The organism is Nitrobacter sp. NHB1 (assembly GCF_036964665.1).
In the GTDB taxonomy this organism is placed as follows: Bacteria; Pseudomonadota; Alphaproteobacteria; order Rhizobiales; family Xanthobacteraceae; genus Nitrobacter.
Genome location: NZ_JBAMDA010000001.1, coordinates 57,224 through 517,383, shown reverse-complemented (window position 1 = coordinate 517,383; position 460,160 = coordinate 57,224). Strand labels below are relative to the sequence as shown.

Genomic DNA, 460,160 nt, shown 5'->3' with positions numbered 1-460,160 from the left:
ATCCTGGGATTGCCGAACACGCGCTTGAGATAAGCGTCGAGCTTTCTGACTTCCTGAACGTCCACGGCGGTCTCCGCTATGATCTGGGGCTCGCAGGGTTCTAGAGCGAGACGGCTTGCGCCGCTACCGGTTTATTCGAACCTCAAATATCCAAAAAGAATTTTTCGCCGGTCTTTTAAAGTCCCATCGCATTCAGCATCTGGTTCATCGTGCGCGACGGCTCCGAGCAGCCGGCCGTGCCGACGATCCTGGCCGGAACCCCCGCGACGGTGACATTGTGCGGCACCGCCTTCACGACGACCGATCCGGCGGCGATGCGCGCGCAATGTCCGACCTCGATGTTGCCGAGAATCTTCGCGCCCGCGCCGATCAGCACGCCATGGCGGATCTTCGGATGGCGGTCCTCATTCTCCTTGCCGGTGCCGCCGAGCGTCACGCCATGCAGGATCGACACGTCATCCTCGATGACGGCGGTTTCGCCGACCACGAAGCCGGTGGCATGATCGAGGAAGATGCCACGGCCGATTGTCGCCGCGGGATTGATGTCGGTCTGGAACACCGCCGAGGCGCGGCTCTGCAGGTAGTAGGCGAAATCCTTGCGGCCTTTCCGATGGAGCCAGTGCGCGAGGCGGTGGTTCTGGATGGCATGGAAGCCCTTGAAGTAGAGCAGCGGATCGATGAACCGCGACGTCGCCGGGTCGCGGTCGTACACCGCCACCAGATCGGCGCGGAACGCGTTGCCGATATCGGGATCGTCGCGCAGCGCCTCGTCGAAAGTCTGACGGATCAGGTCGCCCGACAACGCAGAATGGTCGAGCCGCTCGGCGACGCGATGCACCACCGCCGCCTCAAGCCGATCGTGATGCAAGACCGTCGAATAGATAAAGGATGCCAATTCAGGTTCGCGGCGAACGATGTCCTCGGCCTCGCCGCGGATGCGATCCCAGATCGGATCGAGCGCCGCAAGCTTCGAATTCTGCGAATTGACGTGCTGGATCGCCATGGTCGTCTCGCAACCTCAAATTCCGGCGCGCAGCATAGCATGACGCGACGTCGTTGTCCTCGCCGTTCAGCCGATATTCATCCGACATGCTTAGGGTTAACCGACGATCTAAGCAATTGAACGACCGCATAATATCGGGCCGCCGGCGGGCTTCGCTTTACCACGGGGCGGCTCGGAATTCTCACAGTTCAGGCCACCTTCGGGCCAATTTACGTCAAACAAGTTATGCATTTGCGCCGGACACTCAAGATGCGGAATGGTGCGCCGCCCACCGGAGAGAACCCCATTTCTACCCAAGTCCTATACGCGCGCGCCGCCAGAGCGCCCTGGGCCTGGATCGCGGCTATCGTCATTCCCGTTCTTCTGCTCGCCCCCGCGATCTGGAACGGCTATCCGCTGCTGGAATACGATACCGGCGGCTATCTGGCGCGTTGGTACGAGGGCTATCTCGAGCCGAGCCGCTCGACCGTGTACGGCATCTACCTTCATTTGGGGAAGGACTCGTTTTTCTGGCTCAATCTGGCATGTCAGGCTCTGCTGACGCTGTGGATCCTGCATTTGACCCTGCGCGTACTCTCCATGGCGCAGCCATTGCGGCTTCTCGCCATCGCCGTGATCCTGATCCTGACCACGGCGCTACCGTGGCTCGCCAGCATGTTGCTGACCGACATTTTCGCGGGGCTGGCAGTACTCGCGTTATTTATCCTCGTCGTGCACAACGGCAAGCTCTCGACCATCGAGCGGGTCTCGCTGTTTCTGTATACGTCGTTCGCTGCTGCGACCCACACAGCGACGTTCGGTGTGCTGGCGGGCCTGTGTTGCGCTGGATGGGTCGTCAAGCCATGGCTTGGCCGAAGGATTCCGCTCGCCGGCCTGGTTCAGGGCTGCCTGACGCTCGTCGCCGGCGCGGCCATGCTGCTGGCGGCGAATTACGCACTGTCGGGCCGGCTTGCCTGGACGCCGGGCGGTGCCGGCGTGTCGTTCGGGCGCATGATGCAGGACGGCATCGTCGCGCGCTACCTCAACGACCACTGCGACAAGATCAAGTTGAAGCTCTGCCCCTACCGCAACCAACTGCCGGCAACAGCGGACGACTTTCTTTGGGGCAACGACAGCGTGTTCAACAAGCTTGGCCGCTTCGAAGGCATGAACGACGAGATGGAATTCATCGCAACACAAGCACTGGCCGCCTATCCGCTCTGGCAGACCGAAGCGGCGGTCGAAGCAACGGCAGAACAACTCGTGCAAGTCGGCACCGGCGAAGGCACCACCGGCTGGATTCCGCACACCTATGGCATCATCGAGCGCTATCTGCCGGAACAGGTGAAGGCCATGCGCGCCGCGCGTCAGCAGCACTGGAACATCAAGTTCGCGGCGATCAACTGGATTCACGTTCCGGTCGCGCTCACCTCGATGCTGTTGCTCGCCGGCATCGCCCTTGCGGCGCTGTGGCGACGGCGCCTTGACGACGTCGAACTGCTCGCCGCGACAGTCTGCGTCGCACTGCTCGGCAACGCCTTCATCTGTGGCGTGATTTCCGGCCCCCACAACCGCTACGGTGCGCGCATGGTCTGGATCGCAACATTCGTGGTACTGATCGCGGCGGCGCGATACCTCACCAATCGCTTTGGAACGACCTCACGGCCGGCGTGACAGAAATTCCAGCACGCCCTCCTTGTAAACCTTGTCACCCACGGCGCGCATGTGGTCGCGGTTCGGAATGTCCAGCACCTCCGCGCCGGGGATGATGTTCGCAAGCGCCTGCGCCGATCCCGCGATCTCGTCCTTGGTGCCGACCGCTATCAGCGTCGGCACCTTGATGCTGGCGACCTCCGCTTCCGTCATCAGCCGCCGCGATCCGCGCAAACACGCCGCCAGCGCACGACGATCGGAGCGGGTCTGATCGGCGAATGCGCGAAACGTGCGGCCGAACGGATCGGTCACGTCGTCCAGTGACGGCGCTTCCAACGCCCTGGCGACGCTTTCGCCGGGGCCGCCGCCAGCGATCAGGCCGAGACCCAGACCGCCGAAAATCCCGGAGCGCACCCGTTCAGGCCGCGTCTGTGCCAGAATTCCCGTCATCCGTGCGCCGAGCGAATAGCCCATGACGTCGGCCCGCGCGATGGCAAGGTGATCCATCAGCGCGGTAATGTCGCTCGCCATCGTGCCGATGTGATAGTCTTCCGGATCGTAGAGCTTGCTGGAATCGCCGTGGCCGCGATTGTCGAACGCGATCACCCGGAACCCGTTTTTGCGCAATTCCGACACCCAGGTCGGATACACCCAGTTCACGTTCTTGCTCGACGCAAAACCATGCACGAGAATGACGGGGTCGCCCTCGCCCTCGTCGAGGTAGGCAATTTCAACGTCGCCGTAATGAAAGCTCGGCATCAGCAAGTCCGTGAATCGGGATGGCAACGAGATGGTCGGCAAACGACCGGTGAGAAGTTTACGACAGCGCGGCGGACTGTCGCCGCAGCCGCCTGGCTTTTGAACGTTGCAGCCATGACAGTGTCAGGCGCTCGGTCGTGGCCTTGATTGATGACAGGAAACCGAACAGCGCGAACACCGCACTGAGCACCCACATCGCGAGATTGAACGCGCCGGCGGTGAGCAGGAGCGCCCCGCGTCCCAAAATCTTGATGATCGCACGGGTCTGGCCGCCTTTGGCCCCGGCGAGCCGCGCTGCGCGCGCGACATCTTTTGGTCCCTGGGCGATCCGCAGCGTGTCGAGCGCGCCCCGTGTCCCGGTCTTTTCGCCAATGCGGCCGACATCCTTGGCGAGACGCACCAGTCCGCCGGCCTTCTCGGCGCGGATCGCAGCCTTGATCGCGCCGGCGGTCTGACGCGGCCGTGCCAGCGCCGCCGTCGCGACGGCATTTTGCAGTTTTCGCGTGTCGACCATCTCGCGCGCCGAACGGCCCGCCCATTGGCTTAGACCTTCACCGAGCCGCCCAACCTTCCGGGCATCCTTGACCAGCGTGAGGCCAGCGCGGGCAGGAGCCGCCCCGCCGACGGACACAAAGGTGGCCGCCGTCACAACGAGACCCGTTGCGGCAAGCCCCAGCAACAGCCGGTCGGTGTCCTCGCCCATCGCCAGGTGCTTGCCCTCGCGCATGATGTCCCGGACATCGCCGAATACGCACAGATCGCCCGCCACCGTGCCCGACAGGCTCGCGCCGTCATCGGCATTGCCGGTGACCAACCCCGTGAAAAATCTCTTGGCCATGTGTTCGGTAGAATTTTCTTCTCCGACGGCCTCAGTGGCGCGTTGCGACAACTCGCCGGGTATCGGTATTCCCCTCGCTGCCGCGAGATCGACAAAGCTGTTGGCGAGGTCAGGATCTTGCGCCGCAAGCGCGGCCTCGATGTTCTGCTCGACCAGTGCCGGATTCTTCCGAAGTACGGAATCGAGTTGAAGATCGGACAGGCGCGCGGGATCGTCCTGCGCAATCAGCACGGCGCCGGCATCCCTGGCATGCGGCCACAGCAGGGCGAACGCCGTTGCGCATATCGCCGCCCCCGTCGTCGTGCTGCCCATTCGCCATCGCATCGTCGAAATCCCGCCAGACCTGCCTTCGTCGTACGCCTAAAGGTGGTGTGCCGTTATTCAGACACAACTTCCCCGACGAAAGAAGGGCTTCTCCCAGACGACAGAATTATGTCGAATGTGTATGGATAATTGACCCGCAAAATTTTCCAAATCTGTTTCCGGTGATCTAGAAATCGGAAGTGCCGGTCAGTATGGTGCGGCGCGATTGTCGTTGCGTATTCGGCGCGTCATATCCGGCGCTTTAAATGTCGCGCAACGACCCGAGGTGGAAAGCATGTCTGATCACGTCGTCCCCCACTTTCATAACGATGCCGGCGTCGCCGTTATCGAGATCGGCTCGCGGGAATTCATGTGTGTCGGAGCCAATCCGCCATTCGATCACCCGCACGTCTTTCTCGACCTCGGGAATGATAACGAGATCATCTGCCCGTATTGTTCGACGCTGTTCCGCTTCGCAACCGATCTCGACGCCGGACAGGCCCGCCCCCCGGAATGCGTGGTGAGAGACAAGGCGGCCTGATCGGCCTGTGACCCGGTCGCGCACAGTCGTTGTCGCCGGTGCCGGGATCGGAGGTTTGACGGCATCGCTTGCGCTGGCCGCCAAGGGCTTTCGCATCCTCATCATCGAGACAGCCGAGCGCCTCGAAGAGACCGGCGCGGGCCTGCAACTGTCGCCGAACGCAAGTCGCATCCTGATCGACCTCGGCCTGCACGCGCGCCTGTCCGCACGCGCACTCGTGCCGGAGGCCGTCAGTATCATGAGCGCGCGGCACGGCGGCGAGATCTGCCGCCTGCCGCTTGGCGACGCGGCAACGTTGCGCGCAGGCGCGCCTTACTGGGTAATGCATCGCGCCGGCCTGCAGGCGGCGCTGCTGGAACAGGTTCGCGATCATCCCGGCATCGAATTGCGCCTCGGCGCCGCGATCGAAAGCGCGGCGGCGCACGGCAATGGCGTAACTTTGGATGTGCGTCACGGCGTGACAAGCCGGCAGGAGACTGCATGGGTGCTGATCGGCGCCGATGGCGTGTGGTCCGCGCTGCGCAATCAACTCTTTCCGGATGTGAGGCCGCTGTTTTCCGGCCTGACCGCGTGGCGCGGGACCATCGAGGCGGCGCAATTGCCGCACGACATGACCGCGCGCCGCGTGCGGCTCTGGATGGGACCAGACGCGCATCTCGTGGCCTATCCGATGTCGGGCGGAAGGCAGATCAACATCGTCGCTGTGGTGCCGGACACCTGGAATCAGCCCGGCTGGAGCGCCGCCGGCGACGCTGCGGACATCAAGCGCCGGTTCGCACAAGCGCGCTGGTCTGAGCCGGCGCGCATGATGATCGACGCCGTAAACGGCTGGCGCAAGTGGGCGCTGTTTACGATTCCCCCGATGGCCGCGTGGCACCGCGACGCCATGGCTTTGCTCGGCGATGCCGCCCACGCAATGCTGCCGTTTGCCGCGCAGGGAGCGGGCATGGCGATCGAGGATGCTGCGGTCCTGGCGCAGTGTCTCGGCGAAGCCGCGAACGAGAGCACCGATGGCGCTGCCGTTGCGCTTGCGCGCTACACAAGCTTGCGCCGCGCGCGCGTCGCACACGTGCAGGCGCTCGCGCAACGGAACGGGCGGATTTACCATCTCGGAGGAGCCGCCGCTCTGGCGCGCGATCTCGCCATCAGGGCTATGGGACCGCAGCGTATGCTGGCGCGTCAGGACTGGATCTACAATTGGCGGCCCTGAATCAGTCGATCTGGCTCATTTACTTATCCGTCATTGCGGGATCGTCGGAGATCAGTAAACGGCGCTGCCGGAGCGGCGCCTCGGTGGCGGCGCACCGCCCGCGCTGCTCGCCGGGGCTATGATTGCGGCAGGCGCCGCCTCGTGACACTTGTTCCGCTGCCATACCTCCTCGGCGAGCTTTGCCGAAGCGCGAACCGTAATGTAATCGTTGCGATATGCCACTTCGCCGACCACGGAGCCGGCGACGCCGGTATGGGCCTTGTCGATCAGCCTCTGCAATTCGGCGGTGCGCGCCGCCAAAGACTTGCGCTGCGCGTCGAGTTGCGGGCAATCGTAGAGATCGTACTTCGCGGGATCGACGAACGCCCCCGAGACCGGACCGTCACCGAGGTTGGCACAACCGGAAAGACCGCCGGCCGCGACCAGCAACGCGATCGCGGCGGCGGATAGCCACTGACGACGGTCGTTGACGATACGGTCCGACATGGTCCCCTGTTCAGGCCGACTGCATTGAAGCTGCGTAAAGCACCCGATTAAAACTGCGTAAAGCACCGGCTCGTGACCGCATTGAGGCCGCCCGTGCGATCAGGCGGCTTACGCCCACTCTCCCTTGCGAAAGACGGGAACGCGGTTGCCGTCGCTGCCGATGCCATCGATATTGATCTCGCCGGACCCAATCATCCAGTCGATGTGAATGAAGCTCTTGTTGCCGCCCTGCGCCGCGATCTGCTCCGGCGACAGCTTGCCTCCGTCGACAAAGCATTTCGAATAGCACTGGCCGAGCGCGATGTGGCAGGCCGCGTTCTCGTCGAACAGCGTGTTGTAGAACAACAGGCCGCTCTTCGAAATCGGCGAGGAATGCGGCACCAGCGCGACCTCGCCGAGCCGTCGCGCGCCCTCATCCGTATCCAGCACCTTGTTCAGCACGTCGGCGCCGCGCGACGCCTTGGCCTCGACGATGCGACCCTGCTCGAAGCGCACGGCGATGTCGTCGATCAGCGTGCCCTGATACGACAACGGCTTGGTGCTGCGGACGTGGCCTTCGACCCGCAACGCATGCGGCGTCGTGAACACCTCCTCGGTTGGAATGTTCGGATTGCAGACGATGCCGTTTTTCGCCGTGGACGCGCCGCCGACCCATTCATGGCCGTCGGCGAGGCCGACCGTCAGGTCGGTGCCGGGCCCCGAGTAATGCAGGGCATGGAAGCGCTGGCCGTTGAGCCAATTTGTGCGCTGTTGCAAGGCGACGTTGTGCGCGGTCCAGTTCGCGATCGGATCGTCGTTGTCGACGCGCGAGGCTGAAAAAATCGCGTCCGCCAGTTTCGCCACCGCGTCGCTTTCGCTATCGTCGGGAAACATCAGTTGCGCCCAGGCCGTGCCCGGATAAGCGACGATATTCCAATTGACGTCGAAGCCGACGATTTTCTCGAGCGCCGGCTGGTAGGCCATGGAGTTCGCCTTGTTGGCGCGGGCGACTTTCGCAGCATCCTCGCCCGAGAGCAGCATCGGATTGTCGCCGACAACGGCGAGCCGTGCGGTGTTCGCGGTAAACGCTTTCGCCATACCCTCATAGAGCCAGCCTGCGGCACGATCGAAACTCGCGTCCGGCCCGAACCTGTAGCGCGACAGCGTGATGTCTTCATCGGAGAAGAACGGCATCACCAGCCCCGCACCGGCCTTGTAGGCATGTTCGGCGATCCGCCGCACCAGCGGCAGCGCGGCGGCGGGCGCGGTGATCAGGAGGTCCTGCCCCGGCGCAAGTTGCAAGCCCACCTTGACCGCGACTTCGGCGAGACGATCCAGTTTTACCGGATCGATGGGCGTGACAATATTGCGCTGATGCTGGGTCATACGAACTCATCCTGAACATATGGTGCGGGCAGCCGGACTCGAACCGGCACAGCTCTTACGAGCCGAGGGATTTTAAGTCCCTTGCGTCTACCGATTCCGCCATGCCCGCGCGCATTTCTTTTCAAACACTTAGACAGGAAATGCAATGGCAGGCCCCTCGCGTTTTGCAAATTACGTTCATCTCCCGTTCTCCGGAGGAGGCGCGAGCACAGCAACCGGCTGCACCGCGGCGCTGTGAGCACCTCAAAGAAATCCGCAAGCGGATCGATACCGCCTATTGCATTCACCATTGTCGAAGTATTTTCAGGACCTGATTGAGATGATGCAGGAGACGACCCGATGATCCCAAGCGAGGACGTGGCCAACCTGGTGGAGCGGTTGCGGCAAGACGCCGAGATGCTTCGGGAGGGCTACCAGCACAACCTCACTGAACTTTGGCACGGTGTCGTTGTGAAGGATGCCGCGAAGGCTTGCGCGGCGGCCGCCGACCTCATCGAATCGCAGGCCGAGGCGCTGAGAAACGCTGCTGCGGAATGGGATGCGCTGGATCAATCTCACCGGTCGATCGGCGAGCAACTCGGCAGGGAGGGCAGGCGTCGTATTGTGGCCGAAACCAGGTTGAAGGAAGCCGAGAAGGTAATCGAGCTAATCGCTGCGATGCCAAACTCCAACTCCGAGCATGGTGGACTAGTTACGCGCGCCCGCGCGTTTCTCAAGATCTAAAAAGGAGACGTAGGGATGTGCTCTTGCAGAATTTCCGCGGCCGACCGGGTTCGCGGCAAACGGCGGCACGCGGATATCACGCGGCCTTCTTGCGTTGCAGCGCGTCGCGGATCAGCGGCAGGCGGTCGTTGCCGAAATACATATCGGTCTTGTTAAGGAAGATCGTCGGCGACCCGAACGCACCGCGCGCGATCGCCTCATCGGTGTTGGCCTTGAGTTCGTTCTTGATGCCTTCATCGCCGATGCCGGTCAGAAGTTTTTCCGGATCGATCTCGAGCGATTTGCAGATCTCGGCCAGCACCGGCTCGCGCGAGATGTCCTTGTCATCGCGCCAATAGGCCTCAAACACCGACCTGGCGAACGGAACCATCGCATCGTTGCCGAGCCAGAGGCAGCCGCGCATAGCCTTGACGCTGTTCACCGGAAACACCGTCGGCGGCATCTTGATCTCGAGCCCCGCCGCTCGCGCCCAGTCCGCGAGATCTTTCTTCATATAGCGGTCTTTCGCCGCCACGGGTTTTTCCCGCGAAGCATAGACGCTCGGATTGATGGCATTGAATATTCCGCCGACCAGAATCGGCCGCCACGAGATCTGTTCGCCAAATTCTTTCGCCAGCGGCTGGATGTTGTGGAAAGCGAGATAGGTCCAGGGACTGGAGCAGTCGAAGAAGAATTCGATCATAGGCCTGCTTCCTTTGTTTCGTCTGGTCGGCTTGGCCCAGCCATCGGTGTCTTGTCAACTCTCACTCAAGATAAACGGGGATGCCAACAAAGACTCGGTGCCATGACGTCGAACGCTCACATACGCTTGTCCTGCTGCGGCGCCGCACCTGTCGCGCTCCCGTGCAGCACCGTGCGATAGCCGGACTGCAAGGCCCGCACCGTGGACGGCGGTGTGATCAGCCGCACGTCTGCGAGCGGCAAACTCGCTTCACGATAGCCGTCGAACGTCCACCGCAGCGGCCGACCGTCCGCGATCACAAAACTGTCGTCGCCCGCCTGAACCATCGCGCCATCGGGTAATTCGTCGAGCGGCATCGGCAGCGGATGCAGCCGCTTCGCGCGGCCATCCAGCCGTTCTGCATGAAGCACCGCGTCGATCTCGGGCGCGCGCAGGCCGCCGGCGCGATTGCCGCGCTCCCACGCGGCACGAAACGCGTTGGCATCCGCGCGACGGCAATGAAAACACGGGCGATGCCCTGCCGCGAACGCCGTCGCCTCGTCGAGAAAGAACAACTCGGTCCAGCTCCGCGTCGCCATCACATCGCGGCGGCGGCCACGGAATTCGCAAACGCAGACGAGCCAGGCTTTTGTGGTCCAGCGCCGCTTCAGCAGCGTCCGCGTCGCCGGATCGTGAATGATGCCGCGATTGCCGGTGAAGGTGCCGCGCGTCGGCACCGCGACGATGTCGCCTGAAGGCGTGACGCGGTTTTGCAGGGGACGGATGATGATCTGCAATAGCTCAGCCCTTTGCGTGTCGAGGGTCTCGCGCACCTTGCTACCGTCATTCCGGAAGCCGCGAAGCGGCTGTCCGAAATCCATAACCATGGCGGGGAGTATGGATTCCGGGTTCACTCGTTTTACTCGTGCCCCGGAATGACGACCAAGGGTTAGTTCCAAAAATCACGCCGCGCCGTCGCGCAACGGCGGGGCGAAGGCAAGGTCGAGATCCCACGGGAAATAAATCCAGGTGTCCTGCGAGACCTCGGTGATGAACGTATCGACCAGCGGCTTGCCGAGCGGCTTGGCGTAGACAGTGGCGAAATGCGCATCCGGAATCCTGGCGCGCACCACCCGCGCGGTAGCGCCGGTATCGACAAGATCGTCGACGACCAGAAGGCCCTTGCCGGTGCCGCCGCCGAGTTTCGCGGTCGCATCGGAAATGTCCTTAAGCACCTTCAATTCGCTTTTCCGGTTGTGGTCGTAGCTCACGATACATACCGTATCGATGACGCGAACGCCGAGTTCGCGCGCCACGATCGCCGCAGGCACGAGGCCGCCGCGGGTGATCGCGACCACCGCATGGAACGGTCCGGTCTCGTTCAGCCGCCAGGTCAGCGCCCGGCAGTCGCGGTGAAACTGGTCCCAGGACACCGGAAAGGCCTTGGCGGGAGTCGCGTTTGCGGTCACTTGGTTTTTCCCTCGTCACGAGCCACGAGCGCCTCTCTTGCAGCGTATGAGCCCGACAATCCAGTCTCATCGTATCGGCATTCCGGCGCTTGCGCGCGAGTGACGCGCAGCCGGACAAGCGAAGGTCGGTTTACTGCGCCGCCTTGAGCCCCGCCAGCATCGCCCTCACCGCGTCCATCGCCGCCGTCAGCTTGGCCCGATCGCGCGAGCGCACCACAAGGCTTGTATTCGGCTTGCCGGTCTCGTCGAGAAACGGATAGCTGCCGATGGTGGTGTCCGGGTGCGCCTCGGCGATCGCGCGCAGCGGCGTGCCGATGTCACCCTCGCGGCAATCGCCGCGCACCGATTCCGACAGCATCCGCTCGCCCGCTTGCAGCGTCGGCGCGACGATATCCATCATCGCCTGCATGATCGATGGTACTCCCGCCATGACGATGACGTTGCCGATCCTGAAACCGGGCGCCAGAATGGTCGCGCTCTGGATCGGTTCGGCGCCATCCGGGATGCGCGTCATGCGCAACCTTGCCTCGTTCAATTCGCCCGGTTTCTTGTAGCGTTCCTTGAACCGCTCCACCACCTCGGGATGATGATCGATGCCGACGCCAAAGGCTTTTGCGACGCTGTCGGCGGTGATGTCGTCGTGCGTCGGGCCGATGCCGCCGGTGGTGAAGACATAGGTGTACCGGGCGCGAAGCGCGTTCAGCGCCGCGACGATATCGGCTTCATCGTCGGCAACGATGCGAACCTCCTTGAGGTCAATTCCGATATTCGTCAGATAGTCGGCGATGAAGCCGATGTTCTTGTCCTTGGTCCGCCCCGACAGGATTTCGTCGCCGATCACCAGAACGCCCGCGGTGATGATGTCACCCATGACCTCTCCTTGCCGTCAGCAGCGATCATGACATGACGCGCAGCCCCTCCAGCGTCAAGACAGCGAACGTGCGCCTCGGCTGCACGAAAATCCGCGCGTTTTGAGTGATTGGCGCCGCATCTCACCTTGGAAGCTGGCAGTGCCTGGTCACAGCGGCAATGCTCAATGCAGCCGGAACACGCCGTCCACCGCGCGCAGTTCCGCTGGCTTGATCAGCCTCGAATGCGCGACCGTCACCGAGACCAGCGGTCCGTCGAGTTGCTTCTCCCAAAAGGCGAGGAAGTCGCACAGCGCCGGGAATTTCGGAAACATGTCGTAGTTTTGCCAGACGTAGCTTTGGAGCAGCCACCGCCGATCCGGACGGCGATACAGAATTTCCGCCGTCGTCAGGCCGTAGCCCAGCACCTGCTTGCGAAAGTCGTCCGAAACACCACCGGACTGCACGTCATGCTCCGAGACCATGTCAAACCTCCTTGAGAGAGGCAGCGCTATCGGCAAAAGGTGGCGACCGGTTTTTGCGTAACGCTCCAATCCCTCGACGAACCCGCGTTCGGGACCAGCGCCCTGACGGCCGCCATCCCACAACGGGTCATGAAGAAAATGTGACACGCAGCACGCCGATCACAAGCCTAAAGTTCGATAAAATGCTGATAAATTCAACACTGGCAGCGACTTACCGCGTCTGCTAACAGTATGGCGCGCCAGACGTTGAGATTGACGAAACCAGTTCTGGCAGTCGTCATTCTTCTGGCTTCTGGCAGTCGTCATTCTAGAGTGCTTAAAAAATCCGCTTCAGACCCTTGCCCCCCTTCCAGCGGCGGCTTATGTCCTGAGCGGTCGCCTTGGCACTCATCGGCCGCGACTGCCAAAATTCATAAATATCGTCTATCTTCAGAAACTTAGGAGGACTGCATGAAATTCCGTCCGCTTCACGACCGCGTCGTGGTCAAGCGCATCGACGCAGAAGAGAAGACCGCTGGCGGCATCATCATTCCCGACACCGTCAAGGAAAAGCCCTCGCAAGGCGAGGTCGTCGCCATCGGCCCCGGCGGCCGTGACGAAGCCGGCAAGCTGATCCCGATCGATCTCAAGGTCGGCGACAAGGTGCTGTTCGGCAAGTGGTCGGGCACCGAGGTCAAGATCGATGGCCAGGATCTCCTCATCATGAAGGAGTCCGACATCATGGGCGTTCTCACCGACGCCGCTCCCGCCAAGAAGAAGGCCGCGTAATCAGCGATGAAGCCGTCATCATCGGGACCGCAGACAAGTTTACGCAGTCTACGCCTGCTACGCCCGGTGATCCACGTCTTCTTTCCCATCCATGCAGACAGACGTGGATGGCCGGGACGAGCCCGGCCATGACGTCGCAATCAAATCTGAGGAACAACCCAACATGTCAGCCAAAGATGTCAAATTCGGCGTCGAAGCCCGCGACAGGATGCTGCGCGGCGTGGATATCCTCGCCAACGCCGTGAAGGTCACGCTCGGTCCGAAGGGCCGCAATGTCGTGCTCGAAAAGTCGTTCGGCGCACCCCGCATCACTAAGGACGGCGTCACCGTCGCCAAGGAGATCGAACTCGAGGACAAGTTCGAGAACATGGGCGCGCAGATGGTGCGCGAAGTCGCCTCCAAGTCCGCGGATGCCGCCGGCGACGGCACCACAACCGCAACGGTCCTCGCCGCTGCGATCGTGAGGGAAGGCGCCAAGTCGGTCGCCGCCGGCATGAACCCGATGGACCTCAAGCGCGGCATCGACCTGGCTGTCGAAGCCGTGGTCGCCGACCTCGTCCGGAACTCCAAGAAGGTCACCTCGAACGAGGAAATCGCCCAGGTCGGCACAATCTCGGCCAATGGCGATTCCGAAATCGGCAAGTTCCTCGCCAACGCCATGAAGAGGGTCGGCAACGAGGGCGTCATCACGGTTGAAGAAGCCAAGTCGCTCGAAACCGAACTCGACGTCGTCGAGGGCATGCAGTTCGACCGCGGCTATATCTCGCCCTACTTCGTCACCAACGCCGACAAGATGCGCGTCGAGATGGACGACGCCTACATCCTGATCAACGAGAAGAAGCTCTCCTCGCTGAACGAGTTGCTGCCGCTGCTCGAGGCCGTGGTGCAGACCGGAAAGCCGCTGGTGATCGTCGCCGAAGACGTCGAAGGCGAAGCGCTCGCCACTCTCGTCGTCAACCGCCTGCGTGGTGGCCTGAAAGTGGCCGCAGTGAAGGCGCCGGGCTTCGGTGATCGCCGCAAGGCCATGCTGCAAGACATCGCCGTGCTGACCGGCGGTCAGGCGATCAGCGAAGACCTCGGCATCAAGCTCGAGAACGTCACCCTCGCCATGCTCGGCAAGGCCAAGAAGGTGATGATCGACAAGGAGAACACCACCATCGTCAACGGCGCCGGCAAGAAGGCCGACATCGAGGCGCGCGTGAATCAGATCAAGGCGCAGATCGAGGAGACCACCTCGGACTACGACCGTGAGAAACTTCAGGAGCGTCTGGCCAAGCTCGCAGGCGGCGTCGCGGTGATCCGCGTCGGCGGCGCGACCGAGGTCGAGGTCAAGGAGCGCAAGGATCGCGTTGATGACGCGATGCACGCGACCCGCGCCGCGGTCGAGGAAGGCATCGTGCCGGGCGGCGGCGTCGCCCTGCTCCGCGCCTCCGAGCAACTCAAGCGCATCAAGACCGCGAACGACGACCAGAAGACCGGCGTCGAGATCGTGCGCAAGGCGCTGTCCGCGCCGGCCCGCCAGATCGCGATCAATGCAGGCGAAGACGGCAGCGTCATTGTCGGCAAGATCCTCGAGAAGGAGCAGTATTCGTACGGCTTCGACTCGCAGACCGGCGAATACGGCAACCTGATCTCGAAGGGCATTATCGACCCGACCAAGGTCGTGCGTGCGGCGATCCAGAACGCGGCCTCGGTCGCGGCGCTGCTGATCACCACCGAGGCGATGGTCGCCGAGCTGCCTAAGAAGGGCGGCGCTGCTCCGGCGATGCCAGGCGGCGGCATGGGCGGCATGGATTTCTAATCCAAGCTTCCTTCGCAGTTACGAAATGCAAAACCCCGGCAGCGATGCTGGGGTTTTTGTTTGGAGACAAACGCTACATGAACTGGAAATCGCATTCTGCGTGAGGGCTTCGCCTTCGGTGGACAACGAAGGCAATGCGCAAACCTCGGGCCCATTTGCTTCGCGAGATTGCGGACGCGTGTTTTCGTTGGCACGAATGGCACGGGGCGCGCCGCGAGAACGCTGGGGTGTGTTCAAATTTTTCGAGCTGTTTGAATCGGTAAATCATGACTATGCGCAGAACGTCGAAGCACTTTCTCCCGTCATGCGCGGCCTTGATCCGCGCATCCATCAATCGCCTGGCTCAAACGTGAGCGGGCTGATTGGCGAAAAAACGCCGCGCTAAATAAACGCAGTCGTCCTCTACAAATGGCGATAAAGCCTGCCGATACAAGGCCTTCGCCGCACGATGACGTGGCTCGCGTTGCCTTCGGCTGAAAAGTTATCGTTAGCGAGCCGGGCCGAAAGAGCGCATGATCGGACGTGTTCAACGACGTACCGGCGCTTTTCGAACGCGGCCGAGGCGATCCATTTTGCCATGGAAAGCCTGACGTCAGAGTTGCTTCAGAATGCGCTGCCCGAGGTCGGCGAGGAGCGGTTCACCGTGGACCAGATTCGCAGCCTCTATGACGACATCGCATTTCCGCTGCGGCGAAACGGGCGAGACGGATCATGACGACGCGAACGCGGCGGGAAACAGTTTACTTCAAACATCCCTTCAACATGAAGGGCGTCGGTCGCCTGCTGCCCGCCGGTCCTTACGAGATCGTCACCGACGACGAGATGATCGAGGGGTTGTCGTTTCCCTGCTTTCGCCGTGTCGCCACCATGATCATGGTGCCGGGCGCAGCCTCGCATACAGCGACGATGGAAATGGTGACCATCAGTTCGGTCGATCTGTCGGACGCGCAGCGCAACGACGCGAGTGCATCACATGAGTGATACTCCTGTCGATCTCGACAAACATCGCGGCATGGCTGCGCAAAAAGCCACCGATATCCGCCGCGTGCTGGCCGAGGTCGAGACCCATGCGAAGGTTCTTCGCGAACAGCAGGGCATCCTCGAAATTGAGTTGCTGGCGGTTCCGGCCGCCTCGTGGCACGAGGCGGCGGCGAAGGCCCGCTACGTGCTAAACCTGTATGCCGCGAGCCTCGCCGACACCGATGCCCATCATCGCGACCTCGTCGCGGCCGTGATCGCGGATTTTGCCAGGCTCTCCGGTGAAGGCTGAGAGCGAATAGGTTCGCCTGGGTCGAACGCGGACTGCTCCGCAGCGGTCGATGAACGTGAAATCGGGCGCCGGATATCTGGTGCGCTCGCTACAGAGAAGGAAACAATGTCATGACGCTGACACGCGGAGCCTTTCGCGGCTTCGAATTCGACCGCATGGTCGTGCTGTTCTCGATGATGAACGACAAGGTGGAAATCCCCTGCGCCATCAGCACCGACGCGCTGGACAGCCTGGGAAAATCCGGGCGCATCGCGCCTGCCCAGCGCGCGGCGCAGTTCGAGCGATTACGCGACCGGATCGAGGATTGCGCGATCCGCAAGTTCCAGAACTCGGAATTCGAGGGCAAGCCGCCCGGTCTCATCCTGCGCAGCACCGACTTTCGCTGAAGCGGTAGCCGAACGGCACACCATGTCGTGTGACGTCCTGAACGGAGGGCTTACGGCCGCAGCTCCTCCGGCAATGGTTCGAGCACGTCGCCCTTGGGGTCCGCGACCACGTCGATCTCGAAGGTCTCGACCGTCAGCGGCCCGCGCTTGCGTTCGAGGGTCGCAACCGTCTCAACGTGATTGAAATACCGCGCGGGGCGCCCCCACTCCTCCGTTCCGTCATCGACATAGAGCAGCTTGCCCATGAGCTGGTCGGCTGCCGGCTGCGGACCGTTGATCCAGCGGATGCGCTCGAAGCGCTGCACCACGCAAGTGCCCTTCGGCAGATAAAACCGAAGCCAGCTCGCAACGCCATAGCTTTGAGCGAGCACGCAGCGCGCGCCGGTCTTCGCGCGCACCGCCTCGATTTCAGCGGCAACCTCGCGCCAGCCCACACCGACGCTGCGCACCGAGGCGTCGCGCCGATATCCCGAGAGAAGGCCGGTGTTCACCTGCACCACCAGCGCCACCAACATCGCAACGCCCACCGGGACCGCCCAGCGGCGGCAGGCATCGGCGACACGCCGGCCGCGAGACGTCCAGCGCGTTACGTCGGCAGCCACCGCCGCCGCGATCGCCAGCGCCGGATAGATCGGTCCGAACCAGTTGGCCTCGACGCGAGCGTGCAGCGAATGCCAGACGAAATAGATCGTCAGCGTCCAGACCGTCGCGCTGATCAGCGCCCGCGCGGCCAACGTGCCATCGTCGCGCCTCAACAATGCAAACAGCCCCATCGCGGCGAGAACGAACACCGGCGGGGTCGCGAAGGCGATCTGCGTCGGGATCAACTCGATAATGTAGCGAAGCGTAAAGTGGTCCACGCGCGCGCGGCCGAACTGCTTGGCGAACGACACCCAATGGTGCTCGGCGTTCCAGATCAGGACCGGCGAGAATATCGCCAGTGCGACCAGCCCGCCGAGATAAGGCCACGGCGACCTCAGCCAGCGGCGCAATTCCGGCACGGCCAACAGCCAGATCAGGATCACCGGACCGAAAAACAGCGCGGTATATTTCGACACCAGCGCCGCGCCCACAGCCACGCCCACCGCGAGCCACCAGGCGCCGCGTCCGGTCACGAGCAGTTCGGCGAGACTTAGCAGCACGAAACTCGATGCCGCCATCAACGGCGCGTCCGGCGTCACGATCACGGTGCCGGCCGCCACCATCAGCATGACGTTGAGAAGAACGGTTGCCGTCGCCGCCGCACGCGTGCTGTCGAACAACAACACTGTCGCGCGATAGACCGCAAAGCTCATCGGCAGCGCCAGCAGGATCGAGACCAGCCGGACGCCGAATTCGGTATCGCCGGCAATCATGGTGCCGAGACGGATCACGATCGCCACCATCGGCGGATGATCGTAATAGCCGCCGGCCAGATGCTTCGACCATGTCCAGTAATAGGCTTCGTCGAACGTCAGCGGCGTCAACGCCGCAAAGACCAGCCGCAACGCTACCAGCGCGAGGACCGTGAGAACAACGGCGCGGACGGACCGCGTCTCGGTCAGACCCATCGCGGTACTATCGCCTGCGCCAGACGAACAGGCTGGACACCGCGTAGTTCCAGACCACGCCCATCAGCGCGCCGGCGGCGCCTGCCAGCCACCAGATCGGCTCCTGATTGTAGACCGAGAACGCGACGCCGACATTGGCGAGCAGACCGACACTGCACACCATGTAGAAAACAAGGAGGCCGCGCAGGATCCCGAGCCCTTTCAGGCGCTGATCGCGATAGGTCAGGAAATTGTTGAGCAGGAAATTGCTGGTCATCGCCAGAACCGCGCCAAAAGCCTGCGAGTGCGGAAACGGCCATCGCAGCGCATCGAGCGCGACAAACAGACCGGCGAAATGCACGACGACGCCGACCGATCCGACCAGCGCGAACAGCAGGAATCGCAACGAGACCGCATCACGCGTCAGCTTCGCCAGCACGAGGCCGAGGAAGTCCAGCGCGACCATCGAATCCAGCTTGCTCTCGCCGTGCAGCCGCGAACCGAACGTGAAGGGAATTTCCGTGACGCGCAGTGCGCCGCGCGCGGTTGCGATCACGTCGAGCAGGATCTTGAAGCCCTGGATCGAAAGCTCGGGCGCGAGCTGTTCGAAGCGGTCGCGGCGGATCATGAAAAAGCCGCTCATGGGGTCGGCGATCTCGATGCGCAGCAGCCGCTTCGCGACCGAGGTGGCCAGCATGCTGAAGCCAGCGCGCTGCTTGTCGAAGCTGTCGGCGCTGCCGCCTTCGATGTAGCGGCTGCCGACCGCGAGGTCGGCGGCATCGCTTTCCAGAAGCGCGAGCATCTTCGGCAACCGGGTTTCGTCGTGCTGAAGGTCGGCATCCATCACAGCAGTGCACGGCGCGCTCGATGCTAGAATACCTTCAATGCACGCGCCCGACAGGCCGCGCCGTCCGATCCGCCTGATGCAGCGAACGCGCGCATCGATCGCAGCCAGCTTCCGCACCACGTCGAAGGTCCCGTCGGGGGAATTGTCGTCGACATAGATGACTTCCCAAGCGATTCCCGTCAGCGCGGCGGACAACTTCCGATACAGCGCAATCACGTTGTCGCGCTCGTTGAAAGTCGGCACGACGACCGAAAGCTGGCGCGGCATTCCGGTTGATGGATCGACCGGCGCCGGTCTTATGGCTTCATTCATGGCGCCAGCATATATCCGTGACGGTCGCCGATGCCAAGGCAACCGGCGTCAGGACGACGAATCCCGCGCGGGAGCCGGAGATTTTCCACAAGTTGAAAATGGATGGAAATAAGGCAAAAAAAGCCAACGACCACGAATAACATGGCGCGCGTACATCCGGCGCACCAAATTATCCCGTGGTCGTCCCGGCGATGGAGCGGGCGTCAACATCGCCGTTGCCATTGAGATGGGTACGGCCGGAATATCCGCAAGAGGCAGGTCACATGGCAGGCAAGATCTACATCGGAATTGGCGGCTGGACCTTCGCGCCGTGGCGAGGCGTTTTCTACCCCGACAGGCTGACACAGGCGAAGGAACTGGCCTACGCCGCCTCGAAACTCACCTCGATCGAGATCAACGGCACCTATTACGGATCGCAGAAACCAGAAAGCTTCCGCAAATGGGCGCGCGAGGTGCCCGATGGCTTCGTGTTCTCGCTGAAAGGGCCACGCTTCGCCACCAATCGCCGGGTGCTGGCCGAGGCCGGCGACTCCGTGAAGCGCTTCTATGATTCCGGTGTGCTGGAACTTGGCGACTGTCTCGGGCCGGTGCTGTGGCAGTTCGCACCGACCAAGACATTCGACGAAGCTGACTTCGGCAAGTTCCTCGAACTCTTGCCGCGCAAGCTGGAGGGGCGCGCGCTGCGGCATGCGGTCGAAGTCCGCCACGACAGCTTCTGCACGCCCGCCTTCATCGCGCTGTTGCGGCAGTTCGGGGTGCCAGTGGTGTTCGCCGAGCACGGCAAATATCCGGCGATCGCCGACATCGCCGCGGATTTCGTCTATGCGCGTCTGCAGAAGGGCAACGACGAGGTCGAGACCTGCTATCCTCCGAAGCAGCTCGATGCCTGGGCGAAGCGATTTCAGTCCTGGGCCGAAGGCGGCGAGCCGGACGACCTGCCCCGCGTCGACAAGGCCAAGCCAAAGACAACACCGCGCGACGTGTACGCCTACGTGATCCACGAGGGCAAGGTGCGCGCGCCCGCGGGCGCGATGGAGCTGATCGCGCGAGTGAAATAACGGGAGGATAGGATGTGGCGGTGAAAAACCGGCTCTTCACCATCGGTTACGAGCAGACACCGGCCAGGGCCGTGCTCGACGAACTGGAACAGGCCGGCGTCAAGCTGCTAGTCGATGTCCGCGCCATCACGTCGTCCCGCCGTGCCGGCTTTTCAAAGAACCAGCTCGCCGCGAGCCTCGACGACCGCGGCATTGCCTACCTGCACCTGCGCGAACTTGGGACGCCGAAGCAAGGCCGGCTGGCCCGGCGCAGCGGCAAATTCGATGTGCTGCACGAAATCTATACAGCGCATCTGAAGACGCCGCAGGCCCGCGAGGAAATCGACGAACTCTCGGCGCTCGTTAAACAATCCGGGCCGGTCTGCATCCTCTGCTATGAGCGCGACCATCAGCACTGTCACCGCCGCTGGATCGCCGAGATCATCGAAGGACGCGACGGCGTCAAGGTGGAAAACCTGATCGCGCGGCGGCTGTAAGAACGACACCGGCCCAAGGTCTCTGGGGAAGTTCTCTCATTGTTCACTTACGCCCTCGCGATCGTCTGTTATCAGTAGTTGTACGTATATAGCGGTTGGGCTTGTGGGGGCTCAGTGCGTTGGGGGCGTCGCGTGCAGTGTGTTTGGCCGCCTTGCTGATGTGCACGACCATGGGTCGGCCGTTGGCCCAGCCTGCGGCTGCCGGTCCGCCGCTGGCCGACAATCTCAGCGGCGGCTCCAAACCCGAACGATTCCTGTTTTTCAGCGGCGTCGATCTCTGGCGCAACGGACAGGCCGGCTACGACGGGATGCTGCTGGCGCCGCAGGGCGACCTGAACAAGGACGGCCTCCTCATCCGCCTGTTCATGTCCGGCGATTTCGAGCGCTACGACACGCCGACGCAGCGCTTCACCACCAACATCTTCCGCGCTTCGGTCCTGCCAGGCTGGCGCGTCAAGCGCGGCAATGTCGAGATCAGGGTCTTCGCCGGACCGGCCGTCGAAAGTCATGCGTTGAAACCCGATATTCCGACCGACAAGCTGCGCGGCAGCCATTTCGGCGCCCGCGTCGCGACCGAGTTATGGTGGGAGCCTATGCCCGCGATGATGGTGGCGGCCGCCGCCTCGGCCACGACGATCGGATCGGGATACAGCGCCCGCGCGGCGGCCGGCTGGCGCCTCCTCGACCGCTTCTGGGCCGGGCCTGAAATCTCCGCATCCGCCGACGAGTTCAGCACCCAGTACCGGATCGGCGCGCACCTCACGGGCTTCAAGACGGGACCGGTCGAATGGTCGGTCGGCGCCGGCTTCGTTGAGGACAGTTTCGATCGCAGCGGCATCTATGGGCGCATTGGCGTTCTGTTCCGGAAGTGACGGGCTCAGGGAGCCTCGGGATCGAGGCTCAGACCGGCTGCACCGCCTTTTGGACAGCATCCTGCGCGGGGCGCCGCGATCAGCCGCGTTGAACCGCCGCCAGCGCCTGCGGCGTATCGATATCGAGAAATGCGCCGTGACCGTCAACCGCGACTTCCGCCACCACTTCACCATGGCGCGCGAGCAGATGGCGCGCACCGGCATCGCCCTCGAGCGACAGCAGCTCGCCGAAAAATCGCCGCGACCACAACACCGGATTGCCGCGACTGCCATCGCTGACAGGGACCGCGATCAGCATGCCCTGATCCGGGGCAAAGGCCGCGATCAGCCGATCGACGAGATGCGCATCGATCAGCGGCATGTCGCCGAGGCAGACCAAAGCGCCGCCAGCCTCTTTCGGAACCGCCGCGACGCCGGTCTTGAGCGAACCGGCGAGGCCAGTGTCAAAGTCCGGATTGTACACGAAGGTGACGTTCAACCCCCGCAGCGCGCGCTCGACCTCTGCGGCCTGATGGCCGGTGACGACGGTCACGCTCGATGCTTTTGATGCCAACACCTGCTCGGTCACGATGCGGACCAGCGGCTTGCCGTTCAGCTCCGCCAAAAGCTTGTTGGGGCCGCCCATGCGGGTCGAACGCCCGGCGGCGAGGATTACGGCCGCAATATTGCAATTGTTGTCGGTCGCAGGCGAAATGCGCGGTTGCGGCCGCGTCACGATTTCCATCAACAGACCGCCGACCCCCATGCCGGTCAGGTCGCGTCGCGCGACCTTCAATCCGGCAAGCAGGCGCATCAGCACCCAATCGAACCCGTTTTCAACAGGAGACCGTGCGCAACCTGGCGCGCCCAGCACCGGCACGCCGCGCGCTTTTCCGATCAGAAGCAGGTTACCGGGATCGACCGGCATACCGAAGTGCTCGACAACGCCGCCAGCGCCGGTGAGAGCCGCGGGAATGACATCGCGGCGGTCGGCAATCGCGGATGCACCGAACACGATGACCAGTTCAGCGCCGAGATCGAGCATCTCCTTGATCGCCGCCGTCAGCACGGCTTCGTCATGCGGCACGCGGCGCTCGGCGATGATCGTCGCTCCCGCGGGCGCGAGACGATCGGCGGTCACGCGCAAGGTCTTGTCGATCACCTTCGACGCGAGGCCAGGGAGCACGGTCGAGACGATGCCGACACGCTTGATGCGGTACGGCGCAATCCGCAACACATCGCGGCGCGCCGCCGCGACCGCCGCATCGCGCAGCTTCGCCTCGACGCCGAACGGAATCAGCTTGACGGTGGCGATCATCTCGCCCTGGACCACCGGCTTGTAGGCCGGGAGCGTCGCAAACGTGATGGCTTCGTCAACATTGTTGATACGGCTGACCGCTGTGCGATCGATCACCAGCACGCCGGCCTGCGCCGCGAACAGGTTGGCCCGGCCGGTGAACGCCCGCTCCACCGTGACGCCATCGCCGGCGACAGCTTTCGCGACATCCGCCGCCGCCACGTCCTCAGAGACATCGCCATCCTCGAGGCGGACGACGACGACCTCCTTCACGCCCGCCCTGATCAGCGCCTCGACCTCCACAGGCCCGATGGTGGTGCCCTTCTTGAGTACAAACACACCCTGCCGCAGCGTATGAACGGTGACGCCGCCGATCGCGTCGTCCGGAGTAGCAGAACCAAACTTCATGCCGCGCTCGCTTTCGGCAGCCGTAGCTGCGCCGTGATTTCCGCCATGATGGCCACGGCGATCTCGGAGGGTGAAATGGCGCCGATCTCCAGCCCGATCGGTGCATGGATGCGTGCGATGCCGGCCTCGGAAACGCCTTGTGCTTTGAGCCGGTCGGCGCGCGCGGCGTGGGTCTTCCGCGAGCCCAATGCTCCGATGTAGAAGCAATCGCGCTCAACCGCGTGCAGTAGCGCCGGATCGTCGATTTTGGGATCGTGAGTCACGGCAACGAAGGCTGTATAGTGATCGATGTTGAGCGGCGGCAGTGCGACGTCGGGCCACTCGGCGATCAACGGCACATCTGGAAACCGTTCCGGACTCGCAAACGCCGTGCGCGGATCGACCACGGTGACGTCATAGCCGAGCGAACGCGCCAGCGGCGCCAGCGCCTGGCTGATGTGAACCGCGCCGACGATCACAAGCTTCGCTGTCGGCGCGTAGACGTTCAGGAACAGCTCCCGGCCGTCGATTTCGACCGTCCCGCTCCTACCCATGCGCAGATGCCTGTCCAGCTCCGTATGCAAAGGATCGCCGGCGAGGTCGGCAGCCTTTACGACGCGCTGCTCGCCATTACCGATATCGGTAACCACGATCACCGGCCGCCGCGCGGCTCGCTCCCTGTTGATCTCTGCAAGCGTGGCAAGTTTCATTTCGCGGTCAGCCGACTTTCTCGACGAAGACACGGATGGTGCCGCCGCAGGACAATCCGACAGTCCACGCGGTCTCGTCACCGACACCGAACTCCAGCATCCTGGACACACCGCTGGAGATCACGTCCAGCGCCTCCGTCACCACCGCGCCCTCGACGCACCCGCCGGAGACCGAGCCGAGAAACGTGCCCTCGTCATTGACGACGAGGCTGGAGCCCGCCGGACGCGGGGCCGAGCCCCAGGTCTCAATGACAGTCGCGAGCGCAACGCCGTGGCCGGCCTTCTGCCAGTCCTCGGCCGCCTTCAGAATATCCTCATCGCGATCGAGCATGGCGGTCACTCAATTCAAGCTGCGGGGCGGAGGGGATCGCGGCGATGCGGTGCCAACGCCGGGGACAGCGCGGCGATCAGCCCCTCGATAGACGACAAATTATGCACCGGACGAAATTCGTCAACGTGCGGCAGCATCATTTTAATGCCCTGCGCCTTCGGTTCAAAGCCGTCATAGCGCAAAAGCGGGTTGAGCCAGATCAGGCGGCGGCAGGACCGGTGCAGGCGATCCATCTCGAACGCCAGTTTCGAGTCGGCCTCGCGCTCCAGCCCGTCGGTGATCAGCAGCACGATGGCGCCCTGCGCAAGCACGCGCCGGCCCCACAGCTTGTTGAAGTTGTGCAGCGAGGTCGCGATCCGGGTCCCGCCGGCCCAGTCCTCGACCACGGATGAACAGGCGGCCAGCGCCTCGTCCGGATCCCGCGCCCGCAGCGCGCGGGTAACATTGGTCAAACGCGTTCCAAACAGAAAGACCGAGACGCGCTTGCGCGCATCGGTGATGGCATGGAGGAAATGCAGGAACAGCCGGGTATATTCGTTCATCGAGCCGGAGATATCCAGCAACGCCACGATCGGAGCCGGCTTGTCGATCAGGCCGAGGCGATGAATATCGACGATCTCCCCGCCGGTGCGCAGGCTGCCGCGCAACGTCCGGCGCAGATCGAGCCGCAGTCCCCGATGATCGGGCCGGGTGCGCCGCGTGCGCAGTTCGGCCTGCGGCAGCTTCAACGTCGCGATGACCTGCGTGACCTCGGCGATCTCGGCCGCGCTCATCTGGGCAAAGTCCCGCTTCCGCAGCACCTCGCGGTCGGAGACGGAAAGCCGGACCTCCTGCTCCTGCGGCGCGTCGCGCTCACTGGCGATCGCCGGCTGCGACAGCGCCTCGTGAACGCGCCGCGACGCGGGCGACGGCGGCTTCTTTGCCTGGTCCGGCAGCGGGACCGAATCCAGTATGTTTTTCCATTCCTCCGCGACGCGGAAGAACAGATCGAAGGCCTGGGCAAAGATCAGCCCATGTTCGTGGCGCGTCACGAAAATCGATTCAAGCGTGGTGAAGACGTCGGCGCGGTTGCCGATGTCGATCAGGCGCAAGGCATTCAGCGCGTCGATGACGGCGCCCGAGCCCACCGGAAGGCCGGCGGCGCGCAGCGCACGCGCAAAGCCGACAACGTTGTCGGCGATCCGGCCAGTCGGCGGGTCGAGATAATTGATGGTCATAGCCTAATACCTTGGTTGTCATTCCGGGCGCACCACTTGGCGCGAACCCGGAATCCAGTAACGCGTTCAGGCTTCTGGATTCCGGGTTCAAGCTTCGCGTGCCCCGGAATGACGAAAAACTAACTTTCGCTAGTCGCTTCCTTCAACACCTTCTGCAGGCTGTCGCCCTGCATCCGGCCGATATCGTCCTGATATTTTAAGAGCGCGCCGATGGTGTCGCCGACAACCTGCGGCGTCAGCGAACGGGCATCGAGTTCGGTCAGCGCCGTCGCCCAGTCGATAGTCTCGGCGACGCCCGGATTCTTGTAGAAGTCCCGATTACGCAGCGCCTGCACAAAGCCGACCACCTGCTGCGACAACTTCGCGGAAATGCCGGGCACCTGCGATTTGACGATCGCCAACTCGCGCTCGGCTGAAGGGTAATCGACCCAATGATAGAGACAGCGCCGCTTCAATGCATCGTGAATCTCACGGGTCCGGTTCGAGGTCACGATGACGATCGGCGGCGCCGGCGCCTTGACGGTGCCGAGTTCGGGGATCGTCACCTGGAAGTCGCTGAGGATTTCCAGAAGATAGGCTTCGAAAGCCTCGTCGGCACGGTCGAGTTCGTCGATCAGGAGCACCGGCGGGCCGGCCACATCCGGCTCCAGTGCCTGAAGCAGCGGCCGTTTGATCAAATATTTCTCGGCGAAGATGTCGCTGGAAAGCTGCTCGCGATCGGTATCGCCGGCCGCTTCCGCCAACCGGATTGCAATCATCTGCGCGGCGCTGTTCCACTCATAGACGGCGGACGCGACATCGAGGCCCTCGTAGCATTGCAGCCGGATCAGCTTGCGCCCCAATGCGGCCGACAACACTTTCGCGATCTCGGTCTTGCCGACGCCTGCCTCGCCTTCGAGAAACAGCGGCCGTCCCATGCGCAGCGAAAGAAACACCACCGTCGCCAGCGACCGCTCGGCGAGATAGCCGTGCTTCGCCAGCAGCTCGAGCGTCGCATCGACGGAAGGCGGCTGTGCCGATATCGTCGTCATGATGAAACCTGACCGAACGCAGCAAGCATCTGCATATCATACCTTGCCGTTCGCGGCATCGACGGCGCGGCGCGCAAGCACCCCGATCAGATGCGCGCGATATTCCGCGCTGCCATGGAGATCGCTATTCAAGCCGTCCGCCGACACCGATAACCCATCGAGCGCCTTCGACTTGAAGCTCTTCTTCAAGGCCTCTTCGAATCCCGTCAGGCGGAACACGCCGCCCTCGCCGGCGCCGGTGACAGCAACGCGCACGTCCGACGGCCGCCTGGCGACGAACACGCCGACCAGCGCGTAACGCGAGGCCTGATTGCGAAATTTCTGATAGGCGGCCTTTTTCGGCAGCGGAAATATCACCCTGGTGATGATCTCGTCGCTCTCCAGAGCAGTAGAGAACAGGCCCTGGAAAAACTCATACGACTTCAGGCGGCGCTTGTTGGTGACGATAGTGGCGCCGAGCGCCAAGCAGGCCGCCGGATAATCGGCGGTCGGATCGTTGTTGGCGAGCGAGCCGCCGATGGTCCCCTTGTGGCGCACGGCGGGATCGCCGATCAGCCCGGCGAGTTCGGCCAGCGCCGGGATCGCCTCGCCCACGATCGGCGAGTTGGCGACATCGGCGTGCTTCGCGGTCGCGCCGATCACCAGCGAGCGCCCCTTCATCTCGATGCCGTCGAGACCTTCGATATGGGAGAGATCGATCAGATGCGCCGGGCTGGCGAGCCGCTGCTTCATGACCGGCACCAGCGTGTGGCCTCCGGCGATCAGCATGGCGTCTTCGTTCTTGACCAGCAGATTGGCAGCCTGCCGCACGGTCGCCGGTCGATGATATTTGAATGCGTACATGGCTCAGTTTCCCGGAATCGTCTCGCGGTGTCGCGATTCCAAACTCATGCACGATCCGATTTCGCCATCGCCATGGCGCCCGCCGCAATCGATTCGACAATGTTCTGATAGCCGGTGCAGCGGCAGAGATTGCCCTCCAGTTCCTCGCGAATCGTGCGGTCGTCAAGATCGTAGCCCTTGCGTCGAACCAAATCGATCGCGGTCATGATCATGCCCGGGGTGCAGAAGCCGCATTGCAAGCCGTGATGCTCGCGAAAGGCCTCCTGCATCGGATGCAGCGGCGCACCGTCCGCGGCGAGGCCTTCGATGGTCCTGACCTCGTGCCCGTCGGCCATCACCGCCAGCGTGGTGCATGACTTCACCGCCTTGCCGTCGAGATGCACGACACAGGCGCCGCATTGCGACGTGTCGCATCCGACATGCGTGCCGGTCAGGCGCAGATTCTCCCGCAAGAACTGCACCAGCAGCGTGCGGGGATCGATATTGGCAGTGGTCGGATTGCCGTTCACAATCAGCGAAATCTTGGCCATCGGCACTCTCTTTGGATGCACTGCCGCGATCCCCGATCGTAACATGATATGGGCCATCCCGATAATGGGCAACCTCATGCGGGGCAGCGCCGGTCATGACAAGGCGAAGCTTCGACGGGTCTATCCCTGAACCGCCTTGGCGAAGTTCGCAAAAAATTCGTCCGCCAGCTTCTTGGCCGTACCGCCGATCAACCGCTGACCCAGTTGCGCCAGCTTGCCGCCGGTCTGCGCCTCGACATCGTATTTGAGCAGGGTACCGTCGTCCTGATCGGCCAGCACCACGGTCGCATCACCCTTGGCAAAGCCGGCGACGCCGCCCTCCCCTTCGCCCGAAATCTTGTATCCGTTCGGTGGGTCGAGATCGCTGAGCATCACCTTGCCCTTGAAGCGGGCGGATACGGGACCGATCTTCATCTTGGCGACGGCCTGGAATTCGTTCGCATCGATCTTGGTCAATTCCTCGCAACCCGGAATGCAGGCCTTCAACACCTCGGGATCGTTGAGCTTGGCCCAGACCGCGTCGCGGGACGCCGCAAGCAGGACTTCACCGTTCATCGTCATGGCCATGCGTTGTTTCCTCGACCGCCTGCCGCCCCGTTCGACGGCGTTCGCCCTTCAAGTAGGGAACGGCGAATAAAAAAGAAAGAGGAGCGTGGTTGGAAGACGCCGCGCATAAGCATCGCGACGCGATCGGCGCGACATCCTGACCGACGATCCACGCATGGCGCGCTGAATAAATAAACGTAGAAGCGGTGTCATTGCCGGGCTTGACCTGGCAATCCATCATCTTCTGAAATGTATTTGTGAAGATCGATGGATACGCGGGTCAAGCCCGCGTATGACCTCTGAACGTCTTGACGGAGAATACCCGATGCCCATGATCGATGCCGACGGCTGCCTGCTGAATGTCTCCGTCGAAGGACGCGACGGCGGCCCGACCCTGATGCTGTCGAATGCGCTCGGCTGCACGTTGCAGATGTGGGAGCCGCAGATGGCGGCGCTGTCGAAACTGTTCCGCATCGTCCGCTATGACCGGCGCGGCCATGGCAAGTCCGGCGTGCCCCCCGGTCCCTATTCGATGGAGCGGTTCGGCCGCGACGTACTCGCGATTCTGGACGACCTCAACATCGCGAAGACGCACTGGTGCGGATTGTCCATGGGCGGCATGGTCGGACAATGGCTCGGAGCGAACGCGCCGGAGCGCTTCGAGCGCATCGTTCTCGCCAACACCGGTTGCTACTATCCCGACCCGGCCAACTGGCACACCCGCATCAAAACTGTGATGGACGGCGGCCTCGCTGCAATCGCCGACACCGTGATCGGCGGCTGGCTGACCGCCGATTTTCGCGAACGCCAGCCGCAGATCGCGGCGAAGCTAAAAGCCATGCTGAGTGCTTCTCCACCGGAGGGCTACATCGCCTGCTGCGAGGTGCTGAGTACGCTGGACCAGCGCGCGCTGTTGCCGCGCGTCAAGAGCCCCACGCTTGTCATCACCGGACGGCACGACACGGGGACGCCCGTCGCGACCGGCGAATACATCCGCAGCCGGATTCCCGGCGCCAGCATGACCATCCTCGACGCCGCACACATCTCTAATATCGAGCAACCGCACGCCTTCACCGAAACCGTGGCCGGCTTCCTGATGCAACGGTAGTCAGTCCATAAGCGCCCGCAGCCAATCACGCGGTCAAGGAAGCCGGTGCGATTGCTCAGGCGCTTGGGCTGCCGAAGGGATAGATTGCCGGCTCAGGCGGCCATTGCCGCACGGGCTCCGTTTTGCGCTGGAATGGCGGCTCGACCGCCATCAGGATCGCGCCGCCGAGCAGCAGCAGCAGTTCGGTCGCATGCAGACGTATCGCGGCCACCTCGCCGACCCGTGACGCCATCACCATGCTGCCGAACGTTATGAGGCTGCCGATGCCGAGCGCCATCGCCAGCGCCTCGTCACAACCGCCGGTTTTCCGGACCGAGGCGCGCGTCGTCATCAGCAGGAACACTGCGAAGAACACGACGACGGTCATCTTGCCGAGCGCCAGAAGCCAGGCGAAACGCACCAGGTTCACCGACGCGAAATGCAGGTGGTCGCCGAGGAAGAGCGCCACCGACACATTGGGAAGGTCATAGAGTCCGTGCACCGGCGACACCACGATCTTGAAGGCCACGGTGGTCCATACCGGAATGAAATAGAGCGCCAGCAATGCGCCGTTGACCGTGCTGATCCGCCAGGAGTTCGTCGACATGCCGCCATCCGCTGTTTGCGCGGCCGCTATCTTCCAGAACCCGGCGCGGCCTTGACGGCGATTAACGTCCGGTAAACGCGATGCCGCAATTGAAACCTTTTGTTTACCTTAATCGGCCCGTCGGCCTGTGGACAACGTGGCGGACCGCGAGCAGAAAAACACAATCCTGCCTTCGGCGGGATTCCTGGAAACCTCGGGAACTTTTGGTTGCCAGCTCCTGACGGCCTTTCCGGCCCAAGTTCTGCCGCTGTTAACCGGGCCTCTGGCACCTTGCCACGGCCGCTCGTGTGCCGCCGGAACCGGAAAGCGCGAGGGAATGCACAGCCGCCGGGCGCCTGGACGCGGTTGTCGCGGTTGCCGCTCCCGATTCCCACTGTTAGACATTGATTCAAGACGCGCCGGTCCGGCTGCCGGAGCCCATCACCGCGTCTGATATCGCCGCGTTGGGGACGCAGATTACGGCAGCGCATGGATTATTTCGCCCAGCAATTGATCAACGGCCTCGTGCTCGGCTCGATCTACGGCCTGATCGCGATCGGCTACACGATGGTCTACGGCATCGTCGGCATGATCAATTTTGCTCACGGCGACATCTTCATGATCGGCGGATTCATCGCCCTCATCACCTTCCTGATTCTGGTATCGATGGGCCTCACTGCCGTGCCGCTGATTCTGCTCATCGTGCTGCTGGTATCGATGGCGGTCACCGCCGTTTACGGCTGGGCCGTCGAGCGCATCGCCTATCGGCCGCTGCGACAATCGTTCCGACTCGCGCCGCTGCTGTCGGCGATCGGCATGTCGTTCGTGCTGTCGAATTTTTCCCAGGTCACGCAGGGTGCGCAAGTCAAGCCGATCCCGCCGCTCATCACCGGTGGTCATACCCTTTACGAACAGGGTGATTTCACGGTGCGGCTGTCCAACGTGCAGATCGTCGTCGTGATCACCACGGTGGTGCTGCTCGCGATCTTCACCTGGATGGTGTCGCGCACCCGGCTCGGTCGCGATATGCGCGCCTGCGAGCAGGATCAGACCATGGCGGCGCTGCTCGGCGTCGACGTCGACCGCACCATCTCCATGACCTTCGTGATCGGGTCGGCGCTCGCCGCCGTCGCCGGCATCATGTACCTGCTCTATTATGGCCTCGTCGATTTCTACATGGGTTTCGTCGCGGGCATCAAGGCATTCACGGCGGCGGTGCTCGGCGGCATTGGCTCGCTGCCGGGCGCGATGCTCGGCGGCCTCGCAATCGGGCTGATCGAAACCTTCTGGTCGGCTTATTTCTCGGTGGAATACAAGGACGTCGCCGCGTTCTCGATCCTTATCGTGGTGCTGATCTTTAAGCCCACCGGATTGCTCGGTCACCCTGAAGTCGAAAAAGTCTGACGGATCCGGACGTGGAAGCACCCGCTCCGAACCACCAATCTGCGACGCGCAGCCTCGGCATCGCCTTCATCCTGAAGAAAGCCTTCATCAGTGCGTTCGTGGCGCTCATTCTATTTTCGCTGATGATCGGAATCCGCACGGTCCCCGGGCCGAGCGGGCAACTGACCTATACGACGCGCTTCGGCGAACTCGCCGCGATGGTCGCCATTGTGTTTGGCGGCAGCATCGTCGTCGAACTGCTTCGGCATTGGTGGGGTCCCGCGGACGCCGTGCGGATCGTTCCGCTGCCGGTCCAGACCGGGCTCGACAGCGCGCGCCGGCTGCTGGCGCCGGCGCTGCTGATCTTCGCATTTCTGGTTCCGGTGATCTTCTACGACCAGCGCTATATCCTCGATCTCGGAATCCTCGTGCTGACCTATGTGATGCTGGGTTGGGGCCTCAACATCGTCGTCGGCCTTGCCGGCCTGCTCGACCTCGGCTACGTGGCCTTCTACGCGGTGGGCGCCTATTCCTATGCGCTGCTCGCCACCACTTTCGGGCTCGGCTTCTGGGAGTGCCTGCCGCTTGCGGGCCTGCTCGCGGCATGCTGGGGCGTGATGCTTGGGTTTCCGGTGCTGCGGTTGCGCGGCGATTATCTCGCCATCGTGACACTGGCGTTCGGAGAGATCATCCGCCTCGTCATCATCAATTGGCAGGATCTGACCGGCGGACCGAACGGCGTCAGTGGCATCCCGCGACCGACGTTCTTCGGCATTCCGCTGTCTCCCGGCGAGGATGGGCTTGCCGCAAAACTGGGCATCGATTTCTCCCCGACCCACCGCATCGTGTTCCTGTTCTATATCATTCTTGTACTGGCGCTGCTGACCAACTGGGTCACGATTCGCCTGCGCCGCCTCCCCATCGGCCGCGCCTGGGAAGCGCTGCGCGAGGACGAGGTCGCCTGCCGCGCGCTCGGCATCAACACCACGACGACCAAGCTGACGGCATTTGCAACCGGCGCCCTGTTCGGCGGCTTCGCCGGAGCCTTCTTCGCGACACGGCAGGGCTTCATCAGCCCCGAATCGTTCACATTCCAGGAATCGGCGCTGGTGCTTGCCATCGTCGTGCTCGGCGGCATGGGGTCGCAGCTCGGCGTTGCGCTCGCGGCGCTGGCCATGATCGGCGGCTTCGAGCTTTTCCGCGGCTTCGACCAGTACCGTATGCTGGTGTTCGGATTCGTCATGGTGCTCCTGATGATCTGGCGCCCGCGCGGCCTGATCGGCCACCGCGCGCCGACTGTCTTTCTCGAGCATAACCGAGCGATCTCGTCCGACCTCGTCAAGGAAGGCCAGGGATGAACGGCGGCGATGACATCCTTGCCGTCGAGCACCTGTCGATGCGCTTCGGCGGCATCGTCGCGGTCAACGACCTGTCCTTCGCCGCGCAGCGAAACAAGATCACCGCGCTGATCGGGCCGAACGGTGCCGGCAAAACCACCGTCTTCAACTGCATAACCGGATTCTACAGACCGAGCGGCGGTTTGATCCGGCTCGTGCACGCCGACGGTGCGGTTCTGCACCTCGAACGCTTGAATGACTTCCGGATTTCCAAGCTGGCGAAAGTCGCCCGCACCTTCCAGAACATCCGGCTGTTTCCGGGGATGACGGCGCTGGAGAACCTGATGGTCGCCCAGCACAACATGCTGATGCGCGCATCTGGCTTCACGCTGCTCGGGCTGCTCGGCCTACCGTCGTGGCGCACGGCGGAGCGGGATGCGATCGATCGAGCACGATCCTGGCTCGATCGCATCGGCCTGCTCGACCGCGCCGATGACGCTGCCGGAAACCTGCCCTACGGCGACCAGCGCCGTCTCGAAATCGCGCGCGCGATGTGCACCGAGCCGACGCTGCTTTGCCTCGACGAGCCCGCCGCCGGCCTGAACGCGCGGGAAAGTGCCGCGCTGAACGAACTCTTGCTGGCGATCCGCGCCGACTGCGGCACCTCGATCCTGATGATCGAGCATGACATGTCGGTGGTCATGGAGATTTCGGACCACATCGTGGTGCTGGACTATGGCGTCAAGATCGCCGACGGCGCGCCGCGCGCCATCCGCGACGATCCCAAGGTGATCGCGGCTTATCTCGGCACCGGCGACGACGAGGACATCACGGCCGGATACACCACATGACCGTGCCGCAAAGCGAAGCTCCAACCGCTCCCTCCTCGCAGGATACCCCCCTGCTCGCGATCCGCGGGCTGCGCGCGTCCTACGGCAAGATCGAGGCGCTGAAAGGCGTGGACCTAGTCATCAGGCCCGGCGAGATCGTGACCCTCATCGGTGCCAATGGCGCCGGCAAATCGACGCTGATGATGACTATTTTTGGCCGCCCCCGCGCCAAGGCCGGCAAGGTCGAGTTCGACGGCCGCGACATCACCGGCATGGCGACCCACGAGATCGCGCGGATGCATATCGCACAGTCTCCCGAAGGACGACGAATTTTCCCACGCATGAGCGTCGCCGAAAATCTGCAGATGGGTGCCGACGCAACCGGGTCGGGCGAAGGCGACCGCGCGGCGAACCTCGAGCGCGTGCTGACGCTGTTTCCGCGCCTGAAGGAGCGCCTGACCCAGCGCGGCGGCACGCTGTCCGGCGGCGAGCAGCAGATGCTGGCGATCGGCCGCGCGCTGATGAGCCGCCCGCGACTGCTGATGCTGGATGAGCCGTCCCTCGGCCTCGCGCCCCTGATCGCCCGCCAGATTTTCGATGCGATTCGCACGCTCAATCGCGAGCACGGCCTGACCGTGCTGGTGGTCGAGCAGAACGCCAACCATGCGCTGCGGTTGGCGCACCGCGGCTACGTCATGGTCAACGGCCTCATCACGCTCAGCGGAACCGGTGCTGAACTGCTGGCGCGGCCAGAAATCCGCGCGGCATATCTGGAAGGCGGCCGGAAAACCTAGACTAACCTTCGCTGCTTTCGCCGGGATGAGGCGGCGAAATTCCGTTCGATTACCGCGCCCGAGTGACGCGCAACCTCAAATTGGCGATGACTTCGCCGCCGTTTCAGCCGACAATGGCGCCGGCTCGTAACCTGGCACCGCGCCGGACCTTCCGTCAAAGATCATCGCGAGGATCCCGTATGACATCATTGAAGCTCATCGGCCTGGCCTTGGGGGCGTCACTCGCCCTGTCGACAGCAGCGTTCGCGCAGGACATCACCATCGCAGTGGCCGGCCCGATGACAGGCGGCGAATCCGCGTTCGGCCGGCAGCTCAAGAACGGCGCCGATCAGGCGATTGCCGATCTGAACGCCGCTGGCGGCGTGCTCGGCAAAAAGCTCGTGCTGTTCGTCGGCGACGACGCCTGCGATCCGAAGCAGGCCCGCTCGGTCGCCGAAAAGATCGCCAGCCAGGGCATCCCATTCGTGGCGGGACATTACTGCTCGTCGTCGTCGATCCCGGCCTCGGAGGCCTATGCCGACGGCAACGTGCTGGAGATCACGCCCGCCTCGACCAATCCGCTGTTCACCGAGCGCAAGTTGTGGAATGTCGCCCGGGTCTGCGGCCGCGACGATCAGCAGGGCTTGGTCGCCGCCAATTACATCCTCAAAAATTACAAAGGCAAGAACGTCGCCATTCTCAACGACAAGACGACCTACGGCAAAGGCCTCGCCGACGAAACCAAAAAGGAGCTTAACAAGGCCGGCTTCCAGGAGAAAATGTTCGAGTCCTACAATAAGGGCGACAAGGATTTCACTGCGATCGTCTCGCGCATGAAGCGCGACGATATCGACCTGGTCTTCGTCGGCGGCTATCATCAGGAAGCCGGATTGATCGTGCGCCAGATGCGCGATCAGGGCATGAAGACCGTCCTGATGGCGGGCGACGCGCTGGCCGCCAAGGAATTTGCGTCGATCACCGGTCCGGCCGCCGCGGGTACGCTGTTCACCTTCGGTCCCGATCCGCGCAAGAAGCCGGCGGCCAGGATGATCGTCGATCGATTCAAGGCCAAGGGCGTCGATCCGGAGGGCTACACTCTCTACACCTATGCGGCGATGCAGGTGTGGGCACAGGCCGCCGCCAAGGCCGGCACGACCGATCCTATGAAGGTCATGAAGGTCATCAAAGCGGGCGCGTGGGATACCGTCCTCGGCAAACTGGAATTCGATGCCAAGGGCGACGTCAAGCAGATCAACTATGTCGTCTACAAATGGGACGATAAGGGCAACTATGCCGAGCTCGACCCGGGCAAGGGCACCTGAGACGCCCGCCGTCCCGCCCTCAGCGTCGTCCCCGCGAAAGCGGGAGCGGGGACCATACGCCGTGTCGTCGATGATGCGGAAGGCGATTGTTACCGTCGATGGAAGGCGGCACAGCCGCCGTTGACCTCAGGGGTTATGGGTTCCTGCCTACGCAGGGACGACAAAGCGAACGCCTGCTGATTATCCGAAATTCTGCAGCGCCGGAAAGGCCTCCAGCAACCAGATACTGACGTTCGAAATGGTGCCGGTGAGGAATGCGATGCCGGTCAGCACCATCAGCACGCCCATGACGCGCTCCACCGTATTGAGGTGACGCTTCATGCGCTTAAGCAGCGAGGCAAACTGTTCGATCATGAGCGCCGCCAGCAGGAACGGGATGCCGAGCCCTGCCGAATATACGGCAAGCAACCCGGCCCCCTTCACGACAGTGGCCTCTGCCGCCGCTACCGACAGGATCGCCGCAAGGATTGGCCCGATGCACGGCGTCCAGCCGAACGCGAAAGCGAGCCCCATCACATAGGCGCCCCACAGGCCGACCGGCTTCGGTGCGGTGAGCCGTCCTTCGCGCATCAAAAAGCCGATCCGCGTCAGCCCCAGAAAGTGCAGGCCCATGACGATGATAACGATGCCGGCGGCGATCGACAGTTGCGCCGACCAGGCCCGGATGAAGCTGCCGATGAAGCTGGCGCTGGCGCCGAGCGCGACGAACACCGTGGAAAAGCCGAGCACGAACACCAATGCGGCCAGCATCACGGCCCGCTTCGAGACCCTGGTCGTCTCGTCGTGGGCCACGTGTTCGATGGTCGCGCCGGTGAGATAGACCAGATAGGGCGGCACCAGCGGCAGGACGCAGGGCGACAGGAAACTGACAAGGCCCGCGACCAGCGCGGCGGGAACGGAAACGTCGTGAATCATGAGGCTACTTGCCCTGCGATGACGCCAGGACGCAAGGCCTTCGCTCCCTTTCGCACCATTTGTGATCGAACCGTGATCGGTTGACCCTGGCGCGCCCATGCCGTCTCATCTGACGGTCAGCCGGTCTCCGGCGCCCGAACGAGGCCGAACCATGAAGAACCTGCTCACCGACGTTCCCGGCGTTCGTGTCGGCCACGCCGGTGACGCAGCGCTCGCCTCCGGCGTCACGGCGGTGCTTTTCGATCCCCCGGCCGTCGCGGCGATGGACGTGCGCGGCGGCGGGCCAGGCACGCGCGAAAGCGCCCTGCTCGATCCGGTCAACACGGTGGAGCGAATCGACGCACTCGCGCTGTCAGGCGGCTCCGCTTTCGGAATTGAAGCCGGCGGCGGCGTTCAAGCCTGGCTCGCCGAACGGGGGCGCGGTTTCGCGATCCGTGACGCCGTTGTCCCCATCGTACCCGGCGCCGTCGTGTTCGATCTCTTGAACGGCGGCGACAAGCGGTGGGGCCGTTTCGCGCCCTATCGCGATCTCGGCTACGCCGCGGCAGCGGCCGCCGGAGACGACTTCGCACTCGGCAACGCCGGCGCCGGGCTCGGCGCCACCACCGCCAATTTGAAGGGCGGCCTCGGCTCAGCGTCGGCCGCTACGCCGGGCGGCGTGCGGGTGGCGGCGCTTGCGGTGGTCAATGCGGTCGGCAGCGTCACGGTCGGCGACGGCCCCTGGTTCTGGGCCGCGCCATTTGAATCGGATAGCGAATACGGCGGACGCGGACTGCCGCCGTCGTTCGCGCCGGACATGCTGACGATGCGATTGAAGGGCAGCCCGGCGACAACCGTCGGAGAAAATACCACGCTCGCCGTCGTCGTAACCGATGCCGTGCTCACCAAACCGCAAGCCAGACGGCTGGCGATCATCGCGCAAACCGGCTTCGCGCGGGCGATCTATCCGGTGCACGCGCCGCTCGACGGCGATGTCGTCTTTGCCGCCGCCACCGGCGAGAAGCCGATCGATCCGCTCGTTGGATTGACCGAACTCGGCATGGTTGCGGCCAACACGGTGGCTCGCGCGATCGCACGCGGCGTCTATGAGGCCGCAGCGCTGCCGTTCCCGGACGCGCTGCCGGCATGGAAGGATCGGTTCGCGCGATAAAGATTTCTTCTCGCGCCCGGCGGCGCCTGCCGCGGTTTGCGCTGGTACGGAATACTCTTTATGTAACGAGGTATCTATTTCAGTATACATACGTATACGTACTAAAATATCTGCGATACTTAAGGTTAGTTTCCGGTATAACTTGAGACGACGATGTGACCGGCCGATGGTCTCCCGGTGCGCGCTACCGCGCACGTCAACAGTGGAGAAACGTCATGAAAAAAATTCTCGTTCTCGCCGCGGTCGCCAGCGCGTTCATGAGCGCGCCGGCCTTCGCCAAGGGCCAGGGCATCGGTATCGGAGCGAACGTGCTGACCGGCCGCGGCGGCGTGATCGGGCTGCTCAACGGGCGCGGTGCGCTGGTCGTCCACACCGCGGTCACCACCGGCAAAAACGGCGTGCTCGGCGCGGTGCTCGGCCGCAGTAACGTGCTGGGCGGATTGCTCGGCGGCGGATGCGGCTGCCACTGAACGTCGGTGGAAGGCGGACGGGGGCGACCTCGTCCGCACCCGCGGCTCACGCGCCGGAGCCACTTTTCGGCCCCGGCGGTTTGGCGGAAAAGCGCTTTGTGATCGACGACGTGACCACAAGTCCGTTCGCATCGTCGCCGGAGATCAGCGAGCCCTTTGCATAAGCGATATCGATGCCGAGCGTCAGGTCGTCGTCGATGTTGCGGGTCGCGCCGACGCCGCAGATCAGCGTCCGCGCACGAAACGGCGAGTCCAGATAGTCGGATGCCGCATAACCAACCGAAGCCGCCAGCGTCACCTCCGGCTCCACGTTCCAGGAGACCTTCGCGGAATATGCGGTGTCGATGGTGATCGGCGAGATCGGAAACGTGGTTTCGCCCGCGCGGCGCCACGCAGTCAGATCGATTCGAAAAGGCGCTGCACGCCAGGTCAAACTGGCATCGAACAGCGTTCGATTGACGTTGGTGAAATCCGGATCGTGCCATGTCCCGCGTAACTGCGAGACGGAGGCAAACGCGGTCACGGCGTCGTCGGCATATTTCGCGAATAGAAACGGCTGCACCCTCTCGTTGTGGCGACGATAGCCGAACACGTCGAACTCCTGCAGATAGCGCCGCACCGACAGGTTCACGGACGCGCCGAACTCGGACTTGCCGCTGACGAGACTGACGCCGGGGATCAGCGTGCCCCGCAAATACTGCTGCGGGTCGGGAAGAAAATCCTGAAAGATCGCGTTGGTCTGGTTCAGGCTCGACCGGCCTCCTTCCGCGGTCGCGAACAGCTTGATCGAGCCGTATCGGGCTTCACCCCTGACCGACTGGATCAGGTCGGTCGAGCGCAGATTGTAGGTGCTGGTGTCGGCAATGGTCGATGTGGAATCCAGCTTGAGATCGTCGTCGCCGATCGAACCGCGCAGGATCACCTTGCCGCCGCGAGCGGGCGTCAACAGCGGCTGCGCATAGTGCGTCGCATTGGCTTCCGCCGCGACACCCAGCGTGTAGCCGTCGGCTTTCATTCCCGCCGCCAACGCCGTGTCGGCGGCGATGAAAGCGCTGCCGCGACCCTGCCCAATCGAAAACTGCGGATTGGAATCGAAGCCGCCGCGCAAGCGGAACGACGCGGTGAAGTCGTCTTCAGCGGAAGCGTGGGAGCCGATGAGACCGACGCAGCCGGCGATCAGAAATACTTGTGGTATATACATACGTCCCTCGCAATACTTTGCAGAGGGAACGATTACTTGAAGGATATGGTTATCGGATCATGAAAATCGACGTCGGCGGCGCAATGATACGGATGCGGCGAACCCAAGGCTACCACCGGTAATCGCAACGGCTACGGATATTGTCAGAAAATGTCATTCCGGGGCGGCACCATCGGTCGGCAATTGCCGACCTGAGGTGCGAGCCTCAATGTGCAATTGCACATCGGAGAATCCGGGATTCACAAATTCTTCTCATGATACTGGATTCCCGACAGCCGCTAACGCAGCTTCGGGAATGACGGCCCGGTCGTCTGCTAAACGCTGACCGAGAGCGATTGAGTAGCCGACGCGGAGATCGCCTGGGCTTCGCGCTGGATCGCCTGCTGCATGAGGTTGTAGGACGATGACGCCGTGCCTGACATCGACGAAGACGGTGGTGACGTCAGCGTCACCTGGGTTCCATCCGCAAGCGTGGTCGTGGTGGTTACCGATCCGTCGCCATTGGTGATCGAGGTCGATGAGTCGAGCGCCGCGAGCAGTGAATCGGAACTCGACCCTCCGCTGGCACCGCTCGATCCGTCCGCGCTGCTGGAGCCGTCTGAACTCGCGACAGAGTGACGGTGGCCATGACCGTGTCCGTGGCCGCCTGCGCCTTTCAGGGCCGATGCCATCTCGTCGAGGCTCACCGAACCGTCGCCATTCGTATCCAGCTTGCCGAACACGTCGTCGGCCTGTGCCAGATTGGTGCCGCCCGCGCCGAGCGCGCTCTCGAATTCGGACTTGCTGATCTGGCCGTCGCCGTTGCCGTCGATCTGCGAAAACAGATCCTGTAACGCGCTGGATGCGCTGGTGGTGGTCGGCGCGCCCGACGACTGTCCCTGTGCCGCCAGCAGCGCGCTCATGGTCGCTGGCGCGATACAGTTTCCGCCGCCCGATCCCGACGAGGGGCCGGGACTGGTTGAGACCGTCGCCGTGCCGGCTGGATCGAATGATGCCGTTGCGGACGGACCGAACCCGGTCTTGACCGGCGAAGAGGTCGATGACGTCAGCGATTGAAATGCATCGATCGCCGACGACGCGGCCCCTAGGGCAAACAGCATGGCCATACTCCCGATAGGTGCCGCGCGCGGCGGAAGTCCCGTTCGGGAATCATTCGAGCAAGCGCCGTGCCACCATAGAAACACGATAGAATATGGAGTTTCAGCGCAACGCCCCGGCGAAACCGAGGCAAAACGTGCCGCCCGCGGGCAGAACTTGCCGTGCCTGCGCCCCGAAGCCATTCCGGATTCGGACGGATGCCACGCATTGCTCCCGGCCGCGGCCCATGTTAGGCGAGGCTCTCTCAAGCCCGCAGAAATTTCCGGAAACGTTCATGTCTCAGACTTTTGCGCCGCGTCCTCTCGTCATCGCACCGTCGATCCTGGCCTCGGACTTCTCGAAGCTGGGCGAGGAGGTCCGCGCCGTCGATCAGGCGGGCGCCGACTGGATCCATCTCGACGTGATGGACGGCCATTTCGTGCCGAACATCTCCTACGGCCCCGATGTCATCAAGGCGATGCGACCGCACACGAAGAAGATTTTCGACGCCCATCTGATGATCTCGCCCTGCGATCCCTATCTGGAAGCCTTCGCCAAGGCCGGTTGCGATCACATCACGGTTCACGTCGAAGCGGGGCCGCATCTGCATCGCTCGCTGCAGGCCATTCGCAACCTCGGCAAGAAGGCCGGCGTCTCGCTCAATCCCGCGACCCCACTCTCCACCATCGAGTATGTCCTCGACATGGTCGATCTGGTGCTGGTGATGTCGGTCAATCCGGGTTTCGGCGGCCAGAAATTCATTTCCTCCGCGCTCGACAAGATTCGGGATCTGCGCGCGATGACGGCGGGGCGGCCGATCGACATCGAGGTGGACGGCGGCGTCGCGCCCGACGTTGCGGGCGAGCTCGGTGCCGCCGGCGCCAATGCCTTCGTGGCGGGCTCGGCGGTGTTCAAGGGCGGCACGATGGAGTCCTACAAGGCGAACATGGACGCGATCCGCAGTGCCGCCGCCGCGGCGCGAGGCGAATTGGTCTGACGGAACGCTTAAGACCATCCGCATTATTCCGGAACGCATCGAAAATGCGATCCGGGACTCCGCGTCTTTGAAAATGCCGATGCGGCGGATATGCACCGGAGGCGGGAAAAGCCGCGTCCAAATCGCTCTGTCAATTGACACGGCTTTGACACACTTCTAAATGACCGACGACGGTTCTCCCTCGGGAGATCAAAAGGGAACGTGGTGCGGGATCATCCCAACGCCATGGCTGCCCCCGCAACTGTAAGCGGCGAATCTGCGTCACAGGCCACTGGGACATCTCGGCCCCGGGAAGGCGACGCAAGGTCACGACCCGCGAGCCAGGAGACCTGCCGTCAGCCGTGGTCACACGCGAAGGTGTCAGTCGGGGACTACAGACATCCGCTTCACCGGCGCCCCCGGGGCTCCTGTGAAACCTCGTTCGCTGTGACGTGCCACCGACGTCCTGCCGAGGTTTCCTCATGTCTGCCGCCTTCGTTTCCGGGCTTTATCGCAGAAGCCTGCTTGCCTCCACCGTCCTCGCGTCCGTGGGGTCGATCGGCCTGACCACGCCTTCCCTCGCCCAGCAATCCGCTTCTCCCAACCTGCTGCCACCGATCCAGATCGCGCCCTTGCCGGAGAGAACGACAGATTCGCCACCGCCGTCCCACCGCGCAGCTTCGCGGTCGCGCCGTGCGACCCGCTCCGCCTCTCGACAACCCGCCGTCGGCGATGCCCACGCTCCGGGCGCGACAGCATCCGTTATCGTCAGCACGACCGGTGTCGTGACGCCCGCAGGCCAGTTGGCAAGCTCCGTGACCGTCGTCACCGAGAAGGATATTCAGACCCAGCAATACCGCACCGTCCCGGATATCCTGAACACGGTCCCCGGTTTGAATGTCATACAAGCCGGCGGACCGGGCGCCCAGGCGTCGGTTTTCATGCGCGGCACCAATGCCAACCACACCAAGGTGATCGTCGACGGAATCGACATCGGCGATCCTGGCAACATCAATGGCGCATTCGACTACGCTCATCTTCTTGCGGCGGACATTCAGCAGATGGAAATTCTGCGAGGCCCGCAGAGCGGGCTCTACGGTTCCGACGCGATCGGCGGCGTGATCTCCATCATCACGAAGAAGGGAGAAGGTCCGCCGCGCGCCACGGCGTCAATCGAGGCCGGCTCGTTCAACACCTTCAACCAGACGCTCGGATTGAGCGGCTCCGAACAGAACTTCAATTACGCGGTCAACGTCGCTCATCTCCACGCCGGAGACATTCCCGTCACCCCGCAGGAACTGCTCCCGCCGGGACGGAAAGCGATCGGGAACAACTACGACAACAAGACCTATTCGACCAAGCTCGGGGTCGATCTCAATGAAAACCTGACCGTGAATTCGGTGGTTCGCTACACCGACGCGACGCTGCTGTTCACCGGGGATAGCGGATTTCCGAGCTTTCCCAATGCCGCGCAGAGCACGCACGCCGTCCAGCAGCTCTTCAACCGCGAAGAGGCCGTATGGTCGCTGTTCGACGGACGGATCAAGAACTACTTCGGCGTCAATTACACCAACAGCAGAGGCTACGACATAGGTCCGGGAGATCCGGTTGCGACGGCCACCACGGGCACGCGGCTGAAGTTCGACTGGCATACTGTGGCCGAGATTGCGCGCGACAACAACCTTATCGTCGGCGCCGAGCAACAGACCGATCGCATCGACACCACCGATCTTGCGGCTCAGAACGGCAACAAGGCCGGATTCATCGAGTTGCAATCGGCGTTTGCGAAACGCTTTTTCCTGGTTGCGAATGTCCGCGAGGACTCCAACGACCGGTTTGGCGAGCATGGGACCTACCGGATCGCGCCGGCGGTTATCCTTCCCGTCACCGAGACGAAACTGAAAGCGAGCTACGGCACCGGGTTCAAGGCGCCGTCGTTGAGCCAATTGTACCGGGACTATCCTGCATTCAACTTCTTCGCTAACCCCAACCTGAAACCGGAAGACAGCAAAGGCTACGATGCCGGCTTCGAGCAGCCTCTATTCAACGATCGCGTGCGGTTCGGCTCGACCTATTTCCACAACGACATCACCAACCTGATCGATTATAATGATACGTTCACATCGTTAGTGAATGTAAACAGCGCGACAACCGAAGGCACCGAAACGTTCGTCTCGGCACAGATCACAAAGTGTTTCGGCCTCCGCGCGGATTACACCTTCACCCGTGCCGTCGATGCCACCACCGGCCTGCAACTGCTGCGCCGGCCCAAGGACAAGTGGAGCGCGACGGCGACCTGGCTGCCTATCGATCAACTTACGTTGTCGGCGACGGTGCTCCATATCAGCAACTGGATCGACGTCACCCGCGACGGCTCGGCCTCCGGAATTGTCGCGCCCGGCTATACGCTTGTGAATTTGCGTGGCGACTATGCCATCAACGATCAGGTCAAGGTGTTCGGACGGGTCGATAATCTCTTTGACGTGCGCTACCAAAATCCGACCGGATTCCTTTCGCCGGGCCTCGGGATTTTCGGCGGCATCCGGGTCGCAAGTTACGGGGTGCAATAGCGTTGGGCGGCGGTTTGGCCGGAGAGAGGCGGCTTCCTGAAGCGGGACGGGGGTGACGATTCCGGGCTCGTCGCTTCGCGACGCTTCGGAATGACGACGTGGCAGCTCAAGCGTTTCACGTTTTGACGGAAGCGCATTCATCAGATGTCATTGCGAGCCAACGGGCCGGCGCAAGGCGCCGCCCGTTGATAAACTCCGCGAAGCAATCCAGGTCTTTCTTCGGAACTTTCTGGATTGCTTCGGCGCGATGCGCCTCGCAATGACGGCAACCTGATTCCGTATAAGTATGAATGGCTCTAATCGATCGGCCGTCCGGTCATGGCCGCAAGTTCGCGCACGAGACGATCCGACATTTGTCCGGTCACCGGCATCCGGCGAGTCTGCTCGAATTTCCGGATCGCGGCCTGGGTGTCGGTTCCGACCGTTCCTGTCGGCTTCAATTGGCCATAGCCGTATTGCGTCAATGTCCGCTGGACTGCGGCGACACGGCGCGTCGCGTTGATAAGATCGGCGACGGGATCGCTATGCGCGGGCGCCGGGATTGGCGTCGGCGGATGCGGGCTATGCGCGTGCAGCGGCGCGGTGGGCCTGACAACACTGGCGACAGTATCGTCGGGCTTTGTCTCCGCCGCCTTCGTCTCACTGGCGCGCAGTTCTGCCGGCTTGGCCTCGGCCGTGTCCGCCTCGACCGGTCGGGGCTTCGGCAGCGGGTTGACCTGCCGCAACGCCAGCGGCATCGCGACGCTTGATCCGAACATCGGCGACGGATGATGGCCGGCCTGCATGAACATGGCGTTGGCGACAATCGCGCCGACAGCGGCAAAGGCGAGCGACCCCGCAAGCAGATCTTTCGGGCTGTGCAGGAGAATGCGCATGGCGAGACCGCGTTCTTCGTCAACCTCGCTTGTCCCGGTAGCCACGCTGCGACGCCGTGGCCGCACCACATCCTCTCCAACAGCTTTTCTAGGCACTCTTCTTCACCCGATAACCTTGATCCTGCTTGCCGGGGCGCGGTGCGGGCGTCAGCGTCGCGATATTGTCCGACGACGGCTCGGCTTCGGGCACGTCGACGCCGGGCACGAATGTCAGCGGCAACATGACGGTCACCGTGGTCCCCTCCTCCACCTTGCTCTGCACATCGATCTCGCCCCTGTGCAATGCAACCAGGCTCTTGACGATCGACAGCCCGAGTCCGGTCCCTTCATGGCGCCGCTGGTAGGTTTTTCCAGCCTGAAAGAAGGGGTCGCCGATCCGCTTGAGGTCTTCCTGCGCGATGCCGACGCCGTTGTCCATCACGCGCAGCACCATGCGCGATCCCTCGACGCGCGCCGAGATCGTGACCCGGCCGCCGCGCTCGGTGAACTTGACGGCGTTCGATACCAGATTCAAAACGATCTGCCTGAACGCGCGCGGATCGCCGGTGATCTGCGGCAAATCCTCCGGGACGCGGGTGACGAGTTCGATGCCGTTGTCGCGGGCCTTGAGCGCGAGCAGGTTGCTGCTGTTGAGCAACACCTCGCGCGGCGCGAACGGCTCGGGCAAGATCTCGAAGTTTCCGGATTCCATTTTCGATATGTCGAGGATGCTGTTGACCACCGACAACAGATGCTGGCCGGAATCGTTGATGAGTTGGGCATACTCCTTGCGCCGCGCCGCATCGAGCGACAGGGCATCCTCCTGAACCATCATCTCCGAAAATCCGATGATGGCATTGAGCGGCGTTCGCAGCTCGTGACTCATGGTCGCGAGAAACCGGGTCTTGGCCGCATCGGCGCGTTCGGCGGTGGTAAGCGCCAGATCCAGCGCGTGCTCCTGATGTTTCCGGTCGGTGATGTCCCGCATCACTGCGACGACTTCGGGTTCGGCGGACGTTCCGGCGGCGGAGGCCGGCTCAAGCGGCCGGCACCGCATTTCCACCCATATAAAGTCCGTGGAATGGCGCGCCTCTCCCTGCGGATCCCGCGCGACGTCGCGCCTGAGCCTGAATTCGACGCTTTGTCCGTCGTTGCCGAGCGCAGCCGCCGCGAGCGCGGTGAGATATGCCGGGCGATCGGCCACGTGGACCCGGTCGAACAGGCCATGGTCCTGCAATTCCGACACCGGCGCGCCAAGCAGGGCTTCCGCCGCAGGCGAAATGAACTGCACGGCGCCGTTGCGCCTGTGGCGCGAAATCACGTCGCACATGTTGCGCGCCAGCAGGCGATAGCGGCCTTCCTCGACATTCAGCAGCGAGGTGCCGGTGCGCGCCAGCGCTTCGGCCCCGAACGCCACCCCGGCGGCATAGAGGGTTGCGGACGCAATGCCGAAAGCCATAAAGACACCGTGCGCCGCCGCGCCGGCATCTAGCGACGGCAAAATATCAAGGTAGCTCATCGCAATCAGCGCGAGCACGCACAAGACTGCGAGCGTCGAGGCAAACCCGACGACGCGGCGGGACGCGGACAGTGCCGCCTCCAGCGGAATCACGACAAGCCAGACGGCCGCGAACGATCCGATCCCGCCGGTTGGAATCGCGATCATCATGACGAGACCGGCGAGCGCGAGCGACGACAGCACATGCGCGCCTTCGTAGCGGCCGGTCCGCGACAGGAAATAGGACAGCAGAATCGGGACAACGAGCCAGGCGAAAGCCGCTACCTCAAGCGCCGTCGGCGCGCCGCGGATCGCGAGATAGACCGGAAACGCTGCGAGCGCGACGAGGCTCCCGAGCAGCCGCGGCCCCATGAAGGTCCGATGACGCGCCCGCGTCAACGCATCGTATCGCGCCGACGGATGCAGCAGGGCGTCGAGGCAGTCCTGGATGATGGTCAATGCAGTCACGTCGCTTGCGCTTCAGCCTACGTCGTATCAGACGCGCCGGAACGCCTCCGTTTTCGTTGGCGCAAACGTGTCAGAGTGAACTTAAGCGAACGCTAAGGCAGCGCTGCCCGCGACCAAACAATCCGCGCGAGGACCGTTTTCCCGCCCGGCAGCGGCTGCATTCGGCGCGAATGGTGAATGCAAGGTTTCCATCACCTGTGCGGACGATGTCGTGAAATCACGATGCCGCCGGCGCGAGGGCGGCCGCGACCACCGCATCAATCGAAAATTTACGCCGAATCCGGTTCCACCACCGCTTGCAGGATTTTCTTCGCCTGAAGGGGCGGCGGAGATACCCGAGATTCAGAACCGCTCTGATACGCAAGGGGCAGATTGCGGAATTCAACGCAACGGGACGAAAAAGACGCATAGGGACGCGACATGTTTTTCCTGCTTCGTATGGCATTCTGGCTCGGGCTCGTGCTCGTGCTGCTGCCGAGGGACAAGGCGCCGGACGCGGACAAGGGCCCGCAGATCGGCGCCTCCGAGGCCGTATCGGCTGCGACGGCGGCGGTGTCGGACATGAGTCAATTCTGCACACGTCAGCCCGCCGCCTGCGAGGTCGGCGGTCAGGCCGCGGTCGCGATCGGGCAGCGCGCCCAGGACGGCGCGAAAAAGCTGTACCGGATCATCACCGACAAGCGCGCTCCCGACCATACCGGGTCGATCGACGCCATGGCATCCGCCGAAGATACGCAGCATGACACGCTGACGCCGGAAGATTTGCAGACCGAATGGCATCTCACGGCGCCGGAGGGCGTCCCGGCCAACTAGCAGCAACCTTATGATTCGAGTGTGGTTTTGGCTCAGAGAGCCACCTAACGAGGCGGAACAATTTCGGCAAGGATCGCCGCGCCCATATCGATTTTTCCCGCTCCCGGCCCTATATAGGGCTCGTACATCACACATATGGACATACGTGTCAGGATGACGATCGACGAGATCAGGGACAACTTTGCGATTCTGGACGAGTGGGACGACCGCTATCGGTACGTCATCGAACTCGGACGCACCCTTGAACCGATGAGCGAAGCCGAACATTCAGCCGCCAACAAGGTGCAGGGCTGCACCAGTCAGGTCTGGCTGTCCCTCACGACCACCCGCGACGCTGACAGCGAACCGGTGCTGACCTATGTCGGCGACAGCGATGCGCATATCGTGCGTGGCCTGGTCGCGATCCTGCTGACGCTTTATTCCGGCCGGAAGCCGCAGGCCATTCTCGATGCCGATGCGATCGCCATCTTTGACGAACTCGGCTTTCGTGAGCACCTCACGCCGCAGCGTTCCAACGGGCTGCGCGCCATGGTCGAACGCATTCGCAGGGACGCGCGGGCAGCGCTGGCCGACGCAGCCTGACCAGCCAGACCGCGACCGGCGCCTCGCCGGTATCTGACTGAGCATGATCTCATCCGAAACCGGTTTCCACTTTTCGGGATCATGCTCTATCTGATCGAGCATGATCCTATCCGAAAACCGGTTTCCACTTTTCGGGATCATGCTCTGGCTTGAGCAAGACGGAATCATCGTCATTGCGAGGAGCGCAAGCGACGAAGCAATCCAGTCTTTCCTTGCGGCTCCTGGATTGCTTCGCTCGGCGCAAAAATTGGCAAGAGCCAATTTTGTTGCGAGCTCGCAATGACGGCGAAGCTGATCTGGCCTCGTCCTATTCTATCGCCTACCCGCTCGTAAAGGTTGCGTCGCTTGCGAGCCACGTCCGCACATGCGTGCTATGCCCGGCTCGCGCTTCGCTCGCCAGACCGTAGTGCCTGGCCAGCTTGTCCAGCGCGAGTTGCAGCACGACCTTTGCCGATCGCGGAGGCCAGCCGCGTTCACGTTCGACGTCTTCAAGTCCGCGCAGAAAGCAACAGACATCCATCAGCAGGCCGGAAAACTCCGGCCCGCACGCCTGCAGCGCCAGCCGCACCCGCTGCCGGGACGCGACGATCAGATCGGTCATCTCACAGGCGCTCGTTCCGGACCCGCGCGGCCGCCCTCCGGTCGGCGCCGACCAGTTCGAGGTCACCCGCGGCGTCAGATTCCCGCGCGTAAAATCCGCGCGCAACCGTTCGCCGGCGACGAACTGGTCCGGGCTGATCATGGCGCGTCCATCGCGGCCCTTGCGGCGCGCCAGCCAGGCGAGAGGACTCTCGCTGTCGTTGGCCAACACGGTCGCAACGCCCGCGTCGGTCATGATCTCGCGCTCGGCAAGCGTGAGATGCTGCGCGCGAAACCGGTCGACGACTTCGGCAGGCCGGCTCTTCGGGCGGCGCGTCGCTTTGCCGACGCCGCGATCAGACGCCGACATCGGGCGTTCCATCGAGGCGTTCACCGGAAGCTACGCACGTTGTTTCGAGCACCGCGAGCCGGCGGTCCAGTCTTGCGTCATCGCGGCTGTCTTCAACCACGCGGCAGGCGTGGGAGACCGTGGTGCGGTCGCGGTCGAAAGCGCGGCCGATCGCCTCGAAACTCAGCGCAAAACCGACATGCGCCAGATACATGGCGACCTGCCGGGCGTATGCGGCGCGCGGGGCGCCGCGAGTGGACGCCATCACCGTCGCGGCATCGAGCCCGAATTCGTCGGCCACCAGCCCCGCGATGCCGTGACAGATTCGTTTCGCCGAGGTTGGCGACCGCCGGATGGTTGCGGGCGACGTGGACAGTGAGGTCAGAAGCATGGAAGCAGCCCCATTTTAGGAATATAATCATATATCCTAGAGGCTCTTTCTATCCCGGGGATAGCATTTTTCAAGATAAAGAAGGATCAGGCAGAGACATCCGCCGCTCGTTCTCGGATATTATTCCTAAAATTGGACGCCGGAAAGCCCTTGGCGTTATTTTCGCCGCCGGCGCTGCTGGCCGAGGCCCATGTTTTTGGCCAGTTGGGATCGCGTTACCGCGTAGTTCGGGGCCACCATGGGATAGTCCGCTGGAAGCTTCCATTTGTCCCGATATTGCTCGGGGCTCATGTTGTACTGCGTCCGCAGATGGCGCTTGAGCGATTTGAAACGCTTCCCGTCCTCCAGGCAGATCAGGTAGTCGGCGGTCATCGATTTCTTGACGGACACGGCGGGTTTGGCCGGTTCTGCCGGTGTTTCGCCCCGGCCGGAAGACACGCGCGTCAGGGCGGCGTGCACCTGGCTGATCAGCGCCGGGATTTCCGATGCCGGCGTCGTGTTGTTGCTGAGATAGGCCGATACGATCTCCGCCGTGAGGTCGAGAAAACTCTTGCCCGCTGTATCGCTCATGATCTCAATCTTCCGGATCGTAAAGCAGCATCGATACGCTCGGAATAGCGCTCAGAATCTGCCTTTACATGGCAAGTATGAGCGGATTGCTGCCGGCATGACAAGAACGACACGCGCATGTGCGGGGTTTATTTCGGAGATGACCGGTCGGGGCCCTGATCCAGATGCGCGCGCAATTGATCGATCGATGCGAATCGCATCATGCCCTCCGGCAGTTGCGCCTCGATCGTACCGTCGGAATAGAGCGAATAGGCCATCCCGTCGACAACGCCGGATCTCATCACCGTGACCGCGGAAGCGCTCTGGCCATGAAAGCCGGACGTTCGCTCGATTCTTGCCCTGGCAGACGAAGCCACGGACGACGCGCGGCCCGGCTCCGGGCGCGATCGCTCGGACCGCGGCCAGGGATCGTCGAATGATGGCGGCCGGGGCCCTTCGAGGTCCGGAGCGTGTGTCGCAGGCGCAGGCGGAGACAAGCCGGCGAGACCCGATCGTTCCGCCATCGCGCGCTCGCGCTCCTTCCTCATGGAGGACGCGAACAGGAGATTGCGGCGCGGTTTCAGCGGTGACGGCGCATCGGAGGATTCCGGAGGCTCAGGCGCTGCAACATCCGGGACGGCAGCGGCGCGATCGCGGGTGAACGTTTCCACTTGCCAGGGCGGCGACCGAACGGAAGGCGTACCTGTCGGATCGCTTGCCGCGCCAGGCGCGGCGCGATCGGCATCCCACAGCGGCGGGTGGGTGTCCTCGATGCCCCTGCCCGGCGGAATCGGCACACGGAGATCACCGCCGCGATGATCACCGCCGCGATCAGCGGCCTCGGCTGCGAAGCGCAGCCGGTCTGCGACCGCCCGCAATTCGCGGACGACAAGCGACAGGCTGACCATGATCAGGCCGGTGCAGGAAACCACCGCGCCGGACATAATCAGGGTATCGCCGAAGCTGAACTCCTTGACCGGGATCCCGAAGGCGACCGTCACCAGACCGGCCACGAACACACCGATCCCGACGACGACTAAAAGCACATTCATTCGTAAGCTCCGCCCCCCAGTGACGATAGCGTCATAACGTACGCCTCGCCAGTCGCGAATTCGTCTCGGAACGCTAAAGCTGGTAGCCGAGACCGCAACCCGCTCGAACTTGCCCGACCGCGGAATTGGTGTAGGCTCGCGCCATCACCCTCTACATAGCGAATCCAGACGCCGCCCAATTCCGGGCGGCGTTTTCATGTGAGCGTGAGGATCGCTTCAGCGCGGTGCCTCCGCGAGCGCCACGAGGATCCGCGCCCACGACCGGATGCCCTTGTGAAAACTCTTCAGGTCGTACTTCTCGTTCGGCGAATGGATGTTGTCGTCGTCAAGGCCGAAGCCGACCAGCACGGTGTCCAGACCCAGCGTGGTCTTGAAATCGGCGACGATCGGAATCGACGCGCCGCAGCCGATCAGCAGCGTCTCCTTGTTCCATTCCTCGGTCAACGCCCGCTTCGCGGCGGCCAGCGGCTTCATGTTCCAGTCGAGCGCAATCGCGGGCGCGCCCGCGTGATCGAGAAACTCGACCGAGCAGTCCGCCGGCACGCGCTGCTTCACAAAGGCACGGAAGGCGGCGCGGACCTTGTTGGGCTCCTGACCTTCGACGAGGCGGAACGAGACCTTGGCCGATGCCTGAGCCGGAATCACGGTCTTGGAGCCCTCGCCGGTATAGCCGCCGACGATCCCGTTGATGTCGCAGGCCGGCCGCGACAACACCTGCTCGATCAGCAGACGGTCCTTTTCACCGGCGGGGAGCGAAAGTCCGATCGGCTTCAGGAACCTGTCCGGCGTCAGATCGAGCTTCGCCCACTGGGCGCGGATATCGGCCGGCAAATCCTTCACGCCATCGTAGAAGCCGGGAAGCGCGATACGGCCGTTGTCGTCATGGAGGCTGCCGAGAATCCGGGTCAGCACCCGGATCGGGTTTTGCGCGCCGCCGCCGAAAATGCCGGAATGCAGGTCGCGGTTCGCGGCCTTGATGACCACTTCCTCATAGACCAGTCCGCGCAGCGACGTGGTGATCGCCGGCGTATCGGGATCCCACATGCTGGTATCGCACACCAGCGCGAAATCCGCGGCAAGATCCTTCTTGTTCTGTTCGAGGAACGGCACGAAGTTTTTCGAGCCGACCTCCTCCTCACCCTCGATCAGGATCGTCACGTCCAGCGGCAACGAACCCGCCACCGACATCCAGGCGCGGCAGGCTTCGACGAACGTCATCAACTGGCCCTTGTCGTCTTCCGCCCCGCGCGCCACGATGATCTTGCGGCCGTCGGCATGGTTCGTAACCACCGGTTCGAACGGCGGACGGGTCCACAAATTCAGCGGATCGACCGGCTGAACGTCGTAGTGGCCATAGAACAGGACGTGCGGCCGCGATCCGGTGTTGCCGTCGCTTTTGGCGACGATCGCGGGATGGCCCGCCGTCGGGCGGACCTCGGCGGCAAATTTCAGCGTCGCGATATCGGCGGCGAGATGATCGGCCGCCGCCTTGCAATCCCCGGCGAATGCCGGATCGGCGGAGATCGATTTGATGCGCAGCAACGCGAACAGCCGCTCCAGGCTGTTGTCGAAATCGGCGTCGATGTGGTCGAGGACCGTTTGCAGTTGTGATGTGCCGGACATTTGGTTTTCCCTGAAGTTACGGATCGGACAACCCCTCAGATTCTTTCGGGCGGCGCGGTCGAATGCGGATCGGTCGCCGGTGACGGGTGACGGATGTGCCACGCCAGCGCGGCGATCATAACGAACGTCGCCACGAGATTATTTCCGACGGCTTGAAGAATTTTCGGAAACACCGGCAGCGACAGCGCCATCAGTGCAAACGATGCGCCCAGTGCCCAGCGCGAAATCGCCCGCGCCTTCGGCCGGAGGTCGAAAGCGGAACGCTGAAACAGCACCGTTATCGGAAAGAACAGCCACACGAAGTAATACTGCCGCGCCAGCGGCGAGGCGATCGTCATCAGGCAGAACAGAATTCCGACTTCCTCGGCGGTCGATCTCGGCGTCATTTTCGATCGTGCCGGAATGATGACGATAAAGCCCAGCCCGATCGCGGCAAAGACGGCCAGAACGACGGCGTTCGCGGTCTTGTAGTCGAGATCGGCGAGGTTCATGTACTGCGCCGGCTTGGCGGGATCGATCTGGTTGTAATTGACCGGGCGCACCAACCGATGCGTGACGGCGATGATCGACTGATTGACCCAGGACCAGTTCTGGGCGTCGCGCTGCCCGAACCCCTGCTCCGAGTTCGATCCGACCATGCCGCGATACCACGTTGTCAACTCCGAGACGTTGCGCTCGAAGCCGCGGATCGGAGCCGGCGCCAGAAACAGGAGAATGCCCAGGAACGCGACCATGCTGGCCGCGCTGGCCCATCGGCGGCGCCATAACAGGTAGGGCAGCACGGCGACGGGAAAGACCTTGATGGCGGCCGCGAGCGCAAACATGCTTCCCGACAGCCATGCGCGCCCCTGCCAGAGCCACAGGAAGCCGAGCAGCATCATGGCGAGAAGAACCAGATTGGGCTGCCCGAGATCGAACATGTCGAAGACGAAGGTGATCGTCACAAGGCCCGGCAGGGCCTCAAGCCAGGGATCAGGCCTTCTGCCCGATCCGGTCATGGCGTTGGAGAGTTGTGCCGTCATCCACCATGCGACGGCATTGAGAAGGCACAGACCGAGATACAGCGGAATTTTTCCGAAATAGCTCGGTATCGCGAGCAGGATGGCCGACAGCGGCGGGTAAAGGAAGGCAAAGCCGTCGTGCGGCCCTTGCGGATACAGATCGCCGCCGTGCAGGACTTGCTGACCGGCCCAGTACCACAGCGAATAGTCCTTGGTCTTGCCGTGTCCCCAGATCTCGGGGACCAGAACATCGGCGGTCAGCAGAATACAGGCCAAAAGAAACAGGACATCCAGCGGACGCCGGAACGATGGCCATCTCAGCACGAGCATTTTTCCGTTGTCGACGCGGCGGCATCTTCGGCACGCGCCTTGCGTTATCAGAAGCGGCTCCGGCTGCAAACCGTTCCTCTGTCGGCAATGCCGCAGAGGGCGCGAAGGAGAGCATCGCCGCCCAGCGCGTTATCGCCGCAGCAATCCCCCGAGCGCGCCGCGCACCAGCGCCCGCCCGACCGAGCCGCCGAGCGAGCCGCCGACCGACTTGCCGAGATCGGCGACGATCCCTCCGACCACTTTGTTGGTAACGGAGCGCGTGACGCTGCGCGCGATCACCTGTCCCGTCGACATCCTGCCGCGCGGCGTATTGGTCCCGAACACGGCGCCGACGATCGATCCGATCTGACCGAGAATTCCGCCTTCCGCCGGTGCATCGGCGGTCGCCGCGGTCCCCTCGACGCGCTTCTGAAGCATCTCGTAAGCGGACTCGGAATCGATCGCGGTGTCGTATTTTCCCTTCACCGGACTGCCGTCCATGATGGTCTTGCGCTCTTCCGCGGTGATCGGGCCGATCCGCGCAGACGGCGGCCGCACCATCACGCGTTCGACCACGGCCGGCGTACCGTTGCCTTCCAGGAACGACACCAAGGCCTCGCCCTTGCCGAGTTCGGTAATGACCTGCGCCGTGTTCAGCTTGGGGTTTGGCCGGAACGTCTGCGCCGCCGCCGCGACCGCCTTCTGGTCGCGCGGCGTGAATGCGCGCAGCGCATGCTGCACCCGGTTGCCGAGCTGGCCCAGCACCTTGTCCGGGACATCGATCGGGTTCTGGGTGACGAAATAAACTCCGACCCCCTTTGAGCGGATCAGACGCACGACCTGCTCGATCTTGTCCATCAGCGCCTTGGGCGCGTCGTTGAACAGAAGATGAGCCTCGTCGAAAAAGAACACCAGCTTCGGTTTCGGCGGGTCGCCGACCTCGGGCAACTGCTCGAACAGCTCCGACAACATCCACAGCAGGAATGTCGCATAGAGCTTCGGACTCTGCATCAGTTTGTCGGCGACAAGAATATTGACCATGCCGCGGCCGTCGCGATCGGTGCGCATGAAATCCGTCAGCGACAGCGCGGGCTCGCCGAAAAACTTGTCGCCGCCCTGGTTTTCCAGCACCAGAAGCTGGCGCTGGATAGTCCCCACGGTCTGTTTCGAGACATTGCCGTATTGCGTCGTCAGGTCGGCGGCGTGTTCGGCGATAAAGGCGAGGATGGCCCGAAGGTCCTTCATGTCGAGCAGCAGCAGTCCCTGTTCGTCCGCCACCCGGAAGGCGATGTTGAGCACACCCTCCTGAACGTCGTTCAGATCCATCATGCGGGACAGCAGCAGCGGACCCATTTCCGAGACGGTCGCGCGCACCGGATGGCCCTGCTCGCCGAAAACATCCCAAAAAATGGTCGAAAATTGATCGGGCTGGAAGGCAAGGCCCATATCCTTGGCGCGCTTGAGTATGGAATCCTTGGCTTCGCCGGGCTCCGAGATACCGGACAGGTCGCCCTTGATATCTGCGGCGAATACCGGCACTCCCGCGCGAGAAAATCCTTCCGCCATCACCTGGAGCGACACGGTTTTTCCGGTTCCCGTGGCGCCGGTGACAAGACCGTGCCGATTGGCGAGACCTAGCGTCAGCCACGCCGGCTGCTCGCCTTTGCCGATGAAAATACCTTGATCGGTATCGCCGATCCCGGTCGCCGTTTTCGCCATGATCGCCTCTTCGTGATCTCGCCGAGCAGCATCATCCTACTTCATGTTATGTACCGATTGAAACCGGCGAACAGCCGCGAGCCTTTCGAAAATCATCGCACTGAACGATCGCGGACATAGTCGCGGCTGTGCTCCACCCTGCAAATGACGGGTGACTCGCGATGTTTTTGGCATGAATCCGGCAGTCGGTCTTGCATCTCGGCAACACTCCTCAAGCGATTGACGGTCAATCGTCGTTTGTTCTGCCTCGTCGCTTGTATTTCGTATCGCAAGAGTCTCATGATGAAATCATAAACAATGAGCCGGCGATCAACCGGTGGAGGCGGGGTACCATGAACGAACTGGTCGAGCGGCGTGCCGCGAGAGCCGGCGCCGATTCTGCTGTCGCGCGAACAACCGTCAACACGATCCCGGACTTTCAGCGCAAGGAAGGTCCTGCCGACAAGATTCAATCGCTGATCGGCACGATAGCCGGCGCGGAAAACGCGGTCGAACGGACGCGATCGTTTCCGGGATGCCGGACCTTCGCCGATTCGTATCAAGCACCTTCGTATTCCTGAACGCCATGACATATCCAATCGCCAAGCTCGAAGGTCTGACCGCCGTCGACGCCAAGAAGCTGAGGTCCGTCGGCATCCGGACGACAGATGCCTACCTTGAAGCAGCCAGCACCTCGAAAGGCCGCAAGGCGCTCGCCGCCAAGACCGGATTCAGCGAACAGCAACTGCTGGAGTGGGCCAATCACGCCGACTACATGCGTATCCCGGGGATGGGCAACGGCAAGACCAAGCTGCTGCGCGCGGCCGGCGTCACCACGGTACGGGAATTGACGCATCGTAACCCGGCTCGTCTGGCTCAGGCCATGAAAGACGTGAACACCAGGCGCAAGTTCGTCAGCGTTCTGCCGTCAGAGAAATCAATCGGCGATCTGATCGCGCAAGCGCGCAAGCTTCCGCTCAAGATCACCTATTGAGCCACCCCTTCTGCGTCTCCGACGAGGCTTTTTCGCGCCTTGACACCATGTTCGGGACCGCGCAAAGCCAGCGCATGACGGCGGCAGATTCCATATCCAGGCATATAACGGATGACGCACGTCATCCGCTGCTGCATGCGCTGCTGTCGCGGCCATATCCGGCGGTCATGGGGGTCTTGAACGTCACCCCCGACTCGTTCTCCGACGGCGGTCAATTCATCACGCCCGACCGGGCGCTGGCGCAGGCGCGCCGCATGATCGCGGAAGGGGCCGACATCATCGACATCGGCGCCGAATCCACCCGCCCCTACGGATCGCAGCCGGTCTCGCACGACGAGGAGATGCTGCGGCTGAAGCCGGTGCTGGCCGCCGCCGTCGCGCTGGGCGTTCCCGTGTCCATCGACAGCATGAAATCGTCGATCGTCGCCTGGGCGTGTGAGACCGGAGCCGCGATCGCCAACGACGTCTGGGGTTTGCAGCGCGATCCGGACATGGCGCGCGTGGTCGCCGCGCACAATGCGCCCGTCATCGTGATGCATAACCGGGACAAGGCTGACGCCAGCCTCGACATCATGCAGGACATCGCGGCATTCTTCGAACGATCGCTGGAGATCGCGGCGAAGGCCGGGATTCCCGCAGGTCATATCGTCCTCGATCCGGGCATCGGCTTCGGCAAAACCCAGGAACAGAGCATGGTCGCGCTGGCCCGGCTCGACGAACTGCGGACGTTCGGCCTGCCGATTCTGGTGGGCGCGTCGCGCAAGCGTTTCATCAGCACGGTGGTGCCGTCGGAGCCGAAGGAACGGCTCGGCGGCTCGCTCGCCGCGCATCTGATCGCAGCACGAGGCGGCGCACGCATCATCCGCACGCATGATGTGGCGGACACAGTGCAAGCGTTGCGCGTGGCGCAAGCCATCGATTCCAGGACATAGTCAGGGATCATCAGACCATGACCGGTACGATCTTTATCCGCGGCCTTGTGATCCATGCGCAGCACGGCGTCATGAAGCACGAGACCGAAGTCGGCCAGCGCTTCGTGATCGACCTCGAACTGTCGACCGATATGTCGGAATCCTCCCGGACCGACCGCCTGGTCGATACCGTGTCCTATTCCAATGTGGTGGCGACGGCTAGCGCCGCATTCAAGAATGCCAACTACAAGCTGCTCGAACGCGCCGCGGGCGCCGTCGCCGACGCGGTGCTGGCAGCATTTCCGCGCATCAGCACGATCACGGTCACCGTGCACAAGCCGCATGCCCCGATCGCGGCGATCTTCGAGGACGTCGGCGTCACCCTCACCCGCAACAGGGAATAGCCGTCGCCATGGCCAGCGTCCTGATCGCGCTCGGTGGCAATGTCGGAGACGTCCGGCAGACTTTTCGCAAAGCCATCGCCAACATCTGCGGCATGACGCAGGGTGCGCTCGTCGCCCGCTCGTCCGACTACGCCACCCCGCCATGGGGCGAGGAAAATCAGGATCGTTTCGTCAACGCCTGCATCGAGATCGATACCCGCCTCGACCCGCACGCGCTGCTGTTCACGCTGCACAAGATCGAGAAGAAATTCGGCCGCGACCGCAGCAAGGAGACACGTTGGGGTCCGCGCACGCTGGACCTCGATCTGATCGCCTATGACGATGCCGTCCTCGACAAGCCGGAGTTGACGTTACCGCATCCGCGCCTGTTCGAGCGCGCGTTCGTGCTGGTTCCGCTTGCCGAAATCGCGCCGGATCGCATGATCGCGGGGCGAACGCCGACCGCGGCGCTGGCCGACGTATCGAGCGCCGGAATCGAGCGCCTGCCCGACCTCGACTGACTTGGCCGTCAACGCTTGGCCGTCAACGCTTGCCCGCAAACGACTGTTTGGCTTGTCCGCCGCCTCATGGCATTTTGCGCAAGAGCATGATCCCGAAAAGTGGGAACCGGTTTTCGGATAAGATCATGCTCGATCAAAAAGATAAGGCCAGAGTCTGATTCAACGCAGTTGAATCAGACTCTGACAACCGGCTTTCCGGAAACGAGCGCACCAATGCCCGCTGCCCCCGACGATGTCGTTGCCGATCCGCCGCTGGCCGCCGATTTCGCACCGGCCACCGCCGCCGACTGGCGCAAGCTAGTCGGTGGCGTCCTGAAAGGCGCGCCGTTCGAGAAGCTGATCGGCAAAACCTATGACGGTCTCAGGATCGAACCGATCTATCCGCGCGCGCAGAACGCGCACGCGATCGGCGGTCGCACCGCAGCAGTGCCATGGCGGATCATGCAGCGGATCGATCATCCCGACGCCGCGCAGGCCAACGCGCAGGCGCTGCACGACCTCGACAACGGCGCTGGCGGCCTGACGCTGGTGTTCGCCGGCGCCAATGGCGCGCACGGGTACGGACTGCCGCCGACCCTGGAGGCTGTCGCAAAAGTTCTCGATGGTGTTTTTCTCGACGCAGGCATCTCCATCGCGTTGCAGATCGGGCCGCAGTCGCGGATGGCCGCGATCCATCTCGCCGATTACGTCAAGGGCAAGGGCTTCGATCCCGCCGCCTGCGACATCCGCTTCGGTCTCGATCCGCTCGGCGCCTGCGCGGTGTGGGGATCGAGTCCGTATACGTGGCCCGAAATCGTCCCAGTGGTGGCCGGTGCTGCGAACAATCTCGCCGCCCTGGGCTTCAAGGGTCCCTTCATTGTCGCCGACGGCCGGGTGATCCACGACGCCGGCGGATCGGAGGCGCAGGAACTCGCCTTCGTGCTGGCGTCGGCGGTCGCATATCTCCGTGGCCTCGAAAGCGCCGGCACCGCGCTCGAGACTGCGCGCGGCATGATCTACGCGCGGCTCAGCGCCGACGCCGACCAATTTTTGACGCTGGCCAAATTCCGCGCGTTGCGGCTGTTGTGGGCGCGGATCGAGCAGGCTTGCGGCCTCGCGCCAAAGCCGTTGTTCATCGCCGCCGAGACCGCGTGGCGGATGCTGACGCAGCGCGACCCTTACGTGAATATGCTGCGCGCCACCGTCGCCACGGTTTCGGCGGGGCTCGGCGGCGCCGACAGCCTGACCGTGCTGCCGCATACGCTGGCGCTCGGATTGCCGGACACCTTTGCGCGCCGCATCGCGCGCAACACCCAGCTCATTCTGCTGGAGGAATCCAGCCTCGCCAAAGTGGCCGATCCGACGGCAGGTTCGGGCGGCATCGAGACGCTGACGCGGCAGCTTTGCGAAGCGGCATGGACACAATTTCAGGAGATTGAAAAAACAGGCGGGGCATTCGCGGCGCTGACGCAAAACCTGATTCAGCGCAACGTTGCCGCGACGCGCGCGGCGCGCGAAGCCAATGTCGCAAAACGCCGCGACGTGCTCACCGGCGCCAGCGAATTTCCTGACCTGCATGAGAAGTCTCCGGAAGTGCTGGATGCGAAGCCGGTCGCACTTGCGCCCTATGGCGAGGCGAAAATCAAATTCGATGCGTTGGCGCCGATGCGGCTCGCCGCTGTTTTCGAGAAACTGCGCGACCGCTCCGACGCGATGCTTGCAGCGATCGGCGCGCGGCCGAAAGTCTTTCTCGCCACTCTCGGCACCGCCGCCGACTTCACCGCGCGCGCGACCTTCGCCCGCAGCTTCTTCGAGGCCGGCGGGATCGAGGCGGTCGATCCTCCCTCGCCTGTCGCCACCGGAGATGTAAAGACAGCCACCCTCGCCGCCGCCTTCAAGGCGTCCGGAGCACAATTGGTCTGCCTGTGTTCCTCGGACGCGGTCGATGCCGATCAGGCGGCTGCCGCGGTGCAAGCCTTTCATGCCGAGGGCGCACGCCATATCTATTTGGCTGGACGGCCCGCCGACCAGGAAGCCGCGCTTCGCGCTGTTGGCGTGGAGAACTTCATCTTCGCGGGCGGCGATGCATTGGCGGTGTTGAACGACGTCTGGCGGCGACTGGAGCAACGATGACCGATCAGGTGAAACCGTCGCTGACCGGCGGCTGCCAGTGCGGCGCGATCCGCTTCGGGCTGACAGCCTCGCCGATGCGGATCAGCATCTGCCACTGCCGCATGTGCCAGAAGGCCGCTGGCGCACCGTTTGCGTCTCTCGCCGATATCCCGCGCGAGAACTTTCGCTGGACCAGGGGCACGCCCGCGACGTTCCGCTCGTCCTCCATCGCGGAACGCGCTTTCTGCGCCGCCTGCGGCACGCCATTGAGTTTCAGCCGCATCAGCGGCCCATGCATCGAGATCATGACCGGCGCTTTCGACCGGCCCGACCTGCTGGTGCCGACCCGGCAATATGGCACCGAATCCCGGCTCGGCTGGGTCGCGACCATCGTCAACCTGCCGAGCCATACCACAAATGAAAATTACGGGGCGGAGAAGATGGCGACCATCATCAGCCACCAGCACCCGGACCATGATTGAATGACAATGACCCGCATTCCGAATTTCGCCGATGTCGCCTTCGCGCCGGTCGCGGCTCCTGCCGCCGGCGGCAGCGCCGAATCATCCTCGGAATTTTGGCTGACGCCCGAGGGTATTCCGGTCAAATCCGCTTACGGCGAATCCGATCTCGACGGCATCGACTTCCTCGACACCTGGCCCGGCATCGCGCCTTACTTACGCGGCCCCTACCCGACCATGTATGTCAATCAGCCGTGGACTATCAGGCAATATGCGGGGTTCTCGACGGCTGAGGATTCCAACGCCTTCTATCGCCGCAACCTCGCCGCTGGCCAGAAGGGGCTGTCGGTCGCCTTCGACCTCGCCACCCATCGCGGCTACGACTCGGATCATCCCCGCGTATCGGGCGACGTCGGCATGGCCGGCGTCGCGATCGACTCCATCTACGATATGCGCACGCTGTTCGCCGGCATCCCGCTCGACCGGATGAGCGTGTCGATGACCATGAACGGCGCGGTGCTGCCGATCCTGGCGCTGTTCGTCGTCGCCGCCGAGGAACAGGGCGTGCCGCCTTCGAGCCTGTCGGGCACCATCCAGAACGACATTCTCAAAGAATTCATGGTGCGCAACACCTATATCTATCCACCAGTACCCTCGATGCGGATCGTCTCCGACATCTTCGCGTTCACCTCGCGGAAGATGCCGAAGTTCAATTCCATTTCGGTCTCCGGCTACCACATGCAGGAAGCCGGCGCGACGCAGGACCTCGAACTCGCTTATACGCTTGCCGACGGCGTCGAATATGTCCGAGCCGGACTCGCGGCCGGCCTCGATGTCGACCGTTTCGCGCCGCGGCTATCGTTCTTCTGGGCGACCGGCATGAACTTCTTCATGGAAGTCGCCAAGATGCGCGCCGCGCGGCTGTTGTGGGCCAAGCTCATGAAGCCGTTCAATCCGAAGAATCCGCGTTCGCTCTCCTTGCGCACCCATTGCCAGACCTCCGGCTGGTCGCTGACCGCGCAGGACGTCTTCAATAACGTGATCCGCACCGCGATCGAGGCGATGGCGGCAACGCAAGGCCACACCCAGTCGTTGCACACCAACGCGCTCGACGAGGCGCTGGCGCTGCCCACCGATTTCTCCGCGCGCATCGCCCGCAATACCCAGCTTTTCCTGCAGCAGGAGAGCGGCACCACGCGCATCATCGATCCCTGGGGCGGCTCCTATTACGTCGAGCGGCTTACGCATGATCTCGCCGTGAAGGCGTGGGGCCATATCCGGGAAGTCGAGGAACTCGGCGGCATGGCCAGGGCAATCGAAGCCGGCGTGCCGAAGCTGCGCATCGAAGAGGCGGCCGCCAGAACGCAGGCCCGGATCGATGCCGGCAAGCAGGCGGTGATCGGCGTCAACAGGTACAGACCGGAGAACGAGACGCCGATCGACGTGCTCAAGGTCGACAACTCGACGGTGCGACGCTTGCAGATCGACAAGCTGAAACGGCTGCGCGGCGAGCGCAAGCAGGAGGATGTCGATGCCGCCCTCGCGGCGCTGACGCGTTCGGCCGGCGACGGCAACGGCAACCTGCTGGCGCTCGCCATCGATGCGGCGCGCGCCAAGGCCACCGTCGGCGAAATCTCCGACGCGATGGAGACGGTGTTCGGCCGGCATCGCGCCGAAATCAGGTCCATCACCGGGGTCTACAAGCGCGAGGCGGCCGCCATGTCCGACAAGGTTTCCAGGGTGCCGGCGCTGATCGACGCCTTCGAGGAGGCCGAGGGCCGTCGCCCGCGCATCCTCGTCGCCAAGATCGGGCAGGACGGCCACGACCGCGGCCAGAAGGTGATCGCTTCCGCCTTCGCCGATATCGGCTTCGACGTCGATATCGGACCGTTGTTTGCAACAGCGGAAGAAGCCGCGCGGCAAGCGGTGGAAAACGACGTGCACATTCTTGGCGTGTCCTCGCTCGCCGCCGCGCACCTGACCGCCGTGCCGGAATTGAAGGCCGCGCTGAAAAGCCAAGGCCGCGACGACATCATGATCATCGTCGGCGGCGTGGTGCCGCCGCAGGATTACGATGCACTCCACGCGGCCGGCGCCGAAGCGATCTTCCCGCCGGGTACGGTGATCGCCGAGGCGGCCGAAGAACTGATCCGCAAGCTCAACGTTCGCTTGGGGCACAGCAGCGAGGCGGCGGAGTGAGGGAGACGATTCGACGGAATCGTGATAGGTGAGTCGAATGAACACAATATCGAAGATCAGCCGCGACGAAATTGTTCTTAGCTTACGAAGGCTTCAACCACGGCTTCGGGAGCGCGGGATAAGCCGCTTAGCGATCTTCGGTTCCCGCGCAAGAGGCAACCCCAGACCTGATAGCGATCTTGACGTTCTCGTTGATGTCAAACCCGAGGCGAAATTCTCTCTGATCGATCTTGTCGGCATATCGCATATCATCAGCGACGAACTTGGTCTCCCCGCAAACATGTTTATGCGGCGTAGCTTAGAACCTGGACTGGCAAATACGATTCGGTCGGAAATCATTGAGGTATTCAATGACTGACCGGACTTATTGGCGTCTGGTGGATATGAAGAATGCGATTCTGGAAATCAGGAAGCTGTTAACTGACAAGACTTCCGATGCTGTCGCTACGGATATGGCAACCCGTGCAGCATTCGAACGTTTTCTTGAAATACTCAGTGAGGCATCGCAGCACATTCCCGAAAACTGGAAGAATGAGCACCAAGATATTCCGTGGCGGCAAGTTGCTGATCTCGGCAACTTCATCCGCCATGTCTATCATCGAATAGACCTCGATGTTCTATGGGCGATTTATACAGACGATCTTAATCCGTTGGAGCGCGTAGTAGATTTACTCCTCCATCGCGCAAAGCCAGATGTTTGAGTGTTGCTGCGCCGTGCGCATCCTCAAGCGCTTCATATCGTGCGCGAATAGACTCGCGAGATGAACGCCGCTGGAAATCTCGAACTCCTCGCCACCGACATCCGCGCCGGCAATCGCGCGGCGCTGGCGCGCGCCATCACCCTGATCGAAAGCCGCCGCGCCGATCACCAGTCAACAGCGCGCGAGCTGGTGCAGGCGCTGCTGCCCGCGACCGGCAACGCTATCCGCGTCGGCATCACCGGCGCGCCCGGCGTCGGCAAGTCCACCACCATCGATGCGCTCGGCATGTTCTTGATCGAGCGCGGCCACAGGGTCGCGGTGCTGGCGGTGGACCCGTCCTCGGTGCGCAGCGGCGGCTCGATCCTCGGCGACAAGACGCGGATGGCGCGGCTGTCGGCGGCGGAGGCGGCCTATATCCGACCCTCGCCCGCCGCCGGCACGCTCGGCGGCGTCGCGGCCAGGACTCGCGAGGCGATGCTGTTGTGCGAGGCGGCGGGGTTCGACGTGGTGCTGGTGGAGACGGTCGGCACCGGGCAGTCCGAGACCGCGGTCTGCGACATGACGGATTTCTTCCTCGCCTTGATGCTGCCCGGCGCCGGCGACGAATTGCAGGGCATCAAGAAGGGCATTGTCGAACTCGCCGATATGATCGCTGTCAACAAGGCCGACGGCGACAATATCGAGCGCGCCAACCGGGCGGCGGCGGAATATCGCAGCGCGCTGCGTATTCTCAACCCCCGTTCCGAGCACTGGCATCCGCCGGTGCTGACCTACTCCGGGCTGACCGGATCAGGCATCGACACGCTCTGGCAAAAGGTGCTCGATCATCGCGCGGCGATGAATGCGTCGGGCGAATTTGCACAGCGGCGCAGCCAGCAGCAGGTGAAGTGGATGTGGTCGATGTTCGAGGATCGCTTCAAGGCGCGCCTGCGCGGCGACGCCGCGATCCGCGCCAAAGTGAAGGCGACCGAGGCCGCGGTCGCCGACGGCCGGGTCACGCCAGCGCTGGCGGCGGACCAGATCGCGGAGTTGCTGCGATGAATTTTCTTCCCGCTCCCCTTGTGGGGTTAAGGCAGGACGCTATCCGGTCGCTTCATTCGCTAATTACCGCCGACGCTGCCAGAACGGTTGATCCGGCCAGCGGGGCTGAATGCCATAGTAGAAGTCTCGTTGCGACAGGTACGCTTGCCAGAGTTGGCGCTGCTGCTCATCGTATTGCTGGACGTATGCATTGCGGCCGTCCAATCCCGTCGTGCCTTGCGGACAGTCTGTCAACGCGTAATGGATCATGTGTCCGGCGTGGCTGGCCGTCCTGAGCGCCTTATCGATGCCTTGCGACGACAGCGGATCATAGGCTTGCGCCGCATCGCCCACCGCCATCCAGGCGTCACCGCAGAAGTCGCGTAAGCGCTGGCTGTTGGCCGGTGCGCCGCGGATTGTCCCGCAAGGATGATAGCCCCTGGCTCTGAGCAATGGCGCGATATGCGTGGAGCCGTCCAGCAACCGCTCGAAGCCTTGCCGATACGCGGCCAGTCTCGCCGCCGGCAGGTCCTTGTCGGTGTGCCAAACCACCAGCCGCCTGGTTTCATCGCCTTCGGTGCCCGGCAAGCGGTTGCTGTACCACCAGCCCTGCGGCGCGGCCTCGATCCGGGTATAGCGGTCATCATCGCCACTGGTGCAGGAAAACCATTGCGCATAGGCGAACAACCGGTCGTCGTTGGGGACGGTCGCGACACCGAGGGACCTGGCCACGACGGCCTGCCTCCCGGAACAGTCGACAAGATAACGGGCGCGATGCTGCCGCGTCCCCGTGCCTGAGCTGAGCGTTAGCTGCCAATTGAAAGAACCGTCAGCGATACGCGCGCAAGACTGGAAGCCGACACCCCTGAGCAAGGTCGCACCAGCCGCGACCGCATTGGTGCGCAGGGCTTCATCGAAAGCCAATCGATCGACGCACAGGCCGTGGCCGGTCGACGTGAAGAAAAAGTCCGTGGTATCGGCCTGCTCGGTCGCCCATAGCGAGACATTGCCGGCGGTACTGAAAAGGCCCGGAAGTTGCTGTTCCGGACCTTCAGTATCTCCCAGGAAGTGTTTGACCAGACCGATCGAGGCCGGCGGCAAGGATTCGCCCAGCTTGAAGCTGGGGGATCCGCGTTTCTCCACCAACAGCACACGCTGGCCGTACCTGGCCAGCGTGATGGCGGTTGCGGCGCCCGCAGGTCCGGAGCCGACAATGACGACGTCCCATGTTGTACTGGTCCGGTCGAGCGGCGGCGTCGATGGCACGAACTATTTGCTCTTGTTATTGCTCTTGGCGGGCTTGGCCGGCGGGCGGTTCAACGCCGGATCGCGCTCCTGTTCGGCGAACACGGTCTCGCCGTTGTCTTTCAGGTAGCTGCCGTCCTCATTCTTGACGGGCAGCACCATCCCCAGTTTTGACCAGGCATAGACCATCTGATGGTAACCATCGGTGGACGATAGCGGTTCGCCGTGTTCGTCGTAGCCGCGGAACCATTCCTTGTGGGTTCTGGTCCGGTTCTTCCTGTCGTATTCGAAAACGACATCCGGCCGCTGTGTCGGCCACCATAATATGTCGCACGACCAGAAGTCGCCCTGCCACGGGCTCGACATAAAGGCCGCGACCGAGCCGGGCTCGATGCCTTTGTTGACGCGAAACGCCTCGGCGAAATTTTCCCGATAGATAATCAGATACGGGAATTCGATGCCGGGGTGGAAACCGCCGCCGATCGTGGGTTCAAGCGCCGAGCTGTCCAGTGCATGCGGCTGCTCAGCCAGCGGCAAAGTCTCGATGGCGACGGGCTTTGGTGGCACACCGACTTCGAAGTTTCCGTCCGCCCATTCCTTCATGTGATTAAGTTGCCAGTCGGTCAGGCTCAGGAACTGATCCGGGAAACTGACGCCCAATTGCTTATTTTGCGCTGGCTTGCCCCCCGTGCCCCACAGCTTGGGCATCTTGGAGTCTTCCTCGTCGCGCTTGAATTCGTCGTTCTTCCAACTGGTCGGGCGCTCCGGCGGCGGCGGCATCAGCGTATCGACCAGCCGTCCCCGCTTTCCGGGCGCATGTCGCATCAGGCCGTAGATCATCTGCCGTGTCGCCTTGCTGGTCTCGCCCGGATCGGTGAAAGCGGCCATGTACTCGTTGTTGAGCAAGTTGCCCGGCTGCTTCGGACCATGGGCGCGATCCTTGGTTTCAGGCGTAACGCCCCCCGCCGCCGCGTTCACCCAACTGTAGTTAACCGCCTTGGCGAAGATCGGATAGACATCGCGGTAGAAATTCGTCTTCTGCTTGGCGTACGGGTAAGACTCAGGAAAAGCCTCGTAAACGCGATCCAGAATGGACACCACATGGTACATGTAGGGTGAAAACTTCGGTGGCGCGGTGACGATCCATGCCCCCGCACGCGGATTGCGCGTACCTTCGTCCGTTGCCGATTTCACGTTGTCGCGCGTACTCAAGACAGTGCCGTCCTTGAGCGTGACCGTGACGTCGATTTCACCCCCGCAGGTGTCGTCCCACCACCCCGGAATGTTGAAATAGGCAAACTGGTTCGTCAGCGGATTTTTGCCGTCCTCCGGACCGTTCGGAGGGGTCATTGTTTCACTCGGGTTCGACAACACCACTTTGGGTGTCGTGACGCTTTCGCCTTTTCCCGGCGCCGGAACGAACAGCAGGCGGTCCTTGGGATCGAGGCGAAGCTGCCCGAGTTCGATATTCTTGGCGGCTTTATAAGTGACCTCAACTTCTTTCGACGGATCCTTCGGCGTGAAACCCTCGAAACGCAATTCGCCCGGCAACGTCCCTTTCTCAATGCCTCCGAAAACGTCACCCTTCATGACGACCGGTCCGGCCTGCCCGGAGGCGATCGTATGCACACCGGGATCGATGATGAGCTGGTCACGTTCGATCGGCTTCTTGCCGGGCTGGATGGACGGGTTTCGCAACTTGTCCGGATCGAACAAATACGCACCCTCAAATGCATAATTCGCCGCTTTCATGTTCCTGACATGAACTCGCCAGCGAATGGATTGGACCTGATCCGAATCCGACGTGAGTTCCGCGACGACCTTGTCATCGGCATCGTAGGCATACACCCGATATCGCTGCGCCTGGCGCTTCAACCGTGCCCCGCTGTCGCGGTAGGTTCCACCGTTCGGCCCCGGTCCATCGCTACCGCCCGGATCGACCACAACCCCGGGCGCTTCGGGGCCGATGTAAAACTCGTCACTGTTCCCCAGGCGGGCAATGCCGATACCGGGGTGGATGCGAATGCTCTTGATGGTGTCGGACACGGCGCATCCCCTCTACAAATAGCTGGTTTTAACTCGACACTGAAAGAACACCTCAGCCATCGTTATCCAGGTGCTCTCACACCATAGAGATCGACAATCTGCTGGAGGACGATGCGAGGCCCGGGTTGCCCAGAGAGGACCCAACGATCTTCCAGTCCAGCAAGTCTGCAGAGGCGACCGTGTACCGGTTGCCAAAATGTTCGATGTCGGCGTGGGTTAGTCCGTCTGATCGGGCATGAGCCCGCACCGAAAAGCCACCGCCGAAGCTGGCCTTGATCGATTTCTCGATGTGCAAATCGTCGATGTGCAAATCGGCACCTGACGCCGGCGCATCGTTCGCGTTCCCGCCTGTCGCAGCGATGGCGATGCCCGGCAGCAACAGGACAGAGGCCGCTGCGCACTTGACGAAATCTCTACGCTTGATGTCCATGGTCCGCCGCCCCTTGGTTCCTGCGCCTCTTCACACAAATTATCTTATCGTAAACCGCGGATAGTCAAGACAGGGACTCGGACTCGGGACAATATCTCCCGGCGGATTTGATCCAACCTCTATCTCCAACTTATATCAATACGACGGTGCTTCCAAAATCGCTGTTTGGTTCGACGCTTCAAGACCAAGTTTATGCTCGCGCGCCGCTTTGCCGTCGTCGAGACCGCCAAACGACGCATCCCAGGGCAAGCCGCGATGACCTTGCCCCTTGAAAGCAGCGTCCCCCGACCGCCAATACCGCTGCAGTAATCTGTCGTTCACGGCAGTCCTTCGGATGATCTCTGTATCCAGTTCAACCTTTACAAAGCTTGCGTCGCGATCGTTGATCGCGCTACGTTGGCTACGTCGATCCGAGGAACACAATGCAGACTGATAGACAGAAGATTTTGGAAGCCCTGCGCGAAAAACCGCTGAAGGTTTTCGAGGTTATGAAGAGGGTCAACATTCGAAATCAAGACGACTGCCAGTCGCTCCTGTTGAAGATGCGCGACGACGGCGCGGTGCGCTTCGATATTCACAAGGGGGTTTGGCGGCTTGCCCCCGTCTAAGGCCGGCTATCGCTCAGACCCGGTCGTCCTGCATTACTATTCGCAGTTGCGAGCGCTAGTCGTTTTTAATGCGCTACTATGCGGCAACCGCACGGCGTAATCGCCCATCCGGTTTTCGCTGAGCAGCAGGATGATGGGACTCCCTGACCCCGATCACCATGACCGGCAATCTCCGCATTCTCGTCACCGGCTTCGGCCCCTTCCCCGGCGCGCCGTTCAATCCGACCATACCGCTGGTCGAGCGACTCACGAGGCTGCGTCGCCCCGCGCTGGATGATGTCGCGATCGCAACCCACATCTTCGATGTCGCTTACGCGACGGTGGATCGCGAACTGCCGCAACTTCTTGCAACGCATCGTCCACACGCGCTGCTGATGTTCGGCCTCGCGGCGCGCACACCCTGGCTGCGGATCGAGACCCGCGCGCGCAACGCGGTGACGACGATCTGGCCGGACCTCGATGGGACGCGGGTGGGCAAGGGATCGATCGCGGGCACGGCGGACGCGCGCGCCTTCGGACCGCATGTCTTCAGGCTGCTGCGCGCGGCGCGGACGACCGGCATCGACGCGCGCGCCTCGCGCGACGCCGGTAGCTATCTCTGCAATTACCTGTGCTGGCGCGCCATCGAGGCCACGTATCATCATGCGGGACCGCGCTTCGCCGCGTTCATCCATGTTCCGCCGCTGAGGCGCGACGGCTCGGCCCGCGTCCCCGGCGGCCTCACGCTGGAACATCTCGTCGATGCCGGCGAGGCCATGCTGCTGGAGACGGTGAAAGCGGCACGGCAGGCAAGCCATTCATTGTGATGGCCATCCCTGCCCGGCGGTGGACAGCCATGTCCGAAACGGGCATTGTGCAGCGCAACAGCGGCATCGATGGGGCTGCGTATCGATCTTCCGGGATAAGTCGATGACCGACGCCAGTGTGGACGGGTGGGTGTCACGAGCCCATCAGCCGAGGGGGTTTCCCGAATTCGTCGCCATCGTCGCTTGCATCATGGCGCTGAACCCGATCGCGACCGACATGATGCTGCCGGCGATGCCGGACGTCGGCGTCGCCTACGGGATCGCCAATCCCAATCACGTCCAGGCCGTGATTTCGGTGTATCTGGCCGGCTTCGGCGCCGGCCAGTTCATCATGGGGCCGCTGTCGGACCGCTTCGGCCGCCGCCCGATCCTGATCGGCGGGATGCTGGTCTATAGCGCCGCAGGCCTTTTGTCGGTGATCGCGCCCTCGTTTGAAACGATGCTGCTGGCGCGTCTGCTGCAGGGCATCGGAAGCTCGGCCGCCCGCGTCATCGCCACCTCGATCGTGCGCGACTGCTACACCGGACGGCGGATGGCGAGCGTGATGTCGCTGGCGATGATGATCTTTATCTCAGTCCCCGTCCTTGCGCCGTCGCTCGGCCAGGCGATTCTGCTGTTCGCGGCGTGGCGCGGCATCTTCGTGGTGCTGACGGTCTACGGTCTGCTTGCCCTGCTGTGGTGCGCGATCCGGCTGCCGGAAACCCTTCCCGAGGCGGGACGCAAGCCGCTGACCGCCACGAGCGTCTTCGACGCGTTCCGCCAGACCGTCACCAACCGGCAGACCATCGGCTACGCGCTCGCCGGCGGCGGCATCCAGAGCGTGCTGTTCGCCTACGTGTTCTGCTCGCAGCAGATCTTCACCGGGATTTACGGCCTCGGCGACTATTTTCCGCTTGCCTTCGCCGCCATCGCCATCGGCATCGCCGCCGCGGGTTTCCTGAACTCGCGCATCGTCGGCCGGTTCGGGATGCGGGTGATTTCACACGGCGCGTTGACAGGATCGGTGGTGATCGCGGCGCTCACGCTGCTCGCGGCGTGGCAGGGGTGGCTGTCGTTTCCGGTCTACATGCTGCTGGCGATCGGCACCATGTTCGCGTTCGGGCTGATGTTCTCGAACTTCACCGCGCTCGCGATGGAGCCGCAGGGCCATATCGCCGGAACCGCCTCGTCGTTGTTCGGCTCGATCACCACGCTGATCGGCAGCGGCGTCGGAGCGCTGATCGGGCAGGACTTCAACGGCACCATGCTGCCGTTCACGACCGGCGCTTTCCTTTGCACGCTGGTCTCGCTCGCCATCGTGCTCGTGGTCGAGCGCGGGCGGCTGTTCGTGTCGCATAATCCGGTGGTCCAGACGCCACCTCGTTAACCCTGTCGCCAACAATCGTCCGCGTCCGGCGCCGCCGCCCCGGCGTCATCCCGGTTTTTCGCGTTACACCCTGACGGGAAGCGTTTTGCCTCGCGCACAGGACCCGCGCAACCAATGGATATCCGCCGCCGCCATATCCTCGGAGCTTCCGCCGCCGGCATCGCCGGCGCGCTGGCGATGCCGTCTGACGCCGCCCGCGCAGCCCCGCTGACATCGACACTCGGACGCGACGCCACCCATTACGGGGTACGGCCGAATTCACCCGACGACCAGACCCGCGCGCTGCAACGGGCGATCGACGAGGCGGCCCGCGCCAACGCTCCGCTCGCGCTGCCTCCCGGCGTCTACCGCACGGGACCGCTGCACCTCACCAAAGGCTCGCAACTCATCGGCGTGCGCGGCGCGACCACGCTGATCTTCACCGGCGGTGCTTCGCTGTTGTCGACTGAGGGCGCCGACCACATCGGGCTTGGCAATCTCACCCTCGACGGCGGCGGAATCCCCCTGCCCGAACGGCGCGGCCTCATCCATTGCCTTGGCGGGCGCGATCTCCGGATTCTGGGTTGCGAGATCACCGGCAGCGGCCGCAGCGCCATCTGGCTCGAAAATATCGCGGGCGAGATCAGCGGCAACGTCATCGAGAAAACCGCGACCACCGCCATTGTCTCGTTCGACGCGCTCGGGCTGACGGTCGCGCGCAACACCATTCTGGAGACAAACGACAACGGCATCGAGATCCTGCGCACCGCAATCGGCGACGACGGCTCGATCGTCACCGGCAACCGGATCGAGACCGTCAAAGCCGGCCCCGGCGGCTCCGGCCAGCACGGCAATGCCATCAACGCGTTTCGCGCCGGCAACGTCATCGTCAGCGGCAACCGCATCAGCGATTGCGATTACTCCGCCGTGCGCGGCAACTCGGCGTCGAATATCCAGATCACCGGCAACAGCGTCAGCGGCGTACGCGAGGTGGCGCTGTATTCCGAGTTCGCCTTCGAGGGCGCCGTGATCGCCAACAACACCGTGGATGGCGCGGCGGTCGGCGTCTCGGTCTGCAATTTCAACGATGGCGGCCGGCTCGCGGTCGTCCAGGGCAACATCATCCGCAATCTCCTGCCGAAGCGTCCGATCGGCACCGCACCCGACGACGACGCCGGCATCGGCATCTATGTCGAGGCCGATACATCCGTTACCGGCAACGTCATCGAGAACGCGCCGTCGTTCGGCATCATAGCCGGCTGGGGCAAATATCTCCGCGATGTCGCGATCACGGGCAACGTGATCCGCAAAAGTTTCATCGGCATCGGCGTCTCGGTGGCGGACGGCGCCGGCACCGCGCTGGTCAACAGCAACATGATTTCGGATACGCCGCGCGGCGCGGTAGTCGGGCTCGACCACGCCAGGCCCGTGACGCCGGACCTCGCCGCCAATGGCGCTGCGAAATACGCGCAGGTCGCGATCGGCGCCAACGCGGTCCGCTGAAACCAACGCATGACCGGTTGAGGTTGAAAGCCCATCACCAGAGGATCGGCCCGCCCGCCGTCAGGATACGATTTCGCGCCAACCGATCCAGCCGGTGTAAAAGCCGACACACACGATCAGAGCCGCCGACACGTAGGGCGCGCGATGGGCAAAACGCGTGAAGCCGGACCAGTGACGCTCGACGTGACGGATGCCGAGCGCGGCCACCACGCCGGCCGACACCATGGTGGCCGCGAGGCCGATCCCGAAGCAAAGCACCAGCGCGAAGCCGAGACTGAACTGCTTGAGTTGAATACAGAGCAGCAACACGGTGATGGCCGCCGGGCACGGGATCAATCCGCCGGTCAAGCCGAAGAGAACGATCTGCGCGGTCGTGACCGTGCGCCCCGCGAAGCGCTTGCGGATGTCGGCTGCATGTGCGCGCGCATGTGCGTCGTCTTCCTCTCCAAGATCCATGTGCGCGTGGTCATGCTCCTCGAAAACCAACTCGGCCGTGTTCCCGCCGACTATCACATGAGCCTTGAACGCGTGGGGCTCCGGAATTTCATCGACGCTTTCCAGATAATCTCGCTCGCCGACGAACCGGAAGGCTTGCCTTGAACCATCCGACCGGATCGTCGTCACTGCGACTTCGGCGACGGCGGGAACGGCAGCGTTCTCGCTTCGAATTCTCCAGCGTGGGGGTACGCCTTCCTCGAAGATTTCGAGCGACAGCAGATTTCCGTCCAACTCGACTTGTTGCGCGTGGGCGTGGGCGTGATCGTGTTCCAGGTTCTGCTCGCGCCAGGTGCGCCAGACCATCCACGCCGCGATGCCGAAGATGATGACGGCAGATGCCACTTGCAGATAAGCCTCGCTATGCCCTCCAGACCATTGCCGGCCGAAGTGGAGTCCGGCGAGAGCGACGACCCAGACGATTGCCGTGTGCGAGGCCGCGGCCGACAGCCCCAGCAGCACCGCCTGCGGGACAGTACCCCGTATAGCGATGATGAACGCCGCCATCATGGTCTTGGAATGTCCCGGCTCCAGTCCGTGGAGTCCGCCGAGCAGGATCGCGCTGGGCGCGAACAGCCATGCGTGCGTGCTGCTCTGTTGCAGCAATTGAGCCAGATCGGTCATTCAGTTCACTTCAGATACGTTCGAACGACGTCAATGAGGTCTGCGGCGCCCTTCGCCTTCTCCGGGTCTTTTTCCTGGGCCGGATTCACGACGTGATGGCGGATATGATCCTCGATCAGTTCCGAGGTCAGGCCGCTGACGGCACCTCGAACCGAAGCCACCAGCATCAGGACATCCGCGCACCCGATCTCGGATTCGAGGGCACGCTCGACCGCCTCCAGTTGCCCCTTGATGCGACGGACCCTGCCGATGAGCTTCGATTTCTCTTTGATCGTATGCGACATGCCAATAGCATAGGGGGATACCCTATATTGGTCAACGGCGATCCTCAGCAACCGATGGGAGAGCGGGATGTCCGGCTGCAACCGGCCCCGACTTCGAGTCGTTCGGGATTGCCTCGCTCGGCGCAAAATCGGCGATGACAATTCGCCGCAAACTCACAACGCCGATTTAATTGATGAATGGCTCGGACGCACCGGGCGGAAGCCGCCGCTACAGCGTGTTGTACCGCAGCATCGGATAGCGCTCGCGGAAAGCCCGCGGGTCGGGCGCGATCCCGGTTGCCCATTCGGCAACCGATGCCGTTTCCTCGTCGGCCGGCGCATCGTCGTTCGCCTCGACCAACATATCCTCCGGCGATGACATGATCGACGCCAGCGCGGCATGCACGGCCGCGGTGCCCAGCGTCCGGGCCGGCGATTGCCCGACCTCGTCCTGCATGTCCTGCGTCGTGGGCGAGGCTGCCGCTGGCTGATCGTGCTCTGCCCCGTCGATCGCCCGATCGTCCGGCGTCGCCTCGCGCCGCGCCAGCACGCGCCAGGTTTCGACAGCGGCCTTCGCCTCGCGGAGGTTTTCCATGAAGGCGTGCTCCGAATGGTAGCGTCGCCAGCGGCCGCTTTCATAAAGCTCGATGAGATGATTGAGCCGCTGCTCGGCGATGCGGCACCAGCGCTCGAGGATGTCCTGAGCGTAGTCCTGAATGTACTTTCGGGCGTGGGTGGCGTCGTTTCGTTGGGTCATGGGACAGTCCGCAAGGAGGAGAACGGACGCAGACGCAACCAACGAATCATGCAGCGCTTGCCGGATATTCTGTGGAAAACCTCGGCGAAGTCCAGCACTTTGTGGCACGAGTATGACGCCGTCCATCGGGCATTCCACTGATGCGGTTATCCCGACGATCCACAGTCGGGATGGGATCGCTGAAAATGAAAAGACCCGCCCGGGGGGACAACCGGGCGGGTCAAGCCATATTGGCGCTGGGGTGGATGGGCGCTCGCGCCTGATATAGCTTTGGGGAGTTTTGGCTCCCACATTCATTCTGTCGTCGAGGCTCCGGAAAACGTTCAAGGCGGCTCGGATTTTTTTAACGATCTGGAAAGACTGATTATTTCGAAGCCGTACTCGCCGGCGGCTGCGGTTCGCTCAAAGGCCCTGCCTCGCCGGTCGTTGCAGCGGCAGTATTGGGCGCGGCGGACGGCGGCGTCGGATCCGACAGGGTCATGACCGGCACCGTTCCGGCCGCGGCCGGGACCGCACCGTCGGGGACAGCCTGCACGGCGCCATATGCATCCGCCTCCCCGGCACCGAACAGATCGTCGCGGCCCGGCGCGCCGAGGTCGCGCGCGCTGGTCGTCAGGATGGTGCGGACGTCGGCTGGCTCAAGCGCAGGGTTGCGCTCCAGGATCAGCGCCGCGAGACCGCTGACATAGGCTGCAGAGAACGAGGTGCCCGACGTCATCTGATATTTGCCGCCTGGCGCGGGGAGGAAGATATCGACGCCGGGAGCCGCGACCGCAATGTGGCTGCCGCGATTGGATGCGGCGAACAGATGGTCGTCGATATCGGTCGCGCTGACCGCGATCACGTCGGCGTCGGCGGCCGGATAGAGCGGTGGCGACTTCGGCCCGGCATTGCCGCTCGCGGCCACCATGACGATGCCCTTCGCCGCGGCGGCGGCAACGCCGCGAGAGACCAGCGCATCCTTCGGGCCGGCAAAACTCATATTGATGATCTGCGCACCATGCGTCGCCGCGTAGTCGAGACTCCTGAGGATCGTGAACGAGGTGCTCTCGGCCACGCCCTGCGTGACGCCGAAAGCGCGGATCGCGAGGATCTTGGCGGAGGGCGCGCTCCCCATCAGCCGCGCATGAGCGACGATCGCGCCGGCGATGCCGGTGCCGTGCACATGCGGACCGTCCTTGCTGTCGAGCGCGTCGAAACTCCCGGCAATCGAACCGGCGAGTTCGGGATGACTGGCGTCGATTGCGGAATCGATCACTGCGACAACGACGCCTTTGCCGTGCGCCAGCGTATGCGCTTCCGGCAACCGCAGCTTTGCCAGCGCATATTGCGCGGGATCGCCCTCAGCGACGGCAGCCGCCGTCTTCTGGTCCTGCAGGACGTAACGGAAATTCGGCTGCGCCGAACGCACGGCGGCATCGGCGCGCAGTTCGGCCTGGACCTGCACGACCGGCCGGCGGCCAACGATGCGAAACAGGCTGACGGTGCTGCCGGTCAGCGGAAAACTCTGCGAGGCGACGCGTTCGAGCCGGTGCCGCCGCGCCAGCGCGGCGAGTTCGGCATCCGGCATCGCGGCGGTTTCGGCAACGATCTCGCCGGGCAGATAGTTGCGCGTCGCAGCAGCCTGCCCCGCATTGCGGCGAGGTCCGCTGTTCTGATTCTGCGGCGGCGGACCATTGCCTCCGAGATTAGCAACGAACGGACGGCCGTTGCATTTGCCGCTCGTCGCGCCGTCGCCGCGCGCGCAAACCGGATAAATGTTGGGCGCGTAGCGAACATAGGACATGCCTGACGTGGTGACCGCGGTGATCGGCTTCCGCGGTTTCCGTTCGCGGACAACCGTCTTGCGGCGCGGGCGACGCGATGGCCGGCTCTCCACCGGACCATCATTGCGCTCGATGGCACGGTAAGGAGCTTCGATATAAGGAGCTCCATAGGGAGCTTCGAGCACGCCGAGCGGCAGGCCATAGCCCCTCCCCATGCCGCGATGGCCCCAGCCCGGCCGGTAGCCCCCATGCATCCCGCCGCGCCTAGCCATCCCCGTCCTGCCGCCGTGTGGCGACATCATCGGGGCGCGCCCTTGCGTACGGAAGCCCGAAGAGCCCCTGTGTCCTTGCATATAGCCTTGCGCGTGCGCCGACGGAGCATCGAAGCCTGCGAGCCAGCACAGACCCGTCAAGGCTGCGAGCACGGCGCTCCATTTCGTTATGCTAGCCAGGCACTGACGCATCGCGCGATCCTCCATCGTCGGCACTCCTTGAGGACTCCGGGACACCCACGCGGCACGTCCTGCGGAACGTTCTACTGGGCAGGAACCGCCAGGTTGACGATCTTCTCGCTCTGAAGCTTATTCATCAGGCTCGCGACCTCCGGACCCGATGTGGGCTTACCCTCGAAACGCAACTGGAACAGGCCGTTTCTGGACGCCGAAACAATGGTTGCATGGTAGGCGTCAAGCAATGCGCTGATATCGGACATGTGCGCGTCCGGCGCGAACCGCACCAGCGCCTGCGGTCCCGATTCCGCGGTCATTCCGCGGGTCGACGGCGTGTTCTGCGCACGATGAGACGCGGTCTGGAACGAATGGCCGCCATCGTCCTTCGCCAGCATCGCGGCGATCACGCCAGCCTGAAGCACCACCACCAGCGCGCCGACCACACCGGTCGCGGCCAGCGTGCGCGGCGACAACGCGGCAAAGAACTGCGAAATCCGCGCCGACAGGCCGCGCGACATCGGGGCACTTCGTGCCGGTTCGGCATCGATCGCGGCGAACAGCTTTTGCATCGCGCGCGCGGACGGCGCACCGAGGCTTTCATTAAGCGAAATGGTTTCGGCATACTCATCCCGGATCACCGCATACTGCTTCGCGAGGCCGGGATCGCGCGTGAGCGCCTCCTCGACCCGGCGCGTATCGCGCGCGCTCAACGTGCCGGCAGCATGCCACGGCAGCAGCGCCTCGACATCTCCGGGCTCGTCGTCCGCGACTTTTTTGTTCGTCGCCGTCATGGCCAACCTCGTTCTATGCCGGCTGCCTTCAGCAGACCGGCCAGTTTCTTGCGCGCATAGAACAGCCGCGTCTTCACCGTGTTCTCCGGGATCCCGACAATCTCGGCGACCTCTTCCACCGATTTCTCGTGGTAATAGACGAGATCGACGATTTCCCGGTGCTCCGCCGAAAGCTGCATCAGGCACATACGCAGCGCGTTCCCCGTATCCTTCTTCTGTACCGTCACCTCGGGATCGTCGGATTGATCCTCGATAGCATTGGCGGTCTCGTCGTCCAGTTCGGCATCCTTCCTGCGACGGAGCGCCGACAGGGCCTTGAAACGCGTGATTGCCAGCAGCCAGGTGGAGACGGCGGATCGACCTTCGAACTTGCCGGCCTGACGCCAGACATCGAGAAAAACCTCGTTGATCAGGTCTTCCGCAATTTGTTCGTTCCGCACGAGCCTCAATCCGAAACGAAAGACCCTGACGTGATGACGCCCGTACAACACCTGCATGGCAAGGCGGTCGCCTTGAGCGATCCGGGCGATCAGAGTCTCATCCGACGCCGCCTGTGCCGCACTCACTGGCCGTCTCGCAGAATTGGTCGGGGTTTCAGGACCGAAGGTTCGACTGGCAAGGCAAAATCTTTTCAAATTACAAACATCGGCCGTCGGGCGAAGGCAAAGTTGTGCCTGAATCGACGGAAAGGGCAAGCACCCTCGGGGGCACCCTGAAAGGTAGCACGATACGGGGTCGGCCAGGTTGCTAACCTGCACCCCGGCCGGACAAGCGGAAATTGCCGTGAAGAAAGAGTGTATTAACGATACTGCCGGCCATGCGCTGCGGCCAAAAGATACCAAACCTAAAGGCTTTCCCCGTAGATTCCCCGCCGCTTCGTCATCGACGGGCTGCTCCTGATCTAAGGTTACACCAGTACCATCCTAATCACGACTTCGTCCGCATTTACCGCGGGCACAATCGCAGATCGCGGCCGTGAACCAGAATGTCGCGGCTTCCTATGGGAGAACTCTAGGACAGAGCCATGGCTTCCAAAACGGCCGCCGCCTCCGCAGGCCTGCTCGACGAACTTCAGACCGTTCTTGCCCACGGCACCGTCGCGCGGCGGGTCGAAACGCTGCGGCGGGTCACCGACCTGTTCCTGAACAACACCGTCGACTATTCCGACGAGCAGATTACGGTCTTTGACGACGTGTTCAATTGCCTGATTCGGCACATCGAAACCGCGGCGAAAGTGCTGCTTGCCAGGCGCCTCGCTCCCGTTGCCAAGGCTCCGCCGCAGATCATTCATACACTCGCCTTCGACGACGTGATCGAAGTCGCCGCACCCGTGCTGTCGCAGTCCGAACGGCTCGGAGATGACGCGCTGGTCGAGAACGCCCGCAGCAAGAGCCAGGCGCATCTGCTGGCGATCTCGACACGAAAGACCCTTAGCGGAGCGGTCACCGACGTTCTCGTGGAACGGGGCAATGACGAGGTCGTCAAAAGCACCGTCAACAATCCGGGCGCCGAATTCTCCGAGCAGGGTTTCACGCGGCTGGTTGCGCGCGCCGAAGGTGACGACCAGATTGCAACCTGCGTCGGCATGCGGCCGTCGATCCCACGGCATTATTATCTGAAGCTGATCGCGAAAGCCTCCGCTTCGGTGCGGGCGCGTCTCGCGGCCGCCAATCCACATCGCGTGGACGATGTGTCGGCCGTTGTCAGCGAGGTGGCGCGGCGGGCGCGAGACGCGCCGGCGGCCATCAGCAGGGAAACAACCATCGCGCACGGGCTGGTCCGGTCGCTGTACGAAGACGGACGGCTCGACGAGCATGAGGTCGCTTCGTTTGCGCAAGCCGGAAAATTCGACGAAACCAACGCCGCCATCGCCTGCCTCGCCAATGTCTCGGTCGCGGTCGCCGAGAAAATGATGATCGAATCCCAAACCGAAGGCATGCTCATTCTGGCCAAGGTGAGCGGCCTGTCCTGGTCGACCGTCAAAACCATCCTCGACATGCGCAAGAACCTCGCGGACATCGAGGTGACGGATATCGATGCTGCGGAACACATGTATGAACGTCTGCGCCCGTCCACTGCGCAGCAGGTGCTGCGCTTCCATCGGACGCAACAAGCCGCTGCTTCGGACCCCGGCCAGTGAGAGCATTTTCCGGCTAAGTGGAATCCGGTTCGCGTGAAGAAAATGCTCTAATTCAGGCCTGACGGCGGGCCGGTACCTATCCAGTAAGAACCGAAGTTTCATCGTAACGCACCCGGAGCGCGCCTGTTGGCTTCCTACGTTGCGGTGCTTTGCGAACGCAATCTTTTTGCAAAACGCCTGGCACAACTTAGAGCGTTTTCGAGCGAAGTGGATACCGGTTCGCGTGAAGAAAACGCGTCAAATCAAAATCATAGAGCCAGCTTCTGATTCCATCAGAAGCGAAAAGGCTCTAGTTGCGCTTTGGTTCCATCCTCATAGCCGAGCCCGACGCATTGCGCGGCGGCCCGATTGCGCCTGGCGCGGGAACGGAATCTCGCAGCCCGGCGTTTTATGTACAGAGTTGTGTTTGAGGCGTAGTTGAAAAGAATATCCAATGATGCGCAAAATTCTCGGACTGCTGGAATCGGCGCTGGGGCTCCTAATTCCCTCGCCGCCTCGAAAGCTTGTTCGAGCAGTTATCCGTCGTCCTCGAAGATAAAAGATAATCGGCGCGGGAGTTGGCGCACTTCGCTGAAACTCTTTTAAAGCGTGCCCAAATCGCCCGGCACTTCGCCAAATGCTTTTAGCAAAACCGCATCCGCGAATTCACCGCTGCCCGAATCGTCTGTACGGTTGAAAGCTACAGCGCCGATATGTCCCTCAGTTCGTTCGACGCGTATGATGGCATAGTGGGGTGAATTTGACATTCGCGAGTCACCTCGCTGCGCGTTTTGGATGCGAATGTTTGAATCGGACCGCTAGATCTGGATGTTCGTCTCGCGCGGCGGTCAGACAGACCAGCCCTATCCGGTCCACCGCGGTCGCCTCATTTTCGTGAATTGCCGTGGTTTCGCCGCGGTCGTCGGAAAATTCCCTTTTTTTGCCCCGGTGTGGCCACGCCCGACGGTTCTTTTGTTAACCGGAGACTGACAAACGGGGGAGATTGCCATGAGCATCAGGGCCAGCGGGCGCTCGGCGTTGATCATCGCAGCAGGACTTTGGCTGGGTTTCGCGGGGCCAATGCGCGTGACCGACAGCGCGGCCGAACCGGCCGGTCCGGCCGCCCATACCGGACATGCCGGGGCGCCGATCAAGCTCGGCAAGTTTTCCAAGCACCGATCGCACAGGCGACACGTCGCACACACGCGGAAATCGGCCAAGCCGGAAGCGAAAGCCGACACTAAACCCGACGAGACCAAAGCCTCGGCGGCTCAGGACAGCGACAAGCACATTCCGCTGCCGCCGACGGTCGCTAATGCCAACGCCGACGCCGAGATGCCCGGCGCCACCGAAGATTTACCCAAGACAGATTTGCCAAAGACCGAAGCGAGTGCGCTGGCCAGCAGCGCCGGCCAGATACTGTCTGGCAATCAGGGCGATCTCGGGCAGCACACCGACAACGCGCATTCCACGGCTGCGGAAATCGTTTCTCCCGACGAGTTCAACGAAATCGACCGCGCTTTGACCGACGACAAGCAGGCCGCGCCTCACCTCGCATTGGCTTCCATCGATACCGCACCGTCCGCAAGCAACGCCGATACCGGCCAGGCGGCCGCGAGCGACGGCTCTGCCTGGAACCATACCTCCCTGATCGGCAAGATCTTCATCGCCTTCGGCGGCCTGCTCATGCTCGGCTCCGCCGCCCGCATGTTCATGGCCTGATCCCGAGTTCATGCCGGGCTGAGAACGGCTGATATTTCCCTTCTCCCGCTGCCTCCAGTCCGTCGCCCCACGGCGGACCGGCATTTTTCCATGGTCGCCGCCGGGCATTGCCATTGATGCGCACCGCGACCGCCTTGCGGCGTAGCTGGACCGCGGGCACATTGTCCGCGCGACCGGCTGCAGCTTAGAGCCTTCCGCTTCTGATGGAATCAGAAGCGGGGTTCTATGATTCGACACGTTTTCTTCACGCGAACCGATGCCCATCCTCGGGTCAAGCCCGAGGACATGCTTCGCTCGAAAACGCTATAGTGGGATGGACCATGAGCACGTTCGAACACATCGTCGTCGAGAGCAAGGGCACGGTCGGCATCGTCAGGCTGAACCGGCCTAAAATGCTCAACGCGCTGTCGTTCGCGGTGTTTCGCGAAATCGCTGCCGCCATGGACGATCTCGAGGCTGACGACGGCATCGGGTGCATCCTGATCACCGGCAACGAAAAGGCTTTCGCCGCTGGCGCCGACGTCAAGGAGATGCAGCCGAAAAGCTTCATCGACATGGTCGACGAGGACTTCAAGGCGATCGGCGGCGACCGCGTCGCCACCTGCCGCAAGCCGACCATCGCGGCGGTGAGCGGCTATGCGCTCGGCGGCGGCTGCGAACTCGCAATGATGTGTGACATCATCATCGCCTCCGACACCGCGAAATTCGGCCAGCCGGAGATCACGCTTGGCACCATTCCCGGCATCGGCGGCACCCAGCGCCTGTCCCGCGCCGTCGGCAAGGCCAAGGCGATGGACCTCTGCCTCACCGGGCGGATGATGGACGCCGCCGAGGCGGAGCGCTCCGGTCTCGTCAGCCGTATCGTTCCGGCCGACAAGCTGATGGACGAAGCGATGGCCGCGGCCGAGAAGATCGCCTCGATGTCGCGTCCCGTCGCGGCGATGGCCAAGAGCGCCGTCAACCGCGCCTTCGAGACGACGCTGTCGGAAGGCCTGACCGTCGAGCGCGACCTGTTCCGTTCGACATTCGCGCTGGACGATCGCGCCGAAGGCATGGCGGCGTTCGTCGAGAAGCGCAAGCCGAACAACAAGAACAGGTAAGGCAAAGATAGCTGGTCGTCCCTGCGTTCGCAGGGACCCATAATCCTGACGTTTGTATTGAGACGGAACATATCTCCGGATTGCCGGCGTCATGGCGGCTGTCATGCCTCCATGGCGACGACACAGCGTATGGGTCCCTGCGTTCGCAGGGACGACGTCAGGAGGACGTCGCGCCGCTCCGCTTCAGTGCGCCGTTGACCAGCGCGCGATAGAGCCTGTCCGAAAACGTATTCGGGCGATCGAGCCCCATGCGCGCAAGCGCAGGCTGCGCGGACGCATCGCCGGGGCGCAATCCTTCCATCAGTAACCCGATGAGCGCCAATGGCGAGCGTGATGCGTCGCGCAGCGTTTCAAGCGCCGGGATCAGCCGCTGCTCGACCTCGGTGAAATCGCTGCCGAACGGAAACGGCGGCAGCAGCCCAGCCGCCTGCGCGGGTTTCAGCGCCGCCGCGATCCGGTCCGGGAAATTCGCGCGATGGGCTTCCGGTATTTCATAACCCTTCGGCAGCTTGCCGGCGTCCTTGGCCTGCCGCATCAGATCGCCCTGAAACCGCGAATCCACGACGTTGAGCATTGCCGCGATCACCTCCGCATCGGACTTGCCGCGCAGGTCCGCCACGCCGTATTCGGTGACCACGATATCGCGCAGGTGGCGCGGGATGGTAGTGTGTCCATAAGACCAGCGGATATTGGACACCAGGCCGCGCTTCTCGCGCCGGGTCGATTCCAGCGTCAGGATAGAGCGCGCGCCTTCGAGCGCAAAAGCCTGCGCCACGAAATTGTATTGCCCGCCGACGCCGCTCACCACCTGCCCGTTGTCGAGGCCGTCGGAGATCGCAGCCCCCATCAAGGTCGCCATCATGGCGTTGTTGACGAAGCGTGCATCGACGCGAGCGCGGCGCCTGGCGACCTCGTCGCCGTAAAGCTCATTGGTAAAGGACACCGCCGTCATCTGGATGCGGGCGCGCTGCTCCGGCGTCATCTCGCGCAACGCACGATAGAACGATTGCGGCCCGAGAAAGAACCCGCCGTGCAAAACCGCGCCATCGACCTCGCGCTTCAATACGCCGGCAGAGATCAGTCCGAGAAACGCCTCGAACACCATTTCGCTGACGCCATAAAGACCCTTTGCGAACGGCGCGGCTTCCGCCATTGCGTTGCCGGGCGCGAGCCGCGCCGCGATCTCCCGAAACCGCGCATTGTCGCGGTGACGCAGGATCAGGCTTTGCGCCAGCGCGTCGCCGACCTGGCCGATGCCGATCTGCAGACTGCCGCCATCCTTGATCAACGCCGCCGCGTGCAGGCCGATGGCATATTTGGTGTCCGACACCGGCTCGGATGGCGGCGCGAACAGCGGGAAATCGGTGTCGGGGCTGTCGAGGATGGCGCTGAACTCGCTGGCCGGCAGATCGCCGGCGCCGGGCATGAACGGCAATTCTGAATTGACCTGTCCCACCAGTTTGAACGACGCCCGGCCCGCAGCGCGGGCGCGCAGGAGGTCGAGCGTGGTGTCGGTGTTGCTGCTCAGACTGTAGCGGGTCTCGCCATTGACGACACGCTTCGCCACAAGCTGGGTGATGACATTGAGGCCGCGGTCGAGGATATAGGATGCGGCGTGGGTGTAGTTGGCGGCGATGTAGTGTTGCTGGGCATAGGCGTTGCGCAGCCACTTGCCCGCCAGGAAAAAGAATTCGGTGACCTTGATGTTCGGCGGCAGCGTACCCTTGTGCAACGCTGCGGCATAATCGAGGTCGGGCCAGCCGCCGAACAGACGGTCGATCACCGGCGCGATGAATCGCCTTTCCAGTTCGTTCGACGGTCGCGGCTTTTCGAGCGTCAGCGCGGAGAAGAAGGTCAGGTCGAGACCGCGATCGGCGGCGGCCCGCTGATAGAGCGCATTGACGATGTGATTGGCCTTGCCGAGCCCCAGCGGCAGTCCCACCACGAGATGAGGACCGACATCACGGATGATGTCGTCGGCGATCGCGGCGGCATCGGTGAAAATCTTGGGCATCAGGATATCCAAGGAAAGCGATCCCTCAGCTCTTCCACGCTTCGCTCGCCACCGCAATCGCATTCGCGGAACAAACCACCGTCATTGCGAGCGAAGCGAAGCAATCCAGAAGCCACACACCAAGACTGGATTGCTTCGTCGCAGTCGGGACGACGCTACGCGTCGCCCTGAGCTCCTCGCAATGACGGCAATTCAACTTAGGGAACCTCTGAGCAACGTCACTTTTCTGAAGTAGTCGCAACAGGTTTGCGTTGGCGGTGAAGGGTCTTTTGTTTACACCTGCCGCGGGCGGCATTCGCCCGGCGGCTTTGTCAAGCGGACGCAAGTGTCCTGCGGGCAAGGAATAGGTTTGCGAGCGCGAGCATCGCGAAGACCTGTGCGCCGTTTTTGGCGATGCCGCGATAGCGAACCTTGCGATAGCCGAACTGGTATTTCATCACCCGGAACATGTGCTCGACCTTGGCGCGGATTTTTCCGAAGCGGCGATTGCGCCGGCGTTGCGATATCGACAGCGGGCGTCCGGGCTTCGCTTTCGCCTTCACGGCCCACAGAACACCCGCTGCTTCCGCCTGTCGTTGTTTGCGGTCGTTGGCATATCCCTTGTCGCCATACACCGCACGATCATCCTCGCGGATCAGATTGTCCATGACCTTGGCGTCATGCACACTGCCTGTGGTCACGCCCGCGGTGTGCACGAGCCCGCTTGTCGCATCGACACCGATGTGGGCCTTCATGCCAAAGGACCACTGGTTGCCCTTCTTCGATGAGCGCATCTCGGGGTCGCGCTTCTGTGCCTTGTTCTTCGTCGATGGCGATGCCGCGATCAGCGTCGCGTCGATGATGGTGCCGCCACGCAGCAGAGCACCGCGAATCTCCAGAAACTCTGCAATCGCGACGAATATCGCCTTCGTCAACTCGTGACGCTCCAGCAGATGCCGGAAGTTCAAGATGGTCGTCTCATCGGGGATGGTGTCGCGTCCGAGCTCCAGACCCGCGAACGTGCGCATCGAGCAAATGTCGTAAAGGACTTCTTCCGCGCCGGGATCAGAGAGGTTGTACCACTGCTGCAAGCAATAAATCCGTAGCATCACCGCCAATGGAAATGGTCGCCGACCGCCACTCGGACCCGCCTTGGGATAATGCGGCTCGATCAAAGCTTCGAGCGCGACCCAAGGCACCACGCCTGCCATCTCAGCCAAAAACACATCTCGCTTCGTGCGCTTCTTCTTGGCCGCATAATCGAGCGACGCGAAACTCAGCTGGCCCATCCGAGCGCCTCCCCGAATCAATGATCGAAGAGTGCCATAGTCGCCAAGTTGTGCAGAGCACTCAGTCACAGGAAGTTGTCACCGCATCGCTGGGGTTTCGGTTGCGGTCGACGCGGATAAAGATACATTAGAAATGCATCTTTAAGAGCAACCCCCGAACGTGCGGCATCGGTGTCTCGGCTAGCCGTAGCAAGGCTTAGGCAGGATAGGTCGCGATCCTGCCTCGCCGATCGTGATCCGCGACTGAAGGAACAGCAATGCCAGAAAGAGTCGAATGGTTCAGCCGTGAACACAATGTCTTGGCAACCGCAAGGAGCGGTCTTTCACAAAGGAGAGGTATGATGAACAGAGCTAACAGATACAATCAGTTCCATGTCGATGGACCATCGTTCGATCCTGCTGACACTTTGGTGCCGATGCTGATCGGAGGTCTTGGTCTCATTGTCGTTGGGATGATCGCAGTCGGCATATTCGTGGGATGATCGCAGCCGGCATATTTGTTTAGAAATCAGCTCAGGATGTGTACGGCGGCGACAAAGAGGCCACGGAGCAGCCGCCAGCACACACCTGTGACAACTCATCGCCGCCAACACCGTATCAATCCGGCTGACCGCCGCCTAAGGCCTTGCGGGCGAGCGCGTGTTCGTAGCCTGGCTTGATGGCTCCGTGCTACATCGAGCAATCACTCCTTAAAGCCTTTCAGAATTTAGTGCCCATCGTTCAGGCAGCAGCGTTGCGGACAACATAGCCCGCGCGCACCTTCGACGCATGAAGGTGCGCTCATTATTCTTTATTTTTGCAACGCTTGTCTGCGCGAGCGCTGCGGATTTTCCGCCGCATGACTCGAAGACCTATCCGTCCGGCACCAATAACTGATGATGCGCGCGCTGCTCGCGTTGCTGGTTTTGTCAGCGCTGCCAGCCTGGGCTGCCGTTGGCCCCTGTATTAGCCCGAATGCGGTGCCGGGCGGCCTTCACTGGAACGGCAGCACCATCCGACTTTGCACGGCGGCCGGTTACGTCAGCATCACCGGCGTCGTCAGCGACACCACTTGCACCGGCCGCGGCGGCCAAGTCGATCGCTTTGGCAATGAGCAGTATTTCTGCAACGGATCGGTGTGGGTCAATCCAAGCTGCGGCACGCCCAGCGGCACCTGCGTGGCAGGCCGCGCGGGAGGGCGTGAGTATTTCAGCGGCGGGACGCCATACTATGCGACGTGCAACGGCACCAACTGGCTGCCCTGGGCGACCACGGCACGCGCCAGTGCCTGCACCGGCAGCTATACCTGGACCGACCAAACGGCCGCAGGCTCACGGAGTTGGACCAGCATCGCCTCATCGAGCGACGGCAGCAAGCTTGCGGCGGCCGTCGTCGGCGGTGACATCTACACCTCGACCGACACTCGGACCCGCCTTGGGATAATGCGGCTCGATCAAAGCTTCGAGCGCGACCCAAGGCACCACGCCTGCCATCTCAGCCAAAAACACATCTCGCTTCGTGCGCTTCTTCTTGGCCGCATAATCGAGCGACGCGAAACTCAGCTGGCCCATCCGAGCGCCTCCCCAAATCAATGATCGAAGAGTGCCATAGTCGCCAAGTTGTTCAGAGCTTCCCTAACAACCTTGGTTCGTCATTTGGCGAATTGTCGAAGCCTCGAAAAAGGCGAACCGGCCGTCGCGCGTCGATCTGTCTAGTCCGCCTGCGGGAGCGGCGTCCTGAACCCAAGTTATCCACACCTGTTCAGGGCACAGCCATGACCGTACATGCGCGCGAACGCGCGATCCGCGTTCAGATAGGGACTGAGAGATTGAAAAACAGCGGGCGGCGTTTGACACAATGCTGACTGAAAGCTGATCTTGACCAACTAGCCCCTAGCATTCGTCCGTTTGCCATAAATCATGAATTTTCGTCTTGCTCCGCGTTGATTTTTTCGATTGCCGCCTCTGCACGTTCCATAAGCTCGCCAAAAGCCAGCGACGCGAAATAGTATTCCTCGCCCTTATCCATACGGCTTGCGCCGTCTGGTATGAGAAGCCCGCGACTCGCGATCTCTGCGAGAGCCTCGCTCAGCCGCTCTCGGTCGATTTTATCCTTATTGTTGGCGTCATTTGCTAAACCGTGAGCCGAAACGAACGGCCGCGAATTGAGCGATTGCTTCGTAGGAGAGGTCAACGATGAATTTATTAGAGCGATGACCTTCAGATCAATCTTTGTAAGCCCCTCAAGCCGTCGCGCCATTCGAGAAACGGCGGGCGCGTCCGGCACCTCTTGTTTCAACTCGTTGGCTATAAAGGAAGCTAGCAAGCGCAAGTTATGTTCGTACTCGCCTTCTTTGGCGGCTTCGAAATACCGATAGGCCATTGGCACGAAAAGCGATGCCTTATTTTCCGGCAGTTCCGAGACTTCCTGCGTTTGCAATTCTTCAACGAGTAGGTTCTGCGGGCGCTTAATAAAGCGATCAATGGCGAAAGTCAGAACTGAGCCCAAAATCCCTGCGCCTGGATAAACAACGTTGGCGAGGTTCGATCCGATTCCGATTGTGAGTTTTGTAGTGTCCGCTAGAAGACCGGACGGTTTCTTATCTTGATTTTGAGACATCTCGGCCCTCGCCAAATTTTCCATTGAACAGCGTATATTCAGCACTGGATTCGACCTCAAGCAACCATGAACGGATGGTCATCCGTCCACGGTGTCCGGCCCTGCGTCATCTCCTGACTCTAAGAATTTGCCAATTAAGGAATTGAGGGCTGCCCATAGGTGAGGGCCGTGGTCGACGGGACAGCGCGCCCCTCATGTCGCGCCGGGCCGTGTTGTCCGAGCATGACCGGCGCGGCGCATTTCTCTCGGAATTTTAGGAGCTGCCATGACTCGCTCTAATCCTGTCTTCGAAGGCTTGGCCGCAGGTTTGAGACCAGCCGACGCCACCGACGAGCCCGGTACGTTCCACGTCGACCTTGCCGACATAAGGGCCGCTGAGCGGCTTCGCCTTGTGAAGCACGCCGAGAGGCAAACCGAATTGATGGAGGCTAGTCTGGCCGCGCAACAGCGCCTCGCCGATGCCGCCGAGCGACAGGCCGCTGCGTTCGAGACTCTAAGCTCGCTACTGGCCGGATGCATCGGCATCGGCACTTCAGCGTGTTCGGGCGAGTGGAGTTCGGACCCGTGGAAAATGCGCGACGCGTTCTATTTGCGCACGGGCGAGGGTCGCCGCAACTTCGGATGCGATCAAACCGGAGACGACAGCGATGCAGCTTGAGAACGCCACGACGCCCGCATGGTTGAAGCTTCACGTTGACGCGTTGAAGCCGATCAGCTTGACGATGAAGGCCGTCGAGATCGCCAACCGGGTAATTCAGGCACAACAGGAGCGCGATATTTGCGCCGACATGGATATGCAACGATGGCTACGGACGTGACACTTCGAAATTCGATACTGGCCGTAAGCGGTGCGCTCGACAACGCTTCCGCCGAGCTAAGGAAGCTCTGCACAACTTGGCGACTATGGCACTCTTCGATCATTGATTCGGGGAGGCGCTCGGATGGGCCAGCTGAGTTTCGCGTCGCTCGATTATGCGGCCAAGAAGAAGCGCACGAAGCGAGATGTGTTTTTGGCTGAGATGGCAGGCGTGGTGCCTTGGGTCGCGCTCGAAGCTTTGATCGAGCCGCATTATCCCAAGGCGGGTCCGAGTGGCGGTCGGCGACCATTTCCATTGGCGGTGATGCTACGGATTTATTGCTTGCAGCAGTGGTACAACCTCTCTGATCCCGGCGCGGAAGAAGTGCTTTACGACATTTGCTCGATGCGCACGTTCGCGGGTCTGGAGCTCGGACGCGACACCATCCCCGATGAGACGACCATCTTGAACTTCCGGCATCTGCTGGAGCGTCACGAGTTGACGAAGGCGATATTCGTCGCGATTGCAGAGTTTCTGGAGATTCGCGGTGCTCTGCTGCGTGGCGGCACCATCATCGACGCGACGCTGATCGCGGCATCGCCATCGACGAAGAACAAGGCACAGAAGCGCGACCCCGAGATGCGCTCATCGAAGAAGGGCAACCAGTGGTCCTTTGGCATGAAGGCCCACATCGGTGTCGATGCGACAAGCGGGCTCGTGCACACCGCGGGCGTGACCACAGGCAGTGTGCATGACGCCAAGGTCATGGACAATCTGATCCGCGAGGATGATCGTGCGGTGTATGGCGACAAGGGATATGCCAACGACCGCAAACAACGACAGGCGGAAGCAGCGGGTGTTCTGTGGGCCGTGAAGGCGAAAGCGAAGCCCGGACGCCCGCTGTCGATATCGCAACGCCGGCGCAATCGCCGCTTCGGAAAAATCCGCGCCAAGGTCGAGCACGTGTTCCGGGTGATGAAATACCAGTTCGGCTATCGCAAGGTTCGCTATCGCGGCATCGCCAAAAACGGCGCACAGGTCTTCGCGTTGCTCGCGCTCACAAACCTATTCCTTGCCCGCAGGACACTTGCGTCCGCTTGACAAAGTCGCCGGGCGAATGCCGCCCGCGGCAGGTGTAAACAAAGGACCCTTCACCGCCAACGCAAACCTGTTGCGACTACTTCAGAAAAAGTGACGTTGCTCAGAGGTTCCTTTAGATGTCGCCGCCAGGACCGACTTGGGTGCTCTGCGTGCTTCATCAGAATCGAGACCCAGTTATCGATCGTCAGCGTTTGATATCTAATACCAAGACTCGCTGATCAAGACCGGTACGCCCAATCACGCATTCCGATGAACATAATGCGCCAAGGCTGATCGATTAGCCTGTTCCAGGCATAGCAGCAGTGATCGACGATATTTTCGTAGGACTTGAACACGCGGTTCGACAACCAATTGTCGCGCATGAACTGCCAGACATTTTCCTGCGGATTAAGTTCCGGGCATTTCGCTGGCAGCGGCAGGATCGTGATGTTGGGTGGAACGATCAACCGGCTTGACAGATGCCAGCCGGCCTGGTCGAGCAGCAAGATGGCACGCTTGCCTGGCGCGACCTCGGTCGCGATTTCGGCCAGATGCAGGTTCATCGCCTCGGTGTTGCATGCGGGCAGGACGAGGGCTGCGCCCTTGCCGCCCTTCGGGCAGATCGCGCCGAAGATGTAAGTGGAGGCGGTTCGCTGGTCGCGCGGCGCCGAAGGCCGCGTTCCGCGCCGCGCCCAACGTCGCGTGATCTTGTTCTTCTGGCCGATGCGCGCCTCGTCGCCAAACCATATTTCTATATCGGCTGGATCGACGCTCTTGTCCTTCGCAATTTCCGCCACTCGGGCTGGGAAGGTTTTTTAAAATTCTCGATCGCGCCCTCGGCTTGCGCATGATGGCGCGGACGGGCGGAGAGCTTGCGATAGCCCATGCCTCGCAGTTCCCGGCTCAGAGTTTGCCTGGAGACTGTGACCCTGAACTCCTCATACAGCCACTGGCAGAGATCGACGATGCGCCAACGGATAACGCCGTGAGCAGGGATCGGCCCGCTTTCGATCACGGCGGCCAACGCCTGACGATGCTCGTCCTTGAGCCGGGACGGCTGCCCGGGCGCCTTGCGATCGAAAAGGCCGTCCGGTCCGAGGGCATTGAACTTCATCACCCAGTCGCGAACAATTTGCACCCCCACTCCGCCGATCCTGGCTGCTTCCGTCCGCGTCGCACCGTCGTAGATCGCGGCCAGAGCCAGAAGTCGCCGCGCCTGCGGCCCGTCTTTCGACCGCCTGGCAGCGGACCGTGTCGTCTGCGCGTTGAAATCGGCCCGGAGTGGCAGCGGCGACATGGTGAACCTCCCTCGTTCGCCAAGTTGAACCAGCCCGCCGCTGATTTGAAAAGCCCCACAGAGTCACGCTCCACGAGATTTGGTATAATAGCATTACAGTCGTAATTTGTATTGCGCGCTTTAGCGAGTTCTGACTCGATGCATCACCATGATTCGACATCAATCATGGACGACGGGCGCGTCGACCGAAACGGTGCTGGAATTGTGGGCGGCGTCGCTGCGGGACGTAAAGCGACGGATGCGTCCGTTGTTTGCGCAGGCGCGTACGGCGGCGAGCGCGGGCGCTTTCATTGACGGACTGCTGAGCGAAGAACGGCGCAAGACTGGCTGGATGCGGGCGGAAGCGGCGGGCGATCCCGGCCCGTGGCGCCAGCAGGAGCTTCTGGGCCGAGACCGCTGGGACGCCGACGAGTTGCGCGATCTGGTGCGATTATGTGGTCGAGCATCTCGGTGACGAAGGCGCGGTGCTGGTCGTCGACGAGACCGGCTTTCTGAAGCAGGGCAAAGTCTCCTGCGGAGTGGCGCGACAATACACCGGTTCGGCCGGAAAGATCACGAATTGCCAGATCGGGGTATTCGCGGCCTATGTGTCGCGTCACGGTCATGCCTTCATGGACCGCGCGCTCTATCTGCCGAAGAGCTGGACGGACGATTCGCGCCGCCTGAAAGCCGCGCATGCGCCAGGCGATGTCGGATTTTCGACGAAACCGCGGCTCGCGGCCAAGATGATCGCGCGGGCCATTGCGGCGCGCGTCCCATTCGCCTGGGTTGCAGGCGATACGGTCTATGGCGTCGGCGACATCGAGCGGGATTTGCGCCAGGCTGGCAAAGGCTATGTGCTCGGCGTTGCCGCCACCGCTGGTTCGGATCCTGGAGCCGGAAGCGGCTGATCGGCGGTTCGGCGGAAAAGATCGCCAAAGCGCTGAAGCCGACCGATTGGCGCCGCCTGTCGGCAGGCAGCGGAACCAAGGGCCGCGGCTGCATGACTGGGCGTATCTCGAACTCGCCGATCTCGACGCCGGTGAGTTCAATGAGGAGCGCAGCGGCTTGTGGACGCGCGGCCTGCTGATCCGACGCCATATCGTCGATGGCGAACTCGCCTACTTCACCACCTGGTGTCCCGCCGGAACGTCCATCAAGCAGCTGGTCGCCGTCGAAGGGCATCGCTGGGCGATCGAAGACAGCTTTGAGACCGCCAAGAACGAGTTCGGCCTCGATCACAATGAAACGCGATCCTGGCATGGCTGGCATCGTCACGTGTCGCTTGTCATGTTGACCTTCGCGATGATGGCCGCCATTCGCCGAAAAGCCAACGCGCCGTCTCAAAAAAAAACATCGCGCGCAATCCGAACGCGCGAGACTTCATCCGTCGGTCGGTCTAGGAAATCCGCAGAATAGCGCAGCGGCTCGCGCGAAAACGAATACGACCTGGCTATGTCATCGCATGGTCGCTGTGGCGACGCGCTCACCAGGCCGTCGCTCAAAAAACCCACATCAAACAAAAATTGCGACTGTAATTCTAGTGCAAACACAAATATCTACGGTCGATTGCACCCGATATGCTATCTTTCAGGACCGTCGATTGCCATTTAGGGGCATATGATAGTTCCTTAACATTGCGTAACTAAAACAGGTGTCGTTAATTGGTCATTAACTGACGCTCTAAAAAACAATGGCAAACCATTCACGAACAGAGAGCTGTCACTCACGGACTCGAAGGGAGAGCCACCGCGTTACATTCATGCGCTGCGCACAAGAACCCACAGTATCCTGGATCGTCGGATTGCCGATCGATGAAGGCGTGCCTGGCCACGAAGTTTACGCCCAGTACGGTTCCCCCGGCTTCGTCTGCGCGATAGATCACGAGTGGTATCTGGCGGATCTCGGCGATGGCCGAATTTGTTCGCCGCGCCATCGCACGCCCAAACGACGGCGAACTAGATCGTCCTTCCGGGCCTTGAGGACGTCGGGACTTGGATTTGGCGTAGGGTTTTGAAATGAACCAAGTAAATAAGTTCGAAGCGACGATCGGCAAGCTTCACATCCGGATTGCAGAACTAACGCCGAAGCTACGTGCCATCACGGCCCAGCTGGATGGAGATAGATGCGGACACCCTGATTTTGTCGCAGAGATGGAAAGAGCGCTAAGCGCCGCGCGGCGGGAATGCATAGACGTCCTAGGCTCGCTAAAAACTTTGTTCCAGCTGGTTGCCACGACCAAACTGGAGCCCGATCAAGTATTGCTGAAAGAGCTGCAGTTGCTGAAGCGCGACCATGAAGCTCTCTTTAATGAGGTGACTCGGAACTTGGCAAGACTCGCAGCGAAGGACGACCACTCATCGGCGGTTCCGAAAGGGCTACCAATTCAACCGGACGGTCAGGCGAACGCGCCGAAAGCAAGTAAGGCAATGACCGCTGACCAGCGTTCGCCGCTTGAGATGCAATCACTGTTGGAAGTGGCCCTTGACCGGGAAGCATCGCTGCGCGCGCAGTATGACCTTGTCATCCTCAAGCTCAATCGGCTGCAGAACGAGCACAAGGATGCGACCGCCATTGCAACGAAGCTGAAGCTCGACAACGCAGCCAAAGATGGCGATTATCAAACTAAACTCTCAAAGCTTTCCGGAGATTTGGCAGAGATCAGGAGCCGCTACGAGCAACGTCTCGACGCTGCCACGAGATTCATCGGGCTGCTCTCGGAACAAAATCGCTGGCTAGATGCGACGCTGGATGCCTGCAAGCCAGTGCTGCAATATGGGTTGCGGGAGGAGCTTGATCTGTACCGAGAGGAAGAAAGTTTCCTCAATCCCAGTCTGATTGGCGCCGATACTCGCTCGAGACAGCAGATTATTGAACAAGTCCGGCTAATAGGAGAGAGCGGGCTTTTCGATCCGGAATACTACCAGAGACAGTTCGAGCAGCCATTGCCGCGTGGCACCGATCTGATCAACCACTATGCGACCGCGGGATGGCGCGAGGGTAAGAGCCCGCAGCCCCTTTTTTCGGTTCCATTCTACCTGATGCGCAATCAGGAACTCGCCCGCGATGGCATCGAGCCGCTCTGCCATTACATCGAGTACGGCTCGCGGTCGCGCAGAGATCCGCATCCGTTGTTCTCAACCCAATTCTACGCGAAGTACGTCGATGAGCCGCCGGAGGGTAGCACGTGGCTCACGCGGTTCCTCGAAATTGGCCCTTCACCACCCAGTCCGCATCCGCTGTTCGACCCAGCCGCCTATGCGCGCAAGGCCGGCCTTCCCGACAGTCACACCGCGATTGCGCTGCTCGATTATCTCACCAGTGGTTGGCGCGAGAAGAAGTTCGCGTTTCTCCCGCTGTTCGATGCGGCCTATTACGAGGCGCAATTCGAAGAGCCGATCGACTTGGAGCCCTATTCGCATTTCGCCATCTTCGGTGCGGCTCACGGCGCAAGCCCGCACGCCCTGTTCAGCAGCCGATACTATCTCGAGGCAATGGACCTCGACCCGCTGCAGGCCGATCCACTGCTGCATTACCTGCTTCAGGGGGAGCACGAGGACCGTCAGCCTTCACCGTTTTTTTCGCCCCAGTTCTACCGTCAGAAATATCTGGGTGACGACCGCAGCACCTCCCCCCTGCTGCATTATCTGGCGACGGGCGCGGCAGCGCTGAACGATCCGCATCCGTATTTCGACGCGCGCACTTACGCACAACTTGCAAAGCGGCAGGACGCGGGTCTTGCTTCGGCCGGCCTGGATCACTTCGCCACGGAAGGGTTGAGGCGGCTGTCTTCTGAGATGATCGTCGGCTTTTTCAAGAATGCCCCATTCGCCGCGCCGACGTTGCCGCCTGTCGCGGTGCCTGCCGCCCAGCTTGCGGCAAAGCCGGACCCGACGCTGCTGATCGCCAAGCAATTCCCGGGCAAGCTAGGCTACCGCGAAGGCGCCCCCAATGTCCTGATCGTCGCGCACATTGCCAGCGATCAACTATTCGGAAGTGAGCGCAGCTTCATTGACATGGTCGACGCCGTCGGCAGCATCCCGGGAAATGTGTTCGTAGTGCTGCCCCGCAATGTGCCGGACTATACCAACGCCATTCGTCCGCTCTGCCATCGCGTCTATATTGTTGACTACAAATGGTGGCGACATGGCGAGGCTATCTCTCCGAGGGCGTTGGAGGCGTTTGAATACATCATACCGACGGATCGCATCGATGCTGTCCACGTCAACACCATCATGCTGCGCGAGCCGCTCGATGCCGCGCGCAGGTGCGGCGTCCCGGGGATCGTACATGTCCGGGAGCTCATCCAGCACGATCAGGCGCTGCAGGACCTGATCGGCGCGACGCCGGGAGACATCATCCGCGACACAAAGGCGCGCGCCGACTGGGTGATTGGCAATTCCGAGATCACCGGGCGCGCCTTTGCCAAGGAAGGCTGCACCTTCACCATTCCGAACACCATCGATGTCGAAGCCATGGACATCGCCAACGACCTGTCTGGCGGTGAGGTCAGGTTCGGGCTGATCAGCAGCAACATTCCAAAAAAGGGGATAGCCGATGTCGTGCAGCTGGCGCAGCTGGCGGCGGCTAAGGTGAAGAATGCCAAGTTCGTCATCATCGGTCCCGAAAACGACCTGGTTAAGGAGCTGAAGGCAAAGCAGACCTCAGGCGAGCTCCCCGACAACATCGTCTTCCCCGGCTATGCATCCAGCCCCAAGCAGGCTGTCGAGCAGGTCAACGTGGTCCTGAATTTCTCGCATTTCGCTGAATCGTTCGGGCGCACGGTACTGGAGGCGATGGCGGCCCGACGACCCGTCATCGGTTATCGCTGGGGCGCGCTGCCCGAGCTGATTGACCACGGCAAGAGTGGCTATCTGGTCGAGTTCAAGAAATATGCGAAAGCGTTGCCCTGTGTGGAGAAGCTCTGCCGCAATCCGCAGCTCATCAAGCAGTTGGGCGAGCGCGGGCGGGAAATCGCGGTGGCGCGATTTGCCTTACCAAGCTACCGGATCAAGATGGCGGAAGCCTATGCCAAAATCATTCCGCCGCGTGAGGTGCGAGAGGCCACCCGCGCGCCGCTCATCCGGCCGGCGCGCCTGCCGGGATTGAAGGATCGAGAGGAGCGACCGCGCATCGCCTATTTCTGCTGGCACTTCCCGGTTCCCTCGGAAACGTTCGTTCTCAACGAGCTCGAGGCGCTGGTTGCGACTGGCGCCGACGTGCTGGTGTTCTGTCGCCAGACGCCATGGAAGGGCTTCAGACCGTCATTCCCGATTACTTTCGAGCGTGTCGATTCGCCGAAGAAGCTCGCCCAGCGCCTAAAGGAGACCGGACGGACCATCGTGCATGCGCATTTCGTCTATCCGGTCGTCACCGACATGGTGTGGCCTGCCTGCGAAGAGGCGCAGATTCCCTTCACCTTCATCGCCCACGCCCAGGACATCTTCCGCTACGAGAACGACAAGAGGAACCGCTTGGCGGAGATCGGCCAGTCCAAGTGGTGCCGCGCCCTGTTCACGCTATCCAAGTTTCACCTGGATTTCGTCGTCGAGCGCGGCTTCCCGCGTGAGAAGGTCATCATCAATCCGAACGCGGTGGATACCAGCCGCTTCTCGGCCGCCTACGATGAGGAGAAGCAGAATCGCTCGGCTCGCAAGATTATTTCTGTCCATCGCTTCGTGAAGAAGAAGGGCCTCGACCTGCTGATTCGCGCTGCCCCGCTGATCGAGGACCTCGGCGTTCGCATCGAGATCTATGGCTATGGCGAACTGGAGGAGGAGTATCGCCGCCTCATCGCCGAGGTCGGCGCTCGCAATGTCGAGATCATGGGGCAGCTTAGTCAGGACGAGATCGTCGACAAGATGAAGACTGCCGATCTGTTCGTCGCGCCCTCTGTACGCATCGAGAACGGCGACATGGATGGCATTCCGACTTCCCTGGTGGAGAGCATGGCCGCCGGCGTGCCGGTACTGACGACCAACCTCGCGGGCATTCCTGATCTCGTGATCGACGACATCACCGGCATCATGGTCGAACAGACGCCAGAGAGCGTGGCTGAGGGCATTCGACGCTATTACGGCATGCCCTCGCTCAAAGTACGCGCGATCATTCGCGCGGCGGCGCAACGTGCACGCGAGCGCCACGATGTTGTGCGTCTGACACGGGTGCTGATGCGGGTCTGGCGCAATAACACAGTCGACGTAATCATCGTTTCCTGGAACAACCTCGCCGAGCTGAAAATGACGGTGCAGCGGATTCTCGAGAACACATCCCTGCCGTATCATCTGGTTGTCTGCGACAACCAGAGCCGGCGGGAGCCGGTTGCCGAATATCTCAACGATCTCTGGCAGAAGCAGGACCGGGTAACGGTGATCCACAACGAGGTCAATGCCATGGTCGGCCCCGGCACCAACGCGGCGCTGGCGCAGGGCGCGAGCGACTACGCGATCTACATATGCGGCAAGGAAGGCGTCAGCTTCGGCCGCGGCTGGGAGATCCCGATTGTGCACGCGCTTGAGGAACAGCCGGAGGCTGGGCTTGTCGGCACCATGGGCTATTCGCCGACCTATCTGCACGGATCTGAATATCCGTCAGGTATCGAGTTGTTCCCCAAATTTCGCAACACATCTTTCGCCACCGATAATCCCGACCGGGTATTCGGTCATGTGCAGGGTGGCCTGTTTGGTATGCGCCGGAAAATGGTGGACGAGATCGGGGGCTTCAGCGAGGACGTCCCGCACAGCTACACAGATGTCGAATATAGCTATTATGCGGAGAGCAACGGTTGGAAGCTCGGGACCGTTCCCGGCATGCTTGCGCTCTTCAACAAGAGCCGGCCCACGCTGTCCCAACGTTTCGATGAGACGCTGGTGGTTGCCCACCCTGTCCTGCCCGATGAACTCGATCGCTATGACGCGGTTGTGGGCGGCAAGCTCAAGCATTGCAACATCTGCGATTGGTACGGCCCGAGCTTTGGCGAGGCGGCCAAGTGCCCGTCATGCGAGGCATTGCCGGAGGACCGTTCGGTCTACAGATGGCTGAGCGAAGGCATCTATATGTACCGGCGTCTGCCGACGCTTGCGGTCGGTCTGGAAGGCAGGCTTGAAAACGAGTGGGCGCGACAGTTCCAGGGCCCGCGGATGACGGTTGAGGCGCTGATCGCTGAACTAAAGGCAAAGGGCCGTCTTCCAAACCGGTCGGCTTCATTTCACCTGTCGCTTATCCGCTGCGGTGAGCTTTCCGAGGCGGATCTTCAGATGATCGCGAATGAACTGGCACGCGTCATGTTGCCAGGCGCAGTTGTCCTCTTGCAGCGGTCGCTGGCGAGCAGCCAAGACTGGTTCGCTTGGACCGAGTTGTTATCCCGTCTCATGGAAAGTAGTGGCTTTAGCGCTCTTCCAGACATCCAGTTCAATAGCAAGGCTGTTGAATATTGCTTTGTTCCGACTAGAGCATTTTCAAAGTTATGACCGCGCCGATCAGAATCTCTGTGGAATCAAAGTTCCGAGGAAACGCCGATGGATAACGCGCAATCGAAGCGGCAAGCAGAAGCCGACCGGATCAAGGGACAAAGGCTTGACCCCATGCACACCGAGCACTGTCGGGTCGTCCCGACCAGGGATGACATGCTCGATGTGCTCCCAAAGGGAGGGAGAGCCGTCGAGGTCGGGGTTGCCTCAGGTGACTTCAGCCAAGAGATCATTGCGCGTCTTCGGCCGGACAAGCTTTACCTGGTCGATGCCTGGGAAGACGAGCGCTTCTTGGAAGGGCTCGCGACCGTCACCAACAGGTTCGCGAAGCAGATCGAGACCGGCGCGGTCGAAATCGTGCGGGGCTTTTCGACCGAAGTCTTGTCCAGCTTTCCGGACGGCTATTTCAACTTCATCTACCTTGATACCACGCATGCCTACGACCTTACGGCTCAAGAGCTTGAATTGTCCTCTCGCAAATGCAGCGTGCGCGGCCTTATCGCGGGGCACGATTTCTCGGCTGGCAATGTCGTGGCGCCGCATGTCTATGGCGTGATCCAGGCGACAGGTGCGTTCTGCAGGAACGCGGGGTGGCGATATAAATACCTGTCGATCGACCCAGACACCTACTTCAGCTTTTGTCTTGAGCGGATCTCTTGAGGGGTGCCATGGATGGCCCATTGAGGGAACCAAGGTCCACACGGTTGAACGATTATCTCCGACGTTCGTTTTTCGTATAGAGTGTTCGTCTTTGGCCAAGATGAACGATAGCTTCATCGCAGAACTGCATGCAATGTTGCCGGATGCCCAGGCGGACCGATGACGAAGACCGGATTCTTCTTTAGGACACATTTCTGGAATCCCGATGCGGAGCGCATGTACCGGCTGCAGTGTGAGGCCGCCGGGCAGCCTGTCATTCTGCTTGCGGATGAGACCAATGGTCCGGTGGACTGCGAGGGGAATATCCAGAAGATTACCCACCGGCTCGCCGATTTTCAGCGGATGGGATTGCCGATATATCCCAACGCCGAACGTTGCATGTGGCAATGCGGCGATTACGCGCTGTATACGGCGCTGCTTGCAACGGATCTCGATCATCTCGTGCTGATGGAATATGACTCCATACCGGCGGTCGATCTGCTGGATGTCATGAAGCGCGTCATCGAAGGCAACGTCGATCTCGTCGCGCATCAATTTGCTCAGGCGGGTCCGCGCTGGGTCTGGAATGAGAGCACGATCCAATGGTATCAGCGGGAGGTCGACTCGCAGTTCGATCTGTCGAAGATGCGACAGTGCAATTTTCCGTTCGTGATCGTGTCCCGACGGTTCGCGCTGGATTTGTTTGCGCGGCGACTGGAGATGGCCCGATTCCGGCGCTCGCGGTCGCTGGAGGTGTGGGTTCATTGCGAGCCGTTCATCGCCACTGAGGTCGACCGGCTGGGCTATCGCGCCGCGCCGCTCTCCGATTTCGGTGACGTGGCCGAATGCACGACCAACTTCCCGGTGTATGGACCGAGGGTCACCACGCTCAATCAGCGCTGGCGCCATCCCGTGCTGTTCGACGAGCGCTACATCGTCAAGCTGGCTGGCTTTGTTCGGAGCGCGAAACGCGACTGGACCGCAAACGACTTGCGGGACCTCGTGGTAACCTCGCGGAACTGGGATCTGCTTCGAGAGGGATTGATCCGCTACGATTCCGAGAGATGGGCATCGTTTTTCGAACGAGACAACTTCGAGGCGGTGTCGCCATCCGATGTTGATGGCAATTAGCGGCGAGCTAGCTCACGACGATTGTCGTCGTGCAAATAGCTAGCCTGGTACGTCTCATATGCGCCGAAGATACTGGAGGTTAGACTGTCGTCCATGACAGCGAGTTGCGCCATTCAGATGAACGAGGCATGATCTTCGTTAGAATGTGAGATGGCTCCTTACGGTTACTGCATTCGGAGAAGACTACATGCTCAATCTGATCGATGTGGGAGGCGCCGGCGGCCTTCAACCAAAATGGGAACGCTTTTTGGATCGCATTCACCCTGTGATATTTGAATGTAATCCTTCCGAGGCCGAAAAAATTCAAGCCAAGTATGCGGGGCGGGCCAATATCTCGATCATTCAAAAAGGCCTGTATGATAACGCCGGCAGCAAAACGCTATATCTTACGAAACATTTCGGATGCACGTCTCTTCGCGAGCCGGATTTCAGTTTCCTGAATAGCTACCCGATAGCGAAGCAATTCGAAGTCATCGACACGACGACCATTGATTGTGTACGCTACGATCGCCTTTACGCAGACGGAGAGGTTCCGGCTCCCCACGTTATCAAGATTGACGTACAGGGCTGTGAATACGAGGTCTTGCAAGGTTTCGGAAGTCTCTTGGACGGTGTCCTCGGCATTGAACTAGAGGCTCATCTTTATCCGATCTACCGTGGCCAACACCTTCTGTCTGATCTTGTCAGCCTTCTCGATCGACACGGTTTGGTCCTGCGTCGCCTCAATCCAATCGCCCATTTTGAAGGCGATCTCGTCGAAGTGGACGCTTATTTCACCCGTTCAAGGAACTCCTCCAACCTTCTCGACGAGGTCGATAAAGATCGCCTGCGTTTTATTGAAACTGTATTTTCTCAATAGTCCGAAAGGAACAGGAAGTCAGCCGACAGCAACTCACCGATACATATAAACACCTGATGGATGTTACAACTTAGAACACCCGCATTCCCGTCTGGGCTACCGCTCACCGCGGGAGTACATTGCATCACTCAAAGCAGCCGAGTGCCCGGTCTAGCCGGGGCAACTCCATATGCTGGGTACGCCGTTTATGCGCCTCGAGCCAGTGAGACTTTGCTATGGCCATCTTTTCATCTCGCAAGTTAAGGGAATTTGGCGTTCTATTTTTGTGCTGTGCGATTATCGTTTTCGTATATGCAAGCGAAGCTTTGTCAAAACAATCTGGTTTGATATCTTCGTTAACGTTCTCTCTGTCTAACAAAATTGACACCTCGAAATTCCCGAAGCGGAACCTGTCGAAGCCATTTTATTTTCTGATTCATGGTCCTGCTGAATTTGGTTCATATCCGTTTACTGTTGATATCGGGTCGGACTTTAATGTTTGGCTCGATGAGCGTGTTCCCGTGGATCGCCGCTCTGGGAATAGCGCTCGCTCCCTCGCAATTTCCCTAACGTCTAAAGAAGACAAGAACGTAAAGGACAAAATTTTTCTTAATGCGGTGCCCCATCAATCGAGCCAGCATACCACGGTAAGCAGTCCGGATAATGAGCGGTTTATCAGCTTTGATATGATGTTGGATAAATCTTATCAGGTGCCACGGTACTGGCTCATTCACTTCCAGGCATTCCAATGCTGCGCGGGGCATCCAGTCCTTGTCATGCGTGTAAATCCCGCCAAGTCCAACGACAAAGAAATTACGCTCGAGCTTGCGGTATCTTCGGATAAGAGCGAAAGAGCTGCGCACGGCCAGCCCGTAGTAGTGGGCTCATTTGCCGTTGAACGAGAACGTTGGTTTCATGTCGTGTTCGACTTGAAACCGTCCCCGTGTGGAGTGAGCGGTGGAAAAGTTCAGGCCTCAGTTGATGGCGTAAGCATTGCGAACTGGAGCGGATGCTGGGGCTATAAGCCAGATCCGGTGTCCGTGATTGAACATGGCAAGATCACGCAAGACATCGGATTCGACATCGGTATCTATCGTCGACGTCAGCCGACAACTCAAACGATTTATGTAGACAATATATTGTATGGGACCACGCCAGGTAGCGTTAGGCCGTGACGTCTCACGATCCCGTCTATAGGGGCCTTTGGTGAGTTGGGTTTCAAGAAAAAGTGGCTACAAGCTCGGTCGTCGTCAGAGCGTCGTTATCATACAGCCGGGCGAGCCGAGGCGGCGGTGCCACATCCGTCTTCGAGAGATGCTGCCTAATCCGCTTGAGGTCTGCCGCCGAGGCCCGCCCCATGATATCATGAGCGGTCAACCGGTTGAGCTGAAGAAATTGTTGCCACTCCCGTGCTTCTGAAGAGAGGAGGCCATCGGACACGACACCGTCCCGCAATTCATCTAGCGTCAAGAGCAGGTGATGCCAGGGCGATTTGAAGTACTTGTAGAGATGCGATCCATGCGGCGAGAAATAGAGCGGATTGCAGCAGATAAACAGCACGCCATTGTCGGCGAGATGATCCTTCAGCATCGCGAAGGTGTCGACCATCTTGTCTTCTTTGATGTGCTCGAATACCGACCAGGCGTAGATTAGATCGAATTTTTCGCTCGACAACGGCGTCAGCGAGATGGTGCGATAGCTCAGGTTCGATGGAATGGCATGGCCAATCTGCGTCTTTAGAAGATTGCTCAGCTGGGGCTCGAGCACGGGCTCAACGTCCACTCCAACGACGCCTGCCTCCGGATGACGCAGCGCAAAGGACGCCGCTGCCACGCCTTGGCCGCACCCAAAATCAAGTACTCGCGCCGTATCGAAGTTGATCCGGTGGCCCGCCCATTTTCTCACTTGTTGATATTCAAACGTGGCACGGGCCTTGAACGCCTTGTCTGTAGCCCTCTCGAAAATAACGTTCATCAATGGGGCGTCGGCGGTCATCGAGTAACTCTCCAAACAAATAGGGCAGCGCGGCGGGCGGGCGCTGCAGATGCCCCCTGGATCACGATGATTTTGGATCGAATCGATCCAAAATCATGAACGTGATCGATTCCATAATTTTAGAACGGCGGAAAACCGCTACACACTTTTCATCTTCCTCTAGACAGCCACAGATCTGCACCGCTGGTGTATGTACTTTGGCGAATTACGTCACGATATGGGTCTGCTAACAAGGCTCATTCTTCACACAGCAGGAATTCCCGAGGCAAGAGTCGTAGGCCATCCGGCTCTTTGACGGCCTGGCCGCCCTGCTCGATATGGCACAGATAACACACATAACAAATCTAGAAATCTAGAGCGTTTTCGAGCGAAGCATGTCCTCGGGCTCGACCCGAGGATGGGTACCGGTTCGCGGGAAGAAAATGCGTCAAATCAAAATCATAGAGTCCGCTTCTGATTCCATCAGAAGCGAAAAGGCTCTAGTGTAAGTGGCCTTGCTACAATGGCACCGACCTGATCGCCCCCGCAGCCGAAAAACAAACTCCCGCGCTGTCGCTTTGCCGCTTGCTCACGGGGGACTGTATACGCATGTGGACGGTTTGCGGGATGGGAATCGGCGGTACTTTAGGCAATTACCGTTCCAGTCTCTACGAGCTCACGTTTTAGCGGGATGAGCTTTTTTATGCCATGTCCAAGCCGTCTCGACAATCGTTGATAGTTCTGAATAGTTGGGCGTGAATCCGAGTATTTCGCGGGCGGCGGAAGAATCCGCGACAAGGTAGGTGGGATCCCCTGGTCGGCGTGGCTTAACGGAATGTGGCACATCCCTCCCTGTGACACATTTAATGGTCGCTAAGATCTCGCGCACCGAAAAACCGGAGCCGGTACCCAGGTTGAAGCTTCCGCCCGAATGTCCTTCCTGCAGTCGCTTCAAAGCAGCTACGTGAGCTGCAGCGAGATCGCAGACATGGATGTAGTCGCGGATCGCTGTCTTGTCGGGCGTATCGTAGTCATCTCCGAATATAGCAAAGTCATCGATATAGCCCTGGAGTGCCATCATCGCTCGCGGGATAAGATGCGTTTCGTTGGAGCGGCATTCTCCGATGTCACCGGCTGGATCGGCGCCGCTTGCGTTGAAATAGCGCAGGCAAAATGCTCCGAAGCCGTAGGCAAGCCGGTAATCAGTTAAAATGCGCTCGATCATCCATTTCGATGCGCCGTACGGATTGATCGGATTGCAGGGGAAGTTCTCAGGGAGAGCCTTGCTATCCGCGTCGCCATACACGGCTCCAGTAGAAGAGAATACGATGCGAAGACAGCCGGCGTCGCGCATCGCTTGTAATAGGGAGAGCGTGCCAACAACGTTGTTCACGTAGTATTTCTGTGGATCGGCGACCGACTCGCCCACCAAGCTTGCAGCTGCAAAGTGCATGACCGCTGCGATGTTGTATTTCCTGAGAGCGGCAACAATTTTTTCTTTCTGAATAAGATCACCCACCACCATCTCACCGGAGACAAAGCTGCGATGGCCAGTTGAAAGGTTGTCATATACGATCGGTTCGTAGCCCGCTGCGGTGAGCGCCCGGCAACAATGCGATCCGATGTAGCCTGCGCCGCCGGTGACGAGAATGCACGTTTTGTGGCCCATCTGCTGATATATGCCTTGAAAGGTTGCTGAATTGGGCGAGGCCAAGCTCCCCTTGCGCTAGGCTGGACGGTCACCCCGACGGTTAGCGCAAAACACGTTTAAGGATCGCCTGCAAGGATGTCCTATACTCAGCATACTAGGTCGTGTTGACAAAGTGGATTCCCAAATCAGCGGGGGCGTGGCTCAAGACTACATTTTGGAGAGCAGCCTTGGTTCGCGGCCTGATGACGGATCGGGAGTGGGCGTTCTTCGCGCTTTTTGTGATCGCTATCGGCAGCAAGCGAAGACGATCGCCAACTGATCGCCTCCATATTCTGGACGCAGCCGCGCTTCAGTTCGACGTGACGGCGAAGACGATCGCCAAATGGGTCAAGCGCTTCCGGGAGGACAGCCGCGGCGCGGAACTCGTCTTCAATCACGGCATCGGCCTCAAGCATAGACCGGGGGCGTCAGGCTTTGATTTGATGCATGTCGTTGTCTCAAAATCGCTGCGCACTTTTGAGCGACATACATCGATCCCGCCGATTACAAGTATTTGCCGCCGATTGTACGCCACGGCACGACGACGCGAAAAATACTCTTGCGCCCGCGTCACTGCTTGCTCTGTCTGGCTCAGGAGCAATCAGCAGGAGGCGGCGCAGCCATGCGTGAGCCAGATGGGGTAATCGGCTTAGTGCCCATCTCCGCCGACTGGAAAGGAAGGAAGGTGCTGCGCTTCAGGCTGATGATAAAACGTGGTCTGAACGAAACAGCCACAAAGTATCAGAAAGGTGAAGCGCAGCATGAAGCATTATGCGGGTCTCGACGTCTCTGTCAAAGAGACGAGCGTGTGCATTGTCGATGAAAGCGGAAAACTCTGCCGAGAGAAAAAGGTTGTGACGCACCCGGACGATCTGGCCGCTGTCCTGAGCGATCCCGCATTCAACTTCGAACGGGTGGGCCTCGAAGCGGGGCCACTGTCTCAATGGCTGTTCGAGGGACTGGCAAAGGCCGGATTCGCGGTACTCTGTATCGAGACGCGGCACACAAAAGCGTTCTTGAAAGCTCAACAGCCGAACAAGACCGATCGCAACGAAACGACATGGGGTCAAAAAGGCCATCGTTGCATTGGCACGCAGGCTTGCAGTGGTCCTGTATCGGATGTGGGTAGATGGCTCGGAGTTCCGTTGGACGCGGGAGACAAGGCCAACAACGACGGGCGCGACTGCATAACGCGACCAGCAGACAAAGAGCTTAGAGTTCCGCTGCGAGGCGGAAGACGTCCTTCGCGGACGATAAATGATGTGAGTTCGCATACGGTCTTATCTCCGATGAGCCATCATCAGGATGCGAACCAGTTTGGACCACATCATTCTACTGGACCCCATAATGAGAGGGCTTCATGCCTCTCCCGGAGAGAAGCGCGGGCCGCGAAAAGACGTCGAACGGCACCACAAGTGGGAGGGTTCGGAAGTGCTTGACCGCAACGCGCCGATTAAAGAAGACCGTATCATCCGTTTGAACACCATCCTTGCCCGCACCGGGCTGTCCCGCTCCACCATTTACCGCAAAATCGCCGAAGGCACGTTCCCGGCCCAACTCAAGATCAGCACCAACGGCGCGGGATGGCATGAAACCGACATCAATCGCTGGATCGCCGATCCGGTATCCTGGCGTCCGAAAAGCGAGTTCGGTGAGTTCTGTTGAGGCCTGCGGCGTGACGATCGTCACCCTGTCCGAAGGCGAGATCAGCGAGCTTCATGTCGGCCTCAAAGGCACCATGAACGCCCTGTTCCTGAAAGACCTTGCCATCAAGACCCATCGTGGCATCCGGGGACGCGTGGAGGCCGGCAAGATCGGGGGCGGCAACGCCTATAGCTATCGTGTTGTTCACCAACTCGACGCCAACGGCGAGCCGATCCGGGGCGAACGCGAGATTGTCGAGGAACACGCCGAAATCGTCCGGCGCATCTTCCGCGAATATGTCACCGGCAAGGGGCCGCAGAAGATTGCCGCCGACCTCAACCGCGACGGTATCCCAAGTCCCACCGGCAAACGCTGGAACGACACCACCATCCGGGGCAACCGGATCATCAGTTCCGGCATTCTCAATTGCGAACTCTACATCGGCGTCATCCGCTGGAACCGGCAGCGCAGGCTGAAGAACCCCGACACCGGCCGCGTCACCTATCGGTTCAATCCCGAAAGCGAGTGGATACGCGCGGACGTTCCTGAGCTTCGCATCGTGCCGCAGGAGCTATGGGACGCCGCCAAGGCCAGACAGGACCATCTGACTGGCCTCTACAAGAAGCAGGCCGAGGCATCGCGCGCCGCCGCGCGAACGATGACGGCGAAGAACGGCGGTCTCAACGCCACCCACCGGCCGCGCACCTTGCTGTCCGGCCTGTTGTTCTGCGGCTGTTGCGGCGGCACCTACGCCCGTCGCGGGCAGGACCGCTTCGCCTGCATCAACCATGTGCTCGGTAACGGCTGCGACAACGCCCGCACCATTGCCCGCGAGGCTCTGGAAACCCGCGTGCTGACCGGCCTGCGCGAGCGCATGATGACGCCGGACATGGCTATGGAAGCCATGCGCGCCTACACGCAAGAAACTAACCGGCTCAACCGTGAGCGCCGCAATACAGCCGACGCCACGCGCCGCGAGCTTGCCGAGACCGCCAAGGCCATTGCCGAGATCGTGCGCGTCATCGAGCAAGGCGGCTGGCACCGCGCGCTGTCCGACCGGCTCACCGAGCTTGAGGCCAGACAGGACAGCCTGACCGCCCACATGTCGGACGCGCCGCAGGATGTCCCCGACATGCACCCCGGTATCGCCGAGACCTACCGGCGCAGGATCGAGCGCCTGACTGCCGCGCTTGCCCATCCCGATGACGCGCTTGAGGCAGCCGATGCCATCCGCGAGATCATCGACCGCATCGTCGTCACCCCCGGCGAGAGGCGCCGTGACACCGTTATCGCCCTGCAAGGCGAGCTTGGTACGATCCTCGACTGGATCACCCGGACTGGAAAACCCGGCTACAGGCCAACGATTGACACCCGCTCTTCCCGTTTGTCAGTCCCGGCCAAAACCGGGACTTGATCCGGCCATCCATCTTTTTGAAAAAGTGATGGATGCGCGGGTCAAGCCCGCGCATGACGCACCATTTCATGCGACCGGCATAACCGATCACGACACGCCCTCAATTTACCCCGAGCTTCTTCTGCAGGCTCGACGACGAGGTGGTGTACTGGAACACCAGCCGCTTGTCCGGATAGACGTAACGATGCGCCTTCTGCGCCATCAGCGCGCCTTCGTGGAAGCCGGAGAGGATCAGCTTCAGCTTGCCGGGATAGGTGTTGATGTCGCCGATCGCGAAGATGCCGGGCACGTTGGTCTCGAACGACGCGGTCTCCACCGGAAGGAGATTGTTCTCGAGATGCAAACCCCAGTTCGCGACCGGTCCGAGTTTCATCGTCAGGCCGAAGAACGGCAGCATGGTATCGCAACTGACCCTCGACATCGCGTTGTCGCTGCCCTTCACCTGCGCGCCGGAGAGTTGTCCGCCTTCGCCTTCCAGTGCCGTGACTTGACCGATCTTCAAATCCATCTTGCCGTCCGCGACCAGGTTGCGCATCTGCTCCACGCTGTGAGGCGCCGCGCGAAAATCGTCGCGCCGGTGCAGAAGCGTGATGCGTTTTGCGACCGGATGCAGGTTGAGCGTCCAGTCGAGCGCCGAGTCGCCGCCGCCGACAATCAGAATCTCCTTGTCGCGGAATTGCTCCATCTTGCGCACCGCGTAGAACACCGAGGTGTTTTCATACGCCTCGATGCCAGGCACCGGCGGCCGCTTCGGCTGGAACGAGCCACCACCTGCGGACACCACGACGACCTTGCATTCGAATACCTTGCCGGCGTCGGTGGTAACGCGAAATCCAGGATCGCCGATCTTCTCGATGCTCTCCACCATCTCGTTGAGATGGAAGTTTGGATTGAACGGCTTGGTCTGCTCCAGCAGCGCCTCGGTGAGGCCTTGGCCGGTAACAAAGGGAATGCCGGGAATGTCGTAGATCGGCTTTTCCGGATAAAGCTCGGCACACTGCCCGCCGATCTTGTCGAGGATGTCGACAAGATGCACTTTCATATCGAGCAGACCCAGTTCGAACACGGCAAACAGTCCGCAAGGGCCCGCACCGATAATCAGCACATCCGTCTTGATCGCTTCGCTCATGTCAAAAATTCTTTTCCGTTGAAACCTTCAGGCCGGGCCAGGCAATGTCGGCCGCGCCCTGCTGCGTGGATAGTCTTGACGCGTTTTCCTCACGCGAACCGCCATCCATCCTCGGGTCAAGCCCGAGGACATGCTTTACTTGAAAACGCTATAGCCAACCGGGCGGTTTGAGGAAAGCCATAATCTGCCTGCAATGCCCTGCGCCCGCCGGTATCCGCCCGGCGTCGCGCGAGGTGCGGCATGATAGCGCGTCACGCGGTTTGGAACGATGCGAGGTGTTAAGCCTGCCGTTCCGGCGTCGAGACCACGAGGCCGTCGAGTTCGTCGCTCACCTTGATCTGGCACGACAGCCGCGAATTCGGCCGCACGTCGAAGCCGAAGTCGAGCATGTCCTCCTCCATCGGCGTCGGCTTGCCGACCTTGTCGCTCCAGGCTTCGTCGACATAGACGTGACAGGTGGCGCAGGCGCAGGCACCGCCGCATTCGGCCTCGATGCCCGGAACGGCGTTGCGGATCGCCGCTTCCATGACGGTCGCGCCGTTCTCGACGTCAACAGTGCGGGTTTCGCCAGAATGGTCGACAAAGTTGATCTTGGTCATGGGTGCAGTGCTGCCGAACAGATAATTGATAATCAGGAAGGTTCGGCTGTCCTATAACGAAACGATCCGGCCAGCGCCAGCGGCCGGCGCAAAAAGGCGCGCTCACCTTGCGGGATCGCCGACGGCAGGTCAGGAGCGGCGCAGGATCGCGTCGATCGCCTGGCAGGCCTGGGTAATGGCGAGGTCCAGCGCGGCCCGCGGCTCCGCCGGATCGGCGCCGTTGCGGAGCGCGGTCTCCAGGTCGGCGGCGGCGGCCGCAACGTGAACCGCGCCGATCGCCCGCGCCGAGCCCTTCAGCTTGTGCGCCAGGGTCGCGGCATCAGGCGGGAGTTGCGCCAGCGCGGCGGTGAGCTCGGCCGCCTGGCCCGCGAACATCGCCAAAACCTCGCGCTCGAGGCTACTATCGCCGAGCGTCATGCGGCAGAGATGGTCGAAATCGATCGGGCCATCGTCCGGAATCAGTGGCGGCGACGGCATCCAGGTGACCTGCTCAAGGGAATATGGCATTGCTGCGATCCGAAGTCCGCTTCCGGGGTGAGGCTGCCGAGCGGAATCCCGCCGAGCCAATCACGGAACTGGTTAACAGAACGTTTCGCGTACGGACCCCGGGTTCCGTCGCCTTTCCGGCCGAATCGGACCGACTGTTCAATAATTACGAACAGCTCGAAGCGGTTAGCGCCGCTGGCCGTTAACGATGATTAAGATTGTATTAATCACGACCGTTTCATTCGAGACGCCAAGCCAATAAGATGTTGGGGGAAGTGACCGACAAGACGGGCGGAGGCGGTGGCCGCGCCCGGAACCGGCTTGGGGCTCGGGTCGGCGACCGGACTTGCAGCGGTGACGCGGACTTGCGGGTTGCGTAACACGAGGGCGTGGACTGACATGGCGAACAATCCCAAGAAGGTTAAAGACCCGACAGAGGTCGCTCTTTCCGCCATCCAGGAGGCGCTGAAGGTCGGCGAGGCGTCTGCGGGAGATCCAGACCAAACTTCGGCTCGTTACGACATCGCCCCGCCGATCCCGCCCGCTGCGAACCACGGCGAGGACGGATTTGACGACCGCTCCACCGCAGACCGGCCGACCTTCGATGCCGTTGAAGGACCGCGCTTTACGCGGCGCCCTGCCAACGACGATCGAGAAACGATCGGTCAAATCCTTCAGGCCATCCAGAACGGCCGCCCCGCCCGCAATATCTATACGCTCGCCTCGCTTTTCGCCGGCATCTGGATTCTCGGCGCCGGCCTTCTGACGATCAGCTTTCTGCCCTCGCTGCAAGCCGCGATGGGTCAGGGCAGCGGCGGCACGCTCGCGCTCGCCGGCCTGATCGCCCTGTTTTTCGCTCCCGTGCTGCTGTTCTACTTTTTGGCCAGCCTGGCGTGGCGCGGCCAGGAACTGCGCATGATCGCCCAGTCGATGGCCCAGGTGGCGATCCGGTTCTCCGAGCCGGAGGGCCTGGCCAGTGATTCGGTGGTGACCGTCGGACAGGCGATCCGCCGCGAAGTCGCCGCGATGGGCGACGGCGTCGAGCGGGCTATCGCTCGCGCCGGCGAACTGGAAACCCTGGTCGCCAACGAGGTCGCCGCGCTGGAACGTGCCTATTCCGACAACGAGGTGCGTATCCGCGCATTGCTTCAGGATATCGCGATTCAACGCGACAACCTCGTCGGCCAGGCCGAGCAGGTCCGCAGCGCCATCTCGGGTGTCCAGATCGACCTGCGGCACGACATCGCACTAATCAGCGATGCCATCGCCTCGCGCGTCGACGAAGTCGCAAAAGGCATCACCGGTGCGCTGGAAGAGCGCGGCGAGCACATCACGACGGCACTCAGCAATGCCGGCGACACCATGATCCTCGCGCTCGGCGAACGGGGCGGCGACTTGCTCGACCGGCTTGAGGAAGCCAGCGCCGAGACCACGCGCGCCGTGCTCGATGCCAGCGAGCGGCTGAACAGCAGCCTCAATTTCAAGACCGGTCACGTCCACGACGAATTCGTCGAGTTGGCCGACCGCGTCCATGACATGCTGAACGAGCGGATCGAGCGGATTACGGGCGAATTCGAGCAGAAGTCGGCGTCCATCGTCGACGGCATTTCCGACCGCACCGAACAGGTCCATGACTCTCTGAAAAATTCCAGCGACTCCCTGCTGGTGGAACTCGAGCTTCGAGGCGGCGACCTGGCCAACAAGATCGACGAGGCCGGTAACCGGCTGGCAACCCGGATTCTTTCGTGCGGAGACAAGGCCAGCGAAGCGCTGGACGTCACGGTCAATACGCTGGTGGCCAACGTTGTCACTCGAACCGAAACCGCGCACGATACGCTCAGCCTCCAGATGAGTGCGTTCGATCAACTGGTGAAGGACCAGGGCGCCGAACTCGCGGAAAAGTTCGCACGCGATAGCGGCACGCTTGGCACGCTCATTACCCGCCACATCTCGGAGTTCGACCGCACGGTAAAGACTTTCGGTGGCGAGATCGTCGATCGCCTCGGCCAGCGCACCGAAGATATCGCCGAGACCATGAAAACCTATGTCGATACCTTCGATACGCGGCTGACGTCCAACGGCGGCGAGATCAGCGCCGCCTTGGATCAGCGTCTGGCGCGGTTCGAAACCTCGCTCCAGTCGAGCGTCACCAATCTCGACGCTTCGTTTGACGCCAAAATCAAGTCGTTCGACGAGTCCGTCGACGGCCGCCTGAGAATACTCGAGCAAACCTTCGATTCACGCGCAAGGTCGGTCGCGGAAACCATCGACAGCCAGCTTGGCACGCTCACATCGTCGCTGTCCGATGGCGCCGCTCATGCGATCGGCTCGATCGAGAGCCGCCTCACTCACCTCGCAACGTCGCTGAGCGATGGCGCAACGCAGGCCGTCGCGGCGATCGACGGGCGCATCTCGGGGATGACCGAAACCATCGACGGTCGCAGCGCTTACCTCGCGGATACGATCACGGCGCGATTCCAGGAAATCCATCAAGGCCTAGACGAGCGCGTCGGCCTTGTCGCAACCGCGATCGAAACGCGTGTCGCCCAGTTCGAGGATCTGCTGGGATCGCGGATCGAAGCCGTAGCCGGCCGCTTCGAAACAAGCGGACGGCAGGCCAGCGACACACTGTTGGCCCGCGCCGAAGAGCTGTCGCTCGGCATCAAGTCTCATGTCGAGGATGCGGAGCGTTCGCTGATCAATCTGGTGGTCAATACCAGCGAAACCATTCAAACCGGCGCGCGTACCGCCCAGCAGTCCTTGCTTTCGGTTTCGACCGAAGTGGGCGCCCAATTGCAATTGACGTCGACGGAGGTCGAGCGCGCATTGACCACCGCCGGCACCGCTGCCGCCAACTCCATCCTCAACAGCGCCCGCGATGCGCAGACAACGCTGGTCAACTCATCCGCCGAGACGGCGAGCCAGGTCAAATCCCTGTCAACGGATATCGAGCTGACGCTGTCCGCCGCCGGCACCAACACGGCGGAATCAGTTCTCGCCGGTGCGCGCGCGGCGCAGACCACGCTGGTCGCGGCCTCATCGGATGCCGCGACGCATGTCAAATCGCTCGCGAGCGACATCGAGCGGACTCTCACGACCGTCGGGTCCGACGTCGAACGCATGCTGTCCGCAGTCGGCACGTCGACCGCGGACGCCGTCCTGTCGAGCGCGAGGACGGCCCAGACTACGCTCGTCAACGCCTCGGCCGATACCGCAAGTCAGGTCAAATCGCTTGCAAGCGACATCGAGCGGACATTGACGACGGCGGGCGCCGACACCGCCGCCGCTATTCTCGGCAGCGCACGCGAGGCCCAGAGCACGCTCACCACCGCCTCGGCCGATGCCGCAGATCACGTCAAATCACTTGCAAGCGCCATCGAGCAGACACTAACGGCGGCGAGCGCCGGCACCGCCACCGCCATACTCGGCAGCGCTCGCGAAGCCCAGAACACGCTCACCACTGCCTCGACCGATGCCACAAGTCAGGTCAAATCGTTTGCAAGCGACGTCGAGCGGACATTGATCGCGGTTGGCGCCGACACCGCCGCCGCCATTCTCGGAAGCGCGCGCGAGGCCCAGAGCACTCTCACCGCCGCCTCCGCTGATTCTGCCAGCCAGATCAAGGCGATCTCTTCGGACATCGAACGCTCTCTGCACGCGGCGGCGGCGAATACCACGGAGATCATTCAGGCAAGCGCGCAGAGTGCGCAGACCTCCCTCGTCTCCGCGTCGAACGAAGTCAGCACCAAGGTCAAGTCGGCGTCGACCGACGCCGAGCGCTTGATCTTTGCCGCCAGCGGCAGCTTCGGCACCGTGATCACCGGTAAAACGGACGAAATCGTCAATTACGTCCAGCAGCAGACCGATCGTCTCACCCAGATGATCGACAGCAAGCGCGGATCTCTGGTCGAGGCTCTCGGCGGCAAGGCCGATCAGCTCAGCTCCGATATCGATCGCGTTACCGCCGACGCCCTGAAGTCGATCGAGGTCAGAGGCCAGGCATTCTCGCAGTCGATCGTTTCGAATGGCTCCAACGTCGTCCGCACCATCACCAACGCGGGCGAACTGGCGACCGGCGCGATCAGCAAGTCATTGAAGGATCTCGAGCAATCGTCGCGCTCCGCCATCGAGCAGTCGCGGCAGGCGTCTATCTCCGCCGTCACCGAGATGCAGGAAACCAGCAAGATCCTCCGCACGGATACGGTCGCGCTGTTCGAGCGGCTGCGCGAGGGCAATATCCTTCTCCAGGAGGTCCTCACCGGCGCGCACGAAAATCTCAATTCGCTGGAGCGCGCGCTCGTCACACGCGTCGCCGACTTCGTATCGACCATGAAGGATGTCACGTCGCAAAACGGCCTCGCGACGCAGACGCTCGAGGATCAATTGATGGTGTTCAACACCAAGGCGTCCAAGGCGCTTGATGATCTGGACGCACTGTCCGGCCAGTTTGAGGCTCATGGAAACACTTTGGCCGAGGCAGCAGCGCGGGTCGAACAAAGCAACCAAAGCGCCACATCGTCGGTCGAGGAACGCAAGTCCATGCTTGACTCGCTCGTGACGACGATTGATTTGCGGACGACCGACTTCGATCAGCGACTGACACGGTTTACGGTCCTGCTCGATGAATCGCTTGCGGCCGCCGAAGAGCGCGCACGCGATATCGCGCGGGTGGTGGCCGAGACCGCCGGCGCCGGATCGGCTGCGATCAGCCGTCAGTTCGAGGCCGTTCGCGCCACGACCGAGGAAGAACGCCGCCTGACATCGGAATCCATGAGCGAAATTTGCCAGCGGGCGACTGAAGAAGCCGGCTCGATGCTCAAGCAGTCCGCCGACAAGTTTGCGGCCCTGGTTCAGGGCATGAAGCAGATGTCTGCAGAAATGCATACGGAGCTGGAGGCGACGCGCAATGAGCTTCGTCGCGGCGTATTTGAAATGCCGCAGGAGGCGGCCGAGAGTACCGCCCAGATGCGCAAGGTGATCGTCGATCAGATCGAAGCGCTTGCCGAACTCAACCGGATCGTCGCACGCCATGGTCACGGGTTCGACGTCGTCAGCAGCGGGCGGGCCGGCGCGCAGCGCGAGGAAGAGCCGATGATGGCCGCCGCCGGTGGCCGCGGCGCGACGACGACACGCTCCGCGTCGCGTACGCGTGATAGCGGCAGTGCGTCGAACCTGCCGCAGCCGGATCTCGGCATTCCGTCATCCCGCCGCACGGAGGCTCCGCCGGTCAACCCGGCAAGTGCGGACGATGGAGGCGACGGCTGGCTCTCGGATTTACTGAACCGTGCCGATACCAACGGCAACGACCACATCCCGCGCGGACGACCGGCACCACAGGCTGCGACCGCAAATCCGCTGGACTCGCTGTCGCTCGATATCAGCCGTCTGATGGACCGCAACCTCGCCGGCGAGATGTGGGACCGCTATCAGCGCGGCGAACGCAAGGCTTTCAGCAAGCGTCTCTATACGCCCGCCGGCCAGAAGGCCTTTGACGAGGTCGCCCGCAAATACCGGGCCGACCGCGCTTTCAAGCAGACGGCAGATCGCTACATCGCCGAATTCGAGCGGCTGCTGGACGAAGTCGCGCGCGATGAGCAGCAGGAGCCCTCAGTGATCCGTGACCATCTGATGTCGGAGACCGGGCTGGTCTATACCCTGCTCGCGCATGCGGCGGGCCGGCTCGGATAAGCGCTCGCCTCAATCGGCTGCGAAAAACGGAGGCGCAAGCCTCCGTTTTTGTTAGCCAGAGTCTGATTTAACAAAGATCGCACGACGCAGCGCTCTTACCGCCTCCTCGGAGGGCGCACCGGTGTCGCCGGAGCCGGCGCACTGCTGCCGAGGCTTGGGCCAAACAGCAGACGGGTGGGATTACGGTCCAGATTATTGACCGCCCGGCTGATGTCGCCAAGAGTGCGGCGTCCGTCAACCATCAACGCGCCTGAGCGTTTATTGAAATCATCGGCGAACTCGCGGACCGACTTCACCGTCTTAAGCAATTCACCGCCGTCCTTGCCACCAGCGATGGCGTTGAGACCGAGCACTAGTTCATCCGTCTTGGTCATGACACCGTCAGCCTTGCTCATGACCGCGTTGAACTTTTGCATCAGGTCGTCGATTTTCCCGGCGTTGTGCGCGAGCGAAGCAGTGAACGTCTCGACGTTCTGCAACGTGTTCTTCACGGCGGTCTCGTTCTCGGCGACGACGCGATTGACGTTTTGTAATGTCGCGCGGATCGACTCGGTCACGTCCTGCAAGCCGGCCGGATCGGCGGTAAGAATCGGAACGCCGTCCCCATCGAGAGGCACGGGCGGCGCCGCAACCTCGCCGCCCTTCAGCGCAATCGCAGCAACGCCGGTCAGTCCCTGGAATTCGAGCCCGACCCGGGTGTCCTTCCGGATCGGAGCAGCGTTTTCGACCATCGTCAGCGCAACAACGCGGCGTGGATCGTCAAGCTTGACCGACACCACCTCGCCGACGCGAATGCCGTTGAAATTCACGCTGCCGCCGTTGCGCAGGCCCGAAGCCGAGCCCTCGAACACGATACGAAGCGGGCTGCGCGCCTTCGCAGTATGGAGGCCCTGGAACCAGAGAACGAAACCGAAGGCAGCGGCGATCACCGCAAGCGTGAACGATCCGATCAGGACGAAGTTCGCCCGCGTTTCCATCAAATCTCTCCGGTATCGCTCAACCCACGACGGCGCGGGCACGCTTGCCGTGGAAATAGGCTCTCAGCCAGGGATGCTGCGAGGCCAGCATGTCGGCCATCGACCCTGCCGCAATGATCTTACCGTTCCCTAAAACGGCGATACGGTCGCAAGCCGTATGAAGGCTGTCCAGATCGTGGGTTACCATGAAAACCGTCAACCCCAAAGTACGCTGCAGCGTCCGCACCAGGTCGTCGAAGTCCCCCGCCCCGATCGGATCGAGGCCCGATGTCGGCTCGTCGAGGAAGACCAGTTCCGGATCGAGCGCCAGCGCCCGCGCCAGCGCCACCCGCTTGATCATTCCGCCCGACAGTTCGGATGGATAGCGGTCCGCGACCTCCGGCAGCAATCCGACCATGCCGAGCTTGGCGATGGTGATCTCGTCGAGCAGCCGCTGCGAAACGTTGAGATATTCCCGCACCGGAAACTGGATGTTCTGACGGACGTTCAGCGACGAAAACAGCGCGCCTTGCTGAAACAGCACTCCCCAGCGGCGTTCGACCGCGCGCCGCGCCGTCGTATCCGCGGTCTGGAGATCGACGCCGAAAACCTCGATGCTGCCGTCGATCTTCGGCACGAGCCCGATGATCGTGCGCGTCAGCACGGACTTACCCGCACCCGATGGACCGACGAAGCCGAGAATCTCGCCACGCTTCACGTCCAGGCTCAAACCGTTCAGGACTTTCGTCGCGCCGAACCGAACGGAGATGTCGCGAACGCGGATAATGGGATCGGATACGCTGCCGGTCATTCCTACATGCCTATCGATGCGAAGAAGATCGCAAACACGCCGTCCATCACGATGACGAAGAAGATGCCTTTTACGACCGACGACGTGGTACGTTGTCCGAGCGATTCCGCGCTGCCCTGCACGGCAAGCCCCTCAACACACGCAACGATCCCGATTACGGCCGCCATTACCGGCGCCTTGACCATGCCGACGACGAAGTGATCGATCGAGATCGCGTCGCGCAACCGGATGAGAAACGCTTCGGGCTGAATGCCGCCGTAAAGCCATGCCACCAGACCGCCCCCGTAGAGCGCGGCGATTGCGCCGAGAAACGCCAGGATCGGCAGCGCGATCACCAGCGCGAGCATCCGCGGCAGGACCAGCACCTCGATCGGATCGAACCCCATGGTGCGCAGCGCATCGATTTCCTCGCGCATTTTCATGGAGCCGAGTTCGGCTGTGTAGGCGCTCCCGGAGCGACCGGCCACCATGATCGCAACCAGCAGCACGCCGATTTCCCGCAGCACCAGGACGCCGAGCATGTCGACGACGAAAATATCCGCGCCGAATTTCCGGAAATGAAAGATGCCCTGCTGCGCTATGATGCAGCCGATCAGGAAGGTGATGAGAACGACGATCGGAACCGCGCGCCAGCAAACCTGCTCGAGATGATGGACGGTCGAGGTCAGGCGAAACGACCGCGGATGGCGCATGACCCGGCCGCTGGCGGCCAGTACCGCGCCCAGCATCCCGATCACGCCCGCCAGGGTCGTGCCGAATCCGACAACGTTACGCCCGACATCCTCAAGCAGACCTGTCAGCGCCCTTTGACGCGCCGCCGGCGGATCGGCGGCCGGGACGCGGCGAACCTCATTGACCAGGCTTGAATAGTTCAGGGAAAGCCCTGCGATCTTCGCCTCGACACCGCCGTGGGTCAGACTGCGGCGCAGGCGTTCGATCAACCATGCACCGAAAGTGTCGAGTCTCGAGATTTGCGACACATCGATGAAGATATTGGGCCGGCTGCCGGTCAGTTTTTCCGCATCCGCCACGATCCGTTCGAGCGCCGGCGCGAAGCGCGCCGTCCAGGGGCCGGCCGCACAGAGCGACAGCCCGTCGCCTTGCGCAATCTGCTCCAGTGTGGGATCGTCGGACAACATCAGCTCCGTGCCGAATTTCTGCAATCACGAGGCGGAACCTTAACACGACGCCACCGGCTCGTGGGGTGTTATCCTTCCCGATCGTGGGCTGCTGTGCATTCGGACTTGTCCAGTTTGAAAACGTTGTCGAACGACGCAACCACGCTGCGGTGCCGCATCGAGCGCTGGCCAATCGCGGGCAGTTTCACGATCAGCCGCGGCGCAAAAACCGAAGCCATCGTGGTCGTCGCCGAGATCAGCCAGGGCGGCCGCACCGGACGCGGAGAATGCGTTCCGTATGCCCGTTACGGAGAAACTCCCGAGGGCGTTCTCGCAAGCCTCCTCGCGATGCAGGCCCCCCTCGCGGCGGGCCTGGATCGCCAATCCCTCGCGTCCGTCATGCCGGCCGGCGCGACGCGCAATGCTCTGGACTGCGCGCTGTGCGATCTCGAAGCTAAACGCAGCGGCCGGCGGATTTGGACGTTGCTGGATCGCCCTGCACCCGCCCCTCGTTCCACGGCCTACACGATCTCGCTGGGGTCGCCGGAAGCGATGGCGGCGGCAACCGCCAAAGCCGCACATCGCCCCCTCCTCAAGATCAAACTCGGCGGTGACGGCGATGGCGAACGCATCGCCGCCGTCCGCAAGCAAGCCCCGGAATCGGAACTGATCGTCGACGCCAACGAGGCATGGACGCCCCACGACCTGGAGCGGAACCTCGCGGCATGCGAGGCCGCCGGCGTCACGCTTGTCGAGCAACCCCTTCCCGCGGGCAACGACGAGGCGCTGGCACGAATTCGCAGACCCATTGCCGTCTGCGCGGATGAAAGCGTCCATGACCGCGCCTCGCTCGACGGCCTTCGCGAACGCTACGACGCCATCAACATCAAGCTCGACAAGACCGGCGGCCTGACCGAAGCGCTGGCCATGGCGGATGCGGCGCAAGCGCTGGGCTTCGAAATCATGGTTGGATGCATGGTCGCCACCTCGCTGTCGATGGCGCCAGCCATGCTGATCGCGCGGCAGGCCCGTTTCGTCGATCTCGACGGTCCGCTGTTGCTGGCCGAGGATCGCGACGGCGGTCTCCGCTATGACGGCAGCACGGTCTATCCGCCGGACGCCGCACTCTGGGGCTGATCCGCGGGGGATTTCTGATTCGGATGGCGTCAATTCAATTGCGATTCACGGCGTATCATGGTGATCGTTACGGTAACACTCAATGATTTGCGCGACGAGTTTGCCATGGCCGATGAAGCTTTTGCCCTGTCGCCGATTTCCGCCCGCGCTGCGCCGCCCAGCGAGGCGGACTTCGACGCCATTCGCGAAGCCTTCATGGAGACATCGCGAGGCCGGTGGTTTCTTACCGAGTACGCCAAGCGCAACCGCAATGCCGACACCGCCATGGTGCTCGATGCCGTTGCGCGCATCGAGCAGACCATCGCGGCCCAACAGCCGGCGGCACCTGACGACGCATTGCCCAAGGCACTCGCGGCGATCAGGAGCAGCCTCGCCGAAGCGAGAGCCGCCGCAGCCGCGGCATTCGACAAACGGACCATGGACGACGCGCTCGCCCCGATCGAGAAGGGCGTACGCATCATTCGCGAAATCTCGTGGAGGTGGCGCGAGATCGGCGGCGACAGCCGGATTTGCGATCTTCTCGATTCACAGTCCGGCGCGATCGAAAAGGCTCATGCGCAGCTTGCCGCCAGAGACGATGCCACGGCGCTGCAAGTGGCGTTCGGGTTGATCGAGACGACACTCGACGAACTATCGGAATCACCTACCACGACGGCTTCCCCGCCCCGGACAGAAACCGCGTTCTCGCCTCCGGCAACCGGCGACGAAGCCATCGCCTCGCCTGAGGAAACCGCGCCTCCCGAGCAGACAGTCGTCGACGCCGTTGTCGTTGAATCAGAAACGGCGGCAGCGACCGCATCCGAAGCGCAGGTCGATGCTGCCGACGAAGCAACGGTGACAAGTCAAGACGAACACGCACCGGCCGGTGCGGTGGACGAACAGGACATGGCGCACGACGACGCCGTGCTCGATATGATCGCTCTCGAAATGGGTGCGCCGGATTTCGACGAACCCGAAACGGACCATCCCGGTATTGGCGAGCCGGTGTTTGCTGAACCGCAGTCGGCTATCGAGCCAATCGCGGACAGCGACGATGCCCGCATTGATCGGGAGCACGAATCGATACCTGAAATTGCCGCGCCTTCGCTCGGCGAATCACTGCTGGCGAACGGCCTTGTCCCGCGCACCGCAACCCGCTCCGATCCGCTGGCTCCGATCCGGCGCATGACTCAAGCTGAAAAGATCGCGTTCTTTTCCTGATCCCGCCTTGCATCGCGGACCTGCGCAGATCAGGCGATGAAACGCGGACCGGCAATGGGCGTATCTGCCTGCCGACCTAGTCTAGGGCCTTTCCGCTTCTGATGGAATCAGAAGCGGGGCTCTATGATTTTGATTTGAAGCGTTTTCTTCACGCGAACCGGTATCTGCTTCGCTCGAAAACGCTCTCGCCTCAGCCGCACAAGCCTCGACGATATTGGTGACGAAAGCGCGGGCCGATTTCTCCCATGTCAGGCTTGCGGCAAACTCAAGGCAGGCTGCGGGCGCGATTTTCAGCGCCGCCAAGCACGCCGACCGCAAATCTTCATTCAGAATGCCGACCGGAGCATCACCTATGACGTCGCGGGGACCGGTCACCGGGAAGGCTGCGACCGGGACGCCACTTGCGAGAGCCTCGAGAAGAACCAGGCCGAAGGTATCTGTCCGGCTCGGAAATACAAAGACGTCGGCAGTGGCATAGGTTTCAGCGAGTTGTTCGCCCGTGCGCGCACCGAGAAAGACCGCATCCGGATAGGTCTGCTCGAGAGTCGTGCGCGCCGGTCCATCGCCGACGACAACCTTGGTCCCGGGAAGATCGAGAGCGAGAAAGGCATCGAGGTTCTTCTCGACTGCGACGCGCCCGACCGACAGGAAGATCGGGCGCGGCAGGCCGAGGTCAATCGCGCGCGGATGAAAAAATCCGACGTCGACTCCGCGCGGCCATAACACCACATTGCGAAAACCGCGCTGGCGCAATTCGCTCGCAAGCGCCGGGGTTGCCGCCATAACGGCCCTGCTGGCACCGTGAAACCGACGCAGCGCATTCCATATCCAGGAATCTGGAATCGGCGCCCGCGCTGAAACGTAGTCCGGGAAGCGGGTATGGAAGCTGGTCGTGAACGGCCGCCGGTGCTTACGGCAATGGCGGCGCACCGAAAGACCGATTGGTCCCTCGGTCGCGATGTGAATGCTGTCGGGATTGGCCTCCGCGATCAGCGCAGCGATCCTGCCAGGCGCCGGCAGTGCGACGCGCAGCCCGGAGTAGCCCGGCAGCGCAACGGTCCGGAACGACTGCGGGGTGAGAAAACGGATGTCGGCGCCGAGCGGCTTCGCCGCGGCGGCCGTCATCGCCAGCGTCCGCACCACGCCGTTGATCTGCGGATGCCAGGCGTCGGTTGCGATCAGGATGCGCATTTACGCCGCACGCGCGCTCATCGGCATAACCGGCGACGATAGCCGCAGCGGATCGGTCCATGTGATGATCTCAAATCGGCCATCCTCGTGCTCAGCCAGTGCGGTGCAACTCTCGACCCAGTCGCCGCAGTTCATGTAGCGAATGCCGTGCTCGTCGCGGATCGTGGCGTGGTGAATGTGGCCGCAGATCACGCCGTCGGCGCCGTGACGACGCGCTTCGCCGGCCAGCGTCTGCTCGAACGCACCGATGTAATTCACCGCGTTCTTGACCTTGAACTTCGCCCATTTCGACAGCGACCAGTACGGGAATCCGAACGAGCGGCGGAACGCGTTGACGAGGCGATTGATCCGGATCGCGAAGTCATAGGCCTTGTCGCCGAGATGGGCCAGCCAGCGCGCGTTCTGGACCACCAGATCGAAGATATCGCCATGGATGACGAGATAGCGCCGTCCGTCGGCACCCTCGTGGATCGTGTTCTCGACGACCTCGACGCCGCCGAGATGCGTTCCGTAGTAGGACCGCAGGAATTCGTCATGATTGCCGGGCACGTAGATGACTGTCGCGCCCTTGCGCACCCTGCGCAGCATCTTCTGGACGAAGTCGTTATGCGATTGCGGCCAGTACCAGTTCGACCGCAGCGCCCAGCCATCAACGATATCGCCGACGAGATAGATCGTCTCGGCGTCATGATACTTGAGAAAATCCAGCAGTTGGTCGGCCTGAGAGCCGGCGGCGCCCAGATGGACGTCGGAGATGAACAGAGCCCGGAAACGGCGATCCGGATTGCCGTCATTCATCGCGTCACTCCCCATGGCAGCGTAGCTACCATGCTGTCATGACAAGGCGATGACAGGCACCATCCGGATGACGACGTCGTCAGTCGTGATCCAGCCTGTGAAAATGATGGATCGGTCCATGGCCGTGACCGACGCCGAGCCGGTCCGCCGCCGCGATCGCCGCGGTGACGTAAGCCTTCGCGCCGCGCACGGCGGTTTCCATGTCGTCGCCCCTGGCGAGGAAGGCTGCGACGGCCGAGGACAGCGAACAGCCGGTGCCGTGGGTATTTTTCGTGGCGACGCGCGGAGCGGCAAGCGCCAGTACGCCGTCGCGGGTGACAAGATAGTCGATGCTCTCGACGCCATGCCCGTGCCCGCCCTTGATCAAGACCGCTGCGCAGCCCAGCGCCAGCAATCGCCGGCCCTGCCGCGCGATGTCGCTTTCGCTCTCGGCGACGCCTTCGTCGAGCAGCACTGCCGCCTCCGGCAGGTTTGGCGTCATCAGTTGCGCGCGCGGAATGAGTTTCCTCCGTAATGCCTCCACCGCATCGGGCGCCAGCAGCCGATCCCCCGAGGTCGCGACCATCACCGGATCGAGCACCACATGCGCGGGCGACCAGCGCAATATGCCGGCGCAGATGGCATCGATCACCGCCACCTCCGCGACCATGCCGATCTTGACGGCTCCGACATCGAGATCGGCAAACACCGCATCGATCTGCGCGGTCACGAAATCGGCCGGCACCTGATGGATTCCCGTCACGCCTTGCGTGTTCTGCGCCGTCAGCGCCGTGATGACGGACGCGCCGTAGACTCCAAGCGCCGCAAATGTCTTGAGGTCGGCCTGGATTCCCGCCCCACCGCTGGAGTCGGATCCGGCGATGGTCAATGCAATGGGGACTGTCATCCGTCTTCTCGCGCGAGGGCCGACGCCCGTCGGATCACGTCAACTTAATCATCCTAGTGGTCCGGTTCTAACATTCGCATCCCGTTTCAGCAGGTGCTTTTGCGAATGTTAGAACCACGGGACCACTAGCAACTATAGGTTTCTAGTGGAGATTGGATTTGACATTCGCGTCCAGCGCTCGCGGTCAGGTGGGCAGCGAATGTCAAATCCACTCCACTAGCGCGACAGGCATAGGCAGCGGGCTGCCGCCGGAAGCGTCGACAGGTCACCGGTTATTTCGGCGCAACTCGGTATCTACCCGGCCCGAAAGCGCTATATTGGAGCCTGACACCTGCCGGAGATACGCGATGGTTCCTTTCTTCGTTCAGTTCAAGTGCAAACTCGGCCAATCCTATGCCGTCGCCAACGCTCTCGCGGAAGCCGAGATCGCCTCCGAGATCTATTCGACCGCCGGCGACTACGACCTGCTGGCGAAATTCTACGTCGAGAACGACACCGATATCGGACACTTCGTCAACGAGAAGGTGCAGGTCATTCCCGGCATTCAGGATACCCACACCATCATCACTTTCAAGGCATTCGGAACGAAGTAGCTGCTGCCGGTATCGGGAACAAACTGCGGAAAGCCTCGTTTGAATTTGCCAACCCTGAACACGATGAGGAGAAAATGATGAAAACCACCAAGATTTTTCTCGCCGCCCTCACCCTCGCTGCTGCCGTCGCGGTCGCGGGTCAAGCGTCCGCTGAAAAGCTGAAAGCAACCCTGAACGGCGCATCCGAAGTGCCCGCCAATACCAGCAAGGGCACCGGGACGGTCGCGGCGAATTACGACCCCGCGTCCAAAAAATTGACCTGGAAGCTGACCTATTCGGGTCTGACCGGTCCGGCAACGGCCGCCCATTTCCATGGCCCGGCAGCCGTCGGCCAGAATGCGGGCGTAGAAGTTCCAATCCCCCATGCGACGTCGAGCCCGGCCGAAGGCAGCGCCACGTTGACCGGTGCGCAAGCCGCCGAACTCCTGGCCGGCAAGTTCTATGTCAACGTCCATACCGCAGCCCATCCGGGCGGCGAAATCCGCGGTCAGGTCACGAAGTAGGCTCCGACCCAAATCGCGCGCACAACACGTTCGGTAAAAGGGGCGACCCCGATGTTCGCCCCTTTTGTTTGTTCGCCGGACAGTCACAGGCGATGCTGGCGCTGGCGCTCGCGGATCGCCATCCAGACCCGCTCGGGCGTGGCCGGCATGTCGATGTGGTCGATCCCGTACTCGCGCCACAGGGCGTCGATGATGGCATTGACCACCGCCGGGCAGGAGCCGATGGCGCCCGCTTCGCCCGCTCCCTTCACCCCGAGAGGATTGGTGACGCAGGGGACGTTGTGGGTCTCGAAGGTAATCGAGGTGCCGTCGGCCGCGCGCGGCAGCGCGTAATCCATCAACGTTCCGGTGATGAGCTGTCCGTCGCTGGCATCGTAGACCGCCTGCTCCATCAACGCCTGGCCGATGCCCTGCATGGTGCCGCCATGGATCTGCCCAGCCAGCAGAAGCGGATTCAACGTCATGCCGAAATCGTCGACGACGACATAGTTCACCAACTCGGTCTTTCCGGTCGCCGGATCGATCTCGACTTCCACGACATGGGTGCCGTTCGGATAGGTGCCGTCGGCGCTGCTGAAGCTTTCGTTGGCCGTCAGCTTTGAGGGATCGGCGGCGCGCTTTGCGAGATCGACGAAGGAGATGGAACGGTCGGTGCCGGCGATCCGAACCGAGCCGTGGCTGATCTCGAGGTCGGCCGCACTGGTTTCGAGCGCCTCGGACGCGATTTCGCGGAGCTGGTCGCCGAGCTTGCGGGTCGCCCGCTCGACGCTGACGCCGCCAGAGGGAATCGAACTCGATCCGCCGGTGCCGAGACCGGAGACGACCACGTCTGTGTCGCCCTGGATCATATGAACCCGCTCAGGCGGAATCCCGAATTGATCGGCGACGATCTGGGCATAGGCCGTGGCATGGCCCTGCCCGCTCGACTGGGTGCCGATCAGCACCGTGACGTCGCCGTTAGGATCGAGCCGCACGTCGGCCCGTTCCCGGCCCATGGTGCCGCAAACCTCGACATAGCTGGCAAGCCCGATGCCACGAACAAGCCCGCGCTTTTTTGCGGCCTTGGCGCGCTTCGGAAATTCCTTCCAGTTCGCGATCGCCATGGCGCGCTTCAGGTGCGCCGCGAAATCGCCGGTGTCATAGATCTTGCCGGTCGCGGTCTTGTACGGCATCGCCTTCGGCGAAATGAAATTCCTGCGCCGGATCGCGTCCGGCGTCATGCCGAGCTTGCGCGCTGCGGCGTCGACCAAACGCTCCACCACATAAGCCGCCTCGGGGCGGCCCGCGCCGCGATAGGCGTCGACCGGCACGGTGTTGGTGAACACGGCGCGGACACCGCAATGAAACGCCTGGATATCGTAAAGGCCCGGCAGCATCCCGGCCCCGCCATACGGAATATAGGGACCGAAGGTCGAGAGATAGGCGCCCATGTCCCCCATCAGATCGACATCCATGCCGAGGAACCTGCCGTCTTCCGCCAGCGCCATGCGCGCGGTCGTGACGTTGTCGCGTCCCTGTGAATCTCCGATGAAATGGTCCGACCTCTCGGCCGTCCATTTTATGGTCCTGCGAAGTTTTTTCGAGGCGACCGCGATCAGCGCATATTCGCGATAAGGAAACAGCTTGGTGCCGAATCCGCCGCCGACGTCGGGGCAGATCACGCGCAGCTTCTCCATCGGCATCTTCAGCACGGACCGGCAGAGAATTTCGCGTAAGCGATGGCTGCCCTGGCTTCCGACCGTCAGCGTCAGACGATCGTGCTTCGCGTCATATTCGCAGACGGCGGCGCGCGTCTCCATGTAGTTGGTGACGATGCGCGGATTGACGATCGAAATCTCGGTCACGGCATGCGCCTTAGCGAAGGCGGCAGCGGCCGCCGTCTTGTCGCCGATCGAAACGTCGAACAGCACGTTGCCTGCGTGGTCGGGCCAGACCTGAGGCGCGCCCGTCTTCACGGCATTGGCAACACCGACGACCGAGGCAAGTGGCGTCCACTCGATCGCGATGGCCTCGATCGCGTCGCGCGCGTGCTCGACCGTGTCGGCGACCACGAAAGCAACGGCATCGCCGACATGCCGCACCTCGTCGCGGACGAGGATCGGATACGGCGGCGCGGTGAAGGGCTGGTCGGGAAGATTGAATTGGCACGGCAGGCCGCCGAGATCGGCGACGTCGGCTCCGGTGAGGATCAGGGCGACGCCCGGCAGGCCACAAGCGCGGGACACATCGATCTTGAACGACGCATGGGCGTGGGGCGAGCGCAGCATCAGCGCATGCAGCGAATCCGACGGTGCGTGATCGTCGGTATAGCGGCCCTTGCCACGAATGAGCGCATCGTCTTCCTTGCGCCTGACGCTCTGGCCGATGCCGAATTTTACGGGCGCCATGGTATCTCCAGCAACATTCCCGAATGACCGTGATATTGCAGCGGAACCGCGCCTAGGGCAATGCTAGGCTCGCACCAGCGCCCTCAGCCGGCGCGGGCCGAACAGCAGTAAAATCGTGCCGGCATAGATGACCGCACCGACGATCATCAGCACCCCAAGAGCCGCTTCGTCGCGCATCGTGCTCCAGTGCGAGAACTGCGCCGAGGCGATGCGCGCGGCGAACCACAGCGCCGCCGCGAGCACCACGCCCGCGATCAGGAATTTGCCGAGCGAGACCAGCAACGGACGACCGACCTCGAAATATCCCGCCCGCACCGCAAATCCGATCACGAGCAGCAGATTGATCCAGGCCCCTACCGCCGTGGCAAGCGCGAGGCCGATCTGCGCGAGCGAGCCAACCAGTGCGATTTTCAGCGCGACGTTGACCGCGACTCCGGTCAACGCGGCCTTCACCGGCGTCGCGGTATTCTTCCGCGCGTAGAATGCCGCGACCGCGCTGCGGATCAGGACAAAGGGAATGAGGCCCACCGCGTAGGCGGCAAGCGTCGCGCCGGCTGCTGCCGCGTCCGCTTTCGAAAAAGCGCCGCGTGCGAACATCGCCCGCATGATCACATCAGGGACAGTCAGGAACGCGGCCACGAACGGCACCGAAAACAGCAACGTGAAATCGAACGCCCGGCGCTGCGATGCCATCGCGCCCTCGTGATCGCCGACGGTGATCCGCCGCGACATCTCGGGCAACAGTACGGTGCCGATGGCGATGCCGATCACGCCGATCGGCAGTTGATTGAGCCGGTCGGCGTAATACAGCGCCGACAACGCGCCGGCGGCGAGGAAGGTGGCGATGATGGTGTCGGCGAACATCGCGATCTGCGTGCCCATCGAGCCAATGGTCGCGGGGCCGAGGGCACGAAAGAAGCCGCGCACGTCGGCATCGAGCGTGGGTCGCGTCAGGCGCGGGAGCAGACCCTGCCGCGCGGCGTCGGTCGTCAACAGAAAATATTGCAGGAAGCCTGAGATCAGCACGCCCCACGCCGCGGCATAACCGGCATTGGGGAAGAATGCCGCAAGCGCCAGCGTCACGATCATCGACAGGTTGAGGAAGATCGGCGCCGCCGCCGCGCTGGCGAAGCGGTGCATGACGTTGAGCATCCCGCCGTACAGCGTCACCAGCGTGATCAGCAGCAGATAGGGAAACGTGATCCGCGTCAGCGAAATGGCGAGTTCGCCGCGCACCGGGTCATCGACGAATCCGGGTGCCAGCAGTGCAATGACTTGCGGCATGAACAGCCATGCCACCGCCAGCAGAATCACCTGCGACAGCAACAGCAGCGTGAAAATGCGGTTGGCGAACAGCTTCGCGGAAGCCGGGCCGCCGCCAGCGACATGCGCGTAAGCCGGCACGAACGCCGCGTTAAAGGCTCCCTCGGCGAAGATCGCCCGGAAATGATTCGGCAGCCGCAGCGCTACGAAGAAGGCATCTGCGACCGGTCCGGCGCCGAGGATCGCCGCAAGCATGATGTCGCGCGCAAACCCCGTCAGTCGCGATAGCAGCGTATATCCGCCGACGGTGAAAATGCGTCCAAGCATCCGGTGTTTCTACAGGATCGCCTCCCGGTGCAAAACGCCGAAATCAGTTCGGAAGCGCGGCGCGCACAGCCTTGATGATCCGGTCCTGAGTCGATTCATCCAGATAGGCATGCATCGGCAGGCTGATGACCTCGGTCGACAGCTTTTCGCTGACCGGAAGGCCGGCGGCCGCGACCGGGAAATTCCGGTACGCGGTCTGTTGATGCAGCGACCTCGGATAATAGATCGCGGTGGGAATACCCTGCGTCTTCAGCGTCGATGCCAGCGCATCGCGGCCCCCGTTCGGCAGCCGGATGGTGTACTGCGCCCATACCGACGTGCAATCCGGCGCCACGCGGGGCACGATCGCAACATGCCCAAGGCCTTCATTGTAACGCCTGGCGGCCGCGTCCCGTGCCGCAATTTCATCAGGAAATATCTTGAGCTTTTCGATCAGGATGGCCGCCTGCACGGTATCGATGCGCCCTGTGAGACCCAGCCGCACGTTGTCGTACTTGTCCGAACCTTGCCCGTGCACGCGGACGCTGCGCAATGTGTCCGCCAGCTCAGTATCGTCGGTGAAGATCGCTCCGCCGTCGCCATAGCAGCCGAGCGGCTTGGCGGGGAAGAAGCTGGTCGCGGTCGCAAGGCCGAACGTACCCAGCGGCCGCCCTTTGTAGGTCGCGCCAAAACCCTGTGCGGCGTCATCCAGAACGAACATGCCCTCGGACGCGGCCACAGCCGTAATCGCATCGTGATCGGCGGGCTGGCCGAACAGGTCGACGGGGATGATGGCTTTGGGCTTGAGGCCCCGCTTTTTCGCGACCGCAATGCCGCTCTTGAGCGAAGCGATATCGATATTGAACGTCGTCTCATCGACATCGACAAATACTGGCGTGGCTCCGAGCAGCGCCACGACCTCGCCGGTCGCGCAGAACGTGAATGTCGGGCAGATCACCGCATCGCCAGGACCGACATTTTTCGCCAGCAGCACCATCAACAGCGCATCCGTGCCGCTGGCGCAGGCCACCACATGCTTCGCGCCGCTGAAAACCGCGAGATCGGCCTCCAGACCGGCCACCTCCGGCCCGTTGATGAACCGGCAATGCGTCAGCACCCGCGCAATCGCGTCGTCGATACGCTTGCCGAGACGACGGCGCTGTTCGACGACGTCGATGAATGGAATCGCCCGTGCAGGCATATGCTGCTGCATTCAGTCCTCTAAACAATCAGCCGGCGATGAGGCGCGCGGCTGGCCGCATCGGCGGCGCGACGGAAGACGGGGCTTCGAGGCACTTGATCGCGATCTCGAGGCTGGCGACGCCTTCGCCGCCGCTCACCGCCGGAGCTTTGCCCGAACGCACCGCATCGACAAATGCGATCAGTTCGGCGCGCAGGGGCTCATCATGGCCTACCGGAAGGTGGCGCATGGAGTAACTGCCGTCCGGTTGGAAACCGAAGCATTCGGCCACCTGACGGGTCAGCAGATCTCCCATCACGTATTTGCCACGAGTTGCGACCGTGACGTTGCGGGCCTTGAACGGCGTCAACCAGTTCGTATTGATGTGCGCGAGCACGCCTGACGCGGTCCGGAACTGAAGCAGCGCGATATCTTCCCGCTCGGCGACGGCGCTGGAGAGCTGGGGCTGCACGTCGACGATTTCGGATCCGGTAAACCAGCGAATCAGGTCGATGTCATGCACGGCAAGGTCGATCACAACGCCGACGTTCGACATGCGCGGCGGGAATGGACCGACCCGCGTAATCGCGATCGAGAGAATGTCCTCACCCCTAATCGCCTGCTTGATGGCGGCGACCGCAGGGTTGAAGCGCTCGACATGGCCGACCATCAAGGTCAGCCCGGCACGCTGGGCCGCGGTGACGATCCTGAGGCCCTCCTCGACCGTCGGGGCAATCGGCTTCTCGACCAGAACGTGAACGCCGCGCGCAATGCAGGCCAGCGCGAGTTCACAATGAAGGTGTGTCGGTGCGGCAATGGTGACAGCGTCGACACCGGCCGCGAGCAGTTCGTCGAATGTCCCGAAGGTTCGGCACCCGGTCATCTCAGCCGCGCGGGCCCGATGCGCGGGCAAGGGATCAACGATGCCGATGAGCCTGACGCCGGCAAGACCGGCGAGCACGCGACCGTGATTGCTGCCCATGACGCCGGCCCCGATCACGCCGACACGCAGCAAGCGTTCAGACCCTGCAGTCTTCACCGCAGATGGCTTCAATGCAGATGGCTTTGAACTCATCAGGTACCCCAAAATCGACCGGCCTAGGCACCCCCGAACCCGACCGTGCGCTCTCCCTAGCACGCCCTCACAACAGTGGCGATTAGAGGAATAACAATCCCAACACGTTTTGATTCAAAGAATTACACGACACTTAGACTTATAGGACGATTGACGACTTGTAGGACGATTGACGGCGTGCCTGGAACAGGGCTTGGACCATGTTTCCACAGATTAACTGATTCGGCTCCCGCGCAGCAGCTCAGCTTCGCCGATAATCATCCTCGATCCGGATGATGTCGTCATCGCCAAGATAGCTGCCGGTCTGCACTTCGATCAGTTCCAGCAGAATCTTGCCGGGGTTTTCCAGCCGGTGGGTGGCTCCGATCGGAATATAGATCGATTCGTTCTCGTGCACGGTCTTGACGAGGTCATCGACCGTTACCTTCGCAGTACCCCGGACCACGACCCAGTGCTCCGAGCGATGATGGTGTTTTTGCAGCGACAACCGCTCGCCGGCCTTCACCGTGATGTGCTTGACCTGATGTCGCTCGCCCCTGTCGATCGACTGATAGGCGCCCCAGGGCCGATGGACCCGGAGATGCTCTTCCGTGACCTGCGGCGCCAGCGCCTTCAACTTTGTGACCAGGCGTTTCAGCCCGTTGGCGTCCTTCTGGCGCGAGACCAGCACGGCATCCTGCGTCGCCACCACCACGAGATCGTCGACGCCTTCCAGCGCGACCAGCGCCTTGTCGGTCGAAACATTGCAGTTGCGGGAGTCCTCGAACACTGCGGTCCCTTGCGCCGCATTGCCCTGACTGTCCTTGTCCGACAACTCCCATACCGCGTGCCACGATCCGACGTCCGACCAGCCGCAATCGACCGGGACCACGGCGGCATGTGCGGTCTTTTCCATCACCGCGTAATCGATCGAAATCGCTTGCGCCTTCGAAAAGGCGTCCGGGTCGAGCGTGACAAAACCGAGATCCCGGCCGGCCCGGGCCACCGCATCGGTCACCGCCCGAACGCTCTCGGGATCGACGTTATGGTATTCATCGAGCAGCGTCGCCGCACGGAACATGAAGTTGCCGCTGTTCCAGAGATACCCCGCCTCGACATAGCCCGAGGCGGTTTGCGGATCTGGCTTCTCGACGAACGTCGCTACCGCGTGCACTTCGCCCGCAATCGCCGCACCCAGGCTGATATAGCCGTATTCGGTTGCCGCTCGCTCCGGCCTGACGCCGAAGGTCACGATGCGGCCGGCATTCGCGGCAGCTAATCCCTGACGGCAGGCGGAGACGAACCCATCCGTGTCGCCCACCACGTGATCCGCCGCAAGCGCGAGCACGACGGCCGCGTTGTCACGCATCTGCGCGAAGGCGGCTCCCGCGGCGATCGCCGGTCCGGAGTCGCGCCGTACCGGCTCCAGCAGGATGTCCGCCTCAAGCCCGATCTCCGCGAGCTGTTCAAGCACCATGAAACGGTAGGCGGCGTTGGTGATCACGATCGGCCGCTCGAACAGCGCGGGATCGGAAACCCGCCTCAGCGTATCCTGAAACGTCGAACGCGGCCCGAACAACGGCAGAAACTGCTTCGGGCGGTCCTCCCGCGAGGCCGGCCACAGCCGGGTTCCAGCGCCGCCACACATGACGAGCGGAATGATACGCTCACTCACAAGACAATCTCCATATGCTGATTTGTCCATTAGAGCATTTTCCGGCTAAAGTGGAATCCGGCTCACGTCAAGAAAATGCTCTCATCAATAACTTGCGTGTATTCTGATCGCAAAACCGGTATCCACTTTTGCAGAATACGCGCTAGCGTGTCGATTCCGACATTCGCATATCCTTGCAGCCACCTTGATGCGAACCCGGATCATAGGGACACTCAAAACCTTATGATCCTGACGTGATTGGACCGAGACGCTCGCTTGACGGGACGGGATCGGGTCATGAGGCAAATCCTAGAGCCGGACCCACTAGCCGACCCGATGATAACGACAATACCACGCTGCAAAACGATGGATACCGTCTTCCAGCGATGTCGCGGGACGGAAACCCACGTCGCGGATGAGATCATCGATATCGGCGAACGTGGTCTGGACGTCGCCGGGCTGCATCGGCAGCACTTCCTTCTGCGTGGTCCGCCCGAGTTCCTTCTCCAGAAGGGCGACGACGCTCATCAACTCTACCGGCTTGTTGTTGCCGATATTGTAAATTCGCCAGGGAGCCGGACTGGTCCCGGGATCCGGCGCATCGCCCGACCAGTTCGCTTCGCCACGAGGAACATGATCGATCAGGCGTATAACGGCTTCAACAACGTCATCGATGTAGGTAAAATCCCGCTGCATGTCGCCGTGATTGAACAGCCTGATCGGCTGCCCCCTGACGATCGCGTCGGCGAACTTGTAGAGCGCCATGTCGGGCCGGTACCACGGGCCGTAGACCGTGAAGAAGCGCAGTCCCGTTATCGGAATGCGGTAGAGGTGACTGTAAGCATGCGCCATCAGTTCGTTGGATTTCTTCGTCGCCGCATACAGGCTGATCGGGTGGTCGACGTTGTCGCGGACGGAAAACGGAAGTTTTGTGTTTGCACCGTAAACAGAGGACGACGAAGCAAACAGCAAGTGAGGGCACTCGGTGTGCCGACATCCTTCGAGGACATTCGCAAAAGCGGTAAGATTGGAATCGACGTAGGCGTCCGGATTTTGCAATGAATAGCGCACGCCCGCCTGGGCTGCGAGATGGAGCACGACCGAACGGCGGTTTTCAGCAAACAGCGCGGCCGTCGCCGCGCGATCGGCAAGATCGGCCTTGACGAAACGGAATCGCGAATCTTTGCGCAGGATTTCGAGCCGGCCGTCCTTGAGCGAGGGATCATAATAACTGTTGAGACTGTCGATGCCGACAACCCGGCGTCCCTCCTTCAGGAGCCGGCCGGCGACGTGAAATCCGATGAAGCCCGCCGCGCCTGTGACCAGTATCGGGTAATCCGACATTTCACTCCTCAGGTTGTGCAGGCCGTGACATACGGGAACCCGGCCTCTTTAACCCTTGGCATCGAAGACACCTGACATCGGGAAGACACCTGGCATCGGAGGGGATCGCAATACCCTGCCGAGCGACTATTGCCAGCCGCCGCCCAAAACCATACCAAGGTAACCGGGTCCACCGTTCGTCGTCCCGAAGATCACGACGGGCAATTTAACCTCGGCACACGCAAGCGCAATGCGCCAGATCCTGCTTTCAACGGCAAAAATACTGGTCTCGGCTGCGTTGCTCTACCTTGCGCTCCGCAAGATCGATGTCTCCGACCTCGTCTCGCGCCTCGGTTTCACCAGCGCCGGCTGGCTCGCGCTCGCCGTCGCCGTGACCTTGTTGCAGGTGTTTGCCAGCGCCCTGCGCTGGCGAGAAATCAGCGCCGACTGCGGTGCGCCCCTCTCGGCCGCGCGGGCGGTGCGCTACTGCATGATCGGCTCGTTCTTCAACCAGACCCTGCCTTCGTCCATCGGCGGCGACGCCATGCGGCTCTGGCTGGTCGGACGCGGCCCGGCCGGTTGGCGGGCAGCGGCCTATTCGATCTTCGTCGACCGCGCGATCGGCCTGATTGCGCTCGCCGTGCTGATCGTCACGAGTCTGCCATGGAGTTACCGGCTGATCGGCGACCCCCAGGGCCGGCTTGCGCTGCTGTTCGTCGATTTTGCGGCGCTGGCCGCCGCCGGAGGATTCCTGCTTCTCGGCAGATTGCATTGGCCCTGGCTCAGCAATATCCGGGCCGTGAACCATCTTCGCGCCTGTTCGGTCATCACGAACCATGCCATCTTCAATCGTGAACGCGGGCGGAAGATTGCGTTTCTGTCGCTGCTCATCCATACCCTCGCCGTCGTGGTCGCGTGGTGCGTCGTGAGGGCGATCGCCGCGCCGGTCCTTTTCAGCGAGATATTTCTGCTTGTTCCGCCGGTCATGCTGATTACGATGCTGCCGATCTCGATAGCCGGCTGGGGCGTGCGCGAGGCCTCCATGGCCCTGGCCTTCGGATACGCCGGACTAGCGACCAGCGAAGGCATCAATGTCTCGCTGTTGTACGGCGCGGTGTTTTTTGCCGTCGGCGCGCTCGGCGGACTTGTCTGGATCCTCAGCGTCGAGAGGGCCGAGAAAGGACCGGCCTCGATCGAACTCACGGAATAGCGGCGCGGCTTGTTCGCGCGAATATATCAGGCGATAGGCGCTGTCTGTCCGGCAGGTGCCCCGAATTCCGGCACGGCGTCCTTCAGGACCGAACGGATCGTCGACTTGTCCTCGTTGGCGACGGCTTCCGTCAGGACCGCGATCCACTTGTGCAGCATATCCATCGGCGGCTCGTTCGGCTTTGCCGCCAAAATCCCCGGCAAGCCGATCTCGATCGTCGGCTCCTCGCTCGCAAACAGGATTTCATTCAACCGTTCGCCCGGCCGCACTCCGGTAAAGACGATCTCGATGTCGTGATGGGGCTGCAGACCGGACAGGCTGATCATGCGTTCGGCAAGATCGACGATCTTCACCGGTTGGCCCATGTTCAGGACATACACCGATACATCATGCCGTTCCGGCATCGCCGCATGGCTGGCCGCGGTGATGACGAGATCGCAGGCTTCGCGAATCGTCATAAAGTAGCGGACCATATCCGGATGCGTGACGGTCACCGGACCGCCGGCTTCGATCTGCGCCTTGAACTTCGGCACCACCGATCCATTCGACGCCAGCACATTGCCGAAGCGGACCGAAATCAGTCGCATCGGAATCCTGCCCTCCGTGCGCTGCGCCAGTTCGCGGTCGAGCGCCTGACAGTACATCTCGGCAAATCGTTTGGTCAATCCGAGCATCGATACCGGTTCTATCGCCTTGTCGGTGGAGACCATCACCATGGCTTCGGCACCCGACGCCAGCGCCGCATCGGCGACATTGATCGACCCGAAAATATTGGTCTTGACGCCCTCGCTCCAGTCTCGTTCGAGAATGGGCACATGCTTGAGCGCAGCCGTATGAAAGACGATGTCTGGCTTGAATTCGTCCATCAAGCGCATCAGCCGGTCGCGGTCGCGAATGTCGGCGATGCGACCTTCCACGACAGCGGTCCGACTTCCGTCGCCCAGTGTTTCCATGATCGCGTACAGTGCGGGCTCGGAATTTTCGATGATCAGCAGCCGGCTCGCACCGAAGGTCACGATACGTTTGCAGATTTCGGACCCGATCGATCCGCCGCCGCCGGTCACGGCAATCGACTTGTTCTCGACCAGCCCCTTGAGCCGCTCATAGTCGATGGTGCGGCTCGGGCGAAGCAGAAGATCTTCAACGGCAACCGGCATCAGGCGCGGAATCTCGCCTCCCTCGCCGAGCGACGGTAACCGGCTTACCTTGAGACCCAGTTTGCGGCCACGCGCGAGGACGGCCTCCGGCTGAGCATCGGGCTCGAATGCGGAGGGCGTCATGATGATGCGCTTGATCGGCCCTAACCGCTGGGCAAAATCCGCTATCACCTCCTCGAGCTCGTCCACTCCGCCCAGAACCGGAACGCCGCGTATCGTCTGGCCGATGTCGGCGGACGACGGCGACAGCAGGCCGACCGGCCGCAATTGCTTGACCGCCCCGCTCTCGACCGAGCGGAACAGAATTTCGGCATCGGCGGCGCGACCGACGACGATCGCCGGGGTCGCATCATTGGCCTTTACGTGAACCAGGGTTCGCTTGTAGCGGAAATATCGATAGGTAAAGCGTGTGGCCGCGAGCAGAAATATCTGCAACAGCCAGTAAAGTATGATCGTCTTCCGTCCGAGAAAGAACGTGCCATAAAGATTGGGCGCGATGATGATATAGTCGAAGACAAGAATGACAAACGTCAGAAGCGAGGAGGCCTTGACGATGTTGAGGGCGTCCACAAGAGAAATGAACCGCCATTTTGTCGTCGTCAGATTAAAGACATAAAAGACAACAGCGCTGATGGCGAGGAAATAAGGTAGCGCCTGCAAGAGCAACGGCAAGCGCACGGCAAAATTATGATCATCAAAACGGAAGTAACAGCTCACGAGCAGCGCCGCCACGACCGTTATCAGGTCATGCAGCGCGATCAGAGCATTTCGGGAGGTAAACTTACGACGCGGATTCATCAAGCGATCGTCCAGACAGTACAAGAATTGGAAACGCTTCGGTCACTCCCGAACAAGGCGGCTCTCATGCCCGGCCTCCGGCGCGCTTCACCAGCGACGTGGTGCTGAATCCCCGCAGAATATCGATCAACACGACCTCGCCACCTCGTGCAGTAACTAGCTCCTGACCGACGACCTGCTCAAGAGAATAATCTCCGCCTTTGACCAGCACGTTCGGCTGAATCCGCTCGATCAGGTTCATCGGCGTGTCTTCCTCGAAAATCACCACGAGATCGACGGCCTCGAGCGCGGCCAGAACCTCTGCCCGCGCCCGTTCATCCTGGATCGGACGGCCCTCACCTTTCAGCCGGGTCACGGACGCATCGCTGTTCAATCCGACAACCAACCGGTCGCAAGCGGCGCGCGCTCCGGTCAGCACCTTGACGTGACCGGGATGCAGGATATCGAAGCAGCCGTTGGTAAAGCCGATCCGCAGACCTTGCTCACGCCACGTCGACAGACGTCGGTCGAGATCGTCCGCCGATCGCGCGATTTTCTCTTCGGCGGCGAGAAAGGCTGGCGGCAGGATCCTGCGGCGCAGTTCGGCGAGCGTGACGACCGCGGTCCCGCTCTTGCCGACCGCGACCGCCGCGGCGGCGCTCGCCGTCCGCAACGCGGTCTCCCAATCGGCGCCCGCGGCGAGCGCAACCGCGAGCGTGGCGACGACGGTGTCGCCTGCGCCCGTCACGTCGCGAACCTTGACGGTGTGCGCGGGAACGTGAATGACCTCACCCTCACGTGGCACCAGCGTCATGCCGTGCTCGCTTTGCGTCACCAGCAAGGCTTCGCCATCGGCGAGCCGCATCACCTCTCGAGCCGCCGTCGCAATACTCGCCTGGTCGTCGGCACGGCTACGGGTCGCGTCCGCAAACTCCTTGCGGTTCGGCGTGAGCAGCGTCGCGCCGCGATAGATGGCGAAATTGGCGCTCTTCGGATCGACGATCACGCGCTTGCCGAGCGCGCGGGCGGCGTCGATGACATCGCGGATCACCCGCGCCGTCAAAACTCCCTTGGCATAGTCGGACAACAAGACGATGCCGGCGCGCGGCAGTTGCGGCAGGATGGCATCGATCAAGGCCTGCTCCACCGCCCCCGACGCCGGGGCGGCCGCTTCCCAATCGGCGCGAAGCATGTGGGTCGAGAAATGCTCCGAAACGAAACGCACCTTGCGCGTCGTCGGCCGGGCCGGGTCCGAAATCAGCAACGGCTCGATCAGGCCTTCGCGCGCAAGCGTGGCGCGCAGCCTGTCGCCCGCGTCATCCTCGCCCGCCAATCCGACAAAGATGCAGCGCGCGCCGAGCGCGGCGATGTTGCGCGCGACGTTGCCGGCGCCGCCGATATTGGTTTCGCTCCGCTGAACCGCGATGACCGGCGCCGGGGCCTCCGGCGAAATCCGCGAAATCTCGCCGTACACGAACTCGTCGAGCATCAGGTCTCCGACGCAGAGCACTGTCTGGCGGGAAAACGCAGTCGACAAGCCGTCAAAATCGAACATTAAACCCTTTACCTGCTGCTAGAGTCTGATCCAATTGCCTTGAACCGGACTCTAGCCTTATCCTTTTGGTTGAGCATGATCTTATCCGAAAACCGGTTTCCACTTTGCGCTGGCGCGGCCCTTCGGGTCGGGATCATGCTCTGGTCAGCGAAAACGATCGTCGCGGTCGAGATAGCCTTTGACATAGGCATCAACCGCGTCCTCAAGCGGCGTGAAGCCGCCGTTGTAGCCTGCGCGTTGCAGACGCTCGACCTCGCCTTGCGTAAAATACTGGTAGGCCCCGCGAATCTGCTCGGGCATATCGACGTATTCGATATTAGGCTTCGCGCCAAGCGAGACATAGGCCGCCGCGATCAGATCGCGAAAGCTTCGCGCCTTGCCGGTTCCCACATTGAAGAGACCGCTGACCGAAGGCGTGGCCAGCAGCCACATCATCACGCGCACCACGTCGTCGACGTAGATGAAGTCGCGGCGCTGGTCGCCGTCGGCAATGCCCTCGCGGTGTGACTTGAACAACTGCACCGGGCGGCCGGCCTTCACGTCGTCGAAACGGCGCGTCAGCACGCTCATCATGGAGCCCTTGTGATATTCATTGGGACCGAACACGTTGAAGAACTTGAGACCGGCCCATTGTGGCGGCAACGCGTCACCGTCGGCGGCGCGGCCCGCGACCGCCATGTCGAACAGGTGCTTGCTCCAGCCGTAAAGGTTCATCGGCCGGAGCGCCCGCAGCGCATCCACCGATTGATCGTCACAAAAGCCCTGCCGGCCATCACCGTAGGTCGATGCCGACGAGGCATAGATGAAGGGCGTCGCCGTCGCCGTACACCAGTCGAGCATCCGCAGTGACAGCCGCAAGTTGGTCTCGATGACGAGATCGCCGTCGGTCGCGGTGGTCTCGGAGATCGCGCCGAGATGCACGACGGCGTCGAGACGACGGCCGTCGAGCCAGTTCATCAGTTCTGCCGGCGGGACGATATCGGCAAGCTGCCGCTTGGCAAGATTGCGCCATTTGCCGTCATGTCCCAGCGTATCGCAGACCGTCACATCGCCGCGCCGGGCGTCGTTCAACGCGGCCACGAGATTCGATCCGATAAAACCGGCGCCCCCGGTCACCAGCAGCATGATGTCCCCGTCATGGATGTGCGACTCAAGGTTTGCCCCAGTCCCGCCTGCGAGGCAACTTGGATAGCGTGCCGTCGTGAAGAGCGGAGCCGCAAAAACATCGCGCGAGATAACTTTACCTCACGGGGAGGAGCGGATACCGAAGACCCTCACCGAGTCCCATATCATACCCGCCAAGATATGAAAACAGATTCACAAAATATGCCGGAGGTTATCGTCGATCCGGACGATACCCGGCCCATTCTGATTGTTCCCTACATGTGGATCGGCGACTTCGTCCGCGGCCACACAGTGGTGCGGGTGCTCAAGCAGCGCTGGCCGAATCGACCGGTGGATATTCTGGTGACAACGCTCTGCGCCCCACTGGTCGATTATATGCCCGGCGTGCGCGCCGGCGTGGTCTGGGATCTGCCCCGAAGCCGGCTGGCGCTGACGCAACAGCGGGGTCTCGCCCGACAGTTGCGCGCGCAGGGGTATGGAACCGCCCTCGTCATGCCGCGTACCTGGAAATCGGCCATTGCGCCGGCGCTAGCCGGCATCCCGGAACGTGTGGGATTTGTCGGCGAAGCACGATTCGGGCTGCTCAACCGCTGGCGCTGGGGTGAAAGAGCCCTGCCGCGCATGATCGACAGGAAAGCGTCCCTGGCGCTTCCGGCCGGGGCAGAACGGCCGTCTGAATGGCCCGCACCGCAGCTTCGGGTTTCCGGCGAGGAGGTCACCCGCTGGCGGCAGGCGCAGGGATTGGGCACGGGGCCGGCAGTGGCGCTGGCGCCGGGGGCGGTCGGTTCCAGCAAACGCTGGACCTACTACGCCGAGGCCGCCCGGATGCTGGCCGAACTGGGAATCGACGTCTGGGTGGTCGGCGGTCCGGGCGAAAAAGCGATTGCTGCCGAAATCATGGCAACCGGAGGCCCACGAGTGCGGGACCTCACAGGTAGCGACTTGCGAAACGGCATTCTGGCGATGGCGGCGGCCACCATCGCGATTTCGAATGACTCCGGCCTGCTGCACGTCGCGGCCGCGATCGGAACGCCCACAATGGGAATTTTCGGACCGACCAGTCCCTATCACTGGGCGCCTTTGAACGGGCTCGCGGCAACGATACAGGCGAAAACGTCCATCCCGTGCCGACCGTGCCACCGCCCGGTCTGCACCATGAACGACCATCGCTGCATGAGGGACATTCCGGCAGCCGAGGTGGTCGCGATTGCGGAAGATGTGCTCGCTGCCCGCGCCGCGCGTTGATGCGACCACGCCACGCTTGCGCGGGCATGACGCGCTCATTACCACTGAGCCCGTCACAGTGACAAAGGTACGCCTTGAGCCAGAACCCGATCGCGGCCCATTTTCAGCAATCGCTCGCAGCCCTTGAACTCGCGGCCAATGACGCGGCGCTGCTTGCGGTTGCGAGTAATATTGCACGCTCCATCATCGACGCCATTCGTTCCGGCAACAAGGTACTTCTGATCGGCAACGGCGGAAGCGCCGCCGACGCCCAGCACCTCGCCTCGGAAATCGTCGGACGCTACAAGAAGGAGCGGCCCGGCTTCGCCGCCATAGCGCTGACCACCGACACATCCGCCCTCACCGCCATCGCCAACGACTACGGCTTCGAGCAGATTTTCGCCCGGCAGGTCGAGAGTCTCGGCCAGCCCGGCGACGTGCTGCTGGCACTGTCCACCTCGGGCCGATCGCCAAACATCCTCGCCGCGCTTGCCGCCGCGCGCGGGCGCGGCCTCGTCACGGTCGGTTTCACCGGCCTCAAGGGCAGAAGCCTGCACGACGCCTGCGATCATCTTTTTGTTGCGCCAAGCGACGACACCCCCGTGATACAGCAAATCCACATGACAGCGGGTCACGCGATCTGCGACAGCGTCGAGCGCGCGCTGGCAGACGGAGCCGACGACAAGTGAACGGCGCCGATAGCGTTCCGATTTCGAGGCCCGCCGCATTTCTGGATCGCGACGGCGTCATCAATCACGACGACGGCTACATGGGCACCCGCGACCGCATTCGCTGGATGCCCGGCGTCGCCGAGGCGATCCGACGGCTGAACGACGCCGGATATTTCGTTTTCATCTTCACCAATCAATCCGGCGTCGCGCGCGGCTTCTTCAGCGAGGATGATACGCGCAACCTGCACCTGTGGATGCAGTCTCATCTGGCGTCGCAGGGCGCACGAATCGACGACTTCAGATATTGCCCGCACCATCCCGACGGCAGCGTAGCCGGATATCTCGAAGATCATCTCTGGCGCAAACCGAAGCCAGGCATGATCCTCGACCTGATGCGGCGTTGGCCGGTGCGCCAACAAGGCAGCTTTGCCATCGGCGACCGCGAGAGCGATATCGAAGCAGCGGCCGGCGCGGGAATTCCGGGCTACCTGTTCACAGGCGGCGACCTCGACGCATTCGTCGCACGGGTGCTTGCAAACATATCGCGCGCGACGGCGAATATTTAGACAGGTTCGTCATGCCCGGCTTTATGCCGGGCATCCATCTTCTTTCGAAGAAAAGATGGATTGCCGGGTCAAGCCCGGCAATGACGGATAATCGCGATGTTTCCGTCCAAGCGTGGCACCCTGACTAACCGAGCAATCGCTCGGCGGCCTCGATCGCCTGCCGCGCAGCGGGCGGACCGTTCCTGCCGCCCAGCACCGCCATGCGGCCGCTGCCGACCGGCCCCGTCAACCCCGGATCGGTGCTGACATAAATGCCGACGAGTGGCACGCGATAGGCCGCGGCGAGATGCATCAGGCCGGTATCGACGCCAATCACCAGTGTCGCATTGCCGATCACTTGCGCGGTCAGATCGAGGTTTTGGCGCGGCAGCACACGACTGCCCGCGATTTCCCGCGATAACCGCTCCGACAGCAGGCGCTCGGCCTCGGTGCCCCACGGCAGCACAGCCTGCAATCCATTCGCCTGCAGCCAGCGACCGGTTTCGATCCAGTCCTCGACACGCCACTCTTTCGAGCGCCGGGACGTGCCGTGAAGCAGCACGGCGTAGCGTTGGCTATCCGCCTCCACAGGACGGATCAAACCGTAATCCACGTCGTCGGGCGGCCGATATCCGAGCGAGAGGCCGGTCAGGATCCGGTTTCGAGTCACGGCGTGCAGATCGCGCCTCACCGCGTGCCTGACGTCGTAGAATCGCGCGGCCAGGGGTTCGCGGATGCTGCGACCATCGTAACCGTGGCGCTCGCCGCGCGCGACGCGCGCCATGATCGCGGAGCGGATCAGGCCCTGGGTGTCGATCACCTTGTCGAAGGCCCGCTCGCGCAAGCGCGCGCGAAATCCGACGATCTCGCGCCACGTCGCGCCGGCGACGAGTTGCGAACGCCAGCGCCGTGTCGCAACGCTCATGACGTCGGCGACCGACGGATGCAATCGCGCCAACGGAGCGAACGCCTCTTCCACCAGCCACGCGATCCGCAACTGCGGACATGCGCGCGAGGCATCGACGATCGCGGGCATCTGATGCACCACATCGCCGAGTGAAGAGGTCTTGATGATGAGAATGTCAGTCATCGACACCGAAGGCCGCTCAGAAAAAATCGGCTCTCGTTACAGTTTGACAACCATAATGTCGATTCCCCGGCTCGAAGCGCGGAAAATCTGACCTATCACGGCCATGCTATACGGCAATTCCACCGTTTTATGCGAGATTTCGGCAAACGCGGGCGCGCCCGCCTCGAACTCTCGCCCGGAGGAACAGACATGACCGTGCTCGTTACCGGCGGCGCCGGCTACATCGGCAGTCATATGGTTCTTGCGCTGGCGGAAGCCGGCGAAAGCGTCGTCGTGATCGACAACCTCTCCACCGGCTTTTCATCGGCGCTGCCGGAAGGCGTGCCGCTGTTCATCGGCGATGCAGGCGACGAAAATCTCGTCGAGAACGTTATCGCTCAGCACGGGGTCGAAAGCATCATTCACTTTGCGGGTTCCGTGGTGGTGCCCGAGTCGATGCGCGATCCACTCGCCTACTATCGCAACAATACGATGACGACGCGCAGTCTGCTGAATGTCGCGGTCAAATGCGGAGTCAACCGCTTCATCTTTTCGTCGACCGCCGCAGTCTACGGCAATCCCGACCGGATGCCGGTCCCGGAAGACGCGCCGACCCGGCCGCTCTCCCCTTACGGATCGTCGAAGCTGATGAGCGAAATCATGCTGCACGATGTCGCGACCGCGCACGGCATGAACTACGTCGTGCTGCGCTACTTCAATGTCGCGGGCGCCGATCCGCAGGCGCGGATCGGCCTGTCGACGGCGGGCGCCACGCATCTTCTGAAGATTGCGGTCGAAGCCGCGACCGGACAGCGCGCCAAGATCGACGTGTTCGGCACCGACTACCCGACGCCGGACGGAAGCTGCATCCGCGACTTCATCCATGTCAGCGATCTGGCGCAGGCGCATCGCGCCGCGCTGACATACTTGCAAAACGGCGGACGTTCGACGACGCTGAACTGCGGATACGGGCGCGGCTACTCCGTTCTGGAAACAATCGAAGCGGTGCGGCGGGTCTGCGGCCGCAACTTCGCGGTACACTATTCCGACCGCCGCCCCGGCGATATCATGACCATGATCGCCGACACCGGCCGGATTCGCGCAGCGCTCGACTGGACGCCGCAATACGACGACCTCGCAACCATCGCCGCCCACGCGCTGGCATGGGAAGAGAAACTGGCGCAGCGGCACGTCAAGGGCACGCTCGCGGCATCGGCCTGATAACCCCGGCGAAAACCCGGTTTTGGCTTGAAAAAAATCGCTATTGCGGGCATTGAGTCGGTTGCTTTCGCAACAACCCTGACGCGCGGGCGATAGCCGATTCACGGCGTCAATGGAACGCGATGACCGAACCTCCGAAAAAAATTTCCGACGATCCCTATGGCGCGGCCATCCTGATCCGCCGCCTGATCACGGAACAGGGCATGGCCTATTGGCGGCGCTACCTCGCCGCATTCACGCTGATGGCCGTCTCCGCGGCAACGACGGCGGGTTCCGCCTACTTGCTCGGCGAAGTCATCAATCAGGCTTACGTCAACAAGGATGTGCGCGGAATCGCCATTCTGTCGCTGCTGACCGTCGTCATTTTTTCGCTCAAGGGCGCAGCGACCTACGGCCATTCCGTAATCCTCTCGCAGATCAGCAACGCGATCCTCGCCAACAACCAGCGCCGTCTGTTCGCCAAGCTGATGAGCGAAAGCATCGGTTTCTTCTCGGCGCGGCATTCGTCGGAGTTTCTGGCGCGGCTGACCGCCGGCGCCAGTTCCGTCACGCAGGTGCTCAGCCTGCTGATCAACGCCGTCGGCCGTGACCTGCTCTCGCTGATCGGGCTGATCATCGTGATGGTGATGCAGGATCCCTACATGGCGCTGTTCGGCCTCCTGGTGGCGCCGCCGGCGATGCTGGTGCTGCGCAAGCTGGTGAAGCGCGTCAAGGGGCTCGCCCACAACCAGTTCAGCGGCACCACGGACATCATGGAGACCATGCAGGAATCGCTGCAGGGCATCCGCACCGTGAAGGCGTTCACGCTCGAGCGGACCATGGGCGAACGGATCGACGCCAGCATCGCAGCCGTCGAGCAGACCAACAACAAGATGGCGCGGGTCTCGAACCGCGCCAGTCCGCTGATGGAAACGCTGGGCGGTTTCGCCATCGCCGGCGGGCTGATGTACGGCGGCTATCGCGTCGTCGCCATGGGCGCGACGCCCGGTCAGTTCTTTTCGTTCCTCACCGCCTTTCTGCTGGCCTATGAACCGGCCAAGCGGCTGGCTCGCCTCAACATCGAACTCAACAGCAACCTGATCGGCGCACGCAAGCTTCTGGAGATCGTCGACACCCCCGCCAGCGAGCCCGACGACAGCGACAAACCGGCGCTGAAATTGACGACCGCTTGCGTCGAACTGCGAGACGTCACCTTCGCCTATCGTCCGGACGAGCCCGTCCTCAACCGCATGAGCTTCGTCGCCGAGCCGGGCAAGATGACCGCGCTGGTCGGCCCCTCGGGTGGGGGCAAATCCACCGTGCTGGCGCTGCTGCTGCGCCTGTATGAGGTCACCAGGGGCGACATCCTGATCGACGGACAGGTCATCTCCGGCGTGTCGCGGACATCGCTGCGCCAGCAGACCGCCTATGTCGGACAGGACGTTTACCTGTTCCGCGCCACCATCCGCGAGAACATCGCGTTCGGCCGTCCCGGCGTCGGCGAGGACGAAATCGTCGCCGCAGCGAAAGCCGCCTGCGCTCACGACTTCATCATGAACTTTCCGCTCGGCTATGACACGCCCGTGGGCGAACACGGCGCGCAACTTTCCGGCGGGCAGCGCCAGCGGGTCGCGGTGGCGCGCGCGCTGATCAAGGACGCTCCGATCATCCTGCTGGACGAGGCCACCGCCGCGCTCGATTCCGAATCCGAAAAGCAGGTACAAGAAGCGATCGAGCATCTCTGCCGCAATCGCACCACGATCGTGATCGCGCACCGCCTGCACACCATCATGCACGCCGACGCGATCCTGGTGGTCGAAGGAGGCGAGATCGTCGAGCGTGGCCGCCACGATGACCTGCTGCGGCGCGACGGACGCTATGCGTCGTTCTTTCGCCTGCAGCATCGCGACGCACCGGCTCTGGCTCCTCTCAGCGCATCGGCGTAAGCTCGATCTCGCGGCCCGCAGGGTCCGACCATTCCGTCGCCCAGCCGCGTACAGACTGCGGAGAGCCGCATGAGCACAGCGTCTTTTGTTATTCCACAGCCGCCCCAACCCACCATTGCGGTCGTGGGCGAGAGCAAATTCTTTCCGGTCCGCCGCATCTGGTGCGTCGGCCGCAACTATCTCGAGCATATCCGCGAGATGGGCAACGACGAGCGCGCGCCGCCGTTCTTCTTCGCAAAGCACGCCGACATGATTGAGCCCGATGGCGCGGTCATCCCCTATCCGCCGCTGACCAGCGACCTGCATCACGAGGTCGAACTGATCGTCGCTATGAAGAGCGGAGGCCTGCGCATCCCCGCCGACAAGGCGCTCGACCACGTCTACGGCTACGCCGTCGGCATCGACCTCACCCGGCGCGACCTGCAGAACGCGGCGCGGAAGAAGGAGCAGCCCTGGGAGATCGCAAAATCGTTCGATCACTCCGCGCCGTCGAGCCCGATCCAGCCAGCCGCGGAGATCGGCCATCCCTCGAAAGGCCGCATCTGGCTCACGGTCAACGGCAAGGAGACTCAGAGCGGCGACATCGCGCAGATGATCTGGAACGTGCCAGAGATCATCTGGCAACTCTCGCAACAGGTCGAACTTCAGGCCGGCGACATCATCATGACCGGCACGCCCGCCGGCGTCTCCCGGCTTCAGCCCGGCGACAGAATCGAATGCGGCTGCGACGGCGTCGGCACGCTGAAGGTGACGATCGATCAGCCGGCCTGAACGGTCCGTCACTCCATTTCTCGACGCATCCGACTTCGATCACCTACCGCTCGATCAGCTTCAGCCACTCGTCCTCGGAAATCACCTGCACCCCTAACTTCTCGGCGTCTTTGAGCTTCGATCCCGCGCCAGGGCCGGCGACGACGAGATCGGTCTTCTTCGACACCGAGCCCGAGACCTTCGCGCCCATACGCTCGGCCGAGGCCTTGGCCTCGTCGCGAGTCATGCGCTCCAGCGAGCCCGTGAACACCACGGTCTTGCCGGCCACAGCGGAATCCTTGCGCGCCTGCGCGACCGGCAGCACCTCGATTTCCTCAAGCAGGTCGTTCAGCGCCTTGATGTTGCGCGTCTCCGCGAAGAATTCCACCACGGCATCGGCCACGATGTCGCCGACGCCGCCGATGTTGTTGAGATCGGCATAGGCCTCGGAGGCGTTGCCCCCGTCGGTCTGCGCCGCCGCGGCCTCGCTCATCGCCGCACGGAATTTATCGAAACCGCCGTAATACCGCGCCAGCAGCTTGGCGTTGCCCTCACCAACATGGCGAATGCCGAGCGCGAAGATCAGCCGGTTCAGTTCGATTTTCCGGCGAGCATCGATCGCGGCGAACAGGTTGCGCACCGAGACTTCGCCATAGCCATCCAGCTCCTCGAGCTTGATCTTCGTGTTGCGTTCCCTAAGCGTGAAGATATCGGCCGGCTCCTTGATCCAGCCCCGCTCGTGAAATTCCTGGATCTGCTTTTCGCCGAGGCCGTCGATGTCGAAGGCGAGGCGCGAGACGAAATGCTTGAGCCGCTCCACCGCCTGTGCCGGGCAGATCAGCGCGCCGGTGCAGCGACGCACCGCCTCGCCCTCCTCGCGCACGGCGTGGCTGCCGCAGATCGGGCATGTGTCAGGGAATTTGTACTCGTGCTCGCCACGCGGCTTATCCATCACAACGCTGACCACCTGCGGGATCACGTCGCCGGCGCGCTGCACCACCACGGTATCGCCGATGCGGAGATCGACGCCGTCGCGGATCGGTTGCCCGTCGTTGCCGATGCCTTTGATGTAGTCCTCGTTGTGCAGCGTGGCATTTTGCACGACAACGCCGCCGACGGTGACGGGCTCGAGCCGCGCCACCGGCGTCATCGCGCCGGTGCGGCCGACCTGGATGTCGATGCCGTTCAGCACTGTGGTCGCCTGCTCGGCGGCGAACTTGTGCGCGATGGCCCAGCGCGGAGAGCGCGACACGAAGCCGAGACGCTCCTGCCAGTCGAGCCGGTCGACCTTGTAGACGACGCCGTCGATGTCGTAGCCGAGCGCGGCGCGCTGCTCGCCGATCCTGCGGTAGAATGTCAACACCTCCTCGACGTTGTTGCATAATTCGATCAGCGGATTGACTTTGAAGCCGACATCCTTGAGCCACCCCAGCATGTCGTATTGGGTGCCGGCGGGTCGATCCGTCATCTCGCCCCAGGCGTAGGCGAAGAATTTCAGCGGACGCGACGCGGTGATCGCCACATCCTTCTGGCGCAGCGATCCGGCGGCCGAGTTGCGCGGGTTGGCGAATACGGTGTCGCCAGCTTCTTCCTGCTTCTTGTTGAGCGCGAGAAAGTCCGTCTTGAGCATATAAACTTCGCCGCGCAGCTCGCAGGCGGCGGGAATGGAGCGACCCTTCAGCGTACTCGGCACGTCCTTGATGGTGCGCACATTGGCGGTGACGTCCTCGCCGGTAAAGCCGTCGCCGCGCGTCGCGGCGCGCACCAGTTCGCCGTTCTCGTAGCGTAGCGACAGCGACAGCCCGTCGATCTTAGGCTCGGCGACGATGGCGGGAATGTCGTCCGCGCCGAGTTTCAGAAAACGCTGGATGCGTTCGACGAATTCAGCGACTTCCCCGTCGCTGAAAGCGTTGCCGAGCGACAGCATCGGCACGGCGTGCTGCACTTTTGCAAAGCCACGCGCCGGTGCGGCACCGACCGTCTGCGTCGGCGAGTTGGCCGTGACCAATTCAGGGAAACGCGCCTCGATTGCTTCAAGTCGCTGCTGCAACGCATCGTAGGCGGCGTCGGAAATCGTCGGTGCGTCCTTCTGATAGTAGCGCTCGTTATGTGCCTCGATCTCGAGCGCGAGTCGCTTATGCTCGATCTTCGCCTGCGCCCTCGTGAGGGAATCGATGGGCGGAGGCGTTTTGGGCTTTGCCGCCATAGCGACTTACCCCACTGCTTTCAACAACCGTTCCGCAGCGGCGCGGGCTTCGGCAGTGATCTCGGCCCCCGCCAGCATCCGCGCGATTTCCTCGCGGCGGTGATCGTTCGCCAGCGTCGCGACACGGGTGGCGACGCGTTTGCCGCGGTCCAGCGCATCCTTTGAAATCAACAGATGCTGGTCGGCGCGCACCGCGACCTGCGGTGCGTGGGTCACCGCCATCACCTGCACCTTGCAGGCCAACCGCGCCAGCCGCGCGCCGATGGCGTCGGCCACCGCACCTCCGACTCCGGTGTCGATCTCGTCGAACACCAGCGTCGGCGCCGAGCCCTTGTCCGAAAGCACCACCTTCAGCGCCAGCAGGAAGCGCGACAGTTCGCCGCCGGAGGCAACCTTCATCAGCGGCCCCGGCCGGGTGCCCGGATTAGTCTGCACCCAGAACTCGACACGATCGAAGCCTTGCGGCCCCGGCGACGCCGAATCCGATTCGATTTGCGTGGAAAATGTCGCGCGCTCGAGCTTCAGCGGCGCAAGCTCCGCATTGACCGCCTTGTCGAGTTTTCCCGCAGCCTTGATGCGAGTTGCAGAAAGTTTCGCGGCCGCCGCCGCGAAGCGCCTGTCGGCGTCGACCGCCTCCTTTTCCAGCACGGTCAGTCGATCCGCGCCGGCGTCGATCAGCGCAACGTCGTTCGCAAACTTGGCGGCGAGCGCAGCAAGGCCGTCCACCGGCGTAGCATATTTGCGTGACGCCGCGCGCAGCGCGAACAGCCGTTCCTCGATACGCTCCAGCTCGGCCGGGTCGAAATCGGCCGCTGCGCGCGCCGCCGCGAGATGCTGGTCGGCCTCCTCCAGCGCGTTGATGGCGGCATCGATGGCCCTGACCGCCGGCTCGACCAGTTGCGGCGAACTCGCGGCCCGCCGTTCCAGCCGCCGCACCGCCGCCGCCAACGCACTCACCGGCGAACGGTTGCCGCTGACGGCGTCTTGCGCTTCGCGCAGGTCGGCCGCGATCTTTTCTCCGGCCATCATCGTGGTGCGACGTTCGGCCAAAGCCGTTTCCTCGCCGTCCTGCGGCGCGAGTTGTCTTAACTCGTCGGACGCATGACGCAGATAGTCGGCCTCGCGCGCGGCACGCTCCATACCGGCGCGGTGATCGTCGAGCGCCGCACGGGTGGCGCGTCGGCCCTCCCACAGCACCTCTAGCGCGGCGACATCGGCCTCCAATCCGGCAAAGGCATCGAGCAGCCGCCGGTGGGTCGAGGCATCGACCAGCGCCCGCTCGTCGTGCTGGCCGTGAATTTCCACCAGCGCCGCGCCGACCGCCTTCAAGGTCTGCACGCTGATCGCCTGATCGTTGATGAAGGCGCGGGTGCGGCCGTCGGCGAGCTGCACCCGGCGCAGAATCATCTCGCCCGAATCTTCAGAAATAGAGCCGTCGATGGCGTTGGCGGCGAGGATCGCGCCGACCGGATGGTTCTTCGGAATATCGAAGGTGGCGGTGACCTGCCCCTGCTCCGCGCCGTGGCGGACCAGCCCGGCGTCGCCGCGACCGCCGAGCGCCAGCGCGAAAGCATCAAGCAGAATGGATTTTCCCGCGCCGGTCTCGCCGGTCAGCACCGCAAGGCCGGAGGCGAACTCGATATCGAGCCGCTCGATCAGGACGATGTCGCGGATCGAAAGGCGCGCAAGCATAGGAGGCCGGTTCCTGCCAAGGTGTCGCTGACGGGTTCGCAGAGACGCTTAGCGTAGAGTCTAGCGAAGTTCGGACCTGGACACTAGCCGAGCCCCATCTTCCTGAACGCCTTGCTGATCCACGAGCCCCGATTCTCGCTCGGCTCGCTCCCGCCCGACTTCACGAGATTGTACGCGTCCTTGTACCAGCGGCTGTTCGGAAAGTTGTGGCCGAGCACGGCCGCGGCGGTCTGCGCCTCACCGACGATTCCGATCGCCATATAGGCCTCGGTCAGCCGCGCCAGCGCCTCCTCGACGTGCCGCGTGGTCTGGTAACGGGTCACGACGGTCTTGAAGCGGTTGATGGCGCCGGTGTAGTCGCGCCGCTCCATGTAGTAGCGGCCGATCGCCATTTCCTTGCCGGCGAGCTGGTCGCGCGCGCCCTGGAGCTTCTTCTTGGCTTCGCCGGCATATTCGGACGTCGGATATTTGCGGATTACCTCCTCGAGCGAAGCCATCGCCTTCTCGGTGCGGGCCTGGTCGCGCGAGATATCCGGAATCTGGTCATAGTTCGAGGCGGCGATCAGGTATTGCGCATAGGCGGCGTCGGGGCTGCCGGGATGCAGCGTCACGTAGCGCGACGCGGAGCCGATGCAGGTATCGTAGTCGCCGGCCTGATAAGAGGCGTAGGCCGACATCAGCAACGACTTCCGCGCCCAATCCGAATACGGGTGCTCGCGGTCGACCTCGTCGAACTTCTTCGTCGCCGCCTTGAGGTCATGCTGGTTGTTCATCAGGAACAAGCCCTCGTTGTAGAGCTTGTCCGCCGGCTGATCGCTGAAGGTCTGTTCGTCCTTCGCCATGAACTTGTCCCACAGCGCACCCGTGCCGCAGCCGCTCAGGGTCGCCCCCAGAACCGCGAGGGAGACGACAAGCCGCAGTTTCCGGCCGAACCGATCGAGGAGAACCGTGCGATCCGTCAACGCGACCCGTCCGAGCGCCATACGCTTAGCCAACATCGATAAAAACCTGACGTCCGTGATACGGTGACCCGGGCACCGCCCGGAACAGACGGTGCGACCTCTCGACCGCGAGCCCCTTTAGCCGAAAAAAAACCGCTACCAATCGGGTACGCAGCTATTTCGCCCGGATTAAGGCGAAACGCCGGAGCGCACAACGCTCCGGAGGTGCGAGATGACGACTCCAGTAACCGCAGTAACAGAACAGAAGCGAGACGTGTGAACGGGGCAGAATGCTGGTGCCCTGCGGATCAGGACACGTTGGGACCGTAGGCCGCAACCATGCCGCCCACCATTCCGCCGACCGCTTCGCCCTGACTGCGCGGACGCGAGGCCGGCTGGCCCTCGACCACCCGCCAGGCGGTCCGATCGGCCATCAAGGCCGAGAGCACGGCATGGTTGAGCTTGTGCCCGCCGCGCGCCGAGCGATAGCCGCCGATCAGCGGCAACCCTGCGAGCGCAAGATCGCCGATCACATCGAGAACCTTGTGTCGCGCGCACTCGTCGGCGTAGCGCAGGCCACCGGCATTCAATAGGCGCTCGTCATCGAACACCATGGAGTTTTCAAAGGACGCGCCCCGCGCGAAGCCGGCACTCCAGAGCTTCGCGACATCGTTCAAGCAGCCAAAGGTACGGGCGCGGCTGATTTCGCGGCGAAAACTTTCGGGATTGAGGTCGAGGGCATAATCCTGGTGACCGATCACCGGATTGGCGAAATCGATCTCGACCTCGACACGGAAACCGCGTGCATGCGGGCGAATCTCGCCGGACGCCTCGCCCCTCGTCACCCGCACCGGCTTCAACACCTGAATGAAGCGGCGCGGCGCGGACTGCTCGACAATACCGGCCTGGTCGATCGCGGCGACGAACGCGGCCGAACTGCCGTCCATGATCGGCACTTCAGGCCCGTCGATTTCGATGGTGGCGTTGTCGACGCCGATGCCGCGCAACGCGGCAAGAACGTGCTCGGCGGTGGAGACAAGCGGGCCCTGCTGGTCGCCCAGCACCGTGGCGAATTCGGTCGACGTGACGGATTTTGCGACGGCCTGCACCCGTCGATCAATTCCATCGGTGCCGGTCCGGACAAAGACAAAACCCGCATCGATCGAGGCAGGGCCAAGGGTCAGACTGACGGGTGATCCGGAATGAACGCCGACACCCGTCACGGTGGCTTGCGAACGAAGCGTCGTCTGGCGGTTGAATTTCATAAACCCTGGCCCAAGTGACTCATCCCGAATGCCGAATTTCCCCGCCTGAGAGGCGGCGAATCGATTCGCGATTCCCCAAGTCACCGATAAAACATACCGGTAGCCCCAAAGTCCGCCAATTCACGCTTCTTTACCAATTGTTACCCTATCTCCGCCGCAATCACGCCGCCTGTTAACCAAATTTGCGGGCCGGCGTGACCTTAAAGCGAAACATAAGATACATAAATTTTCGTTAAGATATAAGCGCTTGCATACAGATAGTAAAATACTGGATCAAGAAAAGAAAAGGGCTCCGGCTTGATCGCCGAAGCCCCTCCGATTTCCAATTGTTACAGGACCTCAGTTGGCCTGGCGGCGCAGAAAAGCGGGGATATCCAGGTGGTCGTCCCCCTGTGGCGCCGGTGCAACGGGAGCCGGACGGCCGTGGGAGTCCAGTCCTTGCGGCGCCGGACGCCGGGCATACTCCGATACCGGCTCATTGTCTGCGCTCGCAGCCATCTGCTCGGCGACGCTGCGCTGCGGCCGACGCTCCGGCAATGGAGGCATCGGAGCCATGGCCGGCCCGGAGGCGCGAGCCGCGATCGGAGGCTCGGTGTCCTGGTCGCGGCGGCCGAGACTGACATTGGCGAGGCGCTGCAACAATGAAAGCCGGTTCTTCTGCGGATGATCCCCGTCGACCTCACCCCTCGCCTGACGGATTTCGTTTTGCGCGGGCATCGGCAGTTCCTCGATCCTCGGCATCCGCGGAGCGCGGACCGGGGCACGTTCGGCCGGCTGCGGGATGAAGTTCTCCGGCGGCGGCGGCTCCTGCTTCTCGCGCGGGGCGGGATCGTGATCCGGGAACAGCGTCGGCTTCTGCGCGATCGGCCGCACGGTGACGTCGCCGTAAGATGCAGGCTGCATGGCAGCCGGAGCGGCCGGCCGCACCGGCTCGGCGACGGCCGCGGCAATCGCCTCAAGCGCCGCGCGCTCGACATTGGCGCTGGACGCGGCGGGCTGATGCTGCGGCGCCTGGGCGGGATGGGCGGCGGGACGCGGCGGCTCGGCGGCTTTCTGCGCGGCACCGGCGGCGAGACGCTTGTTGTCCTCGCGCAGCTTCGCGGTCAGATCGGCCACACGCGTGTCCAACGCGAGCGACGGAGCAGATGCCAGTTTCGTGGCCGGCGTGGCGGCGGCAGTGCGCGCAATCGTGCTCTGGTCGATGCCGGTGGCGACCACCGACACGCGGATGATACCGTCAAGACTTTCGTCGAAGGTGGCGCCGACGATGATATTGGCGTCCTGATCGACCTCCTCGCGGATGCGGGTGGCGGCCTCGTCGACCTCGAACAGCGTCAGGTCCTTGCCGCCGGTGATCGAGATCAGAAGGCCCCGCGCGCCCTTCATCGAGCTGTCGTCGATCAGCGGGTTGGCGATCGCGGCTTCGGCGGCGGTGAGCGCGCGCTTCTCGCCGGAGGCCTCGCCGGTGCCCATCATCGCCTTGCCCATCTCGCGCATCACGGCGCGGACGTCGGCGAAGTCGAGGTTGATCAGGCCCTCCTTGACCATCAGGTCGGTGATGCAGGCGACGCCCGAATAGAGCACCTGGTCGGCCATCGCGAAGGCGTCGGCGAAGGTGGTCTTTTCGTTGGCGACCCGGAACAGGTTCTGATTGGGGATGATCAGCAGCGTATCGACCACCTTGTGCAACTCACCGATTCCCGAATCGGCGGTGCGCATGCGGCGCTGGCCCTCGAAGTGGAACGGCTTGGTGACGACGCCGACGGTCAGTATCCCCATCTCGCGCGCGGCCTTGGCGATCACGGGTGCAGCACCGGTGCCGGTGCCGCCGCCCATTCCCGCGGTGACGAACACCATATTTGCGCCCGAGAGGTGATCGCGAATCTCGTCGATGACTTCCTGCGCCGCGGCCGCGCCGACATCCGGCTGCGAACCCGCGCCCAGACCCTGGGTGACCTGCGTGCCCATCTGGACGATGCGCTGCGCCTTCGACATGGCCAGCGCCTGCGCATCGGTGTTGGCAACGACGAAGTCGACCCCGACCAGCCCGGCGGTGATCATGTTGTTGACCGCGTTGCCGCCAGCGCCGCCAACGCCGAATACGGTGATCCGCGGCTTCAGCTCGTGAATGTCGGGAACGTTGAGATTGATGGTCATGGTTGCCTCTCGATTACACGCGCGGTGTCGCTATGCCAGCGGTCGTCGACCGCGGAAGTTGATGGAAATCTGCAAATCGGCGGAAAATTCATCAGAAGCCCTCCCGGAGCCATCGTCCGACCTTTCCGAAATAGCCGTCTGTCCCGGTCCGGAGCTGCCGCGTATGCCGCGGCTCGACGTGTTCGAGATGTGCGTATTGCGGATACACCAGCAGGCCGGTGGGAACCGCGAACGACGCACTCTTGGCCTCATTGGGCAGCCGGCCGAAGCCGAGCGGGCGGCCGATGCGGACTGGACGGCCGAGGATGCGCCTTGCAAGCTCGGGAACACCGGTGAGCTGCGACGCGCCGCCGCTCAACACAACCCGCGCCCGCGGCTCGGCGGCAAAAGGGGAATCCGCGAGCCGGTCCCTGACCATCTCAAAAATCTCCTCAACACGCTGGCGAACGATGTTGGCGATGGTTGCGCGCGACACGACCTGAGGCGCGTCGCTGTCGCTGTCTCCTGCTGCCGGAACCGTCATCAGTTGGCGTACGTCGGAACCGCCCGTCAGCACCGTGCCATATAACGTCTTGATTCGCTCGGCATCCGCAATGCACGCACCCAGCCCGCGGGCGAGATCCATCGTGACGTGATGGCCGCCGACGGCGAAGCCGCTCGCATGAACGAAGCGGCCGGCCGAATAAATCGCGATCGTGGTGGTTCCGGCTCCCATCTCCACGACCGCGGCGCCGAGATCGGCTTCGTCGCCGGTCAGAACCGACAGGCCGGCCACATAGGGGCTGGCCGCCATGGCTTCGACGGTGAGGTGGCAGCGCTCGACCGCCAGCATCAGGTTTTTCGCGACCGTCGCCTCCGCGGTCACCACGTTCATGTCGACGCCGAACCGGCGCGCCACCATGCCGCGGGGATCGCGGATGCCCTTTACGCCGTCGAGCGAATAGCCGACCGGCAACGCATGGAGCACGGTGCGTCCGGGGGCGGTGGCGTGACGCATGCCGGTCGAGGTGACGCGGCTGACATCCGACGGCGTGACCGCGCCGCCCTGAATATGGGAAGCCGCTTCGATCAACTGTCCTTGCAGCCGCCCGGCCGATACCGGCAGCAGCACGGATTCGACCCGGACCTTTGCCATTTGCTCGGCCAGCGATACTGCCTGACGCACCGCCTGCTCGCATTGGGCGAGGTCGGTCACCGCGCCGGCCTTCATGCCGCGCGACTGGATCTGGCTGTAGCCGATCAGCTCGACCGCGTGGGTTCGTCCGCGCAGAGCGTCGTTCGGCGCGCTCGGCTTCAGCCGCGCGATCATGCAGGCGATCTTGCTGGTGCCGATGTCCAGCGACGCCACCAGCGCGCTGCGATTGTGCTGCATCGGCCGCATCTTCGGAGTCTGGTTGCGGTCGAGGCCGGTCATGCGCTGCCGGCCTTTTTGCTGGACTTCTTGAACTGCTCTTCGCGCGCCTTCGCGGCCTCTTCCGAAAGCCGCACTGTCAGGCGGTCGGGCAGCCGCAAGTCGATGGCTGTGATGTCGCGCGATAACAGCTTGTCTTCCCTGTCGTATTTCACGAGCGTGGCCAGCGCGCGACCGACGTCTTTCTCCGGAAGCCGGATATCGAGTCCGTCCTTGAGGCGCAGACTCCAGCGCCGCTCGCCGACGAAGATGGCCGCCTTGAGCTGACTGTTCACCACCGGATAATTCGCAACCAGCGCGAGGAAATCCCTGGCGCGGGTTTCCGCTCCCTTACCGACCACGAGCGGCAGCGACGCAAAGCGGCGGGTGACGTAGGGCTCCAGCACGGTTCCGTCATCCGTAATCACCGAGAGCTTGCCGTTCTCCTGCCACAGCGCGAAGGGGCGGCGCTCGGTGATGTCGATCTGCAGCGCGCCCGGATACAGCTTCAGCACGGTCGCGTCCGCAATCCACGGATCGGCTTTCAGGCGGTCGCGCACGCCGGAGGCATCGAGGAACAAGAGCGAGGAACGGCCGGTGACGCCGCCGGCGGCCAGCACCTCGTCCTGCGTCAACTGCGTGCGGCCATTGACGGTGACGGAGGTGATGCGGAAGCCCGCGGCATTGGCGAGCGCATTGCGGGTGTCGCTTAAGGCGCTGATCGCTTTATCGACGTGCCCGCCCGCGACGACGCCGAGCGCGGCGCTGCCGCCGAGGATGATGATGGTCAGGGTCACGCCAAGCCGGCGCGGAACATGGCGCTCGAGAAAGGCAAGCGCGCGGTTGGGATTCCTGGCGCGCGCGTCGAGACGCTCCGCCCGGGCGCGCTTCAGCTTCGCGATCTGCTCGCGCAGCAAAATGCTCGCGCCGCTGGCGGCCAGCCTGATCAGGCTGGCCTCCTTCAGCAGGCCAGCCCCCTTCATCAGGCCAGCCTTGGACCTCGGCGATCTCAACGACCAATCGAGACGTCCTCCACCATCCATTGCGCGAACCCGTCACACGTTTTGCCCCGTCCCGCTTACTCGCAGCGCCGAACGCAGGAACTTCAGATCAGGGGACACGCGCGACATCCTGGCGATTCCGGGCGGGGCGCCGACCTCGCCGCAGGTCCGCTGTTCCCTCAATGCGGTCGTCGAAGCGGAAAATCCGCACCAGCTCACGCCCCGGCAGCCAAGCGCCACATGCGCCGCCAGCGTTAACCTTCGGACGTCCTGGTAAACAAAAGGTAAACCCGGTGCGGTCAGGCGGCGTTTTGATACGATAAAAGAATGCCTTGCAGCTTTTCGGTCGCGGCGATTCCCGGCCATCCGCACGCCCCGGCGGGTTCCCTCACCAGGCGACAGCCCAGAGCCTTTCCGCTTCTGATGGAATCAAAAGCGAGGCTGTTTTAATTTTGACGCGTTTTCTTCACGCGAACCGGTCCCCACTTCGCTCGAAAACGCTATGAGCCGGGCGGACGGCCTTTTCGGCAAGCACGATCTGATCGCGCAGAAAATCCGCAAACCCGATCCCTTTCGCCTTGAGCGCCTTGGGGTAGAGCGAGGCCGCGGTCAGCCCCGGCAGGGTGTTGGTCTCAAGATAGACCGTTTCCTTGCCGGTCACGATGAAGTCGGTGCGGGAATAGCCGCGGCAGGACAGCGCGCGATGCGCCCGCAGCGCATGATCCATGATCCGAGCGGCGATACGGGGCAAAAACCGGCCGGGGCAAATCTCCTGCGTCGTTTGGGCCAGATATTTCGAAGCATAGTCGAACCGGCCTTCCGCCGGCACGATCTCGACCGGCGGAAGTGCGACGACGGTGCCGTCGGAGCGCTCCAGCACGCCGCAGGTCGCCTCGATGCCCGATACGAACGGCTCGATCACATATTCCTCGGTCTTCGCCGCGTCGCGAACGGCGGCGAAGTCCTGCGCCGTGTTGACGAAGATCAGGCCGTAGCTCGACCCGTCGCGCGCCGGTTTCGCGATCAGCCGGCCGTGCTCGGCGAATGCGCGATCGATATCCTCCAGCGCTACGCAGGCAGGCGTCGTGACACCCGCCAGCGCCGCGAACCGCTTGGCCGCGACCTTGTCGAACGCAAGGTGAGAGCCGGCCGAGCCCGATCCCGTGAAGGGGATGCCGCGCAGTTCGCACATCGCCTGCAACTCGCCGTTTTCGGCGCGGCCACCATGAAGGCCGAGCACCAGCACACGGTCCTCGGCCCTTGCCCGGTCGAGCGCCTGCTCAAGCGGCACGCCGGGATCGTTCGGAACAAACTCGTCCTCGAAGGGACGCGCATGGCCGAGCAGCGCCTCGGAACGCACGCTATGGACATCGTCGCGCACATCCCAGAACCACAGGTCCGCGTCCGGCAGGGCGCGGCGCAGCGCCTGCGCACTCGCCACCGAGACGAGACGTTCCTTGTTGCTGCCGCCAAAAAGAATGGTGATGCGCATCGGCCTACTCTTGGAGTCTGATTCGACGACGTTGACTCAGACTCTAGCCTTAATCTTTTTGATTGAGCATGATCTTATCCGAAAACCGGTTTCCACCTTTCGGGATCATGCTTCTAATTGATTGAGCATGATCTTATCCGAAAGCCGGTTTCCACCTTTCGGGATCATGCTTCTAACCCGATCCGCTTGATTTCCCATTGCAGTTCGACGCCCGCGCGCTCCTTCACCCGCTCGCGCACGGTCTCACCCAGGGTTTCGATGTCGCGCGCGGTGGCTTCGCCGGTGTTGATGAGGAAATTGCAGTGCATCTCCGACACCTGCGCGCCGCCGACGCGATGGCCGCGCATCCCGGCGGCATCGATCAGTTTCCACGCGCTCTGCCCCGGCGGATTCTTGAAGGTCGAGCCGCCAGTCTTTTCGCGGATCGGCTGCACGGTCTCGCGGTGTGTCTGCACTTCGCTCATGCGCGCGCGGATCGCTTCCGGCTCGACCTTGCGCCCGCAAAACGTCGCGCCGGTGAAGATAACGGAGGGATAGATCGCGCTGTTGCGGTATCCGAACTTCATCCCGGCATTGTCGAGGGTCATCTTGTCGCCACGGCGGCTGACGGCCGTCGCCGCGACCAGGACGTCCCTGGTCTCGCTGCCGTTGGCGCCCGCGTTCATCCGCAGCGCGCCGCCGATGGTGCCGGGAATGCCGAAATAAAACTCGAGTCCGCCAATGCTCGCCGCCGCCGCCGCTTCGGCGACGCGTTTGTCGAGCGCGGCGGCGCCGGCGCGCACCGTGTCGCCGTCGGTCGTAATCTCACCGAAGCCGCGTGGCGACAGGCGGATCACCACGCCCGGCAAACCGCGATCTCGCACGATCAAGTTGGAGCCGACGCCGATGCTGTAGATCGGAATCTCTTCCGGCAAATGCCGCAGAAAACAGGCGAGATCGTTCTCGTCGACCGGCGTGAACAGCACCTGTGCCGGACCGCCGACGCGAAACCATGTCAGCGGCGCCAGCGGCTCGTTCGCCAGCATCCGCCCGCGTAGCTCGGGCATCGCCGATTTCAGTTTTGTCGTGATGTCGGGGAAGGTCATGCGATAGGAACCGCCCATCGGCGTGATTACTGAACAGACGTGGATGGCCGGGACAAGCCCGGCCATGACGTGTTGAGAGACACAACATCGCTATTGGATACCGGCAATTCAACAAACCCGTCCAAAAGACAACCTACATGCTCGTCATGGCCGGGCTTGTCCCGGCCAGCCACGTCTTGCAGAATCTCCACATGGCTGGCGGATATGTTTATTTCCTGACTAACCAACCGAACGGCATTCTGTATGTTGGCGTAACCAACAACCTTGTCCGGCGCGTCTTCGAACATCGGTCTGGATTTGTCGCTGGCTTCACCCGACGGCACGGTCTGAAGCGTCTTGTTTATTTCGAAATTTTCGACGACATCCGCAGCGCTATTCAGCGAGAACGCAACATCAAGCACTGGCCCCGCGCCTGGAAAGTCCGGACAATTGTCGCCGTGAATCCCGAATGGGACGACCTTTATCCAACGATCACCGAATAAAGGCGTGGATGGCCGGGACTTAGGCGAGCGAAGCGACGCCGTTCTTCGAACGGCTATGCCCGGCCATGACGAATGCACGTCCTGCATTTCACATCGAACGCTCATCCCAGCGCCTTCAATTCGCCCGGTAGCGCGTAGGCCCATTGCGTGATGTTGCCGGCGCCGAGACACACGACATAATCGCCGGGCTTCGCGAGACCTGCAATGACACCTGCCAGCGCCGCGGACTCCTGCAGCGGCACCACCTCGCGGTGGCCGTGCGCACGCAGGCCCAACACGAAGTGATCGCGGTCGATGCCTTCGATCGGCGCCTCGCCCGCCGGATAGACCTCGGCGACGACAACGGTATCCGCATCGTTGAAGCAGGTGCAGAATTCCTCGAACAGCGATTGCAGGCGGGTATAGCGATGCGGCTGCACCACGGCGATGACCCTGCCGCCGGTGGACTCGCGCGCCGCTTTCAGCACCGCAGCGATCTCGACCGGATGATGGCCGTAGTCGTCGATGACGGTGACGCCGTTCCACTCGCCGGTCTTGGTGAAGCGGCGCTTGACGCCGCCGAAGCCCGCCAGCGCGTTACGGATAGTAGCGTCGGGAATGCCGAGCTCATGCGCTACCGCGATCGCCGCCGTAGCGTTGAGCGCGTTGTGGCGGCCCGGCATCGGCAGCACCAGATCGGAAATCTCGTGCGCGGCATCGGTCTTGCGATTGCGGAACACCACCTTGAAATGCGAGCCGCCGCCGTTCGGCGCAAGATCGACCAGCCGCGCGTCGGCCTGCGGATTCTGGCCGTAGGTGACGATGCGACGGTCCTCGATCTTGCCTACCATGCTCTGCACCACCGGATGATCGATGCACATCACCGCAAAACCGTAGAACGGCACGTTCTCCACAAAGGAGCGGAAGGCGTCCTGCACGGCGTCGAAGGTCTTGAAGTGATCGAGATGCTCGGGATCGACATTGGTGACGATGGCGACATCGGTCGGCAGCTTCAGGAAGGTGCCGTCGCTCTCGTCCGCTTCCACCACCATCCACTCGCCGGCCCCTAACCGCGCGTTGGTGCCGTAGGCGTTGATGATGCCGCCGTTGATGACGGTGGGATCGAAATCACCGGCGTCAAGCAGCGCCGCGACCATGGAGGTGGTCGTGGTCTTGCCGTGGGTACCGGCGATGGCGACGCAGCTTTTGAGCCGCATCAGTTCCGCGAGCATCTCGGCGCGGCGCACCACCGGAATGCGTTGCGCGCGCGCCGCCATCAGCTCAGGGTTGTCGCGCCTGATCGCGGTGGAAACGACAAGCACGTCCGCGCCGGCCACGTTCTCGGCCTTGTGGCCGACCGTGATCTTGATGCCTTTGTCGCGCAGGCGCACCACATTGGCGCCTTCGGAGGCGTCCGAGCCCTGCACGGTATAGCCGAGGTTGCATAGCACCTCGGCGATGCCGCTCATACCGATGCCGCCGATACCGACGAAGTGAATGGGGCCGATTTCGCGCGGCAGTCTCATGTGTCGTCTTCTCGCAAAAGTCCTGTTGCCCGCTACCCGGCACTCGCCGGCACATGGCGTTGGCCGGAACAAGTCCGGCCATGACGGCAAATGTCAAGCGGTCATGCCGGCGAATCGAGTCGCGCCACCTTCATCACCAGATCCGCCAACCGCTGCGTCGCATCGAGGCGGCCCACGGTGCGCGCAGCGGCAGCCATCGTGGCGAGCCGCGTCGGATCGGCGGCCAGCGCGGATAACTCCGCCGCGAGACGGTCAGGGGTGAAATCCGATTGCACGACGCGGATCGCGCCACCGACATCGGCAAGCACGCCGGCATTGGCGAACTGGTCCTGATCGATCGCGCCGGGCAGCGGCACAAGAATGGAAGGACGGCCGATCGCGCCGAGTTCGGCGACCGTGCCCGCGCCGGAGCGGGAGACGATGATGTGATTCGACGCCAGCCGTGTCGGCAGGTCGGTGAAAAACGGCGCAAGCTCCGCTTCGATCTTCAGCCCGTCATAGACCGCGCGGACCCGCGTCATGTCTTCGTCGCGCACCTGCTGGGTCAAAACCAGCCGCTGCCGCAGCGCCAGTCCAAGCTTGCCGATCGCATCCGGCACGATGTCGCTCATGACACGCGCGCCCTGGCTGCCGCCGACCACGAACACGCGCAAGGGGTCGTCCGGGCCAGGCGCGGCAAACGGCACCGTGGAAGCGGCGAGAATCGCAGGCCGCATCGGCGTGCCGGTCGTCGTGGTCTTGCCGATCAGCGACGGCTCCTTGTCGAGCGCGCCGGGCAGCGAGGTGGCGATGGCGCTGACGCGGCGCGACAGCAAGCGGTTGGCGCGGCCCATCACGGCGTTGGCGTCGTGAATCACGGTCGGAATGCCTTTGAGCCGCGCGGCGACCAGCGGCGGCAAGGTCGGATAGCCGCCGAATCCGATCACGGCGGCCGGCTTCAGACGGCGCATCAGGTTGAGCGCGACGATGGTGCCGGTCGCAAGCATCAACCCGGTGCGCGCCAGCGCCAACGGCGAGCGGCCGCGCACCGTCTCGCTCGGCACCACGTCGGTCATGTCCTTCGAAAACAGCCCGCTGTAGCGCAGCGCGCGCGAGTCCGTCACCAGCCGCACGCGCAAGTCCCGCTTCATCAGTTCGACGCCGAGCGCCTCGGCGGGGAACAGGTGTCCTCCGGTTCCGCCGGCGGCGAGGATAATGAGAGGCGCAGTGGTCATGAGATTTGCATTCCGAACGTCATTGCGAGCGTAGCGAAGCAATCCAGAAACCGAAAGAGAAGAACTGGATTGCTTCGCTACGCTCGCAATGACGGAGTTTCTTCAGCAGTGCCACGTCAAGCATAGCTCGCGGACTGAGCATCGCCGATCGATTCCATTTCCGTGCGCGGCCGTTGCCGCGTCAGCGCCATCATCATGCCGACGCCGTAGGCGAGCGAGACCATCGACGAGCCGCCATAGGAAATAAACGGCAGCGTCATGCCCTTGGCGGGGATCAGATGCAGGTTGACCGCCATGTTGATGGCCGCCTGCACACCAAACATGATCGCGAGCCCGGACGCCGCGAAGCGCGAGAACAGGTCCTCCGATGCGTAGGCGCGCGACAGCGTACGGATGACGATGAAGGTGAACAGCGCCAGCAGCCCGAGGCACATAATGATGCCGAACTCTTCCGCGCCGACCGCGAACACGAAGTCGGTGTGACTGTCCGGAAGACTCCGCTTGGCGATGCCCTCGCCGGGGCCGAGCCCGAACCAGCCGCCGTTGGCAAAAGCCTCCATCGCGGTATCGACCTGGAAGGTATCGCCCGAGGCCGGATCCATGAAGCGCTGGATGCGGACCGCGACGTGCGGCACCAGCATATAGGCAGCGAACAATCCGGCGGCCGCCATGCCCGCCAGCCCGAACACCCAGATGATGCGCATGCCGGCGATGAAGAACAGCGCACCCCACACCATCAGGATCAGCATGGTCTGGCCGAAATCCGGCTCCATCACCAGGAGCGTCACCACTCCCAGAAGCAGCGCGAGCGCCATCGAGGTCGCCGGCATCTCGGGCTTGCGCGCGGACTCCGAAAACAGCCACGCCACCAGCACGACGAAGGCGGGTTTTGCGGATTCCGAAGCCTGGATGTTGACGCCGAGGATCGTGATCCAGCGTTTCGCGCCTTTCACCTCGGGTCCAAGCCAGAGCGTAGCCACGATCAATACGATGCTCAGCGCGAACACGATCAGCGCCGAACGGCGGATCTGGCGCGGCGACAGGAACGATACGCCGATCATCACGATGATCGACGGCAGCAGAAACAGCACGTGACGATGAAAGAAATGAAACGGATCGAGACCGATCCGGGTCGCGACCGAGGGGCTGGCCGCCAGCGACAGCACCACGCCGGTGAGCATCAGAAGCACCATGGCCGCCAGCAGCAGCCGATCCACGGTCCACCACCATTCCGAGAGCGGCGTGCGTTGTTCGCGTGAAATCATGGCAGGTCCTGCGGGCGGAGATCATCCCATTGGTCCCCCATCGTGGTTACCGGGTGGTTAAGGAAGCTGGACAAGTTTGAGAGAATGGCCATCGCTCGTCATGCCTGGCTTTATGCCGGGCATCCACGTCTTTGCTGCATATCAAGGAGGAAGACGTGGATGGCCGGGACATAGGCGAGCGGAAGCGACGCCGTTCTACGAACGGCCATGCCCGGCCATGACGAAGGCGGCTCGCTTAGACGACCGGCGTCACGCCCGGCAGCGCTCGCACCAGCTCGCGGAAGCGGTCGCCGCGGATTTCGAAATTGCGGAACTGATCGAACGAGGCGCAGGCCGGCGACAACAGCACCACGGCGTCCGCAAGGCCGGAGGCTTCCGCATCGCGCGCGGCGGCAGGCACTGCGGCCTCCAGCGTCCCGCCGATCTCGTAAGCCACCCTGCCCTCCAGCGTGCCTGCGAATTCCTCCGCCGCCTCGCCGATCAGATAGGCTTTCCGGATGCGCGGGAATAACTCGGCGAGCGGGGCGATGCCGCCGCTTTTCGGCTTGCCGCCCGCGATCCAGAAAATCTCAGTGAAGGACGACAACGCCTTCTCGGTGGCGTCGGCGTTGGTGCCCTTGGAGTCGTTGACGAACAGCACGTTGGCCTTGCGGCCCACCTGTTCCATGCGGTGCGCGAGGCCGGGAAAACTGCGCAAGTCCTGTTGCAGGATGTCGCGGCCGACGCCGAGCGCGAGCACCGCCGCCGAGGCGCACGCGGCATTCTGCGCATTGTGCCGCCCGCGCAGCGAGCCGATGCCACCGATATCGGCGATTTCGGTCTGCGCGCCGCCGGAAACGCGAACGATCCTGTTGCGGTCGACGCTGATGCCGTCCGCCAGCGGCCGCTTCACCGAGACGCGCACCACGCGCTTGCCGGCCTGCTCGATGCGATCCGCCGCGGCGCGGCTCCAGATGTCGTCGACGCCGACGACAGCCGTGCCATGCGGCTGCACCCCCGCGATCAACCGTTCCTTCACCGCCGCGTAATGCTCGATGGTGCCGTGGCGATCGAGATGATCGGGACTGACGTTGAGCAGGATGCCGACGGTCGGATCGAGCGAGGGCGTAAGGTCGATCTGGTACGACGACATCTCGATCACATGCACGCGCCCGTTGCGGGGCGGCTCCAGCGACAGGATCGCGGTGCCAATGTTGCCGCCCATCTGCACGTCGTGCCCGGCCTCGCGCATCAGATGCGCGACCAGCGCCGTGGTGGTGGACTTGCCGTTGGTTCCGGTGATGGCGACGAAGGGCGCGTCGGGCGCGTGGCGTGCGCGCTCGCGGCAGAACAGTTCGATGTCGCCGATCACCTCGACGCCGGCCTGTCGTGCCGCCAGCACACTCCAGTGCGGCTTCGGATGGGTCAGCGGCACGCCGGGCGCCAGCACCAGCGCGGCGAAATTTACCCACGATACGTTGCGCAGATCGGCAGTGATGAAACCGGCCTGCGCCGCCTTCGCAAGATTGTCGGCGTTGTCGTCGCTTGCAATCACTTCGGCGCCGCCGGCCTTCAGTGCGTGACAGCTCGCAAGGCCGGAGCCGCCGAGGCCGAACACCGCGACCGTCTTACCAGAGAAGGAAGTGACGGGGATCATGAGGCTGCCTTGTCATTCCGGGACACGCGAAGCGTGAATCCGGAATCGCGCGCCACCATGTCCGCCGCCGCGCCCATCACCGCAGCTTCAGCGTTGAAAGGCCGGCCAGCGCCAGCATCACCGAGATGATCCAGAACCGGATCACGATCTGCGGTTCGGTCCAGCCGAGCTGTTCGAAGTGGTGGTGGATCGGCGCCATCTTGAAGATGCGCTTTCCCGTGAGCTTGAACGACGCCACCTGCACGATCACCGACACCGCTTCCAGCACGAACAGGCCGCCGATGACGGCCAGCACGATCTCGTGCTTCACCGCGACTGCGATCGAACCGAGCATCCCGCCGAGCGCCAGCGAACCGGTGTCTCCCATGAAGATCGAGGCCGGCGGTGCGTTGAACCAGAGAAAGCCGAGGCCTGCCCCCAGCACCGCGCCACACAGCACCGCCAACTCACCGGTGCCGGCGATATAGTTGATCTGGAGGTAGTCGGCGAACACGGCGTTGCCGGCGAGATAGGCGATCATGCCGAAACTCGCGGCGGCGATCATGACAGGTACGATGGCGAGGCCGTCGAGACCGTCGGTGAGGTTCACCGCGTTGCCGGCACCGACGATGATGAAGGCTCCGAAGGCGAGGAAGAACCAGCCGAGATCCACCACCACGTCCTTGAAGAACGGGATCACCAGTGCGGTCGAAAACGGCTCGCGACCCAGGCGGATCAGCGCATAGCACGCCGCCAGCGCAATCAGGAGTTCGAGCAGGAGGCGGGTCCGCCCGGCGAACCCGGCATGGGTCTGCTTCGTCACCTTCAGATAGTCGTCATAGAATCCGATGAAGCCGAAACCGAGCGTCACCGCGAGCACAATCCAGACATAGGGATTGAGCGGATTGGCCCACAACACGGTCGAGACGACAAGTCCCGACAGGATCATCAGGCCGCCCATGGTCGGCGTGCCCTTCTTGCTGACGAGATGCGACTGCGGCCCGTCGGCGCGAATCGGCTGGCCCTTGCCCTGGCGCAGGCGAAGATTGTCGATGATCCAGGGACCGAACAGGAACACGAACAACGCGGCCGTCACCATCGCGCCGCCGGTGCGGAAGGTGATGTAGCGGAAGACGTTCAGCATCGGCTTGAAAATGCCTAGCCCCGGAACCGTGTTGGAGAGATCAATGAGCCAGTAAAACATTTCGTGAAACCCTAGACCGCGACTCCGTCATGCGCGGCGTTGCCGGGAAATCGCTTTTCAAGCGCCGTCACAATCACTTTCATTCGCGATCCGAGCGAGCCCTTGACCATGACGACGTCGCCGGCGCGGATCGCCGCCACCACCTGCGATTCGAGCGCGGCCGATCCCTCTGCATAGCCGCCCCGCTTGCCGGAGGAAAGCGCATCCCACAGGTTGCGCATCAGCGGGCCGCAGCAAAATATCATGTCGATGGCGTTGGCATTGATGGCCTCGATCAGGCCGCGGTGCAAATCGGTGCTCCCGGGGCCGAGTTCCAGCATGTCGCCCAGCACGGCGATGCGGCGGCCCTGCGTGCCGACCCCGGCTTGGCCGAGCACGTTGAGCGCCGCAGCCATCGAGGCCGGATTGGCGTTGTAGCTCTCGTCGATCAGCGTCGCCTCGCCGTTCGGTACAGTCAGAACGTGGCGCACGCCGCGTCCCGCGGCCGGCTGCGCCTGCGACAGCGCAAGACCCGCAAGCGCGAGATCGGCGCCGGCCAGCGACGCCGCCGTCAGCACCGCCAGCGAATTCATCGCCATGTGGCGGCCGGGCATAGCGAGCTTGTAGGTCAGCTCATGGCCGAGAATTTTGGCATGTACGGCGGAGCACGCCGGATGCAACGCCACATCAAGCAGGCGGGCGTCGGCCTCCTCGTCCGCGCCGAACGAGACGATCTTCGCGATGCCGAGTTTCTTCGCGCGCTTCTGCAGCCGCGCGAAATGCACGTTGTCACGATTGAGCACGACGACGCCGTTCGGCTCGACACCTTCGAAAATTTCCGCCTTGGCGTCGGCGATCGCCTCAACGCCGGAAAAGAATTCCAGATGCACCGGCTCGACCGTGGTGATGATCGCGATATGCGGCCGCACCATTTTTACCAGCGGCGCGATCTCGCCCGCATGATTCATCCCGATCTCGAAGATCGCAAAACGCACGTCCACCGGGCAGCGCGCCAGCGTCAGCGGCACGCCCCAGTGGTTGTTGAACGAGGCCACCGAGGCGTGGGTCTTGCCCTGCGCGCCGAGGATACTTCGCAGCGCCTCCTTGGTCGAAGTCTTGCCGACCGAGCCTGTCACCGCGATCACCCGCGCGGCGAGGCGCGCGCGCGACGCCCGCGCCAGATCGCACAAGGCGGCAAGCACATCGTCGACGATCAGCAACGGCGCATCGGCAGCGAACTTGTCGCGCTGCGCGGCCTCGATCACCGCCAGCGCCGCACCCGCCTTCAAGGCGGCCTCGACGAAAGCGTGGCCGTCATGGACATCGCCCTTGATCGCGAAATAGGCATCGCCCGGCGCAATGGTGCGGCTGTCGATGGAGATGCCGGTGATCGCCGCGGGCAGCGCGCCACGTCTCTCGGCACGCATCGCCGCAACCATCGCGTCCAAAGTCCAGAGTGGCTGGGTGCTCATGCGGTGCTCATGCTTGATCCCGACATTTCAGCCGTCATTGCGAGCGAAGCGAAGCAATCCAAATTTGGCGGGAAGAAATCTGGATTGCTTCGTCGCAAAAGCTCCTCGCAATGACGGTAGCCAATCATTGCAACGATGCCAACGCCGCTGCCGCCGCGTCATGGTCGCTGAACGGCAGCACGCGATCGCCGACAATCTGTCCGGTCTCGTGACCCTTGCCGGCGATCAGCAGCGCGTCGCCCGGCTGAAGGTCAGCGATCGCGGCGCGGATCGCCTCGGCGCGATCACCGATCTCGCGCGCGCCTGTGGCGGCGGCGAGGATCGCCGAGCGAATGGCGGCGGGATTTTCGCTGCGCGGATTGTCGTCGGTAATAATGACTATGTCGGCGTTGTTAGCAGCAATCTCGCCCATCAGCGGACGTTTCCCCGCGTCGCGGTCGCCGCCCGCGCCGAACACCACCACGAGCTTGCGGCTGGCGTAAGGTCGCAACGCCTGCAACGCCTTCGCCAGCGCGTCCGGCTTGTGGGCATAATCGACAAAAACCGGCGCGCCGTTGCGCTTGCCGACCAGTTCAAGCCGTCCTTTCGCGCCTTCGAGATGTTCGAGCGACGCAAACACCTGATCCGCGTCGCCGCCGGTGCCGATGACGAGCCCCGCCGACACCAGCGCGTTCTCGATCTGGAATTCACCGACCAAGGGCAGACGCAGCACGCGCTCCAGCCCGGCGTGTTCGAGAATTAGCCGTTGCGCAAAACCATCGATGGCCGCATCGACCAGACGAATGCCGGTACGCACGCCGTCTCCGTGGCGGCCGACACGCATCACCGGCAGGTTGCGCGCGGTCGCCGCTTCGATCACTGTACCGGAACAGTCATGATCGGCGGAAATCACGGCAACGCCATCGGGGTCAACCAGTTCGCGGAACAGCCGCAGTTTTGTATCGAGATAGTGTGCGACGGTCGGATGATAATCCATGTGGTCGCGCGACAGATTGGTGAAGCCGGCAGCGCGCACGCGTACGCCGTCGAGGCGATATTGATCGAGTCCGTGCGAGGACGCTTCCAGCGCGAGATGTGTCACGCCCTCGCCCACAAGCTGATCGAGTTCGCGATGCAATGCGATCGGATCGGGCGTCGTCACCGAGCCGTACACCGCGCGCGACGGCGCAACCACGCCGATAGTACCGATGCTAGCAGCCGGGTGCCCGAGCCGCAGCCAGATCTGCCGTGTGAAGGCTGCGACCGAAGTCTTGCCGCTGGTGCCGGTGACGGCGGCGATGGTCGCGGGCTGTCGCGGATAAAATTTCGCGGCCGCAAGCGCCAGCGCGCGGCGCGGATTCGGCGTCGCAACGAACGGGACGCGACCACCCGCCGGCGCGTGGTCACCGACGACCGCAACCGCGCCGGACGCGATCGCGGTATCGATGAACCGCGCGCCATCGGTCTTTGTGCCGGCGAGCGCGAAGAAAAGATCGCCCGGCTTCACCTCGCGGCTGTCCATGGCGAGGCCAGCGACGGCAAGCTCGCCTGTCCGCGCGTCCATGGCGGCGTTGTCGCCGAAAAGCTCGCGAAGTTTCATGGTCTCCTGGTCCCGGCCGCATGGCCGAACCTGCGTCTACTGCGCCGTCCTGGATGCCGCAAGAATGAGGCGCTCGGACGGCGGCAAATCGAACCGCGGCTGAACGCCGAGCAGCGGTGCGATGCGCGCAATCACCTTGCCGCCGGTCGGCACCGCGTTCCAGCCGGATGTAATAAAGCCATGGGTTTCCTTGAGCGGCTGCGGCTCGTCCAGCATGATCAGAAGCTGGTACTGGGGATTGTCCGCCGGCAGAATCGCGGTGAAGGCGTTGAGGACGCGCTTCTTGGCATAGCGGCCGTGGATCACCTTTTCGGCGGTGCCGGTCTTGCCGCCGACATAGTAGCCCTTGACGTCGGCCTTCCTCGCGGTTCCGACCTCGGCGTTCAGTCGCAGCAGGAAGCGCATCTTGTCGCTGGTTTCCTTTTTGATGACGCGCTTGGCGAGCTTCATCGCGTCCGCCTCCGATCGCTTCAGGAAGGTCGGCGGGATCAGCCAGCCGCCGTTGACCAGCGCGTCGATGCCCATCACCGCCTGCAACGGCGCCACCGCGATGCCGTGACCGTAGGCGATGGTAACGGTACTCAGTTCGCCCCATTGGCGCGGCAGGATCGGCGCGGCGCTTTCCGGCAGTTCGGTGCGCAGGCGGTCCATCTGGCCCAGCTTGCGCAGAAACGCCTTATGCGCCTCGACGCCCATCGCCAGCGCGATCCGTGCCGCGCCGATGTTGGATGAATAGGTGAACACTTCCTTCATGTTGATGAAACGGCCCAGCGCGTGGTCGTCGTGGATCGTGAAGCGGCCGAAATGCAGCGGCGCACGCGCATCCCACATCGAATTCAGATCGTACTTGCCGGAATCGAGCGCCATCGCCAGCGTGAAAGCCTTGAAGGTCGATCCCATTTCGTACACGCCCGTGGTCAAACGGTTGATGCGGTCGGGATCGTGCGCTTCCTTCGGGTTGTTCGGATCGAAGTCCGGCAGCGAGACCATCGCGACGATCTCGCCGGTCCGCACGTTGGAGACGAGGCCCGAGGCAGCCTTGGCGTGATAATGCTCCTTGGCCTTGACCAGCTCGTCGCGCAGCGCGTGCTCGACGCGTAGGTCGACCGACAGTTCCACGGGCTTTTGCAGGCGGTCGGTGGCGAAGCCGGCGCGATGCAGATCGGCGAGCCCGTTGCTGTCGAGCCACTTCTCCATACCGGCGATGCCCTGGTTGTCGATGTTGACCAGGCCGATCAGATGCGCCACCTCGCGGCCGCTTGGATAGACGCGCTTGTTCTCGCGCAGAAAACCGATGCCCGGAATTCCGAGATTATGGATTTCCTTCTGCTGGGACGGGGTGATCTCGCGCTTCAGCCAAACGAAGCCCTTGCGGGTGCCGAGTCGCTGGCGAACCTCGGCGGTCTCGAGGTCGGGGAGCGTCGCCGTCAGCAACTCGACCGCCTCGTCCCTGTCGATGATGCGGCGCGGCTCGCCGAACAGGCTCGGCGCCTTGACATCGGTGGCAAGAATCTGGCCGTTACGATCGACGATATCGGGCCGCGCGGTGGCAATCGCATCCTGCGACGCGGTGCGGTGGCCTCCCCGGTCGTCCGGGAATGCTGCAAACATGACTAGGCGAGCCGCGATCACCGCATAGATCAAGCCGAATGCAATGATGACGAGGCCGACGCGCACCCGGGCCTTGGCGGCGCGATCGACATTGCGCCCGTAGAGCAGGTTGCGGATCATGCGCTGGCTCCACGCCACGGACGGCGTGTGGCTACCGCGGTCGCGCGTGTTCTGACCGGTCATCGCGGGTCCTCCGGCGACGGAAGTGAGCCGGTGACCACATCGGGATCGACGATCTCGATCATGGCGCCGATCGGATCCGAGGTGCCGGGCGGCACCAGGCTCGGCGGCCGCTCCGGCAGGTTCTTCAGTGAGTCGAACTGCGTGGCGTCGATCGGCTTCAGTTTCAGATGCCGCTCGGCCAGAATCTGCAGGCGCCTCGGCGCATCGAGCCTGGCCCATTCCGCACGCAGGTCCGCAATCGCCTCGCGCTGCGCGCGCACCTGCGCATGGAGCCGCAACACGCGCTCGGTGCGGGCCGTCGAATCCATCTTGATGCGGTAGACATACGATGCCGCATAGACCAGCGCGCAGACCACGAGGAAATGAATGATCCGCATCGATCAGCCTCCCCGCATCACGTTTGCGAGCGAGGGCCAGCCCGGAGGCCCGCCATCGTCACCGGTCGCGGGCGCACCGGTCCGCTCGGCGGCGCGCAGCTTGGCGGAACGCGCACGCGAGTTGGCGCTCACTTCGTCTTCGCCTGCCGTCACCGGACGCCTGGTCAGGATGGCAAAGCTCGGCGCCGCCCGTTCTATTTCCGGCCGGTGGCGCGAACCGCCGCCCGCCTTGCCGCGCGCGGCGAAGAAATTCTTGACGATGCGGTCTTCCAGCGAATGAAAGGACACCACCACGAGCCGGCCGCCGGGCCTGAGCACGCGTTCCGCCGCCGCCAGCGCCGCGATCAGTTCGTCGAGTTCCTCGTTGACGAAAATCCGCAGGGCCTGAAACGTCCGCGTCGCCGGGTGGATCTCGTGCGGCTTCGCGCGCACCACCTTTGATACGATATCGGCCAGCGCCCGCGTGGTCATGACCGGCGTGTTGCGCCGTGCCGCGACGATGGCGCGGGCCACGGCGCGCGAGCGGCGCTCCTCGCCGAAGATATAGATGATATTGGCGAGATCGGTCTCGGACGCGCGCGCCACCACGTCGGCGGCGGTCGGCCCGTGAGCGCTCATGCGCATGTCGAGCGGACCATCGAGACGAAACGAGAAGCCGCGACCGGCCTCGTCGAGTTGCATCGAGGACACGCCGACATCCATGACAATGCCGTCGACGGCCTCAGTGCCCTCCGCCGCGCAGACCGCGGCAAGATTGGAGAAGCGGTCCTCGACCAGCGTCAGCCGGCCGCCGGACTCCTCCACCAGAGCGAAGCCGCCGGCAATGGCGCTACGGTCGCGGTCGATTCCGATCACACGGGTATTCGCGGCGGCGAGAATGGCGCGGGAATAGCCTCCGGCCCCGAAGGTCGCATCGACGTAGACGCCGCCGGCACGCGGCGCGAGCATGGCGACGGCCTCGCGGCCGAGCACGGGCACATGACGAACCGGCGGAGCCGTCATGGTCCGGTCCTCGTCCGCAGATGCCTCGCTCTCGACACGCGCGCGCCCATTCTGCCCCAAATGTCCGAAAATCACCCGGCCCTTGCGGTCCTGAAGCCGGGTGCCCACGCCGGTCGGATCGGCTCCCAATCGCTCCACAAGGAGATGAGCTGGCAAACCCGGGCTTCCGCATGGAATTTGAGGGGCTGCCATGGGGATTTCGAACGCAAATGGGGCCTCGGCCGCCCCGAGACCGGTTCGGCTTTTCACCATTGAGTAACGGCGTTTAGCGTTAAGAAAGGGTTGATGGCTTCGGCGGGAATTGAGTGGTCGCGACCCGATGCGCCGCGGGGCGATGCAACGCGCCCACAATGAACAGAAAAGGCGAAACAGTTAACAGATAAAGGCGAAAAGGTGTCACGCCCTCATTGCATGCCGGATCGCGCGTCCGGATAGTGGTCCCGATGAGTCGCCGATAAATCGGGGTACGCGCTCCAGTCGGATCTCGTGCCGTTCTCCTGCCTGCTTTGGGTCGTTGCATGTTCGCGTCTGCTGATTCCGGTTTGAAGCGTCGATGCCCCCTCCCGATCCCCAAGGCCAACGCTGGAATGCCGACCTTCATCCCGGACTCATCTGTTGTCTCCGATACCGTGCCCTCCTTGAACTTCGGCGACCGCGCCAAAGGGCGGCAGCCGGACATGATCGTGCTGCACTACACCGGGATGCCCGACGTCGAGGGCGCGTTGGCGCGGCTGTGCACCTCCGGAACCGACGTGTCCGCACATTATGTCGTGCTCGAGGACGGCCGCATTGTGCAATGCGTCCAGGAGGCGAAGCGGGCCTGGCACGCCGGCGTCGCCTCATGGGCCGGCGAGGAGGACATCAACTCCTGTTCGATCGGGATCGAGATCGTCAATCGCGGCCACGACTGGGGTTATCCGGATTTTCCGCTACGGCAGATCGCCGCCGTCATCGCGCTGTGCCGCGGCATCATCCATCGACGCGATATCCCGGCCGATCGCATTGTCGGCCATTCCGACGTCGCACCTGCGCGCAAGAAGGATCCCGGCGAAAAATTTCCGTGGCATTCGCTGGCGGATTCCGGCGTCGGCCATTGGGTCCGGGCAGCGCCGATCGTGCGCGGCGACGTGCTGAAGACCGGTAGCGAGGGCGACGATGTCCGCGCGCTACAGCAATCGCTGGCGCGATACGGCTACGGCATCAAGGCCAGCGGGACATTCGATACCCCGACCATGGAAGTGGTCACGGCCTTTCAGCGTCACTTCCGGCCCGAACGCGTCGACGGTCTCGCCGATCAATCGACGTTGGACACGCTGCGAGCCCTGCTCGAAAGCCTGCCGGACCCCGATCGCCGTCGCGGCATCACGCGAGACCAGCCGAGGGCTTAGCGGTAGCCAGCGCGCGAAAGCCAAAAACGCTCTCTTGAGGACGGGGATTGCGGTTACAGCACGGTTCGTTTGCACCGAAGCCTCTCGTATTACAGCGATGGAAAAGCCATGAAACCAGCGTATAGTCCTATGCGTTGTCGGTGGTACATGCCGGGTGACAACCGGCCGCGACGGGGATGATGGACGTAGCCTCTTTTGCCGGTTTCAGGCTGCGGCACCAACGCATTGGCACGCGTTTTGTCTAACCCGTTCCCGGCGTGTGCAATCTTTACGGACGTCGACCTTCCTTGGAGGGGTAGCGGCGAGTAGTCGGCTCAATCTCAATCAGCCCACCCGGTCGCCCAGTACCCAGTAGGTGTCCATCACGCCGGCAGGTCCGCAACGAATTCGGGCACTTCAAGACCGGAGTCGGCAAAGAAGGACACGATCGCGGCCTTTGACCAATATTGCTCGATCAGCAATCTGGCGAAGCGCTCCTTATCCCGCGAAAACCCTGCCGTCAGTGTGTCGATACTGTCCGGCTTCTTTCCAAACAGCTCGGCATTCCACGGATGCTCATTGAAGAAGTCCTGTTCGAGGACCATTCGTTCCGATACGTGGTCTCCCTTTGGCTCACCGCGCCGTGCGAGGACGGCTTCCGACACTTCCGTGACCAGGGTGAAAAGCCGTGCTTGTTCTATGAGAGAATCCTGGGTCGGAAAAACATTCTCAACCAGAAGGCCCGGAACGAAGTCTCGCGCCAGGGCGGTCGCAAGTTGCATCCACGCATCCTCCGGCGTTCGCGCGGTGACCTTGTAGAAGTCGAATAGCTCCGTCCAGCGGGCACGCAATTCCTCAACCTGTGAGGCGTACCATCGCGACCATACCGAGTGTTGGCCAACGGGCCCTTCGGCGCTTCTGGCGGCGTCAATCCGCGCCAGCAACCCGAGGTCAACCCGCATGGGATTGCTCAGCCGTTCGGGAAAAACAGGCGCGCTGTATTCCTGAAGATCGTGAGTGAACTCGCTTGCGTCGGGATCCGGAAAGGACGTTTTGTATTTTCCGCTGCCAGTTTTCTGCACTACGCATGACTCCTGATATGCAGGCCTTTACCGCGGAACTGTCGTTTTCTCACGGGTGCGACCATTTGTCATGGCGGCAAAACCAGAACAAAGCCCGATCATCCGCTTTGTTGGTCTCCGTCGCTCGAAACGATTGAAGGAGGGTTAGCAATGGACTGGAATCGGATTGAAGAAAATTGGGATCAGGTCAAGTACAAGGTCAGGGATCAGTGGGGCAAGTTCACTTTCGACGACCTCTGGGAGATCTCTGGCAAGCGTGAGCACCTCGAAAAGAAGCTGCAGCAACGCTACGGGTATGGAAACGACTACGCAAAAAAAGAAGTCGATGAGTGGTATACGAAGGCGCAGTCGTGGCCCGACAAATCGAACGAGCCGCCCCGCTGGGCAGGATATTAGAGCATTTTCCGGATAAGTAGAATCCGGTTAGCGTGAGAAAATGCTCTCAATTAATAGCTTGCGCGTGTTCAGATCGCAAAGCTGGTATCTACTTTTGCGGAATACGCGCAAGCCCGCGGTTCGGCCGCGTCATTTGTAAACTCGATCCCGCCGCCGGGGAATGTCAGTTGGCCAACAAAAGTAGCCGGTGCGCACACCTCCGGCGGCGATGAAAAGTAAGCCGGTCTGGCTGTTTCTCCCATGATGAATGACGCGAGAACAAGCCACGCCGGGAAGCGAATGCCGCATATGCGAAAAACTTGTCGCGGCTTCCGTTCCGTTCTGAAATACATTGATTTGAGATTGGTACAGTTGGGTGGGCTCGAACCACCGACCTCCTGTTCCACAGACAGGCGCTCTAACCAACTGAGCTACAACTGCATCGTGCTCGCGCCCTGAAAAACGGGTTGCGAACGGGGCGGAAACTAGGTGGATCGCCTTGCTTTGGCAAGACCGCAACGACCCGTTATCGCGAAGCCGGCCGCTTACCGGCGTTTGTTATTTATATTCGAAATCCGGCGTCTGCGGACCACTGAAATCCTCGACCTATGGGGTCCTTGCCTACGCGGGGACGACCACCCAGGACCAACAAAAACCCAGGCCGACCCGCCCGGGTTTGTCGCGGGTCGCTACAGTCCGATCCAACTGCGTTGAATCGGACTATAGCGCCATCCTTTTGATTGAGCATGATCTATCCGAAAACCGGTTTCCACTTTTCGGGATCATGTTCTAACGATCCGTTCGATCAGGCGGCCGGCCGGAACAGCTTCGACGCGCCGGTCTTGATCGGCTCGGCGGTTTCGGCAGCGATCTGCTGGGTCAGTTCGGCCAGCTCCTTGGCCTGGGCTGCAAAGGTCTGGACCTGCTTGCGGGTATGGGTGCTCCACACTTCAGTCGCATCGGACAGCGACTTCGCTCCGACCAGTTCCTGCAAAAAATCGAAGCCGGCGCTGGTATTGACCTGACCGAAATCGAGAAGCTTGGTGGAATAGGTGTGTGCGCCCTTGCTGGCGGCGCTGAACACAGCCTCGACGGCGCCGTTGCCGCTCTGCGCGGCGTCCTTGAATTTCGCATAGTTGTCGCGGGCCTGCGAGACGCCTTTTTCAGCGAATGCGCGTACCTGCTCGGGGACTTCAAACGGATCGGTTGTGTTGGCCATGACAATACGTCCTTCGCATCGGGTGAAACCAGTGTGACCCTGCAAACAGCCATTTGCCCTGGAATTCGGCTGGATCGGCGGAAGCGGATCACGGATGCCCGAATCCCGAGATCGTCGATCCCGGGTCCCGGGCAGGCATCTCCTATACTTATACCATGACAGTTTTGTGCGATGCAATATATACTGCGGCGCAAAGCACCTTTTCGAGAGGACTCGAAGGAAAGATTCGAAGCGCCTGGTTTCGGCCGTGGCACAGCCTCAACTTTTGGGCTTCCCTGTATCCATCGCGGCCCGGCCCATGCTTTGCCCTATTTCGCTGGCCTGCTCGCTCAGCGCCTTCATCTGACTCTGCACATAGTCGGTGTGCAGCCGCATCACCTCGGAGAGATCCGTGGCGCGAACAAGCTTCTCGGCGTAGTCCAGCGACGCGGTCACGTTCTGCTGGGCGAAGGAGATCGCCTTGCTGCTGATGTCCCGGACGTTGCCGCGAACGGCCTCATTACGTTCCTCGATCGAACTGGTGGTCTGCTGGGCTCCGCTGAGAAAGCTCTCGAAGGCCTTGCGCGCCTGCTCAAAACCGGCTTCGGCCATTGATCGCATGTCTTTCGGAATTTCGAAATGGTCACGCCCGTCTTCACTCATGGTCGCCACTCCCTGTTGAATGCCCGCCCGCTGGTTCGTTTTGGGTTCCTATCGTGAGCCTCTTGTTCCCTTTTGCAACACCTCAACGTGCTGCGGGCCGGGGAGGTCCATGACCGCCGGCCGAATTAAGGTTATCCGGGCTTTGGCGGGGATTACGGAGCACAAGCCTCAGCCGGGCCGGACGCGATACTAACGATCTGTTAGGACTATCGCCCGCGAAAGCCGACATGCGCAGCCGCGGCAGGCAACAACCAGAGACGTCGAACGCACGGTGCCCATGACCAGCGCCGATTTCCAGATGCAGGGCATAGCCGACCCACGGCTGGCCGTTCACGCGACGAGCGCCCTGCCGGCGTGGCTGTGGTCGTTCGATGGCGCCCGCATCATGTGGGCCAATCCGGTCGGCGTCTCCGTGTTCGGCGCCGCCAACGCCTCCGCACTCGCGTCGCGAAACTTCGATCCAGCCGATCCGCAACGGCGTCAGGTGGCGCAACTCGCGGGCCGCCTGCCGCCAACAGGCGCGGTGCGGCTTGAACGCCTGCGCGGCTTCGGCGCCACGCTCGGCCGCCTCGTCACCTGCGCCTGCGTGCGGCTGGATTTATCCGACGGCGGCAGCGGCATCCTCATCTCGGCCGTGGAGCCGGCCGGCCGCGCCATGCCGCTGGTCGAACGATTGCAACGACTGATGGACGGCGTCGATACGCCGATCGCCGTATTCACGCGCGACGGCCTGCTGGTCGGCGTCGGCGACGCCGCGCGGCCGCTGCTCGGCTTTCGCAGTCTGACCGAGGCCGGACTCGACGCCTTACGCGACGACGCATTGCGCGACGGCCGCGCCGAGGCCTCGATTGGACCGGCACCCATGGTGCTGCAACGTGTCGGCAGCGGCAGCGACGTCGGACTTGTCGCCCTGCTGGCGCCGCACTCCGCAGGGCTGTCGGAACCGGACGATACCCCGTCGCGCGATCTCTCGCCGCAAATGCGCCGCCATCCCCTGCGCTTCATGTGGCGGATGGATGCCGAGGGGCGCTTCTCGCTCGGGTCCGACGAATTCACCCAAGTCATCGGCACGCGAACTGCCGCGGGCTTCGGCCGGTTGTGGAGCGAGATCACGGAGGTGTTCGGACTCGATCCCGACGGTCGCGTTGCGAAAGCGGTCGCCACCCGCGACACCTGGAGCGGCATTACGCTGCTTTGGCCCGTCGACGGATCCGACGCGCGCTTGCCGGTCGAACTGTCGGGGTTGCCGATCTACGATCGTGCACGCAATTTCGCAGGCTATCGTGGCTTCGGGGTCTGCCGCGATCGCGAGGGTCTGGCGCGGCTCGCAGCGCATCGGCGTCACGAATTTTTATTCAGCGAAACCTCCCATCCGCAGCCGGCGGACACTTCAACGTCCTCCGACGTTGCGGCCGCCGCTCCCCAATCCTTGCCACAGCCAGCAGAACCGGACACCGTCGTGGAAACGCCCAAGAATGTCCTGCCGTTCAGATCCCCGTCCGACCTGAAACTGCCTTCGCTCACCCCTGTCGAGAACAGCGCCTTCAACGAATTGGCGCGCCAGCTCTCGGCACGGCTGGAGGGCGATCAGGACGCCGCCGAATCCGATGCTGTCGCCGAGCAGCCGGTTGCGCCGGAACCACCCCCAGCCCCGGAACCGCCCGATGTCACCGGACCGCAGGCGGACGGATTGTCTTTGCCCGAACCCGCGCTGCAGGCCGACAGCGCGCGTGACAAGCAGGTGCTCGACCTGCTCCCGACCGGCGTGATGATCTACCGGCTCGACCGCGTGCTTTACGCCAACCCGGCCTTTCTCGCGCAGGTCGGCTACGACGGCCTGGACGCGCTGGAACAGGCCGGCGGGCTCGACGCCCTGTCGGTCGAATCCGGCGTGCCCGCCGCCGACAGCACGCCGGCCACCGGAACTCCCGTCACCATTTCCGCCACGCTGCCGTCAGGCACATCGCAACATCCGGTCACCGCCCATCTCTTCGTGGTTGCCTGGGACGGCGAGCCCGCGCACGCGCTGATCTGCGCGGGTGCAGCGGCGCCTTCTCCCGTGGGCCACGCCACCGCCGAGGAGTTGGCCGCCATCCTCGACACCACAGCCGAAGGCATCCTGATGTTCGACGGGGGCGGACGCATCACCGCCTGTAACCGCTGCGCCGAAGCGCTGTTCGGTCACTCCGGCGACAGCCTTACGCAACTCAATCTCGCCGATCTCTTCGCACCGGAAAGCCAGGGCGCGGTGCGCGACTATCTCAACGGCCTCGCAGGCGACGACGTCGCAAGCCTGCTCGATCACGGCCGCGAGGTATTGGGCCACGTTCGCGAGGGCGGCTTGATCCCGCTATCGATGACGATGGGCCGGACGAAAGCCGAAGGCCCCAACTTCTTCGCCGTGTTCCGCGACCTGTCGCAGGCCAGGAAGATCGAGACCGAGCTGTCGCGGGCGCGACGGCAGGCCGATCGCGCGGCGAACGCCAAGGCCGACGTGCTGGCGCGGATCAGCCATGAAATCCGAACGCCGCTGAACTCCATTATCGGCTTTGCGGAGGTGATGACGGACGAAAAATTCGGCCCGCTCGGCAACGAACGCTACGTCGAATACATGAAGGACGTCCGCGCCTCCGGCGAACGCATCATCGCGTTCATCGACGACCTGCTCGACCTGTCGCGGATCGAAACCGGCAAGCTCGATCTTGCCTTCGTCAACCAGAACCTCAACGAACTGGTCGAGCAATGCGTCGCGGTGATGCAGCCGCAGGCCAATCGCGAGCGCATCATCATCCGCACCTCGCTCGCGCATACGCTGCCTCCGGTCGTGGCGGACGCGCACGCGCTGCGCCAGATTACGCTTTACCTGATTGGAAACTCGATCCATCTCGCCAACGCCGGCGGCCAGGTCATCGTCTCGACGGCGCTCAACGATTTCGGCGACGTCGCGCTGCGCGTGCGCGACACCGGACACGGCCTCAACGAGAACGAGGTGGCCGCGGCGACGGAGCCGTTCCGCACGCCGGCGCCGAGCGATCAGGCCTCGGAGAGCGCCGGCGTCAGCCTGTCGCTCACCAAGGCGCTGGTGGAAGCCAATCGCGCGCAGTTTCATATCAGGACCGGCCCGCATTCCGGCACGCTGATCGAGGTGGTGTTTGCGCAGGCAAAGGCGCTGGCTTCGGAATAGCAATGCCGACACGCCGACGGGGGAACCGCTGATATGGCGGTCTTGCGGGACCGCTGGCCTCGGACATGTCGGTGGCGTATAGTTGGAGCTTGGTCACCGGAGCCCTGATGTCGACGTTCTCAGACAGATGTCGTCTCGCAGCCATGCTGGCAATGCTTTGCCTGAGCTGGTCCGCCGCCAATGCCCAAGGTGAGCCGGTAAAATACTGGGTTCCGTTTGGTCCGTTCGGCGGTGGTGCAACCGAAGCCGCAAATGCGGAGACATACAGCGGCTTTCCGAGCTTCGATGCCGGGCATGCCACCAAGAGCGGGTTTTCATTCAGAAGCTACAGCGCGCCGCTAAGCTCATGGGCGGGCGGCTTCGGCTGGAACGGCCTCAACGGTATGGGCGCGTTCGGCACTCCCGGTTCACTGTCTCAGGAAAGCACACAGGTCGGCTACCACTTCAGGGGTATGGGCGGCCTGCCAGTAACGGTGTTCGGCGGCGTCGATACGCTGAAATATAACCCGGACGTCTTCAGCACCGTCACGTCCTTTAACTCCAACACCGGCACGGCGCCCGCCTACGGCATCCACACCGGCGTCGAGATTCGGCCGACCTCGAACCTCAGCCTGTCATTCTCCGCCGGTTACACGCAGCGGCAATCCGGCCTCGCAGACACCGACATCCAGTCGTCGCTCCTGCCCCGGGAACTCGGCGGAGGGCGCTGACGGGCGCAACGCGGCAGCTATCCCGTCCGGCGCTTCAGGCGTTCTTCAACGCAACGCGGAATTCGCCTTCAGTCTTCGCCTTGACCTGGTCCAGCGTGACGCCGTCGGCAAGTTCGATCAGCACCATGCCGTCCTTGCCGTGCTTGTCGATGGTGAACACTCCGAGGTCGGTAACGACCATATCGACGACCTTTTCGCCGGTCAGCGGCAGCGTGCACTGCTTGAGCAGCTTGGGACCGTCCTTGGCGGAATGCTCCATCACCACGACGACGCGCTTGACGCCGGCGACGAGATCCATCGCGCCGCCCATGCCCTTGACCATTCTGCCGGGGATCATCCAGTTGGCGAGATCGCCATTCTGCGCCACCTGCATCGCGCCGAGGATGGACAGGTCGATATGGCCGCCGCGCACCATGCCGAACGAGTCGGATGAGGAGAAATAGCTGGTGGTCGGCAGTTCGCTGACGGTCTGCTTGCCGGCGTTGATGAGATCGGGATCCTCCTCGCCCTCATAGGGAAACGGACCCATGCCAAGCATGCCGTTCTCGCTCTGGAGCTGAACGTCGATATTGGCCGGAATGAAGTTCGACACCAGCGTCGGAATGCCGATGCCGAGATTGACGTAGTAGCCGTCGCGCAATTCCTTGGCGGCGCGCGCCGCCATCTGTTCGCGGGTCCAGGCCATGGGATTCTCCTGTCTTATTGTATCTTGTCATTGCGAGGAGCGTGGCGACGAAGCAATCCAGTCTTGTTTCCTGAGCCCTGCTTCGCTCAACGCAAAGTTTGCAAGAGCCTATTTTGTCGCGAACTGGCAACCAGGGCGTATAAACAGCGCTCCGGCATTCGTTTGATTTCGGCATGATCCGTTTCGAAAACCGGAAGACCACTTTTCGGGATCATGCCGCCGGACGCGGGCGGGTGTTGCGGAATTCGATGTGCTTCCTGGCGGTGCCTACCTCGACGATACGCTTGACGAAGATGCCGGGCGTGTGGATGTGATCGGGGTCGATCTCGCCTGCGGGCACCAGATGTTCGACTTCGGCGACGGTGACCCTCGCCGCGGTCGCCATCATCGGATTGAAGTTTCGCGCGGTCTTGCGATAGACCAGATTGCCGGCGGTGTCGCCCTTCCAGGCGTGAACGATCGCGAGATCGGCGAACAGCCCGCGCTCCATCAGATATTTCTCGCCATCGAACTCCCGCACTTCCTTGCCTTCGGCAATCAGGGTGCCGACGCCGGTCTTGGTGTAGAACGCCGGAATGCCGGCGCCGCCGGCGCGGATGCGCTCGGCCAGCGTGCCCTGCGGATTGAATTCGAGTTCGAGTTCGCCGGCGAGGTATTGCTGGGCGAACAGCTTGTTTTCGCCGACATAGGACGAGATCATCTTCTTGATCTGCCGCGTCTCCAGCAACCGGCCCAATCCGACGCCGTCGACACCGGCGTTGTTGGACACGACCGTCAGGTTCTTCACGCCGGAGTCGCGGATCGCATCGGCCAGCGTCTCTGCGATGCCACACAGGCCGAAACCGCCGGACATGATCATCATGCCGTCCCTGAGGATGCCATCGAGGGCCGATTTGGCGTCGGGGTAGACCTTGTTCATGAGATGCGACCTGAAGGAGGGAGGCGCCGCCTGCCAGCGCGCCGGGCACGATTGATGGCGCGTATTAGGGCAAAATCTTCGCGGTGCGTCAATTGGCGGTATGGCCGCCCTTACGGCCTTGAAAGCGTCAAGAAAACCAATCAAGTTGCGGTCGCGCTGGATCGGTTCCCGACCGCTCGGCGAGCGTCATCCAACCGGGATATGTCATTGACGATGGCCCAAGAATGAAGCGCCTGGGAATATCGGTCGCGGCAATTCTGGGAGTTGCGCTGATCGGGCTGACTGGGCTGATCGCCATGTCGCGGGTACTTGACCGCGACGCCTTGCGCCAGGCGGTTGAAACGCAGATCAGCGCCGTGACCGGCCTCGACTTCGTTGCCGATGGCCGTATCGACGTCTCGGTTTTTCCCGGCAGCTATGTCTCGTTCCATGATGTCCGCATCAAGGGCAGCGACGCCGATGCTCCGGTGCTCAGCGTCGATGTGCTCACCGCCAATCTGCGCCTGCTTCCGATGCTGATGCAGCGCTTCCAGATCGCCGACGTCATGATGCTGCGCCCTCACATCCGCGTGACGCGCGCCGCTGACGGCCGCAGTAACTGGACCCCGTTCGTGGAAACGATCGCGCGAACCATGAAGCCCGGAGCCGACAGCCCGGTCTCGTTTTCGGAAATCCGGATCCAGGATGGCAAACTCAGCTATGAGGATACCGCCAATGCGGTTTCCGAGAACCTCGGCGACATCGACCTGTCGCTGGCCTGGCCATCGATCTCCCGCTCGTTCGCCGCGACCGGACAGTTCGACTGGCGCGGTGAACGCATCGACGGCAGCATCAGCCTCAGCGACTTTCTCGCGGCGCTGTCCGGCGAGCGATCCGGCCTGAAGGTCAAGGTTGCCAGCGCGCCGCTGAAATTCGCATTCGACGGAACGGTCGCGAACCCGGTCAGCCTGATGATGGAAGGTACGCTGACCGCCGACAGCCCCTCGTTGCGCGAGGCGCTGCGCTGGATCGGACAGCCTCCGCCCGGCAGCGGCGGGTTCGGCCGATTCGCGCTCAAGGCACGCGCCAGCATGATCGGCGCATCGATCGCGCTGACCAACGTCAACATCGAGATCGACGGCAATGTCGCCGAAGGCGTGTTGACCTACGCCAACAATGGACGGCAGACCCTGCAGGCGACGCTGGCCGCCGGCGCGCTCGATTTCACGCCCTATGTCCAGACCATCCGTCTGCTCGCCAGCGGCGCCCGCGACTGGAACAGACAATTGTTCGATCTGCATGCGCTGTCCGCCACCGACCTCGACATGCGGCTTTCGGCGGCGAAGGTCACCGTCGGTTCGACCAAGCTCGGCAAAACCGCGCTCGGCGCCAACCTGCGCAACGGAACGCTGGCGCTCAGCATCGGCGAGGCGCAAATCTATGACGGAATCGCCAAAGGATGGTTCGGCATCTCGCGCGCCGACGCGGCCGCCGACGTGAAGGCGCAGTTTCAGCTGACCGACGTCGATCTGCAAGCCTGCGCCAGCGATCTGTTCGGCACCGGCAGGCTCTCCGGGCGCGGCAACCTGAATGTTTCACTCGAGGCCAAGGGATCGAGTCCGTTCGGACTGGCGCAATCGCTCGACGGGACAGCGACCCTGACCGGGCACGACGGCGCCATCAGCGGGTTCAACATCGAACACCTGCTGAAGCGGCTGGAGCGCCAGCCGCTCTCCGGCGGCGGAAATTTCCGCAGCGGCAAGACGCCGTTCGACACGCTGAACGTCGCCCTCAGTTTCAACGACGGCGTCGCGGTCGCGACCGATGTGCGCGTCGAGGGGCCGGCTGCGCGTCTCACCCTCACCGGCACCGCCTCGGTGCCGGCGCGCGACTACGATCTCAAGGGCATCGCAAGCCTGACGCCGGCGGCGGATGCCGACAATTTCGACCTGCCGTTCGTGATCCAGGGACCGTGGGACGATCCGCTGATCTTTCCCGATCCCGACAGCCTGATCCGCCGGTCCAAGGCGTCGGCGCCGCTGCTCGATGCGGTCAGAGACCGCAAGACCCGCGACGCGGTTCGCTCGGTGATCGAGCATCTGTCGGATCAGAAAGCGGTTCCCGAGGCGGCCGCTCCAGCGGCCCCGGCAGAATCCGGAACGTCGCGCACGAACTGACGTTGCTCGCTACAAGCCAAGGCTCGCGCGTATTCCGCAAAAGTGGATACCGGTTTTGCGATCAGAATACGCGCAAGTTTTTAATTGAGAGCATTTTCTTACGGCTAAGCGGATTCCACTTAGCCGGAAAATGCTCTCGTCAGCCCGGTCTCACAATGGCGCGGCGCTTTCACCCTGCCGGCTCGACAGTTTCGAGGCCAGCGATGCGGCGATGATGACGGTGGCGATCAATCCGATGATCAACGTGCAGATCGCGTTGATCTCGGGCTTCACGCCGAGGCGCACCTCAGAGTAGATCCGGATCGGCAGCGTCGTCGAGCCGGGTCCGGTGGTGAAACTCGCGATCACCAGGTCGTCCAGCGACAGCGTAAAGGCCAGCATCCAGCCCGCGGCGACCGACGGCAGGATCAGCGGCAGCGTCACCTTGACGAACGCACGCAGCGGATCGCAGCCGAGATCCATCGCGGCCTCCTCGAGGCTTCGATCGAGCGATCCGAGCCGCGACTGCACCACCACGGCGACGAAGCACATGGTGAGCGTGGTATGCGCGATCGTGACCGTCCAGAACCCGCGCTCCGCATCGACCGCAACGAACAGCAGCAGCAAGGACAGGCCGGTAATCACCTCGGGCATCACTAGCGGCGCGTACAGCATTCCGGAGAACAGCGTGCGTCCCCGAAAGTTCTCGGCGCGCGTCAGGGCTACCGCGGCGAGCGTACCGAGAATGGTGGCCGCCGTGGCAGAGACCGCGCCGACCCGCAGGCTCATCGCGGCCGCGGACAGCATCGCGGCATCGTTGAAAAATTCGAAGTACCAGCGCAGCGACCAGCCGCCCCACACCGTCACCAGCCGCGAGGCGTTGAACGAATAGATCACGAGAATAACGATCGGCAGATACAGAAACGCCAGCCCGAGCACGAGGGAGGTGACATTGAACGGCGACAGTCTGGCGAGCGCGGGCTTTGCCATCACCGCCCTCCCTCCATCTGGCGGCGTTGCAGCCGCTCGTAGACCAGAAGCGGCGCCAGCAGCAGCACCAGCAGCACGATGGCGATCGCCGACGCCACCGGCCAATCGCGGTTGGTGAAGAATTCCAGCCACAAGGTTTGCCCGATCATCGGCGAATCCGATCCCGCCAGCAGATCCGGAATAACAAACTCGCCAACGATGGGGATGAAGCACAAAAGTGCGCCCGCACCGACCCCCGGCAGCGACAGTGGAAACGTCACCAGCCAGAACGTCGTCAGCTGCGAGCTGCCGAGATCGGCGGCGGCCTCCAGCAGTGCGGAATCTATTTTGGCCAGCGTCGCATAGAGCGGCAGGATCATGAACGGCAGATAGGAATAGACGATGCCGATATACATCGCGGTGTCGGTGGACAGCCACACCACCGGCGCCGACACCAGATGCAGCGCCAGCAGCACCTTGTTTAGAAGACCGTCGTGCTGGAGAATGTTGATCCACGCATAGACGCGGATCAAAAACGAGGTCCAGAACGGCACGATCACCAAAATCATCGCGAGCGGTTGCCACCGCACTGGCAGTCGCGACATGCCGTAGGCGACGGGATAGCCGACCGCGAGCAGGATCGCCGTCGATATCAACGCGACCACAACGCTTCGCAGGTAGGACAGGATGTAGAGATGATCCGACGCGAGCAGTTTGAAATTCTCGAGCGACAGCGCCGCGAAGGCCGCCTTGATGGCGGCCATGCCCTGGGCCGGATCGAACACCGGCAGATAGGGCGGCTGCGCAATGGCCGTGTGGGACAGGCTGATCTTGAGCACGAAGCCGAACGGCAGCAGGAAGAACAGCAGCATCCACAGAAACGGCGCGACCGCCGCCCTGCGGGCCGGAACCGAGAAAAGACGCCGCCCGCTCATCGGTCGAGCACCACGCAATCGTCCGGCGCGAACCACGCCACCACGCGCTGCATGGTGGCGTAGGCATCGAGGTTGAGCCGAGCCGTGTTGGCGACCGAGGCGCATAGCAGCGCGCCGCAGTCGAGCCTGACCTGATAGCGGGTCTGACCGCCGAGATAGCTGATGCCGGCGACGACGCCTTCGAGGCGGTTGATCTCCGCAGCTTGGCCCGCATCCGGTGCCCCCTCGCGCCGCGACAAGCGAACCTTCTCCGGACGGATCGCAACGCAGACCTGGTCTGTCGTCAACGTCTGCAAGTCCGCCGCAGCGGTCACGCGGCCGGCTGACTGCGTCGCGATCGTCACGCGGCCGGCATCGCGCGATTCGACCTTGCCCTCGATGATGTTGATGCCGCCGACGAACCCAGCGACCCAGCGCGAATTCGGCGCCTCATAGAGCTGCCGCGGCGCCGCCACCTGTTCCAGACGCCCCGCGTTCATGACCCCGATGCGATCCGCCATCATCATCGCTTCCTCCTGATCGTGGGTGACGATGATGAAGGTCATGCCGAGCTGGCGCTGCAGCCGCATCAGTTCGGCTTGAGTATTCTCTCGCAGCTTCTTGTCGAGCGCCGCGAGCGGCTCGTCGAGCAGCAGCAACCGCGGACGCCGCGCCAGCGCGCGCGCCAATGCCACGCGCTGCCTCTGGCCGCCCGAAAGCTGGTCGGGCTTGCGCTTTTCCATGTCCTCGAGCTTCACCAGCGCGACCATTTCCGCAACGCGGCTCGCGATTTCCGCACGCGGCAGGCCCGCGCGCTTCAGCCCGAACGCGATGTTGTCGCGCACGCTGAGATGGGGAAACAGCGCATAGTTCTGGAACATCATGTTGACGGGACGCTGATGCGGCGGAACGCCGGCGATGTCCCGGCCATCGAGCAGGATTCGCCCGACGTCCGGCGTCTCGAATCCGGCCAGCATCCGCAACAGCGTGGTCTTGCCGCAGCCGCTCGGCCCCAGCAGCGCGAAAAACTCCCCTGCTTTGATATCGAGCGACAGCCGGTCAACCGCGGTAAATTCGCCGAAGCGCTTGACGACCGCATCGACCCGCAACAGCGCCGTGCCGGTCAGCCCGGCCGCATCGGGGCTATGTCTCGCCTCGTCAGTCATTCCATCCCGTCTCGTTTCGCGATGAAGGCCAGTGATCCGATTCCAGCAGTCGCAATTTCAGCGAGTCTTCTTGCGAATGCCGGAATCAAACAACCACCGGCAATACACGTTGCCGGCGGAGTTTTGGATGCGGCATTCGCGCTCAAGTAGGCGGCGAATGTCAAATCCGCTCCACTAGTCTAGCGGTGAATGCGGCTGTCAGCCGGCCTTGCGGCGGATTGCTTCGGGAATGGGGGGCGAACGCCCGACCAGGGCGGCGTAATGCGCGATCGGCTCCGGCTTGCCGATCAAAAAGCCTTGTACCGCGTCGCAGCCCGCATCGGCGAGGAAGCCGAGCTGCTCCTGCGTCTCGACGCCTTCCGCGACGATCGAGACGTCGAGGCCGTGACCGAGGCCGATCACCGCCCGCACGATCGCCGCGGACTGCGGATTGCACCCGAGGTACATGACAAACGCACGGTCGATCTTGATCTTGTCGAACGGGAACGCCTGGAAGTAGCTGAGCGAAGAATAGCCGCTGCCGAAATCGTCCATCGAGATGCGAACGCCCAGCGCTTTCAGCCGCCGCAGCAGCGCCAGGCTGCGCTCAAAGTCATCGATCAGCACGCCTTCGGTGATCTCAAGTTCGAGCCGGCCTGGATTGAGGCCGGTTTCCAGCAGAATCGAATGCACGAGACCGACCAGATCGCCGTGAACGAACTGCACCGGCGACAGGTTGACCGCGATCTGCTTCGGGTTCGGCCAGGATGCCGCCTCCCGGCACGCCTCGCGCAGAATCCACTCGCCCATTGCCACGATCAGGCCGCTCTCCTCGGCGAGCGGAATGAAATCGCCGGGCGGAACGAAGCCGCGGGTCGGGTGACTCCATCGCGCCAGCGCCTCGAAGCCGGTCACATCGCCATCAACGAGCTTGCGGCCCGTGCGCGCCTGCGGCTGATAGTGCAGCGACAGTTCGCCGTTCCGGATGGCGTTTGACAGATCCTGGTGCAGCACGCGGCGATCCCGAATCTGCCGGTCCATCTCCGGCTCGAAAATGCTGATGGAGCCGCGCGATTTCGCCTTGGCGCGGAATAATGCAACGCCGGCATTGGCGAGCAGCGATGCGGGATCGGTTCCGTCGCGCGGGAACAGCGAAATGCCGGTGGTAAGGCCTGTTCGGATCGACTTTCCCTCGATCGGAAATTCCGGAACCATTGCCTCGACGATCTGTTCGGCGAGCGCCTGACCAGCGGCAGGCTGCTTGCCATCGATGATCACACCGAATTCGTCGCCGCCGAGCCGGGCGACGAGGCCGCCATGCGTCGCGTTCTGAATGCGCCGCGCCACCTCGATCAGCAGGCTGTCGCCGACCGCGTGGCCGAATACGTCGTTGATGTCCTTGAGGCCGTCAAGATCGACCGACAGCACCGCGAACTCTTCGTTTGTGCCCTCACACGCCTCGATCATCTGCGACAGCGCTTTCAGGAACGCGGTGCGGTTCGGCAGGTCGGTCAGCCCGTCGTGATAGGCCATGTGCGCCATGCGCGACTCGGTCTGGCGACGATCGGTCACATCCTCGTGCGTCTTGATCAGATACTGCGGTTCGCCGTCATCGCCGGACACCGTAACGCGGCGGGTCAGGAACAGCCGCAACCCTGCGCCGGTGCTGATCGGGTGCTCTTCGGTCAAGAGGCCACCCTTCCCAACCGCCGTTTCGTCGCGGGCGACGATCAGCTTCGCATCGCGCGGACCGAAGATATCGGATGCGGTCAGCCCGATTGCATCCTCGCGGCGGCGATTGAGAATCGTCTCGGCGCGGCGATTGGCGAGCAGGTAATGGCCATCGCTGGCGCACTGGACGATCAGCGATACCGGAATGTTGTCGACGACGGTTTCGAGGAACTTCTTGGCGTTCTCCAACTCGCGCGACAACGACTTGCGCTCGGTCACATCGTCGAACAGGGCGATCAGAAACACCGGCTGGCCGGCCTCGTTGCGGGCAACCACCTTGTTATTGGCTAGCGTGCGCTTCTCCGGGCCCCGCTCAAATACCATTTCGCTGTAATAATGGCTCTCGGGCGAGGCCAGCGCGACCTGATCCATCGCAGCGATATTGGCGGCCGTCTGGGGTTGGAAGATTTCATCGGCGCGCCTGCCGACGATGAAATCGCGCGACAAGCGGGAGAAACGCTCGAAGGCGCGGTTGACCAGAATGTAGCGGCCGTCTTCGATACTCTTGGCGGCAATACACACCGGGACGTTGTCGATAACCGATTCCAAAAACTGCTTGGTAGTCGCCAGTTGCCCGGCAAGCTTGCGCTGCTCGCTGCAATCCTCGTGCGTCGCGACCGAACCGCCGTTCGGCAGCGTAAATCGCTTCACTGCGATCAAACGCCCGTCAGGCAGTTCGGTGAACAGGCCCTCGCGAGCATTAGACAATCGATAGGGCTCGTCGCCGCAGGCGTCGGGCATACCGCGCGCGCGCCGCAGATCGCGAAGTTCGGGGTCCGTCATGCCCGGCCGGATATCCGATCGAAGCAACCGGTAGATTTCGAGATAGCGGTCGTTGCAGAAGATGATCCGCTGACGCGAATCCGTCATCACCACGCCCTGGTTGAGATTGTTCAGCGCAGAATTGACGAATGCGTGTCTGCTTAGAGAGCGCCTGGCCTTGCGCAGCACGGACGTCACCCAGATGACGGCCGCCGCCAGCAAGGAAACGGCAATAAAGCCGGCAGTGAAAATTTCCCAGATGCCGGCATCGGCCCCGACGACAGGACTGTCCGGCGACAAGCCGATGGCCGCGGCCCACGCGTCCGCGGGCGCCGCAGCGACAGCGGCGTATACGAGCCCCACCGCAGCAGCGACCCTCTTGCCGCCCGCCTGCCAATCCTTGCCAGTCATCGCGCACCCGAGATTTGCCGGTAGAGTGTCTGGCCTGACGGGTTTGAATCAGGTAAATGCTTACCCTCGCGATCGGAAAAAGCGACTTGGATTGCACAATTGCTTTCTCATGATTAATGCCCGGCTAATGGGAGACCGGCCGCGCGAATTGCACCGATACGCCATGAGAGCTACGGAGGGCGCAGCGCAGTAAGGCGAGCTTCGGATTCGGGACACTAGGCCGCGAATGGACAGGGTTGAGTGCGTAGTCGTGGGCGCAGGTGTGATCGGGCTTGCGATCGCGCGGCGACTCGCGCGATCCGGCCGTGAGGTCATCGTTCTCGAGGCTGCGGAAGCCGTCGGAACGGCAACATCGTCGCGCAACAGCGAGGTGATTCACGCCGGCATCTACTATCCCGCCGGCAGCCTGATGGCGCGGACCTGCGTCAGCGGCCGGCACGCACTTTACGCGTATTGCCGCGAATACGGTATTCCACACCGCAATTGCGGCAAGCTGATCGTCGCGACGACGGAGCAGGAGGCCGGCAAATTGCGATCCATCAGGGCGCACGCCGAGGCCAATGGCGTCGAAGACATGCAACTCCTGAGCGGCGGCGACGCCCGCGCGCTCGAACCGGCGCTGTGCTGCGTGGCTGCGCTGCTGTCTCCATCGACGGGCATTATCGACAGCCACGCCTTTATGCTGGCATTGCGCGGTGACGCCGAGCGAGACGCTGCGGCCTTCGCTTTTCATACGCCGCTGTTGCACGCCAAGACGACATCGCACGGTCTGGAAATCGAAACCGGCGGCGACACGCCGATGACGCTCGCTTGCGATCTGCTGATCAATGCCGCCGGCCTTGGCGCTCCGGCAGTGGCGCGCAGCATCGAAGGCATGCCCGTAGACCGGATTCCACCGGCTTACCTCGCCAAGGGAAACTATTTCAGTTGCAGCGTCCGCACGCCGTTTTCGCGCCTGGTCTATCCGGTGCCGGAGCCCGGCGGCCTTGGCGTGCATCTCACGCTGGATCTCGCTGGGCAGGCCCGCTTCGGTCCCGACGTGGAATGGATCGACAGCCCGGACTATGACGTCGATCCGGCGCGGGCAGCGCGGTTTTACCCGGCGATCCGGCACTATTGGCCCGACCTGCCCGACGACGCCCTGATCCCGGCCTATTCCGGAATCCGGCCCAAGATCGTTCCGCCGGCCGTCGCGAAACAGGATTTCATGATCGAGGGGGCCGCCGACCACGGCGTGGCGGGGCTGATCAATCTGTTCGGAATTGAATCGCCCGGCCTGACGTCGTCACTTGCGATCGCGGACCATGTCGCCTCGCTGGCCGTGAGGTAGCCCACACGCCGGCCTGGCCGCACGCCAGTCCGGCGTGCGAACCGGCTGCAATTGATCGGCGGCACCAGGCGCCGAGGCCCCTCAAAAGCAGGGATTGGGAGAGTTTAGTGGAGGGTCTCGACCGTGCAGAGTTTCAGTCTTTCGATCTCGTCCCTAAGCATCAGTTTACGGCGCTTCAATTGGGCGATCCTCAGGTCGTCGGTGGAAAGATGCCTGAGGGCATCGTGCAATTCGCTTTCCAGGATCCGATGTTTCCGTTCCAGTTCAGCGAGATGCGCCTGAATTGCCATTCGAACCTCCTCGGTAGGATTAACCTCAGATTCGCTCCGGATTCTTGAGTGTACATGAACCGTGGCGGCTGTCGATGGGACAGAAAAGCGCGTCAATCATATTTGCAGGGATTAGCAGAAATGAACCGTGAGCGCGGAACCCGACGACTTGCGCGGCGCGCGGGCAAGGGCGATAATTCGCCGAGCTGAAACTCCTAACCCTTCGCAAACTCTTCGCGATTCAAGTCAGTGCGTCATCATGGCCGACGAAGAAGAGCGCGAACTCGGAGCTGAACTCGCCCGGCTGCAACAGGAACACCGCGACCTCGACGCCGCCATCGATGCCCTGCACCAATCGCCCGCGCCCGATTTGCTGCGACTACAGCGGTTGAAGAAACGCAAACTGCAACTGCGCGACCGCATCGCCTTCATCGAAGACCAGATCACGCCGGATATCATTGCCTGAATGGCAGCGGCGCTGGAATGGCGACGTCTAAAGCGGAACGAAATGGGGTTATATCGTCATTGCGAGCGAAGCGAAGCAATCCAGCTTTCTTCAGCGAGTCTTGGATCGCAACGTCGCTTGCGCTCCGCGCAATGACGATGAAGTCCGGCTAATCTCATTTCATCATCATGCTCTGACCACCTACTGGGCGGCCTCTCAATCGCTCCGCCGTTGCGCCTTGCGGACGTACATCGCGCAGTCGGCCTGCTCCAGCGCCGTGCCGGCGTCGGCGTGCGGTCCGAGGATGGCGACTCCGATCGATGCGCCGGCCGTGATCGCCCGTCCGCGGAAAGTCAATGTCAGCCGGTCGATGGCTTCTTCGAGCGCCGACGCCTTGGCTTTGGCGTCGGTCTCGCTGAGATTCCACAAGAGCAGCGCGAACTCGTCGCCGCCGAGCCGCCCGATCAGGTCGGAGGATCGCACGTGTCGAGACAGCACCGCGACTACCGCCTTCAGCACCGCATCTCCAGCCGCATGACCGAAAGCATCGTTGATGGGCTTCAGGCGATCGACGTCGAGCACGAACAACGCACCGCTCGCATGATAGCGCCGGATATAGGCGACCGAGCGGTGAAGCTCGCGTTCGAAGCCGCGGCGATTGAGAACGTCCAGAAGAAAATCGGTATCCGCGGATGACTCAAGATCCGCGATCCGCTCCTGCGCCGCCGCAAGTTGGGATTTGAGGCGGCGAATCGTGGCTCGGGCGTCCGCCGCAACGTCACGCTGTACCGTTTGCTTGGGCGCGAGCGCGGCCAGCCGCGCGGCAGGCGCAACCTTGCGGCGGCTCGCCTTGCGTTTCACGGCCGTAGCGGTGGGCGCTTTCGGTGTCTTTTTCATCGTCACAAGGCTTGCCGCCGTTCACCAAGAAAGGATAGTTCATTCCCGACTGCTTGCCTCGTCAAGACACCCCCCTATAATTCGGAACATGTTTCTGGATTTCCGAAAGAAATAATAAATGACCGCCGCCGTCGCCATCATCATGGGAAGCCAGTCGGACTGGGAGACCATGCGTCACGCCGCGGAAACGCTGGCCGCGCTTGGCGTGACGAACGAGACGCGAATCGTGTCCGCGCACCGGACACCTGAGAGGCTGTTCGCATTCGCCAGGGGCGCCAACGCCGAGGGTTTCAAGGTCATCATCGCGGGCGCGGGCGGCGCCGCGCACCTGCCCGGCATGACCGCGTCGCTGACGGAGCTTCCGGTGCTTGGCGTACCCATCGAATCCAAAGCGCTTGCCGGGCTCGACTCGCTGTATTCGATCGTTCAGATGCCGGCCGGCGTTCCGGTGGGAACGCTCGCGATCGGCAAGGCCGGTGCCATCAATGCGGCGCTGCTGGCGGCAAGCGTGCTCGCCCTCAACGACCCGGCGCTCGCCGGCCGCCTCAAAGCATGGCGCAAACAGCAGACGGATGCGGTAAGCGAACGCCCGGAGGGATCGGCGTGAGCGATTCTCGGCGGGTGACGCTTCAGCCGGGCGACACCATCGGAATTCTCGGCGGCGGGCAACTCGGCCGGATGCTGGCGTTGGCGGCGGCGCGCCTTGGCCTCAAGTGCCAGGTGTTCTCGCCGGATCCGGACTCGCCGGCGTTCGACGTGGTGCAGAACGCCACCTGCGCCGAATACGCCGACGTCGAGGCGCTGGAGTTGTTCGCGGCCGACGTCGACGTCGTCACCTATGAATTCGAGAATGTCCCGGCAGCGACCGCGATGGTGCTCGCCGCGCGCCGGCCGGTGCTACCCGACCATCGCATACTGGAGACGGTGCAGGACCGCCTGGTTGAGAAGAACTTCGTCACCGGGCTCGGTATCGGCACCGCGGCCTATACCGACGTGGCGTCGGCGTCGGCGTTGCGCGAGGCGATCGAAATCATCGGCCTGCCGGCGGTGATCAAGACCCGCCGCTTCGGCTACGACGGCAAGGGTCAGGCCGTCATTCGCGCGGGCGACGATCCCGATCAGGTGTGGGACGATCTCGGCACCAAGGCGGCGATCCTGGAAGCCTTCGTGCCATTCGAGCGCGAGATTTCCGTTATCGCCGCGCGCGGCGGCGATGGCAGCGTCGAATGCTTCGACGTGACCGAGAACGAGCATCGCGATCACATCCTGAAATATTCGCGCGTACCGGCCGCGATTCCCGATGCGCTCGCCGCGCAGGCGCGCGACATTGCGGAAAAGATCGCGACCGCGCTCGACTATATCGGCGTGCTGGCCGTCGAGATGTTCGTGGTGCCGGGCGCCGGAGGGCCGACGCTGCTCGTCAACGAGATCGCGCCGCGGGTCCACAACTCCGGGCACTGGACGCTCGACGGCGACTCGATCTCGCAATTCGAGCAGCACATCCGCGCGATCGCCGGCTGGCCGCTCGGCAAGCCGGTCCGGCACGGCAGCGCCGTCATGACAAACCTGATCGGCGACGACATCCTCGACTACGGGAAGTGGCTCATCGTGCCGGGCGCAGCCGTGCATTTCTACGGCAAGGGCGCGCCGCGCCCCGGCCGCAAGATGGGCCATGTTACGGAAGTCAAACAGTCCAAATGAAAAACGGCGAGATAATTCTCGGGATCCACTGCGGACCTCATGATTCTTCAGCTGCGCTGTTTCGCGACTACGATCTTCTTGCAGCCATTCAACTCGAGCGCCTGACCCGAAAAAAGGGCGATGGAAACACCTTTCCGGATGCTTGCATCGACGAAGTGTTATCGATCGCCGGCCTGACAAGACACGACGTCGACGCTGTCATCATGAGCCGCATGCTGTTCGAGGCGCGCTATTGCCGGCGCGTGCCAGGAATCGGCGAACGGCTCGCCACGATGATGCGGCGCTCGAAGGGAAAATACTTTCGTTATGTGATCGGCGAAATCGACCGCATGCATTCCCACGATTACGCCGCGATGTTCGATTTCGACGCATTCAGACGGGGCTACGGTTTTCGTCCTGACACTCATATCGGCTTCGCCAACCACCATGAATGCCACGCCCTGCCGACGCTGTTCTACAGCGGCTGGCAGGATGCGCTGCTGGTAACGGCAGATGGCGGTGGCGACAAGGTCAACTACAGCCATCGCCATTTCTCTAACGGCGAGATCGAGACAATCTACGGAGGCAACGAGACCGACTTCCTTCTGAAACCGGTCGACAGCCTCGGCCGCGCCTACAGCGCAGCCACGCTGGCGCTCGGCTTTCGACCCAATCGTCACGAAGGAAAGCTGACGGGACTGGCCGCATTCGGCAATCCTGTTTTCTACGACAAGCTGGCGTCCTTTTTCGATGTCGACGAGAGCGGCCGGGTTCATTCGCGTTTTCGCGGATACACCCACATGAAGCGCACGATGGCGAGCCTTGCGAAAAAGGGCCGACGCGAAGATGTCGCAGCGTCGATTCAGAAAGTCGTCGAAGACGTCATGCTGCGATCGGTCGGCACGCTGTTGAAGCGATATCCGAGCCGCAATCTCGGGTTGGCCGGCGGGCTGTTCGCAAACGTCAAGCTTAACCGTCTGCTCGCCGAGAGTTTCGCTCTCGATGAGATTTTTGTCTTTCCGGCGATGGGCGATGAAGGACTGACAATTGGCGCGGCGCTGCTTCATCTGCTTGAACGCGACGGCATGCCTGCGTGGCTCCAGCATCGGCGGTCGCTCGGGCCCGTGCTGCTCGGCCGCGACTACACCGATGCGATCGATCAATCGCTCGCCGCCAATCCACTGGTTCGCCTTGTCTCCGAAGATCCACTGAACACAGCCGCCGACTGTCTGGCGGCAGGCGAGATCGGCGCGATCTATACAGGCAGGATGGAGTTCGGGCCTCGCGCCCTCGGCGCACGCTCGATCCTCGCCAACCCGTCGCGCCGGGACACGCACGACGTTCTCAATGAGCGGCTATCACGGACCGAGTTCATGCCGTTCGCGCCTGTGGTGATGGCCGAGAAGGCCGCCGAAGTCTTCGACGTCACCTCCGTCAATGCCCGCGCCTGCGATTACATGACAATCGCCACCGACGTGCACGAGCCTTGGCGCAAGCGCATCGCAGCGGTGGTCCATGTCGACGGCTCGGCACGGCCGCAGATCATCCACCAAGCAGACAACCCGTTGTATCACGGCATTCTGCAACGATTCGAGGCGAAAACCGGCCTACCCGTACTGGTCAATACCAGCTTCAACATTCACGAGGAGCCTATCGTCAACACACCCGCCGAATGCGCACGCGCCCTGACGGACGGCCGCATCGATTTCGTGGTGACGACGAAGGGTGTCTATCAGCGGGTTGCATGAGCGGCCTCACGCCGATTGTTGCCCGGGGCAGAAATCGGCGCCACTCCCGGTCGAACGGTGTAAGTCGGCAAGAGCCGCCGATCGCAGCTCTTGCCGACTTTTCCGCCTATTTTCCGGCAACAACGCCTTCCGGCTCGTTGCTGAGCCCGCGATAGACCAAGCCGCCGATGACGCCGCCAATCAACGGCCCCACCCAGAACAGCCAGAGCTGCTTCAGCGCCCAGCCGCCGACGAACAGTGCCGGACCGGTGCTACGCGCCGGATTCACCGACGTGTTGGTGACAGGAATGCTGACGAGGTGAATCATCACCAGCGCGAGCCCGATCGCCAGCGGCGCGAAACCGGAGCCTTGCCGTGGGTCGATCCCATGATGACGAACAGGAACATGGCCGTCATCGTCACCTCGGTGATGAAGCCGACCATGAGGCTGTAGTGACCAGGCGAGTGCTCGCCGTAGCCGTTCGACGCGAAGCCCTTGGCGACATCGAAGCCCGGAGCCCCGCTGGCGATCACATAGAGCAGCGCAGCGGCAGCGACCGCACCGATCACTTGCGCGATGATGTACGGCACCACCTGTCCGGCCGGAAACCGGCCGCCCGCGGTCAGACCCACCGTGATCGCCGGATTGAGATGGCAGCCCGAAATGTGCCCGATCGCATAGGCCATGGTGACGACGCTCAGACCGAAGGTAAAGGCAACGCCCAGCAGTCCGATGCCGACCTGTGGAAACGCCGCCGCGATGACCGCGCTGCCGCAGCCCATAAAGGTCAGCCAGAAAGTGCCAATCAGTTCGGCCGCGTATTTCCTGATATCCATGACACGCCTCCCTCGGTTGCGGGAATCAGCCATCACAACTCAGGTTCCATAGCAACCCGATGTGAAGCGTTGCTGAACTCCACTGGCGGTTCTTTGGGGGTATTCCACCCGAATTTCCGGCATTTCCCGCGAACCAAGCCACTGCCCAACGGTGGACATTCGCGCTTTGATCTGGTACATCGGCGCCCTTGACGCTGAAAGCTTGGCCTTTGTCGGCTCTTCCGCTGTCTGACGAATTCTCAATCCGTGCAATTGAAAGAGGATGCCGCGTGCAGGTTCTCGTTCGCGATAACAATGTCGATCAAGCCCTTAAGGCGCTGAAGAAGAAGATGCAGCGCGAGGGGATTTTCCGCGAGATGAAGCTCCGCGGTCATTACGAAAAGCCCTCCGAGAAAAAGGCTCGCGAAAAGGCCGAAGCCGTGCGCCGCGCCCGCAAGCTTGCGCGCAAGAAGATGCAGCGCGAAGGCCTGCTGCCGATGAAGCCGAAGCCGGCTTTTGGCGCTGGACCTGGCCGTGGTGGTCCGGGTGCCGGTCCGCGCCCGCCTCGCTAAAACGAGACTCCAATTTGAATACGAAAAACGCGAGCCCCGGGGGCTCGCGTTTTTCGTTTCAGCGAAGTGTTTGTTAGAGCGTTTTCGAGCGAAGTGGATACCGGTTCGCGTGAAGAAAACGCGTCAAATCAAAATCATAGAGCCTCGCTTCTGATTCCATCAGAAGCGAAAAGACTCTAGGCCCGCGACTATCGCGGCAGCACCGTCTGGAAGACCGATTTCGCGGCCGAAAGCATATCGTCGGCGACCGTGGTATGGGTGCGCATCGCCGGCGCCGCCCCGTTGGCCTCGAGATCGAGCGGCCGCGACGCTTGTGGAATATCCGCAGGCGGAATATCTGCGGGCGGAACCGGCAACCGCACCCGGTCGTCGCTGTTAACCTGCGATTCCCCCATCCCCGTCGCGTCGGGCGAGAGCATTTCGACAGCCGGCGTCGACACCCGGATCGCAGGCGGGAGCGGTTGCATCGCCGGCTGAGGTGCGGCGCGCGTGACCTCTTGCAGGCGCGACGACGTGGATTCGTCCGGCCGACGATCGGCGTCCCGTTGCGCTCGAGAAACCTCTGATTGAGGACGAGACGCCTCGACCCGCACGGGCGCATCATTCGTGCCGCGCAAGCGATCGATCGCGGCACGCGCAAGATCGTTGGCATCGCGATGATCGTCCGGAACCGAGGCCACCTGCGCCGAAGCAGCCGGCGTGGACGTTACCTTGGCGGCGGCTTTCTCGCGCCGCGCCGCTTGATGCTTTTTCGTGTCAGTCGGCAGGCTCGCGATTTCCGCCCGCTTCTTTTCCGCGGGTTTTGCCGCAGCCGTCTCGGGCTGGACCTTCCCGGCCTCAACCTTCGCGACCGCCTTTTCGGAAACACCCTTCGCCCGAACCCCGGCCTCGGGATTGTTGCTGCCGGCTTTATCGGGCACAGCAGCGGTTAGCGGTGCGTCGGCAGGCTTGTCGGCGATGTAATGGTTGACGATGTAGGCCGCTGTCACTGTCGTGAGGACAGACGGCAATATCTTCTCAAAGAAAAATTTCAAAGCGAGTGTCAACATGACCGGCCTCTCCCACGCTGTCTGATGGGGAAACTTTTTGGCCGATTAAGGGATCAATCGCGACCGATCGGTGGCAAGTGAGCGATAAGCCGTGACGTTCCGTGTCGGTTTGTGTCAGCAGCTTGATCCGGCCGAACGCTGTGTAAGATCGCGGCCATGGACCGGTTTCAGTGCCTACCGGCAGCAGGGAACTGCTGACCAGCCCGCCAACACCGACCGCGGCATTGAAAGGCGCCGACTCATAAAGCCGGCAAGCGGTTATTTGGTGCGCTTACGGACGCTCTTTTTTGCCTTCTTCACCGTCCTCTTCTTTTTGACGGCTGTTTTCTTTTTGACGACTGTCTTCTTCTTGGCAGCTGTCCTCTTTTTGACGGCCTTTTTGGGAGAGAGGTAGGCGCCGACCTTCTTCGAGGAGTGTCCGACTGCCTTGACCGCAGCGCGGAGCCTTGCGGGCGTGACCTTGAACCTCTTCGACCAGTAGCTGACTTCGTATGGCTGGCTCAGCGCAATCAACACCCGGTCACTCGCCTTATGCTTCTGCAGCTTGATGTAGGCCTCGACCTTCCTGGCGGAACGGCCGACAACCTTGACGGCGGCCTTCAGCTTCAACGGCGTGACTTTGAATTTCCTGGACCAGTAACGGACCTCATAGGCTTCACTCAACGCTATCAAGCCGCGGTCGCTTCCGCCTCGCTTCGCCTTGTTGTCAGCCATATCGGTCTCCCGCTGTTGAGTCGCCGTATTACATTCCCTTGACAATATTCTCCGTCATCTTCTTGGCGTCGCCAAGCAGCATCATGGTGTTGTCCCGATAGAACAGTGGATTGTCGATGCCGGCGTAGCCCGACGCCAGCGAACGCTTGATGAACATCACGGTGCCGGCCTTCCAGACCTGCAATACCGGCATTCCGTAGATCGGCGAGGTCTTGTCTTCCTCCGCCGCCGGGTTGGTGACGTCGTTGGCGCCGATCACGAAGGCGACGTCGGCCTGGGCGAATTCCGAATTGATGTCCTCAAGCTCGAACACCTCGTCATAGGGCACGTTAGCCTCGGCGAGCAGCACGTTCATGTGACCGGGCATGCGACCCGCCACAGGATGAATCGCGTACTTCACCTCGACGCCCTCCTTCTTGAGGGTGTCGGCCATCTCGCGCAGCGCGTGCTGGGCCTGCGCCACCGCCATGCCATAGCCGGGCACGATGATGACCTTCTGTGCGTTCTTCAAGATGAAGGCGGCGTCGTCCGCCGAGCCGAGCTTGACCGGCTTGACCTCGCCGCCGCCGGCACCGGCCACGGCGGTCTCGCCGCCGAACCCGCCGAGGATCACCGAGATGAACGAGCGATTCATAGCATGGCACATGATGTAGGACAGGATCGCGCCGGAGGAGCCGACCAGCGCGCCGGTGATGATCAGCGCCGAATTGCCGAGCGTGAAGCCGATGCCGGCCGCCGCCCAGCCGGAATACGAGTTCAGCATCGAGATCACGACCGGCATGTCGGCGCCACCGATCGGAATGATCAAGAGCGCGCCGAGCAGCAGCGCCAGAATGACGATCAGCCAGAAATCGAGCACGCTGCCGGACATCACCAGCCCGACGACGAAGAACACCAGCGCCAAAGCGAGCACGATGTTAATGATGTGACGCGCCGGCAGGATGATCGGGGCGCCGCTCATGCGGCCCGATAGCTTCAGGAACGCGATCACCGAGCCGGTGAATGTCAATGCGCCGATGGCGACGCCGAGCGACATCTCGACCAGACTCTGCGCATGGATATGGCCCGGCGTGCCGATGCCGAAGGCTTCCGGCGCATAGAACGCGCCCGCGGCCACCAGCACCGCCGCCATGCCGACCAGCGAGTGGAACGCCGCGACCAGTTCCGGCATCGACGTCATCGGCACCCGGCGTGCGATCACCGCGCCGATGCTGCCGCCGATCGCGACCCCGAGGATCACCAGCAGCCATGCCAGAGCATCGGCGGGCGGATGCGCCGCGAGCGTGGTCGCGACCGCGATCGCCATGCCGATCATGCCGAGGAAATTGCCGCGGCGGCTCGACGCCGGGCTCGACAGCCCGCGCAGCGACAGGATGAACAAGACACCGGCGATAAGGTAAAGCAGCGCGGAGAGATTGGCGTTCATCAAACTAAGAGCCCCTCTTCTGTCATCCTTCTGTCATCATCCGCGAAAGCGGATGATCCAGTCATCCGAAACGGTCATGACTAGAGCCTCGCTTCTGATTGAATCCGAAGCGAGGCTCTATGATTTTGATTTGACGCGTTTTCTTCACGCGAATCGGTATCCACTTCGCTCGAAAACGCTCTAGACAGGCAGTCACGGCCTACTGGATGCCCCGCCTCCGCGGGGCTTGACGACATTTATTCAAGGTCCCCGCTCACTTCTGCTTCTTCTTGTACATCGCCAGCATTCGCTGGGTGACGAGAAAGCCGCCGAAGATATTCACGCAGGCGAACACCAGGGCGACGAAACCGAAGGCCCGCGCCCAGCCCGAACCCGACGAGATCATGCCGACGCCGACGGCGAGCAGCGCGCCGACCACGATCACCGACGAGATCGCGTTGGTGACCGACATCAACGGCGTATGCAGCGCGGGCGTTACCGACCACACCACAAAGTAGCCGACGAATACGGCCAGGACGAAAACCGACAGCCGGAACACAAAGGGATCGACGGCCTGAACGATATGTTCCATGGGGACGTTCCTATTCGTCGTTCCGGGGCCCGCCGGGCGACGAACGCCTCGCGTTCGCGCCGATGGCGTGATTCGGAAACCCGCAGATAAACCCGCGCGTCTGGCCCCACGGGATAACCCGTTCGCCGGCTGTGCACCTGAGCGTCATGCGCTTTTTGGCTGGAAGTTCGGATGAATGACCGCGCCATTCCTGGTCAGCGCGGTGGCCTTGACCAGTTCGTCGTCCCAGTTCACCGCGAGGGCCTTGGTCGTCTTGTCGACCAGCGTCTCGATGAACGAAAACAGGTTGCGGGCGTACAGGCTCGACGCCGAGGTGGCGACGCGGCCCGCGACATTGGTAAAGCCGACGATCTTCACGCCATCGAGATCGACGATCTTGCCTGCCTTGACGCCTTCGATATTGCCGCCGCGTTCGACCGCGAGATCGACCAGCACCGAGCCCGGCTTCATCGAGCGCACCATCTCCGCAGTCACGAGCTTCGGCGCCGGACGTCCGGGAATCAGCGCCGTCGTGATGATGATGTCCTGCTTCTTGATGTGCTCTGCGGTCAGCGCCGCCTGCTTGGCCTGATACTCTTTCGACATTTCCTTGGCGTAGCCGCCGGCGGTCTGCGCGTTCTTGAACTCCTCGTCCTCGACCGCGAGGAATTTGGCGCCGAGACTTTCCACCTGCTCCTTGGTAGCGGGACGGACGTCGGTTGCGGTGACGACGGCGCCGAGGCGGCGCGCGGTGGCGATCGCCTGAAGGCCGGCAACGCCGACACCCATGACAAACACCTTCGCCGCCGGCACAGTGCCGGCTGCGGTCATCATCATCGGAAATGCGCGGCCGAAGGCCTCCGCCGCCTCGATAACGGCGCGGTAGCCGGCCAGATTTGCCTGACTCGACAGCACGTCCATCACCTGGGCGCGCGTGATACGCGGCATCAGTTCCATCGCGAATGCCGACACGCCGGCATCCGCTATCTTCTTTAGCGCCGCCTCGTTGCCGTAAGGATCCATGATCGCGATCACCAGCGCGCCGCGCTTATATTGCGCAAGCTCGCTGACTTCCGGCCGCTTCACCTTGACGACGACGTCGGCATCCTTGAGCGCATCGGCACTGACTACAGCGCCCGCGGCCGTGAATTCCGAATCCGGCAATCCCGACCTGACTCCGGCGCCCGGCTCGATTGCGACATCCGCGCCGAGCGCCTTGAACTTCTTCACGGTATCCGGCGACGCCGCCACCCGCGGCTCGGACGGATCGATTTCCTTCGCTATCGCAATCTTCATGATGCCTCCCGCAGCCCACGGCCACGCACGACTAAAGCACCAGCCACATTGCTATCGAACGAAAATCAGAGACGGCCGGAACGGCGACCGGACAATCAGACGAGGAAAATCGCCATCAACGAGACGATGGTGATCACGGCCGCAGTACCGATCGTCCCGAACCTGATGAACGTTTTATATGCATTCTCGTGCGCCGGGTAATCCATTCCGTCCGCCGTCGTAAATACCAATTCGCCATGATCTGACACGTCAAGTCTCCTGCCAAGGTTGATCTGCCCGTGAGCAATTAGCGCAATCGTGAAGACAGAGCAACGGTTCGCCCGATGTTTTGGACGGGACGGCCGCACCCTGTGTCAGCCGGATACCTGAATCACGTCCAGCCCGCCTTGGCATTCGGCTCCAGACGGGCACGCGCGGCAGAAAAAGACAGCTTATGATTGAAAAATACACGCTTTTCTTGCAGCGTTCGGCCCAAACCGTTTGTGGGCTCCTGGTTTATGGGCTTCCGGTGCTCGCTGCGCCATTTTGCCACGCGCGATCAGACACGCCGTTGCCGCGCGCTCAATAGGACTTTGCTCCTGCAAACAACGCCAAGCGGCTCGGGGGGATGCGATTTCTGTCGTGCGAACGCCGACGCACGGCGCCCCGTTCAATCTCGCGACCAGTTGTCCCCGATCCGGCGCGTCAGACCCTCCTCGCTTGTTTGACGCCACAAAAGGTCGGCCAATGGCCTATCCCATCGCTTCCAGTTCATCGATCATTCCGGCAATAACCGACAATCCACCGTCCCAGAATTTCGGATCCCTGGCGTCGAGCCCGAACGGCCTCAGCAGTTCGGAATAGTGTCTGGTGCCGCCGGCGGCGAGCATCGCGAGATAGCGCTCGGCGAACCCTTCGGACGCGTGCTCATAGACCGCGTAGAGCGAGTTCACGAGGCAATCTCCGAACGCATAGGCGTAGACGTAGAACGGCGAATGAATGAAGTGCGGAATGTACATCCAGAAGGTCTCGTAGCCCGGCTTGATCTCGATCGCGGGCCCCAGGCTTTCGCCCTGCACGCTGAGCCAGAGCTGGCCGATACGCTCGGCGGTGAGTTCGCCGTTCCTGCGCTCGGTATGGACCGCGCGTTCGAATGAGTAGAACGCGATCTGCCGCACCACGGTGTTGATCATGTCCTCGACCTTGCCGGCCAGGAGCGCCTGCCGCTGCTTCGCGTTCTTCGTTTGCGCCAGCAGTCGCTTGAAAGTCAGCATCTCGCCGAACACGCTTGCGGTTTCCGCAAGCGTCAGCGGCGTCGGCGCCATCAGCGCGCCGTTCTTCGCCGCCAGCACCTGATGCACGCCATGACCCAGTTCGTGCGCGAGCGTCATCACGTCGCGCGGCTTGCCCTGGTAGTTCATCAGCACGTAAGGGTGCGCCGATGGCGTGGTCGGATGCGAGAACGCGCCCGGCGCCTTGCCGGGACGCACCGGCGCATCGATCCAGCGGTCGGTGAAGAACTGTTCGGCGATGCCGGCCATTTTCGGCGAGAAGTCGCCATAGGCGGTCAGCACCATCTTGCGCGCGTCGCTCCACGGAATGACGCCGGTGGCGGCGAACGGCAGCGGCGCGTTGCGGTCCCAATGCGCGAGCTTCTTCTTTTTGAACCAGCGCGCCTTCAGCGCGTAGTAGCGATGCGACAGCCGCGGATAGGCCGCACGCACCGAAGCCACCAGCGCATCCACTACCTCACGCTCGACTCGATTGTTCAAATGGCGTGAATCCGCGACATCCTGAAAGCCGCGCCAGCGGTCGGAAATATCCTTGTCCTTGGCGAGCGTGTTGGTGATGAGCGCGAATGTTCGCTCGTTGGCCTTGAACGTCTTCGCCAACGCCTGCCCGGCCGCCTTTCGCTTTTCCGGTAAGCGGTCCTGCAACAGGTTCAGAGTCTGTTCGATCGCCAGCTCCCTGGTCCCGACCCTGAAGCGCAACCCTGCAATGGTTTGGTCGAACAGCCTGTTCCAGGCGGAATAGCCGGTCTGCGACTTCTCATGGAAGAGCCGCTCGACGCGATCCTCGAGCTGGTAGGGCTTGTCCTTGCGGCTGTCCTCGATCCATGGGCGATAATGCCCAAGCTCCGGCGTTTGCATGGCGCGCTCGATCACATCGTCGTCGATGCGGTTGAGTTCGAGCGCGAAGAACAGCAGATGCACCGAAGCGGCGGTCAGACGCTCTGAGACATCGCCGTAGAATTTCGAGATCGCCGGATCGACGCTATCTCCGGCGTGGATCAGCCCCGCATACGAGCCGAGCCGGCCGGCGAGATCGTCGATCGCCTCATAGCGCCGCACGGCTTGGGCCAGCCACAAGCCGCCGTCCGGCTTCGAGGTTTCCGTCGCGAGCTTGCCCTTGTAGTCGGCCTCGAACGCCTTGCAGTCCGCATCGACCTTGTCGAGATCGCGCGCCACCTCGGGCGCATCGATTCCGGCATAGAGGTCCGCGAGATTCCATTCCGGCAGACGTCCCGCATCCGGTTTCGCGACGGCAGCTTTTTTCACAGTTGGCTTGCGATGAGAGGCGGGGTTGCGGGCGGCGGCGGATTTGCGTGAAGCAGAGGAAGAACGCGAAGCCATTATCGATCCAGACTTTCTCAGGAAGAAAACTGTTGCATGACGACCGGGCGGCAAACCTTAAGAGCGCATTAATCCCCGTCCGCCAGTGTGCCCCGATTCGGTACAGATAGTTGTAGCGTGCGGGGAATACCATGACTGCCACCATTTTGATCGCCGACGATGACGCGGTGCAGCGCCGGCTCGTCGAAAACATGGTGCGGCGGTGCGGCTATGACGCGATCGTGGTCGAGGGCGGCGACGCCGCCATCGCCGCGCTGACGGCCTCGGACGGCCCCGTCATCGATGCCCTCATCCTCGACCTCGTGATGCCTGGCCTCGACGGCATGGGCGTGCTGGCGAAAATCCGCGAAGCCGGCATCGGTGTCCCCGTCGTCGTCCAGACCGCGCATGGCGGCATCGACAACGTGGTCTCGGCGATGCGCGCCGGCGCCCATGATTTCGTGATCAAGCCGGTCGGGATCGAGCGTCTGCAGGTGTCCTTGCGCAATGCGCTCAACGCCAGCGCACTGAAGGGCGAATTGCGGCGCGTCCGCCATAGCCGCGAGGGCCGCCTCACCTTCGCCGACATCATCACGCGCAGCGAGACCATGGCCAACGTGATGAAGATCGCCAGGAAGGCTGCGAGTTCGTCGATCCCGGTGCTGATCGAGGGCGAGTCCGGCGTCGGCAAGGAACTGTTCGCGCGCGCCATCCATGGCACCGGCGAGCGCAGCGCCAAGCCGTTTGTCGCGGTAAACTGCGGCGCGATCCCGGACAACCTCGTGGAGTCGATCCTGTTCGGCCACGAGAAGGGATCATTCACCGGCGCAACCGAACGCCACACCGGCAAGTTCGTTGAGGCTTCCGGCGGCACCCTGTTTCTCGACGAAGTGAGCGAACTGCCGCTGACCGCGCAGGTGAAGCTTTTGCGCGCGCTGCAGGAAGGCGCGGTGGAAGCGGTCGGCGGCCGCAAGCCGGTCAAGATCGACGTCCGCATTATCTCGGCGACCAATCGGCGGCTGCTCGATCGCGTCAAGGCCGGGCAGTTCAGGGAAGACCTGTTCTATCGCCTCCATGTTCTGCCGCTGACGATCCCCCCGCTTCGGATGCGGCGCGACGACATCCCGAACCTGCTGCGGCACTTCCTCGCGCGCTTCTGCGCCGAGGAGAACCGGACCATCAACGGCATCAGCGGCGAAGCGATGGCGGGGCTGTCGCAGCTCAACTGGCCCGGCAACATCCGCCAGCTCGAAAACGCGGTGTACCGCGCGGTGGTCATGAGCGAGGGCGAGCAGCTTGGCCTCCCGGATTTTCCGCTGATCGGCGCGCAACCCGCTACCGACGCCGAGGCGAGCGAGCCGCTGATCATGGAGCCGGTGCTCCAGCGACCATCACCCGACCTGGTCTCCGGTAATGAAATACCCATAGCGCCGCTGCCTGATGCAGTCAGCCTGGCAATGCTGACTTACGATGGTGAAATACGCCCACTTGAGGAACTGGAAGCAGACATCGTTCGCTTCGCGATTTCACACTATCGCGGACAAATGTCCGAAGTGGCGCGTCGGTTGAAAATCGGGCGGTCTACGCTCTACCGCAAGCTCGACGACATCGCCGCAAAGGAGGAACAGTAACAAGCTCCATCGCGTTCGTATCACGAGAGATTGCGTTCGAATCACAGGAGAGTGTGAGAACAAGCATGAACCGTTGCGGTGTGGTGACAGACTAACGGAAAACGCGCCGCAGAAACACGCATCGCGTTGCAAACGGCGTCTTTTGAGGTCAGTTTGTCGTGAGTTGTCCCTGTGGCGCTGGATGCCCGAATCGGGCGCGTATAACGTTCGCGCATGAATCGTGAAACGCCGGGATCAAGGCTTGCGAAATCAAGGTTTGCACAATCAAGACTTGCAAAATCAAGGCTTGGGCGAACGCAGGACAACCATCAGAAAATTGTTCCACGCCGGAACAGTTTCACCCAAGGGGTGCGAGAGAATGCGAGACTATTCGACTAACCGGACCGGATTCGACCGGATCCTGACGGTCCTTGCGGCGACGTTTCTAGCGGTGTCCACCTCGGCAGCATTTGCCCAGACCGATATCGCGAAGAAGAGCGCCAGCGAACTCGCAATCGACGCCGCAGTTCCGATGCCGGAGCCCGCGAACGTTCCGCCACCCACCGCAGCCGATTTCAAGATGGACAACGTGCCGCCCGCGCCTCCGATCGTCGGCGCGACGAAGCCGGCTGACCACAAGACCTCCGATACGACAGCGACCGAAACGAAGGCGGCTGATACGAAGCCGGCTGAGACTAAAGCGGCCGGTGCCGCGGATTCCGAGGCGCCTTCGAACGTGACGGCGGCTTCCGACGCAAAGACCTCCGACGCAAAGGCCTCCGGCGCAACGACGACTTCGCCCGACACCAAAGCTTCCGACAGCAAGGCGGCGGAGACAAAACCAGCGGATGCCAAACCGGCCAATGTCGCGGCCACTCCTGCGGACGGCATCAAGACCAACGAAGCGACGAAGGACGAGCCGAAGAAGGACGCGACCGCGACGATCACCCCCGCCGTCACGCCGCCTCCCACAGAGACCGGCGCCGCGCCGGCGGCCGAGCAGCCGAGCGAGCCGGTGAAGGCCGCGAGCAATGTCCCGCTGGCGGATCAGCCGGCGGCCGAGAAGCTGCACGAATTGCTCGATACCAAGGCCACAAAACTCTTCGACCGCAAGGCCGAGCGGACAGCGATCGAGAAATTCTACGCGGCGCGGAGCTATGCGCCGCTATGGACGGAAGGCGGCACACTGAATGCGCAGGCCAAGGGCGTGATCGCGCGCCTCAAGGACGCCGCGGCCGATGGCCTCAACCCCGCCGATTATCCGGTGCCCGACTTTGCCGCAGCGTCATCGCCGGACCAGTTCGCGGAAGCCGACCTCAAGCTGACCGCGAGCATGATGGACTACGCCCGCCAGGCCCAGAGCGGCCGGATGCACTGGTCGCAGGTCGGCGCGGATATCCAGTTTCCCGAGCATCCCATCGATCCCGAGCAGGTGTTGGCGAACGTCACCACCGCGAAGGATGCCTCCGCGGCGCTCGACAGCTACAACCCGCCGCAGAAGCTCTATCGGGAGCTGAAGCAGAAGCTTGCCGAGTTGCGCAAGACATCGGAAGGCCCCGTGGTCGAAATTGCCGAAGGTCCGAGTCTGGTGTTCCGCAAGAATGCCGTGATGGAGGATCCGCGCGTGCCGCAGATTCGCGCCAAGCTCGGCGTCACTCAAAATCCCGACGATGCCCACTTCGACGCCGATGTCGCCGCCGCCGTGCGGGCATTCCAGGCTCGCAATCACCTCAAGCCCGACGGCATCGCGGGCAACAACACCATCCGCGCCCTGAACGGTCCGAGGAAGGATCGCCAGATCGACACCATTATCGTCAACATGGAGCGCTGGCGCTGGCTGCCGCGCGAACTCGGCGCTCCGTCGCTCGGCAACGCCTACGCCATCCTCAATATTCCGGACTACACGCTCAAGGTGATGCAGCATGGCGCGCAGCTCTGGAGCACCCGCGTCGTCGTCGGCAAGCCGGGAATCCATGCCACGCCGCTTCTGACGGAAACGATGAAGTACATCACCGTCAATCCGACCTGGAACGTGCCGCCGTCGATCATCTACAAGGAATATCTGCCCGCATTGCAGCAGGATCCGACCGTGCTGGAGCGCATGGGTCTCAAGCTGGAGCGCGACCGCAACGGCGGCATCCACATTTCGCAACCGCCCGGCGACCGCAATGCGCTGGGCCGCATCCGCTTCAATTTTCCGAACAAGTTCCTGGTGTATCAGCACGATACGCCGGATAAATACCTGTTTGCCAAGGAAAAGCGCGCTTACAGCCACGGCTGCATGCGGGTTCAAAATCCCGACCAGTATGCCGCGACGCTGCTAAATATCGCCCTTCCGCAGGATCATTACACGCCCGAGAAAATCCGAAGCATGTATGGCCGGAACGAGGTCGACATCAAGTTTCCGACTCCGATCCCGGTCAACATCACCTATCAGACCGCGTTTGTGGATCATGCCGGCAAATTGCAGATCCGCCCCGACGTCTACGGCACCGACGCCAAGATGCTGGCGCTGCTTCGCAACCCCAAGGGCCGCGATCTCGAGGCGGTGGTCGCCCATGCCCAGCCGAACTATTCCGCCCCCAGAGGGGACATCCCGCAACAAGGCGTGGCCTTCAATGACAACAGCGGCGGATTTGCGAGCAGCGGCCCATCGTTCTTCGAGCGGCTGTTCGGCTTCCAGAACCCGCCCCCGCAGGTCGAAGACCGCCGCCGCCGAATCTACGGACGCTAGAGAGGGATGAGGAAAGGTGTGGTGCGGTTTTCCGCCCGCATCCCGCTTCTCAAAATACGGGAATCGATCATGTTCATGATTGGATCGATTCGATCCCAAAATCATGAACATGATCGAGGTGGTGTGGATTCTAAGGATACCCTTTAAAGTAAGGGCAAATCAGCCCCTCACGGTCTGTCGAAAAGCATATTTAGTTGATTAAAAACAAGGGCTTCATCGCGCGATGAAGCCCTTTTAACGTTAACCATTATCCACCCCTTCCCAACCCCCTGGCTCTTTTCTGCCACAGTCGGCGGGCTAGTTATCCTTTAGGAGCAGGCGAGTTAAGGTAAATCTGGATTTAACCCTCCTGTCCTACGACTTGAGTTTAGCCCTTTCACCACACGGGGTCGTGGAAGGGTCCCTCGACTAAATCATCCTCCGGGTGGGCTCATACGTGCTTGCTGGCTTTGCACGCATATTGAAATCGTTGTCGATTCCAAGGACCGGTTATCACATCGGCCTGTCGTCGCTTCTGCTGCTGGCGGGCGCGGGATCGGTGCACGATGCCGCCGCGCTCAACGAAACGCGCACCCTGTCGTTCCATCACACCCATTCCAACGAAGACCTGACCGTCACCTTCAAGCGCAACGGCCGCTACGACGAAGCCGCGCTGAAACAGCTCAATCACTTTCTCCGCGACTGGCGCAGCCAGGAGCAGACCACCATGGATCGTCACCTCTTCGACATCCTCTGGGAGGTCTACCGCGACGTCGATGCCAAGCAGCCGATCAACATCATCTCCGCCTACCGCTCCCCCGCCACCAATGCCATGCTTCGCCGCCGCTCCAAGCACACCGGCGTCGCGCGCTTCAGCCAGCACATGCTCGGCCACGCCATGGACTTCTTCATTCCCGGCGTGCCGCTCGAAAAAATCCGCTTCGCCGGACTTCGCCTGCAGCGAGGCGGCGTCGGCTTCTATCCGAAATCAGGCTCGCCGTTCGTTCACCTCGACACCGGCCATGTGCGGCACTGGCCGCGCATGACCCACGACCAGCTGGTGCGCGTCTTCCCGAACGGCCGGACCGTGCACATTCCCTCCGACGGCACCCCCCTGCGCGGCTATCAACTGGCGATGGCCGACATCGAGAAGCGCGGCCAGAACGCGGATGAAGACGGGGCGGCGAACAGCAAGCCGTCGAATTTCCTGCTGGCGCTGTTCCGCGGCAAATCCGCCGACGAGGAGGATGAATCGGATGGCGCACCGGCCGCCCAGCCGGCAAACCAGACGACGATCGCCTCCGCGGCACCGGCCGCGTCGGCTGCCCCGGTCCCGCTGCCGCGGCCGAAGCCGCCCGCGAGCTTCAGGCTTGCGTCCGCCGACGTCCTGACTGTTCCGGCGGCACAACCCATGAAACAGGCCGCAGCCGGCAAACCGCAGACCCCGGCCGACATCATCAATGCCCGCGGCTTTTGGGACGAAATCCCGTCGGCCCCGAAGCAAGCCACGCCGCAGCAGGTGATTGCGGCGATCAGCGCCCGCCAGGCGCTCGCCAAAGCCGACCCGCAATCGACCTCCGGCATCTCCGACACCTTCCAGGCGCTGGCCTATGCGCCGGCGAAGGACGTCCGCCGCGCACGAATCGTCGCGGCGACCGCATCGATCCCGCCGGTCCGGCGCGCCGCCCCCGCGCGCAATCCGATGGCCGTCGACGGCGTGACCACCGTCGTCGCCAAAAGCGCACAGGGCCAAGGCGTTGTCGTGTCCACCTCGCGCCGACTGGCGCCGGCGACCACACGCGACAGCGATGCCTGGATGCGCGCGATGATCCTTGCCCCGAGCGCGAGCCGCACGATGTCGGCAACGGCCCTCGGCGACCAGGACATGACGTTGATGCAGGTCTATTTCGAAAAGCCGGACCGGGCGATCGCGATGACCTTCTCCGACAATCCGCAGATGGGTATCGTCTGCGATCGATTTACCGGATCGGCTGTCGCCCGCCTGACCACGACGGCGCTCGCAGTACGCGCGGCCTCGCTGCGGTAATCTCGCGATGAACTCATAGAGCCTTTTCAGTTCTGATGGAATCAGAACTGGAGTTTCGTCACGCGAACCGGTATCCATCCTCGGGTCAAGCCAGATGACATGCTTCGCTCGAAAACGCTATAATTGGGCCGTCATACCCGGCATTTCGGGTCCGGTCTTGTCGGCCCAGAACAAGACCCATCGCCCGGCCATCCACGTAAGCCTTGGACTCAGATCAAAGACGTGGATAGCCGGGACATAGGCAAGCGGAAGCGACGCCGTTCTTCGCACGGCTATGCCCGGCTCCGACCCGTTGGGTATCAGACTGCCGTTCACAGCATTCCCAACGCCTGCATGTAGGTCTCCAGGATCGTTTCCTGCTCGGCGCGCTCGTTGGCGTCCTGCTTGCGCATCCGCACGATCGTCCGCAGCGCCTTGACGTCGTAGCCATTGCCCTTGGCTTCGGCATAGACGTCGCGAATATCGTCCGAAAGGGTCTTCTTCTCTTCTTCGAGCCGCTCGATGCGCTCGACGATGGCCTTGAGCTGGTCCTTCGCGAATCTGGTCGCGGGCTCTTCCTTGGCGGCGACAGCGGTGGCCATCTTGCTACTCCTGAAATCTACCGATGATAATGGAATGTGAGCTTGGACGCGCTGGTGGCCCCGACCACACTTGAAGGCCGACACTCCCGAGCGGCGCGCCCGGCGTCAAGGCGGCATTGCGCTCATCCACAGCGACCCACAGACTGCGCGGCGTCAGCCCGCCCGAAACACGATCAGTGACCGCTTTGGCTCTTCTTCATCGCTGCGAGCTGGTCCGGCGTCGCCGCGCCCTGATGTTGCGCCTTCCAGGTCTCATAGGGCATGCCATACACAGCCTCGCGGCTGTCGTCCTTGGTCATGACGGCCCCTTTCGCGTCGGCCGCCTCCTTGAGCCAGTTCGACAGGCAGTTGCGGCAGAAGCCGGCGAGATTCATCATGTCGATATTCTGAACATCACTACGGGATTGCAGATGCGCGACCAGACGCCGGAATACCGCGGCTTCCAGTTCGATTCGTGTTTTGTCATCAATAGTCATGGGCCGATCTCGCCATCGCCTGTCAGGACAGGGTAAAGTTGGGACTTGTCATAGATTTTACCATATCGCAGCGCAAATAGGATGTTGCAGGCTGGAAAAAACGCACCTTGGCGTTAAAAGCCGGTTCCAGCCGTTGACAGGCCGCGACAGTCACGCGAAATCACGGCGAAACGATTTGCCCCGCTAAATGACAAAATCAGACCAATGCTTCCCTCCACCGTTCTCGCGGCGCGCGAGCGCTGCGGGCCTTTTGCCTGCGCTCGGCGTCCTCGTCATTTGTCTGTGGTCGGCGCCCGCGGCAGCGGACTTCCGGCTCTGCAACAATACGTCGGGCCGCGTCGGCATCGCCCTTGGCTATAAGGACGCCGAGGGCTGGACCACCGAGGGCTGGTGGAATGTCTCATCGCGTGCCTGCGAAACGCTGCTGCGCGGCGCGCTCATCGCACGTTATTATTATATTTATGCTCTAGATTACGACCATGGCGGCGAATGGTCGGGACAGGCTTACATGTGCTCGCGCGATAAAGAATTCACCATCAGAGGCACCGACAATTGCCTCGCGCGCGGTTTCGACCGCACCGGCTTCTTCGAGATCGATACAGGCGACCAGCGTGCGTGGACCGTGCAATTGACGGAGTCCGGCGAACACGGACCGCAGCGCGTGCCAGGGCTGCCTGCACCCGGCGCGGTTCCGGGTCTGCCCAATCCCGCGGGTGGAACGCCTCCGGGCGTATCTGGACTGACGCCAGGCGCGTTGCCCGGACGCAAGCCATGAGACGTCTGCGCCGTATCAAGATCCTCGCCACGCTCGGACCGGCTTCATCCGACAGCGCCATGGTCCGCCGCCTGTTCGAGGCGGGTGCCGACGTCTTCCGCATCAACATGAGCCACACCACGCATGACAAGATGCGCGAACTGGTGGCGACGATCCGCAACGTCGAGGGCAGCTACGGCCGTCCGATCGGCATCCTGGTCGACCTGCAGGGGCCCAAGCTCCGGATCGGCTCGTTTGCCGATGGCCCGATCCAGTTGAGCAACGGCGACACGTTCGTGCTGGATTCCGACAACACCCCCGGGGACAAGACCCGGGTCCACCTTCCGCATCCGGAAATTTTGGCAGCGCTGCGCCCCGGGCACACGCTGCTGCTCGATGACGGCAAGGTGCGTCTGATCGCCGAGGAGACCTCGTCCGGGCGCGCCGTGACCCGCGTCGTCGTCGGCGGCAGGATGTCCGACCGCAAGGGGGTCAGCCTGCCCGATACCGATTTGCCGATGTCGGCGATGACGCCGAAGGACCGTTCCGATCTCGACGCGGCGCTGGAAGCCGGCGTCGACTGGATCGCACTGTCGTTCGTGCAGCGCGCCGACGATGTGGCCGAAGCCAAGAAGATGATCCGCGGCCGCGCCTCGGTGATGGCCAAGATCGAGAAACCGCAGGCCATCGACCGGTTGCCTGAAATCATCGAGATGGCGGATGCCCTGATGGTCGCACGCGGCGATCTCGGCGTCGAATTGCCGCTCGAACAGGTGCCCAGCCTTCAGAAGCAGATGACGCGGCTGGCGCGACGCGCCGGCAAGCCGGTCGTGATCGCGACGCAAATGCTGGAATCGATGATCCTGTCGCCGGTGCCGACCCGCGCCGAAGTCTCCGACGTCGCCACCGCGGTTTACGAAGGCGCCGACGCCATCATGCTCTCCGCCGAGTCCGCGGCCGGAAAATACCCGGTCGAAGCCATCGCGACCATGAACCGGATCGGCGAAGAGGTGGAGCGCGACCCGACCTATCGCGGCGTGCTCAACGCGCAGCGCCCCGAGCCGGAGGCCACCGTCGGCGACGCCATCGCTGACGCCGCCCGGCAGATCGCCGAAACGCTCGATCTCTCCGCAATCATCTGCTGGACCAGTTCCGGATCGACGGCGCTGCGTGTGGCGCGCGAACGTCCGAAGCCGCCCGTGGTCGCCATCACCCCGAACCTCGCGACCGGCCGCAAGCTGGCCGTGGTGTGGGGCGTGCACTGCGTGGTCGCGGAAGACGCCCATGACCAGGACGATATGGTCGATCGCGCCGGCTCGATCGCTTTCCGCGACGGATTTGCCAAGGCCGGCCAGCGCATCATCATCGTGGCCGGCGTACCGCTCGGCACCCCCGGGGCGACCAACATGACCCGCATCGCTTTCGTCGGTCCGAACGGTGAAACCGGCGTTTAGAGCGTTTTCGAGCGAAGCATGTCCTCGGGCTTGACCCGAGGATGGATACCGGTTCGCGTGAAGAAAACGCGTCAAATCAGAATCATAGAGCCCCGCTTCTGGTTCCAACAGAAGCGGGGCTCTATGGTAGCTGCCGCATAGGACGCTGATATTCGCCTGCCGGCTCGGGCCGGCCAACAAGCGGTTGCAGCGCGGCAGCCATCTGCCCGATCTCGCGGACAACCAGATCCGGCGCTGCGTTCTGCACCATGTGCCCGGCGCCGGGCAGCACGATCAGTTTCGCGCCGGGCACCGCCGTGGCGAACGGGCGCGAATGGATGTCGAGCGACACGGTCTCGTCCGCGTCTCCATGGATGACGACCGTCGGAATTTTGATGGTCGCGTAGCGCGGCGCCTGCTCGGCGACCGCCGCCTTGAGCGTGACGAGGTCGCGCGCATTTGCAAGAAACTCGCGCGGCCTGAGCACCAGCGCAATCGCAGCAGCCCTGACGTAATCGAGCGGCATGGCCTGCGGCAGGAAGACGCCGCGCGTTCCGGGCCGGACCAGTGCCAGACCCAATGGCAGCGTGATGGTATAGGCCAGCAGCGGTCCAATCACCGGCGTGGCGACGACCTCATTATAGGTGCCGACCCCTCCCGGCCACGGATAGGCGACCGGCGCCAGCATCACCAGACCGGCGACGCGTTGCGAATAGTGCAGCGCCATCAGCGAACCGAGCGAGCCGGCCCATGAATGCACGACGAGGACAGCCCCGGTCACGCCGAGCTTGCCGAGCGCCTCCTCGATCATGCGGGCTTGAACCGATGGCGTGGAATCCGACAACCGGTCGCGGCTGCTCCAGCCATGCCCCGGCCGGTCGATCAGGATGACGCGGCGGCTTTTCGCCAGCATGTCCCCGACCGGCAGGCGCATCGTTTCCAGATTCGAACTCGCGCCATGGATCATCACGACCGGCGGCACACCGCTATCGCGCGGCCCGATGTCCACGACGTGAATCCGCGCTCCGGCGACGCCGATTATTCTGCCTGCCGCAGGATGCATACGGTTGAGGACAAGCACACCGGCCTGCGTGATCAGCGCCAGACCAGCCAGCGCAGCGGCGATAACGACAACGATCATGAATAAAATAAGAAAGACCTTTCGTACCAATGAGATAAGGCGGAGCGCGCGAACCTCTTCGCACCGCGATACCAGCGAGGTGATCAAGCATCCGGTTGGACCCGGCGCGCTTCGACCTTCCGCTCCAATCTGGCTTATTTATCCACGTTATCCACAGGAACGCGAACCGGTCCGCAGAAATTATTCATGTTCTCGGTGGAAAGTGGGGCGGTTGAACGGGAGTGTATCAGATGAGTTTTGAAGCAGGCGAAGCCGTAATCGACCAGATCGTGGCGTCATGCGACGGCGACATTCGCGGCGCGCTGATGGCGCTGCTGATGGTCAACGAGCGGCTGGAGGATGAGTTGCAGCGGCTTTATGCGGCGGCGCGCGAAGGCGAGACATTGCATTAGATTGGTCGTGGCCAAAGTCAGCGCCGCGGCGCGCTGACACGAAGCCAAAACCACGCTGCCGTCGCGGGCCTCCTCTGCGAATTCGCAAATATCAGATATCGCGTCCCTCGACCTTTTCGGTCAGCGTCTTGACCAGTTCCCGCACGTTCGCGAGATGGGGATCGATGGCGAGCGCCTTACGGAAGGCATCGAGCGCGCGCCTGTCGTCACCAAGCTCCTGCATGATCATGCCGAGACCCGCGAGCGCTCCGAAATGGCGTGGCTCGCGGATCAACACCTGCTCGATGTCCTCAAGCGAACGCTGGTAGTCGTTCTGCATGTAGTACAGGGTCGCGCGCCGGCTCCATCCCTCGATGTAGTCGGGATGCAACTTCAAAACCGCGTCGAGCAGTTTGAGTGCAATGTCGGGCTGTTGGGCCTCCATCGCGACCTTTGCCCGCTGCATCAAAAGCACCGTCGTGTCGCTCGAAGTCTGGCTCCACAGCGCCAGGATCCGCGCTTCGACATGCTTGGCGCTCTCCTCGTCCGGCGCGACCTTGAGGGCGCCGAAAAGGAAATCGAGTCCGTGGACCCGGTCCTTGGGGATTCCAGGCAGCTTCGAAGGCGGCTGCGGCAGATCCTTGGGTTCAGTGGTCTCAAGCGGGGCGATCTGCGGGCCGCTGCGCGGCGGAGCCTGGGCGGAGGCGACCGCAGGCATCAAGGCTCCAGCGACGGCGAACAGAATTGCGAGGCAAAACCACCCGACCGCGGGGAATCTCTGTGGCATTCGCGAGGTCCAGACAATCAGGCAAGCGTCTCAAGCGTCATACTATAGCGTTTTCGAGCGAAGTGGGTACCGGTTTGCGTGAAGAAGCGCGTCAAATCAAAATCATAGAGCACCGCTTCTGATCCATCAGAAACGAAAAGGCTCGAAACACAACGAAACGCGCCGCAAAGCGCAGGCGCGTCATAGAGCTGTGATGACTGAGTGCGGGCGGCTGTTGGCGCGATGCGCGTGAATCAGCCCTGACGAGCCTTGAAACGGCGCTGGGTCTTGTTGATCACATAGACCCGGCCCTTGCGACGGACCAGACGGTTGTCGCGATGGCGCGAGCGCAGCGATTTCAGCGAGTTACGGACCTTCATGGGAACGTTCCTGATTTTCCAAAGGCCGTATGCGACAGGCCGAAAACAGCAAAACATGATCTTCCCGGCTCGCGGCCAAGCCGCCCGGGACGCGCGGTTTCTAAGCCATGGAGCCCGGCGATGTCAATCCGCACAGGCCGATAACGGCCTGTTCCGATGCGGAAATCTTCCGCGTTCGCGACGCCCGCAGGCGCTCGCCGCCTGAAAGGTCGCGATGCCACGACCCTTGCCGCACTGGCGCGAAGATGGATTGGACGAAAAGGGTTCTGTGCAGTAACATCTTCAAGCGCGCGCCAATGGCTCGCAGCGAAGATCAGGGCACGGCGAGAGCCACGCGGCGACGGACACATGCTGGAGGTCCGTATGAAATCGCACCGGCTTCCCTTCGAAAACAAATGGACTAACGGCGAACACGCCTGGCAGTGGCACTGCGAGCTGGAACGGCTGGGCGTGTCCACTGTCAGGGCCATGTTCGCCGATCATGAAACACACCGGAGAAGGCATACGGTCGTATACGACATCCCGCCGGAATTCGTCCGGGACTGGCTGGCGTTTCACGACCGGCACGAAACGAAACAGCAGCGGCTTCGGCAATTGATTTTGGCCGCGGTGGCAATCGCCGCGCTGGTGATCGCAGCAGTGGCTTTCCTGCGAACGTGACTCGCGCTGGCATCGACCTCGGCCCGGCGCGTGCCGCCTGACACTTGACCCCGCGCGGCAGGTTCCTCTCAATTCAATCTTGAATCGCTTTATCAAGGTTAACGATGCGCGGACATTCTCCGGTGCATAGCCGGCGAGAACCCTTATGCGGCCATACGCTGGCAGTCTCTCTTTGGCGCTCGCCAATGAGGAACCGGTATGATTCAAAAAGCCCGCCAAGACGACAAGATTGCGGAAACACCCTTCGGCAAGCGAAGGATCAAGCCCCGCGCCTGCATCGTCGAGAGCAAGCATCACGTGCGGTCCCTGCTCAGCGAAACGCTTGAGGAACAGGGGTTCATTCCGCACGCCTGCGCGACGCTGGACGACCTCGATGCCTCGTTGCGTTCCGACTTCCCCGACCTCGTCGTCATCAGCTTCTCGATGAACGGTCTGTCGGTTCCGGACATCCTGAGCCTGCTTGCGGTCCGGGCCTGCGCCGCCATGGTGCTGCTGATCGGGCCGCCGGATGCGCCCGCCGTCAGGGCGGCAGGGGAGCTCGGCGAGAAGCTGGCGCTTGACTTGCTGCCCATGCTGCCGACCCCTTTCAGCGACAGGGATCTGCACGCCCGCGTCGCCGCCCTGGTGCCGGCCGGGCCGCCCCCGCCGCCGGTCGATGTGGCGGAGGCGCTCGGCGCTGGCTGGCTCGAACTCTGGTATCAGCCCAAGATCGATGCGCGCAGCCTCGCGCTGAGCGGCGCCGAAGCGCTGATCCGGCTGCGTCACCCGAACTGGGGCATCGTTCCACCAGCCTATTTTCTTCCCGACAAGGGCGATCCGCATTTCCGCGCCCTGTCGCTCTTCGTCATCGGCCGGGTCTTCGAGGACTGGCGCTATCTCGTCGCCAAGTCCGGCGGCATCCATATTTCCATCAATCTGCCCCTTGCCTTCTTCACAGACTCCAATGCCGTCGACGATCTGCGTTTGCAGTTCCCGGATCACCCCGCCTTCGACGGCTTGACCGTGGAGGTCGGCGGCGGCGAAGTCGTGCAGAATCTGCCGCTCGCGGTCGAAGCCGCGCAGCGACTGCGATTCCACAACATCGGCTTTTCGATCGACGACGTCGGCACCGAATGGCCGGCGCTGGCCGCGCTGACCGAATTTCCATTCGCCGAGATCAAGCTCGATCGCAAATTCGTTGACGGCAGCTCGTCCGCGCGACTCAAGCGCTCCGTCTGCCGCCAGATCGTCGATCTGGCCAAGAGCCACGGCGTCAAGACGGTGGCTGAAGGCGTCGAGACCCGCGACGATTTTCTCGCCATGCACGGCATCGGTGTCGATTTCATCCAGGGCTTTCTGTTCGGCAAGCCGATGACCACCCGGAAATTCGCACGCAACAGCCGTCAACGCCCGGCCTTCGTTCCCGTTGCATAGAGCCGCTTCTGATGGAATCAGAAGCGGCTCCATCATTTTGAATTGACGCGTTTTCTTTACGCGAACCGGTACCCACTTCGCTCGAAAACACTATAGAGTCTAGCGAGCAGGCGGATTGACCGCACCGGGACCTGCCCCGGGCGCCAGAGGTTTCGCCGCGATGTCGCCCGGTGTTGCTTCGGCGTTGGACTCGAATACCGCCTTGCATGACGCGCTGAGCTGCATCTCGTTCTGACGCAAGCATGCAACGATACGGGCGACGTCGGGAACGGCGCTGCCGCACAGCCTGAGCACATCGGGCGTGCAGGCGAGCCGTTGAGCGAACGTGCCGCGATATTCTTCCGCGTGCGCGGCGGCCGCGATGCCGCCGGCCAGAATCGTGGAAAACAGGACAACTCCGTGCCTGCGCATGTGTCACCTTTTGCGAATGCTTCACACGCCGACACCTCCTCAAACCATTACGGCGGCAGAAAGGTTCGTTTCTGGCAACAAGATGGGACCGGCAGGTTCCGCAGGATTTCCGAAGTGGTGCTGGTCGACGCGGCGTAAGCGACGTCACCGGGCGATGGTCAGGCGTGAGTGCAGGCACAAGCACCGGATCCCGCGCCTGAAGACCCGCGCATTCCTCCTCAATGCGCGATCCCACGGCCGTTCGCAGCGGAACGCCCACAAACGCTGCGGACGCCGTGGCCAAGACCCTGCCGGTCGTGTATCAGACCACCCGGACACACAACCCATTCACGGAATTCGCCTTGGCACAGGATTCGACCATCAAGCCATTTCTTGAGGTGCTCTCGGGCCGCCGCCAGGCCGTGCCGCCGATCTGGATGATGCGACAGGCGGGACGCTATCTGCCGGAATATCGCGAGCTGCGCGCGAAAGCCGGCGGCTTTCTCGACCTCTGCTTCACGCCGGAATTCGCCGCCGAGGTGACGTTGCAGCCGATCCGCCGCTTCGCCTTCGACGCTGCCATCATCTTCTCCGACATCCTTGTCATTCCCTACGCACTCGGGCGCTCGGTGCGTTTCGAGGTCGGTGAAGGCCCGAGGCTCGATCCGCTGGATACGCCGGACAACGCGGCTACGCTGGCGCGCGAAGCCGACATGACGAAGCTTGAGCCGGTGTTCGAGGCGCTGCGCCGCGTCAAGCGCGAACTCGATTCAAAAACAGCACTGATCGGTTTCTGTGGGGCGCCATGGACCGTCGCGACCTACATGGTCGCCGGACGCGGCACGCCCGATCAGGCGCCGGCGCGGATGATGGCCTACCGCCACCCCGAGGCGTTTGCGAAAATCATCGACGTGCTGGTGGAAAATTCCGTCCGCTATCTGCTCGGCCAGCTCAAGGCCGGCGCGGATGTGCTGCAGATTTTCGATACCTGGGCGGGCGTGCTGCCACCGCGCGAATTCGCGCGGTGGTCGATCGAACCCACGCGCAGAATCGTGGAAGGCGTCCGCAAGGTCGCGCCGGACGCAAAAATCATCGGCTTTCCCCGTGGCGCCGGTGCGCTGCTGCCGTCCTATATCGAGGCGACCGGCGTCGACGCCGTCAGCATCGACTGGGCCGCCGAGCCGTCATTGATCCGAGAGAAGGTCCAGAGCCGCGTCGCCGTTCAGGGCAATCTCGATCCGCTGGCGCTGATCGCAGGCGGACCCGCGCTCGACCGCGCGGTCGATGACGTGCTGACGAATTTTGCCGGAGGCCGGCTGATCTTCAATCTCGGCCACGGCATTCAACCGGAAACGCCGATCCCGCACGTCGAACAGATGATCCGCCGGGTGCGCGGAAACGACTTGCGCGAATAGAAGCTTTCCCCTGTTCGTGGCGAGTTGAACCGCCTCGTCGTCCGCCGTTTATCGGCCCAACGGCCGCCGTTGCGGGCAGGTCACTTGATGTATGGGCACCAGGATCGAAACGAGAAGCGGTCCTCCAGCGGCAGCGGCGCTCCCGCTTTTTTGATCAGGAAAACGATCCGCCTCTCCGCGCGTTCGGTGATTTCCACGGAATCGCCGGTCTCCCGGACCAAATTCGGAATATCGATCACCGAGAGCGGGTCGGTGCAATGCACCTCAAGCCGATCGCCAGGCGTCAGCGATTTCAACGCCTTGCGAGTCTTGAGCGCCGGCATCGGGCACTTCAGCCCGGTGAGATCAAGTTTCGGTATCAGCATCGGATAAACATGGCGAATCCCGACGGGACCGTCAACCGGCGGACCGTCATGTCTGCGTCACATTGCCCGCAAGGGTCTCAACCGGGGCGGGCAAACCGGAGATTTCCACCACCCTCAACTGGCTTCGCTGGCCTTGGCTTCACCGGCCTCCTGCCTGGACGGCAGCTTCCACTGCGGCCGTATGAAGTGGCAGGTATAGCCGTTGGGATGATGCTCCAGATAATCCTGATGCTCGGGCTCGGCCTCCCAGAACGGTCCGGCCGGCGCAAGCTCGGTGACAACCCAGCCCGGCCAAAGACCGGAGGCATCGACATCGGCGATGGTCTCTTCCGCGATCCGCTTCTGCTCGTCGCCGGTGTAGAAGATCGCGGAACGGTAGCTTACGCCTTGATCGTAACCCTGACTGTCCTGCGTGCTTGGATCATGGATCTGGAAAAAGAATTCCAGCAGTTGCCGATAGCTGATCGCTTGCGGGTCGAAGCTGACCTCGATGGCCTCGGCATGATCGCCGTGATTGAGATAGGTCGCGTTCGGCAACTCGCCGCCAGTGTAGCCGACACGGGTCGAGATCACGCCGGGATGCCGGCGCAACAGAGCCTGCATACCCCAGAAGCAGCCCCCGGCAAGGACCGCGCGTTCCGTCGAAGCTGTCATATCCGTCCTTCTCCTATTCGCTCTTGGTATCGTCCTGAGGCTCTATCCAGGATAGCGCAGCGAGGCGCACTTCGGATTCGGGACACTGGCTTGTCCTTGGGTATCACCGGCCGCTACAGGTTACATCCGATCTGGATATGGGGCAGCCGGCGATCAAGCCATCCGCTCACGACGACGGCGACCTGAGGTCCCGGATCGCGGTGGTGCGGCCACAAAACGGCGCCCGGACGCACTGCCCTGCCCATTGCACATCCGGGCTATCCTCGCAACCCGGATTCGCCAGTTGCATCACAGCATGGTACCGAGCTATTCGGAGAGCCAGTCAAGGCCTACTATCTGAGCCTTCAAATCAAAATGAGGACCGGGATGCCGATCAAGGTAGACGACACGAAGTTTGCGTTGGACGATCACGCCCCTTTCGGGAAGCTATGGGGCAGGCTGTTAGTCGAGGTAGTCGATACCGATACGGATACGAGGCGGTCGATCCAGCTCGAGGTTCTTTTGGAAAAGAGCGACAAGGCTCCCTTCTTTCATTATGAAAAGCTGGCGCGGGCCGAAGCTAAAAAGTTACTGGGTCAGGTCGCAGAGCAACTGTAGATTCCTCACCGTCCGTTGAGCCCGATAGCCCTCGCTTTGAACGCTCAGGCAAGGCCATCGGTTTTGTTCGGCAAATCCGGGCGAGACCTTTCACAATCGGCCTCAACGAAACACGCCGCACGTGCGTTGCCCAAATGCTCGCCGCTTTTGGGCAATGTCGTGGCTTGTTCCGGCAGACGACGCCCGAATCCCGTCCACTCGCTGTTCGGCTATAGCGTTTTCGAGCGACGCATGTCCTTGGGCTTGACCCGAGGATGGGTACCGGTTCGCGTCAAGAAAACGCATCACAACACAAAGGCTGGAATAGTTCTGGATCACAGCCTTTGGTGTGCGCCACAGGACAACGCGATGGGAAACTCTTTCTCGTCGCCGAAGATGGACCGGGACGCCGGAAGGTCCATCGATCGCGTGACGCGGCCAGAGCCGACGTGTTCGACTTCATCGAGCGATTCTAAAACACGACACGCAGGCACGCGACGATCGGCCACGTCAGTCCCGTTGAGTTCGCTGGATCAGCTTAACTCAGCGTTTATCAAACCGGCAGCAAGCCAAGGTGTGTCGAGTAGGTAGTCTCCCAAATCGTTGACTGCATTTGTGGGCGGACGCTAACTTTATGCAGCGATCGGCTGTTGCTGGCTGGGATGCGACGTCTTCATTTTTTCGCAATCAAACAACTGGCGGGCTTGCTCGACGAGATGCGCGCGAATGGGTTGGCATTCCGTAGCGTCGAAGTGCGACTGGCATCGCGATCCGCAAACTCCAATCATCAATCTGCCGCGAGTGGACGTCTGACACCGGCTTTCAAGCCGCAACGGGGGTGACGACATGACAACGACACGACGGACGGTTCTCTTGCAGGGCGGCGCGATCGGCGCCGGGCTCATCGCTGCGAACATGTCAGCGGTGCGAGCGCTCGCGGCGTCCAAGACGCCTCCGGTCCGGCGTTCGCTGCAGGGGCTTGCCTGGAACGACCCGATCGTCGCGACCTATCGCGATGCGGTCGGCATCATGAAGCAGAAGGCAGCCAGCGATAACTTTAACTGGGTACAACTCGCGAATTTTCACGGCAACATCAACACCGGGTTTCGCTACTGCCCGCATGGCGACTGGTACTTCCTGCCGTGGCATCGCGCGTTCACGGCGATGTACGAACGCATCGTCCGGCATCTGACGAAGAACGACGACTTCGCCATGCCCTACTGGGACTGGACGGCGAACCCGACAATGCCCGAAGTGTTCCTGCCGGAGAGGACTCCGGACGGAAAGACCAACTGGCTCTGCGTGAACGAGGACGGGAAAAAACGGACCTGGCCAGCGACCAAGCCGATGCCGGCGAACATCGTCGGGCCTTCGGTGCTCAAAACCATTCTCAACGCGTCGCCCTACGAGATCTTCGGAACCAGCCGGCCCGCTGGACAGAATTCGCTTGATCCCCATTGGATTACCGGCGGGGGCGGCGTGCAAGGCACACTCGAAGCGTCGCCGCACAACCAGGTTCACAACAACATCGGTGGCTGGATGCCGTCGCCCGCATCGCCGCGCGATCCGATATTCTTTATGCATCACGGCAATATCGACCGGATATGGGCGCTGTGGAATCTCAAACACGCGAACAGCACCGATCCGCTATGGACGAACATGCCGTTCAAGGAAAATTTCCTCAATCCGGACGGATCGTTCTGGTCGCCGAAAGTGTCGGACCTCTTCGTTCCCGATACGCTCGGTTACAGCTACGGGTTCAAGGCACCAACGGCAGCGATCGCCAGCGCCGCCCGGACGATGACTTTGGAGCGCTCGCTCAACGCCATCCTCGCAGCGCCGACGGCCGCCAACATCAAGACCGACAAGGTCGCGACCGCCGTGGTTGAAAATACCAAGCGTGCGACGCCGGATGCGGCGTTGGCGCTCAAGATCGACGTACCGCAGGCTGCCTTGCAGGGCGTCGTGCGCAGCGTACCGGTCGGCTCAGGGTTCGAAACGATGGACTTCCCCGCGGCCCGCGAAGCGTCGGCGCGCGGAAGTCACGCACTGGCCATTCTTCGTAATGTCGCCATCACCGATCCGAGCACGACGACGATCCGCATTTATCTGGGCGACGAACCTGTTCCGGCCGATGCCTCGACTTCGGACCCCCGCTACGTCGGGAGCTTCGCCGTCCTCGATCACGGCGAAGGCGGTCATGGCGCGCATGAGGGCCACGAGCTTCCGTCCTTCGTCCTCGATCTCACCGATGCACTCCAGCGCGTCTATGGTTCGGCCGCAACGATCCCGAGTGCGATCGGGCTACAGGTCGTCGTGGGCAACGAGACCGGAAACGGCAAGGCCGGTAGCGCCATGCCGCAGCGCGTTGAGGTCATCATCGTTTCGGGGTAGCATACGGCGCGAGGGAAGACGGTGCCGAAGAAGCGAACGATAGGTTGCGCGATTCGAACCGTTTTCCTCGCCGTGGCGGTGCTATCGGCCGTCGAGATGGCGGCAGCGGAAAACAATGACGTGCGTGCGAGTGTCAACGCCCCGGCGCGGGTCGCAATCACCGCGTCCCGCGATCTGTCGCAGAACGCGTCCGCGCGAATTGTCATTACGGTCACCGGTTTCAGGCCCTCTCCGAGCGGGCCTGTCGAAGCTGTCGTGTTGATCCCCTGCGGAACGGAGCAGCGGGAGATCGGGCGGTTCGGCATATTCCCGCAGCAGTCTTTCACTGCGGGAAAAAACGCCAATCCGCAGCGTTTCGGTTTTGCTGTGCCGGATCCCTGCAAGATGCCGTCGCAAGTTACCATTCGTATTGAGCCAAGCACAGGAAACGGCAGCGGCGCCGAGCTGGTCATTGGCGGGGCCGAATTCGAATAGAACCACAGACCTTAACGGCTCACGACGCCAAATCGATCAAAAGCTTGTCGATAGCGTCATGACGCATTGTGGCGTTCGACTTAACTGACCCATCCTCACGTGTTCGACACGAACTTTTGATCCACTAATTTGTCAAACAGGCTGCTTACCATCATCGCGACCTCGGTCCGGTTCCGGGCCTTCAGCTTGCGCATGATATGACGGATATGGACCTTCACGGTGCTTTCACACATGCCGAGTTCATAGGCGATCTGCTTGTTCGCCCTGCCGCGGCAGAGTGCTTCGACAACCATGATCTGTCGCGCGGTGAATAGCTGGCTTTCGCCATTGCCGCGATTCTGGAACGACGACATCACACTGATCGGCACGAACGTGCCCCCCGCCTCGACCAGCCGCACGGCTTCGACGGCGATACCGAGCGTCATGCTAGTTGGAATATAACCCCGCGCACCGCTCTCGATGGCGCGCATGATCCGTGAACCATCCTCGACATCGGAGACGATGATCAGAGGCGCGCTCACAGCGACGCGCGCGAGGCTCTCGACGTCATCGGAATCGCTTAACGCATTCTTTTGGCGGGTCTGAACACAGAGAAGGATGACCGATGGGACAGGAAAATCATTCTCAACTTTCATCCACTCCGACAAAGTCGCGAACGCGAAAACCGCATGACTGACATACTTGGCTTGCAAACAATACACGAGGCAATCGCGAACAAGTGCTCGCTCATCTATAATGATAATTGCGTTTCTTGCGGTCTTTGTCGCATCGCTGAATGAATCGTCGGTTCCGTTGAAGCGTTGTGCGTTGCAGCCGTCATGGTCGAAGTCTGCGGCGCGCGGCATGGAGACTGAAGAGAGTTCGGCTGCGGGAGGTCTTGGGCGAGCCTGCCAAGGCGGCTCCGCATCAACCGCCCCCGCGACAGCGTTTTGCAGGTGCGCCCGATTATGTCGGGGTTGTTGTGGCGGGGACGCCCCGCATGACGCACTCCCGACATTCAACGGCGGCCGAAGATCAAGAGAAGGACGCGGGTAAATTATCTGGGTCGGATTGGGCGTCGCGTGCGCTGTTTGATCCGCCCGGGCGACGCCTGAAATGAAATGGTCAGGCAAATAGACACTGTCAGAACTAGATCGTCGGTTCGCGCTCATTGGGTACCCCTAACTCAACCCGTTTCGAACGCTGTAACGGACGGGCCGGTCCACCCTACCCGTGCAAATCCCTCCGTCGTCAGCTCACCTCCGCAACCATCATTAAACACATCTTCCAGGCTGTCCCTCGCCCGACGCCAGCAAATCTAATCGATTTCTAGCTGTTGGACTATATCAATATTGTTCACGAATTCGGGTTCCATTGAAATTTTTACGACAGCCTCGCTAACGGAAGCCCCGCAATGTAGGCGTCGAAAGCGTCGCCCCAGTTGCCTGTAACCGGGCTCGATGCCGCGCTCATGTTGCGGCCATCATCCACGAACGAATTCTGTCCCGCAACCGCGTCCTGCCAAGGCTCGTATCCGATCGAGGCGACGGCTGCTGCGCCACACAGACGCGAGGCAACCATCGTCGCGCTGTGGCAGCCATGCTGAAACTCCCGCGGATGAGACTTGCTGAGAGTGAGAGCGTCCTCCCCGATCAAATCAGCATCCATGCCCGTTATCGCTCGCCAGGTCTGTGACTGAACAAGACTCAGATCATGATCCTGCAAGGCGCGGCTTTCGATTCTGGCGACAATGGTAATGAGCGTCAGCATGAATCCGACGAGGTAAGGATCGCGCCACGCGATATCGGGAATGCCGTTCAGGGACGCACGACTTCGCTCAACCAGCGGACCGATCGTCGCCACCGCCGCTCGACGCCCTCGCCTGACCTCCGCCATTGCAACTGCCCAGCGCAGCATTTTCGCCTCCTCCGCTCCGGGAGACTTGTCTTCTTCCCTATCCTACGAGACGATGGCGCCGCTGGACAGAGCGCTTGTCGGTCCGCCGCCGTCATCGGCTAACGCTTTCGGCGCCCTTAACGTTGCAGGCATTGAGCCTGCCCAAGCTTGCGATGCGCGACCATGACCGCCAGCAATCTCCCTCCGAAGCCCGACTTCGCCGCGATCGAGGCCGCGGCGCCGGAATCGGCGGATCGCCGGACGACGATCCTGGCGCTGATCGGGAATCTGGTCTTCAACTGGTCCAACAACGAAAGCCTGTTCATCTACGTCCTGATGCTGCTTCTGAAGGTCGATCAGGTTTCGGCTGCTATTGTGTTTGCGACCTTGAATACCACCCGGGCAAGGCTCGACCTCATCCAGCGGCTGGCGCGAACCAAGATCAAGGACAAGGCGCTCAGCAAGGAACTCGATCGCCTGATCGAGCGCTTTAACGACGGCACGCACATCCGCAACGAATTCAATCACTGCATGTATACCGTCGATAGCGGCGGTGAGATCTCGCATACGCAATCCATGCGCCTGGTCCAAACTCGCAGCGCCCTTCGATTCGGTGAAACCAAGCCGCTGGACGATGCGCGCATCCATGAGATGTCGGAAGCGGTGCGCGAAATGGCTCGGATCAACCGGGAAATCTGGGATTTCCTGCCGCGGCTCGAAGCGCATTTGCGATAGCCGCGGCGACGGATCGCAAGCCGATCGCTACGCCCACCCGTGAGCCGAAGCCGTAAGTGACTACGCCTTTCGGCTGATAACGCTTCTCCTCAAGGTGGCCGCTGATCTCCCTAAGGGCAGCTAGCCGTATTGTTGCCGCTGGTAGAGCCTTGTGGTGCGAAATTGGCCCCTGTGCTGATCTCGCTGCCGGCAGAACCGGCGTATCAACCGCATCGGACCTCGACAAGGCCGCTGACGTAGAAGATTGGCGCGCTTTCGTCGCGACGATGCTCCTTCCAACAGGAGCCTACCATGGGTTACGGCGACAAACACGACAAGCACGACAACGATCCCACGCAGAACCAGGGCCAGGCGCAAGCCAATCTTCAGGGCCAGATTCAGGGTCAGGCCAATCTGCAAGGCCAGCTTCAGGGTCAAGGACAGGGCCAGGGCCAAGGTCAGGATCAGACCCAGACAGCCGCTCAGTCGCTTTATTCAACCAGCGATAACCTGAACGGCAACGGCAATCTGAACGGCAACGGCAATGGCAACTGGAATGGAAACGGAAACGACAACTGGAACAGCAACGGAAACGACAACAGTAACAGCAACGATAATAGCAACAGCAACAGCGATTCCAACAGCCTCAGCAATTCGCTGAGCAACAGCGACACCAATCATCTGGACAATAGCATCCAGAACACCGTCGACAACCATGTCAACGTGTGCGTCAACGTCGACCTCAACCTCGACGCCAACAGCCTCAGCCACCCCGTCATCGACCTTCACGGGCTGAGCACCACTGACTCACTGGTCATGCCGGACGTTGTCTACCAGACGCTGAACGGCGGCGGGAATCAGTTCAATATCGACCAGGTCAACAATCTAATACAGCACAATGACGTCTCGGATCCCTCGGTGTCGTTCAACGGAAGCCCGAGCGACTATTGCGATCCGGGCAGTGCGTTCTCCATGGATGCCCATGATGTCCATGGTGGCGCGGTCACCATGAGCGGCGGAATGGGCAACCTCGATCACGCCAGCAGCGGCGTCAACGCCGACGCAGCGGTAACCCAGTCGGCGTTCAACCAGACCATCACCCTGGGCGCCAACATCCAGTTCAACAGCCAGACGATCACGGCGGGCCACGACGGCTTCACCGACGATCATCACACCGGCTAACCTGCCTTTCGGGCCTGCGCGGCAATCGCCGCGCAGGTTTTTTCCCGACTAACGAATACCGCTCCGAAATTCTGAGACTGCGATGGGCGCTCGCGGAATGGGGACGTTTTGCGTGCCTGAAGGCAGGAGGCTCCCATGATGCCCGGCGGTATAACCGAGATCATCTGGCATTTCGCAGGATATCTTCGAATCTTCGACGACATAGCCCGCGACCGCATCGCACTTGACGAAGGCGACTATCGCTCCGATACGCAGGACTACACGACCCATCGGCCTCAATTCACGTTCACGCCGACCGATGATGATATCGATAGCCGTCCTGTCGCTATGCAGGACGCCCAGGCGATTGATGACCCGAATCACCACCTGCCGCTTTCGCATCTCCATCCAGCATCGGAATTCCATCTCGACCGGTTTGGTCCATCCCTCGCGCAAGGCGTTCTGACACCGATCAATCCGGGTACTGGCGGCGGTGGCGGCGGCGATGTCATCAGGGTTGTCTATCAGGAAGGCGGCGAACAGAGTGAAATCCAGACGCATCAGTTCAACAATATGTACAATGACGATGCACTGGTCGGAACTCACGACACCAATCTTCTGATTGCGCTGGAGACACAAGCCGACCACGCCATTGCCCAGATGGCCGCCGGCGCCGACGCGGCAATTCCAGCCGACTGGTACGCACCGCAACATACCGATGCACTTCCAGCTTTCGTTGCCGCGCACGATCAGGCCTGGGCCGATCGCGACGGCACGGCCGACCCGCACTCGGTCACGCCCGGATATTATCTGAACGGCGAATTGCAAAACCCCGCGCCGACTCCGCCCGATCAGCTTCCCGCTCCTGCACCGATACCGGTACCTGACCTCGGCCACGGTCTGGGACAGTGGGCGCTCGATGGCGGCAACACGGCCAGCAACGGCGCCTACATCGTCGATCTCACGGATTCGGCGCGAACGATGCTTGTGATGGGCGACTACTTCAAGACCAATGCGATCTTCCAGACCAATTCGTACATGGACAACGATCACATCACGGTCGGAGGATTCGGAGCCAGCATCACGACCGGCGGCGACCAGTCCACCAACATCGCGGACTTCGTCCAGCATCCCGGTGTCTACGAGACAATGCCGAGCTATTTCGCCGGCCCGAACTGGTCCGTCGATGTTGTGCATGGCGACTACTTCAACGTTCGTGCGCTGGTGCAGAGCAACTATCTCTCCGACAACGACGTGACGATGCAGAGCAGCACGAGCACGCACTATGAGGTCCACGCGGGCCAGAACGAACTCGGCAATTACGTGCTGATCAATGACGGGAATTTCAACTACGACCTGATCGTCGTCGGCGGCAGCTACCACGGCATGAACGTGGTCTTCCAGAACAACATTCTCTACAACAACGATACCGTCCTGATGACCGGAGACGGCACGTCTCCGAGCCAGACCGTATCGACCGGTGGCAATCAGCTCACCAACACCGCAACGATCGAGAACTACGGCGGCGACAAAGCCCTGCCGTGGAATTCAGATCTCGACAACCTCATCCACAATATCTCGGGCGGGGCAACAGAACTCGACCCGTCGTTCGGGCAATTGATCGCCGGCAACGGTGGCACCTTCCATATCCTTTATGTCACCGGCAACTACTATGACGTGAACGCGATCTGGCAGACAAACATCGTCTCAGACGCGAACGTGGCGATTCAACTCCAGGGGTCTCCATCGGCTGTCACGGCCGGCTACTACGGCGACAGCTTGGCGACTCAAAACGTCGCCACGGGCGGCAACGTTCTCAGCAACGACGCCGCTATCGTCGACGTTGCAAACACCGACACCCATGTCAACGGACAGGTCTACGGCGATTCCATCCTGATCCAGGCCAATCTCGTGAATCAGGAGTCGGATCACGTCGCTCAGACGAATCCCCAGGCGCTCGTCCCCGAAGTGATCGCCTTTGTCGGACAGGACGACGCGTCCAACAATTCAGATCCGCAGCATCACGCAATCACGGCGCTTCCGCACGACGATCCCATGGCCGGTGTACTCCACTAAATGGACCAGGAATCGAAACTTGTCGGTTGAGGAGAGCGGCAATGAGTCTGAGCGACAATCAAGCCATCCCCAACCTGCCGGCGGAGTCAGGCGATCGCTACTCGAAGGACGCGCTCATAGCGCAGGTCAGAGAACTGGCGCAGAAGCTTTGGCGAAACCCGTTTGAGAGGCCGGCTGAAACGCTCGATGCACGAACGGAAACAACGCCAGCGACTATCCCGCCGACGCGCAATGGAGCCAAAACTCCTCTGGCAGCAGCGAGCGGGCATAATCTTAACGGCAAGGGAAATCTCAATGGCGGCGGCGGTGGCGGCAATCCGCAATTGCACAAGCGTTCCGGCGACAACGAATTTCGGGACGTTCTCGGCAAGGGACTGGCCGCCGCACGACGCAACCTGGTCACCGTTGGCATTTTTTCGCTTGTCGTAAATCTTCTTGTTCTTTCCATCCCCATCTACCTTTTCAACATGTCGGACCGTGTGCTGACCAGCCGAAGCGTCGATACGCTGATTATGCTGTCGTCGATCGTCATTCTGGCTATCGGAGCCCATGTCCTGATGGACATGCTGCGCCGCTTTATCCTGATGAGAGTTGCCGTCGAGACTGAGGCTCGCCTGGGCGGCCCGGTGCTGAGTGCTGCTGCGAAAGCGGCACAAAACGGCTCAAGCCGCGAATTTCAGACCCTCGCCGACCTGCAGCATTTGCGCGCATTCATTACCGGCCCGGTCCTGCTGACGATGTTCGATGCTCCGGTGACGCCCGCTTATCTGGCTGTTGTGTTCCTGATCAACCCGCAACTCGGACTGATCGTCCTTGTATCGAGCGTGTCGCTGGTCGGGGTCGCGCTCATCAACCAGCGCGTGACCGCGATACCCTTCACGCGGGCGAATGCATTCGGAACCCGCGCCAACCTGCAGGCGGAGGCGATGGCGCGCAACGCCCAGGTTATCAACGCGATGGGCATGATTCCGGAAGGGGTCCAGGTTTGGGGCCAGGAGACGGTCGAATCGCTCAAGGCTCAGGTCGCCGGCCACGACCTCAACATCATCATGACCGGCATTTCCAAGTTCCTGCGTCTGGGCACCCAGATCACCATACTCGGATGGGGCGCCTACCTCGCGCTGGAAAGCGAGTTGACGGGAGGCATGATCATCGCGGCATCGATCGTCGCCAGCCGCGCTTTGGCGCCCCTCGAAGGCACGATCGAGGGATGGCGGCATTTCGTGCAGGCCCGTTCGGCCTATAGCCGCATCAAGACCCTGCTCCAGAGTTCGCCGCTCAATCTCGAACGGTTGCGATTGCCGCGTCCGGAGGGCCGCCTCAGCGTCGAACGCATCCTCTACGTTCCCCCGCCGAACAAGAAGGTGATTCTCAATGGCATCAGCTTCCACCTAGAGCCAGGCGAGTCCCTCGCGATCGTCGGGCCGTCCGGCACCGGAAAGACCATGCTGGCGCGAATGCTGGTCGGCTCGATCATTCCGACCGCCGGAAATGTCCGACTGGACATGATGGACCTGCGCAATTGGGACCCGCGCCAGTTCGGCGAAAGCGTCGGCTATCTGCCACAGGAGGTTCAACTGTTTCCAGCGTCGATCAAGGCGAACATTGCGCGGATGCGCTCCGATGCCGTCGACGAGGACATCTTCGATGCCGCTGAAACCGCCGACGTGCATGAAATGATTTCGGAGCTCGCACTCGGCTACGAAACCGTGATCGGCATGGATGGCAGCCCTTTGTCGGGCGGGCAGCGGCAACGGATCGGCCTTGCGCGCGCCTTCTACGGCAATCCACGATTGATCGTGCTTGATGAGCCGAACGCGAACCTTGATGCGAACGGCGAACGCGCACTCGCCAAGGCGCTGATACGCGCCAAGGAGAAGCGAATGACGGTCGTCACCATCACGCAACGACCAGCGCTACTGCAGAGCGTGGACAAGATCATGATTCTGCAAAACGGCTCGGTGCAAGCGTTCGGAACGCGCGCCGAGGTGATTCCGCTGGTGACGGGCCACAAACAACCCAGCGCTTCGGGACCGCCGATGCTCGACGCCTGATCGCGGGGACGGACTTGAGCCTGGAGAGGCGACCATGAGCACGACAATGATAGGCGATCAGCCCTGGCATGTTGATCTGCCGCGCTCGACACGCGGCCACACCATCGCGGGCGTCGTGATTATTGCGACGACGATCATGGGATTTGGAGTCTGGGGCAATACTGCACCGATCGCGGGTGCAGTGGTGGCGTCGGGCGTGTTTGTGGCTACCGGCCAGAACAAGACCATCCAGCACCTGGAAGGCGGCGTGATCAGCGACATCATGGTTCACGAAGGCGATACCGTCGAACCCGGCCAGATACTGGTCAAACTGGACCGGACCACCGCAAAAGCCGAGATGCAACGGCTCTTCCTTCGCGACGCGCGCCTCACAGCCCTCGATGCCCGCCTGCAGGCGCAAGTCCGCGAGGAAGCGAAAGTTCACTTTCCGCCTGAACTGGCGGTCGATTCAAAGGATCAGCAGATACGCAGCATCGTCAGCGCCCAGCTTCTTGCCTTCACCGCGCAACGCAACAATATGAACAGCGAAATTGCCGGAATTAACGACAGCATCAAGGCCCTGGACGAGCGTATCACCGGATCCAAGGTTCAACTCGACGGCGTGCGGCGCCAGATCGTGCTCGTCGACGAGGATATCAAGACCAAGGAACATCTCCTGGCCGCCGGACTCGTGCGCAAGCCGGATGTCCTTCTTCTGCAACGCAACCAGGCCAATCTCGAAGGCGAGGTCGGCCGTATCATGGGCGATATCGGCGACGCCAAGGAACGGATCGCTCGGGCGGTCGAGCAAATCAACGGCGTGCGGAAGACCGCCATCAAGACCGCGGTCGAGCAGATGCACGAAGCGCGCGGCGAACTGGTCGATGTCCGCGAGCGGATGCTGAGCGCAAGAGGTGTTCTCGACCGAACCACGATCCGCGCGCCGGTCAAAGGCGTCGTCGTCAAATTGCGATTTCATACGCGCGGCGGGGTGGTCGAGCCAGGCAAGCCCATCATGGAGTTGTTGCCGCTCGACGAGCCATTGATCATCGAGGCCCGGGTGAGACCGCAGGATATCGACTCGGTCAAACGCGGTCAGGAGGCCATGGTTCGGCTGACGGCACTCAGCCAGCGTGTCACGCCGATGGTGTCGGGCGATGTCATCTACCTCTCCGCCGATACTGTTGCCGACGAGAAAAAATCGCAACAGCTCGGGCCGAGCGACATCTATGTCATTCGCGTGAGGCTTCACAATTCGGAAGTCGCGGCAATCCACGGTTTCAATCCGACGCCCGGGATGCCAGCCGAAGTCTTCGTCAAGACCAGCGAACGGACTTTCTTTCAGTACATCATGAAGCCGATCGCGGACAGCATGTCCCGCGCATTTCGCGAGAGATAGAAGCCTTCCTGTCGGTTTATTGGTGCCGCCAGATCTTGACCGCCGATACCAGCAATAGCGCCGCGAGCAACGGCAGCAAGACGTATGTCGGGACAAGTCCGAGCATGAGTCCGCCGATGAACGTCCCGATCATCGATCCAGCCGCCATGACCAGCACGAATCCCCCGTTCTTGCGCAGCACGCCGAACATAAGGTGTTTAGATACCGAATATCGCATCGCGCGAGCCGCCGCTAATCTTTTGGGAAGGTAAGCCATTCAATGATCCGGTACGGACGATGATGTGCTCCCAAAAGGCCGACGCTGCCCCGCAATCTCCATACCGGGATAATAATCATTCAGTCATGACGTATCGCCTGCTCCGAATTTCGATCCTGCTTTGCGCCCTGCCGATCGTGTGCAGCCTGGGCGGATGCGGCAGCATCAATTCGCATCTGGCGGCCGGAATGGGCGACGTGATTCCGCACTGGGCCGGCGGCCTTCCCGCGGACGCACCGCCGCGGCCCGGTACCGCGAAATACGATGAGATGATGAAGGAGCGTGAACGCGAGCGTCAGACGCCGAAGACAGACAACCCCACCGCCCAATCATCGAGTAACAACGCGATGGGCGCGATCCATTAAAGCAGCGCTCGATTGCCGACCGGCGCGACTCAATCCATGAACACCACGGTTTTGCGGCCGTTCGGGATGACGCGGTCTTCCAGGTGATGCCGGATTGCCAGCACCCGTCACTCGATGTCGCGTCCCTTCCGGACCAGCGCATCGGGAGTATCGCGATGGCTGATGCGCTCGACGTCCTGATCGATGATCGATCTCTCGTCGAGATCGCTGGTGACATAATGCGCGGTCGCGCCGATCAGTTTGACGCCATGCTCATGGGCCTGATGATATGGCCGCGCGCCCTTGAACCCCGGTAGGAAGGAATGATGAATGTTGATGCAACGGCCCGAGAGCTTTGCGCTCATCTCGTTCGACAGGATCTGCATATAGCGCGCCAGCACTACCAGATCGGTGCCGGTCTCCGCCACCAGATCGAGGATGGCCGTTTCCTGACCGCGCCTGATTTCCCTCGTCACCGGCAAATGGTGAAACGGGATGTCGCCGAAATCGAGATGCGCATAGGTCTCGCGCGGATGATTGGACACGATGGCGGTCGGAATCATTTTGAGCTCGCCGGTGCGCCAGCGATACAGAATGTCGACCAATATTGATGCTCGGGCATGGACGCGGGCGATTGGACCGATCGGAAAGATTCCGCCTCCGCTCTATCACCCACATCGGCCTTGCGCCGCTCTTCTGGCTGAGGGCATCAACGGTAACGCAATCCTCACCTCACGTATGAGATAAGTTATTGATACCAAGTAATAAATTGGCTTCGTTTTGGCAATTTTCAAAAACCCACTGCGCCCGATCGCGCAGAGTGAGCGCATATCGTTCGTAGCGATCTAATGCTCCCAGCCGTCGGATTGCATTCGCAGGATCGCCTTCTGACGCTTTTACCAACTCAGCGAGCGCCTCCGACTGAGTCTTGCGGATCCGAGATATCTGAAGCTGGGCCCGGGCGAACGCCTCAGCGGCTCGTTCCAAATCCTTGCTTGCACTCACGCCAAGCAATTTCTTTTTCAAGGAATTCACCCGTCTGATGCTGGCTGGATCAAGCGCAAGGCCCAACGAAAATCCATGCCTCAGCGCATTACGGCTCGATCGAAATTTCCCAAGCCTACTTTTAGGCCCAGTGCTGCGCATAGCGTTGCGCCGATTGGCCGCAATCTGCTTTTGGCTTGCCATCCTGCTGCACTCAATCCTACCGGGCGCGACGAATTCTTTGCCTTATTCGCGGACTTTCCCTGCTGTCTGTCGACGTAGGATTTTCAGGACTCGGCGCCTTCCTTCTTTTCAAATGCCGCTTGATAATTCGATTGCGGCCATTCTCCCTCCGATCAATCATATCGTCCAGTGCATGAACACTAGCCATACGTAAGTGCAGCGCATTGGCGTCGATATCTTCGATCGATATTCCAAGACCATGTACTAGATCTTTGGCAGCGCGCTGGCGCTCTTCGGGACGACCGAAGTAATCCTGCGCAACCTTGAACGCCTTATCAAGGTTCTGACCGTAGGTGGGCCCAAGCAGCATCGCCAGCGACTGCACCCGGGCGCTTTTGACAATCGCCGTTTGCATGCCTTTCAAAAGCTGCTCTTCGGCAACTTTATGGCTGATGTCTCGCGCCTCAAGTTTCTCAAAAATATTCGCCGGCGCAATTTCGCGCTCAACCTCATCGTTCAGCCGTCGAAACCGGTCCGCATTTGCCCGATCGGCAAGCGTCGGCCGACCAACCCAATCGTCGAGATCATCAATCTGAGCTCTTTTGGCCATGGCTAGCCCTCTCCCATCGAACATAAGGCTCCGAACATCTTGAAGCTCGCGGAGCCATAGTTATCATAGAGTTACCATAGAACATCTGCTAATAGTGGACGAACCGCTGTCAACTACGAGATGTCGTATATGGCTCAGATCCCGATTGCACTCGACAGCTGGCAGCTGATCGACACAACCATAGGCTGCGGCGACCAATCAAGTCAGAACTGGCATTTTGACATCCGGGACGGCAACGTCGTGTTACTGAACCACATCCAAGGTCGCCCATACCGCACCGGTATATTCTTGCTCCGCATCATGTGGCCCAAGCGCGCCACTACTATCACCCCTGGATTTGCTATTCTCGCGCACCCAACCTGGGGGACACTTCCCCGAATTATTCCTCTCGCCGGAATACCGACCCCTCTCCCACAAGACCGCGACTGGCGTTTTATATGTCCGATCAAAAGAACTTTTGAGCAGATCCTCTTCCTCGATTCAGAAAGCATGCTGTTTGTGTCGCGCCAGGCGTTAGGTCGGCGCCAGCGGCGATCCGATTTTGCTCGCATTCAGCGGGCGGCTGTGCAGATCCTCCGCTTGGAGCACGAATACGGCGCGCTCGATGAAAACCCTCCCGACATGAGCCCTTGGCTTTTCGACCTACTCAAGGAAGCACGCGAAGCATTGTATCTTGAGTTAAACCTTGCGGCCTGTAGCGTGCCAGAACATGTTCTTGATGACAACGGCCTCCGTAGGATGATCGCCATGTCAAGAATGCGGTCAACAAAACGTGCCGCTCGTCCGGGGCGAACCTACTATCTTGACAAAAGCGGCTCGCCAAAAATGAGCCCGATACTGAAAAAAAGCCTTGGGATATATTGAACTGCAGTTGGCTGCATCCGGTCAGGACATCTACTTTGTTCCTGGCCTTGCCGGTTTGTGAGGACGGCTCTGTAAACTCGCTTATAAAGCGATAATCAGAATGTATCCCCCCGCCTACCAAACGCTGTAGTCAGGTTGACGCATGGGGACGGCTTACCGTTGCGCTGTAGGTCTGCGCAACCTTACTCCTGCGCCGCCACCATTCTCTTCTATAAACACTACGCCCTCGCGCGAGAGCACCCGTCTGATCAAGTTGAGGGTCTCGGGCTCTCCTGCGTAGCGACCAACCTCAATGTTGGTAATTGTGTTGCGGTGAAGCCCAGTAGCTTCCGCCAAATCCCGGACAGTCCAACCCAAAGCGGCTCTAGCCATTCGAACTTGTGCACTTGTCACAGGCATATTATTGTGCTTTTGTCACATGTGCTAATGGCACATGATATAGGAGTTGCTTATGGCAAGTTCAGAAACGAATGGCAGAAGAGCGTTTGTAGGTGGGTCCGATGCCCGAACTATCATGGGGTCAATGGAAGATAAACTGATTCGGCTCTGGCGAGAAAAGCGTGGAGAAATACCAACTGAAGACTTATCGGGTAACCTCGTCGTCCAGCTCGGAACAGTCACCGAAGACCTCAACCGGAGGTGGTTTGAGCGCAATACGGGACAATCCGTCAAAGATGTCCAGCAGCGAATTCATCATCCGGTCCATAAATGGATGGCCGCCACTTTGGACGGCCGCGTGGACCAGACTGGGGCCGTATTCGAAGCCAAATTTATGCTGCCGTGGATATTTTCCGAGGAAATGGCTGCGGAAAAGCACATGGCACAGCTTCAGCACAATATGTGGGTTACCAACGCGCGCTCAGCCATTCTGTCCATCATCACAGGTGGCGGCAAATGGGTCGAGATGACCATCCATGCTGACCCTCTTTATCAACACCTGCTTTTGACCGCAGAGAAGAAATTCTGGCGCTGCGTACAAAATGGCGAGCCCCCTCGACTCTTCGGGGTTGAACCCCCTCGACCACGTTTGGAGGCCGTCCGGGTGATCGACATGAGCGCATCCAACAGCTGGGCCGAACTGGCTTCAATCTACCAACGAACAAGAACAGCCCATCAGGAACATGAGGGCGCCAAGAGCGACCTCAAGAAGCTCGTGCCGGAGGATACCAAAGAAGCTGTAGGTCATGGCATCCGCGCAAAACGATCCAAAAGCGGAGCGATCAGTTTCGAGTTAGCAGATCTGGAGGCTGCCAATGCACAGATCCAGTGAAACCATTGGCGTGATCGCCGCCGCCTTGGCCAAAGCTCAAGGCGAGCTTGCCAATCCCGAGAAAACCCTGACCGCGACCGTCAGGGCACCGTTTCCCCGCGAAGAAACCAAAACCTTTCGCTACGCGTCATTGGCCAGCGGTCTAGATATCATCCGCAAGCACCTTGGCGCCCACGAGATTGCAATCATCCAGACCACGGCGATCAACCGGGATCAAATCCGCCTAACCACGCTTCTGGCCCACGCCTCAGGGGAATGGATTGCCTCCGACTGGCCGGTCTGCGCGGTGGCCGAGCTGGCGGCGCCGCACCGAATGGGCGCCGCGCTCACTTATGCGCGCCGCTATGCGCTGTTCGCATTGGTTGGCATTGCCGGCGAAGACGACCTCGATGCTCCGGATCTCGCTGCCGAGCCCTCGTCACCGCCTGGGCCTCCTACAGCCCCAAATGTTACGCGCAAGCCCCGTAACGGCACCCCGCATCAGCCTCCGCAGCTCGGTCCAATCCCCTCGGCCGCGCTGCGCGACCAGATGCTCGCTGAGATCACCGAGATCGTCGATGGCGACGGCTTGGCGACGTGGATCCACCGTCGGATGCGAGACAAGAACACGCTGACGAACGCCGACGCGCGCACGATCGAGGGGGCCTGCGAGGTGCTTCTCCGGGTCCACCGCGATGACATGGCCGGCCCGATCACCAACCCGATCGCCCCGTCCCCGCCAGGGGAACCCGACGACACTCCTCGCCTGCTGGATGCGGCTTCCATGCCGGCATCGGGCCGGCAAACCGTCCACCCGCTCACCAAACCGCTGCGCCGGCGCAGCAAGGCGCATCTGGCATTCGTCGCAGCGCAGCCTTGCCTGATCTGTCAGCGCACTCCATGCGACGCCCATCACCTCAAGTTCGCGCAACCCAAAGCCTTAGGGCGCAAGGTCAGCGACGAGTTCACGGTGCCGCTGTGCCGAGACCATCATCACGAGCTGCATCGCCATGGCAATGAGGCCGCATGGTGGGCGAATCTGAAGCTGGCGCCGCTGGAGGTGGCGAAAGACCTTTGGCGGACCGATCCCGCCCACACCTCCCCGCGCCCCTGCAGCGGACCGCCGACATCGGCGGGGGCGATGCCATGAGCGATCCCCGGATCGTGTGCCCAAACTGCAGTACGCCGATCAGGTTGACCGACACCGTGGTCGCACCGCTGATTGCCCGGACCCGCGAGCAGTTCGAACGCCAGTTCGCGCGAAAGGATGCGGAGTTTTCAAAGCGCGAATCCAGCATGCGCAAGATGCGGGCTGCGCTTGCCAAGACCCGCAAGGCCATCGACGCCGAGATCGCCAGGAAACTGCGCGCCGAGCGGACCTCGATTGCTAAATCCGAGGAGAAAAAGGTTCGCCGCGCGTTGGCGGGCGATCTTGCGGAGCGCGATCGACGCTTGGCCGAACTGCAGCGCAACCTGAACGCGAACAGGTCCAAGCTGGCAGACGCCCAGAAGACCCAGGCTGAGGTGATGCGCAAAGCACGCGAGCTCGACGATGCCAAACGTGAACTCGATCTGAAGGTAGAGGAGAAGGTGCAGGCTTCACTTGCGAAGGTACGCAGCACCGCGAAAGCCGAAGCCGAAGACCACCTCAAGAACAGGGTCGCAGAGAAAGAAACCCAGATCGCTGGCATGCAGCGCCAGATCGAGCAGCTGCGTCGCAAGGCTGAACAAGGTTCGCAGCAACTGCAAGGCCAAGCGCGCGAGGTCGAAATGGAGGCCTTGCTGTGTCAGCGCTTTCCCGGCGACCTGATCGAACCGGTACCGGTCGGTGTGCCAGGTGGCGACATTCTACATCGCGTGCGCGGCAAAGCCGGCCAAGCCTGCGGCACGATGCTATGGGAGTGCAAGCATACCAGGACCTGGAGTGACCGCTGGCTCGCCAAATTGCGCGACGATCAACGTGCGGTGAAGGCCGAGATCGCGTTGATCGTGTCAAGCGCGTTACCCCATGGCGTAGATAGCTTCGGTTTCATCGACAATATCTGGGTGACCGCACCCCGTTTCGCCATTCCGCTGGCCATGGTCCTGCGGCAATCACTGATTGATCTGGCCGGCACTCGCCTCGCCGTCGAGGGCTGCCGGACAAAAATGGAGATGGTCTATCAGTACCTCACCGGTCCCCAATTCCGGCAACACATCGAGGCCATCATCGAAAAGTTCTGCGAAATGCAGTCCGATCTCGATCGCGAGCGCAGGGCGACCATGCGGTTATGGGCCAAACGCGAAGCCCAGCTCAACGGCGTCATCAGTGCCAGCACACGTTTCTACGGTGATCTTCAGGGCATCGCTGGACGCGCTATGCCGGACATCGATAGCCTCGGCCTGCTCACGATCGAAGACAAGGCTGCAACCGCTACCGTCAGTTAGCGCACTCGCACCGTGGATCACCGCAGGTTGTTCCAAGCCAATAAATTGCGACCGTGTGCCATACGGCCACGGCCGTCGCGATCCGGCTAACGCCATCGGGCCGCGGCAAGCAGCCGCGCTGTTGGCTCTGCTGGATCAGACCGTCGCCTAAACTTCGGGAAGCTCATAGGTGTGCCCTTGACATCAACTCGTCGCAATTATGTTTGTGGTTCCGTTCTTGCTTGGTCAATGCTGCGGTGCCGCTTAATTTTCTCGCAGTTATCGCGAGTGACAAACTGGGAGCGGGGTTATGAGACCCGTGCGCGAGTGGGTGTAGGGCGTTGATTTAACCGATAATCGTCGGCGGTTCTGGCAGGTGGGCAGTGCGGGCGCGAGCCCGCCCTCAGTTTGCTCTCATATCGTTGCCGTGACGATCGAAAGGGTGCGCTTGAGGTAGTAGGCGATGGTGGTAAGGTGAACCTGGACCGCGGCTTTGGCGAGGCCGCGCCATCGCATTTGGCGCAGGCCGTAACAGCGTTTTCAGGTGCCGAAGATCTTCTCTATGCGACCGCGGATGCGGTGGATCGGCTGGTTCCAGGCAGCGAGGCGAGCGAGCGTCTCGGCCTCGTCCCGGCCGCACATGCCGGTGGCGACGACGCGCGGCGTCCCTCCTTTGGCCCGAACCGCATCGCCGAAGTGATTCCCCCGATAGGCGCTGTCCGCGAATACCTCGCCTGGATCATCGGGCAAGGCGTCCGGTCCCGCGCGTCCGTCGTTGACGTTGGCCGGCGTGATCGCGATCTTCTCGACCAGAGCCGTGGTCGCGTCGGCGCCGGCGCCGACATGCGCTTTGAGGCCGTGCACCGCGGCCTTGCCTTTGTGCTTGACCCAGCGACCCGCGTCATCGTCTTCGCTGGCAGACGCGATGATCGTCGCATCGACCAGCGTACCGACCTTGACCGTGACCGCTCGGGCCTCGAGCTGCGCGGTCACCGCATCGAACAGCGCGACATCGAGGCCGTGCGTGACGAGCGCCCTGCGGTACCGGATGAAGGCGGTACGCTCAGGTGTCGCCTCATTGCCTGAAAAGCCAGAACCGGCGGAATGATGTCCGGTCATCGAGCGCCTCTGCCAGCTTCACGACAGGTCGTACCAGATCGACAGCAGCAGTGCCTTGAACATAGCTAGCGGCGGCCAGGCGGGCTCGCCCTTGGTAGCCGCATAGAGCGGATCGAGAAGAATCGCCATCGGGCACCAATCAACCAACTTGCCGATCTCATCGAGCGATGATGCCGGCCCCGTGTGACCTGCAAAACCGAACCGCTCCTGACCTATCGAACGATGCGCCACGTCCCGCTCTCCTCTCCGGAAAGCCCATAGAATCAGCAATCAGAACCGCCGTCTACACCCACCCGCGCACAGGTCTCCTAGCCCGCGGCGCGCGCGATCGCCGCCTCCGTCCGCGGATTCACTGTCGTGGTCACCAAGTCGACGGTGCCGGTCGGAACCGGCGACGAGGTGGAACGCCTGATCCGCGAGGCCAATCCATCGGCCGAAGTTGCGTCCAATCCCGAATTTTTACGCGAGGGCGCCGCAAGGCGCTCGGCGACATCTACCGGCCGCTGTCCCTCAACCAGGCGCCGATGATGTTCACCGCGCGCCGCACCGCCGAACTGATCAAATACGCGGCCAACGCCTTCCTTGCGACCAAGATCACCTTCATCAACGAAATCGCGGACCTGTCCGAAAAGGTCGGCGCCGATATCCAGGAGGTCGCGCGCGGAATCGGTCTCGACAATCGCATCGGCGCCAAGTTCCTGCACGCCGGCCCCGGCTATGGCGGCTCCTGTTTTCCCAAGGACACCCGCGCGCTGGTGAAGATCGCGGAAGATCACGACACCCAGCTTCGCATCGTGGAGTCGGTCGTCACCGTCAATGACAACCGCAAGCGCGCGATGGCGCGCAAGGTGGCGAACGCGCTCGGCGGCAGTCTACGCAACAAGACGATCGCGGTGCTGGGACTGGCGTTCAAGCCAGACACCGACGACATGCGCGAGGCGCCGTCGATCCCGCTGATCACCAGCCTTTGCGATATGGGGGCAAACGTTCGCGCCTTCGACCCGGCGAGCATGAAGGAGGCGCGGCGCGAACTCCCCGATATCGACTATTGCGACGACACCTATGCCTGCGCGGAAGGCGCCGACGCGCTGGTGATCGTGACCGAATGGGTCCAGTTCCGCGCGCTCGACCTGCCGCGCCTGAAACGCATCATGAACCAGCCGATCGTGGTCGATCTGCGTAACATTTATCAGCCCCGTGAAATGGCCGAACTCAACTTTATCTATGAAGGCGTCGGCCGTGGAGCAACATGAGCCAGGCACAGCTTTCGGACTCGCCGATCCCCCTCCGAGCAAATGCTAGCTGAATGACCGGATCAACCCGATAACGGCTTGCTGCTGATCGGCAGTAATCTCTGCGAACATTGGGAGCGACAGAATGCGGCTCTGATGACGGTGCGCATTCGGGAACTGCTCGGGCGTATGGCGAAAACGCTCGTAAGCCTGAAGAAACGGCAGCGCGACGGGATAGTTGATCGCGGTCTGAACGCCATTGTCCTTGAGGTAAGCCGCGAGCCGGTCGCGCCTTGGATGCTGGATGGTGTAAAGATGATAAACGTGCGTGCGATTGGGGCCAACTTCAGGCACCGTCACATCTTCAATCTGATTCAATCCGGCATCATAAACAGCCGCCGCCGTTTGGCGCGCATCGGTCCAACAGGGTAAATGCGGGAGCTTCGCGGATAGGATCGCGGCCTGAAGGCCATCAAGCCGGCTGTTGATCCCCTCGATGCGATGCTGGTGTTTGACCAGTCCGCCATGCCGTGCGAGCATCGACATTCGTTCTGCTAGGGCCGTATCTCCTGTGACTATCGCGCCGGCATCCCCCATCGCCCCGAGATTCTTTCCCGGGTAGAACGAGAACGTGGCAGCGTGGCCGAAACTGCCGACCTGTTTGCCCTTGTAGCGCGCGAGATGAGCCTGCGCGCAATCTTCGATCACCCACAGATTGTGCTTTCGCGCGATCGCCATGATCGCGTCCATGTCAGCCGGCTGACCATAGAGATGCACCGGGATGATTCCTACCGTCCGCGGCGTGACGGCGCTTTCAATGGCCGCAGGATCAATCGTGAAGGTAGTGGCATCCGTATCGCAAAACACCGGCTTGGCACCCGCATGCGTGATCATTGCGGACGTACTGATCCAGGAGTGCGCGGTCGTGATCACCTCATCGCCCGGCTGCACGTCGAGCGCCGCCATGGCGAGATAAAGCGCATCTGTACCATTGGCGCATGACACGCAATGCACGGCCTCGACAGCACGGGCGAACTTCTTCTCAAAGGCGTCCACAAACGGCCCGCGAATGAAAGCGCTGTCATGAATTACCGCGGCGATTGCGGCATCGATTTCGCTCTTAATACTTTGGTACTGCAGTTGAAGATCTGCATAAGGAATGGCAATCGCCATCGACTCACTCTCTTGTTGTGGTCACAGCGTGACAGCGAGCAAGTTTGCGCGCGGGATTTCCGGCGTATGCGCCAGGCCCGTCGATATCTTTCGTAACAACTGCACCGGCACCCACCACAACGTCGTCGCAAATACTGACCGGCATGATCACGGCGTTCGAACCGATCGACACTCGATTGCCTATTTTCGTCTCCCGCCACAGCTCCTTGCGGCCTCGGGCGGGGCCGCCCGTCGAGAACGTATCATTCACAAACATGACGCCATGTCCAATGAAACAATCCTCGCCGACCGAGACGAGTTCGCAAACGAAAGCGTGCGACTGCACGCGGGTTCGCGCACCGATTTCGACGCCCTTCTGGACTTCAACGAAAGGCCCGATGAAACAGTCGTCACCGATCTTGCAGTCGTAGATATTGCATGGCTCAACAATCTTCACCCGCGCGCCGAACTCGACGTTGCGAACGCCGACATGAAGAACCGTCGGGGTGTTCATGATGCGAGACCGAGCCTGCAAAGCCTCGGCGTGAAATGCAGCGGCACCTCAAGCCCGGTTTCGATCGATTCATAGATCGCCGAGATCAACTCCAGGCTGCGGCGGCCTTCGAGGCCATCGACCAAAGCGGCCGTCTTGTTGGTGAGGCAATCGACGACATGGTCGTAATAGGCGTGATGACCGAAACCGTAGACGTTCGGCGGATTCACAGAAAACTTTTCCATGACGTCGCGGTCGAGCGGGAGCTCTTCCGCAAACAGCCAGTGACGAATCTCGTTGACCGCAAAGCCTGCGATTTCAACCGTGCCGGTCGATCCCAGAATGGACAGCGACCCTTCGAGATCTTTCGGTCGCACAGCCGTCGTGGCTTCAATCACCCCCAGCGCGCCATTGCGGAACTTCAGGGTCGCCACCGCGGTATCTTCAGTCTCGATCTTGGCAAGTGCCGTTATCGCTCGCGCATGGACGCTGACGACATCGCCGAAAAACCATTCCAGCATGTCGACGTGGTGGCTGGCCTGGTTGGTCAGCACACCGCCGTCGTACGCCCACGTGCCCCGCCATTCGTCCTGATCGTAGTAAGCCTGATCGCGGCACCAGCGCACACGGACGGTGCCGAGGATCAGGCGGCCGAATCGGCCGGCCTCCAAGGCCTCGCGAGCCTTGACGACGGGAACGTTGAAGCGGTTTTGCTTGACGACGAACAGCTTCACGCCGGCCTCGTCGCAAGCCGCGATCATGGCATCGGCGTCTTCGAGCCGAAGCGCCATCGGCTTTTCGACAACAACATGTTTGCCGGCCTTGGCGCAGGCGATGACGTGCGGCGGATGCATGCCGCTCGGCGTCAACACCGAAACCGCATCCATGTCCTTCAATGCGAGGAACTGGTCGATGTCGTAGAACGCCGGGACGCCGTATCGCGCCGCCAGGGCATCAGCCCGCTCACGCACGGGATCGCAGACCGCCACTAGCGATGCACCATTGATGTGCTTGCCGCCCAGCAGATCGGAATGGCGCTTCGAGACGCGGCCACATCCAAGAATTCCGAACCTGATCATTCGCCCTCAACCTTCTCGCCAACAAACCTGGTCCCGCTCAGCCGGCCGGAAACGGAAAGCGATGCGTTTAACCAAAAAAACGATAACAAAATCAACACCTCATTGCAACGACCGGCCCAGGTTCGGGCCGATGAAACCGTGACAATCAACATCGACTTCATGACCTGAGCGGGCACCCAGCGATGGCTCGACCGCAAATGCCAAAAAGGCTATATGGCCGGTCGTACCGTTGGAGCTTGTCGGCTGGCCGTGGACTCATCCTGGGAATTTTCGTCGTTGCTGACCATCGTCGTCGCAGCAGCTCTCTCGTTCGCCCTGACGTGGCTGCTGATGCCCTTGATGCAGCGCTACGCGCTCGCAAAGCCAAACGCGCGGTCCTCCCACAAGCTTCCGACGCCACAAGGCGCCGGGATCGCCGTCATCGCCGCAACGCTTGTCACTACCGTCGCGTTCGCGGCCGTGGCGAGAACGGAAGCTTCCTTCTATGCGCTGGGTGCGACATTCTTTATCGCCATTGTAGGCGCGGCGGACGATATCAGGTCGCTTCCGGTTCTGGCCCGCCTACTCGCCCAGGCGATCGCGGTGGGAGCGATCCTGTCGACGTGGCCCGGCGACGTCCGGATCTTCCCGCTCGGCCCGCTCTGGATCGAGCGCGGCGTCCTGCTGCTGGCCGGCGTCTGGTTCGTCAACCTCGTCAACTTCATGGACGGACTGGACTGGATGACCGTCGCGGAAGCCGTCCCCATTGCGGGGGCGATCGTTGCGCTGGGATTGCTGGGTCACCTGCCACCGATGACCGTGATCGTTGCCGGCGCGCTCGGCGGCGCCTTGATTGGTTTCGCGCCATTCAACCGGCCGGTTGCAAAAGTCTTTCTCGGCGACGTCGGCAGTCTTCCCATCGGCCTTTTGCTTGGCTGGTCCCTGCTCGAGCTCGCCTATCGCGGCCAGCTCACCGCCGCGTTGCTACTGCCCCTCTATTATCTTGCCGATGCCACCATCACGATGCTGCGCCGGCTGTTCGCCGGCGAGACAATTTGGGCGGCGCACCGGTCGCACTACTATCAGCGCGCGACGAATAACGGATTTTCGGTTCTCGATGTGGTCGGAACCGTGTTCGGACTCAATCTCGTGCTGGCCGCGCTGGCCATCTCCTCAACGTTGGTGACGTCGCCTGCGGTTAAAATTATCGCATTGATCGCGGGCGCCGCCGTTGTCGGGCTCATCCTGTTCAGGTTCTCGAAAGTGCGGCGGCCGGCTCTGTAGCAGCACGGCCAGATACGAACGCCGTCACGTCTGCGACTTCTCAACCATCGCACGAAGGCCTTCGCGCGTGGTGAGGGACGGCTTCCATCCGGCTGCGAGCAGTTTAGCTGGATTGACCACGAGATCCCGTCCAATGCGATCCCAGAGCGACGTCCGCCCGGTAAGGCGGAGCAATCCGGCGATCAGGCCGGCTGGAACGGGAAAGAGTCCAGCGGGCCGTCCGGTCGCCGCGCGAAGGCAGGTGAAGATGCCCGCGATCGACATCGGCTCGGGATCGGCGACGACAAAGGTTTCGTTGAGTGTTGCCGGGCTGTCGAGGCTCAACATGATCGCGTCCACGAGGTTGCGAACCGCCAGCAGCGAGCGCCGGTTTCGCAACGAACCGAACGGCAAAGGAACCGGTAAAGATGCAATGCGGAGCAGAAAAGCTATGTTCGCCTTCGCATGCGGACCATACACGATCACTGGCCTGAGGATCGTGTGTGGCACGCCGCTATCTCGGATCGCGTCCTCCGCCGCGAGCTTGGCCCGATCATATCCGGTCACCGGATGCGGCTCGTCGCCTTCCGTCAGAACCAAATCGGATGCTGAGCCGGTCTGCGCACCGATCGAGGACAGGAAAACCAGGCGCCGCACCTGATGGCGTGAACATGCCTGAGCCAGGCTAACCGCCGCTCCGCGATTGACCTTGTCGTAGTCGACCGCGTCGCCACCCTGACGATGCGCGATGGCGGCAAGGTGCACAACGACGTCGATATCGGCGACAAACGGATTCCAGTCGAACTCGCTCTCGAAATCCGGGAGCGCGACATATTCGATACGATCCCCGACCGCAACAGGCTTTCGAGATGCAGCGCGGACGTGGTGTCCCGCCGCGGCGAGCGCGGGAACAAGCGCCGAGCCGATAAAGCCGGACGCGCCGGTAACTAGAATCCGAAGGGACATGCGCCGCTCAAGACACGCTTTTCCTGGCCCTCCGCCATGGCAGGGCCTGGCAAATGCGTTTCATTTTCGATCCATAGATTGGGCTATTCACGTTCAACAGCACAATGTGGCGAAGCAAGACGATCACCAGCAATGCTGCAAAGGTAACGCCCATTGCCTTAAGAACCGCCCGCCAGGGCGAAAGCCCGGGTGCATCCGGCACCGATTTGTCCGGCATCGTCGGCGGCGAAAAGATGACATCCGCGCCGATTCCCGCGAGTTCGCTCTTGATGCCTTCAACCTTCTCCATGCTGTCAGCGCGAAGCTTGATGAGAGACGCGACATCTGCAGGCATATTGCCGGGCTTCGACCCGAGCAACTCGGGATGCTTCAGGAGCTCGTTGATGAGCGTTGACAGATCCGAGATCTGTGTCTCGGTGGCCTTCAGGAGACGGCCAAGCCGTGCGGCTGCTTCCGGTTGAGGCTTGGTCGTCGCAAGCCAGGCGTCGATAAGGGAAGAGGCAATCGCCTGCGCTCGCGCCGGATCGGAATCCGAGACTGCCAGCACATAAAGCGACGGTTGCTTTGGATCCGATGCCATTGCGGGAAAAAACTGAATGGCGCTAGCCAGACGTGCACCGCGTTCTCGATCTGACGTTCCCGGCACCGGATAATTCGCAAACTTCTCCAAGGCAATTTTCATGACCGGCACTGAACGTAGAACCGACCCGGCATATGTCGCCTTGGCCGCATCCAGCGGCCCGATGTAGGTCATGCTGGTGAATACCTTGGGCGGGTGCGAAACGTTAAACAAGCCAATGAAGTAGGCGAGCGCGCCAGCGGCGATCGTCGCAACCACGATGATCTTCCACGCGCGCAGGACAGGCGGAACGAGGTCGAGTATCATTCCCCAATAGTCCGGATCGCGATCGTCGAGTACACGTTCGTTAGCGCCGGAACCGGAGTGCGTATTCATACGAAATTCCTCTTGTCCTACCGAACTACCGACGGAAATTCGTCGCAAACTGCATATTAGGATCTCAGTATTTCCAACCCGCTCAAATTATCTTCAATCAAACAACAGAGTCACATCTTCGTCCAGATTTCATATCAGCGCGCGCGTCATCATAAGCCTGTCAAGCACTGTTGCCACGTGCAGATTCGATCACACCATGGAACGCGGCTTCGGTCTCTGCGATCGCGGTCGCAAACGAAAATGTCCGCCAATAAGCCTCGCGCCCACGTTGGCCCATGTCCACCAATCGTTCGCGCGGCATCTGCGATAGCCGCACCATCGCATCCGCCATCGCATCAACATCGTCGGACGGCACCGCAACGCCGGCGCCCGCGGTCGTGACGAACTCCGCCGCCTCTCCCTCCACTCCGATCAGGATCGGCTTGCCCATGGCCATGTAGAATTGCGTTTTCTGGGGAATCGTAATTCTGAACAGCGGATCGTTCCACAGATGCAACACCAGCACATCCGCCGCCGCGAACACATCCCCGATCATCTTTCGCGGCACGCCCGGTGCGATCCGCATGTTCTCCGCATCCAACTCATGCGCTAGCTGCTTCAGATTGTCACTTTCGATGCCATCTCCGATCAGCAGCAACTGCAAATCAGGGGCGCGCTGCCGCGCAAGGTGTGCCGCACGCACCAGAACATCCAACCCCTGCACACGCCCGAGGTTGCCGCCGTACACGATATTGAATTTACCTTCGAAGCCGTAGCGCGTGAGGTCAGCAAGGCCCGCCGGCGCCGCAGCGAGTTCATCCGCCCAGTTGTAGATGACGGAAATCTTCCCCGGCGTGACGCCGCGTTCGATCAAGCGGCTTTTGATCCCTTTTGACTGCGCCAGGATTCCAGCTGCGCGTCGGTAGACAAAATTGCACATCAGATTCAGGATTTTTTCCATCCTCCGCGTGCCGGTCATGCCGGACTTCACCACCGAATCCGGCCACAAGTCCTGGATGTCGATCAGGAACGGACGCCGCGACAACCAACCGGCGAAAATGGCTGCGAGACCGCCCGTGATCGGTGGGTAGCAATAGACAATGTCAAAACGGCGCGCGCGAAACATCGCAAACAGTGCGGCGCTCGCCATGAAGGAGAAATAGTTCAAGATACGGCCGACGCTCGAGCTGTTGTGGCTTGGATAGAGCGGCACGCGATGAACAACAATCCCGTCCACAATCTCACGCTTGTAGAGTCCGATGCGGTATCCCGGATAGGTCTTCCCGGACGGATAATTCGGAAAACCGGTGACGACCTCGATCTGGTGCCCGCGCTCGGCGAACGCCTTGGCGAACACGATGCCCTTGACGATCGGCTCGGGCTCGAACCACTGGGTGATGTAAAGTATTCGCATCGTCTAGAGGCTGTTAGGGACTGATTAACAGTAACTTCTGAGGGTTGCGTGATGAGCGAATCACGCAGGCCGTATCCGTCCGATGTATCGGACGATGAGTGGGCATTGGTGGTGCCCTACCTGACGTTGCTGCCGGAGAATGTCGGACAACGAAGCTATCTGCTTCGCGAGGTCTTCAACGGGCTGCGTTACATTGTGAAGACAGGCGCGCCATGGCGATGGATGCCCAACGATTTGCCGCCATGGAAGATGGTTTATCAGCAGGCGCAACGCTGGCTTCGTGCGGGATGCTTTGAAGCACTCGCGGAGGATTTGCGGGCGCTGCTGCGTCTGGCGGCCGGGCATGACGCGCAGCCGCGGGCGGCGATCATCGACAGCCGGACATTACGTTCGACGCCCGAGAGCGGAGCCCGCGCCGGTTACGACGGCGCCAAGCGCAAGAAGGGATCCAAACTGCATCTGGCCGTGGATACGCTCGGCCACATGCTCGCGCTCCACGTCACGGCTGCGAGCGTCGGAGATCGAGACGCCGTCGGCCAAATGGCCAAGGATATCCAGGCCGCGACGGACGAGAGTGTCGAGATCGCTTTCGTCGATCAAGGCTACACCGGCGAACGTGCCGCGGCAGCCGCAGGCGCCCACGGCATCGAACTGAGCGTCGTCAAACTTCCGCAAGCCAAGCGCAGCTTTGTCTTGTTGCCGAGACGCTGGGTGGTCGAGCGCACCTTTGCATGGGCGACGCGTTTCCGCCGCCTTGCCAGAGATTACGAGCGATGCGCAGCGACCCTCGCCGATATCCACCTCATCGCATTCGTCTGCATCATGCTCAAAAATGCAGCCCAACTCGCCGCAGGTCCCTAACAGCCTCTAGATGCGGACCAAACGAGATTCGATAGACGTGGCGATTGTTGCAACTGCCATCGAATCAATCGCGGCCCGCATGTCATCAATCGTACTTGCGCCAGACCACGCGGTTCACGTAGTCCGTATAGCTGTGAATGATCCGAACGATTTTGTCGGACACGTTCGGGGCTGAATAATCATCGACCAGCCGAAACCCGCGCTGCTCGTCGCGCGGTTGGTCCGCGAGAATAGCGAGTCCCTGTCGGACACGATCGACGTCAAGGCCGACCATCATGACGGCAGCCTCCTCCATGCCTTCGGGCCGCTCATGCGCTTCGCGCAAATTCAGGGCCGGAAAATTCAGGATCGACGATTCCTCGCTGATCGTACCGCTGTCGGACAACACCGCGCGGGCAGACATTTGCAACTTGACGTAATCCGAAAATCCGAGCGGCTTGAGCAACTGAACCCCGGAATGAAACGCTATCCGTTCTTCATCGATACGCTTCCGGGTTCGGGGATGGGTCGAGACGATCACCGAAAGTCCGTAATCCTCGGCAACCGCATTGAGTACGGCCACCAGCTTCGCGAAGGCCGATGGCGTTTCAATATTTTCCTCGCGATGCGCGCTGACGACGAAATAATTCTCCGGCGAAAGATTCCACCGCGCCAAAACATCGGAAGCATCGATCTTCGGTCGATAGTGCGTCAGAACCTCGTACATCGGGCTTCCGGTCTTGATGACCAGATCCGGGGGCAACCCCTCGCGCAGCAGATAGTCGCGCGCGATCGTGCTGTAGGTCAAATTAATGTCGGCGATGTGGTCGACAATACGGCGGTTGATCTCTTCCGGCACACGCTGGTCGAAGCAGCGGTTGCCTGCTTCCATATGGAAGACTGGAATACGGCGGCGTTTGGCAGGAATGACCGCAAGGCAGCTATTGGTGTCGCCAAGCACGAGCATTGCGTCGGCCTTGATCTCGGAGAATACGCGATCAACTTTGGCGATGACATTGCCGATGGTCTCGGCCGCGTTAGAGCCGGCACTGTCGAGGAAATGATCCGGCTTGCGGACACCGAGGTCATCGAAGAAAATCTGGTTCAGTTCATAGTCGTAATTCTGCCCGGTGTGGACCAGGATGTGATCGCAATGCCGATCCAGCACCGCGATCACGCGCGAGAGCCGAATGATCTCCGGCCGCGTTCCGACGATCGTGATGACCTTGAGCTTTTTCACGCAATAACCTTCATGGCAATCGTGTCCGGGCGGGACCGGTCGAAGATTTCGTTGGCCCACAACATCACGATCAGTTCGTCGTCACCGACATTCGTGATGTCGTGCGCCCAGCCCGGAACGGTTTCAACGATCTGGCCCTCGCCGCCTTGAACGAAAATGTCATGGCGCTCGTTGGTTTCGATATGGCGAAAACCGAACCGCGCCTTGCCGCGGATCACGATGAACTTCTCGGTCTTGGTGTGGTGATAGTGCTCCCCGCGCGTAATGCCCGGATGCGCCGTGAAATACGAAAACTGTCCGCAGTCCGGCGTTTTCAGCACTTCCGAGAACATGCCGCGCTGATCGCCATAACGCGGCACCGTGTAGGCAAATGATTCAGCTGGCAGATAACTGACGTAGGTCGAATAGAGTGCCCGTATCAGGCCGACGCCGACCGGCGGACTGATCAGCGATGAGCGGCTTTCGGCAAAGCCGTGGATCGAGTCGGCAACTGCACCGACCGTCGTCTCGTAAACCGGCGACGCATCGACAAAGCCGGCGGGGGGCGCCGGCATTTCAAGGCACTTGATGAACGCCTCGACGACATCGTCGATGTAGATCAGCCGCAGCGCCGCCGCCGGATCGTTAACGCTGATCGGAAGACTCCGCGTGACATTATAGCAAAACGTCGCGACGGCGGAGTTGTAGCTCGGACGAGCCCATTTGCCGAATACGTTCGTCAACCGGAAGATGTAGACCTTCGCTCCGGCCTCCTGGCCATAGCGGCGCAACCGCTCTTCCGCGGCGAGCTTGCTGCGCCCATAGGGGTTGTCGAGCGCGGCCTGGGTGGACGAGGACATCACCACCGGCGCGGAACGGCCGCTCGCGGCCAGCGCGGCGCACAGCCGGTCCGTGAATCCCGCGTTACCAGACAGGAAATCTGCCTCGGTCTTCGGACGATTCACGCCCGCAAGGTGAAAGATGAAATCGCCGGATGACACCGCATCGGCGAGCTGTTTGGAAGTTGTTTCGCGCGTGATACGCACGATGTCGGAATGGCCGAGTTCTCGCAGTCGGATGCGGAGATTCGTGCCGATGAAGCCGTCGGCGCCCGTGATGACGATTTTCATGGTCTCAGTCGTCCATCACGACGTTATCGCCACGTGCAACGCGCTGCACGAGATCGAGCTTGAGAAGAAGCTGCTTCATACCGATTTCATCGAGCTGCGTGGTATTGTGGGAGTTATAGTCATGCTCGGAGCTGATACGCCGCTCTCCCTCCTCCACGAACTTCGTGTAGTTCAGATCGCGACCGTCAGCCGGAACGCGGTAATAACCACCGCGATCCTCGGCGTGACTCATCTCCTCGCGGCTCAACAGCGTTTCATAAAGTTTTTCGCCATGCCGGGTTCCGATCTCGACGATCGGATGGTCCGGCTTGCCCATCAGCGACACCAGCGCCCGCGCCAGCACCGCGACCGTCGCTGCTGGCGCTTTCTGCACGAAAATATCGCCGTTGTTTCCGTGGACGAATGCGTGGAGGACCAGTTCGACGGACTCATCCAGGGTCATCATAAACCGCGTCATGGCCGGGTCCGTCATGGTGATCGGCTTGCCGGCCATGATCTGCTCGACAAATAACGGAATCACCGACCCACGCGACGCCATGACGTTTCCGTAGCGCGTACCGCAAATCACGGTGTCGTCCAGATTGCGCGAAACCGCAATCATGACCTTTTCCATCATCGCCTTGGATATGCCCATGGCATTGATCGGGTAAACCGCCTTGTCAGTGCTCAGACAGACGACGCGCTTAACGCCCGAGGCGATCGCGGCTTCGAGCACGTTTTCAGTCCCGAGGACATTGGTCCGCACCGCCTCCATCGGGTGGAATTCGCAGGACGGCACCTGCTTCAATGCGGCTGCGTGAAAACAGTAATCCACACCGCGCATCGCAGCACCCACGCTGCGCGAATCCCGGACATCGCCAATGTAGAATTTCAGCTTGGGGTCGGGATATCGCTTGCGGAGATCGTCCTGCTTTTTCTCGTCGCGGCTGAAGATCCGAATCTCGCGCTGGCCAGACGATAAAAACCGCTTCAACACGGCCTTGCCGAACGACCCTGTCCCGCCCGTAATCAGCAATACTTTGTCATTGAACATGGGTTATCCGGGCCTTCATCAAGGAAACGTGCCGCCGATCGGTCCCATCACGCAATTTGATGCTTGTCACGCAATGCGGTCCGGGTTAAGCGCCGGACCGGAAGCGGCGACGCGAACAAGCTCGTCTTTCCTCTCGGCGGAAGGATAGCTGATTAGGACAGCCTTGTAAGGCCCCTTGAACACGAAAAAGCTGCCGGCCGCAACGCCCACCACGCCGCAGGCCGCGACCACGGCCTCCATGTGCGCAAACGATCCGGCGCCACCCAGAAACGTCACCGGCAAGCGCACGGCCTTTCGAACCTCGACAGCGAGAGCCAGGTCATAACCCTTCATCATCCCGTCGTTATCGATCGAATTGATCACGATCTCGCCGGCACCCAGCGCTTCGGTTTGTTTCGCGACATCGATCACCGACCGGCCGGTCGAACGGGTGCCGTTGTGCGTGCACGCCTGATGATCCCCGGTACGGCCGTCCTTTTTGGCGTCGATGACGACAACGACGCTCTGCCCTCCGATCTCCTGCGCCGCCGCGCCGATCAGTTCGGGTGTTTCAATCGCGGCCGAACTTATAGCCACTTTCTCGACACCGAGACCCACAATGCGCTTCGCCTGCTCGACGGTTTTGACACCGCCGCCATAGCAAAGCGGCATCCGGCACTCGGCGGCCAGATTGGCAATCATCCGGAAATCAGGCTCCGCGCCGTTCGCCGTCGCATCGATGTCGAACACCGCGAGTTCGTCAGTTTCCTTCTCGTTGAAGATCTTCACCGCATTGATCGGATCGCCGACGTATTTCGGCTGCTTGAATCCGACCGTCTTGACCAGACCGCCGTTATGGACCAGCAGGCAGGGGATAATCCTTGGTCTCAGCACGGTTCAGAGCTCCGCAAAATTCTTGAGAAGCCGGTTGCCGAAGCTATGGCTCTTTTCGGGATGAAACTGAACACCATAGACATTGGCGTGCCGGACCGCGCAACTGAATTCCGCGCCATAGTCGCAGCTCGCCAGCACGTCGTCCTGCCGGTCGCAGTTCACGTAGTACGAGTGCAGGAAGTAAAATCGCGCGTCGCGTTCGAGGCCCGTGAACAGCGGACTTTCGCTACTCGGACGCATGTCATTCCAGCCCATATGCGGAAGCGGCATGTTTCTGGCTGCCTCCCACGACTTGAATGCCTTGACGTCGGCGTCGATCCAGCCGAGCCCCGGCAGCGTCCCCTCCTCGCTTGTTCGCGCCAGAATTTGCATTCCGACGCAAATGCCGATCACCGGCACCTTGTCGTCGAGCACCAGCCGATCCAGCGTGTCGCGCATGCCCGACCGCTGCAGCAACTCCATGGCGTGATCGAAATGCCCAACTCCGGGCAAAATCAGTTTCGACGCGCCCTTGAGCTCATCAGCGTTCTTTGCAACGACGACCTTGATGTTGGCCTTGTTGTAGACATTGACGAAGGCGCCAATGTTGCCTAGGCCGTAATCGACGATCGCAATCATCGAACGACCATCTTTTGCACGCCGAGGATACGCAGGACACGGGTCCCCAGATCGATCAGCGGCATCATCGACTTGTAATCGCGATAGCTCTTGTTCGGCCCCGCCATCAACGTCCGAAGTTCGGGGACCGTCAGATCGAGTTTGGTAGCGATGTATTCAAATTCGTGCTCGATCGCGTCCGCGTCATAGGCTGGCTCGGCGATCCTGCGAAGCGCTTCGTCCCTGGTCATCTGTTTGGTGAGGATCAGACTGGAAAAGTGCGCGCGGCGCTTGTCGAAGCCAAATTTCGTCGGCAGCCAGTATCCCTCGTAAAACCGGGTAAAACGCGACTCGTAATGCTTGTGCGCATACTTCTGCCACCCGAAACGATCGGCCAGCTCCTGCATCGCGACGTCCTTGACGTAAGGGAAATTGTTGAGCGGCTTAACGACGCGCATTCCCTTGAAGAAGCGATAGTAGATCCGGTAGGTGAAGATATCCGTGAGCGGAAACGTCTTCAGCGGCCGGGTCCCGAACTGGCGGTGAATGTCGCGCAACTGCCGAAGATCGGTGGCGTGATAGTGCCATTCGAGCGGCTCGCGCACGCATTCCGTCGAATAGTTGGCGCCCGTAATGATGTACTTGAAACCATGGGCGGCCGCGAAATTGTAGAGTGCGGCAAAGAAAGCGTGATCCTGCGGCGTATCCAGGTGCGGCACCTGCGCCTTGAAGAAGGCGAGCTGCAAATCCTTCATTTCTTGCCAATCGATCACCTCGGTATGGAGATCAAGACCGAGCCCGTCGACCATCTTCTCGATATTGTTGACCGATTGCTGCGAATTCCAGCCTGCATCGACATGGAAAATCAGCGGCCGTAAACCAAGCTTTTCCTTGGCCAGATAAGCAACATACGAGCTATCCACGCCACCGCTGACGCCAATGATGCAGTCATGATCGCGGTCCTTGCCTTCCGACCGAATTCTATCGGCCTCGGCCAGCATCTCGCGCTCGCCACGCTCGTCGGGATGCCAGCTGGGCAGGATATTCTGATGATGGTTGTTGCAGTAGTCGCACCAACCACGTGAATCGAACGTGATGTTCGAGTCCGAGGTATCCATGATGCAGTTTGTGCAAATCATATAAGGGCGCTTTGACGGTATGGGCATCTTCGCTTCCAGATTCAGGCAGTTTGACCTGAACGGCCGTTCTCTAGAACACGGGTATAGACCGCCAGCAGCTTCTTAGCGTTATTTTCGGGATTGAAATTCATCTCCGCTAGCCTTTTGGCATTTTCACCCATCCGGCGCACGTCGCCACGGTTGTCGGCGAAATGAATGATGGCTTCGGCCAACTTTTGCGGACTTCTCATCGGGATCGCCAATCCCGTCTCTCCATTCACCAGCGTATCGGGATAGGGATTTTCGACCGCGACAATCGAAGGAACCGACGAAAATGCCGCCTCGAATACGGGACGACCTGGCGAATCGAAATGCGAAGGAAACGCTACGACATCCATGCGCTCATAGATTCGCTGGATATCGACAGTCGGTCCAAGCAGATGGAAGATATCGGACAACCCTTCCGCTTCCACGCGCTCGGATATTTCCTTTTGAACGTTCTGGGCGAGCCCGGAGCGATTCAGCGCCCAGGCCTTCAATCCCTTGTCCGACACCGTGACCCCGCCGACGATCAGGAATTCGACGTGGCGGCCAGTCGCTTTGACGAGCTTCGCCGCCTCGAGCAGATCGAATATTCCCTTCGAACGGTGCAGGTTACCGACGAAGCCTATTTTCAGCGCGCCCTGAGGCAACGCGTCGAGTTTCTCAAGCATGACCAGATCGGGGTTCGGAAGAACCTTCGGTGTGAAGGAGTTTTGAATCACATCGACGTCGATATCCGTCGGCAGCGTGGCACGAACATTCTGATCGATGGCGATAACGGCAGATGCGTTGGCCTTGAGCCTGTTCTTCAGCCAGCGGCACCGTAATGAACGCTGATCCTGCCATGCGAGCGAGCGAACGTGCACGACCAGTGGAGCCAGAAACAGGCGCTTGGCCATCATGCCCGGAATGATCCCCAGGAACTCATTGATGTGAATCAGATCAACCCGGTTCCATGTCCGCTTGGCCCGCAGCAAAACGGCCACCGTGAAGGGCAAATAGAATAGCTCACGTAACAGGACCAGCCACCGGACACCCTCATAATGGCTATATCGCGTATTATCGAACTTGGTCAGGCCTCGCGTGGTGACGCTGTCCTTGGCGATCTGCCGATAGAATTCCAGCGCCGTCCCCTCAACCGCGACGAAATACGGATCAACTGCGCCCTTGGACAGCTGCCGCACCACCTCAAACAAGCTTCGCGACGCGCCGCCGAGCGGGCCGTCGCTGTCGATATACAAAACTTTCATGAGTTATACCTGGGTAACGGTAAAACCGGCGAACGACCGACGAATCCGGCAGAGCCCCTCGTGATCATCAGCGTCAGGATGATGAACATTCCGTCGGTGGGATGAAAGACACCTCCCCAATTCATCATCAGAACGAAAATTGCCGGAAAGCATGCGCAAGCCCAGCGGTCATCACGCAACGTCAGCACACGGAGTCGCCGCACCAGATAGAACGTAAATAGCACGCCGGCGATGCCGTAGGTTGCCAGCAATCGGGTCGGCAGGGATTCCGAGCCGGTGGTGGCAATCGGAGTGCCGCCTGCATCGAGCATGGTTTGATAAGATGATCCCCAACCCATCCATCCCGGGCTGGAGAAAAACAGATGCAGGTGAGCGCTCCATAACCACGGGCGATATAACTGGTAGAGAATTTCGCTGATAGACAGGTTGGTTTGTCCGCGTAAAAGAAGCGTCGAGACCAGATCGTTGTTTTGCAGCGCATATAGAATTGGCGCCGACAAGAAGATGGCCAAATTAAACCCGAACCCTACTATGACCGCGACCCAAAACAAGCGCCTTGGCCTTGGCCTGCGGTACTTTCCGAAGACATATCGTGCGATCAGGTAAATCAGCGCCGCGAGCAGCGCCGCCCTCACGAATGAGAACACAAGGAAATAACCCGCAATAACCAAAGCAATCCGATGACTCTTCGCGCATTGCTTGCTGCTGGTCAGCACCATCAACATCGCCAACGAGAGGATTCCGGTATATGCCACATTCGGATAGAACGAGACTCGCAGCCGGCCATAGGTTGGGTCGGAAAATCCAGGTATCAAGCCATAGTGGTTGAAGTCCGACAGAAGTTTGACGGAAATACCAATCAAGACCAGCAACAGATAGAGCCGAACCAGATCTCGGACGTCGATCTCCGCCTGATCCGTCGAGATCCATGCCAACACCAGAACCAGCGCGCACAGTTGCATGGCGGCGCGCGCATCGCCCATAACGAAACACCAGCTGCCTGCCCATAGTAACATGATCAACAGCAATTTGGCCCTGCCGAACAGGGTTTTCAGAAGCTCATGGAGATCGAGCAGAGGGAACAGCAAAGCCGGCGCGACAATGAGCCAGTATTGTAGGGACCCGCGCTCGAAACTGCCGAACTGCCCAAGCGACATTGTGACCGACAAGGATACCGTAGCAAATACGATCATCAGCCGTCGCTGCTGCGTTCGAGCCCCCATTGGTAAAGCTGGCTCGTCAACAGACAAAATTTGGGAAGAACTCAATGTCGCGCCTGCTTCAGTTCTTGTCTGAGCGGGTCGAGAGACATGGCTGGCAGCAAGGCAGCCAGATTGTCCACGTAACCCGGCGTAGAGAAGCGATTTGACTCGACGGGATTAAACGATGAAGGACTCGCTACGATGTCCCAAACGGCCTGCGGACTGACGGCTCGATAGAACAGACGGCCATCGACGGTATCAGCCAGAAGCTCATGACCATCAAGCGGGATGATGGCGCTCCGCACGCCGATTGCACCGGCATCGAAGTGACACGCCGACGCGATCGTCAGATGCAAATCACTGTCGGCCAACAAATCAAAGACATTCGGCTGCTCAGCAGCCGATATAATCTTGATTCTCTGGTGAGATTTCAGCGCAGCGAACTTCTCCGGACTGGAATCATAGAGGGGATGCAGCTTGATCGATAGGTACCAATCCAGAGAGGACGGCGCACAACGCGCCAACTCGTCGATCCATGCCACGAGTCGTTCCGTATCGAGCCCCTGGGATGTCAGCACAAGGCGAACACAGCTATCATTGACCCTGGCCGCCCGCCTCGCTCTCGCCGAGTCCGTCATTGCGTCGCCGACCGCGACGGCATGATCACGGCCCTGCCGTGTCGTGGCCAGCTTTTCTACCCAATATCCCCCGCGGGCAGCAAGAACATCAGGCAAGATCAACTCAGCAACCGATCCTTCAACCCACAACGGAATAGCGTCGGGCTGTGTTGCATCGAACACGCCGTGCTGCACTTCGATGAACCGGACATTTGCGCGATGCGCAGCGAGTCGTAATCCGTACTCACCGGTATCGGAAACGAAAACCGCGCGGGGTTTTATGCGGGCAAGAAGAACGCCATAAAGCCTCGCCTGCCAGACAACCGTCGATATTCGCATCAGCAGCCAGTGCGGATCTACTGCGACCTGCAACTCGGATTGAAGACACTCCGCGACAAACCGGCAGAACGGCATCGCGTCGGCTGGAAATAGCCGGCCGAGAACGCGTCCCCAAAATGTGAATACCACCGGATTGAGGTCGGCGGGCCGCCAGGCCCCGGCTGCCTGCATCTCGAAGTCGGGCGAGTTGATCTCTTCAAGCTTGATACAGGAATAGCCACGGCGAAGCAGACTATCGAAATGCAGATCTTCGTATTTGTCGCCACTTTTCGCCCGAAGAGCAGAACGGCAAGTCTTGACCAGCAGTTCCTTTCGGCCACCCACGATCAGACGCCATAGCAGCCTCAGAGTCCCAATCAACGCCTCGACAACGCGGGAGAAGAGCGGCCTGCTTCGAGTCGAGAACGGGAGGTCCGCGACCATCCAATGGACCGGATTTCTCATCACGCGCCAAGCTGACCACCCGTCGATCCGATATGCGAAAAGGTCGTGCCGACGCTCGAGCGCAAGCAGCTTCTTCAGCCGTACCGCTCGCTCCTCTCTGCTAGTCACGAGAAGAACTCAATCCGTAGATCCGTGCACAAAGCTCCATCGATCGTGTCGCATCTTCAAGGGAAGCGAGTTTCGGTGTGCGCCCCTTGAGAGCTTCGACAAGCTGTTCCGCCTGGTAACGCAGACCAGGCTTGTATTCAGAATCGATGGCTTCGGGTTCAATCTCCGTCAGGCGGCGCTCGCCCCGCCGCTGAACGGCAAGTTTCTCGACTGGCCGCATCTCCAGACGAAGGTTGCGATTTGTCACGCTTACCGACCACGGGCCCGGCGCATTCCAGACGGCCTGATATACGCCGACGTCGCCACTCGAAAACCGGATCGACGCAGCGACGAAACTCGGCGCTTCTGGTGACCATGGAACCCCGTGCTCGACAGAAACGACGTCACCACGCGCCATGAAACTGAAATAATCGATGAGATGGATCGAATTCGCATACATCCAGTTGCGAACGACCTCCTCAGGCTGGCCCGCACCGCGCGCCGCTTCCTGATCTTCCTGATCGAGCACCGAAATCAACCGCGGGCTCTCATCCACCGCCAGTTCGGCAAGCGCCTGCCTCGTGGCTGAATACGAACGGCGATTGAGCGCGACATAGGAGCGGTTTCCGGCTTGGCGGCTTTGCTCCAGAATTCTCGTTGCGGTCGGCAAATCCACACCGACCGGCTTTTCGAGAAGGCATATCCATGGAAATCTGAAACATGCGGCACAGACTTCCGGCATCGAAAGCTCGTTGACGGTCACCACGACGGCATCGGCTCGCGTGGCCTGGTACATCTCGGCAACGCTGCTGTAGACGGGCATCGAATAGGTCTGCGCAAGTGCTTCGGCGCGCGAACGCGTGCGGCCGCAAACGCCGACGATCTCCACCTCGGCCATGGAGCGCATCGCCCGTGCATGCTCCTGCGCCATGTATCCTGCGCCAACGATTGCAATTTTCCACTTTTTCATGATCGCTGCTCAGATCTCAAATCAGGCCCATTGAAACCGGCGCGCAACAGGCAACGACTGCTCGCCAATCGCCGCTGCACTCCCGCTCTTTTCGTGCGAAACGTGTGCAGCAATACAGCAGGCCAGTGCATGAAGCCCAGCTTCGCCATCTGGATAGGATTGCCCGGCAAGAAGCGCCGCCCAAAGCGCTTTGGTCGGCCCCACCACGTCTGCGGGCGCGATATTCTCCGCGCGAATGTCGGACGGCATGCCGTATCTGGTTGTCGGAAGATCGCGGAATTCGCTCTTTCGGGCAACCACGCGCATGGTGCCGTTCAATTCGTCCACCACGATCTGGCCGTAGCGGCAGATGTAAACGACATTGATACCGTTGCCGGCGTTGACAGAAAAATCGAGATACAATGATGGACCCTCGCTGTGGGCGAGAATGCGGCCCGATCTGTCTTCGAATTGCGCGCCGCGCGGATTGGCAAGTTTGGCGTCTTCGAACCAGGCGCTGACCGATTGAACGGAAACGCCGCTGACATACCGGAACATCTCGAAATAGTGACTGGCATTCATCGCCAATCCAAAATTCGAGGCCGCAACCACGACGCTGGCAAGCGGCCCGAGTTGCTCAGACCCGATCAAGGCTTTTACCCGCGTGTATTGCTCCATGAAGCGCATCTGGTGATTGATCGCCAGAACGGTTCCTGAACGGTTGCACGCGTTCATCATCTCCCGTGCCTCGGCGAGCGAGGTCGCCATCGGCTTCTCGCACAGGATGAAACGCACCCCGGCTTCGGCCGCGGCCACGACAAGCGGAGCGTGCGATGGTGCCGTTGTCGCTACCACGAGAGCATCCGGACGGACGCTCCGGAGCATTTCAACTCCGTCGGCGAAGCTTGCAGACGAATCGAGCTTCCAGGTTTCGCATGCGGTGGCGCGGGCCTGCTCCGCGATATCGGACACGCCGCAAACCGTCATTCCAATACCCGTGATAGCCTCGATGTGCCGCATTCCCATGCGGCCAAGGCCGATAACAGCCGCCCGCAAACCCGCGGGAGCGGAAGAGTTCGTTGTCATATCAGAAGCGATCCTGAAAGTTGGAAGATTCAAGAGAGTTTGGAACGGTGGCATCATGCAATAACGCACCCACCGCGCGGCGGACTTCGAACCAAGGCAAATCAAAACTCTTGATCGCGATGACGGTTGCGAATACGGCAAGAATGCCTTGTGTGGCGGCATATCCCATCGCCGCCCCCTGCATGCCAAGGCTAGAGACGAGTCCCCAGACCACCACGGAGCCTATTGTCGCCGCGCTCACCGTGGACGATGCCAATAAGCCTGTCCGCCCTCGAAAGAAGTAGATGCTGGAGGTGCAGAAGTAGACGCCGCTGAAGGCGCCGCCGAGCACAAACCAGGGAAGCATCTGCACAGCTTCCGCATAGCGCGCACCAAGCAAAAGACCACTGGTCCAGTGCAAGCCAAGATTGATCACAATCGCCAGGCACAAAAAGGCTGGCGCGGCGACATAAATCGCTCCCACGACACGAAGCCTGTCGCTCGTGCTACCCGATCCCAATTTTGCGTAAAGCCAGGGGTTATAGGCTTTGACAAAAGCATCGGCGAGAATGGCCATCACCATTCCCAGCTGGGCGCCGGCGCCGTAAATGCCAAGCACCTTCGGGCCGAGTTGAGTCGAGACCATCCATCTGTCGATGGTTGCGAGCAGAACGCCGGCGAGCACGTGGGGAACCAGCGGTAGCCCGTAGCCGATCTGGTGTTTCAAATCATCGGCACGGATCGACCAGACGGCATCGCGCGATAGCGTGAATATAGTGAGCGACACGGACGCCATCGCAACGGCGGACAACGCAATCCCCGCGTTGCGGCCGCCAGCTCCCCACCCAAGCCAGAGAACCGCAATCAACGACAAACCAACGTTCAACACGCTCGCCGTCACCTGCAGAATCGCATTTCTGAACGGCCGCTGCTGACTCTGCCAAAGCACCAGACGGCATTGCAAAATAACATTCGCGCCGGCGGTCAATGCCGCCGCGGACGCCCACGGCGCGGGAAGGTCGGCAACCAGTGAAGGCACCGTCGTGACAACGAGGGCAACCAGCAGCGCCACCAGCAGCGTGGTGCCGATGGCGAGGGCCAGAGCCGTACCGTTGTAAGCCGGTATTTCGGCGCGCGGTATCGTGAACCAGGCGACGCCTACCGCGGAATGCATACCCAGTCCCGCAAATGGCGTGCAAAACGTCACCAGTAGCGAAAACGCGATAATGTGCCCGTATTCGGCGGGAGCAAGCACCCGCGTCAGCAGCGGCAAAAGCAGAAACGGCACCGCCGCGGACGCCACGTTGGCACCCGCATAGATAGCACCGGCTCGAAAGAATTTCACGTCGGATACTGCGCGTGCTTATAGCCGAAGAAACGCAGCCATCATTTTCAGGCCTTCGCTGCCGCTCTTTTCCGGATGGAATTGCGCTCCCAATATCGGACCCGAGCGAATGGCCGCCGTCACGCGATGCCCGCCATAGTCGCAGTCGGCAAGCAGATGTGCGGGATTCTCCGGAACATGATGAAATGAATGTACGAGATAGACCGGCGCACCCGCCGCCGTATCCTCCAGCATCGTTCCCTTCCAGCCACCGTCCGACGTTGGAAATATTTCACTCCAGCCGATATGAGGAATCTTGTGAGGGTTACCCTCAACGGTCCGTAACGGCACTTGTTTGACGCGTCCAGGTATCAATCCAAGCCCCTGATGCTCGCCGAATTCCTCGCTGGCAGTCGCCAGCATTTGCATTCCGAGACAGATACCGAGCAACGGCCGCCCCGTCGCGGCGAATTGCGTCAGCGGCTCGACAAGATCGCGATCGCGCAATCCCTGCATGCCGTCGGCAAAGGCGCCGACGCCGGGTAATAGAAGTCGATCGGCATTAACAATATCGGCCGCTTTCGACGACATCCTGACGTTCGCACCACAGTACTCCAGCGCCCGCTTCACACTGAAGAGATTGCCAATGCCGTAGTCGATGACAGTAATTTCCGGCCTGCTCACGTCTGCCTCACCGGAATGTTCTGGGAACGCGCAACGTCTCTCAACTGAGATATTGTCGCGCGATTGTAGTGGAGCGCGTCCGCGATCGCGACCGCGTCCGCGCCGGCCGAAACAACCTCCGCAAGATGACGCGCCTCGCCGTATCCTCCACTTGCTACAACGGGAACGGACACGGCAGAAGCTACAGCCTTGGTCAACTCCACATCAAAACCCTTCCGGGTTCCCTCGCGATCGATCGAAGTCAGCAGAATTTCGCCGGCGCCAAGCTCGATACCGCGCTGCGCCCATTCAACGGCATCGATACCCGAACGTTCGCGACCGCAATCGGTATAGACCTCCCAGCGGCCATCGCTGCGCGATTTCGCCTCGATCGAGAGCACCATGCATTGCGAGCCGAAGCGACGCGAGACTTCGGTGATCAATTCAGGCCGCTTCACCACCGCCGTATTGATCGTAACCTTGTCCGCGCCGGCACGCAGCAGATCACGAACATCGTCGGAACTGCGAATGCCCCCGCCAACGGTCATCGGCACGAAGACATCGCGGGCCGCATGCTGAACGATGTCCATCAAGTTGTTTCGCCCGTAAAGGCTCGCAACAATGTCGATATAAATGAGTTCATCTGCGCCTTGCTCGTAATAGCGTCGCGCGAACTCCTGGGGATCGCCAATGACGCGCAGTCCCTCAAGATGAATCCCCTTGATCAGATTGGGGCCCTTGACGTCGAGCCGAGCGATGAGCCGTACGTTGGTCACGTGTTACTCTTCGTTCCAGACAGTCTTGCGCAGCGACCATTCGCCCTTCTCGTATTTCCAGAGATGCGGTGATCTGAAAGAGTCAGCCAGATTATCGAAATATCGACGATCCATAATGGGCTGCTCGAACATCTTCGACGCTTCCGGAAATTCGTTTTCGGAAATGCTCAGATAACGGAAGATTTCCTCGGCAAAGCGCTCGGGGAACTCGCCGTCGAAACGGCGAGCGAGACTGACGCCTTCTTCGCGCGTGATGTCGCGGGAGCGAATTTCCTGCGCCGCATCGTAGGTCGCTCGGCCGATGCCAAACTTGATGAACGTCGTGTAGTAGTGAAAATCATCAATGCGATCGTCGATGCTGTTGTATTTGCTGTAAGTCCCCGCCGTACGCTCAGGCGAAGCCTGGAAGCCGCCATGCTCGACGGCGTAGTAATAGCAGCTCTGCGGATGCCACTTCAGATAGTAGCCGAGATAGTGCACCTCGACCTTCTGGCGCTCGATCTCGGCGGGATCGGCAGGCATATAAGGCTGCAGTTCGTGCGGATCGACACCGAACTGATTTTGCAAGTCGGCGACGGATGTCCCGCCCAGGTAGATTTTGGATTTGTCCTGAGCCGCAAAGTACGACCAGTCGCGACGTGCCGTTTGCGTATCGGCAACCGGGTTACCGTATTCGGCTTCGTTCTCGCCGTAGAAAACCAGCGGGATCTTGTGCAGCAGCGCCATCTTCGGCGCCAACGCCTTCTGACCGAAAATGAAGGGCTGAAATGGATGGAATAGGTTTTCCACGGCGAGGCGCGTGACCAGACGGTGAACCCGGCCGTTCGGCGTACAAAGAAAGTTATCGAAGCCAGCATGAATCCATGACTGGAAATTGCGCCATCCCCAGTCCGTATAAATGTGAGGCGCCCACGTCACCGTCAGCGGATGCATGTTGTATTTTGTCTTCAGGATGTGCGCTGCATAAAAGCTGTCCTTGCCGCCAGATCCTGGCAGGATGCAGTCATACGATCCATTGGTCTTGCGATGGCGATCGCAGAGTTCGCGCAATTCCTTTTCGCGAGCCATCCAGTCGATGGTCTTGGTCTTATTCTCCGCAACGCGACACGCATCGCAGACGCCTTCATCATCGAAATTAATGGTCTTCTTCTTGCTGTCCTTCGTGTGCTCGTATTCAACCGCGGAGTTAGGACGCTGGTTGGAAATGACGCAGCTCTTGCAGTAGCAGACCTGCAACGGCAGGCCATAACGCGCATGATTGGGTCGCTCGGACAAAAACGGCGTCATGTCGACGTCACGGTGACGGGGATAGCGATCCATTATCATTTCTCTCCTGCAATCTTTTTGAACTGCTCGATGTCGGCGAATGTATCGATGTCGAGCGAGCGCTCGGCCGGCATCGGAAAACCTACGGTCGCGGCCGAGAGGAATGTCCGCGTTCGCATGAACCAGTCGGTGCGTGCCGCATAGACCGCGCCGTTCAGGCACCACGCCTGCGGCAGATCCTGTCGACGCTGCGGCATACCACCGTCCGGCTCGGCAAACCGCGCGAGGCGGCCAGCCGGATCGACTCGAAAGGTCCAATACGGATGGTCGTCGGCCTCGCGGACGCTGACACAGGCCGGCGCACCGCTTTCGATCAATCGCATCAGTGCACCGTCGATGTCGGCAGCGATCCGCAGCGGCGACGTCGGCTGCAAGAGAACAACGATCTCATAACCCGGCACACGACCCAGCGCATCCGCCACCACATCCATCGACGAGGCCTCGTCGGTCGCGAGCGCAGCATCGCGGACGAACGGCACGTCGCATCCGGCATTCCTGGCGACCTCGATGATTGCCGCGTCGTCTGACGACAGGATCAGCCGGTCCACATGGCGCGATCCGCGCGCGGCGTCGATGGTCCACTGGATCAGCGGGCGGCCGGCGATCGGCATGATGTTCTTGCCAGGAACGCCTTTCGATCCGCCGCGGGCTGTGATGACCGCGAGAACTGATTGTCCATCGATCATCGGAAAATCTCGGCGAAGTCTATGTTGGCCCGTTCGTAATCGGCCATCCGGCCGATATCGAGCCAGTAGCCATCGATGTGATGACACCGCGTCTTCATTCCCTGCCGCATCATCGCGTCGAACAGCGACGGCATGTCGAACGTCATGTTTTTCGGAATCAGGCCGAGACTCGAGGGCGACAGGACATACATGCCTGCGTTGACGACGAAGCTCTGAACCGGCTTCTCCTCGATCGCCTCGATGCCGGCGTCGCCTTCGCGCACGACGCCGAACGGAACCTGCATGTCGTAGGTCCGAACGGCCATGGTGCCGTCGGCCTTCGACTCAACATGCCGGTCGAGCATGTGACCATAATTTTCCTTGGTCAGAAGATCGGCATTGGTCACGACCAGGGGCAGCGTCGGCTGCTCGGTCAGCAAGCTCAATGCGCCCGCGGTCCCGAGCGGCCTGTCCTCGCGGAGATACGAGATATCCACGCCAAACGATGCCCCGTTGCCGAAGTGATCCTCGATCTGCCCGGCCCTGTAGCCGACGGCCAGGACGACGCGCCGGAAGCCCTGCTGCGCGAAGCTCGAAATGATCGTTTCGAGCAGGGGCCTCGAGCCTACCTTCAGCATCGGCTTCGGGGTCTCGCTGGTGAGTTCGGCCAGCCGCGTTCCCCGGCCGCCGGCCATGATCACAACCCAGTTGTCGCGCTTTGGCGTCGTCAGCAGATCGTCGATGGTCTGCAGACCAACGACGATACCCTGCGGATCGACGATGGGCATCTGATAGACGCCCCTGTTCCGCATCGAGGCGACGATGGCCTGAATATCCTCGTTCGATTTCGCAACGATCGGATTGAGATGCATCGATTGCGCAACCTTGTCGGTCAGCGCAAGCCCGCGCAGAAGTCCACGACGCACGTCGCCATCGCTGAGCGTCCCGAGCAATCGGCGGTTGGCATCGACGACGAGAACCATGCGCGTTCCCGCCTTGTCGATTTTCTCGAGTGCATCCCGCAGCGACAGCTCCGGGTCGACCAGAATGGTCTCCCAGTTCCTCATGCGATCCCCTCGGCAGAAGAGCGGGCCGGCATGCCGACCAGTTCTCCGCCGCCATCGAAATCCTTGACGACGACAGCTCCGGCGCCGACCAGCGTGCGCTCTCCGAGCCGGATTCCCTGACGCACGACCGCGCCGGCCCCGATGTGACTGTAATTCCCAACCGTCACGGCGCCACACAGCAGCGCACGCGGCGCGACGTGAACGTAGTCCCCCACATCTGCGTCGTGCTCGACAACAGCGGCCGTGTTCACAATCGCCCCTTCACCGATCGCGGCCAAGGCCTGAACAATGCTACCCGCGAGAAGCTGTGCACCGTTTCCAATCCGCGCATGGCGCGAGACGATCGCTGTCGGGTGGATTACGGTCGCGAACCGCCAGCCTTCTTCCTGAAGACGCTGTTGCAGAGCTCGCCGGACATCGGTTCCTTTCACACCCCCGACGCCGTTTGCCAGCAGGACGTCGTTCCGGTCGCTACCGGCCAGCACCGTTGCATCGCTGCCGAGCACCGGCAGATCACACTGCTTCGATTGATGCTTGGCCGGATCGGCATCGGTAAAGCCAAGGACGTTGACGCCCGCAGCTTGCAGGGCATCGGCGATAACGGCGGCATGTCCGCCGGCTCCAATGACAATTACGGGCTTCATAGTTCAATCATGTCGTCGGGCTGATAGTCGCGACCGGCCGGGCGGCCGATCAGATTCAGTGCCTCGATCGGCGGCAATCCGGTCCCCGGCCGCTTCTCTGTGAACATGTCGGCCGTCAAAATCTTGCCTTTGCGGATTGCGCGTGCCGCAACCAGGCTCCGGCGGGCCACGGCGCGATTGCGCATCTCCTGGGCGCCCGGTCCCTTGGTCGCGCTGCCCAATGCGCTTTCAATGTTACGGATCGACGTTACCAGTTGCTTCAATTCATCCGGCTCGAGCGAAGCGCTATGATCAGGGCCCGGCAGACCGCGATCGAGCGTAAAGTGCTTTTCGATCGTCCCCGCACCCAATGCCACAGCCGCAAGCGCCACTTCGATGCCAATCGTATGGTCGGAATATCCAACGGGCAGATCGAAGGCCGCGGCCATGGTCGTCATCGCATGCAAGTTGATCGTTTTCGGCGGCGCAGGATATTCGGTCACACAATGCAACAGCGTGACCTTGTCGCGCAGGGCGCTGCGCCCCGCATCGCTGCCATACGCTTCCTCGAAGTCCGCGCGCGACGCCGGCGCCTTGTTTGTGATGAGCCCAAAAGCCACGACGCCAAGCGCCTGCTCGATCTCTCCGAGGGTCGCCATGCCCGTCGACATGATCAATGGCTTCCCTAACCGAGCCGATCGCAACAGAAGATCGACGCTGGTGACGTCACCGGACGGAATCTTGATCGCCGGCATCTCGAACGCCGCAAGCATCGCCAGGCTCCCGGCATCGAACGCGGTCGACATGAAGCCGATACCCCGGCTGCGGGCGCGATCCGCTATTGCGCGGTGATCCGCCGGCGATAATTCCAGCGCACGGAGCATGTCGAGTTGCGAACCGGATTCGTTGGTGTTGACCACCTGATATTCGGCCTTCGCGGCCTTCGACGTGGCGAGCTGATCTGCCTTGAACGTCTGAAACTTGACGATGTCGGCGCCAGCATCGGCTGCGACATCGACAAGCCTGAGCGCCAGGTCGACCGAACCGTTATGATTGACGCCCGCTTCAGCGATGATCCGCGTGTGCTTAGACATCGGCATGTCCAATCATGTGGAACCGCTTGCCGATCAACTCGGATGCGGGAGGCAGTGCCCGCAGGATTTCGACGATCCGCTCTGACGACTTGCCGTCACCATAGGGATTCTTCGTATCCGAACAATCGAGCTGCATAGCTTTTGCAATAGCCTCGCGAATGGCGTCGCGATCCGGCGCGCAACGCCGCACCGACGCCGCGGCCAGGCGGCCGCATTGCCGGTCACCGATATCGACCGTCGCAACGTTAAGCGACGGCGCTTCATAGAGCCCGCTGGAGGAATTCCCGATCACCGCATCGACCTGGGCCATCAGACTGAGGTAGAGCGACTGTCCGAGCGAGGTATAAAGATGGGCACGCCCGGAGCGAGCGTCTACCCACGCCTTGAGCTTGATCGCCATCGCGCGCCCGCCGGCATCGGCGTTCGGATGGGTAAACCAAAGCGTGATGTCGTCATCGAGCATATCGAGCGCATCGAGCAACGCGGCGAACTGCGCTTCGCCGTGCGCAGCCTCGAGCGTGACCGGGTGAAAGGTGATCAGAAGATTCTTCCGGCCCAGCGGCGCGCCCAATCTTGCTTCCACCGTCGACCGATCCAGCAGCGGTTGGCGACGCAAATGATCGAGTCCCGGACTGCCGACCTGGTAGATACGCGACGGGTCTTCGCCGAGTTGCCGCACCCGGCGCGCCGACTCGGGATTTGTCACAAAGTGAACATGCGCCATCTTGGTGATGGCATGTCGCATGGCTTCATCGATCGCGCCTTCGGTCGTATCGCCACCCGCGATATGGGCGACGGGAATGTTGTGCACGAGACAAGCCTGTACCGCGGCAAAGACCTCGAACCGGTCGCCGAGCACCAGCACGATGTCTGGCTTGAGTTCCTCCAAAGCATCGGACATGCCGATCACGCCGAGGCCGATCGACTTTGCGACGCCGCCAGCTGTACCGCTCGACAACAGCGAATCCACGCGGCGCGCAATGGCAAAACCGTCCTTCTCGATTTCCGTGACGGTACTGCCAAATTCCGGTGACAGATGCATTCCCGTCACGACGAGCTCAAGATCGACATCGGGAGCGTCGCGCAGATCGCTCAGAATCCAGCGCAGCAGCCCGTATTCGGCACGACTGCCCGTCACGACGCAGATGCGGCGGGTCATGACGACGCGACCAGTCCCGGACTGCTTGGAAGATTGATGAGCTGCGCCTCGATCCGCTCCGCGACGTCAAGATTCATACGCGGACAGGACTGGTACATCGGCAATTTGTGCATCAGCGTCCATACGGGACGCGACATGAAGCCGGCATCGTTGAGCGCGCCCAGCAATTCGTCGCGATGCGAGGCGAGCTCGCTATCCAGCATGATTGCGTTGAGCCAGTAGTTACTCGACGTGCCCTGCGGCTCACCCACAAAGCGAACTCCGTTGATGGTCGCAAACGCCTTCGCGTAGCCATCGGCAAGCCGCCGTTTGCGCTCCACCATCGACGCCAACCGCTCGAGCTGGGCGCAGCCGAGCGCCGCATTGATATTCGGCATCCGGTAGTTGTAGCCGACCTCATCGTGCAGGAAATTCCATTCGTGCGCGACGCGTGCCGTCGTGCTGATGTGCTTGGCCCGTTTGGCCAGATCGGAATCGTTGGTGAGAATGGCGCCGCCGCCACCAGTGGTCACAACCTTGTTGCCGTTGAAGCTCAGCGCCGCCAACTGGCCGAAATTGCCGATATGACGTCCATGGTAGTAGGAACCGAGCGACTCCGCGGCATCCTCGACCAGCACCAGATTCCAGCGCCGGGCTACTTCCATCAGCGCATCGAGATCAGAAGGATGGCCGAATACGTGCATCACGACGAGTGCCCGTATCCGCCGGCCGGTGGCGCGATTGATGCAAACGCCGTCGACCACCTGCGCAACGCTCTCGAGATACTTGTCGAGCCGTTCGGCATCGATGCCGAGGGAGATCGTCTCGCTGTCGACAAAATGCGGCACCGCGTGAATGTATGATACCGCGTTCGCGGTTGCGATGAAGGTCAAGGTGGGGATGAGAACCTCATCGCCGCTCTCGACACCCGCCAGGATCAGACAGATGTGGAGCGCCGACGTTCCATTGGATGTCGCAATCGCGTGCTTGCAGCCAACAAACGCAGCGAGATCCTGCTCGAAGCGATCGACATAAGATCCCACCGACGACACCCAGCCGGTATCGATGCAATCCTTGACGTAGGTCCATTCCTCACCGCGAAACTCCGGCTCATGCAGCGCAATCCGCTTGTCGGGCGAACCGAGCAGGCCGCGTACGGCCGCAACGACCGAGGTTGTGACGCCAGATGGCTGACCGGCAGGTGCGTGCATCGGACGATTTCCGTTTGCGGGTGAAGCTACAGTTTCGCGCATGGTCAGATGTTATAGAGCTCGGCCTTGTAGCGGCGCAGATTGGCGGCGTCACCGAACCAGGCGATGGTTTCCTTCAATCCGCGGGCAAGCCCTTCCCGGCCCGCGTAATCCGGAGTCCAGCCCGCCAGCTTGTTGATTTTCGCGTTGTCCGCCCACAAGCGCTCGACCTCGCTGCCCGCCGGACGCAGGCGTTGCTGATCGAGCTCGAACTCGACGTCCTGTCCCATCTGCTCGGCGATCAATCTGGCCGTGTCGCCGATCGAGACCTCGAAATTGCTGCCGACGTTCAGAACCTTTCCGATCGCATCGTCGCACTCGCCCACCGCAACGAATCCCCGCACGGTATCGCGGACGTAGTTGAAGTCCCGTGTCGGCGTCATCGCGCCGAGCTTGATCCGCTTCGCGCCCGACGCGATCTGGGTAATGATCGTGGGGATAACCGCCCGCGCGGACTGCCGCGGCCCATAGGTGTTGAACGGCCGGATGATGCTGAGCGGCGTGCCGAACGACAGATGGAAGCTCATGGCCAACTGATCTGCGCCGATTTTCGTCGCGGAGTAAGGCGATTGTCCCTGAAGCGGGTGCTCTTCCGTGATCGGCACGAAGCGGGCGGTCCCATAGACCTCGCTGGTCGATGTGTGAACCACGCGTTCGACCGCGAGATCCCGCGCTGCCTGCACGACATTCAGCGTACCCCGGACGTTGGTGTCCACATACGCGTCGGGAGAATGGTACGAGTACGGAATTGCAATCAGCGCCGCGAGATGAAACACCACGTCGCATCCACGCATCGCCGTGCGAACACCGTTGGGATCGCGGATATCACCGGCGAAGACGTCGAGTTCGCGCTTGATCCTCGTGCTGGTTTCGTCGAGCCAGCCCCATGAATTGAAGCTGTTGTAATAGACGAATGCACGCACATTGGCGCCCTGTTCGACGAGATACTCGGTGAGGTGCGAACCGATGAAACCATCGGCGCCCGTCACAAGAATTTTCTTACCCTGAAGTTTCATCGATCCATTCGACAACGACCGCCCCGCAACCGCCCGGCGACAACCATGCTACCGCCATTCGGGTGAAAGGGAGGTCATCCTCTCACCCGCCGCGAATTCAAGTCGATCGAAGCCAGGCTCTAGGCGGCCTCGATCGTATCCATATTCATCGTCACCCGGACCTTGCGGCCCAGAAGATCAAGCAACACCATGACGCGTTCGCTATCGGTCATCGATTCGAACAAGCCAAGGCAATCGGAAAAGGCGCCTTCAACAACACGAACGGCATCGCCAGCGGAAAACCGTGGCTTCTGATCGAGTTGAACGAAACCGGCGGAATCCTCGCGCTGTTTCAGGCGGCCGATAACGTCGTGGGCAACCGGCATCGGTTCGTCGCCGCTGCAGACCAGGTTCGTGACACCCACCGTCGAACGGATGGCGCGCCAGCGCTGGTGAATGAGATCGATCGCAACGAACATGTATCTCGGAAACAACGGCGATGCGGTGATGTCGGCGCGCCGCGCGTGGCGCCGGCGCTTGGCATAGCGCGGCAAATAGACTTCGAAACCTTGCCGCTGCAGATGCGCTGCGGCCTTGCCTTCGGCATACGGATGAGTCCGCACTACATACCACTGCTGCCCGGAGGGGATCATGATGCCAGCTCTTCCCGCTCGCTCACGTCGTCGCGGTTCTTCACGACACCGAGAAGACGCGGAAGCAGAACCCGATCCCTGTCAAAGCTCTGCAGCGCCAGATTCCAGCTCTCGTAGGTGCCGACCAGATCGGTGATGACCACGGCGTCGAACTTCGGTTTGACCGCCTCGAATGACCCGACCAGTGGAACCCCCAGGAATTGACCCGGCTTGGCCCCGGCATCGACCAGAGCGATGACCTCGACGCCGCTCTCCATCGCACACAGGACTGCGATCTCGGCCAGATCAGAACGGCCCATCAAGACGGCGGTGCGCACGCCACGCGATTTGGCCGCCTCGAACATCGCAACGCAGTCGCTTTTCGCTTCGCGAAAGAAACTGAAGGATTGCGAGAGGTACGTGACCGTGAGACGGGACTTTTCCGCAAAACCCTTCGGCGTAAGATAATAGGCGTAGCGGCGGGCTGGAACGCTCTGGACCTTGACCAGCCCCTTGTTGACGCAGCGCTTCAGGTAGGCGTTGACGAGTCCGAGCGCGATGCCGAGTTCCGCGGCCAACCGCCGCTGCGATCGCCCGCCGTCCTCATCCAGGGATCGCAATAATCCCAGAATGATGCCGTTCTCGCTGTCCCTGGTGTCGATGGTCTCCGGCACCTTGATCGCCCCGCTGGTTCGGGTGTCGCTTACCCCGTTCATAGCATGAACGTCAAGCTTTTTGTTCACGTCATGAACATAATAAGAATCTTAATTTATCTTTTTATGACAGATAGTTATATCTGATCCGGCAGCCAGCCGAGGGCACCGGCGACGAAATTCACGACCCCGAACAGTAGCGAGGCGCTGACACCGTCCTCGGGCCGCAGGGCGGCATAGCCGAAGGCCAGGGCCATCGTCGCCTCGCGCAGCCCCCAGCCGGCAATCGAGATCGGCAGCGTCGTCACCAGCATGATGTGGGTTAAAAATCAGTTCACCCCCTCAACGTGATTTCCAAAGCAGTATGCGCGTTTGTGCAGGGTATGACAGATATCTAAGGAACCTCTGAGCAACGTCACTTTTTCTGAAGCAGTCGCAACAGGTTTGCGTTGGCGGTGAAGGGTTCTTTGTTTGCACCTGCCGCGGGCGGCATTCGCCCGGCGACTTTGTCAAGCGGACGCAAGTGTCCTGCGGGCAAGGAATAGGTTTGCGAGCGCGAGCAACGCGAAGACCTGTGCGCCGTTTTTGGCGATGCCGCGATAGCGAACCTTGCGATAGCCGAACTGGCATTTCATCACCCGGAACACGTGCTCGACCTTGGCGCGGATTTTTCCGAAGCGGCGATTGCGGCGGCGTTGCGATATCGACAGGGGGCGCCCGGGCTTCGCTTTCGCCTTCACGGCCCACAGAACGCCCGCTGCTTCCGCCTGTCGTTGTTTGCGGTCGTTGGCATATCCCTTGTCGCCATACACCGCACGATCATCCTCGCGGATCAGATTGTCCATGACCTTGGCGTCATGCACACTGCCTGTGGTCACGCCCGCGGTGTGCACGAGCCCGCTTGTCGCATCGACACCGATGTGGGCCTTCATGCCAAAGTACCACTGGTTGCCCTTCTTCGATGAGCGCATCTCGGGGTCGCGCTTCTGTGCCTTGTTCTTCGTCGATGGCGATGCCGCGATCAGCGTCGCGTCGATGATGGTGCCGCCACGCAGTAGAGCACCGCGAGTCTCCAGAAACTCTGCAATCGCGACGAATATCGCCTTCGTCAACTCGTGACGCTCCAGCAGATGCCGGAAGTTCAAGATGGTCGTCTCATCGGGAATTGTGTCGCGTCCGAGCTCCAGACCCGCGAACGTGCGCATCGAGCAAATGTCGTAAAGGACTTCTTCCGCGCCGGGATCAGAGAGGTTATACCACTGCTGCAAGCAATAAATCCGTAGCATCACGGCCAATGGAAATGGTCGCCGACCGCCACTCGGACCAGCCTTGGGATAATGCGGCTCGATCAAAGCTTCGAGCGCGACCCAAGGCACCACCGCTGCCATCTCAGCCAAAAACACATCTCGCTTCGTGCGCTTCTTCTTGTCCGCATAATCGAGCGACGCGAAACTCAGCTGGGCCATCCGAGCGCCTCCCCGAATCAATGATCGAAGAGTGCCATAGTCGCCAAGTTGTTCAGAGCTTCCCTAGGCATATGCGAGAGCCGACTTCTGGGACGAGAGGGTTCGCATGATAGGATGGTTGGCGCATAAGTGCGCCGAATTGAGGCGAGGCGGAATAGTTGTGCTAATTCGGGCGTAGATTGATGATTGATCGGCTCGGTCTTAATGAATGGCCGCTAGGTGGGACATCAACTAGCATTACGGTCGTAATTTTTGTTTGATGTGGGCTTTTTGAGCGACGGCCTGGTGAGTGCGTCGCCACAGCGACCATGCGATGACATAGCCAGGTCGAATTCGTTTTCGCGCGAGCCGCTGCGCTATCTGCGGATTTCCTGGACCGACCAACGGATGAGGTCTTGCGCGTTCGGGTTGCGCGCGAAGTGTTTTTTTGGGGCGGCGCGTTAGCTTTTCGGCGAATGGCGGCCATCATGGCGAAGGTCAACATGACAAGCGACACATGACGATGCCAGCCATGCCAGGATCGCGTTTCATTATGATCGAGGCCGAACTCGTTCTTGGCGGTCTCAAAGCTGTCTTCGATCGCCCAGCGATGTCCTTCAACGGTGACCAGCTGCTTGATGGACGTTCCGGCGGGACACCAGGTGGTGAAGTAGGCGAGTTCGCCGTCAGCGATATGGCGCCGGATCAGCAGTCCGCGCGTCCACAAGCCGCTGCGCTCCTCATTGAACTCACCGGCGTCGAGATCGGCGAGTTCGAGATACGCCCAGTCATGCAGCCGCGGCCCCTTGGTTCCGCTGCCTGCCGACAGGCGGCGCCAATCGGTCGGCTTCAGCGCTTTGGCGATCTTTTCCGCTGAACCGCCGATCAGCCGCTTCCGGCTCCAGGATCCGAACCCGTGGTTGGCGGCAACGCCGAGCACATAGCCTTTGCCAGCCTGGCGCAAATCCCGCTCGATGTCGCCGACGCCATAGACCGTATCGCCTGCAACCCAGGCGAATGGGACGCGCGCCGCAATGGCCCGCGCGATCATCTTGGCCGCGAGCCGCGGTTTCGTCGAAAATCCGACATCGCTTGGCGCATGCGCGGCTTTCCGGCGGCGCGGATCGTCCGTCCAGCTCTTCGGCAGATAGAGCGCGCGGTCCATGAAGGCATGACCGTGGCGCGACACATAGGCCGCGAATACCCCGATCTGGCAATTCGTGATCTTTCCGGCCGAACCGGTGTATTGTCGCGCCACTCCGCAGGAGGCTTTGCCCTGCTTCAGAAAGCCGGTCTCGTCGACGACCAGCACCGCGCCTTCGTCACCGAGATGCTCGACCACATAATCGCGCACCAGATCGCGCAACTCGTCGGCGTCCCAGCGGTCTCGGCCCAGAAGCTCCTGCTGGGCCACGGGCCGGGATCGCCCGCCGCTTCCGCTCGCATCCAGCCAGTCTTGCGCCGTTCTTCGCTCAGCAGTCCGTCAATGAATGCGCCCGCGCTCGCCGCCGTACGCGCCTGCGCAAACAATGGGCGCATCCGTCGCTTCACGTCCCGCAGCGACGACGCCCACAACTCCAGTACCGTTTCGATCGACCCGCCCGTCGTCCATGATTGATGTCGAATCATGGTGATGCATCGAGTCAGAACTCGCTAAAGCGCACAATACAAATTACGACTGTAATGCTAGCGGCAGGAAGTTCGGTCCTTGGAGACCAGAATGGTCAGGGGCTCGCGCGAGTCCGGCTGCATGTTGATGGGTTCTGGGCCGCATCGATGGCGATTTCTACGTCGCGTCTGGTCTCGGGGATTGACCATAGCCCTCTCCTCAGGCAGTGCGGCGAGGCCGATCCGTTGTTACCCGAGAAACCGCTGGAATAGAGGAGAAAAACTCGTTGGGCATCAGAGCGCGTGCGATGTCGCGAACCGTCCTGCTGGGTACGTCGCTTACGAGTAGATTGCGCGGATACCGTGATCTTTTTACGCTAGTTTGGCGGTTTGCACAAAATCACCACGGCAAAATTGCGCTTTTCGTCTTTCTCGCTGTGTTCAGCGTAGTGACGGAGAGCTTTGGCGTATTCCTTTTGATTCCTCTGCTGCAATCAATGGGTCACAACAACTTGTTCGCCAACGTTCCTGTGCTCGGCAGTATTTCTGGCTTGTTCGATGGGTTGCCTGCGGCAAGTCGTCTGTTATGGGCGGGCGGCCTGATGCTCGTCGTCGTTCTTATCCGCGGCGCGCTGCAGTTCGCACAAGAATTCTTGAGTTACTCAATACCGCTGCATGTGGACTCGGCGCTTCGAATAAAAGCCTTTAGGGGCTTGATCGGCACCAGCATGCAATATGTGGATACTATTGGGGCCGGTGAAATATCCAACATTATCGTAGGGCACTCCGCTCGGATCGGCATCGCCGTTCGTTTTTTTGCAACCTTAATCTCCAGCATTTTCATCCTGCTTTGCTATGTCGTCGTTCTGAGCATCGTATCGCCCTTCCTGTTCCTTCTCGCCGGAATCTACATCTTAGTAACGACGCTGCTGTTTCGAGCTTTCACGACAAACATCGTCCGAAGCGTCGGGACTCAACTTTCTCGAGCCAACCAGCAATTTTCCCAGATATTCTTTGAGACCTTGAATGGAGCGAAACTCATTCGCCTTTCGGGGGCCACCGGTGAAGTTCAGCAGGATCTAGAGTCCTCAGTGCGGATACTCAATCGCGCTCGAGATCGGACGGTGGCAATTGAGAACATGACCGTACCCTACTTCAATACGATTGGTGGCATTCTCATCTGCGTCATCGTGATGGCTGTGGGCGTATTAAAGGCAGACACAGCCGCAAGCGCTATCGGCGTTATTGTAATCTTCTTTGTTCTGCTGCTTCGAATAGTCTCCCCGCTAAGCGTTATAAATATCTCGCGGAATAACATACTCGTTCATCTTGATGCATTTCAGGAGTATCAGGCGTTTTTGTCAGCTTGCGAGTCGGCACAGGAAACGGACGGGTCTGTTATCCTTCCGAATTTTCAGAAAGCAGTAAGCTTCGAAGGAGTCAGTTTCAGCTACTCCACAGATGGTCCGGTCGTCCTGAAGGATGTCAGCTTTACCATCCCTCACGGGCATATGGTCGCAATCGTCGGTCCGTCCGGCTCAGGTAAATCAACGATCGTAAATTTGCTCGCACGGCTCTACAGGCCAAATTCCGGGAGTATCCTGATAGACGGGACGCCGCTGAATGATTTGGTTGTCGAGTCCTGGTGGCGACGTCTTGGAGTCGTGACGCAGGATATTATCGTCATCAATGGCTCAATTCGCGCGAATCTCTGCTTTGGCCTTCGAGAAGAGGTCTCGCTTGACAGGCTTAAATCCGCAGCTAGCCTTGCTTCGATTGACGATTGGATATCATCGTTACCCGATGGCTACGACACGATGCTAGGCGATCGGGGAGGACGTCTTTCCGGAGGACAGCGGCAGCGTCTCGCATTGGCGAGAGCATTCATCAGAGATCCCGAAATCATCGTTCTCGATGAAGCAACAAGCGCTCTCGATACGCTGACGGAGCAGACGATTCAAAAGCAGCTGTCTGCACTGTCCCGTCGGAAAACAGTCATTGCAATTGCTCACCGTTTATCAACGGTGCGCTTGGCGGATACGATTATTGTAGTAGATCGAGGATGCATTGCGGAAGTCGGGAGTCACAATGAATTACTCAAGCGTCAGGGAATTTATTCGAGAATGATTGAATCGCAATCGCTTGATCTCGTGGAAGATGACGGTGAGACTTGATGCGGAATCGTCCGCCGATTTGGACGATGAATAGTCCCAAGGGGATTATGAAGCCTATTCAGGGTTTTAGTTTACGCCGATTCTGCCGCTACTTTCTCCCACCGCAGGGCCTCCGCAGCAATTTTGCGACTGACACCTTCGGTCACGAGCACCTCCTTTCGGTTACTAAGATGTCGTTGACTAACTCAGATAGTAGGATAATATTCCCCTCGAAGAGGGAGAGTAAACGGAATGATTTCGCCTAATCGATGTGGCCATGAAGCCCAATAGAGTTTTTTTTTACGTCGATTCTGCTGCAACCTTTTCTCATTGCAAGGTCGCCGCCGAAGCTTTGCGACTGCATCTCAACGCACATATCGTTATGATGTGTCTCGATGAGAGGCACATAGATGAGACGACCCGTAACTATGAAATGTATAGTTATGCAAGCTTGTTTTCTGGTCTGCTCAATTCGATGTTGAGGAAACGAGCGTCTCGTAGCCGAAATTCGCTCTTTCGTTGGATCGGAGCACCGCTAGTGCTGCTTTGGATCTTCGTTAAGATGTTCCGCGTTGGCGCGGGCATGTTTTTTCGCTCGACCAAAATGGGACGGGACCTCGCACCAGCTGTGCGGTCCGTACTCATGGCCAGGAAGGTCAAAAAGTTCTTGGCAAGGGTTGCGCCGGATTTCCTGGTCATGGGCGAACTCAACGTAGGAAATCTAACCGCAATCTTCGCTGGGAGCGCGCGGCTCATGGGGATCCCGACCATAATCATACCCTACACCATCCCGAATCCCGCGGAGCCTGCTCAGATTCTTAGAAACGAACGATCTTACCGCGCGAGTTCATTTCTCGCCAAAGCCTTACTTAGAGCCTATCCTCATTGGTGTTTCGAATACGAAGGCACCAGATTGATAAGATTGCCGGCGCTCACCGCAATAACTACCGAGTTGTTAGGTCTATCAACCCCGGCGCCGTGGATTTTGAACAGAGGCGAGAATGTAGCGATCGCATTGGAAAGCCCGGCTCAGCGTGATCTGTATCTCCACCTGGGGTTTCTTGATGATCAACTTTGGATCGTCGGAGACGTCACTAGCGGCATTGCTCACCTTGACGAGAACGAAAAGAATCGGTTGAAAGCGGAACTTGTTACAAAGCACAAGCTAAGACCTGGCCGACCATTGGTCGTCTGTGGATTCCCGCCCGATCAATATCGTAGTACCGACACAAGCGGCTTCGAGTTTGCAAGTTATGGTGCGCTTATTGATGCGTGGAAAAGCAGCCTGGAGCTGATTGCGGAACACGCAAATATTTTAGTCCGGCCGCATCCTCGCATTCCTGTTGGCCAGCTGGTTTCACTTGAAAGCGAACATATAAGGGTCGTGGCCGATCCCACCGCTGATCTTATTCCCTTATGCGATCTTTACGTGGCCTCGATTTCCGCGACCATCCGATGGGCGATTTCCTGCGGTATTCCTGTGCTGAACTATGACGTTTTTCGCTACAGATATACTGACTTCGACACCGCGCCTGGTGTGCTAACAATCGAAAACGTTCAAGAATTCAGGGAATGCCTGAATAGATTTTTTGAGGATCCTGCCTTTGCGCAACACCTCGCGCAGCAACAAAGAACCGTGATGAAGTATTGGGGAGTTGCTGATGGAAAATCTTTCGAGCGCTTCGCCACGATGGCAAAGGAAGTCACAAGCTCCCGAAATGGATTAGGTCAAGTTTCGAAACCCGTAACAAGTCTCGGCCTTTCCAGTTCGTGAGATTAGAAGTTGCGCAAGGAAGCAACGGCCTCGCCGCGGCCTCTTGCTCACAACAGGACCGCCAAGAAACGGAAGCGGTCAGGACGCTGTGACCGTCGGGCTTCCCCATAAGCGGATACTTGATCCACGTTCCGAGCCAGTCGCGTGACCGATCGAGGTGGAGCAGGCACGACCGGGCGCCATGGACAAGGACGCGTCGCAGGTACGAACTCCCTCTCTTGCTAATGCCGAGTCGTGTCGTCTTGCCTCCGGTCAAGTACTCGCGAGGCACACGCCCAAGCCAGGCTGCCATGTCGGTAAGCGGTGTTTTCAGGCCACTTCCCTGGTATTCATCGCAGCGGTATAGGCCCAAGGCAGCAGGTCGTTGATCTGGCTGTTGGGATGGCCGTTGACGATCCTGGTGATGACGTCGGCCAGATAGTTATGCGGTTCGATGCTGCAAAGCTTGCAGGTCTCGATCAGGGACGCGACGGTGGCCCAATGCTCGGCGCCTCCGTCGGAGCCGGCGAACAACGCGTTTTTGCGGTTGAGCGCAATCGGTCGGATTGAGCGTTCGACTATGTTGCTGTCGATCTCGATGCGGCCGTCATTGAGGTATCGCGTGAGCCCCTCCCAGTACGACAGCGCGTAGCGGATAGCCTCGGCGAGTTTGGCCTTCTGGCTGATCAGGTCGAGCTTGGCACGCAGCCAGGGTTCGAGGGCTTCCAGGATGGGGTGGCTCTTCTCCTGCCGAAGCGCGCGCCGCTCATCGGCGCAGCGGCCCCGGCATTGGGTCTCGACGGCATAAAGATCGACAATGCGTTTGAGCGCCTCGCTGGCGATCGGCGCCGGACCGGCGACGGCAAGCTCGTAGAAGCGCCGGCGCACGTGGGCCCAGCAGTTATATCTGGTCCGGTAACCTGTCCGCTGTGACTTCCTCTGAAATTCCCGTCTCGGCCGGCTTCGGGTTCAGGATCCAGATCAGCCCGCCGAGGGCACCGGCAACGAAATTCACGACCCCGAACAGTAGCGAGGCGCTGACGCCGTCCTCGGGCCGCAGGGCGGCATAGCCAAAGGCTAGGGCCATCGTCGCCTCGCGCAGCCCCCAGCCGGCAATCGAGATCGGCAGCGTCGTCACCAGCATGACCGGCGGGATCAGCAGAAAGATTTGCGCGAAGGATCCGCCTGCTCCGATCGATCGAACGACCGCCCATGCGATCACCGCATTCAGCACGTTGACCAGCAGGGACAGAACGATGAGCGGCAGGACGTGAACGCGGCTGACCATCAACTGGCCGGCGATTTCGGAGCACGCCTGGGCATGCCGCACAATTTGCCAGCGGGCGAGCCACCGCCACCGCAGCGTTCCCAGCAGCAGAAAGCTGGCTCCTCCTCCGATCGCCGCGGCGTCGACCAGCAGCAGCGCGATGCGACCTTGCGGATCTGCGATCAGCCTCAGACTCCAGGGCAAGCTGGCAACCACGAGGAACGCGAGCACCGTAAGTCCGATCGCGCGATCGATCAGAACCGAGTAGCCGGCCGCACGCCAGCCCACGCCACTACGGCCGACGAACCACACGCGCGTGGCATCGCCGCCGATCGAAGACGGCAGCGCCTGGTTGAAGAACGCCGCAATCATGTTCAAACGGAAAGCCTGCCATACGGTCAGCGGCGCGCCGCAAACCTGTGCGATCTCGCGCCAGCGCACGGCGCCGAAGAAGACCTGCGACACCACGGCGACGACGGCGAAGATCAGCCACCACAGCGTGGTCAGATCGATCCGCTCCACGATGGCCGAAAAATCCACCTTCCGCAGCGCAAGAAAGAGCAGCGCGATCGAAACCGCCACCTTGATGGCCAACGCAAGGATCTGACGCATATGCTTTGTCGTCGCTGTCATCGGCTGATCGACATTCCGGCCCGGTTTAAGGACATGCGACTGCGAGATTGCCGCCGTTCGAGGCTTTTTGACGAAGTACCGCATAGTCGGCATTCCGGTACAACGTTTCGTATCGGCCGACGTCGATCAGATGCTCCGAAGCGCGGATGACAAAATAATCGAAGCGCGCGCACTCCCGATGCGACTCGTCCCGCATGCGGCCAAGCCAGTCGATGAATCCGGCGGTCGGCGCGTTCGCCGAGAAGATGGTGCGACTTTCGGTAGTATATGGATAGTAAAGCAGCATCAGGTAGAACGCAAAAGCCTGGTAGGCTGTCTCGTCGAACGGCCGCTTCAATCCCCCCGTCAGTGCGCCATTGAATGCTGCCAGCGCCTTCGGCGTTATCATGGACAGCTTGTCAAAGAACGCCGATCCCTCCTCGACCTCTCCGACGGTCCTGAAGTAGCGTTTGACCAATTCGGACTGCGGCAGAATCGAAAGCCCGTAGAGGGGAACATAGGGCTTTCCCTGGGTGTAGAAGCCAATCAGAAAACTGTCTTCGATACTGGTGGAAGCGATCACCGCATTGGAGGGCGTATGCTGTTCGAGCCACGTCAGGGTCTCATACTTGTCGCGATCGATGAACCCGCGCGGCTGGTCCAGGTCGAAGGGACGAACGATTTGCATCGCCCCGAACAGAATGACGGCGACCGCGACGGCGGAGAACGCAGACCGGAGACTGTTATTCCACCGCTCTCGCCAACGGAACAAGCTGCCGACCAGCGGACCGGCGTAGCGTTCACCAAGATTCCACAGCCAAGCAGCGCTTGCCAGAAAGGCAAAGATGCAAGAGCCGCGCAGCCACAATCGTGAACCCAACTCGACGGAATCGCAAAACATTCCAATAATAGCGGCCGACAACAGCAGGCATTTCATAAGCAAGTTTTGCTCGCGCCCACCAACGCCGATCGTGCCGATGACGACAGGCACCAGCAGCCAGATAAAGTAGAAGTTGATGCGCACCCTCGTGAATTCGCCATGGTGCATATTCGCGCCGAGCCGGGTTTTGTGGAACACCGAAAACTCGAACAAGGTATAGGCCGCCCCGATGGCCAGCACTGCGGCCACGCAAAATACCCGCCAATCGAGCTGCCGCCTCATCAAGAACTCAAGAGCGAGAAAGAGCGCTAACCCGCCGATCAGCGACGCCGTCACGGCAAGCCCCGCGGTTGCGCAAGCGGCGGCGGCGGCACATCCGAGTCCGGCGAGAACGCGGCTGCGCTGACGCATGGCCAGAAGCACGCAGGCAAGCGTCAGAAGCCCGAGCGACCAGAAAATTGAAGGGTTGAGAAGCCGGGCAAAGCCGGGTTCGAGACCGAGGACCTCCCGGAAATTCAGTTGCAGGGAACGGGAGTAAAAGCTGAGGCTGAAGTTATCGAGCAGGAACAGCGATATTCCGGCAAGCGCCAACGATGACGCAAGGCCGAACTGCCGATCCAGAATCGCACCGAACGCCAGGATCAGCGACATCGCCAGAAGTCCGGTGCAGAGAATCAGCAGCAATGAAACCGCCGCTCGCTCCGAGGTCGTAACGGCATGAGACAAGCGCCACAGAACGTTGCCGACAAGCACGCCGCCGATATACGTGCAGGCGAGAGGGTTGCCCTCGATCCTCGTGGCCGCCGGATAGGCTGCGGTGTTGCACGCCTGGGCGCCCTGCTTGATCAGGTCGAAGTAGACGTAGTTATCGCTCGCGTCGGTCCGCGAACTCGCCAGCGGGACGCCGACCTTCTGCGGACTGTCGACGGCAAGCCGCGCCAGCAGGTTGGAATGGAAGATGGCCGAGACCAGAAGCGAGGCAAACAGGTAGATGATGACCGAGCGCCAGGTCGGCATTGGTGGGTTTCCGCTGCGAGGATTTGATCGCCCGTCTGGGCAAGTGTGAGCCGAGCGGCGCAGCACTTGCCGGTTTCTGACATCAAAGTAGGGCGTCCGCAATGTCCGCCGCTTCTGCCCCACTCTGCTTGGATACGAACTCCGAGTAAGGCGCCAATATGCCAAGGATAGCAATATGTTGGACAGCCTGATACGTCGCGCAGACAAACTAGGGCCCGTTGACAGGGTCGCGCTAATGATCGATCAACCCGGCCGACAAAGCATTCAGCGCCGAGATATTCTCGTTTCGTCGGCAAGGCCGTCCCGAGAGCCCAAGTGATGCCATTGACCGAACCCCACGACCCGTCTGGCCGGCCCGATGTCAGCGTGATCCTGCCGACGTTCCAGGAGCGCGACAACATCGTTCCGCTCGTCGAAGAGTTGCGTCAGGAATTCAAACGTATCGATGCCCGATACGAAATCCTGGTGGTCGACGACAAAAGTCCGGATGGCACCGCCATGGCTGCGCGATCGGCGTTCGCCGATGACAGCGGTGTCGTCGTTATCGAGCGCAGCAGCAATCCCGGGCTCGCGCTTTCGATTCGTGAAGGTATCGAGAAATCGCACGGCGCCGTCGTCCTCGTCATGGATACGGATTTCAACCATCAGCCGAAAGACGCCGTGCTGATTTCCGAGGTGGCCAAGCTGGTCGATCTCGGCATCGGCTCGCGGTTCATCTTTGGCGGCGGAATGCCGAACCGGCTACGATATTTCCTGAGTTATCTCTACAACATCTTCATGCGCATTTCGCTCGGCACGCGCATGGATGACAACCTGAGCGGCCTGTTCGCGGTCCGGCGAACCGCGCTGTTCAAGCTCGATTTCGACAAGATTTTCTGGGGCTACGGAGATTACTTTTTCCGCCTCTTGCTGCTGTCCCAACGGGCGGGGCTAACTCACGTACAGGTACCGGTCTTCTATGGCGAGCGGGCAGCCGGGGGTAGCAAGACGCGTTTTATGTCGATATTCATGCGCTACACGCGCGAGGTGGTGCGGCTGATGTATTTCAGGGCGATCAACCGATGGTGACTCCGGAGCTGTTTCACGCCATTTCCAAATGCAGGATCTGCGGCAGCGCTGATCTGCACGGTGCGATCGACCTCGGACTGCAAGCCTTGACCGGACGCTTTCCGGCCGCCGGCGAACCCGATCCCCCCAAGGCGCCGCTGGAGCTCTTGCGTTGCGGCGAGTGCGGGCTGGTCCAGTTGCGGCATTCGGTGCGCGTCGCCGAGATGTTCGGAAACAACTACGGCTACCGGTCGGGCACCAACGCGACGATGCGCAATCATCTTGGGCAACTCACCACCGCCGTGGCGGAGCGCGCGGCGCTGGCTCCGGGCGATGTCGTTCTCGATATCGGCTGCAACGACGGAACCTTGCTCAAGAGCTATCCGATCAAGGGCCTGATGCACACCGGCATCGATCCGATCGCCGGGTCGTTCGCCAGTCAGTACCCGGACGACTTCAATATCCATGCGGGCTTCTTCAACGCCGGGTCATTCGCCCGTCTTATGCCCGGCCGTAAGGCTCGCGCGATCACCTCGATCGCCATGTTCTACGACCTCGAAGACCCCGGCAGCTTCGTCGGCGACATCGCCGCGGTGCTCGCACCGGACGGCATCTGGGTGCTCGAACAAAGCTATCTCCCGAACATGCTCGACAGGAACTCGTTCGACACGATCTGTCACGAGCACCTTGAATACTACGCGCTGTCGCAAATCGAGCGACTGACGCGCGACAAGAACCTGAGGGTCTTCGACGTCAAATTGAACGATATCAACGGCGGCAGTTTTCAGATTTGGGTCTGTCATCGCGACGCCGCCTACCCGGAAAACAGAACGATTCTTGACGCGCTTCGCAAACGCGAGGCTGCGCTTGGCATCACCACCGACAAGCCGTTTGCTACGTTTCGTGCTAACGTCGCGGCACTTGGGTCCCGTCTGAAAGATTTCATCTCCCAGGAAGTCGCACGCGGAAACCGCGTCTATGTCTATGGCGCCTCGACGAAAGGCAATGTGCTGTTACAGCATTTCGGATTGGACCACCGACTGCTGACGGCATGCGCCGATCGCAATCCGTCAAAATGGGGTCAGCGCACGCCCGGCACGGCCATACCGATCATGTCGGAAGAAGACGCGCGAAAAGACGCCGACTATTTCCTGGTACTGCCATGGCACTTCCGCGACGAATTCGTCGCACGTGAAGCCGATTTCATGGCACGTGGCGGGCATCTCATTTTCCCTCTCCCCGAGTTCGAAGTGGTCGGACACGCATCCGATTCCAGCCGCGGCGAAACGCGCTCCGGGGTTCGATGACCAATCCAGTTCATATTCCATGGGCACAGCCCAAGCTCTTCGGAAACGAGGAAGCGATGGTGCTCGACGCGCTTCGGTCGGTGTGGATTTCAGGCGGTCCCTACGTCCAGCGACTGGAGCGAGTGGCGGCCGAACGCATGCAGGTTGCCGAAGCCGTCGCGGTGTCCAACGGCACGGTCGCAGTGGAGCTTGCGCTTCGCGGCCTGGGAATCGGCCCTGGCGACGAGGTGATCGTACCCGGATTCACCTTCGTGGCCGCCGCAAACATGGTGCTGTCCGTTGGAGCGACGCCGCTCTACGCCGACATCGATGAACAATCGTGGCTGCTCGATCCCGATGAAATCGATCGACTGGCAACGCCGCGCACCAAAGCCGTGTTGCCCGTTCATCTGTATGGCAACGTCGCCGAAATGGACGCGATAACATCGCGGGCAAAGGCGCATGGTCTGGTCGTGCTCGAAGATGCCGCCGAGGCAGCTTTCTCGCGCTTCGACGGCAAATGTGCCGGCACGATCGGAAACGTTGGCACATTCAGTCTCCACGCGACCAAAACGATCACAACCGGAGAAGGTGGACTGGTCGTGACCAACGACGCCGGGCTTGCACAACGCATGAGGGTGATCCGGGATCACGGCATGCGCCAGGGCAAGAGATACTGGCACGACGTGGTCGGCTACAATTTCAGGTTGACCAATCTGCAGGCCGCCATCGGCTGTGCGCAACTGGAACACCTCGATGACATCATGGCGGATCGCCGCCGCATACACGCGCTGTACCGCAACGCTCTAAACGCCTGTGCCGGAGTTCGCCTGCAGCACTTTTCGCAGCACGTTGATCCGGTTCTCTGGGTCATCGCGGCATTGATCGAGGACGATGATTTGTCGCGACAACGATCCAGACGCGACAGGATCATGGCCGCGATGCTGGAGGATGGTATCGAAACGCGCCCAGGCTTTTACGCCCTGAGCTTGATGCCTCCCTACGACGCACCCGACCTACCCCGGGTGCTGGCTGCAAGTGCCGGCGTCATCTCGCTGCCGACCTTTTTTGGCCTGACCGAGCAGCAGATCGGATACATCTGCGATCGATTTCGTCACCACGTCCACAACGCGGGTTGAGCCGTGATTTTCAGAAACAATTTTCTTCGCCGCTATCTCGATCTTGCTCCCGGCGCACTCGCCGTCGAGCGCGCGGTGGAGTGCGACATCCTGAAGGAACAAGAATTCGTCAGGCCCATCCTGGATATCGGATGCGGCGACGGAATCTTTGCGGCCATCCTGTTCGATGAAAAGCTCGATACCGGCATCGACCTCGATCCTGCAGAAGTCGCGCGCGCGGAAAAGCTGGATGCCTATCATGAGCTGCTGGTGTGCCCGGGAGATAGAATTCCGAAGCCCGATCAGGCCTTCAATACCGTCCTGTCGAACAGCGTGATCGAGCACATCCCCGATCTGATGCCGGTGCTGAGAGAAGCGCATCGCCTGCTCGCTCCGAACGGCCAGCTTTTCCTGACCATTCCAACGGATCGCCTCGAGCACAACTCATTGCCGGCGCGCGTATTCAATCTGATTGGAGCGGACGGGTTGGAAGCCCGCTATGGCAGTTTTCATAACCGTTTCTGGCAGCACTACAACGTGCATTCGCGCACGGAGTGGCGTGAATTGTTTGCCACAGCCGGATTTCAAGTTGATGACGAACGGCTCTACGCTTCGCCGAACTTTTCCTCGTTCTACGATCTTCTGATGCCCTTCGCGCTACCATCGATCGCTGCAAAACGGCTATTCGGGCGCTGGTTCCTGCTGCCGGGATTGCGGCGATACTATGCGGGCCTGGTATACGGGCTGATCGTCGGCATCTACCGTCGATTCAAGCGGGAAGCCGGCAGTTCGCTGGTCTTCTACGCCCTGCGCAAAGTCTGACGCGAAGCCCGTGCCGTTCGATCCGGCGTAAGGCACGATCTTTATCGGGGCTGGTTGGACAAACCGTCATCAGAGCGAGTGCGCATGTGCACGCTCGAGCCTGGCCGCTTTCAGATCACTCGCAACCATTTCCTGCACCATCTGCGTGAAGGTCGTTGTTGGTTTCCAGTTCAGCTTGGCACGTGCCTTGGACGCATCGCCAACGAGCAGATCGACCTCGGTCGGACGAAAATAGACAGGATCGATCCGGATCAGGGTCGCGCCGGTCTTTGCATCGATACCGGTTTCGTCGACCCCCCTGCCCCGCCACTCAATACGGCGCTCGATCTCGGCGAAAGCAATTTCCACGAACTCCCGCACCGAGCGGCACTCCCCGGTCGCCAGCACGTAGTCGTCCGGCTGATCCGCCTGGAGGATTTTCCACATGCCCTCGACAAAATCCCTGGCATGTCCCCAGTCGCGCTTGGCTTCGAGATTGCCGAGATACAGCGTCTCCTGCAGACCCATTTCAATCCGCGCCACCGCGCGCGTGATTTTGCGCGTGACGAACGTTTCACCCCGGATCGGACTCTCATGATTGAAGAGAATGCCGTTGGACGCATATATCCCGTAGGCTTCCCGGTAGTTGACGGTGATCCAGTAACCATAAAGCTTCGCAACACCATACGGCGAACGCGGATAGAACGGCGTGGTTTCCGATTGCGGCACCTCCTGCGCCATGCCGAATAGCTCCGAGGTCGAAGCCTGATAGAACCGCACTTTATCCGACATGCCGAGAATCCGGATCGCTTCCAGCATCCGCAACACACCGATCGCGTCGGCGTTGGCGGTATATTCCGGGCTCTCGAAGCTGACGCCGACATGGCTTTGCGCGGCAAGATTATAGATTTCGGTCGGCTGAATCTGCTGCATGAGGCGGATCAGATTGGTTGAATCCGTCATGTCCCCATAGTGCAGCAGGAACGGCACTTCGCCCGCCAACGGGTCCGAATAGAGGTGGTCCACGCGCGCCGTATTGAAGGAGGACGACCGGCGCTTGACGCCGTGAACGACATAACCCTTCCCAAGAAGAAACTCGGCCAGATATGCGCCGTCCTGCCCCGTCACGCCAGTGATGAGAGCGACCCGGCGCGACCCACTTCCGTCAACCATAGTGCCTCCAGATGGGAAACAGCGCGAAGCCGGAAATTGGTTATCAAACCGCCGTCTTCGCAATCTCGGCGCAGTCGAAAATCAAAACATCATTCCGAATATACTTGGAATAAACGCGAGGCGACAGCTTGTTGAGAATCTGCATCGGGCGCTCGTTCGGCTTTTGCATCTGGCCAAGGCACCTGGTTTCGCCGCGGCGCGCCAATTCGGCGATCGAAGCGATCAGGCATCGCTGAGCGCCTATGGCGGCAATGGGATTACCGGGCTCCGCCGCCCACGCCATGATTTCAGCCTTGACCTTCGTACGCCGGAATGCGCCGGGGATCAAAAACACCGCTTCGAACAGCGCGAACAGATCGTAGGGGTGCAACAGGCATGTACCCACAACGCGCAACTTGCTTCGCCAACCGATATTGGCAAGACGCTTGCGCGCCGACACCCAGTCGGTCGTGCTGATCTGGAACGCAATAACTTTATCCTTATGAAACGCGACATAGCCAAGGCAATCCGCGCCGCTCAGAAGGCTGCCATACATGATCTTCAAATGTGAATAACCCAGACGGCCATTGATCGACCAAGGCAATGCACGCTCGTGAACGCGGGCTATGCCATCAACGTCGCCTTGTTCCACTGCGCGGATGATCATTGTCCGGGACCAGCCAGATTCTGCCAATCATCACGGGTCATGACGCGCCCCTGCCGCATTGCGCGCCTGACAAGGACGGCCTCGCCATCGCCACATCCAATGACAGGACTGCCTTCGGCAACTGCCAAAACGCCACGCGCGACACGGTTTCGGCCTTGCGCGGTGTCGCAGGCGCGGAGCACCAGAGGCACACCGGACACGACGGCCGCCGGCGTATAGGTCGGGCATACCAGCGGCTCGTAGTTTGCGGCACGTACAAAGTCGCAAATCCTGCGCGCGCCCCAACTCCAATCGATTTCACCGTTGAGCGCATCCTTGTGACGATACAAAGTTCGCTGCGACAGATCCTGAGGGATCGCCCGCGGAGCATCGTTCGCGGCAATGCGCTCGATAACACCGATCAACAGTTGCGCTCCCGTTTCCATCGTGCGCATGAACAGCGACAGACCCGTGTCGGAAGCCTGGATGGGGATGGTTTGCTGCGCCAGAATGGGGCCGGTATCCACCCCCGCGTCCATGACATGGACGGTTAGACCCTGAACCGATTCTCCATTGCGGATCGCCCACTGATGACAGTGCAGGCCCGCATATTGCGGAAGCAAGCCGGGATGCATGTTGATCGCTCGTCCGGGAAATAAACCGATGATGTCAGAAGCAATAATCGTAGTGCCATTGATATTGACCAGCCAGTCGGCACGCGAGCCAACCGGAAGCGGTTCTTTGCCCGTTAGTATCGTGCGCGGCAGAATGCGTATGCCATGGCTGTCCGCATAGGCCTTCGCCTTGACGGCCGAAGACGATCCCGGAATGAAGGCCGATACCGAAGCTCCCGACAATTCATGGACCGCTTTCAACACCGCATAGGCGGGATGACCGTCGCCCGTGATCAGGAATGTCGGCATCTAGGTTCGGCTCAGAAACCGTGCAAAGCTTTGCACCGTTTCAAGGTCCTTCGGTTCAGCCGTCGAGAGATCGATCGCTGCTTTGGTTTCCGCCTCGAGGAATCCGAACATCTCGACGAAAGAGAATGAATCGATCACTTCCAGAATCTTCGCGTCGGCCGTGAGGCTGGCAGCCTGCTCCGGAGCTGCCTGCCGAAGATAGCCGAGGATCAGGGAGGTCAGGTCAGCTTCCGATTTTGATGCGTCGTTCATTGATCCGTCCGAGTTCGGCATAATCGATTTTTCCGTTTGGATTGAGCGGCATCTCATCAATGCTGAAGATATACCGCGGCATCATATAGTTCGGCAGCACCTTCGCGCTTTCAGCCTTCACGAGCTGTTCCTCCTCAGAAGTAAGCCGCTCGACAAAGGCGGACAAATAAAGGACCTCGTTCGCACCGCCGTGAACAGGAACAACAGCGACAAATTCCTTTCCGCTGAATTTCCTCAGCGTGGCCTCAATTTCTCCGAGCTCAACACGGTATCCATGGATTTTGATCTGTCGTGTCGCTCGCCCCTTGTAAATCAGACCGCCGCCCGCTTCATTGCAGACGAGATCTTCGGTCCGATACCAGCGGCTGCTCGACAGGCCGGGGAAACGCCTCTCGACAAACTGAGCCCTGGTCAGATCGGGCCGATTCCAGTATCCGGCCGATACCTGCGTGCCGCCCAGCAACAGCTCACCAATGTCGCCATCCTTTACGGGATTGAGGTCGGCATCGCAAATAACGACCTCCTGTCCCGCAAACGGCTCACCCAGGGGCAAGACCGAGAAGTCGGTCCCCCGCGCGCATGGATAGGCCGTAACCGCAACGGTTGTTTCCGTGGGGCCGTAAAAATTATCAACGCGCGAGTTCGGGGCCGCAGCCATCCAGTCCGCAGCCAATGCGCCCGGGAATGGCTCACCGCAAAACATGCTGAACCTGAGGCTCTCGAAGGCATCGGAATGCAGCTTATTAAACTTCTTGAGGATCGCGACAGCGGAAGGAACGGAGGTCCAGGCGGTCAGCCGGTGCCGCTTCACAAAACCATCCGGTATCAGGACTTCATCCTGCGGAATGCAATACAAGCTGCCCCCCACGGCCCACGCCGAAAACAGATCGTGCACCGAGAGATCGAAGTTCAATTCAGGCAGATGAATGAATCGATCCGCCTCGGTATAGGAATAGTAATCAACGACGTTGCGTACATAGGCCGCAACGTTCCCATGGGAAACCATCACTCCCTTCGGTTCGCCGGTTGAGCCGGAGGTATACATGACATACGCCAGATCGCGCCCGCTGCCCTGCAACGGCTTCGTTGGAGATATCAACTGCCCCTTGTTCAGAAACAGGTGTTGCGGAAAATCGACTGCCCAATTCGGAGTTGAATCCTGATCAGGAAGCAGGATGACTACTGATCGTGTTATTCCCTGTAAAAGCTGCGGCAGGTTTTTCAGACATTTCGCATCGACAATGATCGCTGCCGGCTGAGACTGCGCGACGATCGACCGCGACCGGCCGATGGGCTGCGCGGGTGTCAGCGCGACATAGGCATATCGCGCCAGATGACACGCGGCGATGGCCGCATAGGCAACAAGACTGCGGTGAGCAAAGATTGCGCACGTTTCAACGCCATCCGTCGAGGGGGCCGGAAGTCCGCCAGCCAGACATGATGCAAAATGGTGCAAGTCGCCGTAGGTATAATCCTGACCGGCAACCCAAAGGGCTGTCCTGTCTCTGAATTGAGCGGCCGAGTGCACAAATGATGCTGCGAGAGGGGTCAAAATAATTTCAATCCGTGCGCGGACAAGCCGCCTTTTCAAGGCGATTTGTTAGCTTTGTTAGTGCCAAATATCAATAATCGCTGCCCGTCCATTCCCTCGTAGGAGCGCCTCCAAGTCGGCTGGCTCACAACCTTGCTTGTACTTTTTACGCAGCTTATTCCAACGGCTCGACGTATGTCATAGTCCGATCCGGATCGAGTAAGGCACCCTAGATTTTGCAGCGAGCATTTAATGCGCCCGAACCAACTCACGGCTGATTGGACCAGCGTTCCACGCCGATCCCGGATAGCCGATCACCTTGCCGTCCTGATGGCGATCTCGCTGCCGTGGTCCACCACGATCTTCGGCGTGTTTACCGTGCTTTGGCTGATCACGATTGTAACCGTGATCGACGTGCAGCAGATCAAGGCCCAGCTTCGCCGCCCGGCAAGCTGGCTGCCCATCGCACTGGTCTGCCTCGCGGCGGTCGGGATGCTTTGGACCGATGCCGCATGGGGAGCCCGGGTTCATGCCGCCGGATCGATGGTCAAGCTGCTGGCAATCCCTCTACTCATGTATCAGTTCGAGCGGTCGGAGAGAGGACTGAAAGTCTTTCTCGCGTTCCTCGCGTCATGCAGCGTTCTGCTTGCGCTGTCGTGGCTCAGTTGGTTCGAGCCGCGCGTCATCATGACTGCGGACAAGATTCCCGGCGTCCCCGTCAAGAACTGGATCACCCAGGGCGTAGAATTCGTACTTTGTATTTTCGGCGCAGCTGCGCTGGCGATCGTGATGTGGCAAAGGCAGCGCCCCTATGCAGCAGTCGGATTCGCCCTGCTCAGCATCGGGTTCTTCCTCAACATGGCCGTTGTTGCGTCATCCCGCACGGCCCTTGTCTCGCTTCCCATCCTTCTGCTGATATCGACCCTGCGATACGTGGCATGGCGCCGCGTGCTGGTTCTGTATCTCGCGATCGCCGTTGTCGCGGTGCTTACCTGGTTCCTTGCACCCAACCTGCGGGAGCGGATCGACAGCATTCAGCAGCAATACACGTCGAACAACAGCGAGACGACGTCCGTCGGCCTTCGACTTGGATACTGGTCCAAAGCCCTCAAGTTCATCCGCAGCGCTCCGCTCGCCGGTCACGGCACGGGCTCGATACGGGGCCTTTTCGAGCACGAGGCAATCGGAAAAACCGTAATCGACGATCAGATCGTCGCCAATCCCCACAACCAGACGCTCTATTTCGCGATCGAGTGGGGTGTGATCGGAATCATCTTGTTGTGGGCGATGTGGATCGTTCATTTTCTGATGTTCCCGGAAATGCGCTGGATATCTTGGCTTGGCATCATCGTTGTCAGCCAGAACGTCTTCGACTCCCTGTTCAATTCGCACCTCTCCGACTACGTCGAGGGCTGGATTTACGTGCTTGGTGTCGGCATTGCTGGCGGCATGATTTCGAAGGCTCGCAAACCGCCGCCGGTTGCCGTGACGGCCGCATAGGTATTGCGGAGTTGGCGTGACTCGGCCGGTCCTTTGATTTGCGGAATGAAGCGAATCCAGCTGCTGCCGGCAGACAAAAGCACGCGACCGAAGCTGCCTGAATGCCCGTTTCCCGCGCCTCCCAGTCCCTCTCTCGCTTTACCGTCCTCGACCTCACCAGTGCCGGTTCGGCACGGACGACGGTGAGGCAAGTGGCCAATTTGGGCACCAACATCATCAAGGTCGAGGGGTCCGAACGAAGCCGCCGGCAGCGAGCAGCTCGGCGCCGCGCCACGACCCGGATTTCCAGAACCGGCACGCAACGAGCCGGCGACGACGCCGACTTGAAGAAAAGGCGTCGCGGCGTTCGAGCGGCTGGCCGAAAAGGCAGACGTCATAATCGAAAACTTCCGCCCCGATGTGAAAACGCGCCTCAGCACCGATGACGACAGCCAGAGCAAGATTAACCCGTCACGGCAGCATCTCAAGCTTCAGCCAGGAGGACCCCACCGCAGAGCGGCACAGCTTCACATGGCGCAAGGCATGGGCTACTGATGTCGATCACTGGCGATCCCGGGCACCGATGCCGGTCGGCAAGCGCGGTCAGGATGACGGTGGCGCAGAATAGCCGGCGGTTAGGTCGGTCACGAGAATATTGACCGTATGCGGGGTTAACAAGCTTTGGCTCGGAGGAGATCGCAATCGAGAAAAGGCAGTCATCGCTGCCAGAATAGCACCACCGATCGAGCCAAATTGTGACAGACGATCGCAACAGACACATCAGCCAAGGCTGGTTCTTATGATAACTAATGTTGCCTCCCGCTCCTGTCATGCGAATCTTTGCCATAAAGTCTGAAGCAGTTGCGGCTCGCGTTGAACCGACTGCCGCGGCTACCACTATTCTCACGCGCGAACACTTGGACCACGCAACAGCGACTTCGGCAATATGATCACGGGGCGTTCCTTGAGAACCTCCATTGCAGCCATGACGCCGCCCGAGCGATGCGGCACCTTGAAAAGGTCGAGGCTCATCTCGATGCCGGCCAGCGCTCCCATCAGCGACAGGTCGTTGAGATGGCCGAGATGGCCGATGCGGAAGGCCCTGCCCTTGAGCTGGCCGAGCCCAGCGCCCAGCGACATGTCGAAATTCTCCAGTACCACTGTGCGGAATGCATCCGCATGACCCTCAGGCACCATGACGGCGGTCAGCGCCGGCGAATAGGCATGAGGATCCTGACAGACGAGATCCAGTCCCCATGTCTTCACGGCGGCCCGTGTTGCAGCGCCGTGACGCTTGTGGCGGGCCCATACGTTCTCCAGACCCTCCTCCTCCATCATCGCGACCGCAACCTTCAAGCCATAAAGGAGATTGGTGGCGGGCGTGAAGGGAAACGAGCCCTGCTTGTTGTTGGCAATCATGCCGTGCCAGTCCCAGTAGGACCGCGTCGAGGTGTTGGCCTTCGAGGCAGCCAGCGCCTTTTCCGACAGCGCATTGAAGCCGAGGCCCGGCGGCAGCATCATGCCTTTCTGGGAACCCGCGATCGACACGTCGATCCCCCAGGCGTCATGCTCGTATTCGAGCGAGCCGAGGCCGGAGATGGTGTCGACCATCAGCAGCGCCGGATGTTTGGCACGGTCGAGGATTTTGCGGACCTCGAGCGGATAGGTGACGCAGCTCGTCGAGGTTTCGTTGTGCACGATCATGACGGCCTTGATCTTGTGCTCCCGATCGGCCTTCAGCCGCTCCTGGATCTGGTCCAGCGGTGCGCCACGGCGCCAGTCGGTCGGCAGCACATCGACGTCCAGCCGGAACTTCTCGGCCATCCCGAGCCACAGCGTGGCGAACTGACCGGTCTCCGCCATCAGCACCTTGTCGCCCGGCGACAGCGTGTTGACGATCGCGGCTTCCCAGGCGCCGGTGCCCGACGACGGATAGATGATGACCGGCTGCTTGGTGCGGAAAATTCGCTGGATACCGGCAAGCACCTCAAAGCCAAGCACCGCGAATTCAGGACCGCGATGATCCAGGACGGGCATATCGATGGCCCGCAGCACGCGGTCAGGCACAGTGGTGGGGCCTGGAATCTGGAGAAAATGCCGTCCTGTGTGCAGCGTCATCCTGGATCCTTTCGGGGAAATTCTTAATGGGGGTTCAGGGTCGAATATCATGATCTGGCAGGGTTGTCCCGCGCCCGCACGCGCCCGTCAATGCTCGGGAATACGGGCCAATACCCCTTTTGCCGACGACCGCGGGGGAGCGTCAAATTCGACCGCCTTGTTGCGGCCCGCGTGCCATTCGTGACGTCCATCGGAGGGGGGCCTGCGTTCCTCAAGCACCCAGCCGGCGAGCGGAGACTGACAACGGCCATTGACAGCGGCTGGGGCCGGCCCGAACATGGAACCGACCCGCAACAAATTCCGGTTTAATCCACACGCTAGGGCACCCGCCATGCCCATCCGCACCACAGGAGATCGGCCCGATGATGACTTTGAGGATTCTGGCAGCGGCCGCGGTGGTTTCGATGGCCGTCTCAGTGCCCGCGCTGGCGCGGTCTCATCACCACAAACACCACCACAAATACCACCAACATCATTCGTCCGAGACCGATATCTATCTCCACAATTACGGACCCGCCGTCACGCCGGATCAACCCTTCGCCTATTACGACGGACCGGACCGCGTGCGCTGCAAGCAGAGCGCCGCCTCCTATCGCGGACAGGACGGCCGCCCGCATCCCTGCAATTGACTACTTTGGTGCTCGCGGGAACCGCGTCCGCGTTTGACGGCGCTGACCGACCGAATCTGTGCACAGCGCGTGGCGCGATTACAAAGACACGCGTAGGATTGGCGCAACGACAGGAAGAATCTGCGAGACGCATCCATGGATAAGCCGGACAAGGCATACGACTACAAGCGCTATCGGAACCTGCTAGCCGAGGCCACGGACGAATCGAAGCGGCTGGCGTTCATTGGCTTGCTGATCGAAGAAGGCGCGCGGGATCAACTCACCCGCGAGCGGATCAGCCAGCTTGGCCTGACAAAACCGGTGGAGCGATCGCGCAGCCGAGAGTAGCTTTCAGCCCCGGCTCGTGGTTTGAGACCAGCGCAAGTGGGCCGGCGAGGTGGACATCTCGTTCCGCGCGCGGCGAACCCGCAGGAAACTGGTTGCGTCCGGCATTTGCCGTGCGAAATGCGGTGACAAGCCAAACGCGAATTTAAGCAACCCGGGACAAACATGGTGGGAACGGTGCCGGCCTACGACGATCAGAACCTCTTCGCGAAAATTCTTCGCGGCGAACTCCCCTGCTTCAAGGTCTATGAAAACGCACGCACGTTCGCGTTCCTCGACATCATGCCGCGCGTGCCGGGCCACACGCTGGTGATCCCGAAAGCCCCTGCCCGCGGAATCCTCGACATTTCAGCGGACGATTTAGCAGAAGTCGCACGAACCACGAAGACGATCGCGATCGCCGCCATGAAGGCCTTCGATGCGGAAGGCATCATCGTCCAGCAGTTCAGCGAAGCCGCCAGCGGACAGGTGGTGTTTCACCTGCATATGCACGTCATGCCGATGAGGTCGGGGATCGGCCTGCTGCCGCCCCAGAGCCGGAAAGAGGATGCCGCGGTGCTCGACAATCACGCGGCACGGCTGATCGCCGCGCTCGGCGGGTAGCTCGTTTCCCGCCCGACGGAAACATCTCGATCATCGTCATCGTCGGGCATAGCCGCTCGAAGAACGGCGTCGCTCCCCTGGTAGCTAAACGCCGAGATAGCGTTGCATGATGTCCGGTTGCGCCTTGAGTTCCCCGGCCGGCCCCTCATGCACGATATGGCCGTTGTTGATGATATAGATGCGCTGGGCGAGCGCGAGCGTCGCCGCCAGGTTCTGCTCCACCAGCACGATGGTCTGACCGGCGGCGGCCAGATCGCGGCAGGCTTTCATGAGATCTTTCACGATCACCGGCGCGAGCCCCTCGAACGGCTCGTCGAGCAGGATGATCTTGGGATCGCGGATCAGTGCGCGCGCGATCGCCAGCATCTGCTGCTCGCCGCCGGACAGTTCGTTGCCGCGGTTATTGCGCCGCTCCTTCAGCCGTGGGAACATCTCATAGATGCGGCTGAGCGGCCAGCGTTTGGGGGCCGTCAGCCCCGCGAGCACAATGTTTTCCTCGACGCTGAGGCTGCCGAAAATGCGGCGCTCCTCATGCACGAGTTGCATCCCGGCCTGCGCGATCTTGTGGCTCTTGCGGCCGGCCACGTCGGTGCCGTCAAAGATCACGCTGCCGGCGCGCGGCGTGACCACGCCCATCAGGCTCTTCAGCGTGGTGCTCTTGCCGGCGCCGTTGCGCCCGAGCAGCGCCACGACCTCGTTGCGCTCGACACGCATCGAGACATCGAAGAGGATATGGGAATCCCCGTAATAGCTGTTCAGACCGTTGACCTCGAGCAGGCTCATGCGACGAGCCCTCCGTTCACGCCCCCGAGATAGGCCTCCTGGACCGCAGCGTTGTTCTTGATTTCGTCCGGCGTTCCCTCGACCAGCACCCGGCCTTCCTGCAACACCGTGACGCGCTCGGCAAGTTCGAACAGCGCATCCATGTCGTGATCGATGATGATCATGGTGCGGCCCTTGCTGATGGACTTCAGCAGCTTGACCGTTTCCACGCGCTCACGCGGGCTCATGCCGGCGAGCGGCTCGTCGAGCAGCAGCAGGCTTGGCGAGGTGGCCAGCGCCAGCCCGATTTCCAGCCGGCGCTTTTCGCCGTAGGCGAGTTCGGACACCGGCGTGTCCAGCCGCGTCGTCAGATTGACGAGTTCCAGCGTGCGTTCGACCTGTTCGGATAATCCCGGAATGCTGCCGAGACTGCGGAACATGTCGAGACGGAACTTGCCGCGCAGTTCCGAGAGCGCCGCGATGGTCAGATTCTCGCGCACGGTCAGTGCGGAGAACAACTGGTTGACCTGATAGCTCTTGGTCAGACCGAGCTGGCAGACCTCGGTGACGTTCATCCCGGTGATATCGAGCCCTTCGAACACGATCTTGCCCGACGTCGGCGCGACTTCGCAGGTCAACATCTTGAAAAACGTCGATTTGCCGGCGCCGTTCGGGCCGATGATGCCGCGCAACTCGCCATGGTTGACGGTGAAATCGATGTCGCTGTTGGCGAGGAGACCGCCGTAACGCTTGGTCAGGCCGGTCGCCTGCAGGATCGGGCCGGAATAACCGTCGCTCGCGCGATGGACCGGGACCATCGGAAACGGGTCCGGCTCCTTCGCGACCTCGGCCTCCGCAGCCACTTGTTCTTCCTCGGCCGTCAAAGCGCTGGCCGGCGCCGCGACCGGCTCCCGAAGGGCGCGCTTGCCGACGACAAGGCGGTAAAGATCGGCGATGCCGCCGATGATGCCGTGCCGCAGGAAGCAGACCAGCAGCACGAACACAATGCCGAGCACCAGCTTCCACGCCGCTCCGAGACCGAGCGCGGACTGCAGGAAGTCCTGCAGGAACAGCCAGACTCCCGCTCCGACCAGTGTGCCGAACAAGGTGCCTGTGCCGCCGATGGCCGTCATCATGATGAGTTCGGCCGAGGTGTGGAACATGAAGGCGTCGGGTGGCATGAACGCCTGCATCACGCCGAGCAGGCCGCCGGCGAAGCCCGCATAGGCGGCGGCGATGACGAACGCGGTCAGCTTGTAGGAATGGATGTTGTGGCCGACCGCCGACGCCCGCATCGGGTTCTCGCGAATCGCCCGCAGGATGGTGCCGACCGGCGAGCGCACGATGCGCAGCCCCACGACGATGCCGAGGAAATACCAGAAGGCGAGGAAGACATAGAGCGACCAGTTCGTATTGAACTGGATGTCGACGAATCCGAGATCGAAATGCGGCGTCGGCACGCCGGGCAGGCCGTTCTCGCCGCCGGTCCAATGGGCCAGCGGATTAAACTCGACGAAGAAGAACACTTCCGCGATCGCCACCGTAATCATCGCGAAATAGATGCCGGTGCGGCGCAACGCGATCAGCCCGACCAGATAGCCGACCGCCGCAGCCGCCACCATGCCGATGAACAGCGACGCCACCACATGCGGGAATCCGGCCCGGGTCAACAGATAGGCCGCCACAAATCCGCCGGTGCCGTAGAACGCCGACTGGCCGAACGACAGCAGCCCGGTGAAGCCGAACAGGATATCGAATCCAATGCCGAACAGCCCCCACATCAGGATGCGGTTAATGGTGTTGGGCGCGAAGCCGAGGTGCGGCAGGATGAACGGCGCGAGGATCAGGCCGAGAGCCGTGAGAGTCTCGATGACGAGGGGGCGCTGTTTGAGCATGATGGCCCCGTGTCAGCCTCGGCCTTGCGCGCCGAGCAGACCGTGCGGCCGCAGCAGCAGCACCAGCGTCATCGCCGCGAACAGCATGATATAGGCGTAGCCAGGATTTATCATCGAGGTGATGCTGATGATCTCGCCGGCGATCAGTCCGCCGATGATAGCGCCGGGGAACGACCCGACGCCGCCTATGACGACCACGACGAAGGTCTGCACCAGGATCGCCTCGCCCATGTCCGGCGTCAGCGACACCACCGGCGCGTTGACGATGCCGGCGAAGCCCGCCGCCATCGCGCCGATGCCGAACACCACCATGAACACGCGATAGACGTCGATGCCGAGCGAGGACACCATCACCGAATCCTCGATTCCGGCCCGCACGATCAGACCCAGCCGCGTCCGGTAGAGGACGAGGAACAGGACCAGCAGCGCCGCCGCGATGATGCCGAGCAGCGCCAGCCGGTAGGTCGGATAGAACATGAAGCCGAGCGAGGTGATACCGGAGAAGATCGTCGGCGGCGGCACGGTCAGCGACAGGCTGCCGAAGAACAGGCGCACGACCTCGACGAAGCAGATGCCGAGGCCGAAGGTCACCAGCAACTGGTCTTCGTCCGGCCGGCCGTAGAAGCGGCGGATGATGATCCGCTCCATCGCGACTCCCGCCACCATCACGAACAGCGATCCGGCGATGACGGCGACGATGAAGGACTCCGTATAGGTGTAGGCGACATACCCGGCGTAGCCGCCGAGCATGAACATTGCGCCGTGCGCAAGGTTGAGAACCCCGAGCGTTCCGTAGATGATCGTCAGGCCGGACGAGATCAGCGCCAGCAGCGCGCCGAGCACCAGCCCGTTGAAAAGTTGCGAAACAAAAAGTGGCCAGTTGCTCATGCAGCTCAATCGCACGGTACGCTTGAAAACGGAATATAGCTCGCAAGACGCACACTATGAACGTATGCAACCCGCGCCGCGGTAGCGCTTGACCCATCCGCGGCGCCAGGGCTTTTTTCGATCAGGTGTAGTCGCCGAGCTTGCAGCCGAACGCATCCGGCTTCTGGATGATGCCTTCACCGGGGACAATCTCGACGATGTCGTACCAGTCCTCGTCGTTTTTCATGTCCTTCTTGGCCTTGCCCTTGACGATGATCACGGGGCGCACGCACTGATGGTCTTCCGGCCGGTAGTGGACGTCGCCGAGAAGCGAGGGAATGGTCTCGCCCTTTTCGTAGGTTTTGATGACATCAGGCGGATAGAAGGTGCCGGCTTCCTCGACCATGTGCGCCCATTGCGCGAAGCTGACATAGGAGTTTTCGGCGCCCCATTCCGGATTATAGCCGTATTTTTTCTTGAACGACTCGTTGAACATCTTGGCGAGCGGATACTTGTCCTCCACGGTCCACCAGTAGTCCGTCGCCGCATAGACGCCGGTCATCAGGCCGCCCGTTTCGCGCGCCAGGAATGGCACCTGATAGGGCACGACCAGCTTCATCTTGTCGAGTACGCCGAATTGCTTGGCCTGCTGGATCGACAGCACTGCGTCATGACCCCAGTTGACGTTGATGAGGATGTCAGCGCCCGAATTGGCGACGTTGAGCAGATAGGAGGAATAGTCCGGCGCGCCGAGCGGCGAGACCTGGTTGGTCACGGTGGTCCAGCCGGCATCCTTGGTCATGTCCTGCATCGACTTGGTCACTGTGTGACCGTAGGTGTAGTCCGGCGTCATATAGGCGACTTTTTTGTTCTTGCCGAACTGCTTGATCAGCACCGGAGCGATCGCCGCCGCCGCCGTCTGGCCATAGAAGCCCTGACGGAAACCGTAACGCACGCAATCCTTGCCTGTGGTGTCGTTGGAGCCGGAGATTCCCGCGACATAGAGCACGTGCTCGCGCTGCGCCAGCTTGTTGAGGGCGACCGCGACCGCGCTCGAGGTCGAGCCGGTCATCAGCACGACCTTGTTCTCGCTGATGAAGCGTTGCTCCGCCTGCACGGCCTCGTTCGGCTTGGCGCCGGAGTCCGCGACAACCAGCTTCACTTCCTTGCCGAGCAAACCCTTCTTCAGCTTCGGCGCGAACTTCTTCATCAACTCGTGGCCCGAATTGATATGCTCAACCGCAAGTTCCCAACCCTTGAGTTCGTCCTCGCCCTGCACGGCGTAGGTGCCGGTGCGCGGCACCGCCGCGCCGATGGTCACAGACGAACCGGCCGAACCGGCCGGCCATGTGCCGATCGCCGGCTTGTCGTCGGCGAAGGCCGGCATGATCAGACCACCCGGCAGCATCAAGCCACCGATCAGGCCCGCGCTGCCCTGCAACAGGGACCGGCGCGATACCGCCGCATTGAATTCCTGCTCAAAAATCTTCTTCATCGCGCATGATCCTCCCAAAAAGTGTCGTGTGCAATTTCACTCATCGTCGAATCTGACAGGTCGAATCTGACAGGGTCGAATCTGGCAGTAGGCTGCTGGCGCGCCCGTTAACCGGCGCCGACCAGGGTACCGCTACACCAAGGCCTTTCGCCCCAGTCTGTCAATGTCACTTTCGTCGAAGAGAAGGGCGTTTCCGCCGAAAAATCAGGCCTCGTTACAGGATATGACGGATGACCCGAGCGGCTGCCGCCCCGTTCGCAAAGGCACGATCTCACGGCCGTTCCGGCCATCGGATTCGGAAGGGATGGTTTTCTATGATGAGCTTCGACCTGGCTCATGGATCGACGGCGGTAATGGCGCGATGTCCTTTCCGCTCTCATCCTCTGCGATCCGCATCAGGTCCGGGAGACTTTCGACCGCAATGCGCCGGTCGAGCGTCTTTAGCCAGCCGGCTCTTTCCCAGGCACTCAGAATGCGGCTCGCGGAATAAAGCGTCGTTCCGGCGATATCGGCAATGTCTTTTCGACGAAGCGGAAAGCGGATGACCATGCCTCGGGAGGTCGTGGTGCCCACCTGACGGAGCAGTCGCAATAACGCATGAGCCACGCGCTGCTCCGCGCGCTGAGTGGCAAGTTCGCGAACCCGATGCTGTATCTCCTGAAGCCGACGGCCGACGATGCGGACGGCATTGATGGCTATCTCGGGGTGGTTGTTCATCAGGTCGAGCAAAGCTCTGTCGCTCCAGCTAACCTCGGTTGCATCCGTCAAGGTGTCGGCATCGGCAGGATAGCGCTGATCGGTGAACAAGGAGATTGCGCCAAAAATGTCGCCCGGTCCGATGAAGCGCACGACGATCTGCGCTCCATCGCTGCCGGATTGAGAAATCCTGATCCAGCCATCGATAAGGACATGAGCGCGCACGCGTGCTTCGCCCTGGTTGAACACACGAAAATCGCGAGCAAAAAGGCGGGTGCTGGCAGAGGCAAGGACATCATCGAGCGCTGCCGCCGGCAATCCTCGAAAGAGCTCAAGGTTTGAAAGGACCTGCCGGGACAGAGGCGGAACTTTGCTCATTCGCGAACAGTAATGCGGCCTTGCAGAAAAGGACAGCAAATTGCGTTTGCGCAACCCCGGGCGAATGGCGTTGCCGTACAGCTTGCGGAAGCCGACAGTCGCCAAAGAGGGCAGCAGGTGCTTCATGAATGACATCATCGTCGCACGTGCCCTGCACGTCCTTGCCGTAGTGGTCTGGATCGGCGGCGTCTCGATGGCGACAACGGTGGCCTTGCCGGCGCTCCGGCGCGGCGATCTTGGGCAGAACTGGCTGAAGGCGTTCGAGGCGATCGAGCGGCGTTTCATCTGGCAAGCCCGCGCGTCAGTCATCATCGTCGGCTTGAGCGGCCTCTACATGACGTGGCAGCTCGACCTTTGGAATCGGTTTCGGATGCCGGCTTTCTGGTGGATGGACGCCATGGTGGGCCTTTGGCTGCTGTTCACCTTCGTGCTCTTCATCGGTGAGCCTTTTATATTGCAGCGCCATTTCCATCGGCTGGCGACCGAGCGGCCGGACGTTGCCTTTGCATGGCTGCACCGGGCGCATTGGATTCTGCTCGGGCTCAGTCTGGCGACCGTCTTCGCAGCGGTCGCAGGCAGCCATGGGTGGTCGATCTTTTGATCGCGACCACCGTCGGGTGGCAAAACGGCTTTCGCCCGGTTATCCGATCCCGTCGACAACTTCTCTGATCGCATCGAAAACGCGGTCGAGTTCGTGCGGCGTGCTGCAGTACGGCGGCATGAGGTAGATCGTATTGCCGAGCGGCCGGACCAGCAGCCCGCGCCCGAGGAATTCGTTATAGAGCCGCGGTCCGATGCCGGCCAGATAGCCGGCGTCATCGGTGGCGAGATCGAGTGCGGCAATGGTTCCAATCTGACGGACGTTGGTAAAGCGCCGATCCTCACGAAAGCGATCGAGGCCGTGCGTTTGCGCGCGCGCCACGGCGGCGATGCGTTCCATCACCGGTTCGTTTTTCCAGATTTCCAGGTTCGCGCAAGCGGCCGCGCAGGCGATTGGGTTCGCTGTATAGGAACTGGAATGGAAGAAGGTCTTGCTGCGGTCCGTTGAGTAATGCGCATCGAAGATGTCCGCGCGGCACAACGTCACCGCCAGCGGCAGCGAACCGCCGGTGAGACCCTTGGAGTAACAGGCGATATCGGGCGTCACGTCAGCCTGCTCGCAGGCGAAGCGCGTTCCGGTGCGGCCCCACCCCGTCATCACTTCGTCGGCGATAAACAGAACGCCGTGGGCTTCGCAAATCCGCTTCATCTCCGCGAGTACCCAAGGCGGATAGATCAGCATTCCGCCGGCGCCGAGGATCAACGGCTCGACGATCAGCGCCGCGACGCCGGTGTTCCGGCACGCCGCCGTTATCGCATCCAGCGTTGCCTGTTCGCGGCTCTCAGCGGGAAAGGGAATCCGCTCGACATCGAACAGCAGCGGATCGTAAGGCGCATTGAAGACGCCGCGTTCGCCGACCGACATGCCGCCGATCGTGTCACCGTGATAGGCCCCTTCCAGCGCCAGGATGCGGCTGCGCGGCTCGCCACGGTTCCGCCAGAAGCCGAGCGCCATTTTCAGCGCGACTTCGACCGAGGTCGAGCCGCTGTCGGAAAAAAAGATGTATTCGAGCGCCGGCGGCGTCATCGCGATGAGCTGCCGCGCGAGCTTTTCGGCCGGCTCGTGGGTGAAGCCGGCAAAGATCACCTGATCGAGACGATCGGCTTGATCCCTGATCGCCTGCACGATCCGCGGATGACGGTGACCATGCGTCACCACCCACCACGACGAAATCGCGTCAAAAATGCGCCGGCCGTCGACGGTTTCGAGCCATGCGCCCTCGCCCCTGGCGATCGGTATCGCCTCCGGCTGTACCGCATGTTGGGTGAACGGGTGCCACACCGGAGATGGCGACGTCATCAGGCCGGTCCTTTCAGAAAATCACCGATAGCGAAGCCGCCGGCAAAAGCGTCGCGCAACGTATCGCGCGTCAACGGTGCAACAGGCGGCAGACGGCCGAGACGCCGCACCTTGCCCATCTCGGTGATGATCCGTTCGGATTCGACGTTCTCTTCGCCGATGAACGCGATGCCAAGCATCGCAACGCCCCGCGCGCGCAGCGCCTCGATCGACAGCAGACTGTGATTGATGGTGCCAAGCGCCGTACGGGCGCAGAGCACCACCGGAACGCGCCACCGCGCCATGACGTCAAGATAGGTGATGGTGCGCGTCAGCGGCACCAACAAACCGCCGGCGCCTTCGACCACCAGCGGACGGTCCTTCTCCGGAATATGCAGCGCCTCGTGTTCGATGGTCACGCCGTCAAGCTCGGCGGCGAGATGCGGCGACGCCGGCGTCCGCAACCGATAGGCTTCCGGCAACACGCGCCCGGCGGCAAGGCCCGACAACCGCAACACAGTTTGCGAGTCCGTTTCTTCGTCCAGCCCCGCCTGGATCGGCTTCCAGTAAAATCCGTCGAGAGCGCCGGCAAGAGCCGCCGAGAAAACCGTCTTGCCGATGCCGGTATCCGTGCCCGTTACAATAATCCGCGTACTCACGCAGCTATCCGCATGTCTTCGGCCAAAGCCGCGAACAACTCAGTGACGATCGCCTCATCGACATGGAGCGTCAACGCGATGCGAAGCCGCGCGGTGCCTTCGGGGACCGTCGGCGGACGGATCGCCCGAACATCGAAACCTCTGCGCTGCAATGACGCAGCCAGCGCGACCGCCGCCTGATCGGGGCCGACGATCACCGGAAGGATCTGCGAGCCGGATGGTTCGATATTGCAGCGCCGACGCAGTTCGCCTCCCGCGAACTGCACCAGACGCGCCAGGCGTTCCCGACGCTCGGGATCGGTCCGGGAGATTTCGAGCGCTACACGCGTCACCGCGGCGATCAGGGGCGATGGCGCGGTGGCAAAAATGAACGGGCGTGCGCGATTAACCAGAAAGTCGCGGATGATCGTCGGCGCGAGAATGAAGCCGCCGACCGTCCCCAACGCCTTGCCGCAGGTGTGCAGCGTGATGACATTGTCGCGGCCCTCGAACGGCGCGGCAAGCCCCCTCCCCTGCGGCCCGAGCACGCCCGTCGCATGCGCCTCGTCGATCACAACCATCGCATCGTGACGATCGGCGATGGCAAACAGCTCAGCCAGGTTCGGGCTATCGCCATCCATGCTGTAGAGGCTTTCAACCGACAACCATGGCCGGCCCTTGCCGCCGGCCTCACGCCATTTCACGATCGCTGACTCAAAAGCATCGATATCGTTGTGAGGAACACCGACAGAGTCGGCACGGCCGCGACGAACGCCTTCATGGACGCTGGCATGGATCAGTTCGTCATGCACGACGAGATCGCCGCGCTGCGGCAGCGTCGAGAAGATGGCGAAGTTGGCGACATAACCGGCGCCGAAATAGAGCGCAGACTCGGCGCCGAAATAGGCTGCCGCTTCGCGCTCCAGCGCTTCATGTTCAGGATGATTGCCGCGTAACAGGCGCGACCCTCCGGCCCCGACCGGCACCCCTCGCGCCAGCGCATCGACGGTGGCCTGTCGCAATTCTCCGGATTCAGCCAAACCAAGATAGTCGTTCGACGCGAGATCGATGCCCGAACGCCCACGCAGCGCACGGAGACGACCCCGACCTGCGAGCGCCTGTAAATCTGCCGTATAAATCTCGTGCATCATCATGTATCCCGGCCGGAGCGGAAGCGTCGCGCTTCCGTCACCAACGACGGCAGCCGTGCCGCGCGATTCCGCGGCAAGCTTCCAGCGGGGATCAACACCCTTTCGAATTCGACCGTCAGAAGTCAACCCTCTACTCGGCCGGAACATCGTAGTCGGCCGCGAAGCGCAAGTCCCGGAGCGGTCGCACCCGCCTGGTCGACTCCTGGTATAGATCGTGCGCCTTATACGCCGCGAGTTCCGCCTCGCTGTCGAATTCACCGTAAACGACAACGTCGATGTCGTTGCCGAGCTGATCGGTCTTCCGGTTGCGCACGACCTCGAGCCGGCGCGCATGCGGGATCGCCCTGAGAGACGACAGACCGTCGATCATCTTGTCGATATCGCCCTTGTCTTTCGCGGTGAATAAAACGATGTGACGAATCATGGCTGGCCGTAAAGTAAAGGTTGATCCCGGTCGCATGACTATCTTGCCATCAACTCTAACGCAACGCTAACGGCACGGCGCGATATCCGCGTCCGGGGGACAGCGTCTGGGGTGCAGCGATTGTCACAAGCTGGGGACGTCCGGTTGAATGTTCCGCCAAATACTGCCCATATGAGACAAGACTCTCTTCCGATGTCCGCGACCCCGGACCCGACTTCGGTGCTTGAGCCCGCTCGATGAGTGACCCGCTAGCAATGAGTGATCCGCTTGGCCGCCTCCGACCGGAGGCAGACATGCGTATGGTGTCTCCCGCATCCAAACAGGGAATTGCGGCGGACCTGATTGCGCTGCTGGTGGCGGTCACCTCCGGCGATCCCCGTGTTTTGACAATTCAGGATCAGCACGCGCTGCCGTCGGGTCCTTTCGAACTGGCTCATCGGTCGCTGCAATCGGGGCTCCGCGCCTGGGTCGAGCGCCAGACGCGGCTGCCGCTGGGCTACGTCGAGCAACTCTACACTTTCGCGGATCGGGATCGCACCGGCACCGCCGACCAACACATCATCTCGATCAGTTACCTCGGCCTCACCCGCGAGCAGGCCGAGTCCGGTCAGTACGAGGCAAGCTGGCGCAGCTGGTACGGCTATTTCCCCTGGGAGGATCATCGCCTCGGCGCGCCGCCCATGGAGAAGACGCTCCGCTCCGGCCTTGCAGGATGGACTGGAGCGGCGGCCGACCGGGCGACGCGGAGCAATCGCCGGCAACGAGCGGCGATGCTGTTCGGTTTCGACGGCCACATCTGGAACGAGGAGCTCGTCCTGCAACGCTACGAGCTGCTCTACGAGGCGCGACTGATCCCGGAAGCTCTCAGAGGCGACCGTCCGTCCGCTCCGGCGGCCAACACTGCCGCCGTGCCGGGTGACGCCATGATTCTGGACCATCGCAGGATCTTGGCGACCGGGATCGCGAGACTCCGGGCCAAAATCAAATATCGCCCGGTGGTCTTCGAGCTGATGCCGGACACGTTCACGCTGCTGCAATTGCAACGTTGCGTTGAAGCGCTGGCTGGGAAACTCGTGCACAAACCGAACTTTCGCCGTTTGATCGAGCAGCAGGAGCTGGTGGAGGACACCGGCGAGACGAGCCAGGAGACCGGTGGACGACCCGCGAAACTCTTCCGTTTCCGCCGCGCGGTGCTGGCGGAGCGTGCGATCGCGGGGACGAAATTACCGATTTCGGGGGCTTGACAAGGCTTATACTCAATATCAGTATAATAGATGCTCGATTGGAGTATAATCATGTCGTTCGTCATGGAACTGCGACCGTCGACCCGAATCTACCCCAGAGTGCGGCACGCGATCCCCGAGATCGAATGGCCCACGTTCGCTGACGACGTCGATGCGATCATCGAGCTGAAGAAGCGCCGCAACGCGGTCGTTCTTGCGCACAATTACCAGACACCGGAGATCTTTCACGGCGTGGCCGATATCGTTGGCGACAGCCTCGCGCTGGCCCGTGAGGCGACGCAGGTGGAGGCCGACGTGATCGTGCTCGCCGGCGTGCACTTCATGGCCGAAACCGCCAAGTTGCTGAATCCGTCAAAGACGGTCCTGATCCCGGACCTTGGCGCCGGCTGCTCGCTTGCGGATTCGGTCACGCCCGAGGATGTGCGGCTGTTGCGGCGAACCTATCCCGGCGTTCCGATCGTCACCTATGTGAACACGTCGGCCGCGGTGAAGGCCGAGTCGGACATCTGCTGCACGTCGGGCAATGCGAAGGCCGTCGTCGAGTCCCTCGGCGTCGAGCGCGTCATCATGCTGCCCGACGAATATCTGGCGAAGAACATCGCGGCTGAGACCCGCGTCAAGGTGATCGCCTGGACCGGCCATTGCGAGGTGCATGAGCGCTTCAGCGCCGAAGAGGTGCGGCAGTTGCGCGACAATTACCCCGGCGTCGTCGTCCTGGCTCATCCGGAATGTCCGCCGGAGGTTGTGGCGGAAGCCGATTTCGCCGGATCGACCGCCGCCATGATCTCCTATGTCGCCACCCGACGGCCGCCTCGGGTCGTGCTCCTGACGGAATGCTCGATGAGCGACAACGTCGCCACCGATTATCCCGGCCTAGAGTTCATTCGCCCCTGCAATCTCTGCCCGCACATGAAGAGGATCACGCTCGGCAATATCCGCCGCGCGCTGGAGACGATGCAGCACGAGGTCACGATCGACCCCAGCATCGCTGCACGCGCACGCCTCGCTGTCGAGCGAATGCTGACGGTGAAATGACGACTGTGCATGACACCAACGGCGGCGCCGTCGTCATCGGCGGGGGCCTGGCCGGCCTGATGACGGCCCTTGCGCTGGCGCCGCAACCGGTGCTGCTTTTGAGCAGCGCACCGTTGGGCTGTGAAACATCGAGCATCCTCGCGCAAGGCGGCATTGCCGCCAGCATCGGGCCGGATGACGACGCATCGCTGCATCTGGCGGACACCCTCGCCGCCGGAGACGGCCTCTGCGACGAGAGCGTTGCCGCAGCGATCCTCAGTGATGCGCCGGCTGCGATCGAACGGCTATCGCGGCTCGGCGTGGCTTTCGACCGCGACAGCGATGGCAACCTCGCGCTTGGCCTTGAGGCGGCCCACTCGCGCCGCCGGATTGTCCATGCCGGAGGTGACGCGAGCGGCCACGACATCATTCGCACCTTGGTCCGCAAGGTCTATGAGACGCCTTCGATCACCGTATGCGAGGCGACCCGCGCGCAGCGATTGATCGTCGAGGACAATACGGTGCGAGGGGTCGTCTGCCAGACCGACCGCAACCCTGTGGCTTTTGCCACCGACCGCGTCGTCGTTGCGACCGGAGGCATCGGCGGATTGTTTCTCCATGGGACCAATCCGGCGGGATCCTGCGGTCAGGGCCTCGCGCTCGCGGCGCGGGCCGGCGCGATCATGGCCGATCTCGAATTCATCCAGTTCCATCCGACGGCACTCGACACCGGCTCCTTCCCGCTGAAACTGATCAGCGAGGCCGTGCGCGGCGAAGGGGCGAGGCTCATTGACGAAAATGGCGATCGCTTTATCGCTGACACGCCTGGCGCCGAGCTTGCGCCTCGCGACGTCGTCGCGCGCGCTGTCTGGCGGCATATGGCGGCGGGCCACCGCGTCTTTCTCGATTCGCGCGATCTTAAAGGGATCGACTTCGCTCGACGCTTCCCGGCGATCACCGCGTTTTGCCGCGACGCGGGAATCGATCCGGCAACGCAGCCGATCCCGGTCCGTCCCGCCGCGCATTATCACATGGGTGGAATTGCCGTCGACAAACGCGGAAGGACCTCGATTGACGGTCTTTGGGCATGCGGTGAAGTCGCCTGCACGGGCCTTCATGGCGCCAACCGGCTGGCCAGCAATTCGCTTCTCGAGGCGGTGGTGTGCGCGGGCTTTGTCGCCCAGGACATCAGCGGGAGAGCGTCTGCGAAGCGGCGTTACCCCAGGATGCCGGAGGGAAGCATCGGCAGCAGCGATCCGACCCTGATCCGGCCGATCCTGTCGCGCGCCGCCGGGGTGCTGCGCGACGGCGACGGGCTGCGCGCGGCCGCGCGCGCCCTCTCGCCGCTTGCCGCCTCGCAGCAGGCCGCAAGTGACCCGGCCATCGTCGCCCTGATGATCGTGATCGCCGCGCTGCGCCGTGAGGAAACCCGCGGCGCGCATGCGCGCACCGACTTTCCCGAGCGAACAATCCGCGCGGAGCGCTCGACACTGCGCCTCTGCGACGCACTCGACGCCGCACAAAACTACATTCCCGATTTGGTCAGCTAGCACGCTGGAACACAATGTCGCTCCCTGCTCTCCCGCACATCATGATCGAACCGCTGGTTCGCGCGGCCTTGCTTGAGGATCTCGGCCGCGCGGGTGACCTCACGACCGATGCGATCGTGCCCGCTGGACGTCGGGCCACGGCCCTTGTTGTCGCGCGCCAGCAGGGAGCCGTCGCCGGGATCGATCTGGCGCGGCTCGCCTTCCAGCTCATCGATCCGGCGATCGAGATGAAGGTCGCGCACGATGATGGCGCGGTGGTCAAGCCGGGCGACGTGATCGCGACCTTGTCTGGTCCTGCGCGAGGTATCTTGACGGCGGAGCGGGTCGCGTTGAATTTCCTGTGCCGCCTGAGCGGGATCGCCACGGCGACAGCATCCGTGGTTGCCGCGGTTCAGGATTATAAGGCGAAGATCGTCTGCACGCGCAAGACAACGCCCGGTTTACGCGCGATCGAAAAATACGCCGTTCGCGTCGGTGGGGGCAGCAACCACCGGTTCGGCCTCGACGATGCCGTTCTCATCAAGGACAACCATGTTGCCATCGCCGGCGGCGTCACCGAAGCGATGAAGCGTGCGAAAAGCGGCGTCGGGCATCTGGTCAAGATCGAACTGGAGGTGGATACGCTCGATCAATTGCGCGAAGCACTCGATCAAGGCATCGATGCGGTGCTTCTCGACAACATGAGCCCGGACATGCTCCGCGAAGCCGTCGCGATGGTCGCCGGCCGGGCGGTGATCGAAGCTTCCGGTCGCATCACGCCAGCGACGGCGCCGTCGGTCGCCTCAACCGGCGTCGATCTGATTTCGATCGGCTGGCTCACGCACAGCGTCGGCATTCTCGACATCGGGCTTGATTTCAAGGACCAGGCAAGCGCCTGATGCCCGAGCCTGACATCCGGGTCTGGGGGATCAGCTCAAAAATCCAAGAAAATCAACGCGACAAGATCTGCCGGGCGGCGCCGTAGGGGTGATTGCCGTCCGCCATGCCTCCGTAAGGCGTTTTCGACGGTCCGAGACCGAGGATACGGTATGTTGGACGTTTCACATCCCTGTTTGTTCGGCGGATGTTGATGGCTGACGCAGCCATTCCGGCGCAGCATCAGGCTGCCGCCGGCATGGCAGATACAGCCCCCATGATCGATGGAGATGCTCGAAGCAGCCGCCCTGGCCGTGTTACTGCGAAGGCGGGTGTCGTTTCCTGAAGGGGTCTGCCGCCTCATCGTATCCACGGCGACTGCTAATAAACATCAGGATCATCAACCCGCATCCGATGACCAGCGAAAAAAACGTGCCAAGACCGAGCGCGATCCAGCCGTGTATGGTCATGTCGGTGCTGGAGATCCCGTTGAGGATTGAAATCGCCCACACGCCGGTAATGGTGAGTATGGCCGTTAATGCTACCAAAATAACGATCCTACCCTTGCCCATACTTTCCATAGCCGTGCCTTTCGTTTTGTAAAGCCTGGCCGTTCCGACTAGCTCCGGTGGGGTTTTATCGGGAGCGCCGTGAAACCGGCCAGCGTGTTGTGATCGTCTGGTTTCGGCGCCTATGCGGGGAAATCAGATGTAGCCGCGAGCGAAGGTTTCGACGCGTCAGGATATCAGCGAATTCGACATCAGAGCGCTCCTCAATTGATGGATTTCCGATATACCTTTTATATAGCCTTCCATGCGCCCATGTGTAAGAGGGGAAACGGGGCCCAAATTCACTTATTGGGCATTGCCCCATACGACCATCCAAGAATACCGGCGAGGGTCGTGCCGCTCCCATCGGGGTAGCGGCCAATTTGCGCGTGGCATTGCCCCGGCGCATCTTCGCCGTGACCTCACTGATGCCGAGGTCGAAGGCGATCTGCTTGTCGAGGCGCCCGTCCGACGGGCCCTGCACGTTCCCGAGGCATCAGCACAAAGCGGCCGAGCCTTTGACGCGACCTGGAAACGCATCGGCACCTTACCGACCTGCTTCACCCTGCAGCAATGCGCCAACGACTTCGCCAACACAGGATACGCTTCAACATGAAGTGATCATGCTCTGGATTCCTGGATTCCATTGCGAAGGTCCGATGGTGTGATGGCGTAGCGGCGCCGGAATGTGCGGTTGAAATAGGACAGGTCGCCGAAGCCGCAAGCATGTGCGACCGATGCAATCGTGCAGGTGGCATGCTGCGGACTGCGTAGCAGCCGCCGCGACCGTTCAAGCCGCAGGAAAAGGACGAAATCGGAAAACGTCGTCTGCTCCCCCTGAAACAGCTTGCGGACATAGCGTGGTGAAATGCCGTGGCGCGCGGCGATCGTGTCGATGCAAAGGCCCGGTTCGCAAAGATGCGCGCCGATGTCTGCCTTGATGGCCCGCAGCCGCGCCGCGCGCACACCGCCGCGTTCATCATACGGTGATTCGCAATCCGGTTCGGCTCCGATCACGGCCGCCATGAGGTCGCGGATATGAGCGGCGGCGATCCGGCCGAGTTCGTCCGGACAGGGCTTTTGCCGGGCTTGCAGCAGGCCCACATAGCCGACGAGCAGGTCGAGCGCGCCGTTTTGCCTGCTCACCACGGTCATCGATACGTCTTCCCGGTTCGGCAGCAGCGGCGTCAGGTCGTCGATCGGAACCGATATGTTGGTGAACCTCGCTTTGTCTCGGCACTGGATGACGCTGCGCTCGCTTCCCCTCAGAAAGATGGCGTCGCCGGCAGCGAGCACCTGTTCGCGGCCGCGTTGGGCGATGTGCAGCGGTGCGTCGGCGGTGACGATAAAGACCATGTCGGCCATGTCGTCGGAGATGAGCCGCTGCGTTCGGGATACACGAACGGGGCTAACAGTCACCGAAGCGAAGGCGGCGCCCGGCAGCGCGCAGAGTTCGCCCTCGGCGTGAAAGGACGTTCCTTTCGCCGGCTCGATATCGAGCCGCACCATCGTCTGCCCGAACACTTCACGCCAGACCGGAAGCCGGTCGCGCGCCGGCAGCGCGGCCGTCGACAGAAACACTGACGAAGAAGGCGTCGAGTTCGGGTCGTTCAAGCTCACGATTGCATCGCCCCCTGTCGCAAGGATGCAACAGCGGTGGCGGGGCGTCAATTTTGTTCCGTTTCGTCCGCATCCTGTTCCTTCCTGTCCACGACGGTTCATCGCCGATGCGTCATGATCGGCAGAGGCGAGGATCGCGGGGAGAAAACATGAACTTGCCGGGCGGCGTTGCTGCTGGCGCGGGTGGCAAAGGCTCGACAGGCTTGCCGTCGCGCCGGGGAAAGGCCGTGCGGGTGCTGTTGTTCTTCATCTATTTCTTCGTATTCGCAATCGGTATACCGGCGCTGACGATTGCGGTGGTCCAGGCGAAATACGGCCTGATCGACGGCCCTCCCTCTTTCCCGCCGGATGCCTTTGGCGAACAGATCAAGACGGCGGCCAAATACGGCATTTTCGTCTGGGCGGGCATGCAGTTCTTTATCTTCGGCCGGGTCGCCTCCTGGGCCGGCAGCGAGCCAGCCGTTCCGGGCGTTCCCCCCATCGCGAAGGAAGTGTTGATGTCACGCTTGCTGGCGCTCAACCAGCAGGACATCCCCTTTGCCGTCAGCCGCGGCAGCAGCGCCAACGAACTCGTCATCGACTGGCGCTACGCCGACGCCAAATGGCTCGACTTGATGCGCCTGCACGGTATGAGCAAAGGCTATCGGCTGGTGCTCCGCCTCGACGAGGGCGCGCATAACGCCCGTGCGCAAGACCGATATGCCTCGTTCGACTGGTCGGCCGGGCGTGGGCCGAATCTCGTCAGTCTTAATTGGAGTGTCTCCCTCGGCATCACCTTCTACGAATACCAGCATGAGCGGGTGTTCGGCCTGCAATTCAAGGACGGCAAGCCAACCTTCGACCTCAGCTATGCCTATACGTTCGACCTCAACGAGTTGAAGCAACCGATGATCGAGATCATCCGCCATTCCGGCTGGAATTTCCGGCCGGTCATCACGTTTTTCCGGCCGATCGGCGGCTGACGAACGGGATGGAAAAGGGAGCCGACGTGAAGCAAACCAAGTCAGCAGTTTACTTTGGACAGGGCATTTACCGGATTTTCCTCGCGGCAATCATGATCGCGCTCATACCGGCGGCGGTATCGTCGGCCACGACGCAGGATAAAGAGCAGCCGCGCTGGTTCGGCGGCAGCTTCGACAACAAGACGGTGCTCGCCTACGGCATACCGGACAGCGACTATGTCGTTCTATTGTTTTCGTGCCGGCCGGGTGCGTCCGTCGTGAAAGTCGACGTGCAGGACGAGGAAAGCGGCGCCAAAGAGGGCGACCTGCTGCTCGTTGGTTTGGCGGCGGGCAAAGAGCGGGTCGAGTTTTCCGAAAAGGCCATCCTCAACCAGGATTCGGGCGGCGTTGAACTCCATGCCGACCTGCTCCTCAATCAGGCCTTGCGACACATCCTGGCCTCGAAGGAGCCGTTGGAAATCACGGTCGCGGGGCACACGCAGCGCTTCGCCATGAATGGCGCAGCCGGGCCGGCGGCCAGGATGATCGCGGCCTGTGATTCTCCCAAGCCGGCCGCCGATCTCGACGTGACGGTGACCAACAAGGCCGGGCTACCGTTACAGAGCTTTGCCTATTCGCAAACCGGCGTGAATTCCTTCGAAAGCGGCGGGTTCGGTAACAAGAAACTGGAACCGGGCGCCAGCCGGACGTTCACCATTCCCGACGGGCGCAAGATCTGCACCTTCGACATCTCCGTGATTCTCGCCAAAGACGATGAGGAATGCTGCAGCATGGGAAAGCCGGCAGGCACGCAGAACCTGTGCGAGAATAGCGAGTTCGTCGTCCATGACTAGCTTTGCGCAGCCCGTTGTATGCGGGGTGAAAGCGTTTCTCCTTTGTTTCGCCGTACTCCTGGATGGATTGGCGAGCGCCGATCCCGCGGGCGCCGTGGAAGCGAGTTTCGATTGCAAGAAGGCCGCAAGCGCGATCGAAAAATTCATCTGCTCTCAGGCGGTATTGCGCTGGAACGACCTTGCCCTGTCGCGCAGCTATCGTGCCGCGGGCAATGCCGTGGTCGGCGCCGCGCGCGACGATCTGCTGGCCAGCCAGCGCGACTGGGTGCGCGAACGTGACCGCCGCTGCATCGCCGACCGTTCGTTCGCGGAACTGTCCGCGCCGTCCACCGCATTGCGGAGCCAGGCCTATGACTGCCTGAACAGTGTCTATCTCAATCGCCGCCGCGGGCTGCAGGATATTGCCGCCGCGCCCTTGCCGCTGCGCGACATCGAGGCGATCAACCTCAAGCCGATCGCGGCGGCCCGCCCCGAGATCGTCGAGGGAGCCGAACCGCGCATCGCGGGGATAAAAGCGTCGCCCGACGGTGCGATGCTGGCGATCCTGCTGCCCAGCCAAGAACTCGACGTCCCCGACCAAATCTGGCTTTATCGGGTTGCCGATCGCAAGCTGGTCGCGGCGACGCCGAAACCGGACCAGCAACAACCCCATCCCGACGGCTCGCCGCTGGCGATCAACTCGCTGGCCTGGCGGGGCGACACGCTTTACGCGCGCGTTGCGGTGTCGAGCAAGGACGGCCAAGGCGAGGAAGGCACGACCGTTGTCTATGCGGCCACGGTTGACGCCAATCGCCGGCTGAACGAGGTGCCGGGCGATATCTACGCACTGCTCGACGATGCGAGCCGACCGGGCGTGGTCGGGCAGGACGAGGTGCCGGAAAGCGACTGGGACATCCTCGAAACCATCCGGGGCAATCGCGACTTCCTCGCATGGGCCTACGATCTCGGCCACGGCACGATCGAATTGAGAACGCGCAAGCGGGCGTCCGGGTCGCCGGACTATCTGGTGGCGTGGGGCTCATGGGGCCTGTGGCAATATCTCTTCGATACCCGCCGCTCACAACTCGTCTATTCGGCCGATACGGGAATCACCAGCTTCGACATGACAACGCGCGGCGAGCGGCGCATCGCGGGCACTTCGCGCGGCGACAAACCTTATGCGATCTCCGCCGACCGCTGCCTGTTCGTGTGGTCGACACGCAACCAGTGCAGCGACGAATTCCTGACGGCACAGGACGAAAGCAAGCCGGGCCGGTTTTGTCTCGCGCATCTGCCAAAACCGGAGGCAGGCAAATGATGCGTACCCTGCTTGCCGCACTTTGTTGCGCGACCACCTTCGCTGCAATCCCAGCCCTTGCAGAGAGCGAAGGGCGCGGCGTCGGTTATGCCGCCACCGGTCCGGTTTTCGATCTGCCGGCCGGCATGAGCGTGGAGCGGCAGGAGGTGCATATCTCGCTCCATTCCGTCCGGCTGGCTTATATCTTCAAATCTCCCGCGCATCAGACAGCACATTTCAGCTTCGCCATGCCCGAGATGCCGGTGGATGCCAATCCCGATATCGCAGCCCTCAGCGAGAACTCCGAGGCCGCGGGACTCGCCGCAGACACGCAGCCACCCAATTATCTGAACCTTTCCGTGCGCGTGAACGGCAAGCCGCTGGCGTTCGCCGGCCACGGCCATGCGCTGCTGGATGGAAAGGACGTGACACGGCAATTACTCGACGCCGGCGTGCCCTTGCTCTCCGGCCCCGATGGAGAGTCGCCGTGGCAGCACCTGCCTTCGCAGGTGCAGACGAAGCTTGAAGCGAGCGGCCTGGTTCATGGTGACACGGCGCAATGGAACTATCAGGCCGATTTCGAGTGGGACCAGACCTTCGAGCCGGGCGAAACGCGCGTCGAGATAAGCTATGCCCCGGTTTCCGAATACTTGAGCGACATAGGTTCGAGTGTTGACCCGGGCGGCTCGGCGACGCGGGCCTATTGCATCGACGATGCCGTGCGCCGGGCCTTTTTACGCAAACCTTCCTATGAGCTTTACAGCGTCACGCATCTCGCTGCGGGCGGATGGCGCGGGCCGGTCGGCCACTATCGACTGACGGTCGACAAGGGCGCGGCCGTCAATCTGGTCGCGTTCTGCCCGCTGGAAGCGAAAAATGTTTCGCCGACCACATTCGAATGGACGGCAAAGAATCTCACGCCCGAACGCCAGCTTGGCGTCCTGTTCTTTGTCGATCCGGATTCCGCTTCTTCGAGCACGCAAAAATGACGAGGACACACATGGTCCGGCATACGATCGCCCCGGCAATCATGACCTGCGCCTTGATGTTGCTGCCGGCAGCTCCGGCGAACGCTTCCGGTCCGGGCTTCGACTGCGCCAAGGCAACGCGCCAGATCGACAAGGCGATCTGCGCATGGGACACGGTGGGGTCGCTCGATGGCCGCATGGCGGCGGCTTACAAGAAGGCGATTGCTGCCCACGATGGCGAAGCTGCCATCGCGTCGGTCAAGGCGGATCAGAAAGCATGGCTGGCCGAGCGCGACCGCCGCTGCGGGCTGAAGACCGTGAAGCCGAGGGAAGGCAGCGAGGAAGGATTGAGCCCGCAGCAATTCGGGCAACTCATGTGCCTCCAGTTCATTTATCCGCCACGCATCGCCCAACTCATGGATCTTGCCGCGCCGCCTCTGGTGCCGGTCAACATCAAGACCGTGCCGATCGAGCCGTCGAAGGCGGCCTATCCCGACGACTGGCAGCCGGCCGGCTATCAGGCCCAGTTCTCGCCCGACAAGACGCTGATGGCTTTGGGCGTCGAGGACGGCGCCGGCTACGTCAAGCAGGTCTGGCTCTACCAGCCGGCAAGCGGACGGCTGGCCGTTGCCTCGCCGCGCAAGCACAAGGGTGCGGCGGAGAAGCCCGAAGATATTTCGGAACTCAATTCGTGGTTTTGGGGGGATGATGGCCGCTTTTATGTTCGCGCGCGCCGACCGCGCGGCGAGGACGGCGTGTTCGGCGCCGATATGGACGGCTATGCCGAGATGAAGCCGCCCCCGGACGTGGCCGAAAAAATCGCTGCCTCCAATGCCGCACGCAAAGCGGTATTCTACAACAGCGAGATCCCCGAGGAAAAACGGCCGCCCGGCTTCAACGATGACAGTTATGACGAGCAGAAAGGCGGCGCGTTTATCGCCTGGGCTCAGAACAAGGGACATGGCTCCTTCGATGTCAGGGCTGCGCGCAACGGCGACGAGGAGCCGCGCATCATTACCTCCGGCAGCTGGGAGCTGAAGGACTTTCAGCTCGATCCGAGTGGCACCAGGCTTTTCTACAATGGCGATGACGGGCTCGTCGTCACCGATCCGGACAGCCGCGTGACACGGCGGCTCAAGGGCACGCGCGGCGGCTCGACCGAGACTAGACCGATCAACATGTCGGCTGACGGCGACATCCTCATCTATTGGGCCAGCGGGTCCTGCACGCGCGATGCCACTGAAGAGACCGGCCCGGATGCGGATGACGACAGCACCAGGCGCGTGTGCCTCGCCTATCTGGAAGCCGTTGGCAGCGCGCCAACCTCCAAGCCCATTTCCGAAACACTCCCGGCAACGGCAAATACCGCCCTCCCCGATCCATGGGTTGGAAAATGGGAAGGCAGCGGCAACGGCTCTGTCTCGGCCACCATCCGGCGCGGCACGGCCAAACCGGACTATCTGGTGATCGATCTGGTCGCCGGAATGCCGGGCTGCTCGGGCGCCGTCACGCTCTACGGCAAGCCCGAGGGCAATGCGGTGCTCGTCGGCGAAAGCTACGAGCCGAATAATCGTGACATCCCTGTCTGCCGCGTGAAGTTGTCGCTCGATAGCAAGGGAGTGCTGACGACTGAAGTGGCCGGACCGTGCACCCTTTATCACGGTGGCTCTTGCGGCTTCGACGGCAGCATGACACGGAGCAAGTGATGCGCGGTCGGCAAAGCCACAGCATCAAGTGAAGGACTTCCTTGCTGCATCCGCTGACGCGGCAATCATGGATTCCCGGCCATGGATGATCGCCGTCGCAGGCGATAGCGGCAAACGAGATAGAAAGAAAAAGAGAACCATCATGCAAATGAAATCGATTGTCACGACGATTGTTCTTCTCGGCTTCCTTCCCGCCGCTCCGGTATGGGCGCAGATCGCGGCCAACGAGCATGAGTTTCAGCAATTGTCCGCTGCTCTCAAAGCCAACGATGCGGAGCGGCAGTCGGCCATCACAACCTGCATCAAGCAAGGCATCGGCGTTAGCCTGGAAAAACTTGCCAAGCTCATGGGCGTGCCGGTGGAAAAGGCGACTGAGGCGTGGTGTACGCGCATGACCAACGGGATTGCAAACAGCAAGCTTACCTTGGCCGATGTCAACGCGCTGAACGAAGGAACGGTCACGCCCGGCGCGCGCGAGGTGCTGAAGAGCGTGTCAGACGGCAAGTAGAAACTTGCGACCTTTCAGCTTCATTTCCCCGCTGCGATGCAAAACGTCGAGGACCTTCCCCAATCGCTTGCTCTACCCCTCATCGGATTCCGGCCGACATCACAGATCGATGAAATCGACCGCATGATCCTGCACGGTTCTCGCCAGATTCACGACATGCCTGTGATGCGTGAACAAAATAATCTGCTGATGCTTTCCGGCAGCGGCCAGCAACCGAAGTCCCGCCAGCGTGCGCTCATCATCGAAGCTCGTCAGCAGGTCGTCGCCAATGAACGGCATTGGCTCCGATGTCCGGCGCTCGAGCAGTGCCAGGCGTAACGCCAAAAACAACTGATCGCGTGTCCCCTCGCTGAGACCCGTGATCTGCACATGCTCTCCGTTATTACTATTACGCTGCGCGACAAGGATCGGCTGATCGTCGTCTCCATAAGCGACGCCGAGACCGGTGAAAGCATCGCCGGTCGCCATTGCAAACAGCGTGCCCGCGCGCGAGATCAGCGGATCCTGCACCATGGCGCGATGCCGCTCGATGGTACGGGCGGCAAGCCGGGATGCGGCGGCCCGCAGCAGCCAGCGCTCGGCAACGGACAAAAGCTCGGCGTTGGCCTCCGCTCGTTCTGCAGCCGTGCCGCTCGCATCGCGCCCCTTCAACAAGGCATCTAGCTCGCCCTGCTTTTGATGACTGAGAGCGGACGCGCTGGTGATATCCTTGAGCAATTGCTCCTGTCGAATCGTTTCCAGCGCGATGTCACCCGGTAATTGATCGAGATCGAGCCCCTCTTGCTCCCGCCTCAACGCCGCCTCGTCGCGGCCGTCGCTTGCCTCGTGGAGATCGCGCAGCAATCGCGCCCGCTCGTTCTCCAGTTGTCCCCTCGCCGAGAGGCGATCTATCGTATCATGCAATGCGGCGCTGTCGGCGACGGCCAGAATTCGGCGAGCTTCGTCAAGCACCATCGTGGCCGACGCGCGCTGAGCCTCGAGGCCCTTGCGGGCCGCAGCCCGTTTCGCGCACGCCTCAAACAAACGCTTGCGAGCCTCACCAGCGCTCCGCGTTTCTGCCAGCGCAGCCAGGAGCCGCGCCAGTGTTTCTTGCGCGTCTTCGCTTCCAAGATGCGGCGCGACGCTGCGCGCGATGTCGAACACGTCACGGTCGAACGTCCGAATATCCGCTTCCATGGTCTTGACGCTGCGTCCCTCGCGCTCATGGCTCGCTTTGGGCACCACAACCGAGTTCCAGACCGTCAACGCCGCTTCGGCCTGAGGCGTCGTCGCCTCGCCCGTCAAGCCGATGCCGGTCATTGCCATCGGCCACACCTGAAGCAGATCCGAGAGTCCCGATTGCGCCGCATCGCGCGCCGCAGTGGCTTCCCTCACATCACGTTCGATCCGCATCTTCGACGCCGACCGCGCTCTCGCCTCAGTCCACGCCCTTTGCAATTCATCAAATCGCGCCTTGGCTTCACGAAAAAGGATATTCGGCGGCAATGTACGATCCGGTGACCGGCCGGCGCCTTCGAGAAACGCAATAACGGCAGCTTTGTTTGCATCGAGCGTTGCCGCCAGAGCGTCGATGCCCGCCTTCTGCGCATCGCGTTTGTCCAACCGATTGAGAATGCCGTCCAGACGCTCGCGCCAACGCTGCATCACGGCCGGACTGCGTGGTGTCAAACCCGATGGCGCCCATTGCTGCGTCCATGCCGCGGCGGCCGCAGTTATCTGCGTCCGCAGGTTGGCCAGTCTCGTCACGATCCGCTCACGTTCTGCGCGGCCGGCGGCGATGCGCTGTTGCGCATCTTCCTGCCGGGCGGCGCGTCCGGTGTCGGCCAGCAACAAATCCGTCATGCTATCGATGATCTGGGACGATCGCATCACGTCGGACAGGCGCGCAAAGCGCGAGGCCTGATCTCCGTCGAGCACGGCGCGCAGTCCGTCAAGATGGATGTCCCGCTCTTGTCGCGCGCCCGCGAGATCGACACGCGTCGGCCCTGAACCGCTGCTCGCCAGCCGGGCGAGTTCGGACTCGGACGCGGCGATCGCATTGTCGGCAGCATTAAGCGCGTCGCGAAGCCACTTCTCCTCGCTTTCGTTTCGCTCCGCAGCACGGGCATGATTTGCAATGCTGGCCCCGTCTGGCAACGGTAGCGACCGTAACGTTTCGAGCGCGCCCGGCAACGGATCCAGCGAAGCCGCCTCCGCGACCAGCGCGCCGGACTCGATATCGAGCGATGCTGTGTCGTGGCGCAGCCGGTCGGCTTGCGCGGGAATGTCGCCCAAAGCATCGAGGCGCTGCCGCAACTGTTCGGGATCGATCACGGCATGGGCCTCGCTTTCCCCGGCCGCGATATCCTGAAGTTCCTGCTGCGCGCGGGCGTGCCGCATGTCGGCATCGGTGATCGCCTGTTGGAGGCGCCCGGCCCGATCGAGCAGATCGCGCACATGCGCCAGCGCGAGGTCGGTCGGCAATCGTTCCAGCAGCGCCTCATGCGACGCCAGCCCGAGACGCCGAGCGGCATCGTCCAGCGCGTCTCTCGCTGCATCGCGCGCCTGCCGGCGTCGCGGCAAATCCTCGATGGCCTTGCGTATCGCGCCGAGCCGTTCGCGCAGCGCGTCGATCGCATCTCTTTCCGATAGCAGCGTCTCGTTGACAGCCAAGGCAGCAATCTCTGCGCGATCCGCCGCATCGGCCATGTCCAGCGTGGACATCTCGCGATCGAACGCGGCTTCCGCGTCAAGCGATTGGCGCCATTCCACGAGCGATTGCGATGGCACCGCTGGCAGGTCAGCAAATGCCGCCAATTCCGCGGCGAGTTGCTCAAGCCGCGCCAGCTTCGGGTACACGCGCAACGTCCGCTGCCAGCGCGCCAGCGTACTGCCACTCACCTTATGTTCCGCGGTCAGTGCCTCCAGATGCTCATTCGCGTCACGCGCCGCGCTTTCCGACTGTTGTAGAGCCTCACGCGTCACGATGGCATCGCGCAATCTCCTGTCCGCGTTGTCACGGCGATCCAGCGCCAGATAGAATGGCTTGCCGCTCGACCGGCGCGGCGTGAACAGACCGTCCGCTTCGAGTTGCAGCTTTTCCCTGATCCGTGACAGCGTCGTCATCCCCACCGAGCTTGCGGCGAGCGTTTCGGCCAATCGTCCGCCGGCGTTGAGCAGTTCGTTGCCACCGTCACGCAACGCCTGCGCGGTCAGGCCGAATTCACGGCTGTAGATCTCGCGAGACACCCCGCCGAGAAGGGAGGTAAGCCAGTCGTCCGGCAGCGGCTGATCGGCGGCATCAATGAGCGTATTCTTGTTGCCCTTGCGCCGACGCGCTGCGATCAGCTCGCCATTGGAGTGGCGAAATGCGCCGCCGACGCGCAACGTCTTGCTGTCATGCCTGAAATCATAGGGCGTTCGCCCACCGAATCCGAACAACAGATCGCCGATGGCCGAAAGCGCCGAGGTTTTTCCGGCTTCGTTGGCGCCGTACACGACATGCAGGGCCGCCCTCGGATGAAACAACAGGGTATGGTCCGCGAAGATGCCGTAACGCTCGAGAATCAGCCGCTCGATTCTCACGACGATTCTCCGGCGAGCAGCGCGCGCGCATCGCGGGCCAGCGCCCTCAGCATGTCGGCGTCGGAGAAACCATCGTGCAGGTCTTTCGGCAGCCTGGCTTTCACCGCTTCGGCCAATTCAGCCAGGTCCGCAGCGAACCTGGGATCATTGGCGACCTGCTCAAGAAGAATATCGACATCAAGGCTTTCGGCCGACAACAGCGGCGCGGCCGATCGCTGCAGTAATGTGGTTTTCACTTTCACCTGCTCGACCCAACAATCATCGGAGAGCTGGAAACCACTGGCGCGAACATCGTCCTGCAATGACTCTCGCCTGACAACGAGTTGGTTGTGCAGCGCCGTCGCGCCGACCAGCGTGACGCGAACGGCCATCGGGCGGCCCTCGCTTTGCGCGTGCGCGCCTGCCAATTCGGCCGAAACTTGCTCGATCACATCGGCATCATTCGCCGCTTCCGACACATCGACCGTGAGGTGCGCCCATCGTGCGCAGTCCAGCACCAACGGCGTCACCTCTACGATACGGCCATTCTCGACAGTAACGCGCATCGCGCCTTTTGCGCCGGTTTCCCGTACGCTACGCCCCTGCAGATTGCCGGGATAGACGATCCAGGGATCGCGGTTCACGATCTCCGCCGCGTGGACATGTCCAAGCGCCCAATAATCGTAACCGAAACGCTTCAGGTCATCGACCGTACACGGCGCGTATCCGTCGTGACCGCGCGTTCCGTCGAGCGACGTATGCAGCACGCCAATGTTGAGCCAACCCTCGCGGCGCGCCGGATAGGTGGTGACGAAATCGCCTGTGAGCCGACTGGGAAAACTGCGCCCGTGCAACGCGACACGGTGAGTCTCGATCGGTATCGTTGCCGCCTTGTCGGATGGAAAGACATGAACCGTCTCGGGATAAGGAAGGCCGCGCGATATCACACTTTCGGCGTCGTGATTGCCCTTCACCAGAAAGACGGGAATGCCGGCGCGGTGCAGCGCGCTAACGGCGCGGACGAAAAACAACCCGGTCGTGACGTCCTTCCAGTCACCGTCAAAAATGTCGCCGGAGATAATAAGAAAAGCGGCCTTGCTTTCGATCGTCTCGGAAACGAGCGCCTCCACCGCACGGCGACCGGCGGCGGCAAACCGCTCCGCAACAGTTTTGTCTTTCAGGCCAAGGCCGGCGAGCGGGCTGTCAATGTGAAGATCGGCGGCGTGAATAAAGGTGAAACGCATCTCTGTGGCGGTCCGGCGGCCATCGAAAAGATGGCGGATCTTTTCGCGGGGGGTTGGTCACCTGCGCGTATGTCGGCGACGGCAGAGAGAAGCGGAATTTGACGAATGATCTATCCCGCACACATGGAAGAGGCACCCCGCAGGGTGCCCCATTTTGTGCATAAGCTCGTTAACGGGAGGCCCTCAATCACCAGTCCGCTAAAACTGACGAAGCCTTACGACAACAAGCTTGCACGTATGAAGTGTGCCGTGATGAAATGCTTCTGTCAAGGATACGATGGGGAACACAATGACGAATTCTCTGAGAAGACCGTATCGTCTTGGGCTCGATCAACCTCGTTGGTCTCAGCATTGAAGTCGGTGATACTTTAGCGGACTGGTGATTGAGGGCCAACCGCAACGAGAAGAACAAAAGCTTTTATCAGAGTTTAGCGAGCTGTAATCGAGATCCATCCGCATATTAGCTTTCACTGATACGATACCCAATGCCCGGCTCGGTCAGGATGATCCGCGGATCGTCGGCCTTGTCTTCGATTTTCTGTCGCAACTGGCCGATGTAGACGCGCAGATACTGCGTATCGCTGGTATGCGCCACCCCCCACACCGCCGCAAGAATTTGCCGATGGGTCAGGACCCGGCCGGCATTTTTCGCAAGGAATGACAGCAGCTCGAATTCCTTCGGCGTCAGCTTCAATTCGATTCCTGCACGTATCGCGCGGTGGCGCACGACATCAACTTCGAGATCGCCAGTTCGCAGCGATGGCGTCTCCGCGTTGCGCTGGAGGCGGTGCCGAAGCGCGGTCCGCATCCGCGCCATCAGTTCCCCTATATTGAAGGGCTTGTTGACGTAGTCATCCGCGCCAAGGTCAAGCGACTCAATCTTCTCGGCCTCGCGGTCCCGCGCGGAGAGAACGACGATCGGTACGTCCGACCATTCCCGCACCCGGCGGATTACATCCTTGCCATCACCGTCGGGAAGGCCGAGATCGAGCAGCACAACATCGGGCGCGTCGCCAGCGATGCGCTTGACGGCGTCTGCGACGGTGGCGGTGCTCGACATATCGTAGCCGTTGGCCTCGAGCGCGGGCTTGAGGAAGCGAAGGATCGCCGCCTCGTCATCGACGACCAGCACACGAGGCTTTGTCGTACTCACGTTGCGGCGTCCTCTCGCGGAAAGACCATCACGAACCGGGCTCCGGGCTGCCCCTCCACGGGGCTGTCGACGGTAATCGAACCACCATGAGCCTCCATAATTCCCCTTGCTATCGCAAGACCGAGGCCCGTCCCCTTTCCGCCGTCATGCACGTCGTCCGCACCGTTTCCCCTGACGAACCGATCGAAGACGTGGGGCAGTATATCGGACGCGATTCCGGGCCCGTTGTCGGTCACGCGTATAGTTATGCCTGACAATCCGGCCTGCGCATCGATCACGATGTGCGTCTCCTTCATTGTATGCACAATTGCATTGGCCACGACATTGCCGATCGCCTGTTCCGCCAGCGCCGCATCGGCACGAACCAGCGGAAGATCGAACGGCATCGCAATATCGATGCGTTGCGGCGCGCTGCGCCGCCGCGCGGCGCTGGTCACGCGCTCGACAATTTCCCGGAGGTCGATCCAGTCACGGCGTAATTCCAGCGCGCCGGAATCGATGCGCGTGATCGCAAGCAGGTTGCGAACCATTTCGTCGAGCCCTTCGGTCTCGTGCTTGATTTGCCCGAGCAGATCGGTCCTGGCAGCGGCGCCGAGCTTGCCGCCGTAGCTCAGCAAGCTGGTTGCCGCGCCAAGAATGGAGGACAGCGGCGTCCGGAAATCGTGCGAAATCGACGCCAGCAGCGTGTTGCGAACGCGCTCGGTTTCGGTCGCTGTTCTGGCGCTCACCATCTCGCTTGCCAACGCGGCCCGCTCAAGCGCCGCGGCGGTTTGCTCGGAGAGCGTGTCGAGCAAGGTCCGCGCCTCCGAATCGAACGGCGGCGTGTTCTTGTCCTTTGCAACGCCGATGACGCCGAGGGTTTTGTCTCCGATTCGCAGCGGGACGAAATACCACGGGATGATCGGCAAAGTGCCGGTGTCGGCGCCCGCGGGTTCCGCATGACTGTAGGCCCAGCGCGCGGCCGTCATCGCCGCCGTATCCAGCGAATCTTCCGGCGGCCAGGCCGCGGTCAGGGCAAGATCATCGCCTTCCGCCAGCAGCACCACGACCGGCCGCGCCAGGCTGGCGTGAATTTCACCAGCCGCGCCTTCGGTAATGCCATCTCGCGTCGCCAGTCCCGACAGGCGGCGCGTGAATTCATAGAGCCGGCGCATGGCGCGAACCCGGCCCGCGGATACGCGCGCCTGATCCCGCACCCGACCTGCCATCGCGGAGGTAACAATCGCGACGACCAGGAAGATGACCAGCGCCAGCAGCTCATAGGGCTCGGCAATCGTGAAGTTGTAGAGCGGCGGAATGAAGAAGAAGTTGTAGATGAAGAACGACAGCACCGAAGCGTAGACCGCGGGCCAGACGCCGAAGTTAATGGCGCTCACCAGCACCGATAGCATGAACACCATCGACAGATTCGGGATCGACGTCAGTTCGGTCAACACTTTGCTAACGGCGAGCGCCGCAGCCACCGCCAGGGTGGCGTAGACAAACGGAAGCGGGCGCAGCGGACTCCTGTTGCGCGGCAACCAGCCCGACGCCGGTTCGGGCACATCGCTTTCGCGCGTGACCAGATGAATGGCGATGTCCTGCGTTCGCCGGACCAGCTCGTACGGCAGCGACCGGCGCAGCAGTTCGCTGACGAATCCGCCGCGCGAGCGGCCGACCACGATCTGGGTGACGTTCTCGAACTTCGCAAAGCGCAGTAACTCGGCCGGGAGATCGGCACCTGTCAGGGTTTGCGTCTCCGCACCCAGACTTTCCGCCAGCTTCATCACCTCATCGAGACGTTGACGGGCCGAACTATTGAGGCTGGCACCGGGCCGCTCGACTGTCACCGCGATCCACGGCGCATCCATCAGGTCTGCGAGCCGCTTGGCGGTGCGAACCACGGTGGGCGACACCGGATCGGGACCGATACATGCCAGGATACGTTCGCCGGCCGCCCACGGCCCGTCGATCGCCTGCGCCTGCATCCGCTCGATCAGGGACGCATCCACCCGCTCGGCCGCGCGGCGCATGGCGAGTTCGCGCAGCGCCGTCAGGTTCTGCGGCTTGAAGAAATTCTCGACGGCGCGCGCGGCAGTATCCTGAACGTAGACCTTGCCCTCCGCCAGACGCTTCAAGAGTTCGTCCGGCGGAAAGTCGACCAGCACGACCTCGTCCGCTTGATCGAAGACCTTATCGGGCACGGTCTCGCGTACGCGCACCTTGCTGATTTTCTGGACGACGTCGTTGAGGCTTTCGAGATGCTGAATGTTCAACGTGGTCCAGACGTCGATCCCTGCCCTCAACAGTTCATCGATGTCCTGCCAGCGTTTGGGGTGCCGGCTGCCGGGCACGTTGGTGTGAGCGTATTCGTCGACCAGCAGCAGACCGGGCTTGCGCGCTCGTGCGGCGTCGAGGTCGAACTCGTGCATCACCTGGTTGCGATAGACGATCGGTTTGCGCGCGAGCACCTCAAAGCCGTCGAGCATCTGATCGGTCTCGCGGCGGCCGTGGGTTTCCACCAGCCCCACGACAACGTCGCGACCACCGGCGGTCTCGCTGCGTGCCGCCGCCAGCATCGCGTAGGTCTTGCCGACGCCCGGCGCGGCGCCGAGAAAAATCTTCAGGTGGCCGCGTCCCTCCTTTTTTGCGAGGGCCAGCAGCGCGTCGGGTGAGGCTCGTGTGGCCGGCTCGCCGGACATGCGGCTCCTTTACCTTGGCTGACCGGACGCCGCCATCCTATCCAGCGCCAGGTTCAGCTTCAGCACATTTACGCGCGGCTCGCCGAGGAAGCCAAGCGTGCGCCCCTCGGTCCGGCTGTCGATCAGAGTCTCGACCTCTGTTTCTGGCAGATTTCGCGCTTTCGCGACCCGCGACACCTGAAACCGGGCCGCTTGCGGTGAGATATCGGGATCGAGGCCGCTACCCGACGCGGTCACAAGATCGACCGGGACCGCCGCCGAGGGATTTTGCGCCTTCAAGGTGGCGACGTCCTGCCGGAGACGATCGGCCAGCACCTTGCTGGTAGGCCCAAGATTGGATCCCATCGAATTGACTGCATTGTAGGGAGCCGGCACGGTCTTTGAGGCATCCTTCGGATCAGGCGCAGTCGTCGCCGAGGGACGGCCATGAAAATACCTGTCCGCCGCGAACTCCTGACCGATCAGGACGGAGCCGACGATCTTGCCGCCCTCGCGAACCAGGCTGCCCTGGGCCTGATAGCGAAACAGCGCCTGGGCCGCGCCGGTCATGGCCAGCGGATAGATCAGGCCGGTGATGATCGTCAGCGCGACGAGGATGACGATGGCTGGGCGTAGTTCTTTCAACATGACAGCCTCTCAAGCGAGATGCAAAGCCGTGACCGCGAGGTCAATCGCCTTGATGCCGATAAACGGAAGGACTACGCCGCCGAGCGCATAGATCAGGAGGTTGCGTCGCAATAGCGCCGCCGCCCCGATCGGGCGATACTTCACGCCCTTCAGCGCCAGCGGGATCAACGCGACGATGATCAGCGCGTTGAAGATGATTGCCGACAAAATCGCGCTCTGTGGGGTCGACAGGTGCATGATGTTGAGCACGCCGAGTTGCGGATAGAACGCCGCGAATATCGCCGGGATGATGGCGAAGTATTTGGCAACGTCGTTGGCGATGGAAAACGTCGTTAGCGCGCCGCGTGTCATCAGGAGCTGCTTGCCGATCTCCACGACCTCGATCAGCTTGGTGGGATCGGAATCGAGGTCCACCATGTTGCCGGCTTCGCGCGCGGCCTGAGTGCCACTCTGCATGGCGACCCCGACATCCGCCTGCGCCAGCGCGGGCGCGTCGTTGGTGCCGTCGCCGCACATCGCGATCAGCCGGCCGTCGGCCTGTTCGCCGCGAATATAACGCAGCTTGTCTTCGGGCGTGGCTTCGGCGATGAAGTCGTCGACCCCGGCCTCCGATGCGATCGAGGCCGCCGTGACCGGGTTGTCGCCGGTGATCATGACCGTCTTGATTCCCATGCGGCGCAACGCCGCGAACCGTTCCCTGACGTCTGGCTTCACCACATCCTTGAGGTGAATGACGCCGACGATGCGGTCGCCGTCCGCCAGCCCCAGCGGCGTTCCGCCAGTCCGGGCGATCCTGTCCACCGCCGCGCGAAAGGCCGGCGGCTCGGCAACATCGTGCCCGGCCTGGTCGCGCGCGAATTTCAGAATCGAGTCGATCGCGCCCTTGCGCAGCCTGCGGCCGCCGATGTCGACACCGGACAACCGCGTCACTGCGGAAAACGGGATGAAGGTCGCGCCTGCCGCCGCGGGATCGCGCGAGATGTGGTACTTGTCCTGCACCAGCGTGATGATCGAGCGGCCTTCGGCGGTTTCATCGGCATCGCTGGCCAGCAGCGCGATCCGTGCAGCCTCCTGTTCGCTGATGCCCGGAGCCGGAATGATCTCCGTGGCCAGCCGGTTGCCGAAAGTGATGGTGCCGGTCTTGTCGAGCAGCAAGGTATCGACGTCGCCCGCCGCCTCGACGGCGCGTCCTGACATCGCCAGCACGTTGAACCGGACCAGACGGTCCATGCCGGCAATGCCGATCGCCGACAGCAGCGCGCCGATGGTCGTCGGGATGAGAGTAACGAACAGAGCCACCAGCATGACGACCGAAATCCTACCTCCCGCGTAGGCGACATAGCTCGGGATCGTCGCCGTCGCGAACACGAAAATGATTGTCAGGCCGATCAGCAGGATGTTGAGCGCGATCTCGTTCGGCGTTTTCTGGCGTTCGGCGCCCTCCACCAGCTTGATCATGCGATCAAGAAACGACGAGCCCGGCGACGAGGTGATGCGGATCACGATACGGTCGGAAATGACGGTGGTGCCGCCCGTGACCGCGGAGCGATCCCCGCCGGATTCCCGGATCACCGGTGCGGACTCGCCCGTCACCGCCGCCTCGTTGACCGATGCGATCCCCTCAATCACATCGCCGTCGCCCGGAATGATATCGCCGGCTTCGCAGACGACGAAATCGCCGGTCTCGAGTTCGTCCGCCGAAACGCTCTCGAATAATTCGTGATTGTCCGCCATCAGGAGACGCCTGGCGCGGGTCTGGCTCCGCGTGCTGCGCAGCGCGTCCGCTTGTGCCTTTCCCCTGCCCTCCGCCACCGCTTCTGCGAGATTTGCGAACAGCACCGTGAACCACAGCCAGATCACGATCTGCAACTCGAATGCGATCGGCCGCCCGATCATAATGTCGCGCACCAACAGGATGCTGGTGAGACCGGTCACCACCTCCAGCACGAACATCACGGGGTTTTTGACGAGCGTACGCGGATCGAGTTTTATGAAGGCCTGGCCGACAGCGGGGAACACGATCGCGGGATCGAACAGAGCGATCGCCGGCATCCGTTTGCGCAATTTGAGAGCGTCCATGGGCGGGCTCCGATGGGTCTAGAGCCTTTCCGCTTCTGATGGACCAGAAGCGGGGCTCTAGATTTTAATTTGACGCGTTTTCTTCACGCGAACCGGTATCCACTTCGCTCGAAAACGCTTTAGAACAGGCTACCGGACTGCATCGCGAGATGTTCGACGATCGGGCCGAGCGCGAGCGCCGGGAAGAATGTCAGGCCACCGACAACGAGGATGACGCCGACCAGAAGCCCGACGAATAGCCCACCTGTGGTCGGAAACGTCCCGCTCGACACGGCGACGGTTTTCTTGGCCGCGAGCGATCCGGCGATCGCCATGGCCGGCACGATCGTCCAGAAGCGGCCGACGAACATCGTGACCGCACCGGCGAGATTGTAAAACAGCGTGTTTCCGGACAGCCCGGCAAAGGCCGAGCCGTTGTTGGCGGCCTGCGAGGTGAAGGCATACAACACCTCGCTGAAGCCGTGCGGCCCGGCATTGCCCATCGATGCCACAGCGGGCGGATAGACCACCGCGATGGCGGTCCAGCCCAGCATCATCAGCGGCAGAACCAGGATGGCGAGCATCGCCATCTTGACCTCGCGCGCCTCGATCTTCTTGCCGACGTATTCCGGGGTGCGCCCGACCATCAGGCCGGCGATGAACATCGTGACGATGACGAACAACAGCATTCCATAGAGGCCTGCGCCGACGCCACCGACCACGATCTCGCCGAGCTCCATGTTGATCAGCGGAATCATGCCGCCGAGCGCGGTGAAGGAGTCGTGCATGGCGTTGACCGCGCCGCACGAGGCCGCCGTGGTGACGACCGCGAACAGCGCGGAGGCAACGATGCCGAAGCGTACCTCCTTGCCCTCCATGTTGCCGCCCGTGAGGCCGAGCCCGTCCAGCAGCGTCGTACCATTGGCTTCAGCCCAGTAGCAGACCGCAACGCCGGCAATGAACAACACGCCCATGGCGGCCAGGATCGCCCAACCCTGGCGCTGGTTGCCGACCATCCGGCCGAACACATTGGTCATGGCCGCGCCGAGCACGAAAATGGAGATCATCTGAACGTAGTTGGACAGTGCCGTCGGATTCTCGAACGGGTGCGCGGCATTAGCGTTGAAGAAGCCTCCGCCGTTGGTGCCGAGCATCTTGATCGCGACCTGCGACGCCACCGGCCCGACCGCGATGGTCTGTCTGGCGCCTTCGAGGGTCGTCGCGTCGACATAAGCGCCGAGCGTCTGCGGAACGCCCTGCCAGACCAGAAACAGTGTGAGCGGGACACAGATCGGCAGCAGGACATAGAGCGTGCATCTGGTGATATCGACCCAGAAATTGCCGACGGTTCGCACGGAGGTACGCGCGAAGCCGCGAATCAGCGCGACGGCCAGCACGATGCCGGTCGCCGCCGACAGGAAATTCTGGTGGGTCAGGCCCAGCATCTGCACGAGATACGACATCGTGCTTTCGCCGCCGTAATTCTGCCAGTTCGTATTGGTGATGAAGCTGACGGCGGTATTGAGCGCGAGGTCGGGCGCGACGGCTGACTGACCGGCCGGGTTGAACGGCAGCAATGCCTGCAACCGCATCAGGCCGTAAAGAACGAGAAAGCCAGCGGCATGAAACAGCAGCATGGCGACAACGTAAGTCAGCCAGTACTGCTCCCGCGTCTCGTCGACGCCGGCGACCCGGTACAGCATCGCCTCCACCGGCTGGAGGACCGGCGACAGGAACGTGTGCTCGCCGTTGAAGACGCGCGTCATGTAGCCGCCAAAGAGCGGAGCGAGAGCGGCAACAATCGCGCAGAACAGCAGGATCTGCGCCCAGCCAAGCACCGTCATGGCGCGCCTCCTAGAACCGTTCGGGACGCAGCAGCGCGTAGACGAGATAGATGAGCAGCCCCGCGGTCACGAGCGCGGCCATCACATAGTCGATCGTCATGTTTGCCTCTTCAGAGCCGGTCGCAGGCGACGGCGTAGCCGATCGTCAGTGCGAAGGGAGCGAAGCCGATGACGAGCATGAGCAGATCGAACATGGAAACTCCCTCCAGATCATGTGGAGCTTCGATGCAGATAGGCTGGACGACATAAGGAAGCGATACTGATTTTCAGGTCCACGCATAAAGACAGCATAAAGACGCGTGGAGTGAATTTGAAATTCGCGACCTACCCGGCCGCACGTCCCGGACGCGAATGTGAATTTCAAAAAAGTTCGCTGGAACGGATGCGAACGTTAGAATCGGACCACTGGGATAACCGACGAAGCCGACGCCGGCTTTAGAATGCGCGGATCACGGAACTGCAGGAGCGTGACTGGCGTTGCCTGCGACATCGACCACGCCGGATGGCTGTCCGCGCGCAGTCCTCTCAACGGATGCCAGCTTCTTCTCCCAGTTGCAGGCATGCTCGATCATTTTCGGCAAGTCATTCAATTCCGGCTTCCACCCCAGGCTCACAAGCTGATCGCTATTTGCTACAATTGAAGCGGGATCTCCCGCTCGACGCGGCGCCTGGCGAGTTTCAAAATCAACTCCCGCGACCATCCTTACCGCGTCAACAACTTCTCTGACGGAATATCCCCGCCCATAGCCACAATTGAGCGTTCGCGACCCGCCGCCGTTCCGCAGATAATCGAGCGCCGCGAGATGCGCGCGGGCCAGATCGGAAACATGCACGTAATCCCGCACGCATGTCCCGTCGGGTGTCGGGTAGTCGCTGCCATAGATGTTCATGTAGGGGCGCCGGCGAAGCGCCGTCTCAAGCGCCACTTTGATGAGATGTGTCGCACCGGGAGTCGACTGGCCAAGGCGCCCGGCCGGATCGGCGCCCGCGACATTGAAGTAGCGCAGGATCACATGCCGCAGGTTACATGCCGCGCTTGTATCAATCAGCATATATTCCGACATCAGCTTTGACATTCCATAAGGCGACAGCGGCGCTGGGTGCGCTGTTTCATCGACTGGCGTAGAACTCGGGTTGCCATAAACTGCCGCGGATGAAGAGAAAACAAAACGCCTTACCTTCCCTCTCACCGCCGTTTGCAGCAGAGCGTGTGTCTTGACCGTGTTGGCGAAATAATACTTGAGCGGATCGACCACCGATTCCGGAACGACTATTTTGGCCGCGAAATGCAGGATCGCATCGATCCTGTGGTTTCGTATGAGACGCGATACCAACTCGGTATCGCCCACGTCACCGACAAAGAAAGGTACATTCGGCGGAACTGCCTCGCGGATACCGGTCGACAGATCATCCAGCACAATCGGAATTTCACCGCGATCGAGGAACGCGAGAACGGTATGGCCGCCAATGAAGCCGGCGCCGCCAGTGATCAGTGTCGTCACCTGGTAGCTCCTTTCGATAAGAAACGCCGCGAGTCTCAGGGCGACGCTCAGGGCATGATTTGTGGCTCATGACACAGCCTCCAACGGTCGTTTGTCGATCTGGCACTTGGGGTAGTCAGAAGGGAGTAGGAATCGCCGCGGCGAGGTGGACCCCGCAGCCGGTGGATCGACGTGCTCGGCTCACAGGCTCGTGCATCGTGACGCTATGAGACCGCAGGCAACGAGGCTTGCAGCTTTACGGAGCAGCGATGCCGTCAACGGCCGCTATGCTCGCCCGCCGCGAACCAGCGAGAACAAATACCGGGAGCGAGCTTCGGCGACGCCGCCAAAGCGAGTTCTAACGTAGGCGAATGCCGTAAGGGCGAGCCCTGCGATGATCGCCCCTGCCCGTCGTGCGGCGCCAGCCTGACCGCGCAGCGCGGCTCTCAGGTCGTTTACAACAGCGCGTGGCAGCACTTTCCGGACGTAGTGCCCTTCCGATCCGAGACCATCCTTTGGTCCGGCGAGGCCCGCCAACACGGCCTTGGCGTTGCCCTCGATGAGACAGCGGTGGACGAAGTAGCTCCAGGTCATGCGCTGGGCTGGCACAGCATGATGCACGCGTGCTCCCGGTCGATACGCAAAATAGCCGCCGGGATGGACGCGCGCAGCGCGGATGCAAAACTCCGTTTCCTCGCAACTCTCGGCCTTGCCGCCGAACGAGGCTCGCCCGCTGACGGAAAAGCCGAGCTTGCGGCGGCCGAGGTCGGAGGTGAAGCCACCTGCGCGGCGTAGCACGTCGGCGCGCACCGACATGTTGGCGCCTATGGGGTTGCGGATGCGCCCGTTGCGCACATGCATGCCGGCATAGGTACAGCCGACGACCCAGCGGAATTCGTCGGGAAACCATGAGGGTGGCGGCGCCCGCCACAGCGGCTCGACCGGCCCACCGGCTCCCAGAACGGCCGGATCCTGGTAGGCGACTAGCAGTTCCTCCAGCCAACGCGGGTCGGCCGCGGCATCGTCATCGAGGAAACAGATCACATTAGCGGTTGCATGGTCCGCCCCCGTCATGCGACCGCCCGACAGACCGGCTTCCCTGGCGTTGGCGAGGATCGTCGCACCCTCGATCTCCCGTGCGGCGCGTTCGCGCAAGGGTTCGTTGTTGTCTACGACCACGAGGATTTGCCGCGGAGCGAGGGTTTGATTCCGGACCGATTCGACCGCGCGGTTCAGTTCGTCCCAACGGTCAAGCGTGTGTGCGCAGATCACGACGGAAGCTTCGATCATGGGGTCTCCCGAAGGCTGCTGGCTGGAGGAGCCCGGCTGGAGCCGCGGATCTGCGCCGCTCGGGCGGTGGCGGCTTTAAGGACGTTCCAGATCGGGCTTCCGTCGTTGCGGACATCGAACTGGTCGTGTTCGTCGGCGGGAAAGCGTCCATTGTCCTGCCGCGACACCAGCCTCCAGACAAGCCAGCCGCCGCAATCCCGGTCGCGGGCAAGCGTATCGAGCCACCCGGCATAAGCCTCGGCGGAATTCCGGTTGGAGCGGGCGTAGCCGAATTCCTCCAGAAGAACAGGTTTCCTGGCGCGGCCGGCTATCCCACAAAACTCGGTGATCAGGTCATCGAACTGATGAACGGTGAGGTTGTAGTAAAGCGGATAGCCGTGCCAGGTGCCGAAATCGAGGGTCGGAATGGTGAGATCGGCCAACTTGGAGAAGATGTTGGCGTTCCCTGAGCTGACCAGATGGTTTGGGTCGAGCGACTTGACGTAAGCCGACATTTCGGCGGTCCAGTCCAGCCTGAGAGACTCGGGGCGTGCATTGCCCTCGTTCATCAGCTCCCAGGCCATGATGGTCGGATCATCGCGGTAGGCGATCCCTGTGAGCGGATTGATCCGCCGCACGACATGCTCGACCCAGGTTTTGTAGTCGCGCTTCGTGCGCGGATCGCTGAAGAAGAACGTCGACTTGTCAGTGCTTCCATACCAGGCCCGCATCTGCTGGGCGCCGCCGGTATAGTCCCAGAAATCCAGAAAGGCGACGATGAGCCTCAGATGGCGCTTTCCGGCCTCGGCGATGATGAAGTCGACTTTCTGCATGCCGTCGGGGCCGTCATTGATCGCCATCGCCTTCTTCGCCGAGTCCCAGTAAAGCAGGTCCGCGTGTCCGACCCCCAAATTGCTGGCATCGGCAGTCGGGTTCGGCCAGTTCCAGATTGTGGGAACGCTCCCGTCGCGAGACCCGATCACCGGCTGGAGAATGATACGGACGACGTTGGCGCCCATCGTAACCGCATCATCGAGAACGCGCGTGACCTCACCCTTCGAGGCGAAGGTGAGATAATGGTTGTTGACGCCGGTCACGAAGAACGGCCTGCCGCCTACGGTAAACGCCGTCCCGGAGGTTCTGACGAAGGGCGTTGCCGGCGGGGGGGCCGCCGCGGCCGCCGACGCGAACAGCAGCGAAAGCAGCAAGAGGCAAGCTCCGCGCAATACATTCTTCGTCCGTCGCCAGCCGACATTCATCGGAGCAGATGACTGCCTCCGGAAGCGAAGCGCAACAGCACCGAGGGGTTACCTCCTCTGCTTCGCGCTTCGAGACGTCGCACTCTTCAGAGTCATTGGCTGGATGCGTTTGCTGTGTAACAGCAGAATCCAGCCGCTTGAGGTTTTCTTGAAGTTTTCCCGGCCGGCTCTGGTCCATGAGCCTGGTCATGAGGTGCATCATGACGGATACCGACGTTGCAATCATTGGCGGAGGCCTTGCCGGATCGACGGCCGCAGCAATGCTGGGGCGCGCGGGCGTCGGGACCATACTCATCGATCCTCATCCGATCTATCCGCCGGATCTGCGCTGCGAAAAACTCGATGGGGGGCAGCTATCCATCTTGTGCAAGACCGGCCTCGCCGATGCCATTTTGCCGGCGACGACTTTCGACGGCAGCACACGCGACGGCAAAGCCTGGGTCGCGCGTTTCGGGCACCTGATCGACAAACGCCCGGGAGGCCAGTACGGCATCCTCTATGACGATCTCGTCAACGCGATGCGCGCCGCCATTCCTCCGAGCGTCCCGCGCATGATCGCAAAGGCGGTCGGCCTCACCGTCGGGGATGATCGTCAGCAGGTCTCGTTGTCGAATGGCACGAGCATTTCCGCACGCCTCGTCGTGCTTGCCCATGGACCGAGCGTCGCCCTGAAGGATCAGGTCGGCATCCAGCGCACCGTGACGAGCCCCTGCCACTCGATCACCGCCGCCTTCGACATCAAACCCGCTCATGCCGGCGCGTTCGATTTCGCGGCCCTGACCTACTATCCCGAGCGCACCCCCGACCGGATGGCCTATCTCACGCTGTTTCCCATCCGAACCTCGATGCGGGCGAACCTGATGGTCTATCGGACCATGGACGATCCATGGCTGCGCGACATTCGCCGTGATCCCGGGCGAAGCCTGTTCGCGTTGATGCCCAATTTGCGCCGACTGACGGGCGACATCGAGGTCGTAGGTCCGATCAAGATCCGGCCCGCCGACCTCTATGTTAGCAAAGGCCATCGGCAAGCCGGCATCGTCCTGGTCGGCGATGCATTCGCGAGTTCCTGCCCGGCCGCCGGTAATGGGACCGGAAAGGTTTTCAACGACGTCGAGCGGCTGTGTAACATCCATATCCCCAACTGGTTCATGAGTTCCGGCATGGCGGCGGACAAGATCGCCCAATTCTATGACGATCCGGTCAAGTGGGGCTATGATGAAGCCGCTGCGGCGTTTGCCTATCAGTTGCGGTCAATGTCGATCGAAGAGGGTTTTACCTGGAGCCTGCAGCGCTACCTGCGCTTTATCGCCCGCGGGGCGATCGGCTCGGCTCGCCGGCTCGGCATGATTGCTATTGCGGATCGCGTCGCATCCGAGGAATGGACACAGCGCCTTCGGAGTCTTGGGGATCGAGCCTAGAAGCCTTTCCACTCAGGGTTCGGTAACGCCGTCTTCGCGGCCGCGCCCGATCGTCTGATCGCATGCCGCATTCGGTTTCGCATGAGGCGAACGACTTTGTAACCCCGATGTTGCGCCGTTTCCACCGCAAAGGCCAGAGCGTTGCGCGGACGAACATCGATCAAGGCATCAACGAAGGTTCTTCGACCGGTCAATAACCGAGCCATGAATCCGCCAGGGAAAGAGCAGGAATCGACTGTTACGACATGACCGGATTCAAGCATGGCTTCAATCGCCTTATCGGCCAGCAGAACCCCTGGTGAGAATCGTGCGAAGGAAGCCTTGAAAGCTGTCTTCCATGTATAGGCTCGCTGGCCGCTGTAAAGCAGGACCTGCGCGGCAATCGCGTCGCCGTCGACACGCAGCAACGCGACAGAGGCCAGATCATGCGCTGCGAGTTTGTGAATAAGGCGACGGCTGAAACGGGCGTCGGCGGCATCGCACAGCAGCGCCGTACCCTCGTCTCCCTTCCAGCTCGCCGCTTCCAGCTTCAGAAAGATTTCGAACGCCGCCTCCGCTGCCGCCGGCGTCCGCTCATTGACGATCTCGACCGTTCCCACCGCGGAGAGCCTGTTCCAGTCCTGACGCAGTTTCTTGCGGGTCGAACCTGACTTTTTGGTCCCGAGTGACCGATCCGCAAAGGGCCGTTCGATGCGGAAAAGCTCCCGATGCCGGCCCGTGTCCGCCAGGTGCCGAAGCATCGCCGGATAGACAACAGGATCAGATTCGAAGGATCGCAAAACGATGACCTTGGGCAGATGCACGTCTCGCCTGACTGCATCGAAGAAGGCCGCCACAACGGCGTCGGCGCAGGCGCCGTCGATCACGGCATTCGAGGTGAAAGCGTAGTTGTAGGGCAGCGCCTCCAGAAACGCCGGCACCAATGGCAGATCGTGCCGTTCCCGCAATGCCCAAAAGCCGACCGGGCGACGCGGTGTCGTCATCTCGTCCCACGCCAGCAGAACGTGAATTTTGGCGAAGTCCGTCTCAGTCGCCGCGATCAGCGCCGCCGGATGCATGAACGCGTTGATATCCGATCGCGCAGCAAGATCGTCCCACACGTCGATGAGATCAGGTCCGACGGGCGAATAAACGTTTGCCGATATCGGCCCGCTCTCGGCCCTTTGCCAATTGACATTCATCGTGCCCACCAGACTACGGCGGAGCCAGAATGCAAACGGTCCAGAAGGGTTACCCCATCCGGTTTCGGATCTGATCGGTCATTCTCGTTAGGGTAGTGGTTGGCCGAGTTGGGTTGCGTCAATATCAGCAAGGTTCATGTCGAACTGACTTCGCTCCGGCGAAACCGGGCACAAGCAGGAACGATGGCAAACAAGAATGCGTGTCTGTCTGAATTTTGATTCATCCCGACTTATGCGCTGGCATGTGTGGCTGGCGCAGGCACTCGCCGAGGTGCCGGGCAACCAGGTTTTGCGCTCGTTCGCATCTCAATGCCACCCACTCCCGCCCGGTAGTCGGTTGCTGCTCGAACTCGAACGTCTGGTCTATGGTTTTCGCGGACGCGGCGCCATGGATCGCATGGAAACTGCGCTGCTATCCTTGCCGCTGCAATCGGCCGTTCAGGCGGACGTCGTGATCGACTTGAGCGGCGAAGGATCGCCGCCGCCGGCACGGCGCGTGCTGACACCGCTCTTCAATGGGGTGCCTAGCGAGATCGGCATCATGGCGGCTCTGGCGAACGATCAGGACCTTCTCATCGAGTTGCATGACACGGCACGTCCTTCGCATCCGTGGACGGCCCGTCCCGCCAGTCAGGACCGCGAGGTGTTCGCGGCGAGCCTCGATGGTGTGCTCTCCTGCGCTACCGCGCTGATCCTCAAGGCCTTGCGCGAGGAAACCGATTCTTCGGAGCCCGGCGGCGTGTCTCGTCCGAAGCTCACCACGCCTTCCTTTGGTGCGCTTTCCGCCTTTGCGTTAGCGACCGGCAGCTTCACGGCAAAGACAGCGAGGTTGCTCAACAAGGTCGCGACAGAGGGTAAGGCCTGGGCGGTCGGATGGCGGTTCGACCAATCGGCGAGCTTGCTCGACAAGGGCGAAGCGGCCTTTCGAATCCTTGCCGGCGGACCCTCCGGTTACGTCGCCGATCCGTTTCCATTTCGGCACAAGGGGCAGGATTTCATTTTCGTCGAACAGTATCTCTACTCCAAGAACCGCGGATGCATTGCGGTCGTGACGCCGGACCGGAACGGTGTCCCCGGCACACCCCGGATCGTACTGGAAGAACCACATCACCTCTCCTATCCGTTCGTGTTCGAACACGAGGGGCAGATCTGGATGATTCCGGAATCGGGGGCCGCCCGAAACGTCAGCCTCTACCGCGCCGTCGAATTTCCCTACCGGTGGACGCGCGAAGCCTGCCTGATCGAGGGCATCGAGGGTTACGACGTTACCCCGATGCGTCATGAGAAGGGCTTCTGGTTTTTCGTTTCCCCCAGACTGTGGAAGTCCTCGTCGTGGGACGTCCTTGATCTCTATCATGCCGACAGCCTGACTGGACGCTGGACGTCTCACGCTGCCGGTCCCGTGCTGATCGACGCCGGACTCAGCCGCCCGGCCGGCGCCTTGATCCGACGGGGGGAACACTTCCTCCGCCCGGCGCAAGACTGTTCACGCGGCTATGGCGGCGCGGTGACATTCTGCAGGATCGATGCGATCAGCGCATCGGAGTTCGCCCAGACACCCATCGGCCGCATTAAGTCCGGACCATTCGGATGTCATACCTACAACCGTCATGCCAACCTGGAGGTCATAGATCTCTTCGGTCAAACGCGAGGGTTGCAAGAGGTCAGGGTTTCTTATGTCCCGCTGGCGCCCGAAGCGCAAACCACCGGGGCGCTTGGGCAGCTTCCTGTCGCGGGCGACCTCGAAATCGGGCTAATGGTCCGATAATAGTTGCCGCTGCCGACGAAGGCCGAGGCCGGCGATTCCCTTTCGGTCGGTGAAGCCTTGTCACCGCATTGCACTTGGCACTTTTTTCTTGATACTTTTTTGATTGCTCTTTCGGCCAAGCGTCTCGCCCTCGCGCGCGATCATAATCCTAAGCGCGTCGCTATGGTCCTTAGCTTCCGCCTGGCGTGCCGGAGTTTCGCCTCGATACGGCGCTCCGGACTATCTTTGCCTATGACGATCCACTTCATGGAGTTCTCTGCATTCGCAAGACGGGACTTATGCCCGGCTGGGCCCGCCAGGAAATCGTAGCCGCGTTCGCCGCGCAGGAGGCTGTCCTCGATAGATAGCACGTGGCTGACGAGCCCGGGTTTGAGCCGGCCGTCCTGCTCGTAGAAAAAGCCGCTCTGGTAATTAAGCACATGGCCCTGATGCACGAAATTGTACAAAATCCCGATCGTCCGATCGCCAATCAGAGTCCGTGAGATGCGGACGGCACCGATCGGAACTCCGTGCGCGATGAGATCGTCGTGGAACGAGCGGAATCCTGGATTGGCGAAGGGTCCCTTGCGTCCCCAGCGCGACCGGTGAAAGCTGATAAGTTCGTCGAATGCAGCTAAAGCCTCCGATGTCGTTTCCATGGTCCGGTACTCAATGGAGCCCCGTTCCGCATAGAGTCGCATGGAGCGACTGACGGCCTGCCGTGTATTGCGGCCCAAGGTGGCGCGATAATCTCCACCCTTGCGGCGGACTTCGGTGAAATCAACCCACGGCGCCGTATCCGCCACTTTCACGTCTGTAACGAGATCGGTAAAGCAAGCGGCACAGCGAGCGGCGAGTTCAACAGACGGATCGATCCCCGACAGCACTAATTCGTCGGAGTGGCGCAAGCGCTGCATTAAGACCTCGAGACACGCTACCGTAATGGCGTCCGCCGAAGCTCTCTCCGCAAGAATACCGTTATATTCGATGAACAATCGGTCGAAACGAGCATCCCCGGTCTCGTTGAGCAGCCATCGCATTCGCGATCGCGGCCCGAGGCGCCATGTCCTCCGCCGGCAAACAATCGCCAGGCCGACGATCTTGCCTAATTCTCGAGCGGTTAGAACGTGTGGCTCTGCACCCTTCGGAAGATGCCGCAGCCAAGTTCCGATCCAAAGCCATGACAAATAGAATGAGTGGGTAGCCCGCGCTTCGAGCTCCTTCCAGTGGCCCTCAAGACCCGCGACGTCCCGCAGAATCTCCACGCTGACGTCGAGGACGGCATCCTGATCGATTGGGTCAATCGACACCGCGTGCGATGAGGTTGGTCGCAAATAATGGATCGTGGCGTCGGTCACCGATGTTGACGGCATCATTAGAATCCTTGCGGTCGGCTAACTGAGACGTGGCCGACTAACCGAAACGAGACTATCCGCATGTCGTTTGCGGCCGACGGCCCGAGACGATGGCGTCCCTCACGCAGGCACGGCCCGCTCTGATCGAACTTCGGTTGAAAGGAGCCGAAAGTGAAGGCACTTAGAGGGAGTACCTCTCCGGTGCCTTTGCATCCTTTTACCCCGTTCGGAAGCTTCGACGATATTTTCAGCTTGTCGCAGCAGCTTGCAATCCAATGAGACCGACGATGTCTCCGTAGGTCGCTATTCGTACGCGAGCACAGGTTTGAGCGCTGCTGCTGCCATCGAAACTGATCAACGCCACCGCTATCAGCGTTCACCGCACCATTTGAAAATCATGCGAACGACTACTCCAAAGGAGCTAATCACCTATCGCGCTTCCAATGCTGCGCCGCATCCGAGATGCTTCACCCGTAGAATGAAAAAGATCGCGAAGCCGTCGGTCAGAAGCCTTCGGCCGATACGAAGTCAGAAGCATTCGTCTCCGATCATTTTCGTCTGCATGCGGGATGCGGGAGTTTTCAATGGCAATATCAAGCGACCCCGTGGATGTAGCAATCATTGGAGCTGGACCTTACGGCTTGTCGCTGGCCGCGCATCTGCGCGCGCGCGGCACGGAGCATCGGATTTTCGGGGAGACGATGGGCTCCTGGAAAAATAACATGCCTCCCGGCATGTTGCTCAAATCCTATCCGTGGGCATCGAACCTGTCCGATCCGCGATCGGAATTCACGACCAAGAACTTCTGCACCGAACGCGCCCTGCCCTACCATGACGAGCTGATGCCGCTGCCACTCAGTCGGTTTGTCGAGTACGGCGAGGCCTTTCAGGCGCGGCATGTGCCGAACGTGGAGCACAAGACGCTGATGGCGCTGGAACCTGGCCCAGCGGGCTTTCGCGCCAGCTTCAACGATGGCGAAACGGTCGACGCGCGCCGCGTTGTGGTGGCGGTTGGCTTGCATCCCTTCAGGCGCCTGCCGCCCGAGGCCGAGCATCTGCCGAGCGATCTGTGCTCGCATAGCGGCGATTACGGTTCCATCGAGCCGCTGGACGGCAGGAATGTGATCGTGGTCGGAGCCGGATCATCCGCGACCGATCTCGCGGCGCTGCTCTGTGAGCGGGGAATTACGGTTTCGCTTGTGACGCGGACACCGCACCTGAACTTCGCCTGTCGCCCCCGACCGCGCGCCTTGTTCGAGCGCACTGCGGCCCCGATGAGCGGCATCGGCAATGGCTGGACCATGGCGATCTGCGCTAGGTATCCGCAATTGATCCGGCTTCTGGCACGGAATACGCGGGTCCGGCTCGCGAACTCCAGGGCGCATGGTCCCCTGGGCAGCGCATTCATGAAGGACCGGGTGGTGGGGAAAGTACCTCTGTCGCTCGGTCGCACGCTCGATGGGATCGAGACGCGCAACGGCAAGGTCGTGCTCAACCTCGTGGACGCCAGCAATTCACGGCATTCGCTGCGAGCTGATCACGTCATTTTCGCGACCGGGTACAAGATCGACATCACCCGGCTCGGTTTCCTGGACGAGAAGCTCGCGCACCGGATCCGCCGGATCGAGCGAGCGCCTCTGCTTTCGGCTCACTATGAGAGTTCGGTGCCCGGCCTGCACTTCATTGGCCCCGTCGCTGCGAACAGCTTCGGTCCGGTGTGCCGCTTCGTGTACGGAGCCTCTCACCCGGCCCAGCATCTCGCCCGCTACCTGTCCGCAGTCCTGCCACGTATCCGCCCCACGACCAAGCTTCAAACTGTTGAAAGCACGGTGCTGTCATGAATGCTCCCGTTCCGCGTATTCTTGCTCAAGTCGGTGCCATGCCGACACCTGTTCAACTGCCGATCAAGCGCCCGCCGGAGCCAACGCTGACTCTGCCCAAGGTCAGCTTCGTTGTCCCGACACTCAATGAAGCCAAGAACCTGCCCTGGCTTCTGCCGCGCATTCCGGACTGGGCGCACGAAGTCATCATCATCGACGGTCGCTCGACCGACGACACGGTCGCGGTCGCCCGCCGCCTGCGCAAGGATGTGAAGATCGTCATGGAGCCGAGGCGGGGCAAGGGCGCCGCCCTGCAGGCGGGATTCAGCGCCGTAACGGGCGACATCATCGTGATGCTGGATGCCGATGGATCCATGGAACCGGAGGAGGCAATCGTCTTCGTTGGCGTCCTCATGGCCGGCGCGGATATGGTCAAGGGCTCGCGCTTTCTCCAGGGCGCCGGGACCGACGACATGTCGCTGTTCCGAATGCTCGGCAATTGGGGACTGACGTGGGCCGTGCGGCTGCTCTATGGCGGATCGTTCTCCGATCTCTGCTACGGCTATGTCGCGTTCTGGACCAAGCACGTCGCGACACTTCACTGTGACTGCGACGGCTTCGAGATCGAAACGCTGATTAACGTCCGGGCTCTGAAGAACCGACTGAAGATTGTCGAGGTGGCGAGCTTCGAGGCTTCGCGCATCAGCGGCCTGAGCAATCTGCGCGCGCTTCCGGACGGCTGGCGCGTTTTCAAGACAATCCTGCGCGAGAGGATTTTTTCGCCGGTCTCGCTGGTTTCATACGGATATCCGTGAACCGAAAATTGCGGAATCGGTGCGGAAGCTGGTCACGAAAGTTGCGATGACGGTGAATACCGAGAAGGGAAGGACGGGCCGATGCGCATCCTGATGGTTGCCGCTCGCTGCCACCCCTTCATGGGCGGCATCGAAACCCACATCCAGGAGGTCGGCCCCCGCTTGGTGGCCCGCGGCCACACCGTTGACGTGCTCACCACCGATCCATCAGGAGAGTGGCCGGCCAAAGAGATGGTGCGCGGCATGAGCGTGCGGCGCGTGCCGGCATGGCCGAAGCATCGCGACCTCTACGTGGCACCGGGCATTTTTACCGCGATCAGCCGTGGGACTTGGGATCTCATCCATTTCCAGGGCTATGGCACTTTCGTGGTGCCCATTGGACTGCTGGCGACGCTGCGCCGCGGTCTCCCGTTCGTTCTGACCTTCCACAGTGGCGGACATTCCTCGCGGCTGCGCAACGCTGTGCGCGGCACCCAGCACGCGCTGCTGCGCCCCTTGATATCCAGAGCCGCGCAGCTGATCGGCGTCTCCGAATTCGAAGCCGATTTCTTCAGCGCGAGGATGGGCGTGCCCCGCGAGAGTTTCGTCGTCATCCCGAACGGCGCCGCCATGCCTCCTCCCCGTTCAAGCGTCATAGTCGATCCCAGCCTGATTGTTTCGAGCGGCAGGCTGGAGCGCTACAAGGGCCATCACCAGACGATAGCGGCGATGCCCGATCTAATCCGCCGGGTGCCGGATGCGCGACTGCATATCGCCGGCGCAGGCCCTTACGAGGGAGCGCTACGTAGCCTTGTCGAGTCGCTCGGACTCGAGAAACGCGTAACCATCGCGGCTATCCCTGGATCCGAGCGGCAAAAGCTGGCGGACCTGCTCGCGAGCGCCGGACTGTTCGTGCTGTTCAGCGAATACGAAGCCCATCCCGTCGCTGTGATGGAAGCTCTGTCGCTTCGCCGGCCGGTTCTCGTCAGCGACACCTCCGGACTGGGAGAGTTGGCCGCCAAGGGCCTGTGCCGGGCCATTCCGCTCGACGCCGGCCCGAAAGAAATGGCGACCGCCATGGCCGATGAACTCGAGGCCCGTCGACAGGTCCCGGATTTGGCGCTTCCGGACTGGGATGACTGCGCGCAGGCGCTCAGCGAAGTCTATGACGATGTGGTCAACAGTCGGCTTGTGAGCCGCGCCGCGCCGCGCGGCACGCCGCGGCCGCGTTCTGAGACGGGGACCCAATGCTCCTGATGCCGGCCCATTTTACCGCGGGAGCGAGCACCAAACCGCTCCAAACGGGGATGCGGTTTGTCTCCGCCGTGATCGGTCCCGACCTTCATGGCGACCGTGTCGAAGTTCAGCCGCGCCCTGCAAACTTCGGACTCATCGCCGCTCTGTGCCTGACGGCGGCCATCGCTTTACTCCTGATCGTGGCAGGGCACGGGGCCGGGCGCCGCGGCGATCAAGTGATGGCGCCGCTGTTTTTCTGGTCCGGTGTCGCTCTCCTCATTGTCCCGCTCAGTGCTCGCATCTCCTGGCCCCTGGTGGCCAGGAGCGAGCGCTTCTTCCTCCTGTTTCTGCTTGTCGAAGCCCTGTTCTACTACAAAGCCGTCCAATCCCCGACGAGCTTCGTCGGTCATGACGAGTTTCTGCACTGGATCGCGGCCGACGACCTCATGACGGCGCGACGGTTGTTCCTGTCCAACCCGCTTCTTGAGGTCGGGCCATCCTATCTCGCTCTGGAAATCCTGACGACGGCGATCGCCAATCTGAGCGGACTGTCGATTTTTGCGGCCGGAACATTGCTGCTGGTTACCCTGAAGGGCACGTTCGTCGTCGCTCTCTTTCTGTTTTACGAAAGGATCACGGGTTCTGCGCGGATCGCGGCGATCGGCTGTCTGGTCTACATGGGTTGCTCGACCTTCGTCCTGTTCGAGTCGATGTTCTCCTACGAGAGCCTCGGCATTGTCCTCTGCGTGCTGATCTTTGCGGTCGAAGCCACGTCCAGGGATCTCGTCGGGCCGCCGCGGCTGAGAGCCGTCGGATTCATGGTCTTGCTGCTGGCGGCACTTGCGGTCACGCATCACCTCTCGGCCGCCTATGCCGCCATCTATCTCGGAGCGGTCGCAATTCTCGATATCCTGCATCGGGACGGCCCGATGCGAACCGAGGCAAGATACGCCGCCTTCATCGCGATCGTTACCATCGCCCTGCCGCTCCTGTGGATGGAGGTCCGGGGCACCCAAATCACCAGTTATCTCGGCCCGGTCGTCGAAGGCGGCGTCAGAAACCTGCTTCGAATGCTCGATGGCTTGCTGTCCGCACACCGGTCGGTGACCACGACCTCGTCGGTGCCGACCGAGCCGTTCGCCATGCGCCTGACAACCTTGCTCGCGGTCCTGTTAACAGCACTCGGGCTGGCGACGGGATTCTTCCGGTCGCTGGCCCTGGCAGCGCCACGCGGGCGGACCGGCTGGCTTGCGATCAGGGAGATTATCGCACGACGCTGGCGCGACAGCCGCCTTGTGTTCCTCACCGTGCTGGCCTTCGGATTCCCGATCTCGGTCGTCTTCCGGTTAAGCACCGGCGGCTGGGAAATAGGCAACCGGATGGGGACGCTGGCGTTCTTCGGCGTCGGGTTGGTGGTCGCGGTGAGCGTCGTCCACTACTGGCAGGGCCGTTCGCCGCAAGGGTCGCAAGGGTGGCGCCGCATCGCGCCAGCGATTGCCCTGGCAGTGATCGTCCTTGGCGGCGTTACGAGCGCGTCGCTCAATCCGATCCAGGAACGTTACAAGGTCGGGGCCGACGAGCAATCCATCGAATCCATGGGGATTGAAACCGCGCTCTGGACCAAGGCCTGGCTCGGCCCGGGCAATCGCTTCACCTCCGACCGCATCAATCGTCTGCTGCTCGCGGGCTACGGGCGGCAGGATGTAAAACTCTCCGTTTCCCAAGGAGTCGATGCCGGGCGCGTGTTCAGGGCGAAGACGCTGGACTCCGACAACTATTGGGCCCTGGCGAACGGCGACGTCGATTTCCTGCTGGTGGATTTGCGCCTGTCCACGGCTCTTCCGGTGCTCGGCTTCTACTTCGAGCCGTGGGAGCCAAGGAGCGCGACGCCCCTGTCGGCCGCCGCGCTGCTCAAATTCGACAACGTCGACGGCATCACCCGCATCTACGACAACGGCTACATCGTCATCTACGATGTGAGGGGTTTGCATGGACGCTCCTAGCAATCGGGATCTTTCAGCAGCCTGCATCTGGGCGACCGCCATGGTGGCGGCCGTGGCAGTTACCGACAGCGTGTTGCTACGTGCCCTCCTGGGCGTGCCCATGGTGCTCCTTATCCCGGGCCATACGCTGCTGCGGGCCATCGGCGTGAGGACCAGATCGCTGCCCGAGCACCTGGCCTACGCGGTCGGAGCCAGCCTCGCCGCCGCAATCGCCGGCGGCTTTGCCCTGAACATCATAGGCTTCCTGACGCCGCTTGGCTGGGCGATCTGGCTTTGGGCCGTCACGCTCGGCACATCGCTGGTGACTGCTTGGCGCCGCGAGACTTTCGATCTGCCGCCATGGCCGCGGCCGACGGGACTTCGGCCCTGGCACGGGGCTGCGTTCGCTCTCGCAGTGCTGATCACGACCGGAGCCTACGCGCTGGCCGTTCGCGACGAATCAAGCCAGCAGCAATTCAAGTACGTCGCACTCTGGATGTTGCCGCCCGCCAACGCCGGCGCTGCCCGCCTCGCTGTCGGGGTCCGCAGCGCCGAGGCTCAAACCCAGCGGTTCGATCTTGAGGTCACCCTCAACGGGCAACCGCTGGCCATCTTCCGCTCGCTCACCCTCGTGCCGGGTAGCACCTGGACGCGGGAGATCCCGGTGCCCGTCCTGGCCACCACCCAGAAGGCCGAGGCCAGACTCTACCGGCCGGAAGACAATCGCCTCTATCGCAGCGTTTCGGCGCTGGTGCCTGGCAGCTGACGGCAAAGAGGAGAACGGCTCATGCGCATCCTGCTGCTCTCTCAATTCTATCCTCCGGTGATCGGAGGGGAGGAGCGGCACGTTCGCAATCTTGCCGCCGCGCTGACGCAACGGGGACACCATGTAATCGTCGGGACCACGATGCATCCTGGATCGCCGGAGATCGAATCGGACGGCGCGGTCCGCGTGCATCGCCTGCGCGGCACGCTTCAGCGCCTGTCGGCGCTCCACGCCGATTCCGAACGACGCCATGCACCACCCTTCCCCGATCCCGAACTGGTCCTGGCGTTGAAGCGGCTTTGCGCCCACGAGAGGCCGGACGTCGTCCATGCCCATAACTGGATCTACGCCTCTTTCCTGCCGGTGAAACCGCTGAGCGGAGCGCGGCTCGTGGTCACGCTCCACGATTACGGCCTCGTCTGCGCCAAGAAGAACTTCATGCATCTGGGCACGCATCCGTGCAGCGGCCCGACACTGACGAAGTGCCTGTCCTGCGCCACGCGCCACTACGGTACGGTGAAGGCAACCGCGACCACGTTGGGCAACATGGGGGCGAGCTTTGCGGCCCGGCACATGGTGGACCGCTTCATTCCGGTGAGCCATGCAGTCGCGCGTAACACCGGGCTCGCCGGGAGCGATACGCCTTATGAGGTCATCCCCAACTTCGTGCCCGACGATGTCGGAGTGCCTGGCCCGGAAGATCCGCGGCTCGATCAGTTGCCTGCGGACGGCTTCATCCTGTTCGTGGGCGACATGATGCGCCTCAAGGGCATCGACGTTCTGCTGAAGGCTTATGCAGGTCTGGAGCGGGCGCCGCCGCTCATCCTGATCGGGCGCCGGGCCCCCGATACGCCGGCCGAATTTCCGCCGAACGTTCATGCGCTCGGCACCTGGCCGCATTCTGCTATCATGCATGCATGGCGGCGCTCGCTGTTCGGTGTCCTGCCGTCGGTTGGGCCGGAAGCCTGTGCGACCGTGATCATGGAGGCGATGGCGTGCAGCAAGGCCGTTGTCGCGACCGATACCGGCGGCATGCCTGACCTCGTCGACGCCGGCGAGACCGGCCTTCTCGTGCCTACCGGCGATGCGGATGCGTTGCGCGAAGCGATGCAAAGACTTCTCGATGATCGCGCTCTGCTCGCCCGCCTGGGAGCGACCAGTCTCGCCCGAGTGGATCGTCTCAAGGCGAACGCCGTCGTGACCCGGATCGAGCAGGTCTACCGCGAAGTCCTGCGCCCGGCGGCCAGCCGGGCTCAAGTGGCGACGCAGCAGATCACGGGAGAACCACCGTGCCGGTAGCAATCGCCAGGACGGCTTTCGTGCGCGTGCGCAAGGCGCTTCAGGAAAACGCCACGCTCGCAACGAATTCCGGCGCTCTTGCGATTGGAACTGTCGCAACGGCCGGTCTTGGCTTCGTTTATTGGTGGCTGGCCGCCCGGACATTCCCGCCGGAAGCGTTCGGCAACGCATCCGCCCTGCTGTCCGTGATCGGCCTCATCGGTCTGCTGGGGGAAGCAGGGCTCGGGACGTTGCTGATTGGCGAAATCGTCCGGCATCCAAACAAGACGCCTGCTCTTGTCGGCGCGGCAGCATCGATCGGGGTGGCGCTGGCGATTGGCTTGGCCTTGTTGTTCGTTTTCGGAGCGCGTCTCCTCGGGTCTGCCAATCTGATCGGCGGATGGCTCGCGGGTGTTGTGTTTGTGCTCGGCTGTGGTCTGACTGCTCTCATCACGGTCATCGATCAGGCGTTCATAGGCAGCCTGAACAGCACCAGCAGGATGATCCAGCAGGTCCTTTTCTCCGTGTTCAAGCTGATGCTGATTGCCGCTGCCGTCGTTGTCAGCCAAACCTCCAGCACCGCGATCCTCCTGACCTGGGTGGCGGGTCTGCTGACGTCGCTGATCGCGGTCGACCTCTTGACCAGGGGCGGCGTCCGCCGTCTCGTCGGAATCCCCGACTTTCGCCTGCTCAATACGTTCCGGCGTAAAGTGTTCGACCACTATGCGCTCGATGTCGCCTTGCAGGCTCCGGGCATTATCGTGCCCTACCTCGTGCTGGTGCTTCTGTCACCGGCGAGCACGGCGGCCTTCTCAGCGCTCTGGATGCTGGTCTCCGTGGCCTCGGTGATCCCGGCAGTCCTGGCCACGGTTCTGTTCCCGGTCGTCAGGGCGGGTCCGAACAGGTCGCAGCACCATTTCCGCGTGTCGCTTACGGTATCGTTGTTGTTCTCGCTGGCCTGCGCTGTCTTCATCTTCTTCTGTTCAGAACGTATCCTGGAGATCTTCAATCCGGCCTACCGCGCGATCGCGGGGTCAGATCTGCGCCTTCTTGGCTTCAGTCTGCTGGGATCGACGCTCAAATTCCACGCCTGCACGCTGGCGCGGTTGGGCGACGCGATGCGCAGGGCGTCCCTTCCGTTCGCGCTCGGCGGCTTGCTGGAGTTGGGCCTCCTGATCGCCGGAGCGAAGCTTGGTGGGCTCGAAGGTCTCGTCATCGGCTGGACGATCGCCGTCAGCATCGAGGGCCTATGCGTAGGCCTCATTTGGATCTTTGCGGCGCGTTTGGGTATTTCCACGAGTCCCTCGTCTGAATTCATCGCCCCGCCGCCGCTCCAGATCTAGGGGATTTCCTGTCATGACGCATGATTATCGAACGCAACCAGAGCATCTGCCGGACACCGGAAAGGGAGGAATTGGCATTATGAACGCGAACCAGCTTTCTCTGTCACGTGCGCGTCCTACGCCGCGCTATCCCCATCCCGGCAGTTCAACCGCGATCGGAAGCAATGTTGCCTACAGACTCGGGAAATTGAAAGACCTGGGACTGCTGCACGGCGTCTGGCTCGACTGCGGCTGTGCCAATGGCGACTACACTGAAGCCCTGGTCGTCTGGGGCACGCAGAAAGCCATCGGTGTCGATCCCGAACAATCCAGCATCGATCGCGCGCAAACAGGCAAATGGCGAACAGCTTGTTCGGCCGCTGGACGCGGTCGAGTACCACTGCTGTACCGACAACTTTCCCCTACCGGATGCGTCCGTCGGTGCGGCGTCGTTGAACGAGGTTCTCGAGCACGTTGTCGATGAGGCGGCTACGTTGGGCGAAATTCGGCGGGGGCTCCGGCCGGGCGGTCATCTGGTTGTGATGAGTCCAAATCGCTGGTTTCCGTTCGAGGGGCACGGTATGCGGGTTCTGGGTCACGATTTCGGTTTCCCTATCCCGCTCCTTCCCTGGCTGCCGAGTTCGTGGTCTGCACGGGCGATGGCTGCACGGAATTACTGGCCTCATGAATTGCGCGACATCGTAGCTGCGGCTGGCTTCGAGATCCAGAAGGTGGATTATGTGCTGCCGGTGTTCGAACTCTACCGATGGCTGCCGACGAGTGTGATATCGATATATCGACGGCTCATGCCGCAGATCGAAAAGACGCCTTTGCGAAAATTCGGCGTTTCAACCCTGATCGTAGCAACCCGGCCTCTCAATTCCTGAGGTATGAGGTTGTAAAGCGGGTCAGGCAAGACACCGATGCGTTGCGGTCGCCTCTGCAACTCACATGTCAATTCTGGAACGGCAGAAACAAACGCCCGCCGGCATGACCTCGATGCGGGCGAGCGCGACGACGTGGCGATCAATCATATCCGCCTGCGGATAGAGCAGCTTGCCGAGTGTTGCAATCCAAGCGTTGCAATCCAAGCGTTGCAATCCAAGCGTGGCGATGGACCAAGTGTTGCAATGAACCAAGTGTTGCAATCGACAACGGTTAAAGGTTGCCGGGAGGCATCAGCCTGACAGCAACCGTTCGTTCCTCAGTCCTGTGCGATCGTGTGAACGATCTTCTGATCGCCGGCGTGGCCTCCGACCGGCGGCGATCCCTCGTTCGGCGCAGCGGCCGGCGTTATCGTGGCCGACGATGACGCCGGCAGTCCGGTCGCCGCGCCTGCTTCCGTGGTGATGTCAACGAGATCACCCGGCTGCAGCAGCGTCAAACCACTGGCGGCGATGTCGATCGGCCCGGTCGCCGTCCGCCGCACGATTCGGTAGGTTGCGCCGCTCCCCTCCTTCGAGGATATGAACGAGGCGCGAGTCACCGGCAAATTCTTCAGGATACCTTCGCTGGTGTTGAGTTCGCGCTCATTGTCCGCGATCTGACGCTCGACGGCATCGATCTCGGTCGCCAGATTGTTCTCGAGATCGGCCTTGCTCTTGAGGCCGTCCGCCTCCAGGGAGGCGAGCCGCTGCTTGGCTATCCCATACTGGTTGATGGCGTCCTGCCGGCGCTGCTCGGCGTCGGACAATTCGCCCTCGACCTGGCTCAACATGGACTTGGCGACAACTTTGCGGTCCACCAGCGAACGTATGTTGTCGACGCGGTCCTGACGCGTCTTGACAAGCTTGTCGAGCGACGTCGTATGGCCATACATAAGGAGCTCCTGCTTGGCGGACTCGATGGAACTCATGATCGCCCGCCTCCCGTCCTCGTGCGCCTGAGCAATGGGCTTGCGTCTGTCTTTCTGCTGATTGACGAGGCGGGTGGCCTCGGTCTCGCCGACCAAATCTATCAGATGGGGCGGGGTCTTGGGTGTCGTCCCGTCGCGTTCGGCCTTCAGAACCGCGTCGCGCGCGATCAATCTGACCAGGGTATCCGCCGCCCCGCCCCGCTTCTGAACTTCCCGAACGGCCTCGACCTTCGACCACGGATCGCCCGTGCCTCGATCGAGGCCGCCAGCCATCGCGATGGCGTGCAAGACCGTCGCGCCGGGCACGTACTTGAAAGAGCCGGGGTTCTTGACCGGCCCCAAAACATAAATCGGCGCTCGCTCCAGCAACACGACGTTGACCATCCCCTTGTGACCCAGAAGATGTTCGAAGGCCTTATCCACGGCGGCGTGCACCTGCGGCGCGGACTGGCCAGCAACCGGAATGGAGTGGAGCAAGGGTATGGAAATCGTGCCGTCCTCCTGGACGGTGTATTCTCCGCTCAGTTCCGGACGCAACTGGATCCCGCTCAAGGCCGAAGACACGCGTCCCCACTTATCCTGCTCGACATTCAGGCGCTCGTAGAAGGAGATCTTGAGCTTGTCGCCGACACCGAACGACAGTCCGTTCTTGGCGGACATCGCGATGTTAGCGGTGTTGGCGCGCTCGCCGCCTGAGCCGGCGCCTGGCCCGACCGCATCGGTCGCGACATGAACCAGTGCATTCGGTGACGATACGGTCAGCGGGGAGTAGTCAGCTACGACTTGCTGCGGCTGATCGTGCGGGCTCGGATTGGCGGCAAGAGCCTTTTGCACCACGCCACCGGAGAGGTCACCGACCAGGTTATTGCTCTTGAGTTTCGCGTCCGCCGGCGGTCCGTCCATCAGCACGACGGCAAGTCCAGACGCTCCGGCCGTGAGCAGGATCGTGAGCAGGATCGGCTTCACGATTTCTCTGCGAGGAGACGGACTCGAACTCGAAGATGTATCTGGCGCCTTGAGTGAAGACGGCAGACAGGCTCGGAAGAAATCGCGTTGGGCGCCCATGGCACGTCACCTTCTATAGCGATTTTCTACGGGGCGATACCGTCCCGGAACCGGGCACAGTAAGGCTCTATCATCGCTATGCTGACGCGTCGGGACCGGAGGTACAAACTCCCTTTGTGGGCACCCCTTTCGGAGTACCTGCCGCAGCGTTTGCAACGACGCTTTCGGCGCGGCCACTGAAGCCTTTCTAATGGCGACCGGCAGCCGTTTGCTTCGGTACCGCTTGCTCCAGCCCGAGACCAGGCCAGACGTGCAGTCATCACTCTTGTCACGTCCGCCACCGGCGATCGCATCGGACGATTTAATCTATCCGACGAAAGATCATGGCTCTGCGGCTCCGAACATCAGACGGCCGGCTCCTCAATCGCGGTGCAACATGGTGCTGTTTGCGGAAAAGAAAAAATCGCTATTCCGAGGCAGCGAATTGGAGGAACCGGAGAATGGCTTTGGAGCAACTTCATCGTCATCAGGCTTGTGAGACGCCGAATGGACTATCAATGGTTGAGGGCAACGGCGCAGGTGTTCGCGCATTGCGGGCGCTAACGCCAATCGTTGCAATGCGAACCCGGAGTATCTGGATAGTGGAAGGCGTGCAAACGAAGAGCACACGTTTCAAACCCAATCGATTCAACAGATGCGGCCGCTAACAGAAGGTCCCTCCGACATCAAATTTGAAGGTAAAAAATCAGACGACGGATTTCGGTGATAGTTTCACCGGGCCACTCTATTCCGAAACGATAGGATCTGGCTGCAAGCTTCTCTCACTCAAGACGGAATCGTCGCGCGGTCTGGACTCGCTCGCCGACGGGATTGTTGTTCCGGCAGAAGCCGCCCACATCGACGCCTTATTTTCTACCCTCCTCGATTATTTTGTCGCCATCATTGCTGGCCACAGCACAGTCGCGGATTGGGGGTTCTCTAAGATCATCGATGGGGATAATGGATGGCTCTATCTACACCGGCGGGCTACAGCTCAGGCGACCTGGTTTTCCAGGAAGACTTCAATGGGACGACACTCGGCAGCACCTGGCATAATTACATTACGAGCAATGCCGCCAAAGGCGCACCCTGGAATGATAACGGATCTGGCGGAAGCGGACCGGGCGGTCAATACGACGCCGACTACCATATGCCGAGCCAGGTGGCCGTGAGCAACGGCACGTTGAACCTAACGGCGACTAAGGCGTCCATAACCGGCAATAATCAGGGGAAGACACAGACATTTCCGATCACGTCCGGCGCCGCCAGCAGCTACGGGAATTTCGAATTCACGGGCGGCTACCTTCAGATCAGCATGAAGGCGCCAAGCGGTGACGGCGCATGGCCGGGTCTCTGGCTGCTGCCGGGGAAAGGCGCGGGCAACAGCGGCGATAATTTTGAGATCGATATGCAGGAAGGCGGGTACACCGGCTCGGGCCCGGCTAACCAGGCATTCTCAGCCGGTCTTCACACGCCGAACGGCACCTTCCAAAAAGTCGTCGACAGCGGCGTCGATCTCACGGCCGGCTTTCATACATATGGCATCGATTGGGTGCCGGGTAAGTCGATCACTTGGTACCTCGACGGAAAGCAAATGGCGCAAGTCACCAGCGCGGAGAAGCCGATTCCATCGCAGCCGATGCAACTGATCATGGACAATCAGGTCGCGAATTCCAACACGGCCGGTTGGCATACGGTCCTGAACAACTCGACTCCCTCGTCGATGCTGATGCAGGTCGATGCGATTCAACTCTATCAAACGCCGGGCAGCGGCAACACTGTCACGGGCGCAAACGTCAGTGCATCGAACCCGCCACCCGTAACCACTCCTCCGGTCACAGATCCTCCGGTAATCACGCCCCCGACAACCACGCCTCCCGAGGTTCGGCCTACGGTGACGCAAGCAACAGCTTCGCCGGGAAAAGGCGTCGAGCACGTCGGCGACAAAGTCACACTGACGCTCGGTTTCAACGAAGCGGTGACGGTGACGGGCAAGCCCACGCTGACGCTCAATGACGGCGGCACCGCCACCTATGTCGGCGGCTCCGGAACAAACGCGCTCACGTTCCAGACCACCGTGGCGGCGACGAATACCAGCACCTCCGCGCTCGCCATCACGAAGGTCAATCTTCCAGGCGGGGCGAGCGTCAAGGACGCGAGCGGTCTCTCTGCGAATCTCTCGGGTGCGGTGAAGACATTCGCCGGCCTTCAGATCGATCCGTCGCCGGTGAGTTCGTCGGGAGACGGAACGGAAACCGGAACGACGACACCACCGGTCATCACCCCTCCGGCCACCTCGACAGCCACCAAGCCCGTTCTCTCGGTGGCGGACCACTCGCTGTCAGTGGACGCTCACGGCTCGATCGATCTGGGACTCAGTGTCAAGTCATCCGATCCGAACGACTCCGTAAGCGTAAACATCAAGGGGTTGCCGCGATACGAGACGATAACCTCCAATAGCGATGGCAAAACGTTTAGGGGAAACAACATTACCCTGACTGCCGCGCAGGTCGACGGCGGATTGACGCTGCATTCCAATTATAGGGGCTCGGGCCATCCGGTTGCGACGCTTACGGCAACGGCAACCGGGAAGGATCCTGTCACCGGTGCCGTTGCGACCTCGGCGGCACAGACCATCACCGTGACCGATCCTCCGGCCGCATCAGCCGGGACTTCTCCTCCGGCCGCATCAGCTGGGACTTCGCATTGTCATGCAAATCACAGCTTCGCGCTGCTGAACCAGTATCTGGCCGGCGGCGGATTCTCGGGGCGGATGGATCACGGACAGATCGCCACGGCCGCATCGAAGGCCTCCACTTGGCTGAACGAGTCATTCCTGACCCGACCTCGGCATTAAGCAACTAGAGCGGGATGAGGAAAAGTGTGTAGCGGTTTTCCGCCCGCATCCCGCTTCTCAAAATACTGGAATCGATAACGTTCATGATTTTGGATCGATTCGATCCAAAATCATCGTGATCTAGTGGTTCGATTCTAACATTTGCGTCCCGTTTCAACGGACGCTTTTGCAAATGTTAGCGTGCCCAGACGCCCGGCTTCGGCCGGGCGCCTGACGAATTTAGCGTCTGTGGGCACGCCACCCTTGTTACTGCTGCTTGCTTGAGGTCACACACGATCGCGGAGAGCTGAGCCAGAATGGCGATGCAAAATGAGAACGTTCAGACGGACGACACAGGGCTTCTTGCCCTTTGGCTTTTCCTGCGCCTTCAGGGCGTGAATGCTGCGCTCGATCAGATTCGCGAGCGCTGTGGAACCCCGACCGTCGGCATCCGCGCGATGCTCCGCTGTGCCGGACAACTTGGAATCGGTGTGGGTTCGTGCACAACGCACTGGACGCAACTGGTCAGCATCCGGCTGCCCGGAATCGTTTCTCTGCGGGACGGAGGATTTCTGCTTCTTGGACGGGCCGACGACAACGGGGCGCTGGTCCTGTATCCATCCTCATCGCATCCCAAGTTGATAACACGTGCCGAATTCGAGGCGATCTGGGATGGCCGCGTGGTTTCCGCCGGGTCGGCCGGCACCATGCAGCGCGTTCGCCAGGTTTTTTCCGACAGCGTCCGCCGGGTTTTTGCCGACATACGTATCGGTTCGCAAAGTTGGGCAGAGCGCGCTCGTCATGCCCTTGCCGACGCATCCGTCCGGGTACGCGGACTGGTGCAACAGATGCGCCGCGTCGACCGAAGCGAAATTGCCGCCGAGGCGACGCAGGCGGAATCCGCAGACGACGGCGAGTGCGGTCTGCTGGCATTGGTGACCTTGTTGCGGTGCCACGGCATCGGCGCTGATCCAGCACAAATCCGGCATCAACTGGGCGTCACGCGAGTCGACGTTGCCAGCATGCTGCGTTGCGCCAAGGATTTCGGGCTCAAGGCCCGTCTACAAAAGACCAGTTGGAGTCGGCTCGCCGTCACCCCGCTGCCGGGCATTGCCGTTCTGCGCGACGGCCGGTTTCTGATCCTCGGCAAGATCGTCGATGAGAAAATCCTCGTGCAATGGCCAACGGTGCCGCAGCCCGAAACAATGACACAGGCCGAACTCGAGGCTATTTGGGACGGCAACATCGTGCTGATGGCACGTCGCGCGTCGCTTGCGGATCTCTCCCGACGGTTCGACATCACCTGGTTTCTCGGTGCGATCCACAAGTACCGCCGCCTTCTGGGCGAAGTGCTGATCGCATCTTTCTTCCTTCAGCTTTTCGGCGTCATTTCGCCCCTGTTCTTCCAGGTCGTCATCGACAAGGTACTCGTGCATCAAAGCATGAGCACGCTCGACGTCCTGATCATTGGCCTGGTCTCGCTGACCCTTTTCGAGGCTATTCTCGGCACGCTGCGCGTCTATGTATTCGCCCATACGACAAATCGGATCGACGTCGAACTCGGCGCCCGGCTGTTTCGACACTTGATGGCGCTGCCAATTGCTTATTTTCAGGCCAGACGCGTCGGCGACTCTGTCGCGCGCGTGCGCGAGCTAGAGAACATCCGTCAGTTCCTGACCAGTTCGGCGCTGACGCTCGTGATAGACTTCCTGTTCACCTTCGTCTTTCTCGCGGTCATGTTCTATTACTCGACCTCGTTGACGTTCGTCGTCCTGGCGTCGTTTCCGTTTTATATCGGCATTTCCGCAGGCGCGGCGCCGCTGTTCCGCCGGCGCCTTGACGAGAAATTCGATCGCGGCGCCGAGAATCAGGCCTTCCTCGTCGAGAGCGTGACCGGCGTCGAGACGCTTAAGGCAATGGCGGTCGAGCCTCAGATGCAGCGCCGCTGGGAGGAGCAGCTTGCCGCTTATGTATCGGCAAGCTTCCGCGTCCTCAGCTTGAACAATTCGGCGAGTCAGGCGGTCCAGGCCGTCAACAAGCTGGTCATCGCCGCAATACTTTACTTCGGCGCCAAGGCTGTGATCGGAGGCGAGATGTCCGTCGGCGAGCTTGTCGCATTCAATATGCTGGCCGCCCGCGTGAGCATGCCGGTGCTGCGGCTCGCGCAGCTCTGGCAGGATTTCCATCAGGCGCGCCTGTCGGTCGACCGGCTCGGCGACATTCTCAACACGATACCAGAGCCAAGCTTCAGTCCCGGACGTGCTGCATTGCCGGCGATCCGTGGCCAGATCACTTTCGATCATGTGACCTTCCGGTATCGCATTGACGGTCCCGAAGTGCTGCATGACGTGTCCTTCAGCGTCCAGCCCGGTCAGGTCGTCGGCGTGGTCGGCTCATCTGGCTCCGGCAAGAGCACCGTCGCCAAGCTGATTCAACGTCTCTATGTGCCGGAAAGCGGGCGTGTCCTGATCGACGGTGTAGATCTTGCCATGGTGGATCTTGCATGGCTTCGCCGGCAGACCGGCGTCGTGCTCCAGGAGAACGTGCTCTTCAATAGCTCTATTCGAGAGAACATCGCGCTCGCCGATCCGGCAGTCCCCATGGAACGCATTATTGCGGCGGCCGAGCTCGCGGGTGCTCACGACTTCATCCTGGAACTTCCCGAAGGCTACGATACCGTCGTGGGCGAGCGCGGCAGCAGCCTCTCGGGCGGGCAACGCCAGCGCGTCGCAATCGCCCGCGCCCTCATTATGGATCCGCGCATCCTGATTCTCGACGAGGCCACCAGCGCCCTGGACTACGAAAGCGAGCGGGCCATCCAGCAGAACATGAAACGGATTGCCGCCGGCCGGACGGTTTTTGTCGTCGCCCATCGGCTTTCGACAGTACGCCAGGCCGACCGCATCATCACGATCGAACGAGGCCGCATCGTCGAGGATGGCCGTCACGACGAGCTGATCCGCTCAAACGGACGCTATGCGAAGCTGCATCTTCTACAAGCGGGTATCCATGACGCCAGCTAGCAAGAACGTCGTCGCTTTTCCACGGGCCGAAATCCGCCGCCGCGAGGCCGAAATCGCGTTTCTGCCTGCGGCACTCGAGATCGCGGAGACGCCCCCCTCGCCGGTCGGGCGCGCAATCGCAGCGAGCATCATCGCGGTTTTTTGCGTCGCACTGGCGTGGGCGTCGCTCGGCAAAGTCGATATCGTCGCAACGTCGACTGGCAAGATCGTGCCCGGGGGACGGACCAAGCTGGTCCAGCCATTCGAGACGGGCGTGGTCCGCGCGATCCATGTGCGGGACGGCCAGACCGTCAAGGCCGGCGACGTCTTGATCGAACTCGACCCCACGATGACCGAGGCCGATCAGGAACGCCAGAAAAGCGATCTCATCGGCGCCGAACTCGACGCCGCGCGACTGCGAGCGGCACTCGCGGACGATTCGCTTGCCGCGTTCCATCCCCCTCAGGGCGCAAGCGCCGCAAAAATCGAGATGCATCGTCAATTTCTGATCAGTGAGCGCGCCGAGCAGGATGCCAAACTTTCGGAGATCGCACGCCAGCTAAGCCAGAAGGAAGCCGAGCGGGCAACGACGTCCGCAGGCGTTGCGAAGGTTCAGGCGACCATTCCGGTGCTGCAGGAGCGGGTCAACATTCACAAGACGCTCCTCGACAAGGGATTGGCGTCGAAGGTCGTTTATCTCACCGAATTACAGGATCTGGTTGGACTCCAGCAGGATGTCACCGTCCAGCAAAGCAAGCTTCGCGAAGCCGATGCGGCGATCGCTCTGCTGAAGGAGACGAGGGAAAAGACTGCCGTGGAGTATCGGCGTGCCGTGTATGACGCGTTGACCAAGGCGCAGCAGAAGGTCGCGAGTCTTACGCAAGACGTGGTCAAGGCGGATCAGCGGACCAAGCTCCAGAGCCTGGTCGCACCAGTCGACGGCGTCGTGCAGCAGCTCGCCGTTCATACGGTGGGAGGCGTGGTGACGCCCGCTCAGGTGCTTGCAGTGGTGGTTCCGACCGAAGCCCCTCTCGAGATCGAGGCCATGGTATCCAATCGCGATATCGGGTTCGTTCATGCCGGTCAGAAGGCGGAAATCAAGGTCGACACATTCAACTTCACTCGCTATGGGCTCCTTCATGGTGAGGTGCTCAGCTTGTCCTCGGACGCCATTACCCGCGACAAACAACAGAATGCGTCGAATGACCGGACTGCGGGAGCAGCAGCTACCAGCGAGCCGCGAGGTCAGGAACTGGAATATGCCGCGCGCGTCTCGCTCGACCGCACCGACATGCAGGTGGACGAAAAGCTCGTCAAGCTGAGCCCCGGGATGGCCGTGACTGTCGAGATCAAGACAGGCTCGCGCAGGATCATCAGCTATCTGCTGTCACCGCTGGCAAAATACAAGCAGGACGCCTTACGGGAGCGGTAGCGGATGCTCAACGTCGTGTCGCCAGTCTTCCGACAGTTCGCCAATACCTCCGGACGTGAAGCCGTCAATGCGGCTGGCCAAAACGTCCGAGCGCATCTAACTTTCGGTGCGTCATCACGACGACCCAATTCTCTTTATCGCGGAAATCACCGCGACGGAGCTTGAAAGCGACTCGTTTGCATCGACGACCGGGTGGGAGGTGCCGTTTACCGGTTGTGCCAGCATCGGGTGGTTCATCCCCCAAATCGCGGCCTGCGTTCGATTCTGGACCCGGATCTTGCGCAGAATCGCCTTGACGTGGACCTTTACGGTTGCCTCTGCGATATCGATTTTTCGCGCAATGCACTTGTTGGAATTGCCGCCGATCAGACAACGCAAAATTGCCAGCTCTCTCGGCGAAAGCTGCGGCGCGGTCGCATCCTCTCGGGTGACAAGGATCGCGCCGTCGTCTTCGCCGGAGTCCGCGGCTTTTCGTCGAGGCTCGCTCTTGGTATCGAGAGTTGATGTCAGGAATGCCGGCGGGAAAACCGTCTCACCCATCATCACCAACTCGATGGATTTGACGAATGCATCGCAGGACATCGTGCTTACAAGATAACCGGCGGCGCCGACCTGAAATACCAGATCCGGCTCGGTCGACCTATAGTGATCCGCCACAACCACAATGCGTCCGCTCGGATAATGATCTCTCACAAGGTTGATCTGTTCAACGGCGAGATCAAAGTCATCGCTGGTATGGACAACCAGAAACAGCAGTTGCGGCCCTCGAAATCCACCTGTCAATTCATCGGGAGACGATACCGATGCCCGGACACGAAAGTTCTCCGCGCGCAATATTCGGGCAATGCCCTCTCTAATTAAAACACCCTTTCCTATGAGAATGGTTTCAAAGGTTTGATGCCTCCTCATTTGACCCTCCTGGTCAGTACGCAACTGGAGCTTCGAAACACGGTTTGAGCACTCTCCGAAGCTACCCTTTGGAACCGGGGCAGCCGACGACCAAGAAACGCTTCTCTGCCTCAAATCCGCAATTCTGTTCTCCTCAAGTCCGTCGAGCCTTCTGCCCGAAAGTTCAAATTATATATGAAAACTGCTCTTGGGTTCCCGGAGCGGAACCCCAAGACCAGTTGCTATCAGATGATGGATGCGACCATTCGTCGGAAAGAGAGGAGTAATATGTCGTTGAGGAAAACCCATTTGAAATTCTCACTAAACTCCAGCGCGAGCTACGGAAATGACCATCATCCCGCTCGACAATTCGCCTAGTGTGGCGGTTCGCGAAGCATCACGACGACTTCGCAGTGCAACAATAGACCAAGCAAAGCATTGGTGGCTCTCAAAATAAGTTGAATTTGCTGTTCTCGACAACCGGATCTGATGACGTCGGTACGGTCGATATCCGGGTACCTGCGCCTCACATGCCTTGTCGGAACCGGTCGCCCTTGTGCTGGCGCCGATCGCCGCTCGGCCGATGCCAACCTCAGACGCGGCTTTGCATCATCGCATCTCGGTCACTACCGGGATGCGATCGACGATTCCAATGCTGTGCTGAAGATCATGCCAGGATCAAGCAGAGCGCTCGCATGGCGCGGCATCTTAACCAGTAAATTCAGTGCCGTTGCCCGCCAGAAGTTCTTTCAACTGGCTGCGCATCAGCTCCGCCTTGCTATACACAAGGGCAGCTATCGCGGTCTTATCGACCGCTATAACGATTTGGACGCCTACGTTCACGCATGAAATTCGGCCAAACACATCATCGAAACCCGTAAGTGCATTGCCCAGCGCGGTTTCTAGCCTCACCGCTTCGACCGTGCTCAGTGTGAGCGGATCACCGCCATCGATTGTAAGATCAATCGCGACGATTCCCTTCTGGGGTGGCTCCTCGGCAGCAGAACTAGCACCAAGCGTCCAACTGCTCATTGCTTCGCCCTCCCCACTATCTTGGAATCTTGGACGCCCATTTGCCTAATGCGTTGAGTTGAATCTGTCGGCTCTGCACCTTCGAGCAAAACTCTCGCGGGAGCAACAGTGCATCGGGGACGACGCCATCGTTATCGCAGCCCGGTAGGTCGGCTAGGAGGCCGCCCCAAGCAATGCGCTGGCCAGCAATCCCGCGAACAGCAACAATCCTGCATCGCGGTTTGACTTGAACAACCGCAGGCAGAGGCGTGAATCGCCGATCTCGGTCCGAGCGATCTGCCAGGCGAGATGCGCGGCAAAAGCCGCAAGGCCGATCCATGCCGGCCATCGCGCGCCGGCCAGATGCAACGCAACGCCGATCAGTACGACGGCCAGCCCGTAGAAGATCGCAAGCGCGGAACGCGTGCGCTCGCCGAACAGCAATGCCGTCGACTTGATGCCGATCAGCGCATCGTCTTCCGTGTCCTGATGGGCATAGATCGTGTCATAGCCAATCACCCATGCGATCGACCCCGCATACAGCGCCAGCGCGGCCGCATCGATGCGGCCCAGCATCACCGCAAACCCCATCAGCGCGCCCCACGAAAACGCGAGGCCGAGCACGACCTGCGGCCAGTTAGTCATGCGCTTCATGAAGGGATAGATCGCGACGACGACGAGCGAGGCGATTCCGGTCGCAACGGCAAAGCGATTGAATTGGAGTAGCACGACCAGCCCCACCAGCGCCTGCGCCACGAGAAACACAAAGGCCTGCGTCACCGTCACCTGTCCCGCCGGAATCGGACGCGACCGCGTCCGCTCCACCCGCGCATCGAGATCGCGGTCGGTGATGTCGTTCCAGGTGCAGCCGGCGCCGCGCATGGCGAATGCGCCAATGAAAAACAGCACGACGGTCAGGGGCAGCCGGCTAACGCCATGGGCAACGCCCGCAGCCAGCGCCGCCGACCACCAGCATGGCAACAGCAGCAGCCACGCCCCGATCGGCCGGTCCAGCCGCGATAGCCTGAGATAGGGCCGCGACCACATCGGCGCGCGGCTGTCGACCCAGTTGCCGGCGGAGTCCGCGACGCGTGCCGCCGTATCGCTCATCGGAGACCGGTCATCGGGTGAGAACGTTGCCACTCAAGGTGTCGAACGTGCTGCCACCCTTCTTCGATGTGGTCGCCTCCGGCATGCCGCCGGCCGACCCGAGAACTTCGCTCAGGCTCGGGCCAGCCGGAGCGCGCATCTTTGCCTGCTTGGCCACGTCACAAACCTTCCGAAGCATGGCTTCCGTCGCCTTGTGGTTGGTGCGCATCTGCTTCCCGACATTGTCGGGAATTCCGCACTTCGCGGAATGCGTGTCGATGAATTTGACCATTTTGATTTCAGCCTGCGAATATTGTCCGATCAGTTTGCAAGCCTCATCCGGCGGCGCATGACGGGCGCCGGCGGCCTGAATCAGTTTGCCGCGCTTTTCCGCCGCTTCACGCAGGGGCACAAACTCCTTCATGCATTCCTCACCGCCGGGCGGACCCGCTTGCCGCGGAGGAGGTGCGCCAAAGCCGCCGAGCATCGGAGCCGCGCCGCCGGAGGGAAATGCGGCAGGCGCGCCGGCTTTCGCAGAGGTCGTTCCGTTGACGGGGGGAAACGCGGAATCCTGACGCGGCGCGGCCGTGCTTCGCGCAGACGCTCCGTTGACCGGCGGAAAGGCCGGATCGTTGGGAGTGCCGACCGATCCCCTTACGGGCGGAAACGCCGGATCTTTAACCGTTCCGACCGCGCCATTGGGCAACGGCGCCGGAAACGGAGTCTGGCCAATCGCGTCGGTGACGCTGGTGGCGAGCACCGCAAGGATCAGTGGAACGATCAGGCGTCGGACGATCACAATATTCCTCCGGCAGGGTCAAATGTCCCCGAAGCCTTCGCAACGAACGACTTTCCATATTTCCGCGTTTTACGATTCCTGCCGGTTTTTAACAACCCGACGAATTGGGCAAGAGCGCGGCGCTTGGCCGCGCCGGAGGCCGGCGGTCCCGGCCCCCGCAGGTTTCCGGCGGGCAAGCTGGTATCGTAGGAAAGTTCAGGGTTGTTTTCCACGCGGTGGTTTGAGGGCGAGATCGTGTTGGTTTAAAAAGCAGCTCCCGAAGGATTTCAGTCATGCCCGACACGGACTTTCGCAGTCCCCGGCTCTACGTCGATGCGCCACTCGGGCCGGGCGGCAAGGTTCCGCTCGACCGCAATCAGGGCAATTATCTCGGCAACGTCCTGCGCCTCGGATCCGGGGCGGGCGTTCTGGTCTTCAACGGCCGCGACGGCGAGTGGCGGGCGGCGATTTCAGGTCGCAAGCGCCCGGAATGCCTGGATATCGTCGCCGCGACCAGGGCGCAGGACCACCTGTCCGACCTGCATTATGTGTTTGCGCCGCTGAAACACGCCCGGCTCGACTACATGGTCCAGAAAGCGGTAGAAATGGGGGTCTCCGCACTGCAACCTGTCCTGACCCGCTTTACCCAGGTGGCTCGCGTCAACGGCGAACGGATGCGCGCCAACGTCGTCGAGGCGGCCGAGCAATGCGGCATCCTGAGCATTGCCGCGGTCGAGGAGCCGGTGACCCTGGATCGCTGGCTCGGCCGGCGCGCTCCGGAACGCCTGCTGGTGTTCTGCGACGAGGCCGCCCTGGTGACAAATCCGGCGGCGGCGCTGGAACCCATGCGCGGCGCCGCGCACGGCATCGATGTTCTGGTCGGCCCCGAAGGCGGCTTTGCCGAAGACGAGCGGGCCAATCTGCTGCGCCAGCCGAAAATTCTGCGGCTGTCGCTGGGGCCACGGATCCTGCGCGCCGATACCGCCGCTGTCGCCGTCCTCGCCCTTATTCAGACCGCGTTGGGCGACTGGACGGACGAATCAAAACACGCGCAGGTTGAGATTTCGACAACTCGTTAAGCCACGCCCCCGATCGTAGTCGAAACTATCGAACGGCCATGCTAAGGGCTTGCCCCGAAACCGAATGAAAACGCCTTGGAATCCATGGACTTCGATATGAGCCGTAGCGCGGAAAATCCTGCAACCCGATCGCCCCCCTGGGCGGACGGCCTGCTGTCGTCGTTCGCCCAGGCCGGCTACGTCAAGGCGGAGCCCGCGATCCTGCAACCGGCCGAGCCGTTTCTGGACCTGTCGGGCGAGGACATCCGCAAGAGCCTGTATCTGACGTCGGACGCGGGCGGCGAGGAACTTTGCCTGCGCCCCGACCTCACCATCCCGGTGGCGCGGGACTATCTCGCCTCCGGCAGAGCCGGCCAGCCGGCCGGATTCTGCTATCTCGGGCCTGTGTTCCGCTATCGCGGCGGCCGCTCGAGCGAATTCCTCCAGGCCGGCATCGAATCGTTCGGCCGGCAGGATCGCGCGGCGGCCGACGCCGAAATGCTCGCGCTTGGCCTTGAGGCCGCTACGGCCTTCGGCATTACCGATGTGGACATCCGCACCGGCGATGTCGCGCTGTTCACCGCGCTGATCGATGCGCTCGAGCTTTATCCGGTGTGGCGGCGCCGGCTGATGAAGGATTTCAACCGCAAGTCCAGCCTTACGCAGGATATCGAGCGGCTGACGCTCACGACCGGGCCCGGGCACAACGAATACGAAGGCGTGCTGGCGGCGCTCGCGGGTTCGGACCGCAAGGCCGCGCTGGCGCTGGTGACGGACATGATGTCGATCGCGGGCGCGACCAATGTCGGCGGCCGCACCGTCGACGAGATCGCCGACCGCTTCCTCGAACAATCCACGCTGAAAAGCGGCGCGCTGCCGCGCGACGCGCTGACCATCATCAAGCGGTTTCTCGCGATAGCGGGCGATCCCGACGAGGCGCTCGGCGAGTTGCGCGCGCTGGCTTCCGACGCCGGTCTCGATATCCACGCCGCGATCGATCAGGTCGAAAGCCGTATTGGATTCATGGCGGCGCGCGGGATCGCGACCAGCAGCATCGGCTTCGCGACGTCGTTCGGCCGCGGCGTCGACTACTACACGGGCTTTGAATTCGAGTTGCAGCGCAAGGGCAACGGCGACGAGCCGCTGGTTGCCGGCGGTCGCTACGATGGCCTGATGACGCAACTGGGTGCAGCCACGCCGATCCCGGCGGTCGGCTTCTCGATCTGGATCGAGGCCTTGACACGGTTTGCGGATGAAGCCTCCGCGAGCCGAACCGGCGGGAGCGCGTCATGACCGCCCCTCTCGTACTAGCCGTGCCGTCGAAGGGCCGTTTGCAGGAAAACGCCGAGGCCTTTTTCGCCCGCGCCGGGTTGACGCTGGCGAAGCCGCGCGGCGTCCGCGACTATCGCGGCACCATCGCCGAACTCGACAACGTCGAGATCGCCTATCTTTCGGCGAGCGAAATCGCCGCGCAGCTCGCGCGCGGCATGGTGCATCTCGGCGTCACCGGCGAAGATTTGATCCGCGAAAGCATCGTCGACGCCGACAAGCGTGTGGCGCTGATCGACGGGCTGGGTTTCGGCAGCGCCAACGTGGTGGTCGCCGTGCCGCAATCCTGGATCGACGTGCGCACCATGGCCGACCTCGACGACGTAACCATCGGGTTTCGCGCGCAGCACAACCGGCGGATGCGGGTCGCGACCAAATACATCAACCTCACCCGCGTCTTCTTCGCGTCGCATGGCGTGGTCGATTACCGCATCGTCGAGAGCGCGGGCGCCACCGAGGGCGCTCCCGCGGTCGGCACCGCCGAGATGATCGTCGATATCACGACGACCGGGGCGACCCTCGCCGCCAACGGCCTCAAGGTGCTGGACGACGGCGTCATCCTGCGCAGCCAGGCCAACCTGGTCGCGTCGCGCGACGCGGACTGGTCGAACGGCGCGCGCGAAACGGCGCGGATCATTCTCGACCACATCGCCGCGCGCGCCCGTGCCAGCCAATACCGCGAGGTGCGGACCCGCTTCACAGGCTGCGATACGGCGCTGCTAACAGAGGCGCATGATCGCTTCGGCGTGGTCTCGCCGTTCGGCGGGCCGACCTCCTCCGGCATGATCACGCTGCATTGCCCGCCGGACCGGCTTTATGCACTCGGCAGTTTTCTGCGTCAGCACGGCGCGGAAACGGTGTCGATCGCCTCGCTGGACTATGTGTTCGATCGCGAGAACCCGCTATTCGCAAGGCTGGAAGCGTTCCTGCGGTCGTAGAACCATGCATTCCGCCCGTTGAAGCACACGGCCGCACTCACTACCATATGAACGAGATCGCGTTGACTACGCCGGAACCGACCGATGACGCCAACTGCCAGCCTTCCAGGTCTGCCTGCGGACGCGGCCGCCGCGACGGCACCGGGTCTGTCGATCGTCGTTCCCGTTTACAATGAAGCCGCCGGGCTCCAGCAACTGCACGAGCGCCTCAGTGCGCTTGCGGCAAAGCTGAGGCAGCGCTTCGGCCTCGCCTGCGAGGTCGTCTACGTCGACGACGGCAGCACCGACGGCACGCTAAGCCTCGCCCGCGCGCTCCCCGCCGCCGCGATGGACGTGCAGGTGGTGTCGCTGTCGCGCAACTTCGGCAAGGAAGCCGCCTTGATGGCGGGCCTGGATCACGCGCGGCGCGGCGCGCTGCTGTTCATGGACGGCGACGGTCAGCATTCGCCCGACCTCGTGGAGCGGCTGGTGGATCACTGGATCAACGGCAGCTACGACGTCATCTACACGGCGAAGGCGCATCGGACGAACGAGTCGGTGCTGCGGCGGATCGGCGTGCGCAGCTTCTACGCGATCGTCAACTGGGGCGCGCGCCAGCGAATTCCCGAAGACGCCGGCGACTTCCGCCTGTTGTCGCCCCGTGCCGCCGCCGCGCTGCGCCGGATGCCCGAGCGCAACCGCTTCTTCAAGGGCCTCGCGAGCTGGATCGGCTTCCGGCAGATTCGCGTCGACTACGAACCCGACGTTCGCGCCCACGGCATGACCACGTTCAATACGGTGCGGCTGCTCGGCCTGTCGATCGAGGGGCTGACGTCGTTTTCGGTGGCGCCGCTGCGGCTGGCCAGCCTGCTCGGGTTGCTGCTGGCGTTCGCCGCCTTCCTGTTCGGATTGTCTATTCTCTGGGAAACCTGGGTCGATGGCGAGTCGGTACCCGGCTATCCGTCGCTGGTGGTCGGCCTGATGACGCTCGGCGGCGTGCAACTCCTGATGATCGGCATCGTCGGCGAATACATCGGCAAGATTCTCTCGGAGTTGAAGGCACGGCCGATCTACTTCGTCGCCGAGCACAGCGTGAAGCAGGCCGAGGACGAACCGTCCGCAGGCGCCCCGCACCGGAGCGCGGCCGAATGAGCGGCGATGAACCGTTACGCCGGATTCGGCTGTGCGCTGACGACTACGGCATCAGCCCCGGCGTCAACCGGGCGATCCGCGATCTGATCGAGCGGGAGCGCATCAATGCGACGTCGGTGATGGTGGTCGGCCCTGCCGCCGCACGCAACGACGTCGAGGCGCTGGAGGCCGCAGTCGCGCGCAATCCGCATTGCGTCATCGGCCTGCACGCCACCCTGACCGCGCCGTTTCAGCCGCTCACCATGCACTACCGGCCGCGCGATGGCGGACTGTTTCCGCCGCTTTCGAAGATGCTGCGCGCGAGTCTGTCGCGCCGGCTCGAGCCCGAGATGATTCTCGACGAGGTGACGGCGCAGATCGCAGCCTTTGCCGAACGGTTCGGCCGCGCGCCCGATTATGTCGACGGCCATCAGCACGTACAAATATTCCCGCAGGTGCGCGGCGCGTTCTTGTCGGCGGTCAGAAATGCCGCACCCGGCGCATGGGTGCGCCAGTGCGGCCGCCGCCAACCGCCGGCTCGGCGGCTCGGCACGCCGAAGGCGCTGCTTCTGGATATTCTAAGCGCCGGGTTTCGCCGCCATGCCGCGCGTGCCGGCATCCGCTTCAATCCGGCATTCGCCGGCGCCTATGATTTCACAAAGTCCGACTTCGCCGCGCTGATGCAGACGTTTCTGGACGGCTCACCGGACGGCGGCCTGATCATGTGCCATCCCGGATTCGTCGACGACACCCTGATCGCGCTCGATCCGCTCACCGACCAGCGCGAGCGGGAATACGCATTCCTCTCCGGGGACGGCTTTCGGGACATGCTGGCGGCGAATCGGGTGTCACTGAGCTGACACACCGAAGCACAAGCCCTGCCGTCTTGCCGAACACCGAAATTTAATTGGCCGCGACACTGTTTGCGACACAAAGCGCGCCTACATCCCATCCGCCATCTTATTGGGAGAGCGCCATGACGCCGCAAGAACGCCAGTTGGTTGACGACCTCTTCACCCGCCTCGCCGGCGTCGAGAACGCGCCGCGCGATCCCGACGCCGCCGCCGTCATCGGCGATGGGCTGCGCCGCGCGCCCAACGCGCTTTACACGCTGGTCCAGACGGTTCTGGTGCAGGATGAAGCCCTGAAGCGCGCCCACGACCGCATCCAGCAACTGGAGGGCGGCGGAGCCAATGAGCAGGCCGCCTCCGGCGGATTCCTCGACCAGATGCGCGACACCCTGTTCGGCAAGTCGCCGCAGCGCGGCTCGGTCCCGAACGTTCAACCTCCCCCGGTGGCGCCGAGCCGGCCGGCCTGGAACACCGGCGAGGTGCTGCAACAGACCGAACAGCCCGGACGCTACAATCAGGGAGCTTACGAACAGAGACCTGCCGGTCAGCCGCCTGCCGGTCAGCCCTATGGCACGCCGCAGCCGCAAGCGGGGGGCGGCTCGTTTCTCGGAACGGCAGCGGCCGCCGCCGCGGGTGCCGTGGGCGGCGGCCTGCTTCTGAGCAGCATCCGCTCCATGATGGGCGGCGAAGCTCATGCCAGCAGCTTAGGCGGCTCGGGCGGCCTCGGAGGCTCAGGCAGCCCGTGGGGTGGCGGCGACCAATCCGGCAGCAGTCTGGCGCGCGACGCCGGTGTGAAGGATGTCGGGTCGCAACCGGGCAACACGTCGCAAACCAGTTCGTTCGATCAGGCCCAGGCAGATGCCGATCAGGACCAGGATCAGGATCAGGACGACGACGATAACGACGAGATGGATATGGACTCCGACGACTCCGATGACTTCGACGACGGCGGCGGCGATTACGCCTGACGCCCCGGATTCTACAGCAAAACGGCCGCCGATCAGGCGGCCGTTTCCGTCTCGGAGCACTCAGACTTTGCAACACTCAGGCGTCGGTACCCTGGTCTTGCTTTCGGCAAGCCCGAGTACAGGCTTCCGCGAAGCAATCCAGTGCTTTTTCGAGAGCTTCCTGGATTGCTTCGGCGCGAAGCGCCTCGCAATGACGGCAATCTGATTCCGTTTAAGTATGGTCAGATCACGACCACTCTGGCGCCGACGTGAACCCGGCTATAAAGATCGATCACGTCCTGGTTGCGCATCCGGATGCAGCCGGACGACACGTTGGTGCCGATCGTCAATGGCTCGTTGGAGCCGTGGATACGATAGAGCGAGGAGCCGAGATACATGGCGCGGGCGCCGAGCGGATTCTGCGGCCCGCCTTCCATGTGGCGCGGCAGATCGGGGCGGCGCTTCAGCATTTGCGCGGGCGGCGTCCAGTCGGGCCATTCCTTCTTGGCCGTGATCGTCTTGACGCCGGCCCACAGGAAGCCCGGCTTGCCGACGCCAACCCCGTAGCGCAGCGCCTTGCCGTCGCCCTGCACGAGATAGAGAAACTTGCTCGACGTATCGATGACGATGGTGCCGGCGGCTTCCTTGCCGTGATAATCGACGAGTTGCTTCTCGAACTTCGGATCGAATGCGGGATGCGCGGCCTCGCTTGCGTCCTGCTCCCGCATGATCTGCTGCGGCTGCATCGCCTGCGGCTGCGGCGCATAGAGCGGGCGCGGATCGTAGGGCTGTTGCTGATAACGCGATCCCTGCTGCTGGCCGTCGCCGAACAGGAACTCGATGAAGCCGCCACCCATGTTGGGCCGCTCCGCATAAGCAATGCGTTGCTCGGCCTGCTGCGGCGCGGACTGCTCGGCGTAAACGACGGTCGGCTCGGTGAAGAACCTGGTTTGCGGTTCTCTCGCTAAGGCTTGCTGAACTCCAAAGCCGGCAAGCGACGCGCCCGCGAGGAGCGCGAGGGATATGTTTTTGAACATCGACGTACTCTGTACTGTTTCGCCGTGGATGGTTCGCCGTGGGTGCGCCCGATAGCGCATCCTCACACAAACGAATTAGAATCAAAATCGCATCGGTTTGGTAAACAGGACCGACGTTTCGATTCACCACGCCGTCAATGCGACGCGGTTCCTTCACCTAGCGTTTATTTTCGATGAACGGACACCGGCCATGGTTAATCGCCGGTGTGCGCGGCAGATTCGTGATGCGCGGTTCCCCGCGTGAACCCGGCGTTAAAACACGCCCGGTATAAAAGACATCGAGTAAAAGAACTGGGGAGTCTGATGGTTGTTCAACGCAAGCGCTTCCGCGTCGAGGAAATCCTGAGCGGCGGCACGCCGGTCATCGCAACCGCCGACGACGACGCACCAATGCCGGTGCATCGCGAGATCATGGCGGAGTTGCGGGCGATCCGCCAACAGATGGGGGCCCCGCACCGCAATGGCGCAGCCGAGTCGGCCCCGGCCGACGGCGGGACCGCCAGCCGCGAGATCGCCGAAGCGCAGGCGTTGCTGCAGACCTACCGCGCACAGATCGAACAGTGCGAAAAGCTCAAGACCGAGCTCAATCTGATCCATGACGCCATCAACCGCACCAAGCAGGAAATCGCGGTTCTGCATGTCAAGAGTTTCAGCGGCGACGAGATGGCGAAGGTTACCGACGAGCTTGGCGCCGTGGTGGGAGGCACCGAGCAGGCGACGCAACAGATTCTGGCGGCGACCGAGGCGATCGATCAATCTGCCAGCGCCTTGTCCAAGGCGGCGTCGCCGGAGCAGACGCGGTTGCTGAGCGAGGAAATTCAGGAACGCGTGATCTCGATTTTCGAGGCCTGCAACTTCCAGGATCTCACCGGCCAGCGCATCGCCAAGGTGACGAGCACGATGAAGTTCATCGAGCATCACATCAACGTCATGATGGACATCTGGGGCGGCGTCGACGCCATCCGGGCCCATGCTCCGCCGATCGTCGACGATCGCGTGGGCGACGCCAGACTGCTGAACGGTCCGAAGCTCGACGGCGACGAGGGGCACGCCTCCCAGGACGATATCGACGCGTTGTTCGGCTAAAGCCGTTCACGGCTTGGTGGAATCGGGACTCTGTTCTCGTCATTGCGAGGAGCGGAGCGACGAAGCAATCCAGATGCTTTTAAAATAAGAACTGGATTGCTTCGCTTCGCTCGCAATGACGACAAGTCGCGTTTCCATCTAAATATGAACTGCTCTAGCCCCAGGAAGCATTCCTCGTTGAGAATGCCCGGCCGTCGCGCCGCGCATTTGGTTTGAAGTCGATCGGCTTCAAGTCGCGCGCAACCCGGCTAGAGCCTTTTCGCTTCTGATGGAATCAAAAGCGAGGCTCTATGATTTTGAATTGACGCGTCTTCTTCACGCGAACCGGCACCCATCCTCGGGTCAAGCCAGAGGACATGCTTGGCTCGAAAACGCTCTAATGCGCGTGTGGCTTTGCCGCCGTGTGGTGGTGGGGGGCCGACGCGGCGGCGGGCGCGCAGCGGACATAAACCATGTTGCCGTAGCGGGTCGCCGCATCCGGGTCGATGAAGCGCGTGACCAGGACGCGGCCGTCGAAGGAGACGATCTCGCGATCCTTCGGGCCGCCGGCGGGTCCTTCCGGTCCGATATAGTTCTTGCCGCTCTGGCTGCCCTTCAGCCGCAATTCCTGCGGCGTCGCCTCGTCGGCGAGATGCATGATCACACCGCCATTGCCGCCTGCGCCGATCACGTAGGGATTACGGCACTGCGTCTTGGCCGCAGCCTCGGTCCGCGCCCGGTCGTTCGGATTTTGATAGGATGCAAGACCCCAGCGTCCGACGAGTTCTTCGGCGCGGATCGTGGCCGGGATCTCGGGCTCGACGGCCGGCGGCGCCGGTTGGGGCGACAGTCCGATCGACCCGATCGACCCGCACCCGCCGAGAAACACCGCAAGGGCCGCAGCCGCCCCAAGGTTCAAAGCCGCGCGTCCGCCGTCTGATCTGACCATCGTATGTTTCCCCAAACCGAGTTCCCGACCGCCGCACCCCAGGCAGCCAGGTTTAAAAATGTGGCCGCGGCAACCTTACTCCGCGATCACGGAGACGCCACGACATGGTTTGCACTATCCTACACGCCCCTCACCAACGGCTTAAGGGGGCTTGCTTGACAGCATGGCTGTCAAGCCATATTCCCCGCCGACGATTAGCACTTTTGGAGCATGATTGCCAAAGGTACGAATCGCTAAGAGCGTTTCGAATCCGGGCGTATGCATTCCATCGATGAAAATTCAGCGTCCTGCGAACCCCCGGAGGAGCCGTTATGGCTAAAACCAAATTTCGTCCGCTGCATGACCGTGTTGTGGTCAAACGCATCGATGCCGAAGAAAAGACCAAGGGCGGCATCATCATTCCCGACACCGTCAGGGAAAAGCCGTCGCAGGGCGAAGTCGTCGCCGTCGGCCCCGGCGGACGCGGCGAAGCCGGCAAGCTGATCCCGATCGACGTCAAGGTCGGCGACAAGGTGCTGTTCGGCAAGTGGTCGGGCACCGAGATCAAACTCGACGGCCAGGACGTCCTGATCATGAAGGAGTCCGACATCATGGGCGTGCTGGACTAAGCCTGACGGCCTCCACATCTACCGACGTCATCGCCCGGCAAGGGCGCGCTATGCGCCCGATGACCGGGTGATCCAGTATTCCGACGCATTGCGATTGAACATGTCCGTCGCGGAATACTGGGTCATCCGCTTTCGCGGATGATGACAGTACAGTGCTTGTAAAACTCTGCGGAAGAGTTTTGCTCAATCAAGGAACCATCAAATGTCAGCCAAGGACGTCAGGTTTTCCGGCGACGCGCGCGACCGCATGCTGCGCGGCGTCGATATCCTCGCCAACGCCGTAAAGGTGACCCTTGGCCCGAAGGGCCGCAACGTCGTGATCGAGAAGAGCTTCGGCGCGCCCCGCATCACCAAGGACGGCGTCACCGTCGCCAAGGAGATCGAGCTCGACGACAGATTCGAGAACATGGGCGCGCAGATGGTGCGCGAAGTCGCCTCCAAGACCAACGATACCGCGGGCGACGGCACCACCACCGCCACCGTGCTGGCCCAGGCCATCGTCCGCGAGGGCGCCAAGGCCGTTGCCGCCGGCATGAATCCGATGGACCTCAAGCGCGGCATCGACATCGCGGTCGCGGCCGTGGTGAAGGATATTGCGAAGCGCGCCAAGCCGGTCGCGTCCTCGGCCGAAGTCGCGCAGGTCGGCACCATCTCCTCCAACGGCGACACCGCTATCGGCAAGATGATCGCGCAGGCGATGCAGAAGGTCGGCAACGAGGGCGTCATCACCGTCGAGGAGAACAAGTCGCTCGAAACCGATGTCGACATCGTCGAGGGCATGAAGTTCGACCGCGGCTACCTCAGCCCCTACTTCGTCACCAATGCCGAGAAGATGACCGCCGAACTCGACGGAGCCTACATCCTGCTGCACGAGAAGAAGCTGTCCGGCCTTCAGGCCATACTGCCGCTGCTCGAGGCGGTGGTGAAGTCGGGCAAGCCGCTGCTGATCGTGGCGGAAGACATCGAGGGCGAGGCGCTGGCGACGCTGGTGGTCAACCGGCTGCGGGGCGGCCTCAAGGTCGCGGCCGTCAAGGCGCCCGGCTTCGGCGATCGCCGCAAGGCCATGCTGGAGGACATCGCGATCCTCACCGGGGGCCAGCTCATCTCCGATGACCTCGGCATCAAGCTCGAGAACGTCACCGTGGACATGCTCGGCCGCGCCAAGAAGGTGGTGATCGACAAGGAGAACACCACCATCGTCAACGGCGCCGGCAAGAAGGCCGACATCGAGGCGCGCGTGGGGCAGATCAAGGCGCAGATCGAGGAGACCACCTCGGACTACGACCGCGAGAAGCTCCAGGAGCGTCTGGCCAAGCTCGCCGGCGGCGTCGCGGTGATCCGCGTCGGCGGCGCGACCGAGATCGAGGTCAAGGAAAAGAAGGATCGCGTCGAGGATGCGCTCAACGCCACCCGCGCAGCCGTGGAGGAAGGCATCGTGCCCGGCGGCGGCACCGCGCTGCTACGCGCCAAGAAGGCGGTCGGCCGCATCGCCAACGACAACCCGGACGTACAGGCCGGCATCAACATCGTGCTGAAGGCGCTGGAAGCCCCGATCCGCCAGATCGCGGAAAATGCCGGCGTCGAGGGGTCCATCGTTGTCGGCAAGGTTCTCGAAAACAAGGCCGAGACCTTCGGCTTCGACGCCCAGAAGGAAGAGTATGTCGACATGGTCGCCAAGGGCATCATCGATCCGGCCAAGGTCGTGCGCACCGCTTTGCAGGATGCCGCGTCGGTCGCGGGCCTGCTCGTGACCACAGAAGCCATGGTCGCCGAATTGCCGAAGGAGGAGCCGGCGCCGGCCATGCCGGGCGGCGGCGGAATGGGCGGCGGTGGAATGGGCGGCATGGGCTTCTGAGCCGTTCCAACTGCACGACTTCGCCAGAAGGCCGCCTCCGGGCGGCCTTCTTTTTTGGCGAAGCCGGTTTTAGGGTGACAGGCGATTCGACAAACGGAGATTCTCCTATGCGCGTACTACGGCTGTGCCTGGTCGGCTTGGTAATCGCTTTGCCGGGGAGTCTGTTCGGGCAGGACAGGCCGCTTCCCAAGGCGACGCCTGGCGGCGCCGAGGTGCGATACTTCACCTCCATCGACGGGCTGATGGAAGGCAATGCCGACGTCATTCTCAAGGAAACCCGCCAGGGCAAGACCGTCACGGGCGCCGTTCTCGATGCGTGTTACCCCGCGGAAAAAGGCTCCGATCGCAAGGACCGCTTCGTCGTCAACCTCGCGGTGAACGGCTCGACCATGACCGGCACGACCCAAAGCATCGGCGACAAGCTTCCGGTCGAGGTCAACCTCACCCGCAAGCCCACCGGCGATACGTTCGAGTTCGACGGCCGGGTCAGCATCGGCAAGACCGTCACCGAGGTGACCTCGACGGACAATTCCGATCTCAGCGAGGCTGAGTTCAACGACACCCGGACAACCGATGACGGCGTCGTCGCAACACCGAAGGATTTCACCGAGGTGTCTCCCGAAGCCATCGCGGTGAAAGTGAAACTCGACGCCGCTGTCGATTTGCTCAAGGGATTGAGAGGACAGCATGTCGAGGTGGCGCTGAACAGCCTTGAGGTGACCTGCGAGGCGCTGCGGGCCGGCGCGCAGGTCATCGACATCAACGTCGATCCGGAGCGCGCATCCGCCCTCATCGCCCGGTTGAAGGCATCGCCCGGCGTGATCGCCGCCGGCTGGAGCGCCGGCCTATTCGACATGGAGCGCACCATCCGGTTTCCGGCCGCGGAATGGCGCAACAACGGCAAGCTCAATCGTGACAAACTCGCGACCGCCATCTCCGGCGTGCTGGAAAAAGCCCTGGACGCAAAGCCGGTGTCAGCAAAATGGAGTGACGACACCGGCAAGCTGACGCTGACCTTCAAGCGTCCGAGCGAGGTGGTTCCGGCGCTCAAGCTTACCGACACCATCGAGGTGACCGCGTTGCCCGGCCCCGACAAGCCCGGCGGGTCCGATCACATCATGCTCTGGGTCGGCGTCCCGTCGACGACCACGGCGGACGAAACCGAGGGGCCGAGGCTCGACCTGGCCGACGACACGTCCGCGGGCGACAACGAGGACGTCGAGACCGACGACAGTGGTTCGGTGGATGCGCTGGCGAAGCAGTTCAAGGCCCAGCGCTGGGACGCCGACAAATCGGCCTGGAAATAACAGCGGCCCGACTCTCCGCGGCACAGGATGGCGATCCGCGCGCGCGGGACCCGCTTTAGTTTGTATTGAGATGAAACCGCAGCGTGGTCGGACCGGCGAACGAGACCGCGTCGCCCTGCCGTTCCCAGGTGGTCGCAGCAGAGAGCGCCGCAACCAGATCGTCATCGGCCTGCGCCTTCTCCGGCGGACAGGAGCGGTCCTCCAGCGGACCGGCCGCGAAGATGACGGTGTTGCCGGCCACCGAGAACTGGCCCTTGCCGCCCTTGCACCACAACTCGAGCTTGGCCTCGCCGCTGTCGCCGATTTCCAGCGACGGCACCCGCTTCGAGCCGGGCTGCGGCGGCGCATCCAGCGTCATTTCAAGGCCGAACGGAAATCCATCCTGCGCCGACGCCGGCAATCCACCGATGCCCTCGACGACGACCACGACCGCGACGGCACCGAACCAGAACCCAAACCTTGTAGCCATCTGCCCTCGTTGAATGACGATCACGACGATCTGACCCGCGCCGTTCTACAGCGCAGATTCCGTGACGTGAAGTCCGCTTTTGTGGCCGAAATCGGTCGGACCTGTCCAAACATTCATAAAGAACACATTGATCCTGCGAAGGCGCGCCGTAATCCTTGTGACCGGATATATACGGCCGCACATCCTCGCGAACCGGAGAGGCCCACGCGCCGTCGCGCAATGGTCATGCTACCAGTCTGAATAGCTGCGGTCTTGGCTTTATTGGTTGCCGCTACCTTCCATCCCTTCGAGCGATTTTTACGATGCTTTCCGGAGACATCGAACAGTGAAAAACCTCGGTGCGACGCTGAAAACCGTCTGGCGAATCGCCTCGCCCTATTTCCGCTCGGAAGACAAATGGGCTGGGCTCGGCCTGCTCGTCATCGTCATCGCAATCGAGCTCGGCACCGTCGGCGTGGATGTGCTGCTGAACGAGTGGCGCAACCGGTTCTTCAATGCTTTCCAGGCCTACAACTGGAGCGCCTTCGCCTCGGAGACGATCTACTTCTGTGTAGTAGTCACCATTTACATCGTGATCGCGGTCTATCAGCTTTACCTGAACCAGTGGCTGCAAATCCGCTGGCGCAACTGGACGACAAAGCGCTATCTCGGCGACTGGCTCAGCCACGCCAATCACTACCGGATGCAGCTCCAGGGCGACGTCGCCGACAACCCGGACCAGCGCATCACCGAGGACATCAGGATGTTCGTCGAGCAAACTCTTACTCTCGGTCTCGGCCTTCTGAATTCCGTCGTGACGCTGGTGTCATTCATCGTGATCCTCTGGGGCCTCTCCGCCGCCGCCCCGCTGCACGTGTTCGGCCATCAGTACAACATCCCCGGTTATCTGGTATGGGGAGCATTGATCTATGCCATCATCGGCACAGTACTGACCCACCTGATCGGAAGGCCGTTGATCGGTCTCGACTACCGGCAGCAGCAATACGAAGCCGATTTTCGTTTCAACCTGGTCCGGGTCCGGGAAAACTCCGAGCAGATCGCGCTGCTCCGCGGCGAAGAGGCCGAGCGCACGCGGCTGATGGACAAGTTCCAGCTGATCGTCGAGAACTGGATCGGCATCATGAAGCGCACCAAGAAGATCACCGCCTTCACCGCCAGCTATGGGCAAGCCACCCAGATCATCCCCTATATTCTGGTCGCGCCGGCCTACTTCGCCAACAAGACCAAACTTGGCGGCGTGATGCAGGCCGCATCGGCATTCCTCAGCGTGCAGGGTGCGCTATCGTTCTTCGTCAGCGCGTACCGGCAACTCGCCGAATGGCGGTCGATCGTGACGCGGCTCGACGGATTCGAGAAGGCGATCGCGAAGGCCAAGGCACTCGGCGCGCAAGCCGACACCGTGAAAATCTCGCCGGCCGATTCCGATATCACGCTCGACGAACTGCTGGTGCGATTGCCGAACGGCAAGCCGCTGGTCTCGGCCAACGGATTCCGCTTCCGCAACAAGGTGCGTACGCTGGTCGTAGGCCCCTCCGGATCGGGCAAGTCCACCCTGTTCCGTACCATCGGCGGCATCTGGCCGTTTGGCGCGGGCTCCGTCGCGATTCCGGCTCATGCGACGATGATGATCATGCCGCAGCAGCCTTATTTCCCGATCGGATCGCTCCAGGCCGCGATCGCCTATCCAGCCGAGGCCGGCGCATACGATGCCCAGGAGATCGCCGCAACGGTGACGGCGGTCGGACTCCCGGCGCTGGCATCGCGGCTCGACGAGGAGGCGCACTGGGACAGGATGCTGTCGCCCGGCGAACAGCAGCGTCTCGGCGTGGCGCGCGCGCTGCTGCATCGCCCCGATTATCTGTTTCTGGACGAAGCCACCACCTCCCTCGACGAGCCGTCCGAAAACGCTCTCTACCGCCTGATCGCGGAGAAACTGCCCGCAACGACCATCGTCTCGATCAGCCATCGCAATACGCTGGAGGCCTTCCATCAGGATAAGGTCGTTCTGGAACCGGCCGGCGACCGGTTCGCGATTCATGGCGTGACGGAGCCTGCGAACGCCACCTGACAACAAACCAAAAAGGGCGGCAGGTTGCCCTGCCCCGCCATTGAAGTTGAAGGAGTATTATTTCAGGCTGGTCATCGCCGTCAGGTCAGCCGACAGCTTGGCGATGAAGGTCGCGCCGCACCAGGTGGAGCCGGCGCCGCTCGGGTTGATGCTGGTGAAGCTGCCGTTGAGCGGAGCCCTGAAATCCGACGTGAAGGCGTTACAGTCCCCCTTGGACAGATCAGAGTCGGAGTAGCGCAAGTCGAGCGTGAACACCTTGTAGGTGAGGCCGACGCCGATATTCCAGGTGTTGTAATCGGCATACTTGATGCCGTTCGGAAACGGACCTGCGAAGCCGGCCGCGGCGACACCGGTGCCGTAGAACGAGTCCGACGTTCCGAGCCACTGACGGCCGAACTCACCCGACACGTACATGCCGATGCCGCTGCTGCCGAACGTGTTGGCAGGCGCGGTATACTTCGCGACGATCGATGAGTAATTGCCCCAGGCGCCGGTGTTCAGGAAATTCGGGGAATAGTACTCGTTCAGGCCGACCGCCCAGTTGTCGTTGATCGTGTAATTCACCTTGGCGAAGCCTTCGAAGAAGCTCACGTCCCTCTTCATGACGTTGCCGTTGAACAGAGCGATTGCACCGGTATCGCCCGGACAGAGCGCGCCGAGACCGGCGGCCGCGGTATCAACGCAGGTGCCGCCCGGATACAGGTAGCCCCAGACGCCGAAGTCGAAGGCAAAGGCGCCGAAAGTCGGACGGATACCGCCGTAGATGTCGACCTCGGCCGCCGCACGGTTGGCGAAGGAGATGCTCTCGACCGACGAGCCGACGTAAAGCTGCAGGTCCTTGGTGACGTTGTAGCGGGGCTCGAAGTAAGCGGTCACTGACGGCCTGTGGTTCGACTGCGTCACGCCGCGAAACACGTAGTCGCTCATGACGCCGGCGCCGAAGGCGATGTCCCAAGGATCGAACGCGACCGGGGGCGGCGCGCTGTAGGCCTTCACCGCCATATCCGCCGCCAGCGCCGAACCTGCCGTCATCGCCAGCGCCGTTGCCGCCAGGACCATTTTCTTCATGACAAACCCCCATCCGCCGAAAAGCCGCGCAAGTCCCGAAGGCCGCGAAGGCGAGCGACACCTGGCCGCAAGTGATTTGACCGCAAATGATTCTTTTTTCGTTAACCATACTGAGGTCCGCGGCAAAAACCGGAAAGCCGAAATAGCAAGCATTTGCTGCCTTTTTGGGCGTTTCGGCCCGTTTGCAACACGTTGTTCGCCAGTGTTGCAGAACATCAATCACAAGATCTGAGCGGCCCGACACTCGATCGACGTCCGCGCCTGACGCTTGCGCAGAACATCGCGTCGCCGGCGACGGTCGGTCCGATGGCTATCGGACTGATTTCAATGACCGGACTGTTTCAATGAAAAGGGCCGCAGCGGAGACGCTGCGACCCGGGGCTCATGTATTGGATGGAGACGGCGCGCGATCGTCGCCTGAAGCTCTCAACCCAACCTCATCCTGCTTTATAGCGTTTTCAAGCGAAGCATGTCCTCGGGCTTGACCCGAGGATGGATACCGGTTCGCGTAAAGAAAACGCGTCAAAACAAAAAGCTGGAGCCAGGCTTTAATTCCATCAAAGCCGGAATAGCTCTAGTTGCCGTCACCTCCCGAGCCCGACCCATGGCCTTCGTCCGTATGGCCAAAGGCCGGAGCCGCTGGCTCGGGCATGGCCCAACTCGTGGCCGGTATAGCGGTGGCTAAAGGCTTTCGCGCGGCACGTTTGGCGGCGGTCTTTTTCGCCGAAGTCCTGCGTTTGGTCGCCGGCTTCCCTGCGGATGTCCCAAGGGATTTCCTGGCTGATTTCTTGGCTGATTTCTTGGCTGATTTCTTGGCTGATTTCTTGGCTGATTTCTTGGCTGATTTCTTGACAGACTTCTTGGCAGACTTCTTGGCGGATTTTTTCGAAGACTTCTTTGCGGATTTTTTGGCGGGTTTCTTCGCCGATTTCTTCTTCGCCGTCTTCTTTCTCGAAGCCGCCTTCACCGACTTCTTCGCGGATTTCTTCGTCGCTTTCTTCGCGGATTTCTTCGCCGATCTCTTGTTCGCCGCTACGGCCTTCTTCTTGCTTTTCTTGGCCTTAACGCTCTTCGCCTTCTTGGATTTCTTAGCCATCGTGGTCCTCCTGTTGCCGCCGATCAATTCAGTCCTGGCCGGGGGCCGCCCGTCGCCCAATCGAGAAGTTCAATCGTGTGAACAACAGGGACCGACGTTCCACCGGCAATCTGAATCATGCACCCGATATTGCCGGCGGCGATCATGTCCGGCTTGACGCTTGCGATATTGGCGACCTTCCGGTCGCGCAGTCTGTTCGCAATGTCAGGCTGGAGAATGTTGTATGTCCCCGCCGAACCGCAACACAAATGACTCTCGGGTATATCTTTCACCACGAATCCATTCTTGGAAAGCAAATCTTTCGGAAGCTGCGTGATTTTCTGGCCATGCTGAAGCGAACAGGCGGAGTGATAGGCAATGACGAGATCGCTGCGGCTCCGCGGCGGCGGCAGATCGAGACTCGCGACATACTCGGTGATGTCCTTGGCCAGGCCCGAGACCTTCGCGGCCGGCCCGGCATAGTCGCGGTCCTCCCGCAACAGGTAACCGTAATCCTTGATGACGGTACCGCAGCCCGACGTCGTCACCACGATGGCGTCGAGGCCGCCGCGCTCCGCCTCAGTGAGCCAGGCCGTGATATTGGCCCGCGCACGCGCCAGTGCATCCCGGTCGTCGCCCAGGTGATGCGTCAGCGCGCCGCAACACTGCTCGTCCGCCACCAGCACCACCTCGACGCCGTGACGTGTCAGCAGGCTGATCGCAGCCCGGTTGATGCGTGGCGCCAGCACCTGCTGGGCGCAGCCCTGCAGCAGCGCGACGCGGCCGCGCCTCGCACCCTGCGCCGGAAACACGCTGCCGGCGCGCGCTCCGGGAGCCGGCAGCGACGCCGGCGCGAGCGCCAGCATCGCCTTGATCCTGCGCAAGAAGGTCGGCGTCGTCGCACCCGGCTTTGAGCCCGGCAGCAGCGCCGCGAGGGGCCGGCCAAGCCGCGCCAGAATCATGCTGGCCCGAAAGACTCTCGGCCGCGGCAGCACATAGGCGAGAACAGCCCGAAGCAGCCGCTCGGGCAGCGGCCGCGCATACTCCTTCTCGATCTTGACCCGCGCCTGATCGACCAGATGCATGTAGTTGACGCCGGAGGGACAGGTGGTCATGCAGGCGAGACACGACAGGCAGCGGTCGATGTGTTTCACGACCTCGGCCGTCGGCGGCTCGTTCTTTTCGAGCATCTGCTTGATCAGATAAATCCGGCCGCGCGGGCTGTCGAGTTCGTCGCCGAGCAGCACATAGGTCGGACACGTCGCGGTGCAGAACCCGCAATGCACGCATTTGCGGAGGATCTTGTCGGCTTCGACGATATCCGGATCGGCCAGTTGAGCGGGCGTGAATTCGGTTTTCATGAGATCGACGTCCGGGTCAGCCTGCCGCGATTGAGAATGCTTTTCGGATCGAAGCTCAGCCGCACCCGCTCGGCCAGCGCGGCGACGCCCTTCTCCTGCTGATGAAACACATCGACCGTTCGCCGCGTTCCCTCGTCGGCCCGCAGCAAGGTTGCGTGGCCGCCGATCGCGGCGAGCCGCTGGCGCAGCAGCACGGCGTGGGCATCGACTGAGGGCGGCAGCGCCGCCCAGAGCAACCCGCCGCCCCAGTCGTAGATCACCTCGCCGCCGGTCTCGCGCGCCAGCGCCTGCCCGAAGGCGCCGCCGGACGCAGGCGGACAAACGATCCGCCAAACTGGCCACGCGCCAAGTGCGCCGTCGGCCGCGAACGGCGTGACGTCGCGAATATCGCGCCACAGCGCGGCCGACTCCGCATCCTCGATGAGTTCGGCCATTCCGAATGACGCAAGGTCCGCTGCGAGCGCCGTCGCGCGGTGCGCCACCGACGCTACGATGCCTTCTAGCCGCAACAGCGTCGCGCCATGCCCCCTCGACGCGAGACGGGCCAGCGCGCCCCGGGCCGCCGCCCTGAGTGCCGGATGCGGCGCGTGTGCCGCGCCCGAAACGTCATACGGCGAGCCCAACGCGGCGGTCATCGCCCGATTGGCGGTGACGTCGTCGAGCCCGCGCAACACCAGAGTGCGCCCGGTCTCGGCTTTCGGCATCACCTTGAGCGTCACCTCGGTCATGACCGCAAGCGTGCCCCACGATCCGGCCAGCAGCTTGCAGAGATCGTAGCCGGTGACGTTCTTCACTACCCTGCCGCCGGCCTTGAAACTGTCGCCGAAGCCGGAGACGGCGTGGGCGCCGAGCAGATGGTCCCGCGCGCCGCCGGCCTTGATGCGGCGCGGGCCGGCGAGCCCGGCGCCGATCATGCCGCCGACGGTGCCGCGGCCGGACCTGGCGCCGAGCAACAAGGCAGTGTCCATCGGCTCGAACGCAAACTCCTGGCTTTTGGAATCGATCAGCGACAGCACGTCATCCAGCGGTGCGCCGGCCTGCACCGTGATGATGAGTTCGTTCGGCTCGTAGCAGGTCACCGCGTTCAGCGCCGAGACATCGAGCACCGCATTGGTCGCCATCGCATGGCCGATCGACCGCTTCGAGCTGTGACCGATGATCTCGATCGGCTGTTCGCGGGCAATGGCGGCGCGCACGGCAGCCTCGACGTCGGCGGCGTCGCGTATGTGCAGGATGTTCACGGCGCTACCCCTCGTCGTCCCCGCGAACGCGGGGACCTATACGCCGTGCACTTTCGATAGGATCGGTGTCTCTCCGGTTTTCCTTTTGCACCACCACCGTGGTTATGGGCCCCCGCGTTCGCGGGGGCAACGCAGCACATTTGGTGCAGCACAACCACCCTCAAAATCTCGGCAAATCCGGAAACGCCAGCTTGCCGCTGTGCACATGCACGCGGCCAAGCTCGGCGCAGCGGTGCAGCGTCGGAAACACCTTGCCCGGATTGAGCAGCCCCCGCGCGTCGAACGCGCATTTCAGCCGCTGCTGCTGGTTGAGATCGACCTCGCTGAACATGTGCGGCATCAAGTCCCGCTTCTCGATACCGACGCCGTGTTCGCCGGTCAGAACGCCGCCGAGTTCGACGCAGCAGCGCAGAATCTCCGCGCCGAACGCTTCTGCCTTGTCCATCTCGCCGGGCTTGTTGGCGTCGTAGAGGATGAGCGGGTGAAGATTGCCGTCGCCGGCATGGAATACGTTGGCGACGCCGAGGCCGTATTTCTCGCCGAGATCGCGAATGCGCGCAAGCGCCCGCGGCAGCGCGCCGCGCGGAATGGTGCCGTCCATGCAGAGATAGTCCGGCGAGATGCGGCCAACCGCCGGAAACGCCGCCTTGCGGCCGGCCCAGAACAGGTCGCGCTCGGCTTCCGAACCGGAAATCCGGCAGGTGGTCGATCCGCAGCCCAGCGCAATAGCCTCTACCCGCTTGATGAGTTCGTCGACCTCGATGCTCGGGCCGTCGAGTTCGATGATCAGCAGCGCCTCGACGTCGAGCGGATAGTCGGCATGAACGAAGGCTTCCGCGGCGTGGATCGCCGGCTTGTCCATCATTTCCATGCCGCCGGGAATAATGCCGGCGCCGATGATCCGCGCCACACACTCTCCGGCCGCTTCAACTTGCGGAAAGCCGACCAGCAGCGCCCGCGCGGTTTCCGGCTTTCGCAGAATGCGGACGGTGACTTCGGTGACAACGCCGAGCAACCCCTCGGAACCGGTGATGATGCCCATCAGGTCGTAACCCGCCTGCTCCGGCGCCTTGCCGCCGATGCGGAGGATTTCGCCCGACATCAGCACAAGCTCGCAGCCGAGAACGTTGTTGGTGGTCATGCCGTATTTCAAGCAGTGAACGCCGCCGGAATTTTCCGCGATGTTGCCGCCGATCGAGCAGGCGATCTGCGACGACGGATCCGGTGCGTAGTAGAACCCGGCATGGGCCACCGCCTGGCTGATCGCGAGGTTGGTGACGCCGGGCTCGGTGACGACGACGCGATTATCGAGATCGATCTCGCGGATGCGCTTGAACTTGCCGAGCCCCAACAGCACCGCGTCCTCCAGCGGCAACGCCCCGCCGGACAGCGAGGTGCCGGAGCCGCGCGGCACCACCTTGATGCCGTTGTCGAAGCAGTATTTCAGAATGCGCGACACCTGCTCCGTGGTTTCCGGCAACACCACGACCATCGGCGGCTGGCGATAGGCGGTCAGGGCGTCCGATTCGTACGGCAGCATTTCCGCGGCACTGAAGATCACACCCTCGCCCGGCACGATCGCGCGCAAGTCCGCAACGATGGCGTCGCGGCGATTGAGGACCATCTGATCCGATGCGGGCATCATGATGGGCATAAGGCAGGCGCTCCGGCGTCGCGATTGAGAGCATTTTCCGGCCAAGGGGAATATCCGGTTAGCCGTAAGCAAACGCTCTCAATGAATAACTTGCGCGCATTCCGATCGCAAAACCGGTATCCGCTTTTGCGGAATACGAGCCAGTCGTGGGATCGCTGCAAAACCAACTGGATCAACCACATTTCGTATGTCTTGTGTAGGTATCGCCGGTCTTTAGTTAAACAGGATTGATGGGATTCCGGTCGAATGCTACGATTGCGGGATACGATGGTGCCCGGAGCACACGACCGCCTGAAGAAATGAATCGGCTGCCGCAACCCGGCGAGTCCGTCAAGGCGGCTTTTTGTACCAAAATCACACTCGAATCATTCTAAGATCGATGGTATTCTTCGATTCTGCGGTTCGCATCAGAGGTTATCGCAACGACGTGCGAGCTTCAGAATCGAGGCACGGCCTCTTCTTTTCAGGGGAGGCAAATCCCAACCGCTTCAGCCTGAAGCCATCACACTCAACACGTTAGAACTCAGAGGTCTTCATGAAAACGTTCGTCATTTCCGCATTGACCGTCCTCGGCGTTACGCTTGCAAGCGTGGGCAGCTCGCTCGCGGCGGACGCGGCCGCCGGAAAGGCAGCCTTCAACAAGTGCAAGGCATGTCACGACATCGGCGAAGGCGCCAAGAACAAGGTCGGACCCGATCTCAACGGCCTGGACGGACGCAAGGCCGGTACCGAAGCAGGCTATTCCTATTCGGACGCCATGAAGAATTCCGGCATTACCTGGAACCAGGCGGAGTTCGAGGCGTACATAAGGGATCCCAAGGCCAAGGTACCCGGCGTCAAGATGGCGTTTGCCGGCATCAAGAAGCAGAGCGAACTCGACAACCTCTGGGCCTATGTCTCGGAGTTCGACAAGGACGGCAAGGTCAAGGCGAAGTAAGGCGCACTTCAGCCCATGTGCTCCCCTGCCGGCATCCTGGCCGGCAGGGCGGCCTGCACCACAAGGCCGCGGGCGCGGGCATCCGTCACGCCGACCGCGCGCAACGCCAGCAGGGTCGCGCTCTGCACCACGTCGCGGAGCCTTACCGGATCATCGAGGCTGTCGGGCGCCAGCGGGCCGACAAGAGATTCATTCAGTGCACCAAGCAGCGCGGTCGCGGCCAGCGACGTATCCTGCGCCGGCAGATGTCCGGCGCGCACCGCGGCAATGATGCGCGTTTCAATCTCGCCGGCGATGCCGCGGCGGCTCGCCAGCCGCGTCGCGGCGACATCGACATCGACCGGCTCGGCCAGAATGCCCCACGCCAGCTTCCGATGCGACACCATGTGCACGGCGACGGTGGCGACGGCGGCGGCGAGCGCCGACGATGGGCCCGGCGCGGCATCGGCGGCAGCGCGTATCGCGGCCAGTTCGTCGCACGCAACCTCCGTGATCAGTTCGGAAATCAGATCCGCTTTCGAGGGAAAATAACGATAGACCGTGCCGGCCGCGACATTGGCGCGGCGCGCGACCGGCGCGATCTGCACCGCCGCCATGCCGCTGTTGCTGGCCGTATCCCGCGCCGCCTCCAGGATGGCGCGGCGTCGCGCCGCGAGGCGCTTCAAGACCTGATGGGTCCGCCGATACACCATGCGCGTTTTGTGTCCATCGACCGCCGCGGCCGGCGCGGCGTTGGCCGGAACCTGCGTGCCTTCAATACGTTGCGCGAGCTCGCGCAAAAGGCATTCTAAAAACTGAATACCTATTCAAGCCGGAAGGCAAGCGGCTTTGCGATAGCTGCGCCCCGGCAGACCGTGGCCGGTCCGGTCATCGGCCAGCGGTGACCGGACCGCCATGCGACGACGCTCGACAACCGTCATCGCTGCGACAGGCATCACGACCGGGACATCATTAGAAGTTAGTGATGCAACATCTTGAATACGCCAAGGCCGGAGAGGCCAATGAAGATGAGATAGATCGCAACGACCAGATTGAGAAAGCGCGGCATGATCAAGATGAGAATGCCTGCGACCAGCGCCACGATGGGCTGGATATGTGCTGCCGTGATGACCATTTGAGGGAACCTCCGCTGATGCGATTTGCGAATCGGAGAAACTTTATCCGTCGCGCCGGCTTCATGATAGCGGACCCTGCGACTTCAGCGGGTTCCACCTCATTTGTCTCATTTGTGGCATTGCCGCAAATCGCCCCGGAAATGCCAACTTGCGCGCGGGAACGTTGGCAGGCCGGATGAATTGGCATGACACCCAATCGAACGGCGCGCGTTCCGAGTTGCGCGTCCGACATCGCAAAGGAGGCCAACCATGCGTAATACGGCCCTGGCTATTGCCGCACTTGTGACTGCACTCGGCACAACCCTCACCGCTCACGCGCAAGGCACCACGATCGGCACTGCGCCTTCGACCGATGTGGTCGTCACCCAGCCGGTTGAGGTCGATGCTGACGGCGGCATTACGGACGAGCAGCGCCCGGCGTTTCGCGAATACATCGTGACCGAGCGCGTCCCCTCTTACACCGTTCCGCAACGCATCGTCGTCGGCGCGGTCCTCGCCGACGAAGGCGTGACCTTCTACGACGTGCCGCAGCGCTTCGGCGCGACGCCCTATCGCTACACCGTTGTGAATGGTGAAACCGTGCTGATCGAGCCGCGCACGCGGCGCATCATGCAGGTGATCGACTGATATTCTGCGCCAGGCCCACATCGCTCGGACACGCACTGGCGGCGTTTTCTTTCAAGCGATGCGGGCGCCGGTTCGCGTGACGATATCGGCCACGATCGGAGCCGGCGCCACGCGGGCGGCCGGAACCCCGTCCCGTCACCTCCAGGGACGGGGTTTCCGGTTTACATAGAGCCTTTTCGCTTCTGATGGAATCAGAAGCGGGCCCTATGATTTTGATTTGACGCGTTTTCTTTACGCGAACCGGTGCCCATCCTCGGGCCAAGCCCGAGGACATGCTTCGCTCGAAAACGCTCCAGACGAGCGCGGGCGCTCGCCACGGACATCAATCCTGAATTCGCGAGAAATCCGCGACCGTGCGCGTGGCGGCGCGAATTTCGTTGAGCAGCTTCAAGCGGTTTTCACGAATCGTAGGATCGTCGTCGTTGACTTTCACCTTGTCGAAAAAGGCGTCGACCGCGGGACGCAGTTTCGCCATTGCCGCCATGGCGGCGGCGAAGTCTTCCTTCGCTACGGCGGCGCTCGCCTCACGCTTCACCTGATCGATGGCAACAGCGAGCGCCTTCTCTTCGTCCAGCTTGTAGAGCGAGTCGTCCGGCGCGCCGTCGAAGCTGCGCTTGTCTTTCTTCTCTTCGATGACGAGGATGTTCGACGCGCGCTTGGTGCCGGCAAGCAGGTTCTTGCCGTCGTCGGTATCGAGGAATTTGCCGAGCGCCTCGACGCGGCGGACGATCATCAGGAGGTCGTCCATGTCCGTTTCATCGAATGGCGAGAACTCCTTTCCTCCAAGCATATCCACCATTGCTGCAGAAACTGCATGTAAGGACAAGACGGCGTCAACGAGATCGTGCCGCGCGCCATTTTCGCGCAGTTGAACTTTCAATCGATCAATAAAGAAAACTCTCAGCTCTGACTGAATGCGGACCACACCATGATAGGCATGGTCGGTCCATCCTTCGACATATTCGCTGCTGTTCTTGTACTCTTCTAATGCTGTATCCCTGCCTGTAATTTTTCCAGATTCAATGAGTGCCTTCACGATGTCCTTGTAATGCTCATCGGCTTGCTGTCTCAAAATGGGGTGTGCCGCTAATTCGAAAATACCAAACAAACCCAGGCTCAGTTGATTCTCAACGATCAACCTAATCACACCCAGCGCCGCGCGTCGCAACGCGAACGGGTCCTTGCTTCCCGTCGGCTTTTCATCGATGGCCCAAAAGCCGACCAGCGTGTCGATCTTGTCGGCCAGCGCCACTGCAATCGAAACCGGATCGCTCGGCACGCGGTCGTTCGGACCTTGCGGCTTGTAATGTTCTTCGCAGGCGGCTGCGACGGAAGCATCCTCACCAGCGGCCTGCGCATAGTATTTCCCCATCAGTCCCTGCAGCTCGGGGAATTCGCCGACCACTTCGGTCAACAAATCGGTCTTGCACAGTAGCGCGGCGCGCTGCGCTTTCGCAACATCAGCACCGACCAGCGGCGCGATCTTTGCCGCGAGGCGTTCGATGCGTGCGATGCGTTCCGCCTGCGTGCCGAGCTTTTCATGAAACACGATCTTCTCGAACTTCGGCAGCCGGTCTTCCAGCTTGGTCTTGAGATCGGTCTCATAGAAGAACTTCGCATCCGAAAGCCGCGCGCGGATCACGCGCTCGTTGCCGGCGACGATTGCCTTGCCGCCATCGCTCGCCTCGATGTTGGCGACGAGGATGAACTTGTTGGCGAGCTTTCCGGTTTTGGGATCGTTGACGACAAAACACTTCTGGTTGTTGCGGATGGTGGCGCGGATCACTTCGCCGGGGATCGACAAAAACTCCTCGTCGAACGCGCCCATCAGCACCACCGGCCATTCGACAAGCCCCGCGACCTCGTCGAGCAGCACCTGATCCTCGACCAGCTCATAGCCTTGCGCGAACGCAAGGTCCTTGGCGTCGGCCAGGATGATGTCCTTGCGGCGCTGCGGATCGAGCACGACCTTCGCCGCCTGCAACTTCGCCTCGTAATCCTCGAAGCGGCGCACGCTGAATTCGTCCGGCGCCATGAAGCGGTGGCCGCGCGTCACCTGCCCGGCTGTGATGCCGGCGACGTCGAACGCCACCACGTCCGGCTCCTCGGTCTCCATGCCGAAGGTCGCGACGATCGAATGCAGCGGCCGCACCCAGGTCAGCGCACCGGGCTTCGCCGAGCGTTCGCCCCAGCGCATCTGCTTCGGCCACGGGAAGGTGCGCACGATCACCGGCAGGATTTCCGCGATCACATCGATCGCGGGGCGGCCCGGCTTCTCGATCAGCGCGACGTAGAAATCGCCCTTCTTCGGATCGCGCTGGACCTTCGCTTCATCCAGCGATTTCAGGCCGGCGGCTTTCAGAAATCCCTGCACGGCGGCGTCGGGCGCGCCGACCTTCGGTCCCTTGCGCTCGTCCTTGAGATCGGGCTGGCGCACCGGAACGCCGTGCACGGTGAGCGCGAGGCGGCGCGGCGTGGCGAAGGCTTTCGCGCCCTCGTAGACGAGGCCCTCGGCGACGAGCTTGTCGGTGACCATCCTGCGCAGGTCGTCCGCCGCCTTCGCCTGCATGCGCGCGGGAATTTCCTCGGAGAATAGTTCGAGCAGAAGATCGGGCATCGCTTAGACGCCGCCCGCGTCTGTATGGAGCCACGCCTCGCCGCAGGCTTTCGCCAGTTCGCGCACTCGCAGGATGTAGCTCTGCCGCTCGGTCACGGAGATCACGCCGCGCGCGTCGAGCAGGTTGAAGACATGGCTCGCCTTGATGCACTGGTCGTAGGCCGGCAGCGCCATCAGATGCGCCTCGCGCTTGCCGGGCTCTTTCGGATTTTTCTGCCACCCGGCGTCGAGATATTTTTTGCAGGCCTCTTCTGCCATCGCGAATTGCTTGAACAGCATGTCGGCGTCGGAATGCTCGAAGTTGTGCCGCGAATATTCCTGCTCGGCTTGCAAGAAGACGTCGCCATAGGTCACCTTGTCGGTGCCCTCGCGGCCGTTGAAATTGAGATCGTAGACGCGGTCGACGCCCTGCACGAACATCGCGAGCCGCTCCAGCCCGTAAGTGAGTTCGCCCGCCACCGGCGCGCATTGGACGCCCGCCACCTGCTGGAAGTAGGTGAACTGGCTGACTTCCATACCGTCGCACCAGCACTCCCAGCCAAGTCCCCAAGCCCCCAGCGTCGGGCTTTCCCAGTCGTCCTCGACGAAGCGGATGTCATGCAGCGCGCTGTCGACACCGATGGCGGCCAGCGATTTCAGGTAGAGGTCCTGGATGTCCGGCGGCGACGGCTTGAGGATCACCTGGAACTGATAGTAGTGCTGCAGGCGGTTCGGGTTCTCGCCGTAGCGGCCGTCCTTGGGCCGGCGCGAGGGCTGCACATAGGCCGCGTTCCAGCGCTTCGGACCCAGCGCGCGAAGCGTGGTCGCGGGATGAAAGGTGCCCGCCCCCACCTCCATGTCATAGGGCTGCAGGATCACGCAGCCGAAGTCCGCCCAGTAGCGTTGCAGGGTCAGGATCAGGCCCTGGAACGAGCGTTCCGGGCGCATGTGCGGGGGCAAGGAGTCCATCGGGCCGTTTTTCGGGGATTCGCGTACTTCGTCGGCGCGCGGGGACCGTATCGGCGCGTGTCTCCCAAATCAAGGCGATGACGGAACAACGGTTACCGGAATTGCCGGCAATTGAGCGGGGCGGAATACGCGCTAGTCAGGCCGGTAGGCGCCGGTGCGGGGATCGCGCCGCAGCGTCGGAATTTCGCGGGAGCGGGCCGCTTCGGCAACGTGGGCCATCCGCGCCTCCTGGAGTTCGTGATTGATCCGCTTGGCGGTTCGGTAGAGCCAGCGGACTGCGGCCAGCCCACCCAGGGTAGCTGCGAGTGCAATCAGCGGCGGCATCGGTCGATCCTCGTCTTCATCCATCGCCCCCCTTATTGATACTGATATATATTCTGGCCCAACCCGATCGTTCCCGCAATGGCGCGTACCGAGACCAATTGGCGCGGATTTCGGCGGGAGTGGGGCCTAAAAGCCGAACTTGGCCCAAATCGCCCGAGTCTCAAGCGCCGAGATCAGGTCGTCCGGCATCCCCAGGGCGCCATCGAACGAGGTCAGGGTTCCGGCTCCCGCTTTGCGGCCGAGCAGCCCCGCCAAGAGACCGGTCGAAGGCGCGATCAGCGGCGTCAAGACCTTGTCGCCGAACCGCGCCCGCAGCGTCGAGCGGAGGTCGCCGATCGCGTCCGCAAGGCCGAGCGCGACCGATCGCTCACCCGCCCAGTATTCGCCGGTGAACAAAAGATCGTCCTCGCCCTTCAGCCGCGCACCGCGGCTTGTCTTGACCAGTTCGATGAAGGTGGCGTGGATCTCGCGCTGGATTGTTTTCAGCCGCGCCACATCGTCGGAATTTTCGGGGAGGAACGGATCGAGCGTCGCCTTGTGTTCGCCCGCGGTATACAGCCTGCGCTCGACGCCGATCTTCCTGATCAGCTCGGTGAAGCCGAAGCTGCCGCCGACCACGCCGATCGAGCCCAGAATCGACGAGGGGTCGCAGAATATCTCGTCGCCAGCGCAGGCGATCATGTAGCCGCCGGAGGCGGCGACGTCCTCGACGAACACCAACACCGGAAGCTTTTTCTCCTGCGCGAGCTGCCGGATGCGCAGGAAAATCTGGCGCGACTGCACCGGCGAACCGCCCGGCGAATTGACCAGCAGCGCCACCGCTTTGGCGTTGTCCACCGCGAACGCCCGCTCCAGCGTTTTGGCAACGCCCGCGAGCGTCATGCCCGGCCTGAGCGGCGTCACCGCGCCGATCACGCCGGACAACCGTACCACCGGCACCACCGGCGTCCCGCGCCGCCACCGCTTGGGAACCAGTTTCATCAGCGCTGCTCTCGTCCGTCCACTCATGGCGTTTCCCTGAAGCTTGGCAATTCGTCATCACGCAACCGCCTGATTAACATGGAGATAATATCTATCTACTGGGGATGGCTATCGGTAGCCTTCTCACGACAATTCGCTTCAGAACCGCTCCAAAGCCGTCGGGCAAACTTCCGCAACGGTCCGGTGACGAAAGGCAGCGCGGTTAGCAGCGCGGGTTCACAAGAACTCTTCTGTCATGGCAAGAGCCCGCCCGCCGGCGAGAGCGTCCTGAGCCTCTTTGCCGGGCCGGCCGGTCTCGTCGCTGAGCATCAGACCCGGACAGAGCCTGAGCGGCGCCCGGCTCCCTTTGACCGCGCGAACCAGGACGCGGATCGCCGGTTTGCGCGCGTCCGGATGCACCGGCCGGATCGCGACGCCGCCGAAGCCGCGGCCAAGCGCCGCCAGCACCTCGGCCAGACCGTCGCTGCGCCAGATCAGGCTAAGTACGCCGCCGGATTTCAGCAGGCGCCGCGCCGCATGGACCCATGCCTCGATCGTGGCAGGCTCCGCGACATGCGCTGCGCGCCGGCTCTCGTCCGGCGACGGCCGGTGCCGCTCCGAATCGTTGAACGGAGGGTTCATCAGGACCACGTCGGCGCTGTCGGGGCCGAGACCGGCGCTTGCGAAAACCTCCGCCCGGCCTGTGACATCGAGGGTGCAGACCTGCGCCGCGATGGCGTTGAGAACCGCATTGCGGCGCGCCAGATCGGCGAGGGTTTCGTCGCGCTCGACCAGCACCAGGTCGATGCCGGCAACCCGCGTCGCTACCGCGAGCCCGGCGGCGCCGACGCCCGCCCCGAAATCAACGATACGGTCGCCGCGCTTGCCCGGCGTCGCGGCGGCGAGCAGCATCGCGTCGTGGCCGGCGCGATGGCCGGACAGAGGCTGATACAGCCGCAGCCGCCCGCCGAGAAAGGCATCCTCGCCAACGTCAGGTCGTGCGCCGGTCATCGGCGTCATCGGGCCGCAATTCGTGGCCCAGCCCGGCCTCGGTGAGAAGCTGGCGCGCCTCGCGATTGTCGTCGTCATGCACCAGAATGCGGCGGGGCAGAACGCCGAGCGATCCCTCGATCACGCTCATGTTCTGGTCCAGCACCAGATGATGGATGTGGGCGCCGTCCAGCAGCGCGCCGATCGCCGACACCAGCACCACGTCGTTGGTTCGAACCAATTCCCGCAACGTCACGTTCTCCCGGCGCGCTCAGCTTCACACCCCTGTGGCCCATGTCAACGGCTCCATGTCAACAACTACCTGCGCTTGCCGGGCCGACCGGCACTTTCTATTGTGCGGCGGTTGGAAACGGCGCGAATTCCGCAAACCGGAGATCCTTGCTTGGCGGTCATTGTCCCATTCGAAAGCCACTCGACAGGCTCCATCGACCAGATCGTCGAGCTCGTCACCGCCGACATGGACCGCGTCAACGCCACCATCCTGTCGCGGACCGGGTCGGAAGTCACGATGATCCCGGAAGTCGCCAACCACCTGATTTCGTCCGGCGGCAAGCGGCTGCGCCCGATGCTGACGCTGGCAATGGCCCATCTCGCCGGCTATTCCGGCGACGGCCACATCAAGCTCGCGGCCTCCGTGGAATTCATGCACACCGCAACGCTGCTGCACGACGACGTGGTCGACGAGAGCGAGCTGCGCCGCGGCAAACTGTCGGCGCGCATGGTGTGGGGCAACGAGGCCAGCGTTCTCGTCGGCGACTTCCTGCTCGGACAGGCGTTCCGCATGATGGTCGAGGTCGGCTCACTGCGCGCGCTCGACATCCTGTCGTCGGCGGCGGCCACTATCGCCGAGGGCGAGGTCATGCAGCTCGCGGCGGCGAAGAACACCGCCACCACCGAGGACGAATACCTCGCGGTCATCCGCCGCAAGACCGCCGAGCTGTTCGCCGCCGCCTGCGAGGTCGGTCCGGTGCTCGGCGGTCGTCCGAAGGCCGAGGAAACCGCGGCGGCCAGCTTCGGCATGAACCTCGGCATCGCCTTCCAGCTCGTCGACGACGTGCTCGACTATGGCGGCAAGTCGGCAAAGCTCGGCAAGAACGTCGGCGACGATTTCCGCGAAGGCAAAATCACGTTGCCTGTGGTGCTGGCATTCCGCCGCGGCAACGATATCGAACGAGAATTCTGGGTGCGAGCGCTCGAGCAAGGCGAGATCGGCGACAACGATCTCAATCACGCCATCGGCTTGATGACCAAGCATCGCGCGCTGGAGGATACGCTCAACCGCGCCCAGCACTACGGCGCGATGGCGGTCGATGCGCTGGCGCTGTTTCCGCCGTCGCCGATGAAGAGCGCCCTGGAGCAGGTCGTGGCGTTTTGCCTGGCGCGGTCGCACTGATTACAAGCCGGCGGGGCGATGCGAAGCATCGAGCCTGAGATGTGCAATTGCCCATCGAGGAATCCATAACCACTGTCTCGCTGTGTCAGCTGACACCGGGATTATGGATCCCGGATCGTCGCTCGTGCGGCGTCCGGAATGACGATTTAACGGAATTGGGATTCCCACGGCGGCGCCAGGACGTCATCCCGCCAAAGCGGAACCGAAAGATCGGCGTCCTTACGACGCCGATCCTCTACAAGAAGCGCAACATCATCGAGCGCTTCTTCAACAAGCTCAAGCAGTTCAGGCGCGTCGCAACCCGCTACGACAAACTGCTCGTCAACTTCATGGGCTTCGTCAAACTCGCCGCCATCGCCATCTGGCTCAAACAGCTAATCGTCGCCGCAGCGAGAGGAGTCACGTTCAAGATGAAAAATAAAATACTAAAATATAATGTCTTTGATCATACAATTCGTTCCCAATCCGAACACTGATGAACGAGATATGGTATGAATGAGATATGGTATCGACACATCAAAGCAATGCGCGGCTTCAAGCTTGACCGCGAAGGGGTTCGCCCCGACTTCTCCTCGACGATCGCATACCAATCCTGCCTTGAATAAACCTGCTTCAGGATTAGCTTGATCGTAGCGGCGAATCACAACTTGCCGCCAAAACTACGAAACTGAAGGGAGAGAAGTTATGGCTGATAGGCCGTTTCGTAATCCTTTGCTGGCGAAGTTGGACGAGACCAGCCACTATACGATCCGTAGCGCATGGGAAGGACTTGAATACCTTCTTTGCTATTGGCGAGGTGTCGAAAACACTTCCTATAGACTTGCAGTTCATTTATGCCGCGATGCGATAGATGGATGGGCATCGCCGGAGCGGGCACGCGAAGCGTTGAAACGCGCATTGGACGCTGCCGGCCTTTCGATCCCGAACCCGCGACGGTCACCGCCAAAGTTTCGTGCTTCAATCGCGCATCGCGGTCGCGAGCCTGCCGCGCGGAATGTCTTCGAAATCGAAAAACGTTTTGTGGTTGAGCAAGCGTTCGGCGACGACCTTCGTCCACACCTGCCACGACGACCAGTGGGAGCGTCGTTCCGCGAACCATTCTAACTAGCTGTGGAGCCTCGAGAGGTACTACTCAATGGCTCGGAGCGCCCGTTCTGACTCCATCAGTACGGCAAGCGCTCTAGAACAGCGGCGTCCCCGGCACGAAGGCGTCGAACGCCGCCCAGAACTGGGTGCGGTAGCGATCCTGTTCCTGCAGGATTTCGTGCTTCGATCCGGCGATGACGAGGTGCGAGCCGCCGCGCAGATGATAGGCGAACTCCTCGATCGCCGGGGTGGAGACGATGGTGTCGGCGCCGGCCGCGATCAGCAGCAGCGGCTGGCGAATCTTCGACGGATAATTCACGGTGCGAAATTCGTCCATCGCCCGGAAAGCGGTATCCGCCCACGCCACCGTCGGCGAGGCGATTCCGAGCGTCGGGTCCTCCTCGAGGATCGCGACGTTGCGGGCGAACCGGACGGGATCGCTGGTCAAAGGATTATCGATGAAGTCGGCGACGCCGGTGAGCTGGTCGCTGCCGCCGGGAACGTAACGACCGCCCTGTCCGAACATCCGCATCGCGCGCAACAGCGCGCGCGCCGGAAACGAGGTGGTATGTCCCGGCAAATCGATCATCGGCGCCGACAGCACGATGCGGTCGAACCAGCGCTTGCCGGCGTGTGCCACCCGCACAAGCACCGCGCCCCCCATCGAATGCGCCAGTGCGAAGTACGGCGGCGGACAATCCGGCAGCACCACCTGCTCCACAAAGGACTGGACGTCGATCTCATAGTCGGAGAAACGGCGCACGTAACCCTTGCGCGGGTCGTGCGACTGCCGCGCCGAGTGCCCCTGCCCCCGCCAGTCGATCATCGCCACCGCAAAACCGCGGTCTCGCAGATCGCACACGGTCTCGAAGTATTTTTCGATCTGCTCGCCGCGCCCGGTAAACACGCAGACCGTCCCCTTTCGCCCCGGCGGCGGCGCCCAGCGCGCAAAGCGCAGATCGACCCCGTCGGAGGTCCTGACGGTGCCGCTGACGTAATCGTCCGGAACCGGATTTGCGGGGATCGAAACAAGCCTCATGACCGGACCGGCTGGAGAAAAAAGCCCTGAAAAGCAAGAGGGCGGGAACGTCGAAAAGCAAGCGCGTCCCGCCTCTTGAAGGCGTCTGGAGTTCTTCCCATATCATCTCAGTGCAGGCCGCTACCAGTGTTTCCGGAACCGGAACATCAGGCTGCACACAGACGAAAGCCCGGCCCGATTGGCGGGCGGGTCCATTCAATGTCGCTCAATGGAGGACTGACCTATGCGTACTTTCGACCTCACCCCGTTTTATCGTTCCACCGTCGGCTTCGATCGCCTCTTCAACCTGCTTGACCAGGCCAACGGCGATGCGCCGGGCTACCCGCCCTACAACATCGAGCGCACCGGCGAGAACGCGTATCGTATCAGCGTCGCCGTTTCCGGCTTCGCCCAGGACGAGCTTTCCATCGTCGCGAAAGAAAACACGCTGACGATCAAGGGCGAAAAGGTCGCCAACGAAAACGGCAAGGACAAGTCCGAGGTGCTGTATCGCGGCATCGCGGCCCGCGCCTTCGAACGCGCCTTCCAGCTCGCCGACTTCGTGCAGGTGAAGAGCGCCTCGCTGGAGAACGGCCTGCTCCACGTCGATCTTGTCCGCGAGATCCCGGAGGCCAAGAAGCCCCGCAGCATTCCGATCGCGGCCAGCGCCCCCTCCGCGCCGGTCGTCGAGAGGGCGGCCGCCTGATCCAGATTTCGGCTACGGTCGTCGAATACGGAAGCGCCCCGGTTTTGCCGGGGCGCTTTTGTTTTGAACGGCATCCAACTGGGTGAATGCCTGAGTCGTCCCCGCGCGCGGGGATGCTCCCTGCCCCTATCCGGGCGCTTGGGCCGGATCGGGGCGTGTTTGCTTCAAATCCGGGGCGCCGCCCCCGCCGCGCCTTGAGCATAACTTCCAAGCAATCAGGGACTCCCAGACGCTTGTGTGATAGATAAAAATTTGGCAGTGTCACTGTTAGGACAGCAAGGCTGTCTTAATTTGACGGTCAGCTTGGCATGATGTCTTACCGCGAAATGCGGACGTCCGACGCCCGGATATGGGCACGGCAGGCCGGTTATCCGCCGGGGACGTTGGCGCCTGGTTTGAATTCTCAAAACTTCGACTCGCGACGTACGAGTGGTGGCTCCCAGGGTTGCATAGGGGCGCCGCGAACGTCCGGGGTGCCAAAGATGCGGATTGCGTTTCGGGATGCCAGATCCCGGCCGGGAAAGGGTACTGGACCAAGATGAGCGGGCCATCGTTCGAGCGGGAGAACATCGGGCTGGAATCACTGACAGCGGATTCGGTCACGAAACCGCTTGAACACGCGCATGAGCATACCTGGCGTCCGCCGGCGGAAGGTCTCTACGACCTCAGCCAGGAAAAGGATTCCTGCGGCGTCGGTTTCATCGCCAACATCAAGGGCAAGAAGTCCCATCAGATCGTCTCCGACGCGATCAGCATTCTCTGCAATCTCGAACATCGCGGCGCGGTCGGCGCCGATCCGCGCGCCGGCGATGGCGCGGGCATTCTGGTGCAGATCCCGCACGGTTTTTTTGCGCGCAAGGCAAAGGAGCTTGGCTTCACGCTGCCGAAGCCCGGCGAATACGCCGTCGGCGCACTGTTCATGCCGCGCGAGACCGCCTGGCGCGAGGTCATCCGGAGCATCATCGCCGACCAGATCAAGGCCGACGGCCTGACCCTGCTCGGCTGGCGCGAGGTGCCGACAGATAATTCCTCGCTCGGCGAAACCGTCAAGCCGACCGAACCCGCCAACATGCAGGTGTTCATCGGCCGCAACGGCACGGCCGCGACCGACGACGAATTCGAGCGGCGGCTCTATATGCTGCGCAAGTCGATCTCGCATGCGATCTTCCAGCGCCGGGAGCGCGGCCTTTCCGGTTATTATCCGGCGTCGATGTCGTGCCGCACCGTGATCTACAAGGGAATGTTTCTCGCCGACCAGCTCGGCAGCTACTATCCCGACCTGCACGAGCCGGATTTCGAGTCGGCGCTGGCGCTGGTGCACCAACGCTTCTCCACCAACACCTTCCCGACCTGGTCGCTGGCCCATCCCTATCGCATGATCGCGCACAACGGCGAGATCAACACGCTGCGCGGTAACGTCAACTGGATGGCGGCGCGGCAGGCGTCGGTGCATTCGGACGTATACGGCAAAGACATCAGCCGGCTGTGGCCGATCTCCTATGAAGGACAGTCCGACACCGCCTGCTTCGACAACAGTCTCGAATTCCTGGTGCAGGGCGGTTATTCGCTCGCGCACGCGGTCATGATGATGATCCCCGAAGCATGGGCGGGCAATCCCTTGATGGACGAGCAGCGCCGCGCGTTTTACGAGTATCACGCGGCGCTGATGGAGCCGTGGGACGGCCCGGCGGCGATCGCGTTCACCGACGGCCGCCAGATCGGCGCCACGCTCGACCGCAACGGCCTGCGGCCGGCGCGCTATCTCGTCACCAGCGACGATCGCATCGTGATGGCGTCCGAGATGGGCGTGCTCAAGATTCCCGAGGATCAGATCATCACCAAGTGGCGATTGCAGCCCGGCAAGATGCTGCTGGTCGATCTCGATGAGGGGCGCCTCATTCCCGACGACGAGATCAAGGCCGCGCTGGCGAACAGCCATCCCTATCGCGAATGGCTCGGCCGCACCCAGATCCAGGTCGAGAACCTGCCGGACGCGCCGGCCAAGGCTACGCGCTCGAACCTGCCATTGCTGGATCGTCAGCAGGCGTTCGGCTATTCGCAGGAAGACATCAACATCCTGATGACGCCGATGGCGTCCACCGGCGAGGAAGCCTCGGGCTCGATGGGCAACGACACGCCGATCTCGGCGCTGTCGAACCGTCCCAAGCAGCTCTTCACCTACTTCAAGCAGAATTTTGCGCAGGTCACCAACCCGCCGATCGATCCTATCCGTGAAGAGCTGGTGATGAGCCTGGTCTCGATCATCGGACCGCGGCCGAACCTGTTCGATCTCGAAGGCCTCGCCTCCACCAAGCGGCTCGAGGTGCGTCAGCCGATCCTCACCGACGCCGACCTCGAGAAGATCCGCTCGATCTCCGATGTCGCGGAATCGCAGTTCGTCTCGCGCACCCTGGACATCACCTTCCATGCCGGCCTCGGCGCGGCCGGCATGGAGCAGGTGCTCGACGAACTCTGCGCGCGCGCGGAAGCCGCGGTGCGCGAGGGCGTCAACATCATCATCCTGTCCGACCGCATGGTGGGCATCGACCGGATTCCGATCCCCTCGCTGCTCGCCTGCGCCGCCGTACATCATCATCTGATCCGCGTGGGCTTGCGCACCTCGGTCGGTCTCGTCGTCGAATCCGGCGAGTCGCGGGAGGTGCATCACTTCGCCTGCCTCGCCGGCTACGGCGCCGAGGCGATCAACCCCTATCTCGCGTTCGAGACCATCATCGCGATGAAGGACCGCCTGCCGAGCAGTCTCGACGACAAGGAAATCGTCAAGCGCTACATCAAGTCGATCGGCAAGGGCCTGCTCAAGGTGATGTCGAAGATGGGCATCTCGACCTATCAGTCCTATTGCGGCGCGCAGATCTTCGACGCCGTCGGACTGAAAGCCGAGTTCGTCGCAAAGTATTTTACTGGCACGCACACCCGCATCGAGGGCGTCGGCCTCGCCGAAATCGCGGAAGAGACCGTGCGCCGCCATGCGGATGCGTTCGGCGACATGCATATCTACAAGACCGCGCTCGATGTCGGCGGCGAATACGCCTACCGCACCCGCGGCGAGGACCATGCCTGGACCGCGGAGTCGGTGTCCAACCTGCAGCACGCCGTGCGCGGCAATTCACAGGAGCGCTATCGTGCGTTTGCAAAGACGCTCAACGAGCAGTCCGAGCGCCTGCTGACCCTGCGCGGCCTGTTCAGGCTCAAGACCGCCGAGGACGAGAAGCGCAAGCCTGTCGCCCTCGACGAGGTCGAGCCGGCGAAGGAGATCGTCAAGCGCTTCGCCACCGGCGCGATGAGCTTTGGCTCGATCTCACGCGAGGCGCATACCACGCTCGCGATCGCGATGAACCGCATCGGCGGCAAATCGAATACCGGCGAAGGCGGCGAGGAAGCGGACCGCTTCAAGCCGATGCCGAACGGCGATTCCATGCGCTCCGCGATCAAGCAGGTCGCCTCCGGCCGCTTCGGCGTCACCACGGAGTATCTCGTCAACTCCGACATGATGCAGATCAAGATGGCGCAGGGCGCCAAGCCCGGCGAAGGCGGACAGTTGCCCGGCCACAAGGTCGACGCCACCATCGCGCGCGTGCGCCATTCGACGCCCGGCGTCGGCCTGATCTCGCCGCCGCCGCATCACGACATCTATTCGATCGAGGATCTCGCGCAGCTCATCTACGACCTGAAGAACGTCAATCCGGACGGCCTGGTCTCGGTGAAGCTGGTCTCCGAGATCGGCGTCGGCACAGTGGCCGCGGGCGTCGCTAAGGCCCGCGCCGATCACGTCACCATCGCCGGCTTCGAGGGCGGCACCGGGGCCTCGCCGCTGACCTCGATCAAGCACGCAGGTTCGCCGTGGGAGATCGGGCTTGCCGAAACCCATCAGACGCTGGTGCGAGAGAGGCTGCGCTCGCGCATCATCGTGCAGGTCGACGGCGGATTCCGCACCGGACGCGACGTGGTGATCGGCGCGCTGCTCGGGGCCGACGAATTCGGCTTCGCCACCGCGCCCCTGATCGCCGCCGGCTGCATCATGATGCGCAAGTGTCATCTCAACACCTGCCCGGTCGGCGTCGCGACCCAGGATCCGGTGCTGCGCAAGCGCTTCACCGGCCAGCCCGAGCACGTCATCAACTTCTTCTTCTTCGTCGCCGAGGAAGTGCGCGGGATCATGGCGCAGCTCGGCTATCGCACCTTCAACGAAATGATCGGCCAGGTGCAGATGCTCGACCAGACCGCGCTGGTGACGCACTGGAAAGCCAAGGGGCTCGACTTCTCGAAGCTGTTCTACCGGCAGAAGGAAGCGCCGGGCCAGAAAATCTATCACGCCGAGGAGCAGAACCATCGCCTCGACAAGGTGCTGGACCGCAAGCTGATTGCACAGGCGAAGCCGGCGCTCGATCGCGGCGCGCCGGTGACGATCGAGACCGGGATCAACAACACCGACCGTTCGGCAGGCGCAATGCTGTCGGGCGCTGTCGCCAGGGTCTACGGCCACACCGGCCTGCCGCTCGACACCATCCAGGTCCACCTCAAGGGCACGGCGGGACAGGCGTTCGGAGCCTGGCTCGGGCGCGGCGTCACCTTCGACCTTGAGGGCGAAGGCAACGACTATGTCGGCAAGGGCCTTTCCGGCGGGCGCATCATCGTGCGGCCGCCGGCAAACTCCGGCATTGTGCCGGAAGAGTCGATCATCGTCGGCAACACCGTGATGTATGGCGCGATCGAGGGCGAGTGCTACTTCCGCGGCGTCGCCGGCGAGCGCTTCGCCGTGCGCAACTCCGGCGCGATCGCCGTCGTCGAGGGCGCCGGCGACCACTGCTGCGAATACATGACCGGCGGCATCGTCGTCGTGCTGGGCAAGACCGGGCGCAACTTCGCGGCCGGCATGTCCGGCGGCGTCGCCTACGTCCTCGACGAGAGCGGCAATTTTCCGAAGCTGTGCAACCTCGCGATGGTCGATCTCGAACCGGTGCTGTCGGAAGAGATGATCAATGCCGGGACCTATCATCACACCGGCGACCTCGAGGCGCACGGGCGCGTCGACGTGTTCCAGAACCTGCTGGAATCCGATGTCGAGCGGCTGCATGTGCTGGTCACGCGCCACGCCAAACTGACTGGATCGAAACGCGCCGCCGCCATCCTCGAGAACTGGAAAGCCTATCTGCCGAAGTTCCGCAAGGTGATACCGGTTGAATATCGCCGCGCGCTGAAGGAATTGAAGGCCAATGCGGACGCCGAGCCGAAGATCGCGATTGGGGCGTAACGAACGAGAACATCACCCTGAGATGCCCGCGGGCGTCAAAGGATAACAGACAACGATTAACTGAAGCCGTCATTGCGAGCGAAGCGAAGCAATCCAGGGCTGCAAGCCAGGACCGGATTGCTTCGTCGCAAACGCTAAGAGCAAAGTTCGCGTTGCGAATTTTGTCTCGACCTCGCAAGTGACGAACGAAGAATTGGTTGCAAGGACATCAGGTTCGATGGGCAAGATCACGGGTTTTCTGGAAATCGAGCGGCACGACCGCAAGTACGCGCCGGTTGCGGAACGCGTAAAGAACTTTGACGAGTTCGTGATCCCGCTTACCGAAAAGGAGACGCGCGACCAGGCCGCGCGCTGTATGAACTGCGGCATCCCCTATTGCCACGGCACCGGTTCGGTCGCGCCCGGCACGCCCGGCTGCCCGGTCAACAACCAGATCCCGGACTTCAACGACCTCGTCTACAACAGCAACTGGGAAGAGGCCTCGCGCACGCTGCACTCCACCAACAATTTCCCCGAATTCACCGGCCGCATATGCCCTGCCCCGTGCGAGGCGTCATGCACGCTGAACATCGACGACAACCCCGTCACCATCAAGACCATCGAATGCGCCATCGTCGATCGCGCCTGGGACAACGGCTGGCTGAAGCCGGAGGTCGCGGCGCAAAAGACCGGCAAGAAGGTCGCCGTGGTCGGCTCCGGCCCCGCCGGCCTCGCCTGCGCGCAGCAGCTCGCGCGCGCCGGCCACGAGGTGCACGTCTACGAGAAGAACGCCAAGGCAGGCGGTCTCCTTCGTTACGGCATCCCCGACTTCAAGATGGAAAAACACATCATCGACCGCCGCCTGGCGCAGATGCAGGCCGAGGGCGTCACCTTCCATTACGGCAAGGCGGTCGGCGGCAGCGCAGCCGACGCGATCGACCCGGCGCAGCTCGTCAGGGATTACGACGCCGTGGCTTTGACCGGCGGCGCGGAGGCCTCGCGCGATCTGCCGATCCCCGGCCGCGATCTCGGCGGCATTCACTTCGCGATGGATTTCCTGCCGCAGCAGAATCGCCGCAATGGCAATGAGAAATTCGACGCGCCGGACATTCTCGCCACGGGCAAGCATGTGGTGGTGATCGGCGGCGGCGACACCGGCTCCGACTGCATCGGCACTTCCTTCCGGCAAGGCGCCAAGTCGGTAACGCAGCTCGAGATCATGCCGGCGCCGCCGGAGCATGAGAACAAGGCGCTGACCTGGCCGAACTGGCCCTTGAAGATGCGCACATCGTCGAGCCAGGCCGAGGGCGCCAGGCGCGACTATGCGGTGCTGACGCAAAAGTTTTCCGGCACTGAGGGCAAGGTGACCAAGCTGCATTGCGTGCAGGTCGACGACAAGTTCCAGCCGGTCGCCGGCAGCGAATTCGAACTTGACGCCGATCTCGTGCTGCTGGCGATGGGCTTCGTGCATCCGGTGCACGAGGGCCTGCTCAAGACGCTCGGCCTCGACCTCGACCAGCGCGGCAATGTCCGCGCCAATACGCAGGACTACCAGACCTCGCTGCCCAAGGTATTTTCGGCCGGCGACATGCGCCGCGGCCAGTCGCTGGTCGTGTGGGCGATCCGGGAGGGACGCCTGTGCGCCCGCGCCATCGACCAGACGCTGATGGGAGCCACCACGCTGCCGCGGTGAGCCGCGCAACGCCGTTGCTCCGCCGCCGTCGTCTGGCTCGCCCGGCAATAACTCTGGGCCCGCATGATGCCAGTTCGGATTGGCGCGCGTCATCGAGAATCATTCCAGCGCGCGATCTCGTGCCGGCATCGACGAATTTTTCCGGTCACGCCAGCAGTCATCCACACGCCCAAACGTAACCGTGCACAGAGACAATCTGTGAATTGATCGCCGTCCTCCGCACGTTACTCTCACGACAAAGTGGGGGGCGGCGAAAGTGACGGCATCGCGTTGGATAGTTTTCTGGATCGTCATCATCCCGACCCTGCCGGCGCAAGCGATGTCACGTCGCGTCGCCATCAGCGCCGGTTCCTTCTTCGCCGCCGCCGTGCGCTGCGAGGAGCAGCATTTGATTACGTCCGGTCAGATCGACGACCTTCTGAGGGCGCTGGACCCATATCTTTCGAAATCCGACAAGGCCAACATGGCGGCCGGCCATGCGCGCGGCGCGAAGGATTCGCAGGTGTTCGTCGTGGCCGAGAAAAAGTGGATGAGCTTCACGGCCGATGCTACGAGCTGTTACCGCGTGCAGGGCGTACTCGACGACTACAGGGCGCAGCTCGGGGGATAAGACCGCAACGACCCGCGCCAGTTCATCAGACATTTCTCCCGAGCTGCGTCTCATGCGGGGCCGGCCCAGCAATCTATCGCGAGAACAAGTCCGAGAAAAATCCGGCCGGTCCGGAATTGGCGGGCGAGCGCGTTATGGCGCGCGGTTTCGACGCCTGCCGGGGCGACGGCGGGGGGCGGAATCCCGACGATCCTTCCGATCGGGCCTGCTCGGCGGAATGGGCCGGATGCGGCTTCTTCGGCGGCGACGCCGGGGCCGTGGCGTCATTCGGCGCAGCCGTCGCCACCGGAGCGTCGGCCTTGGCCGGTTCGAGGCCAACCTCACGGCGCGGCCAGACGAAATCGTCGGCACGCCCGGCCGGCGCGGACAACGGTTCGCCCTTCACCAACGTTCGCGCCGCCAGCCCATCGATCGCGGCGGGACGGCTGCCGGGGCCGCCGAGCAACTGATCGGTCCCGACCGAGGATGCCACCAGGGGTATGATCGGTCCGGCCAGCGGACGCGGTGCCGGCTGTCCCGGTTTGACGTCGGTGTCGGGCGTGCCGGGCTCGCTCGGGATTGCGACCGGGCCAGACCGGGCCGCCAGCACGCGCGTGATCTCGCGCTCGACATAATGCGCGAGCTTGTGCGCGCCGGCCTTGGTGAAATACACGCCATCGTAGGACCGCAGCCGGCGGGTCTGGCCTTCGAAGTCCGGTCCCTGCTGGACGTAACGGCCGGCCTCATCGACGAATCCGTCCCAGATATCGACATAAGTGATGCCCGCTTTATCCGCCGCGTCGCGATAGAGCGAGTCGAGAAACAGCATGTCGGATGTCGATTTGGTGCCGCGCACGGCAGGCAGGCCGACCCAGAACACCGGCACGCCCTTCGACTTGAGGACCGCGATCATCGCGTCGATCTTCCGGCTGTAGAGCTCGGTCCAGCGATCGCTGCGAAACTCGGCGACACCGCTGGGCGAGCGCGCGCTTTTCTCCCTGGCGGTCGTGAGCTGGTCGCCGTCGGCCTCGTCGGGCGGCAGTTCGGAATCCGCCGGCTTGTCGTCCGACTTGGCGGCGGCGTCCGTTTTGTCGTTCTTGTCCGCGTCCTTCTTGTCCGCGCCGGCCTTCTTCTTGTCCTCCGCCTTGCCGCTCTTGTCCTTCTCCGGCGCTTCGCGAATCGACATGCGGTCGTGCAGGCCGAGCATGACCACGATGGCATCCGGTTTTTCGGTCGCGAGAATGGCTTTTGCCGCAGCCTCCCAATCGGCCGGCTCGCCCTTTGGCTGATAGCGAATGAGGCCGGAGACGGTCTTGTGCTTGCGGATCACGCCCATGTCGGGCGTCTCATTGAGAGCATCCTCAAGGCCGTAAGCAAGCCAATCGGCCATGGCGTCGCCGAGCACCAGCACATTGCGCTCGGGAACGGTGTCGCGTTTTTCGGGCGGCGGCGCGTGCGAATAATTCTCGGCCGGCCGCTGCTGCTGGTGCCGCTGGTGCTGCTGCCTCGGCGGCGGTTGTTGAAAGGGTGCGAAGAACGGATTGTCGGAGCCGAACCAGCCGCCACCTCCACCGCGATGCGCCGGACGCTGCTGCTGGAATCCGAAATCGAAGAACTGCGCCGACGCGGGCGCGGCGACCAGCGTCGCAACGACGAAGGCCAGCACGATCAATAACCCACGTTCGGTCAGGCGGCGAAGCAGCGATTTCGGTCCGGGCATGTGCGCGATCGCAAAGAGAGTCTGACGAAGACTGTAATAGCGGAATCGGGCCGCAAGCGGGCGACTTTCGCCTCATAAGCCGGGCATCGGCCCGCGGCGTCAAGAGCGCGCCGGCGTGCCGGGTCCTGAAGCGCTACTGCCGCGCCCCTGACAGACCTTCACCGCCGCCGCAGCCGTTCCAGCACGTCGGACGACGCAAATCCATCGGCAGGCGCCCCGATCGAAGCCTGAAAGCCGCGCAGCGCCTTCCGGGTCAGGCTGCCGATCTGGCCGTCGGGGGTTCCGCGATAGAATCCTTGCCGGGCCAGAAGCTGCTGCATTTCCAGTCGCTCGGCCCGGGACAGCACCCGTTCCTGCCGTGGCCACGGCTGGACGAACGGCGCCCCGCCGCGCAGCCGGTCGGCGAAGTGGCCGATCGCCAGCGCATAGGCCTCCGCCGGGTTGTACTTCATGAACACCCGGAAATTCTGCAACATCAGGAAACCGGGCCCGTCGGCGCCGGCGGGCGCGAGCAGATAGGCGCGGTCGGCGGGATGCGGGAACGTCTTGTTGGCCACGCGCCGGATGCCGAGATGCTCCCACTGCGCGAGCGTCATCGCCTTAGCGCGATCCGCCAGCATGTAGTTGAAGTTTTGGGGCACCACGACCTCGTAGCCCCAGGTCTTGCCGGTCTGCCAGCCGTCCTTCTTCAGGTTGTTCGCGGTGGACGCGATCAGATCGGCGGGATCGTCGACCACGTCGCGGCGGCCGTCGCCGTCGCCGTCGACCGCGTAGCGCTTGAACGCCGTCGGCATGAACTGCGTGGGACCGAACGCGCCCGCCCACGAGCCGCGCATCTGCTCCGGTCGCAGGTCGCCACGATTGAGAATTTCAAGCGCCGCCAGGAACTCGTCGCGGAAATATTTCTGGCGACGGCCGACGCAGGCCAGCGTCGCGGTGGATCGCAACACGCTGCGATCGCCCATCCGGGTCGAATAGTTCGACTCGATGCCCCAGATCGCCGCGATTGCGTAACGATCGACGCCATAGGTCTTCTCGGCCGCGTCGAACTGCGGCTTGTAGGTCGCGAGGATTTCGCGGCCGCGCGCGAGCCGCGCGTCGTTGACCAGGATATCGAGATAGTCCCAGATCGCCTTGGTGAACTCGGGCTGCGAGTCCATCAGGTCCATGATGCGCAGATCGGGCGACAGTCCCGCGGTGAAGCGCTCGAAATTCCGGCGCGTCACGTGACGGCGTGCCGCGTCGGGCCACATCGCCGCAACGCAGTTCGGGAAATTCGCCGCGGCCCGACGAATCGCGCTCGCGGTCATCAGCGGATGACCCGATGCGCCATCCTCGCCGCTCCAGGACGACGACGCCGAGTTCGCGGGCCGGGGCGCCGGAGCAGGCTGAAGCGCTTCCGATCCTCTGTGCGGGGCCGCCGATGCGCTCCGTGCGCCTTTTGCGAGCGAACCGGTGAAGAGATTGTCGAGAAAGCCCTGAATGGGGTCGCCGTTCGACGTCTGCGCGCGCGCCTCGCCCGGCAGCGCGAGCGCCGCAAGTGCCACGACCGCCGCCGCCATTCCTGTTCCGCGCATCCGCATCACCGTCGCAACCATGCCTGACCCGTATCAATGAGTATCCCCGATCTCAGGAGGCCCTGTCACGGTTTCCATCGGCTTAACGATGGGTCTTTTTTCACGGAGAGATGACGACATTTGGTCGCGGTTGGACCGATCCTGCCATCCGGCCGCCACCACAGATCCGCCTTTGTTCGGCGCTGCAAAACCGGCTAACATCATATCAACAGACCGCACTCATCCCGCCCGCAAAACAATCCGCAGAATCGACATGAAAATCCGCAAAGCCGTTTTCCCCGTCGCCGGCCTCGGCACCCGCGTCCTTCCCGCCACCAAGGCGATGCCGAAGGAAATGCTCACGATCGTCGATCGGCCGCTGATCCAGTACGTGGTCGACGAAGCCAGGGAAGCCGGCATCGAGCACTTCGTTTTCGTCACCGGCCGCAACAAGGGCGCGATCGAGGATCACTTCGACCGCCAGTTCGAACTGGACGAAACGCTGAAGGCGCGCGGCAAAAAGGCCGAGATGGAGGTGCTGGCGCAATTCCAGCCTGAGGCGGGCGCCGTGAGTTTTACCCGGCAACAGGCGCCGCTCGGGCTCGGCCACGCGGTGTGGTGCGCCCGCGATATCGTCGGCGAGGAGCCTTTCGCGGTGGTGCTCCCCGACGAACTGGTGCTGAATACGCCGGGTTGCCTCAAGCAGATGATGCAGGCGGCGGAGAACCTCGAACCGAAATCCAACATCGTCGCGGTCGAAGCCGTGCCCGACGACATGACCCACAATTACGGCATCTGCGGCGTCGGCAAGCGCAGCGGCAATATTTTCGAGATCGACGGCATGGTGGAGAAGCCGCCAAAGGGCACGGCCCCCTCCAATCTCTCCATCACCGGGCGTTACATCCTGCAGCCCGAGATATTCAAGATTCTGGAGACCCAGGAACGTGGTGCCGGCGGCGAAATCCAGCTCACCGACGCCATGATCGCCCTGTCGAAATCGCAAGCCTTCCACGGTCTCGAATTCGCGGGCGAACGCCACGACTGCGGCTCGCGCGCGGGTTTCCTGCGCGCCAACATCGCATTCGGGATGGCGCGCGCCGATCTGCGCGACGGCTTGCGCGCGGAAATGCAAAAATATCTCAAGGCGTAAAAGCCGTGCCGAACTACGATGCCCTGCGCGACTACTTGAAACGGCAGACTGCGGTCGAGTTCGTACTCGGTTTTGCGCAGATCGAAGAAATCATCGACGCGGCATTGCCTCGCGCGGCCCAGCGCGCGTCATGGTGGGATACGACACGCGCGCCGGATGAAAAGATGCCGCAGCGCGAGGCCTGCATCGAGGCGGGCTATATCGCGACACGCCTTGGCGACAACGAGGGCGTGCGTTTCCGCAAAGCGGACGCACGACGGCCGCGCTTCAAATAAGCCTCTCGGGCCAGTTCAATTTCACCAGATCGTGCAACTTAACGACGAATCGAATTAACCATTCGGGCGCGAACGCGGCGGGACTAGTGTCTCCGATAACCACGGAATACGAGTTCATGACCTACGACGCGCCTGTACGGAAGACCGATACATCATCGCGGGTGCAAGCGCTGGACCTGCTCCGCCTCGTCGCGGTGCTCAGCGTAGTTGTCTATCACTATGGCTTTCGCGGACCCTCGACCGGCGATTTCACCCACGTCGCGATTCCCGAGATCGGCACCTTTGCGATGTACGGATTTCTCGGCGTTCCGGCGTTCTTCGTGATCAGCGGTTTCGTCATCGCCTATTCGGCCGAAGGGCGCACCGCCACCGGTTTCGCCATCGCGCGTTTCAGCCGTATCTATCCGACTTTCGTACTCTGCATGACGCTCACATTCCTGACCGTGCTGATGATCGGCCAACCCGATTTCACAACCAGCGCAGGCCAGTGGATTGCCAACCTGTTGATCGCCGCGCCGGCGCTGCATCATCCCTATATGGACAGCGCCTACTGGTCGCTGGTCATCGAGGTGACATTCTACGCATGGGTCACGGTGCTGATTGCAGCCGGGCTGTTTCCGCGCCGCATCGATGCGATCGTTCTGGCTTGGCTGTTCCTCTCGATAGCCAACGAATTGACCATCGACGCGCGTTTCATCGAAGTAGTCTTTCTTGCGGATGACGCCGGCTATTTCGCGACCGGGCTGATGATCTACGAGTTCTACCGCGGCCGGCGCGATCTCATGCTTTACGGCATTCTCTGTCTGTCGGCCGGTGTGGCGGTCTTCCACGCGGTTCATTCGCTGGCCTGGCTCCGCTCGCACTCCGGCGCAACATTCGACGCATGGATCGTGGCTGCGATCTGCCTCGCCTCCATCATGACCATTCTGCTGGCGACGCAAATCAAGCGGCTTCCGCTTTCGCCGCAACTGGTGATCGCGGTCGGCGGAATAACCTATCCGCTGTATTTGCTGCATCAGCAGATCGGCTACACGCTTTTTGTGCGGATGGCCCCGGCCAACGCCAAACTCGGCGTGACCGCGATCATCCTCGGCATCGGCTTCGCCAGCTGGATTCTCTGGCGATATGTCGAAGGACCGCTCCAGCGCGTAATCCGGAGCCACCTGACCGGCTGCGCGGCACGGCTGGGATGGCCGTCAAAACCGGAGTTGGTCGCGCGTTCCAATCCCTGAGCCGGCCCGCATACTGGAACACGCTGGATTTTTCACGCATTCGTGTGGCCATCGAACGCTGGCAGCCGCAACAATCCGGCTCGCATGGCGTAACTAAAGCGATCCGGCAAGGGACCGCTACAATTCCGACCGTTCACGCGTCTCCACTCCTATCCGACGTCCCAGAGCCCCGAGAGGACAATTCCATGCGTAATCCGTTCGGCCGTAATGCCCTCACTGTCGCCGCTGTTGCCGTCACAGTTGCATTGTCGTGGTTCCTCGCCGCGGGGCCTACCCGCGCCGCGGAAGACGCCGTGATCATTCCGCCGCCGACCCTGGATGCGAAGGCTGCCGACGGCATCCAGACCGCAGTCGTCGCCGGCGGCTGCTTCTGGGGCGTGCAGGGTGTGTTCCAGCATACCGCCGGCGTGGTCAACGCGGTCTCGGGTTATGCCGGCGGCGCGAAGGGGACCGCGACATACGAAACGGTGAGCACCGGGACCACGGGACACGCGGAGTCGGTCGAGATCAGGTTCGACCCAAAGCAGATCAGCTATGGAAAAATCCTGCAGATATTCTTCTCGGTGGCGCACGATCCGACCCAGCTCAATCGCCAGGGGCCGGACACCGGCACGCAGTATCGCTCGGAGATTTTTACGCTCACCGACGAGCAGAAGACGATCGCCGATGCCTATATCGCCCAGCTCGACGCCGCCAAAGTCTACAACAAGCCGATCGTGACCAAGGTTGGAACGCTGCAGGGATTTTTCCCGGCCGAAGCCTATCATCAGAACTACCTGACGCTGCACCCCAACCAGCCCTATATCGCGTATTATGACCTTCCGAAGATCCGGAATTTGAAGACAATCTTCGCGGGCAACTATATCGAGAAGCCGACGCTGGTCAGCAGCGTCAAGGCGACCGACTGACTGCCGCGGCAAAGGAGGATCCATGCCAGACAGCAAGACGATGCCGCCCAAGATCACCAAGAGCGACAGCGAATGGCGCAAGGAGTTGACGCCGATGCAATACGCTGTTCTGCGCGAGAAGGCGACCGAGCGACCATTCTCCGGCGAATACGAACATGAGCGCCGCAAGGGCACCTATGTCTGCGCCGGCTGCGGGCAGACGCTGTTCGAATCCGACGCCAAGTTCGATTCGGGTTGCGGCTGGCCAAGTTTTACCGCTCCGGCGACCGACAGTCATGTTGATGAAGAGCGCGACGTCAGCCTCGGCATGATTCGCACCGAGGTCCTGTGTTCGAAGTGCGACGGCCATCTCGGCCACGTCTTCGACGACGGTCCGGGTCCGGCCGGTCTGCGTTACTGCATCAATTCGGCGGCCTTGAAACTCGAGCCCAAATAACGGCGCAGGCTGCCCTGAATCCGACCTTGCCCCGCGTAACCGGGCTCCCGGTTGCGCGGGATATGCTTGGCCGTCCGGCGCGACCTGGCTGGAACAACTGGCCGCCTCCGACCTATGGCATTGATATCAATATATTATTCTGAAATATCAGGTTCGGACCCCGGATTCACTATTCCGGCTTCAGAAGGTCGCAATTTCCCCTCCCGCCACCTATATAAATGAAACATCACGGACATGCTGTATGCCGGGCGACCGCCAATGGGCCCTCGCTATCAGCATTGCACGTTCTCGAAAGCGCAATTTGTAGAGGTTCCCGCCATGGCATTCAGCTTCAAGAAATCCGCCGAACTGTTCCCGGCTGCGATCCGCAAGAAAAAGCGTGCCGGCTTTGCCTACCGCCGTTTCGACACCGCGGCCGATGCAGTTCGTTTCGCGATCGAGGAGTTGCCGGCCGACTCGCTGAACGGCGCGTATCTTCAGGTGGACGAAGCCCGCTTCGATCAGAACGGCATCCGCTCGCTCTATGAGAGCCACGAATTTCCGCTGCCCCGCAAGCCAAAGCCGGAGACGGCCTCGCAGGATGCAGCATAACATCTCCACTGGAGCCTTCTCGCTTCTGATGGAATCAGAAGCGAGACTCTATGATTTTGATTTGACGCGTTTTCTTCGCGCGAACCGGTACCCGTCCTCGGGTCAAGCCCGAGGACATGCTTCGCTCGAAAACGCTTTAATGCGGCTGACGGTCGAGCCAGCGTCTCAACATCCGCATATTGCGGATGTTGGCGCGGAACATCACGTCGAAGGCATCGCCGGCCACCGGCACCAATCCGACTACCCCGTCAACCGCGACGTTGCCGAGCATCCGCGCCGTGATATGCCAGGGCGCGCCGAGCGCCCGCGCTTCACGCACGAGCCACAGCGAGATCGCGGTGGTGAGGATATCGCCGATCACCGGCACCAGCCCGATCAGGCCATCGATGCCGTAACGGATCTTCGTTCCCGGCACGACGAAGGCGACGTCAAGCAGCTTCGCGATCGCCTCCAGCCGCACCAGCCGCTGCTCGCGGGTGAGCGGCTGGAACGCCGCGCTAAAATCAAAGCCGGACGCCGACGGGCCGTACTGGAACGCCGCGAATGCGCCCGCATCAAAACCGTCGGCGCCCTGCGGTTCCGGATGAATTTCACGACCATCCTCATCGATGATCTTTGTGTGTCCCGACGATCCCCGGGACCGGGCGGCGTTGCGCGGAAACAGGTCGTCGTTCGGCATGGATTTCATGATTTTCACATGGGCATTTTCGACGGCTTTCGCAAGCTGCGTCACGCGGCCACGCACGATCACGATTATGCCTCCTGCTCCGCCCTCCTCCTCTTCCGCGAGCCGCTTGGCTTGGGTGGAGTAATAGAGATCGTCGCAGTCAAGCCTTGAAACGCATGCTCAAGATAACGTCTGGACGTCGCCGCGCTCGGCGATATGATCCATGGATGGGGCTTAAGTTAAATGAAATTCTGCGCGGTACCGGCATCAGCGAAGCTTCGCTGGATAGGGTGCGTATTGGCAGCGGTGTCGTGGGCAGGACCAGCGCCGTAGCCTTCGTGGCGATGGTTGGCTTTGCCGTAATCGGCTACTCCCTAAGAGACCCGCTGTATCTGATCGCTTTAGCGCTGATAATGGCTGGAGTGTTCAGCAGCTATTTCATCGGCATCATTAGGGTCAGGACTCATTGATCAGAGCCAAAAGATGACGGCGGCTGCGATGCAGATGGCTGACAAGAAGGTATGGGCGCATCGGTCGTAGCGTGTATGGATGCGCCGCCAGTCCTTCAGCCTGCCGAACATGTTCTCGATCTTGTGGCGCTGGCGATAGAGCACACGATCATGCTCGATCGGCGTCTTGCGATTGGACTTCGACGGAATGCATGCCGTGATGCCGCGCGCGGCAAGCGCCTGGCGGAACCAGTCGGCGTCGTAGCCCTTGTCGCCGAGCAACTGCCTAGCGGGCGGTAACGCATCGAGCATCAATGCAGCGCCCTTGTAATCGCTCATCTGGCCTTCGCTGAGCAGCAGGATGACGGGACGTCCCTGACCATCGCATACGGCGTGCAGCTTCGAGTTCAGGCCGCCCTTGGTGCGCCCGATACGCCTGGGAACAGGCCCTTTTTAAAAAGGCTCGCAGCGGTGCGATGCGCCTTTAAATGCGTGGCATCGATCATCAACCGGGATGGTTTGCCGGCCTTGCGGGCCAGTTCGGCGAAGATTTTATTGAACACGCCGAGCCGGCTCCAGCGCACGAACCGATTGTAGATGGTCTTGTGCGGGCCATACTCGCGCGGCGCATCGCGCCAGCGCAGCCCGTTTCTGATGACGAAGATGATGCCGCTGATCACCCGCCGGTCATCGACCCTCGCGATCCCGTGCGATAACGGAAAATACGGTTCGATCCGGCGCATCTGCGCCTCTGACAGCAAAAACAAATCAGTCATGGCGGCGTCTCCCTCACGACACCAGTGAATCAGCCAATCAGGCAAACCGCAAGAAAATTAATGGGTCCTGATCCTAGCATTACAGTTGCCGTTTTGATTTGAAGTGAGCGCGCTGAGCGGCAGCCTGGTGAGCCCTGCGCCAGCAAGACCATGCGATGATGTGTGCGGGTTGGATCCGCTTTCGCGCGAGTCGGATGGCAACGCGGCGAATTTCCTGGATCGACCAACGGATCAGTGGCGGCGTGGTGATGCTTTGGCTTTTGCCGGCGGGCGGCGTTTGGTTTTTTTGGGTGGCGGATTAGCGCGATGTCGGATCGCCGCCATCATGGCGAAGGCGAGCATCACCAGGGACACATGACGGTGCCACCCATGCCAGGATCTGCTCTCGTTGTGATCGAGGCCGAACTCGTTTTTCGCGGTTTCAAAGCTGTCCTCGATTGCCCATCGATGGCCTTCAACCGCGACCAGCGTTTCAATTGATGTGCCTGCTGGACACCAGGTGGTGAAGAAGGCGAGGTCATCGTCGGCGATGCGACGGCGGATCAGGAGACCGCGCGTCCACACACCATCATTTGTGCGGTTGAACTGACCGGCCTCGAGATCGGCCAATTCGAGATAACACCAGTCGTGCAGCCGCGGCCCTTTGGTTCCGGCTCCCGCCGACAGGCGCTTCCAGTCAGATGAGCGCCGCGTCCGGGCGATGTCTGCAGCCGTCCCGGCGACCGGCGATCGCTTGCCCCAGGATCGAAACACATGAGCGCTGCTGACCCCAAGCACGTAGCCTTTGCCTGCCCGACGCAGTTGCTGTTCGATGTCGCCAACACCGTAGACGGTATCACCGGCAACCCACTTGAATGGGACAGACGCGGCTATCGCGCGTGCGATCATTCTTGTCGCAAGCTTCGGTTTGGTCGCAAAGCCGACGTCGGCAGGCACATATGCGGCTTTTAGACGGTCGGGATCGTCGGTCCATTCCTTCGCAAGATACAACGCCCGATCGATGAACGCATGACCATGACGCGAAACGTAGGTCGCGAAGACCCCGATCTGGCAGTTCGTAATCTTCCCTGCCGAACCCGTGTATTGCCGCGCCACGCCGCAGGACGCTTTGCCCTGCTTGAGAAAGCCGGTCTCGTCGATCACCAGCACCGCATCGTCATCCGCCAGATGCTCGATGACATAGTCGCGCACGATATCGCGCAGGGCATCCGCGTCCCAATCTCCACGACCCAGAATGGCCTGCTGCCGCCAGGGGCCAGGATCGCCTGCCGCCTCGGCGCGCATCCAACCGGTCTTGCGCGGCTCGTCTCCGAGCAGGCCTTCCAGGAACAGGCCGGCATTCGCTGCAATACGCTGTTGCGTGAACAACGGACGTATCCGCTGCTTGATTTCTCGAAGCGACGCCGCCCACAACGCAAGCGTCTCCTCAATCGACGCTGCTTGCGTCCATGATCTCCGAATCATGGTTGCCTATGGATTCAGACGTCTCTCAAAAAGGCAACTGTAGTGCTAGATTTGCGAACAAGAACCCCGACCTTGCTCTATTGGAAGGGGCTGAATTAGTACGCTGGCGTCAGATAGAGATGGCGGCAAAGGACCCAAAAGTAATTACTCAAGAATCTTCGGCATCTCAGCAAATAGGGCTCGACTGAGATGCCCAAAAGTTTTTTCATGATTAGCGTGAATTGGGTTGCCACCCAGAGCACAATGAAAAACATCCAGACTATTGACCTTGCACTGGGCGAACTCGGTGACTGGCTGAGGTTTAGCGGCTCGTGCTGGATACTGCTCACCGACAAGTCCAGTCGGGATATCTTTGCGTCGCTCAGCAAAATCCTGAATAAGGATGATTCCGAAATCATTGCGAAGATTGACCCTACCACCGTTAACGGATGGGCACCCAAGTGGATTGATGAGTGGATCAACTCCCGTCGCTCGCAGGTTCTCTAAGCTGCTCAAGGGCATCTAAACAATCAAGAAGCGGCCAAAAAGCCGTCAAAAAATACTTGATCGGGCTTCCACATCGTGGCGATCGAGAAAAACTCAAGCGCTCGCTTCGTCGCGGCCATGCGACGCGACAACTCGCCAATTAACACCTTGGCATAGCGCCCTCTCGCCTCGCCCCGACATCTCCCTTTCCGCGACGCAACTCCGCCCTATTGCGACGCCACCTTCTCCGCACCATCGCGAATGAGGAAGCGCATTGCATGAGTCAGGTTCCGCCGCAGAAATTCGACGCCGAGTATGTCGCGCATTTGCGTGAGCTGCTCGACATCGCGGTCGAGCAGATCGGACCGGAGCACCGCACGCCGGCGACCAAAGCGAGGATGGCCGAGACCTTGGTACGCAATGCCGCCGACGGCATCACCGACGCGCATCATCTGATGGACGTGACCGTGCGGGCAGGCGAGGACGGCGCCGCCTAGTCTAGTAGTTCGTTTGCACTCTGCACGCCGCGCCCGTCGAATTTATCGCCTGGCAAAGATTGACCGCCGACGCAGACCGACGCGACGATGGCTTGCGGCCCGAAGGTGCACCGCCGGGTTTGGCGACTGCGGTGACATTCGATGCATTCATGATCAAGCCGGTTCGTGGCGTAGCCCAACTCTCGGCGTCGAGGCCCGTCACCCGGCGAACATAATTTCGGGTTTCCTCCGGAAGACCGCGCCTGCCTGACAACCAAGCGCTGACTCTTTCCGGGCCCGCATTGTATGCGGCCGCCGCAAGCCCCAGGTTGCCGAATCGCTTCACAAGCGTCGCCAGATGCGCCGCGGCAGCATGGATTGCTGATATCGGTTCGAAAGGATCCTTAAGCCCAACGGCGATTGCGGTCGCTGGCATGAATTGCGCGATTCCCAACGCACCTGCCCGGCTAATGCTCGTCGGCTTGAAACCGCTTTCCTGGGAAAGTAACTTAAGGAGAAATTCACGCGGAATCCCGTTAGCGTCGGCAGCCTGTATGGCAACGCCCGACCAGCGCTGAACGCCGCTTTCGGTGCGCGCCAAAAAATTTTCCAACGGCGAGTCGCTGACATAAAGACCGGCTCCGCCGGTCATGGGCTTCTTGTCAACGGTTACAGATGCTGATGACATTTGATTCGCCTCAGCGTCCGAAGCGCGTGCGGCTTCATGCAACGACTGTTCTGCGTCGTCTGCCTGGAGGCCAACCTCTGCACCGGAAGGAAATCGATCTTCGAACCGCGACGCATCCGCCTCAAAAGCAGCAAGCGCTCCCCGCGATGTGATGCGCATTCCACCTGTAAATGCCAGCAAGGTGACTGACAGGATAGCTAACAGGAGGACCCGAACAAGCATCATGACAAGCCTTGTCAGCCTTTCGGCACCGATGCGCTGGAATCCAGACGGCTCTGCTGCGTGGTGCCGGTGGCACCCCGCTGAGCGGTCTTTGCTGGCGCCGAACTCTTCGGTTCGAGAGTTGCCGTTTTTGACTCGGCGCGCTCAGCGCTACCAAGCGTTCTCAATCCCGCGCGCGGTGGCTCGCTGCTCGAAACCGGCATCGGGTGTCGATATTCCGGAGCCCAAGGCTCAAACTTATCCACTGCCAGATATTTCTGGATCAGGCTGTTCTGAGCAACGGGGTTCCTGAACTTCCAAAGGTTCTTTCGCGCCCCTTCGATGATCGTTGCATAGACCGCCAGATCGATCGCCTGCCGGACAGCGAGCTGAGTTGGCTCGGTACGGGTAATGCCGGCCTCGACTTGAAGCAGCTTGTTCACCGAGGCGTATTTGAAAGCGCTGCCCTGAATCGAAGCCGAATAAACTGTCTTGGTGGTAGTGACACTGGTTAGCACTTCACCGGATTGGACCGACACAACCCGCATGGCGACGGTGACGGTATCCTGGCGATATTTGGTATCGCCGCCAATCCCAAGATAGTTGGCGCCGAGGCCGCCGGTTACAACGTTGCCGTCAAATGCAACGATGCCACCCTCGATAATCAGCCCAGCGAAATGCAGCGGCGGCAACGGGCGCGCGGCCTCGCCATCGATTTCCTTGCGCGTCGCGGTAATAAGCTGCCGCTCTTGCAGCAGGCTGGCAAGCCCGGTCCGCTCGACCACGGTGAACCAGCGGCCATTTCCGGCGCGACGCAATGCGTCCACCACGAATGCGGTGCCACCCTGGGTCACAGCACGGGAGAACACCGCCAGATTGTCATTCGGTTCGTTCTTGCCGGTGAGATCGGCAAATTGATACAGCGCGATGTCCACTTTTCGCCGCGGCGGCGGCAGCGTCTCGAGTTCGACACCGGTTGCCGACGGCGCTGTGACCGTTGGAGCTTCCTCAAGAAGCTCGCGTGTGCCGGGCTGCTGTACGCACCCGGCCGTGCCCAGCGCCAACGCGACGATGGCGACTTTCCATCCACCCAATTTCACTACTTGGCCCCTCGCCTCAAATTCACATTCAACACGCGCGACGGCAATCGCTAAGGCGACGCGGGCACGACAATGTTGGTAATCGACGTTCCATCGTTAATCGCAATCTGGATCTGACCCCCGACCTTATTGAAGTTGATCGAAGTGGTCCCAAAGCTAAAATTGCCGGACTGCTGCGCGTTCGCACCGAAAATCGCCTGCGTAATCTGGTTGGCGAACGAGCTTAGCAACTGGCTCTGCAGTTGCTGCGCAAAGATCTGCCCCGGCGTCAGCGCGGCGCTGCCCCCCGCCCCGCCGGCCGCACCCGCCGCCGCCGCAGCGGCCTGGGCCTTGGTCTGATTGGCCAGTGGGATGTTCTGCGCATTGGCCAAATTGAGCAGGTTCGGGCCGTTGTTGGGATTTCCGCCAAAAGACGGGTTGGTCGGCTGATAGACCAAGGTGCCGGCCGATGCCGGTCCGACCATCGTTAGAGCGATGATAGAGCCACCGGCCACCGTGGCTGCAATCTGGGTCAGCAGCTTAGCGCCGGCCAGGCAACGAAATAAATTAACCATACGCTCAGCCCTCAAGCGATAAAATATAGGATTCTCTGTTAGCACGCCGCCGGTGTGATGCGGCGGCTTGTCATCGAAGAGTCTGTGGAATTCCGGCAATTGTGGCCATAATGCATCAACAAGCCGGCCATTGGCCTACTTGTTGCCGGTCTGGGTAATCGATACCGACTTCCCATTACCCACCTGCGTGAGATTAACCGACAGACCGGCACCCGTCTGGCTCGTGCTGTAATTGTTGCCGCTGCCGTAAGCTATGATCGTTGCATTATTGCTATTGCCATTTTGCATGGCGTTTAGCGTATTGGTGTCGCCATAAGCGTTGACCGCCGCGACATTGCCGTCCCCGCCCTGCTGCGTGGTTGTCAAACTATTGGAGTTTCCAAACGCATTGATCGTGGAGTTGTTGTTGTTGCCGGTCTGGGTCTGCGTGGTTGTATTGTGGTAGTAGGATCCGCCCGACGTCGCGGTCATGTTGGCATTCGCGGTATTGAGGTTGCCGTTTTGCGTCACGGTCGACCCGTTGGCGCCCTGGACGAGGGGCGCGGCGGCACTGTATGGGGAATGGTACAGATAGGCATTAATGTCCGTTTGCGCCGAAATGTCCGTGTAGGGCGAATCCGTCAGAAGCGTCTGCCCCATCGCGGCCGAGGCGAAAAGCAATGACGCTGCGGCTGAAAACAATGCCGCCGTGCAAGGCTTGAAATTCATTTCGATTCTCCATCCGGCAATGCGCAACGATAAATTCGATCGTTCACGGTCACGGTGAAATCCGTCGTATAGCTGGCATTGTGATCGACATTGAAATTGGCGAGGCCGACAAATGTCTCGACATTCGCTGCTAACGTGAAGGGGCCGCCCATCTGGATGTTGGATGATCCCGCCGGGCCGGTTTTGACAACATGCAGCGAATAGACGCCGTGGCCGGCCTGCGGACTCACCACCCGGCCTCGAAGCTGTACCCGGTCTCCGGCCTCCTGGCGTACGATGACGCAAACAATCGGAGGCGGCTGATCCAAAGCGGCCATTGCGCAACTCCTGCAATGGCACGACCGTACCCCGGCCGGGGTGGCCGGGGCAAGCAGGTAGTAACGTTTCGTTAAGGATTTTCCGGGTTTGGCTAACGCCCGCCCGATCGCCCTACTGGCGGATATTAGCGACGTTGCCCCGCCCGCTCTGCGACACCGAAGCGATGTTGTTGCTGGAGGTCTGCGACACCGAAACCTGATTGTACGACCCGGCCTGACTGGCGTTCATGACGTTATGGCTGCCGGATTGCGTCAGCGATGCAACCTGGTTGTTGCCGGTCTGGCTCGCGGTCATCTGGTTGGCGTTGCCGCTCTGATTGACCAGCATCATATTGTCCGAACCGGCCTGGGTCGCGACCATGGCATTGTTGACGCCGGTTTGCTGGGCCTGCAACGTGTTGTTGTTGCCCTTCTGCGTCAGCATCGCCAGCAGTTCGGTGCCGCTCTGGCCGACCCTGGCCGCGTTGCCGGTCCCGGTCTGCTTCAGGGTCGCGGCGTTGTTGGCGCCCGCCTGGCTGACCTGAAAGCTGTTGCCGTTGCCGCTCTGCAAGATCGTGAGCGTGCTGTCGTCGGCCGACTGGATGATCGAACTGATGAGGCCGCCTGAGACGCCGTTGAAACGACCGGTCTGCTGCAGCACGACGCTGCTGCCGGTCCCGCTTTGGGTGACGGCGGCCTGATTGCCGGTACCGGACTGGAACGACGCATCGCTACCCGACCCGAACCGGTTGGCGGATCCGGTCTGATCGATAATGATCAGATTGCCGCCGCCACCGGCGTCGTTGCTCTGCGCGAACGGCGAGACGCCGCCGATGGCATTGTCGCCGCCCGGCGCCTGATAGACGACGAAGCTGCTGCTCGTGGTGCCGGTGCTGATGACGGATGCCTGCGCGGCGAAACTCGAAATCAATGCGGCGACGCCGACGGTCGCCAGATAAATGATTTTCATGACCCCAATCCCTGTGCCCTTGATGGCAAGCCACCATGGCGCAGGAGTTGGAAGATCGGCTTTCGCCGATCGGTCAAATTGTAACGAATACTCGACGGTCCAGGTGTTTGACTCGAAAAATCAATGGCCTGGCGAGCTTTACGCCGTCCCGGCGTTGCGCCGTGTTAGCTAACGTAACGCTAACGACGAACCTGACGCGTATCTCAGGATTACTGTTTGATGACCAGCGTATGGCCGCTGCCGCTCTGGCTGTAGTTCGCGACGTTGTTGCTGCTGGGCACGGTCAAGCTGCCCTGCATCACGATCGCGCTGTTGCCGAACTGACTGCCGTTGCCCTGCTGCATTCCGACAATCCTGTTGCCATCGCCGTTCTGCAGCAGCGAGGCCAACTGATAGCCGCCGGACTGATTTGAACTGGCGTTGTTGGCATTGCCGTTCTGGTACAGCGTGACCGTGTTCTTGTCATCGTACTGCATCAGAACCGCGACGTCGCCGGTGCCGTTCTGATAGATCAGCGTCGCCTCGTTGCCGGTGCCGTACTGGCCGAACGTCGCCTGGCCGCCATAACCGGACTGGTTGTTGCGGGCGGTGTTGCCCGATCCGGTCTGGGTGAACCACGCCTGGTTGCCGAGCGAATCGGTGCCGCCGCCACTCTGGGTGTTGAAGACGAACTGGCCGGAGCCGTGCTGCACCACCTCGGCGGAATTGCCGGTGCCGTCCTGGTTGCTGGTGACGTGATGCGCGCCGGCGCTGTCCTGCAGCACATCGAGGCTGTTCTGGCCGCCCAACTGGGTGGCGAGCGCGTAGTTGCCCTCGCTCGGTCCCTGCTGGTGGATGACGATTATCAGATCGTAGCCGTTCTGCGTGGTCTTGGCCGCGTTGCCGTTTCCGATCTGCGCCACCGTGACCGCGTTGTTGGCGCCGCCCTCCTGCGAGATGCTGAAACCGTTGGTGATGCCGTTTTCATACAGCAGCACCACGTTGCGATCCGTATCGACCTTCTGGTCGACGGTGTGGTCGAGCCCGATGGCGTCGCCGTTGTTGGTGCCGAGTTGGTTGACGGTCACCGAGCCGTGGTTGCCGGCCTGATAGATGTTCGCGAGGTTGGTCGAGCCGATCTGCGATCCGGTCGCGGCATTGTAGCCGCTGTCGGGAGCGGCGTTGGTCTGCACGATGTGGACGACGTTGTTGCCGGTGCCTTCACCATTCAACTGGGTGAAGGGCGTAATCGCCGTGCCGACCTGGCCGAAGTTGGCCTGCTCCTGCACGATGTCGGCGGTCTGGGTGCCGAACTGAGTGAGAAAGGTGGTCGATCCGACCGCGAGAGCCGAAGAGACTGGCGCCAGAATGAGGATGCTCGTCGTCGCCAGCAAAAGCTTGTTCATGAGCGATCCTCGATGCGAAATTCTTGAAAAAAATAATAATTATCAAAACAAGGGGCGGGGAGCGTGCGCTCCCCGCCCTGATTTCAAGAGCCGCTCACAAGCTTACTGCTTGACGATCGTGGTGTTGCCGACGCCCGTCTGGCTAAAGCTTCCGGTATTGCCGTTGCTGTTCTGCGACACAAAGGCGGTATTCGAATTTCCGCCCTGAACGCCAGTGATGTGGTTGTCGTCCCGGGCTGTCGCAACAGCGATCGAGGTTCCACCGATCGTGAAGCCTTGAGCGAGATAAGCCTTGTTGCTCCAGTCGCCGCTCTGAGTCATGTCGATCGAGTTGTTATTACCGTTTTGTCCGGCCAAGATGACGTTGGTGTACCCATTATATCCAACCCCGGACTGCGTCGCGGAGAAAGTGTTTCCGCTCCCTTTCTGATCCTGCAGCGTTGCAACGTTGTAGGCACCCGTCTGGCTATAAGTAGCCGTGCCACCGGTGCCGGTCTGCTTGTTGCTGATCTGCTCGTTGTTGCCGCTCTGGTTCGTCACCGTCGCGGTGTTGGAAGAACCACTCTGCGTGTTCGTAATGTCATTCAGCGTTCCGGTCTGGCTCGTAACATAGAGCCCATCCGTGGTACCAGTCTGGTTCGACGTGATCGTCAATTGTGTACCATTTTGCGCCGTGACGTTGACTGTATCGTGAGAGCCGCTCTGCGTGTTGGTAATCGTGTTCTTTGAGTTCCACGCGCCAGCGCTATTTTCCTGATAACTGGTCAACGAATTGTGATCGCCGGTCTGTGTGCTGACGACGTCGTTGTAGCCAGCGCCGTGGCCCGGTGCATCTTGCCGCACCGACACGTTAAGGCCGCTGCCGTTCTGATTGGCGATCAGAGTATTGTTGCTTGCGTCCTGCTCCAGCGAAACGCCATTGCTCCAAGCAACTGAAGAGTTATTCCCACGCTGCTGGATATTGAACTGGTTGTTGCTCTGTTGTTGAAGAATGCCGATGCTTTGATTGTTGCCCGGACCCTGATTGGCTGTACCGCCGTTCAACGAGCCTATAGTCCCCTGACCGTTGTTGGTGCCATTCTGGTAAAGAGCGACGGTGCCATTGCTGCCGCTCTGCGTAATCGTTGCATTGTTGGTGGTGCCGGATTGTCCAACCTTATAACTGTAGGGCCAGTACGGCCCACCAGGCTGCGCCGAGTTATTGGCGCCGGTTTGGGTGATGCTGATGACGTTGCCGCCCGTGCCAGCACCATCCTGCTGCACGAATGGATCGGCGAGCGTACCCACCTTGCCGTTCGTCGCGCCAGACTGAGTGATTGCTGCGGACTGGTTGTGACCAGTCTGGGCGGTATACGATGTCGAACCACCCGCGAAAGCCTGCGATGCGAAGGCGACGGCGAGGATGCTCGTCGAGGTCAATAAAAGCTTTTTCATAAAACGTCTCCTGTTAGATCCTATTTGATCCACACAATGAAATTTGGCTGCGGCTGCGGGCCCGTGTGTGTTGGCCGTTGCCTCCCCCGTTCCTTCGACCCCCATCACCGTGTCACCGCGCCACCCGAAGCGCCGTGTCATCCGAAGCGATGGCTGCAGAGGCCATGTGATTGCTGTGCGCTGAGAATGCCCCCGTGCTTAAATTACTTTGTCTGAAACTCGACGCTTTCAAAGTAACGGATCATTAGCCAACGGGCCGGTTGCACGCAAGAGCTTTAATGGTGTCTTAATTAACGGTCCAGGTTGTCGACCGTTGTCGCCAACGACGCACATCCCCCGAACGGGCAGCAACAATCGCCGCTTTAACTCATCATTATCGCTAACATCACGTTAGCGTGCGTCGCCGTTTCAGGATGCCCGCGCCGCTCCTGTGACCCTTGCTCCGCCGTTGCGGGCTCGCTCGCGGACAAGCGGCGGCTCCAAACCGGGCGTGTCCAGTTCCTTACAATTTTAAGCTAAACCATTGTGGATAAAATCATTTCCACTGACAGTCGGTTGCATTTCCGCCACGGGCTACGGTAACCCTTGGTCCGGTCAGCGGTGGCCCGGTCCGGTCCGCCCACCACGCCGGTGAAGACGATGTCGTCCGAACGTTACCGGTACGCAACTACAGACGGAGATCACATGAACACCCTGGCGGAAGGCAATACACCGGCGTTTTTCGCGTTCATCGATCGGGAAATCGCCGCGGCGAAAGAAGAAATCGACAAGCTCGACCAGAAGGTTCACGTCCTGATCGAGCTTCGCAACAACTATCTGGCGCAGCCGGCCCATGCGGATGAGACCGCTAACGAGGCGCGTCAGGCCACCTCACGACAAATGCTGGCGACCGAATCGGTCATGACCTTCCTGCAGCGGCAGGATAAACCGGTCGCGACAACGCAAATCCTGGACTATCTCGACAGTCAAGGCATCAGCTTCGGCGGCCAGCATCCGCGCAATGCGCTCAGCGTCCTGCTGTCGCGCTCGGCCTTGTTCAAGGCCCACGGCCGGCGGGGCTGGACCCTGGCTCGCCGCTGAAACGCGACGGTGAGGCCGAATGTCCACAGTTGCCGGAATTCGGCGGCCGCTTTCATTGAATTGCCGCCGATGCTAATGTAGTTAAAGGCGGGGATTTCAATAAAGTTATATTGGGGCTGTAATGAAGGCGCGCACGCTCGGCGGAATCGGCATATTGCTGTTAGGCGGCTCGCTCAGTGGCGCGGCCTTGCTGGTAGGCATAACCGGGGCATCCCTGGCGCAGGGCGACAAGCCGATTCGAGCCGCGCAAATCAACTCGCCCGGCCTGCCGCCGACCATCGCCGAGCCACCGGCCGCGCCATCCGCCGCCGCCTGCGACGCAAACTGCGTTCGCCGCAGCGCCGACACCGCCGCCCAGGCCTGCGTGCCGCTGATCGAGGCCAAGGCCCCGATCGACTATGATTGGCTGTCGCGGCCGTTCGGCGGCATGTTCACGCAAGCCGAAAAGCCTGGCAAGGATGGCGTCATTCGCTATCGCGGCGATGGCATTCGGGTTCTCACGGCACAGAATCAGTGGCTGCGGCACGCTTACGAGTGCGCTTACGATCCGGTCACGCGCAAGATCGTCGACGTTCAGTTGCGGCCAGGCCGGCTGGTGCCGCCGGCCGATGTCGCGCATTTCATCGCCGACATCCTGAAGAAGCACCCCGGCGCACAAGTCACCACGCAGCTCATTGGCAAAAACGGCAAACCGCTGCCGCGACAAGCGAAGGCTGCGGTCAGGCCGCGGCCGCAGTACGGTGAACCCGGCCCGATCACCATCGCCCAGGAGCATCTGCACACGCCGCGAATCGATTCAGAAGTGCGTGTTTCGCAGTCGACGTGGACGAAGAGTCGCAAGCACCACCGGGACTAGAACGCTTACCGGTGAAGTGGACACCGGTTCACCGTAAGGAAATGCGACCACTCAATAGCTTGGAGCGCCCGCTCTGATTCCATCAGAACGGTAAGCGCTCTAACAAGCGTTAGCCTGAATACCGCGAACCTGCGGCCGATGCCACATGAGGACTGTGATGTGGTCGATAGGTGTGCAGCTATCCGCCTCGCCGCCCTTTTGAGAAGTGCGTCGCGCTCCGGACCTTCCTGCAGCTATTCAGCGTCCGCACGAAGGCGCTCACCTTCCTGCGCGCACGCTCGGCGACGACAGGTATGCTTGACGTGTCGCCGCTCCATAGCTGCTCCGTCGGGGCTGCTATTGCTTTTGGTTTTCTGTTCGCTCCTTAGACTATCACGTGCCCTGCGGCTACCCTGGGTGGCATCGCTTCAACGCATCATGGACGCGGAGGTGAACCGTGCCGGGTTTGCCGGAGGCCGTTTGGTTTGAGTCAGGCTGCCATGGCCGGCTCTTCGATCATGGCGTACCTCGGCTTCGTCCGGCGGGATGTTGCCGATGGGCAACGTCGCGAACTCGACGACCTCGAAGCTTCGCCATGGCCCGCACCGATGAATGACCTTCCGGCCCGCCCTCTTGTCGGCCTGCGTTGCATGAAGCCTCGGCGGATCGAATCGCGCAGCATCATCGCGAAAGGCAGAGTTTTGACGGGATCACGCTTCGAACCTTACATATGTGCCTAGCTTAATTCCTCCGATGGAATAGCGATGCGGCAGATAACGCCCGCCGGATCAAAATCGAACTCCGCACCCCCGCCAGAATACTGCAAGCTTCGCTCAACAACTGTGTGTCCGAATCCCTTTCGCTCAGGGCGCGTGACGCGCGGTCCCCCGGATTCGCGCCATTCGAGGACAAAGGCGCCATTTTTCTCACTGTCGCGACCAACCGCGCGCACAGTGACGTGACCTCCCTCTTGCGAGAGTGCGCCGTATTTGACCGCGTTGGTCGTGAGCTCGTGCACAATCAACCCAAAAGCTATCGCGCCGTGGGGCGTGACCGCAATGTTCAACCCCTCGACCGTGACCTGTTCCTTCGTCGATTCGATATAAGGTGCAAGCTCGGTCATGACGATATCGCCCAGTTTCAGGGATGACCAGGAATTTCCCAGGAGCAAGGTGTGGGTCGCCGCCAACGCCTGAATGCGGCCTGAAAATGCCTTCTGGAAAGCCTCCACCGTATCTGAATTGGAAGCCGTCCGATTACTAATAGATGCGACCAAGGTCAGCGTGTTTTTTACGCGATGATCGAGTTCACGCATGAGAAGGATTTGCTGCTTTTCAGCAGCCTTGCGCTGCGAAAGATCGACCATGGTCACCACGGCGCCGCTGATGCGGTCGCCAGCAACCCGTAGTGGCGCGGCGCTGACCAGATAATCCTTCACTTTCGGCGCGTTCGATGCGATTGCCTCGATCCCCCGCAAAGGAGTGCCGGCGATCACCATCTCGATGATGTCGTCTGCTTGCAGGAGTCCAGTGGAGTCGCGGAATAACAGCGGAATGATTTCGGCAAAAATCTTTCCGATTGGGTTTCCGTCATAGACAATGCTGGCCGCGGCGTTGGCGTGGGTAACAACTCCGTCGCGATCGCACACTAGAACAGCTTCGTTGGCTGAGGCAATGACCGCGCGAGCGGCATGTTCACTCTGCTCAGCGCCCTCATTAAGAACCCGCTCTGTCACATTGGCAAAGGTTACGGCATGGCCTCGGCTCGTGCCGATCTGCAATGGGCTCGCCATCGCAATAAAGTGAAGATCGACCTCTTCGCCCCGCGGCAATTGAATTTCGCAACTTTGTCGGGTCGTGTGTGCTTGTTTAAGCAGGCGCCCAATATCTTTGCCGGTGTCGGCCGTAAAGGCGTCCACCAATAACTTTCCCTGCAATTGAGCGAGTGAGATGTCGAGCAGTCGCGTAAGTGTGCTGTTGGCGTAAAGTACCCGCCCACACCCGTCGAGCGCAGCAGCGCCTGGCTCCATAACTTCCATGAATGCCCGGTAGGAATCGTGGTCTCCCCCGATGGTGAAAATCTCGTCGTCCACGTGCCCGCGCATCACCAGCGCATCGACCTCATTCTCGCGAATAGCTCGCACCGTTTCCTCCGCCTCGGCGAGCCTGCGTCGAAGGTCGGCGATCTGAAGGTCTTTGTCTGAGGACGGATCCGGGGTCATACGCTGTCGCTGATCTTGAGATTCACCAACACTTTGTGAGTGTCGGAAAGATCGCCGATGAGCTTGCGCAGAGGAACCGGCAGTTCGCGCACAAGAGTTGGGATTGCTACAATGCTGTGTTCGCGTGCGAGCTTTGGGTTCTGCCGCAGATCGATCACCTCTACCGTGTACTGACCGGGGAGATGCTCAGCACATATGCGTTCCAGATTGGTAATCGCGGCAAGAGATTTCGGCGTCTGTCCCGCCACATACAGAAGGAGTTTGCGAGGAGCCATGGACACGTCCTTATATTTGTTTTTTGCCGCTAGGATTTGCGACTCCTCTGAAGGTCAGCCTTGTCATCCACCGCTTGGCGAAGGTATTCGCCTTCATCGTCTGTGATCGCTTTGAGCTCTATCTCGTCCGCATCGAGTTCTGCCTGCAAAGCCTCCATTTGAGCCTTGGCACGCCGCCGCTTTTGCTGAATTTGCTGCTGGACCCGCGACACATCTGCGCGGCGGCGCACTTCAGCCCGCCGGGACTTGGCTTCTTCATTCCTGCGGGCGGTGCCGGTCAGGGCACCGCTTTCTCCGAGATATGGGGGCACGAGCTTGATACCATCGTCGCTCATGACGAATTCGCGGACTTGATTCGAATGCGACAAGCCGCGCGCCTTGAGCAGATAGAGTTCGCGATTGAACTCTCCGCTGACTTCACGGTTGAGCAAAAGAATCCAGGCATCCATAAGGGACGAAAGGCCCGCGTCAGTCTGCACCTTCTCATCCTGGCCGTGCATGAGATGGGTGAATATCGCGGTCACGCCGTGGCTTTTCAGAAAATCGATCACACGCAGCAGCATGGATTGAACTTCCATGCGATCGCCGCTTTCGAGGAATGAGGAGATCGGATCGAGAACCACGAGGCTTGGATCGAACCTGGTTACCTCGCGCAACATCACGGCCAGATGCATTTCAAGGCTATAGAATGTCGGCCTCGCGGCAATGAATCGAAGTTTATCCGATTTGATCCATCGGCCAAGATCGATCCCAAGGGACTTCATATTTCTGACGGATTGATCGGCGGATTCCTCGAAGGAAAAAAGCAGAGCGCGCTCGCCGGCAGCACAAGCGGCGTTTGCAAAGCTTGCAGCGACCGATGATTTACCGGAGCCGGCGACGCCAGAGATAAGTACGCTGGATGCCCGGTGGAAACCGCCGCCTGCCAGCATGTCGTCGAGGTCCGCAATCCCGGAGGAAATCCGATCCTCGAAAACTTTGTGATTCAAGCCAAGGGAAGACACGGGCAGGACGCTGAAGCCATCCTGATCGATGAGGAATGGATATTCATTCGTGCCGTGCGCGGTGCCGCGATACTTCACGATGCGAAGGCGTCGCGTCGAAGCCTGGTTCTGGACTCGGTGATCAAGCAAAATCACGCAGTCTGAGACGTATTCTTCCAACCCCTGCCGCGTGAGCGAGCCATCACCACGTTCTGCGGTAATGACCGTCGTCATTCCCTTGTCTTTCAGCCAGTCGAACAATCGGCGAATTTCGGCGCGCAAAATCGCTTGGTTGGAAAAGGCCGAGAACAAACTCTCGATCGTGTCCAGCACGATTCGCTTGGCGCCAATTGAATCGATAGCTTCCTCAATCCGGAGGAAGAGACCTTCCAGATCATAGTCGCCAGCCTCCTCAAGTTCTGAGCGCTCCAAAGTGATATGTTCGAAAGCGATCTTTTGATCGTCCACCAGCTTGTGGAGCGCAAAGCCCAACGAGGCGACATTGCTGACGATGTCTCCCGGACGTTCCTCGAAAGTGACGAAAACGCCAGGCTCGCCATATTCGCGCGCGCCGTGGGTGAGAAACGTTGTCGCGAAGAGCGTCTTGCCACAGCCGGCTGAACCGCAGACCAGGGTTGGGCGTCCGGTCGGAACACCGCCTAGTGTGAGGTCGTCGAAGCCGTCAATCCCGGTAAGGGATTTGGAAATGCCATGGGGCGTAGACATTACGCGCTCGCACAAAATTCAACAGCGCAACCGATACCTGAATTAGTGAAGCGGCGCCACTTGCCTCAGAGGGCAGAAGGGTACTGGTATTTGAATCAATCCGTCTGAAAAATTCCAATTTCGGGGGCATTACGCCAACCGCGAAATAAAATTTCGCGTTTGCGCGGTTTTAAGCCCTTGATTGAGGAAAATGGCAAATTAATGAATTATTTCAGATATTTAGTTTTGGCGTTCCCTAGGGAAATCGAACCCCCGTTTCAGCCTCCGGGTGAAGAAAAGCGGGGCCAAATCCTTTCTCGTCCAGTACCGCAATGCCAATGGCCGGAGCCGGCGGCTCACGGTGGGGCGCTATGACCCCATTCGGGGCTGGCTCTGGCCAGCCCGCTGTGAGGCACACAGGCTTTCGAAATCCCTGCCTAGCCCAGCGCATTATCCGGCCCGGACAGACTAGCCATCCGTTCGCGCGACCCGTCGGTGATGTCCCTCGCCGGCGGTCTCTTTGCTTCGGGACGTCTTGCGTTGCCCTTTCTTTTGTCAGGAACGCGGCCCCGCCCCAAGCGTTATCCGCGTGGAACGGGAATTAGCCCCGCAGGTCCGATTTCCCGAACCCGAACTGGCCCGCTCTGTTGCCTTTCGGCGGGCCTTTTTGTGCGATGTGCCTCACGTGGCTAGGAACTCATCTGCGCCCACACAGTTGCTAGAGACATAGCGGCGAGAGGTCTTTGTTGCCAATCTCACTAGCCTCCGTCGCGGCGGTGCTGCTGATGGGCCTCACAAACATGATGCGCGGCGGCAGTCCGCTCGCAGAACCTAATGCGAATGCGGATCCTTCTACAGTTCATCGCGATTTCCATCGCCATGGCGACGATCTGGGTAATGGACACACAGCAATAGGATTTTCACGGTACCAAAAATAGGATGAGTTCATATGGATGAGATGGAAAAGCAAGAACCGATGCCGCAGGGGCCGACCGACAATATTTTCCTTTTCCTCGGCGGCTTTGGCCTTATAGCAGCGCTCATAGGGATCGGGCTTATCGTGGCAGCCAGCCTGGGATTTTTACACTGAGCTAGATTTGCTCGCGATCTTCGTACCCATCAAAGCAGTTTAGTCGGCGCTCCTCAGCCGCTTCATCGTGAACTCGATCTCGCCACCGGGCGTCTCGTGCCAGGATTCGACTTGGCTCATGTACGCTTCAGCCGGCCATCGTTTGAGGAACGCCCTCGCGGTCTCACGGGCCTGGTCCCGAGGCTGGGTGAAGGTCTCGTGGGCATAGCCGTCATCCGCGCTCGCCTGCCGACGCCGGGCCGCCATCCGATCAGCAAGGTCTTTCGGGGTTCGGGTCATCGCGGTACTCGCTGCCGACGATGCCGATCAATTTAGACGTTCCCCGCGGCCAGCGCGAGTCGCTCTCTCAGATCGCGTTAACGATTATAGGCCTAACATTCATCAACCAGGAGCGCAGGCCATGAGCAGCATCACCAGCATCACATCGTCACAGACCGCCCTACAGCAGGCGCAGGCCAAACTCGCGGCAGACCAGGCCGCCAAGGCGGCGGAAGATGTACTCAAAGCTGACCAACAGGCCGTGGATGCGGCCGAAACCGTCTCATCGAACTCAGCGCTTACAGCCTCATCCTCGGTGCCAACGGCTAAAACTGGTGTCGTCGACATCAGCGTCTAGATCGATCCGTCCTTGGGTGCCGAGTTTAACCCGGACAACCACCCCGCCGGCCGGGAACCCCTGCAGCGTCCTGTGGACGTCCTCAGCCCGGCCCCGCCCTCGCAGCCAGCGCCTTCTTGGCAGAATGAGCGAGAAAGCCGGAAGGCCCCTATTTCCAGCGGAAACAGGCGCTGCTGCTTACCTCTTGCTTACCCGCACGCGGACAAGAAAACAGCATATCCATCTAAGTGATTGGTATTTCTTGGCGCTCCCTAGGGGAATCGAACCCCTGTTTCAGCCTTGAGAGGGCCGCGTCCTAACCGCTAGACGAAGGGAGCGTACAAAACAGGCAATAGCCTCGAAATCGGTGTGCTGCAAGGTACCGTCCGAAATCAGGGCTCGTTCGCGAACTTCAACGTCCCGGCCGGCCGCAGCGTGTGCAGGTCGAAGGTTCGTATCTGGACGGAACCGCCGATATCGAGGGTCACGACGAGCCTGTCACCCGCGACCGCGGTTGCGGTGACCATGGCTCCCTTCGGCAGGGTCGCGGTAACGTCGGCCGCCGGCCTGCTTCCCTCGGCGCGGAAAAGACGATAGCCGATGGCGATCAGAACGGCCGCCACGGCCAGCGCCGTGGTCAGACCCGCGACCAACATCATCCGCCGCACCCGCGCAAACAGCATGGCCTGTTCCGGCGTCGGCTCAGGATTTACAGGCTCGGTCATGCAAGGCTCTGCTTTAAAAGGCTCATCGTCGGATTGCGGTCAAAGGCTTGAGGTCGCTGTCTCGGGCGACGAGGGGTCTGCGCGCCTTGACCGCGTCCTCGCGGTTCACAATCCCGCGCTGTCGCGATCGCGCCTGAAGTCGCTGATTCTCGCGGGCCAGGTCTGTGTTGCAAAACTCTCCGTTGCAAAAATCTCTGTCGCAAAGGAATCGATCAATCCGGCCCCCGTTCGCGACCCCGCTTATCATGTCGCCGCCGGGGATACGATCACAATCGACGTGCCGCCGGCGATATCGGCCGAACCGAAAGGGGAAGCCATCGCACTCGATATCGTTTACGAGGACGACGATCTGATCGTCGTCAACAAGCCGAAGGGACTGGTCGTCCATCCCGCGGCCGGCCACGAGACCGGCACGCTGGTCAATGCCCTCATTGCGCATTGCGGGGAAAGCCTGTCCGGCATTGGCGGCGTCTGCCGTCCCGGCATCGTGCATCGGCTCGACAAGGACACCACCGGACTCATGGTCGTTGCCAAGAATGACGCCGCGCATAAGTCGCTGAGCGCGCAATTCGCGGATCACGGACGCACAGGCCCGTTGCGACGGGGCTATCTGGCTTTTGCCTGGGGACTGCCAAACCGCCCGCACGGCACCGTGGACGCCCCGATCGACCGCCACCCTTATGCCCGCGAGAAGATGGCCGTGCGCGCAGGCGGGCGCGAAGCGATCACCCACTGGGAGGTGCGGGAGGCCTTCAGCGGCCGTGACGGTAAACCGGTCGCCGCCCTCCTCGCCTGCCAGCTCGCGACCGGCCGCACCCATCAGATCCGGGTGCACCTCGCTCATGCCGGCCACCCCCTGATGGGTGACGGCGTCTATGGCCCGCATTTCAAAACCAAGGCCAACCAACTAGGGGCATCCGCCCGAACCGCGCTCGACGCTCTTGGGCGGCAGGCGCTGCACGCATATCTGCTGGTGATCGAACATCCCAGGACCGGAGAAGTTCTGCGCTGGGAAGCGGCCCTGCCGGAGGATTTACTTCTGCTTCGGACGGCTTTGGCGGCGACGGAATGACGCAGTATTTCAGGAAAGCATAGCTATACCAAATGGTTATGGCAGCATTACGAGATCGTAATCCCTTTTTGTTCTTCCCTTTTCTCACCGGTCTGGTATATGCTGCACTTGCGTTGAATACCCAACGCGGAACATCGCAGCGCGGTCGGCTTTAACAAGGGACTGCCTGCCAGGCTCGCCGCTATCGGGAGCCTGAACCAGTGGAGGGCGCTCCCATGGCCCGTACTGCTACCCTGCCGGTTCTCAACGGAGAATCTGGTCTTTCCCGCTACCTTGGCGAAATTCGCAAGTTCCCGATGCTGGAGCCGCACGAGGAGTACATGTTCGCCAAACGCTGGCGCGAACATGACGATCGCGAGGCGGCACATCATCTCGTCACCAGCCATCTGCGACTCGTGGCCAAGATCGCCATGGGCTATCGCGGCTACGGCCTGCCGATCTCGGAAGTCGTTTCGGAAGGCAACGTCGGCCTGATGCAGGCGGTGAAGAGGTTCGAGCCAGAAAAGGGCTTCCGCCTCGCCACATACGCCATGTGGTGGATCAAGGCGTCGATACAAGAGTATATCCTGCGTTCGTGGTCGCTCGTGAAGATGGGCACCACCGCGAACCAGAAGAAGCTGTTCTTCAACCTGCGCAAGGCGAAGAGCAAGATTTCCGCGCTTGAAGAGGGTGATATGCGCCCGGATCAGGTCAAGCTGATCGCCAAGCGTCTCGGCGTCACGGAGCAGGACGTTGTCGACATGAACCGCCGCCTCGGTGGCGACGCGTCGCTCAACGCACCGATCCGCGACGATGGCGAGGCCGGTGAATGGCAGGACTGGCTGGTCGATCATTCGCCCACCCAGGAAGCCATCATGGCCGAGCACGAGGAGCTCGATCATCGGCGTCAGGCGTTGACCGGCGCGATGGGCGTGCTCAACCCGCGCGAGCGCCGCATCTTCGAGGCACGACGCCTCGCCGATGAGCCGATAACGCTGGAAGATCTCGCCGCCGAATTCAGTGTGTCGCGCGAACGCGTGCGGCAGATCGAGGTTCGCGCCTTCGAGAAGGTGCAATCGGCGGTGAAGACCACGATCGCACGGCAGGAACAAGCCGCTCTGGAAGCCGCCCGCTAGCGCTGGCAGCTTCGGTTTAGGAAAATGAGGGCCGGCGGCAACGCCGGCCTTTTCGTTTGCGGGCGAGAGGGATCGCCGGTCTATAGCGTTTTCGAGCGCAGTGGATACCGGTTTTGCGATCAGAATGCGCGCAAGTTATTAGAGCCTTTTCGCTTCTGATGGAATCAGAAGCGAGGCTCTATGATTTTGATTTGACGCGTTTTCTTCACGCGAACCGGTATCCACTTCGCTCGAAAACGCTCTAATTGAGAACATTTTTCTTTACGCGGACCGGATTCCACTTCGCCGGAAAATGCTCTCGCGGCGCTTACGCCTTCTGATCCAGCGCGGCCTGCTCCGGCGGGAAATCCGGGACAATCGACGGCGCGGAATCGCAGGTCGCATACTGGTTTTTCCCCTGATTCTTGGCCGCATAGAGAGCATGATCGGCTGCGGCGAGCAGACGCTCCGAGCAGATTCCGATCTCCATTGTCCATTGAGCGAGCCCGATCGATGCCGCAATCGGGACATCGGCGCCTGCGCATCCGGCGGCGTCTTCACGGCATGCGCTCAGCACGCGCCGCGCGACCACTGCGCCCTCGCGCAGCGTTGTGGCCGGCAAGAGGATGCAGAACTCGTCGCCGCCGGTGCGCGCCAGCAGATCGCCCGGCCGCAATTGCATCTGCGTCATCAGCGTGAAATGCCGCAAGCAGGCATCGCCGGCGGCGTGACCGTGAGTGTCGTTGATCTGCTTGAAACCATCGAGGTCGATCACGAGCAGCGCGAACGGTTCGCCGCTCCGTTGCGACATTGCGCACGCCTCCTCCAGCCGCCCCAGCAACTGCCGCCGGTTGGCGACGCCGGTGAGGTCGTCCACCAGCGCGAGGCCGGCAACCTCGTTACGCAGCCGATCGATCGCCAATAGCAGGAAACCGAAATTCCAGGCCATCGACAGAAATACGAGACCTAAAGTCAAGGCCGCCTGAAGGTCGTTGAAGTTGACGTAGGACACTCCGCCGCCGATGTCGAAAAATGCACAAACCGATCTGATCGCGCTGACGCACATGATGAGCACGCCAACGATTGCCGCGAGCTGGGCTCCCGAATTGATGCGACCTGCCCTGCGCGACAGCACCATCTTCAGCGTCATGCCGATCGGTACCGCCTGAGCCGTTGAATAGATGAAAATGCGCATCCGGATGTCGTCGCGCACGTACAGGAAAAAGGCGAGGCCTGCGACGCTCAACCCGACCGTGATGAACATCGCTTGCCAGGAGACGGGCCGCTCGTAGAAGCGCTGGATCCCCATCGTGTAAAGGCAGATCGCGAAGATCAACCCGCCACCCCCGAACAGCAGAGGCAGCATTGAATCGACTTGACCGCGCAGCATCGATACTGCGGTAAAAAAGGCGGCGACGAAGGCAGCCGAGGCCCAATATCGCGCGGCCACGAGCGTCGGATAGCTGCGCATGACGTAGGTCCAGACCAGACCCAACGCCATGAAATTCACGACGAACACGACCCACAGCGTCGGTACGCTCAGCATCCGCGAGTCCGGAGCGCGTGCCGCCCCGCCTCCCCTGGTTGTTCTCACGACTTCCCCGTCGCCCGGACAACGTGCAGCCGCAGCGCTTAACGGAACCTCACCGCGATGAAACAACCCCCCGCCGTGGTTTTGAAACAATGAATGCCACGCCGGTCCGTCGCCTCGCTCGATGGTCGCGCAGCCGGCCTCGCGCTACGCAACACCTGTGGATAACAGGATGACGACGGCGTGACGGCGCGACGACAGGTACATCCGAATCTGTTCGGATCAGTTTCCGAGGCTGTTGCGAGGCTGGCCCTCCGCCGAGCACGCCTCGAAGTCGCGTTTCAACCATTTAACCCTAGAGGATATTATGGCTAAGAAAGCGAAGAAGACGGCGAAGAAGGCCAAAAAGACCGTGAAGAAAAAGAAGAAGTAGCTTTTCAACGGCTCGGGTGGGGTTCGCTTCGCCCGAGCCTTCCGGCTGGGCGGCGCATGGCCCGGCGCAGGCGAGCGCGCCATTACCGGATCGCCAAGACCCGGCTCAACACCGCCGGGTCGGGCTGTTGCGGCAATAGCCAGTCTTACTGTCCGGCCAGCTTGTCGGCGAAATAGCCGATGGTCCTGCGGTAGACCTCGGAGCGATTCCATTCCCGCATCGCCTCGAAATTGGCCGAACCCTGGTGATAGTCGCCGCCGGCCTTCCAGCCGTTGGCCCTCAGAAGATTCGCCGTCGAGGCCAGCACGTCCGGCACCGAATGCCGCAGGTCGACATGACCGTTGCCGTCGTAATCGACGCCGTACTTGATGTAGGACGAGGGCAGAAACTGGGTCTGCCCGATCTCACCCGCATAGGCGCCGATCATGTCGCTGAGGCGCAGGTCGCCGCGCTGCACGATCTTGAGCGCCGCCAGCAGCTCGCGCTGGAACAGCTCGGTGCGCCGGCAATCATGCGCCATGGTCGCGAGCACCCGGAATACCGGCAGCTTGCCCATGTCGCCGCGGCCGAAATCGGTTTCCAGTCCCCAGATCGCGACGAGGATCTGCGGGGGCACGCCGAACTGCTTTTCGATCCGAGACAACAGCGAGGCGTGACGCAGAAGCATCGCCTTCCCGCCCTTGATGCGGCTGGCGGTGACGCGGGTCGCGGCATATTGCTCGAAGCTCTTGCGGAAGGTGCCGCGCTGGCGGCGGTCGAAATTCAGCACCGCCCGGTCCTGCTGCACGCCGCCGAGCGCCTGCGAGATCACGTTCTGCGAAATGCCATCCGCCGCGGCTTCCCGCGACATCGCGGCCACAAATCCGTTGAAGTCGCCGCCGCATTGCGCGGCCTGCGCCGCGCCGCCCAGCAAGCCGCTTGCGAGCCAAACGCCGACCGTGAGGGCCAAACCATATCTGAGCATGTTTGAACGTCCTGTTTTTGCCTGCGCCGTCGCCATCCTGCCATGCCGCGCCGATCGTCGTCAAAAGCGGCCCGCGACGGCCGGCCGTTTGCGGGCCTGTCATGGTCCTGCCCGCCGGGCAGACGGACGCTCTTGCTTCGACTTTTGCTTTGACTTGCGCCGCGTCCTGTCCGACAAGCCCGCCATGCCGAAAAAACCCGGAACCAATCCGAAGGGCGAGTTTGCCTTTTTCAATGTCCTTTATGAGGACGGCTCGCAGCGCTCCAACCGCCGGGTGCCGAGCGAGTTGCTCGGCGGCCTCGAAGGCGACGAGCCGGCGCGCGCCTTCATTGTCGAGCAAGATCGCGAGATCGCCGAGAAGGGCGGACGCCCGCCGCCCGTGATCAAGAGCATCAGCCGCGTCGGCGCGAAGAAGAAGTAGCTCATGCGGCTCACCGTTCCCCGGTGCGCAATTGCGCATCTGAGGACGCGCTGAGGCGACGAACGCTTTGCGTTCGCGCCGAAAACGCGAACTGCCAAGGTCTTGACGCCGAAGGCCGTCACACCGTCATCACGGCGATCGGCGTCATCGCCGCGCTGTTCTTCGTCGGCATGCCGCTGGTGCTGTTGCTCGTCGTGTGCGACTGGCGCGCGCCGTCGGCCGGACGAACTGACGGATTGAGCAGGTTTGCGCCGGCAACGCCGCGGCGCCGCACTTTGGTTGCCTTTGCGCTATATAAAGACGGATTGAAGCTGGACGCCTCACCCCAAGGTGCTTCGTGCGGAGCATGGAGTCTCGGAAGGGCGGCGGCAATCCTGCGAGGCTCGCTGCACCCGCACCTTGGGATGACGCCGTTGCATCAATCCGGATCATCCTGCTCTATCGGTCCATTGAGCCTTCGACGGGTGATGCCTTGATCCTGCGCAACCTTCGCCCAATCGCTTCGCTGCTGCTCGCCGCGGCGCTGCTGCTCACCGGCAACGGTATGCAGTTCACGCTCTTGCCGCTGCGCGGACAGGCCGACGGCTTCTCGACCGTTGCACTCGGCGTGATGGGCTCGGCCTATTATGTCGGCTTCGTCGCCGGCTGCCTGTTCGCGCCGCATGTGGTGCTGCGCGTCGGCCACATCCGCACCTTCACCGCGATGGTCGCAGTCGCCGCCGCAGCCACGCTCGCCTATGCGCTGGCGCCGCAGCCGGTGGCATGGAGCCTGTTCCGCCTCATCACCGGCTTCGCGCTCGCCGGCTTCTATCTCGTGCTCGAGAGCTGGCTCAACGACGGCGCCACCAACGCCACGCGCGGTTTCGTGATGTCGACCTATGTGATCGTGAACTATCTCGCGGTGGCCGGCGGGCAGTCGCTCATCAATCTTTATCCGATCGAGAGCGACGGCGCATTCATGCTGGCGGCGATTCTCGCCGCGCTCGCCATCGTGCCGGTGGCGCTGACGCGCTCGGCGCAGCCCGCGCCGGTCACGCTGTTCCACCTGCGGCCGCGCCAGCTCTACGACGCCGCGCCGGTGGCGCTGATCGGCGCCTTCGCCATCGGCATCGCCAACGGCGCCTTCTGGGCACTGGCCCCGATATCAGCCGCCGGCGCCGGACTCGATCACGGCGAGGTCGCGCTGTTCATGAGCATCGCGGTGCTGGCCGGCGCGCTGGCACAGTGGCCGGCGGGGCGGCTGTCGGACCGCATCGACCGCCGCAAAGTGCTGCTGGCGCTGCTGGTGGGCGCGGCCGCGACCGGCTTCGCGCTGTGGCAACTCGCCGCCACCGGGCCGCTGATGCTGACCTTCGGCTTCCTGTTCGGTGCGCTGGCGCTGCCCGGCTATTCGCTCGCCGCCGCCCATGCTTACGACAAGACGCCGGCCCACGACATGGTGGCGACCGCCGCCACCGTTCTGCTCGCGAGCGGCCTCGGCTCTGTGATCGGACCGTTGGCCGCCACGGCCTTCATCACGCTCGAAGGACCGCGGCGGCTGTTCCTGTTCACCGCGCTGGTGGAGGCCGCGCTCGCGCTCTACGTGCTGTATCGCATGTGCGTGCAGGCGCCATCCGAACACGCCGACAAGACCAACTTCGATCTCGTCACCACCGCGTCGGTTGGCGGCGTGGTGACCTCGGACGGACTCGACCCCGCCGATCCGTCCGTCGGCGTGCCGGAAGGTTTTGTGCAAGAAAGCGACACGGAGAACGAGGAGAAAGCGGAGCGGGAACCGGAGCGTGTCGAGCCCGCTCCGTAGTGAGTATGAAGGTTCAAAAACGGCCCAGGTCGTCGTTTTTGATTCTGCACCTTGGCTCCGCGCCTCCCACACTCTGGACCGCAGCGTGCGAACACCGCCTCGACGCGCAGCGAAAATCCGCTATTCTCCCCCCATGACCGAGCCAGCGCCCGACACGGCCTCGACGGCCTATGACCTGCATTACCTGGTGAACGGCGAACGCTTGTTCTGGCGCAGTGCGAGCCATGGCGTGACGCTGATCGACGGCGGGCGCGACTCTGCTATCGCCTGGCGCACCGAGGGCGGAGAAGCAGGCCGGCAACTCTGGACCGACATCGTCTCCGTGAATATGCCCGGCGCCGATGGCAAGGATACCGTCAGCAAATGCCGCATCGATTTTCGCGGCGGCCGCTTTCTCATGGTCACCGACGCGGGCATCAACGGCAAAGTGGACCGCGCTCGCGCGCCGGTCTATCGCGATTTCATCCGCGCGCTGCATCTGCGCCTCGCGGACGCACCGGAAGGCAGCATCCGCTTCACCGCCGGCATCTCGCAGACGTACCGCAATGTGATGGTGGCGCTCGGCGTGGTAACGGCGCTGCTGTTCGTGGCGACGCCAGCGGTGCTGGTGGTCGACCTGCACCAATGGCGCGCGCTCGGCCCGCTGACGGCCGGCGCCACGTTCATCTGGCCGTTCTGGAAGAAGATCGGCAGCAACCGGCCGCACGTCTACGATCCGCACCATCCGCCAGACGAACCGATGGACTAAGCGGGTTCACACGGGATCAATTGTCCAGAAACGACCGCAGCTTCCGCGAACGCGACGGGTGCTTCAACTTCCGCAGCGCCTTGGCCTCGATCTGGCGGATGCGTTCGCGCGTCACCGAGAACTGCTGGCCGACTTCCTCCAGCGTGTGGTCGGTGTTCATGCCGATGCCGAAGCGCATGCGCAACACTCTTTCTTCGCGCGGGGTCAACGACGCGAGAACTCGCGTCGTTGTTTCACGAAGATTGCTCTGGATCGCGGCATCGATGGGGAGAACCGCGTTCTTGTCCTCGATGAAATCGCCGAGGTGCGAATCTTCCTCGTCGCCGACCGGCGTCTCCAGCGACAGCGGCTCCTTCGCGATCTTGAGAACCTTACGCACCTTCTCCAGCGGCATCCCGAGCTTCTCGGCGAGTTCCTCCGGCGTCGGCTCGCGGCCGATCTCGTTGAGCATCTGACGCGAGGTGCGCACGATCTTGTTGATGGTCTCGATCATGTGCACGGGGATGCGGATGGTGCGCGCCTGATCCGCGATCGAGCGCGTGATCGCTTGCCGGATCCACCAGGTCGCATAGGTCGAGAACTTGTAGCCGCGGCGGTATTCGAATTTGTCCACCGCCTTCATCAGGCCGATGTTGCCTTCCTGGATCAGGTCGAGGAATTGCAGGCCGCGATTGGTGTACTTCTTGGCGATGGAGATGACGAGGCGCAGGTTCGCCTCCACCATTTCCTTCTTGGCCTGGCGGGCCTCGCGCTCGCCCTTCTGTACGCTGTGCACGATCTTGCGGAATTCGCCGATCTCGAGCCCGGTCAACGCCGCGAGCTGCTGGATCTCGCCGCGCAGCTCCTTGATGCGGTCCTTCTCGTGATGAACGAAATTCTTCCAGCCTTTCGCTGACAGCTTCGAGACCCGGTTGATCCACTTCGGATCCAGCTCCGAGCCCTGGTAATTCCTCAGAAAGTCTTCACGCGCGACGCCGTGGCTGTCGCCAAGCCGCAACAGGCGGCCCTCGAACGAGACCAGCCTCTTGTTGATGTCGTAAAGCTGCTCGACCAGCGAATCGATGCGCGCCTGATTGAGCCGCAGCGATTTCACCTCGACGACGATCTCGTCCTTCAGCTTCCTGTAGCGGCGCTCCTGATTCGGCGAGAGCGTTTCGTTCTGGAGCTGGTTGGAGATGTCGGCTTCCTGCAGGCGGCGCAGCTTCTTGTAGTTTTCGGCGATCTTGTCGAAGGTTTCGACCACCTTCGGCTTCAGCTCGGCCTCGATGGCCGCGAGCGACATCTGGTTGTCGAAGTCGTCCTCCTCCATCTCGCCTTCGGCGGCCCCGGCCTGGTCCTTTTCGTCCCGGTCGCCAGCCCCGGCCGGCGCACCCCGCGCCGTACGGAACGGGGTCGGCGACGGCGGTGCTGCGGGGGGCGCGGTCACGGTGGCGCCGAGGTCGCCCGCGCCCGATGCCGCGGCGGCGTCGCCCGCCGGCAGCGGCTGGCCGTCGGGGCCGGTCGGCGCCCCGAGCAGCGCCGGGTTCATGTTGTTCTTGGCGTCGGGGCCGGCATAGGTCGCCTCGAGGTCGATGATGTCGCGCAGGAAGATTTTTCCCTCGTTGAGTTCATCGCGCCAGATGATGATGGCCTGGAACGTCAGCGGGCTTTCGCAGAGCCCCGCGATCATCGCCTCGCGGCCGGCCTCGATGCGCTTGGCGATGGCGATCTCGCCCTCGCGCGACAACAGCTCGACGGTGCCCATCTCGCGCAGGTACATCCGCACGGGATCGTCGGTGCGCTCGCCGGGTTCCGACTTCTTGACCTCGGCGACAGCCTTCTGCGTGACCTCGACCAGTTCGTTGTCGGTCTCGTCGTCGGCCTCTTCCTTGTTTTCGTCGTCGCTGTCGGCGTCCTCGGACTCGGACACGTTGATGCCCATGTCGGAGAGCATCGACATGATGTCCTCGATCTGCTCCGGCGAGGTGGTGTCGGACGGCAGCACTTCATTGAGCTGGTCGAAGGTGACGAAGCCGCGCTTCTTGGCCTGCTTGATCATCTTCTTGACGGCGGCATCGGACAGGTCGAGCAGCGGCGACGGCGCGTCCGCAGCATCCTTCTCGGGGGCGTCCGCTGCCTTGTCGTCTTTTTCCTTGTCCTTGACCTGCAGCGTCTTTGCCTTGCTCGCCATTCACAGCTCCTGAAACGCACTCATGCGGGAAGCGCGCCCGCTTCCCCCGTGAAACCCGCGCCGCGTCCGGCGCTTTTGATTTGCGCCGCTCACGACGCACAAAGGGCGGCGCAAACCTCTCGCCACCCCGTCAACCCTCTCGCCGAATGATCGTATCCGCGCTGGACTACGTGTCGGATGACTTAGCCTGTCAGGCCTTGACTTTCTATTAACCCTGTTTTTGCCGCCAAAGCTTGGATTTGGCGAGTCTTTTCGCGGTTCCGGGCGCCGCCGTCCCGCATCAATTTTGCTTCAGACCAAAGATTCGGCGTCGTTCCGTTCCCTAAGTAAGAAGTGCCGCTGACGATGCAAGCCGATCGACCGGTATCGGGTGGCCGAGAGACTGCTGAATTTGCTCACTATCTCCGGCTCCGGTCTTTTCGGGGCAGCCACCGAACCCGCCCCCGCCTCATTCTCCGTCGACCCGAGGCGCCCAAGTCCAGCGGAATTCCGTCGCATCGTTCGATCGAAACGGGCGAGTTCCACGGAAAATAGTTCTCCCCGAGACGGTCGCGTAACGGCCCTGGTCAATCAGGTGCAGGATCGAAACTTCTCCCGCGCGGCCCGGCCGAACGCAGCGCCACCCGGTCTCCTCGCCAGCGAGAGCCCTAAGCGGAGATGGCATGATTCGTCCGTTTGCAGGAACCAGCGCCCGCTCACGCAGCGAGGTGCATCGTCCCGCCTTGGGGCGCCCAAATACGGATGATGTCTTCCGCCCACTCCGATAAGGCCACTCCCTCGGCACTGATGCCTTCCTGTTCGGCGTGACCTTCCCGAACCAGACTCAACAGTCGCGCGACAGCCGATTCGTCTCCTTCTCCGGCATCGAGCCTGGCCCGCTGGATGTCATCTTCCAACTCATGCCAATGGAGGATTTTGATGAAGTGATCCAGGCACCGGGACACAAAATCGCGCAATGGATCGCTACTTAAAATTGGAAAGCGCTCGAACAGCCGATGCCCGCACGGTTTTCCTTCGCCTGCTTTTCCATGGACGGTTTGCAGCGTGTCAAAAAATTCGACGCCAAGCTTCTCCCAGATCAGCGAGACAGACAGCTTTGCCTCGGTAACCAGCAACCGAAAGAGGCTGGTCAAAAAACGATCGAAGTTCTCAGGAAAGTGCAAGCGCAAGACGGAGTCCTGCTTGTCCTCGAGTAGCTCTGGATATTCGACGAGCATCCCGAGAACGACCTTTTGCAACCCCGAACGCTGTCCTTCGCCACTAAAGTTGAGTTCGCTTCGAACGAATTTCGAGCCCGCTTCTTTATTCTTGCGGGCCGGCCCCCGATTGACCTGCCAAAACAGGTTGGCGAGCTGCATCCGGGAGGTTCTAAAGAAAGCCGTGTTGACGGCCGGGTCCTGAATCGTCCGGACCAGCGCATAGAGCTTCTGTTCCAATGCAGCCTGTCTATCGGGAGTCCGGACGTCGTGGCCGTCCGTCTCGCGCTGCCAAAGCACATCCCACAACGGCAGGGAGCCCGACAAAACGCTTCTGAATGCCTCGACACCTTTTTCCCGAATCAGGTCGTCTGGGTCTTTCTGTTCGTCCATGAACACGAAGCGGAACGTCTTTCCGACGCGAAGCAAGGGCAGGATGCGGTCGACGGATCGATAAGCGGCCGCGACGCCCGCGCGATCGGAGTCGAAGCAAACGACCGGCTCGGGAGACAGTCTCCAAAGCGTGGCTATCTGTTCTTCCGTGAACGCGGTCCCCATGGTGGCGACCACGGCCTTGATTCCGGCCTGATAGACCGCAATGGCGTCCATGTAGCCTTCGACGGCAACGACCGAATTGGCCTCGTGAGCCGGCTGGCGCGCGCGATGAAAGTTGAAAACCATCGAGCCTTTATGAAAGATCGAGGTTTCGGGGGAATTCAGATACTTGGGCTGAACGTCCTGCCTGAGAGCACGGCCGCCGAATCCGACGACACGGCCGCGCTGGTCATGAATCGGAATCATGACCCGGTCGCGAAAGCGATCGTAAGGAACGGGAATGTCATCTCCGGCGATCAACAGGCCGGCTTCGATCATGTCTGCAACCGGGACGCCTTTCGATCCCAGATATTCCTTCAATGCGAAGCGATCTGCGGCGGCGTACCCGATCCGGAACTCGACGATGCTGGACGGGGCGATTGCACGGTCCGACAGGTAGCCTCGCGCTTGCGCGCCACCACGCGACGCGAGATTCTGCTCAAAATATTGGGTCGCGAGATCCATCACGTCGAACAGGGATTTTTGACGCTGCTCGCGCTGCTCATCTTCCTTTGAGTTGCGTGGAAGCGGAAGCCCCGCCATCGCCGCAAGCCGCTCGACCGCTTCGGGAAAGGAAACGCCCTCGGTCTCCATCACGAAGTCGAAGATGTTGCCGTGCTTGCCGGTCGAGAAGTCGTGGTAGAACTGCTTCTGGTCGTTCACCGTGAACGACGGCGTCTTTTCCTGCTGGAACGGCGATAGCCCCTTGAATTCGCGGCCCGCGCGTTTCAGCTTCACGCGCCGGCCCACGACTTCCGAAACCGGAAGTCGGGCCTTGACCTCATCAATAAAGCTGGGCGGGAAACGCATGCGCCGTCTCACTCAATGTCGACGGCGGGTATAGCACTTTCCAGCACTGTACCATATTTGTTCTTAAAATATCCTCTTTTTCCACAACCGTCCACAAAGGCGTGTGCGCGATTGAGTTACTTCGCGGTCGTGGGCGGCCGTAGCCGATCGAAGCGCGGCGTCGCATCGATCCGACTCAACGTTTCAAGACGGGTATCACGGTATTAAAGTCGGGCATGATGATTCCATCAAACCTCATCCTGCTATAATCGGAACCTCATGCACCAGACGCCGCCGGACGAAAACGGCAGACCTGAGATGGAATCGGAAGGCGGCCACGACCCCTATCTGAGCATTGGCGGCAAGCCGGTTTCCCCGATCCACGAACGCAACGTCTCCGGCGCTTCGCCTTTCCTGCTGACCTGCGACCACTATGGCCGCATGATTCCCGATGCGCTTGGCGATCTCGGCTTGCCGGAAAGCGAACGCCAGCGGCATATCGCATGGGACATCGGGATTGCCGGCGTCGCCGATTGGGTTTCGGCGACGCTCGACGCGCACCTGATCGCACAGCGCTATTCGCGGCTGGTGATCGACTGCAACCGGCCGCCCGGTGTCGCAAGCGCGATTCCGGCGCTCAGCGAAGCCACGGTCATTTCGGGCAACGAGGGCATTTCGCAGGCCGAGGCCACCGCGCGGCGGGACGCGATCTTCGAGCCCTATCATCGCCGGATCAAAGAGGCGATCGATGGGCGGCTGGCGCGGGGCCGCCCGACGGTGCTGGTTTCGCTGCACAGTTTCACGCCTGTCTATACCGGGGTCGCGCGGCCATGGCATATCGGCACGCTCTACCACCGCAGCACGCTTCTGCCGCACCTGCTGCTGAAATTGCTGCGTGCCGAGGGCGATCTCGTGGTCGGGGACAACAAACCCTATGCGGTGAGCGACATCACCGACTACACCATTCCGGTGCATGGCGAGGCGCGCGGGCTGATGAATACCGGCATCGAGATCCGGCAGGATTTGATCGCAGACGAAGCCGGACAGGCGCAATGGGCGAAGCGGTTGACACGGCTGTTCCGCGAGATCGAGACGACGCTGATCACACCGCAATCCTCGTACGCGCAGAATCTCACATGATCGATATCAACACGTTCAAACCGACCTTCGTCTACACGATCTACATCGCCTCGACGTTGGACAAGGTGTGGCAGGCACTCACCAGGGCGGAGTTCAGCCGGCACTATTTCTCTGGCTTCGCCGTCGAACTGGAGGAGCGTGTCGGCGGCCGCTTCGTCGTACGCACGCCGGACGGCTCGGAACACATCATCGGCGAGGTGATCGCATGCGAGCCGCCGCTTCGGCTGGTGGTGACGTGGGACGTCAACTGGCCCGGCCTGATCGAGGCGCTCGGCCGCACGCTGGTGAGTTACGACATCGAGCAGGCGGGCGACGCAATAAGGTTGACGTTGACACAATCCAACGACCGGCCGATCGACGACGACATCCTCTCCGGCGGCCGCGCCGGCTGGCCGGCGATTCTCTCCGGCCTCAAGAGCCTCTTGGAGACCGGCAAGGCGCCGGCCATCAGGATGGAGCCGCCGGTGCGCATGTTGGCAGCGCTCAAGAAGCTTGGAATCAAGACGCCTGAACGATGATCGCGCCAGCCGCCCCGCCAAGGCTGCCGCTTTGAATCGAGCAGGACTCAAAACGTTGTCGGTCCTTTGGTGCGAATCCCGCTCGAGTCTTTTCATAACTGCCGTTGTTCACCGGAAATGAAAATCCATGAACTGAAAAGGCCCCGGATATCCGGGGCCTTTTGCTTTTTGAGCGCCTCTAGATGCGTCCCATCAGGAGCAGGATGACCAGAATGATGATCACCAGCCCGAGACCGCCGCCACCATAATAGCCTGTGCCGTAAAACGGACCACCACCGAGGCCGCTGAAGCCGCCCAGCAGTGCGATAATGAGAATAATCAGGATGATTGTGCCGATGCTCATGTCGTTCCTCGCTTAAGCTCAGTGATGCATGAAGATGGCAAGGAGGATGATCAACGGGATCGGAATCCCGATCAGCCAGAGAAGAAGTCCGCGTCCAAAGCCCATGTTGTTCGCCTCCTGTTTGGTAAGCGACAACGCGACGCGTGGAACGTCGTTCCCGTGCTGGAACCGAACAATTTCTGCGAGGGACTGGAACCAATTCAGCCGCGCGCGCCATTCCCGCCGCAACACCTTTTCGGTCGCGGTCATCGGTAGACTGTCGGCAAAGGCGACGACAATGCATGGGTATTCGTGAAGCGCCTAACCGGTCAGCGCAGCCTTCACCACGCCGCTGGCCTTGCCGAAATCCATTTGCCCAGCGTATTTCGCCTTCAGCGCGCCGATTACCTTGCCCATGTCCTTGATGCCGGCCGCTCCGGTCTCGGCAATGATGGCGGCGACGGCGGCCTTGACCTCGTCGTCGGACATCTGCTTCGGCAGATAACCGGAGATCACGAGAATTTCCGCGCGCTCCTGCGCGGCCAGTTCCTCACGGCCGCCCTTTTCATAAAGCTCGACCGACTCCTGGCGCTGCTTGATCATCTTCTGCAAGATGCCGAGCAGATCGCCGTCCGACAGCGGCGGCTTGCCTTGCCCGCGCGCCTCGATGTCGGCATTCTTGATGGTGGAGTTGACCATGCGCAGCGTGGAGAGCTTGCGCTCGTCCCTGGCCTTCATCGCCTCCTTGACGGCGTTGTTGATGTCGTCGCGCAGCATCGAAATCTCCCCCTTGCGACGTGGAACGCCGCCCAATTC

General features: G+C 61.8%; 414 protein-coding genes, 3 tRNA genes, 17 pseudogenes and 1 riboswitch (1 of these 435 cut by a window edge). Of the genes and pseudogenes, 187 read left to right on the top strand and 247 right to left on the bottom strand.

Annotation, left to right across the window (positions count from 1 at the left end):
• Together V4R08_RS02470 and cysE are read right to left on the bottom strand one after the other, a co-directional pair.
• A protein-coding gene (locus V4R08_RS02470; protein WP_011511027.1) for a DUF3126 family protein crosses the window boundary here: on the bottom strand, positions 1-65 show its beginning. 154 nt of this gene lie to the left of the window's left edge; only the first 65 of its 219 coding nucleotides appear in the window; it begins with the start codon at positions 63-65; its stop codon lies off the left edge, out of view.
• A gap of 110 nt (positions 66-175) precedes the next feature.
• Positions 176-1,003, bottom strand: coding sequence for a serine O-acetyltransferase (gene cysE, locus V4R08_RS02465; RefSeq protein WP_335577886.1), 828 nt, complete (start codon positions 1,001-1,003; stop codon positions 176-178).
• A gap of 249 nt (positions 1,004-1,252) precedes the next feature.
• Between cysE and V4R08_RS02460 the strand changes: the two genes are divergently transcribed.
• Positions 1,253-2,656 carry a hypothetical protein gene (locus tag V4R08_RS02460; RefSeq protein ID WP_335577885.1) on the top strand — a complete coding sequence of 468 codons (1,404 nt, stop codon included), beginning with the start codon at positions 1,253-1,255 and terminating at the stop codon, positions 2,654-2,656.
• Here V4R08_RS02460 and V4R08_RS02455 read toward each other — a convergent pair.
• Positions 2,642-3,394, bottom strand: a complete 753-nt coding sequence (locus tag V4R08_RS02455) for an alpha/beta fold hydrolase (RefSeq protein WP_335577884.1) — start codon at positions 3,392-3,394, stop codon at positions 2,642-2,644. The genes V4R08_RS02460 and V4R08_RS02455 overlap by 15 nt on opposite strands.
• Positions 3,395-3,452: 58 nt before the next feature.
• On the bottom strand, positions 3,453-4,556 hold the full coding sequence (locus tag V4R08_RS02450; protein WP_335577883.1) for a hypothetical protein: 1,104 nt from the start codon (positions 4,554-4,556) through the stop codon (positions 3,453-3,455).
• Between the two features lie 274 nt (positions 4,557-4,830).
• Between V4R08_RS02450 and V4R08_RS02445 the strand changes: the two genes are divergently transcribed.
• Both V4R08_RS02445 and V4R08_RS02440 read left to right on the top strand, forming a co-directional pair.
• Positions 4,831-5,076: a zinc-finger domain-containing protein gene (locus V4R08_RS02445; protein ID WP_335577882.1), complete on the top strand. Its 246-nt coding sequence runs from the start codon at positions 4,831-4,833 to the stop codon at positions 5,074-5,076.
• 7 nt (positions 5,077-5,083) lie between these two features.
• A complete protein-coding gene (locus V4R08_RS02440; protein WP_335577881.1) occupies positions 5,084-6,286 on the top strand; it encodes an FAD-dependent monooxygenase in 1,203 nt (400 codons plus the stop codon).
• A 51-nt stretch (positions 6,287-6,337) separates the two neighbouring features.
• On the opposite strand, the gene V4R08_RS02435 is transcribed toward V4R08_RS02440, so the two are convergent.
• From V4R08_RS02435 to V4R08_RS02425, 3 genes are all read right to left on the bottom strand, one after another.
• A complete protein-coding gene (locus tag V4R08_RS02435) occupies positions 6,338-6,772 on the bottom strand; it encodes a twin-arginine translocation pathway signal (protein WP_335577880.1) in 435 nt (144 codons plus the stop codon).
• A gap of 108 nt (positions 6,773-6,880) precedes the next feature.
• Positions 6,881-8,137, bottom strand: a complete 1,257-nt coding sequence (locus V4R08_RS02430; protein WP_335577879.1) for an aminopeptidase — start codon at positions 8,135-8,137, stop codon at positions 6,881-6,883.
• 20 nt (positions 8,138-8,157) lie between these two features.
• Positions 8,158-8,246 (bottom strand) — tRNA-Leu (locus tag V4R08_RS02425).
• Positions 8,247-8,476: 230 nt separating this feature from the next.
• On the opposite strand from V4R08_RS02425, the gene V4R08_RS02420 reads away from it, so the two are divergent.
• Positions 8,477-8,860, top strand: coding sequence for a hypothetical protein (locus V4R08_RS02420; protein WP_335577878.1), 384 nt, complete (start codon positions 8,477-8,479; stop codon positions 8,858-8,860).
• Positions 8,861-8,936: 76 nt separating this feature from the next.
• Here the strand turns inward: V4R08_RS02420 and V4R08_RS02415 are convergent, their stop codons facing one another.
• From V4R08_RS02415 to V4R08_RS02395, 5 genes are all read right to left on the bottom strand, one after another.
• Positions 8,937-9,542, bottom strand: coding sequence for a 2-hydroxychromene-2-carboxylate isomerase (locus V4R08_RS02415; RefSeq protein WP_335577877.1), 606 nt, complete (start codon positions 9,540-9,542; stop codon positions 8,937-8,939).
• A gap of 116 nt (positions 9,543-9,658) precedes the next feature.
• On the bottom strand, positions 9,659-10,435 hold the full coding sequence (locus tag V4R08_RS02410; RefSeq protein WP_335577876.1) for a hypothetical protein: 777 nt from the start codon (positions 10,433-10,435) through the stop codon (positions 9,659-9,661).
• A gap of 48 nt (positions 10,436-10,483) precedes the next feature.
• Complete coding sequence (gpt, locus tag V4R08_RS02405) at positions 10,484-10,990, bottom strand: xanthine phosphoribosyltransferase (protein ID WP_335577875.1); 507 nt, start codon at positions 10,988-10,990, stop codon at positions 10,484-10,486.
• A gap of 130 nt (positions 10,991-11,120) precedes the next feature.
• The gene (locus tag V4R08_RS02400; protein WP_335577874.1) at positions 11,121-11,861 is read right to left on the bottom strand and encodes a competence/damage-inducible protein A; all 741 of its coding nucleotides are present in this window, start codon (positions 11,859-11,861) and stop codon (positions 11,121-11,123) included.
• Positions 11,862-12,023: 162 nt separating this feature from the next.
• Entirely contained in the window at positions 12,024-12,323 is a 300-nt protein-coding gene (locus tag V4R08_RS02395; protein WP_335577873.1) for an usg protein, read from the bottom strand.
• Between the two features lie 450 nt (positions 12,324-12,773).
• Between V4R08_RS02395 and V4R08_RS02390 the strand changes: the two genes are divergently transcribed.
• From V4R08_RS02390 to V4R08_RS02360, 7 genes are all read left to right on the top strand, one after another.
• Positions 12,774-13,091, top strand: coding sequence for a co-chaperone GroES (locus V4R08_RS02390; RefSeq protein ID WP_335577872.1), 318 nt, complete (start codon positions 12,774-12,776; stop codon positions 13,089-13,091).
• Between the two features lie 163 nt (positions 13,092-13,254).
• Positions 13,255-14,892: a chaperonin GroEL gene (gene groL, locus V4R08_RS02385; RefSeq protein ID WP_335577871.1), complete on the top strand. Its 1,638-nt coding sequence runs from the start codon at positions 13,255-13,257 to the stop codon at positions 14,890-14,892.
• A gap of 25 nt (positions 14,893-14,917) precedes the next feature.
• Complete coding sequence (locus tag V4R08_RS02380; RefSeq protein WP_335577870.1) at positions 14,918-15,277, top strand: hypothetical protein; 360 nt, start codon at positions 14,918-14,920, stop codon at positions 15,275-15,277.
• 192 nt (positions 15,278-15,469) lie between these two features.
• A complete protein-coding gene (locus V4R08_RS02375; protein WP_335577869.1) occupies positions 15,470-15,607 on the top strand; it encodes a hypothetical protein in 138 nt (45 codons plus the stop codon).
• On the top strand, positions 15,604-15,873 hold the full coding sequence (locus V4R08_RS02370; RefSeq protein WP_335577868.1) for a hypothetical protein: 270 nt from the start codon (positions 15,604-15,606) through the stop codon (positions 15,871-15,873). The genes V4R08_RS02375 and V4R08_RS02370 overlap by 4 nt, the downstream gene beginning before the upstream one ends.
• Positions 15,866-16,162: a hypothetical protein gene (locus V4R08_RS02365; RefSeq protein WP_335577867.1), complete on the top strand. Its 297-nt coding sequence runs from the start codon at positions 15,866-15,868 to the stop codon at positions 16,160-16,162. Before V4R08_RS02370 ends, V4R08_RS02365 begins: the two co-directional genes overlap by 8 nt.
• Positions 16,163-16,272: 110 nt before the next feature.
• Positions 16,273-16,548, top strand: a complete 276-nt coding sequence (locus V4R08_RS02360; RefSeq protein WP_335577866.1) for a DUF1488 family protein — start codon at positions 16,273-16,275, stop codon at positions 16,546-16,548.
• 50 nt (positions 16,549-16,598) lie between these two features.
• Here V4R08_RS02360 and V4R08_RS02355 read toward each other — a convergent pair whose 3' ends face one another.
• On the bottom strand, positions 16,599-18,098 hold the full coding sequence (locus tag V4R08_RS02355; protein ID WP_335577865.1) for a glycosyltransferase family 39 protein: 1,500 nt from the start codon (positions 18,096-18,098) through the stop codon (positions 16,599-16,601).
• Between the two features lie 7 nt (positions 18,099-18,105).
• Entirely contained in the window at positions 18,106-19,236 is a 1,131-nt protein-coding gene (locus V4R08_RS02350) for a glycosyltransferase (RefSeq protein ID WP_335577864.1), read from the bottom strand.
• A gap of 17 nt (positions 19,237-19,253) precedes the next feature.
• Here V4R08_RS02350 and V4R08_RS02345 point away from each other — a divergent pair, with 17 nt between their 5' ends.
• From V4R08_RS02345 to bcsS, 4 genes are all read left to right on the top strand, one after another.
• Positions 19,254-19,376, top strand: a complete 123-nt coding sequence (locus tag V4R08_RS02345; protein ID WP_335577863.1) for a hypothetical protein — start codon at positions 19,254-19,256, stop codon at positions 19,374-19,376.
• Positions 19,377-19,499: 123 nt separating this feature from the next.
• Positions 19,500-20,294 carry a DUF72 domain-containing protein gene (locus V4R08_RS02340; protein WP_335577862.1) on the top strand — a complete coding sequence of 265 codons (795 nt, stop codon included), beginning with the start codon at positions 19,500-19,502 and terminating at the stop codon, positions 20,292-20,294.
• A 14-nt stretch (positions 20,295-20,308) separates the two neighbouring features.
• Complete coding sequence (locus V4R08_RS02335) at positions 20,309-20,770, top strand: DUF488 domain-containing protein (RefSeq protein WP_335577861.1); 462 nt, start codon at positions 20,309-20,311, stop codon at positions 20,768-20,770.
• A gap of 170 nt (positions 20,771-20,940) precedes the next feature.
• Positions 20,941-21,642 (top strand): cellulose biosynthesis protein BcsS, encoded by a 702-nt coding sequence (bcsS, locus tag V4R08_RS02330; RefSeq protein WP_335577860.1) that lies wholly within the window; start codon positions 20,941-20,943, stop codon positions 21,640-21,642.
• A gap of 79 nt (positions 21,643-21,721) precedes the next feature.
• Here bcsS and V4R08_RS02325 read toward each other — a convergent pair whose 3' ends face one another.
• From V4R08_RS02325 to V4R08_RS02290, 8 genes are all read right to left on the bottom strand, one after another.
• Positions 21,722-23,326 (bottom strand): NTP transferase domain-containing protein, encoded by a 1,605-nt coding sequence (locus tag V4R08_RS02325; protein WP_335577859.1) that lies wholly within the window; start codon positions 23,324-23,326, stop codon positions 21,722-21,724.
• A complete protein-coding gene (locus V4R08_RS02320) occupies positions 23,323-24,015 on the bottom strand; it encodes an XdhC family protein (protein WP_335577858.1) in 693 nt (230 codons plus the stop codon). The genes V4R08_RS02325 and V4R08_RS02320 overlap by 4 nt, the downstream gene beginning before the upstream one ends.
• A gap of 7 nt (positions 24,016-24,022) precedes the next feature.
• Positions 24,023-24,346: an XdhC family protein gene (locus tag V4R08_RS02315; RefSeq protein ID WP_335577857.1), complete on the bottom strand. Its 324-nt coding sequence runs from the start codon at positions 24,344-24,346 to the stop codon at positions 24,023-24,025.
• A 14-nt stretch (positions 24,347-24,360) separates the two neighbouring features.
• A complete protein-coding gene (locus V4R08_RS02310) occupies positions 24,361-25,563 on the bottom strand; it encodes a vWA domain-containing protein (protein WP_335577856.1) in 1,203 nt (400 codons plus the stop codon).
• Between the two features lie 119 nt (positions 25,564-25,682).
• Complete coding sequence (locus V4R08_RS02305) at positions 25,683-26,594, bottom strand: AAA family ATPase (protein WP_335577855.1); 912 nt, start codon at positions 26,592-26,594, stop codon at positions 25,683-25,685.
• A 36-nt stretch (positions 26,595-26,630) separates the two neighbouring features.
• Positions 26,631-27,437 (bottom strand): FAD binding domain-containing protein, encoded by an 807-nt coding sequence (locus V4R08_RS02300; protein ID WP_335577854.1) that lies wholly within the window; start codon positions 27,435-27,437, stop codon positions 26,631-26,633.
• 44 nt (positions 27,438-27,481) lie between these two features.
• Positions 27,482-27,967, bottom strand: a complete 486-nt coding sequence (locus tag V4R08_RS02295) for a (2Fe-2S)-binding protein (RefSeq protein ID WP_335577853.1) — start codon at positions 27,965-27,967, stop codon at positions 27,482-27,484.
• Between the two features lie 120 nt (positions 27,968-28,087).
• The gene (locus V4R08_RS02290; RefSeq protein ID WP_335577852.1) at positions 28,088-28,534 is read right to left on the bottom strand and encodes an SRPBCC family protein; all 447 of its coding nucleotides are present in this window, start codon (positions 28,532-28,534) and stop codon (positions 28,088-28,090) included.
• Positions 28,535-28,838: 304 nt separating this feature from the next.
• Between V4R08_RS02290 and pcaD the strand changes: the two genes are divergently transcribed.
• On the top strand, positions 28,839-29,621 hold the full coding sequence (pcaD, locus tag V4R08_RS02285) for a 3-oxoadipate enol-lactonase (RefSeq protein ID WP_335577851.1): 783 nt from the start codon (positions 28,839-28,841) through the stop codon (positions 29,619-29,621).
• Positions 29,622-29,676: 55 nt separating this feature from the next.
• On the opposite strand, the gene V4R08_RS02280 is transcribed toward pcaD, so the two are convergent.
• On the bottom strand, positions 29,677-30,207 hold the full coding sequence (locus V4R08_RS02280) for a hypothetical protein (protein ID WP_335577850.1): 531 nt from the start codon (positions 30,205-30,207) through the stop codon (positions 29,677-29,679).
• A 468-nt stretch (positions 30,208-30,675) separates the two neighbouring features.
• Between V4R08_RS02280 and V4R08_RS02275 the strand changes: the two genes are divergently transcribed.
• The 5 genes from V4R08_RS02275 to V4R08_RS02255 all read left to right on the top strand — a co-directional run bounded on the left by V4R08_RS02275 (position 30,676) and on the right by V4R08_RS02255 (position 35,831).
• Positions 30,676-31,590 carry an ABC transporter permease subunit gene (locus tag V4R08_RS02275; protein ID WP_335577849.1) on the top strand — a complete coding sequence of 305 codons (915 nt, stop codon included), beginning with the start codon at positions 30,676-30,678 and terminating at the stop codon, positions 31,588-31,590.
• Between the two features lie 11 nt (positions 31,591-31,601).
• On the top strand, positions 31,602-32,927 hold the full coding sequence (gene livM / locus V4R08_RS02270; protein WP_335577848.1) for a high-affinity branched-chain amino acid ABC transporter permease LivM: 1,326 nt from the start codon (positions 31,602-31,604) through the stop codon (positions 32,925-32,927).
• Positions 32,924-33,757: an ABC transporter ATP-binding protein gene (locus V4R08_RS02265; RefSeq protein ID WP_335577847.1), complete on the top strand. Its 834-nt coding sequence runs from the start codon at positions 32,924-32,926 to the stop codon at positions 33,755-33,757. The genes livM and V4R08_RS02265 overlap by 4 nt, the downstream gene beginning before the upstream one ends.
• Positions 33,754-34,530 carry an ABC transporter ATP-binding protein gene (locus tag V4R08_RS02260; RefSeq protein ID WP_335577846.1) on the top strand — a complete coding sequence of 259 codons (777 nt, stop codon included), beginning with the start codon at positions 33,754-33,756 and terminating at the stop codon, positions 34,528-34,530. The genes V4R08_RS02265 and V4R08_RS02260 overlap by 4 nt, the downstream gene beginning before the upstream one ends.
• 179 nt (positions 34,531-34,709) lie before the next feature.
• On the top strand, positions 34,710-35,831 hold the full coding sequence (locus V4R08_RS02255; RefSeq protein ID WP_335577845.1) for a branched-chain amino acid ABC transporter substrate-binding protein: 1,122 nt from the start codon (positions 34,710-34,712) through the stop codon (positions 35,829-35,831).
• A 180-nt stretch (positions 35,832-36,011) separates the two neighbouring features.
• On the opposite strand, the gene V4R08_RS02250 is transcribed toward V4R08_RS02255, so the two are convergent.
• Positions 36,012-36,746, bottom strand: coding sequence for a cytochrome c biogenesis CcdA family protein (locus V4R08_RS02250; protein ID WP_335577844.1), 735 nt, complete (start codon positions 36,744-36,746; stop codon positions 36,012-36,014).
• A 151-nt stretch (positions 36,747-36,897) separates the two neighbouring features.
• Between V4R08_RS02250 and V4R08_RS02245 the strand changes: the two genes are divergently transcribed.
• Both V4R08_RS02245 and V4R08_RS02240 read left to right on the top strand, forming a co-directional pair.
• A complete protein-coding gene (locus V4R08_RS02245) occupies positions 36,898-37,896 on the top strand; it encodes a P1 family peptidase (RefSeq protein ID WP_335577843.1) in 999 nt (332 codons plus the stop codon).
• Positions 37,897-38,111: 215 nt separating this feature from the next.
• Positions 38,112-38,366 (top strand): hypothetical protein, encoded by a 255-nt coding sequence (locus V4R08_RS02240; protein WP_335577842.1) that lies wholly within the window; start codon positions 38,112-38,114, stop codon positions 38,364-38,366.
• 46 nt (positions 38,367-38,412) lie between these two features.
• Here the strand turns inward: V4R08_RS02240 and V4R08_RS02235 are convergent, their stop codons facing one another.
• Both V4R08_RS02235 and V4R08_RS02230 read right to left on the bottom strand, forming a co-directional pair.
• Positions 38,413-39,567 (bottom strand): outer membrane beta-barrel protein, encoded by a 1,155-nt coding sequence (locus tag V4R08_RS02235; RefSeq protein WP_335577841.1) that lies wholly within the window; start codon positions 39,565-39,567, stop codon positions 38,413-38,415.
• A 314-nt stretch (positions 39,568-39,881) separates the two neighbouring features.
• Positions 39,882-40,667 carry an EF-hand domain-containing protein gene (locus V4R08_RS02230; RefSeq protein WP_335577840.1) on the bottom strand — a complete coding sequence of 262 codons (786 nt, stop codon included), beginning with the start codon at positions 40,665-40,667 and terminating at the stop codon, positions 39,882-39,884.
• A gap of 272 nt (positions 40,668-40,939) precedes the next feature.
• On the opposite strand from V4R08_RS02230, the gene rpe reads away from it, so the two are divergent.
• Both rpe and V4R08_RS02220 read left to right on the top strand, forming a co-directional pair.
• Positions 40,940-41,641, top strand: coding sequence for a ribulose-phosphate 3-epimerase (rpe, locus tag V4R08_RS02225; protein WP_335577839.1), 702 nt, complete (start codon positions 40,940-40,942; stop codon positions 41,639-41,641).
• Between the two features lie 154 nt (positions 41,642-41,795).
• Positions 41,796-41,992, top strand: a riboswitch (cobalamin riboswitch).
• A gap of 110 nt (positions 41,993-42,102) precedes the next feature.
• Positions 42,103-44,190: a TonB-dependent receptor plug domain-containing protein gene (locus V4R08_RS02220; RefSeq protein WP_335577838.1), complete on the top strand. Its 2,088-nt coding sequence runs from the start codon at positions 42,103-42,105 to the stop codon at positions 44,188-44,190.
• A 296-nt stretch (positions 44,191-44,486) separates the two neighbouring features.
• On the opposite strand, the gene V4R08_RS02215 is transcribed toward V4R08_RS02220, so the two are convergent.
• Together V4R08_RS02215 and V4R08_RS02210 are read right to left on the bottom strand one after the other, a co-directional pair.
• On the bottom strand, positions 44,487-45,131 hold the full coding sequence (locus V4R08_RS02215; protein WP_335577837.1) for a peptidoglycan-binding domain-containing protein: 645 nt from the start codon (positions 45,129-45,131) through the stop codon (positions 44,487-44,489).
• A gap of 22 nt (positions 45,132-45,153) precedes the next feature.
• Positions 45,154-47,001, bottom strand: coding sequence for a sensor histidine kinase (locus V4R08_RS02210; protein ID WP_335580154.1), 1,848 nt, complete (start codon positions 46,999-47,001; stop codon positions 45,154-45,156).
• A 429-nt stretch (positions 47,002-47,430) separates the two neighbouring features.
• Between V4R08_RS02210 and V4R08_RS02205 the strand changes: the two genes are divergently transcribed.
• Both V4R08_RS02205 and V4R08_RS02200 read left to right on the top strand, forming a co-directional pair.
• Positions 47,431-47,823, top strand: coding sequence for a DUF5330 domain-containing protein (locus tag V4R08_RS02205; RefSeq protein WP_335577836.1), 393 nt, complete (start codon positions 47,431-47,433; stop codon positions 47,821-47,823).
• Positions 47,824-47,976: 153 nt separating this feature from the next.
• Positions 47,977-48,405, top strand: coding sequence for a SufE family protein (locus V4R08_RS02200; RefSeq protein ID WP_335580153.1), 429 nt, complete (start codon positions 47,977-47,979; stop codon positions 48,403-48,405).
• 319 nt (positions 48,406-48,724) lie between these two features.
• Here V4R08_RS02200 and V4R08_RS02195 read toward each other — a convergent pair whose 3' ends face one another.
• From V4R08_RS02195 to V4R08_RS02165, 7 genes are all read right to left on the bottom strand, one after another.
• Entirely contained in the window at positions 48,725-49,354 is a 630-nt protein-coding gene (locus V4R08_RS02195; RefSeq protein WP_335577835.1) for a DUF6456 domain-containing protein, read from the bottom strand.
• Entirely contained in the window at positions 49,341-49,724 is a 384-nt protein-coding gene (locus V4R08_RS02190) for a helix-turn-helix domain-containing protein (RefSeq protein WP_335577834.1), read from the bottom strand. The genes V4R08_RS02195 and V4R08_RS02190 overlap by 14 nt, the downstream gene beginning before the upstream one ends.
• Before the next feature lie 156 nt (positions 49,725-49,880).
• The gene (locus tag V4R08_RS02185; RefSeq protein ID WP_335577833.1) at positions 49,881-50,294 is read right to left on the bottom strand and encodes a Ros/MucR family transcriptional regulator; all 414 of its coding nucleotides are present in this window, start codon (positions 50,292-50,294) and stop codon (positions 49,881-49,883) included.
• Positions 50,295-50,422: 128 nt separating this feature from the next.
• A complete protein-coding gene (locus V4R08_RS02180; protein WP_335577832.1) occupies positions 50,423-51,325 on the bottom strand; it encodes a hypothetical protein in 903 nt (300 codons plus the stop codon).
• A 216-nt stretch (positions 51,326-51,541) separates the two neighbouring features.
• Positions 51,542-52,948 (bottom strand): M20/M25/M40 family metallo-hydrolase, encoded by a 1,407-nt coding sequence (locus V4R08_RS02175; protein ID WP_335577831.1) that lies wholly within the window; start codon positions 52,946-52,948, stop codon positions 51,542-51,544.
• A gap of 35 nt (positions 52,949-52,983) precedes the next feature.
• The gene (locus tag V4R08_RS02170) at positions 52,984-54,279 is read right to left on the bottom strand and encodes a glycosyltransferase family 87 protein (protein ID WP_335577830.1); all 1,296 of its coding nucleotides are present in this window, start codon (positions 54,277-54,279) and stop codon (positions 52,984-52,986) included.
• Positions 54,280-54,408: 129 nt separating this feature from the next.
• A complete protein-coding gene (locus V4R08_RS02165; RefSeq protein WP_335577829.1) occupies positions 54,409-55,977 on the bottom strand; it encodes a helicase HerA-like C-terminal domain-containing protein in 1,569 nt (522 codons plus the stop codon).
• Between the two features lie 191 nt (positions 55,978-56,168).
• On the opposite strand from V4R08_RS02165, the gene V4R08_RS02160 reads away from it, so the two are divergent.
• From V4R08_RS02160 to meaB, 11 genes are all read left to right on the top strand, one after another.
• A complete protein-coding gene (locus tag V4R08_RS02160) occupies positions 56,169-56,537 on the top strand; it encodes a hypothetical protein (protein ID WP_335577828.1) in 369 nt (122 codons plus the stop codon).
• Between the two features lie 5 nt (positions 56,538-56,542).
• Positions 56,543-56,950, top strand: coding sequence for a DUF4332 domain-containing protein (locus V4R08_RS02155; protein ID WP_335577827.1), 408 nt, complete (start codon positions 56,543-56,545; stop codon positions 56,948-56,950).
• 74 nt (positions 56,951-57,024) lie between these two features.
• Positions 57,025-57,882, top strand: a complete 858-nt coding sequence (gene folP / locus V4R08_RS02150) for a dihydropteroate synthase (RefSeq protein WP_335580152.1) — start codon at positions 57,025-57,027, stop codon at positions 57,880-57,882.
• A gap of 17 nt (positions 57,883-57,899) precedes the next feature.
• Entirely contained in the window at positions 57,900-58,265 is a 366-nt protein-coding gene (gene folB / locus V4R08_RS02145; RefSeq protein ID WP_335577826.1) for a dihydroneopterin aldolase, read from the top strand.
• 8 nt (positions 58,266-58,273) lie between these two features.
• Positions 58,274-58,765, top strand: a complete 492-nt coding sequence (folK, locus tag V4R08_RS02140) for a 2-amino-4-hydroxy-6-hydroxymethyldihydropteridine diphosphokinase (RefSeq protein ID WP_335577825.1) — start codon at positions 58,274-58,276, stop codon at positions 58,763-58,765.
• A 213-nt stretch (positions 58,766-58,978) separates the two neighbouring features.
• Positions 58,979-60,877: a methylmalonyl-CoA mutase family protein gene (locus V4R08_RS02135; protein ID WP_335577824.1), complete on the top strand. Its 1,899-nt coding sequence runs from the start codon at positions 58,979-58,981 to the stop codon at positions 60,875-60,877.
• The gene (locus V4R08_RS02130; protein ID WP_335577823.1) at positions 60,874-61,338 is read left to right on the top strand and encodes a GFA family protein; all 465 of its coding nucleotides are present in this window, start codon (positions 60,874-60,876) and stop codon (positions 61,336-61,338) included. The genes V4R08_RS02135 and V4R08_RS02130 overlap by 4 nt, the downstream gene beginning before the upstream one ends.
• Before the next feature lie 6 nt (positions 61,339-61,344).
• On the top strand, positions 61,345-63,516 hold the full coding sequence (scpA, locus tag V4R08_RS02125) for a methylmalonyl-CoA mutase (protein WP_335580151.1): 2,172 nt from the start codon (positions 61,345-61,347) through the stop codon (positions 63,514-63,516).
• 37 nt (positions 63,517-63,553) lie between these two features.
• Positions 63,554-63,874, top strand: coding sequence for a nucleotidyltransferase family protein (locus tag V4R08_RS02120; protein WP_335577822.1), 321 nt, complete (start codon positions 63,554-63,556; stop codon positions 63,872-63,874).
• A complete protein-coding gene (locus V4R08_RS02115) occupies positions 63,867-64,217 on the top strand; it encodes a HepT-like ribonuclease domain-containing protein (protein WP_335577821.1) in 351 nt (116 codons plus the stop codon). Before V4R08_RS02120 ends, V4R08_RS02115 begins: the two co-directional genes overlap by 8 nt.
• 60 nt (positions 64,218-64,277) lie before the next feature.
• The gene (gene meaB, locus V4R08_RS02110) at positions 64,278-65,258 is read left to right on the top strand and encodes a methylmalonyl Co-A mutase-associated GTPase MeaB (protein WP_335577820.1); all 981 of its coding nucleotides are present in this window, start codon (positions 64,278-64,280) and stop codon (positions 65,256-65,258) included.
• A 63-nt stretch (positions 65,259-65,321) separates the two neighbouring features.
• Here meaB and V4R08_RS02105 read toward each other — a convergent pair whose 3' ends face one another.
• The 3 genes from V4R08_RS02105 to V4R08_RS02095 form a co-directional block, all read right to left on the bottom strand.
• Positions 65,322-66,503 carry an FAD-dependent oxidoreductase gene (locus tag V4R08_RS02105; protein WP_335577819.1) on the bottom strand — a complete coding sequence of 394 codons (1,182 nt, stop codon included), beginning with the start codon at positions 66,501-66,503 and terminating at the stop codon, positions 65,322-65,324.
• Positions 66,504-66,506: 3 nt separating this feature from the next.
• Positions 66,507-68,528: a LodA/GoxA family CTQ-dependent oxidase gene (locus V4R08_RS02100; RefSeq protein WP_335577818.1), complete on the bottom strand. Its 2,022-nt coding sequence runs from the start codon at positions 68,526-68,528 to the stop codon at positions 66,507-66,509.
• A gap of 76 nt (positions 68,529-68,604) precedes the next feature.
• Complete coding sequence (locus tag V4R08_RS02095; RefSeq protein WP_335577817.1) at positions 68,605-68,958, bottom strand: twin-arginine translocation pathway signal protein; 354 nt, start codon at positions 68,956-68,958, stop codon at positions 68,605-68,607.
• Between the two features lie 446 nt (positions 68,959-69,404).
• On the opposite strand from V4R08_RS02095, the gene V4R08_RS02090 reads away from it, so the two are divergent.
• From V4R08_RS02090 to V4R08_RS02075, 4 genes are all read left to right on the top strand, one after another.
• Entirely contained in the window at positions 69,405-69,566 is a 162-nt protein-coding gene (locus V4R08_RS02090) for a hypothetical protein (RefSeq protein WP_335577816.1), read from the top strand.
• A 158-nt stretch (positions 69,567-69,724) separates the two neighbouring features.
• Complete coding sequence (locus V4R08_RS02085) at positions 69,725-70,372, top strand: pyroglutamyl-peptidase I (protein WP_335577815.1); 648 nt, start codon at positions 69,725-69,727, stop codon at positions 70,370-70,372.
• 103 nt (positions 70,373-70,475) lie between these two features.
• The gene (locus V4R08_RS02080; protein WP_335577814.1) at positions 70,476-71,738 is read left to right on the top strand and encodes a multidrug effflux MFS transporter; all 1,263 of its coding nucleotides are present in this window, start codon (positions 70,476-70,478) and stop codon (positions 71,736-71,738) included.
• A gap of 114 nt (positions 71,739-71,852) precedes the next feature.
• Positions 71,853-73,220: a TIGR03808 family TAT-translocated repetitive protein gene (locus tag V4R08_RS02075; RefSeq protein ID WP_335577813.1), complete on the top strand. Its 1,368-nt coding sequence runs from the start codon at positions 71,853-71,855 to the stop codon at positions 73,218-73,220.
• 60 nt (positions 73,221-73,280) lie between these two features.
• Here V4R08_RS02075 and V4R08_RS02070 read toward each other — a convergent pair whose 3' ends face one another.
• The 6 genes from V4R08_RS02070 to V4R08_RS02045 all read right to left on the bottom strand — a co-directional run bounded on the left by V4R08_RS02070 (position 73,281) and on the right by V4R08_RS02045 (position 78,931).
• The gene (locus V4R08_RS02070) at positions 73,281-74,339 is read right to left on the bottom strand and encodes a nickel/cobalt efflux transporter (protein WP_335577812.1); all 1,059 of its coding nucleotides are present in this window, start codon (positions 74,337-74,339) and stop codon (positions 73,281-73,283) included.
• Positions 74,340-74,344: 5 nt separating this feature from the next.
• Positions 74,345-74,623 (bottom strand): metal/formaldehyde-sensitive transcriptional repressor, encoded by a 279-nt coding sequence (locus V4R08_RS02065; protein ID WP_335577811.1) that lies wholly within the window; start codon positions 74,621-74,623, stop codon positions 74,345-74,347.
• 208 nt (positions 74,624-74,831) lie between these two features.
• Positions 74,832-75,359: a TIGR03809 family protein gene (locus tag V4R08_RS02060; protein WP_335577810.1), complete on the bottom strand. Its 528-nt coding sequence runs from the start codon at positions 75,357-75,359 to the stop codon at positions 74,832-74,834.
• A gap of 364 nt (positions 75,360-75,723) precedes the next feature.
• A complete protein-coding gene (locus V4R08_RS02055) occupies positions 75,724-77,589 on the bottom strand; it encodes a S8 family serine peptidase (protein ID WP_335580150.1) in 1,866 nt (621 codons plus the stop codon).
• A 71-nt stretch (positions 77,590-77,660) separates the two neighbouring features.
• Positions 77,661-78,365: a hypothetical protein gene (locus V4R08_RS02050; RefSeq protein ID WP_335577809.1), complete on the bottom strand. Its 705-nt coding sequence runs from the start codon at positions 78,363-78,365 to the stop codon at positions 77,661-77,663.
• Positions 78,362-78,931, bottom strand: a complete 570-nt coding sequence (locus V4R08_RS02045) for a sigma-70 family RNA polymerase sigma factor (RefSeq protein ID WP_335577808.1) — start codon at positions 78,929-78,931, stop codon at positions 78,362-78,364. Before V4R08_RS02045 ends, V4R08_RS02050 begins: the two co-directional genes overlap by 4 nt.
• A 458-nt stretch (positions 78,932-79,389) precedes the next feature.
• Between V4R08_RS02045 and V4R08_RS02040 the strand changes: the two genes are divergently transcribed.
• Both V4R08_RS02040 and V4R08_RS02035 read left to right on the top strand, forming a co-directional pair.
• Positions 79,390-80,505, top strand: coding sequence for a DUF2336 domain-containing protein (locus V4R08_RS02040; protein ID WP_335577807.1), 1,116 nt, complete (start codon positions 79,390-79,392; stop codon positions 80,503-80,505).
• Positions 80,506-80,631: 126 nt separating this feature from the next.
• Positions 80,632-80,772, top strand: coding sequence for a hypothetical protein (locus tag V4R08_RS02035; protein ID WP_335577806.1), 141 nt, complete (start codon positions 80,632-80,634; stop codon positions 80,770-80,772).
• Between the two features lie 314 nt (positions 80,773-81,086).
• On the opposite strand, the gene V4R08_RS02030 is transcribed toward V4R08_RS02035, so the two are convergent.
• Positions 81,087-81,251, bottom strand: a complete 165-nt coding sequence (locus tag V4R08_RS02030; RefSeq protein ID WP_335577805.1) for a hypothetical protein — start codon at positions 81,249-81,251, stop codon at positions 81,087-81,089.
• A 241-nt stretch (positions 81,252-81,492) separates the two neighbouring features.
• Here V4R08_RS02030 and V4R08_RS02025 point away from each other — a divergent pair, with 241 nt between their 5' ends.
• Both V4R08_RS02025 and V4R08_RS02020 read left to right on the top strand, forming a co-directional pair.
• Positions 81,493-82,206, top strand: coding sequence for a hypothetical protein (locus V4R08_RS02025; protein ID WP_335577804.1), 714 nt, complete (start codon positions 81,493-81,495; stop codon positions 82,204-82,206).
• A 320-nt stretch (positions 82,207-82,526) separates the two neighbouring features.
• Positions 82,527-83,306: an enoyl-CoA hydratase gene (locus V4R08_RS02020; protein WP_335577803.1), complete on the top strand. Its 780-nt coding sequence runs from the start codon at positions 82,527-82,529 to the stop codon at positions 83,304-83,306.
• A gap of 157 nt (positions 83,307-83,463) precedes the next feature.
• Here the strand turns inward: V4R08_RS02020 and V4R08_RS02015 are convergent, their stop codons facing one another.
• Complete coding sequence (locus tag V4R08_RS02015) at positions 83,464-85,320, bottom strand: acetyl-CoA hydrolase/transferase C-terminal domain-containing protein (protein WP_335577802.1); 1,857 nt, start codon at positions 85,318-85,320, stop codon at positions 83,464-83,466.
• 311 nt (positions 85,321-85,631) lie between these two features.
• Positions 85,632-86,588, bottom strand: coding sequence for an IS5 family transposase (locus V4R08_RS02010; RefSeq protein WP_335577801.1), 957 nt, complete (start codon positions 86,586-86,588; stop codon positions 85,632-85,634).
• Between the two features lie 341 nt (positions 86,589-86,929).
• Here V4R08_RS02010 and V4R08_RS02005 point away from each other — a divergent pair, with 341 nt between their 5' ends.
• A complete protein-coding gene (locus V4R08_RS02005; RefSeq protein ID WP_335577800.1) occupies positions 86,930-87,070 on the top strand; it encodes a hypothetical protein in 141 nt (46 codons plus the stop codon).
• A gap of 924 nt (positions 87,071-87,994) precedes the next feature.
• Here the strand turns inward: V4R08_RS02005 and V4R08_RS02000 are convergent.
• Together V4R08_RS02000 and V4R08_RS01995 are read right to left on the bottom strand one after the other, a co-directional pair.
• A pseudogene (locus tag V4R08_RS02000) lies at positions 87,995-88,138 on the bottom strand (IS5/IS1182 family transposase); the annotation flags it as partial.
• Positions 88,139-88,484: 346 nt separating this feature from the next.
• Complete coding sequence (locus tag V4R08_RS01995; protein WP_335577799.1) at positions 88,485-89,186, bottom strand: hypothetical protein; 702 nt, start codon at positions 89,184-89,186, stop codon at positions 88,485-88,487.
• A 265-nt stretch (positions 89,187-89,451) separates the two neighbouring features.
• Between V4R08_RS01995 and V4R08_RS01990 the strand changes: the two genes are divergently transcribed.
• The 3 genes from V4R08_RS01990 (at position 89,452) to V4R08_RS01980 (ending at position 91,084) form a co-directional block, all read left to right on the top strand.
• On the top strand, positions 89,452-89,844 hold the full coding sequence (locus tag V4R08_RS01990; RefSeq protein WP_335577798.1) for a hypothetical protein: 393 nt from the start codon (positions 89,452-89,454) through the stop codon (positions 89,842-89,844).
• Entirely contained in the window at positions 89,834-90,004 is a 171-nt protein-coding gene (locus tag V4R08_RS01985; protein WP_335577797.1) for a hypothetical protein, read from the top strand. Before V4R08_RS01990 ends, V4R08_RS01985 begins: the two co-directional genes overlap by 11 nt.
• A gap of 123 nt (positions 90,005-90,127) precedes the next feature.
• A complete protein-coding gene (locus V4R08_RS01980; RefSeq protein ID WP_335577796.1) occupies positions 90,128-91,084 on the top strand; it encodes an IS5 family transposase in 957 nt (318 codons plus the stop codon).
• A 218-nt stretch (positions 91,085-91,302) separates the two neighbouring features.
• On the opposite strand, the gene V4R08_RS01975 is transcribed toward V4R08_RS01980, so the two are convergent.
• Positions 91,303-92,360, bottom strand: a protein-coding gene (locus V4R08_RS01975; protein WP_335577795.1) for an IS630 family transposase whose coding sequence is annotated in 2 segments (ribosomal slippage) — positions 91,303-91,874 and positions 91,874-92,360 — 1,059 coding nt in all. Because the reading frame shifts where the segments join, the coding sequence is not laid out codon by codon here.
• Between the two features lie 148 nt (positions 92,361-92,508).
• Between V4R08_RS01975 and V4R08_RS01970 the strand changes: the two are divergent.
• The 6 genes and pseudogenes from V4R08_RS01970 (at position 92,509) to V4R08_RS01945 (ending at position 103,591) form a co-directional block, all read left to right on the top strand.
• Positions 92,509-93,758: pseudogene (locus tag V4R08_RS01970) on the top strand (IS701 family transposase).
• Positions 93,759-94,357: 599 nt separating this feature from the next.
• A complete protein-coding gene (locus V4R08_RS01965) occupies positions 94,358-99,808 on the top strand; it encodes a glycosyltransferase (protein ID WP_335577794.1) in 5,451 nt (1,816 codons plus the stop codon).
• 48 nt (positions 99,809-99,856) lie between these two features.
• Positions 99,857-100,468: a class I SAM-dependent methyltransferase gene (locus V4R08_RS01960; RefSeq protein WP_335577793.1), complete on the top strand. Its 612-nt coding sequence runs from the start codon at positions 99,857-99,859 to the stop codon at positions 100,466-100,468.
• A 159-nt stretch (positions 100,469-100,627) separates the two neighbouring features.
• Positions 100,628-101,578 (top strand): hypothetical protein, encoded by a 951-nt coding sequence (locus V4R08_RS01955; protein WP_335577792.1) that lies wholly within the window; start codon positions 100,628-100,630, stop codon positions 101,576-101,578.
• A gap of 187 nt (positions 101,579-101,765) precedes the next feature.
• The gene (locus V4R08_RS01950; RefSeq protein ID WP_335577791.1) at positions 101,766-102,437 is read left to right on the top strand and encodes an FkbM family methyltransferase; all 672 of its coding nucleotides are present in this window, start codon (positions 101,766-101,768) and stop codon (positions 102,435-102,437) included.
• 215 nt (positions 102,438-102,652) lie between these two features.
• A complete protein-coding gene (locus V4R08_RS01945) occupies positions 102,653-103,591 on the top strand; it encodes a heparin lyase I family protein (RefSeq protein ID WP_335577790.1) in 939 nt (312 codons plus the stop codon).
• Between the two features lie 43 nt (positions 103,592-103,634).
• On the opposite strand, the gene V4R08_RS01940 is transcribed toward V4R08_RS01945, so the two are convergent.
• Both V4R08_RS01940 and galE (V4R08_RS01935) read right to left on the bottom strand, forming a co-directional pair.
• Entirely contained in the window at positions 103,635-104,411 is a 777-nt protein-coding gene (locus V4R08_RS01940; protein WP_335577789.1) for a class I SAM-dependent methyltransferase, read from the bottom strand.
• A gap of 655 nt (positions 104,412-105,066) precedes the next feature.
• Complete coding sequence (gene galE, locus V4R08_RS01935; protein WP_335577788.1) at positions 105,067-106,059, bottom strand: UDP-glucose 4-epimerase GalE; 993 nt, start codon at positions 106,057-106,059, stop codon at positions 105,067-105,069.
• Between the two features lie 209 nt (positions 106,060-106,268).
• Between galE (V4R08_RS01935) and V4R08_RS01930 the strand changes: the two genes are divergently transcribed.
• The 5 genes and pseudogenes from V4R08_RS01930 (at position 106,269) to V4R08_RS01915 (ending at position 109,138) form a co-directional block, all read left to right on the top strand.
• Complete coding sequence (locus tag V4R08_RS01930) at positions 106,269-106,724, top strand: hypothetical protein (RefSeq protein ID WP_335577787.1); 456 nt, start codon at positions 106,269-106,271, stop codon at positions 106,722-106,724.
• A gap of 117 nt (positions 106,725-106,841) precedes the next feature.
• Positions 106,842-107,135, top strand: a pseudogene (locus tag V4R08_RS01925) (IS110 family transposase); the annotation flags it as partial.
• Positions 107,134-107,271, top strand: a pseudogene (locus tag V4R08_RS18190) (IS110 family RNA-guided transposase); the annotation flags it as partial. The pseudogenes V4R08_RS01925 and V4R08_RS18190, both read left to right, overlap by 2 nt.
• Before the next feature lie 240 nt (positions 107,272-107,511).
• On the top strand, positions 107,512-107,745 hold the full coding sequence (locus tag V4R08_RS01920) for a helix-turn-helix transcriptional regulator (protein ID WP_442935612.1): 234 nt from the start codon (positions 107,512-107,514) through the stop codon (positions 107,743-107,745).
• A 10-nt stretch (positions 107,746-107,755) separates the two neighbouring features.
• On the top strand, positions 107,756-109,138 hold the full coding sequence (locus tag V4R08_RS01915; protein WP_335577786.1) for a recombinase family protein: 1,383 nt from the start codon (positions 107,756-107,758) through the stop codon (positions 109,136-109,138).
• Positions 109,139-109,238: 100 nt separating this feature from the next.
• On the opposite strand, the gene V4R08_RS01910 is transcribed toward V4R08_RS01915, so the two are convergent.
• The 3 genes from V4R08_RS01910 to V4R08_RS01900 form a co-directional block, all read right to left on the bottom strand.
• The gene (locus tag V4R08_RS01910) at positions 109,239-110,267 is read right to left on the bottom strand and encodes an NAD(P)/FAD-dependent oxidoreductase (protein ID WP_335577785.1); all 1,029 of its coding nucleotides are present in this window, start codon (positions 110,265-110,267) and stop codon (positions 109,239-109,241) included.
• Positions 110,268-110,545: 278 nt separating this feature from the next.
• A complete protein-coding gene (locus tag V4R08_RS01905) occupies positions 110,546-110,866 on the bottom strand; it encodes a 2Fe-2S iron-sulfur cluster-binding protein (RefSeq protein ID WP_335577784.1) in 321 nt (106 codons plus the stop codon).
• Between the two features lie 129 nt (positions 110,867-110,995).
• On the bottom strand, positions 110,996-111,373 hold the full coding sequence (locus V4R08_RS01900) for an Hpt domain-containing protein (RefSeq protein WP_335577783.1): 378 nt from the start codon (positions 111,371-111,373) through the stop codon (positions 110,996-110,998).
• Positions 111,374-111,751: 378 nt separating this feature from the next.
• Between V4R08_RS01900 and V4R08_RS01895 the strand changes: the two genes are divergently transcribed.
• Positions 111,752-117,040 carry an apolipoprotein A-IV repeat region-like domain-containing protein gene (locus V4R08_RS01895; protein ID WP_335577782.1) on the top strand — a complete coding sequence of 1,763 codons (5,289 nt, stop codon included), beginning with the start codon at positions 111,752-111,754 and terminating at the stop codon, positions 117,038-117,040.
• Positions 117,041-117,135: 95 nt separating this feature from the next.
• Here V4R08_RS01895 and V4R08_RS01890 read toward each other — a convergent pair whose 3' ends face one another.
• From V4R08_RS01890 to V4R08_RS01875, 4 genes are all read right to left on the bottom strand, one after another.
• The gene (locus tag V4R08_RS01890; protein WP_335577781.1) at positions 117,136-118,017 is read right to left on the bottom strand and encodes an MlaD family protein; all 882 of its coding nucleotides are present in this window, start codon (positions 118,015-118,017) and stop codon (positions 117,136-117,138) included.
• Positions 118,018-118,036: 19 nt separating this feature from the next.
• The gene (locus V4R08_RS01885) at positions 118,037-118,807 is read right to left on the bottom strand and encodes an ABC transporter ATP-binding protein (RefSeq protein ID WP_335577780.1); all 771 of its coding nucleotides are present in this window, start codon (positions 118,805-118,807) and stop codon (positions 118,037-118,039) included.
• 2 nt (positions 118,808-118,809) lie between these two features.
• Positions 118,810-119,943, bottom strand: coding sequence for an MlaE family ABC transporter permease (locus V4R08_RS01880; protein WP_335577779.1), 1,134 nt, complete (start codon positions 119,941-119,943; stop codon positions 118,810-118,812).
• 71 nt (positions 119,944-120,014) lie between these two features.
• Positions 120,015-120,164, bottom strand: coding sequence for a hypothetical protein (locus V4R08_RS01875; RefSeq protein ID WP_335580309.1), 150 nt, complete (start codon positions 120,162-120,164; stop codon positions 120,015-120,017).
• On the opposite strand from V4R08_RS01875, the gene dgcA reads away from it, so the two are divergent.
• Entirely contained in the window at positions 120,103-121,062 is a 960-nt protein-coding gene (gene dgcA, locus V4R08_RS01870) for an N-acetyl-D-Glu racemase DgcA (protein WP_335580148.1), read from the top strand. The genes V4R08_RS01875 and dgcA overlap by 62 nt on opposite strands.
• A gap of 105 nt (positions 121,063-121,167) precedes the next feature.
• Positions 121,168-122,262, top strand: a complete 1,095-nt coding sequence (locus tag V4R08_RS01865) for a hypothetical protein (RefSeq protein ID WP_335577778.1) — start codon at positions 121,168-121,170, stop codon at positions 122,260-122,262.
• 81 nt (positions 122,263-122,343) lie between these two features.
• Here V4R08_RS01865 and V4R08_RS01860 read toward each other — a convergent pair whose 3' ends face one another.
• The 3 genes from V4R08_RS01860 to thiD form a co-directional block, all read right to left on the bottom strand.
• Entirely contained in the window at positions 122,344-123,453 is a 1,110-nt protein-coding gene (locus V4R08_RS01860; RefSeq protein WP_335577777.1) for a glycosyltransferase family 4 protein, read from the bottom strand.
• Positions 123,454-124,251, bottom strand: coding sequence for a UDP-2,3-diacylglucosamine diphosphatase (locus V4R08_RS01855; RefSeq protein WP_335577776.1), 798 nt, complete (start codon positions 124,249-124,251; stop codon positions 123,454-123,456). It abuts the gene before it with no gap.
• Positions 124,252-124,330: 79 nt separating this feature from the next.
• Positions 124,331-125,137 (bottom strand): bifunctional hydroxymethylpyrimidine kinase/phosphomethylpyrimidine kinase, encoded by an 807-nt coding sequence (thiD, locus tag V4R08_RS01850; RefSeq protein WP_335577775.1) that lies wholly within the window; start codon positions 125,135-125,137, stop codon positions 124,331-124,333.
• 347 nt (positions 125,138-125,484) lie between these two features.
• On the opposite strand from thiD, the gene V4R08_RS01845 reads away from it, so the two are divergent.
• Together V4R08_RS01845 and V4R08_RS01840 are read left to right on the top strand one after the other, a co-directional pair.
• Positions 125,485-125,730, top strand: a complete 246-nt coding sequence (locus V4R08_RS01845; RefSeq protein ID WP_335577774.1) for an Lrp/AsnC ligand binding domain-containing protein — start codon at positions 125,485-125,487, stop codon at positions 125,728-125,730.
• Positions 125,731-125,807: 77 nt separating this feature from the next.
• The gene (locus tag V4R08_RS01840; protein WP_335577773.1) at positions 125,808-126,233 is read left to right on the top strand and encodes a CHRD domain-containing protein; all 426 of its coding nucleotides are present in this window, start codon (positions 125,808-125,810) and stop codon (positions 126,231-126,233) included.
• A gap of 83 nt (positions 126,234-126,316) precedes the next feature.
• Here V4R08_RS01840 and V4R08_RS01835 read toward each other — a convergent pair whose 3' ends face one another.
• The 6 genes from V4R08_RS01835 to V4R08_RS01810 form a co-directional block, all read right to left on the bottom strand.
• Positions 126,317-128,620: a xanthine dehydrogenase family protein molybdopterin-binding subunit gene (locus V4R08_RS01835; RefSeq protein WP_335577772.1), complete on the bottom strand. Its 2,304-nt coding sequence runs from the start codon at positions 128,618-128,620 to the stop codon at positions 126,317-126,319.
• 63 nt (positions 128,621-128,683) lie between these two features.
• Positions 128,684-130,210: a murein biosynthesis integral membrane protein MurJ gene (murJ, locus tag V4R08_RS01830; protein WP_335577771.1), complete on the bottom strand. Its 1,527-nt coding sequence runs from the start codon at positions 130,208-130,210 to the stop codon at positions 128,684-128,686.
• 43 nt (positions 130,211-130,253) lie between these two features.
• Positions 130,254-131,402 (bottom strand): DegT/DnrJ/EryC1/StrS family aminotransferase, encoded by a 1,149-nt coding sequence (locus V4R08_RS01825; protein ID WP_335577770.1) that lies wholly within the window; start codon positions 131,400-131,402, stop codon positions 130,254-130,256.
• A gap of 16 nt (positions 131,403-131,418) precedes the next feature.
• Positions 131,419-132,444 (bottom strand): Gfo/Idh/MocA family oxidoreductase, encoded by a 1,026-nt coding sequence (locus tag V4R08_RS01820; protein WP_335577769.1) that lies wholly within the window; start codon positions 132,442-132,444, stop codon positions 131,419-131,421.
• A gap of 241 nt (positions 132,445-132,685) precedes the next feature.
• Positions 132,686-134,098, bottom strand: coding sequence for a mannose-1-phosphate guanylyltransferase/mannose-6-phosphate isomerase (locus V4R08_RS01815; protein WP_335577768.1), 1,413 nt, complete (start codon positions 134,096-134,098; stop codon positions 132,686-132,688).
• Between the two features lie 303 nt (positions 134,099-134,401).
• Entirely contained in the window at positions 134,402-135,421 is a 1,020-nt protein-coding gene (locus V4R08_RS01810; RefSeq protein WP_335577767.1) for an NAD-dependent epimerase, read from the bottom strand.
• 229 nt (positions 135,422-135,650) lie between these two features.
• Between V4R08_RS01810 and V4R08_RS01805 the strand changes: the two genes are divergently transcribed.
• Complete coding sequence (locus V4R08_RS01805) at positions 135,651-136,610, top strand: lysylphosphatidylglycerol synthase transmembrane domain-containing protein (RefSeq protein ID WP_335577766.1); 960 nt, start codon at positions 135,651-135,653, stop codon at positions 136,608-136,610.
• Positions 136,611-136,636: 26 nt separating this feature from the next.
• Here the strand turns inward: V4R08_RS01805 and V4R08_RS01800 are convergent, their stop codons facing one another.
• From V4R08_RS01800 to rfaD, 3 genes are all read right to left on the bottom strand, one after another.
• The gene (locus tag V4R08_RS01800) at positions 136,637-138,565 is read right to left on the bottom strand and encodes an SDR family NAD(P)-dependent oxidoreductase (protein WP_335577765.1); all 1,929 of its coding nucleotides are present in this window, start codon (positions 138,563-138,565) and stop codon (positions 136,637-136,639) included.
• A gap of 64 nt (positions 138,566-138,629) precedes the next feature.
• Positions 138,630-140,099: a D-glycero-beta-D-manno-heptose-7-phosphate kinase gene (rfaE1, locus tag V4R08_RS01795; protein WP_335577764.1), complete on the bottom strand. Its 1,470-nt coding sequence runs from the start codon at positions 140,097-140,099 to the stop codon at positions 138,630-138,632.
• 144 nt (positions 140,100-140,243) lie between these two features.
• Positions 140,244-141,224, bottom strand: coding sequence for an ADP-glyceromanno-heptose 6-epimerase (gene rfaD / locus V4R08_RS01790; RefSeq protein WP_335577763.1), 981 nt, complete (start codon positions 141,222-141,224; stop codon positions 140,244-140,246).
• A 180-nt stretch (positions 141,225-141,404) separates the two neighbouring features.
• On the opposite strand from rfaD, the gene waaF reads away from it, so the two are divergent.
• The 3 genes from waaF (at position 141,405) to V4R08_RS01775 (ending at position 143,685) form a co-directional block, all read left to right on the top strand.
• Positions 141,405-142,469 (top strand): lipopolysaccharide heptosyltransferase II, encoded by a 1,065-nt coding sequence (gene waaF, locus V4R08_RS01785; RefSeq protein ID WP_335577762.1) that lies wholly within the window; start codon positions 141,405-141,407, stop codon positions 142,467-142,469.
• A gap of 74 nt (positions 142,470-142,543) precedes the next feature.
• The gene (locus V4R08_RS01780; protein WP_335577761.1) at positions 142,544-143,137 is read left to right on the top strand and encodes a D-sedoheptulose 7-phosphate isomerase; all 594 of its coding nucleotides are present in this window, start codon (positions 142,544-142,546) and stop codon (positions 143,135-143,137) included.
• Positions 143,134-143,685 (top strand): D-glycero-alpha-D-manno-heptose-1,7-bisphosphate 7-phosphatase, encoded by a 552-nt coding sequence (locus V4R08_RS01775; RefSeq protein ID WP_335577760.1) that lies wholly within the window; start codon positions 143,134-143,136, stop codon positions 143,683-143,685. The genes V4R08_RS01780 and V4R08_RS01775 overlap by 4 nt, the downstream gene beginning before the upstream one ends.
• A 124-nt stretch (positions 143,686-143,809) precedes the next feature.
• Here the strand turns inward: V4R08_RS01775 and waaC are convergent, their stop codons facing one another.
• Positions 143,810-144,754 carry a lipopolysaccharide heptosyltransferase I gene (waaC, locus tag V4R08_RS01770; protein WP_335577759.1) on the bottom strand — a complete coding sequence of 315 codons (945 nt, stop codon included), beginning with the start codon at positions 144,752-144,754 and terminating at the stop codon, positions 143,810-143,812.
• 189 nt (positions 144,755-144,943) lie between these two features.
• Here waaC and galE (V4R08_RS01765) point away from each other — a divergent pair, with 189 nt between their 5' ends.
• From galE (V4R08_RS01765) to V4R08_RS01755, 3 genes are all read left to right on the top strand, one after another.
• Positions 144,944-145,954, top strand: coding sequence for a UDP-glucose 4-epimerase GalE (gene galE / locus V4R08_RS01765; protein WP_335577758.1), 1,011 nt, complete (start codon positions 144,944-144,946; stop codon positions 145,952-145,954).
• Positions 145,955-146,076: 122 nt separating this feature from the next.
• The gene (locus V4R08_RS01760) at positions 146,077-147,879 is read left to right on the top strand and encodes an ABC transporter ATP-binding protein (protein WP_335577757.1); all 1,803 of its coding nucleotides are present in this window, start codon (positions 146,077-146,079) and stop codon (positions 147,877-147,879) included.
• Positions 147,880-147,948: 69 nt separating this feature from the next.
• Positions 147,949-148,650: a fumarylacetoacetate hydrolase family protein gene (locus V4R08_RS01755; RefSeq protein ID WP_335577756.1), complete on the top strand. Its 702-nt coding sequence runs from the start codon at positions 147,949-147,951 to the stop codon at positions 148,648-148,650.
• A gap of 43 nt (positions 148,651-148,693) precedes the next feature.
• Here V4R08_RS01755 and ligA read toward each other — a convergent pair whose 3' ends face one another.
• The 9 genes from ligA to murB form a co-directional block, all read right to left on the bottom strand.
• Positions 148,694-150,835, bottom strand: a complete 2,142-nt coding sequence (gene ligA, locus V4R08_RS01750) for an NAD-dependent DNA ligase LigA (RefSeq protein ID WP_335577755.1) — start codon at positions 150,833-150,835, stop codon at positions 148,694-148,696.
• A gap of 6 nt (positions 150,836-150,841) precedes the next feature.
• Positions 150,842-152,527 carry a DNA repair protein RecN gene (recN, locus tag V4R08_RS01745; RefSeq protein ID WP_335577754.1) on the bottom strand — a complete coding sequence of 562 codons (1,686 nt, stop codon included), beginning with the start codon at positions 152,525-152,527 and terminating at the stop codon, positions 150,842-150,844.
• An 83-nt stretch (positions 152,528-152,610) separates the two neighbouring features.
• The gene (locus V4R08_RS01740; RefSeq protein WP_335580147.1) at positions 152,611-153,510 is read right to left on the bottom strand and encodes an outer membrane protein assembly factor BamD; all 900 of its coding nucleotides are present in this window, start codon (positions 153,508-153,510) and stop codon (positions 152,611-152,613) included.
• Between the two features lie 266 nt (positions 153,511-153,776).
• On the bottom strand, positions 153,777-154,733 hold the full coding sequence (lpxC, locus tag V4R08_RS01735; RefSeq protein WP_335577753.1) for a UDP-3-O-acyl-N-acetylglucosamine deacetylase: 957 nt from the start codon (positions 154,731-154,733) through the stop codon (positions 153,777-153,779).
• A gap of 339 nt (positions 154,734-155,072) precedes the next feature.
• A complete protein-coding gene (gene ftsZ / locus V4R08_RS01730) occupies positions 155,073-156,890 on the bottom strand; it encodes a cell division protein FtsZ (protein WP_335577752.1) in 1,818 nt (605 codons plus the stop codon).
• A gap of 91 nt (positions 156,891-156,981) precedes the next feature.
• On the bottom strand, positions 156,982-158,304 hold the full coding sequence (gene ftsA, locus V4R08_RS01725) for a cell division protein FtsA (RefSeq protein WP_335577751.1): 1,323 nt from the start codon (positions 158,302-158,304) through the stop codon (positions 156,982-156,984).
• Positions 158,301-159,323, bottom strand: a complete 1,023-nt coding sequence (locus V4R08_RS01720) for a cell division protein FtsQ/DivIB (protein ID WP_335577750.1) — start codon at positions 159,321-159,323, stop codon at positions 158,301-158,303. The genes ftsA and V4R08_RS01720 overlap by 4 nt, the downstream gene beginning before the upstream one ends.
• A 424-nt stretch (positions 159,324-159,747) precedes the next feature.
• Positions 159,748-160,773 (bottom strand): D-alanine--D-alanine ligase family protein, encoded by a 1,026-nt coding sequence (locus V4R08_RS01710; RefSeq protein WP_335577749.1) that lies wholly within the window; start codon positions 160,771-160,773, stop codon positions 159,748-159,750.
• A 164-nt stretch (positions 160,774-160,937) separates the two neighbouring features.
• Positions 160,938-161,858: a UDP-N-acetylmuramate dehydrogenase gene (gene murB / locus V4R08_RS01705; RefSeq protein ID WP_335580146.1), complete on the bottom strand. Its 921-nt coding sequence runs from the start codon at positions 161,856-161,858 to the stop codon at positions 160,938-160,940.
• A gap of 146 nt (positions 161,859-162,004) precedes the next feature.
• Here murB and V4R08_RS01700 point away from each other — a divergent pair, with 146 nt between their 5' ends.
• The gene (locus tag V4R08_RS01700; protein WP_335580145.1) at positions 162,005-162,340 is read left to right on the top strand and encodes a GIY-YIG nuclease family protein; all 336 of its coding nucleotides are present in this window, start codon (positions 162,005-162,007) and stop codon (positions 162,338-162,340) included.
• 101 nt (positions 162,341-162,441) lie between these two features.
• Here the strand turns inward: V4R08_RS01700 and murC are convergent, their stop codons facing one another.
• The 10 genes from murC to rsmH form a co-directional block, all read right to left on the bottom strand.
• On the bottom strand, positions 162,442-163,845 hold the full coding sequence (gene murC / locus V4R08_RS01695) for a UDP-N-acetylmuramate--L-alanine ligase (protein WP_335577748.1): 1,404 nt from the start codon (positions 163,843-163,845) through the stop codon (positions 162,442-162,444).
• A gap of 101 nt (positions 163,846-163,946) precedes the next feature.
• A complete protein-coding gene (gene murG, locus V4R08_RS01690; protein ID WP_335577747.1) occupies positions 163,947-165,059 on the bottom strand; it encodes an undecaprenyldiphospho-muramoylpentapeptide beta-N-acetylglucosaminyltransferase in 1,113 nt (370 codons plus the stop codon).
• Between the two features lie 116 nt (positions 165,060-165,175).
• On the bottom strand, positions 165,176-166,324 hold the full coding sequence (gene ftsW / locus V4R08_RS01685) for a putative lipid II flippase FtsW (RefSeq protein WP_335577746.1): 1,149 nt from the start codon (positions 166,322-166,324) through the stop codon (positions 165,176-165,178).
• Positions 166,325-166,559: 235 nt separating this feature from the next.
• On the bottom strand, positions 166,560-167,960 hold the full coding sequence (gene murD, locus V4R08_RS01680; protein WP_335577745.1) for a UDP-N-acetylmuramoyl-L-alanine--D-glutamate ligase: 1,401 nt from the start codon (positions 167,958-167,960) through the stop codon (positions 166,560-166,562).
• 76 nt (positions 167,961-168,036) lie between these two features.
• Complete coding sequence (gene mraY / locus V4R08_RS01675; protein ID WP_335577744.1) at positions 168,037-169,143, bottom strand: phospho-N-acetylmuramoyl-pentapeptide-transferase; 1,107 nt, start codon at positions 169,141-169,143, stop codon at positions 168,037-168,039.
• Positions 169,144-169,154: 11 nt separating this feature from the next.
• On the bottom strand, positions 169,155-170,594 hold the full coding sequence (locus V4R08_RS01670) for a UDP-N-acetylmuramoylalanyl-D-glutamyl-2,6-diaminopimelate--D-alanyl-D-alanine ligase (protein ID WP_335577743.1): 1,440 nt from the start codon (positions 170,592-170,594) through the stop codon (positions 169,155-169,157).
• A 124-nt stretch (positions 170,595-170,718) separates the two neighbouring features.
• Positions 170,719-172,173, bottom strand: a complete 1,455-nt coding sequence (locus tag V4R08_RS01665; protein ID WP_335577742.1) for a UDP-N-acetylmuramoyl-L-alanyl-D-glutamate--2,6-diaminopimelate ligase — start codon at positions 172,171-172,173, stop codon at positions 170,719-170,721.
• 36 nt (positions 172,174-172,209) lie between these two features.
• Complete coding sequence (locus V4R08_RS01660; protein ID WP_335577741.1) at positions 172,210-173,967, bottom strand: peptidoglycan D,D-transpeptidase FtsI family protein; 1,758 nt, start codon at positions 173,965-173,967, stop codon at positions 172,210-172,212.
• Positions 173,964-174,344: a cell division protein FtsL gene (gene ftsL, locus V4R08_RS01655; RefSeq protein WP_335577740.1), complete on the bottom strand. Its 381-nt coding sequence runs from the start codon at positions 174,342-174,344 to the stop codon at positions 173,964-173,966. Before ftsL ends, V4R08_RS01660 begins: the two co-directional genes overlap by 4 nt.
• 3 nt (positions 174,345-174,347) lie before the next feature.
• Complete coding sequence (rsmH, locus tag V4R08_RS01650) at positions 174,348-175,538, bottom strand: 16S rRNA (cytosine(1402)-N(4))-methyltransferase RsmH (RefSeq protein WP_442935611.1); 1,191 nt, start codon at positions 175,536-175,538, stop codon at positions 174,348-174,350.
• Positions 175,539-175,864: 326 nt separating this feature from the next.
• Between rsmH and V4R08_RS01645 the strand changes: the two genes are divergently transcribed.
• Positions 175,865-176,734, top strand: coding sequence for an N-acetylmuramoyl-L-alanine amidase (locus tag V4R08_RS01645; RefSeq protein ID WP_335577739.1), 870 nt, complete (start codon positions 175,865-175,867; stop codon positions 176,732-176,734).
• 362 nt (positions 176,735-177,096) lie between these two features.
• Here V4R08_RS01645 and V4R08_RS01640 read toward each other — a convergent pair whose 3' ends face one another.
• Complete coding sequence (locus tag V4R08_RS01640) at positions 177,097-177,564, bottom strand: hypothetical protein (protein WP_335577738.1); 468 nt, start codon at positions 177,562-177,564, stop codon at positions 177,097-177,099.
• 381 nt (positions 177,565-177,945) lie between these two features.
• Between V4R08_RS01640 and V4R08_RS01635 the strand changes: the two genes are divergently transcribed.
• A complete protein-coding gene (locus tag V4R08_RS01635; protein ID WP_335577737.1) occupies positions 177,946-178,191 on the top strand; it encodes a CsbD family protein in 246 nt (81 codons plus the stop codon).
• A 343-nt stretch (positions 178,192-178,534) separates the two neighbouring features.
• Here the strand turns inward: V4R08_RS01635 and V4R08_RS01630 are convergent.
• The 3 genes from V4R08_RS01630 to V4R08_RS01620 form a co-directional block, all read right to left on the bottom strand.
• Positions 178,535-178,611, bottom strand: a tRNA-His gene (locus tag V4R08_RS01630).
• Between the two features lie 364 nt (positions 178,612-178,975).
• On the bottom strand, positions 178,976-179,389 hold the full coding sequence (locus tag V4R08_RS01625; protein ID WP_335577736.1) for a phasin: 414 nt from the start codon (positions 179,387-179,389) through the stop codon (positions 178,976-178,978).
• 258 nt (positions 179,390-179,647) lie between these two features.
• Positions 179,648-180,031 carry a phasin gene (locus V4R08_RS01620; RefSeq protein ID WP_335577735.1) on the bottom strand — a complete coding sequence of 128 codons (384 nt, stop codon included), beginning with the start codon at positions 180,029-180,031 and terminating at the stop codon, positions 179,648-179,650.
• A gap of 277 nt (positions 180,032-180,308) precedes the next feature.
• Here V4R08_RS01620 and V4R08_RS01615 point away from each other — a divergent pair, with 277 nt between their 5' ends.
• Both V4R08_RS01615 and V4R08_RS01610 read left to right on the top strand, forming a co-directional pair.
• A complete protein-coding gene (locus V4R08_RS01615; RefSeq protein ID WP_335580143.1) occupies positions 180,309-183,215 on the top strand; it encodes a PAS domain-containing protein in 2,907 nt (968 codons plus the stop codon).
• A 107-nt stretch (positions 183,216-183,322) separates the two neighbouring features.
• Complete coding sequence (locus tag V4R08_RS01610) at positions 183,323-183,925, top strand: hypothetical protein (protein ID WP_335577734.1); 603 nt, start codon at positions 183,323-183,325, stop codon at positions 183,923-183,925.
• Between the two features lie 34 nt (positions 183,926-183,959).
• Here V4R08_RS01610 and V4R08_RS01605 read toward each other — a convergent pair whose 3' ends face one another.
• A complete protein-coding gene (locus V4R08_RS01605; RefSeq protein WP_335577733.1) occupies positions 183,960-184,610 on the bottom strand; it encodes a 3-oxoacid CoA-transferase subunit B in 651 nt (216 codons plus the stop codon).
• A 211-nt stretch (positions 184,611-184,821) separates the two neighbouring features.
• Positions 184,822-185,529, bottom strand: a complete 708-nt coding sequence (locus V4R08_RS01600; protein ID WP_335577732.1) for a CoA transferase subunit A — start codon at positions 185,527-185,529, stop codon at positions 184,822-184,824.
• Positions 185,530-185,753: 224 nt separating this feature from the next.
• On the opposite strand from V4R08_RS01600, the gene V4R08_RS01595 reads away from it, so the two are divergent.
• Positions 185,754-187,685, top strand: a complete 1,932-nt coding sequence (locus V4R08_RS01595; RefSeq protein ID WP_335577731.1) for an AsmA family protein — start codon at positions 185,754-185,756, stop codon at positions 187,683-187,685.
• A 150-nt stretch (positions 187,686-187,835) separates the two neighbouring features.
• Here V4R08_RS01595 and V4R08_RS01590 read toward each other — a convergent pair whose 3' ends face one another.
• The 4 genes from V4R08_RS01590 to V4R08_RS01575 form a co-directional block, all read right to left on the bottom strand.
• Positions 187,836-188,654: an ABC transporter permease subunit gene (locus V4R08_RS01590; RefSeq protein ID WP_335577730.1), complete on the bottom strand. Its 819-nt coding sequence runs from the start codon at positions 188,652-188,654 to the stop codon at positions 187,836-187,838.
• Positions 188,654-189,568 carry an ABC transporter permease gene (locus V4R08_RS01585; RefSeq protein WP_335577729.1) on the bottom strand — a complete coding sequence of 305 codons (915 nt, stop codon included), beginning with the start codon at positions 189,566-189,568 and terminating at the stop codon, positions 188,654-188,656. The genes V4R08_RS01590 and V4R08_RS01585 overlap by 1 nt, the downstream gene beginning before the upstream one ends.
• Positions 189,565-190,713: an ABC transporter ATP-binding protein gene (locus V4R08_RS01580; protein ID WP_335577728.1), complete on the bottom strand. Its 1,149-nt coding sequence runs from the start codon at positions 190,711-190,713 to the stop codon at positions 189,565-189,567. Before V4R08_RS01580 ends, V4R08_RS01585 begins: the two co-directional genes overlap by 4 nt.
• A gap of 198 nt (positions 190,714-190,911) precedes the next feature.
• Entirely contained in the window at positions 190,912-193,596 is a 2,685-nt protein-coding gene (locus V4R08_RS01575; protein WP_335577727.1) for an EAL domain-containing protein, read from the bottom strand.
• Positions 193,597-193,822: 226 nt separating this feature from the next.
• Here V4R08_RS01575 and V4R08_RS01570 point away from each other — a divergent pair, with 226 nt between their 5' ends.
• Positions 193,823-194,926 carry an NAD(P)/FAD-dependent oxidoreductase gene (locus V4R08_RS01570; protein ID WP_335577726.1) on the top strand — a complete coding sequence of 368 codons (1,104 nt, stop codon included), beginning with the start codon at positions 193,823-193,825 and terminating at the stop codon, positions 194,924-194,926.
• Between the two features lie 104 nt (positions 194,927-195,030).
• Here the strand turns inward: V4R08_RS01570 and V4R08_RS01565 are convergent, their stop codons facing one another.
• Complete coding sequence (locus V4R08_RS01565; RefSeq protein WP_335577725.1) at positions 195,031-195,216, bottom strand: YdcH family protein; 186 nt, start codon at positions 195,214-195,216, stop codon at positions 195,031-195,033.
• Between the two features lie 238 nt (positions 195,217-195,454).
• Here V4R08_RS01565 and V4R08_RS01560 point away from each other — a divergent pair, with 238 nt between their 5' ends.
• A complete protein-coding gene (locus tag V4R08_RS01560) occupies positions 195,455-195,661 on the top strand; it encodes a YdcH family protein (RefSeq protein WP_335577724.1) in 207 nt (68 codons plus the stop codon).
• Between the two features lie 195 nt (positions 195,662-195,856).
• Here the strand turns inward: V4R08_RS01560 and V4R08_RS01555 are convergent, their stop codons facing one another.
• Complete coding sequence (locus V4R08_RS01555; protein WP_335577723.1) at positions 195,857-196,537, bottom strand: GGDEF domain-containing protein; 681 nt, start codon at positions 196,535-196,537, stop codon at positions 195,857-195,859.
• Between the two features lie 118 nt (positions 196,538-196,655).
• On the opposite strand from V4R08_RS01555, the gene purE reads away from it, so the two are divergent.
• Genes purE through V4R08_RS01540 form a run of 3 tightly spaced genes read left to right on the top strand, consistent with a single transcriptional unit; the run spans position 196,656 to position 199,965 of the window.
• A complete protein-coding gene (purE, locus tag V4R08_RS01550) occupies positions 196,656-197,144 on the top strand; it encodes a 5-(carboxyamino)imidazole ribonucleotide mutase (protein ID WP_335577722.1) in 489 nt (162 codons plus the stop codon).
• Positions 197,141-198,238 (top strand): 5-(carboxyamino)imidazole ribonucleotide synthase, encoded by a 1,098-nt coding sequence (locus V4R08_RS01545; protein ID WP_335577721.1) that lies wholly within the window; start codon positions 197,141-197,143, stop codon positions 198,236-198,238. Before purE ends, V4R08_RS01545 begins: the two co-directional genes overlap by 4 nt.
• Entirely contained in the window at positions 198,235-199,965 is a 1,731-nt protein-coding gene (locus tag V4R08_RS01540; RefSeq protein WP_335577720.1) for a carbamoyltransferase family protein, read from the top strand. The genes V4R08_RS01545 and V4R08_RS01540 overlap by 4 nt, the downstream gene beginning before the upstream one ends.
• A 106-nt stretch (positions 199,966-200,071) precedes the next feature.
• Here the strand turns inward: V4R08_RS01540 and aqpZ are convergent.
• A pseudogene (aqpZ, locus tag V4R08_RS01535) lies at positions 200,072-200,781 on the bottom strand (aquaporin Z).
• Positions 200,782-201,050: 269 nt separating this feature from the next.
• On the opposite strand from aqpZ, the gene rpsU reads away from it, so the two are divergent.
• Positions 201,051-201,332, top strand: coding sequence for a 30S ribosomal protein S21 (gene rpsU, locus V4R08_RS01530; RefSeq protein ID WP_335577719.1), 282 nt, complete (start codon positions 201,051-201,053; stop codon positions 201,330-201,332).
• Positions 201,333-201,520: 188 nt separating this feature from the next.
• Here the strand turns inward: rpsU and V4R08_RS01525 are convergent, their stop codons facing one another.
• The 7 genes from V4R08_RS01525 to V4R08_RS01495 form a co-directional block, all read right to left on the bottom strand.
• Positions 201,521-202,381: a hypothetical protein gene (locus tag V4R08_RS01525; RefSeq protein WP_335577718.1), complete on the bottom strand. Its 861-nt coding sequence runs from the start codon at positions 202,379-202,381 to the stop codon at positions 201,521-201,523.
• A gap of 258 nt (positions 202,382-202,639) precedes the next feature.
• Positions 202,640-203,095: a DUF3606 domain-containing protein gene (locus V4R08_RS01520; protein ID WP_335577717.1), complete on the bottom strand. Its 456-nt coding sequence runs from the start codon at positions 203,093-203,095 to the stop codon at positions 202,640-202,642.
• A 28-nt stretch (positions 203,096-203,123) separates the two neighbouring features.
• Complete coding sequence (locus V4R08_RS01515; RefSeq protein ID WP_335577716.1) at positions 203,124-204,521, bottom strand: NAD(P)(+) transhydrogenase (Re/Si-specific) subunit beta; 1,398 nt, start codon at positions 204,519-204,521, stop codon at positions 203,124-203,126.
• A gap of 253 nt (positions 204,522-204,774) precedes the next feature.
• The gene (locus V4R08_RS01510) at positions 204,775-205,092 is read right to left on the bottom strand and encodes a proton-translocating transhydrogenase family protein (protein WP_335577715.1); all 318 of its coding nucleotides are present in this window, start codon (positions 205,090-205,092) and stop codon (positions 204,775-204,777) included.
• A 144-nt stretch (positions 205,093-205,236) separates the two neighbouring features.
• A complete protein-coding gene (locus V4R08_RS01505; RefSeq protein WP_335577714.1) occupies positions 205,237-206,367 on the bottom strand; it encodes a Re/Si-specific NAD(P)(+) transhydrogenase subunit alpha in 1,131 nt (376 codons plus the stop codon).
• A 95-nt stretch (positions 206,368-206,462) separates the two neighbouring features.
• Positions 206,463-206,615 carry an aa3-type cytochrome c oxidase subunit IV gene (locus tag V4R08_RS01500; protein ID WP_335577713.1) on the bottom strand — a complete coding sequence of 51 codons (153 nt, stop codon included), beginning with the start codon at positions 206,613-206,615 and terminating at the stop codon, positions 206,463-206,465.
• A 483-nt stretch (positions 206,616-207,098) separates the two neighbouring features.
• Positions 207,099-208,979 carry a M3 family oligoendopeptidase gene (locus V4R08_RS01495; protein WP_335577712.1) on the bottom strand — a complete coding sequence of 627 codons (1,881 nt, stop codon included), beginning with the start codon at positions 208,977-208,979 and terminating at the stop codon, positions 207,099-207,101.
• 131 nt (positions 208,980-209,110) lie between these two features.
• Here V4R08_RS01495 and V4R08_RS01490 point away from each other — a divergent pair, with 131 nt between their 5' ends.
• The 3 genes from V4R08_RS01490 (at position 209,111) to V4R08_RS01480 (ending at position 215,328) form a co-directional block, all read left to right on the top strand.
• On the top strand, positions 209,111-210,589 hold the full coding sequence (locus V4R08_RS01490; protein WP_335577711.1) for a sigma-54-dependent transcriptional regulator: 1,479 nt from the start codon (positions 209,111-209,113) through the stop codon (positions 210,587-210,589).
• 358 nt (positions 210,590-210,947) lie between these two features.
• A complete protein-coding gene (locus tag V4R08_RS01485) occupies positions 210,948-213,302 on the top strand; it encodes a L,D-transpeptidase scaffold domain-containing protein (protein WP_335577710.1) in 2,355 nt (784 codons plus the stop codon).
• A 436-nt stretch (positions 213,303-213,738) separates the two neighbouring features.
• A complete protein-coding gene (locus V4R08_RS01480) occupies positions 213,739-215,328 on the top strand; it encodes a peptidoglycan L,D-endopeptidase MepK (protein ID WP_335577709.1) in 1,590 nt (529 codons plus the stop codon).
• 311 nt (positions 215,329-215,639) lie between these two features.
• Here V4R08_RS01480 and V4R08_RS01475 read toward each other — a convergent pair whose 3' ends face one another.
• Together V4R08_RS01475 and V4R08_RS01470 are read right to left on the bottom strand one after the other, a co-directional pair.
• Positions 215,640-215,909, bottom strand: a complete 270-nt coding sequence (locus V4R08_RS01475; RefSeq protein WP_335577708.1) for a DUF2312 domain-containing protein — start codon at positions 215,907-215,909, stop codon at positions 215,640-215,642.
• 173 nt (positions 215,910-216,082) lie between these two features.
• Positions 216,083-216,385: a DUF1244 domain-containing protein gene (locus V4R08_RS01470; protein WP_335577707.1), complete on the bottom strand. Its 303-nt coding sequence runs from the start codon at positions 216,383-216,385 to the stop codon at positions 216,083-216,085.
• A 187-nt stretch (positions 216,386-216,572) separates the two neighbouring features.
• On the opposite strand from V4R08_RS01470, the gene V4R08_RS01465 reads away from it, so the two are divergent.
• Together V4R08_RS01465 and pyk are read left to right on the top strand one after the other, a co-directional pair.
• Positions 216,573-217,160 carry a DUF1036 domain-containing protein gene (locus tag V4R08_RS01465; protein ID WP_335577706.1) on the top strand — a complete coding sequence of 196 codons (588 nt, stop codon included), beginning with the start codon at positions 216,573-216,575 and terminating at the stop codon, positions 217,158-217,160.
• Complete coding sequence (gene pyk / locus V4R08_RS01460; RefSeq protein WP_335577705.1) at positions 217,157-218,593, top strand: pyruvate kinase; 1,437 nt, start codon at positions 217,157-217,159, stop codon at positions 218,591-218,593. The genes V4R08_RS01465 and pyk overlap by 4 nt, the downstream gene beginning before the upstream one ends.
• Before the next feature lie 121 nt (positions 218,594-218,714).
• On the opposite strand, the gene V4R08_RS01455 is transcribed toward pyk, so the two are convergent.
• Positions 218,715-219,713 (bottom strand): alpha/beta fold hydrolase, encoded by a 999-nt coding sequence (locus tag V4R08_RS01455; protein WP_335577704.1) that lies wholly within the window; start codon positions 219,711-219,713, stop codon positions 218,715-218,717.
• A 230-nt stretch (positions 219,714-219,943) separates the two neighbouring features.
• Here V4R08_RS01455 and V4R08_RS01450 point away from each other — a divergent pair, with 230 nt between their 5' ends.
• Positions 219,944-220,105: a hypothetical protein gene (locus V4R08_RS01450; RefSeq protein ID WP_335577703.1), complete on the top strand. Its 162-nt coding sequence runs from the start codon at positions 219,944-219,946 to the stop codon at positions 220,103-220,105.
• A gap of 91 nt (positions 220,106-220,196) precedes the next feature.
• Here the strand turns inward: V4R08_RS01450 and V4R08_RS01445 are convergent, their stop codons facing one another.
• Entirely contained in the window at positions 220,197-220,871 is a 675-nt protein-coding gene (locus V4R08_RS01445; RefSeq protein ID WP_335577702.1) for a tetratricopeptide repeat protein, read from the bottom strand.
• Positions 220,872-221,104: 233 nt separating this feature from the next.
• Positions 221,105-221,230 carry a type B 50S ribosomal protein L36 gene (ykgO, locus tag V4R08_RS01440; RefSeq protein ID WP_011314284.1) on the bottom strand — a complete coding sequence of 42 codons (126 nt, stop codon included), beginning with the start codon at positions 221,228-221,230 and terminating at the stop codon, positions 221,105-221,107.
• Positions 221,231-221,593: 363 nt separating this feature from the next.
• Between ykgO and V4R08_RS01435 the strand changes: the two genes are divergently transcribed.
• Both V4R08_RS01435 and V4R08_RS01430 read left to right on the top strand, forming a co-directional pair.
• Entirely contained in the window at positions 221,594-221,890 is a 297-nt protein-coding gene (locus V4R08_RS01435) for a hypothetical protein (protein ID WP_335577701.1), read from the top strand.
• Between the two features lie 198 nt (positions 221,891-222,088).
• Positions 222,089-223,303: an EAL domain-containing response regulator gene (locus V4R08_RS01430; protein ID WP_335577700.1), complete on the top strand. Its 1,215-nt coding sequence runs from the start codon at positions 222,089-222,091 to the stop codon at positions 223,301-223,303.
• A gap of 99 nt (positions 223,304-223,402) precedes the next feature.
• On the opposite strand, the gene V4R08_RS01425 is transcribed toward V4R08_RS01430, so the two are convergent.
• Positions 223,403-223,714, bottom strand: a complete 312-nt coding sequence (locus V4R08_RS01425) for a hypothetical protein (RefSeq protein WP_335577699.1) — start codon at positions 223,712-223,714, stop codon at positions 223,403-223,405.
• 341 nt (positions 223,715-224,055) lie between these two features.
• On the opposite strand from V4R08_RS01425, the gene hemE reads away from it, so the two are divergent.
• Entirely contained in the window at positions 224,056-225,108 is a 1,053-nt protein-coding gene (hemE, locus tag V4R08_RS01420) for a uroporphyrinogen decarboxylase (RefSeq protein WP_335580142.1), read from the top strand.
• An 80-nt stretch (positions 225,109-225,188) separates the two neighbouring features.
• Here the strand turns inward: hemE and V4R08_RS01415 are convergent, their stop codons facing one another.
• On the bottom strand, positions 225,189-225,473 hold the full coding sequence (locus tag V4R08_RS01415; protein WP_335577698.1) for a sulfurtransferase TusA family protein: 285 nt from the start codon (positions 225,471-225,473) through the stop codon (positions 225,189-225,191).
• A 114-nt stretch (positions 225,474-225,587) separates the two neighbouring features.
• Positions 225,588-226,127 carry a peptide-methionine (S)-S-oxide reductase MsrA gene (gene msrA / locus V4R08_RS01410; protein WP_335577697.1) on the bottom strand — a complete coding sequence of 180 codons (540 nt, stop codon included), beginning with the start codon at positions 226,125-226,127 and terminating at the stop codon, positions 225,588-225,590.
• Positions 226,128-226,493: 366 nt separating this feature from the next.
• Here msrA (V4R08_RS01410) and V4R08_RS01405 point away from each other — a divergent pair, with 366 nt between their 5' ends.
• The 3 genes from V4R08_RS01405 to V4R08_RS01390 all read left to right on the top strand — a co-directional run bounded on the left by V4R08_RS01405 (position 226,494) and on the right by V4R08_RS01390 (position 229,571).
• Complete coding sequence (locus tag V4R08_RS01405; RefSeq protein ID WP_335577696.1) at positions 226,494-226,724, top strand: hypothetical protein; 231 nt, start codon at positions 226,494-226,496, stop codon at positions 226,722-226,724.
• An 825-nt stretch (positions 226,725-227,549) separates the two neighbouring features.
• Positions 227,550-229,097 (top strand): tyrosinase family protein, encoded by a 1,548-nt coding sequence (locus tag V4R08_RS01395; RefSeq protein ID WP_335577695.1) that lies wholly within the window; start codon positions 227,550-227,552, stop codon positions 229,095-229,097.
• Between the two features lie 96 nt (positions 229,098-229,193).
• Positions 229,194-229,571: a hypothetical protein gene (locus V4R08_RS01390; protein WP_335577694.1), complete on the top strand. Its 378-nt coding sequence runs from the start codon at positions 229,194-229,196 to the stop codon at positions 229,569-229,571.
• A gap of 95 nt (positions 229,572-229,666) precedes the next feature.
• On the opposite strand, the gene V4R08_RS01385 is transcribed toward V4R08_RS01390, so the two are convergent.
• Together V4R08_RS01385 and V4R08_RS01380 are read right to left on the bottom strand one after the other, a co-directional pair.
• On the bottom strand, positions 229,667-230,416 hold the full coding sequence (locus tag V4R08_RS01385) for a LuxR C-terminal-related transcriptional regulator (protein WP_335577693.1): 750 nt from the start codon (positions 230,414-230,416) through the stop codon (positions 229,667-229,669).
• Positions 230,417-230,933: 517 nt separating this feature from the next.
• A complete protein-coding gene (locus V4R08_RS01380) occupies positions 230,934-231,467 on the bottom strand; it encodes a hypothetical protein (protein WP_335577692.1) in 534 nt (177 codons plus the stop codon).
• A gap of 162 nt (positions 231,468-231,629) precedes the next feature.
• Here V4R08_RS01380 and V4R08_RS01375 point away from each other — a divergent pair, with 162 nt between their 5' ends.
• From V4R08_RS01375 to V4R08_RS01355, 5 genes are all read left to right on the top strand, one after another.
• A complete protein-coding gene (locus V4R08_RS01375) occupies positions 231,630-232,181 on the top strand; it encodes a hypothetical protein (RefSeq protein ID WP_335577691.1) in 552 nt (183 codons plus the stop codon).
• 291 nt (positions 232,182-232,472) lie between these two features.
• Positions 232,473-233,342 (top strand): hypothetical protein, encoded by an 870-nt coding sequence (locus V4R08_RS01370; RefSeq protein ID WP_335577690.1) that lies wholly within the window; start codon positions 232,473-232,475, stop codon positions 233,340-233,342.
• 135 nt (positions 233,343-233,477) lie between these two features.
• Positions 233,478-235,397, top strand: coding sequence for an autotransporter outer membrane beta-barrel domain-containing protein (locus V4R08_RS01365; RefSeq protein WP_335577689.1), 1,920 nt, complete (start codon positions 233,478-233,480; stop codon positions 235,395-235,397).
• Positions 235,398-235,438: 41 nt separating this feature from the next.
• Positions 235,439-237,451, top strand: coding sequence for a type I secretion system permease/ATPase (locus V4R08_RS01360; RefSeq protein WP_335577688.1), 2,013 nt, complete (start codon positions 235,439-235,441; stop codon positions 237,449-237,451).
• Between the two features lie 34 nt (positions 237,452-237,485).
• On the top strand, positions 237,486-238,829 hold the full coding sequence (locus V4R08_RS01355) for an HlyD family type I secretion periplasmic adaptor subunit (protein ID WP_335577687.1): 1,344 nt from the start codon (positions 237,486-237,488) through the stop codon (positions 238,827-238,829).
• 16 nt (positions 238,830-238,845) lie between these two features.
• Here V4R08_RS01355 and V4R08_RS01350 read toward each other — a convergent pair.
• Positions 238,846-239,016: pseudogene (locus V4R08_RS01350) on the bottom strand (sulfite exporter TauE/SafE family protein); the annotation flags it as partial.
• Between the two features lie 155 nt (positions 239,017-239,171).
• Between V4R08_RS01350 and V4R08_RS01345 the strand changes: the two are divergent.
• Positions 239,172-239,450, top strand: a complete 279-nt coding sequence (locus V4R08_RS01345; protein WP_335577686.1) for a hypothetical protein — start codon at positions 239,172-239,174, stop codon at positions 239,448-239,450.
• Positions 239,451-239,479: 29 nt separating this feature from the next.
• Here V4R08_RS01345 and V4R08_RS01340 read toward each other — a convergent pair.
• From V4R08_RS01340 to V4R08_RS01330, 3 genes and pseudogenes are all read right to left on the bottom strand, one after another.
• Positions 239,480-240,034 (bottom strand): annotated as a pseudogene (locus tag V4R08_RS01340) (formyltetrahydrofolate deformylase); the annotation flags it as partial.
• 127 nt (positions 240,035-240,161) lie between these two features.
• A complete protein-coding gene (locus V4R08_RS01335; RefSeq protein WP_335577685.1) occupies positions 240,162-240,455 on the bottom strand; it encodes a hypothetical protein in 294 nt (97 codons plus the stop codon).
• A gap of 178 nt (positions 240,456-240,633) precedes the next feature.
• Positions 240,634-241,206, bottom strand: coding sequence for a hypothetical protein (locus V4R08_RS01330; protein ID WP_335577684.1), 573 nt, complete (start codon positions 241,204-241,206; stop codon positions 240,634-240,636).
• A gap of 129 nt (positions 241,207-241,335) precedes the next feature.
• Here V4R08_RS01330 and V4R08_RS01325 point away from each other — a divergent pair, with 129 nt between their 5' ends.
• On the top strand, positions 241,336-242,070 hold the full coding sequence (locus V4R08_RS01325) for a hypothetical protein (RefSeq protein WP_335577683.1): 735 nt from the start codon (positions 241,336-241,338) through the stop codon (positions 242,068-242,070).
• Between the two features lie 153 nt (positions 242,071-242,223).
• Here V4R08_RS01325 and V4R08_RS01320 read toward each other — a convergent pair whose 3' ends face one another.
• Positions 242,224-242,442 (bottom strand): helix-turn-helix transcriptional regulator, encoded by a 219-nt coding sequence (locus V4R08_RS01320; protein ID WP_335577682.1) that lies wholly within the window; start codon positions 242,440-242,442, stop codon positions 242,224-242,226.
• 79 nt (positions 242,443-242,521) lie between these two features.
• Between V4R08_RS01320 and V4R08_RS01315 the strand changes: the two genes are divergently transcribed.
• The 3 genes from V4R08_RS01315 to V4R08_RS01305 are packed head-to-tail and all read left to right on the top strand — an operon-like array spanning position 242,522 to position 245,746.
• Positions 242,522-243,340, top strand: coding sequence for a YqaJ viral recombinase family nuclease (locus V4R08_RS01315; RefSeq protein ID WP_335577681.1), 819 nt, complete (start codon positions 242,522-242,524; stop codon positions 243,338-243,340).
• Positions 243,324-244,469 (top strand): ERF family protein, encoded by a 1,146-nt coding sequence (locus V4R08_RS01310; protein ID WP_442935610.1) that lies wholly within the window; start codon positions 243,324-243,326, stop codon positions 244,467-244,469. The genes V4R08_RS01315 and V4R08_RS01310 overlap by 17 nt, the downstream gene beginning before the upstream one ends.
• Entirely contained in the window at positions 244,466-245,746 is a 1,281-nt protein-coding gene (locus V4R08_RS01305) for a DUF2130 domain-containing protein (protein ID WP_335577679.1), read from the top strand. Before V4R08_RS01310 ends, V4R08_RS01305 begins: the two co-directional genes overlap by 4 nt.
• A gap of 519 nt (positions 245,747-246,265) precedes the next feature.
• Here the strand turns inward: V4R08_RS01305 and V4R08_RS01300 are convergent.
• Together V4R08_RS01300 and V4R08_RS01295 are read right to left on the bottom strand one after the other, a co-directional pair.
• Complete coding sequence (locus V4R08_RS01300; protein WP_335577678.1) at positions 246,266-246,844, bottom strand: transposase; 579 nt, start codon at positions 246,842-246,844, stop codon at positions 246,266-246,268.
• Between the two features lie 18 nt (positions 246,845-246,862).
• Entirely contained in the window at positions 246,863-247,075 is a 213-nt protein-coding gene (locus V4R08_RS01295) for a transposase (protein ID WP_335577677.1), read from the bottom strand.
• Positions 247,076-247,159: 84 nt separating this feature from the next.
• Here V4R08_RS01295 and V4R08_RS01290 point away from each other — a divergent pair.
• A pseudogene (locus V4R08_RS01290) lies at positions 247,160-248,097 on the top strand (UDP-glucose dehydrogenase family protein); the annotation flags it as partial.
• Between the two features lie 45 nt (positions 248,098-248,142).
• Here V4R08_RS01290 and V4R08_RS01285 read toward each other — a convergent pair.
• Genes V4R08_RS01285 through V4R08_RS01275 form a run of 3 tightly spaced genes read right to left on the bottom strand, consistent with a single transcriptional unit; the run spans position 248,143 to position 250,800 of the window.
• Positions 248,143-249,249, bottom strand: coding sequence for a DegT/DnrJ/EryC1/StrS family aminotransferase (locus V4R08_RS01285; protein WP_335577676.1), 1,107 nt, complete (start codon positions 249,247-249,249; stop codon positions 248,143-248,145).
• 4 nt (positions 249,250-249,253) lie between these two features.
• Complete coding sequence (locus V4R08_RS01280) at positions 249,254-249,742, bottom strand: acyltransferase (protein WP_335577675.1); 489 nt, start codon at positions 249,740-249,742, stop codon at positions 249,254-249,256.
• On the bottom strand, positions 249,739-250,800 hold the full coding sequence (locus tag V4R08_RS01275) for a Gfo/Idh/MocA family protein (protein ID WP_335577674.1): 1,062 nt from the start codon (positions 250,798-250,800) through the stop codon (positions 249,739-249,741). Before V4R08_RS01275 ends, V4R08_RS01280 begins: the two co-directional genes overlap by 4 nt.
• Positions 250,801-251,013: 213 nt before the next feature.
• Between V4R08_RS01275 and V4R08_RS01270 the strand changes: the two genes are divergently transcribed.
• Positions 251,014-252,063 (top strand): MraY family glycosyltransferase, encoded by a 1,050-nt coding sequence (locus V4R08_RS01270; RefSeq protein ID WP_442935609.1) that lies wholly within the window; start codon positions 251,014-251,016, stop codon positions 252,061-252,063.
• Between the two features lie 24 nt (positions 252,064-252,087).
• On the opposite strand, the gene V4R08_RS01265 is transcribed toward V4R08_RS01270, so the two are convergent.
• From V4R08_RS01265 to V4R08_RS01255, 3 genes are all read right to left on the bottom strand, one after another.
• Complete coding sequence (locus tag V4R08_RS01265; RefSeq protein WP_335577673.1) at positions 252,088-253,008, bottom strand: NAD-dependent epimerase/dehydratase family protein; 921 nt, start codon at positions 253,006-253,008, stop codon at positions 252,088-252,090.
• A 7-nt stretch (positions 253,009-253,015) separates the two neighbouring features.
• A complete protein-coding gene (locus V4R08_RS01260; RefSeq protein WP_335577672.1) occupies positions 253,016-254,011 on the bottom strand; it encodes a hypothetical protein in 996 nt (331 codons plus the stop codon).
• A 112-nt stretch (positions 254,012-254,123) separates the two neighbouring features.
• Positions 254,124-255,356 (bottom strand): glycosyltransferase family 4 protein, encoded by a 1,233-nt coding sequence (locus V4R08_RS01255; protein WP_335577671.1) that lies wholly within the window; start codon positions 255,354-255,356, stop codon positions 254,124-254,126.
• A 51-nt stretch (positions 255,357-255,407) separates the two neighbouring features.
• Between V4R08_RS01255 and V4R08_RS01250 the strand changes: the two genes are divergently transcribed.
• Entirely contained in the window at positions 255,408-256,217 is an 810-nt protein-coding gene (locus V4R08_RS01250) for an IS5 family transposase (RefSeq protein ID WP_335577670.1), read from the top strand.
• A gap of 85 nt (positions 256,218-256,302) precedes the next feature.
• On the opposite strand, the gene wecB is transcribed toward V4R08_RS01250, so the two are convergent.
• The 27 genes and pseudogenes from wecB to V4R08_RS01115 form a co-directional block, all read right to left on the bottom strand.
• Complete coding sequence (wecB, locus tag V4R08_RS01245) at positions 256,303-257,436, bottom strand: non-hydrolyzing UDP-N-acetylglucosamine 2-epimerase (RefSeq protein WP_335577669.1); 1,134 nt, start codon at positions 257,434-257,436, stop codon at positions 256,303-256,305.
• Positions 257,433-258,545, bottom strand: coding sequence for a UDP-2-acetamido-2,6-beta-L-arabino-hexul-4-ose reductase (gene wbjC / locus V4R08_RS01240; protein ID WP_335577668.1), 1,113 nt, complete (start codon positions 258,543-258,545; stop codon positions 257,433-257,435). Before wbjC ends, wecB begins: the two co-directional genes overlap by 4 nt.
• Before the next feature lie 4 nt (positions 258,546-258,549).
• Positions 258,550-259,578 (bottom strand): polysaccharide biosynthesis protein, encoded by a 1,029-nt coding sequence (locus tag V4R08_RS01235; RefSeq protein WP_335577667.1) that lies wholly within the window; start codon positions 259,576-259,578, stop codon positions 258,550-258,552.
• Positions 259,579-259,644: 66 nt separating this feature from the next.
• Positions 259,645-260,451, bottom strand: a complete 807-nt coding sequence (locus V4R08_RS01230) for an AglZ/HisF2 family acetamidino modification protein (protein WP_335577666.1) — start codon at positions 260,449-260,451, stop codon at positions 259,645-259,647.
• 3 nt (positions 260,452-260,454) lie between these two features.
• Positions 260,455-261,069 (bottom strand): imidazole glycerol phosphate synthase subunit HisH, encoded by a 615-nt coding sequence (gene hisH, locus V4R08_RS01225; RefSeq protein WP_335577665.1) that lies wholly within the window; start codon positions 261,067-261,069, stop codon positions 260,455-260,457.
• Positions 261,066-262,187 (bottom strand): N-acetyl sugar amidotransferase, encoded by a 1,122-nt coding sequence (locus tag V4R08_RS01220; protein ID WP_335580140.1) that lies wholly within the window; start codon positions 262,185-262,187, stop codon positions 261,066-261,068. Before V4R08_RS01220 ends, hisH (V4R08_RS01225) begins: the two co-directional genes overlap by 4 nt.
• Positions 262,188-262,228: 41 nt before the next feature.
• Positions 262,229-263,458 carry a glycosyltransferase family 4 protein gene (locus V4R08_RS01215; RefSeq protein ID WP_335577664.1) on the bottom strand — a complete coding sequence of 410 codons (1,230 nt, stop codon included), beginning with the start codon at positions 263,456-263,458 and terminating at the stop codon, positions 262,229-262,231.
• A complete protein-coding gene (locus V4R08_RS01210; protein WP_335577663.1) occupies positions 263,455-264,726 on the bottom strand; it encodes a hypothetical protein in 1,272 nt (423 codons plus the stop codon). The genes V4R08_RS01215 and V4R08_RS01210 overlap by 4 nt, the downstream gene beginning before the upstream one ends.
• Positions 264,723-265,940, bottom strand: a complete 1,218-nt coding sequence (locus V4R08_RS01205; RefSeq protein WP_335577662.1) for a hypothetical protein — start codon at positions 265,938-265,940, stop codon at positions 264,723-264,725. Before V4R08_RS01205 ends, V4R08_RS01210 begins: the two co-directional genes overlap by 4 nt.
• Positions 265,941-266,160: 220 nt before the next feature.
• Positions 266,161-267,117, bottom strand: coding sequence for a Gfo/Idh/MocA family protein (locus tag V4R08_RS01200; protein WP_335577661.1), 957 nt, complete (start codon positions 267,115-267,117; stop codon positions 266,161-266,163).
• Between the two features lie 21 nt (positions 267,118-267,138).
• Positions 267,139-268,182, bottom strand: a complete 1,044-nt coding sequence (locus V4R08_RS01195) for a Gfo/Idh/MocA family protein (RefSeq protein WP_335577660.1) — start codon at positions 268,180-268,182, stop codon at positions 267,139-267,141.
• Between the two features lies 1 nt (position 268,183).
• Entirely contained in the window at positions 268,184-269,506 is a 1,323-nt protein-coding gene (locus V4R08_RS01190) for a lipopolysaccharide biosynthesis protein (RefSeq protein WP_335577659.1), read from the bottom strand.
• A gap of 18 nt (positions 269,507-269,524) precedes the next feature.
• The gene (hisH, locus tag V4R08_RS01185) at positions 269,525-270,169 is read right to left on the bottom strand and encodes an imidazole glycerol phosphate synthase subunit HisH (protein WP_335577658.1); all 645 of its coding nucleotides are present in this window, start codon (positions 270,167-270,169) and stop codon (positions 269,525-269,527) included.
• Positions 270,166-270,924 (bottom strand): imidazole glycerol phosphate synthase subunit HisF, encoded by a 759-nt coding sequence (hisF, locus tag V4R08_RS01180; protein ID WP_335577657.1) that lies wholly within the window; start codon positions 270,922-270,924, stop codon positions 270,166-270,168. The genes hisH (V4R08_RS01185) and hisF overlap by 4 nt, the downstream gene beginning before the upstream one ends.
• A 3-nt stretch (positions 270,925-270,927) precedes the next feature.
• Complete coding sequence (locus V4R08_RS01175) at positions 270,928-272,211, bottom strand: N-acetyl sugar amidotransferase (protein WP_335580139.1); 1,284 nt, start codon at positions 272,209-272,211, stop codon at positions 270,928-270,930.
• 35 nt (positions 272,212-272,246) lie between these two features.
• Positions 272,247-272,936, bottom strand: coding sequence for an acylneuraminate cytidylyltransferase family protein (locus V4R08_RS01170; protein ID WP_335577656.1), 690 nt, complete (start codon positions 272,934-272,936; stop codon positions 272,247-272,249).
• Positions 272,933-273,982: a nucleotidyltransferase family protein gene (locus V4R08_RS01165; protein ID WP_335577655.1), complete on the bottom strand. Its 1,050-nt coding sequence runs from the start codon at positions 273,980-273,982 to the stop codon at positions 272,933-272,935. Before V4R08_RS01165 ends, V4R08_RS01170 begins: the two co-directional genes overlap by 4 nt.
• Entirely contained in the window at positions 273,979-274,626 is a 648-nt protein-coding gene (locus V4R08_RS01160; protein ID WP_335577654.1) for an acetyltransferase, read from the bottom strand. Before V4R08_RS01160 ends, V4R08_RS01165 begins: the two co-directional genes overlap by 4 nt.
• Positions 274,623-275,699, bottom strand: coding sequence for an N-acetylneuraminate synthase (gene neuB, locus V4R08_RS01155; RefSeq protein ID WP_335577653.1), 1,077 nt, complete (start codon positions 275,697-275,699; stop codon positions 274,623-274,625). The genes V4R08_RS01160 and neuB overlap by 4 nt, the downstream gene beginning before the upstream one ends.
• Positions 275,692-276,858: a UDP-N-acetylglucosamine 2-epimerase gene (gene neuC, locus V4R08_RS01150; RefSeq protein ID WP_335577652.1), complete on the bottom strand. Its 1,167-nt coding sequence runs from the start codon at positions 276,856-276,858 to the stop codon at positions 275,692-275,694. The genes neuB and neuC overlap by 8 nt, the downstream gene beginning before the upstream one ends.
• Positions 276,855-278,048 carry a LegC family aminotransferase gene (locus V4R08_RS01145; RefSeq protein ID WP_335577651.1) on the bottom strand — a complete coding sequence of 398 codons (1,194 nt, stop codon included), beginning with the start codon at positions 278,046-278,048 and terminating at the stop codon, positions 276,855-276,857. Before V4R08_RS01145 ends, neuC begins: the two co-directional genes overlap by 4 nt.
• A gap of 44 nt (positions 278,049-278,092) precedes the next feature.
• Complete coding sequence (locus V4R08_RS01140; RefSeq protein ID WP_335577650.1) at positions 278,093-279,103, bottom strand: NAD-dependent 4,6-dehydratase LegB; 1,011 nt, start codon at positions 279,101-279,103, stop codon at positions 278,093-278,095.
• A 119-nt stretch (positions 279,104-279,222) separates the two neighbouring features.
• A complete protein-coding gene (gene nusG, locus V4R08_RS01135; protein ID WP_335577649.1) occupies positions 279,223-279,735 on the bottom strand; it encodes a transcription termination/antitermination protein NusG in 513 nt (170 codons plus the stop codon).
• Complete coding sequence (locus V4R08_RS01130; protein WP_335577648.1) at positions 279,732-280,457, bottom strand: winged helix-turn-helix transcriptional regulator; 726 nt, start codon at positions 280,455-280,457, stop codon at positions 279,732-279,734. The genes nusG and V4R08_RS01130 overlap by 4 nt, the downstream gene beginning before the upstream one ends.
• A gap of 47 nt (positions 280,458-280,504) precedes the next feature.
• Positions 280,505-280,684, bottom strand: a pseudogene (locus V4R08_RS01125) (lysylphosphatidylglycerol synthase transmembrane domain-containing protein); the annotation flags it as partial.
• Positions 280,685-280,876: 192 nt separating this feature from the next.
• On the bottom strand, positions 280,877-281,833 hold the full coding sequence (locus V4R08_RS01120) for an IS5 family transposase (protein ID WP_335577647.1): 957 nt from the start codon (positions 281,831-281,833) through the stop codon (positions 280,877-280,879).
• Positions 281,834-281,996: 163 nt separating this feature from the next.
• Positions 281,997-283,262, bottom strand: coding sequence for an IS701 family transposase (locus V4R08_RS01115; RefSeq protein ID WP_442935675.1), 1,266 nt, complete (start codon positions 283,260-283,262; stop codon positions 281,997-281,999).
• Between the two features lie 445 nt (positions 283,263-283,707).
• Between V4R08_RS01115 and V4R08_RS01110 the strand changes: the two genes are divergently transcribed.
• Entirely contained in the window at positions 283,708-285,594 is a 1,887-nt protein-coding gene (locus V4R08_RS01110) for an ABC transporter ATP-binding protein (RefSeq protein WP_335577646.1), read from the top strand.
• Between the two features lie 256 nt (positions 285,595-285,850).
• Complete coding sequence (locus V4R08_RS01105; protein WP_335577645.1) at positions 285,851-287,347, top strand: CDP-glycerol glycerophosphotransferase family protein; 1,497 nt, start codon at positions 285,851-285,853, stop codon at positions 287,345-287,347.
• A gap of 133 nt (positions 287,348-287,480) precedes the next feature.
• Here the strand turns inward: V4R08_RS01105 and V4R08_RS18185 are convergent.
• The 4 genes and pseudogenes from V4R08_RS18185 to V4R08_RS01085 all read right to left on the bottom strand — a co-directional run.
• Positions 287,481-287,642 (bottom strand): annotated as a pseudogene (locus tag V4R08_RS18185) (transposase); the annotation flags it as partial.
• 14 nt (positions 287,643-287,656) lie between these two features.
• A pseudogene (tnpC, locus tag V4R08_RS01095) lies at positions 287,657-288,226 on the bottom strand (IS66 family transposase); the annotation flags it as partial.
• 1 nt (position 288,227) lies between these two features.
• Positions 288,228-289,205: a lysylphosphatidylglycerol synthase transmembrane domain-containing protein gene (locus V4R08_RS01090; RefSeq protein ID WP_335577644.1), complete on the bottom strand. Its 978-nt coding sequence runs from the start codon at positions 289,203-289,205 to the stop codon at positions 288,228-288,230.
• Positions 289,206-289,251: 46 nt separating this feature from the next.
• Positions 289,252-291,102, bottom strand: a complete 1,851-nt coding sequence (locus tag V4R08_RS01085; protein ID WP_335577643.1) for a hypothetical protein — start codon at positions 291,100-291,102, stop codon at positions 289,252-289,254.
• 318 nt (positions 291,103-291,420) lie between these two features.
• Between V4R08_RS01085 and V4R08_RS01080 the strand changes: the two genes are divergently transcribed.
• The 4 genes from V4R08_RS01080 to V4R08_RS01065 are packed head-to-tail and all read left to right on the top strand — an operon-like array spanning position 291,421 to position 295,375.
• Positions 291,421-292,170: a glycosyltransferase gene (locus tag V4R08_RS01080; RefSeq protein ID WP_335577642.1), complete on the top strand. Its 750-nt coding sequence runs from the start codon at positions 291,421-291,423 to the stop codon at positions 292,168-292,170.
• Positions 292,164-293,456 (top strand): class I SAM-dependent methyltransferase, encoded by a 1,293-nt coding sequence (locus tag V4R08_RS01075; protein WP_335577641.1) that lies wholly within the window; start codon positions 292,164-292,166, stop codon positions 293,454-293,456. The genes V4R08_RS01080 and V4R08_RS01075 overlap by 7 nt, the downstream gene beginning before the upstream one ends.
• Entirely contained in the window at positions 293,453-294,574 is a 1,122-nt protein-coding gene (locus V4R08_RS01070) for a DegT/DnrJ/EryC1/StrS family aminotransferase (protein ID WP_335577640.1), read from the top strand. Before V4R08_RS01075 ends, V4R08_RS01070 begins: the two co-directional genes overlap by 4 nt.
• Before the next feature lie 3 nt (positions 294,575-294,577).
• Entirely contained in the window at positions 294,578-295,375 is a 798-nt protein-coding gene (locus V4R08_RS01065) for a class I SAM-dependent methyltransferase (RefSeq protein ID WP_335577639.1), read from the top strand.
• Positions 295,376-295,444: 69 nt separating this feature from the next.
• On the opposite strand, the gene gmd is transcribed toward V4R08_RS01065, so the two are convergent.
• From gmd to V4R08_RS01040, 5 genes are read right to left on the bottom strand one after another with little or no spacing between them, the layout of a single operon-like run.
• Entirely contained in the window at positions 295,445-296,527 is a 1,083-nt protein-coding gene (gmd, locus tag V4R08_RS01060; RefSeq protein WP_335577638.1) for a GDP-mannose 4,6-dehydratase, read from the bottom strand.
• Positions 296,528-296,570: 43 nt separating this feature from the next.
• Positions 296,571-297,173 carry a hypothetical protein gene (locus V4R08_RS01055; RefSeq protein ID WP_335577637.1) on the bottom strand — a complete coding sequence of 201 codons (603 nt, stop codon included), beginning with the start codon at positions 297,171-297,173 and terminating at the stop codon, positions 296,571-296,573.
• Positions 297,170-298,075 (bottom strand): methionyl-tRNA formyltransferase, encoded by a 906-nt coding sequence (locus V4R08_RS01050; protein ID WP_335577636.1) that lies wholly within the window; start codon positions 298,073-298,075, stop codon positions 297,170-297,172. Before V4R08_RS01050 ends, V4R08_RS01055 begins: the two co-directional genes overlap by 4 nt.
• Complete coding sequence (locus V4R08_RS01045; RefSeq protein ID WP_335577635.1) at positions 298,076-298,327, bottom strand: hypothetical protein; 252 nt, start codon at positions 298,325-298,327, stop codon at positions 298,076-298,078. It abuts the gene before it with no gap.
• Positions 298,299-299,918 (bottom strand): amino acid adenylation domain-containing protein, encoded by a 1,620-nt coding sequence (locus V4R08_RS01040; RefSeq protein ID WP_335577634.1) that lies wholly within the window; start codon positions 299,916-299,918, stop codon positions 298,299-298,301. The genes V4R08_RS01045 and V4R08_RS01040 overlap by 29 nt, the downstream gene beginning before the upstream one ends.
• A gap of 192 nt (positions 299,919-300,110) precedes the next feature.
• On the opposite strand from V4R08_RS01040, the gene V4R08_RS01035 reads away from it, so the two are divergent.
• Positions 300,111-301,358, top strand: a complete 1,248-nt coding sequence (locus V4R08_RS01035; RefSeq protein ID WP_335577633.1) for an O-antigen ligase family protein — start codon at positions 300,111-300,113, stop codon at positions 301,356-301,358.
• Between the two features lie 342 nt (positions 301,359-301,700).
• Positions 301,701-301,892, top strand: a pseudogene (locus V4R08_RS18180) (CoA transferase); the annotation flags it as partial.
• A 348-nt stretch (positions 301,893-302,240) separates the two neighbouring features.
• Here the strand turns inward: V4R08_RS18180 and V4R08_RS01030 are convergent.
• Entirely contained in the window at positions 302,241-303,455 is a 1,215-nt protein-coding gene (locus V4R08_RS01030) for a pyridoxal-phosphate-dependent aminotransferase family protein (RefSeq protein ID WP_335577632.1), read from the bottom strand.
• A 362-nt stretch (positions 303,456-303,817) separates the two neighbouring features.
• Here V4R08_RS01030 and V4R08_RS01025 point away from each other — a divergent pair, with 362 nt between their 5' ends.
• The 3 genes from V4R08_RS01025 to V4R08_RS01015 all read left to right on the top strand — a co-directional run bounded on the left by V4R08_RS01025 (position 303,818) and on the right by V4R08_RS01015 (position 305,011).
• Positions 303,818-304,084, top strand: coding sequence for a hypothetical protein (locus tag V4R08_RS01025; RefSeq protein ID WP_335577631.1), 267 nt, complete (start codon positions 303,818-303,820; stop codon positions 304,082-304,084).
• Between the two features lie 135 nt (positions 304,085-304,219).
• Entirely contained in the window at positions 304,220-304,411 is a 192-nt protein-coding gene (locus V4R08_RS01020; RefSeq protein ID WP_335577630.1) for a hypothetical protein, read from the top strand.
• A 162-nt stretch (positions 304,412-304,573) separates the two neighbouring features.
• Positions 304,574-305,011, top strand: coding sequence for an HIT family protein (locus tag V4R08_RS01015; RefSeq protein ID WP_442935608.1), 438 nt, complete (start codon positions 304,574-304,576; stop codon positions 305,009-305,011).
• 84 nt (positions 305,012-305,095) lie between these two features.
• On the opposite strand, the gene V4R08_RS01010 is transcribed toward V4R08_RS01015, so the two are convergent.
• The 5 genes from V4R08_RS01010 to V4R08_RS00990 all read right to left on the bottom strand — a co-directional run bounded on the left by V4R08_RS01010 (position 305,096) and on the right by V4R08_RS00990 (position 311,230).
• A complete protein-coding gene (locus tag V4R08_RS01010; RefSeq protein ID WP_335577629.1) occupies positions 305,096-305,794 on the bottom strand; it encodes an ABC transporter ATP-binding protein in 699 nt (232 codons plus the stop codon).
• On the bottom strand, positions 305,791-307,668 hold the full coding sequence (locus V4R08_RS01005) for a branched-chain amino acid ABC transporter ATP-binding protein/permease (protein WP_335577628.1): 1,878 nt from the start codon (positions 307,666-307,668) through the stop codon (positions 305,791-305,793). Before V4R08_RS01005 ends, V4R08_RS01010 begins: the two co-directional genes overlap by 4 nt.
• Before the next feature lie 12 nt (positions 307,669-307,680).
• A complete protein-coding gene (locus V4R08_RS01000) occupies positions 307,681-308,556 on the bottom strand; it encodes a branched-chain amino acid ABC transporter permease (RefSeq protein ID WP_335577627.1) in 876 nt (291 codons plus the stop codon).
• 121 nt (positions 308,557-308,677) lie between these two features.
• Positions 308,678-310,030, bottom strand: coding sequence for a substrate-binding protein (locus V4R08_RS00995; protein WP_335577626.1), 1,353 nt, complete (start codon positions 310,028-310,030; stop codon positions 308,678-308,680).
• A gap of 312 nt (positions 310,031-310,342) precedes the next feature.
• Positions 310,343-311,230, bottom strand: a complete 888-nt coding sequence (locus tag V4R08_RS00990) for a Crp/Fnr family transcriptional regulator (RefSeq protein ID WP_335577625.1) — start codon at positions 311,228-311,230, stop codon at positions 310,343-310,345.
• Here V4R08_RS00990 and V4R08_RS00985 point away from each other — a divergent pair.
• Positions 311,229-311,705 carry a hypothetical protein gene (locus V4R08_RS00985; RefSeq protein ID WP_335577624.1) on the top strand — a complete coding sequence of 159 codons (477 nt, stop codon included), beginning with the start codon at positions 311,229-311,231 and terminating at the stop codon, positions 311,703-311,705. The two genes, V4R08_RS00990 and V4R08_RS00985, sit on opposite strands and share 2 nt — an antisense overlap.
• A 39-nt stretch (positions 311,706-311,744) precedes the next feature.
• Here the strand turns inward: V4R08_RS00985 and V4R08_RS00980 are convergent, their stop codons facing one another.
• From V4R08_RS00980 to V4R08_RS00965, 4 genes are all read right to left on the bottom strand, one after another.
• Positions 311,745-313,004 (bottom strand): adenosylmethionine--8-amino-7-oxononanoate transaminase, encoded by a 1,260-nt coding sequence (locus V4R08_RS00980; protein ID WP_335577623.1) that lies wholly within the window; start codon positions 313,002-313,004, stop codon positions 311,745-311,747.
• Positions 313,004-313,642 (bottom strand): dethiobiotin synthase, encoded by a 639-nt coding sequence (gene bioD, locus V4R08_RS00975; protein WP_335577622.1) that lies wholly within the window; start codon positions 313,640-313,642, stop codon positions 313,004-313,006. Before bioD ends, V4R08_RS00980 begins: the two co-directional genes overlap by 1 nt.
• On the bottom strand, positions 313,639-314,769 hold the full coding sequence (locus V4R08_RS00970; protein ID WP_335577621.1) for an 8-amino-7-oxononanoate synthase: 1,131 nt from the start codon (positions 314,767-314,769) through the stop codon (positions 313,639-313,641). Before V4R08_RS00970 ends, bioD begins: the two co-directional genes overlap by 4 nt.
• A gap of 133 nt (positions 314,770-314,902) precedes the next feature.
• Positions 314,903-315,196, bottom strand: coding sequence for a Dabb family protein (locus V4R08_RS00965; protein ID WP_041358180.1), 294 nt, complete (start codon positions 315,194-315,196; stop codon positions 314,903-314,905).
• Positions 315,197-315,489: 293 nt separating this feature from the next.
• Here V4R08_RS00965 and V4R08_RS00960 point away from each other — a divergent pair, with 293 nt between their 5' ends.
• The 4 genes from V4R08_RS00960 to nadC are packed head-to-tail and all read left to right on the top strand — an operon-like array spanning position 315,490 to position 319,882.
• Positions 315,490-316,440, top strand: a complete 951-nt coding sequence (locus V4R08_RS00960; RefSeq protein WP_335577620.1) for an NUDIX hydrolase — start codon at positions 315,490-315,492, stop codon at positions 316,438-316,440.
• Between the two features lie 51 nt (positions 316,441-316,491).
• On the top strand, positions 316,492-317,475 hold the full coding sequence (nadA, locus tag V4R08_RS00955; protein ID WP_335577619.1) for a quinolinate synthase NadA: 984 nt from the start codon (positions 316,492-316,494) through the stop codon (positions 317,473-317,475).
• Entirely contained in the window at positions 317,472-319,004 is a 1,533-nt protein-coding gene (locus tag V4R08_RS00950) for an L-aspartate oxidase (protein ID WP_335577618.1), read from the top strand. Before nadA ends, V4R08_RS00950 begins: the two co-directional genes overlap by 4 nt.
• A gap of 14 nt (positions 319,005-319,018) precedes the next feature.
• Positions 319,019-319,882 carry a carboxylating nicotinate-nucleotide diphosphorylase gene (gene nadC / locus V4R08_RS00945; RefSeq protein WP_335577617.1) on the top strand — a complete coding sequence of 288 codons (864 nt, stop codon included), beginning with the start codon at positions 319,019-319,021 and terminating at the stop codon, positions 319,880-319,882.
• A gap of 294 nt (positions 319,883-320,176) precedes the next feature.
• On the opposite strand, the gene V4R08_RS00940 is transcribed toward nadC, so the two are convergent.
• The 3 genes and pseudogenes from V4R08_RS00940 to V4R08_RS00935 form a co-directional block, all read right to left on the bottom strand.
• Positions 320,177-320,440 (bottom strand): hypothetical protein, encoded by a 264-nt coding sequence (locus tag V4R08_RS00940; protein WP_335577616.1) that lies wholly within the window; start codon positions 320,438-320,440, stop codon positions 320,177-320,179.
• Positions 320,441-320,768: 328 nt separating this feature from the next.
• Positions 320,769-320,873: pseudogene (locus tag V4R08_RS18175) on the bottom strand (DNA-binding response regulator); the annotation flags it as partial.
• A gap of 155 nt (positions 320,874-321,028) precedes the next feature.
• Positions 321,029-322,027, bottom strand: a complete 999-nt coding sequence (locus V4R08_RS00935) for a helix-turn-helix domain-containing protein (RefSeq protein ID WP_335577615.1) — start codon at positions 322,025-322,027, stop codon at positions 321,029-321,031.
• Positions 322,028-322,176: 149 nt separating this feature from the next.
• Here V4R08_RS00935 and V4R08_RS00930 point away from each other — a divergent pair, with 149 nt between their 5' ends.
• The 6 genes from V4R08_RS00930 (at position 322,177) to V4R08_RS00905 (ending at position 328,280) form a co-directional block, all read left to right on the top strand.
• Entirely contained in the window at positions 322,177-322,989 is an 813-nt protein-coding gene (locus tag V4R08_RS00930) for a hypothetical protein (protein ID WP_335577614.1), read from the top strand.
• A gap of 26 nt (positions 322,990-323,015) precedes the next feature.
• The gene (locus tag V4R08_RS00925; protein ID WP_335577613.1) at positions 323,016-323,822 is read left to right on the top strand and encodes a hypothetical protein; all 807 of its coding nucleotides are present in this window, start codon (positions 323,016-323,018) and stop codon (positions 323,820-323,822) included.
• A 67-nt stretch (positions 323,823-323,889) separates the two neighbouring features.
• The gene (locus tag V4R08_RS00920) at positions 323,890-325,119 is read left to right on the top strand and encodes a lysozyme inhibitor LprI family protein (protein ID WP_335577612.1); all 1,230 of its coding nucleotides are present in this window, start codon (positions 323,890-323,892) and stop codon (positions 325,117-325,119) included.
• Positions 325,011-326,087 carry a DUF4424 family protein gene (locus V4R08_RS00915; protein ID WP_335577611.1) on the top strand — a complete coding sequence of 359 codons (1,077 nt, stop codon included), beginning with the start codon at positions 325,011-325,013 and terminating at the stop codon, positions 326,085-326,087. The genes V4R08_RS00920 and V4R08_RS00915 overlap by 109 nt, the downstream gene beginning before the upstream one ends.
• An 11-nt stretch (positions 326,088-326,098) precedes the next feature.
• Positions 326,099-327,772 carry a lysozyme inhibitor LprI family protein gene (locus V4R08_RS00910; protein ID WP_335577610.1) on the top strand — a complete coding sequence of 558 codons (1,674 nt, stop codon included), beginning with the start codon at positions 326,099-326,101 and terminating at the stop codon, positions 327,770-327,772.
• 28 nt (positions 327,773-327,800) lie between these two features.
• Entirely contained in the window at positions 327,801-328,280 is a 480-nt protein-coding gene (locus V4R08_RS00905; RefSeq protein ID WP_335577609.1) for a hypothetical protein, read from the top strand.
• Between the two features lie 99 nt (positions 328,281-328,379).
• Here the strand turns inward: V4R08_RS00905 and V4R08_RS00900 are convergent, their stop codons facing one another.
• The 11 genes from V4R08_RS00900 to V4R08_RS00850 all read right to left on the bottom strand — a co-directional run bounded on the left by V4R08_RS00900 (position 328,380) and on the right by V4R08_RS00850 (position 345,388).
• A complete protein-coding gene (locus V4R08_RS00900) occupies positions 328,380-331,844 on the bottom strand; it encodes an AAA family ATPase (protein ID WP_335577608.1) in 3,465 nt (1,154 codons plus the stop codon).
• Entirely contained in the window at positions 331,841-333,067 is a 1,227-nt protein-coding gene (locus V4R08_RS00895) for a metallophosphoesterase family protein (RefSeq protein ID WP_335577607.1), read from the bottom strand. Before V4R08_RS00895 ends, V4R08_RS00900 begins: the two co-directional genes overlap by 4 nt.
• Before the next feature lie 460 nt (positions 333,068-333,527).
• Entirely contained in the window at positions 333,528-334,220 is a 693-nt protein-coding gene (locus tag V4R08_RS00890) for a response regulator (protein WP_335577606.1), read from the bottom strand.
• Positions 334,217-336,901, bottom strand: a complete 2,685-nt coding sequence (locus V4R08_RS00885) for a DUF4118 domain-containing protein (protein ID WP_335577605.1) — start codon at positions 336,899-336,901, stop codon at positions 334,217-334,219. Before V4R08_RS00885 ends, V4R08_RS00890 begins: the two co-directional genes overlap by 4 nt.
• A gap of 9 nt (positions 336,902-336,910) precedes the next feature.
• Positions 336,911-337,528 (bottom strand): K(+)-transporting ATPase subunit C, encoded by a 618-nt coding sequence (locus tag V4R08_RS00880; RefSeq protein ID WP_335577604.1) that lies wholly within the window; start codon positions 337,526-337,528, stop codon positions 336,911-336,913.
• Between the two features lie 9 nt (positions 337,529-337,537).
• Positions 337,538-339,607 carry a potassium-transporting ATPase subunit KdpB gene (kdpB, locus tag V4R08_RS00875; protein ID WP_335577603.1) on the bottom strand — a complete coding sequence of 690 codons (2,070 nt, stop codon included), beginning with the start codon at positions 339,605-339,607 and terminating at the stop codon, positions 337,538-337,540.
• Positions 339,608-339,726: 119 nt separating this feature from the next.
• On the bottom strand, positions 339,727-341,430 hold the full coding sequence (gene kdpA / locus V4R08_RS00870; RefSeq protein ID WP_335577602.1) for a potassium-transporting ATPase subunit KdpA: 1,704 nt from the start codon (positions 341,428-341,430) through the stop codon (positions 339,727-339,729).
• Between the two features lie 10 nt (positions 341,431-341,440).
• Positions 341,441-341,530: a K(+)-transporting ATPase subunit F gene (locus V4R08_RS00865; RefSeq protein WP_081435020.1), complete on the bottom strand. Its 90-nt coding sequence runs from the start codon at positions 341,528-341,530 to the stop codon at positions 341,441-341,443.
• A 349-nt stretch (positions 341,531-341,879) separates the two neighbouring features.
• On the bottom strand, positions 341,880-342,932 hold the full coding sequence (galE, locus tag V4R08_RS00860) for a UDP-glucose 4-epimerase GalE (RefSeq protein ID WP_335577601.1): 1,053 nt from the start codon (positions 342,930-342,932) through the stop codon (positions 341,880-341,882).
• Between the two features lie 264 nt (positions 342,933-343,196).
• Entirely contained in the window at positions 343,197-344,201 is a 1,005-nt protein-coding gene (locus tag V4R08_RS00855) for a glycosyltransferase family 2 protein (RefSeq protein WP_335577600.1), read from the bottom strand.
• Positions 344,198-345,388: a glycoside hydrolase 5 family protein gene (locus V4R08_RS00850; RefSeq protein ID WP_335577599.1), complete on the bottom strand. Its 1,191-nt coding sequence runs from the start codon at positions 345,386-345,388 to the stop codon at positions 344,198-344,200. Before V4R08_RS00850 ends, V4R08_RS00855 begins: the two co-directional genes overlap by 4 nt.
• Positions 345,389-345,639: 251 nt before the next feature.
• On the opposite strand from V4R08_RS00850, the gene V4R08_RS00845 reads away from it, so the two are divergent.
• A complete protein-coding gene (locus V4R08_RS00845; protein WP_335577598.1) occupies positions 345,640-346,860 on the top strand; it encodes an FAD-dependent oxidoreductase in 1,221 nt (406 codons plus the stop codon).
• Here V4R08_RS00845 and V4R08_RS00840 read toward each other — a convergent pair.
• On the bottom strand, positions 346,857-347,726 hold the full coding sequence (locus V4R08_RS00840; protein ID WP_335577597.1) for a GNAT family N-acetyltransferase: 870 nt from the start codon (positions 347,724-347,726) through the stop codon (positions 346,857-346,859). The two genes, V4R08_RS00845 and V4R08_RS00840, sit on opposite strands and share 4 nt — an antisense overlap.
• Before the next feature lie 547 nt (positions 347,727-348,273).
• Here V4R08_RS00840 and V4R08_RS00835 point away from each other — a divergent pair.
• Positions 348,274-349,809 carry a glucosamine inositolphosphorylceramide transferase family protein gene (locus V4R08_RS00835; RefSeq protein WP_335577596.1) on the top strand — a complete coding sequence of 512 codons (1,536 nt, stop codon included), beginning with the start codon at positions 348,274-348,276 and terminating at the stop codon, positions 349,807-349,809.
• A 140-nt stretch (positions 349,810-349,949) separates the two neighbouring features.
• Here the strand turns inward: V4R08_RS00835 and V4R08_RS00830 are convergent, their stop codons facing one another.
• Positions 349,950-351,146, bottom strand: a complete 1,197-nt coding sequence (locus V4R08_RS00830; RefSeq protein WP_335577595.1) for a GNAT family N-acetyltransferase — start codon at positions 351,144-351,146, stop codon at positions 349,950-349,952.
• 581 nt (positions 351,147-351,727) lie between these two features.
• Here V4R08_RS00830 and V4R08_RS00825 point away from each other — a divergent pair.
• The 8 genes from V4R08_RS00825 (at position 351,728) to V4R08_RS00790 (ending at position 361,228) form a co-directional block, all read left to right on the top strand.
• Positions 351,728-352,984, top strand: coding sequence for an NAD(P)-binding domain-containing protein (locus V4R08_RS00825; protein WP_335577594.1), 1,257 nt, complete (start codon positions 351,728-351,730; stop codon positions 352,982-352,984).
• Positions 352,985-353,022: 38 nt separating this feature from the next.
• Positions 353,023-353,778 carry a glycosyltransferase family 2 protein gene (locus V4R08_RS00820; protein ID WP_335577593.1) on the top strand — a complete coding sequence of 252 codons (756 nt, stop codon included), beginning with the start codon at positions 353,023-353,025 and terminating at the stop codon, positions 353,776-353,778.
• Between the two features lie 81 nt (positions 353,779-353,859).
• Complete coding sequence (locus tag V4R08_RS00815; protein WP_335577592.1) at positions 353,860-355,014, top strand: glycosyltransferase family 4 protein; 1,155 nt, start codon at positions 353,860-353,862, stop codon at positions 355,012-355,014.
• Positions 355,005-356,996: a putative glycosyltransferase family protein gene (locus V4R08_RS00810; protein WP_335577591.1), complete on the top strand. Its 1,992-nt coding sequence runs from the start codon at positions 355,005-355,007 to the stop codon at positions 356,994-356,996. The genes V4R08_RS00815 and V4R08_RS00810 overlap by 10 nt, the downstream gene beginning before the upstream one ends.
• Positions 356,983-357,741 carry a hypothetical protein gene (locus tag V4R08_RS00805; protein ID WP_335577590.1) on the top strand — a complete coding sequence of 253 codons (759 nt, stop codon included), beginning with the start codon at positions 356,983-356,985 and terminating at the stop codon, positions 357,739-357,741. Before V4R08_RS00810 ends, V4R08_RS00805 begins: the two co-directional genes overlap by 14 nt.
• Positions 357,742-357,762: 21 nt before the next feature.
• Complete coding sequence (locus tag V4R08_RS00800) at positions 357,763-359,040, top strand: glycosyltransferase family 4 protein (RefSeq protein ID WP_335577589.1); 1,278 nt, start codon at positions 357,763-357,765, stop codon at positions 359,038-359,040.
• Positions 359,031-360,362, top strand: a complete 1,332-nt coding sequence (locus tag V4R08_RS00795) for an oligosaccharide flippase family protein (protein ID WP_335577588.1) — start codon at positions 359,031-359,033, stop codon at positions 360,360-360,362. Before V4R08_RS00800 ends, V4R08_RS00795 begins: the two co-directional genes overlap by 10 nt.
• 290 nt (positions 360,363-360,652) lie before the next feature.
• On the top strand, positions 360,653-361,228 hold the full coding sequence (locus tag V4R08_RS00790) for a class I SAM-dependent methyltransferase (protein WP_335577587.1): 576 nt from the start codon (positions 360,653-360,655) through the stop codon (positions 361,226-361,228).
• Positions 361,229-361,288: 60 nt separating this feature from the next.
• On the opposite strand, the gene V4R08_RS00785 is transcribed toward V4R08_RS00790, so the two are convergent.
• Together V4R08_RS00785 and V4R08_RS00780 are read right to left on the bottom strand one after the other, a co-directional pair.
• Positions 361,289-361,480, bottom strand: a complete 192-nt coding sequence (locus V4R08_RS00785; protein WP_335577586.1) for a hypothetical protein — start codon at positions 361,478-361,480, stop codon at positions 361,289-361,291.
• Positions 361,481-361,545: 65 nt separating this feature from the next.
• Positions 361,546-363,162 (bottom strand): polysaccharide biosynthesis/export family protein, encoded by a 1,617-nt coding sequence (locus V4R08_RS00780; protein WP_335577585.1) that lies wholly within the window; start codon positions 363,160-363,162, stop codon positions 361,546-361,548.
• A 1,042-nt stretch (positions 363,163-364,204) separates the two neighbouring features.
• Here V4R08_RS00780 and V4R08_RS00775 point away from each other — a divergent pair.
• The 3 genes from V4R08_RS00775 (at position 364,205) to V4R08_RS00765 (ending at position 370,510) form a co-directional block, all read left to right on the top strand.
• Complete coding sequence (locus V4R08_RS00775) at positions 364,205-366,097, top strand: glycoside hydrolase family 16 protein (protein ID WP_335577584.1); 1,893 nt, start codon at positions 364,205-364,207, stop codon at positions 366,095-366,097.
• Between the two features lie 296 nt (positions 366,098-366,393).
• On the top strand, positions 366,394-369,099 hold the full coding sequence (locus tag V4R08_RS00770; RefSeq protein WP_335577583.1) for a type I secretion system permease/ATPase: 2,706 nt from the start codon (positions 366,394-366,396) through the stop codon (positions 369,097-369,099).
• Complete coding sequence (locus V4R08_RS00765) at positions 369,086-370,510, top strand: HlyD family type I secretion periplasmic adaptor subunit (protein ID WP_335577582.1); 1,425 nt, start codon at positions 369,086-369,088, stop codon at positions 370,508-370,510. The genes V4R08_RS00770 and V4R08_RS00765 overlap by 14 nt, the downstream gene beginning before the upstream one ends.
• A gap of 114 nt (positions 370,511-370,624) precedes the next feature.
• On the opposite strand, the gene V4R08_RS00760 is transcribed toward V4R08_RS00765, so the two are convergent.
• The 4 genes from V4R08_RS00760 to V4R08_RS00745 all read right to left on the bottom strand — a co-directional run bounded on the left by V4R08_RS00760 (position 370,625) and on the right by V4R08_RS00745 (position 374,294).
• On the bottom strand, positions 370,625-371,419 hold the full coding sequence (locus V4R08_RS00760; RefSeq protein ID WP_335577581.1) for a LuxR C-terminal-related transcriptional regulator: 795 nt from the start codon (positions 371,417-371,419) through the stop codon (positions 370,625-370,627).
• 687 nt (positions 371,420-372,106) lie between these two features.
• Positions 372,107-372,430 (bottom strand): hypothetical protein, encoded by a 324-nt coding sequence (locus V4R08_RS00755; protein WP_335577580.1) that lies wholly within the window; start codon positions 372,428-372,430, stop codon positions 372,107-372,109.
• A gap of 153 nt (positions 372,431-372,583) precedes the next feature.
• Entirely contained in the window at positions 372,584-373,519 is a 936-nt protein-coding gene (gene ubiA, locus V4R08_RS00750) for a 4-hydroxybenzoate octaprenyltransferase (RefSeq protein WP_335577579.1), read from the bottom strand.
• 10 nt (positions 373,520-373,529) lie between these two features.
• Positions 373,530-374,294 (bottom strand): hypothetical protein, encoded by a 765-nt coding sequence (locus V4R08_RS00745; RefSeq protein ID WP_442935674.1) that lies wholly within the window; start codon positions 374,292-374,294, stop codon positions 373,530-373,532.
• 275 nt (positions 374,295-374,569) lie between these two features.
• Between V4R08_RS00745 and V4R08_RS00740 the strand changes: the two genes are divergently transcribed.
• The 6 genes from V4R08_RS00740 to V4R08_RS00715 all read left to right on the top strand — a co-directional run bounded on the left by V4R08_RS00740 (position 374,570) and on the right by V4R08_RS00715 (position 380,530).
• On the top strand, positions 374,570-375,355 hold the full coding sequence (locus tag V4R08_RS00740; RefSeq protein ID WP_335577577.1) for a 16S rRNA (uracil(1498)-N(3))-methyltransferase: 786 nt from the start codon (positions 374,570-374,572) through the stop codon (positions 375,353-375,355).
• Between the two features lie 96 nt (positions 375,356-375,451).
• Positions 375,452-376,627: an ATP phosphoribosyltransferase regulatory subunit gene (locus tag V4R08_RS00735; RefSeq protein WP_335577576.1), complete on the top strand. Its 1,176-nt coding sequence runs from the start codon at positions 375,452-375,454 to the stop codon at positions 376,625-376,627.
• Positions 376,624-377,601 carry an ATP phosphoribosyltransferase gene (gene hisG / locus V4R08_RS00730; protein WP_335577575.1) on the top strand — a complete coding sequence of 326 codons (978 nt, stop codon included), beginning with the start codon at positions 376,624-376,626 and terminating at the stop codon, positions 377,599-377,601. The genes V4R08_RS00735 and hisG overlap by 4 nt, the downstream gene beginning before the upstream one ends.
• A gap of 84 nt (positions 377,602-377,685) precedes the next feature.
• Positions 377,686-378,732, top strand: coding sequence for a glycosyltransferase family 2 protein (locus V4R08_RS00725; protein ID WP_335577574.1), 1,047 nt, complete (start codon positions 377,686-377,688; stop codon positions 378,730-378,732).
• Positions 378,729-379,571, top strand: coding sequence for a ChbG/HpnK family deacetylase (locus V4R08_RS00720; RefSeq protein ID WP_335577572.1), 843 nt, complete (start codon positions 378,729-378,731; stop codon positions 379,569-379,571). The genes V4R08_RS00725 and V4R08_RS00720 overlap by 4 nt, the downstream gene beginning before the upstream one ends.
• A gap of 116 nt (positions 379,572-379,687) precedes the next feature.
• Complete coding sequence (locus V4R08_RS00715) at positions 379,688-380,530, top strand: DUF2076 domain-containing protein (RefSeq protein WP_335577571.1); 843 nt, start codon at positions 379,688-379,690, stop codon at positions 380,528-380,530.
• Between the two features lie 221 nt (positions 380,531-380,751).
• Here V4R08_RS00715 and V4R08_RS00710 read toward each other — a convergent pair whose 3' ends face one another.
• Entirely contained in the window at positions 380,752-381,546 is a 795-nt protein-coding gene (locus tag V4R08_RS00710) for a L,D-transpeptidase (protein ID WP_335577570.1), read from the bottom strand.
• 303 nt (positions 381,547-381,849) lie between these two features.
• Here V4R08_RS00710 and V4R08_RS00705 point away from each other — a divergent pair, with 303 nt between their 5' ends.
• Positions 381,850-382,632 (top strand): protein phosphatase CheZ, encoded by a 783-nt coding sequence (locus V4R08_RS00705; RefSeq protein ID WP_335577569.1) that lies wholly within the window; start codon positions 381,850-381,852, stop codon positions 382,630-382,632.
• Between the two features lie 376 nt (positions 382,633-383,008).
• Here the strand turns inward: V4R08_RS00705 and V4R08_RS00700 are convergent, their stop codons facing one another.
• Positions 383,009-383,560 carry a hypothetical protein gene (locus tag V4R08_RS00700; protein ID WP_335577568.1) on the bottom strand — a complete coding sequence of 184 codons (552 nt, stop codon included), beginning with the start codon at positions 383,558-383,560 and terminating at the stop codon, positions 383,009-383,011.
• 311 nt (positions 383,561-383,871) lie between these two features.
• Here V4R08_RS00700 and V4R08_RS00695 point away from each other — a divergent pair, with 311 nt between their 5' ends.
• The 3 genes from V4R08_RS00695 to V4R08_RS00685 all read left to right on the top strand — a co-directional run bounded on the left by V4R08_RS00695 (position 383,872) and on the right by V4R08_RS00685 (position 387,330).
• A complete protein-coding gene (locus tag V4R08_RS00695) occupies positions 383,872-384,168 on the top strand; it encodes a co-chaperone GroES (RefSeq protein WP_335577567.1) in 297 nt (98 codons plus the stop codon).
• A 202-nt stretch (positions 384,169-384,370) separates the two neighbouring features.
• Complete coding sequence (gene groL, locus V4R08_RS00690; protein WP_335577566.1) at positions 384,371-386,023, top strand: chaperonin GroEL; 1,653 nt, start codon at positions 384,371-384,373, stop codon at positions 386,021-386,023.
• 107 nt (positions 386,024-386,130) lie between these two features.
• The gene (locus tag V4R08_RS00685) at positions 386,131-387,330 is read left to right on the top strand and encodes a hypothetical protein (protein ID WP_335577565.1); all 1,200 of its coding nucleotides are present in this window, start codon (positions 386,131-386,133) and stop codon (positions 387,328-387,330) included.
• A 55-nt stretch (positions 387,331-387,385) separates the two neighbouring features.
• On the opposite strand, the gene V4R08_RS00680 is transcribed toward V4R08_RS00685, so the two are convergent.
• Positions 387,386-387,799: an META domain-containing protein gene (locus V4R08_RS00680; RefSeq protein WP_335577564.1), complete on the bottom strand. Its 414-nt coding sequence runs from the start codon at positions 387,797-387,799 to the stop codon at positions 387,386-387,388.
• Between the two features lie 325 nt (positions 387,800-388,124).
• Between V4R08_RS00680 and V4R08_RS00675 the strand changes: the two genes are divergently transcribed.
• Positions 388,125-389,867, top strand: coding sequence for an ABC transporter ATP-binding protein/permease (locus V4R08_RS00675; protein WP_335577563.1), 1,743 nt, complete (start codon positions 388,125-388,127; stop codon positions 389,865-389,867).
• Positions 389,868-389,924: 57 nt separating this feature from the next.
• Here the strand turns inward: V4R08_RS00675 and V4R08_RS00670 are convergent, their stop codons facing one another.
• The 5 genes from V4R08_RS00670 to V4R08_RS00650 form a co-directional block, all read right to left on the bottom strand.
• Positions 389,925-390,935 (bottom strand): TorF family putative porin, encoded by a 1,011-nt coding sequence (locus V4R08_RS00670; protein WP_335577562.1) that lies wholly within the window; start codon positions 390,933-390,935, stop codon positions 389,925-389,927.
• A gap of 574 nt (positions 390,936-391,509) precedes the next feature.
• On the bottom strand, positions 391,510-392,058 hold the full coding sequence (locus tag V4R08_RS00665; protein WP_335577561.1) for a hypothetical protein: 549 nt from the start codon (positions 392,056-392,058) through the stop codon (positions 391,510-391,512).
• Complete coding sequence (gene glcF / locus V4R08_RS00660) at positions 392,055-393,371, bottom strand: glycolate oxidase subunit GlcF (RefSeq protein ID WP_335577560.1); 1,317 nt, start codon at positions 393,369-393,371, stop codon at positions 392,055-392,057. The genes V4R08_RS00665 and glcF overlap by 4 nt, the downstream gene beginning before the upstream one ends.
• Complete coding sequence (locus tag V4R08_RS00655) at positions 393,368-394,603, bottom strand: FAD-binding protein (protein WP_442935673.1); 1,236 nt, start codon at positions 394,601-394,603, stop codon at positions 393,368-393,370. The genes glcF and V4R08_RS00655 overlap by 4 nt, the downstream gene beginning before the upstream one ends.
• A 169-nt stretch (positions 394,604-394,772) precedes the next feature.
• On the bottom strand, positions 394,773-396,266 hold the full coding sequence (locus V4R08_RS00650; protein WP_335577558.1) for an FAD-linked oxidase C-terminal domain-containing protein: 1,494 nt from the start codon (positions 396,264-396,266) through the stop codon (positions 394,773-394,775).
• Between the two features lie 535 nt (positions 396,267-396,801).
• Between V4R08_RS00650 and V4R08_RS00645 the strand changes: the two genes are divergently transcribed.
• On the top strand, positions 396,802-397,203 hold the full coding sequence (locus V4R08_RS00645) for a c-type cytochrome (RefSeq protein WP_335577557.1): 402 nt from the start codon (positions 396,802-396,804) through the stop codon (positions 397,201-397,203).
• Positions 397,204-397,211: 8 nt separating this feature from the next.
• Here V4R08_RS00645 and V4R08_RS00640 read toward each other — a convergent pair whose 3' ends face one another.
• Complete coding sequence (locus V4R08_RS00640; RefSeq protein WP_335580137.1) at positions 397,212-397,895, bottom strand: TetR/AcrR family transcriptional regulator; 684 nt, start codon at positions 397,893-397,895, stop codon at positions 397,212-397,214.
• 266 nt (positions 397,896-398,161) lie between these two features.
• The gene (locus tag V4R08_RS00635; RefSeq protein ID WP_335577556.1) at positions 398,162-398,317 is read right to left on the bottom strand and encodes a DUF3096 domain-containing protein; all 156 of its coding nucleotides are present in this window, start codon (positions 398,315-398,317) and stop codon (positions 398,162-398,164) included.
• A 250-nt stretch (positions 398,318-398,567) separates the two neighbouring features.
• On the opposite strand from V4R08_RS00635, the gene V4R08_RS00630 reads away from it, so the two are divergent.
• Positions 398,568-398,945, top strand: coding sequence for a DUF1236 domain-containing protein (locus tag V4R08_RS00630; protein WP_335577555.1), 378 nt, complete (start codon positions 398,568-398,570; stop codon positions 398,943-398,945).
• A 322-nt stretch (positions 398,946-399,267) separates the two neighbouring features.
• Here the strand turns inward: V4R08_RS00630 and glyS are convergent, their stop codons facing one another.
• The 6 genes from glyS to V4R08_RS00600 all read right to left on the bottom strand — a co-directional run bounded on the left by glyS (position 399,268) and on the right by V4R08_RS00600 (position 405,034).
• Complete coding sequence (gene glyS / locus V4R08_RS00625; RefSeq protein ID WP_335577554.1) at positions 399,268-401,562, bottom strand: glycine--tRNA ligase subunit beta; 2,295 nt, start codon at positions 401,560-401,562, stop codon at positions 399,268-399,270.
• 3 nt (positions 401,563-401,565) lie between these two features.
• Positions 401,566-402,510 carry a glycine--tRNA ligase subunit alpha gene (locus V4R08_RS00620; RefSeq protein WP_335577553.1) on the bottom strand — a complete coding sequence of 315 codons (945 nt, stop codon included), beginning with the start codon at positions 402,508-402,510 and terminating at the stop codon, positions 401,566-401,568.
• 132 nt (positions 402,511-402,642) lie between these two features.
• Positions 402,643-402,834, bottom strand: coding sequence for a hypothetical protein (locus tag V4R08_RS00615; RefSeq protein WP_335577552.1), 192 nt, complete (start codon positions 402,832-402,834; stop codon positions 402,643-402,645).
• Between the two features lie 126 nt (positions 402,835-402,960).
• Positions 402,961-403,842, bottom strand: a complete 882-nt coding sequence (locus tag V4R08_RS00610) for a S49 family peptidase (RefSeq protein WP_335577551.1) — start codon at positions 403,840-403,842, stop codon at positions 402,961-402,963.
• Between the two features lie 189 nt (positions 403,843-404,031).
• Positions 404,032-404,805, bottom strand: a complete 774-nt coding sequence (locus tag V4R08_RS00605; RefSeq protein ID WP_335577550.1) for a tRNA1(Val) (adenine(37)-N6)-methyltransferase — start codon at positions 404,803-404,805, stop codon at positions 404,032-404,034.
• Positions 404,786-405,034 (bottom strand): putative signal transducing protein, encoded by a 249-nt coding sequence (locus V4R08_RS00600; protein WP_335577549.1) that lies wholly within the window; start codon positions 405,032-405,034, stop codon positions 404,786-404,788. The genes V4R08_RS00605 and V4R08_RS00600 overlap by 20 nt, the downstream gene beginning before the upstream one ends.
• A gap of 153 nt (positions 405,035-405,187) precedes the next feature.
• Between V4R08_RS00600 and V4R08_RS00595 the strand changes: the two genes are divergently transcribed.
• The 3 genes and pseudogenes from V4R08_RS00595 to V4R08_RS00585 all read left to right on the top strand — a co-directional run bounded on the left by V4R08_RS00595 (position 405,188) and on the right by V4R08_RS00585 (position 407,302).
• A complete protein-coding gene (locus tag V4R08_RS00595; protein WP_335577548.1) occupies positions 405,188-406,198 on the top strand; it encodes a polyprenyl synthetase family protein in 1,011 nt (336 codons plus the stop codon).
• Positions 406,199-406,380: 182 nt separating this feature from the next.
• Positions 406,381-406,569 (top strand): annotated as a pseudogene (locus V4R08_RS00590) (transposase); the annotation flags it as partial.
• 313 nt (positions 406,570-406,882) lie between these two features.
• On the top strand, positions 406,883-407,302 hold the full coding sequence (locus V4R08_RS00585; RefSeq protein ID WP_335577547.1) for a DUF982 domain-containing protein: 420 nt from the start codon (positions 406,883-406,885) through the stop codon (positions 407,300-407,302).
• Positions 407,303-407,378: 76 nt separating this feature from the next.
• Here V4R08_RS00585 and V4R08_RS00580 read toward each other — a convergent pair whose 3' ends face one another.
• Complete coding sequence (locus V4R08_RS00580; RefSeq protein WP_335577546.1) at positions 407,379-408,323, bottom strand: alpha/beta fold hydrolase; 945 nt, start codon at positions 408,321-408,323, stop codon at positions 407,379-407,381.
• A 223-nt stretch (positions 408,324-408,546) separates the two neighbouring features.
• On the opposite strand from V4R08_RS00580, the gene V4R08_RS00575 reads away from it, so the two are divergent.
• The 4 genes from V4R08_RS00575 (at position 408,547) to V4R08_RS00560 (ending at position 416,562) form a co-directional block, all read left to right on the top strand.
• The gene (locus V4R08_RS00575) at positions 408,547-409,008 is read left to right on the top strand and encodes an Hsp20 family protein (protein ID WP_335577545.1); all 462 of its coding nucleotides are present in this window, start codon (positions 408,547-408,549) and stop codon (positions 409,006-409,008) included.
• 538 nt (positions 409,009-409,546) lie between these two features.
• Positions 409,547-414,280 carry a glutamate synthase large subunit gene (gene gltB, locus V4R08_RS00570; protein WP_335577544.1) on the top strand — a complete coding sequence of 1,578 codons (4,734 nt, stop codon included), beginning with the start codon at positions 409,547-409,549 and terminating at the stop codon, positions 414,278-414,280.
• 217 nt (positions 414,281-414,497) lie between these two features.
• Positions 414,498-415,952, top strand: a complete 1,455-nt coding sequence (locus tag V4R08_RS00565) for a glutamate synthase subunit beta (RefSeq protein ID WP_335577543.1) — start codon at positions 414,498-414,500, stop codon at positions 415,950-415,952.
• A gap of 256 nt (positions 415,953-416,208) precedes the next feature.
• On the top strand, positions 416,209-416,562 hold the full coding sequence (locus V4R08_RS00560; RefSeq protein WP_335577542.1) for a hypothetical protein: 354 nt from the start codon (positions 416,209-416,211) through the stop codon (positions 416,560-416,562).
• Positions 416,563-416,635: 73 nt separating this feature from the next.
• On the opposite strand, the gene V4R08_RS00555 is transcribed toward V4R08_RS00560, so the two are convergent.
• Entirely contained in the window at positions 416,636-418,261 is a 1,626-nt protein-coding gene (locus V4R08_RS00555) for an SGNH/GDSL hydrolase family protein (protein ID WP_335577541.1), read from the bottom strand.
• Between the two features lie 158 nt (positions 418,262-418,419).
• Positions 418,420-419,838, bottom strand: coding sequence for a lytic murein transglycosylase (locus V4R08_RS00550; protein ID WP_335577540.1), 1,419 nt, complete (start codon positions 419,836-419,838; stop codon positions 418,420-418,422).
• 253 nt (positions 419,839-420,091) lie between these two features.
• Between V4R08_RS00550 and galU the strand changes: the two genes are divergently transcribed.
• From galU to V4R08_RS00520, 6 genes are all read left to right on the top strand, one after another.
• A complete protein-coding gene (galU, locus tag V4R08_RS00545; RefSeq protein WP_335577539.1) occupies positions 420,092-420,967 on the top strand; it encodes a UTP--glucose-1-phosphate uridylyltransferase GalU in 876 nt (291 codons plus the stop codon).
• Positions 420,968-420,972: 5 nt separating this feature from the next.
• On the top strand, positions 420,973-421,242 hold the full coding sequence (locus tag V4R08_RS00540; RefSeq protein ID WP_335577538.1) for a hypothetical protein: 270 nt from the start codon (positions 420,973-420,975) through the stop codon (positions 421,240-421,242).
• 86 nt (positions 421,243-421,328) lie between these two features.
• Entirely contained in the window at positions 421,329-422,474 is a 1,146-nt protein-coding gene (locus tag V4R08_RS00535; RefSeq protein ID WP_335577537.1) for an acyltransferase family protein, read from the top strand.
• A gap of 185 nt (positions 422,475-422,659) precedes the next feature.
• Positions 422,660-423,382 (top strand): peptide-methionine (S)-S-oxide reductase MsrA, encoded by a 723-nt coding sequence (gene msrA, locus V4R08_RS00530; protein WP_335577536.1) that lies wholly within the window; start codon positions 422,660-422,662, stop codon positions 423,380-423,382.
• Between the two features lie 22 nt (positions 423,383-423,404).
• The gene (gene msrB / locus V4R08_RS00525; protein WP_335577535.1) at positions 423,405-423,818 is read left to right on the top strand and encodes a peptide-methionine (R)-S-oxide reductase MsrB; all 414 of its coding nucleotides are present in this window, start codon (positions 423,405-423,407) and stop codon (positions 423,816-423,818) included.
• A 318-nt stretch (positions 423,819-424,136) separates the two neighbouring features.
• On the top strand, positions 424,137-424,409 hold the full coding sequence (locus tag V4R08_RS00520; RefSeq protein WP_335577534.1) for a hypothetical protein: 273 nt from the start codon (positions 424,137-424,139) through the stop codon (positions 424,407-424,409).
• Positions 424,410-424,545: 136 nt separating this feature from the next.
• On the opposite strand, the gene V4R08_RS00515 is transcribed toward V4R08_RS00520, so the two are convergent.
• Complete coding sequence (locus tag V4R08_RS00515; protein WP_442935672.1) at positions 424,546-425,097, bottom strand: DUF4112 domain-containing protein; 552 nt, start codon at positions 425,095-425,097, stop codon at positions 424,546-424,548.
• Between the two features lie 206 nt (positions 425,098-425,303).
• Between V4R08_RS00515 and V4R08_RS00510 the strand changes: the two genes are divergently transcribed.
• Positions 425,304-425,546 (top strand): hypothetical protein, encoded by a 243-nt coding sequence (locus V4R08_RS00510; protein ID WP_335577533.1) that lies wholly within the window; start codon positions 425,304-425,306, stop codon positions 425,544-425,546.
• Here V4R08_RS00510 and V4R08_RS00505 read toward each other — a convergent pair.
• Positions 425,547-426,301, bottom strand: a protein-coding gene (locus tag V4R08_RS00505) for an IS5 family transposase (RefSeq protein WP_335577532.1) whose coding sequence is annotated in 2 segments (ribosomal slippage) — positions 425,547-425,968 and positions 425,968-426,301 — 756 coding nt in all. Because the reading frame shifts where the segments join, the coding sequence is not laid out codon by codon here.
• 231 nt (positions 426,302-426,532) lie between these two features.
• Positions 426,533-427,765, bottom strand: coding sequence for an IS701 family transposase (locus tag V4R08_RS00500; RefSeq protein WP_335577531.1), 1,233 nt, complete (start codon positions 427,763-427,765; stop codon positions 426,533-426,535).
• Between the two features lie 243 nt (positions 427,766-428,008).
• Between V4R08_RS00500 and V4R08_RS00495 the strand changes: the two genes are divergently transcribed.
• Both V4R08_RS00495 and V4R08_RS00490 read left to right on the top strand, forming a co-directional pair.
• Entirely contained in the window at positions 428,009-428,251 is a 243-nt protein-coding gene (locus tag V4R08_RS00495; protein WP_335577530.1) for a hypothetical protein, read from the top strand.
• Positions 428,252-428,508: 257 nt separating this feature from the next.
• Positions 428,509-428,727: a hypothetical protein gene (locus V4R08_RS00490; protein ID WP_335577529.1), complete on the top strand. Its 219-nt coding sequence runs from the start codon at positions 428,509-428,511 to the stop codon at positions 428,725-428,727.
• A gap of 1 nt (position 428,728) precedes the next feature.
• Here the strand turns inward: V4R08_RS00490 and V4R08_RS00485 are convergent, their stop codons facing one another.
• The 8 genes from V4R08_RS00485 to V4R08_RS00450 all read right to left on the bottom strand — a co-directional run bounded on the left by V4R08_RS00485 (position 428,729) and on the right by V4R08_RS00450 (position 436,042).
• Positions 428,729-429,616 carry a lytic transglycosylase domain-containing protein gene (locus tag V4R08_RS00485; protein ID WP_335577528.1) on the bottom strand — a complete coding sequence of 296 codons (888 nt, stop codon included), beginning with the start codon at positions 429,614-429,616 and terminating at the stop codon, positions 428,729-428,731.
• 14 nt (positions 429,617-429,630) lie between these two features.
• A complete protein-coding gene (locus V4R08_RS00480; protein WP_335577527.1) occupies positions 429,631-430,695 on the bottom strand; it encodes a CsgG/HfaB family protein in 1,065 nt (354 codons plus the stop codon).
• A gap of 50 nt (positions 430,696-430,745) precedes the next feature.
• Complete coding sequence (locus V4R08_RS00475) at positions 430,746-431,249, bottom strand: curli assembly protein CsgF (protein ID WP_335577526.1); 504 nt, start codon at positions 431,247-431,249, stop codon at positions 430,746-430,748.
• A gap of 135 nt (positions 431,250-431,384) precedes the next feature.
• Positions 431,385-431,957, bottom strand: coding sequence for a hypothetical protein (locus tag V4R08_RS00470; protein ID WP_335577525.1), 573 nt, complete (start codon positions 431,955-431,957; stop codon positions 431,385-431,387).
• Positions 431,954-432,274, bottom strand: coding sequence for a curli-like amyloid fiber formation chaperone CsgH (csgH, locus tag V4R08_RS00465; protein ID WP_335577524.1), 321 nt, complete (start codon positions 432,272-432,274; stop codon positions 431,954-431,956). The genes V4R08_RS00470 and csgH overlap by 4 nt, the downstream gene beginning before the upstream one ends.
• Positions 432,275-432,386: 112 nt before the next feature.
• The gene (locus V4R08_RS00460; protein ID WP_335577523.1) at positions 432,387-433,223 is read right to left on the bottom strand and encodes a hypothetical protein; all 837 of its coding nucleotides are present in this window, start codon (positions 433,221-433,223) and stop codon (positions 432,387-432,389) included.
• Between the two features lie 209 nt (positions 433,224-433,432).
• Positions 433,433-434,608 carry a hypothetical protein gene (locus V4R08_RS00455; protein ID WP_335577522.1) on the bottom strand — a complete coding sequence of 392 codons (1,176 nt, stop codon included), beginning with the start codon at positions 434,606-434,608 and terminating at the stop codon, positions 433,433-433,435.
• A gap of 102 nt (positions 434,609-434,710) precedes the next feature.
• Positions 434,711-436,042: a beta strand repeat-containing protein gene (locus V4R08_RS00450; protein WP_335577521.1), complete on the bottom strand. Its 1,332-nt coding sequence runs from the start codon at positions 436,040-436,042 to the stop codon at positions 434,711-434,713.
• Positions 436,043-436,726: 684 nt separating this feature from the next.
• Between V4R08_RS00450 and V4R08_RS00445 the strand changes: the two genes are divergently transcribed.
• Positions 436,727-437,122: a hypothetical protein gene (locus V4R08_RS00445; RefSeq protein WP_335577520.1), complete on the top strand. Its 396-nt coding sequence runs from the start codon at positions 436,727-436,729 to the stop codon at positions 437,120-437,122.
• 121 nt (positions 437,123-437,243) lie between these two features.
• Positions 437,244-437,978, top strand: coding sequence for a hypothetical protein (locus V4R08_RS00440; RefSeq protein ID WP_335577519.1), 735 nt, complete (start codon positions 437,244-437,246; stop codon positions 437,976-437,978).
• Between the two features lie 407 nt (positions 437,979-438,385).
• On the opposite strand, the pseudogene V4R08_RS00435 reads toward V4R08_RS00440, so the two are convergent.
• From V4R08_RS00435 to kaiC, 4 genes and pseudogenes are all read right to left on the bottom strand, one after another.
• Positions 438,386-438,577: pseudogene (locus V4R08_RS00435) on the bottom strand (hypothetical protein); the annotation flags it as partial.
• A 116-nt stretch (positions 438,578-438,693) separates the two neighbouring features.
• Complete coding sequence (locus V4R08_RS00430) at positions 438,694-440,178, bottom strand: sensor histidine kinase (protein WP_335577518.1); 1,485 nt, start codon at positions 440,176-440,178, stop codon at positions 438,694-438,696.
• Positions 440,175-440,453 carry a circadian clock KaiB family protein gene (locus V4R08_RS00425; RefSeq protein ID WP_335577517.1) on the bottom strand — a complete coding sequence of 93 codons (279 nt, stop codon included), beginning with the start codon at positions 440,451-440,453 and terminating at the stop codon, positions 440,175-440,177. The genes V4R08_RS00430 and V4R08_RS00425 overlap by 4 nt, the downstream gene beginning before the upstream one ends.
• Before the next feature lie 29 nt (positions 440,454-440,482).
• Positions 440,483-442,162, bottom strand: coding sequence for a circadian clock protein KaiC (gene kaiC / locus V4R08_RS00420; RefSeq protein WP_335577516.1), 1,680 nt, complete (start codon positions 442,160-442,162; stop codon positions 440,483-440,485).
• Between the two features lie 265 nt (positions 442,163-442,427).
• On the opposite strand from kaiC, the pseudogene V4R08_RS00415 reads away from it, so the two are divergent.
• The 3 genes and pseudogenes from V4R08_RS00415 to V4R08_RS00405 form a co-directional block, all read left to right on the top strand.
• Positions 442,428-442,613: pseudogene (locus V4R08_RS00415) on the top strand (hypothetical protein); the annotation flags it as partial.
• Between the two features lie 271 nt (positions 442,614-442,884).
• Positions 442,885-443,056 (top strand): annotated as a pseudogene (locus V4R08_RS00410) (twin transmembrane helix small protein).
• A 34-nt stretch (positions 443,057-443,090) separates the two neighbouring features.
• The gene (locus V4R08_RS00405) at positions 443,091-443,231 is read left to right on the top strand and encodes a hypothetical protein (RefSeq protein WP_335577515.1); all 141 of its coding nucleotides are present in this window, start codon (positions 443,091-443,093) and stop codon (positions 443,229-443,231) included.
• Between the two features lie 39 nt (positions 443,232-443,270).
• Here V4R08_RS00405 and V4R08_RS00400 read toward each other — a convergent pair whose 3' ends face one another.
• Positions 443,271-443,510 carry a hypothetical protein gene (locus V4R08_RS00400; RefSeq protein WP_335577514.1) on the bottom strand — a complete coding sequence of 80 codons (240 nt, stop codon included), beginning with the start codon at positions 443,508-443,510 and terminating at the stop codon, positions 443,271-443,273.
• A gap of 121 nt (positions 443,511-443,631) precedes the next feature.
• On the opposite strand from V4R08_RS00400, the gene V4R08_RS00395 reads away from it, so the two are divergent.
• Positions 443,632-443,847 (top strand): hypothetical protein, encoded by a 216-nt coding sequence (locus V4R08_RS00395; protein ID WP_335577513.1) that lies wholly within the window; start codon positions 443,632-443,634, stop codon positions 443,845-443,847.
• Between the two features lie 242 nt (positions 443,848-444,089).
• Here V4R08_RS00395 and V4R08_RS00390 read toward each other — a convergent pair.
• Positions 444,090-444,164: transfer RNA gene (locus tag V4R08_RS00390), tRNA-Glu, on the bottom strand.
• Between the two features lie 54 nt (positions 444,165-444,218).
• Positions 444,219-444,551 (bottom strand): hypothetical protein, encoded by a 333-nt coding sequence (locus tag V4R08_RS00385; protein ID WP_335577512.1) that lies wholly within the window; start codon positions 444,549-444,551, stop codon positions 444,219-444,221.
• Between V4R08_RS00385 and V4R08_RS00380 the strand changes: the two genes are divergently transcribed.
• Both V4R08_RS00380 and rpoH read left to right on the top strand, forming a co-directional pair.
• Complete coding sequence (locus tag V4R08_RS00380; RefSeq protein ID WP_335577511.1) at positions 444,550-445,623, top strand: RluA family pseudouridine synthase; 1,074 nt, start codon at positions 444,550-444,552, stop codon at positions 445,621-445,623. The genes V4R08_RS00385 and V4R08_RS00380 overlap by 2 nt on opposite strands.
• 215 nt (positions 445,624-445,838) lie before the next feature.
• Complete coding sequence (gene rpoH, locus V4R08_RS00375) at positions 445,839-446,738, top strand: RNA polymerase sigma factor RpoH (protein ID WP_335577510.1); 900 nt, start codon at positions 445,839-445,841, stop codon at positions 446,736-446,738.
• Positions 446,739-447,045: 307 nt separating this feature from the next.
• Here rpoH and V4R08_RS00370 read toward each other — a convergent pair whose 3' ends face one another.
• The gene (locus V4R08_RS00370; RefSeq protein WP_335577509.1) at positions 447,046-448,263 is read right to left on the bottom strand and encodes a GGDEF domain-containing protein; all 1,218 of its coding nucleotides are present in this window, start codon (positions 448,261-448,263) and stop codon (positions 447,046-447,048) included.
• Positions 448,264-448,826: 563 nt separating this feature from the next.
• Complete coding sequence (locus V4R08_RS00365; RefSeq protein WP_335577508.1) at positions 448,827-449,645, bottom strand: lytic murein transglycosylase; 819 nt, start codon at positions 449,643-449,645, stop codon at positions 448,827-448,829.
• 184 nt (positions 449,646-449,829) lie between these two features.
• Between V4R08_RS00365 and V4R08_RS00360 the strand changes: the two genes are divergently transcribed.
• Positions 449,830-450,066, top strand: a complete 237-nt coding sequence (locus tag V4R08_RS00360) for a hypothetical protein (protein ID WP_335577507.1) — start codon at positions 449,830-449,832, stop codon at positions 450,064-450,066.
• A gap of 118 nt (positions 450,067-450,184) precedes the next feature.
• Here V4R08_RS00360 and V4R08_RS00355 read toward each other — a convergent pair whose 3' ends face one another.
• The gene (locus V4R08_RS00355) at positions 450,185-450,340 is read right to left on the bottom strand and encodes a hypothetical protein (RefSeq protein WP_335577506.1); all 156 of its coding nucleotides are present in this window, start codon (positions 450,338-450,340) and stop codon (positions 450,185-450,187) included.
• A 198-nt stretch (positions 450,341-450,538) separates the two neighbouring features.
• Between V4R08_RS00355 and V4R08_RS00350 the strand changes: the two genes are divergently transcribed.
• Together V4R08_RS00350 and V4R08_RS00345 are read left to right on the top strand one after the other, a co-directional pair.
• Positions 450,539-451,867, top strand: a complete 1,329-nt coding sequence (locus V4R08_RS00350; RefSeq protein WP_335577505.1) for an MFS transporter — start codon at positions 450,539-450,541, stop codon at positions 451,865-451,867.
• Positions 451,848-452,615 (top strand): hypothetical protein, encoded by a 768-nt coding sequence (locus tag V4R08_RS00345; protein WP_335577504.1) that lies wholly within the window; start codon positions 451,848-451,850, stop codon positions 452,613-452,615. The genes V4R08_RS00350 and V4R08_RS00345 overlap by 20 nt, the downstream gene beginning before the upstream one ends.
• A gap of 16 nt (positions 452,616-452,631) precedes the next feature.
• Here V4R08_RS00345 and rpoD read toward each other — a convergent pair whose 3' ends face one another.
• Together rpoD and dnaG are read right to left on the bottom strand one after the other, a co-directional pair.
• Positions 452,632-454,785, bottom strand: a complete 2,154-nt coding sequence (rpoD, locus tag V4R08_RS00340; RefSeq protein WP_335577503.1) for an RNA polymerase sigma factor RpoD — start codon at positions 454,783-454,785, stop codon at positions 452,632-452,634.
• 695 nt (positions 454,786-455,480) lie between these two features.
• The gene (gene dnaG, locus V4R08_RS00335) at positions 455,481-457,385 is read right to left on the bottom strand and encodes a DNA primase (RefSeq protein WP_335577502.1); all 1,905 of its coding nucleotides are present in this window, start codon (positions 457,383-457,385) and stop codon (positions 455,481-455,483) included.
• A 297-nt stretch (positions 457,386-457,682) separates the two neighbouring features.
• On the opposite strand from dnaG, the gene V4R08_RS00330 reads away from it, so the two are divergent.
• Together V4R08_RS00330 and V4R08_RS00325 are read left to right on the top strand one after the other, a co-directional pair.
• On the top strand, positions 457,683-458,504 hold the full coding sequence (locus tag V4R08_RS00330) for an N-formylglutamate amidohydrolase (RefSeq protein WP_335577501.1): 822 nt from the start codon (positions 457,683-457,685) through the stop codon (positions 458,502-458,504).
• A complete protein-coding gene (locus V4R08_RS00325; RefSeq protein WP_442935607.1) occupies positions 458,501-459,022 on the top strand; it encodes an SRPBCC family protein in 522 nt (173 codons plus the stop codon). The genes V4R08_RS00330 and V4R08_RS00325 overlap by 4 nt, the downstream gene beginning before the upstream one ends.
• Before the next feature lie 178 nt (positions 459,023-459,200).
• Here the strand turns inward: V4R08_RS00325 and V4R08_RS00320 are convergent, their stop codons facing one another.
• Genes V4R08_RS00320 through V4R08_RS00310 form a run of 3 tightly spaced genes read right to left on the bottom strand, consistent with a single transcriptional unit; the run spans position 459,201 to position 460,121 of the window.
• Complete coding sequence (locus tag V4R08_RS00320; RefSeq protein WP_335577500.1) at positions 459,201-459,365, bottom strand: DUF3309 family protein; 165 nt, start codon at positions 459,363-459,365, stop codon at positions 459,201-459,203.
• An 18-nt stretch (positions 459,366-459,383) separates the two neighbouring features.
• The gene (locus V4R08_RS00315; RefSeq protein ID WP_335577499.1) at positions 459,384-459,614 is read right to left on the bottom strand and encodes a hypothetical protein; all 231 of its coding nucleotides are present in this window, start codon (positions 459,612-459,614) and stop codon (positions 459,384-459,386) included.
• A gap of 51 nt (positions 459,615-459,665) precedes the next feature.
• Entirely contained in the window at positions 459,666-460,121 is a 456-nt protein-coding gene (locus tag V4R08_RS00310; protein WP_335577498.1) for a GatB/YqeY domain-containing protein, read from the bottom strand.
• Positions 460,122-460,160 lie beyond the last annotated feature (39 nt).

What these genes read in the sequence shown, in the direction of transcription:
- V4R08_RS00425 (WP_335577517.1), bottom strand. Translation starts at nt 440,453, where the DNA reads ATGGCTCCTCGCAAACTCCTTCTGTATGTGGCGGGACAGACGCCGAAA.
- V4R08_RS01385 (WP_335577693.1), bottom strand. Translation starts at nt 230,416, where the DNA reads ATGCCGCGCGCCGCAGACTTCGACCATGACGGCTGCAACGCACAACGC.
- V4R08_RS01415 (WP_335577698.1), bottom strand. Translation starts at nt 225,473, where the DNA reads ATGCTGATACCGAAACTTGATCTCACCGGGCTGAAGTGCCCGATGCCG.
- folB (WP_335577826.1), top strand. Translation starts at nt 57,900, where the DNA reads ATGACCGGTACGATCTTTATCCGCGGCCTTGTGATCCATGCGCAGCAC.
- meaB (WP_335577820.1), top strand. Translation starts at nt 64,278, where the DNA reads ATGAACGCCGCTGGAAATCTCGAACTCCTCGCCACCGACATCCGCGCC.
- ligA (WP_335577755.1), bottom strand. Translation starts at nt 150,835, where the DNA reads ATGGCGGCAAAGCCCAAAACGCCTCCGCCCATCGATTCCCTCACGAGG.
- V4R08_RS01860 (WP_335577777.1), bottom strand. Translation starts at nt 123,453, where the DNA reads ATGCGCATCCTGATCGCAACCGACGCCTGGCATCCGCAGATCAACGGC.
- V4R08_RS01470 (WP_335577707.1), bottom strand. Translation starts at nt 216,385, where the DNA reads ATGACTATTGATGACAAAACACGAATCGAACTGGAAGCCGCGGTATTC.
- V4R08_RS00640 (WP_335580137.1), bottom strand. Translation starts at nt 397,895, where the DNA reads ATGGTGTATCGGCGGACCCATCAGGTCTTGAAGCGCCTCGCGGCGCGA.
- V4R08_RS00430 (WP_335577518.1), bottom strand. Translation starts at nt 440,178, where the DNA reads ATGACCCCGGATCCGTCCTCAGACAAAGACCTTCAGATCGCCGACCTT.
- neuB (WP_335577653.1), bottom strand. Translation starts at nt 275,699, where the DNA reads ATGTCTAAGCACACGCGGATCATCGCTGAAGCGGGCGTCAATCATAAC.
- V4R08_RS02075 (WP_335577813.1), top strand. Translation starts at nt 71,853, where the DNA reads ATGGATATCCGCCGCCGCCATATCCTCGGAGCTTCCGCCGCCGGCATC.
- dnaG (WP_335577502.1), bottom strand. Translation starts at nt 457,385, where the DNA reads ATGCGTTTCCCGCCCAGCTTTATTGATGAGGTCAAGGCCCGACTTCCG.
- ubiA (WP_335577579.1), bottom strand. Translation starts at nt 373,519, where the DNA reads ATGAGCGATACGGCGGCACGCGTCGCGGACTCCGCCGGCAACTGGGTC.
- rfaE1 (WP_335577764.1), bottom strand. Translation starts at nt 140,099, where the DNA reads ATGTTCGATTTTGACGGCTTGTCGACTGCGTTTTCCCGCCAGACAGTG.
- V4R08_RS02170 (WP_335577830.1), bottom strand. Translation starts at nt 54,279, where the DNA reads ATGCTCGTGCTGAGATGGCCATCGTTCCGGCGTCCGCTGGATGTCCTG.
- V4R08_RS00910 (WP_335577610.1), top strand. Translation starts at nt 326,099, where the DNA reads ATGGTCCGGCATACGATCGCCCCGGCAATCATGACCTGCGCCTTGATG.
- V4R08_RS01875 (WP_335580309.1), bottom strand. Translation starts at nt 120,164, where the DNA reads ATGGCTTCGGTTTTTGCGCCGCGGCTGATCGTGAAACTGCCCGCGATT.
- V4R08_RS02290 (WP_335577852.1), bottom strand. Translation starts at nt 28,534, where the DNA reads ATGGCCATGACGATGAACGGTGAAGTCCTGCTTGCGGCGTCCCGCGAC.
- V4R08_RS01635 (WP_335577737.1), top strand. Translation starts at nt 177,946, where the DNA reads ATGGACTGGAATCGGATTGAAGAAAATTGGGATCAGGTCAAGTACAAG.
- V4R08_RS00825 (WP_335577594.1), top strand. Translation starts at nt 351,728, where the DNA reads ATGGCAATATCAAGCGACCCCGTGGATGTAGCAATCATTGGAGCTGGA.
- V4R08_RS01540 (WP_335577720.1), top strand. Translation starts at nt 198,235, where the DNA reads ATGAAAAACGGCGAGATAATTCTCGGGATCCACTGCGGACCTCATGAT.
- V4R08_RS02325 (WP_335577859.1), bottom strand. Translation starts at nt 23,326, where the DNA reads ATGAAGTTTGGTTCTGCTACTCCGGACGACGCGATCGGCGGCGTCACC.
- V4R08_RS01450 (WP_335577703.1), top strand. Translation starts at nt 219,944, where the DNA reads ATGAGTTTTGAAGCAGGCGAAGCCGTAATCGACCAGATCGTGGCGTCA.
- V4R08_RS02430 (WP_335577879.1), bottom strand. Translation starts at nt 8,137, where the DNA reads ATGACCCAGCATCAGCGCAATATTGTCACGCCCATCGATCCGGTAAAA.
- V4R08_RS01805 (WP_335577766.1), top strand. Translation starts at nt 135,651, where the DNA reads ATGCGCCAGATCCTGCTTTCAACGGCAAAAATACTGGTCTCGGCTGCG.
- V4R08_RS02450 (WP_335577883.1), bottom strand. Translation starts at nt 4,556, where the DNA reads ATGCGATGGCGAATGGGCAGCACGACGACGGGGGCGGCGATATGCGCA.
- V4R08_RS00760 (WP_335577581.1), bottom strand. Translation starts at nt 371,419, where the DNA reads ATGAGGAGGCATCAAACCTTTGAAACCATTCTCATAGGAAAGGGTGTT.
- V4R08_RS00990 (WP_335577625.1), bottom strand. Translation starts at nt 311,230, where the DNA reads ATGAAGCACCTGCTGCCCTCTTTGGCGACTGTCGGCTTCCGCAAGCTG.
- V4R08_RS02235 (WP_335577841.1), bottom strand. Translation starts at nt 39,567, where the DNA reads ATGTATATACCACAAGTATTTCTGATCGCCGGCTGCGTCGGTCTCATC.
- V4R08_RS02085 (WP_335577815.1), top strand. Translation starts at nt 69,725, where the DNA reads ATGACCGGCAATCTCCGCATTCTCGTCACCGGCTTCGGCCCCTTCCCC.
- V4R08_RS01910 (WP_335577785.1), bottom strand. Translation starts at nt 110,267, where the DNA reads ATGAGCGAAGCGATCAAGACGGATGTGCTGATTATCGGTGCGGGCCCT.
- V4R08_RS00515 (WP_442935672.1), bottom strand. Translation starts at nt 425,097, where the DNA reads ATGAAATCCATGCCGAACGACGACCTGTTTCCGCGCAACGCCGCCCGG.
- V4R08_RS01700 (WP_335580145.1), top strand. Translation starts at nt 162,005, where the DNA reads ATGGCCGGGCTTGTCCCGGCCAGCCACGTCTTGCAGAATCTCCACATG.
- V4R08_RS02200 (WP_335580153.1), top strand. Translation starts at nt 47,977, where the DNA reads ATGACGATCGACGAGATCAGGGACAACTTTGCGATTCTGGACGAGTGG.
- V4R08_RS01405 (WP_335577696.1), top strand. Translation starts at nt 226,494, where the DNA reads ATGCCGATCAAGGTAGACGACACGAAGTTTGCGTTGGACGATCACGCC.
- V4R08_RS01165 (WP_335577655.1), bottom strand. Translation starts at nt 273,982, where the DNA reads ATGAGGAACTGGGAGACCATTCTGGTCGACCCGGAGCTGTCGCTGCGG.
- V4R08_RS00810 (WP_335577591.1), top strand. Translation starts at nt 355,005, where the DNA reads ATGCTCCTGATGCCGGCCCATTTTACCGCGGGAGCGAGCACCAAACCG.
- V4R08_RS02180 (WP_335577832.1), bottom strand. Translation starts at nt 51,325, where the DNA reads ATGAATGTGCTTTTAGTCGTCGTCGGGATCGGTGTGTTCGTGGCCGGT.
- V4R08_RS00685 (WP_335577565.1), top strand. Translation starts at nt 386,131, where the DNA reads ATGCGCGTACTACGGCTGTGCCTGGTCGGCTTGGTAATCGCTTTGCCG.
- V4R08_RS01615 (WP_335580143.1), top strand. Translation starts at nt 180,309, where the DNA reads ATGACCAGCGCCGATTTCCAGATGCAGGGCATAGCCGACCCACGGCTG.
- V4R08_RS01565 (WP_335577725.1), bottom strand. Translation starts at nt 195,216, where the DNA reads ATGGCAATTCAGGCGCATCTCGCTGAACTGGAACGGAAACATCGGATC.
- V4R08_RS00940 (WP_335577616.1), bottom strand. Translation starts at nt 320,440, where the DNA reads ATGGAAAGTATGGGCAAGGGTAGGATCGTTATTTTGGTAGCATTAACG.
- V4R08_RS01250 (WP_335577670.1), top strand. Translation starts at nt 255,408, where the DNA reads ATGAGCGAATCACGCAGGCCGTATCCGTCCGATGTATCGGACGATGAG.
- V4R08_RS01955 (WP_335577792.1), top strand. Translation starts at nt 100,628, where the DNA reads ATGACGAAGACCGGATTCTTCTTTAGGACACATTTCTGGAATCCCGAT.
- nadC (WP_335577617.1), top strand. Translation starts at nt 319,019, where the DNA reads ATGTCGCTCCCTGCTCTCCCGCACATCATGATCGAACCGCTGGTTCGC.
- V4R08_RS01435 (WP_335577701.1), top strand. Translation starts at nt 221,594, where the DNA reads ATGAAATCGCACCGGCTTCCCTTCGAAAACAAATGGACTAACGGCGAA.
- V4R08_RS02310 (WP_335577856.1), bottom strand. Translation starts at nt 25,563, where the DNA reads ATGACCATCAATTATCTCGACCCGCCGACTGGCCGGATCGCCGACAAC.
- V4R08_RS02155 (WP_335577827.1), top strand. Translation starts at nt 56,543, where the DNA reads ATGACATATCCAATCGCCAAGCTCGAAGGTCTGACCGCCGTCGACGCC.
- kdpB (WP_335577603.1), bottom strand. Translation starts at nt 339,607, where the DNA reads ATGGACGCTCTCAAATTGCGCAAACGGATGCCGGCGATCGCTCTGTTC.
- V4R08_RS02435 (WP_335577880.1), bottom strand. Translation starts at nt 6,772, where the DNA reads ATGTCGGACCGTATCGTCAACGACCGTCGTCAGTGGCTATCCGCCGCC.
- V4R08_RS00650 (WP_335577558.1), bottom strand. Translation starts at nt 396,266, where the DNA reads ATGCCCATCATGATGCCCGCATCGGATCAGATGGTCCTCAATCGCCGC.
- V4R08_RS01610 (WP_335577734.1), top strand. Translation starts at nt 183,323, where the DNA reads ATGTCGACGTTCTCAGACAGATGTCGTCTCGCAGCCATGCTGGCAATG.
- V4R08_RS00725 (WP_335577574.1), top strand. Translation starts at nt 377,686, where the DNA reads ATGACGCCAACTGCCAGCCTTCCAGGTCTGCCTGCGGACGCGGCCGCC.
- V4R08_RS02095 (WP_335577817.1), bottom strand. Translation starts at nt 68,958, where the DNA reads ATGGACATCAAGCGTAGAGATTTCGTCAAGTGCGCAGCGGCCTCTGTC.
- msrA (WP_335577536.1), top strand. Translation starts at nt 422,660, where the DNA reads ATGCGTAATCCGTTCGGCCGTAATGCCCTCACTGTCGCCGCTGTTGCC.
- glcF (WP_335577560.1), bottom strand. Translation starts at nt 393,371, where the DNA reads ATGAAAACCGAATTCACGCCCGCTCAACTGGCCGATCCGGATATCGTC.
- V4R08_RS02295 (WP_335577853.1), bottom strand. Translation starts at nt 27,967, where the DNA reads ATGGCCAAGATTTCGCTGATTGTGAACGGCAATCCGACCACTGCCAAT.
- V4R08_RS00770 (WP_335577583.1), top strand. Translation starts at nt 366,394, where the DNA reads ATGGCGATGCAAAATGAGAACGTTCAGACGGACGACACAGGGCTTCTT.
- V4R08_RS01905 (WP_335577784.1), bottom strand. Translation starts at nt 110,866, where the DNA reads ATGACCAAGATCAACTTTGTCGACCATTCTGGCGAAACCCGCACTGTT.
- V4R08_RS01605 (WP_335577733.1), bottom strand. Translation starts at nt 184,610, where the DNA reads ATGGCCTGGACCCGCGAACAGATGGCGGCGCGCGCCGCCAAGGAATTG.
- V4R08_RS00720 (WP_335577572.1), top strand. Translation starts at nt 378,729, where the DNA reads ATGAGCGGCGATGAACCGTTACGCCGGATTCGGCTGTGCGCTGACGAC.
- V4R08_RS02255 (WP_335577845.1), top strand. Translation starts at nt 34,710, where the DNA reads ATGACATCATTGAAGCTCATCGGCCTGGCCTTGGGGGCGTCACTCGCC.
- murB (WP_335580146.1), bottom strand. Translation starts at nt 161,858, where the DNA reads ATGACCTTCCCCGACATCACGACAAAACTGAAATCGGCGATGCCCGAG.
- V4R08_RS01835 (WP_335577772.1), bottom strand. Translation starts at nt 128,620, where the DNA reads ATGGCGCCCGTAAAATTCGGCATCGGCCAGAGCGTCAGGCGCAAGGAA.
- V4R08_RS01865 (WP_335577778.1), top strand. Translation starts at nt 121,168, where the DNA reads ATGGCCGATGAAGCTTTTGCCCTGTCGCCGATTTCCGCCCGCGCTGCG.
- ftsW (WP_335577746.1), bottom strand. Translation starts at nt 166,324, where the DNA reads ATGATTTCACGCGAACAACGCACGCCGCTCTCGGAATGGTGGTGGACC.
- V4R08_RS02275 (WP_335577849.1), top strand. Translation starts at nt 30,676, where the DNA reads ATGGATTATTTCGCCCAGCAATTGATCAACGGCCTCGTGCTCGGCTCG.
- V4R08_RS01890 (WP_335577781.1), bottom strand. Translation starts at nt 118,017, where the DNA reads ATGGAAACGCGGGCGAACTTCGTCCTGATCGGATCGTTCACGCTTGCG.
- V4R08_RS00460 (WP_335577523.1), bottom strand. Translation starts at nt 433,223, where the DNA reads ATGAAAATCATTTATCTGGCGACCGTCGGCGTCGCCGCATTGATTTCG.
- V4R08_RS01525 (WP_335577718.1), bottom strand. Translation starts at nt 202,381, where the DNA reads ATGTTGACACTCGCTTTGAAATTTTTCTTTGAGAAGATATTGCCGTCT.
- V4R08_RS00440 (WP_335577519.1), top strand. Translation starts at nt 437,244, where the DNA reads ATGAAGGCGCGCACGCTCGGCGGAATCGGCATATTGCTGTTAGGCGGC.
- V4R08_RS02300 (WP_335577854.1), bottom strand. Translation starts at nt 27,437, where the DNA reads ATGTACGCATTCAAATATCATCGACCGGCGACCGTGCGGCAGGCTGCC.
- V4R08_RS01090 (WP_335577644.1), bottom strand. Translation starts at nt 289,205, where the DNA reads ATGCGTCAGATCCTTGCGTTGGCCATCAAGGTGGCGGTTTCGATCGCG.
- nusG (WP_335577649.1), bottom strand. Translation starts at nt 279,735, where the DNA reads ATGATCCCCTCCGGGCAGCAGTGGTATGTAGTGCGGACTCATCCGTAT.
- folK (WP_335577825.1), top strand. Translation starts at nt 58,274, where the DNA reads ATGGCCAGCGTCCTGATCGCGCTCGGTGGCAATGTCGGAGACGTCCGG.
- V4R08_RS00765 (WP_335577582.1), top strand. Translation starts at nt 369,086, where the DNA reads ATGACGCCAGCTAGCAAGAACGTCGTCGCTTTTCCACGGGCCGAAATC.
- V4R08_RS01995 (WP_335577799.1), bottom strand. Translation starts at nt 89,186, where the DNA reads ATGTCTCAAAATCAAGATAAGAAACCGTCCGGTCTTCTAGCGGACACT.
- V4R08_RS02070 (WP_335577812.1), bottom strand. Translation starts at nt 74,339, where the DNA reads ATGACCGATCTGGCTCAATTGCTGCAACAGAGCAGCACGCACGCATGG.
- V4R08_RS02370 (WP_335577868.1), top strand. Translation starts at nt 15,604, where the DNA reads ATGACGACGCGAACGCGGCGGGAAACAGTTTACTTCAAACATCCCTTC.
- V4R08_RS01045 (WP_335577635.1), bottom strand. Translation starts at nt 298,327, where the DNA reads ATGAACGACGCATCAAAATCGGAAGCTGACCTGACCTCCCTGATCCTC.
- neuC (WP_335577652.1), bottom strand. Translation starts at nt 276,858, where the DNA reads ATGACCCGCCGCATCTGCGTCGTGACGGGCAGTCGTGCCGAATACGGG.
- V4R08_RS00385 (WP_335577512.1), bottom strand. Translation starts at nt 444,551, where the DNA reads ATGACCGAGCCTGTAAATCCTGAGCCGACGCCGGAACAGGCCATGCTG.
- V4R08_RS01855 (WP_335577776.1), bottom strand. Translation starts at nt 124,251, where the DNA reads ATGAATGACGGCAATCCGGATCGCCGTTTCCGGGCTCTGTTCATCTCC.
- V4R08_RS00500 (WP_335577531.1), bottom strand. Translation starts at nt 427,765, where the DNA reads ATGATTCGGAGATCATGGACGCAAGCAGCGTCGATTGAGGAGACGCTT.
- V4R08_RS02060 (WP_335577810.1), bottom strand. Translation starts at nt 75,359, where the DNA reads ATGACCCAACGAAACGACGCCACCCACGCCCGAAAGTACATTCAGGAC.
- V4R08_RS00680 (WP_335577564.1), bottom strand. Translation starts at nt 387,799, where the DNA reads ATGGCTACAAGGTTTGGGTTCTGGTTCGGTGCCGTCGCGGTCGTGGTC.
- V4R08_RS02380 (WP_335577870.1), top strand. Translation starts at nt 14,918, where the DNA reads ATGCAAAACCCCGGCAGCGATGCTGGGGTTTTTGTTTGGAGACAAACG.
- V4R08_RS01275 (WP_335577674.1), bottom strand. Translation starts at nt 250,800, where the DNA reads ATGATCAGGTTCGGAATTCTTGGATGTGGCCGCGTCTCGAAGCGCCAT.
- V4R08_RS00490 (WP_335577529.1), top strand. Translation starts at nt 428,509, where the DNA reads ATGAGTCAGGTTCCGCCGCAGAAATTCGACGCCGAGTATGTCGCGCAT.
- V4R08_RS02375 (WP_335577869.1), top strand. Translation starts at nt 15,470, where the DNA reads ATGGAAAGCCTGACGTCAGAGTTGCTTCAGAATGCGCTGCCCGAGGTC.
- V4R08_RS01710 (WP_335577749.1), bottom strand. Translation starts at nt 160,773, where the DNA reads ATGCGCATCACCATTCTTTTTGGCGGCAGCAACAAGGAACGTCTCGTC.
- V4R08_RS02230 (WP_335577840.1), bottom strand. Translation starts at nt 40,667, where the DNA reads ATGCTGTTTGCCCTAGGGGCCGCGTCGTCGGCGATCGATGCATTTCAA.
- V4R08_RS00985 (WP_335577624.1), top strand. Translation starts at nt 311,229, where the DNA reads ATGAATGACATCATCGTCGCACGTGCCCTGCACGTCCTTGCCGTAGTG.
- V4R08_RS02245 (WP_335577843.1), top strand. Translation starts at nt 36,898, where the DNA reads ATGAAGAACCTGCTCACCGACGTTCCCGGCGTTCGTGTCGGCCACGCC.
- V4R08_RS00495 (WP_335577530.1), top strand. Translation starts at nt 428,009, where the DNA reads ATGAAAAACATCCAGACTATTGACCTTGCACTGGGCGAACTCGGTGAC.
- V4R08_RS01215 (WP_335577664.1), bottom strand. Translation starts at nt 263,458, where the DNA reads ATGAAAGTTTTGTATATCGACAGCGACGGCCCGCTCGGCGGCGCGTCG.
- V4R08_RS01665 (WP_335577742.1), bottom strand. Translation starts at nt 172,173, where the DNA reads ATGAAACTTCGCGAGCTTTTCGGCGACAACGCCGCCATGGACGCGCGG.
- V4R08_RS01270 (WP_442935609.1), top strand. Translation starts at nt 251,014, where the DNA reads ATGGCCGGTCGTACCGTTGGAGCTTGTCGGCTGGCCGTGGACTCATCC.
- V4R08_RS00370 (WP_335577509.1), bottom strand. Translation starts at nt 448,263, where the DNA reads ATGCTGAGCGTACCGACGCTGTGGGTCGTGTTCGTCGTGAATTTCATG.
- V4R08_RS01030 (WP_335577632.1), bottom strand. Translation starts at nt 303,455, where the DNA reads ATGACGCTGCACACAGGACGGCATTTTCTCCAGATTCCAGGCCCCACC.
- rpoD (WP_335577503.1), bottom strand. Translation starts at nt 454,785, where the DNA reads ATGGCGAGCAAGGCAAAGACGCTGCAGGTCAAGGACAAGGAAAAAGAC.
- V4R08_RS02120 (WP_335577822.1), top strand. Translation starts at nt 63,554, where the DNA reads ATGAACACAATATCGAAGATCAGCCGCGACGAAATTGTTCTTAGCTTA.
- pyk (WP_335577705.1), top strand. Translation starts at nt 217,157, where the DNA reads ATGAGACGTCTGCGCCGTATCAAGATCCTCGCCACGCTCGGACCGGCT.
- V4R08_RS00815 (WP_335577592.1), top strand. Translation starts at nt 353,860, where the DNA reads ATGCGCATCCTGATGGTTGCCGCTCGCTGCCACCCCTTCATGGGCGGC.
- V4R08_RS01660 (WP_335577741.1), bottom strand. Translation starts at nt 173,967, where the DNA reads ATGACCGGTCAGAACACGCGCGACCGCGGTAGCCACACGCCGTCCGTG.
- murJ (WP_335577771.1), bottom strand. Translation starts at nt 130,210, where the DNA reads ATGCTTGGACGCATTTTCACCGTCGGCGGATATACGCTGCTATCGCGA.
- V4R08_RS02390 (WP_335577872.1), top strand. Translation starts at nt 12,774, where the DNA reads ATGAAATTCCGTCCGCTTCACGACCGCGTCGTGGTCAAGCGCATCGAC.
- V4R08_RS01085 (WP_335577643.1), bottom strand. Translation starts at nt 291,102, where the DNA reads ATGCCGACCTGGCGCTCGGTCATCATCTACCTGTTTGCCTCGCTTCTG.
- V4R08_RS01495 (WP_335577712.1), bottom strand. Translation starts at nt 208,979, where the DNA reads ATGGCTTCGCGTTCTTCCTCTGCTTCACGCAAATCCGCCGCCGCCCGC.
- V4R08_RS01475 (WP_335577708.1), bottom strand. Translation starts at nt 215,909, where the DNA reads ATGGCCACCGCTGTCGCCGCCAAGGAAGAGCCCGCGACCAGATTCGCG.
- pcaD (WP_335577851.1), top strand. Translation starts at nt 28,839, where the DNA reads ATGCCCATGATCGATGCCGACGGCTGCCTGCTGAATGTCTCCGTCGAA.
- V4R08_RS01050 (WP_335577636.1), bottom strand. Translation starts at nt 298,075, where the DNA reads ATGCCGACATTCCTGATCACGGGCGACGGTCATCCCGCCTATGCGGTG.
- V4R08_RS00615 (WP_335577552.1), bottom strand. Translation starts at nt 402,834, where the DNA reads ATGCCGCCGCTGATTGCACTCGCAGCTACCCTGGGTGGGCTGGCCGCA.
- V4R08_RS01885 (WP_335577780.1), bottom strand. Translation starts at nt 118,807, where the DNA reads ATGACCGGCAGCGTATCCGATCCCATTATCCGCGTTCGCGACATCTCC.
- V4R08_RS00950 (WP_335577618.1), top strand. Translation starts at nt 317,472, where the DNA reads ATGACGACTGTGCATGACACCAACGGCGGCGCCGTCGTCATCGGCGGG.
- V4R08_RS02015 (WP_335577802.1), bottom strand. Translation starts at nt 85,320, where the DNA reads ATGCCCAAGATTTTCACCGATGCCGCCGCGATCGCCGACGACATCATC.
- V4R08_RS02175 (WP_335577831.1), bottom strand. Translation starts at nt 52,948, where the DNA reads ATGTCCGGCACATCACAACTGCAAACGGTCCTCGACCACATCGACGCC.
- V4R08_RS00550 (WP_335577540.1), bottom strand. Translation starts at nt 419,838, where the DNA reads ATGCGCGGAACAGGAATGGCGGCGGCGGTCGTGGCACTTGCGGCGCTC.
- V4R08_RS02350 (WP_335577864.1), bottom strand. Translation starts at nt 19,236, where the DNA reads ATGAATGAAGCCATAAGACCGGCGCCGGTCGATCCATCAACCGGAATG.
- V4R08_RS01280 (WP_335577675.1), bottom strand. Translation starts at nt 249,742, where the DNA reads ATGAACACCCCGACGGTTCTTCATGTCGGCGTTCGCAACGTCGAGTTC.
- V4R08_RS00645 (WP_335577557.1), top strand. Translation starts at nt 396,802, where the DNA reads ATGAAAACGTTCGTCATTTCCGCATTGACCGTCCTCGGCGTTACGCTT.
- V4R08_RS01285 (WP_335577676.1), bottom strand. Translation starts at nt 249,249, where the DNA reads ATGGCGATTGCCATTCCTTATGCAGATCTTCAACTGCAGTACCAAAGT.
- V4R08_RS00330 (WP_335577501.1), top strand. Translation starts at nt 457,683, where the DNA reads ATGGAATCGGAAGGCGGCCACGACCCCTATCTGAGCATTGGCGGCAAG.
- gmd (WP_335577638.1), bottom strand. Translation starts at nt 296,527, where the DNA reads ATGGTTGACGGAAGTGGGTCGCGCCGGGTCGCTCTCATCACTGGCGTG.
- V4R08_RS00710 (WP_335577570.1), bottom strand. Translation starts at nt 381,546, where the DNA reads ATGTTCAAAAACATATCCCTCGCGCTCCTCGCGGGCGCGTCGCTTGCC.
- V4R08_RS01445 (WP_335577702.1), bottom strand. Translation starts at nt 220,871, where the DNA reads ATGCCACAGAGATTCCCCGCGGTCGGGTGGTTTTGCCTCGCAATTCTG.
- V4R08_RS00995 (WP_335577626.1), bottom strand. Translation starts at nt 310,030, where the DNA reads ATGAAGAAGATTTTTGAGCAGGAATTCAATGCGGCGGTATCGCGCCGG.
- V4R08_RS00510 (WP_335577533.1), top strand. Translation starts at nt 425,304, where the DNA reads ATGGGGCTTAAGTTAAATGAAATTCTGCGCGGTACCGGCATCAGCGAA.
- V4R08_RS02040 (WP_335577807.1), top strand. Translation starts at nt 79,390, where the DNA reads ATGGCTTCCAAAACGGCCGCCGCCTCCGCAGGCCTGCTCGACGAACTT.
- msrA (WP_335577697.1), bottom strand. Translation starts at nt 226,127, where the DNA reads ATGACAGCTTCGACGGAACGCGCGGTCCTTGCCGGGGGCTGCTTCTGG.
- V4R08_RS00630 (WP_335577555.1), top strand. Translation starts at nt 398,568, where the DNA reads ATGCGTAATACGGCCCTGGCTATTGCCGCACTTGTGACTGCACTCGGC.
- V4R08_RS00395 (WP_335577513.1), top strand. Translation starts at nt 443,632, where the DNA reads ATGAGCAGCATCACCAGCATCACATCGTCACAGACCGCCCTACAGCAG.
- V4R08_RS02115 (WP_335577821.1), top strand. Translation starts at nt 63,867, where the DNA reads ATGACTGACCGGACTTATTGGCGTCTGGTGGATATGAAGAATGCGATT.
- V4R08_RS01000 (WP_335577627.1), bottom strand. Translation starts at nt 308,556, where the DNA reads ATGAGCAACTGGCCACTTTTTGTTTCGCAACTTTTCAACGGGCTGGTG.
- V4R08_RS00360 (WP_335577507.1), top strand. Translation starts at nt 449,830, where the DNA reads ATGCCGAAAAAACCCGGAACCAATCCGAAGGGCGAGTTTGCCTTTTTC.
- V4R08_RS02460 (WP_335577885.1), top strand. Translation starts at nt 1,253, where the DNA reads ATGCGGAATGGTGCGCCGCCCACCGGAGAGAACCCCATTTCTACCCAA.
- V4R08_RS00520 (WP_335577534.1), top strand. Translation starts at nt 424,137, where the DNA reads ATGGCATTCAGCTTCAAGAAATCCGCCGAACTGTTCCCGGCTGCGATC.
- kaiC (WP_335577516.1), bottom strand. Translation starts at nt 442,162, where the DNA reads ATGTCTACGCCCCATGGCATTTCCAAATCCCTTACCGGGATTGACGGC.
- V4R08_RS02080 (WP_335577814.1), top strand. Translation starts at nt 70,476, where the DNA reads ATGACCGACGCCAGTGTGGACGGGTGGGTGTCACGAGCCCATCAGCCG.
- V4R08_RS01570 (WP_335577726.1), top strand. Translation starts at nt 193,823, where the DNA reads ATGGACAGGGTTGAGTGCGTAGTCGTGGGCGCAGGTGTGATCGGGCTT.
- V4R08_RS00475 (WP_335577526.1), bottom strand. Translation starts at nt 431,249, where the DNA reads ATGGTTAATTTATTTCGTTGCCTGGCCGGCGCTAAGCTGCTGACCCAG.
- V4R08_RS00450 (WP_335577521.1), bottom strand. Translation starts at nt 436,042, where the DNA reads ATGAAAAAGCTTTTATTGACCTCGACGAGCATCCTCGCCGTCGCCTTC.
- gltB (WP_335577544.1), top strand. Translation starts at nt 409,547, where the DNA reads ATGAGCGGGCCATCGTTCGAGCGGGAGAACATCGGGCTGGAATCACTG.
- V4R08_RS01600 (WP_335577732.1), bottom strand. Translation starts at nt 185,529, where the DNA reads ATGAACAAGGTCTACCCCGACGCCAAATCGGCCCTCGATGGCATCCTC.
- V4R08_RS01825 (WP_335577770.1), bottom strand. Translation starts at nt 131,402, where the DNA reads ATGCAGCAGCATATGCCTGCACGGGCGATTCCATTCATCGACGTCGTC.
- V4R08_RS01510 (WP_335577715.1), bottom strand. Translation starts at nt 205,092, where the DNA reads ATGGAACATATCGTTCAGGCCGTCGATCCCTTTGTGTTCCGGCTGTCG.
- V4R08_RS01580 (WP_335577728.1), bottom strand. Translation starts at nt 190,713, where the DNA reads ATGACTGACGAGGCGAGACATAGCCCCGATGCGGCCGGGCTGACCGGC.
- V4R08_RS00405 (WP_335577515.1), top strand. Translation starts at nt 443,091, where the DNA reads ATGGATGAGATGGAAAAGCAAGAACCGATGCCGCAGGGGCCGACCGAC.
- V4R08_RS00670 (WP_335577562.1), bottom strand. Translation starts at nt 390,935, where the DNA reads ATGAAGAAAATGGTCCTGGCGGCAACGGCGCTGGCGATGACGGCAGGT.
- V4R08_RS01365 (WP_335577689.1), top strand. Translation starts at nt 233,478, where the DNA reads ATGATGCCCGGCGGTATAACCGAGATCATCTGGCATTTCGCAGGATAT.
- V4R08_RS01740 (WP_335580147.1), bottom strand. Translation starts at nt 153,510, where the DNA reads ATGGCGCTCGGACGGGTCGCGTTGACGGATCGCACGGTTCTCCTCGAT.
- V4R08_RS01015 (WP_442935608.1), top strand. Translation starts at nt 304,574, where the DNA reads ATGGTGGGAACGGTGCCGGCCTACGACGATCAGAACCTCTTCGCGAAA.
- V4R08_RS01430 (WP_335577700.1), top strand. Translation starts at nt 222,089, where the DNA reads ATGATTCAAAAAGCCCGCCAAGACGACAAGATTGCGGAAACACCCTTC.
- V4R08_RS01005 (WP_335577628.1), bottom strand. Translation starts at nt 307,668, where the DNA reads ATGCTCAAACAGCGCCCCCTCGTCATCGAGACTCTCACGGCTCTCGGC.
- V4R08_RS01945 (WP_335577790.1), top strand. Translation starts at nt 102,653, where the DNA reads ATGGCCATCTTTTCATCTCGCAAGTTAAGGGAATTTGGCGTTCTATTT.
- V4R08_RS01220 (WP_335580140.1), bottom strand. Translation starts at nt 262,187, where the DNA reads ATGATTTGCACAAACTGCATCATGGATACCTCGGACTCGAACATCACG.
- V4R08_RS01645 (WP_335577739.1), top strand. Translation starts at nt 175,865, where the DNA reads ATGTTCGCGTCTGCTGATTCCGGTTTGAAGCGTCGATGCCCCCTCCCG.
- V4R08_RS00565 (WP_335577543.1), top strand. Translation starts at nt 414,498, where the DNA reads ATGGGCAAGATCACGGGTTTTCTGGAAATCGAGCGGCACGACCGCAAG.
- V4R08_RS01200 (WP_335577661.1), bottom strand. Translation starts at nt 267,117, where the DNA reads ATGAAAAAGTGGAAAATTGCAATCGTTGGCGCAGGATACATGGCGCAG.
- V4R08_RS00310 (WP_335577498.1), bottom strand. Translation starts at nt 460,121, where the DNA reads ATGCTGCGCGACGACATCAACAACGCCGTCAAGGAGGCGATGAAGGCC.
- V4R08_RS02265 (WP_335577847.1), top strand. Translation starts at nt 32,924, where the DNA reads ATGAACGGCGGCGATGACATCCTTGCCGTCGAGCACCTGTCGATGCGC.
- V4R08_RS01990 (WP_335577798.1), top strand. Translation starts at nt 89,452, where the DNA reads ATGACTCGCTCTAATCCTGTCTTCGAAGGCTTGGCCGCAGGTTTGAGA.
- kdpA (WP_335577602.1), bottom strand. Translation starts at nt 341,430, where the DNA reads ATGACGGTGCTTGGCTGGGCGCAGATCCTGCTGTTCTGCGCGATTGTT.
- V4R08_RS01320 (WP_335577682.1), bottom strand. Translation starts at nt 242,442, where the DNA reads ATGGCTAGAGCCGCTTTGGGTTGGACTGTCCGGGATTTGGCGGAAGCT.
- msrB (WP_335577535.1), top strand. Translation starts at nt 423,405, where the DNA reads ATGCCAGACAGCAAGACGATGCCGCCCAAGATCACCAAGAGCGACAGC.
- V4R08_RS01315 (WP_335577681.1), top strand. Translation starts at nt 242,522, where the DNA reads ATGGCAAGTTCAGAAACGAATGGCAGAAGAGCGTTTGTAGGTGGGTCC.
- V4R08_RS02030 (WP_335577805.1), bottom strand. Translation starts at nt 81,251, where the DNA reads ATGTCAAATTCACCCCACTATGCCATCATACGCGTCGAACGAACTGAG.
- V4R08_RS00380 (WP_335577511.1), top strand. Translation starts at nt 444,550, where the DNA reads ATGCAAGGCTCTGCTTTAAAAGGCTCATCGTCGGATTGCGGTCAAAGG.
- V4R08_RS02360 (WP_335577866.1), top strand. Translation starts at nt 16,273, where the DNA reads ATGACGCTGACACGCGGAGCCTTTCGCGGCTTCGAATTCGACCGCATG.
- hisH (WP_335577665.1), bottom strand. Translation starts at nt 261,069, where the DNA reads ATGATTGCGATCGTCGATTACGGCCTAGGCAACATTGGCGCCTTCGTC.
- V4R08_RS01070 (WP_335577640.1), top strand. Translation starts at nt 293,453, where the DNA reads ATGACCAATCCAGTTCATATTCCATGGGCACAGCCCAAGCTCTTCGGA.
- V4R08_RS02135 (WP_335577824.1), top strand. Translation starts at nt 58,979, where the DNA reads ATGCCCGCTGCCCCCGACGATGTCGTTGCCGATCCGCCGCTGGCCGCC.
- V4R08_RS01485 (WP_335577710.1), top strand. Translation starts at nt 210,948, where the DNA reads ATGCGAGACTATTCGACTAACCGGACCGGATTCGACCGGATCCTGACG.
- waaF (WP_335577762.1), top strand. Translation starts at nt 141,405, where the DNA reads ATGAAAACAGATTCACAAAATATGCCGGAGGTTATCGTCGATCCGGAC.
- V4R08_RS00365 (WP_335577508.1), bottom strand. Translation starts at nt 449,645, where the DNA reads ATGCTCAGATATGGTTTGGCCCTCACGGTCGGCGTTTGGCTCGCAAGC.
- bcsS (WP_335577860.1), top strand. Translation starts at nt 20,941, where the DNA reads ATGGGTCGGCCGTTGGCCCAGCCTGCGGCTGCCGGTCCGCCGCTGGCC.
- V4R08_RS01595 (WP_335577731.1), top strand. Translation starts at nt 185,754, where the DNA reads ATGAAGCGCCTGGGAATATCGGTCGCGGCAATTCTGGGAGTTGCGCTG.
- V4R08_RS01105 (WP_335577645.1), top strand. Translation starts at nt 285,851, where the DNA reads ATGAAGCCCAATAGAGTTTTTTTTTACGTCGATTCTGCTGCAACCTTT.
- V4R08_RS01455 (WP_335577704.1), bottom strand. Translation starts at nt 219,713, where the DNA reads ATGATCGTTGTCGTTATCGCCGCTGCGCTGGCTGGTCTGGCGCTGATC.
- V4R08_RS01055 (WP_335577637.1), bottom strand. Translation starts at nt 297,173, where the DNA reads ATGATCATCCGCGCAGTGGAACAAGGCGACGTTGATGGCATAGCCCGC.
- thiD (WP_335577775.1), bottom strand. Translation starts at nt 125,137, where the DNA reads ATGACAGTCCCCATTGCATTGACCATCGCCGGATCCGACTCCAGCGGT.
- V4R08_RS01425 (WP_335577699.1), bottom strand. Translation starts at nt 223,714, where the DNA reads ATGCGCAGGCACGGAGTTGTCCTGTTTTCCACGATTCTGGCCGGCGGC.
- V4R08_RS00400 (WP_335577514.1), bottom strand. Translation starts at nt 443,510, where the DNA reads ATGACCCGAACCCCGAAAGACCTTGCTGATCGGATGGCGGCCCGGCGT.
- V4R08_RS00865 (WP_081435020.1), bottom strand. Translation starts at nt 341,530, where the DNA reads ATGACGATCGACTATGTGATGGCCGCGCTCGTGACCGCGGGGCTGCTC.
- V4R08_RS00930 (WP_335577614.1), top strand. Translation starts at nt 322,177, where the DNA reads ATGAACTTGCCGGGCGGCGTTGCTGCTGGCGCGGGTGGCAAAGGCTCG.
- V4R08_RS01555 (WP_335577723.1), bottom strand. Translation starts at nt 196,537, where the DNA reads ATGAAAAAGACACCGAAAGCGCCCACCGCTACGGCCGTGAAACGCAAG.
- V4R08_RS00605 (WP_335577550.1), bottom strand. Translation starts at nt 404,805, where the DNA reads ATGACCGGCGCACGACCTGACGTTGGCGAGGATGCCTTTCTCGGCGGG.
- V4R08_RS00455 (WP_335577522.1), bottom strand. Translation starts at nt 434,608, where the DNA reads ATGAACAAGCTTTTGCTGGCGACGACGAGCATCCTCATTCTGGCGCCA.
- V4R08_RS01560 (WP_335577724.1), top strand. Translation starts at nt 195,455, where the DNA reads ATGGCCGACGAAGAAGAGCGCGAACTCGGAGCTGAACTCGCCCGGCTG.
- V4R08_RS01010 (WP_335577629.1), bottom strand. Translation starts at nt 305,794, where the DNA reads ATGAGCCTGCTCGAGGTCAACGGTCTGAACAGCTATTACGGGGATTCC.
- V4R08_RS00620 (WP_335577553.1), bottom strand. Translation starts at nt 402,510, where the DNA reads ATGGACTCCTTGCCCCCGCACATGCGCCCGGAACGCTCGTTCCAGGGC.
- V4R08_RS01490 (WP_335577711.1), top strand. Translation starts at nt 209,111, where the DNA reads ATGACTGCCACCATTTTGATCGCCGACGATGACGCGGTGCAGCGCCGG.
- ftsL (WP_335577740.1), bottom strand. Translation starts at nt 174,344, where the DNA reads ATGCGGATCATTCATTTCCTCGTGGTCTGCGCGCTGGTCTATGCGGCA.
- ykgO (WP_011314284.1), bottom strand. Translation starts at nt 221,230, where the DNA reads ATGAAGGTCCGTAACTCGCTGAAATCGCTGCGCTCGCGCCATCGCGAC.
- V4R08_RS02365 (WP_335577867.1), top strand. Translation starts at nt 15,866, where the DNA reads ATGAGTGATACTCCTGTCGATCTCGACAAACATCGCGGCATGGCTGCG.
- V4R08_RS02065 (WP_335577811.1), bottom strand. Translation starts at nt 74,623, where the DNA reads ATGTCGCATACGATCAAAGAGAAATCGAAGCTCATCGGCAGGGTCCGT.
- V4R08_RS01670 (WP_335577743.1), bottom strand. Translation starts at nt 170,594, where the DNA reads ATGAGCACCCAGCCACTCTGGACTTTGGACGCGATGGTTGCGGCGATG.
- V4R08_RS01960 (WP_335577793.1), top strand. Translation starts at nt 99,857, where the DNA reads ATGGATAACGCGCAATCGAAGCGGCAAGCAGAAGCCGACCGGATCAAG.
- V4R08_RS00580 (WP_335577546.1), bottom strand. Translation starts at nt 408,323, where the DNA reads ATGAGGCTTGTTTCGATCCCCGCAAATCCGGTTCCGGACGATTACGTC.
- V4R08_RS00980 (WP_335577623.1), bottom strand. Translation starts at nt 313,004, where the DNA reads ATGACGTCGCCATCTCCGGTGTGGCACCCGTTCACCCAACATGCGGTA.
- V4R08_RS01465 (WP_335577706.1), top strand. Translation starts at nt 216,573, where the DNA reads ATGACAAAATCAGACCAATGCTTCCCTCCACCGTTCTCGCGGCGCGCG.
- V4R08_RS02415 (WP_335577877.1), bottom strand. Translation starts at nt 9,542, where the DNA reads ATGATCGAATTCTTCTTCGACTGCTCCAGTCCCTGGACCTATCTCGCT.
- scpA (WP_335580151.1), top strand. Translation starts at nt 61,345, where the DNA reads ATGACCCGCATTCCGAATTTCGCCGATGTCGCCTTCGCGCCGGTCGCG.
- V4R08_RS01895 (WP_335577782.1), top strand. Translation starts at nt 111,752, where the DNA reads ATGGCGAACAATCCCAAGAAGGTTAAAGACCCGACAGAGGTCGCTCTT.
- V4R08_RS01265 (WP_335577673.1), bottom strand. Translation starts at nt 253,008, where the DNA reads ATGTCCCTTCGGATTCTAGTTACCGGCGCGTCCGGCTTTATCGGCTCG.
- rfaD (WP_335577763.1), bottom strand. Translation starts at nt 141,224, where the DNA reads ATGCTGCTGGTGACCGGGGGCGCCGGTTTTATCGGATCGAATCTCGTG.
- V4R08_RS02205 (WP_335577836.1), top strand. Translation starts at nt 47,431, where the DNA reads ATGTTTTTCCTGCTTCGTATGGCATTCTGGCTCGGGCTCGTGCTCGTG.
- V4R08_RS00585 (WP_335577547.1), top strand. Translation starts at nt 406,883, where the DNA reads ATGGCTGATAGGCCGTTTCGTAATCCTTTGCTGGCGAAGTTGGACGAG.
- galE (WP_335577758.1), top strand. Translation starts at nt 144,944, where the DNA reads ATGACCGTGCTCGTTACCGGCGGCGCCGGCTACATCGGCAGTCATATG.
- lpxC (WP_335577753.1), bottom strand. Translation starts at nt 154,733, where the DNA reads ATGAAATTCAACCGCCAGACGACGCTTCGTTCGCAAGCCACCGTGACG.
- V4R08_RS02395 (WP_335577873.1), bottom strand. Translation starts at nt 12,323, where the DNA reads ATGGTCTCGGAGCATGACGTGCAGTCCGGTGGTGTTTCGGACGACTTT.
- V4R08_RS00445 (WP_335577520.1), top strand. Translation starts at nt 436,727, where the DNA reads ATGAACACCCTGGCGGAAGGCAATACACCGGCGTTTTTCGCGTTCATC.
- V4R08_RS00845 (WP_335577598.1), top strand. Translation starts at nt 345,640, where the DNA reads ATGACGGATACCGACGTTGCAATCATTGGCGGAGGCCTTGCCGGATCG.
- V4R08_RS02025 (WP_335577804.1), top strand. Translation starts at nt 81,493, where the DNA reads ATGAGCATCAGGGCCAGCGGGCGCTCGGCGTTGATCATCGCAGCAGGA.
- V4R08_RS01075 (WP_335577641.1), top strand. Translation starts at nt 292,164, where the DNA reads ATGGTGACTCCGGAGCTGTTTCACGCCATTTCCAAATGCAGGATCTGC.
- V4R08_RS01575 (WP_335577727.1), bottom strand. Translation starts at nt 193,596, where the DNA reads ATGACTGGCAAGGATTGGCAGGCGGGCGGCAAGAGGGTCGCTGCTGCG.
- V4R08_RS00320 (WP_335577500.1), bottom strand. Translation starts at nt 459,365, where the DNA reads ATGAGCATCGGCACAATCATCCTGATTATTCTCATTATCGCACTGCTG.
- V4R08_RS02355 (WP_335577865.1), bottom strand. Translation starts at nt 18,098, where the DNA reads ATGGGTCTGACCGAGACGCGGTCCGTCCGCGCCGTTGTTCTCACGGTC.
- V4R08_RS02305 (WP_335577855.1), bottom strand. Translation starts at nt 26,594, where the DNA reads ATGACGACGATATCGGCACAGCCGCCTTCCGTCGATGCGACGCTCGAG.
- mraY (WP_335577744.1), bottom strand. Translation starts at nt 169,143, where the DNA reads ATGTTTTACTGGCTCATTGATCTCTCCAACACGGTTCCGGGGCTAGGC.
- V4R08_RS00315 (WP_335577499.1), bottom strand. Translation starts at nt 459,614, where the DNA reads ATGACCGCGACCGAAAAGGTGTTGCGGCGGGAATGGCGCGCGCGGCTG.
- V4R08_RS01160 (WP_335577654.1), bottom strand. Translation starts at nt 274,626, where the DNA reads ATGAAGCCCGTAATTGTCATTGGAGCCGGCGGACATGCCGCCGTTATC.
- V4R08_RS02130 (WP_335577823.1), top strand. Translation starts at nt 60,874, where the DNA reads ATGACCGATCAGGTGAAACCGTCGCTGACCGGCGGCTGCCAGTGCGGC.
- V4R08_RS01375 (WP_335577691.1), top strand. Translation starts at nt 231,630, where the DNA reads ATGACCGCCAGCAATCTCCCTCCGAAGCCCGACTTCGCCGCGATCGAG.
- V4R08_RS00715 (WP_335577571.1), top strand. Translation starts at nt 379,688, where the DNA reads ATGACGCCGCAAGAACGCCAGTTGGTTGACGACCTCTTCACCCGCCTC.
- recN (WP_335577754.1), bottom strand. Translation starts at nt 152,527, where the DNA reads ATGCTTGCGCGCCTTTCGATCCGCGACATCGTCCTGATCGAGCGGCTC.
- groL (WP_335577871.1), top strand. Translation starts at nt 13,255, where the DNA reads ATGTCAGCCAAAGATGTCAAATTCGGCGTCGAAGCCCGCGACAGGATG.
- V4R08_RS00325 (WP_442935607.1), top strand. Translation starts at nt 458,501, where the DNA reads ATGATCGATATCAACACGTTCAAACCGACCTTCGTCTACACGATCTAC.
- V4R08_RS00610 (WP_335577551.1), bottom strand. Translation starts at nt 403,842, where the DNA reads ATGAGTGGACGGACGAGAGCAGCGCTGATGAAACTGGTTCCCAAGCGG.
- V4R08_RS02445 (WP_335577882.1), top strand. Translation starts at nt 4,831, where the DNA reads ATGTCTGATCACGTCGTCCCCCACTTTCATAACGATGCCGGCGTCGCC.
- V4R08_RS01360 (WP_335577688.1), top strand. Translation starts at nt 235,439, where the DNA reads ATGAGTCTGAGCGACAATCAAGCCATCCCCAACCTGCCGGCGGAGTCA.
- V4R08_RS00575 (WP_335577545.1), top strand. Translation starts at nt 408,547, where the DNA reads ATGCGTACTTTCGACCTCACCCCGTTTTATCGTTCCACCGTCGGCTTC.
- V4R08_RS01390 (WP_335577694.1), top strand. Translation starts at nt 229,194, where the DNA reads ATGGCGGCAGCGGAAAACAATGACGTGCGTGCGAGTGTCAACGCCCCG.
- cysE (WP_335577886.1), bottom strand. Translation starts at nt 1,003, where the DNA reads ATGGCGATCCAGCACGTCAATTCGCAGAATTCGAAGCTTGCGGCGCTC.
- V4R08_RS01820 (WP_335577769.1), bottom strand. Translation starts at nt 132,444, where the DNA reads ATGAGTTCAAAGCCATCTGCATTGAAGCCATCTGCGGTGAAGACTGCA.
- V4R08_RS00470 (WP_335577525.1), bottom strand. Translation starts at nt 431,957, where the DNA reads ATGAATTTCAAGCCTTGCACGGCGGCATTGTTTTCAGCCGCAGCGTCA.
- V4R08_RS01505 (WP_335577714.1), bottom strand. Translation starts at nt 206,367, where the DNA reads ATGAAGATTGCGATAGCGAAGGAAATCGATCCGTCCGAGCCGCGGGTG.
- purE (WP_335577722.1), top strand. Translation starts at nt 196,656, where the DNA reads ATGACCGCCGCCGTCGCCATCATCATGGGAAGCCAGTCGGACTGGGAG.
- V4R08_RS01120 (WP_335577647.1), bottom strand. Translation starts at nt 281,833, where the DNA reads ATGGCCCAGCTGAGTTTCGCGTCGCTCGATTATGCGGACAAGAAGAAG.
- V4R08_RS01515 (WP_335577716.1), bottom strand. Translation starts at nt 204,521, where the DNA reads ATGAACGCCAATCTCTCCGCGCTGCTTTACCTTATCGCCGGTGTCTTG.
- V4R08_RS01235 (WP_335577667.1), bottom strand. Translation starts at nt 259,578, where the DNA reads ATGTTCAATGACAAAGTATTGCTGATTACGGGCGGGACAGGGTCGTTC.
- V4R08_RS01035 (WP_335577633.1), top strand. Translation starts at nt 300,111, where the DNA reads ATGCGCCCGAACCAACTCACGGCTGATTGGACCAGCGTTCCACGCCGA.
- groL (WP_335577566.1), top strand. Translation starts at nt 384,371, where the DNA reads ATGTCAGCCAAGGACGTCAGGTTTTCCGGCGACGCGCGCGACCGCATG.
- V4R08_RS00555 (WP_335577541.1), bottom strand. Translation starts at nt 418,261, where the DNA reads ATGCCCGGACCGAAATCGCTGCTTCGCCGCCTGACCGAACGTGGGTTA.
- V4R08_RS01175 (WP_335580139.1), bottom strand. Translation starts at nt 272,211, where the DNA reads ATGACGCCGTTTTTGTCCGAGCGACCCAATCATGCGCGTTATGGCCTG.
- V4R08_RS02185 (WP_335577833.1), bottom strand. Translation starts at nt 50,294, where the DNA reads ATGAGCGATACAGCGGGCAAGAGTTTTCTCGACCTCACGGCGGAGATC.
- V4R08_RS02240 (WP_335577842.1), top strand. Translation starts at nt 38,112, where the DNA reads ATGAAAAAAATTCTCGTTCTCGCCGCGGTCGCCAGCGCGTTCATGAGC.
- V4R08_RS01310 (WP_442935610.1), top strand. Translation starts at nt 243,324, where the DNA reads ATGCACAGATCCAGTGAAACCATTGGCGTGATCGCCGCCGCCTTGGCC.
- V4R08_RS00775 (WP_335577584.1), top strand. Translation starts at nt 364,205, where the DNA reads ATGGCTCTATCTACACCGGCGGGCTACAGCTCAGGCGACCTGGTTTTC.
- V4R08_RS00735 (WP_335577576.1), top strand. Translation starts at nt 375,452, where the DNA reads ATGAGCCGTAGCGCGGAAAATCCTGCAACCCGATCGCCCCCCTGGGCG.
- V4R08_RS01755 (WP_335577756.1), top strand. Translation starts at nt 147,949, where the DNA reads ATGAGCACAGCGTCTTTTGTTATTCCACAGCCGCCCCAACCCACCATT.
- V4R08_RS01080 (WP_335577642.1), top strand. Translation starts at nt 291,421, where the DNA reads ATGCCATTGACCGAACCCCACGACCCGTCTGGCCGGCCCGATGTCAGC.
- V4R08_RS01965 (WP_335577794.1), top strand. Translation starts at nt 94,358, where the DNA reads ATGAACCAAGTAAATAAGTTCGAAGCGACGATCGGCAAGCTTCACATC.
- V4R08_RS01395 (WP_335577695.1), top strand. Translation starts at nt 227,550, where the DNA reads ATGACAACGACACGACGGACGGTTCTCTTGCAGGGCGGCGCGATCGGC.
- V4R08_RS02005 (WP_335577800.1), top strand. Translation starts at nt 86,930, where the DNA reads ATGAACAGAGCTAACAGATACAATCAGTTCCATGTCGATGGACCATCG.
- V4R08_RS02250 (WP_335577844.1), bottom strand. Translation starts at nt 36,746, where the DNA reads ATGATTCACGACGTTTCCGTTCCCGCCGCGCTGGTCGCGGGCCTTGTC.
- V4R08_RS00895 (WP_335577607.1), bottom strand. Translation starts at nt 333,067, where the DNA reads ATGCGTTTCACCTTTATTCACGCCGCCGATCTTCACATTGACAGCCCG.
- V4R08_RS02340 (WP_335577862.1), top strand. Translation starts at nt 19,500, where the DNA reads ATGGCAGGCAAGATCTACATCGGAATTGGCGGCTGGACCTTCGCGCCG.
- wbjC (WP_335577668.1), bottom strand. Translation starts at nt 258,545, where the DNA reads ATGAAAATCGTCATCACGGGCGCCGACGGCTTCATCGGCACGAATCTC.
- glyS (WP_335577554.1), bottom strand. Translation starts at nt 401,562, where the DNA reads ATGCCCGATCTTCTGCTCGAACTATTCTCCGAGGAAATTCCCGCGCGC.
- V4R08_RS00635 (WP_335577556.1), bottom strand. Translation starts at nt 398,317, where the DNA reads ATGGTCATCACGGCAGCACATATCCAGCCCATCGTGGCGCTGGTCGCA.
- V4R08_RS02055 (WP_335580150.1), bottom strand. Translation starts at nt 77,589, where the DNA reads ATGCGTCAGTGCCTGGCTAGCATAACGAAATGGAGCGCCGTGCTCGCA.
- V4R08_RS01300 (WP_335577678.1), bottom strand. Translation starts at nt 246,844, where the DNA reads ATGACCGGACATCATTCCGCCGGTTCTGGCTTTTCAGGCAATGAGGCG.
- V4R08_RS01145 (WP_335577651.1), bottom strand. Translation starts at nt 278,048, where the DNA reads ATGCACGCACCTGCCGGTCAGCCATCTGGCGTCACAACCTCGGTCGTT.
- murG (WP_335577747.1), bottom strand. Translation starts at nt 165,059, where the DNA reads ATGACCACTGCGCCTCTCATTATCCTCGCCGCCGGCGGAACCGGAGGA.
- V4R08_RS02280 (WP_335577850.1), bottom strand. Translation starts at nt 30,207, where the DNA reads ATGTCGACGAACTCCTGGCGGATCAGCACGGTCAACGGCGCATTGCTG.
- V4R08_RS02455 (WP_335577884.1), bottom strand. Translation starts at nt 3,394, where the DNA reads ATGCCGAGCTTTCATTACGGCGACGTTGAAATTGCCTACCTCGACGAG.
- V4R08_RS00485 (WP_335577528.1), bottom strand. Translation starts at nt 429,616, where the DNA reads ATGCTTGTTCGGGTCCTCCTGTTAGCTATCCTGTCAGTCACCTTGCTG.
- V4R08_RS01810 (WP_335577767.1), bottom strand. Translation starts at nt 135,421, where the DNA reads ATGTCGGATTACCCGATACTGGTCACAGGCGCGGCGGGCTTCATCGGA.
- V4R08_RS01625 (WP_335577736.1), bottom strand. Translation starts at nt 179,389, where the DNA reads ATGGCCAACACAACCGATCCGTTTGAAGTCCCCGAGCAGGTACGCGCA.
- V4R08_RS01620 (WP_335577735.1), bottom strand. Translation starts at nt 180,031, where the DNA reads ATGAGTGAAGACGGGCGTGACCATTTCGAAATTCCGAAAGACATGCGA.
- V4R08_RS01985 (WP_335577797.1), top strand. Translation starts at nt 89,834, where the DNA reads ATGCAGCTTGAGAACGCCACGACGCCCGCATGGTTGAAGCTTCACGTT.
- galE (WP_335577788.1), bottom strand. Translation starts at nt 106,059, where the DNA reads ATGGGCCACAAAACGTGCATTCTCGTCACCGGCGGCGCAGGCTACATC.
- V4R08_RS02220 (WP_335577838.1), top strand. Translation starts at nt 42,103, where the DNA reads ATGTCTGCCGCCTTCGTTTCCGGGCTTTATCGCAGAAGCCTGCTTGCC.
- V4R08_RS00855 (WP_335577600.1), bottom strand. Translation starts at nt 344,201, where the DNA reads ATGATCGAAGCTTCCGTCGTGATCTGCGCACACACGCTTGACCGTTGG.
- V4R08_RS02020 (WP_335577803.1), top strand. Translation starts at nt 82,527, where the DNA reads ATGAGCACGTTCGAACACATCGTCGTCGAGAGCAAGGGCACGGTCGGC.
- V4R08_RS00755 (WP_335577580.1), bottom strand. Translation starts at nt 372,430, where the DNA reads ATGAGCAGTTGGACGCTTGGTGCTAGTTCTGCTGCCGAGGAGCCACCC.
- V4R08_RS02420 (WP_335577878.1), top strand. Translation starts at nt 8,477, where the DNA reads ATGATCCCAAGCGAGGACGTGGCCAACCTGGTGGAGCGGTTGCGGCAA.
- V4R08_RS01760 (WP_335577757.1), top strand. Translation starts at nt 146,077, where the DNA reads ATGACCGAACCTCCGAAAAAAATTTCCGACGATCCCTATGGCGCGGCC.
- V4R08_RS02320 (WP_335577858.1), bottom strand. Translation starts at nt 24,015, where the DNA reads ATGAAACTTGCCACGCTTGCAGAGATCAACAGGGAGCGAGCCGCGCGG.
- V4R08_RS02165 (WP_335577829.1), bottom strand. Translation starts at nt 55,977, where the DNA reads ATGGCGAAAACGGCGACCGGGATCGGCGATACCGATCAAGGTATTTTC.
- V4R08_RS00705 (WP_335577569.1), top strand. Translation starts at nt 381,850, where the DNA reads ATGGTTGTTCAACGCAAGCGCTTCCGCGTCGAGGAAATCCTGAGCGGC.
- rsmH (WP_442935611.1), bottom strand. Translation starts at nt 175,538, where the DNA reads ATGGCAGCCCCTCAAATTCCATGCGGAAGCCCGGGTTTGCCAGCTCAT.
- V4R08_RS01900 (WP_335577783.1), bottom strand. Translation starts at nt 111,373, where the DNA reads ATGCCATATTCCCTTGAGCAGGTCACCTGGATGCCGTCGCCGCCACTG.
- ftsA (WP_335577751.1), bottom strand. Translation starts at nt 158,304, where the DNA reads ATGACCGGCCTCGACCGCAACCAGACTCCGAAGATGCGGCCGATGCAG.
- V4R08_RS01025 (WP_335577631.1), top strand. Translation starts at nt 303,818, where the DNA reads ATGATGACTTTGAGGATTCTGGCAGCGGCCGCGGTGGTTTCGATGGCC.
- V4R08_RS00740 (WP_335577577.1), top strand. Translation starts at nt 374,570, where the DNA reads ATGCCCGACACGGACTTTCGCAGTCCCCGGCTCTACGTCGATGCGCCA.
- V4R08_RS02190 (WP_335577834.1), bottom strand. Translation starts at nt 49,724, where the DNA reads ATGCTTCTGACCTCACTGTCCACGTCGCCCGCAACCATCCGGCGGTCG.
- V4R08_RS01170 (WP_335577656.1), bottom strand. Translation starts at nt 272,936, where the DNA reads ATGATCGATGGACAATCAGTTCTCGCGGTCATCACAGCCCGCGGCGGA.
- V4R08_RS01845 (WP_335577774.1), top strand. Translation starts at nt 125,485, where the DNA reads ATGGTTCCTTTCTTCGTTCAGTTCAAGTGCAAACTCGGCCAATCCTAT.
- V4R08_RS01355 (WP_335577687.1), top strand. Translation starts at nt 237,486, where the DNA reads ATGAGCACGACAATGATAGGCGATCAGCCCTGGCATGTTGATCTGCCG.
- V4R08_RS01195 (WP_335577660.1), bottom strand. Translation starts at nt 268,182, where the DNA reads ATGACAACGAACTCTTCCGCTCCCGCGGGTTTGCGGGCGGCTGTTATC.
- ftsZ (WP_335577752.1), bottom strand. Translation starts at nt 156,890, where the DNA reads ATGACCATCAATCTCAACGTTCCCGACATTCACGAGCTGAAGCCGCGG.
- V4R08_RS02010 (WP_335577801.1), bottom strand. Translation starts at nt 86,588, where the DNA reads ATGGGCCAGCTGAGTTTCGCGTCGCTCGATTATGCGGCCAAGAAGAAG.
- V4R08_RS01140 (WP_335577650.1), bottom strand. Translation starts at nt 279,103, where the DNA reads ATGAAACTTCAGGGTAAGAAAATTCTTGTGACGGGCGCCGATGGTTTC.
- V4R08_RS00820 (WP_335577593.1), top strand. Translation starts at nt 353,023, where the DNA reads ATGCCGACACCTGTTCAACTGCCGATCAAGCGCCCGCCGGAGCCAACG.
- csgH (WP_335577524.1), bottom strand. Translation starts at nt 432,274, where the DNA reads ATGGCCGCTTTGGATCAGCCGCCTCCGATTGTTTGCGTCATCGTACGC.
- V4R08_RS01255 (WP_335577671.1), bottom strand. Translation starts at nt 255,356, where the DNA reads ATGCGAATACTTTACATCACCCAGTGGTTCGAGCCCGAGCCGATCGTC.
- hisG (WP_335577575.1), top strand. Translation starts at nt 376,624, where the DNA reads ATGACCGCCCCTCTCGTACTAGCCGTGCCGTCGAAGGGCCGTTTGCAG.
- V4R08_RS01305 (WP_335577679.1), top strand. Translation starts at nt 244,466, where the DNA reads ATGAGCGATCCCCGGATCGTGTGCCCAAACTGCAGTACGCCGATCAGG.
- V4R08_RS01980 (WP_335577796.1), top strand. Translation starts at nt 90,128, where the DNA reads ATGGGCCAGCTGAGTTTCGCGTCGCTCGATTATGCGGCCAAGAAGAAG.
- V4R08_RS02050 (WP_335577809.1), bottom strand. Translation starts at nt 78,365, where the DNA reads ATGACGGCGACGAACAAAAAAGTCGCGGACGACGAGCCCGGAGATGTC.
- murD (WP_335577745.1), bottom strand. Translation starts at nt 167,960, where the DNA reads ATGATCCCCGTCACTTCCTTCTCTGGTAAGACGGTCGCGGTGTTCGGC.
- V4R08_RS01720 (WP_335577750.1), bottom strand. Translation starts at nt 159,323, where the DNA reads ATGGATGGTGGAGGACGTCTCGATTGGTCGTTGAGATCGCCGAGGTCC.
- V4R08_RS01345 (WP_335577686.1), top strand. Translation starts at nt 239,172, where the DNA reads ATGACGTATCGCCTGCTCCGAATTTCGATCCTGCTTTGCGCCCTGCCG.
- V4R08_RS00885 (WP_335577605.1), bottom strand. Translation starts at nt 336,901, where the DNA reads ATGTCCGGCGAGCCGGCCACACGAGCCTCACCCGACGCGCTGCTGGCC.
- V4R08_RS01940 (WP_335577789.1), bottom strand. Translation starts at nt 104,411, where the DNA reads ATGACCGCCGACGCCCCATTGATGAACGTTATTTTCGAGAGGGCTACA.
- V4R08_RS01020 (WP_335577630.1), top strand. Translation starts at nt 304,220, where the DNA reads ATGGATAAGCCGGACAAGGCATACGACTACAAGCGCTATCGGAACCTG.
- V4R08_RS01330 (WP_335577684.1), bottom strand. Translation starts at nt 241,206, where the DNA reads ATGGCCAAAAGAGCTCAGATTGATGATCTCGACGATTGGGTTGGTCGG.
- murC (WP_335577748.1), bottom strand. Translation starts at nt 163,845, where the DNA reads ATGAGACTGCCGCGCGAAATCGGCCCCATTCACTTCGTCGGTATCGGC.
- V4R08_RS02400 (WP_335577874.1), bottom strand. Translation starts at nt 11,861, where the DNA reads ATGGGTGACATCATCACCGCGGGCGTTCTGGTGATCGGCGACGAAATC.
- V4R08_RS00695 (WP_335577567.1), top strand. Translation starts at nt 383,872, where the DNA reads ATGGCTAAAACCAAATTTCGTCCGCTGCATGACCGTGTTGTGGTCAAA.
- V4R08_RS00800 (WP_335577589.1), top strand. Translation starts at nt 357,763, where the DNA reads ATGCGCATCCTGCTGCTCTCTCAATTCTATCCTCCGGTGATCGGAGGG.
- V4R08_RS01370 (WP_335577690.1), top strand. Translation starts at nt 232,473, where the DNA reads ATGGGTTACGGCGACAAACACGACAAGCACGACAACGATCCCACGCAG.
- rpe (WP_335577839.1), top strand. Translation starts at nt 40,940, where the DNA reads ATGTCTCAGACTTTTGCGCCGCGTCCTCTCGTCATCGCACCGTCGATC.
- V4R08_RS00970 (WP_335577621.1), bottom strand. Translation starts at nt 314,769, where the DNA reads ATGCACGAGATTTATACGGCAGATTTACAGGCGCTCGCAGGTCGGGGT.
- galU (WP_335577539.1), top strand. Translation starts at nt 420,092, where the DNA reads ATGAAAATCCGCAAAGCCGTTTTCCCCGTCGCCGGCCTCGGCACCCGC.
- waaC (WP_335577759.1), bottom strand. Translation starts at nt 144,754, where the DNA reads ATGACTGACATTCTCATCATCAAGACCTCTTCACTCGGCGATGTGGTG.
- V4R08_RS01585 (WP_335577729.1), bottom strand. Translation starts at nt 189,568, where the DNA reads ATGAGCGGGCGGCGTCTTTTCTCGGTTCCGGCCCGCAGGGCGGCGGTC.
- rpoH (WP_335577510.1), top strand. Translation starts at nt 445,839, where the DNA reads ATGGCCCGTACTGCTACCCTGCCGGTTCTCAACGGAGAATCTGGTCTT.
- V4R08_RS01380 (WP_335577692.1), bottom strand. Translation starts at nt 231,467, where the DNA reads ATGCTGCGCTGGGCAGTTGCAATGGCGGAGGTCAGGCGAGGGCGTCGA.
- V4R08_RS02260 (WP_335577846.1), top strand. Translation starts at nt 33,754, where the DNA reads ATGACCGTGCCGCAAAGCGAAGCTCCAACCGCTCCCTCCTCGCAGGAT.
- V4R08_RS00880 (WP_335577604.1), bottom strand. Translation starts at nt 337,528, where the DNA reads ATGTTGAAAGAACTACGCCCAGCCATCGTCATCCTCGTCGCGCTGACG.
- V4R08_RS01840 (WP_335577773.1), top strand. Translation starts at nt 125,808, where the DNA reads ATGAAAACCACCAAGATTTTTCTCGCCGCCCTCACCCTCGCTGCTGCC.
- V4R08_RS01520 (WP_335577717.1), bottom strand. Translation starts at nt 203,095, where the DNA reads ATGGCTGACAACAAGGCGAAGCGAGGCGGAAGCGACCGCGGCTTGATA.
- V4R08_RS02195 (WP_335577835.1), bottom strand. Translation starts at nt 49,354, where the DNA reads ATGTCGGCGTCTGATCGCGGCGTCGGCAAAGCGACGCGCCGCCCGAAG.
- V4R08_RS01325 (WP_335577683.1), top strand. Translation starts at nt 241,336, where the DNA reads ATGGCTCAGATCCCGATTGCACTCGACAGCTGGCAGCTGATCGACACA.
- folP (WP_335580152.1), top strand. Translation starts at nt 57,025, where the DNA reads ATGACGGCGGCAGATTCCATATCCAGGCATATAACGGATGACGCACGT.
- V4R08_RS02315 (WP_335577857.1), bottom strand. Translation starts at nt 24,346, where the DNA reads ATGCTCGATCGCGATGAGGATATTCTGAAGGCGGCCGAGGACTGGCAG.
- V4R08_RS00805 (WP_335577590.1), top strand. Translation starts at nt 356,983, where the DNA reads ATGGACGCTCCTAGCAATCGGGATCTTTCAGCAGCCTGCATCTGGGCG.
- V4R08_RS00965 (WP_041358180.1), bottom strand. Translation starts at nt 315,196, where the DNA reads ATGATTCGTCACATCGTTTTATTCACCGCGAAAGACAAGGGCGATATC.
- V4R08_RS00835 (WP_335577596.1), top strand. Translation starts at nt 348,274, where the DNA reads ATGCGCTGGCATGTGTGGCTGGCGCAGGCACTCGCCGAGGTGCCGGGC.
- V4R08_RS00960 (WP_335577620.1), top strand. Translation starts at nt 315,490, where the DNA reads ATGCGTATGGTGTCTCCCGCATCCAAACAGGGAATTGCGGCGGACCTG.
- nadA (WP_335577619.1), top strand. Translation starts at nt 316,492, where the DNA reads ATGTCGTTCGTCATGGAACTGCGACCGTCGACCCGAATCTACCCCAGA.
- V4R08_RS01950 (WP_335577791.1), top strand. Translation starts at nt 101,766, where the DNA reads ATGCTCAATCTGATCGATGTGGGAGGCGCCGGCGGCCTTCAACCAAAA.
- V4R08_RS01800 (WP_335577765.1), bottom strand. Translation starts at nt 138,565, where the DNA reads ATGAATCCGCGTCGTAAGTTTACCTCCCGAAATGCTCTGATCGCGCTG.
- V4R08_RS00700 (WP_335577568.1), bottom strand. Translation starts at nt 383,560, where the DNA reads ATGGTCAGATCAGACGGCGGACGCGCGGCTTTGAACCTTGGGGCGGCT.
- V4R08_RS01590 (WP_335577730.1), bottom strand. Translation starts at nt 188,654, where the DNA reads ATGGCAAAGCCCGCGCTCGCCAGACTGTCGCCGTTCAATGTCACCTCC.